Source organism: Micromonospora rhizosphaerae, from assembly GCF_900091465.1.
GTDB classification, from domain to species: Bacteria; Actinomycetota; Actinomycetes; order Mycobacteriales; family Micromonosporaceae; genus Micromonospora; species Micromonospora rhizosphaerae.
The window spans coordinates 3722917-4180739 of record NZ_FMHV01000002.1 but is presented as its reverse complement, the minus strand read 5'-3'; the positions used below and the strand labels follow the sequence as shown (position 1 = coordinate 4180739).

The window sequence follows — 457823 nt, the reverse complement described above, 5'->3', positions numbered from 1 at the left end:
GCGGTCGGCGAGGGTGATCACGCCGCCGAGAAGCATGAGCACGTAGCGGGGCGGGTTCTCGGCGGCGAAGAGCCAGGAGGCGAGCTTGGCGCCAGTCTCGATGGTCTCGTTGGCGGCCAGGGTGACCGGGTCGAGCAACCGGCCGGCGTCGTCCGGGTCCTGGGCGGCCTCGGTGTCGACGGCCCAGCCGCAGTCAAGCGCGACGAGGCCGTGCGTGGTGGTCAGCTCGGCGTGGGCCACCTTGATCTCGTGCTCCTGGCCGGCCCGCTCGACGGTGATGGTCTGCGGCTGCGGCTCGAACCCGAGCGCCCCTAGCAGCTCCTGGTGCAGCTTACGCAGCCGCTCCGCGTCGAAGAACTCGTCGTCGGCCAGCTCGGTCTTGGCGTCGAAGTAGGGCCGGCGCATGCCACGCAGCCCGGCGCGCGGGGTGACTCGGCCGGCCTTCTCGTCCTCCGACCACTGCTTGAGCAGGCCGCCCTTGAGGGTGGTGGGCAGGATCTCGGCGAGGTAGTGGGCGGAGAGGTATTCGCCGCGGTTGGTCAGCGACTCGAAACTCATCCTGCACTCTCCGGGGACGGTACGAGGACGGCGAGCACCCGCAGCATCGGTTCGCCGACGGTTTCCAAGCGGTCGAGCAGGTCGTGCTGCTCCTGGACGGTGGCCTGCACTCGCTGGCGGCGCCTCTCTCGGTGCGCGCCGGGCAGCTCGTCGAAGAGGCTGGCCTGCTGGTAGTGGTCGAGCTGCGCGCGGTACTTCTCCAGCGGCTCGGCGTTGGCCTGCGCCCACTCGTCGCGTTTGCCCTCCAGATACTGTCGGGCGACCTCGACGGCCTGCGGCAGGATCCGGGTGAGCGGTTCGAGCGGGACAGTCTCGGCGCGGTTGACCATCGACGGGCCCACGTTGGCCTCGCGGAGCACCTCGTCCATGGGCCGGATCTCCGGCGACGCGGGCAGGCCGGAGACGGCCATCCACTGCACCACGGTCGGCTGGCCGAGGCGGTTGGCGTAGACGCCCTGGATCAGGTAGGTCGGAGCGGCCACGTCGGCGGTGAGCACGGGGGCCTGCTGGCGGCCGAGGCGGATGAGCACCTTGTCGACCAGCCAGTCGACCATCGGGTGCACGTCGCTGAGGAAGGCGATCTCCGGCCACATCGGGGTCTTGCTCTGCCGGGCCTGGTCGAGTTTGCGCTGGGCGAGTTTGCGGTCGAAGGTGACCTTGAGTCGCAGGTCCTCGCCCTCGCGGTGCGCGCGCAGGTAGGAGCGGGGCAGGTCCGTGAGCCGGTGCACCAGGTCGTCGGGGGCGAGGAAGGTCAGCAGTTCGTCCTCGCGGCGCAGATCGATGTGGTCCTCGGGCCGGTCCTCGTAGATCTCGTACAGGGCAGCGTCGACGAAATCTTCAGTGGAGGTGAAGAGCTTCGGCACTCGGGCCTGGGCGACTTCCGCCGCGACGGGGGCGGTGCCGACGTCGCCGAAGAGATCGGCCATCACGTCGATCTCGGCGTGCGCGGTCTCGTAGGACTCGTCCACCGACTTGCCGTTGAGCAGGTCGCGGACGAGCCGGTCCTCCTCGGCCTTGGCGTCGTAGAGACCGGTCGCGGCCTCCACGCTGCCGAGGCTGCGATGGGCGACCGCCTCACGGTTTAGGAGCTTCTCGGAGACCGTACGATCGTCCTTCGCGTCCTCGCGGTCGGAGGTGAGGATGAGCGCGCGGAACTGGGGCTGATGCTTCTGCCCGTAGCGGTCGATGCGGCCGTTGCGCTGCTCGATCCGGATTAGGCTCCACGGGATGTCGTAGTGGATCAGGTGGTGGCACTGCTGATGCAGGTTGACGCCCTCGGAGGCGACGTCGCCGGTGAAGAGCAACCGTACCTCGCTGCCCGCCAGCTCGAACTCCTGCAGGATTCTCTGCTCCTCAAGGTCCGGCACGACGCCATGCAACACCCGCACGGCGTTCGGCTTGAGGCCGAGCATTCCGGGGACGACGTCGGCGAGCCATTTGATGGTCGGCACCCGCTCGGAGAAGACCACCGCCCGGGTGTCGCTGCCCTTGCCGACGCCGATCTTCTTCAGCTCCTCAACCAGCTTCTGCAACTTGCTGGAGTCACGGTCGGTCATCGCGGAGGTCAGCTCTGCGAGCCGGTCCAGTGCCGCCCGCTCGGCGCCGGTGGCCTTGTTGCGCCGGTTCTCCACCGTCACGTGCAGGGCGCGGTGGGAGGAGAGGAAGGACTTCAACAGCGTGTACGGGAAGAGCCGGTGCTGGCCCGTGATCGCCTCGTCGCTCCACTTGCCCGCGAGCCACACGTCGGTCAACTCGTCGAAGATCTGCTCCTCGATCCGGCCGGCCGGGCAGTGCACTGCCTGGGACGGGCCGCGGTCGGCCCAGCGGTCGCCGATCTGGTCGCGTACCTCCGGACTGATCTTCGTGCGCCGCAGGTAGAGGTGGGCGATGTCCTTGGCCTCGTAGTCCTTCTCGTTGGCGATGGCCGCCGGGTCGAGCAGCGAGATCAGCTGGGCGAAGGACTCCCGGTTGCCGTTGTGCGGGGTGGCGCTGGCCAGCAGCAGCGCGTCGGTCTTGGCGGCGAGCCGGCGGGCCAGCTCGTTGCGCTGGGTGCCCTTGTTGATGAGGTTGTGCGACTCGTCGATGACGACGACATCCCAGGTGGTCGCGTCGAGGTGGTGGCCGAACTGGCCGGCGTCCTTGAGGGTGTCGACGGAGATGATGGCCCGCTTGAAGTAGGTGAACGGGTTCCGCCCGGCGGGGATTTCCTGCTGGATGCGCTGGATGCCGGTCGAGTCGAGCCGCACCAGCGGGATCGCGAACCGGGTCCAGAGTTCCCGCTGGAACTGCTCCAGCACCTGCTGCGGGGAGACGACCAGGATGCGGTCGCCCCGGCCCCGGCGGATCAGCTCGGCGAGGATCAGCCCGATCTCCAGGGTCTTACCGAGACCGACCACGTCGGCGAGCAGGATCCGAGGCCGCAGGCCGGAGAGGGCCAGCTCGACCGGGCGCTGCTGGTAGGTCAGCGGGTCGAGCAGGAACCGGTCGGCCAGGGCCAGGCCGCGCTCGGTGCGGGGCAGCGGGGTACGCCGAAGTACGGCCTCCAGGAAGAGCCGGCTCTGCCGGAACCGCGAGGAGGTGTCCAGGACGAGTTCTGTCTCCTCCGGGACCAGCGGCGTGATGTCTTCCAGTTCGGTGAAGAAGGTCGCCTCGACGTCCTGCACGAACTCGGAGACACCGACGGCCTTGATCATGGTGCCGTCCGCGGTGCCAGTCTTCACGCTGCGGACCAGCCACTCCTCGTCTCGCACGACGATGCGGGAGCCCGGGGCGAAGGTGGCGTCCTGGGAGGTGGTCATGGGTGGAGCCTTCCTACAGGGTCGAGCGGCGGGCGTACTGGCGGCGAATCTTGTCGACCAGCCAGGTCACGTCGGGGCGGGGGCTGGCGGGCCGCTCGGGGTCGACCTTCGTCGGCGTCGTCTCGGGCACCTCGGCCGTGCTCTCCTCCGCGACGACGGGCAGGTCCTCTGGGTCCTGTGTCGGATCGACCAGGTCCGGCGGGACCAGCAACTCGGTCTCACCGTTGTAGGTGAGGGCGGCGACCTCCTGGCGCAGGTCGAGGGCCGTCTTGCCGCTGCTCGCGGAGGCGACCGCCAGCAAGCGGGCCCGGACGTCGTCGAGCCCGGGCCGGGCGGTCGGGTCATGGGCCAGCATGGCGCCGAGCAACTGCACCAGCTCGTCCGGAACGCCGGAGAGGTCGGGCAGGTCGGTCGGTTCGGTGATCCGCAGCAGGAGGTTCCAGGAGTTTGTCGGCGGGTAGAGACCGTGACCGGTGAGCGCGAAGACCAGCGTGGCCGCCAGGCCGTAGATGTCGACCGCCGGCGTCAGTTCCCGCTCGCCCCGGACCTGCTCCGGCGACATATAGGCGGGCGTACCGACGAGCGCACCGGCTTCAGTCAGGTAATGATCGCGATCGATCAGCACCGCCAAGCCGAAGTCGATCAGCTTCGGCCCGTCCGGGCCGAGGATGATGTTCTGCGGTTTAAGGTCCCGGTGCAGGAGGCCGACCTGGTGCACCTTGGCCAGACCGTCGGCGAGCATCGCCCCGACCATCGCGGCCATCGAGAGCGAGAGGGGGCCCCTGGCGTCGACGTGCTGGCGCAGCGTCGCGCCCGGCACGTACTCGACGGCCAGCCAGGCGGGGTCGCCGGTGGTGTCTGCATCCTCCAGACGCGCGACCCGGGATCCGAACACCAGCTTCAGGCTCTCCACCTCGGCGGCGAACCGTTCCCGCATCGTCGGCGCCTCGAGCAGCTCCCGCTTGATCACCTTGAGCGCGACCCGGTCGGCGGTAGGCGAGACCGCGAAGTACACCGTTCCCATGCCGCCCGAGCCGAGCGGCCGGACCACCTCGTACCCGCCCACCTTCTGCAGCGCCATCAGACCCCCCACGCGATGACACCCACATGCGCCGATGCGACCGCCGCCGGCCCCACGCCTCGCGGACGCATGACCGTACAACGTCGCATGATCATGGGGCTAGCGGTCGTTCGGTGATTCCTACTGGTCGGCGAATTCATACTTCGCTAGGCTCCCGTGTATGAGTCGGCGTGTGACGATCTCCGTCCCAGACGACGTGGCCGAGCAGCTGGACGCTCTCCCTGCCCGCCAGGTTTCCGCGTACGTCACCGAGGCGCTGCGCCGCCGTCGGATATCCGACGACATGAGGGCCGCGCTGCGGGCTGCGGGTCACGGCGAGCTCCCGTACGACCCGATCGGCGCGGCCCAGAAGCTGGCCGCGCGGCAGGTTACGCCCGAAGCCCGGGAGGCTGCCATCGCACGGGTCGCGGAGCTGCTGGGACGCCCGGCCGACGAGGTGCGGGCGGAGCTGGACCGGCGCGCGGCGGCGTGAGCCGGCCGTACTGGGTGCTCGACACGGGCGCCTTGATGGCGTACGCCCACGGAGTGGAGGCGGTCGGCGAGGTCCTGGTCGCGGTGGCCGACGCGGAACGCACGGTGGCCCTGCCGTCGATCTGCCTGATCGAGGCGTACTGCCTGCTCGACCCGAGCGAGCACGAACTGCTGCGGATGCTGCGCCGCAACCCCGCCGTTCACACGGTGACGCCCGCCCTCGATCTCGACCGCGACGACGAGGCGCCCACCATCGGCAGCATGGCCCGGCACACCGGACGGCTGGGGGCCGGACATGCCGCCTGGGTGGCGCTGGTCAACCAGTCGGCCGTCGTCACGTCGCGTCCCGACCAGTTCACCAAGGTGCTCGGCGAGGGCTGGGAGATCCTTGAGGTCTGACCTCACCGCGGCTCCCCCTCGGGCCGGATCGATCCCCGCGCCAGGCCGTCGGCGGTGAGCTGCACAAGTTCCGCGCCAAGGGTCGCCGCCTGTCGGATTGCCGACTCGAAGGCGTCCAGCCGCCGGAACGCCTCCCGGTGCGCCCGCTGCTCGTCGAGCGGCAGCCGCCGTACCTGCGCCCGCCGGATGTCGAAGCGCAGCGTGCCCGCCAGGCTCGACGCCTGCCTCTCATTGGCCGAGGTGCGCAGTTGTCCGGCAAGGAACCACGGATCGAGCGCCGCCGGATTCGGCCGCAGCAGGTAGAGGTTCCGCCCGAGCAGCGCCCCCTCTGACGTGATGACCCGGGCGGTTAGCGTCCTGGCGATCATCGGCACCACCACGTCCCCGACGGCGAGCCGGATCTCCTGGCCGAGCCGCTCGTCGACCTGCCCCGACGCCTCGGTGCCGTTGAGCACGTCCGGCACGGTGAGCACCGGCGGCCCGCCGGCCTTTCCCGCTGACGGCTTCTCGCCGGCGCCGCCAACGACCCGGACCGGCCCGATCAGTTGCAGCGCTCCGGTGCGCGCCAGCTCGGCGATCGACACGGTGAGTGGCGCAGTTTTCCCGTCGGGCTCGGGCGTGACCTGCGGCATCAGCGCCGGCAGGTCGCCAACGATGGCGGCGAGCCGCTCTCTGGTGCGTACCAGATGCTCTCCGGTCGCCTCGACCCCGACGGCGGGTTGCCGGCGCGCGGGGGTGAGGTCGACCTCCTCGTCGAGCAGCTCGATCACCGGAACCGCGCGGGCGAAGCCGGCCTCCTCGAGGTCGGCGTCCGGCGCGCCGGCGAAGGCCCGCCAGGTGGCCACCACCCGCGCGTACAGCTCGGCGAGGTCGCCGTCGGTGGCGTCGACCAGCAGCGCCCGCGCCGGCGCGGGCGCGTCGGCCGCAGGCCTCCGCAGCACCCACAGGTGCAGCGGTACGCCGTGCGGCGCGGCCACCCCGGGCGGAAGCGCGATGACGGCGCGCAGCGCGCCGCGGCGCAGCAACTCGGCCCGGATCCGCCGGCCGGCCCGGCGGCCGGCGGCCGTGGGCGGCATCAGCAGCACGGCGTGCCCGCCGGGACGCAGGTGGGCCAGCGCGTGCTGCACCCAGGCCAGCTCCGGTTCGGTACGCGGCGGCACCCCGTACTCCCAGCGCGGGTCGTAGCCAAGCTCCTCGAGACCCCAGTTGGTGACGCCGAACGGTGGGTGGCAGACCACGGCGTCGACGGTCCGTCCGGGGAACGCGTCGGCGCGGAGTGAGTCGCCGGGGCGGACCTCTCCGGGTACCTCGCGCAGGGCGAGCCACAGCCCGGCGAGCTTGGCCAGGTCCTCGTCGAGCTCCTGCCCGTATGCCGCAGTGCAGCCGGCGCGGACGGCGGCCCGGAGGGTGGCGCCGGTGCCGGCGGCCGGGTCGAGAACCGAGCCGCCACCGACGCCGGCGATCCCGACCATCAGATCGGCCAGGTCGTCCGGAGTCGCGAAGTGGCGACCCGGGCCGGGTGCGGAGAAGCGCTGCCAGAGCTCGTCGAAGGCGCCCTGCAGGCCGAGCTCGTCGGCGAGAGCGTCGATCTCGGGGAGCAGGCCAACGAGCTGCTTGTCGAGCTGCTTGCGGGCTGGTCGCTCGCCGCGTTGCCGGGCCAGCAGGTACGCCCCGACGGTGGCGAGCGCCGTCGCGGGGCTCTCCTTTGCCGCGGTCAGGTGCTGCCAGAGGTGGTCGGCTCGGGACAGCTCGGGGAGCTTGCCCTGGTCGCGTAGCCACTGCTCGACCTCGACCAGGTCGAACTCGGGGCTGGCCGCCGTGCCGCCCACCGGGGCGGGGAAGTCGGCGTACCGCTTGCGCCAGTTGCTCACCGCGGCGCGGCCCACTCCCGCGAGCCGGGCGATCTCCGCTGCCGTGACACTCGGGTTTTCCTGCACTTCCGCAGTGTGTCATACCTGTCAAGCAGCATGCCTGTTGACAGCGTTCACAGCGTCTGCTCTCATTGACGCCGCAACGTTCACATCAGGAGGACAACGATGCGCAAGGCCACCACTCTCGCTCTGCTCGCCACCGGTCTCGTCGCGCTGGGCTGCGGCGCCGGCAGCACCGACGGGGCCACCAGCAAGGCCGACGCCGGCGGCGCCAACGGCGAGGACAAGCCGAAGACCGCGAAGATCGGCCAGCCGGCCCGGGACGGGAAGTTCGAATTCACCGTCAAGTCGTCGAAGTGCGGCGTCGCCAAGATCGGCACCGAGATGCTCGGGGCGAAGGCGCAGGGCCAGTTCTGCCTGGTCACGATCAACGTCAAGAACATCGGCAAGGAAGCCCAGATGTTCGACGGCAGCAGCCAGAAGGCCTACGCCGCCAACGGCACCGAGTACTCGGCCGACGGCGGAGCCGCCATGTACGCCAACAAGAACGCCGAGACGTTCCTCAACGACATCAACCCCGGCAACCAGGTCACCGGCGTGGTCGTCTTCGACATCCCCAAGAACGTCAAGCTCGCCAAGCTCGAGCTCCACGACTCGCCGTTCTCCGGCGGCGTGACGGTCTCCCTCACCTGACCCACCGCTCGACCCGGGGCGGGCGCCACCGCCCGCCCCACCCTTCCCCCACACCCCTGTTCACAGAGGAGACCGCCATGACGGACCCGACCACCCCGATGACGCTCGATCAACCCGCCGACCAGGCCGGCATACCGCCGGAGCCGACGCCGACGCCGGCCGAAGCCCCGCCCCCGCCGACCGCTGATGAGTCGGAGAGCGGCGCTCCCGACGACCCGGCGGCTGCCGCCAAGCGCTTCAACGCTCGCGCCCTGGCGGCGGGTGGCATCGCCCTCGTCATCGCCTTCGGTGGTGGTGCCGTCATCGGCGGTCTCGGCGACGACGATGCCGCCAAGCCGGTGTCGGTCTCCGTTACGTCGGCCGCCCCGAGTCCCACCAGCGCCGCCTCGACCACCGCCGCGCCCAGCACCCCGCCCCCGACCGCCGCGGCGCCGTCGCCGACGAAGACGACTCCGCCGCCGAAGCCGCCGTCGTACAAGACGCTGAGCGCCCGGCAGTGGAAGCTCATCGCCAAGAACCCGGACGCGTACCTCGGTAAGACCTACGTCGTGTACGGCAGGGTCACCCAGTTCGACGCGGCGACCGGCAGCGACACGTTCCGGGCCGATGTCGCCCACCGGCGGATGGCCGACGAGTGGGACTACGACACCAACACCATGCTCTACGGCGTGGAGTCGGACCTGGCGAACCTCGTCGAGGACGACATCTTCCGCGCCAACGTCACGGTGCTCGGCTCGTTCAGCTACGACACCCAGATCGGCGGCGAAACGACCGTGCCGTTGCTCAAGGTCGACTTGATCAAGGTGCTCTGACTCTTTCCCCTGCTCGCGAGACGTCAGGAGGCGTCGTGCGTCCCGATGAGTTCCTCCGCGCCCTGGACCTGCTCCCCGCTCCCCTGCACGACCGCGCCCTCGCCCTCCGCACCTACGTCAGGCCGCGGCGGTGCGAGACCTGCCAGGCCGTCGGCGACGCGGTCCGGGTGGCGCTGACCGCCGCCCAGTACGACCAGTTCGGCTCGGCGGGGCGGCTGCTCGACACCGCCGAGCAGCTCGCCACCCGGCACGACCTCGCCTGCCGGCCGGAGCACCAGCCGGGCCGCGGCCAGGTCCGCCGCTGGGCGGAGACGTCCGCGCCGCTGATCGCCGCGACCGACGCCAGCTGGAAGGGGCGCGCCGGCGGCATCGGGTACGTCGCCAGCGACGGCCGCTACGGCCTGCGCAGCCGCCGTCCCGGACGGACCGACCCGACCGGGTTCTCCCGGGTCCTGGTCAGCGAGCTGCGGGCGGTCGAGTTCCTCTGCACCGCGTACGACACCCCGCCGGTCGGCATGACGGTGCTGGTGGACAGCCTGCCGGCGCTGAAGTACCTGCACCGCTGGCAGGGCGGCGAGTCCGGGGCGATGCCCGCCGGCTACGACCTGCGCCCTCGGCACGCGGGCATGCAGCCCACCCTGGTCCGGCTCGCCGAGCTGGTCGCCGGGCGTCCGGACCTGACCTTCGCGCACGTCAAGGCGCACGCCCACCACGCCCTGAACGAGGCCGCCGACAGCCTGGCGCACATGGCGCGCCGCCGGGTCGAGGAGCCGTTCGATGTACGACCCCGGGCGCACGACCTGGCCGAAGCGTTCCTGCGCGACTGGCACGCCGCGCTGGCCGTCTGACCGCCGATCCATCCACGACATCAGATTCACATCGCCGCACCACCACCGCCAGCGGGCCGGTAAGAGCCGCGACCGCCGGCACCCCACGCCCTCCCCCACCCGCAACAGCGGAGGTCGCCTGATGAACCGCACCGAACCCCTGGTCGAGCTGATCTTCGACCGGCTCGCCGCCGACCGCGTACCCGATGACACCGCCGACGTGGTCCTCGCCGCGCTCAGCGGCGAGGCCGACCTGGACGCGGCGCTCGCCGGCGAGCGGACCGCGCTGGCGCCGCAGCGCCTGGCGACGGACGAGCCGCGAGAGCGGATCTGGCTCTCGTCGGTCACCGTCGCCGGCTTCCGCGGCGTCGGCCCGGAGCGGACCCTGGCCATCGAGCCCGGCCCCGGGCTGACCGTGGTGGTCGGCCGCAACGGCTCCGGCAAGTCCAGCTTCGCCGAGGCGGTGGAGCTGGCTCTCACCGGAGACAGTGCCCGCTGGGTCGACCATCGCAGCGTCTGGCGTACCGGGTGGCGCAACCTGCACGCCGGCGACCCGTGCCGGATCGCCGTCGAGCTGGGGGTCGACGGCGTCGCCACGCCGACCCGGGTGGTCCGCTCCTGGCCGTCCGGGGCGGAGCTCGGCGAAGCCGAGGTGACCGTCACCAGCGAGCGCGGCAGCCACAAGGATCTCGCCGAGCTGGGGCTGGCCCGGCCGCTGGAGCTGTACCGGCCGTTCCTCACCGCCGCCGAGCTGGGCCGGCTCACCGCCGGCACGCAGAGCCAGCTCTTCGACGCGATCTCCGCGATCCTCGGCCTGGAGGCGATCACCGACGCCGACCGCCGGCTGATGGCCGCCGCGCGCCCCATCGACGCCGCGATCAAGGAGGTACGCGGCCAGCGCGCCGCCCTCGCCGCCACGCTGGCCGGGGTGCCGGACGACCGGGCGCGCCGGGCGGCGGCGTTGCTCGCCGCGACCCGCCCCGACCTGGCGGCGCTGACCGCGATCCTCGACGAGCCGGAGGAGCCGACCGCGGACGAGGCCGTGCTGCTCTGCCGGCGACTGGTGGCGATGCAGCTGCCCGACGCCGACGAGGTAGCCCGGCTCGCGGGGCAGCTGCGCGAGGCCGCCGCCGAGGCGCGCCGCCGCGACGGCGGGCGTTCGCGGGCGTCGCTGCTCAGCGCCGAGCTGCTCCGGCTCGCCATCGAGCACCACGACGACCGGGGTGACGGGCCGTGCCCGGTTTGCGCGACCGGCAGCCTCGACAGCGACTGGCGGACCAGCGCCGCCGCGTCCCTGGCGGAACTGCGCGACCGTACGCTCGCGGCCCAGGCCGCCGCCGCGCGGCTGACCACGCTGCTGCAGCGGGCGCACTACCTGATCGACGACCTGGCCGTGCCCGACGGCCGAGCCGTCGGGGTGCCGGTCGACGGCCTGCACGCCGCCGCGGCGGCGCTCCGGCTGGCGCCAGGCGGACCGGAGGAGCTGGCAGATCACCTGACCGCGCGGTACCCGGCGGTGATCGCGGCGGCGCAGGCCGCGCAGGCGTACGCGAAGGGTCTGCTCCGCCAGCGCGACACCGGCTGGCAGGCGGCGGCCGGCGAGCTGCGGGCCTGGGTCGCGACGGCCGGGAAGCTGCCGGAGCGGGAACGCGCCCTCGCCCGGTTGAAGGCCGCGCGAGCCTGGCTGACGGCGACTGGGGCGGAGCTGCGCAACCAGCGGGTGGCGCCGTTCGCGGAGCACTCGCGGCGGATCTGGGCGCAGCTGCGCCAGGAGAGCAACGTCGAGCTGGGCGCGATGACCCTGGTCGGTAACAACACGCGCCGGCGGGTGGAGATCCCGGTCAGCGTCGACGGCACCGACAACGGCACCGCGCTCGGCGTGATGAGCCAGGGCGAGATGCACGCCCTCGGGCTGGCGACGTTCCTGCCGCGCGGCTGCGCGCCGGAGAGCCCGTTCCGGTTCATCGTGGTCGACGACCCGGTGCAGAGCATGGACCCGGCCAAGGTGGACGGGCTGGCCCGGGTGCTCGCCGAGCTGGCCGAGCAGCGGCAGGTGGTGGTCTTCACCCACGACACCCGGCTGCCCGACGCGCTCGGCCGGCTCGACCTCGGTCAGTGCCGCATCGTAGAGGTGACCCGCGCCGAGCGGTCGGTGGTGACCCTGCGGCCGGGCTCCGACCCGGTGACCCGCCACCTGGACGACGCGCATGCGCTGTCGCGCAACGAGGAGATCGCCGCCGAGGTACGCGGTCCGGTGGTGGCGGAGCTGTGCCGCTCGGCGCTGGAGGCGGCCTGCCACCGGATCGTGTGGCGGCGGGTGGCCCGCGGCGTGCCGCACGACGAGATCGAGGCGGCGATTGTGGACGCTTCCCGGCGGTTGACCACGGTCTTCGCGTTGGCGCTGTTCGACGACGCCGGCCGGGGCGGTGACGTGCTCGGCTATCTGAGTCGCAAGCACGGGTCGCGGGCGGTGGGCGCGTACAAGGCGTGCAAGGAGGGCGTGCACGGGGCGTACCTGGCGGACCTGCCCGGCCTGGTCGCGGACGCCCGCCACCTCGCGGAGCTCGTGGCCGGGATGCTGGTTCGCACCGCTGTCGTGCCCGCGCCTCGGAGTGGCGCGGAGGTCCGGTCGTGACCGCGCCGACGCCGCAGCGCTGCCTGGCGGCGGCCGACCAGCTGCTGCGCGGCGCCGGCGCGTTCGGCGCATCGGCGGTGACCGCCGGCTGGTGGCCGCGGGCGTGCGCCTGCCTGATCCGGCTCGCGCTCGAGGGCGGCATCGACGCGTACTGGCGGCGGGTCAAGCCGACCGTGGCCGCGTGCCGGCAGGGCCGGGCAAAGCAGCTGATGCTGCGCGGGCGGCTCGGGCCGGGCGTGGGCGTCGCCCGCCGCATCGCCTTCACCTGGGCGACCCTGTCGGCCGCCGCCCACCACCACTGCTACGAGCTGGCGCCGACGGCCGCGGAGCTGCGTCGCCTGCACACCGAGGTGAGCGTCCTGCTCACCCAACTCGACGGAAGAACGGAACCCGAACGATGACGTACCCGCAGCCTGGCCCCGATGCCACCCGCCCGCAGCCGCCGGTCTCCGGCATCCCGGGGCCGTACCCGCCGGCCGCCGGTGTCGAGGGGCCGTACCCGCCGGTGTCCGGCGTTCCGAGGCCCTACCCGCCGATGTCCGGCGTTCCTGGCCCCTACCCGCCGGTCTCGGCGATGCCCTACCGGGCCGGCGGCTACCCGGAGGGCGGGCAGCGGGTCGCCGGGCAGCCGCCGCTGACGTCGGGCATGGCGACGGCGTCGCTGGTGCTCGGGATTCTCGGCGTGCTCGGCGGCTGGTGCCTGTTCGGGCTGCCCTGCATCCTGGCCGTCGTTCTCGGCCACCTCGCCCTGCGGGAGACCCGGGACGGCACGCGGTCGGGGCACGGCATGGCGGTCGCCGGTCTCGTCCTGGGCTACGTCTTCGTCGCCCCGATGATCGCCTTCACGTTCATGGTCTTCTTCGGCAGCGTCCTGGGCGCGGCCACGCCGACGCCGACTCCCTGACGCCTGCCCTCGACTCCCTGACCCCTGGCCAAAGCCGGACGGGCAACAGGTACGGCAGCGGCCGCCACCGCGGCAGCGCAACAGGCGCCCAAAGGTGCCGGAAAGAAAGGTATGCATGTCCCAGGAGAATCGCGATCGCGCGGCGTCCGACCGGGACGTTGAGCTGTCCCGCGAGGACGAGGGCTGCGTCATCACGGCGCGGTGGCGCACCGGCGTCGCGTCGACCGCCATCACCGGGCCGGACGAGGTCGTCATCCGCGTCGCCGACAAAGCGGCGCCCGAGGTCCGCGAGCGCGGCGTCACGTCGGCGGTCCTGCATCGGATGGGACGGCAGGTCGACGACATGGTGGCCGAGTTCCACGTGCTGCCGAGCGTCGGGGCGTACCAGGTGATGGTGCGGCGCTACATCGAGGGACGGCTTACCGAGCTCGCCCAGGTTCGGGGCGCGACGGCGGCTGGCTTCGAGTCCGACCTGCTCACCGTGTTCGATGACATCGCCCGGCGCGGGAACCCAGACCCGCTCGGGGCGCTCGCCACGGCAACCGGTCGGCAGCGGGAAGCCCTCGAGCAACTGCTCAGCGTGGCCCGCGAGCGAGACGATCATGACGGGCATCAAGTGTGAACGCCACGCCCACCGGTACGGATATTGCCGGGTGACATCGTCGAAGCAGTGCCGGGCCTAGGGAGTGTCCTGCCGATCATGTAGGGGTTGATGATCCGCTATGCCTTGGTGGTCGGGACGATAGTCCCGTCCGCTCGGCGGGCTTCCATCACCCAGGCATTGATCGTCATCAGGCTCACGAGGTTGTACGTCTGTGTCAACATGACGGCGTGTTGGTGTTCACGCGGTCACCGACGGGCGAATGGATCCCGTGGCGGGTAGGCCGGCAGCGCCTCGCATGGCGGCCAGTCCCGCGCGCGCCGTGGCGGGCGCCCTGGTACCACTACGAGCCGTTCGGCCCACGAGACCGTGAGCTCTTCGACATGCTGAACGTGGTGAGCGCGCTGCTCGCGACGCTGGTGGTGTGGCCGTGGCGCGCCGTAACGAACAGATGGCCAGTGATCGCCTATGTGCCCGACGACCCTGAGGGCAACATTCAAATGCACCGCACTCCACCGATGCGTCGCGCCCAGGCAAAGGCGGTCGCGCGTGATTGGGCCGAACACATCAAGCGGTACGGCGAGCCGCCCGCGCAGTAGCTCGAAGGCCATCGACTAGGGCGCGCCCTGTCGATCTTGTAATGGTTGATCGTTGACGATGTGCCGCCGGTGCGTCGTGGTGACTTGACCGATGAGGCGTGGGCGGTGATCGCTCCGCTGTTACCCGAGCCGGGTGTTGCTCGTGGGCGGCGGCGGGATCACCAGCAGGTCATCAACGCGATTCTGTGGAAGCTGCGGACGGTACGTGGGATCGGATCCTGGCCGCGGCGCAGGTGCATGACGATGGCACACCGGTGCAGTGGACGGTCAGCGTTGACTCGTCGATCGTGCGGGCGCATCAGCATGCTGCTGGCGCCCGCAAAAGGGGCTCCCCGACAAGTCCGGCGACGCCTGGTGCGCAAGATGGTGAGGCCATCGGCCGATCCAGAGGTGGGCTGAGCACGAAGATCCACCTCGCCGTCGACGCCGACCGTTGTCGATCCTGCTCACGCCAGGCCAGGCCGGTGACAACCCTCAACTGCTGGCACTGCTGGACCAGATTCGCGTCAACCAACCCGGACCGGGCCGGCCCCGCAAGCGTCCCGACATGCTGATCGCCGATAAGGGCTACGCCCACGACTCCACCCGGCGGGCCTTGCGACAACGCGGCATCCGCCACGTCATCCCCGAACGCTCGGACCAGGTCGCCCGCCGGGCCGCCAAGGGCAGCGCCGGCGGCAGGCCACCAGCCTTCGACAAGGTGACCTACCGCAAGCGCAACGTCGTGGAACGGTGCTTCAACCGGCTCAAGCAGTGGCGTGACCTGGCCACCCGATACGCCAAACGGGCATCGCTCTACCGGGCCAGCCTCGTCCTGATCGCCGCGATCATCTGGCTTCCATGATCGGGGCTGGATCCCTAGTTGCCGAACCGCTCGGTGAAGTTGTGGATGAATGTCTCGGTCATGCCTCCCGCGAAGACCCGGCGAACCGCGCCGAACTTCGCCAGCATGGCGCGAGCCTCGGGCATGTCGCCCAACAGCGCCAGACAGACAGCCAGAGATCCGTACTCGACTTGCGACTTCGGCCGTTCGAGCAGGGCTTCGATCACCTTCGGCAACGTTTGATTGCCGACCAGGAACGGCTCACCATAGGCCGTCAGGTCGGCGACCACCTGGGCAACAGCGTCGTCCACCTGTTCCGGCAACACGACCCACCAGCGAGACAGCGAGACCTTGGACGTCTCCGCGTCGTTGACCAGATCCCTCATGCTTGCACCCACCTGACACACGGTGCCCGTGCGACCAAAGAGTTGCCTCTGCACCTCGGCGGCGGCGACATGTTCGACGCCGACGCTGGGGCTGAGCAAGACACCGTCGCGCCCGGCGAGGTTGACGCTGAGGTGGAAGACGACCCCGTGGACGGGCTCGCGTACGAAGGCAACCTCATCGTCAGGCACGAAACGATGCCGCCGCCATCCACCGGGCGCCAACTGCTCGGTCAATCGATCGGCCACCCGCAACGGGATCTGGGCGACTTGTTCCCGTCCTGACGTCACCGAGGAATCGTGACACGCGAGGTAAAGGCTCTTGCAGCGGCACAGGCAGCGCGATGCCCGGCCCGGATGCGCCCCGAGCGCGCAGCTGGGGTGTGCATTCACGTGATCGACAGGACACGTCCTAGTCGGAGGTCTTCCGCCGGAGCCGCAGCTCGCCCCACGTGTTCGTCGTCGCCGAGGCCGCCGCGAAGGAGGTCGACCAGACCGTCGCCGGCGCCCTGACTTCCGCTTCTGCCGGGCTGCGCCATTCGGCCTGGCGTCCAGAGCAGACTGCTATCGCGGGTTGTGGCGGGGACACTCTACTCCCTGCGGGGATCATGACCCCAGCGCACATCGAGAAGAAACTCTATGGCGTCGGGCGCTTACGATGGTGTCAGAACGTCTGCTGCGGCTCGAGCGGAGCAGTCCATGGGCACATGGATGAAACAACACCCCATGTCAACCTTCGCCGCAGCCGCGGCAATGGTCCTCCTTGCGGCGTTGGCTGGCCTGCTCGTCGTACGACCTCCGGCCCCCTCCGCCATCGGATCAGCCGAAACGGGGCCCCCCGCCAGCAACTCCCCCTCGGTCACCCGTCCCCCTTCCGCGCAACCCGGAGTAACGCCCAGCAGCGGCCGACGGCCGGTCACCTCGGCCCGCCCGAGTCCAAGCCGACTTGGCCCGGGGAGCAGCACCGGCGGAAAACCAGGTACCGGCGCACCGTCAACGCGGGCAACTCCCACGCCTGTCAGCTGGGTGCCCTTTGGACCGGCCGATGTCGGTTCGCCGGGACAGCCGCTCACTGCTTACGCGCGGTTGCAAGAAAGAAACTGTGACGGAGTGATCAGGGACGTGCGCATTGACCAGAACTTCAGCTCGGCAACGCAGGAGGAGAAGGAGTTGTACCTGGCGGCCGGACACGCCTGCTTGGCGGTCCGCAGCAACTCGATGTCCGACTGGGCGGATGCCTCGGCGCACCTCGCCTCGGCGCCACCGCCGGACACCGAGCATTGCATGAACGCCGCCGTCCGACGCTTGGTAACCGCCCTGCTCGCGGCCCACGGTGAACATCCCACGGAGCAGGTCAGGGTGATCGACCCCCCTGCCCGGACTACCGCCTGCCCCTACCGGTTCGACGGGTTCGCCCCACGTAGCGGGCCGACGGCCGGCGGGACCAAGGTCCGTCTGTTTGGCGACGGCTTCTGGCTTGAACATCAGCTCTACGTGGGTGACGAGCCCGTGACACTGTCTTACGAGGATGGTGGGTATTACTTCGTGACACCCCCGACCGACACTTCGGGAGCGGTGACGCTGACGTTCAACCCCGGAGCGCACCAGCTTTCCCCTCCGTATCCTTTCACCTACCTCGGATGAACCCGTGCGCCCCGTACCCAGGACCAGCCGGGGAATTTCGTTATCGCGATCCCCCAGGATGCCCATCGGTGCCCGTGACCGGATCACCGACCAAGACTCGCCAGTTTCCGGGCTGTCGTTGCGAACGATCGCCGAGGCTGTTCCGCCGGTCTCGATGGCCACCGCCTTGTTGTTCTATTTTGGCTGGGCGCGTAGTGACGTCCAGGCGCGTGCGCTCGGAATCAACGAGTCCGTCCTACGCATGTCTGTCACCGACTACCTGCTGCGGAGCATCTCGTCGCTGTATCTGCCGCTGGTGACCTGCATCTCGGTCGCATTGATCTGCATCGCCGTGCAGTACCGATTCCGCCGGCTGTTGGCCACTCCCGCGTTCCCTCGCGTCTGTCGCCGTGTCGCGGTTGCCCTGGGGGGTACCGCCCCGGCTTTGCCGGTACTGGCGCTCTGGTTGGAAAGAATCCATCCGCCACTGCGTTCTTTGCTCGTCCCGCTCGCATGCGCCATCGCGGTCTTGATGGCCGCGTACCTCGGCTGGATTCTCCGAACGATCGCCGCCCTGCGGATCCGCCAGCTGCCGGAGCGGGCAGCCCATGATGCCGCGTACCGCCCCACCACCAAGCTCCTTATCGGGCTGCTCGTCGGGCTGCTGATCTTCTGGGAGCTGTCGGGATATGCCGCTGTGGTGGGGCGCGGACTTGCCCGGCAGATCACCGACAATCTTCGCGCGCTCCCTGCGGTCATCGTCTACAGCCAGACGGATCTTCTGATCTCCGCACCTGGTGTGACTGTCGACGCGTACCAGGGAGAGCATCTCGCCTATCGATACGCCTACGGTGGCCTGCGATTCCTCCAGTACAGCGGAGAAACCTATTATCTCCTTCCGGAGAACTGGACACAGGACCACAAGGTCGTCATCGTCATTCGGGACAGCCCTGAGCTACGGATCGAGTTCCACGGCACCGGGTGATCGGGAGCCGCCGCCTGATCGATGCGCCGGGCCGACATTGAAGTGCTGCTGGCCCAGCCTCATGCGGCGACGGCGTCAGCCATTCCTGTGGTGTCTTCGGTAGCGCGATGTGGGCGCCATGTACGTTCAGCCGCGTACTTCCGATGTCGTTGCGTGACTGACGACGGCACCAGTGCCGGCGGGCGATGCTCGGGGCGTACGGCAAGCAGGAGCGAGCCCGATGCCAAGGAGATTGTGATGTTGGCGGAAGTGATGAGCTACGGGGCGTACGCCCACCCGGGCCCGGGGTGGGCGGATGGACACGGCCCTTGGGACGGTGGGCCGGGCTGGTGGCTGATCTTCCCTGTCCTGTTCTGGCTGGTCGTGCTGTCGTCCATCGGTTACCTGATCTACCGCCGGTCGCCGGTGCGGTCAGCGCGGAGCGCGGCAGAGCGCATCCTGGCCGAACTCTACGCTCGCGGTGAGATCAGCGAGGAGGAGTTGAGGCAGCGCCGAGCCGTCCTGCGGGGCAAGTCCTGATGACCGCCGCGGCGTGGCCGGCCATGGGGCGGGTCAGCGGCCCGCCATGGACGGGATCTTCACGCCGTGGTTGGCGCACGCCGTGGACAGGGCGTCGTACGCCCTCATCAGCCTGGCGCCAAGGTCCCTCGTGGTATTCACCACGTTGCTGCCGGTGGCGTTGGTGCCCAGCTGCCAGAACGTGTCCAGGAACGCGGTGCCGGCGTCGCGGATGTCGGCATACCGCGAGTCCGCGAACTGTTTGCGCATGCGCCGGTACGCGGCGGTGTTCGTATCGACACCACCCGAACCCGAGGTTGACACGGTGCCCGCACCCGTCGGTTGGCCGTTCGTATCGCGGATCTGCGCGCACATGGCCACCCCCGGGTCCTCCGAGGTCGCCCCCGGCGCGACCCCCGACGTGTCCGCTGCCCTCGAAGAACCGAGGGCACCCGAAGGACTCGGGATTGCCGTCCTACCCGGGGACCCACCGGCGGTGACCGCCGCGACCCCGGACGACCCGGTGCCGCGCCACGCGTAGGCGGCCGCCCCGCCACCGGCGACGACCAGAACCGCGACGATGCCGGCCACGATCAGGCGGTGCCTGGGGCGCGGGGGCGGAGTTGCCGGCCTGCCGTGCCTGTGGCCGGGGTTCGGGTGAGCATTCCCGGATTGCGGCTGGCCGTACGGCGACGACGCCGCCGACCTGTAGACCGTCCCGGGCGGTCCAGGCGGGTCGGTGGGCCCGTCCGCCGAGGGGGTGCGTGGAGGCGGATACCCGAAGCGGTCCTCCTCCTGGCGGGGCCGCTCGCCGTGGTACGGCGGGCGGCGCCCGTACCGTTCCGGTGGCTGTGTCATGACTGCCTCCGCACAGCGGGTATCAATGAACAGGCGTCCAGAGTCCCACGTCGACGCCGGGCGGGATGGCCCCGACATGCCGGGTTGACGCCGGTCACTGCCGGCGATCGGCCGCCACCTCCCCCGCCGCGCCACCGAAACTTGCTGTCCGCATCCCGACAGGTGGTATCGACGTACGGCTCTATTGACGATCATCAAGCGCTGTTACCGTGTTCGGCAGTTCACCGACAGTACTCATTGCGTGCGGTGCCGTCCATTGGGGAGCGGTGGCCCCACCGTCCACGGGGACGCGAGATCGCGCGTCCACGGGCGGAAGAGGTGTCGCGGTGAAAGTGCACGGGTTACTCCCCCAAATCCTGTCCGGCGTCACGGTCCTCGGCGTCGTGGCCAGCGGTATGGTCGCCGGCACGCCGCGTCCGGCGTACGCCGCGGCCGGCCCCGACCAGGCGGCCACCGACGTCATGAGCGGGCTCGACAACTGGTTCAACCTCATCGGCGAGTTCGGCGCCGTCGGCGCGATGGGCAAGCCCTTGCCCAGCCTGAACCTGTCACCCGGCGGGCCGTCCGGTGCGGACCTCGCCGGGTTCTACCCCAAGTTCCGCAGCGGCCTGCTGCACGACTGGGCGGGCGCGCTGTCCACAGCGGACGTCAGCCGAATGCTGGACACCGCGGACGGGCTGCTGACGGACCGGTCGGTGAGCGCGACGGCCACCGACACGGTCACCGGTGGCCAGCATCGCCTCGCGGTCGACCTGACCGTCACCAGGCACGTCGACGCCGGCCTGTCCATCTCCGGCGGCCCGGCGAACTTCAGTTACAGCTCCACGGCCGGCCTCAAGCTTGTGGTGCAGGAGCACCTCACGTTCACCGCCGTCTACGACGAGGACACCCGGGCGTTCGGCATCCAGCACGACGGCGCCAGCAGCCCGACAGTCCACGTCTCGGTGACCGCCGACCCGATGGATCCGGTTGACGCGGCCGGGTCCCGCGGCGCACTCGGCATCCTCGGCGTTGAGCTGGGCAACGACAGCACGTTCCAGTTCAACGCCTCGCTCACCGGTACGCTGGCCGACCCGGACAACAACCGACTCCTCAGCCTCACGGAGCCGGGCGGGAAGCCGGGCGAGCTGGCCGCGTCCGGCGCGCTGGCCGGGCTGGCCACGGTGGCGCTGGCCGGTAGCGCGCGCGGCACGCTGGTGATCACCGGTACCGCGACCGGCGCCATCGCCGACCTGCCCAGCGTGGCACGCGTGACCGTCGAGGTCAGCTGCCCCGACCTGGCCAGCGCGCCGGTCACCCTCGACTACGACGCGCACGCGCTCGACCCGGTGCAGGCGTTCCTGACGATGGGACCGCATGACCTGGCCAATGCCCTGGCACAACTGGCCACCGCGCTGCGCGCCGCCGGCTCCGCCAACGGCACCGCGCTGCCGCTGATGCGGGGTACGGTCGCGGACGCGATCCCGTTCGAGCAGGCGCTCGAGGAGTTCCTGGCGAAGCACGTCGTCCAGGCACCGCCGGCCGGTAGCGGCTCGCCCACGGACCTCACTGACGTGGGGAAGACGGATTTCTCCTCGATCCAGTCGCTGGTCGAGCAGCTGGCCGCGGAGACCGGCCTGCCCAGCGGCGCGAGGATCTCGGTCAGCGACGGACGGTACGACCGCAGCGACGCTGCCAAGCCCAAACTGCGCCTGACGCTCACGCTCAGCCGCGACCCGCCGGCCGACCCGCAGCCGCTGGACGTGGTCGCCACCCTGCTGTCCGGCTCGGGACCCTCGGTGACCTACACCGACACCACGCTCGTCGACACGTCCAAGACGTTCACCGACCAGGTCGCCGGCCTCCAGGTGAGCGCCGGCACCTCCACCGCGCGCATCGACAAGGTGGACCCGGCCGATCCGGGGCACCACACCCTGCTGCTGGACAAGGACGCGGTCCTGCCGGGTTCGGCGTCGCGGTGGAACGGCGGCACGCCGGCCAGCAACCCCAAGCCGCCGTACAGCATCAGCGGCAACGATCCCCGTACCGGCCAGGTGGAGCTCGCGGACGTCCTGGCGCCCGCCACCGGCATCCGGGCGGCCAACGGCACGGTGCCGCAGGCGACTGTGAAGCCCAGCTACACGGTCACGGCGCCGCTCGTGCTCAACCTGCAACCGCCGGACACCACCGACTGCGACCCGGGGCCCGGCGCCGCGGCGTGCCCGTTCAAGTACGTCAACCCGGGCGGCACCACCACCATCATCAACTCGCTACCCATGCCCGGGCAGCGGGTGATGCTGCACACCGGAACCGGGCTGATCGCGGCGGACGCACCGATCAGCACCCCGGTGAACCTGACCGCCAACACCGGGTACCTGAAGGTGCTGGTGACCGGCTCGCTTGCCGAGTGCACCGCGGGCGCCCCGGCGGACTGCTCCGGTGCCGCGCCGACCGGCAGCCACCTGCTGACCGTGGGACTGAAGCCGGGCGGTGACGGCGCTGGAGACATCTCCATCCCGGACCTGATCACCGCGCTGCGTACCGACGCCGGCGCCACCATCGACGGCGGCGTCACCGGCCAGGCGCGCGCCGAGCTGACCTTGTCGGTACCCGGCAACCCCACGTTCTTCGGCGGCCCGACCGCGAACCTGGCGCTGACCATGCCCGACCTGACCCACCCCGACCAGATCGCGGTGGACCGGCAGTACCCGTCGTTGAAGGCCTTCGACGGCCTCGACCCGAACCCGCAGGCCCTGTTCGGCACCCTGGTCGCCGCGCTGGGCGAGGTGTCCACGCAGGTGCACAACCTCTCCGGCCGTGGGTTCGACACGACCGTCCCGTTGGTCGGCCGCAGCGCCGGGGACCTGCTCGGCGCGACCGAGAGTGGCGGCGGTCCGGGCGTCGACTACGGGGTCAACACGCTCAGCGACACCAGTAAGACCTTCACCAAGGACCGGTACCTGGGCCGGCGCGTGGTGATCGGCTCGCAGGTGCAGATCGTGACGGACGTCGTCAGCGGGCACCTGGTCTTCGGCGACGACTTCGACGTCCGGCCGGACGACGGCACACCGTACGTGGTGGGCGACGAGCTGACCATGGCGATCGACCGGCTGACCGCAAGCCCGGCGACCAGCATGCAGGATCTGGTCGGCGTGCTGAACGCGTCGCTGGGCAACGACAGCACGGTCACCTACGCGGTGGACACCGCCGGCACCCCCACGCTGCGGCTGGCGGTGGACTGGAAGCGGGCGTACCACACCGAGGTGCCGCTGGCGGTGACGTTCACCCTGGACGGCGTCGAGCGGACGCTGCTGGGCACCAGCGCGCAGGGCATGCTCACCGCGGACCTGACCGGCACCGTCTCGCTGGTGCTGCTGCTGCCACTGACCGCCGCGACCGTGGCCGACCCGGTCGGCAACCTCACCGTCGACCCGGCCGGCAAGCTGTCGGTGCGCGCCCAGGTGAACGCCCCGAACCGGCAGGCGCTGATGGCGACGGTGGACTCGCTGGCCGTGGCACTGGGTGACCCGACCGCGAACCCGTCCGGCGCGCAGCTCAAGGCGGACGTCGAGTTCGCCGCGACCGCGCCGGGCCTGACCGCGCCGGTACCGCTGGCCGACCTGCTCGACCAGGCGTCCGTCGCGGTGACCGGCCACGAGGTGACCTGCCCCGGCGTCGACGGCGGCGGATCGCTGTCGATGTGCGCGAACCTGCCCGTCTACACGCGGGAGGACGGGGTGTGGACGCCGCTGCCGCCCGACCCCGGACTCCGGGCGGGCACGGCCACCGGCACCGTGCAGGTGACCGCGACGACCAGCAGCCCGAGCACCTCCACGGCCTCGGCGCCCAGCACGATGACCAGCTCGATCGTCAACAGCGCCCTGGACCTCACCGTTCTCGGTGACGGGCTGGACAGCTACCTCCGGTACCTGGACGTGGCCATCAACCTCGCCGACAAGGGCGGCAGCCTGCCGATCGTCGGCTCCGACCTGCAGGAGGGCAAGGCCTTCCTGCAGAAGCTGCGGGCCGACCTGGCGTCGGTGCTGGGCACGGACGCGAACGGCGGCATCCTGAAGTTCAGCGAGTTCTCGGCGGTGAACAGGTACCTGACCGAGCAGGTGGGCAGCGTGCTGCCCAACGGCAAGGTCGCGGTCGGGGCGGTGTGCACCGGCCAACTCGACCCGGTCACCGGCGTCACCGCCGCGGTGGCGTCCGGCAGCGGGGACACGACGTACCGGTACAAGGTGATCGCGACCCGGGACGACGGGACCGGCGACACCGCTCCGGCGGAAAGCGGGGAGATCAGGAACGCCAGCCCGCTCGGGTCGTCCGCCTCGAACAAGATCACTTGGACGCCGAGCGCCCAGGCCACCGGCTACAAGATCCTCCGCAACACCGGCGGCGCCGGGTACAAGCTGATCAAGGAGTTGACCGGGCAGGCGACCGCCGAGTTCACCGACAACCTGGACCCGGCGGCCGAGCAGGATGCGCCGGCCGAGGTCCAGACCCCGCCCGCGCTGAAGGGCTGCCTCGGTGACACGTTCGACGCGCTGACCATCAGCCTGGACATGGGCCAGGGCGACGTATCCAACCCGAGCTCCTGCGGCGGCGGCGCGTTCTGCGCGGTGTCCCGGCCGCTGGACATGGGGCTGCCCGGGCTGTCCATCAAGCCGATCGCCGGCGACCCGGCGGCGAACCGGATCACCGGCGGGATCGCGTGGCAGTTGCACATCAAGGTGGGCCTGGACCGCAACGGCGGGTTCCGGCTGCTCACGAAGGACACCAACAACCCAGAGCTGCGACTGGGCCTGAGCATGGACCTCAACGCCAAGATGCAGGCGCAGCTCAGCTTCATCAAGGTGGACGTCACCAAGCTCGGCGGCAGCGGACCGCTGTTCGCCGGCGTGGCCGGCGTCGACGCGCATCAGCCCGGCGGCGACGACAGCTGCAACGCGTCCAGCTGCAAGCTGACGCTGACCCAGCTGAAGAGCCTCACCACCATGAAGCAGGCGCTCGGCCTCCGGCTGACCGCCACGGCATCCATCGCCTGGCAGCTCAAGGCGGCGGCCGACGCGTCGCTCCCCGGCGTCTCGGCGAAGTTCCGGCTGCACTGGAGCTGGACCTCGCAGGAGCCGAAAGACCTGAGGAACTTCGACACGCTGGCGTTCGACGACATCACCATCGACCCCGGCGGGTTCCTGAACTCGGTGCTCGGCCCGATGTTCACGCAGGTCGCGGAGGCGTTCAAGCCGCTGGCGCCGGTGGCGAAGGCGATACAGACGCCGCTACCGGGCCTGTCGGCGATCGGTGCCGGCGGTGACGCCAGCCTGCTCGGGTTCGCGCAGCAGTTCAGTACCGTCGGCGACAAGTGGAAGACGGTCAGCCAGTTCCTGACCCTGTTCGTCAAGGTGGTCGACATCGCCGGCACCATCGGCAGCGACCCGTCCTGCCCGGCCTGCGTCACGGTCGGCAGCTTCCACGTGGACACGTCGCGGGCGCGGAACACCAAGAACTCCCCGGACACCGCGGCAAGCCTGATCACCAACTCGCAGCAGGGCGACCCGTTCACCCAGTTGAACAAGGCATACACGGATGCGCATCCAGGCCACGGCGGCCTGAAGGTGACCCGGCCGGACGTCAGCGGCGTAGGTGTGTCGTTCCCGGCGCTGGAGCACCCGTTGGAGCTGTTCGGGTTGCTGGTGGGCCAGGACGTGACGCTGATGCGATTCGACTCCGGCCCGCTGACGCTCGGCCTGTCGATGGATTTGCAGCTCGGCCCGCTCTGGCAGGTCCCGCCGGTGTATCTGACGATCCGGGGCAGCGCCGCGGTGTCGGCGCGCATCGTCGCCGGGTTCGACACGTACGGGCTGCGCACGGCGTGGCAGCAGCACACCGGGCTGAACATCCTCGACAGCCTCTACTTCGAGACCACCGACGAGACCGGGAAGCCGCTGCCGGTGGTGCAGTTCACCGGCGACCTCGCGGTCGGCGTCGCGCTCGGGCTGGGGGCGATCGCGAGCGTCGGGGTCGAGGGCGGCTTCGAGCTGACCGTGGCGATCAGCTGGAACGATCCGGACAACGACGGCAAGTTCCGGTTCCAGGAGTTCCTCAGCAACGCGCTGAACGCACCGCTGTGCCTGTTCAACGCGAACGGGAAGTTCAGCGTGTTCATCCGGGTGCGCGCCCAGGCGCTCGGGCTGGAGAAGGACTGGACGCTCGTCAAGATCACCTTGGTGGACTTCTCGTACCGCCCGGACTGCGGCACCGTAACCGGCGAGCCTGGCGGCGGCGACGGGCCACCGGTACTGGGCGTGCTCGACCCCAACACGAAGACGCTGTACCTGGCCATGGGCCGACTCGGCCGCGGCGCCGGCGCCGACGAGCAGGCGGTGGTCCGCGCCAGCGGTGACCCGTCCGGCGGCGGCGTCGTCACCGTCGAAAAGGACGGGCAGAGCACCGACTACCCGTCCGACGCGGTGCTCAACGTGGTGCTGGACGGACGCGGGTACCAGGGCGCCCTGAACGTGGCCTTCGTCGGCGACTCCGGTACGCCTTTCGACAAGAAGGTGATCGCCTTCGGCGGTGAGAAGAACGACACCATCCAGACCGGCGCCGGCGAGTCCTGGGTGGACGGCGGCGGCGGTAACGACGTACTCACCACCGGCGACCGGCCTGACCTGGCCACCTCCGGTTCCGCCGCGGCCAAGGCCGCCGTGGCCGGCGGCGCGGGCGACGACAGCATCACCGTTGGCAACGCGGACGACTGGGTGGCCGGTGACGCCAAGCTGGCGCCCACCGACGGCGCGCAGCTGGAGTTCCCGCAGCCGAGCGGCACAACCAGACTGAGCGTCATCGACCCCGAATCGATCGCGACCGGTGACACGACCCCGGCGCCCGGCGACGGGGGCGACCTGGTGTCGCTGGGTACCGGTATGGACCAGGTGTTCGCCGGTGGCGGCGACGACCTGGTCAGCGCGTCCGGGGACAGCCCGCAGGCGGGCCTGCCGGACCTGCCGGCACCGCCCGGCAACTACCGGGCCGCCAACCTGAGGGTCACCGGCGGGCCGGGCAGTGACCGCGTCTACACCGCCTCGGGCGACGACGTCGTCTACACCGGACTGCCGGCGGGAGACGCCGACACCGGGGTGGATGCGGCGGGTGCCGGGGACGTACCGGGCGACAGCAACACCGTCGACACCGGTAGCGGCAACGACGTCGTCTACGGCGGCAACGCCGCCGACGCGGTCACCGGCCACTCCACCACCGGGCAGAACGACCTGTTCTACGGTCACGCCGGCAACGACGTACTGATGGGCGGGTACGGTCCGGACGTGCTGTACGGCGGCCCCGGCGATGACTACGTGATCGCCGAGCCAGCCAACCTGGGCGCCCCGGGTACGGCCACCGACGCGCTGGGCAGCGCCCGTGCCGTGGCCCACCTGCCGAACCCGAACGCCCCGTCGTTCAAGACACTCGTCGGCGGCGGCGGTTCGGACCGCGTCTACGGCGGTGACGGTGGGGCCGCCGTCTTCGGCGACCGCCAGACCGACGGCTGTGCCGCCGGTACGCCGCTGGCCTCCGACCCGCCGGCCGAACACCCGGGTGCCGACGACGGTCCGGACCTCATCATCGGCGGTACCGGGGTCGAGACCGTCAACGCCGGTGGCGCGGACGACCACGCCAGCACCGGCGGCGGTGACGACCTGGTCTGCGGCAACCAGGGCGGGGACTCGATCGACGCCGGGTCCGGCGTCGACCAGGTCTGGGGCGGTACCGGCAACGACAGGGTCAACGGCGGTGACGGCGCGGACCTCCTGTACGGCAACGCCGGGAACGACACCGGCTACGGCGGCGCCGGCGACGACTCCGTCGAGGGCGACGGCGGCAGCGACACCCTGTTCGGCGGTACCGACGCCGACATTGTCGTCGGCGGCACCCCGGTCGATGGCCGCCCCGACGTCGGCGACACCCTGTACGGCGACACCGGCACCGACACGCTGATCGGTGACAACGCGGTGGCCCGCCTACCGGCCGACCTGTCCGGCACGGACGCCTCGCTCGGCGGCCCGGACACCATGTCGGGCGGCGACGGGGTGGACCACCTCTACGGCGGCCTGTCCGGGGACACCGTCTCCGGCAACGCCGGCGACGACTACATCGAGGGCAACAACGGCGCCGACACCATCAGCGGCGGTACCGGCGACGACGACATCCTCGGCGGCAGCGCGCAGACCGCGCTCACCGGTCCGTCGGTCATGATCGGCCGGCCGGACTCCGGCGACACGATCGCAGGCGACGCCGGCATCGACGTGATCGCGGGCGACAACGCGCTGTTCAGCACCGTGGACGCGCCGCTGGCCACCCCGGCCATGCTGGGTCGGGGCGCGGCGGCGGGACGGCTGCGACTGGTCCAGCTGTACGACCTCGGAACCGCACCGGTCGCCGGTACCTCCGGCGGTGACTTCATCGACGGCGCTGCCGATCCTGACGTGATCTTCGGTCAGGGCGGCGACGACCGGATCCTGGGCGGCGACGGCGGCGACTACGCCGAGGGCGGGCCGGGTACCGACTGGGTGGAGGGCGAAGCCGGTGACGACGAGGTCGTCGGTGGCAGCTCCACGATGGACGGTGCGGACCCGGACGTGACCGCGAAGGGCCAGCCGGACGCGGGTGACGTGCTGTTCGGTGGGGCCGGCGACGACGTGGGCATCGGCGACAACGCGCAGGTGAGCCGGGTCGGCTCCCTGGACCCGCAGACGCTGCGGGTCAACCCGGCCGGCGCGGTGACCCAGCGCCGCTCGATCCGGTTGCTGGACCGGCAGGTGGCGGCGGACGACCTGCTCACCGTGTCCACCGGCCGTTCCGGGCCGGACCAGATCTCGGGCGGTTCCGGGGTGGACGTGCTGCTCGGCCAGGACGGCGACGACGCGATCTCGGGTGGTCGGAATGAGGACTACATCGAGGGCAACGGCGGCGCCGACCGGATCGTTGGCGACCGCAGCCTGGCCGGAATCGGGGTGGCTCCCCCGACGGTGGCGTGGCCGGGCTCGCCCGGCCCGGCGCCGGACGGCGACCTCAGCCAACCGGACGGGCAGGACGACATCATCGGCGGCACCCCGGTGGCGGGGTGGCGCGACGGTGGTGACGTGATCGACGGTGACGATGCCGCCGACTACGTGGTCGGCGACAACGGCACGGTGGTGCGGGACGTGCTGGACGCATCCGGCAACGCCGTGCCGGCCGATGCGGCGACCGGCAGCGGCCCGGTGCACGAGCGGGTGTATACGCTGCGGTACGCCAGCCCGGCTCCGGCGGGTGCGGCGTTCACCCGACACGGTGCGCCGGGGCAGTCCTCGACGCGGTTCTGCGCGGTGCGCACGGAGAACACATGTGAGCAGCCGGGTGCGTACGGTGCGGATGTCATTCGCGGTGGTGCCGGCGATGACACCCTGTACGGCCAGGACGGCACCGACGTGCTGGCCGGCGGGGACGGCGACGACGACATGTACGGAGAGCTGGGCAACGACCAGCTGTCCGGCGACGCGGGTGACGACGCGATGGTCGGTGACCGTGGTGGCGTGGTGGACCGGCGGGAGGACGGTTCCCGGGCGTTCACCGTGGACATGAGCCAGGTACCGAAGATTCACTACGTCGGGCTGCTGGACGGCTCGGTCACCAGGCAGACGGACCTGCTGCACGACGTCAACGGCGACGCTTTCGTGGGTACGTCGACGGAGGCCCCGATGCCGTACGACGGGGTGAACTTCGGTGGTGACGACCGAATGCGCGGCGGAGCCGGGCACGATTCGATGCACGGTGGGCCGGGCGACGACCTGCTCAACGGCGACAGCGGCGGCGACACCGTGTTCGGTGATGACGGCGCGGACGTCGTGTGGGGCGGTAAGGGTTCCGATGACCCGAACAACCCCAACGACCGTGGTACCAACGATTCGCTGGTCGACTACCTGTTCGGTGGCAAGGGCGCAACGACCGGCCCGTCGCTGGACCCCGTCACCGGCGTGCTGGGTGCGGACATCATCGACTTCCGGCCGCGTGGGTCGTACCCAGACCACTGCGCCGCGACGCCGTGGCCGGGCCCGGACCTCACCGGTGCGACGGTGGATCCGTGCTCCTGGTTCGAGATGACCAGCACCGACAACGCGGAAGCCGGCGACAACCAGCACCACCAGGGCATCGACTGGATGTACGGCGGCTGGGACCGCGACGTGCTTCAGGGCGACGTGGCGGACAACGGCCCGAACGACGGTGACCGGATGCTGGACTGGAACGGTGCCTACAACCTCTACACGCACTGCAACGCGGCGTACGGCGGCTTCAACGACGTGCGCAGCCACAGCCCCGCGATGCGGGAGTTCCTGTGGGCCTGGTCGGCGTCGGTGGGCGCCGGGCAGAACCTGACCGATGTCCAGGACGAGGCGACGTCTGCCGGCGACGAGGCCGCGGTCGTCCGCAAGCCGACGCGGGACCACGCGAACGGGCCGGCGTTCCCGGAGACACCCGGGCACTTCGACCAGTTCGCCTGCCAGGAGTAGCCCGGGCGACAAAACGGGTCAGGTACGGGCGGCGCGGCGGTGCGCCGCCCGTACCGTGCCGCACGCTGGCCGGCACTCGGCGCCGCCTGCACCCTGTGCCGCCGAGTGAGCGGCGGTCAGCGCTGGTCACGGCGTTCTGCCGGGCCCCGGTGCGGTAGTGGCTGGCACAGCGCGCCACAGCCCGGCGGAGAGGGCCACCATCCAGACGATGAACAGGCCCGCGCCGACAAGCGAGTAGCCACCCTCGACGCCGCGCCCGACAAGATTGGAGACCGACGCCAACAGGAAAACCCCCGCAAGGACCAGGCCGCTGATACCCAGCCACCGCCACAGCAGCCCGGTACGCAGGATCGCCAAGGAGATCGTTGCGGCCAGGGCGGCAACGGACCAGACGACAGGCGTGCGGCCCTGCAGCTGGTTCAACGCGTCGACTGCGCCGGGCTCGTTGCTCTCGGCGACGCCGACCAGGGCGGTCTCCGCGGCGGTCGACATGAATCCCAGGGCCAGGAAGACCGTGCCAGCGACCAGCGCGGCGACCGCCGTCGTCTCGTGCCCAGCCCGCCAGACGACCACCACGAGCGGGGCGAGGAAGGCGATGAACGCCAGCAGAGCGAGCCCGAGCGCGACCTCACTGCCCAGCAGGGCGCCGCGGTGGGCGACGTTGTACGCGGCGACCTCTGCCGCCGATGAGCTGACCGGTCCGGTTCCCTGCGCACATGATGGACCACGAACAGCAGGCCGAACACCAGCGCGCCGATCGCGGCCAGTCGTAGGGATGGTCTGCGTAGAGCGTCGGGCGTACCAGGCGATGGTGCGGCGCTGCGACGAATTTCCGACATTTGATCCTGGTTCCGGTCAGGAAACTGTCGAAGAATCGGTCCGCCCGATCGAAGTAGTCGACGCGGCCCCAGCCCGAGCCGAGCGCCGCATCTCGCCTGGCTCGAAGTCGTTCTGGCCGGTGTCGCCTTTCCGTCCAAGTCGGATCGCAGGACCATGTACTTTCCGCCGGGAGCGTCGCATCCTTTCTTGTAGGCAATGAGCAATTATCGACTCGGCATCCCCGAAGGAGGGGCCATGCCAGCGGAACGTCGGGCGCGACGGGACACACCTAGTGCCGACACAGCACTTTATCGACCTCCCGGTGTGCTAACCGTAACCGCCCCCGAACCGCACACGGGAAGATCAGTGGCGGTGGATCCGGCGGGCACCGTGTTGGGGCGCGACCCTGGCTGTCACCTGGCGCTCTCAAATGAGCACATCAGTCGCCGGCATGCCGTGGTGCGATCAGGCGACGGCGGTTATGTGGTGGAAGATCTCGGATCCCGAAACGGGAGCATGGTCAACGGCAACCCCGTACTGGGCGTAGTTCCGCTGCACGACGGTGACCGACTGACCCTTGCCGACGTGGAGGTCGAGTTCCGGTTGACGGGAGCGCAGAGCACAACGCCGGGTCGGTCCGAGCCGCCGCCAGGGGAGGCATGGTGGCCAGATGAGCCGACCCAGCCGTCACCGCATGTGACTCGGTCGGGGGAAGACTCGCCGCGGTCGCTGCGGCATGAGCTGCAGGACGCGCCGGGCTTCTCGGTCCCCGCACTGCTGTTGGCCGTCGCAGGATCGGTCGTCGGCACGGTCCTCACGAGCGCTGCCGGCACCGGTCCGTGGGGGAGCCTGGCGGGAGCCGCCCTTGCACCGGTTGTCGGCACGGCGTTCACCACCAAGCGCGCCGGCGAGAAGGGGCGGGTAAGAGCTGCGGCGATCATCATGCTCAGCGCAGCGGCCCTGTTCATCACATGGGCTGGTGTCTCTCTCGCCGACCTCGCCGCCGGCAGCTCCGTACTTCCGGGCACCGGCGAGCGCCCGAACACCTTCCCGGCGCCGAACGTCAAGGATCCGATGCCGCAGACCGCGCCGACCGTCAGGCAGGAGCTGCGTATTGAGGCGATCGCCGAGCTGGATTGTGGTACGGCCGCCATCGGCTCGACCGCCTTGTGCCCGCACCCGGTCACGATCAAGAACACTGGCACTGGACGGCTGCATATCACCTCCGTTGAGTTGACCGGATCCCACATGACCGACTTTACCGCCGGACAGGAATGTGCGGATGTATGGCTCGCAGTGGACGAGATCTGCGCCATTACTGTGCGGTTCCACCCGTCGGCTGCCGGTCCGCGACGCGTCACGTTGGTGATTCATCAAAATTTGCCTCCCCCCGACCGTGGCACCAACGTTTCCATCACCGGCGTAGGCGGCCAAAAAGACCCCGACGCCTGCATCGAGGGATACGTGTGGCGTGAGGCGGTTGCCGGCGACCATGTCTGCGTAACCCCGGAAACTCGCCTTCAGGCCCAGCGCGACACCCAACTGGCCGAAAGCCGCCGTAGTCCGAATGGCGGAGAGTATGGTCCCGACACCTGCATCGAGGGATACGTGTGGCGAGAGGCAGTCACCGGTGACCACGTCTGCGTGACGCCAGCCACCCGCGCCCTCACTCAGCAGGACAACACTCTCCGCGACAGTCGTCGAATGGGCTGACAAGCCCGCCGGTGGTGGCTTGGTCGAGACGAACAACAAGGAGCGGAGGGCCATGCAAGCGACGACTGGTGACAACGGTGGAGAGCTGACCAGCGACGAGGAGCTGCAGCGAATCCGGGTGGGTGAGCTGATGCCCCACAACGCCCCGATCACCCTCGTCAACTACGACCCCGAATGGCCCCAGCTCTTCGCTCACGAAGCGGACCGAATTCGTGCCGTGCTCGGCGAGGCAGCTCTTCAGGTCGAGCACGTCGGCTCCACGTCAGTCCCCGGACTGATCGCCAAACCCATCATCGACATGTTGCTGGTCGTTCCCGACTCCGCCCACGAGCCGTCGTACGTGCCTGCTTTGGAGGGTGCTGGGTACCTGCTGCGTGTCCGGGAGCCCGACTGGTACGAACATCGCCTTTTCAAGAGCCCGGACAACACCATCAACCTGCATGTCTTCAGCGCCGGTGCGGCCGAGATAGCCAGGATGCTGCGCTTCCGGGACTGGCTGCGCGCCACGCCCGTGGACCGGGACCACTATGCGGCCGTCAAGCGGGACCTGGCTCGGCGGACGTGGCGGCATGTGCAGCACTACGCCAACGCCAAGACCGCAGCAATCCACGAAATCATGGACCGGGCTGAGCGCCAACGATCCTGACTCGAATCGAGGACGCACCTGTTCGCCGCGCAACCTCCTGAGCTGACCTCTGCCCGCAACCCTCCTCCGCGAACTCGCCGGTGCGGGCAAGTTGACGATGCGGGTGAACGTGTGCGGGCCCAGCTCCCGCGCCGGGCCTAGCGTACGCAGCCGCCTTCGCCGGCGGGCCGGACATGCGGGCGCATGACGTCGGTGATGCCCTTGAAGGCGTACGGATCTTCGCCCGCGACCACCACGATGTCACGGTGGTCGACGGTGGCCATGCTCTCGCCGGGGCCGGGCGGGAACCAGGGCAGCAGCGAGTCCGCGCTCATGTAGTGGGTCACGTAGGCGCGGCGCATGCCGTGGCGTCCGGTGTTGGGCAGTGACCGGTGCAGCAGGTGCCCGTCGAAGACGAGCGCGGACCCGGCGGGCAGCTCCACCGGGATGGCGTCCTCGTCGGTGAAGCCGTGCGCCTCCTTGGTGCAGTCGAAGCGTGGGTCGTGCTGGTCGCGGTCCGGGTACAGGAAACGGCGCCGGTGTGATCCGGGCAGCACCCACAGGCAGCCGTTCTCGACGGTGGCGTCGTCGAGGGCCAGCCACACGGCGGTCAGGGACTGGTCGCGGGTCGGAATGTGCGTTTCGTCCTGGTGCCACGCCTGGCCGGGCTTGCCCTCGGCCTTGATGAACAGCATCGACTGCATCATCTTCACGTTCGGCCCGATGACGCCGGTGAGCGCGTCGGCGACCTTCGGCAGCACCGCGACATCGTGCAGCAGCGGCGAGATCTTGTGCGGGAAGTGGATGCACAGGTATCGGCGCAGCACCTCCGCGTCTTGCTCGTGCGACCCCGCCGGCTGCACGCCGTCGATGTCCCCGCGAAGTCCCCGGCAGATGGCGGTCGCCTCCTCGCGCACCCGCGCCAGCGCCTCGGGCGAGAGCACGTTGTCGAGAATCAGGTACCCGTCGTCGTCATAGTTGCTCATACGGGCACACTAAGCTGACGCTGCTCGTGCTCACCATTCATGGAGGAGGCCGCTTCTTGTCCAGATGTATACCGGCGGTCGCCGACTACCCGGCGGGCGCGCGGCTACCCATGCGGGTGATCGACGACTACGAGTTCGTCTGGATGTTGCGCGGCCGTGCCCGCCTGGTCACGCCGGACGACTCGATCGTGGTGGCGCCGGGACACCTGTTGTTGATCCCACCGGGTTTCCGGCACGGCTTCGAGTGGGACCAGCAGCACCCGAGCCGCCACGGGTACGTCCACTTCCCGCCGGAGTACGTCGGCGCACCCGTGGCGGCGCCACGGCTGGTGCGCATGTCCGGCGACAACCCGATCGGGGGGCTGTGCGCGTACCTGCTCGCCCTCGGCGAAGGCGAGCAGATCGACCACACAGTCCGCTATCTGGTGTCCGTGGTACTCGCCGACGCGCCGGAGCGCCCGGTCTCGGGTCCGCTGCTGACCGCGGTGTCGCATCTGCGCCGTGAGTGGGCGGATCTGCCATTGCACCGGGTGAGCGTGCACTCGCTCGCCGCCGCTTCGTCGGTCACCCGCGGCTATTTGAACCGCTTGTTCCAGGCCGAATTCGGCCTCAGCGTTGGGTCCGCGCTGGAGCGCGTGCGCTGCTCGCGGGCGGAAACCTTGCTGACCCGCACCGACCTCACCGTCGACGCCGTCGCCCGAGCCTGCGGGTTCGCCGACGTCAGCCATTTCTCGCACCGGTTCACCACGATCCACGGCATGCCGCCCAGCGCGTACCCCGGCAACCCCAGCGTGCTGGACCACCCCGGCGTTCGCCGGCTCACCCGCCTACTGTGGCGGTGACGCACCCACCAGGCCGGGCTCAGCGCTCCCGCGCTGGCATCGTGGAAGGTCCCACGTGCCGATCGAGCCAGTCGCCGAGCGGCCGGGTCGAGTGCAGGAACTCCACGATCCGCCGCTTGGCCGCGGCCGTACCAAGCCAGCTGGCGACCGGCCACTGCTTCCAGGCAACCAGGCCCTTGTTACGGAGCAGCTCGGCCCGCGGATGATCGCGCGGATATCCCCGCGGCGCGGTCTTGAGCGTCTCGCGGCCACGGACCTCGATCCGGTGACCCTCAACCTCCGCAATGATCTTTTGCAACTCTCCGCCGCTGGTGTCGTCGGCCACCGCCCGGCGGTACCGCTCCAGCTGGTCGGCGGCCATCATCCACATCCCGTTGCCGGCGGCCAGGCCGTCGGCGGAGAGCTGGACGTACCCGCGGTGCTCGAGCACCGCCCCGATAGCGGTTTTGTACGGTGACTTGTCGGCGCTGAACCGGACGTCTCGAAATGGCCGGAAGATCTTGCCCGTGCCGAACTCCGGCTCCAGCTCGGCGAGCAGCTCCGTCATCGGAGCGCACACCTTGTCGTCGTAGATCGCCTTATGCGCAGTCCAGTATGTCTTTGAGTTGTCGGCCGCGAGCCCCTCGTAGAACTCCAGAGCCTCGGCCGGCCATCCCCGGAACACCACGATGCCGAGGGTATCGCGTGGCCGGCGACCTCCGGGATCAGCCGCTACGCGTCCACGGGTTCCCGCGGACTCGCCGGCCCGGACGGGTGACACCGGCACCGCCGATGGGACGGCGAGCTATATATCGTACGAAAATGGCGAAGATGCGATCCCGGCGCTCATCTTCGCGATCGACGGAGGGGACTGTCCGCGTACCACCGAAAAGACGGCGATGGACGGCGGTCGGGGCCGCCGCGTTGCTCGCGCTGGTCGGGACGTCGGGGCCGACCGCGGTGGACCGCCTCGGGCCGGCGCCCGCGTGGGGGCCGGTGCGGGGGGCGGCCAGCGCTGCGACGTGGATGGCCTTTCCCGGCGGGGTGTTCTCGGTCGACACCGCCGAACGCACCGTCCGCTACCGGGCCTGCGACGGCGACACCGGCCGGGTCGCCGACCCGCGGATGCGGGTCGCCGGCGGCACCGCGACCGGCCAGGTCACCGCCGGGGGTACGACCTACGCCTACCGGGTGCCGCTGGTCGGCCGCACCCAGGGCGTGGTCGAGGTGTCCCGCCCGCACCGGCAACCGGACCGGCGGATCGGTGAGGTGGTCACCGATCCGCAGCCGCCCACCGACCCCGCCGCCGGCCGCCGGCTGTCCCCGCTGACCGGGCAGCTCGCCCGAGTCGCGGCCACCGCGACCAACAACCGGGCCGGCGTCGCCGTGCGCGACCTCTCCAGCCGGTACGGCCACCAGCAGATCGCAGTCAACGGCGCATTCCGGCCGAAGGCGGCCAGCGTGATCAAGCTGTGGATCCTCGTCGAGCTGCTGCGCCGGGTCGACTGCAGGCAACTGTCGCTCGACCGGGCCGTGCGGGTCACCCGCGATGACGTGGTCGGCGGCACGGGCAAGCTGAAGTCCGAGGCGATCCCGCAGGTGGTGACCACTTCCCGGCTCGCCGAATACATGATCGAGTACAGCGACAACACCGCCGCGAACGTGCTGATCGACCAGCTCGGCGGGTTCGCGCCGGTCAACGCCCTGATCGACTCGATGAACCAGCGCGAGACCGTCCTGGCCCACAAGTTGTTCGACGGCGCCGCCGACCGGGGCGGGGAGAACTACACCAGCCCGGACGACGTCGTCTCGCTACTCGGCGCGGTCTGGGACGCCCGGATCCTCACCGAGTCGTCCCGTGACCTGATGATCGGCTTCATGCGCAAGCAGACCCGCAACTCCAAGATCCCCGCCGCCCTACCGCCCGGCACCCCCCTCGCGCACAAGACCGGCGACGATATCGACGCCTCCCACGACGTCGGCTACTGCCTCACCCCGGGCGCGGAGACCGCCGTCGCGTTCCTCACCGCCGGCCCTTCCCGCACCGGCAGCGAGACCGTTCGACAACTCGCCCGCACCGTCCACGACTACATCACCCCGGGGTGCGCCCCGGGGTGAGCCCGGTGCCGGTGCCAAATCTTCCTCGTGTGGGTCAGATCCGTGGGGCGGGTAGCTCAGGTGCGCGGCCGCGGGCGCGCCAAGCATCCGAGCCGGCGATTCCGGCGAGTATCGCAACGGCGGCGCCACCGGCGGCCAGCGGTGGCAGATACCACGTGGCCGGGAGCAGGAGGCCCAGGGCGAGGAGGCCGGCCAGCCGCGACCGGGAGATCCGGCTGAAGACCAGCAGTTCGAAAAGTGACCGCCCGGCCAGGAACAGCGCGGGCCCGCCGAGGACGGCGATGAGCCACTTCGGTTCCGGCCGGCCGAGCGGCTCCATGATGTACAGCTCGAAGCCGACACCGGCCAGGAAGACACCGGCGATCATGAGCAGGTGAGTCCCGGCTACCGCCACGGACTGCCGGACCGGGTTCCGGGCACCCGTGATGGCCACCGGCAGGACAGCGCCGGCCCGGTAGAAATAGACCCGCCAGAGCAGCACGATGGCGACGAACGCCAGCCCGAACCCGACCGCATGCGGGGTGCCCAGGTTGCTGCCGCTGAACGCCATGCCCGACACGAGGACCGCCTCACCCAACGCGATCAGATAGAACTGCTGCAACCGCTCGGCCATGTGCTCACCCGCGATCGGTGCGCCAGCCAATCGTTTAAAGCCGGCCGCGAACCCGATGTAGCCGATGGCCAGCGCGAGGGCCCAGAGCACGGCGCGGCGACCCTGGTCGTGCACCAGCGCGCCCACGATCCACAGCACCGCGCTCACGGCAAACGGGAGCAGCGCCGGGGTAGTGGTCGTTTCACGGCGGAAGACCAGGAGGAGCAGCACGCGGCTTGTCCGGGCCACGACGTAGGCGCCGGCGAAGACGAGAGCCCGCTGCTCGAACCCCTGCGGTACCGCGACGGCCATCACCACGGCGCCTGCCATCGACACGAACACTGCGGTCTGGATCACCAGCGATTCCGGACTTCGTCGGCTGGTCAACGCGACCGTCGACAGCCACAGGACCCAGAACGCCAGGAACAGCAGGAAGGCCTCCACCACCTCGCCGAACCATTGCTGACGCCCGGCGCTGAGGTCATTGTTCAGCCGCAAGCTGAGCTGATTGAGCGCGAACACGAAGACAAGATCGAAGAGCAGCTCCAGGACGGTCGGCCGCCGCCAGCCGGCTTTCTCGCGCATGGGCCGCTCGCCGCCCGGCTCACCCATCCGTCATCAGCCCGGCGCAGGGTCCCAACATAGTCGCGGCGTTTCCTCTCGTATCAGTGACCACTCCATACAAACGAGCCAGGAGCGCGAGGAAGCGGGGTGTCAAGTTAACGGCTGTGGCGCAAATCCGGTGATGGACCGGCCCTCGGCGGAGCGCCGTGGTGCGGCAGGGCTACCGACCGCCTCTGCCGAGCCGGGACAGGGCGGGCTGACACAATCGCGCCATGAGCGCTCCCGAGCTGGTATTGGTGCCGCGTGACCGCAAGGCGGGCATGCGGGCCCACTTCGGGCCGCTGTCGTGACCGATGTCCTGAGCCAGCGTGGTCTCAACCGGGCCACGCTGGCTCGCCAGTACCTGCTGGAACGCGTGCCGACCCGGGCGATCGACGTGATCGAGCACCTGGGCGGGATGCAATCCCAGGCGCCGCTCGCCCCGTACGTGGGACTGTGGACCCGCCTGGCGGACTTCGCGCCGGACGAGCTGTCGGCGCTGACCGAGGAACGTCAGGTGGTACGGCTGCACCTGATGCGCAACACCGTGCATCTCGTCAGCGCGCGCGACTGCCTGAACTGGCGCGCGCTGTTCTACCCGCTGCACGCCGCGGAGTTCAGGGCGCACTTTCGACGCGGCACCGAGGGAGTGGACCGGGACACCCTGCTCAGCCAGGCGAGGCGGCTACTGGAGGAGCAGCCGCGAACCCGCAGCGAGCTCGGCAAGCTGCTCGCGGAACGCTGGCCGGACGCCGATCCGAGCGCACTGGCCTACGCGGCAACGCATCACCTCGGGCTGTGCCAGGTGCCACCACGGGGCATCTGGGGCAGGAACGGTCCCGCGAGGTGGGCAGCGGTGGAGAGCTGGCTGGGCGCGCCGCTGCGTTCAGTGCCGGTCGATGCGCTGGTACTGCGCTATCTCGGCGCGTTCGGTCCGGCCAGTGTCGCCGACATCCAGTTGTGGTCCGGGCTGACCCGGCTGGGCGAGGTGGTCGAGCGCTTGCCATTGCGGACGTTCCGCGGTGAGGCGGGGCAAGCGCTGTACGACCTGCCCGACGCGCCCCGGCCTGCTGAGGACACGCCCGCCCCGCCGCGCTTCCTGCCCGAGTACGACAACCTGCTGCTGTCACACAAGGATCGCACCCGAGTGATCCTCGACAACCGCTCCGTGCCGCTACCGCCGGGCAACGGCGCGACCGACGGTACGTTCCTGGTCGACGGCATGTGGCAGGGCACCTGGCAGATCCGCGACCAGGCACTGCGCCTCCAGCCGTTCACCAAGCTGCGCCGCGCGGACCGCGACGCGCTGCTGACCGAGGCCGCACAGTTGTGCGCTTTCGTTGCCCCGCGAGCGACGTACGACATAGTCCTCGACAAACCGTAGGTCGTTGCCCGGTGGGGTCCACTGACGTCGGAGACATCGCTGGAGCGCCGATGGGACGGGATGAAACGCCTGCCCCCGATGAGGGCGCCGCGTACGCTCGGTGGGTGGAGATCAGCACCGGCCGGTTGCGGTTCGGCCCGGACAACGGGCGCATGCTGCTGCGCACCGGCCGCAAGGGTGTCGGCTCGACCGTCGGCCACGACCTGACCATCGAGGTGACCGACTGGTCGGTGGAGCTGGACGTTCCCGAGACCGGGCCGGCGGATGCCACCGCGACGGCGCGCGTCGAGTTGGGATCGTTGGCCGTGCGGGAGGGTACCGGCGGTGCCGTGCCGCTGACCGACAAGGACCGGGGCGAGATCGAGAACAACGCCCGGCGGACGCTGGACGTCGATCGCCACCCGACGGCCACCTTCGAGTCCACCCGCGTCGTCACCGGCGACGACCACGCCACCATCAGCGGAAGGCTCACGCTGCACGGGGTCGCCGCCCCCATCGACGTCGAGGTGCGCGAGGTGACGCCCGACCGGTACCGCGCCACCACCGCGGTGACCCAGTCGGCACACGGAATCAAGCCGTACTCGGCCTTTCTCGGCGCGCTCAAGGTCCGTGACAACGTCGAGGTGGAGATCGAGGTCGACCTCCGGCGTTGACCTGCGGTCAGCCGCGCGCTGTTCTTGCAAGAACCCGAGCCATCGCGCCCCTCACCCCGGGCGACCGCCGTGGCCAAGGGCCCAGACCACCAGAGCACCTACGAGGAAGCCGATCGCGTACGGCGCGACGCGGCGGACGGCGGGGCCGGCGCTCACGCGCAGCAGGTCGACCGGCGGGGCGGCGGCCGGCGCCTGCTCGACGGCCGGCTCGGGAACGGCCACCGTAGGCCCACCCGCGGGCGCGCCATCGCCCGCCGGCACAGCGCGAAGCCCGTCCGCTGCCGCCACGAGCTCGGCCTCCTGCGCCGTGGGGACGTCGCCGGCCGGCGGCCGGCTCTCGGCCAAGCGCTGCGCCAGGCAATCGGCGAACTGGCCGACGAGCTTCCCGCCCACATCGGCGATCATTCCGCGCCCGAACTGCGCCGGTCGCCCGGTCACCGACAGCTCGGCTTGCACCGCGACGACGGTGGACGCCCCGTCAGTGGTGGGCGTCATGGTCATGGTCGCGGTCGTGGTCGCGGTGCCCCCGCCTCTGGATTCCCGGCCCGACGCCTCGATGACCACCCGGCCGGCGTCCTCGTCGCGCGAGACGAACCGCCCCTTGCCCTGGTAGGTCAGGTTCACCGGGCCGAGCTTCACGCGGACGGTGCCCGCGAACGCATCCCCGTCGTACGAGGTCAGCGTGGCTCCCGGCAGGCAGGGCACCACCCGTTCGAGGTCGAGCAGCACGGTCCACGCCTGGGATACCGGGACCGGCACGGTGAATTCGTACTCCAGCTGCATCTCGCTCTCCTTGCGACAGGCGGGCCGGCCGCGCACGCGGCCGGCCCGACCACGAACCCTTAGCGCCCGGCCGCCGCGGCGAGTGCGCGCCGGGTGAGCACGCGGGCCAGGTGCTGCCGGTACTCCGCCGACGCGGCCAGGTCGCTGACCGGGTCGGTGCCCTCGGCGGCGTGTGCCGCCGCGCCGGCCAACGCCTCGGCGGTCGCGTCCGCGCCGGCGAGCGCCGCCTCGACCGCTTCTGCCCGCACCGGGCGCGGGCCCATGTTCGTCAGGACCACCCGCGCCTCGGCGATGGAGCCGTTCATCCGGCGCACGGCAGCGGCCACTCCGACGGTCGCCCACGCCTGGGCCGTGCGATGGAACTTCTCGTAGTGCACGCCCCAGCCGGAACGGCGCGGCAGCCGCACCTCCGCCAGGACCTCGCGCGGGTCGAGGGCGGTGGTGAAGTAGTCCACGAAGAACTCCGCGGCCGGGACGCTACGCCGGCCACCCGGACCGGCGATGACGCACACCCCGTCGAGCGCCACCAGCACCGCCGGCAGGTCGCCGGCCGGGTCGGCGTGGGCCAGCGCGCCGCCGATCGTGCCCCGGTGGCGGACCTGCCGGTCGCCGATCAGCCCGGCCGCGGCGGCGAGAAGCGGCGCTTCGGCCCGCACCACAGCGGATCCGGCCACCTCGGCGTGCGTGGTCAACGCGCCGACGACGAGATCGTCGCCGTCGACCCGCACGCCGCGCAGTTCGGTCAGTCCGTCGAGGTCGACGAGCAGGCTCGGAGCGGACAGCCGCAGCCGGAGTACCGGCAGCAGGCTCTGGCCGCCGGCGAGCACCTTGGCGTCGTCGCCCGCGTCCGCGAGCGCGGCCACGGCGTCCTCCACGGTGGCCGGCTTGAGGTAGTCGAAGGCCACCGGGATCATGATGTCGCCTCCTGGATGGCGCGCCAGACCCGCTCCGGAGTGCAGGGCATGCGGACGTCCGCCACGCCGAACGGCCGGAGCGCGTCGACGACGGCGTTCACGACAGCGGGGGTCGAGGCGATGGTGCCCGCCTCTCCGACCCCCTTGACGCCAAGCGGGTTGGACGTCGCGGGCGTCTCGGTGCGGTCGCTTTCGATCACCGGCAGGTCGGCGGCGCTCGGCAGGGTGTAATCGGCGAACGAGCCGGTGAGCAGGTTCCCGTCCGCGTCGTACACGGCCTCCTCGAACAGCGCCTGCGCCACGCCCTGGGCCACCCCCCCGTGCACCTGGCCTTCGACGATCAGCGGGTTGACCACCCGGCCGACGTCGTCCACGGCCACGTACCGGCGCAGCCGCACCTGGCCGGTCTCGGTGTCCACCTCCACGGCGCAGAGGTGGGTGCCGTGCGGATACGAGAAGTTCTGCGGGTCGTAGACCGCCTCGGCGTCGAGCGTCGGCTCGGCGCCGTCGGGCAGGTCGTGGGCGGCGAAGACGCCGAGAGCACAGTCGGCGATCGTCTTCATGGCGCCGGGCGTGCCGCGTACCCGGAAGGCGCCGTCGGTGAACTCCAGGTCGTCCGGCGCGCACTCGAGCAGGTGTGCCGCGATCGGCCGGGCCTTGGCGAGGACCTTCTCACACGCCTGCACGAGGGCGATCCCGCCGACGGCCAGCGACCGGGAGCCGTAGGTGTCCAGGCCCTTGTGGGAGACCCGGGTGTCGCCGTGCAGCACCGTGACGTCCTCGAACGGCACCCCGAGCCGGTCGGCGACGATCTGGCTCCACGCGGTCAGGTGGCCCTGGCCGTGTGGGCTGCTGCCGGTCACCACCTCGACCTTGCCGGTCGGCAGCACCCGGACGCTCGCCGATTCCCAGCCGCCCGCGCCGTAGCGCAGCGCGCCCAGAATGCGTGAGGGTGCCAACCCGCACATCTCGGTGTATGTCGAAACGCCGATGCCGAGCTGCACCGGGTCGTTCGACGCCCGCCGGGCGGCCTGCTCCGCGCGCAACTCGTGGTACCCGATCATGGCCATCGCCTTCTCGGTGGCCGCCTCGTAGTTGCCGGAGTCGTACTCGAGCCCGGCCACCGTCGTGAACGGGAACTCGTCGTGCCGGATCCAGTTGCGCCGCCGCACCTCCAGCGGGTCGAGGCCCAGCTCCGCGGCGAGCTCGTCCATGATCCGCTCGATGGCGTACGTCGCCTCGGGGCGACCGGCGCCACGGTAGGCGTCGGTGAGGGTGGTGTTGGTGAACACGCCCGTGCACTCGAACCGGTACGCCGGCACCTTGTAGATCGCGTTGTACATGAAGGCGCCGAGCAGCGGTACGCCCGGCGTCACGATGCCCAGATAGGCGCCCATGTTGGCGAGCAGCCTCACCGACAGGCCGGTGAGGGTGCCGTCCCGCTTCGCCGTCAACGTGATGTCCTGGATCAGGTCGCGGCCGTGGTGCGCCGACACCATCGTCTCCGACCGGCTCTCCGTGTACTTGACCGGCTTGCCGGTGCGCCGCGCCGCCAGGAACGCGATCAGCTCCTCCGCCGTGACCTGCAGCTTGCCGCCGAACCCGCCGCCGACATCCGGGGCGATCACCCGGATCTGGTGCTCGGGCGTCCCGGTGATGAGCGCGAGCATGACCCGCAGGATGTGCGGGATCTGCGTCGCCGACCAGATCGTCAGCTGACCGGCGGTCGGGTCGACGACCACGCTGCGCGGCTCCATGAACGCCGGGATCAGCCGCTGCTGCACATACCGGCGCTGGAGGATGACCTCCGCCTCCGCGTCGGCCACGTTGCCGCCGGTGCCCGCCTCGGCCGAGTCGAAGACCCAGGTGTAGCAGGTGTTCTGGCCGGCCGCGGAGTGCACCAGCGAGGCCCCGTCGGCGACGGCCTCCTCCAGGTCCAGCACGACCGGCAGGGGGTCGTACTCGACCTCGATGGCCTCCAGCGCGTCGACGGCGGTGGCCCGGTCCCGGGCGACCACGACGGCGACCGCCTCGCCGACGTGCCGCACCTCGCCGACCGCCAGCGGCGGGTGGTCGGGGTGGATCATGTCTTCGGTGACCGGCCACGCGCAGGGCAGGCTGCCCTGCACGTCGGCGACGTCGGCGCCGGTGAACGCGGCCACCACGTTGGGCCGCTGCAGTGCCGGCCCGACGTCGAGGTGCGTGATTCGGGCGTGCGCGAGCGGGCTGCGCAGGATCGCCAGGTGCAGCATGCCGGGCAACGTGACGTTCTCGGTCCACATCGTCCGGCCGGTGAGCAGGCGGTGGTCCTCCTTGCGCAGCCGGGCGCGGCCGACCTCGGGTTCGAGCACGGCGGTCATGTCCTGGCCACCTCCTCGACCTGACGCTCGCCGCCGACCGGCGCCGCCGGGTCGGGGATCGTGGCGCCGGCACCCGGGCGCGCTGTCCCGTGCCCGTTGGCGGCCGCCACCCCGCGGACCTCAGCCGCCGCGGCGAGCACGGCCCGGACGATGTTCTGGTAGCCGGTGCAGCGGCACAGGTTGCCCTCCAGGCCGCGGCGCACCTCCTCCTCGGTCGGGTCGGGGTTCTCGGCGAGCAGGTCGACCGCTGCCACCACCATGCCCGGGGTGCAGAAGCCGCACTGCAGCGCATGCTTTTCGTGGAACGCCCGCTGCACCGGATGCAGGGTGCCGTCGGGGGCGAGTCCTTCCACGGTGGTGACCGTACGACCGTCGGCCTGCACGGCGAGCACGCTGCAGCTCTTCACCGCTTGGGCCCGGCCGTCCGGGTCGGTCATCAGCACCGTGCAGGCGCCGCAATTGCTGGTGTCGCAGCCCACCACCGTGCCGACCTTGCCCTGGTCGCGCAGGTAATGGACGAGCAGGGTACGTGGTGGAACGTCGTCGGCGTACCGGATGCCGTCGACGGTGACGCTGATCCGAGCCATTAATCCTCCCGCGCAGATCGACGGGGTTGCCTTTCGATCAGCCAACTCCGTCGCGCGGGTGTGCGCAAGGGCCGACGCGCCAGATTGCACCGTCGCCGTCTCCGGCGGCTAGCGGATCGGTCGGGCGCCGCCGGTCACCTGCACGCGGTCGTCATCGCCGGTCACGTCTACGAGCAGGCGGCTGGGGCTACCCATGTCCACGCCCTGCAGGACCGTGATCTGCGCCGGCGGGTCCACGAGGTGGAGTGCCCGAAGGTACCCGCCGAGGGCGGCCGCGGCCGCTCCGGTGGCGGGGTCCTCCACGACACCGCCGGGCGGGAAGGGATTGCGGGCAGAGAAGAGCAGCGGCGTGTGGGCGTGCACGAGTTGGAGCGTGGTCCAGCCGCGCTCGGCCATCAGGGCTGCCAGCGCGTCGTAGTCATAGTGCAGGTCCGCCAGGCGGGTGCGGTCCGACACGGCGAGGACGAGGTGATCGTTGCCGGCGTACGCGACGTGTACGGGGTACCGGGGGTCCAGGTCGGTGGAACGCCAGCGTAGCGCTGCGAGGGCGGCGGCGAGCTCGTCGCCGGAGGCGGGCCGGGTACGAGTGGGGACGCTGGTGAGCGTGGCGGTCGGGCCGGCATCGCTCTCACCGGTGTTCACCTCGACGGCGCCGGCGAGAGTCTGAAACAGCAGCGGCCCGCTGCCGCGGCGTTCGGCCAGGGCAACGGCGGCGGCAATCGTCGCGTGTCCGCAGAACGCTACCTCAGCCAGTGGGCTGAAGTAGCGCACCTGGAACTCCCCGTCCCGCCTGGTGGGTTCGAGGAACGCCGTCTCGGAATAGCCGACCGAAGCTGCGACGGCCAGGCGGCTGGCGCCGTCGAGGCGGGTCGCATCCAGTACGACACCCGCAGGGTTTCCGCCGACGGCCCCGTCCGGGAAGGCGGCGTAGCGCAGCACCTCCACGTCGGCGGCCTCGGGCCGTGCGATGGTCGCGTCGTCTGTCTCAGTCATCAAGGACCTCCCAGGGGCTAGTCTCGCCGGGTAGCGCCATCGAGTCCAACGATGAGTCATGATGGCATCAATCGAGGAAAGGAATGGCCGTGGAGACGGACCTGTTGCGGACCTTCACCGCCGTGGCCCGCACCGGCAGCTTCACGGCGACGGGGCGGGAGCTGGGCTACGTGCAGTCCACGGTGACCGGGCATGTGCAGGCCCTCGAGCGGTACCTGGGCGTCCGGCTGTTCGACCGGCTGCCGTCCGGGGCCGTGCTGACCGACGCCGGCACCCGGCTCCTGTCGTACGCCACCCAGTTGCTCGATCTGGAGGGCCGCCTTGCCTCCGAGGTGCCCGCCCGAGACGGCCGGCCGTCTGGCCGGGTGCGGCTCGTGGCTCCGGAGTCCGTGTGCGCCTACCGGCTCCCCGCCGTCCTCGGCAAGCTGCGCCTCATCGCGCCCCAGATCCGGCTGTCGCTCGCACCAGGGGGCACCGCGCAGGCGCTCCAAGCCGTACGCGCCGGCACCGCCGAAGCTGCCCTGCTTCTCGAACCCGACATGTCCGCCGTCGACCTCCATCTGGAGGTCCTCGGCGCCGAAGAACTCACCATCGTCGCCGGGCCCGACCTCGACCTGCCGGCAGGGGCAGTCACCTGGGCGCAGCTGGCCGAGCACGACGTACTCCTGCTCGAGGACGGCTGCAGCTACAGCGACCAGGTGGCCCGCAGCCTGTTCGCCGTCGGGCAACCGGATTTTCGCCGCGTCCGGTTCGGCAGCATTGAAGCCGTCAAGCGCTGCGTCGCGGCCGGGCTCGGATGGGCGGTGCTTCCCACCGCCACCGCCGGCGCCGAGCTGCGGGCAGGCGAGCTCATCGCCGTTCCCGGGCCACTCCCACCTGCGCCGAGCGTCCACCTCGTCACACACCCCGATCGCACGCTCAGCGCCGGCACCACGGTCGTCCTCGACCAGCTCCGCGCGCTATGGAACCCGGGCTCACCGCAGGAGCCGTAGCCCCCTCTGCCTGGCTCGCACACCGGGTCCGGCGCCGCGGCGGACCTCGATACCGGCCCTAGTCGGCGTCGTGGTGGATCCGCCCGTTCAGCGTGGAGAGCCTGGCGCCGCCGCCGCGCCACCGGGTCGCGATGATTTCGGCTGCCACGCTGACCGCCGTCTCCTCCGGCGTACGGGCACCGAGATCCAACCCGATCGGCGACGACAGGCGGGCCAGTTGGTCCGGCGGCACTCCGGCCTCGATCAGTCGGGCGAGTCGGTCGTCGTGGGTGCGCCGCGAGCCCATCGCCCCGACGTACGCGACCGGCTGCGCCAGCGCCACCTGCAGCACCGGCACGTCGAACTTCGGGTCGTGGGTGAGCACGCAGATCACGGTGCGCTCGTCCACCCGGCCGGCCTCGACCTCGGCCGCCAGATACCGGTGGGGCCAGTCCACCACGACCTCCGTACCGGGGAACCGCCGCTGGGTCGCGAAGACCGGCCGCGCGTCGCAGACCGTCACCCGGTAGCCGAGGTACGTGCCGAGCCGGGCCACGGCGGCGGCGAAGTCGATCGCGCCGAACACCAGCATGCGCGGGGGCGGGGCGAACGACGCCACGAACAGGGTCAGTTCGTCGCCACGGCGCTGCCCGTCCGGGCCGTACCGCAGCGTGCCGGTGCGGCCGGTGGCCAACATCCCCCGGACGTCGTCGGCGGCGGCGTCGTCCAGCCGGTCCGAGCCGAGGGTGCCGGCCCACCGGTCCGGCCACACCACGGACCGGCGCCCCACCTGGTCGGGCCGGCCTTCGACGATGGTGGCCACCGCGACCGGCTCGCCGGCGTCGATGGCGGCCGCCAGGTCCGCGAGTTGCGGAAAGGACGCATCATCGACCCGCTCCACGAACAGGTCGATGATGCCGCCACAGGTGAGCCCGACCGCGAACGCGTCGTCGTCGCTGACGCCGTAGCGGGTGAGTACCGGCCGCCCGGTCGAGAGCACCTCCTGACCCACCTCGTACACGGCCGCCTCGACACAGCCGCCGGAGACGCTGCCGACCGCGGTGCCGTCCGGCCCCACCAACATGGTCGCCCCCGGCGGGCGCGGGGCGCTGCGCCAGGTCCCCACCACGGTCGCCATGCCGACCGGCTGGCCATCCCGCCACCACGTGAGCAGGTCACTGAGCACCTCGCGCATCGCTACCTGCTTCCTACTAGTTGCTCATCGCTGAGCGGTTCGGATGGTTCGCTCTCCGCTCGGTGGTGGCCGGGCTGGAGTCCTGGACCGGCAGTCTGGTCCGGTGGCGATCGGTCCTGTCCTGCAGGATCTGCCTCACCGCGCGGTGCGGGGTGTGCAGGGCGATGTCGGGGTCGCCGGCTCGCTGCAGGATGTTGATCGCGGCGTTCACGTCGGCCTGCCACACCACCCCGCACCAGGTGCAGTGAAACCGGTCCCCACTACGGCGACCCAAGCCGGCGCACCGATGACAGGTTTGTGAGGTGTAGGCGGCGTTGACGTGAACGAGCGCAGAACCTCTGCGCTCCGACACGTTTGTTAGGGCCTCGGCGGTGACCCCTTTGGTCCAGGCGGCGAGGCGCCGGTTGACGTTCCTGCCGAGCCTCTTGCGCCCGGCGAAGCTGGTGGTGAGGTCCTCGGCGACCACGGTGGCGGCCTTGTCGACGACCCGGTGCACGGCGGTGAAGATCTCCGCGCGCACCCGGGCGCGGTGGCGGGCGGCCTGCCGGTCCCGTTTGAAGGTCCCAAGGTTGTTTACCGTGATCCGTTGCGCTTTCGCGTGGTCACCACGACGAGCGGCGTTGTTCGCTATCGAGCGCAGCCTCGCCCGACGCCGGTTGCGTTCCTTCAACCGGTCCGACTCTGTGGTCAGGAGCCTGCCGAGCCGAACGCCGTGTCGCTGGCCGTCGGAGTCGGTCAGGGCTTCGGTGTAGCCCTTGTCCACGCCGACCGTCGCATCGCCGCACGGCCGCTGCGACGACCGCAGCTGCGACGCGTCGATCTGGTAGTGCACCTCCACCCGGCCGCCGCGCAGAATCAGCCGCAGCGTGCCAGTCGGGGCCACCGTCGTGGACAGCGGAATCTTGACCATCTGGCGGCGTTGCAGACCGGGAACCGCCAGCCACAACAGGCCCCGCCCGTCCACGACGGTGTTGTGCTGGTCAGCGCGCACCACGATCTGATCGTGCGTGCGGTTCTTCCCACGCTTCCACTGTTTGCGCATCTGCCGAGCCAGGAACGGATCGTCGGCCCACTGGTCGGCCTTCAGCGCGGTGAACATCCGCTTCCGCTCGCCCGGATCGCCCGTACGCCGGATAATAGCCCGACGCACCTCGACCTTGGCCGACGCCAGGTTCGCCCCGATGTCCGCCATCGCGTCGCGGACGGTTTCCTTCCACGCATTCGCCAGCACACCAAACCGCACGTGCGTGCCGTCAGCCAGCCACCGGTCCCGCACCTGCCGGTCCCTCAACCCGGACCCGACACCGCCGATCGAGCCGTACCGCTGCCACACCTCGCTGCGGACCCGGCCCAACCGGCGAGCCTGCTCCAGCAACGCCGCGTACTTGCCCGGGTTCAGGCGGGCCGAGTAAGCGATCCGGGTAACCTTCACCGGTCGCCCTCCGCGGTCAGACCCGCCCTTTTGAGTTCCTTGTCATAGCGCCGCAGCCCGTACAGCCGACACGAGAAGGTTTGCACGATCGCCAGCAGGTCCTCGACCAGATCCTGCTGCGGGGACCACGCCTCCTGATTGGCCACGGCGATCTCGCAGCCGCCGCGCGCCGCCACGTGCTCTAGGAAGTCGAAGCCGAACGGGGCCAGCCGATCCTTGTGCGCCACCACGCGCGTGGCGACCTCCCCCCGGTCGACCGCGTCCATCAGCGGCAGGAACTTCTCGCGGCGCAGGTTCATCCCGCAGCCGACCTCGCTGACCCACTCATCCACCGCGAGGCCGCGTGCCAGACGGAGCTGCTGCATCGACGCGGCCTGCGAGGCCAGGTCGGCTTTCTGGCCCGGTGACGAGACCCGCAGTAAACCACGACCTTCCGCCGCCCGGTATCGAAGCCAGGCCGCAGCACCGTGCGCACGTCGGAGTCGTCGAAGAAACGCTGCCCGCACGGCAGACGCCGGGCCGAGATCCGGCCCTCCGCCTCCCACCGGCGCGCCGTACTCACCGAGCGGCCCACCCGCTTGGCAAACTCACCGATCCGATAGACGCTACCCACAACAGGCAAGCATAGATAGATATGAAGAAAAAGCCGACAACTAGTCACTGCTCCCGATGGTGTCGGCGAGTTCGGACAGGGCCGCCAGGCTGTGGCCGGCAACGAGATCATCGACGTTGGGCAGGACGGCGGCCAGCCCGCCCGCGGTGGGAGCGAATCCGGGCCGACCACGGTGCGGGCTGACCCACACCACCCGGTGAGCGAGGCGGCGCAGCCGGGCGGTCGCATCGGCCAGCGGCGCCGGGTCGCCGCGCTCCCAACCGTCGCTGAAGACGACGACCACCGCGCGGCGAGCGAGCCCCGGATGGGCGTACCGGCGGACGAACACGCCGAGTGAGTCACCCAGCCGGGTGCCTCCGCTCCAGTCCGGAATCGCGGCGCCCGCCGCCGCGAGCGCGGCGCCCGGGTCGGGGTGGCGCAGCGCCCGGGTCACCCGGGTGAGCCGGGTGCCGATGGTGAAGACCTCCGTCGCGGCGGGCCGGCAGTGGACCGCGGCGTGCGCGAAACGCAGCAAGGCATCGGCGTACGGCGCCATGGAGCCGGAGACGTCAACCAGCAGCACCAGCCGACGCGGCCGATGCCGACGGCGGCGGTGGGCGAGCAGCGCGGGCTCGCCGAGCGAACGGCGCAGAGCCGCCAGACTCCGGGGCGGGTCGATCCGGCCGGCGCCTGCGGGTCGGTACCGCCGCGCCCGCCGCAGCGGCGTCGCCGGGCGTAGCAGGGCAACGAGCCGACGCGCCTCCGCACGGTCCGCGGCGGACAGGTCGGCGAGGTCGCGATGACGCAGCAGCTCGTGGTCGCTGGCCCGGGTCGCCACCGGCGTGGTCGCCGCCTTACCGACATCCCCTCGGCGGGCACCATCCAGCCCGAACGGAACGACGTACCGGCGGGGCGGGCCGACGGGCACGGTGCGCGCCGGCCGGACCTGCCGGCCGGAGAGCCACGCACGGTAGGCCGTGTCGTAGCGGGCGATGTCGTCGACGGTGCCGCACAGGGTCAGCCGGCCGGCCCAGTAGAGCCCGGTCGGCCCGAGCGCGTCGACGGCCGCGGCGAGGGCCTGGACGCGGTCGGGGCTGGCCGGTACGCCGGCGCGGCGCACCGCACCGGCGAAGTCGACGATCATGAGCGCCGCGTCGCCCGCCATGTCAGGCCTCGCCCACCAGCGCCGCCAGGCGCGGCCGTACCCGGTCGAGGTCTTCGCGGACCTTGACCGCCGCGCCGAGCGTCGCGTCGGCCAGCGGGGCGGTGAGCTGGTCCGCCCCGAGGGCCTGCAGGGCCGAGGCCCAGTCGATGGCCTCGGCCACGCCTGGCGGCTTGACGAGGTCGAGCCTGCGTAGCCGGGCGACCGCCTCCGCCACCTGGGTGGTGAGCCGGCGCGACACGTCGGGCAGTCGGGTCCGCAAGATCGCCGCTTCCCGGTCCGGATCGGGGTGATCGACCCAGTGATAGAGGCAGCGGCGCTTGAGCGCGTCGTGCACCTCACGCGTCCGGTTCGAGGTGATGACGGTGGTCGGCGGCGTGGTGGCGGCCACCCGGCCCAGCTCGGGAATGCTCACCGCCCAGTCGGCGAGCAGTTCCAACAGGTACGCCTCGAACTCGTCGTCGGCTCGGTCGATCTCGTCGATGAGCAGCACGCACGGCGCCGCCTCCAGCGCCCGCAGCAGCGGCCGGGCGAGCAGGAACCGGCGGTCGTAGAGGCTGGTCTCGAGGCTCGACGCGTCGGTGACGCCGGCCGCCTCCGCGGTGCGCAGGTGCAGGATCTGCCGCGGGAAGTCCCAGTCGTAGAGCGCCTGGGCCGCGTCGAGCCCCTCGTAGCACTGCAGCCGGATCAGCTCGACACCGGTCGCCGCCGCCAGCGCCACGGCGAAGGCTGTCTTGCCGACGCCTGCGTCACCTTCCAGGAAAACCGGCCGGTGCAGCCGCGCCGCGAGGAACCCCGCGATGGCCAGCCCGGTGTCGGCGAGGTAGCCGGCGCGGGAGAGGGCAGTTACGAGTGCTTCCGGCGACTCGGGTGCGGCCATGCCCCACTATGGCGCGGCGCGGCCGCCCCGGCTACCTGTCGGGCCCACCCGGCTTTCTATGCCGTCGGTCGCGGGTCGCATCGGGGGACTAGCCAGGCGGCATCGCTCGGTGCAGCAGGCCGGGCACGTGCGCTTCACCGCTCGGCGCACCGCGTCTCCGCCGTGATCCTCGCCGAGTGCCCTCGATGATCAGCCAACCGATCCAGAAGCAGGCCGGAACGGCGAGCGCTCCCACGACGAGGGCCTTGGCCTCGGCCGGCAGGGGTAGCGGCCGGGCCGCGATCGCCAAGGTCAGCAGGACGGGTCCCTGCAGGGCGAATGCGGCGTACGCGGCGCGGCCGCAGGCCATCAAGAGCCGGCTGCTGGTCAGTAGGCGGCGCTGCGCCGTGCCGAGCGCCCACACCGATCCCGCAACCACCAGGCAGGCCTCCACGCTGGCCAGCAGCAGCGCCTGCCAATGCCAGCCGCCGAGGAACGGGGTGGCAGCTTCGGCGAGACTCGACACACCCAGTGCGACAGCCAGCACCGGCACGACGGCCAGCGTGACCACCACGGCGAGGCCGCAGGCGTGCCGCACGCCCTCCGGCACCTCGCCGATCCACCCGTGACGCGCGACCACGACGCCCAACCCGAACATCGCGAGGGATTGCGGCCACTGCCACAGGTGCAGATCCAGGATCTGCGTGCTCCGGGCGGGGAACCACAGCCGGATCACGAACGAGGTGACCACGACGGCGACGGCGAGCGCAACCAGGTGGCCACCGCCCCACGGTTTGGGCGCCGGACGAGGTTGGCGACTCAGCCGGGTAGTGGCCCAGCTCCACGCCGCGTATGCGAGCGAGAAGTACAGCAGCACCTCGGCGAACCACAGCGGGCCGGAATCCAGCAAGGGCTGGCGATGCGTGAAGGCCCACCAGTACGACACGCGGTAGCCCGCCGCACGGTAGGCAGCCCACATGAACAGCGGCCAGATCAATCCCATGTAACACAGGAACGGCACACCGAGCCGCAGGATCCGGTCGCCCGCGAACCGTGCCGGGCCCTTGCCAGCAACGGCGGCGGGCGAGAACAGCCCGGCCAGGAAGAAGAATGTGCCGACGACGAAGAGTGCGGACGGACCGATCACGATCGCCAGTACCCACTCTGATCGAGGATCGAACGTGACCTCGTTGACCTCGTCGTACGGCCAGCCGCCGATCGACGTATAGCCGAGCAGGGCGTGCCCGGCGATGATCCACGCGACCATGGCGGTCTTGAGGTTGTCGATCTGAGGCAGGCGCTGTGAGCCTCGGGCCTGGACGACCGTGGACATATGTCGATTCTCTCCGGCGCGGACCAAGGCATCGATGGGTCCCTTGGCCCAAAACATTGGCCGCATGACCGCTGCCCATGCCCGCCGGCTCCACTTTCGTCAAGCTAGAGGAAAGTTCGGCCTTCTCCCGGCAAAAGCTATGGACTTATCGACATGTCTTTTGTAGCGTCGGCCGCATGACGATGTGCTTCGTCGAGGTGGCCCGACACCCGGTTAGCCCCTCGACGACGGCCCCGGACGGCCCGCCCGTCTGGAGCGCAGTCGAGACATCGGCGCGCAGCAACGGCTGCTGGCAGCCGGTCAACACCTGACTCAACACACCCGCCCCCTACCCTCAAGATCCTTCCCCCGTCCCCCATTCGCAGCTACGACGCCTCGGCAACCTGTGTAGCTGACCGCACACATGCGCAGACCGGACTGGTCGGCGCCGCGGTCGGCGCGTCCCCGCGCGACGGGCTACTCAGCCGTGCCCAAAACCCACACCGCCCACAGAGGAGGAAGCAGCCGTACGTCCCCGACCTGCCCCGATCAGTCCTTCGTGAAGGAGAGGCAGATGAAAAGACGACTCGCGCTCGCCGTAGCGGGCCTGACGACCACCGCGCTTGTCGCCACGCCAACCGTCTCGATCGCCGCGCCCGGCACGACAAGCGCGCCCCCGGAGACGGACTTCCAAAAGGTGACCCTCAACGACCACCCGGGCGAGCCGATGGACCTCGCCGTGCTGCCCGACAGCCGGGTGCTGCACGTGACCCGCCCGGGTGAGGTCTGGTTGCACGACCCGGCTACGGGCCGCAACACCGTCGCCGCGACCCTGGACGTCTACCGGCACGACGAAGAGGGCCTGCAGAACGTCGCGATCGACCCCAACTTCGGCAAGGCCGGAAACAACTGGGTCTATCTGTACTACTCCCCGCCGATGAACACCCCGGTCGACGACCCGTCGACTCCGAACGTCAACGAGGGCGACGCGCCGGCCTGGGGCACGGCTGCCGACTTCGAGCGGTTCAAGGGAGCGATTCGGCTCTCCCGGTTCCGGCTGGTCAAGGACAAGCTGGACCTCTCCACCGAGCAGCAGATCATCGACGTGCCGGTCGACCGGGGCATCTGCTGCCACGTCGGCGGGGACATCGTCTTCGACGCCAAGGGCAACCTGTACCTGTCCACCGGTGACGACACGAACCCGTTCGAATCCGGCGGCTACGCGCCCATCGACGAGCGCCCCGGCCGCAACCCGGCGTACGACGCGCAGCGCACGGCGGCCAACACCAACGACCTGCGCGGCAAGATCCTGCGCATCAAGGTGGGCGAGAACGGCGGGTACACGATCCCGAACGGGAACCTCTTCCCGGAGGGCACGACCGGCACCCGGCCCGAGATCTACCTGATGGGCCTGCGCAACCCGTTCCGGATCGAGCTGAACCGCAAGACCGACGAGCTGTACGTCGCCGACTACTCGCCGGACGCGGGCCAGGCCGATCCGCTGCGCGGGCCGGCCGGGCAGGGCAAGTGGGCCGCCGTCCGCAAGGCCGGCAACTACGGATGGCCCTACTGCGCCACCGCGCAGCTGCCATACGTCGACTACGACTTCGCCACCGGCCAGTCCGGGGCGACGTTCAACTGCTCCGCGCCGATCAACGAGTCACCGCACAACACCGGGCTGCGAGAACTGCCACCGGTGGAGCAGCCGGACGTGTGGTACGGCTACGGCCCCTCGGCGCAGTTCCCGGAGCTGGGCACCGGCGGCATCGGACCGATGGCCGGGCCGGCGTACCGGTTCGTCTCTCCCACGACGCGGGGACGCGCCCCGGTGGCGTGGCCCGCGTACTACGACGGCATGCCGCTGTTCCACGAGTGGACCCGGGACTACGTGAAAAGCTTCCGGCTGAACGGCAGCGGCAGCCTGAGCGGGATCGAGCCGGTGCTCCCCTCGTTCACCTTCGACAACCCGATGGACCTGGAGTTCGGCCCGGACGGCGCGCTGTACGTGCTCGAGTACGGCGACGGTTTCTTCAGCGAGAACCCGGACGCGCAGCTGGCCCGGATCGACTACATCGGCTGGAAGGGCAACCACACCCCGGTGCCCCAGGTTTCGGCCACGCCCACCAATGGGCTCACGCCGCTGACCGTCACCTTCTCCAGCGACGGCACCACGGACTACGACGGCGACCGGCTGTCGTACGCGTGGGACTTCGACAACGACGGCAAGGTCGACTCGCGCGCGGCGAACCCGACGTTCACGTACCAGAAGAACGGCCTCTACCACGCCACGCTCAACGTGAGCGACCCCGGAGGCCTGTCGGCCGCCGCATCGGTCCGGGTCGTGGTCGGCAACGCCCAGCCCGTGGTGGAGCTGGTCAAGCCGGTCGCGGGCCAGCCGTTCAAGTTCGGCGACACCGTGCAGTTCGAGGTGCGGGTGACCGACGACCAGCCCGTGGACTGCTCCCGGGTCAGCGTCACGTACGTTCTCGGCCACGACACGCACGGCCACCCGCAGACCACCGCCAACGGCTGCACCGGCTCGATCCAGACGACGGTGCCGTCCGGCCACGACCCGGCGAACGACAACCTGACCGCCGTGTTCGTCGCGTCCTACACCGACGCCGGTGGGAATGGTCTGCCCTCCCTGACCGGAACGGACCAGGTCGTCCTGGTCCCCACCGCGTAGATCCACCAAGAAGGAGTCACCATGTGTTACGGATACGACGGAGAGGCCGCGCTGCGGCAATCCCTCGTTGACCGACGGAGCCTGCTGCGCGGCTCACTGGCGGTGCTCGCCGGTGTCGGGCTCGCGTCGTCGGGGATCGGCGCGACGGCTGCGGCTGCTACCACCCGTACCACCGGGAGGCAGCAGGTGCCCCCGGGCCTGATCAGCATTCAGCTGTGGACGGTACGCGACGCGCTCTGGGGTGCCCCGGGGTACGACGCGACCCTCACTCACCTCGCCCAGATCGGCTACCCGCGCGTGGAGCTGGCGCTCGGCTACTTCGGGCGCACCGCTGCCCAGCTGCGCCAGTTCCTGGACGGCATCGGCATCAGGGCCAGCTCCAGCCACGACGGGATCAGCGGTGACGCCGCCGCCCTGGAGGAGAAGATCCAGAACGCGGTCACCCTGGGCCAGTCGTTCATGGTGGTGCCGTACCTGTACTCCGAGCGCGAGGACGACTGGAAGCGCTGGGCGGAACAGATGAACGTGGAAGCTGCAGCGGCGGCCGCGGCCGGCCTGCGCTACGGCTACCACAACCACGCCCACGAGTTCACCATCGACCTCGGCGGTGGCAAGCGCCCCTGGGACGTGTTGACCGCGGAGCTCGATCCCACGCTCGTGCACCTGGAGGTCGACATCTACTGGGCCGTCACCGGCGGCATCAACTCCGGCGACGGGGTGGCCGACCCCGAGGGCTTCACGCTGGACGTCATCCGCTCCGCGCCGCAGCGAGTGCTGCAGTACCACGTCAAGGACCGGCACGAGTCCAACGGCGACATGGCCGACCTGGGCACCGGGATGATCGATTTCGCCCGGATCTTCAACGAGCACTCGGTGCTCGAGTACATCGTCGAGAACGACACCCCCGATGTGACACCGCAGCAGACGGCCGAGGTCGGCTACCGCTACCTGCGCAAGCTGCGGTTCTGAGGAACCCAGGAGGTAAGGGCTGATCGACACCAGGGCCGGCGGCTGCCGACGTGGCAGAACCGTCGGCCCTGGTGTTCGGCAAGCCACGACCTATGGCCGGATGTCCAGGGCGCGCGTCGTCGGTGAAGCAGGCGACGAAGGCGTCGATGTCGTTCTCTCCACCTCTGAGCGCGCGCCGATCCCCGAGGCAGGACCTAGCGTCGTACGACTCGCCGTCGCTGCTTCGCATCCACGATCCACGGCGGGTTGGCGGCGCCGTTCGGGTCGTACACGTCGGTGCCGGGCGGGACGATCGCATCGAGCCGGTCAAGCACGTCATCGTCGAGTACGAGGTCGGCGTGTTCGAGCGTGGATTCGAGTTGTTCGAGCGTGCGGGGTCCAATGATGACCGAGGTGACGGCGCGGTGCGCGAGCGGAAATGCCGTCGCCAGCGCGGGCAGCGGAACGCCGAGCTTGTCGGCCACCTCCACGAGCTGCTCAACGACGTCGAGCTTGCGCGCGACGACCGGATCGGCGGGATCGAACCAGGCGGGCCGAAGGGCGGCCCTCCCCTCGGCTCCGGCCTTGATGCCGCGGCGGTAGCGGCCGGTGAGAAAGCCGAAGCCCAGCGGGCTCCAGGTGAGCACGCCCATGCCCCACTTCTCGGCGACCGGGAGCACGTCGCGTTCGATGCCGCGGGCCAGCAGACTGTAGGGCGGCTGTTCGGTGCGAAACCGCATCAGGCCGCGGGCGTCGGCGACCCGGTGGGACTCGACGATCTCGTGCGCGGGGAACGTGGAGCATCCGAACGTCCTAATCTTGCCCGCCCGGACCAGGTCGGTGAGCACGCCGAGGGTCTCCTCGAGGTCGGTGTCCCAATCGGGGCGATGCACCTGGTAGAGGTCGACGTAGTCGGTGCCGAGCCGCGTCAGGCTGGCGTCGACGGCGTGGAGCAGATGGCGTCGCGAGTTGCCGCCTCTGTTCAGGCCCTCCTCAAGGGCGAAGTGTCCCTTCGTGGCGAGGATGACCTGGTCACGGCGGCCGCGGAGGGCCTTCCCGACGATCGACTCGGACTCGCCGGCTGAGTACATGTCGGCGGTGTCGATGAAGTTGATGCCCCGATCGAGGGCGGTGTGGATGATCCGGATGCAGTCGTCGTGGTCCGGGTTGCCGGCGGCGCCGAACATCATCGCCCCGAGCGTGAAGCGGGACACGGTCATTCCGGTGCGCCCGAGCGGCGCGTAGCTCATCGTCATGCGGGAATGCTCCTTTCGAGAGGCCGCGAGGGCCGGGGTGGCGGTGCGGGGAGGTCGTGCCGGCCCTTGAGCGGGCCGAACGGGTCGCGCGCGACGACGCCGACACCGGCTCGGATTCTCTGGACGAGGGACTCTTCGGGCATGGCCACGGCATCATCGGGCGGGCGGGGCGCGAGGCGCGCCCGTGCCAGGCAGACCGCCGAAACGAGGAAGCTGATCGCGTCGAGAAGCACGCCGACCGCAGCGGACACCGCCTGAGCGAGGATCAGCCAGGGCGACCAGCTCGCCGCCGCCAGGACGCCCATCCAGCCGGGACCGGCATCCAGCTCGGTCGCCGCAAGCATCGACAGCAGCGTCGCGGTGGTCGCCGTCCCCAACAGGCTGACGGCTTTGCCGAGCCAGAAGATCCGGAAGGCGTGAGGGAGACGGGGCATGCCCGCCACTCTAGGCTCGCAAGCAGATTTGCGCAAATCTAGTTGTATACTCGACTCATGCGTGATGGTGAACCGGGGGATATCCGGCAAATCGACGATGTGCGCGCCCTGACCGCTCTCGCCCACCCGGACCGTGCGCGGCTGATGGACGCCCTGGCCGTGTATGGGCCATCGACAACCACGGCGCTGGCGCGGTCGATGGGTCTGGCGACCGGCAGCGTGTCGCACCACCTCAAAGTGCTCGTCGAGGCAGGGCTGGTCGCTCCCGCGCCAGCAGCCGCCACGGACCGCCGAGAGCGCCGATGGCAGCTCGTCACGCGCGGAATGCGCTGGACGATCGGCCAGTTCCGCGACCAGCCGACGGCTCAGGCCGCCGCGACGTCCGCCGAGGGCGCCCTGCTTCAGCGACAGTGCGAGCGCGCGCGGGAGTTCCTGGAGACCGCAGAGCAACCCTGGGACGAGGTCGCCTACGCAGGCCACGTCTGGCTCCGGCTGACCCCGGACGAACTCGCCGAACTCGGGCAGCAGATCGACGAGCTCCTACTCGGCTGGCGGCGCCGCCAAATCCCCGAAGACGGGCTGGAACGACACACCGTTCTCGCCTTCGTTCACGCATTCCCCACGGAGCCTTGAGATGCGGCCGCACGGGTTTCCGCCGCAGCCTTGCGGGAAGAGCGCATGCATGGCCGAGCCATACATGGGACCGGTCCTGGCCAAGCTGGGCGAGACGGCAGGGTGCACCGGCGTACTGGATCCGGAGCCCACCTGCCGGGACCGATGAGGCGGATGCGGCCGGGCCGGTATCTGCTGCTCGCAAGCGCCGCCGCCATGGCGCTCGGGCACTGGGCGGCCGACTGGAACCGCGGCCACACCTTCGGGCCGGGCTACGGGCCGCACGCCCGCTGGCACGGTACGACAGAGGTGGTGAGTGCGACGCTCGACGCCCTGCTCATGCTGGCGCTGCTGACCCGGACGTCCGGTGCCGAGCGTCGGCTCGCCACCACCGTCGCCGCCCTGGTGCCGCTGCTCCGTTACGGGCCCTCGAACCTCACCCTGGCCGTCGCGGGCACCTCGCCCTACGCGGAGGGCCGCCCGCCGATCCGGCTGCTCGGGCTGCCAGCCTCGCTGGTCGCCCAGGACACCGTCATCGGGCTGGCCCTGTGCGGCTACTGGCTGGAGCGGCGAGCCGGCCAGGCTGCATGATCGGCAGCGGCCCACGCCCGGGTGCACCTGTCCGTGACTGACCATGCGGATGGCCGCGCCGGTCGGAACACCCGACCGGCGCGGCCACCTTTTGCTTTCACGGCGGACGGCCGAGCCCCGTTGCGACCGGGCGGCCGCCGCACTACTTCAGCGTGATGGTCAGAGTGTGCGCCCCGCTGCTGGTCTGGACGACCACCTCGATGCCGCGGCCGGTCTGCACGGTGCGGTAATCGGCCTTGTGCCCGTCGAGCTGGACGTTGGCCACGGTCGCGCCGGACGGCAGCACCGCGCCGAGGGTCAGCTGGCACGGCACGGCGGCGTCCACCGTGACCTGCAGCGTCGAACCGCTGCGCGTCTCGGCCACGTCCACGTGCCCCGTACCGACCCTGATGTTGCTGCCGGAGATGCGGTGCTGGCCGGACGGCAACTGTGGCACCACCGCCAACTGGCCCCGCCCGATGTCCGGGGCGACGCCGAGTTGCTGGTTGATCACTGGCCAGAGGGTGCCGTACGAACCCCAGGTCTGCAGCACGCTGGATCGGCTGAGGAAGTCGCGCTCCATGTTCGACCCGAAGTCGGGCGACGGAGAGATCTCGGGCATGGCACCGGGCATCTCCCACACGGTCGGGTCGAGTTGGGTGCGCGCGTTGGCGTTCGTGTAGTGCCGCTGCTGGGCCAGCCGGCCGTAGTTGCCCTCCGCCACCGCCATGACCGCGGCGCCCAGCGTGAAGACGGTCCGCTCGGACTGCACCGAGGAGACCACGCTGTCGCAGGACGGCCCCTTGTTGCCGGCCGGGTCGCTGGTCGGTCCGGTGCCGGTGTGGTACAGGCCGAACTCGCCGGTGTAGCAGTCGCGTTCCCGCTGGGCCAGCCCGGTGTCGGCGTGGTCGGTGGCCGCGAGCGGGTGCCCCGGAACGGGCGGTCCGGCGACCTGGCCGGGTCCACCCGACCGACCGGGCGAGCCGGGCAGCACGGCCTCCATCGGCGTGACGCCGGTCCAGTAACGCTGGAACAGTTTGACGTTGCCCGGGTCGGACAGCGAGTCGGCATAGCCCTTGGCGTCGCCCCCGTACCACCAGGTCTTCTCGAAGATCTTCAGGCGTTGTCGTGCCTGCTCGGTGGCCCAGGCGGCCGTGGCGGCGTCGTGCTTGGCGGCGGCCAGGTCGGCCAGGTCGAGCAGGCCGCGGATGGTGTACACCGCGACGTCGAGCTTCTCCTGGCCCATGCCGGCGCGCTCCACGTTGCCGGAGCCCTCCGGCCAGCCGTCGCCGTCGGCGTCCAGCGCCACGGCGTAGCGCATGTTGCGCACCGCGAAGTCGTACATCTGGTCGCGGAAGGCGTTGTCGCCGGTCCACCGCCACACCAGCGCGACCGCGCTGGGGAACTTCACCGTCTCGTCGGTGTTTCCGGGGTCGGCGTTGGCGCCGTAGTACACCTGGCCGTCCGGGGTGACCTCGTGGACCACCTTGCCGGAGCGGTGGTTGGCGATGTCGCTGACGTCGCGCAGCGCCGTCAGGTGGCTCTTGACGGCGTCGAACTGCCCTGCCGCCACGGCGGGGAAAGCGCTGTACTCCCCGTCCGTGGCGAACAGCCACGGGTAGTCCGGCCAGCCGGCGCCCAGCCACCGGGCCACCGCTACCGTACCGGACGGCGGCGGGTACTGCCGGCCCTCGCTGCTGGGGAACACCCGCAGGTTGCGGGATTCCTGTACCGAGTCCGCCACGTTCTGCTTGGACCACTCGACGCTGCGCGCCAGCATCGGGTCGCCCGGCAGGTCCACCCTGCTCTGCGCCGCGATCTTCTGCCGCGCGGCCAACTTCGCGGCGGCGGCGCCCGCCGGGTCGCGCAGGGCCTGCGTCAACTCGGCCTGTGCCTGGCTCGGGCCCGCGTCGGAGCCGGCGACCGCGAACCACACGGTGCGGCCACCGGCCGGCACGGTCACCGGGTACGTCAACTCGCCGCCGGTGCCCTTGCCGTACGGTCCGTCGTCGCAGACGGCCGGCTGGGGGTCGCCGCAGACGACGTCGCCCTGGGGTCCCCGGAACCCGGGACCGAGGGTGGCGGCCGAGGGCGTCAGCGTGCTGCCGACCATCGCCGCCCAGTCGTGGGTCGGCGCGCCGGGCACCGGCGGGGTGCCGTTGTCACGGAACACCAGATTGTTCCCGTCGAAGGAGCCGGAGTCCGGCAGGTTGAACTGCGCCTGGCTCGGCGTCGCCCAGCCCCACGGGTACGCGGACAACAGTTCAGAGTGCGCGTGGACGGTCAGCTTCACCTGCGAGGTGCCGCCGCCCGCCGCGCCGGGGAGGTTCAGGCCGACCAGCGTGGCCCGGCCGTCGTCGGGTACCACGTCGAGTCGCCGGACCGTGGCGCCGTTGCCGGCCGCCATGTCCATCCGGGTGTAGCCCTCGCCGCTGGTGAATGTGGTGGTCTTCAACCACTTGCCGTCGACGGCGAACCACAGACCATCGAGCAGCTTGATCGGTGGCGACCAGAAGCCGCCCATCTCGCCACGGATGTGCCAGCCGGTGCCGGGGTACGTGCCGTCCGCCGCGCCGACCTCGTAGGCGCGGTCGCCCGTGACGACGAAGCGCCGATTGCTCAACTGCGTCTTCTCAGACAGTTCCGCGCCGCCGCTGCCGGTGGCGACGACATCGCCGCTCGGGGCGAGGGCGGTGCGCGCGGCCGATGCCGGTGCGGCGGTGACACATAACGCGAGAGCGCTACCGGTGGCGAGCGCGATGGCGGCGGCCCGGGCCCGCGGGTGTTTCCCGGGCGGGCTGGTCCGGCGTACGGAGTCGATCATGCAGTCCCCCTCGGGGTGCGCTGACGAGTCCCGCTCAGCCTGTTACAGGCACAGTTGCGGCGCAACCCGACATCGACATCGCCGAGTGGGCAATCCGGCGACCGTACCCCTTCAGGGACTACCCCTTGGTTAAGGCGCACCGTTAGGCTCGCACCTCCCGCAGACTGCCGACCCGGCGGAGGCCCCGTGGACAGCGGCGTCATCTTCGACCCGGACACCTACACGCGGCGCGTGCCGTACGAGGAGTTCGCGCGCCTGCGTGAGGCGGCGCCGGTGTCCTGGGTGGAGGGGACCGCCGTCGGGCCGTGGTCGGCCGGCCCGGGTTTCTGGGCGGTGTGGCGGCACGCCGACGTCAAGGCGGTGCTGCGCAATCCGAAGGTGTTCAGCTCGTACCTGGGCGCCACCCAGATCCGCGACCCCGCCACCCCGGCCGACCTGGCCTACGTCCGCCAGATGATGCTCAACATGGACCCGCCCGTGCACTCCCGGCTGCGCCGCCTGCTCGCGCGGGCCTTCACCCCCCGCGCGGTCGCCGCCCTGCAGGACCGCATCAACGCGCGGGCCCGGGAACTCGTCGCGGCCGTGCCCGACGATGGCGTGACCGACTTCGTCAAGGTCGCCGCCGACCTGCCGCTGTGCACGCTGGCCGATGTTCTCGGCGTACCCGGCTCCGACCGCTACCTGCTCTTCGACTGGGCCAACCGGGTCATCGGCTACCAGGACCCCGAGTACTCGACCAGCGATCTGGCCGCCACGATGGTGTCGACCACCCCGATGGCCCAGGCCGCCCTCGCCGTACGCCCCAAGCCGGACGGCGACGGCCGGATGCCCGACCCGCGCACCCGCGCCGGCATCCCCGACCTGTACGCCTACGCCCACGAGTTCGCCGCCCAAAAACGGCGCAACCCGGGCGAGGACATCATGTCGATCCTGCTGCAGCAGGTCGACGACGAGGACGGCCGGGTCAGCGTCGAGGAGTTCGAGAACCTCTTCTGGCTTTTCGCCGTGGCCGGCAACGAAACGCTGCGCAACGGCATCCCCGGCGGCATGGCCGCCCTGCTCGCCCATGCCGACCAGTGGGAACGGCTGGACAAGGACCGCACGCTGCTGGGCACGGCCGTCGAGGAGATGCTGCGCTGGTGGACCCCGGTCGTCCACTTCCGGCGTACGACCACCATCGACACGACGCTTGGCGGCGTCGACATCAAGGCCGGTGACAAGGTGGTGGTCTACTTCGCCAGCGCCAACCGCGACCCGCGCGCCTTCCCCAGCCCGGAGGCGTTCGACGTCGGCCGCTCCCCCAACGACCATCTCGCCTTCGGCCACGGCCCGCACTTCTGCCTCGGGGCAGCCCTCGGACGGCACCAGATGAAGGCCATGTTCGCCGCCGTGCTCGACCGCTTCGCCGCCGTCGAGCCCGCCGGCGAGGCCGTACGACTGCGTTCGAACTTCCAGAACGGCCTCAAGCGCCTCCCGGTCCGGTTCACCCCGCGCTGAAACGCCGGACGGTTCGATGCCGTCGATCACGGATCGCGTCGGGAGCACAAACCAGGCGGCACGGCTCGGTGCAGGAGGCCGGGCAGCGGCGCGAGGAGGATGAGTTCCTCCAGGCACATCGCGCACCGCCGCAGGTGGGCTTCGAGTTCCTGCCGCTCGAGCGGGCCGAGGGCGCCGATGAGCAGGGAGGCGACGGAAGTTGTGAACGGGCACGGCGGCTCAGCTGTCATGGTGTACTCCGCGTTGCTGCTCGAGCCAGCCCGGCCAGACCCGCTCAGCGACACGTAGCGGCAGACGGCCACCGAGGTGCATGGCTCGGGCCACGCCGCGGTACCCGGGCGGCAGGCCGGCAGCGATGACGATGTGTCCGATGACGACCGGCGTGATGAGGTACGTCGCCCAACGGTGCACCCGCTGGAGCCAGACGAACCAGAGGCCGCCGGCGACCAGCATCAACCCGATGCCGCTGCCGATCAGGGCGGTGAACAGCCCGACCATCAGCAGGTTCGCGACGCGCTGGCCCGGGTCGAAATGGCCCTCGTGCCGGGCGAACCGGCCGGTCACGAGTGCGCCCGGCCAGCGGGCGAACCACCTCAGATCCCCGTGGTCGTAGCGGAGCGACTCGCGGACGAACGTGCGGGTTGCCCGTAGCCCCAGCGTCACCGCACCGGCGGCCAGTGCCGTCAGCACCCAGCCGGCATACCGGTGCAGGCTGGTGTCGGCGACGCCGGTCAGCCGGGCGGCAGCACTGGGCTGCCCCTCCCGCCCGGCGACCAGCCACCAGCCGGTACCCAGCAGGACCAGCACGGTGAGATAGGTGAGTGCGTGAAACCACCGCGTGGCGCGGGAGTAACGCCGAACGGTGCCTGGGTCGCTTGCCATGCGGTCAGTAGCTGTACGGGCCGGTGTCAGAGGACGTGGGCGGCGCGCCATCGCCGCCGGCGCTCGGCGAGGGCGCCGGCCCGCCGCCGCTCCCGACGCTGATCGGAGTGGTGGCCTCGGCCCCGGCCGGGGAATGGTTGGCGTTGCGCAGCGACACGTGCATCGTGTGCTGCCCGGAGGGCGCGTCCGTGATCTGGGTGGTGTCCGACTCGACGATGACGTAATCGGATTCGTTGTCGTCGAACCAGATGTGTACGTGGTGCTGGCCGGACTCGGTGGGGCCGAGCGGCACGCTGCTGTCGATCTTGACGGTGAACGGGTTGGACACGGTGGCGCCGCTGACGGGCTCGACGACGATGACGGACAGCTTGCCGCCGTCGCCCCCGGCTGCGCCGTTCGTCCCGGTGCACGCGGCCAGCGTGGCCAGCATTGCCACGGCTGTTGCGATCTTGAGTCTCATACCAGTAATACCTGCGTCGACCCGGTCCGGGATTTATCGCGCAGGAGAGATCCCGGACCGGCCTGTCGTGCGTAGTACTGAATGTGGGTGTCAGTGACGAGGCGCTGGTCGCCGGGATGGCGGCCCGCGACCCGCAGGCCACGGCCAGCTTCGTCCGCCGCTTCCAGGCCCGGGTCTTCGGCCTGGCGGTGAGTGTCGTCGGGGCCACGGCCACGGCCGAGGACGTCGCCCAGGAGGCGTTTGTGCGGGCCTGGCGGTACGCCGGCGGCTACGATCCCCGCCGTGGCGCCGTGCTGCCGTGGCTCTTGTCCATCACCCGGAACGCGGCGATCGACGCGATCCGGCTACGCCGCGATCGCCCCTACGAGCCGGAGGTGATGCTGGCACTGCTCACCGCCGCCGGAAATGACACCAGCGAACCGACGGACGAGGTGGCCGACGCCGACCGCATCCGCGTCGCCCTGCGCGCGCTGCCGCCCGAACAGGCCACCGCCGTCGTCCTGGCGATCTTTCACGGACTCACCGCGAAGGAGATCGCCGAGCGGCAGGGCCTACCGCTTGGCACCGTCAAGACGAGGATCAGGCTGGGCATGTCCCGGCTGCGCGACCATTTCGAGGTACGTGATGAGTGAGCTGCCGCAGTGTCGCGACGTGCACGACCTGCTCCCGGAGCTCGCCACCGGTGCGGCCGCCGGGGATGATCGAGCTTGGGCACTGGCCCACGTCTCGCGCTGCCACGACTGCCGCCGAGAACTCAGCCAGTTGACCGCGACGGCCGATGCCGTCCTGCTGCTCGCGCCTCCCGTTGATCCCCCGCCGCGGTTCGAGAGCCGCGTCCTCGCCCGGCTGCACGCGGCTCCCGCGCCGCCACCCCGGCGGCGGCTCCTGGCCCGTCGGCGAGTCGTGGCGGCCCTGGCGTTCGCGGTCTGCCTGCTGCTCGCCGCTGCCGGCGGGGCGCTGTTCATCCAGTCGCGGACCGCGGAGGACCGGCGCCTCGCTGACCAGTACCGGCGGACGCTCGCCGTTGCCAACGGTCGGTACCTCAAGGCAACCGCCCTGACCACTGCCGACGCACGACCGGCCGGCACCGTCTTCCTCTACCAGGGGAACCCGTCCTGGCTGTTGGTCACCGTGACCGCCGCGCCGGCCGACGGCGCGTACGCGGTCCTCGCCGTTGACCGTGCCGGCGCCACGCACGCGATCGGCACCTGCCAGGTCGTCAACCGCACGGGAACCTTCGGGTACCGGCTCCGGCTGGCGGTCGCCGAGGTCAGCCAGATCCGCCTCCAGTCGGCCGACGCCATGCTGAGCGGCACCCTGTCGAGACGCTAGGCCGCAACGCATGGTCGGCCGGCTCGTCGCGCACCGCCGGGTGGTTCCTACTGCAGAGAAGGGCCCGGCAGCTGAAGCTGCCGGGCCCTTGCGTGTTTCGTGCCTGCCGAGGTCAGCCCACCGTGATGAAGGTGACGTTGGTGGCGCCAGCGTAGGAGATCACACCGAAGTACCGCTTGGCCGGGTCGAGACCCGTCCAGGTCGCGGTCAGCGTCACCGGTATGCCGGCGGTAACCGGGCTGTCACTGACATTCAGGTTGCCCGCGGCGCTGTTCGGCACCACCCAGTTGCTGAGACCGTACGAGGTCGAGCCGCCGGGCGTTGCGAACCCGTTGACGTAGACGTCGTACGTGCCCGGAGCCGGTGCCGTCAGTGTCACCCGTTCGTCCGACGAGCCGGAGGCCGACAGGGCCACGAGCGTGCCCGCCTTGTAGACGAACAAGTCGAGGTCGGCCGTCTTGTCGTTGGAGACAAGGTCGAACCGGGCCGCCTTGGTGTCATTCGGAACCGTCACGTGGTAAACCTTCGTGCCGGCACCCACAACCGGGTTGTTGGTGTCGAACGGTCCGGTCGTGACACTGTCGGCGACCGGCGTCACCCCGGCCATCCCGGCGACAGATGTGCCCAGCGCCGGGGCCGTGGAGCCGGGCGTGACGGCGAAGGTCGTCGACCCGGCCGTGATCGCCCCGGTCACCTCGCTCGGCGCCTTCACAGCCACGGGCCGCAGCGCGATTGGGCTCCGCGCGCTGTGGGTTCCGTCCGACCACGTCAAATTGCCGGTGGCATACGCGCCCAGCGGAGCCGTGGTCCGGCTGAACGTCACCGTGAAGGTCTGCGTCGCGTTCGGTGCCAGCGTGAAGCTGGACGGCGACACCACGGTGGTGAAGCCGGGGACGCTCGCCGTGGCGGTGTAGGTCGCCGTCGTGGAGCCGGCGTTCCTCACCGTGCGTGTCACCGTTTGGACGCCGGCCAGTCCGCCGATCGCGATCGACGCCTGGTTCAGGTCCGTGCCGGAGACCGGCGGAAGGGTGTCGAACGGCGGCGCGAACTGGACACCGAGACTGATCATGTAGCTGCGGTAGTCGTTCGGACCCACCGGGTACACCAGTCCGGGATCGGCCGCACGATTCGGGTTCACGAATCCGGCGCCCTGGGCGAACGGGCTCGTCGTCGTCTTGGTGTCGATCGCCGACGTCATGAGCGCGGACTTGATCTCAGACGGCAGCCAGCCCGGGTGCAGCTGCTTCATGAGCGCGCCGATGCCCGCGATATGCGGCGAGGACATCGAGGTGCCCGAGTAGAAGTCCCAGTCCCGGCCGTGGTTGCTCGGCGGCGCCACCGCGGCGACGACATCGTTGCCGGGTGCGGCAATGTCAGGCTTGAGGATGTCGCCACCCGTGGTCGTTGACGGTCCCCGCGAGGAGAAGTCGGTGACATCAGGCACGTCCGGCGCCGCCGCGAGCTCCGCCGGGGTCAGGTCCACGATGCTCGCGGTCGCGCCCGCCGTGTCAGCGTAGGTCTTGACGGCGGCACCATCGACGTTGTTCAGGTGGACCGACGGGATCGGGTGGTAGTCGCCGTTGAGCGAGTTCGGGCTGGTGTTGACCATCACCATACCGACGCCGCCGGCGCGCTTGACCTCGAAGCTCTTGTCAATACGAGCGTTGACACCCCGGTCACAGACCACCACCTTGCCGGTCACCTTCACCGGGTCGAGGGTGCCGTCGAAGCAGAGCTTGGCGTCGTTGTCGCTCGCACCGGCCAGCTTCCCGCTCAGTGCGGTGATCAGCGGCGCTGGTGTCGTCAGCGCCGGGGTGGTCGAAGCGCCCACGTACCGCGCCCCGTTGCCGAGCGCAACCACTCGGTACGCCTTGCGGAAGGTGGCGGCTGCGACAGTGGTGACCCACGGCGCGGGGTGGTCCAGGGTGCTCGCACCCGGTCCGCTGTTGCCGGCCGAGTTGGCCACGAAGACACCGACGTTGGACGCCGCCCGGAACGCCTGCGCCACCGAGTCGAGCACCGACGACTCGGACGAGCCACCGATGGAGTAGTTGAGTACGTCGACGCCGTCGAGGACGGCGTCGTTGATCGCGGCGACGCTGTCGGAGTTGAAGCATCCGGCCGGCACGCCCGGCGCGCCCTCCCAGCACACCTTGTACATCGCGATGGAGGCGGCCGGAGCCATGCCCGACGCGGTGCCGATCTGCTTGCCGTCGATGGTCACCGTGACGCCGGCGTTGCCGGCGGCCGTCGAGGAGGTGTGCGAACCGTGGCCGGACCCGTCGCGCGGCGACAGGAAGTCCTCGTTGGCGATGTTCTTCTTGCCGAATCCCTCGACGTAGTACCGCGCGCCGACCAACTTGTTGCCGCACAGCGACACTTGGAAGTTCTCACCGGCGACGCACGCGCCGTGCCAGTTCTTCGGCCGTGGGTTGATCTTCTCGTTGGCGAAGGCGGGATTCTCGGGCCAGATGCCGCTGTCGATGACGCCGACGACGATGCCGGCGCCGGCGTTGGCCTGACCGCCTGCCTGCGACCACACGCCGCCCGCGGCGCTGAGGCCGAGGAACTCCGGCGAGACCGTGGTGTCGAGGTGCGACACCTGGTCGCGCTCGAGCCCGACGATCCCCGGGGTCTTCGCGAGCGCGGTTGCCTGAGCCTTGGTGAGGTTGGCGGCGATGCCGTTGTTCGTGATCGTGTAGTCGTAGATCTTGGTCGCGCCGACCTTGGCCAATGCCGCGTCGTGCTTACCGGTCAGATGCGCGCGCCACGCCTTCACCGCCGACGAATCGGGGTCGAGCTTGTCGCCCGCTTTGGGCTTGGTGGCCTTGAAGCCGGAGTTGTAGCCCTCGTAGCTGCCGACCGGGTCATCGGCGAACGTAACAATATAGCGGCCATCGGTGTAGCCGCCCGAATTCCCTGGCGACGACGCCGCAACGGACGTGGTCGCGACAGCGATGCTGCCCGCGATGGCGACAATCGGGATCACGGCCAAACTTGCTCGCCGTAATCCCTTCGACCTGAAGATCATTTTGTTCTCCTCAGCGGGGGTGATGCCCGGGTCAGGGGACCATCGGCATCATGACTTAGGAGACGATCGCTGTCTATCAGGCGTTCCGCCCGCAAGCGTGTACCGGCCAGGCCCCCGGGACCGCGTCGAACCAGGCCGCGAAATTGACGTGCGGCTCCCGGCTCGGCGCTCTACGTTTCCGCCGTGACCCTCGACATCGTGAGCCTGGCGGACCGCCCCGACCTCGCCCCGCTGCTTGACGAAGACTTCGACGGAGCGTGGCCGCCGTTCATGCTGTGGGACCCGATGGGCGCCGTGTACTACAGCGTCGCCCACGACCTGTACCCCGAGTTCGTGTTCGCCGCCGTCGACTCGGCCGAGCCGGGTCGTGCCGTCGCCCGCGCGTACGCCGTGCCGCTGCGCTGGACGGAGGCGGAGCTTCCCGACGGCGGCTGGGACCGGGTGATCCAGCGGGCCGCCATCAACCGCCTCACCGGCGCCACCCCGAACATCGTCTCAGCCTTGGAGATCTGCATCCGCCCTGACCGGCGCGGCGGCGGGCTGTCCGCGCTGATGCTCACCGCCATGCGCGAGGCCGTCGCCAAGCTGGGCTACGACACGCTGGTCGCGCCGGTCCGCCCGAGCGGCAAGCACACCAACCCCGACCTGCCGATGACCGAGTACGCGGCCCAGGTCCGCGAGGACGGCCTGCCGGTCGACCCGTGGCTGCGGGTGCACGTCCGCGCGGGCGGACGCATCGAGCGCGTCGCCCCCCGGTCGATGACGATCACCGGGACGCTCGCCGACTGGCGCCGCTGGACGGGCCTGCCGTTCGACACGAACGGGCCGGTCCATGTGCCGGGCGCGCTCGTGCCGGTGCACTGCGACGTGGCGCACGACCATGCCGTCTACGTCGAGCCCAACGTCTGGGTCAGGCACCGGCTGTAGCCGCTGCCGGCACGCAGCCGCAATGTGGGAGCCTCTCGCCGGGCACCTGGACCGAGGCTGGCCGGACACCGATCCTGCAGGAAGTCTCCAAGTAGCCGACGGTCGCGACCGCGTTGCCGGTGACCCGACAGCTCGAGTGCGTCCAGAAGTCACCGCTCAAACACCGTCCGGCGACCAACAAGTCGCGCGCGGCCGGCCTCGAACCGGCTCGCCCTCTCGCGGCCGGATATCCGCGGCGTGGGACTCGCGGTCCGGCCGAGGTGGGGGTACAAACAAGACAACCGATGAATAGCGGCACGGGGAGGGCCAGATGACCCGGTTCAAGTACTCCCTCGGCGGGCGGCCCGGTGCTCTGGTGGCCGCCATGATCACATGTGTGACACTTACCATGGTGTGCTCGCCACCGGCCTCGGCGGCCGGTTTCCTGGTGCCACCGTCGAGCGTGAGCGCGCGTGCCTCCGGCCCGAACACCATCGTGGTCTCGTGGAACTCGACCGCGTCGACCTCGTACTACCGGGTGCTGCGCGCCACCGTGTCCGGCGGCCCGTACACCGTGGTTGGCGAGGTCCCGACGGCGTCGTTCACCGACACCGGTCTCACGCCGGCCACCCGGTACTTCTATGTGGTCCAGTCGGGATACAGGAAGAAGCTGTCGGCGTACTCGATGGAGGCCAACGCCGTGACGGCGTTTACCGCGCCCGCCAGCGTGCACATCAACGCCACGGGATCAGCCATGGACGTGCGGTGGGAGGCTGTCCCGGGCGCCGCCCGTTACGAGGTCCTGCGGGTCGCACCGTACGAGACGTGGACGGCCATCGGTTCGACCACGGCGATCATGTACCGCGACGAGAACGTCGTCAGCGGCAGCTACTACGGATACGCGGTACGTGCCGTGGCGTCTAACGGGGTGACCGGGACCTCCCTGAACGTCTCCGGTCATGCGGGTCCGGCGACGAGGATGGACTTCACGGTGTACCCGCCGAAGGCGGAACCGGGACAATGGGTGCTGCTCAGCGCCGAGGTGCGAAACGCCGACGGCTCCCGGCCGACCGGCCCGGTGGACTTCTACCTCAACGGTTCCTGGCTCCAGCAGGTTGAGCTGGGCGTCGACGGCCGGGCGGAGTACGTGGTGCAGATGGGCACGCAGTCGCTGACGTTCTCGGCCCAGTACCAGGGCGATGTGCTGCCGGTGACGGGTGCCAGCGGGTCGGGGCTGGTCGCCTCCGCCGCCTATCCGGCGTACGGGTCGCTGACGCTGCAGCCGGCGCAGACACGGGCGGTGGGCGGGCAGGCGATGGCCCTGGCGAGCGGGGACCTGACCGGTGACGGCCTGAACGACGTGGTGGTCACCAGCCATCGGACCGTGGAGCAGTCCTACCAGGTCGGGTTCGACCTGTTCGTCCAGCAGGCCGATCACACCCTGGCCGCGCCGCAGTACCACGCCTTGTCGCCGACCGGGGGCGGCCTCACCCCGACCATCGCCGACGTCGACGGCGACGGCCGAGCGGACCTGGTGATGAGCGGCGGGGACGGCGTCGACGTCTACCGGCAGACCCCGCAGGGGTTGGCCGCCCCGACACCGGTGTCGTTCGGCACCTCGGTCACCGCCGCCCGGGTGCTCGACCTCGACGGTGACGGCGTGCGTGATCTGGTGGTCGACGGGGCCGCGGGCGCGATGGTGCGCTACGGCACCGGTGGCGGCGCGTTCGGCGGACCGGTCAACCTGTTCCCGTACTACGGCGAGGTGGTGGTCGCGGACCTCGCTGGGGACGACCGGCCGGACGTCGCAGTCCTCCGCGATCATGTGATCTCGGTGCTCACCCAGCTCGCGCCGCGGGAGTTCTCGACACCGGTCGAGTACGCCGTACCGCCGGACCCGTGGGAGTTCATCGGCTCGTTCGCGGCGGGCGACGTCGACGGCGACGGCCGCGCGGACCTGGTGGTCAGCGTCGGGGGGAACAACCCCTCCGGCCGCGTGGAGATACTGACCCGGGATGCCGCGGGCACCCTCGGCACGTGGCGGGTGTACCCGTCCCGGGACAACCCCTCGGGCGTGCTGCTCGCCGACATGAACGGCGACGACCTGCTGGACGTGTTCACCACGCACACCGGTTTCCCCGGTGTCGGCGGGATGCTGCAACGCCCGGACGGCTGGCTGGGACGCCAAATCATCTACCAGCCGTACTCGGCCGCCGACATCGGCAGGTACGGGTTCGCGGCCGCCGACATCACCGGCGACGGCCGGCTGGACCTGCTGCTCGCCGACCCGTGGGTCGGTCTGGTCACCCGCATGCAGTAGCTGGCCGGTATCTGGCGTTCCTGGAGGATGTGCCGGAGTGGGAGGATGCATGGCACTGAGGCGAGTGTTGGTGGTCGGTCTCGATCCCGTCAGGATCCCGGGCTGGGATCCTGAGCCGGTCGTGGCGGCGATAACACGTGGCCACGCCCGCTTCGGCGATCATGGTATCGAGGCCGACTTGTGCTTGGTAGCACCCGACGAGAACGCCGAAGGAGCGATCGTCGAGGCGCTAACCCGAAAGGACTACGCCTGCGTGGTGGTTGGAGGCGGAATCCGCAAGCACGAGCCGTTGCTCGAGTTCTTCGAGAAGCTGGTCAACCTTGTCCGGCAGCATGCTCCCGACGCGGCCATCGCCTTCAATAGCAGCCCCGAGGACACCGTGGACGCCGCACTGCGGTGGCTGCGGTAGGCCAGCAGGGCACAGCGTCCGGCCCGCGCCACCAAGGCCGGTTGCCACCACCCGCAAGGCGGGGCTGCAACGCGATGTTCGCCGAGAAGCGAGAAGGGCCGGACCATGGAGTCCGCGGCCGGCCGCGGGCAAGACGGCCTCCACCCTTTTTGGCAGTCGCTACCGGCGGTCGCGGTAGATTGCACAGTCATGGCCACGACCGCCGACGTCCGTCACGAACTCGCCAGCCTGGCCGACCCGCGTCGAGCGGAGCAAGCGAGCCGGTTTCTGCAGATGATTCCAGGCGGGTACGGCGAGGGCGACCGGGCCATCGGCGTTTCCGTGCCGGAACAGCGCAGGGTGGCCGGCCGGTACTGGCGCGATCTCTCGCTGACCGAAACGGCAAAGCTGCTGACCAGCAGCGTGCATGAGGAGCGGCTGACATCGCTTTTCATCCTGGTGCGAAAGTTCACCAAGGGGGACGAGGAGGAACGGGGCCGGATCTTCAGCCTCATCCTGGCCAGCACCGGCCGAATCAACAACTGGGACCTCGTGGACTCATCGGCGCCGTACATCGTCGGTCCGTGGCTGATCGACAAGGACCGCAGCGTACTGGATCGGTTGGTCGAGTCGACGTTGGTGTGGGACCGGCGGATCGCCATCATGGCGACGCTCGCGTTCATCAAAGCCGGAGACTTCCATTGGACCTTGCGGCTCAGTGAACGGCTCCTGCGCGACCCACACGACCTCGTGCACAAGGCGGTGGGCTGGATGCTGCGCGAGGTGGGCAACCGCGACCGGGCGGCGGAGGAGGACTTCCTGGCCCGACATCACCGGGCCATGCCACGGGTCATGCTGCGGTACGCGATCGAGAAGTTCGAACCGCAGCGACGTGCGGAGTACCTATCCGGCGTGGTCTAAATAGGGGCACCTTCGCGATTGCGACGGCGAACGCACGCATCTACCGCAGTGCCGGCGTGCAAACCGTCGGGCAGCATGCCTTAGCGCCTTTGCAGTACAACCACGGGAATCCGGCGGGTGGTCTTCCGCGCGTACCCGTCGTAGCCCTTGTACATGTCGGCCATCTGCTGCCACAGGCGCTCGCGGTCCTCGCCAGCGGTCTCGAGGGCGCTGACCGGGTACGTCTGCCGGCCGATCTGTACGGAGGCGTCCGGCTGCGAGCGCAGATTGAGCCACCAGGCGGGGTGCCTGGCGCTGCCGCCGTTGGACGCGATGATCACCCAGTGGTCGCCGTCGGTCTGGTACATCAACGGAACCGTCCACGACCGCCCCGACTTGCGCCCGGTCGTGGTCAGCAACAGCACCGGTGCGCCGAACATCTTGCCGCCGAGCTTCCCGCCGCTGCGCCGGTACAGCCACACGGCCGTACGCAGAAAACCCCGCGTGAGAACTCTACCGAATCCGCCAGACCGTTTCGCCATGGTCACTATCTACCAGACCAGGGGGTCGGTGGATAGCCGGGTTAGGTCGGCAAACGCGCGTTCATCCGCTCATCGCGCACGCGCGTACGGTCCTGGGCGCGCCATCGGCAGCAACTCGCGGCACCGTCACTGCCCGCCACTCGTGCCAGCCGACCACGACCGACGCGAGCGGTGATCGGAGCGGGCTCCCACTGTGACGACGGTGGGTCGTCGGCCGTTCAGCTTCCCTGCAACGTGTCCGACGCGCCGGGTCTGGGCTCCAGGACCACCACTGCGGTCTCGGACGACCGCAGCGCCGCGTAGGCGTCGAGGTTCGTGTCGATCTCGCGCCAGCGGGCCCACAGCCGCAACCGCTCGTCACCTGTTGCGGCGTGACCACGTACCAGCCGCTGCCCGTCGACCAGATCGACGGTCGCGTCCGGATGCGTCTGCAGGTTGAGCCACCAGGCGGGCTCACCCTCACCCCACCCGTTCATCGCCAGCGAGACCAGGTTCGGCCCATCCTCGACGTACCCGATGATGACGCTGCGCTGCTGGCCGGTGCGGCGCCCGGTAGCGGTCAGCCGTAGGGTGCCCCAGCCGCCGGCGCGTGGCCGCCACAGTCCGACCCGGCCACGAAAGACCCGGTACAGGCCCCGGTGCACCGACCAGGCCAGACGGATGAACCAGCGCGGCGGAAGCCACGGCTTTTTCGCCCGGTTCTCGACAGACACGACGACCTCCCACACCTATGCGGCCATCGTACGAACAGGACGCCAGTGCGGTGTCCACTAACGTTTGCCGGGTCGGCCGCAGCTGTGAAACCTGTCGTACGGGTGGTGTTGGCTTCGGTTCATGCCTCGTCGTCGCGATCCGTGCGCGCCGCGGGTGCACCGCACGGCGCGCAGCGCGTTGCGGGTGACGCCTGGCCTGTACCCGAAGTACAAGGGCGGCCGGCCAATGACCTTCACACTGCCCGAGCGCCGCGAGATCAAGAAGATCGCCAAGTCGAAGCCGACCGACCACGACCTGCCGTTCTCTACCTGAAGCCTGACCAAGCTGGCGGATTTCCTGATTGCCGAGGGGGCGGTCGACGACATCAGCCACGAGGGCTTGCGCATCCTGCTCCGCGAGGAGGGCGTCTCCTTTCAACGCCTGCAGATCTGGAAGACCTCCCGTGACCCCGACTACGCGCCCAAGAAGGCCCGTGTCGAGCACCTCTACGCGATCGCCGACGGCGAGGTCATACCCGAGGAAGGCGAGCCGGGAGTGGTCTTCTGCATGGACGAGTTCGGGCCGCTCAACCTGATGCCGCACCCGGGCCGGCAGCGGGCCGAACGCGGCGGCAGCCACAAGGCCCCCGAGCGGGAATCACGCCGCAGGCGCCGCGCCACCTACAACGTCGCGCGTTCCTCGTCGGACAACACCAGCGGCGGGGTGGGACGCCCGGTCCTCGGCATCCCACCACCCAACACCTACTTATAAGGCGAATTTCCGGCGCAGAACACCAGCCGTTCCGCTACACCTCAGCCGAGACGCCGTGAACGCTGTCGGCTCACGGCGAACCCGTCACACCAAAACAGGGCAAACGTTGCCTGATGCGGCACTAGACAGCTTCAAGGCCTATCGCCAGGCCCGGAGAGCCATCCACGTGGCGGATCGCGACGCACACATCTGCGCTGTCCGCGCGCCCGCCGTTGTGGATGCCCTGGGGCTGCCAGCGCCACGGGGTGAAAGTGTTTCCTGGGGCGCGCTTGCGGGCTCCTTCACACTGTGGAGGTAGCCGCCACCCCTCCGGAGGGCAACATGACCGACCAGCCGCCGACTCAGCAACCCCCACCGGTGCCAGGCCCGCCGCCGGGCTACCCGCCGTATCCGCCCTTTGCGTACTCGCCGCCGGTCAACATGTACGCGATCCTTGCGCTGGTCTTTGGCGCGATGGTGTTCCCGCCGTTGGGCATCTATTTCGGCAACAAGGCCAAGAAACAGATCGCCCAGACAGGCGAACGCGGGGTTGAGCTTGCCACGGCCGGTCTCGTGGTCGGCTGGATCTTCACCGCCATCTACGGGCTGTTCGTCCTCGTCTGGTGCGGCTTTGTGGGCACGATGATCATCGGCTCTACTGCAGGGAGCTAACGTTCAGGCGCGAGGGCTTCGATACGACGAGGTGCTCGGCTCGCTGCGTGAGGCGTACGACGCGCGCGCGGCCTGGCGTGACGGGCTCGTCAAGGAGCCGTGGAAGCTGGCGGAACGGCAGGCGTTCCGTGACCGGCTGGCGCCGGGCGCGCGGCTGCTGGAGATCGGCGCTGGCACCGGGCAGGACAGCGCCTACTTCCAGCAGGAGGGCTTCGCCGTCGTCGCGGCTGACCTCTCGCCGGTGATGGTCGATCACTGCCGGGCCAAGGGCATCGAGGCCCACGTCATGGACTTCCTGCAACTGAACTTCCCGGCCAGCTCGTTCGACGCGGTGTTCGCGATGAACTGCCTGCTGCACGTGCCCAACCACGACCTGCCCGCGGTCCTGGCGGCGATCCGGGCGGTCCTGTGCCCCGGCGGGCTCTTCTTCGTCGGCGTGTACGGCGGTAACGAGAGCGCCGAAGGCCCCATCGACGACGACGAGCACGTGCCGCCGCGCTTCTTCTCGTGGCGCACCGACGAGCAGTTACTCGGCTTCGCCACCGCATGGTTCGACGTCGTGGACTTCCACCCCGTCGATACCGACCGCGGCCACCGGTTCCAGTCGCTGACGCTGCGCCGCCCGGACCCCGAATAGCGGGAGCACGGCGCATGAGGCTGTGTTCGTAGGCGGGTCAGAGCCATTCGTCGATCGCGGTGATGTGCAGTGTGGCCTGGTAGCGCACGGCGAGCTTGTCGTACCGGGTCTGAGGCCGCCGGCGCGACGATGCGTCCGGCCTCGTGCTCGTTGAGCCGGCGGAGAATCTCACCGATGTCGTAGGAAAGAACGAGTCACGGGGCCCTGACCTCGCGACGGTGGTGAGGAAGGCGAGGCCGCGGTCGATGGGGAAGTCGATGAAGGCCCAGCCCTTGCGGGAGGCTGCGGAGCTGGCCATACGAGGCAGCAGGCCACCCAGCCGCGGTACGTCACCTGCCGTGCCGAGCCGTTCAGCTCTGTGTCGCTCCGAGCCGTAGCCGGTTGCCGTCGGGATCGCGTACCTCGATCTCGGGTCCCCAGGGGGCCTGTTGCACGCTCAGGCCGAACTCCGCGGCCACCGCGTCGATGTCATGGACGCTCAGGTAGAGCAGCGTGTCGGGGCGGGCGTCGCCCTTGTGCTCGGACAGGAAGATCCGCATGGGCCCCCGCGAGATCGACACGAACAGCGGAAGGTCCGGCTCGAAGCGGTGCTCCCAGTCTTTGGTAAAGCCCAGCCGCCCGTACCAGGCCACGGCAGCTTCGGCGTTGTCGGTGCGAAGGATCGGCGTGATCTGCTCGTCCACGAGCCCATGGTGGCAGACGAGGCGGGGGGACGTGGTACCTCGGCCACTCGGCCGAAGCTAGTGGGCCCGCGGGATGCGGTAGACGGACACGTGGGACCGGGACTCGGCGGTGAATTCGGCTCCGGCCCAGTCCGCATGCCTGGTCTCCAGCTCGAACCCGGCCGGTTGCGCCATGAGGTCGAGCTCGGCCGGCCAGATGTAGCGGTGCGGGCTGCGGGTCAGCCGAGCCTGTCTGCTCTCATCGAACATGAAGTGGTGCGATACGACGTGCTGACGCAGAACGTCGTAGGTGTCCAAGCCGATGTAGCCCGGCTCGGAGTGCCAGACCGTGGCCTGCTGCCCCGGGGGGAGCTTGCGCAGCTCGGGTACCCAGAGCTCGATCACGAACCGGCCGCCGGGGGTGAGGTGGCGGGCGGCATTGCGGAAGCACGCGACCTGCTCGGCTTGGGTGAGCAGGTTGGAGATCGTGTTGTAGACGAGGTAGACGAGCGTGTATTTGCCTGGGGCGACCGCGGTAGCCATGTCGCCGACGATCACGGGGATCGTGGCTTCGTCCGCCTTCGTTCGCAGTTGGTCGATCATCGGAGGTGACAGCTCGATGCCGGTGACGGCCACACCTCGCTCAGCAAGTGGGACGGCCACGCGGCCGGTTCCGACGGCGAACTCGAGCGCCCGTCCGTCGCCGGCAAGTTCGGCGAGGCGGTCCACGGTCGGCCCCAAGACCTCGGGCGCGAACATTCCGGTGCCCGGCGTGTCATAGCGCTGGGCGGCATCGAGGTCCCAGATGTCTTCCTGTCGCATGCCGCCAACTTTGGCCATCGGCGCGCACGTCGTGCAATCCAATTTGCCACCCGTAGGGTCGCCAACGCCCGTTGGCAGCTCAACGGGCGGGGCCATCCCAGCCTGCCGAGTGAGTACGGTGCTGCCATGGATTTTCAGGATGTTGTCCGGCGGCGACGCATGGTGCGCAGCTATGACCCGGACCGGCCGGTTCCCCCCGACGTGATCGAGCGCATCGTGCGTAACGGCCTGCGGGCGCCATCAGCTGGCTTCTCGCAGGGCTGGGGCTTCCTGGTGCTCGACAATCCAGCCGACATCGCGCGGTTCCGGACCGCGGTGCGCCCCGAGGAACGGCCCGAGAACTGGTTCGCGGCGAACGTTGCGGCGCCCCTGCTGATCGTGCCCCATTCGAACAAGGACGCCTACCTGGACCGCTACGCCCAGCCGGACAAGGGATTCACCGACCGGTCGGACGCGTGGTGGCCCGCCCCGTACTGGGACATCGATACGGGAATGGCGTCGCTGCTGATGCTGCTGACCGCCGTCGACGCCGAGCTGGGCGCGTGTTTCTTCGGAATCCCGGTCGACCGGATCGAGGCCTTCCGCGAGGCTTTCGGAGTGCCGCCGCAGTTCACCCCGATCGGCGCGATCTCGATCGGTTACAGCGACGAGCCACCCCGCGACCTGCGCAGCCGGCGCCGACCTACGGAGGAGGTCGTGCATCGAGGCCGGTGGAGCCAGCCGGTCGGGTACGCCTAGACCGGCCGGCCGTAGGTGACCGCTTCGCGGACGAGCCGAGGCGCCATCTCAGCAAGCTGCGGATCTGGCCGCGCTCCCAGCGCGTCATTGATGGTGGAGAACGCCATCCGGAACGCGATCCAGGTCGTCGCCTCGAAGATCTCCTGGTCACTGAAACCCGCCTCGCGCAAGCGGTCCACGTCGGCCTGCGTGGTGGCATTCGGGTCGTGGACGACCTGACGAGACCAACGCGCCAGTGCGGCCTCCCGATCGGACAGGCCACCGTCAACGCCTTGCAGCACCTTCGCGGCGGTCGGCTCGTCGCTGAGCTCGGCCAGCCTGGATCCCCACGCCAGCGCACAGTAGGCGTCGCTGCGGGCTGCGGCGGTGGCGGCGACCATCACGGCCACCTCCCGTGGCGACAGGCCTGACTCGGCCAGGAGGTCGGCACGCAGGGTCTGGAAGGACGCCAGCAGGTCAGGACGCCAGCACCAGACACGAGTGAGGTTGTTGATGTAGCCGTCGGAGGAGAGATCGGCCTCGTAGGCGGCAGTCACCGCCGGGCTTTGCGGCGGCTCGGCGAGGAACGCAGCGGGAGGGCTCATATGGTCAGTGTGCTCCACCCGGTCCAGCTCGTCCGCTGGCAGGAGCGCCACCCAGCGACCGATCAACGACAGCTGGGAAGTCACGTTCGTCTGCCGCCTGGCGGCCGCTCTGCTCGTTGCTGAGATGTGGGTAGCGGAGGCGAGCGTGGTTGATGGGTTGGAACTGGCGATCTTGATCGGTCTGCAGGCGTCGGGCAAGACAACGTTCAATCGCCGCATGTTGGCCGACGGCCATGTGGTGGTGAGCAAGGACGCGTTCCCGAACGCGCGGCATCGGCAACGCCGGCAGATGCGCCTGGTCAATGAGGCTCTGGCCGCGGGGCGTTCTGTCGTGGTGGACAACACCAATCCGTCACCTCGGGAATGGCAACCGCTGATCGAGGCTGCCCGCGCCCATGGCGCGGCGGCGGTCGGCTACTGGTTCCCGCCCGATCTGTCTGCGGCGCTCGACCGAAACGCCGCGCGTGAGGATCGAGCCCGGGTGCCGGACGTTGGGCTGTATGACACGCTCAAGCGACTGCGACGCCCTCGGCAGGTCGATGGATTCGACCGGCTGTACGAAGTCCGGCTCGACGGCAGGGGCGGGTTCCAGGTAGAGCCGATGGAGGGTTGACAGTCGTGAAGGCCGAGGAGTTCGAGGCCCGGCAACGGGCCCGGGAGTACTTTCACTCGTTGCGCGTGCTACCAGGTGCCTGGACTGTGATCAGGGTCGACGGGCGGGGCTTCACCCGGCTCACCGAGCAGCGTTTCGACAAGCCGTACGACGCCCGGTTCTGCGACCTCATGGTGGTCACCGCGCAAGCGCTGCTGACGGAATTGGGCGCCCGCTACGCCTACACCGAGAGCGACGAGATCTCGCTGCTGCTCGATCCTGCCTCCGACCTTTTCAGCCGCAGCGTGGAGAAGCTCGTGTCGATCTCGGCAGGCATCGCCTCCGCGGCGTTCACCCACGCGGCCACCCAGCCGGCTCATTTCGACTCCCGCCTGTGGGTCGGAGTCGGTGTTGAGGATGTCGCCGACTACTTCTCGTGGCGGCAGTCCGATGCAACCCGCAGCGCGCTCAACGGCTGGTGCTACTGGACCCTTCGAAAGGACGGCCAGTCGCCTCGGCAGGCCAGCCGCGCGCTGGAAGGAGTCAGTGCGACGGACAAGAACGAGTTGCTGCTCCGCCACGGCATCAACTTCGACGACGTGCCCACGTGGCAGCGGCGTGGCGTCGGACTGTGGTGGGAAACCTACGAACACCCGGGGTTTGATCCCGTACGCCGTACCCCGGTCACCACCACCCGCCGGCGCATCAAGATTGAACGCGAGCTACCCGCGAAGGAGGCCTACCGCCAGCTCATCACGGCCCTCGCCGTCGGCCGTAAATAGACCCTGATCCGGACCGGGCCTCAGAGGTTGAGCGGACCCGGATCGGTGGCCAGCTCCTGGAACCGCTCCCGCGGGTTGGGCACCAGCCGCCGGGCCGCCAGGTCGAGCAGCCCGCCCACCCCGGTCAGCGTCGCGACCTGCGTGCCGTCTGGGCGGGTGTAGTCCTGGTCGATCTGGAAGGTCTTGCCCTCGCCCCAGCGGAACTCGCAGGACACGTCCACCTCGTCCCCACCGCGCAGCTCTCTCAGGTATTTCAGGGTGACCTCCAGGGCGACGGGTCCCACTCCGCTGGCGATGAGCCGGTCCTGCGAGATGCCGGCAGCGCGCAGGCACTCCCACCGGGCGTGCTCGCCGTATTGCAGATAGACGGCCTGGTTCAGGTGGCCCTGGGTGTCGAGCTCGTAGCCGCGGACGGTGATGCGTACCCGGAACGGATCTCCCATGCACCCGAGCGTAGCGGGGGGCACGACACCGCCAGATCGGACGCCCGCCGGCGGCGGTGAGACCACAACGGCTGCACGGTGCCCCTGCATATGATCTCCACATGGCAACCTTCTCCGCTGCCGACGGCACCCGGCTTGCATACCACCAGGCCGGCGAGGGCGACCCGCTGATCTGCCTTCCCGGCGGCCCCATGCAGGCCTCGGCATACCTCGGTGACCTGGGCGGGTTGTCGGCGCATCGCTCGCTGATTCGCCTCGACCTGCGCGGAACCGGGGAATCGGCCGTACCGGCGGACCCGGCCAGTTACCGGTGTGATCGGCTGGTCGACGACGTCGAGGCGCTACGCGTCCATCTCGGGCGGGACCGGATCGATCTGTTGGGACACTCGGCTGGTGGCACTCTCGCGGTGCTGTACGCCGCCCGCTACCCGGACCGCATCGGCCGCCTCGCTCTGGTCACTCCCAGCCCGCTCGTGGTGGGCCTGGAGATCACCGACCTGGATCGTCGGCACATCGCCGAGCTGCGCCGAGGCGAGGCCTGGTTCCCGGACGCCTTCGCCGCGCTCGAGCGGATCTGGTCGGGCGACGCCACCGCCGCTGATGCGAAGGCGATTGAACCCTTCAAACATGGCCGATGGGATGCCAACCGCCAGGCCCGCCTCGCCCTTGAGGCGAGCCAGAAGAACGCAGAACCAGCGGCGGGTACTACTCGGCCGGCGCCCTTGACCCGGAAGCCACCAGATCCGCCCTCGCCGGCCATCGGGCGCCGGTCCTTCTCATCGCGGGCGAGTACGACGTCTCGCTTCCGCCGAAGCGCGCCGCCGAGTATGCCGGCCTGTTCCGTCAGGCCGAGCTGGCCGTGCAGCCGGGCGGCGGACACTATCCCTGGCTCGACGATCCGCAGTGGTTCGTGCAGACCCTGGCAGGGTTCTCGCACTGACAGCTCGATGCGAGGCAGGCAGCCCGCGTTCGCGGAACGCCGGACCACTCACCGATGACCAACAGCGGCGACCGGGCGACAGTCCCGGCCGCCGCTGCGGTCTCCCCGTCAGGACGTTGCGGTGCTGGCCACGGCGTAGCGCAAAACGGCCCCCATGCCGTGGTTCAGCGGCACCTCGCCGCGGCCGACCAGGACGAGGCGGGCTCCCGTGCCGACGATCGCCCGCAGCAGCGCGGCGTCGGCACGTACCTCCCGCGTCGCGTCCAGATACACGGACACCCACGGGCCGGGGCGGTCGAAGAGCGGGCGCAGAAAGCTCAGATCCATGGCAAGCCACCTCTCATCGGTCGTCCCGTGGCCTCCTACCCTGGCGTCTCGCGATATCACGCCGGGCCGAGTGGCGTACGCACGGTCCCCGCTCCGCTACCGCGGGGTGTGGCCGCGGCCGGTATCACGGGGCGCCGTCGTGCGCGGAGAGGTAGTTGCGGTAGATCTGGGCGCCGACGACGAGATCCTGCCACGCCATGCCGGTCCCCTTGAACAGCCTGGGTCGGCCGGTGGGCAGCTGGGCGCTGCCGGTCACCACGTCGCGCAGCGGGTACAGGTCCCCCTCGCGCACGACGCCGGCGGCCAGGGGGATGACGATGTCACCCGCCTCGCGCAGGGCGTTCGCGCGGGATTCCACGACGACGCCCGCGCGCTTTACCAGGGTGTCATCTACCTCCCGCATTCGCGGGGAGTGCGAACCGATGGCGACGACAACGGCGTCCGGTCTGACCAGGGTGCCGTCGAAGAGCGGCGCCGGGGCGCTCGTGCAGCAGCAGATGATGTCCGCCTGCGCCACCGCCGGTGCGGACGCGTCGGGGCCGGACACCCGTACCGGCACGCCGGTGTCGGCGAGGTGCGCGGCGAGACGGTCGCGGCGTTCGCTGTCGCGTCCCACGAGCGATACCTCACCGATCTCGTGCAGCGAGAGCATCGCCTCGGCGTGGCCGCGCGCCTGCGGCCCGGTGCCGAACACCGTGAGCCGGAGCGGGTCGGCCACCCCGCCGGGCAGGAGGTGTCGTACGGCGAGCGCGGAAACCGCCGGGGTACGCAGGTTCGTCAGCGCGACACCGTCGATGAGGGCGGCCGCCCGCTGCTCGGGACCCTCGAAGAGGGTGAAGTTCCCCTGGATGAGCGGCAGTCCGTGGCGCGGGTTGTCCGGGGTGATGGAGAGCAGCTTCGAGCCGGAAAGGGTGCCCAGGGTTGACGGCATGACGAGCAGCTCGCCGACCTGGGTGGCGACCCGGGAACGGGCTGTGTCCTGCTCGGGGTCGAGGCCGCCGCGAAGGGCGGTCTCCAGGGCGTCGACCGCGCCCCGGATCGGCATCTGCGCGACGGCGTCTGCGGAGATCAGGTGCATCCCGGCGAACCGCCGGGCAGGAAGGGCGATCGGATCCTCGTTCATGTGGCTGACGCTATGCGAAGAGCGCGGCGTGCCGTCCGGCCGATCCGGTGAGTGCCTAAAACGGGCAAATTCTTCAATATCCGGTCCGCCTTTTGTTGCCTCAGGACAAATTACGGACATCGGTAGGGCGAGCACCTGTTGCCTGGGGAAATCAATCAACCAAGGCCTATTCCACGTGGTCCCTCCCAGTACTAACGTCTGCTCAGCCCACATACCGCGGGCCTCCCACCTCCCAGGAGGCATCCCCATGGCCTTGCTGCTCACCAAGCGCAGGCGGATCGCGGCGGTGACCGCCACCGTGGTCGCCGTCGCAGCGGTCGCAACCGCCGGCTTGCTCGCCAACATGGACGACAACGAGCCGCACTACCGCGGCTACCTCGAAAGGATAGGCGGCGAGGAAGAGGAGGAAGGGCACGGCGTCGAAGGCATCGTCGGCGACCCCGAATCCGAATCCTCCGAGATCCTGAGCTCGATCACTTCCGTGGCCAACGCGCGACTGGCGCCCTACGGGTCCGTCGCCGCCGGCCAGCTCTCCTCCAGCCTGGGCGACTTCCGATCACTCGCCTCCAACGGCAGCAGCTGGACCGAGGTCACCAACCTGCCGTACGACGCGGACGACCCCAACTACCGGGACCCGAACTTCTCCAACTCCTCCGGCGGCTCCGGCTACGTCGCCGGGCGGGTGACGGGCCTCGCCGCCGGCGACGGCTACCTCTTCGCGGGCGGCGCCAACGGCGGGGTCTTCCGCAAGAAGCTCAACAACCCCAGCGACCCGGCCGACGACGGCCAGTGGCAGCCGATCTCCGACAGCATCCTCTCGCTGTCCACGGGCGATCTCGAGTACCACGACGGCGCCCTCTGGTACGCCACCGGTGAGGCCAACACCGGCGCGACCTCGTACGTCGGCGCGGGCATGTTCCGCAACCCGCGGGCGGCCAGCGCCGACCTGGCCACCGCCCAGTTCAAGGACAGCGACCGGCTCGGGGGCACGGAGCTGGAGAGCCGCGGCATCAACAAGGTGCGCTTCGACGACGCCACTCACTGGGCGTACGCGGCGACCACCCGCGGTCTCTGGCGCTACCCGCTCGACGCGAGCAACCGACCGGTCCCGGGCAAGGCGTGGATCAACATCTTCATGCCGAACCCGGCCGCTGACAGCAACATCAGCCAGCCGTACAAGAACATCGTCAACGACGTCGCCATCGACGACGCCGGCGGCGTGCTGGCCAACGCCGCCTGGCGCAGCGGGGACGCCAGCTACAACGGCTTCTACTACAGCAGGACCGGTGCGGCGGACAGCTTCGCGCAGGTGAACCCGCAGGGCGCCCTCGGGTACCAGCAGGTCGGCAACACCGAGTTCGCCTGGGGCACCGACGCGGCGGGGAAGAAGAGCGTCCTGTACGCCGTGGTGGAGTCGCCGACGAAGCTGAACACCTCGCCGATGAGCGTGCTCTACGGCGTCTTCAAGTCCGCCAGCGGCACCCTCGCCGGGCCGTGGACGCAGATCGCGGACAGCGGCAAGCTGCAGTCCTCCGGCTCCGCCCTGAGCGGCGGCAACGGCGTCTTCTACCGGCCGGGCGTGCAGGCCTGGTACAACAACTTCATCCTGGCCGAGCCCGGGCACCCGGATCACGTCTGGCTGGGCCTCGAGGAGGTCTACGAGACGAACAACGGCGGGACGAACTGGACCACGCCCGGTCCGTACTGGAACTTCGGCCTGAAGTGCTGGGCGATCTCCGACGCGGAGAACACCTGCCCGGAGACCACCCACTCCGACCAGCACTCCGTCCTCACCTACGAGGGGCGGGTCTACGTCGGCAACGACGGCGGCGTGAAGTCCCGGCCGATCAACGGAACCGTGGACAAGCTCGGGCACGCGAACGACTGGGCCAACCACTCCCAGGGCCTGGGCACCCTGCAGTACTACTCCGTCGGCGTCGGCGTCGACCCCGCGCGGGGCGGCTACGCGATCTCCGGCGGCCTGCAGGACAACGGCGGCTCGCTGCTGCGCGGCGATCGCAAGGACAACCAGGGCAACACGGAGATGGTCTCGCCGTTCGGCGGCGACGGTGGCGACATCATCGTCGACCCGAGGAACGGTTGTCACATCCTCGACGAGTACGTCTACCTCGAGCTGTGGATGACCACCACCTGCGGCCAGACCGACGGCTCGAAGAACGCCATCATCGACCTGGCCGTCCCGGACACCAACCCGCGCTTCACCGCGCCGTTCCGCGCGGTCCGGGGCTCGGAGAACACCGGGGACCACGGCAGCGAGCGCTGGGTCGCGGGCGGCAACGCGATCTGGACCCACGACCTCGCCTTCTCCACCACCGAGGAGCAGGCCGAGTCGCTGGCCAACCACGGGTGGACGAAGCGCGCGACGCTGGGCACGGCGGGCCGGATGGTGGTGGGGCTCGACGCGGTCGCGGACCCGGCCGCGAAGCGGGACGCCTCGAAGGACGTCATCGTCGCGGCCTGGTGCGGGGAGAGCAACTGCAACAGCGGCGGCTTCTCCCGCGGCGTGCAGACCAACTTCGGTGGGAGCTGGCACGAGCTGGACATGACCGGGTTGCCCTCGCGGTACCCGAGCGCCGTCCACATCGACAGCGTGAACAGCAGCAGCGCCACCGTCTACCTGGTGTTCAACGGCTACAACCGCCGCTTCATCGAGGGCCCCGGCGCCGCGCAGGACCATGTGTGGAAGGGCGTGCTCACCAAGGACGGCGGGGTGACCTGGACGAACGAGTCGGCCGGTACCCCGGACGTACCCGGCACGGACGTCGTCCGCTACGGGAGCAAGCTGGTGGTCGGGACCGACTACGGCGTGATGGTCGGCACGGTCGACGGCGCCGGCGACGTGAGCGACTGGAAGCGGATCGGTGGCGTCTCCGGCACCACCGGTGCGCTGCCGCTCACGACCGTGTTCGATCTCTCGATCGGACCGGACGGCTACCTCTACACGGCAACCCACGGCCGTGGCGTCTGGAAGACCCCGCTGAGTCGGCTGTAGCGGGACGGCGTCGAAGCGGTGGCCGGGCGCACCAGCGCCCGGCCACCGGCATGTCCGCGTCGTGGCGCCGTCGGCGCCCCGGATCGTCGGAATGTGAACCGGTCACGGCGCATCGCGGTCGAGCGGTACTCCGTTGCGCTGCCAGTTCCAGACCGGCGCGAGCCCCGGCTCCGCCGCGAGCACGGCGACGAGCAGCCGTAGCTGGTCCTCCGGCAGCGGCAGTCGCCCGACGCCGTCCGGTGCCCGGTAGCGCCGCCGCGGCAACCCCGTACCCGGATCCTCGCCGTCCTCGGTCGAGAAGACCTTGAGCAGGTCGGTGGCGGTGCGGATGCCGGCCCGGCGCAGCCGCACCCGGGCCGCGGCGCCGCCGTGCGCGGTGCCGCAACCGTCCTTCCGGCGCTCCCGCCGGACCTCCCGACGCTCCGCCTGCTCGAGGTGGATCAGCAGGAACGCCTGGTCCACCCAGTCCACCAGGCGGCCGGTCGGGACCCGGGTGTGCAGGATGACGTCGACGAGATTCATCGTGGTCAGGTTCTGCATGTCCTCGACCCCCTCCTCGACCAGCCGCGCCTCGTACCAGAGGTTGAGCCCGTCGAGCTGGTCGAGGGGGTAGTCCGGGGCGACGGTGGGCACGGCGAACCGCAGCACCCGCGACGTCAGCCGCTCCAGGAACTGCAGCCCGACCAGCGGAAAGAAGCCGATGACGAACGCGACCGCCATCTCGGCGCTCTGCGCTACCGCCGCCGTCGCGCCGACCACCTGGTGCACGACCGTGACGACCAGGAGCACCAGGATCACGCGGAGCACCGCGCTGGCGTACGCGCTGGGGCGCAGGTCGGTCTGGAAGTACCGGCGCAGCAGCATCCCGGTGACGAAGGCGTACGCGCCGAGGAAGGCGTACTTCAGCACGTCCCAGACCCCGGCCGGGGCGACCACGAACCGGGTGTCCCACAGCACCGCGGCCCAGCCGGCGGCGAACATCGCCGTCGCGAGGAAGACCGGGAACAGGGACTCGCTGCTGACCAGATAGTCGTCCCGGTCCTCGTCGGGCGCGTCGCGCAGCGCCGCCCGCGGCACCTGGCGGCCGTAGTAGGACTCGAACTTCTGCCGGTAGATGTTGTCGGTCCGCAGTGCCCGCCCGTCCGGTCCACCCGGGACAGCGTCAGAATCCGGCCGCAACGCCGGCAGGCGGCGGTGACTGTCCCAGCCGAGCCGGTGCAGGTTGAGCACGTACTCGTGCCACAGCACCTTGGCCCGCATGCCGAGGAACCGCACGTACAGCCACCCGGGCAGGAACGACAGACACCAGAGGACGAAAAGCTTCAGCGCTGCGACGCCCCACGCCTGAGGCGCCGGCCAGCCCCCCGCGGTCAGGGCTGCGACCGCGACGGCCAGCAGGATGATGACGTTCATCCACAGGCCGACCGCCTTGCGCTGCAACCAGATCCGGGTACGCTCACCGGTCAACCAGCCGATGAACCCGGGCCGGGTCAGCCCCTGCGTCAGCGTGCTCATCTCCGCTCCTCACGGCACGCCCGACCCGGCGACGACGGCGCGCGCCACCCGCGGGTCGGACAGGTACTCGGCGATGCTGTGCGCCCGGTCCTTGGCGTTGTCGGTCACCACGTCCACCACGTCGGCACCCCAGGCCCCCTGCAACGGACACCCGATCGCCACCGCGTCGGCGGCGCACCACGCGTTCACCCAGGTCCGGACGCGGTCGGGGCGGCGCGGTCCGCCGACGAGCAGGCGCTTGTACACGGCGTCCATGCCGAGCGGACTGCCCGCCGTGACCAGGGTGTCGACGGTGAGGCTGCCCGGCAGCCGGGTGAGCAGGTCCATGGCGACGACCGTGCCGAGGCTGTGGCTGACCAGCACCATGCGGCCGCCGGGCGGCAGGCAGCCGAGCACCGCGTCGAGCACGCGGTCACGGACGGCCGGCCGGTCGAGGTACGCGGCCACGTCGGCGAAGACGGCGGCGATGATCGCCTCGTCCAGTCCGCTGCGGTTCGCCAGCCAACTCAGCGGCCGGTGCAGCCGGCCGACCACGGAATCCAGCAGCCCCTCCTGCTCGCCGGGCAGCGCGAAGGCGGGAGGAAGCACCGCGAGGGCCGCCGGCGTCCCGGGCACCGCGAGGGCCGCCGCCAGATCAGGCATCGTGAGGTCCGCGGACGGGCCGGACGCGACGAGGCCGGGCGGCATCCCGGCCCGCTCCGCCGCTTCGCACACCAACTCCTCGTACAGGGACGCGGTCGACGGGTCGGCGAGCGCCTCTCGCCCGTCCATCCCCCGCTGCAGCTCCCCGGCGTAGAAGGGGAACCAGACGTCCGCGGCGTCGACCGGGCTCAGGCCCGCGGCGCCGAGCCCCGCGGCCAGGCCGGCGGCCCACCCCGCCCGCAACCGCTGCGAATCCCGGCCCAACTGGCCGCGGCCGTGCAGGAACACCAGGTGGGTGTCGCCGGCGAGCGCGGGCCGACGCGCCCGTAGGCTGCCCGCGACCGCCAGCCCGGCCCGCTCCCCCGGCCCGGCCTGCCCAGGGATGCCGGACAGCGCGGTCGCGGAGGGCGCAGCGACCGAGGGAGCGGCGACCGGCGGCGCCGGAACATTCACCGGCTGGACGCCGGCCGGGACCGCCTGCGGCCCGAGGCTGTCCAGCACGGCGCGCTCGGCGACCGTCAGGGGGCGTCCGAAGAGATGGCCGAGCAGCGCGCTGACCCGTACCCCCTCGTTGGCGATCCATTGGACGGTGCCGTCGCCGTCCGACGGCCGCCACCGGCTGCCGTCGGCCTTGAGCCAGTTGCCCTCGGCGTCGGTCGCCGGGATCCCCGAGTGGTGCAGGGCGACAACCTCCCACTGGTCGTTGAAGACCGGCGAGCCGGAATTCCCGGGCTCGGTGTCGGTGCGGTAGTGCAGGAAGTGGTCGAGCTCGTTGACCAGCCCGTTGTTGCGCAGGGCCACCTCCTTCAGCCGACCCTGCGGGTGCCCGACGATGTTCAGCCACTCGCCGATGACCGCCTTGCCCTGCTGGTGGACCAGCCGGTTCCAGCCGAACTCGTCGCCGGGGGGCCCGGCGGCTCCGGGCGCGACGGCGACGAGGGTGTAGTCGAGCTCCCCGTCGGTGAGGAAGAGCGGGCCCGGGTCCAGTCGGTACAGGACGACCTGGCCGGCCTCGTGGTCGATGCCGTCCTCGCAGTTCAGTTCCAGCACCGCCTCGGCGGCCGCCGTCTCGTCGGGCAGGACGTGGTTGTTGGTCAGCAGCAGGGCCGGGGCGACGAGGAAGCCGGTGCCGATCGGGACGCGGCGCCCGCGCAGGTCCGCCCCGATCCGCCCCACCGTGCGGGCGGCCCGCGCGCCCCGGGAGAGGAAGTTGACCGCCTGCAGGTCGTTGGTGTCGGCGATGATGCGTTCCAGCAGCGTCGAGCGCGCGACCTGGTCGCCCTCGGGCAACGCCCGGAGGATGGCCTCCGGCGTGACCGCACCGGTGCGGGCCAGCCGCCGCACCCGCGCCTCCACCTGGTCGCCCGTGGCTACCACGCGGGTGGCGCCGGTGCGCTGCCGGCGCTCGATCTCCGTCCGCTGCCGCTTCGTCCGGCGGTACCGCTCGGTCGCGGCCTGGATGTGCACGGTGTTCTCCATGGTCTTTCCCCCTGCTCAGCGCTCGTCGAAGAAGAGCTGCTCGGGCGGGTGCGTGAGGCGGATCTTGTTGCCGTCGACCGCGACGATCGTGTCGAGGCTGGTCCACTGGCCGGTGGGCAGGAGGGTGATCCGGTCGTCGCGGGCGTCCAGGTAGTCGGCGAACCCGGCCAGCGAGGGGTCGCCGTCGTTGAGCGCGAAGTAGCCGGCGAGTCGCCGGAAGAGCTTGGGCAGCAGGACGACGTCGCGTTCCAGGTCGGCGAGACCGGCCGGCAGGGCAGCCCCGCTGGCGGTCTGGTCCGCCCGCCACAGCGGCCCACCCGCCGCCCGGGCGGTGACCACCGCCCGGGCCATCGCCTGGCGCAGGTCCGCGTACAGCTTGCGGTAGAAGGTCGGGTACGCCTGCCCCCGGGCGAGCTGCCGGTAGTTGACGGTACGGCGAAGCATCGGGACGGTGACGTGCACGCGCTCCCCGCTCGGCTTGTCCGTCGGCGGGGCACCGCGGCCGGCCAGCGCGACGCAGCGGCCGTACACATCGGCGCCGCGGGTGAAGAGGTAGCCCGGCACCTCGACGGGCCAGGCGTCGGTCACGGTCTCCCGCTCGTCGCGCCGCACCGTGCGGAAGCCCAGCCCGGAGAGCAGGGCCGACGCGCTCGCCCGGCCCAGGTCGAGGGGTTGGTGGGTGCGGACGCGGCCGGCGGTGTAGTGGGTCTCCAGCGCGTCGATGCCGTCCAGGCGCAGCTGGGCCCCGCCCGAGGCGTTGCGTCGCACCCGGTGCGGGCCCTCCACCCGGTCCCAGTGCGCCGGGTCGGTGGGATGGAACCGTACCGAGTCGCCGTCCGGCGCCGCGCCGACGACGCGGAAGGACCCGGTGATGACCAGCATCGGCATGGCGGTGCCTCCATTTCCGTTCGCTACCGGAATGGAGGCGGATGCCGGCGGTCAGATACCTCGCCGGAGTGTCGCCTTTCCTACTCGGGCAGCAGCACCGCGCCGACGCCGGGCTGTGCCTGCTTGCGCGCCTTGCGGATGAGGGACCGGGCGGCCGTACGGCCGTTCTCGCCAGTCCGCGACATCCGCGCCGCGATCAGCCCGGCGACGACCGGGGTGCTGAACGAGGTGCCGCTCCAGCGGGCCATGCCGTGGAACGTCTCGACCCGGGGCGGGTTGTCGTAGGGCGGCTCCCGGTAGGTGTAGGTGCCGGTCGGGAAGGCGTTGACCAGGTCCTGGCCGGGCGCGTAGACGTCGACCCAGCCGCCGAAGTTGCTGAAGCCGGCCCGGCCCCGGCCGGTCGCCGCCAGGGCGCCCACCGAGACGGTGTACGGCGCCGCCGCCGGCCAGAACGGCTTGCGGTCGGCGTCGTTGCCGGCCGCCACGACGAGGACGACTCCCTTGTGGTGGCTCAGCCGACGCTCGTGGAACGCCTGGAAGGCCAGCATGCCGGATGCGTCGTACGCGTAGGTCCCGGCCGACATGCTGATGACGTCCGGGTGGTCGCATACCAGGACCGCGTCGAGCGCCTGAATGAGGTCGGATTCCAGGACGCCCCCGCCGAAGTTGATCACCGATCGCACGTGGACCTCGGCCCGGGGCGCGACGCCGCGTACCACTCCGGCGATGAAGGTGCCGTGGCCCGCGTACTCGTTGAGGGTGTGATTCGCTGTGTCGACGCCCGGGTCGGGCTGACCGGTGACCCCAGCGAGCCAGGGGCTGCGGACGGCCGCCTCCGGGTCGAGGCCGGTGTCCACGATGACCACCTTCACGCCCTCGCCGGCCCCCCGGTCCAACGCGTAGCCGGGGTCCGGCGGGCTGCCGGCGGGCACCGGCTCCGGCTCCACCGCCGGGCAGGCAGCGGCGTCGCCCGAGATGTGCACCACGTGGTTCAGCGACGCCGCGCCGGTCCCGAACCCCTCGATCACCTCGGTCCGGCGCTCGTCAGGGCGGGAGGGGTCGACGACCTCGACCCTTCCGCCGTCGAGCAGCAGCCGCAACGCCCGGATCGTGTCGTAGCCGCGGAGGTCGTCGTCGCGGTCGCGGAACGCCAGCCGGATCGCCCGTACTCCGGCGATGACCGGCTCCACCACCGGCTCCTCGGTCGGCCGCGGCCGGCCCTGCGCCGTCTCCCGCTCCGGCTCCGGGCGCCGCCGCCCGGGCAGCAGGTAGAGCCGGTCGAGGATGTCGCGCACGGCCGCGACATGCTCCTCGCGGACGAGCAGCCGGCCCGCCTCGTAGAGGAACTCCGCGTCGGCGTCGCGGCACCGGCCCGCGCCGATCTCGACGGGTCGGCCCGCCGCGGCGAACGCGCCCTTCAGCAGCTCCCACTGAATCTCCTGCCCGCTTGCGCCCATCGGTTGCCTCCTCGGTCGGCTGGGGATGCGTTTCTAGACTTGAGTGGTGTCACCTGCCGGCGACCATGTGCGGGCGGCCCCTGCGGGGCTCCCGGACCGCCTGCTGCCGCTGGCGTTGTCGCGTCCCGCCGAGGCGTTCGCGGCGGCGACGCGGCTGCTCGAAGGGCAGCCCGATCCAGCGACCGCCTCGGTCGCCTGCCAGGTCCGGGCCATCGTGCTGCGCGACGCCGGCCGCCACGACGAGGCCATCGCCGAACTGCGCCGGGCGCTGCGGTTCGCCGAGGGGTCCGGGGCGGTCGAGCGGCTGGTCGACGTCCAGGCGACCCTCGGTGTCACCCTCGGTCTCGCCGGTCGCAGCACACCCGGCCTCGAAATGCTGGACCGGGCGGTGGCGAACAGCACCGGGGTCCATGCCGGGCGCGCCCTGACCCGCCGAGGCCACCTGCTGCGGGTGCTCGGCCGCTACGACGAGGCGCTGGCCGATCTGCGCCAGGCGATTCGGGTGCTGCGCCGCGGCGGCGACCCGGTGTGGGAGGCCCGCGCCCGGATGAACCGTTTCGTCGCGTACGCCGCCCTCGGGCAGGCCGCGCGCGCCGACCGGGACCTGGTGGTGGCCGAGCGCCTGCACGCGGCCACCGGACAGGATCTGGAGTCCGCGATCGCCGTAGCCAACCGCGCCGACCTGGCGTTCCAGGTCGGCGACATTCCCGCCGCGCTCGGCTTCCTGGACGAGGCGTCCGCTCGGTACCAGGCGCTGGGGGCGTCCCGGCCGGCGCTGGCGATCGACCGGTGCGCGGTGCTGCTGGCCGCCGGTCTGGCCACCGAGGCCGTCGCCGCAACGGAGGAGGCGCTGCGCCGCCACGTCCGGGCAGGCGCCAACGGCACCAGCACTGCTGAGCTGCTCTTCGCCGCCGGCCAGGCCGCGCAGGCGGCCGGGCAGCCGGCGCTGGCGGCGGAGCGGGCGGCCGCGGCGCGCGACCTCTTCCGCCAACAGGGCCGACCCGGCTGGCAGGCCCGGGCATCGTTCGTCGCGCTTCAATCGCGATACGCGGCCGGACATCGCGGCGGCCGGCTGTCCACTCAGGCCAGCCGGCTCGCCGACGAGCTGGACGCGCTGCGGGCGCCGGAGGCGGCGGCGGCGCACCTGTTCGCCGGACGGTTGGCGGCCGACCGGCGGCCGGCGGACGCCGACCGGCACCTCGCCCGCGCGGCCCGCTTCCGCCACCGGGGTCCCACCTTCGGCCACGCCGCGGGATGGCTGGCCCATGCGCTGCGGGCCGAGGCGCGGGGTGCCACTGCCGCGGCCCTCGTCGCCGCCCGGCGGGGGTTGGCGGCGGCCGGCGATCACCAGCGGGCCCTGGCCGCCCCGGAACTGCGGGCGCACGCCGCCGGGTACGGCGTCGAGCTCGCCGCGCTCGCCGAGCGGCACGCGGTGCGGCGGGGCGACGCCCGCATGCTGCTGCGGTGGAGCGAACGATGGCGGGCCAGCGCGCTGAGCCTGCCCGCGATACGTCCGCCCGACGACCGCGAACTCGCCGGCGAGCTGGCCGCCCTGCGCAACGTGGTCAAGCGACTGGACGCCGCCCACGTGGCGGACGCGCCGACCGAACGCCTGGACCAGGAACGGCGCCGCCTCGAGGCGGCGATCCGGTCCAGGACACGCCGGACGGCCGGCGCCGCGCAGGGGCGGGCCGACGACGGCGACGTCGTGGCGAAGCTCGTCGCCGGGCTCGGCGACCACCGCCTCGTCGAGCTCACCGCCCTCGACGGGCTGCTCTACGCGATCACCGTGGTGGGGCACAGAGTACGGATGAGCGCCGTCGGGCCGGTCGACTCGGCGGTACGGGAGTTGGACCTCGCACGGTTCATGCTGCGCCGGCTGGCGCGCGGGCGGCCGCCGCCCGGGGCGCTCGCCGCCCTCGACGCCGCCGGGCACCGGCTGCAGGAGGCGCTGCTCGGCCCGGCCGCCGCCCTCGTCGACGGCGCGCCCGTGGTGGTCGTACCGCCGGCCCGCCTGCACGCGGTGCCGTGGGCGCTGCTGCCCGCGCTGCGCGCGACGCCGGTCGTGGTGGCGCCGTCCGCGGCGACGTGGTTGCGGGCCGGGCGCCTCGGGGCACCCCGGCAGCAGCGGGTCGTCCTGGTCGTCGGCCCCGGCCTGAGCGGCAGCGCCGAGGAGGTCCGGCGGATCGGCGACGGCTACCCGGGCGCGGTCGTCCTGGCCGAGGGCCGGGCGACCGCCGAGGCGGTGCTCTCCGCGCTGGACGGCGCGTGGACCGCGCACGTCGCCGCGCACGGCAGCTTCCGCAGCGACAACCCCCTCTTCTCCGCGGTGTCGCTCGACGATGGTCCGCTGACCGTCTACGACCTCTGCCGGCTGCGCCACGCGCCGCGGCGGCTGGTCCTGTCCAGCTGCGAGTCCGGTGTGGCGGCCCCCGTCGCCGCCGACGAACTGCTCGGGGTGGTCAGCGCGCTCGTCCCGCTCGGCTTGGCGAGCCTGCTGGCCAGCGTGGTGCCGGTCAACGACGCCGCGGCCGCGCCGCTGATGGTCGACTTCCACGACCGGCTCCGGGCCGGTCGGTCCTTCGGCGACGCGTTGCACGGGGTCCGCGAGTGCGTGGCCGGCGATCCCGTGGCGGTGGCCACCGCGCTGTCGTTCGTGGCGCTCGGCCGGTGAGCCGCTCACAGGTTGACCCAGGTCGTGGTCACCGGCTCGTCGGCCAGGGAGCGACACCGGAGCCGGATCGGGCCGGGTGACACCCGGTCGAGGACGAACCGCCCCACTGCGTCGGGCCGCAGGACGTCGCGGCGGCCGTCGCCGTGTTCGAGCACGCACTCGCCGGGGCGCGCCCCGATCACCTGCCCGATGAGCGTCAGGCCGTCGGCGGCGCCGGTGACCTCCAGCTCGATGCGCAGGCCGCTCCCGTCGAAGGTGAGGAAACGATCGTCGACCGGGTCCGCTCGCCGTACCGGTTCGTAGGCGAGACCCGGGGAGGTGGCGGCGGAGTCGGCGACCAGCCGAGCCAGCTGACCGTCGAGGTCGCGCGTGTCGAGGGCCACGTGCGCCGCTCGCCGGACGGCGTCGGGCACGGGATCCACCTCGGCGGCGATGCTTCGCAGCCGGGCCAGCAGGTCGTCGTCGGTGTCGTGGCGCATCACGGCCGTCCCGGGGAGGCGTCGGCGGACGGGATTTCACATGTCGCGGCCCGCATGAGGGTGCGGAGCTTGCCCAGACATCGTTGGCGCCGGGGACCGATGCTGCCGACCGGGGTGTGCAGGGCCTCGGCGGCCTCCCGGTAGCTCGGCGGTGGGTCGGCCATCAGCACCCGCAGCAGCGCCTGGCAGGGTTGATCGAGCCGGCGGAACGCCCGCCACAACGCGACGTCCCGCTCCCGCCGCAGCAGCGCGCCGTCGAGCGGGTCGGCGTCGTCGGTCACGTCGTCCCAGCTGTCCGTCGGCACCTGCCGGGCCCGTCGGCGCAGGACGGCTAGGCACTCCCGGCGCATCGTCGTGGCGAGCCAGCTGCCGAGCCGCTGTGGATCCCGGAGGGTGTCGAGCCGCTCCACCATGTGCAGCCAGGTGGTCTGCACCGCGTCCGCCGCGTCCTCGTCGGTCAGCCGCATGGCGCGCGCGATGGACCACAGGAGACCGGTGTACCGATCGGTGAGAGTGACCCAGGCGGCCTGGTCGCCGGCGCGGACTCGCTCCACCAGCGTCTCGATCTCGTGATCGCGCAACCGGTCCATCCCCGCCCCTCGTGCTCCGTCCGCGGCGCTGAGGCGTCTCGATCCACCCGGCCCTGTCCGAGGTGACCGTGGTACCCATTCTCCGGACTGCAGTCGATGGCGTCCACCGCCGCGTGACCGGCGGCCCGCCGCCGCTGGCCGGCTCTGACACCTCAGTGAGGCGCGGGGCCCTGGGTCTGATACGTCGAGCCGGGGAAATGTCGGATCAAGGACCCTCCGTGCTGGACGTGCTGTCCCACGTCGTATCAGGCCGGGCCGCGGCCGACTCCTACCTGACGTGCTGCGCGAGGCGGAGGCGTCCCCGATCCCGGACGTCCGGCTGGAGCTGATGGGCGGCTTCCGGCTGCTCGCCGACGGGGCCACGGCCGACATCGTGGGCAACGCCGAGCGACTCCTGGCGTACCTGGCCCTGACCGGGCCGGTCGCCCGGGCGGTGGTGGCCGGGACGCTCTGGCCGGACGTGCCGGAGCCACGCGCCCTCGCCAGCCTGCGCACCGCTATCTGGCAGTGCAACCGGGCGGTCGACGGGCTGGTCGACGCCGGCGAGAAACGCATCGCGCTGGCCGGCTTCGTCCGGGTGGACACCGCCGCGCTGGCCGACCTGGCGGCGCTGCCCGACGACGGCGCGGCGAGCGTGCTGCGGGGGCTGCGCGGCGAGCTGCTGCCCGGCTGGTACGACGACTGGGTGCTCCTCGACCGCGAACGGCTGCGCCAGCTGCGCCTGCAGGGGCTGGAGGACGTCGCGCTCCGGCTCGCCGCACGTGGGAGCTTCGCCGCCGCGTACGAGCTCGCGTTCGAGGCGGTGCGCGGCGAGCCGCTGCGGGAGAGCGCCCACCGGGCCGTCATCGCCGTGCACCTCGCTCAGCACAACATCGTCGAGGCGGTACGCGAGTACCACCGGTTCCGCCACCTGCTCGTCGACGAACTGGGCGTCGAGCCGTCCGCGGAGCTGGCCGACCTCGTCTTCGGCCGCCGGCCGACCCCTGGCAGGCGCGCAGCCCACGACCTCCATTCGCCGACCCGGGCCCAGCCGGTGGGCGCGCGGTCCGCGACATCGCGTCGCTGACCGCGCGCCCCGTGCCGCTCAGAACCGCGACACCCACACCCCGGCATCGCCGAAGCCGACCACGTCGGCGCGGCCCTCGCCGGTGATGTCGGCCAGGAAGCGCGGGTGCTTCTCCACCCGCCAACCGCCGGCACTGTAGGCGAAGTTGGCGATCACCCGGCCGGGATTCTCGAAGCCACCGCCGGCCAGCGACCGGGACACCCAGACCCCGGCGTCGCCGAAGCCGACGATGTCGCGGCGGCCGTCACCCGTGGTGTCGGCCAGGAACCGCGGGTGCCGCTCCACCCGCCAACCGCCGGCGTTGTAGCCGAAGTTGGCCACCACGAGCTGCGGCGCGCTGAACGTGCCGTCCGCCTGCCCGTACGACACCCGCACCCCGTCGTCGCCGAACCCCACGATGTCCGGCCGACCGTCGCCGTTGACGTCCACCACGAACCGTGGGTGCCGCTCCACCCGCCAACCGGAGTTGTAGCCGAAGTCGGCGAGGACGAACTGGGGTGGGCTGAACGTGCCGTTCGCCTGCCCGTACGAGACGTACACGCCGGCGTCGCCGAACCCCACGATGTCCGCCCGGCCGTCGCCGTTGACGTCGACCACGAACCGTGGGTGCCGCTCCACCCGCCAGCCCGAGGTGTAGCCGAAGTCGGCGAGGACGAACTGGGCCGGGGCGTACGTGCCGTCGGCCTGGGCCCGGGACACCCAGACGCCGGCGTAGCCGCACCCGATGATGTCCGCCCGGCCGTCCCCGGTGATGTCGGCGACGAAGCGCGGGTGCAGCTCCACCCGCCAGCCGTCGTCGACGTACCCGAAGTTGTGCACCACGAACTGCGGTGCGCCGTACGTCCCGTCCGGCTGGGCGTAGGAGATGTAGACGCCCGCGTCGCCGAACCCCACGATGTCCGCCCGACCGTCGCCGTTGACGTCCACCACGAAGCGCGGGTGCCGGTCCACCCGCCAACCGCCGGCCGCGTATCCGAAGTCGTGGACGATGACGTGCGGCGTCTCGAACCGGCCGTCGGGCTGCGAGCGGGACAGGTACACCCCCGCGTCGCCGAAGCCGACGATGTCCGCGCGGCCCTCGCCGGTGGTGTCCACCACGAACCGCGGGTGCTTCTCCACCCGCCAGCCGCCGGCGCCGTAGGCGTAGTCGCGGACCGCCAGTTGCGGCGCCCAGCCGAGGTGCCCGGGCGTGTACCCGCACAGCTCGAAGGAGTTCCCCTTCATCAGGCAGGGGACGCCGCCCTCGGCGGCGCAGTTCTGGCAGTTGCCGTTGACCAGACCGAACCGCCCCCAGCTCCCGCCGCAGTTGCAGCCGCTGCTGGCGTACTCGTCGGGGCAGTTGAAGATGTGACCGGTCTCGTGGGCGAACACCCGGTCGATGTTGTCCGGCCCCCAGCCGTCGTTGTTGTAGTCCATGACGAGGTACGGGCCGCCGAGCCAGGCGTACGCGAACCAGCCCAGGGGGTACTTGGTGAAGAACGCACAGTACGTCCAGCGGGTGCCGAACTTGCCGCGCAGGCTCTCCACGTAGGCGGTCACCCCGGCCGGGTCGGCGCTGAAGCCGATGGCGGCCATCGCCGGGTTGCGCCAGTGCGCCTCCAGGTCCGGCGCGTTCGGGTCCGCCGGCAGGTCGAGCACGACGTCCTGGATGTCGTACGCGAAGCTGATACCGGCCAGCGGGTTCGTCACGGCGTAGAACCCGAGCCCGTTCTGCACCTCGGCGATGACCTTCGTCCGCTCCGCGTCGGAGAACTGCAGCTCCGGCGTCGGGCCCTCGACGATGACGATGCCGACCGCGACCGTGCCCTCCAGGTAGGAGCTGGTCGGGGCGGGAGCCGCCGCCCGGCCCGGCGCGGCCGCCTCCTCGGCGGTCGGCTCGGCCCGGGGCACGACGGTCGTGCAGTCCGGCATGTCCCACTCCTCGCCCCGGCGCGGGCGGTTCTCCTTGGCCGACCGGTACCCCGTGCTCTCCCGCAGCCCGAGCGCCGCGAGGCCGAGCCGCTCGACCTCGCTCAGCCCGCCGGGCAGCGCGCTCAGGTCCGGCGCCTCGACGGCGGCGGGCCGCCGGGCCCGGCGCGCGGTGTCGGCGTAGATGCCGACCCGGCCGTAGCGGTGGATCGGCATGCCGCGCTCGGGCCGCGCCGCCTCCCGCCGTGCCTGCGGGGTCTCCTCGACGACCACCCACTCTGCGATGTGGAGATCTCCAGCCATGTCCAGCCCCAATCCCTTGCGGGCGGCGGGAGCCCGCCGCCGGTCAGGAATGAGTGCACCGGGCTGGCGTCAACGCGGCGTCAACGGTGCGGCGGCAGGTCGGGCGGGAGGTGGCCGGGCGCGTCCCACGGGAGCCCTTCACCTGGACGGCGTTTCCCCGCGCGGCGGGATCGCCACGCGGCGACGAACGCGCGCTCGGCCGGGGAGAGCTCGTCGAGGACGGCGTCCGGCACGTCGTCGGCGTAGGCCGCCGCGCCCGGCACGTTCACCGGCCCGTCCGCGAGGACCAGCGCCAACCGCGGCGGCAGCACCTGCGTCACCCGGGCGACCCGGCGCAGCGACTCGAGGACGCGGTCCGCATCCGCTCCCCGGTCGATCAGGATTAGCACGTCGCGCTGGCCGTCCATCACGCACACCTCCCGCGCTCGATTGTTCCCCAACCCGACCAACGCCAGGGAGAAACGCGCCCGCCTGACCGCCGCCTCTCTCCCACGGCCGCGGACTCAACAATGGACCGGCGGCCGATTCCTCAGGGCTACGCAGCCAGTTACGCTCCGCATGGATGCGTAGCGCCCCTGGTGGTGGAGGCGAGCCATGTTACGCAAATGTCTGGCGGTTCTACTGGGTGCGGCGTTGGGAGTAGGCGGACTGGTCGGGGTTGCCGCGCCGGCAAGGGCGCTGCCCACGCCCCCCGGATACCCGATCAAAGGCGTCGATGTGTCCTACTTCCAGGGGCCCTCGCTGGACTGGGCCGCGGTGGCAGCGGGCGGTGCGACGTTCGCCTACATCCGCGCCAGCGAGCAGGACGGCCAACCAGTGCCGCACAACAATCCTGATCCGTACTACGCCACCAACTACCTCGGCGCCCGGGCCAACGGCCTCTACACCGGGGCGTACCACCGGGCCCGGCCGGATCTCAGTAGCGGCAGGCAGCAGGCCAACGTCCTGCTCAACTTCGCCCCGTACGCCGCCGATGGACGCACGCTTCCGCCGATGTTGGACATCGAATGGCCCCGGGCCGATTGGGGCCTGAACGACTGCTACAACATGACGCCCGCCCAGTTGGTGGCGTGGGTCCGGGACTTCGTCACCGAGATCGCTGTCCGCACCGGCCGGCAGGCCATGATCTACACCAACACGAACTGGTGGAACCCCTGCACGGCCAGCAACACGAGCTTCGCGGCGAACCCGTTGTTCATCGCCAACTACTCGCAGAATCCGCCGCCGCTGCCGGCCGGGTGGTCGTCCTTCGCGCTCTGGCAGCACGCTGCCGGCACCCCCATCCCCGGCTCCGAGTTCTCCACGCCCGATCTGGACGTCTTCAACGGCGACTACGCGGCGCTGGCTCGCCTGCTCGGCGGTCCGGCGACCAGCCTCCTGGCGACGGTCAACAACCGGTACGTGACCGCGGCAAACGCCGGCACCTCCCCGCTGATCGCCAGCCGGACCGCCATCGGGCCATGGGAGCAGTTCGACCAGATCGACGTCGGAAGCGGGTTCGTGGCCTACCGATCCCGGGAGAACGGCCGATACGTCACGGCGGAGAACGCCGGCGCCTCCCCGCTCATCGCCAACCGGACGAAGGTGGGGCCGTGGGAGAAGTTTCGGATCATCAACAATGCCGACGGCACGGCCAGCCTGATCGCGAACGCGAACAACCGCTACGTCACCGCGGAGAACGCCGGCGCCTCCCCGCTCATCGCCAACCGGACGGCAATCGGCTCCTGGGAGAAGTTCAGGTTCGTCACCCCGCCGGCCCTGGTGCATCTGCTCGCCAACGTGAACCTGCGTTACGTCACGGCCGAGAGCGCGGGCACCTCTCCGCTGATCGCCAACCGCACCGCTGCCGGCGGCTGGGAGCAGTTCGACCGGATCGACGCGGGTAGCGGATTCGTGGCATTCCGTGCGCGCGTCAACGGCAGGTACGTCACAGCGGAGAACGCCGGTGCGTCCGCATTGATCGCCAACCGGACGGCCATCGGTGCCTGGGAGAAGTTCCGGATCATCACCAACGCCGATGGCACGGTCAGTCTGCTGGCCAACGCGAACAACCGCTACGTGACGGCGGAGAACGCCGGCGCCTCCCCACTGATCGCCAACCGGACGGCAGTGGGGTCCTGGGAGAAGTTCTTCTGGCTGACCCGCTGACCTGCCGGGCGGTCGTGCCCCAGGGCAGGTGCAGGTCGCCGCTCATGCGTCCTGCCGGGCCGGCAGCAGCGAGTGGGCCAGGTCGACGGCGGCGGCCACGTCGTCGTCCGGCGGGTAGAGCAGCGCCCGCCCGACCACCAGCCCGCGCACCCCGGGCTGCCGCAGCGCGCGTTCCCACCGGGCGTAGACCACGTCGGGGGCCTCCGTCGGATCCCCGCCGAGCAGCAGGACCGGCAGCGTGGTCGCGGCCATCACCCGGTCCATCTCGTCGATCGCCGGCAGCTTCAACCAGGTGTACGCGGACGTGGTGCCGAGCGCCTGGCCGACGCTGACGCCCTTGATGACCGCCTCCGGGCGCAGGTCGACGTGCACCCGCCCGTCCGTGCGGCTCACCCAGAGCGGCTCCACCAGGGCGACCGTGCGCTGGGCGGCGAGCGCGCTGACCGCCTGGGCGCAGGCGTGCAGGGTGGCGGCGGTGCCGTGGTCCTCCGGGTCGATGCGGCAGAGCATCTTGCCGCCGTCGTAGCGCATCGCGGCGATGCTGTCCGGGTCGTACGCGGTGAACCGGTCGTCGAGTTCGAAGGCCGCGCCGGAGATGCCACCGCGGTTCATCGAGCCGATGGCCAACCGGTTTTCCAGGGCGCCCAGGAGCAGCAGGTCCTCGAGGATGTCCGGGGTGCCGAGCACGCCGTCGACGCCCGGCCGGGACAGCGCCAGCCGCAGCCGGTCCAGCAGGTCGGCCCGCCCGGCCATCGCCATCGGCCGGTCCCGTACGCCGAGGATGCCCCGGGCGGGATGGTCGGCGGCGATGATGAACAGCGGTTGGCCCTGATCGGGCCAGGGTCGGCGGGTCCGCCCGGCGGCCGCCTCGGCGATCGCCTGGGGCCGGTGGGCGCGGGTGAGCGTCAACGCCTCGTATTCGGTGTTCACCGCTCTCCTCCCGGTCCGGCGCGGGCCGGCTCCCTAAGGGCTCTTGCTCGGCCAGCGCCGCGGTCTCCGCCTGGTCCGGCATGGCGGCGAAGCAGGCCAGGCGGGAGTCCGTTGTCCCGGCCGGCGTCGGCGTGACCGTCAGCTCGATCCTGTCCTTGATTGGTAACAGTGGCCAGGAGTTGTGTCAATGTGTTGTCCTGACATCTGCCATGCTGCGGACCGTGTCCGCTTAGGTACAGTGGCCATCAGCGCGTCCTCGACACCGCGCGTCCGCCCCCGAGGAGGTCCCGTGACCGGCCCCGAGATCGCGGTCGACCGCAGCAGTCCGGTCCCGCTCTACTTCCAGGTCGCGGAGCAGTTCGCCGCGGCGATCCAGCGCGGCGAACTGGCCCCGGGCGACCGGCTCGACAGCGAGCTGCAGCTCGCCGACCGGCTCGGCCTGTCCCGCCCCACCGTCCGGCAGGCCATCCAGCATCTGGTCGACAAGGGACTGATCGTGCGCCGCCGCGGCGTCGGCACCCAGGTGGTTCGCAGCGAGGTGCGCCGCGCGGTGGAACTCACCAGCCTCCACGACGACCTGGTGCGGGCCGGTCAGCAACCCTCCACCTCGGTGCTGGAACTGGCCGCCGTGGCCTGCCCGGCGACCGCGGCGCAGGCGCTCGGCGTGCCGGCGGGCGCCGAGGTGCAGCACCTGCGCCGGCTGCGCTTCGCCGACGGCGAGCCGCTGGCCGTGATGGAGAACTGGCTCCCCCTGGACCCGGTCCGGCTCACCCTCGACGCGCTGCAGTCCCGCGGCCTGTACGCCCTCCTGCGCGCCGCCGGCCTGCGGATTCGCACGGCCCACCAGCGCATCGGGGCACGCGCCGCGACGGCGGCGGAGGCGCAGATGCTCGGCGAACGGCGGGGCGCCCCGCTGCTCACCATGACCCGGACCGCGTACGACGACCAGGGCCGCCACGTCGAGCACGGCGCGCACATCTACCGGGCCGCCCGGTACGCGCTGGAGGTCACCGTCGCCGAGCGGTGACCCGCCTGTTTCGGGCTCATTTCAGTGACAGGTATTTACGTCGTCAGGCTGTCATGACATTGTGGCCGCTAAGCATCGCCGGCACGAACCTGCGGCCGGCGGGCGATCCGCGAGTCTCTTCGAAGCCGCTCCTTGCGAAGGGAACAGCCCCATGTCAGTCACGCCGAGACGCGTCACGGGTGTGCTCGCCGCGCTCACCGCCGTCACCCTCGCCACCACGGCCTGCGGTGGCGGCGACGAGCCCGCGGGCAAGGACGCCAAGAACATCACCCTCACCATCGCCGCCAACGCCATCGCCGGCGGCAAGAACTCCGCCAGTGCGGAGTGGATCGAGAAGTGGGTCATCCCCCGGTTCGTCGAGGCCCAGAAGGCCAAGGGCGTCACCGCGAAGGTGTCGTTCGTGCCCAGCGGCGTCGACGACGAGCCGTACAAGACAAAGCTGGCTCTGGACCTGCGGTCCAAGAGCGGCGCCGACGTGATGTCGGTCGACGGCATCTGGGTCGGCGAGTTCGCCCAGGCCGGCTACCTCAAGCCGCTGTCCGAGGTGGCCGGCGACCAGGTCGACAGCTGGGACGGCTGGTCCCAGATCCCGGAGAGCGTGCAGGGCCTCGGCACGTTCGAGGACAAGAAGTACGGCATCCCACAGGGCACCGACGGCCGCGTCCTCTACTTCAACAAGAAGCTCTTCGCCAGGGCCGGCCTGCCCGCCGACTGGCAGCCGAAGAGCTGGCAGGAGATCCTCGACGCCGGCACCAAGCTGAAGGCGCTGCCCGGCGTGACGCCGATCCAGATCAACGCCGGCACGGCGATGGGTGAGGCGACCACCATGCAGGGTGCCCTGCCGCTGCTGGTCGGCGCCGGCGGCGAAATCTACAAGGACAACAAGTGGGCCGGCGCCAACCAGCCGGTCAAGGACATGCTCGACTTCTACACCAAGGTCTACGGTGGCGGGCTGGGCGATCCGAAGCTCCAGCAGGAGGCCAAGGGGCGCGACAAGTCCTTCGCCGAGTTCGCCGCGGGCAAGATCGGCATCCTCGCCGAGGGCGACTACTTCTGGCGCGGCGTGGTCAACCCGAAGGACGGCGTCGCCAAGATGCCCGACCGGGACACCACCGTCGGGTGGGCGATGATTCCGGCCAAGCAGCCCGGCGCCGGCATCCGGGGACAGGACTTCGTCAGCATGTCCGGCGGCGGCGTCGACGTGCTGAACCCGAACTCGAAGTACCCGGCACAGGCGTTCGAGCTGCTGGCCTTCATGCACTCGGCGGAGGCCACCAAGGAGCAGCTCGCCGGCGCGGCGCGGATCACCTCGCGGATGGACGTCAACAAGGAGGTGCTCGCCGGCGACCCCCTGCTCAGCTTCGTCGCCGAGAAGGTCCTGCCGCTCACCGCGTACCGGCCGCCGCTGGCGGTCTACCCGCAGGTGTCGGTGGCGCTGCAGGAGGCGACCGCGGCCGTGGCGTCGGGCAAGAGCGTCAACGAGGCGGCCTCGGCGTACCAGAAGAAGGTCGAAGGGATCGTCGGTGGTCCAGGTAACGTCTCGTCCTGACGAGACGGTCGGGGGAGCGGGCCCGGTCACGGGCCCCTCCCCCGCCCCCGACGCGGCCGGGCTGGGCCGGGCCCGTGCCGCCGGGTTCCTCGTCCCGAGCATGGTGCTGATCCTGCTCTTCCTCGTGGTGCCGGCCGCCTGGACGATCTACCTGGGCATCACGAACTACCGGCTCACCGGCCTGGCCGCGGCCAACCCCGAGATCGTCGGCCTGGACAACTACACCAAGGCCCTGACCGACGAACGCTTCCGAAGCTCGCTGCTGCTGACCCTGCAGTTCGTGCTCGGCTCGGCGGTCATCGGCCAGGCCTGTCTCGGTTTCGCCATCGCCTTCGCGCTGCGCGACCGGCGCGGCCCGGTCCGCCGGGTGGTCGAGGCGTTCATCCTGCTGGCCTGGATCCTGCCCAGCTCGGTGGTCGCGTTCCTCTGGATCGCCCTGCTCGACCGGGACGCCGGCACCCTCAACGCGCTGCTCGGCATCCCGGGCACCGCGTGGCTGCTCGACCACCCGATGCTGTCGATCATCATCTTCAACACCTGGCGGGGCACCGCGTTCTCGATGATGCTCTACGCGGCCGCGCTGGAGAACGTGCCCCGCTCGCACCTGGAGACCGCCCGGCTGGCCGGCGCCTCCACCTGGCAGCAGCTGCGCGACGTGGTGTTCCCGCGCATCCGCGGTCACGTGCTGACCAACCTGCTGCTGATCAGCCTCTGGACGTTCAACGACTTCACGCCGTTCCTGATCACCGCGGGCGGTCCCGAGCAGCGCTCGGAAACCCTGCCGGTCTACGTCTACAAGGTGGCGCTCTCCGGCGGGGAGCTGGGCATCGGGGCGGCCATCTCGTTCATCATGCTGCTGATCAACCTGGTCATCGCGCTGGTGTACCTGCGCATGCTGGGCCGGCGGAGGGAGGCGGCGTGAGCATCGCGACCCAGGACGCCCGCACCGACGGCGCGGCGACGGCCGCCATCCGGCACGTGCTGGCGCGGATCGGCCGGTACGTCTTCCTCTGCCTCGTCCTCGCCTTCTTCGCCCTGCCGCTGCTGTGGCTGGCCACCGCGCCGTTCGACGAGACCCCCACGATCGCCACGTCGCTGCCCCAATTCACTCTCGACAACTTCCGCATCCTGCTGGACAACCCGTACGCGATGACCTCGCTGCTCAACTCGGTCTGGCTGGCCGGCGGCACCGCCGTGCTGGTGGTGGCGTTCGCCGCGCTGGCCGCGTACGCGCTGAGCCGGGTCCGGGTGCCGGGGCGGGACGCCCTGCTCTACGGGCTGCTGCTGCTCTCCTCGATCGTGACCGGCACGGCCACCATGGTCCCGCTGTTCGAGCTGGCGTTCCGGCTGAACCTGATCGACTCCCGGCTCGGCGTCATCCTGATCCTCACCGGCGGCCTGCTGCCGGCCGCGATCTTCATCCTCAAGGACTTCATGGACGCCACGCCGACGTCGTACGAGGAGTCGGCGCGGGTGTTCGGGGCCAGTCCCCTGCAGATCCTGCGGCACATCGTGGTGCCGGTCGTCCGGCCGGGGCTGGCCACCGTCGGGGTGTGGGCCGTGGCGAACGTGTGGGGGAACTTCCTCGTCCCGTTCCTGCTGCTGCGCGGGCCGGACAAGGCCCCCGCCGCGGTGATCATGTACACCCTCTATACCGAGGGCGGGCAGGCCGACCTGCGGCTGCTCTCCACGTTCTCGCTGCTCTACTCGCTGCCGGTGGCGCTCATGTTCGTCTTCGTCAGCAGCCGGTACGGATTCCGCTTCCACGGAGGGATCAAGCGCTGATGTCCGCCATCACCATGCGCGAGCTGACCAAGGTCTACCCCAACGGGGTGCGGGCCCTGGACGCCCTCGACCTGGAGATCGCCGACGGCGAGTTCTTCGCCCTGCTCGGCCCCTCCGGCTGCGGCAAGACCACCCTGCTGCGCACCATCGCCGGGCTCGAGGTCGCCTCCGGCGGCAGCGTGCGGATCGGCGAGCGTACGGTCACCAACCTGCCGCCCGGGCAGCGGGACGTGGCGATGGTCTTCCAGGACTACGCGCTCTTTCCGCACATGACGGTGCGGGACAACATCGCCTACCCGCTGCGGATCAAGAAGGTCAACAAGGCGGTCCGGCAGGACAAGGCCGCGAGCACCGCCGACGAGCTGGGCCTGTCGGCGCTGCTGGACCGCCGCCCCGGGCAGCTCTCCGGCGGGCAGCAGCAGCGCGTCGCGCTGGCCCGGGCGATGGCCTGTCACCCGCAGGTCTTCCTGCTCGACGAGCCGCTGTCCAACCTGGACGCCCGGCTGCGGCTGGAGGCGCGCACGTTTCTCAAGCGGCTGCAACGCGAGCTGGGCGTGACCACCGTGTTCGTCACCCACGACCAGGCCGAGGCGCTGGCCCTCGCCGACCGGATCGCGGTGATGGAGGGCGGGCGGATCCGGCAGGTCGGCACGCCCACCGAGGTGTTCCGCCGCCCGGCCAACACGTTCGTCGCCGGCTTCATCGGCTCCACCCCGATGAACCTGATCCCGGCCCGGGTCCGCGGCGACGACCTGACCGTCGCCGGGGTGCGGCTGCCAGTGCCCGACGACGCTCGCGGTCAGGTGGTCGACGGGGAGAGCCTGGTCTACGGCGTCCGCCCCGAGTACCTCGACTACTTCGCCGAGCCGGGGCCCGACGCGCTGAGCGGGCAGGTCGTGGTGGTGGAGAACCTGGGCAGCTTCTCCCTGGTCTCCCTGGACGTCCCGGCGGAGGACGACGCCGCGCCGACCAGCGTGCAGGTCGTGGTGCCTGAGGGGCGCGAACCCGAGCCGGGTGACACCGGCTGGCTGGTGCCCCGGCCCGGTCGGTCGCTGCTCTACCGGGACGGCGAACTGGTGGGCTCGGCGGCCACGGTGCCGGCGCCGCGTACCGGCGTCGGGGCGGACGCTTGACCATGGTGGTACACCGGGGCAGGTGGACCCTGCGGGACCGCGCCGAGAACGTGATGCGCGCCGTGCCGGTCACCGTCGCGCCGGGCACCGCCGCGCTGACCGTCCGGCTGGACTATCCCCGCGCCGACGGCGTGCTCGACCTCGGCTGCGTGGGCCCGGCCGGCTTCCGCGGCTGGTCCGGCGGCGTCCGCGACGGGTACACCGTCGCCGCGGACTGGGCCACCCCCGGTTACCTTCCCGGCGAGTTGGAGCCGGGCGAATGGCACGTCCTGTTGCGGCTGCACCGCGTGCCGCCGCAGGGGCTGGACTTCGAGGTCACCGCCACCACCAGCACCAGCCCGCCCGCCCCGCCGCCGGCACCGGAGGCGCCGCCTCGGCCGGAGCGGCCGCCCCGCCGGGCGGTGCCCGAAGTCGACGGGCGGCGCTGGCTCGCCGGTGACCTGCACGCCCACACCGTGCACAGCGACGGCGCGCAGACGATCGACGAACTCGCCGCCCTCGCCGTCTCCCGGCGCCTGGACTTCCTCGCGGTCACCGACCACAACACCGTCAGCCACCACCCGTGGCTGGCGGACGCCGGCCGCCGGTACGGGATCACGCTGGTGCCGGGGCAGGAGGTGACCACCGACCGCGGGCACGCCAACGTGTTCGGCCCGGTGGGTTGGGTGGACTTCCGCCAGCCGCCGGACGAGTGGCTCGCCACTGCCGAGCGCGCGGGCGGGCTGATGTCGATCAACCACCCGCTCTCCGGCGACTGCGCCTGGCGGCAGCCGGTGACCACCCGCACCCGGTTCGTGGAGGTGTGGCACTCGAGCTGGTGGGACCGCACCTGGGGCGCGCCGCTGGCGTGGGCGCAGGCCTGGCGGCCGGACGTCGTACCCATCGGGGGCAGCGACTACCACCGGCCCGGCGCGGACGCGCTGCCCGGCGCGCCCACCACCTGGGTGCTCACCGACGGTGACCCAGGCGACGAGGCGGCGGTCCGCGAGGCGCTGGGCGCCGGCCGCACCGCGATCTCCGCCGGACCGGACGCTCCCCTGCTGCTGCGGTTGGGCGACGAGTTGCTGGCGCTCGACGCCGACGGCGCGCTGCTCGGCTACCCCGACGGCAGCCACCGGGTGGTCCGCGGCGACCGGTGCCTGCTGCCGGCCGGCGACGGGCTGCACGTCCTGGAATCCCACCGCATGGAGGTGATCGCACTGTGCAGCTGACCGGACGAACGCGGGTGGCCGGAGCCCCCGTCAACTACGGCATCTACCAGGCGATCGACCCGGAGGTCGGGCCGGAGGACCTGCTGGCGGCGCTGACCGGGGACGGCTATACCGGGGTGGACTCCGGGCCGATCGGCTTCCTCGGCACCGGCGAGGTGCTCACCCGGCGGCTGGCCGGGGCCGGCATCGGGCTCGCCGGTGGTTGGGTGGACCTGCGCTTCGCCGATCCGGACGGATTCGCCGCGGACCTGGCCCAGCTCGACGCGGCGCTGGACGTGTTCACCGCCGTACCCGTCGACGACCCGCGCTTCGCGCCCCGGCCCACCCTGGCCTGCTCGGCCAACCCGGCCCGGATGGCCCGGCCGGGCACCCCGCCGGACCTGGCGTCGGCGCTGCCCGCCGCCGCCTGGCCGGGCTTCGCCGCGCGGGTGCAGCAGGCCGTCGACCGCTGCCGCGACCGGGGACTGGAACCGGTGTTCCACTACCACCTCGGCACCGACGTGGAGACCGAGGCGGAGGCCGACCGGCTGCTGGAGCTGACCGACGTCGCGATCTGCCTGGACACCGGGCACCTGACGCTGGCCGGCGGCGACCCGGTCGCGGCCCTCCGCAAATGGGCCGGACGGATCGGTCAGGTGCACCTGAAGGACGCCGACCTGGCCGCGCACGGCCGCGTCCGGGAGGCCGGTGGCGGCCTCGCCGAGGTGGTCGCCGCCGGCGGGTTCTGCGCGCTGGGCACCGGCGACGTCGACCTCGCCGGGGTGCTGCACGGGCTCGACGAGATCGGCTACGCCGGCTGGCTGGTGATCGAGCAGGACGCGCCTGAGCAGGGCCGCGACCTGGACCGGGTTCGCGCCGACCAGCGCGCCAACCGGCGGTGGCTGCAGGAGGCGCTGCGATGACCGAACCGGGAAAGCGGATCAGGATCGCGGTGGCCGGTCTGGGCGTCATAGCCCGTACGGTGCACCTGCCGCTGCTGCAACGCCGCGCCGACCTGTTCGACATCGTCGCGCTGAGCGACCTGTCCCCCGCGCGGCTGGCCGAACTCGGCGCCCGGTACGGCGTCGAACCGGCCCGCCGCCACACCGACGCGGCCGCGATGCTCAGCTCGGGCGGCTGCGACGCAGTGCTGCTGGCCACGTCCGGCTCGCACGGCGGACTCGCCGCGACGGCACTGCGCCACGGGCTCCCGGTGCTCTGCGAGAAGCCGCTCGCCTACACCCTCGCCGAGACGGGCCGGTTGACCGGGCCCGACGCCGGGACCGCACCGCTGATGGTCGGCTACATGAAGCAGTACGACCCGGCGGTGGCCGAGGCCGCCCGCCTGCTGAAGGAGATCGGCGGCGCGGCAGCGGTGCACGCGGTCGAGGTGACCGTGCTGCACGCCGGCGGCGACCAGCAACTAGCGTTCGCCAACCTGCCCCCGGCGCCGCGGGACCTGCCCGCCGAGCAGGCGGCCCGGCTGCGCGCGGCGGACGAGCGGCTGCTCGACGCCGCGGTGGGCGGGGACGCCGGCGCCCGCACCCTCTACCAGATCCTGATCAACAGCATCTCGCACGATCTGTCCCTGCTGCGGCTCTTCACCGGGGCGCCGGCCACGGTGGACCACGTCGCCACCTGGCCGCTGGCGCCGGACGGGCCGCCCGAGCCGTCGGTGGAGATCTCCGGGCGGCTGCCCGCCGGCGGGCGGTACGGCATCCGATGGCTCAACCTGCCGGACTGCCCGGCCTACCGGGAGACCGTGACCCTGCACCACGCCCGGGGCGCCCTGGAACTGGTCTTCCCATCGCCGTACCTGCTCAACGCCCCCACCACGCTGACCGCGGTGGACCGGCACGGCGGCGGCGAGCGGCGGGCGGTCTTCCGCTCGGTGACCGAGGCCTTCGAGCAGGAACTGGTCGCCTTCCACGCGATGGTGACCGCGGGCGTGCGGCCGCTGACCGGCGTGGCGGAGGGCGCGGCCGATCTACGGACCAGCCAACAGGTGGTACGCCGCTACGGTGAGCTGACCGGGGCGGCGATCGGCGGAGAGGCGGCAAGCTGATGGACCGGCCGGCAGAGATCATCGTGGTCCCGCACACCCACTGGGACCGGGAGTGGTACGAGCCGTTCCAGCGGTTCCGGCTGCGGCTGGTGGCTCTGCTCGACGAGGTGTTCGACCGGATGGAGCAGGACGACCGCCAGCGGTTCACCCTGGACGGTCAACTCGCCGCGGTCGACGACTACCTGGAGGTCCGGCCGGAGCGCCGGGAGCAGGTCCTCGCGCTGGTGCGCGCCGGGCGGCTGGCGATCGGGCCGTGGCAGATCCTGCTTGACGAGTTCCTCTGCTCCGGGGAGAACATCGTCCGCAACCTGGAACGCGGGCTGGCCCGCAGCGCCGCGCTGGGCGGGGCGATGCCGGTCGGCTACCTGCCCGACATGTTCGGCCACATCGCGCAGATGCCGCAGATCCTGGCGGGGGCGGGGCTGGCCCACGCCTGCGTGTTCCGCGGCGTACCGGAGCGGGTGCGGTCGCACGCGTTCGCCTGGCAGGCCCCGGACGGCACCGCGATCCGCACCGAATACCTGCCCGGCGGCTACGGCAACGCCGCCGGCCTGATGGACGATCCACGCCTGGTCACCCGCCGGGCGACCGACCTGGCCGACCGGCTGCGCGGCTGGCGGCCCGACGGCGACGCGACCCCGATCCTGGCGATGTACGGCACGGACCACGCCGCGCCGGCGCCGGACGCCCCCGACCTGCTGGCCGCCGCCCGGGTGGCGGGCGTGCACCTGCGGCTGGGCACGCTGGCCGAGTACTTCGCCACCCAGCCGGCCACGGTGGACGGCCTGCCCACCGTGCGCGGCGAGCTGCGGTCGCACGCCCGGGCCAACATCCTCCCCGGCGTGATCTCCGTCCGCGGCCACCTCAAGCGGGCGATGGGCCGCGCCGAGCGGCGGGTCGAGCGGTACGCGGAACCGGTCGCCGCCCTCTACGGCGACCCGTCGGTGCAGCGCTTCCTCGACATGGCCTGGAGCCGGCTGATCGACGCCAGCTGCCACGACTCGGTGACCGGCTGCGGCTGCGACGAGACCGCCGAGCAGGTGGCCGCCCGGCTGGCCGAGGCGGACCAGCTCGGCCGGGCGGTCTGTGACCTGGTCGGCGCCCGACTGGCCGCCGCCGTGCCGAACGACGCCTACCTGCTGTTCAACCCGACGCCGGCGGCCCGGACCGCGCTGGTCCGCCTGGACGTCGAGGCGCCCGTCGGCGGCGGGCCGGTGGGTCTGGTCGGCGCCGACGGCGAGGTGGTTCCCGTGCAGGTCCTCGACCGGGCCCGGACGCTGCTCGCCGACGACCTGGTGCCGGCGGCCGACCTGCCCGCCGTGCTCACCCGCGTGCACGGCTGCGAACTGTACGGCCAGGAGATCACCGCCTGGTCGGTGTCACCCGACGACGCCACCCTCACCTTCCACGTGGCCCAGCACGGCGATCCCGCCTTCGACGTCGAGGACGTGCGGCTGGCGCTCGCCGCCGCCGTCGGACCGGACCGGTGGCGGGTGCGCATCCTCGCCGCCCCGCGGCTGACCGTCGCCGCGCCGGTCGGCGTACCGGCGCTCGGGCACGCCGCGGTACGCCCGATGTCCCTGCCGGCGAGCGGCCCCGCCCTGCCGGCGAGCGGCCCGGCCCTGCCGGCGAGCGGTAGCGCCGTGCCGGCGCCCGTGACGGTGGTCGACGGGGTCGTCGACAACGGCCTGCTGCGCGTCGAGGTCGCCGAGGACGGCACGCTGCGGGTTTCCACCCCGGACGGGCTGAGCGTCGACGGCCTCGGCCGGATCGTCGACGGCGGCGATGTGGGCGACAGCTACAACTACGCCCCGCCGGCCGTGGACGAGCTTGTCGACAAGCCCCGCGCGGTGCACATCGACGCCGTGCACGAGGGGCCGGTGGTCGCCGTCCTGGACGTGGTCCGCGAGTACCGGTGGCCGGTCGGGGCCTACATCGACGCGGGTTCGAGGGCGGTCGACCGGGAGGCGATCACCGTGACCACCCGGGTCGAGCTGCGCGCCGGCGAACGGTTCCTGCGGCTGCGGATCGACTTCGACAATCGCTGCGACGACCACCGGGTCCGGCTGCACCTGCCACTGCCGTCGCCCGCCGCCTCCTCGTACGCGGAGGGCCAGTTCGCGGTCGTCGAGCGGGGGTTGACCGCCGAGGGCGGCGGCGGCGAGGTCCCGCTGCCGACCTTCCCCGCGTCCGGGTTCGTCGCCGCCGGAGGCGCCGAGGGCTCGCTCGCGGTGCTGCTGACCCAACCCACGGAGTACGAGCTGACCGACTCCGGCCGGGAACTCGCCGTGACCCTCCTGCGGTCGATCGGGATGCTCTCCCGCAACCGGCACGCCCTGCGCGACGAGCCAGCCGGCCCGCAGCTGCCCACGCCGCTGGCGCAGTGTCGTGGCGTCCGCAGCGTCGAGCTGGCGATGCTGCCGTTCCGCGGCGAATGGCACTCCGCCGGGGTGCTGGAGGCGGCCGAGGCGTACCGGCACGATCTGCTCGCCTTCCCCGGCACCGCCGAGGTGTCCAGCGCGCTGCCGGCGCCGGTCACCGGGTTGACCGTCGACGGTCCGGGGGTGGTGCTGACCAGCGTCCGGGACCGGGACGGCCGCGCCGAGCTGCGGGTGGTGGCCCAGACGCCGGCGGAGACCACCGCCGTCATCGGGGCCAGGCGGGGCGTATTCGGGGCCTGGCGCTGCGACCTGCTCGGTCGCCCCGGCGAGCCGCTCTCCGTCGACGGCGACGGCCTGGTCCACCTGCCGTTGCGCGGGTGGGAGATCGCCACGGTGCAGCTCGACCTGGCCGGTGCCGCCTGATGGGTGATCAGCAACAATTCTCATCGATGGCCCTGATCGGGCGGACGCCCGTCCGCGGGCCTACGGTGTGAGCGTGTGGGAGTCCATTGCCGCGCCGGTGGTGGGCATGACGGCCGCCGTGGCAGGAGCTGTGGCGCCGACACCCTCACCTGCGGTCGACGTCGCACCCGCGCTGACCTCGACACCGTTCGGCGCACTGCCTGGGCAGCGGGTGACCCACACCGTCACGATCTCCGGCGGGGGCGCCCTCACCGCCGCGCGGGTCACCTTCACCACGACGGCCGATCTGGACGGCGTGACCGCGCGCGCGGAGCCGGGGCGCTGCGCGGTCTCCGCCCGTACCGTGGTCTGCGACCTCGGCGACCTACGCCTGGCGGCTGGCTCGCCGGCACCGCAAATCACGATCACCGGGAGGATGGGCCCGGGTACGCCACCCGGCACGCTGATCCGCAACCGGGTCAGTGTCGCCTCGGCGCAGTCCACTGCGACCGGAGCTGCGATCGCCAGCAACGCCTATCTGCTGCCAGGATCGGCGCCCACCGCACAGCCGCGGCAGGAGTCGCAGGCTGCAACGAGGGTCCAGCCGCCAGCCCGGTCGAGGTGGGTGACGGCTGTCGCGGCGGTGGTGGTGGCCGGCGCGGTCGCGGCGGCCGCGCTCCTGACGCGTCGCCGGCTGCGGCGTCGTCGCGCCCAGCCAGGGTCGCCGCGCCGGCTGTGACAACCGGGCATCGGGATCCGATGTAGAGGAAGAGACGAGCAGCGGACACGGGCAGGAGTCCGGGATGAACGGACAGGGGCCGAGAAAGGCAACGCTGGCGGCCGTCGCCGGGGCGGCGGCGCTGATGATGGCGTCCGTCTGGCTGGACGTCGGCGCGGGGACGGCAGCGGCACGTTCCTCGGCGCAAGGGCCGCTGCCCCTGCCTACCCTGCCCATCCCTTCCGTGTCGGTGTCGCTGCCCCCGGTGAATCCGCCGCAGGTCACGCTCTCCCCCATCAAGCCTCCGCTACTCGAGCCGACGCTGGAACCATCAACCGCCCCGACGGCTGCCCCCACGGCCGGACCGACGGCACCGACCGTGGATACCCCGCCGACCGGCGGCAGCCCCGTGGGCGTCCGGCCGGAGGACGGCGGGCCGATGGCGAGCCCCGGTTCCGCGGCCGCGATCATCGCCGCGGACCCCGCCGCCGACCTGTATCCCCAGCCCCCCGTGGACGCAGCCGTCACACCACAGGCACGTCAGGTCGCCGCGCTCACCGAGGTCCAGCACCGGATCCAGTACCTGCACAACATCCTTGCCCGCACCCGCGACGACCTGACCAGGCTGCAGCGCGAACCCGATCCGATGCTGCAACTGCTGACCGCCCTGACCGCCGGCGCGGCCCCGGCTTCCGGGGCGGCATCCCCCGCGCCCCTCGCCGCAGCCGACTCCGCGGACGTGGTCGACACCCCCACCGGGCGGGCCGTCGCGCTGTCCGCCGCGATCACCTCCGGCCAGGCCGAACTGACCCGCCGCCAACAGGAAGAGGCGAGCCTCCGGCAGGAGATCGACCGGCGGGTACGCCCCGCGCTCGCCGTCGAGGAACCGGCCGGTGCCGCCTACGGTGGCGGGCGCCTCGGCCGTCCCCTGTCGGGCCGGCTCACCAGCAGGTTCGGCACCCGGTTCGACCCCTACTACAAGGTGTGGCAGCTGCACCCCGGTGTGGATCTCGCCGCCCCCATCGGCACCCCGATCCTCGCGGCCGCGGACGGACGCGTCACCCGGGCCGGCTGGTACGGCGGCTACGGCAACTACACCTGCATCGATCACGGCAGGGCGGACGGGCAGCGACTGTCCACCTGCTACGGCCACCAGTCCAGGCTCCTGGTGTCGCCGGGCCAGCGGGTTCGGGCCGGACAGGTGATCGGGCTGGTCGGGTCGACCGGCGCCTCCACCGGCCCCCACCTGCACTTCGAGGTGCGGCTCGGCGGCCGTCCGGTCGACCCGCTGCCCTGGATCTGAGCGGCACCCGTCCGGCTGAAGCCGCTCGAAGCCGTGAGGCCGGTGCACCTAGTCCTCGAGTATCGGGCCGAGCAACCGGATCTCCTCGATGTCGATCGCGGCCTGCACCTCGCGCAGCACCACGTCGTCGATCATGTTCTCGCCACGCAGCCTGGTGAGCTCGCGCCGCTTGTGCTCGAGCACGCCGAGCCGCAGCCGCCGCGCGAGGTCCCGTTCCTGGTCGGCCCGCGGGTCCCCGGCGGAGCGGACGGCATCGAGGTGCTCCTCGTAGTCCGACCGGAGCCGGTCGACCGTGTCCGGCGTGGCGCCGATCTCGGCGGCCACCTGGGGCAGGGCGGCCAGACCGGCCTCCGTGGCCCGGAGCCGGGTCAAGCGCACCTCGTCCTCGCGTTCCCGGTCGCCCCTCAGTCCCGCCCAGCTCGCGACGGCCGGCAGCGTGGTGCCCTGGACCAGCATCGTCACCACGATGACCGTCACCGTCACGAAGATGATCAGGTCACGCTCGCGGACGGGCGCTCCGCCGGACGTCGTGATGGGCACCGCCAACGCCGCCGCGAGGGAGACCGCGCCCCGGAAGCCCGCCCAGCCGACCACGGTCCGCACCCGCCAGTCGAACCGACTGCCACGGCGGGCACGGGGGCCGAGGGCCTGCAGCGCGGGCGTCGCGAGATGCACCAAGACCATCCGGGTTGCCACGACCACACCGACCACCGCCATCGCGATGCCCAGCGCCTGCGCAGGGGAGTGGCCGGTGATGCTGCGCAGGGACCGCGGGACCTGCATACCGAGCAGCACGAAGAGGCTGCCGTTGATCAGGAAGGTGGAGAGGTCCCAGAAGTTGTAGGCCATCTGGCGGGAGCGGGCCCGGATGATCCGGGGCGCGGCGTAGGAAAGGAGGAGCCCGGCGACCACCACCGCCAGGACGCCGCTGGCGTGCACGACGTCGGCGAGCAGGAACGCGACGAACGGAGTGAGGACGCTCAACGCGCCTTCCCGCTGCGGGTCGTCGAGGCGTCGGCGGATCAGGATGACCACGCCGCCGACCACCAGGCCGGCGGCGACGCCACCGGCCGCCGAGACGACGAACCGCCCGGCCAGCTCGAGTGGCTCGGGCGGCGCGCCGCCGACGATCACGCCGACCGTGACGGCGAAGAGGACCAGCGCCGTACCGTCGTTGATCAGGCTCTCCGCGCGGAGGGTGGTCAGGAGATCGCGCGGCATCCGTTTGGCCAGCCCGGCGACCGCCGCGGCGTCGGTCGGCGCGAGCACCGCGCCGAGCACCCAGGCCGCCGCCGGCGCGACGCCGAGGGCCTGCGCGGTGTACGAGACGGCGACCCAGCTCAGCACCACCAGCGCCACGGCCAGCAGCGCGATCACCAGGAGGTTGGCCCGGATCTGGCGCAGGCTGATGACCAGGCTCTCCCGGTAGAGGATGGCGGGCAGGAAGAGCAGCAGCACCACGTCGGGCTCGAGCGTCACCTGGGAGAACGGTGGCAGGAGCCCGAGCAGCGCCCCCATCGAGATGAGCAGGACCGGTGGGGCGACGCGGTACCGCCCGCCGAGCGTGGTGCCGATCAGCACCGTCGCGCCCAGCACCGCGATCAGCACGAGGACTTCCACGTCGCACTCCCGTCACCCGATCGCCGCGGTGCGGCGGCGGGAGGATCATGCGTACGCCGCGAGTGCCCTCGTCCATCGCCGCCCCAACATGGTGGTACGGCAGGTGGAGCGCGCGTGGTCGAACCGACGAATTGGCGGTCCGGCTATTCGAAACGCGAGGGGTCGCCGGCCCCGCGACGCAGGATCTCCGGTTCGTCTCCCGACAGGTCGATCACGGTGGTCGGCTCCGTCCCGCAGTCACCGGCGTCGACCACCGCGTCGAGCAGGTGGTCGAGCCGTTCCTTGATCTCCCACCCCTGGGTCATCGGCTCGTCCTCGCCGGGCAGCACCAGGGTGCTGGACAGCATCGGCTCGCCGAGTTCGGCCAGGAGCGCCTGGGTGACGGTGTGCTGCGGCACCCGGACCCCGACGGTGCGCTTGCGGGGTTCCTGCAGCCGGCGCGGCACCTCGCTGGTGGCCGGCAGGATGAAGGTGTAGCTGCCGGGTATGCACGCCTTCACCAGCCGGAAGACCGAGTTGCTGACCTTGACGAACTGGCCGAGCTGGGAGAAGTCCCGGCACACCAGGGTGAAATGGTGTCGGTCGTCGAGCCGGCGGATCTCCCTGATCCGGTCCAGTCCGCTCCGGTTGCCCAGCTGGGCGCCGAAGGCGTAGCACGAGTCCGTGGGGTAGGCGATCAGGCCGCCGTCCTGGATCAGGTCGACGACCTGCCGCAGGACCCGAGGCTGCGGGTTGTCGGGGTGTACGTCGTAGTACCTCGCCACACCGGCAAGCCTATGTCGGCGGCCCGCCCTGCCCCGGACGGCCGGTGCGGAAAAATTTTTGGATCTTCAGGTTTGATCGACATTCGCACTGGAAATGGTGGGGCCCGCTTGAAAGGGGGACCCACTCATGTCCGGATCCAGCGCAGAGCAGGTGGGCGGCGCCGACCGGCCCGCCGACGTGACCGACCCGCTGCTGTGGCGGCTCGCCCTCGCGGTGGCCGACGCGCACCAGCCCGACGACGAGGGTGCCTGCGACAACCCCAGCTGCGTCGGCGCGAGCTGGCCCTGCGCGGCCTGGAACAGCGCCCAGGAGGGGCTGCGGGCGGCTCAGGTTGCGCCGCGTACGGGATCGTCGGCGACCGACGGCGACGCCGCTCCGGACCACCACGAGCCCCCGACCGCCCGGTCCACCAGCCTGATGTCGGCCGCGTGAGGCCGGCCCGGGCGGGCAGGCGCGACCTGCTCTGACGTTGACGTAGCAGCGGCGGGCGAATCCCCGGCTCGACCGCCGCCGACGCCGGCACGTCTGGCCGGCGGCGCGCGCCCCGGCAGCCACCTCGGCGGTCGGGGCGCTCTGCGTTGCGCCGCGCCCTCGTTCAGTCCCACCGCCGGGCGGCCGAGGCGAACAACTCCGGACCGCTGGCCACCGGGATGACGCAGAGCAGGCGCTCCGTGCACCGGCGCGACTCCGACGCGCCGTGGATCCGAGGCGACCCGAATGGAGGTCGTCACATCGCGCCGAATGGCTGTTGCGCTTTGGCCGCTCCGCGCGATGAAGCACCCGTAGGACCCATACGACGAGTGCAGCGCGGGCCGGACGGGACAACGCCGGGAGAATGTGAAAACCACCCCAAGTTGACCTTGACCGTTGCTATCGCCACAAGACGGTGGTTGACTGCTGCACCATGCCAAAGCGCAGGATCAGCGATAGGTCGGTATTTTCGTGAAACATAACGCCGTGTCCATAGTGCAATCGGCGGATCAACGCCGTGTGACATGGCGGCAGCGCGCGGCGCGCTGGCTGGATCCGACGGTCGCCCAGTGGTCCGTCGCACCGCAGGAGGCACCCCCACCCCCTCCCCCGGCCGTCGAGGAACCCCCGGCCGGCCCGTGGCCGGTGATCTGCGAACAGTTCGCGATGCGGATCCTCGCCTCGGCGTACCAGATGGGCGCCCACCTGGAGGCCGTCGAGGCCGACGAGCAGGACCCCGAACGCCTGGAGCGGCTCTACCGCATCGACCACGCGAACACCCGGATCCGGCGGCACGCGGAGAACCTGCAGGTCCTGCTGGGCCGCCGGGTCGAGGACGCCGACTCACAGACCGTCACCCTGGTCGACGTCATCCGGGCCGCCACGTCGGCCGTCGAGCACTACCCGCGCATCCGGGTCGGACACGTCGTGGACCTGGCGGTGGTCGAGTTCGCCGCCGACGACGTGATCCGGGTGCTCACCGAGCTGCTGGACAACGCCACCCGCTTCTCGCCACCCACGTCGACGGTGATCGTGTCGGCGTACATCACCGAGGACGGCAGTGTCCTGCTGCGCGTCGAGGACGCGGGCGTAGGCATCCACCCCGACCACCTGCCGACCCTCAACGCCATGCTCGCCGGCCAGACGCCCATGCCGGCCACCGTGGATCCCGCGACCCACCTGGGTCTGGCGGTCGTTGCCCACCTGGCCGTCGCGCACCGCCTGCGGGTCACCCTCACCAACCGGCCCTCGGGCGGAACGACGGCGACCGTGCTCGTACCCGGCGAGCTGGTTTGCGAGACCGCACCCTCGGCGGGCCTGACCCCCGCCGGCCCCGCCGCGCCCGAGCCGCCGGCGGCCTGGCCGCCCCCGCAGCCGCCCAACGGGGGCGGGGTCCACCCATGGAGTACGCAGATGGCCTCGGCCCGCGACAGCGCCGACTCGCCCACCGTCCGCCTGGCCACCATCGCCCCTCAGCCGACGGTCGAGCAGCAACCGGCAGATCACGCCCGGTCAGCCGGGCCAGCTGGGCTGCCCCGCCGGGTTCCGGAAAGCGTCCGCGCGGACAACCCCATCGCCGGCGCGCACCAGCCCGGCGCGACAGGTCAGCACCGAACCTCGCCCGACGACAGATCCTCTCCCCAGGTCTGGCCGGACGAGACGGCGGCGTTCGCCGCCGGCATCAGCGACGCCCAGGCAACCACCGACGAAGGACAGCTGCGATGACCCACGGTTTCCCCGGCAACGGCACGGCGACGACGGGCCAGGGAGTGCCGGACTGCGCCTGGCTGATCCGCCAGTTCGCCGACGACGTACCCGGTGTCACGCACGCGCTGATCGTGTCGCTGGACGGCCTGCAGCTCGCCGCCTCCCGCGGAGTCAACCGCGACCTGGGCGACCAGCTCGCCGCACTCACCGCGGGCCTGCTCAGCATGGCCGACCGGAGCGCGGGCCTGCTGGACCTCGGCACCTCCGAGTACCTGACGGTGCGGCTGCCGCGCGGGCACCTGCTGTTCATGCGCGTCGGAGAGTCGGCGGGGCTGGCGGTGGCCGCCGCTTCCGGGTGTGACCTGCGGGTCGTGTCCTACCGGATGACCCAGTTCGTCACCGCGGTGTGGCATGCCCTGACCCCGCAGATCCGCCACGAACTGCATCGACTGACCGCCAGCCAGCCGCACTGAAGCGGCCGGAGTCAAGGAAGCTGATCATGCCGATGACGTACTGGAAGGTGCGGCCCTACGTGCTGACGGCGGGTCGCACGCGTACCCGGCAACCGCTGCTGGTGCACACCCTGGTGTCGGTGCCCTACTACGACGCGGTCTTCGCCTCGGGGCTGCTGCCGGAAGCCCGGTCACTGTACGAGCACGCCCGACGGGCCCGGTCCGTCGCCGAGCTCTCGGCGGTGTGCGGGATGTCGCTGGGCGTGACCCGGGTCGTCGTCGACGACCTCGCCGCCACCGACCGCCTGATGATCCACACCGACGCTCACCTGCTCGACTTCCGCCTCCTGGAGAGACTGCGCGATGGCCTCCGCAAGCTTGCCTGAGAGCCCGCTGCTGACGTCAGCGAAGATCGTCATCGCCGGTGGCTTCGGGGTCGGCAAGACCACCTGCGTCCAGTCCATCTCCGAGATTCCGCCGATCAACACCGAAGCCTGGATGACCGCCGCCAGCGAGACGGTGGACCGGCTCGATCCGGGAATCGACAAGACGACCACGACGGTCGCGATGGACTTCGGTCGGTTGACGATCGGCCCCGACCTGGTGCTGTACTTGTTCGGCACGCCCGGCCAGCCTCGCTTCTGGCCGATGTGGGACGACCTGTGCCGGGGGGCGGTCGGGGCGCTGGTGCTGGCCGACACCCGGCAGCTGATGGACTCCTTTCCGGCCGTCAACTACTTCGAGCAGGACAGCGACGTGCCCTTCGTGGTCTGCGTGAACGTCTTCGACGGCGTGCTGCACCACCCGCTGGAGGACGTCCGCGCCGCGCTCGCGCTGCCCGCCGACGTACCGCTGATCGCCTGCGACGCCCGCGACCCGTCGTCGGTGGCCCGCGCGCTGCTGGCGGTGGTGGAACACGCCATGACCCGCACCGCCCGGCCCGTCGCCGGCGCGCTCGCGGCCCGATAGCTCAACCTGGAGGAAGCAGATGCGCAAGATTCTGATCATCGGGGCCGGGCAGTCCGGACTGCAGCTCGGGCTGAGCCTGCTCACCGAGGGCTACGACGTGACCATCATGTCCGCCCGCACCCCGGACGAGATCCGCCGAGGCTGGGTGATGAGCACCCAGGCGATGTTCGCCAAGGCGCTGGACACTGAGCGCCGGTACGGGCTGGACCTGTGGCAGGAGCAGGCACCCCGGATCGAGGGCCTGCACGTGTCGTTGTCCGCCCCACCGGGCGAGCGGGCGCTGCGGATCCCCTGCCCGCTGGACGAGCCGGCGCAGAGCACCGATCAGCGGCTGAAGATGGCGACCTGGTTGGAGCTGTTCGAGCAGCGGGGTGGGACGGTGCACTACCAGGGGGTGACCACCGCCGACCTGGACGGGCTGACCCGACTCGGCCGGTACGACCTGACCATCGTGGCCGCCGGCAAGGGTGACCTGGTGGGCTGCTTCGACCGGGACCCGGAACTGTCGATGTACAGCGCGCCGCAGCGGGGGCTGGCCGTCGCCTACGTGCACGGCATGACGCCGGACCCGCTGCTGCCGGTGCCGCACGTCAGTTTCAACGCCGTGCCGGGGCTGGGCGAGCTCTTCGTCATTCCCGCGCTGACCCTCTCCGGGCCGTGCGAGATCCTGTTCTGGGAGACGGTGCCCGGCGGGCCGCTCGACCTGTGGACCGAGCGGCGGGACCCGGCCGAGCACCTCAAGCTGACCCTCGACCTGGCCCGCCGCTACACGCCGTGGATCTACGAACGATGCACGGGCGTCGAGCTGACCGACGGGCGGGCCACCCTGTCCGGCCGGTACACGCCGACCGTACGTCGCCCGGTGGCCGAACTGCCCTCGGGCGGTGTCGTCCTCGGCATGGCGGACGTGGTGGTGGCCAACGATCCGATCACCGGTCAGGGCAGCAACACCGCCGCCAAGTGCGCCTACTCCTACCTGCGGTCCATCCTGGAGCGCGGCGACCAGCCGTTCGACCGGGAGTGGATGGAACAGACCTTCGAGCGGTTCTGGACGGGTGCCGGGCAGGCGGTCACCGCGTGGACCAACGCGATGCTTCAGCCGTTGCCGCCGCACGTGCAGCAGATCCTCGGCGCCGCCGCGGAGAATCCGACCATCGCCCGGCGCTTCGCCAACGGCTTCAGCGACCCGAACGACCTGACGGACTGGTTCATGACGCCGGAGGGCACCGACCGCTACCTGGCCTCGGTTGCCGCCGGCTGACGTCCGTCCAGCCGGGCCTCGTGGGCCGGCATCTGGCCAGAAGACTGGCTGGATGCCGGCCCTTGGCGAAGGTTTTTTACACCTCCACGCGGCCCATCGCAACCCATTGACAGGGCGGCCCGCCGGGACAAGGGTGACCCCTTGAGCCCACCCCCCCGAACGGAGGCCCCATGCCCCGATCACAAGCGCCGATGGGCAGGCGGATCCTGCTCAGCACCGCGCTGGTCGGCGCCGCGACGCTCGTGCCGGTCGGCCCTGCGCCCGCGGCGAACCCGACGCCCGACACCAGACAGCAGCAGTACGCGGCCGCGGCCGCGAAGTACGGCGTCCCCGAGTCCGTCCTGCTCGCCGTCTCGTACCTGGAGTCCCGCTGGGACACCAACGCCGGCACCCCCAGCACCAGCGCGGGGTACGGCCCGATGCACCTCACCGACGCCGACTACGTCCGTAGCCTGCCGGCCTCGGAGCACTACGACGAGGAGGACCCGCGCGGCGACGCCTCCCGCCGATCCATCGTCGCCGACCATCCCAAGGCTGCCCCGCCGGCCGAGGCGGCGCTGCAGACCCTCGACGCCGCCGCTCGGTTGACCGGCGCGAGCAAGCAGGCGTTGCGGACCGACGCGGTGACCAACATCCGCGGTGGCGCCGCACTGCTCGCGTCGTACCAGCAGGAACTCGGGGCCCCGGTCGGCGCCGGCACCGATCCCGGAGCCTGGTACGGCTCGGTCGCCCGTTACTCGGGCGCGGACGACAAGCACACCGCCGCCGTCTTCGCCAACCAGGTCTTCGCGACGATCCGGAGTGGCGCGGGTCGGCTCACCGACGACGGCGATCGCGTCGCGCTCGCCCCACGCAGCGTCACTCCCCAGCAGGCGTGGCTCGACCGGCTGGGGCTGCGCACGGTAGCCCGGGCCGACGACGTGGAATGCCCGGACGAGATCGGCTGCGAGTGGATCCCGGCGCCGTACGAGCAGTACGGCCCCGGCATGTTCGACTACGGCAACCACGACCTGGGTAACCGCCCGACGCAGCAGAAGATCGAGTACATCGTCATCCACGACACCGAGGAGACCTACGCCCGGACGCTGGAGTTGGTGCAGGACCCGGAGTACGTGAGCTGGCACTACACCATGCGCTCCGTCGACGGCCACACGGCGCAGCACGTGAAGACGAAGGACGTCGCCTGGCAGGCCGGCAACTGGTACGTCAACGCGAAGTCCGTCGGCATCGAGCACGAGGGCTTCGCCGCCCAGGGCACCTGGTACACCGAGGCGATGTACCGCACGTCGGCCAAGCTGGTGCGCTACCTGGCGGAAAAGCTGGACATCCCGCTGGACCGGCAGCACATCATCGGTCACGACAACGTGCCCGGCACCGTCGCTGGCACCGTGGCCGGCATGCACTGGGATCCGGGCCCGTACTGGGACTGGGCGCACTACTTCGACCTGTTGCAGGCGCCGTTCTCCGGCACCGGCCGGGCGGACGACGGACTGGTCATCATCGACCCGGACTTCGCCAGCAACAAGCCGGCCTTCACCGGGTGCAAGAAGGACAAGAACCCCTGCCCGGCTCGGGGTTCCTCGGCCGTGATCCTGCACAGCGCGCCCAGCGAGGACGCACCACTGGTCACCGACCTCGGCCTGCATCCGGACGGTTCGCCATCCACGATGTACATCTCCGACCACGGGGCGCGCGCGTCAGCGGGTCAGACGTACGCCGTCGCGGACCGGCAGGGCGACTGGACCGCCATCTGGTATCTCGGCCAGAAGGCGTGGTTCTACAACCCCGCCAAGGCGCCGAGCGCCAAGTGGGCCAGCGGGCTCGTCGTCACCCCGAAGCCGGGCAGGGCGACGATCCCCGTGTACGGGCGGGCCTACCCGGAGGCGGCGGCCTACCCGGCGGACGTGCCGTACCAGACCATCAGCCCGCTGCAGTACACGCTGTCGGCCGGTCAGCGCTACGCGGTCGGCGGCGTCCGGCCGAGCGAATTCTACAAGGCCTGGACAATTGACGGGTCGTCGCCGGGCGACTGGACGGTGATCCGCGGCGAGATGCAGTACGTGCAGATCCAGTTCGGCCACCGGATCATGTTCGTCAACTCCGACGACGTGGACATCCTGCCCTCGGCGGTGGGTGCGCCCAACTGAGTCCCCGGGCGAACGTGCCCCCTCTCCGCGTCGAGAGGGGGCACGTTCCCGCCCCTGGCACGGCAGACTGGGCCGGTGGACTCGGAGCGGAAAGCAATCCTCGGGGTGGACCTGCCGGTGGTCGCGGCGCCGATGGCGGGCGGGCCCACCACCACCCGACTCGTCGCGGCGGCGGGCGCCTGCGGCGCGTTCGCCTTCCTCGCGGCCGGCTACAAGCCGCCGGAGGCGGTGGCGGACGAGATCGCGGCAGCGCGGGCCGCCGACGGCTCGTTCGGGGTCAACGTCTTCGTGCCCGCTCCGGTGCCCGTCAGCGAGGCGGAGTTCCGCCGCTACGCCGCCCGGATCGCGGACGAGGGAACCCGGTACGGACTCGATCTGGCCGCCGCCGCGCGGATCGAGGACGACGATCACTGGGCCGACAAGATCGACCTGCTGGTACGGGATCCCGTACCGGTGGTCAGCTTCACCTTCGGCCTACCATCGGCGGCCGTCGTCCGCGACCTGCGGCGGGCCGGCAGCCGCGTTCTGGTGACGGTCACCGACCCGACGGAGGCCGGGCTCGCGGCGGAGCTCGGGGTGGACGGCCTGGTCGCCCAGAGCGCGTACGCCGGCGGCCACTTCGGCACCTTCACCCCCGCCGCTCCCCCACCGGCCCGACCCCTGGCGGAGCTGGTCGGCCTGGTCCGCGGCCGTACCGGGTTGCCCGTCCTCGCCGCCGGCGGCGTGGGTGGCGGCGACGACGTCCGGACGGCGCTCGCCGCCGGTGCCACCGCCGTCATGGTCGGCACGCTCCTGCTGTGCGCCGACGAGAGCGGCACGAGCAGTACCCACCGCGAGGCGCTCGCCGACCCGCGACGGGACCGGACGGTGGTGACCCGGGCCTTCACCGGGCGGCCGGCCCGTGGACTCCGCAACGACTTCATCGACCGGTACGAGGGGGACGCGCCGCTGGGCTATCCCGCGCTGCACCACCTGACCCGGCCGCTGCGGAAGGCCGCGGCCGAGGCCGGCGACGCCGATCGGGTGCACCTCTGGGCCGGCACCGGCTACCGGGCCGCCCGCGCGGCTCCGGCAGCCGAGATCATCGACGAGCTGACCCGGGCGCTCTGAAGCGTTCAAGTTGGCACCAGCGCCGGACAGGCGACGCCTGCCGCGCAGAGGATCAGCCGTTGAGGACGGCGACGAACTCTGCGACGTAGCGCAGGTCGCCGGCGCGGGCGAGTATGGCGGTGATCGGCCCGTCGAGCACGTTGCCAGCGATGAAGTCGCCGTATCGTGGGTCGGTGATGCCGAGCAGCTCCGGTGACAGCAGCACCACTTGCCCGTCCCAAGAGACCGTGGGAATTGGCTCGTAGGGGGTGTGGTGGTCGACGTGCCCGACACGGGTGGCTGCGAGGTAATCAGCCAGGCGGTCCAGGTCGCGGATACGCAGTGGGCTGCCGTCGACGCGGCATTTGACGAGGTGGTGCCAAAACCGGTACGCGGCGTCCTCCGAGACCGGTGTCCGGTTGGCGCCCTCCTGCTCCTCGATGTTGAGCCCCACCGACTGGCAACCCGGCAGACCGGTGAAGAAGTCAACGAGAGCGTCCGCGTCGTCAATGGTCTCCGGCGTGACGACGCAGATCACCGAGTACGCCAGACCGGCGTCGTGCAAGGTCTGCATCCCGCGAAGAGCCCGGATGACCGTTGAGTTGCCGGCCCGGTCGAGGCGGTTGCGGTTCAGGGAGCCGGGCCCGTCGATGCTGACGCCGATGCCGAACTCGTAGGTGGCGAACAGCTCGCACCGCTGGCTAAGCAGCGTGGCGTTCGTCTGGATCTCGTGACGCACCCGTCCGACTCTCCGCAGCGTTTCGAACGGGGTCAGCAGATCCCGGAACATGCCGATGGGCGTAGCAGTGGGTTCGCCGCCGTGCCACACGACGCTCACGGGACAGTCGCTGTCCTGGCGCTCAATCGACCCGGCGCACGCCTGCGCGACGGGGACGGTCATGAGGCGGCGGGACCTGCGGTCGGGCAGGTAGCAGTAGGTGCAGTCGAGGTTGCAGAAGCTGGTCGGCTGCACGACCAGGGTGTGGAAGGTTCTCGCGATCGCCGGTGAACCGTTCGCTCTGATGACGCCGATGCCGTTCACGGTGACGTCTCCTCGCCCTAAATGCCCCCGACCGTGGTGACCCGGTAGGAGCGGGTGTGCCGGGCGGGCCAGCTGAGGAACCGGTCGAACATATCGGCGGCGCTGCCCGTCTCACTGGGGTTAAGCCGGTGCAGATCGTCGATCGCGTCATGCAGGCATCCGGCCAGGTAGAGGAACAGGCTCACGGGGGTGTCCTGGTACTCGGCGAGGAGAACGAGTTTTGCCGCCCCGCAGGGCCACGGCTGCCCGCACCGGCGGCACAGCCACAGCGGGCGCAACGGCAGATGCTCCACGGGCTCCCCCGCGATCGGATACCCCAAGACGCGGCGCTGCTCCCCCGTCATCGGCGATCGGTCTCTCGGGCCTGCTGCTCGAACAGCCGGCGCCACACGTGGGTGAGCAACGGCGGATCAGCGGGCCGCGCCTGCTGCCGCGCGGGAACGTGCGTAACGGGTTCAGATTGCCAGGACTGGTCGGCCGACGCGTGGCGCGAGACGTACACCGTCATGCTGGCACCCCCAACCGAGCCGGTGAGCGGTGGGCTCGCCGGGGGAAAGGCAAGCCCACCGCCGCACCGCGGCGGCTGGGAGCAGGCCGCCGGTCACCCGCCCACGCAGCCCTCAAGGCAGTACGCAGGCGAGGAAGACTCAACCAGCGCGACAGATCGCTGCATGGCGGTCCGGACCAGCGACCAAGGCCGTACTCCGGTGTGCCGGTCATCGATCCCTCCATCTGCGACTCCCTGCCAGGCGTTCGGACACCGGCATCGACATGCGCCGGTGATCTGATGTGAACTGAACGTAGGGGCGACCTACATGGAGGACCGGGAAAATCTGTACCGGGTCCGGTGGCCATCAGCGGGCAAGATGATGTTGTGCGAGGCATGACGGACGACATGACGCTCGGCCAGCGCGTCGCCTTCTATCGGCGCCGCCGAGGACTGTCGCAGGAGGTGCTGGCCGGCCTGGTCGGCAAGACCCACGAATGGCTCCGCAAGGTCGAGACGAACCGCGCCGACCTGGACCGCCTCTCGGTTATCCGCGCGATCGCCAAGGCTCTCGATGTTTCCCTCGGAGACCTGATCGGCGCACCCAGCCTGTTCGAATGGTCCGACGAATCAGGGCGCGAGACCATCCCCGCGCTGCGAGCCGCGCTCCACGATTACCGGCACCTCGCGCCCGCGCTGGCAAATCCGACCGCCGTCGAGGCCCCCGCGCTGGAAGAGATCGAGAACGACGTCGCCGAGATCTGGAACGCCTACCAGCACTCGCGCTACGGCACCCTCGCCCGCCGCCTCCCCTATCTCATCCACGACTGCCTCACCGCCACGGAGGCCTACGACGGGGACGACGGCCAACGCGCCCACGCGATGACCGCCTACACCCACCAGCTCGCCGCGCTCTTCCTCACCAAGCTCGGCGAAGGCGACCTCGCCTGGACCGCCGCCAGCCGAGGACTCGCGGCAGCCAACGCCAGCAACGACCATGTGACCATCGGCTCACTCAGCCGCTCCGCAGCGCACTCACTCGTTTCCATCGGCGAGTACACCCAGGCCCTGGGCCTTGCCGCCACGGCGGCGCAGTTCCTCGAACCGCGGCTCGCCAGGCCCACACCGCAGCTGCTGTCGGTCTACGGCAGCCTGCACCTGGTCTGCGCGCTCGCTGCCGCCCGTGACGACGACCGCGCCTCCGCCGACACCCACATCAACGAGGCGGACGCGGCAGCAACCCGGCTCGGCGCCGACGGCAACCACCTGTGGACCGCTTTCGGGCCAACCAACGTGGCGATCCACAAGACGACCGTCGCCATGGAACTCGGTGACGTGCAGCGCTCCATCGCCATCGGCGCCCCGCTCGACACCACCGCACTTCCGATCGAGCGCCAGGTTCGTCACGCCATCGAGACCGCGCGAGCCCTCGCCCGATGGAACCGCATCGACGACGCCCTCGCCGCTCTCCTGGACGCCGAGACCATCGGCCCCGACCAGGTGCGCTACCACCAACTGTCCCGCGACCTCGTACGGGAGATCCTCACCCGCCCCCGACCACCCCGCCTGGCCGTCGAACTCAGCGAACGCATGGGCGTCCGGCCAGGAGCCCCATGCTGGTAGCCGACTCAGACCAGCCGGCTCGTGTAGCCCGCCGCCACCAGGCGCCCGAAGGCCGCCCGCACCTCGTCCGGCATCTCCTGCGGGATCGCGAAACCGCGGTCCGCGTACACGTCGATCCGCTGCGTGTCGCCGACCAGCATGTCCACCACCCGCCGATGGTCGCCGATGCTGCTCACGTAGTCGTCAAGCCCCAGGGGATTCGACGCGCACACCACATCGACCTCCGGCCAGATCTGCCTGCAAGTGGCATAGGCCCGGCGCTGCTGATACGGCCGCGACATAATCAGCACCGAGCGCACCGAGATCCGTTGCTCAGCCAACAGCTGGCGCGAGTACTCAAGATTCTGGGCGGTGTTCGTCGCGCGCGGCTCGACGAGGATCGACTCCGCAGGCACGCCATGCTCGACCGCGTGCTCTCGGTAGTGCACCGCCTCACCACGCGGGAAGGTCTCCACCGTCGTCGGCGCGTTCGCACCGGTGAACACGATCCGCGGGAACAAACCCTTGTGGAATAAGCGCGTCGCGATCACTGCGACGCCGAGGTCATGACTGCCCAACCCAATCCCCACGTCGCACGGGCGCAACCCGTGATGCATGTCGTGGTAACGCCACAGCGTCGCCACGTCAGCCCGAATCTCGTCGGGGATCATCTCGGCCGATGCAGCCGCACGCCGGTTCATCAACGCCCACCACCCAGGGCCTGTCTCCGGATCCCCTCATCGGACCTTCCCAGGACCGCTAAACCTGCCTTCGCCTCCAGAGAAACGACGGCAGCGACCGGCTCGTCCCGTTCACTCGGGTAGACGACCTCACCCTCTCGCACGCACGCACCCAGCAGTCCGGGCAGCACGGCGGACATTGGGAGTTTGGCTGGAGTGGAGTAGGTCCGGCCCGCTCTGGGTTCCCTCATGCGGCAAGCGTAGGGGTACCAAGGCCGTAGGGCGATGCTGACTCCACACAACCGGTCTTAGCTCGAGGTCCACGTAGTCACACAATCAAAGGTGACGGGTAGACGTTATTTGTATCACCAGTGAGTTGCGGCCGGGTGGGACACCTATCGGCGGCAGATCAGGGGAGTTATTGCTCATTTGGCCGCAGCCACCCCTCTGCCAGCATATTGATGTCAATTTGAATAGTTGCGGCTACAGGCTAGGGCGGTACCAGTCAACGGGTGGCCTGTTCCAGGAGTTCGAGCAGGTGGCGGTACGGCTGACCGGTCGCCCGGGCCATGCCGATCTCGCAGGTCCGGTTCACCGAGGCGTACCCGTCGAAGTGCCGCCGGGACACCGAGCGGGCCTCCTCCGAGGTGGCGGAGGCGGTCAGCTCGGGGTGCAGCAGGCCGCGGTCGCCGGCGAAGCCGCAGCACTGCCAGCCCTCCGGCACCACGACCTCGTCGGCGATCGCCCGGGCCACGGTGAGCAGCGCCTCGTCGAGCCCCAGGCGGGTGGACGAGCAGGTGGGGTGCAGGGCGAGTGAGGCGAGCCGGCGGCGGACGGTCAGCTTGGGCAGCAGCTCGGTGGCGGCGTACGCGACGGCGTCGACGACCCGCACGACGTCGCCACCGTCCGCGACCAGTCGCGCGAAGCCCTCCGTGCAGGACGCCGCGTCGCTGACCACCGGCAGCGCCCCGTCGCGGCTGGCCTCCCGCAGCGTCGGCGGCACCCGGTCGCGGACCGCCTGGTAGCCGTCGGTGAGGCCCTTGGAGGACCACGGGGTGCCGCAGCAGAGGTCGGCGACGGCGTCGGGGACGAGCAGGCGTACCCCGGCGCGCTCGGCGAGGGCCATCAGCGCGGCGGCCGCGCCGGGGCCGCCATCGGCGGGGGCGAACAGGGTGCCCAGGCAGGACGGGACGAACACCGCGTCCGGTTCGGTGATCGGGCGGGGACGGCGGACGCTGCCGCCCTTCGGCAGGTCACGCCGCCACTGTGGGACCCGATCGGGGCCGAGGACGGCGCGGGCGGCCCGGGTGGCGGCCTCGGGCAGCGCGGGCGGGAGGCTACTGGCCAGGTCCAACCCGCGGGCCATCCCGCGGGTGGCGGCGCCCCACCGCGCGGCGGCACCCCGCCAGCCGGACTGTGCCACCCTGCCGTTCCGCTCGGTGCGCAGGCGTTTCACCAGGTCGCCGGTGTTGATGAGCACCGGGCAGGCGGTGGCGCACATGCCGTCGACGGCGCAGGTGTCGACGGCGTCGTAGTCGTAGTCCTCCTGCAGTTCGCGGGCCAGCCGCGCGTTGCCGTCAGCCTGCGCGGCGGCGATCTCCCGGCGCAGCACGATGCGCTGTCGCGGCGTGGTGGTCAGATCCCGGCTGGGGCAGACCGGTTCGCAGTAGCCGCACTCGACGCAGCGGTCCACCTCGGGCTCGACGGTCGGCACGGTCTTGAGGTGCCGCAGGTGGATGTCGGGGTCGTCGCTGAGCAGCACACCGGGGTTGAGGACGCCGTCGGGGTCGCAGAGCGTCTTCAGCTCGCGCATGACGTCGTAGAGTTCGTCGCCGAACTGCCGGCGGACGTACGGCGCCATCACCCGGCCGGTGCCGTGCTCGGCCTTGAGGGTGCCGCCGTGGGCGAGGACGGCGTCGACCATCTCCTCGGTGAAGGTGGCGTAGCGCTCCGGCGCCTCGCCGCCGGAGAACCGCTCGTTGAGCATGAAGTGCAGGTTGCCGTCCTTGGCGTGGCCGAAGATGACGCTCTCCTCGTAGCGGTGCCGGGTGAAGAGGTCGGAGAGTTCGGCGCAGGTGTCGGCGAGGGCGGCCACCGGAACGGCGATGTCCTCCAGCAGGGCCGTGGTGCCGGAGGGACGGGCGCCGGCGACGGCCGCGTACAGACCCTTGCGGATGTGCCAGAGCGCCGCCCGGGCCGCCGCCTCACCGCTGAGCCGGGCCGGGCTGGACAGCGGCAGGTCGGCGAGGACGGGCCGGGCCGCCGCCACCCGCTCGGCGAGCACGTCGGGATCCGACTCCTGCCACTCGACCAGCAGCGCGGCGTGCTCCCGGACGGCCAGGCCGCGCAGCGCGGCGTCCGCCTGCGGGTCGAGCTGGGCGACCCGCAGCGCCGCGGCGTCGAGCAGCTCGATGGCCGCCGGGCCGGCGGCCACCAGCGCCGGCATCGCGGCCATCGCCTGCCCCAGGGTGTCGAAGACGAGCAGGCCGGTCGCGGCGTGCCGGGGCACCGGTACGGTGCGGAAGGTCGCCGCGGCGACGAAGGCGAGCGTGCCCTCGCTGCCGACCACGAGCCGGGTCAGCAGGTCGCTCGGCGAGTCGTGGTCGAGGAACGCGTTCACCCCGTAGCCCATGGTGTTCTTCATGGCGTACTGGGCCCGGATGCGGCGCACCGACTCGGGGTTGCCGCGTACCCGGTCGCGCAGCGCCAGCAGGCCGGCGTGCAGCTCGGGCTCGGTGGCGCGCAGCCGCTCGTCGGCGTCCGGGGCGCCGGTGTCGAGGATCGTCCCGCTGGGCAGCACCAGCAGCAGCGACTCCAGCGTCCGGTAGGTGTTGAACTCGGTGCCGCAGGTCATCCCGCTGGAGTTGTTGGCGACGACGCCGCCGATCGTGCAGGCGGACTCGCTGGCCGGATCGGGGCCGAGCTTGCGACCGTACGGGGCGAGCCGGTTGTTCACCTGCCGCAGGACGACCCCGGGCTGCACCCGGACCCGCCGGCCCTCGTCGAGGACCTCCAGCTCGCGGAAGTTGCGACGGGTGTCGACGAGCAGCTGGTCGGTGACCCCCTGACCGCTGAGGCTGGTGCCGCCCGACCGGAAGGTCAGTGGCGTACCGGTTTGCCTGCTGTGCCGCAGCAGCGCCGAGACCTGCTCGGCGTCGGCCGGGGTGACCACCGCGCGGGGGTGCAGCAGATAGTGCGACGCGTCGTGCGCCAGCCGCAGCCGGTCGGTGGCGCGGGTCCGCACGGCGCCCGGGAGGGCCGCTTCGAGTGCCGCCAGCGCCGGATCGGCCGGAGCGCCCCCGGTGCGGCTCATCCGAGGCGCCGTCCGGTGCGTGGCGCTGGTGATCTCTGACTTCATGTCGCACCTCCCCGAGTGACAGCGTAGCGGCGGACCGGCGAACCCTCCTCCGATGATCGTTGCCCCTTGCGAAGCAATCGACCATGGTAGATACTCGCCGCCACAGCGTTCGCCACGGCCACCCCCGTCGATGCGACACCCGTGACGACTCCTGGGAGCCGACCCCCGCGGCCCTCACCCTCAAGGAGGAGACAGTGAGAATCCGACCCACCCCCGGCTGGTTCGCCCCGCTACTCGCCGCGACCGTCGGCCTGGTCGCCGCCGGCGCCTTCACCGCGCCGGCCACCGCCGCCCCGCCGAGCTACGACGCCAGCCAACTCGCCCAGGCCGACGACGCGGTGCAGGCGTCGGGTGTGGAGGGCATCGCCTGGCGGGTGGACGCCGCGTCCGGTCGCGTCGTGGTGACCGCCGACGACACCGTCTCCGCCGCCGAGATCTCGACCATCAAGAAGAGCGCCGGCCGCAACGCCGGCGCGATCCGGATCGAACGGGCCCGCGGCGTCTTCCGTCCGCTGCTCTCCGCCGGTGACGCCATCTACGGCGGTGGCTACCGCTGCTCGCTCGGCTTCAACGTGGTCAAGGCCGGCACCTACTACTTCCTGACCGCCGGGCACTGCGGCGACGTGGCCAACACCTGGTACACCAACTCCAGCCACACCACGCTCATCGGCCCGACCATCGGCTCCAGCTTCCCCGGCAACGACTACGCGCTGGTCCGCTACGACAACGCGTCGCTGAGCCACCCCGGCGGCTACACCGCCGCGAACGCCTTTGTCGGCGAGTCGGTCAAGCGGACCGGGTCGACCACCGGCACCCACAGCGGCACCGTGACCGCCCTCAACGTCACGGTCCGCTACGTCGGCAGCGGCACCGTCAAGGGCATGATCCAGACCACCGTGTGCGCCGAGCCCGGCGACTCCGGCGGCCCGCTCTACGACGGCACCAAGGCGCTCGGCATCACCTCCGGCGGCAGTGGCGACTGTCGCTCCGGTGGCACGACGTTCTACCAGCCCGTCACCGAGGCGGCCAGCGCGTACGGCGTGACGGTCTACTGATCCGCGGCCCGGTCGCCCCGGCGCGTTGCCGGGGCGACCGGCCGCTGTCAGGCGTTTTTGCGGCCGACGGCGCAGTACTCCGAGGTGGGGGTGGTGTCGTTGCCGTTTGGCCGCCACTGGGAGCAGGTGACCAGGCCGGGTCCGAGCAGTTCCAGACCCTCGAAGAAGCGGGCGATCTCCCGCGGGCTCCGTACGCTCATCTGCGCGGAGCCGCCGTCGTTCCACATCGCCAGTGCCCGGTCGACCGCCTCCGCGTTGACCTCCCGCGTGGGATGCGAGACGACCAGGTAGCTGCCGGCGGGCACGGCGTCGACCAGCCGCCGCACGATCCGAACCGCCTCGTCGTCGTCGACGATGAAGTTCATGATGCCGAGCAGCATGATGGCGATCGGCTGCGAAAAGTCCAACGTGCGGCGGGCCTCCGCCAGGATCCGCTCCGGGTCGCGCACGTCTGCGTCGATGTAGTCGGTCGCGCCCTGCGGGGTGCTGGTCAACAGCGCCCGGGCCTGCACGAGGACCATTGGGTCGTTGTCCACGTAGACCACCCGGGACTCCGGCGCGGCGGCCTGGGCGACCTCGTGGGTGTTGTTCGCGGGCAGCCCGGTGCCGATGTCGAGGAACTGCCGGATGCCGAGGTCACCGGCGAAATGACGGACCGCGCGGCCGAGGAATTCGCGGTTGAACCGGGCCGACTGGACGAGTTCCGGCATGAAGGCGAGGACCTGCTCGGCGGCCTGCCGGTCGGCGGCGAAGTTGTCCTTGCCGCCGAGGAGCAGCGACTAGTGGTTGCTTTCCTTTCTAGGGCTGTCGGCAATTGGCTGTCGTGGGTAGCGTGTATCGGATCGGCGAGTTCGCCAAGCGGGTGGGCCGCTCGGTGAGTACGGTGCGCCGGTGGGAGGCGGAGGGTCGGATCGCGGTCCGTCGTCTGCCGTCGGGGCAGCGGTACTTCGACGATTCTGATGTGCGCCGGGTGCTGCAGCCGGGCTTCGACGCCGACCGGCGGAAGGTCGTGGTGTACTGCCGGGTGTCGTCGCCGGGTCGGAAGGCTGACCTGGCCTTGCAGGTGGCGGCGATGCAGCAGTTCTGCCTTGCTCGCGGTGTGGCGGTGGACGAGTGGGTCAGCGAGGTCGGCGGCGGGATGAACCTGCGCAGTAAGTAGTTCCTGGCGTTGATGGACGCGGTCGGCCGGGGGGGTTGGCATGCTGGTGGTGGCGCACGAGGACAGGCTGGCCCGGTTCGGCTTCGACTTGCTGGAGCACGTGGCGGCATGTGGCGGTTGCGAGATCGTCGTCGCCGATCAGGAGTCACTGTCCTCACAGCAGGAACTGGTGGAGGACTTGTTGGCGATCGTGCACGCCTTCTCGTGCCGCCTGTACGGTCTGCGCCGCCACGAGAAGGAGCTCCAAGGGGCGGACCTGACCGTGGGGGATGACCGGTGAAGGTCACCCGCATCGCCTACTCGTCCCGGATGAACCCAGGTAAGTACGCCGCCCTGGCGGAGCAGGCCCGCCGGTTGGGTTGGGTGCGCAGCGAGGTGTGGCAGCGGCATGGCTCGATCAACGGTGTCGGGGCCGGACTGACCGACCGGCAGGTGCGCGACCGCTGGCTGGCTGACGGCACGCACGTGCGGTTCGCGGTGTTGGCGAATGCGTGGAAGGAAACCGTCCGCGACGCCATGGCCGACATCGCCGCGAACGTGGCGGCGGCCAAGGTCGACGTCCGGCGGGCGATCATCCGACGCACGAGCGCTCCGGTCGAGCGCAAGCGAATGTTCACCGCGCTGAAGGCCGACCAGTGGGCCATTGATCCGTTCCTGTCTCGGCAGATGCGCAAGCACTGCAAGCGTGGCCACAACCGCACGCACGATCAGATCATCGTGCGCGCCGACCAGCACAACAGCGTTACCGACGCGCGCGGCCGATTATGGCTGGCGGTCCCGGGCCTCGAACGCCGCAAGATGGTCAAGATCCCGCTGTCGTCGGCCGTCGCCCCGACGGGCACGCTGCGGCTGATCCTGCGCGGCGGCCGGGTCGAGGTGCACTACCAAGTCGACGCGTCGCAGATGCGGTCGTCGCAGCGGCCCTGCGGACAGCGGGCAATCGGCGTGGACAAGGGCTACACGGAGGCGCTGACGGACTCCGACGGTACCCACCACGGCACCCGCCTCGGCCAACTGTTGAGCAGCGAGTCGGACCGGTTGAAGGAGCGTAACCGGCGGCGGGCGAAGCTGCGCTCGATAGCGAACACCGCCGCCCTCCGCGGTGACCACGCGAAAGCGCACCGGATCAAGGCCAACAACCTCGGGACGGTGAAGCGGGACCGGCAGGCCGCCCGACATCGGGCGCGGGTGCGTACGGAGATCTTCACCGCCGTGCACGAGGTCGTGGACAAGGCCGCCACCGTGATCGCCGAAGACCTCACCAAACGCTTCACCGGCCGCAAGACGCTGGGCAAGAACGTCAACCGGCGTCTCGCCGCGTGGACCAAAGGAGTCACCGCCGAGGCCCTGACAAACGTGTCGGAGCGCAGAGGTTCTGCGCTCGTGCCCGTCAACGCCGCCTACACCTCACAAACCTGTCACCAATGCGGCCGGTTCGGCCGACGCAGCGGGGACCGGCTTCACTGCACCCGGTGCGGGGTGGTGTGGCAGGCCGACGTGAACGCCGCGATCAACATCCTGCACCGAGCAGGCGACCCCGACATCGCCCTGCACACCCCACACCACGCGGTGAAGCAGATCCTGCAGGACAGGACCGATCGCCACCGGACCAGACTGCCGGTCCAGGACTCCAGCCCGGCAACAGCCGAGCGGAGAGCGAATCATCCGAACCGCTCAACCATGAGCAAGTAGTAGGAAGCAGGTAGTTCCACAGCCGGTGTCCATTGCGTCCGCGCGTCCTGCCGCGGCTTGGAGGGATGCCCGTCACCGACGCTCCTCTGTGCCTAGTGGATCCGGCACAGCCTAGGTCGCTCGGCGCACCCACAGCAACGCCCCCTCGCCCCAGCCAGGGCCGAACCGTTACCCGACGCCGTGAAGCGGGGTCAGCTCGGGCGCAACGCGGGCATGGGCACCGGCACGGCCAGGGCGGTCGCCCCGGCACCGACACCGCCCTCGCAGGTGTTCGGCGGCACGGTGCCGATGCCCCGGGTCGACGGCCGCTCGGCCGCCCAGAACATGTATCCGAGCATCCCGGCCGTGGCGCCCGCGCCGTTGGGCGCGACGGTCTGCACGTACGGCGCAGCCGCCCGCTGTACCGAGTTGGTGTAGTCGACGCACTCGGGAAGCGGCTTGCCGCCGTAGGCGATGTAGACACCGCCGGTGAACTTGGCCGGGGCGAGCGGCGGCACGGGCGGGCTGTACTGCGGCTTGCCGTCGACGTGCTCCTGCCAGCTCGCCTGCGAGGTGCTGGCGGAAGCCGGGCGGGCGGCCACCATGGCGTTGGCGTAGTCGAGGACCGGCGTGTCGGTGCGCAGCCAGTCGGCGGTCGCCTTGCGGTTGAGGGCGATCAGCCACCGGTCGCCGGCGGCGACGTCGATGGTCAGCCGGGCCTCGGGCCGCGCGCCGGTGGCGTCGTACGGATGGACGGCGCGGTAGGCGTCGATGAAGGACTGCAGCCCGGTGAGGTCGGGATCACTGTTCTGCTCGTAGTCGATCTCGATGCCGACGCCGAGCCGGGTGGCGACGGCGGCGGCGCGCTGCCCGAACAGGGCGGGGTTGTCGGCGAGCGCGGCGTTCCAGTCGTCGGTATAGGTGATGCCGCCGATGGAGAGCATCACCCGGATCCCGCGGGAGGTGAAGTAGTTGACGATCTCGGACGTCATGCCCCGCGGTACGCCGTCGAGGGTGTTCGCGTCGGTGGTCTGGTGCAGCAGCGCGAGCGGGTTCACGAAGCTGAGCACCACCAGGTTGACCGAGGGGCGGCCGTCGCCCCGGTCGACGAGCCAGTGGTTCTGGCTGTCGAACTCGGCGACCGTGCGCACGCTCCGCCAGGTGCAGTAGTCGTTGCCGCAGTGCCAGGCGCCGTAGATCTGGACCGGGGTGGCCGACGCCACTACCGCGCCGCCCGAACGGGGTGGCGGTGCGGCGACGGCCGGGGTGGTCGAGGTCAGCGCGAGCAGGATCGCGGCCAGGAGTACCGAGCGTCGCATGGGGACCCCCCCAACGTGTTCAGTACACCTTGCTTACAGTAGGACTCTCACCTCCGTCAATGCATCTGTCGCCCGCTGCTTCGGCTTGCCGAAGATCGTTGGGGTGGCTGGCGGCGTACGCCCGGACCGGTCCCCGCACCGTCACCGCGACCTGCGCGCCGGCGCTGAGTCCGGCGCCCTCGCCGAGGGTCCGCGCGGTGAGCAGCGTGCCGTCGGCCAGGCGGAGGGTGGTCAACGAGTCGTGCCCGTGGAAGTCCTGCCGGACGACCGTCGCGACGGAGCCGCCGTTCGGCGCCAGCCGGAGCTGCTCGGGGCGGATGAGGACGGTCACCGCGCCGCCGGCCGCGGGTCCGCGCAGTGGCAGCCGCCCGAGCGGGGTGACCGCGACGTCGTCGTCGACCGTGGCCGGCAGCAGGACCGCGTCGCCGACGAACCGGGCCACCCAGGGCGTGGCGGGGTCGCGGTACACCTCGGCGGGCGGGCCGCACTGGGCGATGCGGCCCGCGTCCATGACCGCGACGGCGTCCGCCATCGACAGCGCCTCCCCCTGGTCGTGGGTGACCAGCACGGCGGTGGCGCCGTCGACCCGCAGCGCCTGGCGTACGTCGGCGCGCAGTTCCGCGCGGAGCTGGGCGTCCAGCGCGCTGAACGGCTCGTCCAGCAGCACCAGGGGCGGCCGAGGAGCGAGCGCCCGGGCCACCGCCACCCGCTGCTGCTGGCCGCCGGAGAGCTGGTGCGGCATCCGCCCGCCGTAGCCGGCGAGCCCGACCAGGCTGAGCACCTCCTCGACCCGGCCGCCGCGGCGGGCCGCCCGGTCCAGCCCGTAGCCGATGTTGTCGGCGACGGAGAGGTGCGGGAAGAGCGCGCCGTCCTGGGGGACGACGGCGACCCGGCGGCGGTGCGGCGGGAGGTGCCCGCGGTCGCCGGCCACCTGCCGCCCGGCGACGGTGATGACACCCCGGTCGACCCGCTCGAACCCGGCCACGCAGCGCAGCAGGGTGGTCTTGCCGCAGCCGGACGGTCCGAGCACGGCGAGCAGGTCACCGGCGGCGACGTCGAGGTCGACGCCGGCCAGGGCGGCGACCGGTCCGTACGACTTGGCCACCCCGGCCACTGTCAGCATGCTCTCGGTCATCGGGCGCCTCCGGGGGATGTGGTGTCGGTGAGGCCGGTGCGCGCGGCGAGCAGCCAGGTCGGCACCGCGGCGAGCGCGACCAGGATCGCGGCGTACGGGGCGGCGGCCGCGTACGAGGCGGTGGAGGTGTGCGTCCACAGTTCGGTGGCGAGGGTGTCCATCCCGGTGGGGCGCAGCAGCAGGGTGGCCGGCAGTTCCTTCATGCAGGTGAGGAAGGTCAGGGCGGCGCCGGCGCCGATCCCGGGCAGGGTCAGCGGCAGGGTGACCGTGCGGAACACCGCGAACGGGCCGCGGCCCAGCGACCGGGCGGCCTCCTCGACGGCGGGCGGGCTCTGCGCGGCGGCGGAGGCCACCGCGCCGACGGCGAGGGGCAGGAAGAGCGTCGCGTACGCCAGCGCCAGCAGCCAGACGCTCTGGTAGAGCGGGTACGCCACGTTGACGGCGAAGAAGACCAGGGAGAGGCCGATCACCACGCCGGGCAGGGCGTGGGCGAGGTAGGTGAGGCGCTCCAGGAGGGTGGTGACCGGGCCGGGCGCCCGGGCGGCGAGCAGTCCCAGCGGCAGGGCGAGGAGCATGGTCAGCGCCGCGCCGGCGAGGGAGACCGACAGCGAGGCGCCGGCGGCGGTGGCGATCTCGGCGAGGGAGCCGGGGCGGGACACCCCGGCGGCCAGCCACCGGGCCAGGCCGACCGCGGGCACCCCGAGGGCGAAGGCGTTGACGGCGAGCAGGCCGAGCAGCGCCGGGCCGCGCCAGCGGGCCAGCGCCAGGCGCACGGGCGCCCGCAGCGCCGTGCTGGCGTACCGGGCGTCGCGGGTTCGGGTGCCCAGCTCCGCCCCGATCAGCAGGACTGTGAGGGCGACCAGCACGGTGGAGAGCACCAGCGCGCCCGTGCGGTCGAAGCCGAGGTTGAAGGCGGTGAAGATGGCCCGGGTGAAGGTGTCGACCCGGACGAGGGAGACCGCGCCGAAGTCGGAGAGCACGTAGAGGGCGACCAGCAGCGCCCCGGCGGCGACGGCCGGGCGGATCTGGCGCAGGGTGACCCCGAGCAGCGTGGCCCACGGTCCCCGGCCGAGCGACCGGGACACCTCCTCCTGGCCCGGGTCGGCCCGGTTCAGGGCGGCCACGGCCGGGAGGAAGACGTACGGGTAGGAACAGACGGTGAGCAGCAGGGCGGCGGCCCAGAAGCCCTCGAACCCGTCGACCGTGGCCGTCCAGGCGAACCCGGCGACGTAGGTCGGCACTGCCAGCGGCAGCGCGGCGAGGACGCCGAAGGCCTGCCGGCCGGGCAGGTCGGTGCGGGTCACCAGGAAGGCGATGCCGACGCCGAGCACGGTGCAGGCGGCGGTGACCACGGCGGCGAGGGCCAGGCTGCGCCCGGCCAGCACGGCGACCCGGGCGGTGAGCAGCTCCTCGACGATCCGGTCCCCGCCGGCCTCGGCGGCCCGGACGGCGAGGTAGACCAGGGGCAGCAGGGCGACCGCGACGGCGGCGGCCGAGGCGGCGGTCAGCGCCGGCCGGGGTACGACGCGGCGCGGTGACCGCCGGGCGGGGGCCCGACGGTCACCGGCCAGGACGCCGCTCAGGCCAGCCCCGCTTCCTTGATCATGGCGACGGTGACGTCGAGCGTGTCGAGGTCGTTGAGGTCGATCTTCGGCGCGTCGAGCTTGGCCAACTGCGGCAGCCCGGGCGCGGCGGGCACCCCGGCGGCCAGCGGGTACTCGAAGGTCTGGGCGGCGAAGTAGGTCTGCGCCTCGGTGCCGAGCAGGTAGTCGACCAGCGCCCGGGCGTCCGGGTCCTCCCCGGCGCGCTTGAGCAGGCCGACACCGGCCGCGTTGACCAGGCCGCCGGTGTCGCCGTTCGGGAAGAAGTGCAGCTTCGCCTTGAGCGTGTCGGTGCTGCCGCCGCGCTCCTTGGCCAGCTCGTAGACGTAGTAGTGGTTGACCAGGCCGACCGCGATCGTGCCGGCGTCGATGTCCGAGACGATCTGGACGTTGCTCTCGCGGATCTGCGGCTGGTTGGCCTGCAGGCCGGTGAGGAACTCGCGGGCCTTGGCGTCGCCGTGCTGCACCCGCAGGGCGGTGACGAAGGCCTGGAACGAGCCGTTGGTCGGCGCGACGCCGATCTTGCCCTTCCACTCGGGCCTGGTCAGCTCGAACACGCTCTGCGGCAGCTGCGCCCTGCTGACCTGGTCTCCGTTGTAGGCCAGGACGCGGGACCGGCCGCTGACGCCGACCCACCGGCCCTCGGCGTCCCGGTACGCGGCGGGCACCCGGTCGAGCTGTTCGGCGGGGAGGGCGGCGAACATACCGGCCTTGCTGACCGCGCCGAGCGCGCCCGCGTCCTGGGCGAAGAACGCGTCGGCGGGGCTGCGCTCGCCCTCCTCCACCAGCTGTGCGGCCATCTGCGCCGTGGTCCCGTACCGGACGTCGACGTTGATGCCGGACGCCTTCTCGAACTTCTCCAGCACCGGCTTCACCAGGGCCTCGCTGCGGCCACTGTAGATGGTCAGCCGCTTGTCGCCCGGCTTGCCCGGGTCGCTTTCGTTGCCGCCGCCGCACGCGGTCAGGGACAGGATGCCGGCCAGCGCGGTGGCCAGGACGAGGCTCAGACGTTTCTGCACAGGTAAGGCTTACCTTAGTGACCCCGGTCGAAGCAAGCCACCCCCCGCAAATCCTTAGGTGAGCCTGACCTAACCTTGCCGCCATGCGTGTCCTTCCCGACGTGGGGCCGGCGTTCGTCCGGGCCCTGGCCAGCCACGGCGACCGGCCGGCGGTGATCACCGCCCGGGCCCGGCTCAGCTACGCCGAGCTGGCCGACCGGGTGGCCGAACTGGCCGCACGGCTCGGGCCGGCCCGCCGCCTGGTGCTGCTCGCCGGCGCGAACCGGCTCGACGAGCTGGTCGCGTACCTGGCGACGCTGGCCGCCGGGCACCCGCTGCTGCTGGTCCCCGGCGACAAGGACGCCGCGACCGCCGAGCTGGCCCGGGCGTACGACCCGGACGTGGTGATCCGCCCGGTGGGTGGGGAGCTGCTGGTGGACGAGCTGCGCCCGACCAGCCGGCACGAGCTGCACCCGGAGCTGGCGCTGCTGCTGAGCACCTCCGGATCGACGGGCTCCCCCAAGCTGGTCCGGCTGTCGTCGGCGAACCTGCAGGCCAACGCGGAGGCCATCGCCAGCTACCTGGACATCCGCGACACCGACCGGGCGGCCACCACGCTGCCGCTGCACTACTGCTACGGCCTCTCGGTGGTCAACAGCCACCTGCTGCGCGGCGCCGCGCTCGTGCTGACCGACCTGTCGGTGTCGGACCGCTGCTTCTGGGATCTGTTCCGGGCGGCGCGCGGCACCACCCTGGCCGGGGTGCCGTACACCTTCGACCTGCTGGACCGGGTCGGCTTCGACCGGATGCGCCTGCCCCACCTGCGCCAGGTCACCCAGGCCGGCGGCCGGCTCGACCCGCACCGGGTGGCCCGGTACGCCGCGCTGGGCCGACGCGACGGCTGGCGGTTCTTCGTCATGTACGGCCAGACCGAGGCCACCGCCCGAATGGCGTACCTGCCGCCGGAGCTGGCCGAGAGCCGACCCGAGGCGATCGGCGTGCCGGTGCCGGGCGGGTCGTTCCGGCTGCGCCCGCTGCCGGACTGGCCCTCGCCGGACACCGGCGAGCTGGTCTACTCGGGGCCCAACGTGATGCTCGGCTACGCCGAGCGTCCGGCCGACCTCGCCCTCGGCCGCACCGTCGATGAGCTGCACACCGGTGACGTGGCCCGCCGGGGACCCGACGGGCTCTACGAGATCGTCGGGCGGGCCGCCGGGTTCACGAAGCTCTTCGGGTTGCGGATCGACCCCCAGCGGGTCGAGGCGTACCTGCGGCGCGACGGCGTCGAGGCGTACTGCGTCGGGACGGACCGGGAGCTGGTGGTGGCCGCGACCGGCGGGCCCGACCCGGAACGGGTCCGGCGGCTGGCCGCCGCCGCAGCGGGCCTGCCCACCCGCGCGGTCCGCGTCCACCTGCTGGCCGAGCTGCCCCGGCTGAGCAGCGGCAAGCCCGATTACCGGGCGGTCCGCGCGCTCGCCGCCACGCCCCCGCCGGTCCCGGCCGTGGACGAGTCCGGCGCCGGGACCGAGCAGCTCCGCCGGCTCTACGCCGAACTGCTCGACCAACCGGACGTCACCGCCGACGACAGCTTCGTCAGCCTGGGCGGCGACTCCCTGTCGTACGTCGAGATGTCGGTCCGCCTCGAACAGCTCCTCGGCGACCTGCCCGCCGACTGGCACACCACGCCGATCCGGGACCTGGCCCGCCCCGCGCCGGCCCGACCCACCGGGCGCCGGGTGCTGGAGACCAGCGTCGCGCTGCGCGCCCTGGCCATCGTCGTCATCGTCGGGTCGCACATCCCGGTCTTCACCATCAAGGGCGGCGCTCACCTGCTGCTGGCCGTCGCCGGGTTCAACTTCGCCCGGTTCCAGCTCACCGACGCACCCCGGCGGGACCGGCTGCGCGCCGCCGGGCGCGGCATCAGCCGGATCGTGCTGCCCTCGGTGGCCTGGATCGCGCTGGCCGGAACCGTCACCGGCGACTACACGCTGACCAACGTCCTGCTGCTGAACAGCGTCCTCGGCCCGCACGACGGGCCGACCCAGTGGCACTTCTGGTTCATCGAGGCGCTGGTCGCCATCCTGCTCGCGGTCACCGCGCTGATCGCCGTGCCGGCGGTGGACCGGATCGAACGGCGGTTCCCGTTCGGCCTGCCGCTCACCCTCGCCGCCCTCGGCCTGGTCACCCGCTACGACCTGCCCGGCCTCGCCGCGCTCGGCCACGTGCCGTCCGCCGTGGTGGTGTTCTGGCTGTTCGCGCTCGGTTGGGCGGCCGCCCGCGCCACCCGCACCGCCCAGCGATTGGCGGTCACCGCCGCCGCGCTGCTCACCGTGCCCGGGTTCTTCGGCGAACCGTTCCGCGAGGCGTTCATCGTCGCCGGCTTCGCCCTGCTGGTCTGGGTGCCGCGGCTGCCGAGCCGGCCGGCCCTCAACCGGCTGGCCGCCGTGCTGGCTGGCAGCTCGCTCTACATCTACCTGACCCACTGGCAGGTGATGCCGATCGTCGGGCCGTGGTCGCGCGAGCTGGCCCTGGTCGCCTCGCTGGCCGTGGGCATCGGCTGCGCCGCCGCGGTACGACTGCTGACCCGGCGGCTGCCGGCGCCGGCCCGGCTGCGCCCCGCCACCTCCTGACCCCGGTCAGGCGGTCGGGTCAGGGCAACAGACCGTCAGCGCTCCCGGCACGACCTTCACCTTCAGCCGCTTCGCCCTCGTCCGCGCCCCGCCGTCCAGCTCGTACGTCTTCGGCGTGGCGAAGCGGACGGTGACCTTGCGGCCGCGGGTGATCCGCACGAACGGCGACTCCTCCGAGCGCCCCGCCGCCATCCGGCCCAGCGTCCGCGCCCAGTCCATCGCGCCGCTGGCGGTGGAGACGCCGACCTCGAGGGCGCCGTCGTCGGGTCGGGCGTCGTCGAAGGCCGGTACGCCGCCGGTGATCGTGCCGACGTTTCCGAAGAGCACGCAGCTCGCCTCGCCGTGGAACCAGTCGGCGCCGTCCACCCGGATCCGGGTGCGCACCAGTTCTCCCCGGACGTGGCGCAGCCCCGTCCAGACGTACGCGACGCGGCCGAGCCTGCCCTTGAGTTTGCGGTCGGCCTCCCGGATCAGGTCCCCGTCGAAGCCGGCCCCCGCCATCACCGCGAAGTGCTCCCCATTGAGCCGGCCCAGGTCGAGCTTCCGGCGCCGGCCGTGCAGTCCGATCCGGACCGCCTCCGGCAGGTCGGTGGGGATGCCGAGGTTGGTGGCGAAGAGGTTCGCCGTCCCGGCGGGCAGGATCCCCATCGGGACGTCCGAGCCGGCGAGCGTGTCGGCGCAGCGCTGCACCATGCCGTCGCCACCCCACACCAGAATCAGGTCGGCGCCCTTCTTCAGCGCCGTGCGGATCTTCTTCGGCGCTTTGCGGCTCTTCGGCACCTCGTACCAGAGCAGGTGCTCGACCCCGGCGGCGATCAGGGTGGTGCGCAGCTCGTCGAGCCCACCGCCGAAGGTCTTCTTCCGGTGGGCGACGACCGCGACCGTGCCGACCGGCCGGGCGGTCGCCGGGTCGGTGGCGCGGCTGTCGATGCTCGTGCTCATGAGCTGGTGATACCCAACGGCCCGGAATCCCACGCGCCAGCCCCGCGCACCCCCGGAGACTGACCGGACGGCTCCGTCATCTCGCCGGATCATCCGATGCCGTGCAGCCTGTGATCGGTCGACGCCGTTCGGTAGAGTACGGGCGTTGATCCTCGGCGATGGCCGAGGTCCGGAGAGGCGCTGCGGATGAGTCGACGGGCCGGGCAGCTCACGCGGGTCGCGCTGCGCCTCGGGCTCCTGCTCGGCGGGGTTGTCTGCGCGTGGAGCGTGTACGAGGCGGCTACCGGGCACATCGCGTACGCCCACGACGCGCCGCCGGCGATCAGTGCGGACGGCACCGTCCATTGGGCGGCTGGGCACGTCTGGACACCCCACTCCCCAGTGGTCCGAGACATCGCGGACCGCAAGAAGGCGTGCGACCGGTCCGCCCCGGTGACCGGCAGAATCGGCAAGGCCGCCGGCACGAAACAGCCGTGGGCGTCGACGAGCCAGCGCTCCGGGCCGCAATCGCACTCCCGCCCCCGGCCGAAGGCGGCAGAGACATCAGATCGCCTCGACCCGGACGCTGCGCCCGCTCAGCGGGCCGCGCCGCCCCGCTGGGCCGCGGCCAAGTCGGGGTCACAGCAGGCGAAGCCGGCGTCACCGAAGACCAAACCGGTCGTGGCCAAGGTGGTGGCCCCGGTCAGCGCCGACGCGGAGCCTGGGACGGATCCGAAGAAGCCCCGCAAGGGCGGCAAGGTCGATCCGCGGGCCGACCAGGCGAAGTCGCCGCACCGGCAGGCCACCCGCACGTCGACGCGCGTCGGACACAGCACCACGGTCGGGTTGACGGCGCGGCCCACGGCCGCCCGCGGATGGTCAGTGGCGGGCGACGACGCCGGCGGCCCTCCGGTCCCGCACCCGGTCCGGCCCGACGTCGCCCCCGAGGCGGCCGCGCCCGGCGTCCCGAGCAGCGTGGGTTCGGGCGGCAGCGTTTACGGCAGCGCCGCCGACACCTCGGCCGGCGCCTGGACGCCGCCCGCCCTGCGCGGGCACCGCTGCCGCCCGACCCGGTCCGCCGCCCTCTCGTCCCGATCCCCCCGGCCGGGGACCAGGCCCGCCTGAGCACCGACCGCCGGCACGTCGCGACCCCGCTTCGCGGACACCTGCGACCGCCCTGCTGCATCCGTGCCACGCCGCCTGCCTGACGGCCCTCCGCGGGCCCCCGTCGCCGACCTACGACAGCCGCCTGGTCCGACCACGCGGCGGATCGCTCGGCCACCCCGGACGTATCCGATCTCGACCAGGAGTTTTCCGCGATGAGCCTCACCACGCCCCTTGTCCGCGCCCGGTGGTGCGACATCGACCGGATCGTGGACCTCGTCACCGCCACTTTCTCGCCCACCGCGCTCGGCGCCTGGCTCGTGCCCGACAAGCAGCGGCGACCACGGGTGCTGGCCGACGTGGTCCGCATCTGGACGGAACACGCGCTGCTTTTCGGCGACGCGTTCCTGCTCCCCGACGGCACCGCCGCCGCCGTCTGGTTCCATCGTTACCGGCCCATCCCGCTCCCGGCCCGGTACCGCGGACGCCTCACCGCGGCCTGCGGTCAGCACCGGGAGCGGTTTCTCCTCCTCGACCGGGCCCTGTCCGCGCGACGCCCCGCCGAGGCCCACAACCATCTGGCGTTCCTGGCGATCCCACCCGGTCCGAACGGCGTCGACCGTGCCGACGCCATCCTGAGGGCCAGTCAGCGCTGGATGGAGACCCTCGGCCTGCCGACGTACGCGGAGGCCTGCACGGAGACCCACGGTGACCTCTACCGCCGGCACGGGTACGCGGACCTGGACAGAGTTCCGCTGCCCGGCGGGATGATCGCGCATCCGATGTTGCGCCTGCCCCCGTCCTGGACCAGCCGGTCGAGTGGCAACAGCGCCGTGCACTGGTCCGACCGGCGACCCTCGGGCCGGTCGAGGAACGACCGGGTCAGCGAATGGGCCACGAGATGAGCTGAGGGCAGAGCGGTACCCCTCCCGTCGGGCTACTCGGGCACGACAGCGGTCGAACTGGTCTACTGGACCGCGTGCACGATTCGGCCGATCTACCAGGGGGTATTGCGGGTGCATCCCACAGGTGAATACGCCAACGGCGCCGACGGTTCCAGCGCCCCTCCCCGCGGGCGGAAGCGTCGGCGCAAACGCCTCCTGGTCGTCCTGGTCGTCTTCACGCTGCTGGCCGGCTCCGGGCTGCTGGCCGGGGGCTACTACTTCGACAGCGTGCCCACCCCCACCGATCTGAAACTGCCCGAGTCGACCACGGTCTACTACTCCGACGGCCGCACCCAGATGGCGAAGCTCGGTGCGGAGAACCGGACGATCGTGCCGTACGAGCAGATGAACGACTCCGCCAAGCAGGCGATCGTGGCGGCCGAGGACCGCACCTTCTGGACCAACAAGGGCGTCGACTTCACCGGCGTGCTCCGCGCCGCCTGGTCGAACATCACCGGCGGTCAGCGGCAGGGCGCGTCGACGATCACCCAGCAGTACGCGCGGGTGGCCGCCGATCTGAAGGGGGTCACCTACTCCCGCAAGGTCCGCGAGGCGGTCATCGCGTGGAAGCTCGACGACAAGTACAGCAAGGAGGAGATTCTCGGCTTCTACCTGAACACCGTGCCGTTCGGCCGGGGCGCGTACGGCATCGAGGCCGCCGCGCAGACGTACTTCGGCAAGACGGTGCGCCGGGACGCCCCGGCGTCCCAGCAGCTGACCCCGGCCGAGGCGATGGTGCTCTGCGCGATGGTGAAGCAGCCGGAGGCCGACCCGAACGATCCCGAGGGTTCGCCCGGCTACGACCCGCGGCGCAACGCGAAGGCGCGACAGAACTCGATCGACCGGTGGAACTACATCCGCGACGGCATGGTGAAGCTGGGCTACCTGTCGGCGGAGGAGGCGGCCAACCTGGCGTACCCGGACGGCGTGAAGCCGATCGACCCGAACGCCGGCCAGTCGGGCCTGGACCGGCCGACCGGTCTGGTGGTCAAACACGTGCTCAGCGAGTTGCGGCAGACCGACGCGTTCAAGGACAAGCCGGCCGACTTCATCCGCAACGGCGGATACAAGATCGTCACCTCCATCGACAAGCGGGTCCAGGACGCCGCCGAGGCGGCCGCCGACATCCGGCGCGACACCGCGCCCGAGGCGGTGCGCGGGCAGCCGAAGAACTGGCAGGCCGCGCTGGTCGCGGTGGAGCCCGGCACCGGGCGGGTGCTGGGCTACTACGGCGGCAACAACGGGGAGGGCGCGGACTACGCGGGGTGGTACTACGACGACAACGGGGAGGCCCGCGGGTTCGGCCAGCACCCGCCGGGGTCGTCCTTCAAGGTGTACGACCTGGCCGCGGCCGTCCGGGACAAGATCTCCGTGAAGCAGCACTTCGACTCGCCGGAGACCAAGGAGTTCCCGGAGTCGGGGCGTACCAAGGACAGCCCCGCCGGCCCGATCCGCAACGCTGAGCACGCGCCGTGCCAGCCGGACTGCGCGCTGTGGGAGGCCACCGTCGCGTCGCTCAACGTCACCTACTTCGAGCTGACCGAGAAGCTGGGCAAGGCCAAGGTGATCGACATGGCCACCCAGGCCGGGGTCGACTCGATGTGGGCCACCGTGAAGGGCAACCCGCAGCCGCAGCGGGTCGAGCTGCGCGGCGAGCCCGCCGACGAGGTTGCCCGCCACTTCTCCACCGAGGTCGGCATCGGCCAGTACGGCATCACGGTGCAGGACCACGCCAACGGGATGGCGACCTTCGCCGCCGGCGGGAAGCGCGCCGAGGCCCACTTCGTCCGATCGGTGACCAAGGGCGAAGACAAGGTCTACCAGGAGCAGCTGACCCGGACCGACCTCGAGCTGGACGAGGAGGCGCTCAACCAGCTGGACTGGACGCTGAGCCGGGTCAAGGCAGCCAAGCTGGACAACGGATGGGACTCCGCCGGCAAGACCGGCACCTGGCAGGCCGGGCAGAGCACCACGCAGAACGTGCACACCTGGATGGTGGGTTACACCGGCGCGTTGGCCGCCGCGGTCTGGCTCGGCACCACCGACGGCAAGCCGCTGAAGACCAAGGACGGCAGCTACGAGGTGTACGGGTCGAGCGGGCCCGGGCCGATCTGGCGGCAGTTCATGGAGCAGGCCACGGCCGCCCTCAAGCTCGACCCGGACAAGTACCGGTTCGGCACGCCCGAGTTCCCGGGCGACACCCCGTCGCCCACCGCAGCGCCGACCACCGCGGCACCGTCCGCGACCGTGCAGCCGACGCCGAGCGAGGTACGGCCGAGCGCCAGCACCAGCGCCCGCCCGACCGGCGGCCCCAAGCCGAGCCCGACCTCGTCGCCTTCGCTGACCCCGTTGCCGAGCCTGTCGCCATCACGGACGAAGGCCCCGCGATGACGGTGGGTGGCGGCGGCCGCCCCGGCCGGCGGCGGCCGCCACCCAGTTGGCCTGGTCGTTCGCCGGTGGGCGAATAATCGGCCCGTGGATGAGGGAGATGCGGTCCGGTCGGCGTGGACGGCGCTGGGCGGCGATCCGGCGGACACCAGGGACCTGAGCGTGCGCGGTCCGTCGGGGATGTTGCCGGCCCGCCTGCCGGTCGCGGACCTGGCGGTGGCCTGCGTCGCCGCCGCCGGGCTGGCCGCGACCGAGCTGGCCCGGGCCCGCGGGGTGACCGATTCGGTTCGGGTGGACGCCGAGGCCGCGGCGACCGCGTTCACCAGCGAACGGCACCTGCGGGTGGACGGTAGGGCCTTCGAGGGCTTCGCGCCGCTGTCCCGGTTCTGGCCGGCCGCCGACGGCTGGGTCCGCACCCACGCCAACTACCCGCATCACCGGCGGCGGCTGCTGGCCGCGCTGGGGCTGGACCCGTCCCGGACCGACGGCGCGTCCCTGACCGCCGAGCTGGCCGACCGGATCCGCGCGGAAACGGCGGCCGGCGTCGAGGAGGCGGTGACGGGCGCCGGCGGGCTGGCCGTCGCGGTACGCACGCCGCAGCAGTGGTCCGCGCACCCGCAGTCCGTGGCGGTCGCGCGGGAGCCCCTGGTCGGACTGCGTCTCGACGGCCCGGCCGCGCCGCGACGGCTGCTGCCGCCACCGGAGCATCCGCTGCTGCCCGCCGCCGGGGTGCGGGTGCTCGACCTGACCCGGGTGATCGCGGGTCCGGTGGCGACCCGGGTCCTCGCCCTGCTCGGCGCGGACGTGCTGCGGGTCGACACCCCTCGGCTGCCGGAGATCGAGGTACAGCACGTGGACACCGGCTTCGGCAAGCGCTCGGCGCTGCTGGAGCTGCGCCAGCCCGCCGACCGGGCCCGCCTCGACGACCTGGTCGCCGAGGCCGACGTGGTGGTCACCGGCTACCGGCCGGCGGCACTGGACCAGTTCGGCCTATCCCCCGAGGCGCTGCGGCACCAGCGCCCCGATCTGGTGGTGGCCCGGCTGTCGGCGTGGGGCTTCTCCGGACCGTGGGCCGGCCGGCGCGGATTCGACAGCCTGGTGCAGGCCGCCACCGGCATCGCGGACGTGCAGCGGCGGGCCGACGGCGTGCCGGGGGCGCTGCCGGCCCAGGCCCTCGACCACGGCACCGGCTACCTCCTCGCGGCGGCGGTGCTGCGGGCCCTGACCCTGCGTCACCAGCAGGGCGGGGCATGGTCGATCCAGCTCTCCCTGGCCCGCACCGCGCGGTGGCTGCTCCACGAACTCCCGCCGCGCCGGTCGGTGGGTCCGGCGGCCGCACCGGATCCGGACCGCTGGTGCGACGAGCGGGACGCGCCGGTCGGTCGGCTCCGGTACGCGCTGCCGCCGGTGTCGCTGCTCGGTGGACCCCGCACGTGGGCGACGCCCCCGACACCCTGGGGCGGCGATCCGCCGGCCTGGCTGCCCCGCGCCGGCGTGGTCAACTCCGGGCGGGACGCCGACGCGGGCAGCGGACCGGGTCATGCCCGCTGAGCTGCCCGAGCTGACCGTCCCGGACGCGGCCGCCTGGCGGGCATGGCTGGGCGAGCACCACGCCGACCCGGGCGGCGTGTGGCTGGTGCTGGCGAAACGTGACCGCCCCGCGCCGACCACCCTCACCTACGATCAGGCGCTCGACGAGGCCCTGTGCCACGGCTGGATCGACGGTCAGGTCCGCCGCCGCGACGACAACACCTACCGCCAGCGGTTCACCCCGCGCCGGGCGCGCAGTCCCTGGTCCGCCCGGAACGTCGGCATCGTCACCCGGCTGACGGCGGAGGGACGCATGCAACCCGCCGGGATCGCGGAGGTGGAGCGTGCGAAGGCCGACGGACGATGGGACGTCGCCTACGCGGGACAGTCCAGCGCGGACGTACCGGCCGACCTCGCCGCCGCGCTGGCCGCCGAGCCCCGGGCCCGGGAGATGTTCGACATCCTCACCGCCCAGAACCGGTACGCCGTCATCTACCGGATCGGCACCGCGAAGCGGGCCGAGACACGACAGCGGAGGATCGCGCAGTTCGTCGCCATGTTGGCCCGCGGCGAGACCCTCTACCCGCAGCGGCGCTCCCTCGGCGGCCCCGACCCGAGCTGACACCGTCCCCGCGCACGGCCGCCGCCGGCCGCCGGTTGGGCCTGCCGCTGCGCCGAGGGGCCGACGCGGAGGTGCCGGGTACGGAGGCTGACCCCCGTACCCGGCACCGGTGCTGTTACAGCTCCCGCACCTGGACGTTGCGGAACTCCATCAGGTCGTTGGTGCCATGGTTCTGCAATCCGATGAATCCGCTGAGGAACTGGCGCAGATCCGTCGGCGGGTCACCCTGCCGCGACGACGCCTTGCCCGGCGTGTTGTCGAACTCGTTGATCACCACGCCGTTGCGGATGATCGTGTAGTGCTGTCCGACGACCCGGACCTCGTAGTCGTTCCACTGACCCTTCGGGGTCACCTGCGCCTGCTCGAGGTTGTTCGGGTCGAAGTTGTAGATCGACCCGGTCTTCTGCGGCTCACCGGTGGGCCCGTCGTAGAGCTGGATCTCCTGACCGCAGTAGATCGCCACCCACGCCTGAGAGGTGCGGGCCGACCCGACCGTGCCGCAACTACCGGCCGGTCGCTGGTCCAGCGGGGTCCGCGGGTCCGGGAACCGAGTGAAGACTCCGCTGTTGGCGTACGTGCTGCCGACGGAGACGTCCCGGAACTTCAGCCGCAGCGAGAAGTCGCCGAACTCGTCCTTGGCGTACCAGAGCATGCCGAGCCCGCCCGAGCTGCGGATGGATCCGTCTGACTGCAGGGTGAACGATCCGCCCGGCGCCTGCCGCCAGTCTGCGAGCGACGCCGCCGTGCCGTCGAAGAGGGACCGGTACCCGGCGACCTTGCCGATCTGCGACTGGGCCGCCGCGGTGTTCAGCTTCGTGGCCTCCCGGTTGTCCACGACGCCGTCGGCGCGCAGGTCGTTGACCACGTCGGCGACGTGGCTGACGAACTGGCCGTGGTTCTCCCAGTTCCGCTCGTCGTCGATCAGGTCGTTGATGGTGCAGCCGCCGCCGACCACGTGGTTGGCCACACCGGTGTCGGTGTCCAGCATCCGTACCGTCTTCCGGGTGTCCGGGGCGGCACAGCCGGTGGTGACCTGGATCTTCGCGGTGGCTACCTCGCCGTCGGCGTAGGTCACCTTCAGCGTGGCCTGGTAGGTGCCGTAATCCGCGTAGGTGTGCCTGGGGTTGGCCTCGTGCGACGGCGCGCTGCCGTCACCGAAGTCCCACTCCCAGGCCACGCCGCCCACCTTCGCGCTGGAGAACGCGATGGTCTTCGGCTGGCTCTGCGCCACCGCCCGTACGCCGGCGTCGCTCGGCCGCGGCGTGGCCTCGCCGCCGGTGTACACGATCCGGATCAGCTTCTGGTTCGAGTGCAGGCTGAAGAAGCCACCGGCGTAGTCGAGCAGGTAAAGTGCGCCGTCCGGGCCGAACTTGGCGTCCATCCAGGACTGGAGCTGGGTGGCGCCGCTGCCGGAACGGATGATCTGGCGCAGGTCCTCGGCGAACGCCGGCGGGCCGTGGTCGGCGACCTTGGCCGGGTCCACGGTGACGGCGACCCGGTTGTTGGCGTTGGACTCGTCGCCGATGAACCACTTGTTGTCCCAGTACGTCGGCCAGGCGACGCCGCTGTCGACGTCGACCTTCTCCCGCTGGTAGGTCGGGCCGTTCATGATGGCCTGGCCGCCGCCCTTGAGGTACGGCTGGGTGTACGTCGACTCCTCCTGCACGTACGTGGGCAGCCCGCTGCCGTCGGCGCGCTTCGGGAAGACCGGGCCACCGCCCTGCGGCGAGTACCAGATCATGTTGTCCCGCGCCGGCGGGATGTTGACCAGACCGGTGTTACGCGGCGACTCGTTCTTCAGGTTGTCGCAGTCGTACCAGCCGGTCAGCTGGGTCGCGTCGGTGTTGCTGCGATCCCGGTACGGCTGCCGGTTGCCCATGCAGTACGGCCAGCCCTGGTTGCCCGCCGAGGTGATGATCGTGGCGGTCTCGTACTTCGCCGGGCCGAGGTCCGGGCTCGGGGCGCCGGCGTCCGGGCCCACCCAGGCCGCGGTCAGCCAGTGGTTGACCGGGTCCCAGGCGATCCGGGCGATGTTGCGCACGCCCATCACGTAGATCTCCGGGCGGCTCTTGCCGCCGCCCTCCTCCTTGCCGGTGAAGAGGTTCCCGGCCGGGATGGTGTACGTGCCGTCCGCCTCCGGGTGGATGCGGAGGATCTTGCCGTTGAGGTCGTTGGTGTTGCCGGCGGTACGGCGGGCGTCCTGGAACGAGGTCCCCTTGTAGTCCTGGGTCCAGTTGTTGCCCGAGTAGCCGCTCGACCCGCCGGAGGAGTTGCTGTCACCGCTGCCGATGTAGAGGTTGCCGCTCTCGTCGAACGTCATGCCGCCACCGGCGTGGCAGCAGCTGTGGATCTGGGTGTCCCAGTGCAGCAGGTCCTTGCGGGTGCTCTGGTCGATCGACTGCTTCTCCGCGTCGTAAATGAACCGGGACACGGTCCGCTGGCCGATCCGCCGGTCCCGGTCGATGGACTCGTGCGGCATCCAGTAGACGTACACCCAGCCGTTCTGCGTGAACTTCGGGTCGAGGGTGATGCCGACCAGGCCTTCCTCGTTCTTCACCAGTTCGCTGCCGCTGCCCCGGTTGCCCATCACGGCGAGGGTGGTCAGCAGCTTGACCTGCTTGGACTTCGGGTCCCACCGGTGGATGGTGCCGCAGCCGAGACCGACCTTGGGGTCGTCCCAGCTCACGACCGGGCCGGTCGGGCAGGCCGCCTTGCCGATGTAGAACACCCCGCCGTCCGGCGCGATGGTCAGACCGTGCGGCTCACCGATCTGGTCGAGCTGGCCCGGCTGGTTGGTGGCGGTCAGCCGCTCGATCCGGTAGTTCGACGCGATGGTCGCCTGGCAGTCACCGCGGACCAGGCCGGCGGTCCACTTGATGGCGCCGGCCAGGTGGCCCTGGAACTGCTTGTCGCTGGTCCAGCTCTCCTCGGTACGGCCCATGCCGGTGTAGAACGACCGCCCGCCGTCGTAGTCCTGGCACCACGAGATCGGGTGGAAGGCGCCGTTGCCGCTCAGGCCCGCGTTGTAGCTGCCCTCCTCGACCTGGGCGACGGTGTGCACCTTGCCGATCGGGTTCGAGTCCCAGTTGATCCACTGGTCGGAGCGGGTCCAGGTCAGCGGCAGCCCGTCGTTGGCCGGGTGCTGCCGGTCGGTGAGGTCGACGGTCGCCCGCTGCACAGTGGCGTCCGGGGGCGGACCGGCGTCGGGGCCGATCAGCCACAGCTCGGCCAGCTGCACCAGCGGCTCACCGCTGTTCGCGGTGACGTTCAGCCGGTAGTGCTGGTATGCCTTGGTGTTGGTGAAGCTGTACTGCTTGGTCTGGAACCGCTGCGGGAAGGTCTCGTTGCTGCGGGTGTCCAGGTCGGTCCAGGTGGTGCCGTCCTCGGAGCCCTGCAGGGTCCAGTCCTTCGGGTCCCGCCCCGGGAAGTCGTTGGCCGAGGTCAGCGCGTAGCGGGAGACGACGACGGGATTGGCGAGCTTGGCGGCCAGCCACCCGGTCGGGTTGAAGGTCAGCCACTTGGTGCTGGTCGACCCGTCGATCGCCTTCGCGGCGGTCTCGTTCGGCGGGTTCTCCGCGCTGGCCGTGGCCGAGACCGGCCTCTCCGCGTTCGGCAGGCCGCTGGCGGGACGGGCGCCGATCAGGCCGGTGAACCAGGAGGATTCCGGCTGGGCCCGCGCCGCGTCGTGGACGCCGACGAAGCCGCCGCCACCCTTGACGTACGCCTGGAGCGCGGCCTCCTGGGCGTCGCTGAGCGTCACCCCTTTGGCGGAGAGGAACACTACGCCGCGGTACCGGGCCAGGTTGCCGAAGGTGAACACTGCCGGGTCGGCGGAGTCGTCGACGGTGAAGCCGTGCTGCTCGCCCAGCCCCTTGATCGTCGCGGTCGCCCGGGCGACCGGGTCATCCTGCTTGTCCACCGGGCCGTGGAAGACCAGCACCTTGACCGCCGCGGCGGCCTCGGCGGCGGCGGCCGCCGTGGGGTTGACCGCTTGGACGGGCAGCGTCAGTACGCCGAGCGCCAGCGCGGCGCTCGACGCCAGGGCTCCGGCGCGGCGGCGGCTGCCGACGCGACGCGGAGCGTTCGGGGTGGACGGTGTGGGTGTGGTGGATCCCGTCGAGTCGGCGCGGCGGCGTCCGACCCATCGGGAGAACCGGAAATGGCGTCCTTGAGCCATCTCGACTCCTCCTGGATTGAGGGACAGGGTCTTCCGGGTCGCCGGTGAGGTGGGGCATTCACCGGAGCAGGCTGTACGCGACCGCCGCGCCACCCCGTTCGGGCGGCCGGTGCGGCGCTGTCGGTGGTGGTGTCGGTGGTGGTGGTGCCGGTCCGGCGGCCGCTGGTCCTCGGGAGAGGGCCAGCGGCCACGGACCCGTCAGTTGTGCTGGTGCTCGCCGCCGTCGGTGGCGGGCGCCGAGGCGGCGCCGTGCTGGTGGTCCATGCCGGGCGGCATGTTCCCGTTCTCGTCCAGGACGTGCAGCATGGTCGACATCCCGGCGTCGGAGTGGAACTGCATGTGGCAGTGCAGCATCCAGTGCCCCGGTCCGACCGAGTCGCCGGCCACCACCTGGACTCCGAAGGAGTCACCGGGGCCGAGCGTCTTGTTGTCGATGACCGGTATGGAGTCGGCGAACGGCTGGCCGTTGCTCACCATCCCCGTGCGGGTGTCCGCCCAGGAGTGCCCGTGCAGGTGGAAGGTGTGCATGTCGTTGCCGATGCCGACGACGATGAACTCGACCCGCTCCCCCTTGCGCGCCACCAGGCAGGTGGGGCCGGGCTGGGGGTTCACCTCCGTGCAGGTGTCCGTGGCCTCGCCCCGGCGCAGGTTGATGCTCTGCCGGTCACCGAAGACCACCGTGTAGGTCCGGTCCGGCTTCGGGTCGCCGGGACGGCGGACGACCAGGCCGCCGAAGAGGCCGGCGGAGAGGCCCTGGGTGCCGTGCGGGCCACCCACCACGTGGTCGTGGTACCACCAGTAGCCGGCCGTGCCCTGCGCCCCGGTCTTGTTGTTGCGCGGCGCGGCGTACCAGGTGTACGTGCGCGACTGACCCGGCGGGACGAACGATGCGCTCTGCACCGTGCCGTCAGACTCCTGGGTGTACTTCACCCCGTGTACGTGCAGCGAGACGCCGAGCGGATGGGCCGGGTTGGTGCGCAGCGCTGCCAGCGTCTCGGCGGAGACCTGGTTGTGCAGGGTGATGGCGAGGCACTCCCCCTCCATCATCTCCATGGTCGGGCCCGGGTAGGACGCCGTCTCCGGGGTGAGGCCGTAGCCGAGCCGGATCTGGGTGCCGTCCTTTGGCAGCTCCACCGCGTACAGCTGGATGCTGCGGTCGGGCTTGACGCAGCCGTCCGGCCGCTCGGCGAACATCCCGGTGCCGGCGACCGCCAGCCCGCCGGCACCGACCAGAGTGAGCAGCACGACCGCCGCCACCACCAGCATGCGCCGGGCGCCGGTACGCGGACGCTCGGGCCGGCCGCCCAGCGGGCCGGTGGACCCGGTCGTCGGGCCGACCGCCGACCCGGGCTTCGGCGCCGGGCCGTCCTCCACCAGCCGCCAGGCGCTCACCGGGCACCCCGCAGCTCGACCATGCGCTGGTAGCTACGCTCCGCGGCACCCAGCGACCCCGGCGGGTTGGGCTGGGCGTTCGGCGCGGTGTCCTGCTCCCACAGGAATTCGAAGCGCCCCCGGCCCTTCAGCTCGTCGAAGAACTCGGCGAACGGGATGACTCCGGCACCGAACTCGACGTCCAGGTAGGAGTTGCCCTGCTGCGGGTCGGGCAGCGGGACGCCGTCCTTGACGTGGAACATCGGGTAGCGGTGCGGCTGGGCGTTCACATAGTCGACCGGGCGGAAGCCGGGGTACTTCCGGGCGCCGCCGTACGCCCACAGGATGTCCATCTCCAGGTACACGTACCGCGGATCGGTGAGCTCCAGGAACAGGTCGTACAGCCGCACGTCGGGCCGGTCGACGGCGAAACTGAACTCGATGGTGTGGTTGTGCTGGTAGAGCTTGATGCCGCGGGCCGCGGCGGCCGCGCCCCACGCGTTGAACTCCGCGGCGGCCGCCTGGTACCCGGCGATGGTGCGGTTCCCGGTGGGCGCCTGGGCGGTGCCGATCGCCGGCATGCCGAGGGTCTCGGCGACGTCGAGTTCCAACTCCAGGTTGGTGCGGAAGTCGGCCAGCCCGCGGTGGCTGCCCGCCGCCTTCAGCCCGTTGTCGTCGAGCAGCTGCCGGATCTGAGTGGGGGTGATCGGGCCGGCGGCGCCCTGGGTGTAGCCGGCGAACTCCACCTCCCGGTAGCCGATGCGGGAGAGCTCCTCGAAGACCGGGGCGAAGCCGACCTGCGCGATCTTGTCGCGAACGCTGTAGAGCTGGATGCCCATCTGGCCGCGCGGGATCAGGTGACCGTTCGACTCGCCGTCCGACGCGCAGGCCGGCGCGACCCCGGTCAGGCTGGCCGCGCTGACCGCCACGGTGGACCCGGCGAGTCCCCGTAACAGCGTTCGGCGATCGATCCTGTGTTTTGCCATGGTTGGTTCCCTTTCCTCGGTCAGCAGCAGGTGCTGGGATTGGCGGAGGAGGAGGACGTCCCGGTCGGGCAGCACGGGGAGAGTGGCGCGATCCGCACGTTGCGGAAGCTGATGACGTCGGCGGCGCCGTGGTTCTGCAGGCCGATGTATCCGCTGGCGCTCTGCCGTCCGGCGCCACCGGGGTCGTCCGCCCGGGGTGGGGTGAACACCGCGTCCGGGGTGTTGACGTAGTCGTTGATCAGCACCCCGTTGCGGAAGACGGAGTAGTGCTGGCCGACCACGCGGATCTCGTAGTCGTTCCAGGTGCCCTTCGGGGTGACGTTGGCGCCGGCCAGGTCGACCCGGTCGAAGCCGTACACCGATCCGCTCTTGTACTGGTCACCGTCGGGTCGGTCGAGGATCTGCAGCTCGTGGCCGTACTTGATGGCCACCCACTCCGGGCGGGACTCGTCCGGGTGCTGGTGCACGTTCGGGAAGCGGACGAAGACCCCGCTGTTGGCCCGGCCGTCGCCGGTGGCGTCGTCGCGCCACTGCAGCTTGAGGGAGAAATCGCCGTACGCGGCCACCGGGAACCAGAGCATGCCCAGCCCCGGTACCGGCCGGCTGGTGATCGACCCGTCGGCGTTGCGGGTGAAGTCGCCCGCGCCGACCTGCTGCCACCGACCGAAGGACGCCGCCGAGTTGTCGAGCAGCGGCTGGTAGCCGTTCTTCTCGTCCGGCTTGCCGACGCCGGAGCGACCGGCGGCGCTCACCAGGCGGCCGTGCTCGTGGTGGGTGATGACGCCCAGGTGGTGCAGGTGCTCGGCGATCGTGGTCACGTAGGAGACGAACTCGCCGTGGTTGGGCCAGGTCCGCTCGTCCTCGATGACGTTGTTGATCGTGCAGTCACCCTCGACGACCCGGTTGGGCACGCCGCTGTCCACGGTGCCGAGCCACACGGTCGGCCGGGTGTCCTTCACCGGGCAGTCGGGGCCCGGCCCGCTCGCCACCACCGTGAAGGTGACCGACGCGGTACCCGAGGTGTTGCCGGCCTTGTCGGTGGCCCGGTAACTCAGCGTGTGCTGACCCGGCTGGTTCACCGTCACCGGCGCCGAGTACCGGGCGTACGGCTGCGCGTCGAGGGAGTACTCGATGCGGTCGACCCCCGAGCCCGCGTCCGTCGCGGACAGGATGACGGTGGCGCTTCCGACGTACGCGCCGTTGTTGTCAAGCTGCCCGGACACGGCGGCGGTCGCGGTCGGTGGGCTGGTGTCCGGCGCGGGTGGCTCGACCACCGTGAAGGACACCGACTGCGGCGCGGAGGTGTTGCCCGCCTTGTCGGTCGCCCGGTAGCTGACCGTGTGCTGGCCCGGCTGGTTGACCGTCACCGGCGCCGAATAGGCGGCGTACGGCTGCCCGTCCAGGGAGTACTCAATCCGGTCGACGCCGGAGCCGCTGTCGGTGGCGGAGACCGTCACCGTGGCGCTCCCGACGTACGCGCCGTTGGCGTCCTGCTGACCCGTCACCGCCGCGGTCACCGTCGGCGGGGTGGTGTCGGCCGGCGGCGTCTCCACCACCGTGAAGGACACCGACTGCGGCGCGGAGGTGTTGCCCGCCTTGTCGGTCGCCCGGTAGCTGACGGTGTGCTGGCCCAGATGGTTGACCGTCACCGGCGCCGAGTAGGCGGCGTAGGCGCCGCCGTCGAGCGCGTACTCGATCCGGTCCACGCCCGACTGCGTGTCGGTGGCGGACAGGGTCACCGTGGCGCTGCCGACGTAGTTGCCGTTGGCGTCCTGCTGACCCGTCACCGCCGCGGTCACCGTCGGCGGGGTGGTGTCGGCCGGCGGCGTCTCCACCACCGTGAAGGACACCGACTGCGGGGAGGACGTGTTGCCCGCCTTGTCCGTGGCCCGGTAGCTCACCGTGTGCTGACCGGGCTGGTTCACCGTCACCGGCGCCGAGTAACCGGCGTACGGCTGCCCGTCGAGGGAGTACTCGATCCGATCCACACCCGAGCCGCTGTCGGTGGCGGACAAGGTCACCGTGGCGCTGCCGACGTAGTTGCCGTTGGCGTCCTTCTGGCCCGTCACCGCCGCGGTCACCGTCGGCGGGGTGGTGTCGGCCGGCGGTGTCTCCACCACCGTGAAGGACACCGACTGCGGGGAGGACGTGTTGCCCGCCTTGTCCGTGGCCCGGTAGCTCACCGTGTGCTGACCGGGCTGGTTCACCGTCACCGGCGCCGAGTAGGCGGCGTAGGCGCCGCCGTCGAGCGAGTACTCGATGCGGTCCACGCCGGACTCGGTGTCCGTGGCGGAGACGGTCACCGTGGCGCTGCCCACATACGCGCCGTTGGCGTCCTTCTGGCCGGTCACCGCGGCCGTCACCGTGGGCGGAGTGGTGTCCGTCGGGGGCGGTTCGACGACCGAGAACGAGACGGACTGCGGCGACGAGGTGTTGCCCGCCTTGTCCGTGGCCCGGTAGCTCACCGTGTGCTGACCCGCCTGGTTCACCGTCACCGGCGCCGAGTACGTGCCGAACGGCCCCCCGTCCAGGGAATATTCGACCCGGTCGACGCCCGAGCCGCTGTCCGTCGCCGACAGGGTCACCGTCGCACTGCCCACGTACGCCCCGGTGGGGTCCTTCTCCCCGGACACCGTGGCGGTCACCGTGGGCGGCGTGGTGTCCGACCCGCCACCGCTGACCACCAGGAGCCCGGTCATTCCGCCGTGGCCGGGGATGGAGCAGAAGTATCGGTAGGTGCCGGGCGACAGCACCACGTCAACGGTCCAGCGGCCCCCGTTGCTGTCCGTCGGATCCGCCAGGATGTTCACGTCGACGTCGCTGTTGTACCTCGGGTCGCCCGTTTCGAACGTGAGCGTGTGCTGCATCCCGGTGGTGTTGCCGGTGGCCCGGCTGTTCTCGAAGACCAGAGTGGCCGGCCCGGCCGTGGCGGTGGTCGGCGCCGACAGGTACGACAGGAAGTTGTCACCCGCGGTCCAGGTGAGGACCTGGGCCTGCAATTGCGTCGACGACGAGCTCGCCGCGGCCGTCGCGGAACGTTCCAGGTCGGTCGGACGCGCGTTCGCCGGGGAGGCGGCCAGGCCGGTGATCAGCAGCAGCGCCATCGTGGCGATGGCCGCCAGCGATCTCCGGAGCCGGCTCACCGTGAGCCGACCGCGCGGTGCATGTGGGTTCATGGATGCCTCTCTCACGGTCCGGAAAGACCGGGCGGAACGGGCGTCGGCCCGTCGACGACATGGGTTCCCCACCCGTCGGCCCCTCCCTGGCCGCACGGGGTCCTCGGCCGTGCCCGGCGGCCACGGTCGTCTAATGTGGATGAATGGTCCGATCTCAGCGGCGGCCGGATCGCACGTGGATCGGACAGGGTTCCGCGTCGGAGCTGACGGGGTGTTGTCGGGTACGGACGGACATCGGTCGAGCCGTGGCGCGTGTCAGCGCCAGGTCGCCGCGTTGCAGCGCTGACCCCGGGGTGGCCATCTCTGGCCGGTCGTGGCCTCCGGACGTGTTGCGCCGCCTGAAGGGCCACAGTCGAGAGCTACCGTGCCGGTAGTTCATCTCCGCGAAACATATTGATGGTGCCCGACACTACTAACTTCCCCACAGCGTGTCCATAGCTTTCGTTGATCCAGTGACTACTTTTCTACGCTGCAGACGAAAGTGGCGGTAGATTCCTACCGCGACCTCAGGCCGGCGTGGCCAGCACGTCATGGATTGCCCGCCGCGGGACGGCGGCCATCAAGGGAACCACCGTCGCCCGTCGGCAATCGGCCGGAAGTGCGCCCGCGACATCGCCCGAACGAACGCTCCCCGAGGGCGGTACGGAGGAGGGCGGAGATACGCCATCCGCACACTACGGCAATGCCCACAACCCGGACAGGCGTCCGTCCACTGCGGAGAGCGTTAGGGCTGATCAGGGGCCATCGAAGATCATGGCTTCCTGAAGCGCTGCGTCGCTGAGGCGACCGAAACGAGACGGTTGCCCGGGTCACCCATTGATCTGCGTCTCCGCCCGTGTGATCGTGCTCCCGCGACACACCGACCCCCGGTGCGTCGTGACGGTGGTCGATCCATCCGAAGCAGGCCGGCAGCTCCGGAGACCATCGCCCCGCCTCAGCGCCAGACGCGGCGTGCGTCCCCACCGGGCTCCGCACGTCGCCGAGGAACAGGAGCGTACCCCCTTGAAGCTCGCACCCCGACTCGTCGCGCTCTCCGGCACCGCCGCGGCCGGCCTGATCGCCGCCGGCACCGCCGCGGCCGTGCAGGCCGCGCCCCCCAGCCCCGCCCCCGACGCCGCCCAGGCCCGCGCGCTCGCCGCCAGCTCGGCGGCCGCGCTGGTCGCCAACCGCCCGCAGTATCTGCACGCCAGCCCCGACGACGCGTTCGTGCAGAAGCCGGTCATCACCGCCGACGGCACCCAGTACGTGCCCTACGAGCGCACCTACAAGGGCCTTCCGGTGACCGGTGGTGACTTCGTCCTCGCGACGAGCGCCACCGGCCAGCTGAGGTACGCCTCCGTCGCCCAGGAGCGGGCCATCGGCAACCTGACCACCACGCCGAAGCTGGCGGCCGCGGCGGCGGAGCAGACCGCCCGCACACAACTACCGACGGTCAACGCCGTCGAGGGCACCAAGCTGGTCGTCTACACCCTGGGCAGCGAGCCGGCCCTGGCGTGGGAGACCACCCTCACCGGCCGGGACGCCGAGGGCCCCAGTCGGCTGACCGTGGACGTGGACGCCATCACCGGCACGGTGTTGCGCAAGCAGGAGCACATCGTGCACGGCACCGGCACCGGCGCGTGGAACGGGCCCAGCCCGCTCACGCTCAACACCACCTTCTCCGGCAGCACGTACTCGATGAGGGACCCGAACGTCACCAACCAGAGCTGCCAGGACGCCGCCACCAACACGACGTTCACCGGCTCGGACGACGTCTGGGGCAACGGCACCGCCACCAACAAGGAGACCGGCTGCGTCGACGCGCTGTTCGCCGCGCAGACCGAGCACCGGATGCTGTCGCAGTGGCTCGGTCGCAACGGCGCCGACGGCAACGGCGGCGCCTGGCCCATCCGGGTCGGGCTGAACGACCAGAACGCCTACTACGACGGCACGCAGGTCCAGATCGGCAAGAACACCTCGGGCCAGTGGATCGGCTCGATCGACGTGGTCGCTCACGAGATCGGGCACGGTATCGACGACCATACCCCCGGTGGCATCTCGGGCAACGGGACCCAGGAGTTCGTCGCCGACACCTTCGGCGCCGCGACCGAGTGGTTCGCCAACGAGCCGTCCACCTACGACGCCCCGGACTTCCTGGTCGGCGAGAAGATCAACCTGGTGGGCAGCGGCCCGATCCGCAACATGTACAACCCGTCGGCCCTCGGCGACCCCAACTGCTACTCCAGCAGCATCCCCGGCACCGAGGTGCACGCGGCGGCCGGCCCGGGCAACCACTGGTTCTACCTGCTGGCCATGGGCAGCAACCCGACCAACGGCCAGCCGACCAGCCCGACCTGCAACGGCAGCACCGTGACCGGACTCGGCATCCAGAAGGCCATGAAGATCATGTACAACGCGATGCTGATGAAGACGACGGCCTCGTCGTACCTGAAGTACCGCACCTGGACGCTGCAGGCGACGAAGAACCTCTACCCGGGTAGCTGCACCGAGTTCGACACGGTCAAGGCGGCCTGGAACGCGGTCAGCGTGCCGGCCCAGACCGGCGACCCGACCTGCAGCACCAGCACCACCCCGCCACCCACCGGCACCTGCTCGGGCCAGAAGCTGGCCAACCCCGGCTTCGAGTCCGGCAACGTGAGCTGGACCGCCACCTCCGGCGTCATCGACAGCTCCACCGGCCAGCCGGCGCACAGCGGCTCGTGGAAGGCGTGGCTCGACGGGTACGGCACGACCCACACCGACACCCTGTCGCAGTCGGTGACCGTCCCGGCGGGCTGCCGGGCCACCCTCACCTTCTGGCTGCACATCGACACGGCCGAGTCGGGCAGCACCGTGTACGACCGGTTGACCGTCCAGGCCGGCGGCACCACGCTGGCCACCTACTCCAACGTCAACGCCGCGACCGGCTACGTCCAGCGGTCCTTCGACGTCTCGTCGCTGGCCGGCACCACCGCCACCATCAAGTTCACCGGCACGGAGGACGTCTCGCTGCAGACCTCCTTCGTCGTCGATGACACCGCGCTCACCCTGAGCTGACCACAGCGGAAGCGGTCGGTCGTCGTCCTCCCGGCGACCGACCGCTTCCTCCTGTCAGCCATGGGTCGGGTGCCCAGGCCCGCTCAGTACGTCAGGCCGTACCCCTGCGGGAAGAGCGGGACCTGCCCGTCGCCGGCGTTGATGGGCTGCTGACTGACCGAGTTCATCCAGGTCATCGGCAGGGTCCCGGTCGGCGCGGTCACTCCGAAGAGGACGTCGGCGACGCCGGCGCCCTCGGTGCCGGGCAGCCACGAGGCCAGCAGCGCGTCCCAGCCGGGCAGCTCGGCCGCGATGTCGAGCGGCCGGCCGGACACCAGGACCACGATCACCGGCACGCCCACCTTGCGCAGGGTCGAGATGGTTCGCAGGTCGTCCCGATCCAGGCTCATGCTGCCGGTCCGGTCGCCCTGGCCCTCGGCGTACGGTGTCTCGCCCACCACGGCGATCGCGGCCCGGTAGCTGCCGTCGATGCCGGTGCCGCGCTGGTTGTAGGTGACCGTCGTGCCTGGACCGACCGCGGCCCGGATGCCCTGCAGGATGGTGGTGCCCGGCGTGATGTTGCCGGAGGAGCCCTGCCAGGAGATGGTCCAGCCGCCGCTCTGGTTGCCGATGTTGTCGGCGTTCTTGCCGGCCACGAAGATCTTGTTGTTGTCGCGGGCCAGGGGCAGGACGCCGCCGGCGTTCTTCAGCAGCACCTGCGACTGCCGGACGGCCTGACGGGCGAGCGCCCGGTGCGCCGCACTGCCGACGGTCGGGGTCCAGCTGCGGTCGGTGAACGGCCGCTCGAAGAGGCCCAGCTCGAACTTCTTGGTGAGGATGCGCCGGTTCGCGTCGTCGATCCGGCTCAGCGGGATGTGCCCGTTCTGCACCTCGGCACGCAGGGTGCTGATGAAGGTCTTCCAGGCCGTGGGCACCATGACCATGTCGATGCCGGCGTTGACCGCCGCGGCGACCTCGGCGGCGGTGAAGCCGGGGCTGCCGTCGATCTGGTCGATGCCGTTCCAGTCCGAGACGACGAATCCGCTGAAACCGAGTTCGCCCTTGAGCACCGTGCTGATCAGGTACTGGTGGCCGTGCATCTTCACGCCGTTCCAGCTGCTGTAGGAGATCATCACCGAGCCGACGCCGCGCTGGACCGCCGCCTGGAACGGTGGCAGGTGGATCGCCCGTAGTTCCGCCTCGCTCAGCTCGGTGTTGCCCTGGTCGTCGCCGCCCGTGGTGCCCCCGTCGCCGAGGTAGTGCTTGGCGGTGGCCAGCACCGACGTGGGCCCGCCGAGCGACGGGCCCTGGAGCCCGGTGATCACAGTTGTGAGGTCGGAGGGGATGTCCGGCGTCTCGCCGAACGACTCGTAGGTCCGGCCCCACCGGTCGTTTCGCGCCACGCAGAGGCAGGGTGCGAAGTCCCAGTCGACGCCGGTGCCGGAGACCTCCTCGGCCACCGCCTGGCCGATCTGCTGCACCAGGGCCGGGTCGCGGGTCGCCCCGAGGCCGATGTTGTGCGGGAAGATGGTCGCGCCGACCACGTTGTTGTGCCCGTGCACGGCGTCCATGCCGTAGATCATCGGGATGGCCAGCGGCGTGGCGAGGGCACCCCGCTGGAAGGCGTCGTACATGTCCGCCCAGCTGGTGGCGTTGTTCGGCGAGGGTGCGGAGCCGCCGCCGGAGAGGATCGAGCCCAGCCGGTAGGTGGTCAGGTCGGCGGCGGTCACCGACCCGCGCTCGGCCTGGGTCATCTGGCCGATCTTCTCGTCCAGGGTCATCCGGGAGAGCAGGTCGGCGACGCGGTTGGGGACGGGCAGGGTCGGGTCCTGGTACGGGTAGGTCGCGGCGGCCGCCGCCGGTGGCGCGACCAGTCCGACGAGCGCGACGAGGAGCAGGGCGAGGGAGGGCGGGCCGGCGATGCGGCGGCGGGGGACGGGGATCACGGGTCACTCCTCTCGGAGGAATGGTGAGGCCGTTCACCGGCACCATATGCCACCCCGACATCGATGAACACCGCTGGCCGGCCGGAACTGTGAACAGTCCTGCCGATTCACCGTCCGCCCAGCACCTCGTTCTGTCGCGGGCTACGGTGACGGGTCCGGCGGCATCACTCGCAGACCGGTGCCTCCGGCGGCGATGGGGCGAGAGATCGAGGCGAGGTGGCGGCGACCAGCCGGATCAGGTTGAGCGGCAACGTGCTCAACCTGCCGCTGCAGCAGCCGGCGGCCAGGCCGTGGACGCGCTGGACGAGGCGATCCGGGTCATCCGGGAGGTGTGGGCCGTCGACCGGCGCGGCGGGGTCCGGGTCGAGGGCGAGCACTATGCCGGGCAGGTGTGACGGCCGGGCGACGCCCGCCGCATTCCCGATCGCCCCTGGCCATGCCGTGACCTAGCTGACTTTGGTTTTCCTAAGCCAGAGGCGTACGGTCGTCGGCATGACGGACTTCCTCGATCAGCGGGACGCCTGGCTGACCACCAACTGCTCGATCGCGCGCGCCATCGAGGTGGTCGGGAACCGGTCCACCCTCCTGCTGCTGCGGGAGGCGTCGTTCGGCACCCGTCGCTTCGACGACTTCGCTCGGCGGGTGGGCATCAGTGAGCCGGTCGCCGCCGCACGGCTGAAGCAACTCGTCGCCGACGGGCTGCTCGAACGGCGGCCCTACCGGCAGCCCGGGCAGCGCACCCGGGACGAGTACGTCCTGACCCGCAAGGGACAGGAACTGCTTCCGGTGCTCACCGCGCTGCGGCAGTGGGGCGACGCCTGGGCCGCCGACGAGGCCGGCCCGTCCGTCCGCGTCGAGCACCACGACTGCGGCGCGGCCGTGCACGCGCGACTGCGCTGCGAAGCCGGGCACGACGTGCCGCCCGCCGAGATCGACGTACGCCCCGGGCCGGGGCTGCTGCGCCGCTGAACGCCCGTCGGTACCCCCTCACCCTCAGGAGCAGCACATGAAGATCGCTGGACGTACGGCCCTCGTCACCGGCGCCAACCGCGGATTCGGCCGCCACCTGGCCGCCGAGCTGGTGGCGCGGGGCGCCACCGTGTACGCCGGTGCCCGCAACCCCGACAGTGTCGACCTGCCGGGCGTGACACCGGTCAGGCTGGACATCACCGACCCGGACTCCGTGGCCGCGGCCGCCGAGGTCGCCGGCGACGTCACCCTTCTGATCAACAACGCCGGCCTGAGCACCGGGGCGGATCTGCTCGACGGCGACCTGGCGAAGATCCGGCTGGAGATGGAGACCCACTACTTCGGCACGCTGTCGGTGGTACGCGCCTTCGTGCCGACGATCGCGGCCAACGGCGGCGGGACCATCCTGAACATCCTGTCCGCGCTGTCCTGGGTCAGCTTCCCGCAGACCGGGGCGTACAGCGCGGCCAAGTCCGCCGAGTGGTCGATGACCAACGCACTGCGGACGCAGCTCGCCGATCGGGGGATCCGGGTCGCCGGCCTCCATGTCGGTTACATGGATACGGACATGACCGCCCGAGTGTCCGCACCGAAGTCGGACCCGGCGGACATCGCCCGGATCGCCGTCGACGGCATCGAGGCCGACCGGTACGAGATCGTCGCCGACGACACCTCCCGGCAGGTGCGGGCCGGTCTGTCCGGTGGGGTCGCCGCGCTCTACCCCCAGCTGCCCTGACCGCCAGGCGTCGTGGATCGGGGGGCCTGCCCCCGATCCGGCCGTCAGAGCAGCGGGCCGGGGCACAATGGGGTGATGCGGCTGGGGTACGCCCACCAGGCAGTCCTCGACATGGCACCGGACGCCGACACACGGGCACCCGGGGCGGCCATCACCACCGTCCTCTGCGGTCACTGGGAACACGAGCCGCCGTGCCCAGTCGCATCGCACCACACCGGTGCGGAGCGGATCGGCGACGAGGTGCGCTTGCGCATCCTCTTCGCCACCGAACCGCACCTCGAGCAGCGCGTCCGGCAGGACATCGACCGGGCCTTGGCGCGGGGCCAGCTGGTCAGCCCCGACGGCACGACGACCCGGTGGCGACTGCGGCTGAGCGGACGGAGCGAGCCGTCGGCCAGGGAGGCGGAGCACCTGGAACGCCTGACCCGCGGGTAGTCCCGGGCCCAGGCGGAGAAGGAGCCTGGGCCCGGACCGGGGATCGACGCGTCGAGGTCCTACAGCGTGCGGGCGAGCCGGTCGGCGAGGATCCGGGTGAACCGGGACGGGTCGGCCAGCTCCCCGCCCTCGGCGAGCAGCGCCATGCCGTACAGCAGCTCGGCGGTTTCCGCGAGGGACTCACTCTCGGCGCCCTGCTCGTGGGCCTTGCGCAGCCCGGTCACCAGGGGGTGGCTCGGGTTGAGCTCGAGGATCCGCTTGACCCGCGGGACCTCCTGGCCCATCGCCCGGTACATCTTCTCCAGCGTCGGCGTCATGTCGTGCGCGTCGCCGACCACGCAGGCGGGCGAGGTGGTCAGCCGGGAGGAGAGCCGCACCTCCTTGACGCTGTCGGCCAGCTTGCCGCTCATCCAGGACAGCAGCTCGGCGAAGTCCTTCCGCTCCGCCTCGGCCTTCTCCTTCTCCTCGTCGGTCTCCAGGTCGACCTCGCCCTTGGCGATCGACCGCAGCGGCTTGCCGTCGAACTGGCCGACCCGCTCGACCCACACCTCGTCCACCGGGTCGGTGAGGATCAGCACCTCGTACCCCTTGGCCCGGAACGCCTCCATGTGCGGCGAGTTCTCGATCATCGACCGGGACTCGCCGGTGGCGTAGTAGATGTCGCCCTGGCCGTCCTTCATCCGCTCGACGTAGTCCCGCAGGGTGGTCGGCTCGGCCGGGTCGTGGGTGGAGGCGACCTGCACCAGGTCGAGGATGGCCTCGGTGTTGTCGGCGTCCTCGAGCAGCCCCTCCTTGACCACCGCGCCGAACTCCGTCCAGAAGGTGCGGTAGCGCTCGGCCTGGGCGGTCTTCATCACCTTGAGGGTGGCCAGCACCTTCTTGACCAGGCGGCGGCGGACGGCCCGGATCTGGCGGTCCTGCTGGAGGATCTCCCGGGAGATGTTCAGCGACAGGTCGTGGGCGTCCACCACGCCCTTGACGAAGCGCAGGTAGTTGGGCATGAGCGCGTCGCAGTCGTCCATGATGAAGACCCGCTTGACGTAGAGCTGCACGCCCCGGCGGCCCTGCGGCGCGAACATGTCGAGCGGGGCGTGCGAGGGCAGGAAGAGCAGCGCCTCGTACTCGAAGGTGCCCTCGCCGCGCATGTGGATGGTCTCCAGCGGGTCGGCCCAGTCGTGGCTGACGTGCTTGTAGAACTCCTTGTACTCGGCCTCGTCGACCTCGTCCCGGGAGCGGGCCCAGAGCGCCTTCATCGAGTTGAGGGTCTGCACCTCGCTGGTGGTGGCGCCGTCCTCACCGGAGCGCTCGACGGTCATCCGGATCGGCCAGGCGATGAAGTCGGAGTACCGCTTGACGATCTGCCGGATCGTCCACTCGGTCGTGTAGTCGTGCAGGTTGTCCTCGGCGTCGGCCGGCTTGAGGTGGAGGGTCACCGAGGTGCCCTGCGGGGCGTCGTCGACGGCCTCGATCGTGTAGGTGCCCTCGCCGGTGGACTCCCACCGGGTGCCACCGCTCTCCCCGGCCCGGCGGGTCAGCAGGGTGACCTCGTCCGCGACCATGAACGTCGCGTAGAAGCCGACGCCGAACTGACCGATCAGCTCCTGCGACGCCCCGGCGTCGGAGGACTCGCGCAGCTTGCCCAGCAGCTCGGCGGTGCCCGACTTGGCGATCGTGCCGATCAGCCGGACGACCTCGTCGCGGGACATGCCGATGCCGTTGTCCCGCACGGTCAGCGTGCGGGCGTCCTTGTCGACCTCGAGCTCGATGTGCAGGTCGGAGACATCGGCCGCCAGCTCCTTGTCGATCATCGACTCCAGCCGCAGCTTGTCCAGCGCGTCCGACGCGTTCGAGATGAGTTCGCGCAGGAAGATGTCCTTGTTCGAGTAGATCGAGTGGACCATCAGCTGGAGCAGCTGACGGGCCTCGGCTTGAAACTCCAACGTCTCAACCCGGTCGCTCACACCGACTCCTCTCACCGCAGAAGGATCCGCCGGAAAGGATACGGGCCGTGTCTCCCCGGGCAGCAGACGGTGGCGAGATCAGCCTGGTCCAACCAGTTGACGGGTTGATGTGTCGGGGACCACACTGCTGCCTATGGCCTTCGCTCCCGTCCCCCGCGCCTCGGTCTCCGACCACGTCTTCGGCCAGCTCCGCGACGCCATCGTCGGCGGCCGCTACCGGCCCGGGGACACCCTGCCCGGCGAGCGGGAGCTGGCTGCGGCCTTCGCCGTCAACCGGCACGCCATTCGGGAGGCGCTGCGCCGGCTGCAGCAACTCGGGCTGGTCCGGGTCAGCCAGGGCGGCGCCACCCGGGTGCTGGACTGGCGGGTGCACGCCGGGCTCGACCTGGCGCTCTCGCTGACCCAGTCCGACGACGTACTCCCGGTGGAGACGCTGGTCCGAGACATGCTGGAGATGCGGGCCTGCGTCGGCATCGACGCGGCCCGGCTCTGCGCCGAGCGCGGCGACCCGGCGGTCTCGGCCGCGGTGGTCCGGGCCGCCGACGAGTACGGAGCACTCGCGCCCGACCTGCCACGGATGAACGAGGCCGACATCGCGATGTGGCGGCTCATCGTCAGCGGCTCCGGCAACACGGCCTACCTGCTGGCCTTCAACAGTCTGGTGGCCGGCACGCTGGCCGTCGGCGACGTGCCGCCGGACGGTCGGGCCGCCGAACTGCTCGACGTCGCCGGTCACCGGCGGCTCGCCGCCGCGATCGCGGCCGGCCAGGGCGCGGCCGCCGCCCGGCACGCCCGGGCCCTGCTGGCCGCCCCGGTCACCACCCCCACCACCCCGTCCGGAAGGGAAGCGCGCGCATGATCCCCGCCGTGCTCTACGCCGTCCCGGCGTTCCTGCTGCTCATCATCATCGAGGCCCTCTCCTACCGGTTCGCGCCGGACGACGACGAGCGCGGCTACGAGCTGCGCGACACCACCACCAGCCTCTCCATGGGCGTCGGCAGCCAGGTCATCGGGGTGCCCTGGAAGCTGCTCACCGTCGGGGTATACGCCGCCGCGTGGACGGTCGCGCCGATCCACCTCTCCCCCGGTGACTGGTGGACCTGGGTGCTGCTCTTCTTCGCCGACGACCTGGCCTACTACTGGTTCCACCGGCTGCACCACGAGGTGCGGCTGTTCTGGGCCGGGCACGTGGTGCACCACTCCAGCGTCTTCTTCAACTTCTCCACCGCGCTGCGGCAGAGCTGGACCCCGATGACCTCCCTGCCGTTCTGGCTCGGCCTGGCGCTGCTCGGCATCCCACCGTGGATGATCTTCCTCCAGCAGTCGGTCAGCCTGCTCTACCAGTTCTTCCTGCACACCGAGCGGATCACCGTGCTGCCCCGGCCGATCGAGTTGATCTTCAACGCCCCGTCGCACCACCGGGTCCACCACGGCGCCAACGCCGAGTACCTGGACCGCAACTACGCCGGCATCCTGATCATCTGGGACCGGCTCTTCGGCACCTTCGAGCCGGAACGCGCGGCCGTCAGCTACGGCCTGACCAAGAACATCAACACGTACAACCCGCTGCGGGTGGCCACCCACGAGTACGCCTCGATCTGGGCCGACGTCCGGACGGCCACATCCTGGCGGCACCGGCTCGGCTACCTCCTCGGTCGGCCCGGCTGGCAGCCGGCCCGGTGAGGCGGCTCTGGCCGTTCGCCGTCGTCGCCACCGTCGAGCTGATCGGCGTCGCGCTGGACTCGACCATGCTGCAGTGGCTGACGAAGCCGCTGCTGGCGCCGTTGCTGCTGGCGTACCTGTGGAGCGCCCGCCGCCGGGTCGACGGGGTGGCGGTGGGCCTGGTGTTCGCGACCGCCGGGGATGTCGCTCTGCTGCTGCCGGGCCGGTTCGCATTCCTGGTCGGCATGGCGTGCTTCCTCGGTACCCAACTCGGCTTCCTCAGCGCGTTCCTCCGGCACCGCCGGCCGTCGCTCGCGGCGGTGGCCGGCTACCTCTCGCTCTGGGCGGTGGCCAACGCGCGGCTGTGGGACGCCCTGGGACCGCTGCGGCTGCCTGTGCTCGGCTACAGCCTGGCGCTGTCCCTGATGGCCGCCGCCGCGACCGGCGTCTCCCGGCGGGCGGCGGTGGGCGGAGCGCTCTTCCTCGGCTCGGACCTGCTGATCGGACTGGGCACGGCCGGCGTCGCCGTGCCCGGGCAGGGGCTGCTCGTGATGAGCACCTACATCGGGGCGCTCTTGCTGATCACCACCGCCTGGGTCTCCCTGCGGCGGGTCTCCGCGGCGCCGGATTCGTCGGCCCGCGACGCCCGCTCCCGGCAGTGCCGGGTCTGACCGGACGATCATCCGTCGCCGCCGGCGCCGGCCGGCACCGCCGGTATCCTGCACACCGTCAACCAGCGGATACCCCATCGGGAGGTCGTCCTGTCCAGGGACACGGAGCGCAAGCTCATCGCCTCCAACAAGAAGGCGCGCCACGACTACACGATCCTCAAGACCTACGAGGCGGGGATCGTGCTGGCCGGCACCGAGGTCAAGTCGCTGCGCGAGGGCCGGGTGTCGCTGGTCGACGCGTTCGCCCAGGAGCGGGACGGCGAGATCATGCTGTACGGGCTGCACATCGCCGAGTACGGCTACGGCACCTGGACCAACCACCAGCCCCGGCGGACCCGGAAGCTGCTGCTGCGCCGGGTGGAGATCGGCCGGATCCTGGAGAAGCTGCGCGAGGGCGGCGTGACCCTGGTGCCGCTGTCGATGTACTTCGCCGGCGGCTGGGCCAAGGTCGAGCTGGGCCTGGCCAGAGGCAAGAAGTCGTACGACAAGCGGCAGGCGCTCGCCGAGCGCGACGCCAACCGGGAGATCGCCCGGGAGCTGGGCCGCCGGCTCAAGGGCGCCCACCGCCCGACGCGCTGAGGAATCTGGCGGCCCAGGGTTGGCCGCCGCCTGCGCGGGTAGTCATCGGCGCCAGCCGGGTGCCGGCCCCTCGGCCCGTACCCGTCATGAACTGCTGCCCGCGTTCGGGGGTCGCGGACCGATGGATGCCTCACCCTCTACCAGCGGCCAGCGGAGGTCGGACGACATCGTGGAACTGAGGGTCCACGGGGTGTCCGGAGTGGGTCCGGGTGAGGTGCTCGACCGGCCGCACGTTCAGCAGGTGGCCGGCGACCGCAGCGGCGGCTTCTACCGCCCCCGACCGGGCTACCCGGACACGCGCGGACCCGGCGGGGTGGTGCTGGAGGCGTACCGGTGGAGTGAACTGGCGTCCGGCACCGCCACACGGACCCTGTCACTGGTGTTCCTGCTGCCGTTCATGCTGAGCAACGTGGCGATCTGGATGCATCCGGCAGGACGGGGATCCGGCGCCGGCGTGAAGGTCCTGTGCCGGCTCCTTGCGCTCAGCCTCACGCTGCTGTACGTACTGTCGGTGGTCGGCGTCGCCCTGGACCTGATCGCCTGGGAATGCATGGCCTCGGCCCGCTGTCTCGCCGGGCGCAACTGGGTGTCCTGGCTGGGCGGCCGCCCGGTCGAGCTCCGCCTCGCGGTGCTGGCCCTGGTGCCGGTTGCCGCCATCGGGCTGGTCTGGCTGCTGGGCGCTCGCCCCGGTCGCTCGTACGCCGCGTTCCGGGCGCCGACGGGTGAACCCGAGGTCATCAACCTCAGCCTGGTGGGAAGGGACGCCCTGCCGATGGTGCGGCGGTTACGGGCGGTCCACGTCGCGGCCGCGTTCGCCATGCTGGACCTGACCCTGCTCGCCGCCCGCGCGGCCACGGGCCCTTCCGCCGTGACCATCGCCCTGCTGACCCTCGCCGCTGCGGTGCTGGTCGCCTGCGCGGTGATGGTCGGCGCGCCCGCGCTGGTCGAAGGGGGCGCCAACCTGGCCACGGACCGGGCGGCGTCTGCGCTGCGCGCCGCCGGGTGCGGCCTGACCGTGCTGACTCTCGGCGTCGTGGTGCTGGACCCGACCCCGTGGCCACGCACGGACGGATTGCCGGGGTACGACGAGATCGTCGCCTGGGTGTTCGTCATGCAGACGGCAGTGCTGGCGGCGCTCGGCCTGCTGGTGCTGCGGCAGCGCGGTGGCCGGGAGCGCCGACCGACGCTGCTGCGCGGAATGGGGGCGCCGGCCATCGCGGCCGGGGCGGTCGGGCTGGCGGTGGTCTTCTCCGCCGACCTGGTCTACCGGATGGCGTACTTCCTCAACCGGCGCCCGCCCGCGCAGCGACCGGGCGACCTGGCGGCCCCGCCGCTGGCGTACAAATGGGCGATCTTCGTCTTCTTCCTGGTGGTGATGGTCGCCGCGGTTGTCGGCGGCGCGCAGACCCTGCTGTCCGGGCCGGCGCGACGACGAGCCGCGGCGGCCATCGTCGCCGGGGATTTTCCGGCGGCCCCGCCGCAGGCGGCCGACCGGGTGCGGCGGGTAAGGAAGGTCATCGCCCGGGCGCGGTTCACCGAGCGGCTGGGACCGGCGGCCATCGCGCTCACCGCCAGCGCCAGCACCCTCGGCCTGGCGGCGAGCGCGCTGGCGCTGGCGGGTCGGCCACCCGCCCCGCTCATGGAGCATCTCTTCGGCGTGCCGAGCGAATTCGTGAATTTCGGGCTGACGACGGGCAGCTACCTCATCGTGGGCATCGTCGCCGCCCTGGTGATCGGCGGACTCTTCGCCTACCGGACACCGGAGTTCCGCCGGTACGTCGGCGTGCTGTGGGACCTCGGTACCTTCTGGCCTCGGACGGCCCACCCGTTCGCCCCACCCTGCTACGCGGAACGGGCCGTGCCGGAGCTGACGAAGCGGATCTGCTACCTGGCCGACCACTACCGCGGAGTGCTGCTCACCGGGCACAGCCACGGCTCGGTGCTGCTGGCCGCGACGGTGCTGCAACTGCCCCCGCAGGTGCGGCAGCGGATCGCGCTGCTGACCTACGGCTCGCCCCTGAACCGCCTCTACGCTCAGCTCTTTCCCGCCTTCCTCGGCGAGGACATGCTGCGGGAGGTGGGCGACCGGATCGGGTGGCGCTGGGTGAACCTGTGGCGGGACACCGATCCCATCGGCGGCTGGGTCTTCGCCCCCAATCGGCCCGGCGAACGGCCAGTGGCGGGCCCGGCCGGGAGCGTGGACCGCCGGCTACGGGATCCGGAGGACGTGGTGCCGCCGGCCAGCGACAGCGTCCCCCCGCCCATCAAGGGACACTGGCCGTGCGAGTCGGACGAGCGGATCGCGGCTGCGGCCTGCGAGTTGGTCGACCGGCTCCGTGACCCGCGCCGGTGAGGCGGCGGTCAGAACGGGGCGTCCACCGACAGCCGGCGTACCTGGGTCAGGTACGGGTCCAGCTCCCCCACCTCGAACCGGCAGGTGCCGATGACGTGCCAGAACTGGCCACCCGGGTCGCCGTCGAGCTTGTACCGCCCGTCCGGGCTGACCGCCGCCCAGCCGTCCGGCAGCCCGATCAGGGTGGTCCGCAGCTGGGCGTGCTCGGGGTCGGCGACGTCCCACAGCCGGACCGTGCCGTCGTCCCCGGCGCTGGCCAGCAGGCTGCTGTCCGGGCTGAAGGCCACCGACCAGACCCGGCGGGTATGTGCGGACAGGGTGCCGTGCAGCCGTCCGGTGGCCGGGTCCCACAGCCGGATGGTCAGGTCGTCGCCGGCGGTGGCCAGCAGGTTGCCGTTCGGACTGAACGCGCAGGACCAGAGCCGGCCGCTGTGCTCGGTGAGCACGGTGCGCCGCTCGCCGGTGAGCGCGTCCCAGATCACGGCCGTGCCGTCGTTGCTGGCGCTGGCGAGCAGCGTCCCCTCGGCGTTGTAGGTCACCGCGTACACCCGGTCGGTGTGCTGTTTGAGGGTGGTCCGGCAGGTCGCGGTGGCGGCGTCCCAGAGCCGGACCAGCCGGTCGTCGCAGCCGGTGGCGATGGTTTCGCCGTCCGGGCTGAACGCGACGGACCGCACCCGGCCGCGGTGCGGGGTGAGGGTGGCGAAGTGTCGGCCCGTCCGGCGATACCACAGCCGGACGGTGTCGTCGTCGTTCGCGGTGGCCAGGGCGTCCCCGTCCGGGCTGAACGCGGCCGCCCAGACGTGGTCGGTGTTCACGTTGAGTTCCCGCTCGTCGACGCCGGTGTCGGTGTTCCACAGGTGCACCCCGCCGTCGCCGCTCGGCGAGGCGAGCAGCGGCTCGCCGGGACAGAACACCGCCGAGACCAGCCGGTCCGCCGGGCTGCTGAGCTGCCGCACCAACCGGCCGGTACGCGGCTCCCAGAGCCGGACCACACCGTCGTTGCCGCAGGTGGCCAGCACCCCGCCGTCGTCGCGGAAGGAGAGCGCGGTGACCCGCCGCCCGTGCCCGCGCAGGGTGTGCTGGCACTGCCCGGTACGCACGTCCCACAGCCGGGTGGTGCCGTCGTTGCTGCTGGTCGCCACCTGCTGCTGGTCGGGGCGCCAGGCCACCGGCCAGACCGAGCCGCGGTGCCGGGTCAGCTCGTGCCGGGGCTGGCCGTCGGCGGTGTCCCAGAGCTGGATGGCGCCGTCGCTGGCCGCCGAGGCGAGCAGGGTGCCGTCGCGGTTGAACCGGACGCTGTAGATCGCGCCGCGCTGGCGGGCGAGCGCCCGGACCGGCCGGCCGGTGGCCACCTCCCACAGGCGCAGCGCGCCGTGGGTGTCCCCGGTGGCCATCAGGTGGCCGTCGGGGTGCACGTCCAGGGCGTACACGTCGGCCTCGTGGCCGCGCGGCTGGCGCAGCAGCGTGCCGTCGGCGGCGCGCCGGATCCACACCCGGCCGTGCTGTCCGACGGCGACCAGCGACTGCCCGTCCGGGGTGTGCACGACCCGGTAGACCACCTCCGGTTCGCGGACCTGGAACGCCAGGGTGCCGGAGGCGACGTCCCAACCGCTGAGCACGCCGGCGCTGTCCGCCACGACCAGCCGCCGGCCGTCGGGACTGAACGAGGTGCCCCAGATCGGGGCGGCGTGCCCGGTCCACTCCTGCCGCAGCCGGGCGGTGCGGGTGTCGTAGAGGCGCACAACGCCGGCGGCGTCGCCGACCACCAGCCGGCCCCGGGCCCCGTCGATGAGCAACGGCCAGACCCAGCCGGCGAAGACGTCCTCGATGACGTGCCGCACGTCGCCGTGGTCGGCGTCCCACAGCCGTACGGTGAGGTCGGCCGCGCCGGTGACCAGCTGGTGCGACGCGGCGTCGAAGCGGACGGCGTAGACCCGCCCCCGGTGCCCCTGCAGGGTGCGCACCGGCAGGCCGGTCATCGTGTCGCAGATCAGCACGCCACCGTCGTCGCTGCCGACGGCGAGGACCGCCCCGTCCGGGCTGTACGCCACCGGAATGGGCAGCCGGCCCACCTCGAAGCCGAAGGAGACGCCGACCGCCGACGGCCACAGACCGGGCACCACCGGGCGGCCGGGCGCCACCACGGCGCCCCGCAGCTCCGGCGCGCGGAGCAGGGCCGCGTCGGCGACCACGTCGATCAGCGCCGCCCGGCGCCAGCTGCTGCCGGTGATCCGGGCGTCGCGCAGGTCGGCCCGGAACAGCCGGGCCCCGGCCAGGTCGGCGTCGCGCAGGTCGACCCCGTCGAGGTGGGTCTGGTCGAGGCGGGCCCCGCGCAGCCGCGCGTGTTCCAGCCGCGCCTCGGTCAGGTTGGTCGCTACCAGCCGGGTGGCACTCAGGTCGGCGCCGGTCAGGTCCGCCCGGGCCAGCTCCCGGTGGGACAGGTCCTCGCCGCGCAGCGAGGCGCCGCGCAGGTCGGCCCGGTCCGGCAGCCGCAGGCGGGCGCTGAGCCGCAGCGCATTGGCCCGGACGGTCTCGCCGGCGTTCTCGTCGCCGAGCACCCGGGCCGTCCAGGCGGTGCACCGCCGCGGGTCGGCGAGGTCCCCGAGGAACTCCACGGTCAGCGGCGACAGTGGGCGGACCGCCAGTGCCGCGGGGTCCTCCCCCCGGTTGAACTGGGCGGCGATCCCCTCGGCGACCAGCCACTCCATCACCGAGGTGTGGATGAATCCGAACAGCCCGTCGTCGGTGCGTACCAGCAGGCTGCCGGCGCCCACCGCGTGCATCGCCTGCTGGCTCGACAACCGCGACTCGGCCAGCCCGGCCAGCTCGCTCGCGACCTCAGCGAGCTCAGCCAGCCGCAGGTAGGACTCGCCGCTCTCCCAGAGCTGGAAGGCCAGACGGCTCACCGCCGCCCACAGCTCGGGGTGGCGCAGGTTGACCGGCGCGCCCGGCACCCCCTGGGTCCGCCGCTCCTCGAAGTCCAACCAGGACTCCAGGATCTCCCGGTAGAGCGCCGCCGCGCTGAACGTCCCGCCCGCCCCGGCGACCGAGGCGAGCCGCCCGTCGTCGAGGTTGGCGATGAAGCCGAGCATCCGCGGGTTGCGGGAGAGGCCGAGCAGGTCCTTCACCCCGGCCAGCAGCTCCATCCGATCCCGGGCGGCCTGCTCGTCACCGCCGTACCGGTTGCGCAGGAAGGTCTGGATCTGCCCGGGGGTGAAGTCCTCGATGGCCAGTACGCGCCGGTGCGGCAGCAGTCCCACCCGCTCGCCGAGCGCGGTCAGCACCTGCGAGTTGGTCTTGAAGTGCTGGGTCCGGCTGCTCACCACGATCTTGGCGTTCCCCTCGGCCGCCTGGAGCAGCGTCTCCAGGTGGTCCGCCGCCCGGTCGTAGGTCACCCGGGCCACCAGCTCGTCGAAGCCGTCGAAGAGCAGCACGATCCGGCCCTGGCGGAGCATGTAGCGGAACGCCTTGAGGTCGATGACCTGCTCACCGTGGTTGGCCAGGTGCGCGGCGACCAGCCCGTCCACCGAGTGCGCCTTGTCCAGGGCGCGCAGCTCCACCAGGATCGGGATCAGGTCCGGCGCGGCGGTGGGCAGCCGACGGGCCACCTCGCGCAGCGCGAACGTCTTGCCCCGGCCGAAGTCGCCGAGCACCAGCGCGAACCGCCCGTCCGGCTCGGAAATCAGCTCGAGCAGCTCCTCCACCACGTCCTCGCGGACCCGCTGGTCGGCGCCGACCAGGTACCGGTAGCGCTGTGGCACGTACTGTTCGGGCGGGTAGAGCCGGTCGGCCTGAAGCCGGGCGGTCTGTGCGCCGACGTACTCGCGCAGATCCAGCAGCCCCTGGAACTCGGTCAGGTGCAGCACCCGCACCCCGCGCCGCTGCGCCTCCTCGGCCAGTCCCCGCGGGATCCGGTCGCCGTCGTAGACCAGCTCGGAGGGGATGTCCGGGTCGGTGGCGTGCACCCGGCGGGCGAACTGGTCGACGTCGTCGGCGGTGGGGGTGCCGACGTGCGCGCCGACCCGCTGCTGGCGGACCACCCCGTCGGCCCGGTAGGTGACGAACAGGTGCGGCGGCACGGCCGGGACCCGGCGGACCAGCACGCGGTCGTGCCGGGCCTCGCACACCTCGGCCAGCCGGTCCAGCAGCCGCACCACCGGCGCCTGCACGGCCACGGGCGGCGCGACCGCCGGCACGTCGGGGGGCGTCGCGCCCTGGGTCGGGCCCTCCACGGCGGTCGGCTGCCGCGGGTCGGGCACCTGCGCCGGGCCGGCCGCGCCGAACGTCGCCCCCGACCGCGGCCAGCGCACCGCCGTCGGCTCGCCCACCTCGTGACGGTCGTCGCGGCCGAGCACCCAGCGGGTCATCCCGTCGGCGGCCAGCCGCAGCACCTGCGCCCGGCCGTCGCGCGACGCGGTGGAGACCGGCACCACCGGGTCGGCCGGCGCGCCGGCCGGGGCGGCGTCGGTGAGGAGCAGGTTGAGCATCGGCGCGACCAGCCGGTGAAACGATCCCCGGTCGCGCAGCGTCGCCCCGTCGCCCACCGGACCCTCCTCGGCGTACGGGGTGCGTGGGCCGGGGGCGTGCGCCATCGCGCCCAGCCGCAGCCAGCCGGACTGCTGGTAGTGACGCAGCCGCTGGGCGAACCAGGTGGCCTGGGCCTCGCCGAGGATGCCGTACCGGTCCTCCTCGCGGTGGGTGATCGCGACGGTCGAGTTCAGCCCGGCGACCACGATCCGCAGATCCGGCACCCCGAACAGCGTCCACGGCTGCTCGCTGTCGAAGATGCGGTCCTCCAGGCCCTGGTAGAGCTCGTCGAAGAGCCGCGCGTAGTGCCGCCACTTCGGCCAGTACGGCGGCTGGGGGTCGACGTCGTCGGCCTCGCAGGTGGCGAAGTACGCCCGGCTGGCCGCCATGGTGACGTCCCGCGGCCCGGGGACCACGACCAGCCGGTGCGGCTCCAGCCCGAGCAGCACCCGCAGCCCGGTGAGGAAGCTCAGCGCGTCGGAGAACTCCCGCGGACTGCCCGACTCGGTCAGGTTGCCCGCCACCACCAGCAGATCCGGCCGCGGAACGCCGTCGTTCATCAGCAGGGTCAGGTCGCCCATCAGGTGTTCCTGCAGCTCGCCCGGGGTGACCGGGGCGCCCGGCTCGATCATCCCCCGGCCGAAGCGCGGCCCGGCCACCTGGAGCACCGTCACGGCGCTGCGGGACTCGGGCACGGCGGCCGCCGCGGGCGGGAACGGCGGCGGGTTGATCGGCGCACGCCGGCGCGGCGCGGACACGCCGGTGGTCGGCGCGCTGAGCACCCCGGCCGGGCCGGTCGGATGGTGCGGGAAGGCCGGCTGCAGAACCGGCTTCGCCCGGCCGTTCAGCGCCTCCCGGATGCGGTCCAGCACCCGGGCCCGCGCCTGCGCCGGATCGGTGACCCCGACCAGGTCGACATAGGTGATGGTGGCCAGCAGGCCGTCGACCGGGCAGTCCTCCACCCGTACGGTGACCAGCTTGCTACCGGTGCCGTCCGGATCGGCCCGCAGCGCGGCCTGCCACTCCAGCTTCCCGTACGTCGAATGCAGGTAGCGCTCGGAGAGGACGGCGACCACGACCGCCGCCTCGCGGACGCCCCGGTCCATGAAGTCGATGAAGTTGGTGCCGGCAACGAAGTCCCACGCCTGGAGCATGGTGCGGTAGCCGGCGGCCTCGAACTCCCAGGCGAGCCAGGTCGCCCAGCGCTCGTCGGCCGGCGAGTAGCTGATGAAGAAGTCGATCGGGCGGTCGGACCGGGTGGGGTGCGCGCCTGCAGACACATGGCCATTATGGACACCGATCGTCAATCTGTGGGCACCGTCGGCAGCCGCAATCGCCGCGTCGACGCTGCCCTGGGTGGCATCGATGTGCGAGGATCATCGTCCGTGGAGACCCTCGGCGAGCCGCCGTCCGCCGCACCGGACCGATCCCGCTGGGGTCGGCTCCACGTACTGGACTGGATCGCGATCGGGCTCGCGGCGCTCGGCGTCCTCTGTGTCCTGACGGGTCTTTTGCCGCGGTCCGAGGCCGAGACCACCGTACGCCGGATCGTACCGATCCTGATCTTCATCGGCACGGTGGTGGTGCTGGCCGAGCTGACCGCGGTCGCCGGAGTCTTCGACGCCCTCGCCGCGCGGGTGGCGATCACCGCCCGGGGCAACTACCGGGCGCTGTTCTGGCTCTGCGTCGGCTTCGCCTCGGTCACCACCATCGCGCTCAACCTGGACACCACCGCCGTGCTGCTCACCCCCGTGATGATCGCCCTGGCCCGCAAGCTCGGCGTGCCGCCGACGCCGCTGGCGATGACCACGGTCTGGCTGGCCAACACGGCGAGCCTCCTGCTGCCGGTGTCCAACCTGACCAACATCCTGGCCAGCGACCGGATCGGGCTGGACCCGATCCCGTGGGCCGCCCGGCTGTGGTGGCCGCAGTTGGTGGCGATCGCCATCACCATGCTGCTGCTCTGGTGGTGGTACTGGCGGCCGGCCCGCGCCGGTGCGGATCCGTTCGTCCCGCCGCCGCCGCACGTGCCGCCCGACCTGATGCTCTACCGCACCGCCTTCGGGGCCTGCCTGCTCTTCGTCGCCGGCATCCTGGCCGGTGTTGAGATCGGGCTCGCCTCCGGGGTGGCCGCCGCGATCCTGGTGGCCGGCTTCGCCGTCCGGGCCCGGGCCAGCCTGCGCCCGGCGCTGATTCCATGGCGGCTGCTGGTCTTCATCGTCGGACTGTTCCTGGTGGTGCAGACCATCGGCCGGCACGGCCTGGACACGGTGATGGGCGCGCTGATCGGCGGCGACCCGGGCGCGGAGGGGGCCCTGCGGGCCGGCGCGGTCGGGGCCCTCTTCGCCAATGCGGTCAACAACCTGCCCGCCTACGTCGCCGGGGAGGCAGTGATCGCCACCGCCAACCACACCCAGCTGCTGGCGCTGCTGATCGGCACGAACGTCGGCCCGCTCGCCACCCCGTGGGCGTCGCTGGCGACCCTGATCTGGTACGAGCGCTGTCGCGCCGCAGGCGTACAGGTCCCGCTGGGCCGCTTCGTCGCCACCAGCGCCGCCCTTGCGGCACTGGCCACCACCGCCACCGTCGCCGCCCTGCTTCTCGCTGGATAGCTGGGGTAGAGGGACCGGTCACCAGCCGACCGTGGCTAGGGAGATCGGGGTGAGGCGGCGGACCTCCGGTTCGATCCACTGGGCCGCGGTGACCAGCTTGACCAGCCGGTCGATGGTCTCCGGCGGGCCGGCCACGAAGCTGCGCCGGTCGGCCGGGCAACCGTACCGGTCGTCGAAGCAGCCGCCGTCGAGCGCGCGGACCGCCATGCCGGCCTCCGCCGCCAGCAGCATCCCGGCGGGCAGGTCGACCGCCTCGGGGCGGTAGCCGACGATGCCGTCGATGTCGCCCCGGGCCAGCATCACCCAGGACAGCAACGGTGCCCACAGTTGCAGCACCCGGCGGGCGGTCGAGTCCAGCACCACCTTCAACGCGCGGGCGGTGCTGTCGTCCCGGCGTACCTCGTGACCCTGGGTCCAGGCCAGCACCGGCGCGGCCGGCACCGGCCGCCGCGGCGCCCGCAGCGGCCGCCCCGCCGGGCGGCCCGGGCCGGCGTGGACGAACGCGCCCTGCCCGCGCACCGCCGACCAGGTACGGCCGGCGACCGGATCGTGCACCACGCCCAGCACCGGCGAGCCCCGGTCGCAGAGCGCGATGCCGACCACGTACGCGGGCAGGCCGATCGCCACGTTGTTGGTGCCGTCGAGCGGGTCGACCAGCCACGCCCAGGTGTCATCGGCGGCGTACTCGCCGCCCTCCTCGGCGATCACGCCGTGCTCCGGCCAGCGCGCCCGGATCCGGTCGACGATCAACCGTTCGGCGGCCAGGTCCAGATCGGTGACCAGGTCGCCGGAGGCGCTCTTGGCCCGGGCCTGCACCTCGCCCCGCATGCCCCGGCGCAGCAGCTGCCCGGCGTCGCGGGCGACGTCCAAGGCGAACCGGTGTGCGTCGCGCAGGTCGGGCCCGCATCTGCTCGGCTCCACGTCCATGGCTCCTCCAGCCGTCAGCCCCACGCCACCAGTAGAGCAATCTCCCGGGCCATCCGGGCGGTCTCCGCCGGGTCGCACCGGTCCCGGCGCACCCGGTGGCTGCGCCCGTCCACGGCGCCGAGACTCAGGTCGCAGCCGCCGGGAGTGGTCCGGCCGAGGGCGACCGTCACCGCCGGCTCGCCGTGGTCCACCTCGGAGGTGTGGAACCCGCCGGCGCGCAGCGCGTACGAGTCGCCGGCCGAATGCGTCTCCACCGTCGCGGTCGCCGCGGTCACCAGCCGGTCGGTCGCGGCCATCTCGTCGACGTCGCCGCGGCTGCGCACCTCGTACACCCGCCACGCCGGGTCGGCGGGCGCCTCGGTCACCTCGATCAGTTCGTTGCGCACCCGGCCGACCAGCACGTGGCTGAGCAGGTCCCAGCTGTGTGAGTGCATCGCGGAGGTGGTGGGGCGGACCGCCGGCGGCTCGGCCGGCCAGGCGTGCACACAGATCCCGTCGGGACCGCTGCGGTCCACGGGCAGGCAGGTGAAGCCGAGCGGGTGGCGCACGGCCCGCAGCGGGCGCCGCCCCTGGGCGACGTCGGAGAGGACGTCCAGCACCCATTGGCGGAGCAGCTCCGGCCGCGCGCCCCGGTCGATCTCCCGTTCGAGTTCGGCGTAGGTCATCATTCGTAGGGGTTCCTCGCCTGGATGGCCTTGCCCACGATGTCCGCGACCTCGCGGTCGCCGAACGACCGGGGCAGCGGCAGGCCGAGCGCGGTGAACAGCCGGCGGACCTGTTCCACGGACGGCTCGTCGTCGAGCTTCACCTGCGCGGCCGCCTCGATCGGCACCCGCCGGCTCTGCTCCCGGCTGTACTGCAGCTCGATGTTGTAGCGGTTGTAGTAGAGCTCCTTGCGGTCGATGCGCAGCGCCGGGGTCTGCGGATTCTCCTGCGTGATGATGACGCAGCTCGACGAGAGGTCGTAGCGGAAGGTGGTCATCTGCGAGGAGACCCGCACGTCGATGGTGAGCAGCCCGGAGCGCTGCAGGTGCCAGCAGGCGGCCAGCACGGTGGCGAAGGACTCCTTGCGGGTGCGGTCGACGGTCCACCGCTCCCCCGGCGCGTCGGGCGCCAGGCTGCGCCGGAACCGGGCGTAGCGCTCGCAGACATCCTCGTCGGTCGGGTCGATGATCTCGATGGCGAACTGCAGGGTGGCGTTGCGTCGACGGGCGTGTTCCAGGCACTCCGGCAGGGTGACAGCTCTGGTGTAGGTGCCGGTGCCGCCCTTGAAGTTCCACCGGTCGGTATGCCGGCGGGCGTCGGCGAGCGCCTGACCGACCTCGGTGCCGTTGAGCACCCGCACCATGGAGACGCTGTCGATCGCCTCCCGGGCCCGGACCAGCGCGCCGTCCGGGCCGGTGATCTCCCGCATCGGCGGGACCAGCTCGCTGAGCCGGTCCCGGGTGTCGGTGAGCACCTGCCGCACCTGGTGCTCGGCGGTCCCCCGGTGCAGCCGGTCCCGCAGCATGGCCTGGGCGAGCAGGGCGAGGATCAGCAGAGTGGCGCTGTTGACCACCTCCTGGCTGACCGTGCTCGTCAGCCCGAGGACGGCGACGGTCAAGGCCAGGAGCAGCCCGATGAAGGCGTCGAGATTGTTGACGACCCAGGTGAAAAATCGGGCCATGACATCCCCCGCTCCATGACGGCTCCCCCATGATAGCCCTTTGTCAATATCACAATCACGGGCCGTTCGGGCGCCCCGTCACGCTCGGTGACGGTCGTCGGGGGATCGTCGAGCCGCGCAGATCAGCGAACCGCCGAGCCCCGGCGCCACCCGGGCGAGCAGCCGCGAGGTGACCCATCGTCCACTGGGGAGCCGCCAGCCGACATGGTTGGAACGGATCGTCAGCGGGTCGAACCCGGCCCGCCGCAGCACCCGGCGCAGCAGCGAGGCGGTGAACGGCCGAATGTGCAGCCACAGGTAGGGGTGCAGCGGGTCGACCTGGCGCGGGGCACGGCCGAAGAGGAAGGCCACCCGGTCCTGGACGGTGGCCAGATTGGGGGTGGTGAGCACGAGCAGGCCCTCGGGGGCCAGCACCCGGTGGCATTCACGCAGCAGCGCCGTTGGGTCGTAGACGTGCTCGATCAGCTCGCCGGTCAGCAGCCCGGCGAAGCTGCCGTCCCGAAACGGCAGGGCCCGGGTGGCGTCCAGGCAGACCGGCAGGGCAGCCGACCCGCTGGCTCGGCGGGCGTCAGCCAGGGCCGCCTCCGCCAGGTCGGCCACCACCAGTGGCCCCGGCAGGTCCGCCGGGTCGAGCATGCTGCACGGTCCGCAGCCCAGCTCCAGGACCGGCAGCGGCCTGGTGACGCCGTCGGCCACCATCCGGGCCGCGACCGTCCGGCGGATCCGGTGGTACGGGTCGTCGACGTATCCGTTGACCCGCTCGCCATCGTGGTAGCTGCGCCGGTTGGCCCGGCGGCCGTGCGCCTGTGCGCTCCGCCAAAGGGCCCTGGTCCGTGGCTCGACCATCGCACCCTCCACTAGCGTCGTCGGCGGGCGACGGTGCCCGGTCAGCCCCGCCCCGCGTCTAGCCTCGCATCGCTGCTGTGCCGGAGCGCGGCGAAGCAGCCCTCCACATCGTCCCGGTCAACGAATGACCTTGACTGGGCTCCATGAGACACGACCCGCAGTCCTGGACATGGGCTGGAGCGGGCTTGCTTCCGCCGTCCCGTTCAGTGGATGGCCGCGGACACCTCGGCGATCAGTTCGCCGACGTCGTCACCCCAGTGCGAGGCGATGACCAGCTCCCGGTCGGGATCGACCCAGAGCAGATGCCGGCCGCCGTTGCCCCGGGCGCACCCGACCGCTGGCCGGGCCGTTCGGCTGCACCCGCCGGGAGTCGTTACGCCACCCCAGATAGCCGTAGTCCGGGTTCAGTCCGCACGGCCGCCAGGCCCGCTCGATCCACTCCTCGCTCAGCACGCGCCGGCCCAGCCACTCGCCGCGCCGCAGGTACAGGTCGCCCAGCAGGGCCAGATCATCGGCGCAGATCCACAATCCGCCGCCCCAGTGGGCCCCGCCACTGACCACGGCGAGACTCTCGCCGTCGACGTCATAAAGGACGCCCAAGCGCATAGAGACGCCAACAGCTAGGAACCCTCGTCCTCTGCCATGCCTCGAACGTCGGCCAACGCCACCGCGTGCACGGCCCGGTGAGCGGCGACCTCCGTCACAACCGCGCGCCCCTCACCGTCGAGCACCAGTGGCCGACCGCGCACAGAGGAACCACTCAGAGGAGGAGATCGGTACGCATCGGTGGAGAGTTCCGTCAACACCGACTGCTTGATCTACGATCATCGGGTGCCGCGAACGCCGCTGTTGAGGACCGGCCGACTCATTCTCCGTCGCTGGCAACACGGGGATCGCGAGCCCTTCGCCGCTATGAACGCGGACCCCGAGGTGATGGAGCACTTTCCCGCCACTATGACGCGGGATGAGAGCGATGCCCTCATCGACAAGATCGAGGCTGGCTTCGGCGAGCGTGGATTCGGGCTCTGGGCTCTGGAGATCGCCGAAAACGGGCAGTTCATCGGATTCACCGGCTTGTCGGTACCGAGTTTTGCGGCGCACTTCACCCCTTCGGTGGAGATCGGCTGGCGCGTGGGCCGGTCGAGTTGGGGTCACGGTTATGCCAGTGAGGCTGCCAGACGGGCGCTCAGCTTCGCCTTCGACGAGATAGGCCTCCGAGAGGTCGTCTCCTTCACAAGCACGACCAACATCAGATCTCAGACCGTGATGCAGCGCATCGGGATGACCTACGATCCTGTCGACGATTTTGATCACCCCCTCTTGAACGAGGGTCACCCGCAAAGGCGCCATGTCTTGTGGCGGATGTCAACCGAGACCTGGCGCGCCCGTTAAGCCCTGGTTGATTTCTTGAGCTCCGCTGGCCCGGCTAAATTTAGACGCTGCGACATGGGGATTGCCCGGAGATCTGCACGTAGGAGAAGGCCGTGAAGCTAGCTCACTGCAGGTCGGGAACTGTCGCGGATCATCGGAGCAGCACACGCGACCTGCTCGAGCGGGTCTGCGCCGGACAGCGCAGACCCCTGGCCGACCCGGTCACGGCATACCGGAACCTCCCACGGCAGCTTGTACCGCCGCAGCGCGCAGCCGTGCCAAAGTCCGATCCCGGCCCAGCACTTCCAGCGACTCGAACAGCGGCAGGCCAACAGACCGGCCAGTGACGGCCACACGCACCGGTGCCTGCGCCTTACCCAGCTTCAGCCCGTGCGCCTCACCGACAGACAGCAGCGCCTCCTTCAGCGGCACAGCCCGCCATATCGGCAGAGCCTCAAACGTGGCGATCACGTCAGGCAGCACCTTGGCATCCTTGCTCGCCTTCGCCCACGAAGCGTCGTCCAGCTCGAGAGTGTCGAGGAACAGGAAGTCGACGGTGGGCACGATTTCAGCAAGCAGACTGATACGCGTCTGTGCCAACGGAGCGACCTTCGCGAACACCGCAGGCTCGTAGGCGTCCGGCTGCCACGGCGGGGCCGTGATGCCGAACCCAGCCTCGGCCTTCTCCTTCTCGGTTACGAACGGGCCTGTCAGCCACGGCCCGCAGGCGTCGATGAACTCTTCGGTGCTCAGCGCACGAATGTATTCCCCGTTGAACGCAGCCAGCTTCTTGAGGTCGAAGAACGCTGGAGCTGAGTTCACGTGATCGAGGCGGAACTCCTCCTCGATCACCGACCACGGCACGATCTCCCGATCGCCAGAGGGGGCCCAACCGAGGAGCATCAGGTAGTTGCGCATGGCCGAAGCGAGGTAGCCCTCATCGCGGTACATCTCCAGCGCAACCTTGTCACGCCGCTTGGACAGCTTCTGCCGCTTCTCGTTCACCAGGATCGGAGTGTGAGCCCATGTGGGCGGCTGGTGCCCGAGCGCCTGCCACAGCAACTGCTGCTTAGGCGCGTTCGGCAGGTGCTCCTCGGCCCGCATCACATGAGTGATCCTCATCGTGATGTCATCCACCACGTTGGCGAGCAGGAACACCGGGGACCCGTCACCACGTGCGATGACGAAGTCCTCGACAAGCCGGTTCTCGAACGTCGGCTCTCCACGCACCAGGTCCTTGACGACCGTCACACCCTCATCGGGCGTCCGGAACCGCAGCGCCCTACCATCGGCGGCTTGCAACGCACGATCACTGCAGAAGCCGTCATAGCCGGCGTACTGGCTACCCGAACGTGCCCGAACGACGTCACGCGTGCAGTCGCAGTAGTACGCCTTGCCGGCATCGAACAACTGTTGTGCCGCCTTGGTGTGCTCGGCCGCATACGACGACTGGAAGAGCGGACCTTCATACTCGTCAGGGCCGACACCCAGCCAGGCCATCGCCCGCACGATGCCTTCGGTCCACTCCGGGCGCGAGCGCTCCGCGTCGGTGTCCTCGATCCGGAGTACCAGCGTCCCGCCCGACTGTCGGGCAACCAGCCAATTCAGCAGCAGCGAGCGAGCGTTCCCAACGTGGAACATGCCCGTCGGGGAGGGAGCGAACCGAAGGCGAGTCGCGGGCTCAGACACCCACCCACCCTATCGATATCGATGGTGGATCAGAGCCACACCGCCTGGGTCAATCAATCATCCCTGCATGCTGCTGCGACAGCCTCGCGCAAGGCGTGTTGTGCTGTCAGCAGCCGCTGCGGCAGATCCCTGGCGGTCAGCTGCCACCCCCACTTGCCGGTCCATTCCGGGCGAGCCGCTCAGCCACCCCGAAGGCAGCCTCCCACGGGAATGCCTGTTGCTGGTCTCGACCACTGCCTGGCGGATGGGGTTCCCACTCGTCGTCGGCGCCAAGCAGGACCCGTACCTGCTCGTGGCGGAGGTCTGCGACCGCCCGCCGGAAGGGCGCGCGGGCGGCCAGCGCGGAGTTGACGAAGGGGACGATGACGGTCGGAATCCGGCGGCCGATGAGCTCGGCGACCGAGGTCATCGCGTAGTTGTCGGCGATGCCGAGGGCGATCTTGTTGACGGAGTTGTACGTCGCGGGCGCGATGACGAGAGCGTCCGCCGCGGGGAGGATTCGCCGCGTGCTCGTAGACGACTGATACGTGAACCTGGCCGGGTATCCGGTCATCGCCTCGATCACCTGCGGGTCGATGAAGTCCCTCGCGCTCGGCGTGGCGGTGACTGCCGCTGTCCAGGCCCGCTCCTTCGCGGCGGCGAGCAACTGTGTCACGTCTGCGGCGGGGCCGGCGCCGCAGACGACGATCTGCAGATGTCCCCCGGTCATACCCGGATCCCGGCGTGGACGGCGAATTCGACGACCTCCCTGCGGACATGACCTCGGGCGAGAGTCGCCAGGTCGCTCGCGATGCGCTGGATGGCCGGCCGGCACCGGATCTCCTCAGGTGCCACGTCGTACGCGGTCCGCAACGCCTGGAGCCCGTGCTCGTGGCGACCCCACTGGGTGTAGGCCTGTGCCACGTCGACGAACAGCGACGCCTTGCGCTCGGCGAGGGTGACCTTGTCCAGCGGAACCTGGCGGGCGAGGGCGATGGCGGTGCCGGCGTCGCCCAGGGTCAGTGCGATATGGGCCCGATGCAGCTGGACGTTGGTGGCACCGAAGCCGGTCCACCGGTCGTTGCCGTCGTGGCCGAGTCGGGCGGCGGCCCGGGAAGCCTCGTCGAGCATCGCCTGCGCGGTGTCCCGGTCGTCGGCGCGGGCGGCGGCGATCGCTCCGCGGAGCACGAGCGCGCCGTAGACGGCCACCGCGTCGGCCGATGCGAGACCGGTGTCCCTGTCGAGGGTGTCGGCGGCGATCTGGGCAAGGTGCATTGCCTGGTCCGTGTGACCGTTGCTCATCAGGGCATGGGTCATGATCCGCGCGCTCGCGGCCATCGCCACCGGGTCCTTGCAGGCTGCCCCGAACCGGGCGCTTCGTTCGGCCGCTACCAATGCCATTCCCCGGTCGCCGACCTTGAGCAGGACGCTGCCGACGACGTGGTACAGATCGGTGGCCAGGGCGTCGATCCGCACCTGTTGCTCGCTTCCGGCGCCAGCTCGGGTGGGCTCCAGGGTCGGCAGCAGTGCCACGAGCCGGCCGAGGACGCGCTCGTACCGGCAGGCCTGGTACTCGCTCTTCGCAGCTGCGACTTCCCGGGCGAACTGCCGCACAGACAGCGCCAGCGGCTTGATGACCAGGCGCTGCGGTGACACCAGCACGTCGAGCAGCGGCGTGACGCCGGGCAGGGCGCTGGCAACGCTAACCGTCGCGCCCCTCAGGAGATCTCTACGCCGCACGTCACCATCCGAACCGGAGCCGTAATTCCCGTCCCCGCCAGTATCGGCCTCCCAAGCGCCGCCTGATGGGTCGGTGGGACCCACAACTGCACGGTCGGTGGCCGAACGCAGCAGCGTCTCGAAGCGTTCGCGCACGTCCGGTGAGGACCGCGCCAGCACCGTGTCCAGCGCCGCCTGCATGTCGGCACGCAGGTGAACCCTGTCGCCCTGGCTGCTCCATTTGGCCACCGTCCGTCGGGCCGCGCCCAAGTGCTCGGCGAAGGAGGTGACGCTCATCCGCAACGCCATACGCAGCGCGTTCGCCTCCCGGCCGGTCCACGTCGTCACTGAGGCCACCGCACGTCCTCCCAGAGCGGACAGTTGTCAGCCCGCCGATGGTAACGGCGGGTGGCGAGACGGTAGTGCACCGTAAGTGCACCGGCGGGACATTCTCTCCGCGCCGCTCCCCGGCGAGCCTGAAGACGCGTGTGGGTAACTCCCCGTTCGTGTACCGCCACGAGGGCTGCGCGGGCGGGTGAGCGGCGGGCTGCTCCCAGCCGCCGCCCCACGCCGGTGGGCTCGCCGGACTCGCGGCGGGCCCACCACAAGCAGGTGACAGCTCCAAGAGGAGAACGGCCATGACGGTGTACGTCTCGCGCAACGCGGCCAACAGCGAGTCACGGACGCGTGACTCGGACACCGGCCGCGCCCAGCTCGAAAGAAGGCCGCCTGACCCGCCGCTGCTTACCTACGTGTGGCGTCAGTTGTTCGAACGCCAGGCCGGCAGAGGCACGTCCACATGAGGCACAGTCGAAAGCCTCCCGCAGTACGGGGCCACCTCAGCTCGCCGTCCGACAATCATTTACCGCTCCGCCCGATCTGGCTCTGCCGTACGTGCGGCCATCCTTGGCCCTGCGGACGGGCGAAACTCGCTCTCCTCGCCGACTACGACGGAAGCTTGGTCAGCCTGTTCATCTACCTGGCTGGTCTGCTCCAGGACGGATCGACGACCTGCACAAGCTCAACCCCAGCACGTCACACAGCGCCGCCGATATGTTCGACCGCTTCCTCGGCTGGCCCGCTCGGCACACCCGCTCGTACCGCAAGTCCGGAATCAGAAGGTGATCCGGACCTTCAGCGCGGTGCGCTCGTCCATCGCCCGGTAGCCGTCGGGCACCTGCTCCAGGCTTACGCTGCGGTCGAAGACCGGGGACGGGTCGATGGTGCCGTCGAGGACGTCGGCGAGCAGCTCCGGGATGTACGCGCGGGCCGGTGCCACGCCGCCGCCGAGCGCGACGTTGCGGCCGAACATCTGGCCGATGTCGACGCCGGCGCTGCCGCCGTGCGGCACCCCGACATAACCCACCGCGCCGCCGTCGCGGGCGATCGAGATAGCGGTACGCATCGACTCCTCGGTGCCGACGGCCTCCAGCACCGCCTGCGCGCCCTGCCCCTTGGTCAGCTCCTTGACCGCGGCGATCGCGGCATCGCCCCGCTCGGCCACCACGTCCGTGGCGCCGAAGGCGCGGGCGATGTCGGTGCGGTCGGTGTGCCGGCCGAGGGCGATGATCTGCTCCGCGCCGAGCCGCCTGGCGGCGAGCACCCCGCAGAGCCCGACCGCGCCGTCGCCGACCACCGCGACGGTGGCACCGGGGCGGACCCGGGCGGCCAGGGCGGCGTGGTGGCCGGTGGACATCACGTCGGACAGGGCCAGCATCGCGGTGAGCAGCCGCTCGTCGCCGGCCGCCTCGGCGGGAAGCTTGACCAGGGTGCCGTCGGCGTACGGGACGCGGACCGCCTCACCCTGACCGCCGTCGGAGCCCGGCTCGCCCCAGAACCCGCCGTGCGGGCAGGAGGTCTGCAGCCCCGCACGACAGAAATCACAGACGCCGTCGGACCACACGAACGGGGCCACCACCAGGTCGCCCACCTTGACCGAGGTCACCCCGGACCCGGTCGCCTCGACCACGCCCAGGAACTCGTGGCCGATCCGCTGCCCGGGCTGGCGCTTGGCCACCCCCCGGTACGCCCACAGGTCGCTGCCGCAGATGCAGGCGAGAACGACGCGTACAACGGCGTCGGTGGGGGTACGGACGGCGGCGTCCGGCACCTGCTCGACCCGGATGTCGTTCGGTCCGTAGATCACGGTGGCGCGCATGAGCGGATGTCCTCCGACGGCGGGGTGGGTGGGATCGAGGGCGGCGGCCGACCCGGCCGCAAGCTCATGAGGCACTGACGAACGACGGGGACCGCCCCGGCGAACGCTAGACCGGCGCGCCGGCACCGACAACCCGCCGCCGTCCCGGCGTGGCCTGGCTCACCGTCACGCAAGCGGCCGGCCCGGTCAGCCGCGGTGCATGTGGGCCCGGCCGCTGCCGATCACGTCCATCCGACCCCACCGCCCGGGGACGTCGAGCAGCTCCATCCGGCCGAACCGGGCCGGCAGCCGCGGCGACATCAGCAGGTGCTCCCCCGCCGGCTCCAACCCGAGCAGGGCGCGTAGCAGCAGGAACGGCGCGCCGGTGGCGAGCGCCTGGGGGCTGTTCGCGGCCGGGTAGCGCACCGGGAACCGGGTCCGTTCCCGGTGATAGCCCGCGAACGCCTCCGGCAACCGCCCGTCGAAGTAGTACGACGCGTCGATGATGCCCTCGGCGATCCGCCCGGCCTCCGCGGTGAAACCGTACCGGCGCAGCCCCCAGGCGATCACCGCGTTGTCGAACGGCCAGACCGTGCCGACGTGATAGCCGAGCGGGTTGTAGCTGGCCTCCCCCTCGGCCAGGGTCCGAATGCCCCAGCCGGAGAAGAGCCGGGGGCCGAGCAGGTGCGCGACGACCTGCTCGGCCCGGGACTCGTCGACGATGCCGCTCCACAGCAGATGGCCCATGTTGGACGCGAGCGCGTCGACCTGCCGGCCGTCGGCGTCGAGGGCGAGCGCGTAGTACCCGCCGCCGGCGATCCAGAAGTCCTGGTTGAACCGCTCCTTGAGCGCGGCCGCCTCCCGCTCCAGCCGGTCCGCGTACGCCGGGTCGCCCCAGAACTCGCGGGCCAGCCGGGCGCCGCGGATCTTCGCGTCGTAGGCGTAGCCCTGCAGCTCGCAGGTGGCCCGGGGCAGTCCGGGCAGGCGACCGTCGGAATAGCAGATCGCCCCCGCCGATTCCTTCCAGCCCTGGTTCTCCAGCCCGGAGCGCTCGTTACGGCGCTGGTACCAGACGTAGCCGTTGCCCAGGATGTCGCCGTACTCGTCGATCCAGCGCAGCGCCCCCCGAGCCTCGTCCTCGAACTGCCGGACCAGGCTGGCGTCCCCGGTCCACCGCTCGTGCTCGTCGAGCAGGATCACGTACAGCGGGGTGACGTCGGCGCTGCCGTAGTAGGGCGACTGGGGTAGCTCCTCGAAGGCCACCAGCTCGCCGTACCGGAACTCGCGCAGGATCTTGCCCGGCTCCTCGTCCCGGAAGTCGTCGAGCACCGACCCCTGGTCGATGCCGAGCATCCGCAGGGTGGCGACGGCCAACTCCGGGGCGAAGGGCAGCGCCTGGAAGCTGGCGAGGATGCTGTCCCGGCCGGTGATGGTGGCGGCCCAGGGCAGACCGGCGGCGGGCATCGCCTCGTCCGGTAGGGTCAGCGGTGAATACCGGAGGCTGGCCAGGTCCACCAGGCTCCGCTGGTAGGTCGTGGTCATTGCGACCCAGTCGCAACTCAGCCGCGGCGCCCGGTCCAGCCAGGCCGCGAGGTCGCTTTGCCGCTCCGCCGCCGTCCGGCGGCGGCGACGGTGCAGCCGGTCCCGGACGTCCTGGCCGTCCGGCCGCAGCACCAGCGACTGGACCCGCAGCGTGGTGCTCCATTTCCCCTTCGGCTCCACCCGGACCGTGTACGTCAGCCCGTGCTCGTCGACGGCCGCCGGCTCGCTGGTGGAGATCAACGTCTCCCGCTGGAACTTCTCCCGCCGGTAGCCGAGCCGCAGGCGCCCGTCCTCGACGCGCCGATAGAGCCGTCCCGTCGGCTGTCGCTCCTGGCTGACCGCCAGGATCGGCATGAAGTCGCTGGCGATGTCCAGCCGTACGGTGAACTCCACCGGCCCCTGGTCGTGGTTGAGGACGGTCAGCTGCTCCTCGAAGGCGCCGCTGGCGATGTTTCGCTCCCGGACGACCGAGGCCTTGGCGTCCAGGTAGTGCGTCGGCTCTCCCGGCACCAGGAAGAAGCGCAGCGTGAGGTAGTCCCGTTCGGCGATGGAGAGCGCGTGCAGCCGGTCCCCGTTGAGACTCAGCCGCCACAGCGACAGAAACCGAGTGTCGAAGTCGAAGAAGCCGGACGGGTTGGCGATGCTCGCCTCGATGTCGCCGTTCTCGTCGCTGAGCACGAAGACGTTTCCGTCCAGCACCCGGACGAGAGTCCTCATCCCGACTCCCGACGGCCACCGGCTGACAGCCGGGGATGGCGCGCGCCCGGGGGCGCGGCGAAGAGCCGTTCGAGCAGGACGATGAAACGGAACTGCCCCTCGGTGGTGATGTCGTTCCGCAGCCACGCGGGCAGCGGCTTCGCTTCGCCCCGCGCCATGCGGGCGAAGAAGGCAAGGTCGGTGCGGATGACCGTGTCCGCCTCCCGCGCCTCCCGGGACACCGAGACCCGGGCGTCGGCGATGGTCAGGTGCCACACGTCGACCCCGTCGTCCCCCTCCAGCTCGAAGCGGATGGTGCCGCGGGTCTTGGGCAGCAGGCGTTCGGGCGCCCGGCGGGCGAGCCCGTCGAAGAGGGCCCCGATGGGATCCGACATCGCACCGCCTCCCGCGAGATCGCCGTCGGAGTGGGCGCTTCCGGACGGTCGACCGGTGGACCTCGGCGACCGGTGCGCCGCGACGCCCGGCGCGTCCGGCGTTCCCCAGGCGCCGCCCCAGCCTATCGCCGGGTCACGGCCAGGACGTCCGGATCGGGGGAACTGCGGGGACGGGGGCGGTTCCCCGGCGTACCGGGGACGGGCAGGATGGCGGGATGCATGTCGTCTCGCTGCTGCCGTCCGCCACGGAGATCGTCTACGCCCTCGGCCTCGGCGACGCCCTGGTCGGCGTCACGTTCGAGTGCGAGCTGCCGGAGGCCGACCGGGCCGGCACGGCCATCGTCGTCGGCGGCCGGGACACCCGGGGCATGAGCCCCGGCGAGATCGACGCGTACGTCAAGCGGCAGCTGGCCGCCGGCGCCGACCTCTACACCCTGCACGCCAACGCGCTGGCCGAGCTCGATCCCGACCTGATCCTGACCCAGGACCTGTGCCGGGTCTGCGCTCTGCCTTCCGAGCGGGTGTCCGACGCCGTGGCCTACCTGGGCGCCCGGGCCGACGTGCTGTCGCTGGACCCGTACACGCTGGACGAGGTGCTCGGCACGATCCTCGCGGTGGGCGCGGCGGCTCGCGTACCGGATCGGGCGGAGGCCCTGGTGGACGGCCTGCGGGCCCGGCTCGCGGCGGTGTCGGCGGCGGTGGCCGGCCGGCCCCGGCGCCGGGTCGCGGTGGTGGAGTGGGTGGATCCGCCGTTCGGCGCCGGCCACTGGATCCCGGACCTGGTACGCGCCGCCGGTGGCGAACCGGTGGCCACCCATCCCGGCGCCCGTTCCGCACCCACCACCTGGGCGGCGCTGCGGGACGCCGCACCGGACGTCGTGCTGGTCACCCCGTGCGGCTTCCACCTCGACGGCGCGGTCGAGCAGGCGGCGACGGTGGGCCCCCGGTTCCCCGGCGCGGAGGTCTGGGCCGTCGACGCGGACGCCCTGATCGTGCGCGCGGGTCCGCGGCTGGTCGACGGTGTCGAGGCGATCGCGGCGATTCTGCACCCGGACGCCGTGTCCGCCCCACCGGCCGGCAGCGTCCGCCGGGTGGCCTGACACCGTCGCCGCGATGATCGGGCTGGGCTTCGGATCGGCACGGGACCCTGCGGCCGTGCCCGCCCCCGTGCCGCCGCCAACGGAAACGCCGCCCACCGGGGCGGCGTTTCGCTCGATGCTGTCGGGGGATCCGGTCAGGTCATGTCGTCGTAGCGGCGCTCGATCGGCGCGGGCGCGGCGATGGATTCCGGTGCCCCGATCGGGCTGACCGTCTCGATCCGCTGCCCCGCCTCGACCGGCTCGGGCGTCAGGTCCAGCGGCGACACCTCGTCGTCGTTGAGATCCGAGTAGACCTCCTTGCCACGTCCCCGCCGCCTGTCGTTGAGGAAGGCCACCCCGACCGCGACGAAGTAGAGCAGGGAGAGCGCGCTGGCCAGCAGGGTCATCCCGAACGGTCCGGGGTCCGGCGTGGCGATGGCGGCGAACACGAACGAAATGAAGACCACCGCTCGCCACCAGCTCAGCAGCCGCTTCCCGCTCGCCACCCCGGTGAAGTTGAGCATCAGCAGGATGAGCGGGAACTCGAACGCCACCCCGAACAGCAGGATCATGTTGGTGACGAACGAGATGTAGCGGGTGACCTCCAGCTGGCTGGACAGCCCGGTCACCCCGGACTCCATCAGGAACGCCAGCCCCTTGTCCACGACGAAGTAGGCCAGCACCGCACCGCCCGCGAACAGCGGCGCGGCGATCGAGACGAAGACGTACGCCCACTTGCGCTCGTGCCGGTGCAGGCCCGGCGCGATGAACGCCCAGAGCTGGTAGAGCCAGACCGGCGCGCCGATGATCAGGCCGATCCAGAGCGCCAGCTTCAGCTTGAGGATGAACCCGTCCGCCGGCGACAGCTGGAGGAACTGCTGGCACCGGCCGAACTCGTCCATGGCCTCGGGCAGCCGGCAATACGGCTGCTTGAGCAGGTCGAACGCCGGCTGGGCCAGCCAGAATCCGGCGATCAACCCGGCCACGATCGCCAGTGAGGCGCGGAACAGGCGGGTCCGCAGCTCACGGACGTGCTCCATGAGCGTCATCGAGCCGTCGGCGGCCCGCTCGAAGTTGCTCGGGCCGCGCTTCTTCAACCCGAAGGCCACGGTGGTGGGCCCCCTGGTCAGTTGTCGCGGACGCGCTGCACCGGGTCGACCGGCTGCTGCGGCTGCGCGTACTGCTGCTGCTGCGGCGGCTGCTGACCGGCGTGCGGCGGGAGCGGCTGGTAGCCGGCCTGCGCGTCGGCCTTCTCGGCCAGGTCACGGTCGTCGTCGTGCAGGCTCTTGGTCTCGGCCTTGATGATCCGCAGCGAGCGGCCCAGCGAGCGGGCCGCGTCGGGGAGCCGCTTCGCGCCGAAGAGCAGGATCAGCACGACCACGAGTACGGCGATGTGCCATGGCTTGAGGGCACCCATGGGAAGCTCCAGTCGCTCTGTGTCGTTGAGGGGCGGTCGCAGCCCATCGTACGTGCGCCGCGGCCGGTTGCCACCCCGCCGGGCCTGCTGGTGCGGACCTGGCCGGTGAAGTCTCGACCAACCCGGAGTGTCCCGTCAACCGTCTGCGCCGGCGCGTTCGTGCGCGCAACGGGCGCCGAACGCGCAGCTATCGTGCCCGGGACCGACGCCGATCGATCACTTGCCCCGCTTGGCCTTGATCAGCTCGAGCCGCTCCTGGGTGATGGCGGCCTGGGCCTGGAGCGTCACGGCGCGCTGCTGGAGCACCTCGGCGGTGGACCGCAGTGCCTCCGCCTCGGTCTGGCGACGCTGCAGCGCCACCGCCGCCCGGCGCAGCCGGGGCAGCCGCGCCAGCACCGGCCGGACCGCCAGGGCCAGCACGAGGAGCGCGAACAGCACCACCGCCAGCACGATCCACTTCACCACGGCGGTCAGCCTACTGGGTGACGGCGGGCACCGCCGGATCCGGCGACGGCGCGGCGCCACCCACCGGCGTCGCGTACGCCTCCAGCGCGGCGACCGCCTGGGCGCGGACCTGCTCGGCCAGCTCCGCCGGGGCGACCACCGTGACGTCCGGGCCCAGCCCGAGCACGAACCGGCGGGCCCAGCCGAGGTCGGTGACCCGCAGCGAGACCAGCCACTGGTCGCCGTCGCCCTCCTCGACCCGCTCGCACGGGTAGTACTCGGTGATCCACCGCTCGCCGCGCCCGATCCGCAGGGTGATCAGCGGCAGATCCGGCGAGGGCCGGAACACCCCGTCGCTGAGGTCGTGCGGGCGGGCCTGCGGCGGCACCACGGCCGGCTCGTCCAGCTCGGTCAGCGCGTCGATCCGGTCGGCCCGGAACAGCCGGACCGCCTCCGCGCGGCGGCACCACGCCTCCACGTACGCCCGGCCGCCGACCATCAGCATCCGCAGCGGGTCGATGGTCCGCTCGGTGGTCTCGTCCCGGGCCGCCGTGTAGTAGGTGATCCGCAGCGCCCGAGCGCGCTCCACCGCCGCGCGCAGCTCCTGCACCCGCTCGGTGTCCCCGGGCAGCCGCACCTCCACCGGCGCCCCGACCAGGTCACCGGCGGCGTTCTCGATCTTGGCGAGGGCGCGCTCGACGGCCTCCCGGTTGGCCACCCCGGGCGTCTCGGCGAGCATCCGCAGCGCCACCACCAGGGCGAGGGCCTCGTCCGGGGTGAGCCGCAGCGGCCGGTCGATGCCGGCGTCGTAGGTGATGGTCACCCGGTCGCCGTCGAAGGCCATGTCGATCAGGTCACCCGGGCCGTACCCGGGCAGCCCGCACACCCAGAGCAGCTCCAGGTCCTCGCGTAGCTGGCGCTCGGTGACCCCCAGATCGTCGGCCGCCTCGGCGATCTCGATGCCGGGCCGGGCCAGCAGGTAGGGCACCAGGTTGAGCAGCCGGGCCAGCCGGTCCGCCGAGGCGCGGCCGGCGCGGGCCGCCGGCCGGGTCACCGGGCACCTCCGGCCACCGCCAGCTCGTCGTGCCGGGTCGCGATCTCCTTCAGCCGCTGGATGACCGCCTCGCGCACCTCCGGTGGCTCCAGCACCCGCACGTCCGGGCCGTACCCGACGAGGTGACCGGCGAGGTACTCCGGATCCGCGTACGGCAGGACCAGCCGGTCCCCGTCGGGGCCGCTGGTGCTGTCCACCGCCCAACGGCGCAGCCCGGCGGCCCGGCCCGGGGCGACCAGCACGGTGGCCCGCCCGGTCCGCTCCACCGGCCCGGACCAGCGGGCGACGTGACTGATCAGGTCGACCCCGGCCGGCGGCTCGTACGCCCCCGGCTGGCTGGTCACCCGGACCGCGCCCACCACCCGGGAGAGCCGGAAGCAGCGGGTCGCCTCGCGGTCCAGATCGTGGCCGACCACGTACCACCGGCCGCGCCAGCAGACCACGCCCCACGGCTGCACCCGCCGGCGGGTCGGGGCGTCCCGGTCCGGCACCCGGTAGTCGAAGCCGACCTCCCGCCGGTCGCGGGCGGCGGCGGTCAGCGGGGCGAACGCCGGGTCGACCGTCACCATCGGCTCCAGGCCCAGGGTGGCCTGCGGATCCACGTCGACCCCGGCCGCGCGGAGCTTGGCCAGCCCGGAGGAGGCGGCCGCGGCCAGACCAGCGTGCTGCCAGAGCCGCGCCGCGATGCCGACGGCGGCGGCCTCGTCCGGTTCGAGGGGAATGTCCGGCAGGGCGTACTCGCGGCGCGCGATCCGGTAGCCGGGCTCGGTGTCGAAGGCGCTCGCCGTACCCGTCTCCAACGGCACCCCGAGCTCCCGCAGCTCGGCCTTGTCCCGTTCGAACTTGCGCTGGAACGCCTCGTGGTCCTTGGCGTCGTCCGGATCGTGCTCGTAACCGGGCACGGTCGCGGCGATCTGCGCGGCGGTCAGGAACCGTCGCGTGGAGAGCAGGCAGATCACCAGGTTGACCAGGCGTTCGGTACGGCTCCGCGACACGTGTGAACGCTAGCAGCCCGCGCGAGCCGGACGTGCACCCCGCACGGGCGCGGCGCGTCATGTCCGCCCGGGAGCGAGCAACCCCACACCCGGAAACGTCGATCCGCTTGACCGGCGGCCGGGCCGACACCCGCCTTAGGGTGAGCCCATGTCGGAAGCCGAAATCAAGGCCGAGAGCGTCCGCACGGTCGTCATCGCCGGTTCGGCGAACCTCGCCATCGGGGTCGCCAAGCTGGTCGCCGGGCTGATCTCCGGCTCGGCGGCGATGCTCTCCGAGGCCGCCCACTCGGTCGCCGACACCACCACCGAGGTGCTGCTCTACCTGGCGCTGCGCCGGGGAGCGCGGCCGGCCGACCCTCGACACCCGTTCGGCTACGGCAAGGAGAGCTACGTCTGGGCGTTCCTCGCCGCGCTGTTCACCTTCGTGGTCGGCGCCGGCTTCGCCATCACCCACGGCGTCACCACCATCCTCGTGCACGAGCACACCGGCGACTACCTGGTGTCGTACATCGTGCTGGTGATCTCCTTCGCGATCGAATCGGTCTCCCTGGCCCGGGCCGTGCAGCAGGTACGCCGCGAGTCCCGCCGCTGGCGCACCGCCCCGCACACGTTCCTCCGGCTGACCGCCGACACCACCGTCAAGGCGGTCTTCCTGGAAGACACCGCCGCCCTGATCGGCCTGCTCCTCGCCGGCGTCGGCCTCGGCCTGTCCCAGCTCACCGGCGACGAGCTCTACGACGGCCTCGCCTCGATCCTCATCGGCGTGCTGCTGCTGGTGGTCGCCACGATCCTGGCCAAGAGCAACGTCTCGCTGCTGGTCGGCCGGGCCGTCTCGGAACGCCTGCACCGGGAGATCGAAAGCGAGCTGGCCGCCCTGCCGACGGTGGACCGGATCGACACGCTGATGACCATGCTGCTCGGCCCGGACGAGATCCTGGTCGCCGCCAAGGTCGACTTCCACAACGACGCCACCGGCGCGGACATCGAGGCCGCCGCGGAGGAGGCCGAACGCCGGCTCACGGAGCGCTACCCGGAGATCGGGTACGTCTTCCTCGACCCGACCCGGTCCCTGCCGGGCGCGGGCGGCCGGGCGCGACGCCATTAGGAGGGGTCGACCGAACGGCCGGCCGCACCGGACGGTTTCGACCCGCCGCGCCGTCGACGGACCCGGGGGCGGGCGCCGCGGCGGGCGCGGATACCGTCCCGGACATGGTGCGATGGCGGTCGGGAACGGTGACGGCGGTGCGACGGCGGTGGGCCGGCGCGACCGAACTCGACGTCGAGTTGCCCGACGGCGCCACCATGCGGGCCCTGGCCTACCCCGAGCTGGTCGGCCACCCCGAACCGGGCGACCGGGTGCTGCTCAACGCCGGCGCCCTGCTGATGGGCCTCGGCACCGGCGGGTACGCCCTGGTCGTGGCGCTGCCGGACCGGCTGCCGCCGGACCCGCCGCAGGCCGCCGACACCCGGGAGGCCGGCCACCTGGTCAAGGCCCGCTACACCCCGCTGCAACCCATCCTGCTCGGCGTGGACGAGGAGGCCTCCCCGCACCACGAGCTGCTGGCCGGCGCCGAGAGCCTGGACGGAATGCCGGTGGTCACCGCCGACCTGCACTCCGCCCTGCCGGCCGTCCTCGCCGGCATCCATGCCGATGCCCCGGACGCCCGGGTGGCGTACCTGCTCACCGATGGCGGGGCGCTGCCGGCCTGGTTCTCCCGCACCCTCGCCGGGCTGGCCGACCGCCTCGCCGGCACGGTCAGCGTCGGTCAGGCCTTCGGTGGGGACCTCGAGGCCAGCACCCTGCACAGCGGGCTGCTCGCCGCCCGGCACGTGCTGCGCGCCGACGTCGCGATCGTCGCCCAGGGGCCGGGCAATCTGGGCACCGGCACCCGGTGGGGCTTCTCCGGCGTCGCGGTCGGCGAGGCGGTCAACGCCGTCGCCACCCTCGGCGGCCGGGCGGTCGGCTCACTGCGGATCTCCGCCGCCGACCCCCGCCCCCGGCACCGGGGCGTCTCCCACCACAGCCTCACCGCGTACGGCCGGGTGGCGCTCGCCGCGGCGGACCTGGTCGTGCCCGACGGCCTGGACCGCGCCCTCGCCGACCAGGTCGACGCGGCGCTCGCCCCGCTGGCCGACCGGCACCGGATCGTCACCGTGCCCACCGCCGGTCTGGACGCGGCGCTGCGCGCCAGCGCCGTCCCGCTCTCCACCATGGGACGCGGACTGGACGCCGACCACGCATACTTCCTCGCCGCCGCGGCCGCCGGCCGGCACGCGGTCCGCCTCGCCGGTTGACCGGCTGCTCGCCGCTCCATCGGTCACCCGAACCCGCACCGCGCGACCGGACCGAATCGAGCCCCTCGTCACGGCCGGTGGCAGGTGCAGGGAAACGGTCAGCCGGCGAAGAAGATCAACGCCAGCCAGGCGCCGACGATCAGGATCAGCGCAGCCGCCAGCACCCACGTCGGCACGTTGTACTCGCCGCGGCGATTGCGCTCGATCTCCGCGCGGATCTTCTCCCGGCGGCGGTCGATCCAGTTCAGCTTCTCGGTGCCGCCGCGATCGCGGTCGGAGGGTTCGGAGGTGTTCATCGCGTCGCCAGCGTACCGGTGGCCGGGCGGCCGGTGCCGCGAGCACCGGCCGCCGACCCCGACGTCACATGCTGGCGATCAGCCGCTCCACCCGCTCGTCGTACGCCCGGAACGGATCCTTGCAGAGCACGGTGCGCTGCGCCTGGTCGTTGAGCTTCAGGTGCACCCAGTCGACGGTGAAGTCCCGCCGCTTCTCCTGCGCGTGCCGGATGAACTCGCCACGCAGCCGGGCCCGGGTGGTCTGCGGCGGGGTCTCCTTCGCCTCGAAGATCTCCGGATCGGTCGCCACCCGGTCCACCTCGCCGCGGCGCTCCAGCAGCCCGTAGAGGCCCCGACCACGCCGCAGGTCGTGGTAGGCCAGGTCCATCTGCGCCACCCGGGGGTGCGACAGCGGCAGGTCGTGCTTGCGCTGGTAGCGCTCGATCAGCCGCAGCTTGGTCACCCAGTCGATCTCCCGGGCCACCGGGTCCAGATCGCCGGTCTCCACCGCGCGCAGCACCCGCCCCCAGAGCTCCACCACCCGCTTGGCGGTCTGATCGCCGCCGCGCCGCTCGACGAACTCGGTCGCCTTGGCCAGATACTCCTGCTGGATCTCCAGCGCGCTGACCTCCTTGCCGGAGGCCAGCCGCACCTTGCGCCGACCGGTGATGTCGTGCGACACCTCGCGGATCGCCCGGATCGGGTTCTCCAGCGACAGGTCCCGCATCACCACCCCGGCCTCGATCATCCGCAGCACGATGTCGGCGCTGCCCACCTTCAACAGCGTGGTGACCTCGTTCATGTTCGAGTCGCCGACGATCACGTGCAGCCGCCGGTAGCGCTCGGCGTCGGCGTGCGGCTCGTCCCGGGTGTTGATGATCGGCCGACTGCGGGTGGTCGCCGAGGAGACGCCCTCCCAGATGTGCTCGGCCCGCTGGGACAGGCAGTAGACCGCCCCCCGCGGGGTCTGCAGCACCTTGCCCGCGCCGCAGATCAACTGCCGGGTCACCAGGAACGGAATCAGCACGTCGGCGAGCCGGCCGAACTCGCCGTGCCGGGAGACCAGGTAGTTCTCGTGGCAGCCGTACGAGTTGCCGGCCGAGTCGGTGTTGTTCTTGAACAGGTAGATCTCGCCCGCGATGCCCTCGTCGTGCAGCCGCTTCTCCGCGTCGACGAGCAGCCCCTCCAGAATCCGCTCACCGGCCCGGTCGTGGGCGACCAGGTCCACCACCGAGTCGCACTCGGGGGTGGCGTACTCCGGGTGGGAACCCACGTCGAGGTAGAGGCGGGCGCCGTTGCGCAGGAACACGTTGCTCGACCGCCCCCACGACACCACCCGCCGGAACAGGTACCGCGCGACCTCGTCCGGGGACAGCCGGCGCTGGCCCCGGTAGGTGCAGGTGACGCCGTACTCGGTCTCGAGGCCGAAGATTCGCCGCTCCATGGTGTGACATTAGCCGCCCGAGGCCCCGGATGGGCAGCGCTCAGCGCGGCGGAACCCGCGCGGGCGGTATCGGCGCCGGTCAGCGCTCCCGGCAGCCATCGCAGGCCCATGGACGGGGTACGTTGCCTGCCGTGAGGATCCTGGTCACCGGCGGCGCCGGCTTCATCGGGTCGGCGTACGTGCGGCGACTGCTCCTCGGCGCCGAGCCCGGCATCGAGGTGACCGCGGTCACAGTGCTGGACAAGTTCACCTACGCCGGCACCGCGGGCAGCCTCGCCCCGGTCCGGCCCGACCCCCGGCTGCGAATCGTCCGCGGCGACATCTGCGACGCCCCGCTCGTCGACGCCACGGTCGCCGGCCACGACCTCGTGGTGCACTTCGCCGCCGAGTCGCACGTGGACCGGTCCATCACCGGCCCTGCCGCCTTCGTCACCACCAACGTGCTGGGCACCCAGACCCTGCTCGACGCCGCCCTGCGGCACGGCACCCGTCGCTTCGTGCACATCTCCACCGACGAGGTCTACGGCTCCATCACGACCGGCTCGTGGACCGAACGGGCGCCGCTCGCCCCCAGTTCGCCGTACTCAGCCTCGAAGGCCGGCGCGGACCTGCTCGCCCTGGCCTACCACCGCACCCACGGCCTGGACGTCGTGATCACCCGCGGCGCCAACACCTACGGCCCCTACCAGTACCCGGAGAAGCTGGTCCCGCTCTTCGTCACCAACCTGCTCGAGGGGCACGACGTGCCGCTCTACGGCGACGGCGGGAACATCCGGGACTGGCTGCACGTCGACGACCACTGCCACGGCATCGCGCTCGCCCAGAACAACGGCCGCCCCGGCGGCATCTACCACCTGGGCGGCGGCGCCGAGCTGACCAACCGGGAACTGACCGGCCGCCTGCTTGCCGCCTGCGGGGCCGGCTGGGAACGGGTTCGGCCGGTCGCCGACCGCAAGGGCCACGACCGGCGCTACTCGCTGGACATCACCACCAGCCGCCGGGAGCTGGCCTGGTCCCCCACCGTCGACCTGGACAAGGGGCTGGCCGCCACCGTCGCCTGGTACCGCGAGAACCGCGCATGGTGGGAGCCGCTCAAGCCGCACCGCTGACGGCTACGCCTCGGGCTGCTCGGTCTCCTGGCCCTCCAGGTCCGCCGAGCCGGCCGAAGTGCTCGGCTTCTTCGCCTCCTCGGTCGGCGCCGTCGGGGTCTTCGCCCGCCCCGGCGCCGGCGCGGCGCCCGCGGAAGTGTCCCCCTCGAGCAGCGCGGTCAGCGCCGCCCCGGTGACCCGCCGGAACGTCCGCCCCACCCGGCGCCGGTCCAGGACCGCCACCTCCAGCTGGTCGGCGGCGATCGTCCGGGACGCGCCGCCCTCCCCGCCGACGCTGCCCAACGCCTGCACGGCCACCCGGACCGCTTCGCCGAGCGACATGTCGGCCCGGTGCTGCGACTTGAGCACCCCGCTGACCGCCTCCGCCTGGCCACCCATCGCCATCCGGCCCGGCTCGTCATTGACCGAGCCGTCGTACGTCACCCGGTAGAGCGCGTCGTCCTCCGGCGTCGCGGCCACCTCGGCCACGCAGATCTCCACCTCGAACGGCTTCGACTGCTCGGTGAAGATGGCCCCGAGCGTCTGCGCGTACGCGTTCGCCAGCGCCAGGCCGTTGACGTCCCGCCGGTCGTAGCTCAGGCCGTTCAGGTCGGCCATCCGCACCCCGGCCCGGCGCAGGTTCTCGAACTCGTTGTACCGGCCCACCGCGGCGAAGCCGATCCGGTCGTAGATCTCGCTGACCTTGTGCAGAGTGGTGGAGAGGTTCTCCGCGACGAAGAGCACCCCGCCCTCGTAGCTCAGGACCACCGCGCTGCGCCCCCGGGCGATGCCCTTGCGGGCCAGCTCGGAGCGGTCGCGCATGATCTGCTCGGGCGAGGCGTAGAACTGCATGGCCACGGCGGCTGTTCTCCTTCGGGCGCTGTGCTGCGGACTGCTGACAGGTGAGGTGGGAGCGGGATCAGCCGCCCGGGTTCTCCATCCGGCCGGAGACGACGCTCTCGGCGATCGTCGCCGTCTCGGCGTCGGTGAGCCGGTGGGTGCCCTCCGCCGTCGCGATCATCACCACCGGGTAGATCCGGCGGGTGAGGTCCGGGCCGCCGGTCGCGGTGTCGTCGTCGGCCGCGTCGTAGAGCGCCTCGACCCCGAGCCGGACCGCGTCGTCGATCGACAGGCCGGTGCGGAAGCGCTTCTTCAGCGCGGACTTGGCGAAGAGCGAGCCGGAGCCGATCGCGTCGTAACCGGTCTCCTCGTACGGGCCGCCGGTGACGTCGAAGCTGAAGATCCGACCGGCCTTCGCCGGGTCGCTGGCGGCCAGGTCGAAGCCGGCGAAGAGCGGGATCACCGCGAGCCCCTGCATCGCCGCGCCGATGTTGCCCCGGATCATCGAGGCCAGCCGGTTGGCCTTGCCGTCCAGCGAGAGCATCGCGCCCTCGATCTTCTCGTAGTGCTCCAGCTCCACCTGGAACAGTCGCATCAGCTCGATGCCGATGCCGGCGGTGCCCGCGATGCCGACCAGCGAGTACGCGTCGGCCGGGTGCACCTTCTCGATGTCCCGCTGGGCGATCAGGTTACCCATCGTGGCGCGCCGGTCGCCGGCCATCACCACGCCACCGGCGGCCGAGATGGCCACGATGGTCGTCGCGTGCGGCGCCATGTCGGCAGCCATGCCGGGCGGCAGCGGTCGTCGGCCGGGCAGCATCTCGGGGGCCACCTTGCTCAGGAACGCTGTGAAGGAAGACGTCCCCGCGTTGGTGAAGACATCTGGTAGACGCCCGGATGGATCAAAACCCGCTGCCACGTGGTTCCTCTCAGGTACGTGATCGCCCTGGCCAGCCGCTCGGGACTGTCACGGAACTGGCCAAGACCACCGTTGCAGTTGAAGCAGAGTATCCCGCGCACCCATCCGGTGCGATGATCGTGGTCCACATGTTCCGGATCGGGGTCCCCGCAGACCGCGCAGACCGCCCTGCTCGGCGAGAAGCTCCCGGACCTCCTTCTCCCCGATCCCGTACCGCCGCCGGAGGTGGTACTCACGGGTGCCGCCGTAGAGCCGCTGCGCCGTCTGCCTGCCCCGCGCGTTGTGGCAGGGCTTGCAGTAACTGTGCCGCCCACTGGTTTTCTTGGTGCGCGGAAATTCGTCGAGCGGCTTGACCTGATCGCAGTCTGGGCACCATTTCAGGCCGTCGGGAACTGGAACCGAGGGCTTCTTCTGCACGCCGATCCCGCGTTTGCGGCGGCTCGCCTCAGAGCGCGCCGCCGCGCAGGCCTTGCAGTAGTAAGCGAGCCCGTCCGCGCGCCGCCGATTACGGTGGAATTCCGTGGCGGGCAACAGCCGCTCACATTGGGGGCACTTCTTGTCCGATCCGCTGGGCAAATCGGACATACGATATCACTCTCCCCCTTTCTGGACATAGCCCCTCACGAACTCTTCTGCGTTCTCCTCGAGGACGGAGTCGATTTCGTCGAGCAGGTCGTCGACGTCCTCGGTGATCTCGGCGTGGCGCTCGGCAACCTCGGGGTTGGCCTGGGCGGTGACGTCCTCGATCTCCTCGGCCTGGTGGGACTTGCCGGCCTGGGTCTGGCCGCCTTCTTGCGTAGCCATCTGGTGCCTCCTCCACGATCGCCTGCGATGAACTTACCTCGCCAGAGTGACGAAAAGCCCGCCGCGCGCCCGGCTTGCGGCACACGACGGGCTCCCCGTACGCCGGGGCTCAGCCCCCGGTCAGGGTTTCCAGCAGATCCTTGGCGCTCTCGCACCGGTCGAAGAGCGCCCCGACGTGCTTGCGGGTGCCCCGCTCCGGCTCCATCATCGGCACCCGGACCAGCGACTCCCGGCCCACGTCGAAGATGACCGAGTCCCAGCTGGCGGCGACGACCTCGGAGGCGTACTCGGCCAGGCAGCGACCGCGGAAGTAGGCGCGGGTGTCCTCCGGCGGCTCGGTCATCGCGCTGCGGGTCTGCTCGTCGGTGAGCAGGGTCTTCATCGACCCGCGGGAGACCAGCCGGTGGTAGAGCCCCTTCTCCGGGCGCACGTCGGAGTACTGCAGGTCGACCAGTTGGAGCTTGTGCGCACCCCAGCCGAGCTTCTCCCGCTCCCGGTAACCCTCCAGCAGCCGCAGCTTGGCCACCCAGTCCAGCTCGTCCGCGCAGAGGAACGCGTCGCGGCCGAGCCGGTCCAGCACGCTCTCCCAGCGGTCCAGCACATCCAGGGTCTGCTCGTCGGCGTCGGAGCCGTACCGGTCGTCCACGAAGGACTTCACCCGCTCGAAGTACGCCCACTGGACGTCGAGTGCGGTGAGCCGCCGCCCGTCGCGCAGCCGCATCAGGTGCTTCAGCGACGGGTCGTGGCTGACCGCGCGCAGCTCGCTGACCGGGTCGGCGATGCCGAGGTCCGGGCCGAGCGCCTTCTCCTCGATCATGGTGAGGATCAGCGCGGTGGTGCCGACCTTCAGATAGGTCGAGATCTCCGACAGGTTGGCGTCGCCGATGATGACGTGCAGCCGGCGGTACTTGTCGGCGTCCGCGTGCGGCTCGTCCCGGGTGTTGATGATCGGCCGCTTGAGGGTCGTCTCCAGCCCCACCTCGACCTCGAAGAAGTCGGCGCGCTGGGAGATCTGGAAGCCGCTCTGGGCGCCGTCCTGGCCGATGCCGACCCGGCCGGCGCCGCAGACCACCTGCCGGGTGACGAAGAACGGCGTGAGGTACGCCACGATGTCGGCGAACGGGGTCTGCCGCCGCATCAGGTAGTTCTCGTGGGCGCCGTAGCTGGCGCCCTTGTTGTCGGTGTTGTTCTTGTAGAGGTGGATCGGGTGGGTGCCCGGGATGGTGGCGGCCCGGCGGGCCGCCTCGGCCATCACCCGCTCCCCCGCCTTGTCCCAGCGCACCAGGTCCAGCGGGTTGGTGACCTCCGGCGTGGAGTACTCCGGGTGGGCGTGGTCGACGTAGAGGCGGGCGCCGTTGGTGAGTATGACGTTGGCCAGCCCCAGGTCCTCGTCGGCGAGCGCCTCGGCCGGGTCGTAGGCCGCCCCGGAGTAGGTGAACCCCCGCGCGTCGCGCAGCGGTGACTCCTCCTCGTAGTCCCAGCGGGCCCGGCCGCCCCGGTTGAGCTCCGGGCGCGCCCCGTAGGCGTTGACCACCTGGGATGAGGTGACCATCGGGTTGGCCCCGGCCTGGCCGGGCACGGAGATGCCGTACTCGACCTCGGTGCCCATGATCCGTCTTACGCTCATCGACCTGCCCGCTCCGCTCGCCGTCCCGGTCCCCTCGACAGGTCGAGCGTAGTCGCCGTCACGCGGGAAGGTGGCGTGCCGGCCCGTGGGTCCACGGTGTGGCGGCGCGGGGGCCGGCGGGCGCGGACGCGCGGAGGCCCGTGGCGGGTCGCGCCACGGGCCTCCGTCGTACTGCTCGGGTTACAGGTACTGACCGGTGTTGTTGGCGGTCTCTATCGACCTGCCGGCCTCCGCGCCCTTGCCGCCGGAGACGAGCGTACGGATGTAGACGATCCGCTCGCCCTTCTTGCCGGAGATACGGGCCCAGTCGTCCGGGTTGGTCGTATTGGGCAGGTCCTCGTTCTCCCGGAACTCGTCGACGCAGGCGTCGAGCAGGTGCTGCAGCCGCATCCCCTTACGCCCGGAGGTGAGGAACTCCTTGATGGCCATCTTCTTGCCCCGGTCGACGATGTTCTGGATCATCGCGCCGGAGTTGAAGTCCTTGAAGTAGAGGACTTCCTTGTCACCGTTGGCGTAGGTGACCTCGAGGAAGCGGTTCTCCTCGGTCTCCGAGTACATCCGCAGGACGACCGCGTCGATCATCGCCGCCACGGTGGCCTGAGGGTCGCCGCCGTGCTCGGTCAGGTCGTCCGGGTGCAGCGGCAGCCCCGAGAGGATGTACTTCGAGAAGATGTCCTTGGCCGCCTCCGCGTCCGGCCGCTCGATCTTGATCTTCACGTCGAGCCGACCTGGGCGCAGGATCGCCGGGTCGATCATGTCTTCCCGGTTGGAGGCGCCGATGACGATGACGTTCTCCAGCCCCTCCACGCCGTCGATCTCGCTGAGCAGCTGCGGAACGATGGTGTTCTCCACGTCCGAGGAGACGCCAGAACCGCGGGTGCGGAAGACGGAGTCCATCTCGTCGAAGAACACGATCACCGGAGTGCCCTCGCCGGCCTTCTCCCGCGCCCGCTGGAAGATCAGCCGGATGTGCCGCTCGGTCTCGCCGACGTACTTGTTGAGCAGCTCGGGGCCCTTGATGTTGAGGAAGTAGCTGGTGTGCTTCTCCTCGCCCCGGCGCTCGGCGATCTTCTTGGCCAGGGAGTTGGCCACCGCCTTGGCGATCAGCGTCTTGCCGCAGCCGGGCGGGCCGTAGAGCAGTATCCCCTTCGGCGGGCGGAGCTGGTGCTCGCGGAACAGGTCGGCGTGCAGGAAGGGCAGCTCCACCGCGTCCCGGATCTGCTCGATCTGCGCGTGGAGGCCACCGATGTCGGTGTAGTCGACGTCCGGCACCTCCTCCAGGACCAGCTCCTCGACCTCGCTCTTCGGGATCCGCTCGTACGCGTACGCCGAGCGGGGCTCGATCATGAGCGAGTCACCGGCCCGGAGCGGCGCGCCGATCAGGGTCTCGGCGAGGTGCACGATCCGTTCCTCGTCGGAGTGGGAGACCACCAGCGCGCGGTCACCCACGGTGCTGCCGGGACCGACGAGCACCTCCTTGAGCATCACGACCTCACCGACCCGCTCGTAGCCGAACGCGTCGACGATGTTGAGCGCGTCGTTGAGCAGGACCTCCTGGCCGCGCCGCAGCTCGTCGACGTCCAGCGAGGGCGAGACGGCGACCCGGAGCTTGCGCCCACCGGTGAAGACATCCACCGTGCCGTCGTCGTGCTTCGCCAGGAAGACGCCGTAGCCACTCGGCGGCTGCGCGAGGCGGTCGATCTCTTCCTTCAGCGTCACGATCTGCGCGCGAGCCTCCTTGAGGGTGCTCACGAGCCGTTCGTTGTTCTCGGTCAGCCGCGCCAACTGTGCCTGGGTGGCCGCCAGCCGCTCTTCGAGCTGCCGGACGTGTCGGGGGCTTTCGGTCAACTTGCGCCGCACCAGAGCGAGTTCCTCTTGCAGGAACGCGACCTGCGTGGAGAGATCGTGGGCCTCCTTCTCCCACCGTGCGGCGCGCGAGTCCGCGTCGTCGCTGCGTGCCACGTCCCACCTCCCCGGGGGGCTTGAACGTTCTGACCTAACACTAGCCGCTGTGAGCCCGATCCGGTCCTACGCAACGCGCTCGTCACCGAAGCTTGATCGCCAAGGGTGGGTCGGCGGGCGGGTACCGGCGTTCGGGTACCGTCGGGGCGTGGGACGGGAGAACATGGGGGGTGCACCGGTGGCGGAGGTCGCGACGGACCAGCTTCAGGTCTGGGTGGACCAGGATCTCTGCACGGGCGACGGGCTCTGCGTGCAGTACGCGCCGGAGGTCTTCGAGTTCGACATCGACGGCCTGGCGTACGTCAAGGGCCCCGACGGCGAGCTGCGGCTGGCGCCGGGCAGCCGGGTGGACGTGCCGGAGCACCTGCGCCTCGAGGTGATCGACTCGGCGAAGGAGTGCCCGGGCGAGTGCATCCACGTGGTGCGCGGCAGCGACGGCCTCGAGGTGGCCGGCCCGGACGCCGAGGAGGACTGACCCGCCCGCAGGCCGGCCCCGCGAGGCCGACCGGCGACGGGCCGCGGCACCAGCGCGCGGAGGTAGCGGCTCAGAGCACGGGGCGGCCGACCACCGAGGCGACCAGCCGGGCGAACTCCTCGAGCCGGGCGATCTGCCCGGCCCCGCCGTCGTCGAGGGTCTTGCCGAAGCGCAGCGCGTCGTGCCGCGGCGCGCCGACCATCTCCTCACCGGGCGGGGCCTCGTCCAGCGAGGTCAGCAGCAGATACACGTCGATGCTGTCGACCCGGACCTCGCCGGTGTCGGCCCGGGTCAGCCGCCGCCGGCACCCCACCTCGGTGACGGTGGAGACCGGGACCACCCGCAGCGACGAGGTCATCGAACCGGGCGGCCCCTCCCCCGGCGGGACGTCCTCGCCGTGCCAGAGCACGAGCCGGCTGCCGTCGCAGACGGCGACCTCCTGCCACACCCCGTTGACCTCGTTGACGAAGCGTTCCAGGGTGAAGCCGAGCACGGAGGCGCCGCGCAGCACCCCGCTGAGCGCCTCCAGCGCCACGTCCGGGTCGCGCAGGTAGGCCCGCGCCGCCGACTCCAGATCCGTGTAGGGCGACCAGTCCGGGAAGACCGCGGGCAGGTCGCCGTTGCCGAAGCCGGGCCGACTCATGCCACCGCCTCCTCACGGTCGACGCCGCCCCCCGGCCGGTCAGCGCCGCGCGCGACCTTCCGCCCGCTCATGCCACCGCCTCCACCCGTTCGGTGCCGGCCCCGCGCCGGTTCGCGCCGGGACACCTGATCCGCTCCCTCATGCCGGGTCGCCCAGCCACCGGAGTCACGGCTGGTCCGGCTCCCCCGCCGGTTCGGCCGGCTCGACGCCGGCCGCCTGGGCGGCCGCCGCCTGCCGGGCCGCCTCCGCCTCCCGCAGCGCCTGCCGGCGCTGGACGTACGCCTCGGTGCCCTTGCTCGGCTTGCGCCGGCGCGGCGGCGCGGTGACCCCGGGGGCGAGCTTGCGCGCGGAGACCAGGAATGCGGTGTGCGCGATCATGCGGTGGTCCGGGCGGACGGCGAGCCCCTCGGCATGCCAGTCGCGGACCAGCGACTCCCAGGCCCGCGGCTCGGTCCAGCCGCCCCGCTCGCGCAGCGCCTCGACCAGCTCGGACAGCTGGGGGGTGGTGGCCACGTACCCGATGAGGACGCCGCCGGGCACGATCGCCCGCTCGACCATGTCGAGGTACTCCCACGGGGTGAGCATGTCCAGGATGATCCGGTCGAAACCGGTCTCCTGGCACTCGGCGACGTCGCCGACGTGCAGGTGCCAGGCCGGGTGCGGCCCGTTGAAGAACGCCTCGACGTTGCGCTTGGCGATCTGGGCGAAGTCGTCGCGCAGTTCGAAGGAGTGCAGCTCCCCCTCCGCGCCGACGGCGCGCAGCAGGGAGCAGGAGAGCGCCCCGGAGCCGGCGCCGGCCTCCAGCACCTTGGCACCGGGGAAGATGTCGCCCATCATGACGATCTGCGCCGCGTCCTTCGGGTAGATCACCTGGGCGCCGCGCGGCATGGAGAGCACGTAGTCCGACAGCAGCGGCCGCAGGGCCAGAAACGATGTGCCGCCCCCCTTGGTGGTCACCACGCTGCCGTCGGGCAAACCGATCAGCGTGTCGTGCTCGAGGATGCCCCGGTGGGTGTGGAACTCCTTGCCGGGCTCCAGCGTCACGGTGTGCATCCGCCCCTTCGGGTCGGTCAGCTGCACGCGGTCGCCGGGGCGGAACGGCCCGCGGTGCACGGGCGTCAGCGCCGGGTTGGCGGGGCCGGCCGGGACGGCGGAGGGCTGTGCGGTCACGTATTCATCTTCCGTTTGGGTTCCAGGAGCTGTGCCAGATCCGCGATGTGCAGAACGCCGACGACATCTTCGCCTGCCGTCACGACGTACTGCGCGCCCGGGTGGGTCTGCACGGTCTCCATCACCCGCTCGCCGTCGGCGCCGACCGGCAGGGCGGGCAGCGTGTCCAGGGACCGGGACACCGCGTCCACCGCAAGCCACGGCCGGCGTTCCGGGGGTACGGCGTCGACCCGCGCCGGGTCGACCAGGGCGACCGGACGGCCGACGGAGTCGACGACGGTGAGCGCGGCGTCCGGCGCCGGGCCCTCGGCGCGGCGGCGCTGGGCCTCGGCCAGCGGGGTGCCGCTGGGCACGGGCAGCACCGGGCGGGCCAGCCGGGCCAGGTCGATCAGCGGGAAGCGGCGACTGATCCGGGCCATCCGGATCGACTGGCCGGCGCCCCGCCACAAGGTGAGCGCGACCAGCAGCATCAGTGGCAGCGCGAGCGGCGCCAGTGCCCGCCGCAGGGTGAGCAGGACGACCAGGGCCACGGTGCCGACGGCGACGGCGCGACCGACCCAGCCGGCCACCTCGGTGCCCCGGTGCCGGTCGCGGGTGAGCGCCCAGACCGCCGCCCGCAGCGCCCGGCCGCCGTCGAGCGGGAGCCCGGGCAGGATGTTGAAGCTCGCGACCACGACGTTGCTCACTGCCAGTTGAAAGGCGAGCTGGTCGACCAGGGTGCCGTCGGGCAGGGCCAGGGTGGCCGCGACGGCGACCGCGCCGAGCACCGCGGAGACGGCCGGCCCGGCCAGGGAGACCAGCAGGTCGATCCGGGGGCTGGGGGCGTCGCGATCCATCTCCGTGTACCCGCCGAGCACCTCCAGGGTGATCCCGCGCACACCGATGCCGTACCGGCGGGCGGTCAACGCGTGGCCGAGCTCGTGCAGCAGCACCGAGCCGAGCAGCGAGACCACGAAGCCGACGCCGATCAGCCATCCGCCGAGGTGGCCGAGCGCGAGCTGGCGGCGGGCGAACTCGGCGTACAGGACGGTCACCAGCAGGGTGAGCAGCACCATCGACGCGTCCAGGTGCAGCGGCACCCCGAACACCCGACCCACGGTCAGACTCAGGCGCCGTCCGGGCCGGCGCGGTGGTCGGGACGTCTGCTCCACCGGGTCGATGCTACGCGGCGAGGATCATGCGCCGGTGCGGCGACGGCCCCGCTGTCACACCGGTGCCCTAACCTTCCGGGCATGACGGCGGAACCAGTGATCGACGCCCAGGACACCCTCGCCACGGCGGTGGTGCCGCCCACGGTCCGGGCGTCCCTGTCGCCGTCGCGGGCGGCGGATTTCAAGACCTGCCCGCTGCTCTACCGGTTCCGCACCATCGACCGGCTCCCCGAGCGACCCACGGTCGAGCAGGTTCGGGGCACCCTGGTGCACGCCGTGCTGGAGCGGCTGTTCGACCTGCCGGCGCCGGCCCGCACCCCGCAGTCCGCGGGCGACCTGGTGGCCCCGCAGTGGGACCGACTGGTCACCGAGCAGCCGGAACTCGCCGGCCTCTTCGCCGAGGGCGACGAGGCGGCCGTGGCGGAGTTCCTCCGCTCCGCCGCCGCGCTGCTCGAGGGCTACTTCGCGGTGGAGGACCCGCGCCGGTTGGAGCCGGCCGAGCGGGAGGCGCTGATCTCCGCGGTGGTCGACGACGAGCTGCTGATCCGGGGCTACCTGGACCGGCTCGACGTCGCGCCGGACGGGGCGCTGCGGGTGGTCGACTACAAGACCGGCGGGGCGCCGCGGGAGGCGTTCGAGGCGCGGGCGCTGTTCCAGCTCAAGTTCTACGCCCTGGTGCTGTGGCGGACCCGGGGCGTGGTGCCGCGGGTGCTGCGGCTGCTCTACCTGAGGGACGCCGAGGTCTGCGACTACAGCCCGGACGCGGACGAGCTGCTCCGGTTCGAGCGCACCGTGGTGGCCCTCTGGCAGGCGATCGAGCAGGCCACCGAGCGGCAGGACTTCCGTCCCCGGCCCAGCCGGCTCTGCGACTGGTGCAGCCACCAGGCGCACTGCCCGAGCTTCGGCGGCACCCCGCCGCCGTTCCCGGTGACCACGACCGCCGACCCGCTGCGCGACGCCCGGTCCCGGCCGGCGGCCCCGGGAGCGGACGAGTGAGTCTCCTCCTCGGGGAGGAGGCCGGGTTCGGCATCGGCGACGACGGGTCGCGCCGGGCGGCGACTAGCGTTCAGGCATGACCGATCGCCTGAGGGCCTGGGCACGCGGCCGACCGGCGACCACCGATGCCATCTTCGCGCTCGTCCTGGTGCTGGTGGACGTCGCGTTCCTGCTGCTCACCCCGCGGGAGTTCCGGTCCGGACAGCTGCCGGCCGCGCTGGGCTGGAGCCTGCTCTGCGCCGCGCCGGTGGCGCTGCGCCGGATCGCGCCGTGGCCGGCGGTGGGCGCCGCGGTGGCCACCCTGGCCGTGCCGGCGCTGCTCGGGCACGCCCCGACCACGCAGGCCCTGACCTTCGTCGTGCTCACCTACACGATGGCGGCGGACCACCCGCTGCGGTCGGCCACCGGGGCCGCGGTGCTGCTCTGGGCGCCGGTGGCGCTGGCCAACACGATCGCGCCGCTGGACGGGGTGCTCGACCTGGGCCCCGGCTACCTGGTGCTGAACAACCTGCTCACCGCGTCGGTGGCGTACGCGGTGGGTCGGGCGGTGCACGCGCGGCGCCAGTCGACGCGGGCGCTACGCGAGCGGGCCCGGGTCGCCGAGGAGACTCAGCGCTCCCTCGCCGAGCAGGCGGTCGCCGACGAGCGTCGCCGCATCGCCCGGGAGCTGCACGACGTGGTGGCCCACCACGTCAGCGTGATGGGGGTGCTGGCCACCGGCGCCCGCCGGGTGCTGCCCCGGGACCCGGACGCCGCCGACGAGGCGATCGCCACCATCGAGGACACCAGCCGGGCGACCCTGCGGGAGCTGCGCCGGCTGCTGGACGTGCTGCGCACGGACGCGGAGGCGGCCGCCGACCTCGCCCCGCAGCCGGGTCTGGCGGGCATCGAGGCGCTGGTCGAGCAGGTCCGGGAGGCCGGCCTGCCGGTGACCCTGCGGGTCGACGGCACGCCCGGGCCGATGGAGGAGGGCGTGGCGCTGACCATCTACCGGATCGTGCAGGAGGCGCTGACGAACGCGCTCAAGCACGCCGGCGCGGCGACCGCGCTGGTGCGGCTCACCGTCGACGGCGGGTTCCTGACGGTGGAGGTCACCGACACCGGGCGCGGCCCGAATCCCCGACCCGACCGCGTCGGGCACGGACTGGTCGGCATGCGCGAGCGGGTCGCCCTCTACGGTGGGACCCTGCGGACCGGTCCGCGGCCGGGCGGCGGCTTCCGGGTGTACGCGCGGATCCCGGTGGAGCCGGTCGGGGCGGTGCCCGCGTGACCTGCCCCGGTCACCGCGGCCGGACCGGCGGGACGGACGGGCGCCGTCGGCGCGGGCGACGGCACGACCAGCACGACGGGGAGAACGTATGACGGACGGCGCGGCGTCGGCACGGCCGGTGCGGATCCTGCTCGCCGACGACCAGCCGCTGCTGCGTACCGGCTTCCGGATGGTGCTCGGCACCGAGGACGACCTGGACATCGTGGCCGAGGCCGGTGACGGCCTGGAGGCGGTGGAGCTGTCCCGGCGGCTGCTGCCGGACGTGGTGCTGATGGACATCCGGATGCCCCGGATGGATGGCGTCGCCGCCACCCGGGCGATCGTCGACGCCCGACTGCCGGTGCGGGTGCTGATCCTGACCACCTTCGACCTCGACGAGTACGTGGTCGGGGCGCTGCGGGCCGGGGCGAGCGGCTTCCTGGCCAAGGACGTGCCGGCCGAGGACCTGGTCACCGCGATCCGCACGGTCGCCGCCGGGGAGGCGGTGGTGGCCCCGCGGATCCTCAAGCGACTGCTGGACCGCTTCGCCGACGTACTGCCCGACCCGGCGGCGAGCCGACCGAAGGCGCTCAGCGCGCTGACCGAGCGGGAGCGGGAGGTGCTCGTGCAGGTCGCGCGAGGGCTGTCCAACGCCGAGATCGCCCGGGCGCTGTCGGTCAGCGAGACCACCATCAAGACGCACGTCGGGCACGTGCTGACCAAGCTCGGGCTGCGCGACCGGGTGCAGGCGGTCGTGCTGGCGTACGAGACGGGCCTGGTGCGCCCCCAGCGGTGACCCCTCGTCCAGGGTCAGCCACGGTCAGCGTGGCGACCGCTGCCCTGCATCGTCGTTTCCGGGGTCCAGGCTTCCAATGACGTCGACCCGGCCCCACCGCCCCGGAATGTCGAGCAGTTCAATGCGGCCGAACCGCTCGGGCAGCACCGGCGCGGACACCAGATCCTCACCGTACGGTTCGAGGCCGAGCAGGGTGCGCACCAGCAGCAGCGGTGCTCCGGTGGCCAGGGACTGCGGGCTGTTCGCTGCCGGGTATCCGACGGGATTCCGGGTCAGCTCGCGGTCGTAGCCGCCGAAGGCCTCCGGCAGGCGTCCGTTGAAATGCCGGGACGCCTCGATGATGCCCTCGGCGATGCGTCCTGCCTCCTGGGTGAAGCCGTAGCGGCGCAGGCCCCAGGCGATGAACGCGTTGTCGAACGGCCAGACGGTGCCGACGTGGTAGCCGAGCGGGTTGTACCGTCCTTCCCCCTCGGCCAGGGTGCGTACGCCCCAGCCGGAGAACAGTCGGGAGCCGAGCAGGTGTTCGGCGATCTTCCCGGCCCGGGATTCCTCGACGATGCCGCTCCAGAGCAGGTGCCCGATGTTGGAGGAGAGGGCGTCGACCTGGCGGCCGTTGCCGTCGAGGGCGAGGGCGTAGTACTCGCCGTCGGCGATCCAGAAGTCGCGGTTGAACCGCTCCTTGAGTTCGGCCGCCTGCCGCTCCAGCCGGTCCGCGTACGCCGGGTCGTTCCAGAACTGGCGGGCCAGGCGGGCGCCGCGGAGCTTCGCGTCGTAGGCGTAGCCCTGCAGCTCACAGGTGGCCCGGGGCAGGCTCGGCAGCCTACCGTCACGGAAGCAGATCGCGTTGCTGGATTCCTTCCAGCACTGGTTCTCCAGCCCGTTCTTCTCGTTGCGGCGTTGGTACCAGATATAGCCGTCCCCCATGAGGTCGCCGTACTCGTCGATCCAGTGCAGGGCCGCGCGCGCCTCGTCCTCGAATTCATGCACGATGGCGGCGTTGCCGGTCCACCGCTCGTACTCGTCGAGCAGGACCACGTACAGCGGGGTGACGTCGGCGGCCCCGTAGTACGGGCACTGTGGACGCTCCTCGAACGCCACCAGTTCCCCGTAGCGGAACTCGCGCAGGATCTTGCCCGGCTCCTCGTCCCGGAAGTCGTCGAGCACCGCTCCCTGGTCGATACCGAGCATGCGCAGGGTGGCGACGGCGAGATCCGGCACGTACGGCAACGCCTGCAGGCTGGTGAGGATGGGGTCGCGGCCGGTGAGGGTGGCGTTCCACGGGAGGCCCGCCGCGGGCATCGCCTCGGCCGGGAGGGTCAGCGGCGAGTACCGCAGGGCGGCGAGATCGACCAGACAACGTTGGTACGTCCGCTGCAGTGGCTGCCAATCGCACATCAGCTGCGGAGCCTTGCCGAGCCACTGCTCCAGGTCCTGCTGGAGTCGCGGCTTGTCTCGCCGACGGCGGCCGGGATAGACATGCTCACGAACGTCCTGACCATCCGGGCGCAGCACCAGGCCCCGGACGTGCAGCGCCGTCGTCCACTGCCCGTGCGGTCCAATCCGGATGTGGTACGTCAGCCCGTGCTCATCGACCTGCGCCGGCTCCGTCGTGGAGATCACTGTCTCGCGCCAGAACTTTTCCCGCTCGTAGCCGAGATGCAGGCGCCCGTCCTCGACGCGCTGGTACCGCCGACCGGGCGCCGTACGTTCCTGTCCGACCACGATCAGTGGGATGAAGTCACAGTCCGCGTCGACCCGGACGGTCACGTCGGCCGGTTCCCCCGAGTGATTGAAAACCGTCAACCGCTCCTCGAAGCTACCGGCCACCGACCGTTCCCGGATGACCGACACCTTGGCGTCGACGTAGTGGGTGGGAGCGCCCGGCACCAGGAAGAAACGCACCTCGAAGTAGGAGGGATCGTCCCTGGCCAGCGCGCTCACCCGTTCACCGTTGATGGTCAGCCGCCACACCGAAAGGAAGCGGGTGTCGAACGAGAAGAACCCGCACGGGACGGTGGGCTTGGCTTCTATGTCACCAGTGCCGTCGCTCAACACGAAGATGTTGCCGTCGAGGATCCTGATGAGGTCCGTCTTCATCTCGGCCCCTCACGGTCACCGGCCAAGGCCCGCGGATGTCGCGCGCCGGGCGGAGGTGCGAAGAGCCGCTCCAGCAGGACGATGAATCGAAACTTTCCTTCGGTCGTTATCTCGTTCCTCAGCCACGCCGGGAGCGGTTTGGCTTCGCCCCGAACCATCCGGTCGAAGAAGACGTTGTCGGCACGGATGACCGTGTCGGCGTCGCTGTTCTGCCGCGACACCCGGGCCACACCCGCGCGGATCTCCACGAACCAGTGGTCGACCTCGTGGTCGCGCTCGAGGTCGAAGCGGATGGTGCCGCTCGTCTTTTTCAGCACGCGTTCGTGGCCGTGGCGTTCGAGCGCGTCAAAGAATTCTCTGGTCGTCTCCGACATGGCACCGCCCCCGCAGAGATCCGTCGATCAGGAGGCAGCATCGCTCGGATCGCGGTGTCGTCACCTCACCCGGAAGGGATGAGATCTCCAGGCCGACCGCGGGAGCCATCCGAAATTCACCCGACGCGGGTGATGCGGCGGCCTCCCGCTTCCGGTCAAGGTGAGTAGGCGGCTCATCCGGGGCTCGGGACCACCGGAGGGAGGTTCATGTCAAATCCCACCGCGAACTTTTTCGAAGATGTCGGCCGCCGCGGCCACGAACGCCTTCTCGAGGAGGCCAGCGGCACGATCCGGTTCGACCTCGAACGCGACCACGAGGTCGACCGTTGGTTCCTGGTGATCAAACGCGGCGATGTCCGCGTCTCGCGGGAGGAGAGCCGGGCCGACTGCGTAATCTGTGGCAGCAGAGCGACCTTCGACCGGATCGTCAGTGGCAGGTCGCACATCTACGCGGCGTGGGTGCGTAACGAACTCAGGGCCGAGGGCGATGTGCGGCTGGCCCGCCTCATCCAGCGGCTCATGCCGGGGCCGCCCGGCGCGCACCACCCGCGGGAGTTCGCCCGTGAACGGAGATCACCGGCATGAGCGACGGCCTCGTCCGACTGCTGGATGGCAACACGTTCGTGGTCAGTGAGGAGACGGGTGACATCGACGCGTCTCCCACCATCCCGACCGGTCTCTTCTCGTTCGACACCCGCTTCCTGTCGAAATGGGTGCTGTCCATCAACGGCGAACGGGTCACCGCGCTCTCCGTCGAGGAGGTCGAATACTTCGAGAGCCGCTTTTTCGTCGTCCCGACCGTTCCGACCCCGCTCGTCGACATCAACGTTTCGGCCATTCGCGAGCGCTCGATCGGCGGTAGCTTCACCGAGCGGCTGACGGTGATCAACCACGAACCCGAACCTGTCGACCTACGGATCCGGATCGACGTCGAGAGCGACTTCGCCGACCTTTTCGAGATCAAGGACGTACGCAACAAGCGGGGCAGGTACTACACGCGGATCGAAGACGGGTGCCTGCGTCTCGGCTACCAGCGGGAGACGTTCCGCCGGGAGGCCCTGGTCTCCTCCACCGCGCCGGCCAGCGTCGACGAGCGGGGCATGACGTACGACGTCCGGCTCGAACCGCACGGCCAATGGGTGACGGAACTGCACGTGCAGGCGCTGGGCGTGGACGGGCGCGACCTTCGGGAGAGCCTGCAAGGCAGACCCGGTCGGATCGGGACGCAGATGCGGCAGGACCTGGCCGGTTGGCTCGCGGAGGCACCGCGCCTGACCTGCGACTCCCCAACGTTGACGATCACCTACCGGCGCAGCCTTACTGATCTCGCCGCACTGCGTTTCATGCCGTTGACCGGCCCCGGGCATGCCCTTCCCGCCGCCGGCCTGCCCTGGTTCATGGCCATCTTCGGTCGGGACAGCATCCTCACCAGCATGCAGGCGCTGCCGTTCGCGCCCGACCTCGCGGCCACGACGCTCCGCCTGCTGACGCTCCTGCAGGGCATCGTCCTCGATGACTTCCGCGAGGAGGAGCCGGGGAAGATCCCCCACGAACTGCGGTACGGGGAGACGACCGGGTTCGAGGATCAGCCGCACTCGCCGTACTACGGCAGCGCCGACTCGACCCCGCTCTTCGTGATCCTGCTCGACGAGTACGAGCGGTGGACCGGAGATGCCGCGACGGTACGGCTTCTCGAGCGGGCCGCGAGAGCCGCGCTCCACTGGATCGACGACTACGGCGACCTCATGGACGACGGCTATATCTGGTACCAACGCCGCAACGAGAAGAACGGGCTGGAGAACCAGTGCTGGAAGGATTCCTGGGACGCGATCTGCTTCCGTGACGGTAGGCTGCCGAGCCTGCCCCGGGCCACCTGTGAGCTGCAGGGCTACGCCTACGACGCGAAGCTCCGCGGCGCCCGCCTGGCCCGCCAGTTCTGGAACGACCCGGCGTACGCGGACCGGCTGGAGCGGCAGGCGGCCGAACTCAAGGAGCGGTTCAACCGCGACTTCTGGATCGCCGACGGCGAGTACTACGCCCTCGCCCTCGACGGCAACGGCCGCCAGGTCGACGCCCTCTCCTCCAACATCGGGCACCTGCTCTGGAGCGGCATCGTCGAGGAATCCCGGGCCGGGAAGATCGCCGAACACCTGCTCGGCTCCCGACTGTTCTCCGGCTGGGGCGTACGCACCCTGGCCGAGGGGGAAGGACGGTACAACCCGCTCGGCTACCACGTCGGCACCGTCTGGCCGTTCGACAACGCGTTCATCGCCTGGGGCCTGCGCCGCTACGGCTTCACCCAGGAGGCAGGACGCATCGCGGGGGGAATCATCGACGCCGCCGAGTTCTTCAACGGCAGGCTGCCGGAGGCGTTCGGTGGATACGACCGGACGCTGACCAGGTACCCCGTGCTGTACCCGACGGCGTGCAGCCCACAGGCGTGGTCCACCGGCACCCCCCTGTTGCTGTTGCGGACCATGCTCGGCATGGAGCCCCGCGGCGAGCACCTGGTGACCAGACCCGCCGTGCCCCTCGGGATGGGCCGGATCGAGCTGCTCAACATCCCCGGACGGTGGGGCCGGGCCGGCGCCCTTGGACGCGCTCGCCGGGAGCGACGCTGACCGCTGCGGTTCGGCGGCAGGTCCACCAGCGGCGCCACGCGTACCCGGGGAGTCGCCGTCGGGGTGACGGCGATGTTGCCGTTGTCACCTACCGTGACCGGAGACGGCGCGGCGCGGTTGACCATGACGCGGCGTCAGGCCCTAACGTCGGCCCGGCGACGTCCCGGCGACTGGAAACACGCTCGACCGGTGGGCGGCTCAGGGGCAACCCTGAGCCGGGGTCGGGGCCGACCCGCAGTGCGAAATCCGCGCCGCCTCCGACCGCAGGCGGACGGATCCACGCTGCACGGCAGCGAGGATGGAGACTGCCGCACCGACCAGCGGGGGCGGTGCGGAACAGGCAGGCAGACGGAAGAGGTAGATGACGTGACCGCGACGGTAGGCCAGGCGCAGGCCGCGGCCCGGGCCAGCGACGTGTGGAAGGTGTACGGCAGCGGCGAGGCGCAGGTCGTCGCGCTACGGGAGGTGAGCGCGGAGTTCGAACGGGGCCGGTTCACCGCGATCATGGGGCCGTCCGGCTCCGGCAAGTCGACGCTGATGCACTGCCTGGCGGGGCTGGACTCGGTCACCCGCGGCACGGTGTCGATCGGCGACACCACGGTCACCGGGCTCGGCGACTCCGGGCTGACCAAGCTGCGCCGGGACAAGGTCGGCTTCATCTTCCAGCAGTTCAACCTGCTGCCCACGCTGACCGCCGAGGAGAACATCCTGCTGCCGATGTCGATCGCCGGGCGCAAGCCCGAGCGGGCCTGGTACGACACCGTGATCGACACGGTGGGCCTGCGGGACCGGCTGGGGCACCGGCCGGCGCAGCTCTCCGGCGGCCAGCAGCAGCGGGTCGCCTGCGCGCGAGCGCTCGTCGCCCGCCCCGAGGTGGTCTTCGCCGACGAGCCGACCGGCAACCTCGACTCCCGCTCCGGCGCCGAGGTGCTCAACTTCCTGCGCAACTCGGTCCGCGAGCACGGACAGACCATCGTGATGGTGACCCACGACCCGACGGCCGCCGCGTACGCCGACCGGGTCATCTTCCTCGCGGACGGGCAGATCGTCTCCGAGCTGCTCGAGCCGACCGCCGACACGGTGCTGGACACGATGAAGAAGCTGGACGTGTCCGCCGAGGTGGCGCGCTGATGTTCCGCGCGACGTGGAAGAGCCTGCTGGCGCGCAAGGTGCGCCTCCTGTTGTCCGGCCTGGCGGTGGTGCTGGGCGTCATGTTCGTCTCGGGCGCGTTCGTGCTGACCGACACCCTGGGCCGGTCGTTCGACGCGCTCTTCGCCGACGGGTTCTCCGACATCGACGTCACCGTCACCGCCAAGCCGAAGGTAGCGCTCAGCGAGGCCGAGGGCGAGCAGGTCCCCACCCCGGTGCCGGCGTCCCTGGTCGAGCGCATCAGGGAAAACGTGCCGGGTGCGGCGGACGCGAAGGGCGTGGTCAACGCCGACGGCGCCCGCCTGATCGGCAGCAACGGCAAGGTGGTGACCTCCTTCGGGCCACCGCAGCTGGGCGAGAACTGGCTCGGCGAGAGCGACCTGGTCCAGCTCCGCGAGGGCAGCCGCGAGCCGCGCGCCGACGACGAGATCGTGGTGAACGCCGCCCTGGCCGAGGCGGCGAAGGTGAAGGTCGGTGACCGGGTCGGCGTGCTGACCCTGGAGCCGAAGAAGGAGTTCACCCTCGTCGGCATCTTCGGCTACAGCGGCGGCCGGGACTCGATCGGTGGGGTGAACGAGGTGGCCTTCACCACCCCGGTGGCGCAGCGGCTGATGCTCGGCAAGCCGGACACCTTCACCAGCATCACCGTGACCGCCGCCGACGCCGTGACCCCTGAGCGGGTGCGCGACGACGTCGCCCACGAACTCGGTGCCGACTACCAGGTCAAGACCGGCAAGCAGGCCGCCGCCGACCAGGCGGCCAGCTTCAAGGAGGCACTCTCCTTCTTCAACAAGATCCTGCTCGGCTTCGCCGCGGTGGCGCTGCTGGTCGGCACCTTCCTCATCCTGAACACGTTCTCGATCATCGTCGCGCAGCGCACCCGGGAACTGGCCCTGCTACGGGCGATCGGGGCCGGCCGGCGGCAGATCATCGGCTCGGTGGTGCTGGAGGCCGTCGTGGTCGGCCTGATCGCCTCCGTGCTTGGGCTCGGCGCCGGAATCGGCGTCGGCGCGCTGCTGGCGTACCTGTTCGGGCAGCTGGCGGGCGGGCTCAGCCTGGCCGGGCTCGGCGTGCCGGCCGCGGCGGTCATCGGCGCGTTCGCGGTGGGCCTGGTGATCACGGTCGTGGCCGCGCTGCTGCCGGCGCTGCGGGCCTCCCGGGTCCCGCCGATCGCGGCGATGCAGGACGTGGCCACCCCGGACCGTCCGCTGACCAAGGTGACGGTGGCCGGCACGATCGTCTCCGCGATCGGCGCCGTGCTGCTGTTCCTCGGGCTCGACGGCCACGCCGGCGACAACACCCTGGCCACCATCCTCGGCGGCGTCCTCTTCGCCTTCATCGGGGTGGCGCTGCTGACCCCGCTGATCAGCCGGCCCGTGGTCGCCCTGCTCGGGGCGATCTTCGCCTGGTCGGTGCCGGGCAAGCTGGGCCGGCTCAACTCGGGCCGCAACCCACGGCGCACGGCGATCACCGCGGCGGCGCTGATGGTCGGCATCGCCCTGGTCACCGGCGTGACGGTGATCCTCGACTCGGCGAAGGGCAGCATCGGCAAGCTGGCCCAGGACACCATCAAGGCCGAGCTGGTGATCTCCGGGTCGCAGAGCGGCCCGCGGCCGCCGAGCTTCGACCCGGCCGTCCTGGAGAAGGCGGCGGCCATCCCGGGCGTGCAACTGGTCGACGGCGAATACGGCGACATGGCCGTGGTCAACGGCGCCCGCACCTGGGTTGGCGCGTCGAGCAACATCGCCGCGCTGGAGCGGATCTTCGGGGTGAAGGCCACCGCCGGTGACATCAGCCGGCTGGGCCCGGATCAGATGCTGTTCAGCTCGGACACGGCGAAGTCGCGTAACGTGTCGGTCGGCTCGCAGGTGACCGTCCAGCTCTCCCGCGGGGAGGCGCGGACGTACACGGTCAGCGGCATCTACCAGAGCTCACAGCTGACCAACCCGGTGGTGCTACCGCCGCAGGCGGCCCGGGACTTCACCATCCCGCAGCCGATCCAGGGCTTCGTGCAGCTGGCCCCCGGGGCCCGGGTGGCCGACGTACAGCCGCAGGTGGAGACGCTGCTCGCCGACAGCCCCGAGGTGTCCGTCGCGGACCGGGACGCCTTCATCAAGCAGCAGACCAGCATGCTGGACACCCCGCTACGGATGATCCAGATCCTGCTGGCGCTGGCCATCGTCATCGCGGTGCTCGGCATCGTCAACACCCTCGCCCTGTCGGTGCTGGAGCGGACCCGGGAGCTCGGCCTGCTGCGGGCGATCGGGCTTCGCCGGGCCCAGACCATGCGCATGATCACCGTCGAGGCGGTGGTGATCTCGGTCTTCGGGGCGCTGCTCGGCGTGGTGGTCGGCAGCGGCCTGGGCGCGGCGGTGGTCCGGGCGCTCAAGGACGAGGGCATCACCGACCTGATCCTGCCCTGGGGTCAGATGGGGGTCTTCCTCGGGCTTGCCGCGATCATCGGCGTGGTCGCCGCGGTGCTGCCCGCGGTGCGGGCCGCGCGGATCAACGTCCTGGGCGCCATCGCCCACGAATGATCCCCGCACCGACGAGGGGCCCCGCCGACCGGCGGGGCCCCTCGCGTCTCAGGCCGGTGGCTCGCCGAGCAGCGCGGCCAGCAGCTCCAGGTCCGCCGCGGTCAGGCTCTCCAGCTGGTGTACGCCGGCGACCTCGGCGATCGGCACCTCCGCCGGCACGGCCAGTACGGCGGCCCCGGCGGCGAGGGCGCTGGCCACCCCGGTCGGCGAATCCTCGATCGCCACGCAGCGGGCGATCGGCACGCCGAGCAGCCGGGCGGCGGTCAGGTACGGCTCCGGGTGCGGCTTCGCCGCCTCCACCTCGTCACCGCAGACCACCGCGTCGAAGCTGTCCCGGCCGAGGGTGTCCAGGGCGACCTCGACCAGCTTCCGGCCGCTGGAGGTGACCAGCGCGGTCGGGATGTCCGCCGCCCGGACCGCCCGCAGCAGCGCCAGCGCGCCCGGTCGCCAGCGCAGGCCGGTGCGGAACAGTTCCAGGATGCGGGCGCTGATCCAGGCGGCGCTGGCCTCCGGGTCCCGGTACGGCTGCCCCAGGTCGTCATGCAGGATCCGCATCGAGGCGGCCATGCTGGTGCCGATCATCGCCCGCCGGGCGGTGTCGGAGAGGGTCCCGCCGTACACCGCCGCCAACTCCTGCAGCGCGACGTCCCACAGCTTCTCGCTGTCGACCAGGGTGCCGTCCATGTCGAAGAGCACGGCGGCGGGATGGTTGCTGCTCAGCGGAGCCTCCTGACCCAGGTCGGACCTACCCGCCGATCCTCTCAACCGAGCCCCGCCCGCCGCTCGCCGTCCCGCCCAGGCGTGACCTGCGGCATCGCCCCGGTCAGCTCACCCCGCAGGCGCCCAGCGAATTCTCGTAGCCGCGGAAGAAGGAGTCCGTGCGCTGCTCGGCGGTGCCGTGCGAGCCCTCGGCGAACCACGGCTGGTCCGGGTCGTCGCCGACGGCGAGCAGCCCCTCCCGGAACTCCTCCAGGTCACCCTTGTCGAGGGTCAGGTCCCCGGAACGCACGTTGTCCCCGATGTACGCCCCGGCCATGCAGTCCGCCTGCAGCTCCTGCTGAATGGTGAAGTTGTAGCGGATGCCGAGGCGTACCTGGACGCCGTGGGCGTACTCGTGGCCGAGCAGGTAGAACAGGAAGGCGTCGCCGACCTGCCGGAACGCCGCCACGGACCAGTTGACGTCGTACGCAATGAAGTCGCCCGCCGAGCAGTAGACCGCGTTGTTGCGCGGCAACGGCTGCCCGCCGCAGGAGACCTCTCCTTCCCGGGTGTACGCAATCACCCGCCGGACCGGCTCGAACCGCTCGCCGGAGGCCTTGAACTGGCCGGTCCAGTACTGCTCGGCGAGAGCGACCGCGCCGCCGAAGTCCTCCTTGAACTCGGCGACGCTGGTGGTCCCGTCCGCCCGGGTGCTCTGCGCTCCCGGCGAGGCGGGCTGCGGGCCGGGCTGCCGCGGCTCGCCCTGATCCACCCCGCCGGACATGCAACCGGCGGCCACCACCACCGCCACCAGTAGACCGGCGAGCAGGCTCGGCTGCCGACGTCCCGCGCTCTTCCCCACGGCACCCTCCCCGCCTCGTCCCGTGCCCCATCAGTACCCCGGCGGTGCACCCGTAATGCCCACTTGATGATCACGCGCCGCAGCCTCGGACCGTTCATCGGCACAGGGCCAGCTGAGAACGCTCGACGCCGCCGGAGGTCCTGAAGGTAGAACCGCCGCGCATCCCGTGCGGGCCGCCGGAGCCGGGGCGCGACCGTTAGGCTCCGGCCATAATCACCACCGCCTTCGACGAGCATGAACGGGTTGGCGTTCTTGCGCGGCTCGGGCAGGGTCTTCTGTCCGCGTTTGCGCTTGTAGCCGGTGATCACCTGTGGGTGCAGGCCGATGTAGCCCAGGTCGGCGAGCAGGCCGAGGAACGCCACGACCCTTCTCTGCGATCTTGAAGCGGCGGGCGGCGGTGATGTCGACCGTCTTCCCTGGCAGCACCCCCGACACCCACAGCAGCTCCCCGTCCGGGGCGCCACGGTCTGCACCGCGCTTCTGCCGCCCACACGGACCTGCGGTTGAGCGCCACCACCGACGGTGCCAACCAGCTACCACTGCGGCAACGAAGTCTGGACAAGCTCATTGCTGCAGAGCGGATGATCGGTCAGGAGGTGGCCCCGGCTTTGACCGCAGCGCCCTCGATGACCACCTCCAGACAGTCGCGGAACAGGTCATCCACGGTGCGGCCGGGTCGGAAGTATTCGGTGACCGCGGCGACTACGGTCGGGTGCTGCTGGGCGAATGTGGCCATGTCGAAGTGTTTCAGTGCGTCCGCGTCCGGGCGGGGGACCTGTTCTTCGAGGACGTGGCCGACCGTGAAGCGCTCGACGGTCAGGACGATCACGCGTGCCTGTCGCAACGGGATGCCGCGCGCGACCAGGGTACTCATTGCCAGTTCGGAGATCGCTGCCATGTTGAGGGAGAGCTGGGAGGCTGAGATGACCCGGGCACCGTCCTTATGGGCGAGCAGCGCTCGGCGCAGCCGCTCGGCCAGGCCGCTTAACCAGTCCGGCCAGGGTTGATCCGGCTCGGGCGGTGACATATCGCCGAACTCCTGGTCGAGGATCGCGTCGGCAATCGCTGTGACCAGGGCCGCTTTGTTGGGCAGATGCCAGTAGAGGGTCGGCGATTTCACACCTAGCCGCGCGGCGAGTTTGCGGGTCGTCACGCCGTCGAGACCCTCGGCGTCCAGCAGGGCGACGGCCTCGGCGACGATCCGCTGTCGGTCTAGCGCCAATTCGGTACCTCCCACCGGCACTCTATCAGTGCTAGGGTGCCTCTATCACTGATAGAGAGACGGAGACGACGATGACAAACAAGCGCTCGTTCGGCGGCCTGCTGCACTGGGCGACACATCGCATTCCTGGAGTTCCCGCGCATGCCGAGCGGTCGGCCGGGCACCAGGGCGCGGCGGTCCACGGCCGCGCGCGTCGCCCCGGCGGCGTCGCGGCTCACGCTTCGCTGAACCGCAGGTGGAACCACTCGCCCGCCCGCCCTCCCCGGTTCATGCGGGCCTTCCAGCGTCGGATTGCGGCGTTCTTCAGCCGGGAGCTGTGATGAAGGCGGCGGTGTTGCACGAGGTCGGTGGCATCCCTCGCTACGAGGACTTCCCGGATCCCGTGGCCGGCGACGATGAGGTGGTCATTGACGTCAAGGCGGTCGCGGTCGAGAACGTCGACAAGCGCATCGCGGCCGGCACGCACTACGCGAGCCAGCAGTACACCGCACAGTTGCCGGCGATTCCCGCCTTCGACGGCATAGGCGCGTTGCCGGACGGCACCCTGGTCGGGTTCGGCAACCCACGACGGCCCTATGGTGCGCTCGCCGAGAAGACCGTGGTGCCAAAGGGCGCCTACATGCCGATCGCGGAGGGTATCGATCCGGCGATCGCGACCGTGCTGGGCACGGCGATCACCGGCATGTCCATCAAGACCGCCGCTGGCTTCGTGCCGGGCGAGACCGTGCTCGTGCAGGGCGCGACCGGGGTCGCGGGGCGACTCGCGGTGAAGGTGGCCCGGCTGCTTGGCGCCGGGCGGATCATCGCGACCGGCCGCGACGACGACCAACTGCGTGAGGTACAAAGCCTGGGCGCCGATGAGGTGATCAACACCGCCGTACCGGACGAAGCGCTGGCGCAGGCGTACCTCGATGCCAAGGGGGATGGCTACGACGTCGTGCTGGACTACCTCTGGGGCCGACCCACCGAGATCCTGCTGCGATCGCTGGTCCCGGAGACATTCGCGTTCCCGAAGCCGACCCGGCTGATCCAGATCGGCGAGTCCGCCGGCGCCGGGCTCGTTCTCGCCGCGGAGAGCCTGCGCACCTCCGGAGTCGAGATCTACGGCGCGGCCAAAGGACTCGACCCACAGACCATGCATGAGGTGTATGGGCAGGTCGTGACGTGGGCGCAGTCCGGCGAGCTGACCTTCGACGTGGTGAAGGTCCCGCTGAGCGATATCGAGACGGCTTGGCAACGCACCGATCTACGGGGCCGTAGGCTCGTCGTGGTGCCGTGACAGGCAGGCCGGATCGGGGGCGAGGAGTGTGAAGACGGCGTTGTGCTTCAGCTGATGAAACAGCTTGAGATGCCGGTGTAGACGAAATCAGCGGTGGCTGGCGGATGGTAGGGCGACCAGTTGGCCGGTTCTGCCGGTGCCGGCGCGGAGTCCGTGGTTCTCGACTTCGAGGACGTTGATGATTGAGCTTGTCCAGACCTCGTTCCCGCAGTGGTAGCTGGTTGGCACCGGGGGTGGCGGCGCTCAACCGCAGGTCGGTGTGGGCGGCAGAAGCGCGGCTGACGAGAACCAACACCGTGACCCGAGGCGGTCACGATCCAATCACGACTAACCACCTGTCCGACCCACAGGCGCTGCGGCACGAGCCGTGGCCGGACCCGCCGCTGTTGAACGTCGGCTGGCTCGACGCCACCCTGGACAGCCCTTCCCTTGATCGGATAAAGGTTATACCATTAACCGAATCCGAGCGGGTTGGGTGCCCGCTGGCGCAGGCACCACCACCGAGAAGACCGGAGGACCAATGGGCAAGAGCGGCCGCGTGTTCGTGCGCGGTTTGACGTCGCAGACCTACGGGCTTAACGAGTTCCGGCGCCGGCAACTGGCGGTCGACCGGGTACGCGACGACAGCGTCGTCGTGGACGACGCGAAGGTCGCGCACTCCGGCGACAGCGCGAAGAGTCGGACCTGGTGGCGCATTGGCCCAGGCGACGAGGACTTCCTCACCCAGACGATTCAGGTGCACTTCGTCGAACTGCCGCCGGAGTCGTCCAACCACGGGCATGGCCACCAGAACGAGGCGGCCTTCTACATCCTCGAGGGGCGCGGCTACGAGATCCACGACGACCAGCGGTACGACTGGAGCAAGGACGACCTGGTCTTCGTGCACACGGACTCGGTGCACCGGCACTTCAACCCGTACTCGGAGCGGGCGGTCGCGCTCGTCGTCAAGGCGAAGTGCACCTGGATGTTCATGGGCCTGATCCAGCAGGGGCGCTCCGGGCCGGTCGAGGACGAGGAACGTTTCGGCCCGCGCGAGGACTGGTCGCGTATCTGGACTCCGGGTGTCCTGGAGCGCAAGAAGGTGATCTCCCCGTCCGACACGACATGGGAGGACACCCCGCTTGGGCGGGTTCGGGTCATGTCCTCGCCAGAGCGCACCGACGCGCGCATCTTCAGCGTGGACGCCTTCGAGCTCGACCTTCCCGCCGGCGGCCACAGTGGCAAGTACTGGAAGATGGCCGACGAGGTGTACTACGTGCTCGACGGCGAGGGGTACGCGTTGCAGTGGGAGGTCGAGGCGGAGATCGCCGAGAAGTACTACGCCCGCATCGCGCTGGAACCCGAGCGGTACGAGATCAAGCAGGGCGACACGCTGTACGTCCCGCAGAACCACGTGTGCCAGCTCTTCGCGGCGGACGGCAGGCCGCTGCGGCTGTTCAGCGCGCAGAACCGCGTCTTCAAGCACCTCGGGTACGACACGGTCCACTACTTCGAGCCGGCCTCCGAACGGACCCCGGACGCCGAGCAGCTGACCAGCGCCTCGGTCTGACCAGACCTCGTGTGGTCGGCAGCGGCCTTGCGGCGCCTCTCGCGCGACACCATCGCGTCCGCGGGGGGCGCCGCGGTCTTCTCCTGCTCGCTCGGCATCGCATCGGTCGCGCTACCGCTACTGGCGCTGCGCTCCGGCTACTCGGCGGTCGAGGTCGGTGTGCTCACCGCCCTCTCGGCGATCGCCCAGATGGCGACCCGGCTGGTCCTCGGCGCGGCCATGCGGCTGGTCGGCGACTGGGTCCTCGTCGTCGCCGCGGGGGTCGCCCTCTGCCTCTCGAACGGCCTGGTCGTCGCGTCGGCCGCCGTGGTTCCGTTCACCCTGGCCGAAGTGCTGCAAGGCTTCGCCCGCGCCTGTTTCTGGACCGGTAGCCAGACCCATGTCGTGCGCAATGACGCACCCGCCGTCGGCGCACTCGCGACGATCAACTTCGTCTCCAGTGTGGGACTGCTCGCGGGACCCGTCCTCGCCGGGCTGCTGGTGGAGCATTCGCCGCGAGCGGCGCTCGGGGTCGGCGCGGCGATCGCCGCGGTTGCCGTGCTGCCGGCGCTGGCGATCGACCGGCTACCGCCCTTCCGTCCGCCACCGGAGGGTCCTCCTGGGCGGATCTGGCGTCGCCCGGGCGTGGACGTCGGCTGCTGGGCCGGCGTGACCGCGGGCGCGTGGCGGGGCCTGCTCTCCAGCTACGTGCCGGTGGCGCTCGACGCCGCTCGACAGCCCGCCTCCACCATCGGCGTTCTCGTGTCGGTCGCGAACGGCGCCTCGGTCGTCGGCTCCGCGATCGTCGGCCGGGTGCGCCATCGCTGGGTGATGCGCTCCTTCGTGCTCGGCACCCTCGCCACGGGGGCCACCACCGGCCTGGTGGCCCTGGCCGCTGACGCCTGGTGGGCGGCCGGTGCGCTGCTGGCGGTGTCCGGGCTCGGCGCGGGCGTGCTGCAGACCATCGGCCCCGCCATCGCGACCGACTCGGTGCATCCCGAAGAGCGCGGCGACGCCATCGCGACGGCGGGGACCTTCCGGGCGGCGGCGTTGTTCGCCGCGCCGCTCGCGGTGGCGAGCGCGGTCGCGATCATTCCGCTCACCGCCGCGATGGGTTTGGCGGGCGCGCTCATCACCGCCAGCGCGGCTGTCGTACGCGTCCGCTCCCCCGCAACTTCCCACCCCGGAGGCCCCCGATGAGGATGTCGCTGTCGTCCACGTCCACCCGTACCTTTCTGATCTGGCCGCTGGTGGTCGGCGTCGAACAGGTGCTGAGCCGCCGGCGGGTACGGGCCACGGGCCTGCCCCTCATGGCCGCGGGGTACGCCGCCTACCGGCTCGCCGGCGCCTACCGGCTGTCCAGGGCGGGCGGGCCACCCGGGATGTCGCAGGGCATGCCGGAGCGCCTCGTCGAGGCGGGCCCGTATCGCTGGACGCGCAACCCGATGTACGGCGGCCACCTGCTCTTCCTGACCGGACTGGCCCTCTCGTCCCGGTCGCCGCTCGCCTCCGGACTGGTCGGCTGGCACCTGAGGTGGTTCGCCGACCGGGTCCGGCAGGACGAGAAGCGCCTACGTGAGCGGTTCGGTGGGGCGTACGAGGACTACTGCGCGCGGACGCCGCGGTGGATCCCCCGGGCGCCCGACGCGATGCAGTCGCTTGACCGTGGGCCGCGCTTCCGGGACGGCCGCAGCGGCTAAGAGCGGTAGACCAAGCGCGGCGTGCTCTTGTGCAAGCCCAGGTCGAGCTGACAGAGTACAGCCAATGGTTAGTCCATTGGAGGTATGTTCGTGACGACCCGGACGACGACAGGCGTCAGCCACTACCACGTCCAGAAGACCCGGCGCGCCAAGTTCCTGGAGGACTGGCGGCAGAACCACCGGGACGTCGTCGCCCACGACGACGTGATCATGCAGCCCACCGAGCGGGGCAGCCGGGTCGGTGTCTATGTCGGCGTCGACGGCGATCGCCCCACCCGCACGATGGACGCCCTGGTCCACGAGTTCGACCCGGGGACGACCACCACCGTCCACCGTCACTCCTGGGATGCGATGGTCCTGGTCGTCGGCGGCTGGGGCTGGACCGAGATCGACGGCGAGCGCATCGAGTGGGGCCCCGGCGACTCGCTGCACATCCCCGCCTGGTCCTGGCACCGGTCCGGCAACGACGGCACGGCGACAGCCCGCTACCTGACCTTCTCGAGTGAGCCGATGCTCGACACGATGGGCATGTCCATCCTGGAAGACGCCGGCCACACCCCCTTCGCCGAACTGCCGGGACGCCCCGCCTACACCCCCCGTCTGCCCGGGGACGACCCCTACGCGCGCAGGGTCCGCCGACTCGGCCGCGAACAGCAGTCCCGGCGGACCGGCCGACTGCACACCAGCTGGGACGACATGGAGATGGTCAACACTCCACGGGGGACCCGGACGACCTTCCTGCTCGACCGCGCGATCGGCTATCAGGCATCGGGCATCACCATGGCGATGTTCGAGATCGGCCCCGGCCGTGGGCAGTCGATGCACCGGCATCCCGGTGAGGCGTGGTTGTACGTCCTGGACGGGTCGGGACACACCTACCTGGGCACGGAGCCCGAGGGCGGTACGAACCACCGTTGGAAGAAGGGCGACCTGATCATCGTCGACCACTTCCTCTGGCACCAGCACTTCAACGACGACCCGGAGAAGACGGCGAAGGTGGTCCGGATCCACATGTTCGACAGCCTGCTGGAGACGATGCGGGCGCTCTGCGACCCACTCGTGCTCTTCGAGGAGCCGCCCACCCACATCAGGGACCGGCAGGCCGGCGACCCGACCACCATCCAGTGGCCGGCGCTCGACCGCCCCACCTGGCCCTGAATCCGGAGACGGGAATGGCCGACGTACGCCTGCCGCCGGGAATCACCGGTGTCCACGTCCTACCGGCCGACCACCACGACGGGCCCTGGGACTCGATCATCGTGCCGCCCGGCACGAAGGAACAGCTGCTCGGCACGGCCGTTCTGGTACTTCGGCACGGCCGGGCGCTCCAGTCGCTGTCCGGCCCGCCGCACGGCCTGATCGTGCTCGCCGGCCCGCCGGGCACCGGCAAGTCCACGCTCTGTCAGGGGCTGGCCCAGGCCGCCGCGGTGGCGGTCGCCCGGCGGGGCGCGACAACCTTCGTCGAGGTGGACCCCCACGCCTTCCCCAGCGAGCTGCTCGGCGAGAGCCAGCGGGCGGTGCGTCGGCTGTTCACCGAGACGCTGCCCGAGCTCGCCGCGCGTCGCCCCCACACCATCGTCCTGGTCGACGAGGTGGAGGCGCTCGCCGTACGCCGCAGCACGGCTTCCTTCGAGACCAATCCGGTGGACGTGCACCGGGCCACCGACGCGGTGCTCGCCGGCCTCGACGCGCTGCGGGCGACGTGCCCGCACCTCCTGCTGCTGGCCACGACGAACTTCACCGCCGCCGTCGACGAGGCCGTCCTGTCGCGCGCCGACCTCGTGCTCGAGCTCGACCTGCCGGACGAGGAGGTGCTCGCCCGGATCATCGGCTCGTCGCTGGCTGAGCTCGCCGCGCTCTGGCCCCCGTTGCGGCACCTGGCCGAGGACGCGGCCCTGCACGCCAAACTCGCCGGCCGGTGCGTGGGCTTCGACGGCCGGCGCGCCCGCAAGGTGATCCTCGCGTCGGTGGCCCAGCGACCCGAGCTGGCCGCGGACCCCGCACAACTGACGGCGGAGGACCTGTTCGCCGCCGTCGAGGCAGCAGCGGGCACAGTGACGGGCCGGCGATGACCGCGATCGTGGGCACCGGCTTCGGCGAGGCGGGCCGGGTCGTGGAGCGCCCGACCGGGCTGCCCGCGGGGCGGGGGCCTGCGGCGTGGGGCAGCGACGTGGTCGTCGACGTGCTGCGCGCACTCGAGGTGCCGTACCTGCCGATGAATCCGGGCTCGTCGTTCCGCGGGCTGCACGACTCCGTGGTGAACCACGGCGGCAATGTGACCCCGCAACTCCTGCTCTGCCTGCACGAGGAGATCGCCGTGGCGCTCGCGCACGGCTGGTCCAAGGCGACCGGGCAGCTCGGGGTCGCCGCCGTGCACGACCTGGTCGGCCTCATGCACGGATCCATGGCGGTCTACAACGCGTGGTGCGACCGGGCTCCCCTGCTGCTGCTCGGCGGAAGCGGACCGGCGGATCCTGCCCGGCGCCGGCCGGTGGACTGGATCCACTCGGCGACGACGCAGGCCCAGCTGGTACGGGACTTCGTGGTCTGGGACGCCGAGCCCCTGACCGCGGCGGCGTTCGCGGCCGACGTCCTGCGCGCCCGGCAGCGGGCGCTGTCGGCACCGCGCGGACCGGCGTACGTCTCCCTGGACGCCGGCGTCCAGGAGGAACGGCTAGACCGGCCGGTGCCGGTCCCGGACCCCGTGCGGCACGCCCCCGCCCCCGCCTTCGCGCCGGACCCGGAAGCCCTGGACCGGGCGGCGGCCGTACTCGCGCGGGCCCGGCGCCCGGTCGTGGTGGCCGGACGGATCGCCCTCGACCCTGCCGCTACCGCTCCCCTCGCCGCGCTGGTCGAGCTGCTCGGCGCGGCCTACCACGACGATCGGAACTGGTCGGCGCTGCCCACCAGCCACCCGCAGAACTGCACCGGGGACCGAAGTGTCCTGGACGAGGCGGACGTCGTCCTCGCCGTCGACGTCGTCGACCTGACGGCCCTGCTGCGTCCCGCGGGAAGGGGGGCGCGAGGCGTGGGGCGGGACCGTCCCGATGACGGCCCGGTCGTCGTCGACCTGTCGCACGGCGACCTGGGACTGCGGTCCTGGAGCAACGCCTTCGCGACACCGGTGCCCCGGGACGTCCAACTGCTGAGCGACCCGCTGCTCGGGCTACGGGTGCTGCACGCGGCCCTCGCCGAGCGGGTGGACCCGGCCGCGGCGGCGGCCCGGCGGGCGGAGGTCACCGCCCGCGCCGCCCGCCTGCGCCAGCGGCAGCGCGAGCAGGTCGCGGCGCGCTGGGCCGACCGGCGGATCTCGCCGGCCCGGCTGGTCGGCGAGACCTGGCAGGCGGTACGCGACGTTGACCACCTGCTCTGCCTACGCAACACCAGGACCTGGCCGGAGGGGCTGTGGCAGCTGCCCGGGGCCGGCTCGTACCTCGGGCACTCCGGTGGCGGCGGCGTCGGCTACGGGCCGGGTGCCTTCGTCGGCGGCGCTCTCGCCGCCCGGGACCGCGGCCAACTCGGCGTCGGAATCATCGGGGACGGAGACCTGCTCATGGCCGCCGGCGCCCTGTGGACCGCCGCCCACTACCGGGTGCCGGCGCTGCTCGTGGTCAACGACAACAGTTCGTTCTACAACGACGAGCCGCATCAGGCGGAGGTGGCGCGCCAACGGGGTCGCCCGGTCGAGAACAGCTGGATCGGCATGCGCATCGCCGATCCGGCGGTGGACATCGCCGGGCTCGCCCGGTCGTACGGGTGCTGGGCCACCGGCCCGGTAGAGGATCCGGACGACCTGGGGCCGGCCCTGCACCGCGCGCTCCTCGCCGCGCAGGAGGGGGCGACGGCAGTCGTCCACGCCCGGGTGGCCCCGCGATGAGCGAGCGCAGCGCCCCCGTACCGCACCGGCTGATGCACATCGGCGGGGCGTGGGTCGACGCGGCGGCCGGCGGTCGGATCGAGGCGGTCGACCCGACCACCGAGGAACTCATCGCGACGGTTCCCGACGGCGGCGTCGAGGACGTCAACGCCGCCGTCGCCGTCGCCCGGGCCGCCGCCGGCGACTGGCGGGACCTTGGCTGGGCCCGGCGCGCCGCGCTACTGCGGGAACTCGCGTCCCGCATCGAACGCGAGGCGGAGCAGTTGGCGCGCCTCGACGTACGCGACGGCGGGCTTCCGCTCGCCGGAATGCGCAGCGATGTCGCGGGTGCGGTCGCCGAGATCCTCTACTACGCCGGCACCCACCCACCCGCGACACCCTCTCGTACACGGTGCGTGAGCCGTACGGGGTCGTCGCGCGGATCGTGCCGTTCAACCACCCCTTCAAGTTCGCCGCCGGCAAGGTGGCGGCGCCGCTGGCCGCCGGCAACACCGTCGTCCTCAAGCCCGGCGAGCAGACCTCGCTCTCCGCCCTCGAGTTCGCGCGCATCGCCGCGGATGTGCTCCCGCCCGGCGTGCTCAACGTCGTCAGCGGCCGGGGTACCACCGCCGGTGCCGCCCTCGTCGCCCACCCCGAGGTGCACCGGGTCGCCTTCACCGGCTCGGTCCCCTCCGGACGCGCCGTGCTCCGGGGCGCCGCCGAGGCCGTGAAGCACGTCAGCCTGGAACTCGGCGGGAAGAACCCGATCATCGTCTTCCCCGACGTGGACGTGGTGCGGGCCGCGCACGCGGCGGTCGCCGGCATGAACATCGCCCGCTGCACCGGCCAGTCCTGCGGATCGACCTCCCGGCTGTTCGTCCACGCCGACATCGCGGACCGATTCCTCGATGCCCTCGTCGCACGCCTGTCCGCGCTGCGCATCGGCAACCCGATGGACCCGCTCACCGAGGTCGGGCCGCTGGCGTTCCGGGCGCACTACGAGCGGGTCCGCGGCTACCTCGAGACGGCGCGGCGGGAGGGGGCGACGGTCGCGCACGGCGGGGGCCGTCCCGACGGACTGGCGCGCGGCTTCTTCGTCGAACCCACGGTGCTGACCGACCTCGACGACGGGATGACCGCGGTCCGGGAGGAGATCTTCGGCCCGGTCATGTCGGTGCTCACGTGGCGCGACGTGGACGAGGTGGTCAGCCGCGCCAACGCCACGCCGCTCGGCCTGACGGCCAACGTGTGGACCCGGGACGTGACCGCCGCGCACCGCACCGCCGCCGCCCTCGAGGCGGGATACGTGTATGTCAACGGCACCGGCCGGCGTCCCACGGGCACCCCGTTCGGCGGCCGGAAGAGCAGTGGGCTGGGCAAGGAGAACTCGCTGGAGGAGCTGCTGTCCTACACCCGCGAGAAGACCGTGACGGTGACGCTTTGGTGAGCCACGGCCAGGTGGTGCCCGCTCGACCGGACGAGGAGCTCCTGGATCCGACCCGCACCGCCCTGGTCGTGTTCGACCTGCTCGAGCACTACCGGGCGGCGGCCGAGGAGGCGGGCGTCATCGGTCCCGTGCGCCGCCTCGTGGACGGGTGCCGGTCCCGCGGCGCGATGGTCGCGTGGGCCCGCGCCGACCACCGGGCCGACGGGGCCGACTTCGCCCGAACGCTCGCCGACGTCGACAACCAGCACCGCCCGTTCGGGGTGGACAACCCGAGGCCGGTGGGCCCGCCGTACGGCTCCGGCTCGCCGATGTACCACACCCTCACCGAGCTCGGACAGCGTCCGGACGACTACGACGTCCCGAAACACCGGTGGTCGGCGTTCCACGGAACCCATCTCGACACATCCCTGCGAGCCCGCGGGGCGGACACCGTCGTCCTCGTCGGCGGCTCGACCCACGTCGGGATCGCGTCGACCGTGTACGCCGCCCGCGACATGGACTACCAGGTCGTGGTGATCAGCGACGGACTCACCGGCCGCCAGCCGCAACGCGACTTCTTCGTCGAGCAGGTGTTCCCACGGGTGTGCCGGGTGCGGACCGTCGACCAGGTCCTCACGGCGATGGACCGGTTCCCCACGCAATGAGGAGGCATCGTGACCAACTTCGCCCCGTACGACGAGCCGGTCTGGGGTTCCGACGTCATGGTCGACGTCCTGCGCCGGCTCGGCCTGAAGTACGTGGCCCTCAACCCCGGCTCGTCGTTCCGCGGGCTGCACGACTCGCTGGTCAACTACGGCGGCGACGAGATCACGATGATCGAGTGCCCGCACGAGAAGATCGCCATGGGGGTGGCGCACGGCTACGCGAAGGCGACCGGGGAGCCGATGGCGGTGATCCTGCACGACCTGGTCGGGCTCCTGCACGGCACCATGGGCGTCTACTACGCCTACATCGACCGCACACCCGTCCTCGTGCTCGGCGGCTCCGGTCCCGCCGACCACGCCCGGCGGCGGCCGAACATCGACTGGATCCACTCGGCGAACGTGCAGGGCGAGGCGGTACGCGCCTACACCAAGTGGGACCACGAGCCACGCTCGCTGGCGTCGGTGCCCACCGTCCTCGCACGGGCCCACCGGATCGCCAACGAGGAACCCCGCGGCCCGGTCTACGTCGCCCTCGACGCGGGCCTGCAGGAGGACCGGGTCGCCGAGCCCGTGCCCCTGGACGACCTGCCCCGACTAGCCGCGGTGCCGTCGACCCTCGCGCCGGACCCCGCGGCCCTGCGCGCGCTCGCCGAGCGGCTCTGCGCGGCGCGCCGGCCGATCATGGTGCTCGGCTACCCGGGGCGCCATCCCGGCTCCTTCGAGGTCCTCGTCGATCTCGCCGAGGACGTCGGAATCGGCGCGGTCGACACGCACTGGCGGTCGAACTTCCCGAATCGCCACGAGCTCAACGTGACCGGGTCGGAGGCGCTGGAGGGGGCCGACTCTGTCCTCTTCGTCGACGTGAAGGACATGGGCAAGGCGACCCAGCGGCTCGAGTCGACGACCCGCCGGATCACCTCCCGCCTCGCCGCCGGCTGCACCGTGCTCGACCTCGGCTTCAACGACGTCGGCATCTCCTCCTGGAGCGAGGACTACGCCGAACTCGTGCCGACGGATCTGCAGGTGACGGCGGACACCGCGGGGGCGCTGCCCCTGCTGCTCGCCGAGTGCCGGCGCATCCTGGACGGCGAGTCGCCGGAGCGCCGGGCCGAGCGAGCGGACTGGCGCGAACGGTTGTCCGCGATGCACCGCTCCACGTGGGACGGATGGCGACGCCGAGCCGACGAGGGTGCGGACCGCTCCCCGGTATCGACCTCCCGGCTCGCCGCCGAGGTGTGGCAGGTCGTCCGCGAGCACGACTGGGTGCTCACCGCGGGTACTGCCGCCGAGTGGGCGCTGCGTACCTGGGACTTCGATCGCCCGTACCGGCACCCGGGCCGCCAGCTGGGCACCGCGACCCAGATCGGCATCTCGCTGGGCGTCGCGCTCGCCCACAAGGGCACGGGCCGGCTCGTGGTGGACCTGCAGCCGGACGGTGATCTGATGTTCGACGTGGGCGCCCTCTGGGTGGCGAGCCGTTACGAACTCCCGCTGCTCGTGGTCATGTTCAACAACCGTGCCTACTACAACGACTGGGAACACCAGGAGCGGCTGGCGCGGCAGCGCGGCACCCCGATGGAGCGGGCGAGCATCGGGATGGCCATCGACACCCCGGCTCCGGACTTCGCCGCGGTCGCGCGCGGGTTCGGCTGGTGGGCCGACGGTCCGGTGACCGACCCGGGCCGGGTCCGGGACGCCGTACGCAAAGCGGCCGACCACGTGCTGGGCACCGGCCGGCCGGCCCTGGTCGACGTGGTGTGCCAGCCCAAGTGAGCACTGCCGGGCACCGGCATCGGTCCGGTGCCCGGCAGCGGGACGCCGGCAGATGTACCGGGGGGCGGGGCGACATCTGCCGGCGAGACAAGGGGATGGGTCAGCTGCTACCGGGCGTAGGCTGCGGAGCCGGCACGTCGGTGGTCGGCTCCGGCGCGTCGTCCACCTCCTCGTCCGCCGGCACCACCCCGGTGTACGACCGCACCACGTTGTCCCGCAGCCAGAACGAGCCCGCGACGATGAGGGGGCCGAACGCGCCGACGGTGAGGGCCACCACCGGTCCGACCAGGTTGGCGAAGGCGCCGACGACGACATCCCCGATCGCCGGCCCGCCCCGGGAGGACATCTGGTAAAAGGCGGTGACCCGGCCCCGCAGCTCGTCCGGTGTGTCGATCTGGACCGCGGCGTGGCGGATGGTGGTCGCCATCGCGTCGAACGCACCGAGCAGGCCGGCGGCGAGGACGGCCAGGCCGAACACCGGCGAGTGCGCCAGCAGCAGCGCCGCCCCGCCGTACAGCGCGGTGGACACCAGGAGCACCCGGCCCTGGCGGCGGCTGCGCTCGACGGTGCGGAACACGGAGTACGTGGCCAGCAGCGCACCGGCGGACGGCGCCGCCGACAGCACGCCGTACCCGGTCGCCCCGACGTGCAGGACGTCCACGGCGAGCGCCGGCAGGAGCACCCGGTAGGCGCTGAACACCGTCGCCGACAGGTCCAGCGCCATGAGGTTGTAGATGAGCGGCCGGTGACCGATGTACCGCGCCCCCTCGACGATCGAGCCCAGCACGGAGCGGTGCTCCGCGGCCGGCTGCAGGACCGGGATCCGCAGCATCGCGAGGACCGCCACGAGCAGGCCGTACGACGCCGCGTCGAGCACGTACATCAGGCCCGGTCCGCCCGCCGCGATCAGCAGGCCGGCCAGCAGCGGCCCGACCAGGATCGCGAGTTCCCGCGAGGGGTTGAGCAGCGCGATCGCCTGCCCGATCTGACTCCTGGGCACCAGGGCCGGGATCAGCGCCTGCCGCGCCGGCTGGTCGAACGTCGCCGCCGCGGTGGTCAGCGCCACGGAAAGGACCACGTGCCAGGCCTGCGCCCGGTCGGTGAGCGTCAGCCAGGCGAGGACCACTGCGACGAGCATCGCCACGGCCTGCGCCGCCTGCAGCAGGCGGCGGCGGTCCACCCGGTCGGCCAGCGCCCCACCGAGCGGGCTGAGCACCAGCAGCGCCACCGCCTGCGCGGCGCCGACCAGGCCTGTGTACGCGATGGAGTCGGTGAGCTGGTAGACCTGGTAGAGGTTGGCCGCCACCGTGCCACGGGTGCCGATCTGGGAGAGGACGACACCGGTCCAGTAGAGGTTGAAGTCGCGGTTGCGCAGGACCTGGGGCACGCTCATCGGGGCACCTCAGCCAACGGGCACCAGCGTCAGCTTGCCGGGATCCATTCGGAGGTAGACCTCGGTCCCCGGCTCGATCGAGACCGCCGGGTTGCCGCGGGCGCGGATCTCGTGCTTGCCGACGGCGACCACATGGTCGACTGCCTCGCCGAGGAAGGCGCGGGTCAGCACCTTGCCCGTCCACTCGTTCGGCACCTCGCCCGCTCGCGTGGCGCCGACCTCCACCGCCTCGGGCCGGATCGAGACGACCACCTCCGTACCGACCGGGATCGACGCGGCCGAGTCGAGCAGGAGTCGCCCGTCGGCGGTGTCGACCGCGTAGCGGTCGTTCTCCCTCGCCGCCACGGTGCCGGCGATGAAGTTCGAGGTGCCGATGAACTCGGCTACGAACCGGCAGTTGGGGTTCTCGTAGATCTCGCGCGGGCGTCCGAGCTGCATCACGTTGCCGCCCTTCATCACCGCGATGGAGGTGCTGAGGACCAACGCCTCCACCTGGTCGTGCGTGACATACACCGAGGTGATCCCGAGCTCGCGCTGCAGCCGCTTGAGCTCGTACCGCAGTGACTCCCGCAACTTGGCGTCGAGGTTGGACAGCGGCTCGTCCAGCAACAGCAGCGGGGGCTCAATGACCAGGGCGCGGGCGAGGGCGAGCCGCTGCTGCTGGCCACCGGAGAGCTTGGTCGCCTGACGGTCGGCCAGGTCGGCCAGTTCCATCGTCTGCAGCACCCGCATCACCCGCTCGGCGATCTCCTTCTTGCCAGGCCGGCTCGCGCGCTTCTTCACCTGCAGCGGGAAGGCGACGTTGTCGAAGACCGACATGTGCGGCCAGATGGCGTAGGACTGGAAGACCATGCCCAGCCCCCGCTCGTTGGCGGGGACGTTCACCGTCTTCGCACCCGATCCGCCGGCGAAGAGGACCCGCCCGCCGACCTCGATCGTTCCGGAGTCGGGTCGCTCGAGGCCGGCGATGGAGCGCAGGGTGGTCGTCTTCCCGCAGCCCGACGGCCCGAGCAGGGTGAACAGCGAGCCATTCGGGACGTCGAAGCTGATGTCGTTGACGGCGAAGACCCGGGCCGGTTCAGCACCCGCGGCTCGCGACCGTCGCCGCCGTTCTCCGTCGAAGGTCTTCACAAGGTTCTTGACACAGAGCACTTTGCCCTCCTGGCGCAGCGGCGGCTCAGTCCTGCTTGAGCCCGACTTTGGCACCGAGCTTGTAAGCGACGGTGACGAGGACGACGAGGGTGAGCACCATGACGACGCCGAGCGCCGACAGGACGGTGAACTGACCGTTCTCGTACTGTTCGAAGATGAGGATGGAGAGCACCTCGTTGCCGGGGCTGTAGAGCAGGATCGAGCTCGACAACTCGCGGAACGAGACCACCAGGATGTAGATCCAGCCCGCCAGCAACCCCGGCGACAACAGCGGCAGCAGCACCCGGCGGAACGTCTGCCACCAGCTCGCGCCGCTGACCTGGGCCGACTCCTCCAGCTCGGCGGAGATCTGCTGCATCGACGTGACCGCGTAGCGCATGCCGTAGGGCATGTAGCGGGTGCAGTAGGCGATGAGCAGGATGAACAGCGTCCCGTAGATCGGGATGGGGCTGCGCAGGTAGACGAAGGAGAGCGCGAGTCCGAGGACGAGGCCGGGGATCACCAGCGGCACGAACGCGAGCTGGTCGACGAGCTGCCGGCCGGGAATTCGCGACCGGGCGACGATCCAGGCGGCGATGGCCATACCCGCCATCACCAGCGTGGCCGAGCCCAGGCCGAGGTAGAGGGAGTTCTTCAGCGCCGTCATCGCCTGGGACAGCTGCAGCAGCTCGCGGTAGTTGTCCAGCGACATCGACTTGAATGCCGCGAGCGATGGCGGTTGGTAGAACTTGAGCAACGAGGTGTACAGCAGCACGAGCAGCGGTCCGACCACCGTGAAGAAGAAGTAGGCCAGGATCGCAACTCCCATCACCGGCCGCCACCTGCCAAGTTCCATCGGGCGGGGCCGGAAGCCCTTGCCGGTCACGGTCTGGAAGTTCTTCCCGGACCTGCCCGCGATGTTGGAGATCGCCACCCCGATCATCGCGAGCACCAGCAGCCCGACCGCCAGCGCGCCGGCCGCCCCGAGGTCCGGCGGATACGTCCGCAGCACGAAGTAGATGCGGCTGGTGAAGACGTAGATGCCGTTCTGCAGACCGAGCAGCGCCGGCACCTCGAAGCTCTCCAGGCTGCGCACTGTCATGATGAGCACGGCGGCGATGATCGCCGGACGGGTCAGCGGCACGGTGATCTTGCGGAAGACCTGCCACCGGGTGGCCCCGCTCATCAGCGCCGACTCCTCCAGCGAGGGGTCCATGGACCGGAACGCGGCCACCATCAGGAGGAACACGATGGGCGACAGGTGCAGCCCCTCGACCCAGATCATCCCCCAGACGGTGAAGACGTCGAGCACGAAGCCGCCGCCGAAGATCGGCTCGATCACCTTGTTGAGCAGGCCGATGTCGGGGCTGGCCAGGAAGATCCACGCGATGGTGTACAGGATCCCGGGAATGATCAACGGAATGATGGACGCGGCGAAGAACAACGCCTTGAACGGTACGTCCGTGCGGACGTTGAGGTAGGCCAGCGAGGTCCCGACGAAGAGGGCGAGGACGGCCGCCCCGACGGCGAACCACAGCGAGTTCGCGACCAGGCCGCCGATCCGCCCGTCGCCGTACGCCCGGGCGAAGCCGCCCAGGCTGAAGCCGCTCGCGTCGAAGAAGGTGCCCCAGAGCAGGTAGTAGAGGGGGACGAGAGCCAGATAGCCGACGACACCGACGACTGCGGCGATGATGAGCAACTTCGGAGTCGGCCACCACCGGCGCGCTCGTCGGATCGCCGGCTTCGTGGCCGGCAAGGCTGGTGATGCCGTGGTGGTCATGCCCTCACCCCTCCTGGAGCCCTGTCTGGCGGGTAGGCGTGCGGCGGCGCCGCGTTGGACGGCGCCGCCGCTCGCGGGTCACCTACTTGCCTTCGACCTTCTCGCCGTTGGAGACGACCTTCTCGTAGCGTTTGCTCCACTCGTCGCCCTGCTCGACCAGCGTCTTCACGTCCACGGGGATGACCTCCACGCCTTTGAGCGGGTCGTTGCCCTCGACGATGGCCGGCGTGAGCCCCTCGTCCACGAGGACCTTCTGCCCCTCTTCGAGCAGCCAGTCGGCGAAGAGCATCGCGGCCGCCGGGTGCTGCGCGCTCTTCATGAGCCCGACTCCGTTGGGGCGGGCGATCACGGGCTGCACGAACGGCAGGTAGTCGACCGGAGCGCCCTTCTTCTTCGCGCGCTCCACGATGTAGGAGTAGTTCGACGCGACGACCGAGAACTGGCCGGCGGACAGGAGCTCACCCTGGACGGTGTGCCCCTTGGCGATCTTCGCACCCTGGGCCATCCCGGCGAACAGTCGATCGATCTCCTCATCGCTCTTGCCCTGCTTCTTCCAGTAGCCGTAGAGCGTGAGGTACCAGTCGTAGTCGGCCAGCTCCATGGAGAGCTTGCCGTCCCACTTCGGGTCGGCGAGCTCCTCCCACGTCTTGGGCTGCTGCCCGGCGGGGACGAGCTTCGTGTTCCAGCTCGGCGCGAAGAGGTTGAACCGGGTCGCGGTCCACCCCTCGAACCGTCCCGCCTCGGGCACGAGATCGCGCCGCTCGCCCTTGTACTCGGCGAGGAAGTGCTCCTTGTTCAACGCGAAGAGCTCGTTCGCATTGGTTTCGACCACGTCGTTGCCCCGGTAGTTGGCGCCCTGCTCCTGCAGGATCCGCTGCAGGACGGTCTCCGAGCCGGCCCGGTAGACGTTGACGTCGATGCCGAACTTGTCACTGAACGCCCCGGTCACGGCATCGGCGACATCGCTCGTCATCGAGGTGTAGAGGTCGAGCTTGCCTTCCTTCTCCGCGAGCTCGACGAGCTTGTCCCGCCGCTGCTTGCCCGAGAGTCCGGCGATCTCGGCATAGACCTTCTCCGCCTCGGTCGGCCCAGTGTTCCCGCCGGCCTTCGGGCCGCCTGCCGTCGGCGAGCCGCCGCAGCCGGCGACGAGGGTGAGCGCGACGCCGGCCGCGAGCACGCACGCCAGTCTTCCCCGGCCCCAGATTCGTACGGTTTTCATTTGATCTCCTGCCCGGCCTCGAGGATTTCGGCGTACAGGGTGTCCCACTTCTTGGCGTTGTCGAGCAGTTCCTGCTCGGGCACGGCGACGACCTTCAGGCCGGCCAGCGGGTCCTTGCCGGTTGGAATTGACCCGATGCGGAAGGCATCCGCGAGGATCTTCTGCCCCTCGGTGAGCTCCCAGTCTGCGAAGAGCATCGCGGCAGCCGGGTGGGCGGCTGTCTTCATCATTGCCACGCCGTTGGGGCGAACGAGGATCGGCTGGACCGGGGCGCCCGAGGCGGGGTGCCAGCTCACCGGCGCGCCCTTGTCGGCAGCCTTGTCCACCGTGTGGCTGTAGGACGACACCGTCACGCCAAACTGGCCGGCGGAGAGCAGCTCACCCTGGGTCGTGTGACCCTTGGCGATCTTCGAGTTGGCGGCGATCTTCGTGAAGAGGTCCTTGACCTCAGCCTCGGACTTGCCCTGGTCCAGGTAGTACTTGTACAGGCCGGCGAACCAGTCGACGTCGCCGACCTCCATCGAGACCTGACCCTTCCACTTCGGGTCGGCCAGCTCTTCGAAGGACTTGGGCTCCTGGCCGGGCTTGACCCGGTTCGTGTTCCAGCCGACGACGAAGACGTTGAACCGGGAGGCGGTCCAGCCCTCGGCCTGGCCTTCCTGGCGGACCTTGTCGCGCAGCTCGCCCTCGTACGGGTAGAGCTTTCCCTCCTTGTTCAGGATGTTGAGTTCGCCGGCGTTGGTGTCGACGAAGTCATTGCCGAGGTAGTTCGCCTGCTGCTCCTGCAGGATCCGCTGGAGCACCGATTCGGAGTTTCCGCGGTAGACGCTCACCTCGATGTCGTAGGCGTCCTCGAACCCCTCGACCAGCTTGTCCATGTCGGTGTTGGAGGTGTAGATCGAGAGCTTGCCCTCCTTTTCGGCAAGCTCGACGAGGGTCTTGCGCCGCTCTTCACCGGTGAGGCCGTTGATGCGGTCGTAGACCTCCTGGGCCTTCGCCGCGGCCTGCTTCGCCGCGTCATTGCCGCGGGCCGGCCCGTTCTCGGAGGCCGTCGGCGAAGCGCCGCAGGCCGCAAGGAGGAGGGTGGCGGCCGTGACCGCCACCGATCGGACGATTACGTTGTGTCGCATCGCTGCTCTCCCGCGAGCTCCGTGGGCGGGCGCCTGCCGGCCCAGCGACGATGTGGATGTGCGTTCCCCCGTGTGACGTGGATGTGTGCCTGCCAGGTGGACGGGCTGCTCAGCCCTCGTCCGGGTTTCGAACAGGCTCCACAACCGAGGTGCCGTCGTGGTGGTGGCCGTGCCCGCCGTGGACCGCGCCCTGCTCTACCGCCGCACGCAGCAGTTCGGCACCTTGCTCCGGCGTCAGCTGGACCGAGTGCCGCTCGATGTTGTGCAGGCGCATGGTGCGCAGCAGACCCGTGTCCTGGATGGCCAGGTAACGGGAGGTGTCGCTCTCGTCGAGGTTGAAGTGCTGGTGCCAGGCCCATCGCGGAGGCGCGAAGAGAGTGCCCTCGGACCACTCGACGACCTCCACCGGATCGTCGTCGTAGTTGATGAGCGAGTAGCCGTGGCCCTTGACGATGTACAGGTAGGCCTCGGTCGTGTGCCGGTGGCGCACCGAAGCGCCCCCGGGCTTGAGCTCTGCCAGATGTGCGTTGAGCACCTCGTAGTCGGCGAGATCGAACCAGTGTCCCCGGTTGTTGCGCCACGGCCGCTCCGGCAGCTCCATCTTGCGCAGGTCGTGAGGGACCACGAGTCCCTTGATCGGCGGATGCTTCTTGTTGAACTCGTCGCGTGCCGCGATCTCGGACGCGTCCCGGTTCCGCTTCTCGCTGGCAAGCACGCCGGGCAGGTAGTCGTCGCGCACTGTTGCCTCCTGTGGTCTGCGTCACGCTAGTGAATAGCACCAGGGGACTAAAGGTCTAATCTTTGAACCAAGGTTTTACCGGAATGTTACGCGTCGGGCAAGGGGTGGAGCGGACCTCCTGCTAGCAGCCGGGCGACATCCGCTACCGCGATCCCCCGCATCACCTCGCGGGCCGTGTCGGCGACGGGAACGTCGAGGTGAACACGATGCGCCATGGCAGCCGTGTTGGCCAGGTCCTTCGCGTGCCAGGTCAGCCGCATCTGGTCCAGTTCGCGCAGCGTGCGCGAGTCGGTCGGCCCGTCCATGAGTGCCCGGCGCAGGACGGGTACGGAGACCCCGAACCGGCGGGCGAGTTCCAGCGCCTCGGTGATCGCACAGATCTGCGCCCAGTGCACGAGATTGTTCGCAGTCTTGCCCACCTGGCCGGCGCCGAGCGACCCGAGGTGGTGGATGGCGCTCGTCCAGGGTTCGAGGACCGGACGGATCCGCTCCAGGACCTCCGCGTCACCACCAACCAGCAGGTTCACCTGACCGGCCCCCGCGCGGCGGACCCCGCCGGTGAGCGCGGCGTCGAGCACATGCACGCCGGGCGGAGCCGCGGCAGCGACCCGCTCGCAGGTCTCCGGTCGCAGTGAGGAGCACAAAAGCAGCACCCCCTCGTCGGCCAGGCCGGCCAGGACGCCCTCCGGTCCGAGGCAGACCGCGGCCACGTCGTCGTCCGTCGGCACGAACACCGCGACGACCTGGGCCTTACGGGCGGCGTCGGCGGCACTTGTCGCGGGCATCGCGCCGAGCGACTCGGCGGCCGCGACTGCCGCCTCGTCCAGGTCGCACGCGACGACCGGGATCCCTGCGGCCCGGAGATGGCCTACGACGGGACGACCCATCGCGCCGAGACCGATGACCGCAACCGTTTTCTCCATGAGCCCTCCTCCTCGATGTCAGGCGGGCGAGGCAGGGACGGTCCACCTCGGTGAGGGGCAGCGCGAAGCCGGGCCCCGCCACGGCAATAAACGTAATACCATTGGGCCAATTTGAGGAGGGGGACCTCTTGCGTCGACTTGGCGGATCTCTGGTCGACCACCTGGTCGCGGCACGACGGCGGACCTTCCGCTCCCTGGCCGTGCCCAACTACCGGCGCTTCTTCGTCGGGCATGCGGTGAGCGTCGCGGGGACCTGGATGCAGCGGGTCGCGCAGGACTGGCTGGTCCTCGACCTGTCGGACTCCGCTGTCGCGCTCGGTGTCGCGACCGCGCTGCAGTTCCTGCCGACGCTCCTGCTCGGCCTGTGGGGCGGCGTGCTCGTCGACCGGATCGACCGGCGTCGAGCGATCATGGTCACCCAGGCGGTCAGCGCCCTGCTCGCCGCGGCTCTCGCGGCGCTCGTGCTGTCGGACGCGGTGACGCTCTGGATGGTCTACGCGCTCGCGCTGGGCCTGGGCCTCGTCACCGTCGTCGACGTGCCGGCGCGGCACGCGTTCATCACCGAGATGGTCGAGCCCGAGAACTACGTCAATGCCCAGGCGCTCAACTCCACCGTCCACAACGTCGGGCGCCTGGTCGGCCCCGCCGTCGCCGGCCTCCTCATCGCGAGCGTCGACGTCGGGGCGGCATTCGCGATCAACGCGCTGTCCTTCGCGGCCGTCCTGGTCGGCCTGGTCCGGGTGGATCCTCGCCAGCTCCATCGCCGGCCACCCGCACCGCGGGAGCGCGGCCAGGCCCGAGAGGGTCTGCGATACGTCTGGCACCACCCGGAGTTGCGCGCCTGCATGCTGCTCGTCGCCGTGGTGGCCCTGCTCGGCCAGAACTTCCGCGTGGTGCTGCCGCTGCTGGCGCGGGACACGTTCGGCGGCGGCCCCGAGGTCTACGGCTGGCTCACGTCGGCTCTGGGGGCCGGCGCCGTACTCGGGGCCCTCGCCAGCGCCGCCCGCGCGAGCGTCACCGCGTGGTCGCTGCTCGTCTGGACCGGCGCCTTCGCGGCGGTCAATCTGATCGCCGCGGTCGCGCCGGCACTCGGCATCGCGTTGGTGGTGATGGTCGGTCTCGGCGTGGCGAACATCTGCTTCAACACCCTCGCCCGTACGTTGCTTCAGCTCGGCGCCGAACCGACGATGCAGGGCAGGGTGATCGCCCTGCACGGCATCGTCTTCCTCGGCAGCACCCCGCTGGGCGGGCCGATAACCGGATGGATCTGCGAGCAGTGGGGAGCGCGGGCGGGCCTGCTGGTCGCCGGGATATCCGCGGGACTCGCTGCGCTGGCCGTGCTGCCCCAACTGCGTCGCGTCCGCGCGCCCCAACCGGCCGAAGCCCAGCCCGCGCCCACGCCGTGACGTACGGCCTGTCTACTCCAGCGCCAGCCCGGCCAGCCGCAGCCGGGCGAGGTGATGACGCCACACGTTCAGGTCGTTGAACGAGGAGCCGAGGTCCGGCAACTCCGCGAGATCCTCCGGGGTGAGATCGGCCGCCCGGTCGCCGAGCCGTGCCCGTTCGACGCTGACCCGGGCGAGGACGTCGACGGCCAACGCACGCACGAGGGCCTGCTCGACGGCATGCGCTCCCGACCCGACGGTGGTGATCCCGTGACCCCGCATGACGCAGACGGTGGATGCCCCCATCGCCTCGACGAGTTCGCGGCCGAGTTCGGGGCGGCGTACGAGGACAGCCCGCGGGTAGATCGGTATCCCGTCGACGGCGAGACGAGCGGCGGGGATGTGGTACGCGCCGAAGACCGGGCGCAGCGGCACCTCCTCCACCCCGGCCACCAGCACCGCGGGTGGATGACAGTGCACGACCGCGTCGATCTCGGGCCGCGCCCGTAACAGCTCGCCATGGATCGGCAGCTCGTTGGGGACCGCCCAGCCCGCCGGAAGGTCACCGCCGCCATCGAACTCCACCAGGTGCACGTCCCGGTCGAGGGTGAACAGCAGGCCCTCTTCCTGCGGCCCCCGGCACCGGACGAGCATCCGGTCGGGACCGACCCGCACGCTGACATGGCCGAGGATGTCCTCCACGAGACCGGCGTTCGCGAGGATGCGGCAAGCCTGGGCGACGGTCCGGCGTAGCTGGGTGAGTTCGGCGGGCACGGTCACAGGGCTCCATTCGGCCGGAATGCTGACATGGAACGCGGCGGCACCGACGGACGGGGAAGGCCACGGACCCACCACAGTGGCGGAGGTGGCGCAGGACTGCAAGTGGTACAGCGCCCCGTCGACCGGCCGCGGCAGGCTCACCTCGGAGGCGTGTTGCTGGCGTAGCCGTCGACGGCCGCCCGCAGCCGGTAGATCACCACGCACCCCTCCCCGTCAGCCGCCTGCACCGGACCCCGAACGGCCCGGACACGTTTCCTCGCCGCCGGAGTACCCGTTGCCAAGTTAGGGTAGTATGGTTAGACCATTCGCCGACTGAGGACGCACCCGAGAGGAACCCGAAGTGCCCAAGGTCATCTTTGTCGCCCTCGACGGTTCGCGGCGCACGATCGACGCAGCGGTCGGCGACTCGGTCATGGCGACCGCCGTCAAGAACGGGGTGCCCGGCATCGTCGGCGAGTGCGGGGGCAATCTGTCCTGCGCCACGTGCCACGTCTACGTCGACGAGGACTTCGCGGCACTGGTCGGCCCGCCGAACGACCTCGAGGACGACATGCTGGACCTCGGCGTGTCGGACCGCCGGAGCACGAGCCGCCTGTCCTGTCAGATCAAACTCACCGAGGCCCTGGACGGGATCACCGTCGAGTTGCCGGAAGAACAGCCGTGAACGGCGGAGTGCTGATCGTCGGCGCGAGCCAGGCCGGTGTCCAACTGGCCGCCTCCCTGCGGGACCACGGCCACGACGGAGCCATCACCCTGGTGGGCGCCGAGTCGCACCCCCCGTACGAGCGCCCTCCGCTGTCCAAGGCGTTCCTCGCCGGGACCGCCGACATCGCCGCCCTCCACCTGCGCAGCGAGTCGTTCTACGCCGAGCAGCGGATCACGGTGCTGTCCGCGGAGCGCGTCACCCGGCTCCACCTCTCCCCCTCCGGCCCACCCGGCTCCGGGAGCGCACTGACCGATCGCGGTCGCACCCTGGCGTTCGACCGGCTCGCCCTGACGGTGGGCGCCCGGCCCCGACGTCTCCACGTGCCCGGCGTCGACCTCGAGGGCGTGTGCTGTCTGCGCGGTATCGACGACGCCGCCCACATCCGGACCCACCTCACGCCGGCGCGCAACGTCGTGGTCATCGGAGGTGGCTTCATCGGCCTCGAAGTGGCCGCGGTCGCCAGATCGGAAGGCAGGAACGTCACCGTCGTGGAGGCAGCCGAGCGGCTGATCGCCCGCTCCGTGGCCCCGGAGATCTCGGAGTTCTACCGGCGGGCGCACATCCGGCGGGGGACGGAGATACGCCTCGGCGCCGGGGTCGCCGCAATTCGGGGCGAGCACGGTCGGGTCTGCGGCGTCCACCTCGTCGACGGGACGCTGCTCCCCGCCGATCTGGTCGTCGTCGGCGTCGGCGTCGTCCCCCGTACCGAACTCGCCGAACAGCTCGGGATCGTCTGCGACGGCGGGATCGTGGTCGACGAGTACGCCCGCACCAGCGAGCCCTCCGTCGTCGCGGCGGGCGACTGCACCGCGGCGCCCAACCCGTTGACCGGGGAGGGGCGGATGCGTCTGGAGTCCGTGCCCAACGCCGTTGCCCAGGCACGGGCGGCGGCGGCAACCCTGGTCGGCCGGCGGCAGCCCTACGCCGACGTCCCATGGTTCTGGTCGGACCAGTACGACCTCAAACTGCAGATCGCCGGTGTGCCGATCGGCTACGACCAGATCGTGGTGCGCGGCGATCCCGACGGCGAGAGCTTCTCGGTCCTGTACTACCGCAGGGGAAGCCTGCTGGCCATCAACGCCGTCAACAGCACCCGCGACTACCTGGCGGTGCGCAAGGCGCTCGCCAGTGGTACGTCCATCCCTGCGGAAGCGGCGGCGGTGTCCGACGTGCCGCTCAAGGAACTGCTCCTGAAAAGTTACCTGCCGGCCGCCGCCAGCCGAGCGTCGAGGCGGGGATAGACGCGTCGCGCGTTTCGCTCCAGGATCTTCGCCCGGTCGTCGTCCGGCAGGTCCAGATTGTCGATGTACCGCTTCGTGTCGTCCCAGTGGTGGCCGGTCTCCGGATCGACACCGCGGACCGCGCCGTACATCTCGGACGCGAAGAGAATGTTGTCGACGTCGATGACGCGGTGCAGAAGGTCGATCCCGGCCTGGTGGTAGACGCAGGTGTCGAAGAAGACGTTCGTCATGACGTGGTCGGCCAGCGGCGGGCGACCGAGCCGGTCGGCGAGCCCCCGATAGCGGCCCCAGTGATACGGCACCGCACCGCCGCCGTGGGGGATCACGAATCGCAGGGTCGGGAAGTCCCTGAACAGGTCGCCCTGCACCAGCTGCATGAACGCGGTGGTGTCCGCGTTCAGGTAGTGCGCACCGAGCGCGTGGAAGTTGGGGTTGCAGGACGCCGAGACGTGGATCATGGCGGGGACGTCGAGCGCCACCATCTCCTCGTAGAGGGGGAACCAGTACTCGTCCGTCAAGGGCCTGGAGGTCCAGTGCCCGCCGGACGGATCGGGGTTCAGGTTGCACCCGACGAATCCCAGCTCCTCGACGCACCGCCGGAGCTCCTTGATCGAGTCTTCCAGCGGTCCGCCGGGCGTCTGCGGCAGCTGGCAGACCCCGGCGAAGTGCTGCGGATACAACTCAACCACCCGGTGGACCAGGTCGTTGGAGACCCGCGCCCAGGCCAGCGCCGTGGCCGGATCGGTTACGTGGTGCTCCATTCCGGACGCCTTGGGGGAAAAGATCATCATGTCGCCGCCGCGCTCGCGCAACAGCCTCAGTTGGGTGGTCTCGATGCTCTCCCGGATCGCGTCGTCGCTGATGGGGGCGAGCGTCGGCGCCGGCATGCTCGGATCCGCCAGCCGGGCGAGCTGGGCGTCACGGAATGTCTGAAGCGCCCCGGGCGCCGTGGTGTAGTGGCCATGACAGTCGATGATCACTGGTGGGTCACCCTCGTCTCTGGATGCCGACGCCGTCGTCCCGCCGGCTCAGTCGTCCGCTTCCTGGTCGATGTACTTCAGCCCCTTGCGGGCGAGCCGCTCACGCATGTCGTTGACGTCCAGACTGAGCTCCCCAGCCTGGTAGCGCCGCCGAGAGACCGCCTCCTTCGCCTCCCGCGCCCGCGACGCGGCCAGAATCTCGTCCGCGGTCCGCCGCGGCACGACGACCACGCCGTCGTCGTCGGCCACGATCACGTCGCCCGGCCGCACCAGCTGGCCGGCGCAGACGAGTGGGACATTGACGCTTCCGAGCGTCTCCTTGACCGTTCCGGTCGCCGACACGTACCGAGACCAGACCGGGAAGTTCATCCGGGTCAGCTCCGCCACGTCACGACATCCGGCGTCGATGACCAGACCCCGTACGCCACGCGCCTGCAGCGAGGTGGCCAGCAGCTCGCCGAAGTAACCGGCATCGGACGCAGACGTGGGCGCCACCACGAGAACGTCCCCGGCCTGGCACTGCTCGACGGCCACGTGGATCATCCAGTTGTCGCCCGGGGGGACGCTCACGGTCACCGCGGTGCCACCGGCTCGCGCGCCCGGGTACACCGGCCGCAGACGCGCATCCAGCAGCCCGGTGCGGCCCTGCGCCTCGTGGATGGTCGCCACGCCGAACGCCGCGAAGGCGTCGACGGTGGACAGCTCAGCGCGACGGATGTTGCGTACGACGACGCCCATCTCGCTCCCTTCGCTTGCTCGGGCGGGCTGCCGACCGCTTCATTTCCACGGCAGCAGGGACACGTGGATGACGTCCTCCTCACCCTCGCCGCCGACCGCCCTGATGGCGCGGTCGACGTCGGAGAGCCCGAACGTGTGGGTGGTCAGCCGGTCCAGCGGGAACCGGCCGGCGGCCAACTGCGCGAGGGCGAGTTCGCAGGCGCGGTAGCTGTGGCCGCGTGCGCTCTTGATGGTGATGGCCTTCTCGGTCACCTTCTTCACCGGGAAGTCGGGGAAGGACACCATCTCACCCTGGATCAGCAGGGTGCCGGCCCTGCGCTTGAGGGCGTCGATCCCGAGCAGGACGGGCGCGACGCCAGCGCCGGCGGTGCAGTCGAGGACGACGTCCACCCCCTTGCCGCCGGTGATGTCCATGACGCGCTCGAGGGGGTTCTCGGCGGTGATGTCGATGACGTGGTCGGCCCCCAGCGTCTTCGCCAGTTCGAGTCGCGCGGCGTCCCGCCTCGTACCGGTCACGATGATGAGCGACGCCCCGGCCTGCTTGCAGGCAACGACCTGGGACAGCCCCTGCTGGCCCGGCCCCTGGATCAGGACCGCCGAGTCGTAGCCGACGCCGGCGTCGAAGAGCGCCCACTCGATGCCGTTGGACATCGGCGTCACGATCCCCGCCAGCTCGGCCGACACCCCCGCCGGCACCTTGTGGACGACCGCGTTCCACGGCAGGAAGAGGTAGCCGGCGAACCCGCCCCACAGGTGGTACGGGTTCTCGGCCGAGGTGTAGCCGTAGCGCCGGGCGTCCGGGTTCGTCCGCCAGTCGGTGGCCGCACAGTGGCGGTACTCGCCGAGATGGCACCACTCGCACCGCCGGCACGGAACGTAGTGCTCGACGAAGACCCGATCCCCCTCGACCACGCCCTGGCGCTCGCTGAAGACCCGGCCCGCCCTGGCGATGACGCCGACGTTCTCGTGGCCCATGATGACCGGCCCCGGTACGACCGGCCTGGCGTACATCTTGACGTCGGTGCCACAGATCCCGGCCACCTCGACCTTGAGCAGCGCACCGTCCTCCGGGACGGCCGGCATCGGGTACTCGCGGAGCTCAGTCGTGCCGGGTCCCGTCCGTACGGCCGCCAGAACCTGCTCTCCCATGAACCGTCCTCCCTCCGCCGGCGTGGGGCAGGGCCCCGGGTGGTCTTATGGTCTAACAGTTATCATGCTACGGTCGCCTCGGGATAGGGGCGCGGGCAGGTTCACCTGTAGCGGCAGCCCGGAGGACGCGAGGGAGCTGAGCAGGATGGCGCCGGTGCATCTCACGACCGTGACCCGGACGCAGGGGAACAACCAGGCCCTCAAGGACGGCAGTGTCACGCCCCGGGGCTTCAGCCTCGACTTCCGGGAGGTCCCCGTCCTCGTCCACGCGTTCCGGCGGATGGTGCGCGAGCTGGAGTTCGACGTCTGCGAGATGGCGTTCACCACCTATCTCTGCGCCAAGGCCCACGGCAAGCGGTTCACCGCCCTGCCCATCTTCCTGGTGCGCGGGTTCCACCATGGTGCCGTCGTTCACCACCCCGCCGCCGGCATCCGGACCCCGACCGATCTCGAGGGCCGCCGGGTGGGCGTCAACCGGGGCTACACCGTCACGACGGGCGTGTGGGCCCGGGGCATCCTCTCCGACGAGTGCGGCGTCGACCTGGACCGGGTGACGTGGGTGCTGTCCGGCGACGAACACGTCGCCGAGTATCGACCGCCGGTCAACGTCGTCCCGATGCGGCCGGGGGGAAGCCTGCAGACGTCGGTGGCAACGGGCGAGCTGGCGGCCGCGATCGGCGTCGAGGCGAGCCCTCCACTGGTCCCGCTGATCCCCGAAGCCGAGGAGGCCGCTTTCGCGGCGCTGCGCCAGCGCGGGCTCTACCCCATCAACCACCTCGTGGTCGTGAAGGACGAGTTGCTCGCGGCGCATCCCGGGCTGGCGGTCGCGCTCGTCGACGCGTTCGCCGAGGCCAAACGGCGCTACGTCGAGAAGCTGCGCGCCGACGCGATCGAGGCTCCGACCCCGACGGACCGGATGTACCAGCGGGTCATGGAGATCACCGGCGAGGACCCCCTTCCGTACGGTGTGGCACCGAACCGGGCGATGATCGAACAACTCATCTCACATGCGTTGCGCCAGCGGATCCTCGACCGCGCCCCGGCCGTGACGGACCTGTTCCCCGAGAGCACGCACGACCTGACAGCGTGAGGAGTTGAACCATGCGGATCGCCATCGGAGCCGACCACAACGGCATCTCCATGAAGGCCCACCTCACCCGGTGGCTGACCGCCGAGGGACACGAGGTCGACGACCGCGGGGCGCATGACACCGAGGTCGTGGACTACCCGCCGCTCTGCGCCGACATCGGTCGGCAGGTCGTGGAGGGTCGCGCCGAGCGCGGCATCGTGATCGGCGGCACCGGCGGCGGCGAGGCGATCGCGTGCAACAAGATCCGTGGCATTCGCGCCGGACTGTGCCACTCCGTGTTCCTCGCCGAGATCTCGAGCGCGCACAACAAGACCAACGTCCTCGTGCTCGGGGCCAAGGTGATCAGCCCGGCGGAGGCCGTCGAGATCGCCTCGACCTGGCTCACCACCCCCTTCAAGGGCGAACGACACCAGCAACGCCTGGACCAGATCGCGGCGCTGGAGCGTGGCGAGTCGCTCGCCTGACCGTTCGGACTAGGCCCCGTCGAGAAACCGCATCACCCTGGCCGGCGCCGTCTGCTCCGTCTGCTCGCCGACCGGGACGTCCCAGTACTCCGCGCGCGGCAGGCACTCCTCGAGGTAGCGGGCCGCCGAGGTCGCGTGGGAGGCGTCCTGACCGGGGACGACCAGGGCAGGGACGTCGAGCCGCATGAGGTCCTCAGGCTCCGCTCCCGGCACGGTGTCCCGGTCGAACAGCAGCCGGGACATGCCGGCCACCAGGGTGGTGTAACGGTCGGGGTCCCACTGCGCGTACGCGTCCGCGAACGCAGGGTCGCGTCGGATCACCGTGACCCACGGGCCGCCTCGTGGATCCTGGGTGAACGGCTTGTCGCCGCCCCGGGCCAGGGCAACGACCTGCGCCAGGCCGTGCTCGGCGACATAGCCCAGGTGCTGGCCCAGCCGGGCGTGCTGAGTCAAGCGGTACCGGGCTCCCCCCGCGGGCGAGTAGAGCACCATGCTGGCGGCCGCCTCGGGATAGGCGACGGCGAACGTGGTGACGATGGAGCAGCCGACACAGCCGCCCATGAGGTGCGCTCGCTCGATGCCCAGGTGCTCGAGCAGCCCCTTGCCCTGCGCGGCGTAGTGCCCCCAGCCGAGACGTTCCACCCGACCACCGGACAGCCCGCACTCGCGCCGATCGAACGTGATGCAGGTGTACCTGGTGGTCAGGTGGTCGAGCAGGTTGAGGCGGCGATAGATGCCCTGCGACCGCCAATTGTCCAGAGTGGCGTTGAACCCACCTGGGGAGAACATGAGCAGCGGCGGCCCCGAACCGGCGACCTCGTATCGTGTGGCGATCCCGTCGATGATGGCGGTGGGCACGACGCCTCTCCGTTCCTGTCAGACCCGATCCTGCCGGCGGCACGGCGCCGGCAACTGCGCCTCGCCCCGGTCAGCTCGCCGGGCCGCTCCGGATGCCGCCCTTGATCTGGCGGCCGGCACGCACGTCCTCGGCGTAGGCCGCGATAGCGTCGTAGCTGGTTCGCGCCACGTTGGCGTAGGTCTCCGGGGGATCGTCCAGTGTGGAGGCGGCATAGCCGATGGCGGCGGTGGCCATCCGGATCCGCCCGTCGAGCCACGGTCCACCACCGAACCCGCCCAGGACCGGGATCGAGACGGCACGCGCGACCTCCGCGCCGACGACCGGCCCGGAGTTGGTGAAGTTGAGCAGCGCAGCCCCCGCCGCCTCCATTCGCTTCGCCTCGGCGACCAGCTCGTCCTTCATCTCGACCGGCACCTGCGCGTCCGACCCCGGATTCGCCGTGTAGGGCACGCCGTAGCGCAGGGCCGTTTGCGGCGTGATCCCGAACTGCGCGAAGACCGGGATGCCCGCCCGGTTGACGGCGGTGACCGCGTCGAGGTGGTCCGAGGCGCCATCGAGCTTCACGAGGTCGACGCCGGCCTCCTTGACGAGCCTGATGGCGGCCCGTACCGCGCTGTCGGGTCCCTCCTGCAGCGGCCCGAAGGGAAAGTCGCAGCTGAGCAGCGCCCGCTTCACCCCTCTGCGGACCGCCTGGGCGACGACGATCATCTGGTCCATGGTCACCTCGAAGGGGTTCGACTGCCCCCAGAGGTTGACGCCGACGGTGTCGCCGACCGAGACGATGTCAACGCCGACCCGGTCGACGATCCGGGCCAGCTGATAGTCCCAGACCACCACGCCGACGATCTTCCGCCCGTCACGCTTCATCGCCTGGAGTGCCCGCAGGCTGACCTTCGTCGCCATTGCCGATCTCACCCCTGACCTAGGCCCGCAGCGCACTGAGCAACTCTGCCACGTCGTGCTCGTCACGCGTGACCATGAGCACCCGGGCGTGGGGCCGAAGGGCCGAGACGGTTGCCTCGGCGTCGTGCCCGTCGGTGATCACCACGCCGGCCGTCATGATGCCGCGGAGGGTGCACGCGTCACCGATCGCCTCCGCCGCGTTGGCACCGTCGTCCGCGGTCGCCACCATCACCGCGACGTCGGCGCCGGCGAGCTCGTCGCTGAGCCGGGACTCGGATCCGTCGGTGGCGAGCAGGACCACGTCCGCCAGGTCGCCGTTGCTGGCGGACAGCAGCGCCGGCAGCTTGCAGACGAAGAACCGGGCGCTGGACCACTGCTCCTCGGCGACCCGGCGTACGACCGCCTCTGCTCCGTCGTCGAGCGCTATGACGCAGGCCCCGCGCGACGGCGCGATCGGTGCGTTGATCCGGAAGCGGGCCTCGGCGGCGGTGGCCGCCCTGGCGCAGCTGTTGAGGAGTATCGGGCGGTTCGGCATGGCTACACCGTGGTCTGCGGGACGCCGGGGGTGGCCGTCACGGCGTCACCACACGCCTCGAGGAAGGACTCCTTCCTGGGCAGCACGACCGCGGCCGATCGCACCCGGTGGTGGGCCGGGTCGACCCCGGGCGGGGTCACCCCTTGGTCGCGCAGCGCGATAGCCGCCTTCCGTAGCTTCTGCCGGGCCTTGATGATGCCGCTGTCTGCGGCGACCAACCTCTCCTTGCTGCGGTCGACGATGGGGCCCATGCTCTCCTGCAGGGAAGCGTCCTGGATCGCGATGCCCTTGATCCCTGAGTAGTGCTCCCCGCGCTTCTGCGCCTCGCGGTCCATCAGGTAGTCGTTGTCCTTGTTCCGCACCGGCCGGTACGTGCCGGGGATGTTCTCGCTGTGCACCCCGAAGCCGTCGATCATGGCCTGGCGCTCTGCCGGCGTCAGCGCGCGGACCGGGTGGTAGTCGAAGGTGTAGACCCAGCAGTTCTCATCGTCGATCGGGACCCAGAAGTGGCCGTGTACCGGGTGGTCGCCACGCGGGGGGACCATCGTGAAACTCGGCATGATCCACGGCGTGATGCGCCAGTAGTAGTTGCCGTCCTCGGCGTTCCGGCGCGCGCCGACGAACAGCCCACCATCTGCCTCCGCGACCTCGAAGAACGGCTTCAGGTCGCCGATGTTGTACTGGTTGCCCTTGGCGCCCTTGAACAGCGGGTCGCTCTTGAGGGCCCCGGAGTGCAGCCACGTGACATGGCTCGAGTCGATGCCGCCCTCCAGCGCCTGCAACCAGTTGCACTCCTGCCAGCGCTTGGACGTGTAGGTCTGCTCCGGCGGCACCTGGATGAACTCGAACTCCGGCGGCGCCGGCCGCTTCGCGGGGTCGCCCATGTGCGTCCAGAGAATGTCGCCGACCTTGATCAGGGGGTACGCCCTGAGCTTGACGTTGGCGCAGAAGCTGCTGTTGTCCGCCTCGGACGGGACCTCGACGCACTGGCCGGTCACGTCGTACTTCCACCCGTGGTAGCTGCAGCGCAGGCCGCCCTCCTCGTTGCGGCCGAACCACAGGGATGCGCCGCGGTGCGCACAGAACTCGTCGATCAGGCCGTACCGGCCGTCGCTGTCCCGAAAGGCGATCAGACGCTCGGAGAGGAGCTTGATGCGCACCGGGGAGCAGTCATTCTCCGGCAGTTCCTCGGCGAGCAGGGCCGGGATCCAGTACTGCCGAAACAACTCGCCCATTGGCGTCCCAGGACCGGTCTGCGTCAAAAGCTCGTTGAGCTCTGGTCTGAGCATCTCGTCTTCCTCTCGACCTTCTGACCCCTGCCATGCGACTGGCGATCTGCGACAGCCCTGCACGACCACGCTCGGGAGGAGGACCATGCGCACCTCGCCACCGGCGTTGAAGTGCAAAACATCATACCATTGGGCCGTTCCGGCGCAAGCCCGTTGATCCACGAGTCCCGGCGGGGCTGGTGGATGGGCCCGGGCTGGTAGACGCGACGGCGGACGCCGGATTGGTCGACGCGGACAGCCGACGACAGACCGACAGTTGACCATGGGGCGGCGCACAATGCCGGAAGTTGGTTCAGTGGTATGACATTATTTCCGTCAGGCCCCAAGGACTTGAAGACGGACGGCCACCGAATGCGAGGAATGAGCGTCGTGACATCTGGAAAGACCGAGCAGGCCGGCCCCGGCGGTGACGTCGACATGTTCAAGGCCGTGTCGCTCAACCGCGTGTCGCAGGCCATCGTCGAACAGGTGAAGCTGCTGCTGCGGCAGGGCCGACTCAAGCCCGGGGACCGGCTGCCCAGCGAGCGGGAGCTGTGCGAGCGCTTCGGGGTCAGCCGGGTGACGGTGCGGGAGGCCCTGCGCGTCCTTGAGGCCGGCGGTCTCATCGACATCCGCGTCGGCGCGCGCGGGGGCGCGTTCGTGACGTCGCCGACGTCCCAGCAGATCGGCGAGGGCCTCGCCGATCTGCTCAACCTCTCGCCGCTCACCGCGGCCCAGGTCACCGAGGCGCGACAGGTCTTCGAACTCGGCATCGTTCCGCTGGTCGTCGAACGCGCCACCGACGAGGACATCGTGGCACTACGCGACATGGTGCGCAGCCAACAGGCGGCCCTCGACCGCGGCGAGTACGTCATGTCCATGTCCGCCGACTTCCACGTACGGGTGGCGGCCTGCACGCACAACCCGGCCATCGAGATGCTCGTGCAGTCGTTCCACGGTCCGTTGCTCATGTCGCTGCTCAAGGCACAGGTGGTGGAGCCGCTCATGGGCCACCGCGGCTCCGAGGAACACAGCGCCTTCGTCGACGCGATCGCCGCCCGCGACGTCGAGTGGGCCCGGTCGATCATGCGCGAGCATCTGCAACGCACCGCCGACCGGGTCAGTGAGCCCGCTGAGGCCCCACAAGCCTGACCTGGGTTGCCGGCTGCCCGTTGACTGGCCGCCCGATGGTCATCTATGAACGTGGGTAGCCTTGCCAGTCCCGGTCGGGAGGCAGCACATGCGTCTGAAGCGTTGGTCTGTGGCGGGCCTCGTAGCCGTACTTGACCGCGTCATCGTCTTCCCGGAGAGCACCGGCTGGCCGTGCCCCCGAGACGGTGATCATGACGACTTTCGCCGGGTACGGATGACGCAAGCGCCCGAGGCCGACTCGCCTCAGGCTGCCACCACCCGGCCCTGATGGGCGCAGGGCGTGGCATGGCTTGCATACGATCAGGCCCTCAGCACAAACCTGGGAGCAAGCCATGCCCAACCTCACTCCAGCCGACGTCCGGAACATCGCGTTCAGGAAGCCTCCGCTAGGCAAACGCGGGTACGACGAGGAGGAGGTCGACATGTTCCTGGATGCCGTCGAACGGACCATCGCCGCGTTGACGGAGGAGGTGATCTCCCTGCGTGCGCAACTTGGTAACGGCGCCCCCTCACCTGCGGCGCCCATGCCGAGTGGTGGACAGGGCGCGGTGTTCGCGGAGCTTGAGCAAATCAAGAATCGGCTCGCGCGACTCGAGGCTACTGTTGCCGGTGGCGGCCTGAGACCGCCCACGGGCGATCCGCAGTTCGGCAACGGTTGGTAGCCACCATCCGTCCGCGGATACGCGGACCCCTGACCATCCGCATCGACCTGAATCCGATCTGTACTCCGTCGCAGCGGTCGTCGGCCCGCCGATCGCGGCGCCACTGCTGTTCTCCGCCGGCGTTCAGTGGGCCATCGCCCTCAACGCCGCTTCGTTCCTGGCGTTGCGGGCCATCCGGCTGCGTCCGGTGGGCGCGTCGGCGCAGGTGACCAACGCGGCCGTGGCCGCACCCGCCGGAGAGACGCCCTCGCGGGTCGGCTTCCTCCATGAGATGGCGGACGGCTTCCGCTTCTTCGTCCGCAGCCCGGTACTGCGTGCAGCCGGTAGGCGGTGACCATCGCCATGTTCGGCGTCGGGGCGCTGAACGCCCTCGATGTCTTCTTCGTGACCGACAACCTGGGGATCGATGCGAGTTGGCTCGGCACCCTCGGTGGGGTGTTCGGAATCGGCTCCGTCATCGGTGCGGTGATAGCGACAGCCGCCGCATCGAAGTTCGGCGCGGCCCGGATGTTCTGGACGGGCATGGTGCGGCTCGGTGTCGTCATGATCGCGTACTCCCGGATGACGTACCTTCCGGCGGCCACGTGGTGCTGGCTTTGGCGGGCATCCCGCTGTCGGTAGGCAACGCAGCAAGGGTATATACGCGAGGTATACCCTCGGTGTAGTCTCCCGACATGAGCGTTCCCCTTACCCTTCTCGGCCTGCTGGAACGAGAGCCCAGTCACGGGTACGACCTGAAGCGCGACTACGACGCCTACTTCGGGCGTGGCAAGCCGCTGCCGTTCGGCCAGGTCTACGCGACCCTCAGCCGGCTAGCCCGCGACGGCAAGGTGGTGATCAGCGAGGTCGGCCCGGGCGCCGGACCCGACCGAAAGCGCTACATCATCACAGACTTGGGCGCGACCGAGGTCGACCAGTGGCTGACCCAGCCGGTCGAGCCGGAGCCGCACCTGCACACCGTGCTCTTCGCCAAGGTCGTGCTCTCGCTCATGCTGGACCGTCCCGCCGGCGAATACCTCGACACGCAGCGCCGCGCCCACCTGCAGCGCATGCGCGAGCTCACCGAGATCAAGCGCGCCGGCAGCCTGGTCGACGCACTGCTCGCCGACCATGGCCTGTACCACCTGGAGGCGGACCTCCGGTGGATCGAGATGACCGCCGCCCGGTTGGACGCCCTGAAGAAAGCGGTGCGGCCATGACCGTCGCGATCGAAGCGCGCAACGCGATGTTCTCGTTCGGCAAGACCCCCGCCCTGCGGGGTGCGAGCATCGCCGTGGACGCCGGCGAGATCCTCGCCATCATGGGCCCCAGCGGCTCGGGCAAGTCGACGCTGCTGCACTGCCTGGCCGGCATCCTCGTTCCCGACTCCGGCGAGATCCTGTTTGGCGGGGCCCGGGTCGACTCCATGAGCGAGACCGAACGCAGCAGCCTGCGCCGGGACCGCTTCGGGTTCGTGTTCCAGTTCGGCCAGCTCGTCCCCGAGCTCACCGCAGCGGAGAACGTCGCCCTGCCGCTGCTGCTCAACGGGGTCCGCCGGACGGAAGCGCTGCGCAAGGCGCACGGCTGGTTCGAGCGGCTCGGCCTGGACGGCATGGAGCAGCGCCGGTCCGGCGAACTGTCCGGCGGGCAGGCCCAGCGCGTCGCCCTCGCCCGCGGCCTGGTCGCCGGGCCGGAGGTCCTCTTCGCCGACGAGCCGACCGGTGCGCTCGACTCACTCACCGGCGAGCAGGTCATGGACCTGCTGGTTGCCGCGGCCCGCGAGCAGGGCACCACGGTCATCCTGGTCACCCACGAGCCACGGGTCGCCGCGTACGCCGACCGCGAAGTCATCGTCCGCGACGGGCGCGTGAACGCGCCGGATCGGGTTGCGTCATGATTGGCTTCGGGCTACGCCTCGCCGTGGCCGGCGGTCGTGAGGCGCTCACCCGCCTGGTCATCATCGCCACCGCCGTCGCGGTGGGCGCCGGGGTGCTGCTGGCCACGCTCGCCGGAGTGAACGCCGTCGACGCGCAGCTCACGCGGTACGCGTCGATGTTCCCCACCCCGTCAACCGGCGGCGACGCGGATCCGCTGTGGTGGTCGACGCGCCAGGACTACTTCCACGGCAAGCAGATCATCCGCATCGACGTCGCCGCGACCGGACCGAGCGCCCCCACCCCCATCGGCATCCCGAAGACTCCAGGTCCGGGGGAGTACTACGCCTCGCCAGCGATGCAGAAGGAGCTGGCCGCCAATCCGGCCGACCAGCTCGACGACCGCTACCCCGGACATGCCCTCGGCACGATCGGCCCGGCGGCGTTGACGTCGCCGGACGTCCTGCTCATCATCGTCGGCGGCACCCCCGACGAGGTCGCCGAACTACCCCTCGCCAAGCAGCTCACCAGCGTCGGTGACAACGCTCCCGCGCTCCCCGAGACCGTGGTCAACCTCATCATGGGCGTGATAGCCGGTGGGCTGCTGTTTCCAGTGCTGATCTTCATCGGCACGGCCACCCGGCTCAGCGCCGCCCGCCGCGAGCAGCGGTTCGCCGCGATGCGTCTGGTCGGCGCGACGCCGCAGCAGATCTCGATCGTTGCCGCGGTCGAGGCGGCCGCCGCGGCCGTCGCGGGTACCGCACTCGGGTTCATCCTGTTCTTCGCGTTCCGCGGCTGGCTCGCGAGCATCCCGTTCACCGGCATGCCGTTCTTCCCCAGCGACATGTCGCTGACTGTGCTGGACGTTCTACTCGTCGCGTTGGGCGTCCCGGCCGGCGCGGCGGTGGCGGCGCGCATCTCGCTGCGCCGCGTGCGGATCTCCCCGCTCGGCGTCACCCGGCGGGTCACCCCACGCGCCCCGCGCGCGTACCGGATGATCCCGCTTGTGCTCGGCGTCGCCGTGCTGACGTTCGCCATCGGTCACCGGCCCGAGACATCGGACGGCCAGACCGCGGTGTTCCTGCCCGGGCTCTTGCTCATCATGGCCGGCCTGGTCATCGCCGGCCCCTGGCTGACGATGGTCGGCGCCCGGATCATGGCGCGACGCGCCACCCGCCCTGCCACGCTCATCGCCGCGCGACGTCTCGCCGACAACCCGAAGGCCGGCTTCCGGGCCATCAGCGGCATCATGATCGCGCTCTTCGTTACGAGCACCGCCATCGGCGTGATCACCACGATCGTCGCCAACCGCGGCCCGGCACCGATCGGCTCGACCGACGCCGCCACCCTGTCCACCGCCTTCGTCAACAACCCGCCGTCAGTGCCCGACACGATCCTGGCTGACCTTCGCTCCGTCCCCGGCGTGCGGAGCGTGATCGTGATCCGCGAAGACCCGGCCCACGCCAGCCCCGGGGTGGTCGCGTGCACCGACATCCCGAAGGCGTACGGCCGGTGCGCCGACGAAGCCGAGGTTGCCGAGGTGCCCTTCCGCGGAACGGCGTCGCCCACGAGGGTCTGGCCCGCCTCATCGGTCCCACTCGGCGACCTGGAGGGGCTGCCGGTGGCGTCGATCGGGGTCGGCACGGACGGTTCGGCCGCAGCAATCGAGCGCGCGCGCACGACCCTCGAGGTGGCCTACCCCTCGGCCTTCTGGGTGGCGCCGAACGTCCCCGGCGACTTCGAGGCGGACTTCGCCGACACGCTGCGTGGCTGGCAACAGTTGGCCAACGTCATCATCATCGCCAGCCTCGCGCTCGCCGGCTGCAGCCTCGCGGTCAGCGTGATCGGCGGACTCACCGAGCGCAAACGCCCGTTCAGCCTGCTCCGCCTCAGCGGCGCGCCGGTGCGGGTCCTGCGCCGCGTGGTTGCGCTCGAAAGCGCCGTACCGATGCTCGCCGTCGCCGTGGTCGCGATCGGGATGGGCTTCCTCGCCGCACAGCTGTTCCTCAAGGCGCAGATGGACTACACGCTCACCGCTCCGGGCGTGGGGTTCTACGCGATTGTCGTCGTCGGGCTGGCGGCCTGCCTCGGCATCATCGCCTCCGCCCTGCCGTTGCTGGAGCGCATCACCGGGCCGGAGACCGCACGAAGCGAATGATCCTGAGCTATCGAGGCTGCCCCCCAAGCCGCGAGATATCACCACCGTTTGCGCAGGTCAAACCCCGTGACGCGTCACTCGGCGTGGTATTGATTTCGGCGGTGGACGTAGCCATGCGAACCGGGCGAGACGCCCTCTGACCTAAGCCGGGGCGCTTCATCGATGGCCATCGGTTCGTCACTACTGGTTCGCCTCAGACGGCCTGGAGACGGCATGATCTTGATTGCCCTGTCCGACACTCGGCAACAGGTATCGGCTGGCCTGCCGGTCCCGCTACGGACTGGGCCTTCTTAGCTGCCACGAGGGTCCTCAGCCATGCCGGCTCGTCCGCTGGCGTCCGTGCCCGCGGTCCCCTGTGTCCGACTGTTGACAGCCGCAAAACCGAACGGGTAATGGGCGTCCACTCCTGCGGCCAGTCACACTCGCGCAGTGAAGCACCGCGCTCCCCCACCGGCCGGCGTCCTCTCGAAAGCCAAGCGCTACCCGGTGAGGTTCGTCGGGGCCATCTTCGCGGTGCTGCTGCTCCTCTGCTTTTGCGGTAACGCTCTAGGCGAGTTCCTCGGCGACGACAAGCCGACGGCCACCCCTTCGGTGAGCGCGAGTGCGGCCCCCATCGCCGCTGTCCCCTCCAACTCCGTCCCGGCCAGTCCATCGCCGACGCCTAGCAGGACGGCGAAGCCCACCCCGAAGCCGACGCGCAGCCCCCAGTCGACGGTGAAGCGCACCACCCACCCGTCGATGCGCAACGGTGTGCACCCGGGCGGGTCCTGCAAGGCGGCCGGCGCGGTAGGACGCACCAGCACAGGGAAGCTGATGGTGTGCAAGCGCTCCGCCGGGGACAATCGGCTGCGGTGGCGGCCCGCCTGACCGCCGCCCGGATAAGGACTTCACCTTCTAGAACGTCCCTATCTGCCGCTGGTCGTGTGTTGGAGGCTCAGGTGGTGGCGCACGTCCGAAACTGCTGATGAGAGAACCGTGGGCAGTGGTCGCCGATGGATACTGGCTCCATTGCCGAACGGGCCGAGGGGTTCGGTCAGGCGGATAAGAAATCGCGTAATCGGGCAGTGGCGAGGTCCGGCCGTTCTTCGGGCAGGAAGTGGCCGCAGCCGGACACGAACTCGACATCCAAGGCGGGCGCGTGCTGCTCGAAACCGGTGATGTAGGACCTGGGCACGTAAAAGTCCTCGTCGCCGAAGACGAGACGGGTCGGCACGCTCAGGTGGTCGCCGTGGTAGCGGCGGCGGAGAAAGATGTCATTCGCGGCGCGCAGATAGCTGCGATACAGCAGGCAGGAGGCACGCGCACGAGCCGGATGTTGCAGCCGGCGCGCATAGACCTGGACGTCATCGGCGCTGAGCACATGCTGGCGCCCACCGAGTCCGACGAACCAGGGTAGGAAGCGCGGGTCAGCGACGACGCGAGGTCCGAGCGGGCTGGCGATCGCGATCACGTACCAGGTGCGCCACAGCGAGGCGATCACCCCCGGAGTGAGCGGTGCCCACAGTGGTGGCGCGTTAAAGACGACGATGTGAGAAAATCGCTCAGGGTGTGCGACGCCGAGCAGAAATGCCGTGAAGCCGCCCCAGTCATGACCGACAAGCCGCACACGCTCAAGTCCCAGGGCGTCGAGCAGCGCCAAAGCGTCGGCTGCGTAGCTCAGCGGGTCGTAGCCGTACCCGGGCGTATCGCTCCAACCGAACCCGCGCAGGTCGGGCATCAGCAGCCGATAGTGCCCCGACAACTCGGGGACGATACGCCGCCAGCAGTACCAGTGCTGTGGCCAGCCATGCAGCATGAGGACAGCGTCCCCGGTGCCAGCCTCCGCGAGGTGAAGGCCTACCCGGCCCTTCGCCCCCGCGACGTCCACGAAACGATGCGTCACAGCCGGTACCGACGGAAGATCTCCGTTGTCAGCACCGCTTCTCGGCGCGGCCGGCATGCCCGTACTGTCGCATGCGCTGGTCGTGTGATCAACCCGCCGCGGGAGCCCGGTCCGACCAACTGACTCCTGACATCGGCAGCATCCGCAACTGCGGCCGACCGGGACGTCTTGACCGGCATCGATGATCGCATGTCCCCAGCAGTCGGCGGCGCGCCAGTTACGCAGTGTGACAGTAGAGCCGGCGAGAGTCCGCCGACTGTCGCCCTTCAAATGAAACCGATGTGTAACGCGTCAAGTGGAGCCCGATACGCCGGCAGCCGGCCTGTCGTACTCTCCATCGCCGGCCGACCGCTAAGCCACGAGACTCTTGACCATAATGTGCTCTCGACGCACGCCGTCGGGCATGAGGTCGCCTAGCTCACCCGTGTCGCGGAAGCCGTTCCGCTGGTAGAGCGCCCACGCGCTCTTGTTGCCCTCCACCACGGCCAGCCGCAGCGTCCCCGCGCCCACCAGCCGGGCCCACTGCTCGACCGCCCGCACGAGGTGGTCGCCCACGCTCCGACCACGTCCCACCGGCGCCACGTACATCGAGATCAGCTCGACGACCCCGTCCTGATCGGTCGGCACCCCGCTGGCCATCCCGACGGGCTGCCCGTCGAGCATCGCCAAGATGTTGTACGAGCCGGGTATGGCCAGCCGACCGCGCCAGCGTTCCTCGCGGTCGCCCTCGCCCTGCCAGTCCGCCAGCTGGGCACCGAACGCGTACGCCGCCTCCGCCAGCGCAGCGAGCCGCAGCTCCCGCCACATCTTCCAATCGCCCTCGCTGAGCACACGCGTCTCGATCATGTGTGGAAGGGTGCCGCAGGTGTGGGGAGCAGGCAACCTGGTATCCGGTGACGCGGTGTGACGAACACGCTGAAGTACCTCTCCCCCGCGACCGGTATCCATGACGACCGGCGCAACGGGATGCACGTTCCCCCGGCGCACGTACGTCAGCGCCCCTCGGAGCGACAGAAAGCCCTGATCAGGGCCATGTCGTCGCTACTTGGCGTTGTATTGATCAAGGGTGAGGGCATAGTCGATGAACGTGGACAAGATGCCGCCTGAGCTGGCCGTTCGTTGGTGATCGGTGGTCATTGTTCGTCGCCCTCGGTCCGCCTCTGACGGCCTGGATACGGCCTGATCTTGGGCCCCCCAGAGGCGGCACGTCAGGAAGACCGCTTGACCCCCGGCAAATGCGGTCCTGTTCGGCTCGCCCCACTGGCCAACGCTGGTCACCATGGGTTCGGCATGGCTAGTCGGTTGCTGAACTACTCGCCCTCCGCCTGCCGGAAGCCTCCCAGCTCCCTTGCGTACGGACTTCGACTAGTATCGGCCTCCGTTGACTCGAAGGAGAGGGGCTTACGCTGCCGCCGTGGTTGACCTCACTCCTAATCACAATGGCCGTCCTCGTTGGAACGGCCGGCCTGGAGATCTGGTTAAAGTACTGCACTCGCCCTCTCAACCGGGAGGATGCCGTCTTCTGGCCAACGTGGATAGCTGCTGCTTGTGTCACTCTGGTTGGTGCAGTCATTGATGGCGTTGCCAGGAAGCTAGATGTCCCGGTCGCCCAAGCGGTTCTGGCGTTCATCGCTGTAGGATTTGGCTTCGGATTCCTGCCCAAGATCCTTGAAAAGAGCGCCTACAACGGATCGCACCAAATGAGAAACTGGTGGTGGATTCTGGGATCCAACGCCGTCGCGGTCATCGTCCTCCTAAGCGCCGTGACAGTGGGGGTGAAGATCTATGACTGGGCGTAGTAGGAAGCAAAAGCGTTCCCGAGACCCAAACAAGCGTGCGGCTCAGCAGACCATCGCCTATGCCACTATCAGCACCACAGTGGCGATGCTGTCAGCGCTTGTGAGCATATTCATCAACCTTGGGGCAAAGGGCACTCTCTCCGTAGTGGCCGTTCTCGGAGCCACGCTGTCGCTCACGTTGGCGATTCGGAAGATTATGTCCAACCAATCGGATGACGATCGTGACTGACGACATCCTCCTCTGCCATCCCGGAGTGCCTGAGCGCTCCGCCGGAGGCACGTCAGTGGTCGTCGCGCTCGACGCCGAAGCCCCGGATCTGCCACTAACCATGGCGGTCCGGGGCTCCGTCGTATGTCGCGCCGCCGGCGGGCTAACACCGGCGCGCTGGCGGCCGACGGCCAGAGGCGCGACGGCGGGCCATCGGCCCGGCCCAGGTTCGGCGGCGCGAGCGGCCCGCGGCGCGGGCCGCCTTGATGTCGTACAGAAATTCCTCACACCGGATCAACCGGGCTGACATGACCGGTCCCAGGACCTACGTGACGGATAGGTATCAGGACCTGGCTGACACCCCCCCTGTAGAACGCCGCCACTCGACCCGGGCCATGGCAGCACATCCGCATCCACCAGAGCCCGCAGCGTGGTACTGCTTCAAAGCGACAATGACGGCAGAAGCGGGCGAGCCTATGGCGACCAGTAGGGCGGGCGGCCTGCTGCGGAGACCCGGGCAGCCGCAGCAGGCAACGTTCCTGGAACTGTTCTTCGACCTGGTGTTCGTCCTCGCGCTCTTCCGGCTCACGCAGGGGCTGCTCCAGAATCTGACGTGGATCGGCACCTTCCAGACGCTGGTGTTGCTGCTGGCCCTGTGGTGGGTCTGGTCCCGCGTTGCGGGGACAACCGACAGGTTCGATCCGCAACGACCGCCGATACAGCTGCTGGTCATCGCGTCCATGCTTGGCATCCTGGTGATGGCCGCCGCGACGCCGGAGGCGTTCGGCAAGCGAGGCCTATTCTTCGCGGGCGCGTACGTCGCCATTCGGATTGGCGCCAGCGTCGTCCTCGTGCTCCTGCTGCGCGGCCACCAGGCGCAGCGCGCCTTCCTGCGGCAATTCTTCTGGTACGGCGTGTCCGCCGTGCCATGGATCGCGGGAGCCGTCGCGCACGATACGGCGCGTCTGGCGCTGTGGACGCTGGCGGTGGCCGTCGACTACACGGCGACCGCACTCCGTCTGCCCACACCGGGGTTGGGTCGCCTTGCGCGATCGGAGCTTGCGATCCTGGGCGAGCACTTGGCCGAGCGCTTCCGGCAGTTCTTCATCATTGCGCTCGGCGAGTTGATCCTGGTCACGGGTCTGGCGTTCGGCACCAGTGGCTTCGGGGCCGAGCACAGCGTTGCAGCCTTGGTGTATTTCACTACCACCGTGCTGTTGTGGCGAATCTATTTCTACCGCGCTGGGCAGCTGCTGTCGGAAGCCATCGCGGCCGCCCCCGATCCGCTCCGCCTCAGCATCTCGGCAACCTACTCCCACCCGATCATGGTGGCCGGCATCGTCATCACCGCCAACTGCGTCGATCACGTCCTCGCCGACCCGTTCGGACACGCAGAGCCGATCTGGATCGCCATGATCCTCGGCGGGCCCGCGCTGTTCCTGGCCGGGCGCGGCATCTTCGAGTACGCGGTCTTCGCCCGCGTGTCCCGCAACCGCCTGATCGGTGTCCTGGTCCTCGCCGCCATCTCACCGGCGATGATCCGGGCGCCGCGGCTGGTGATCGCCATCGCCGCTGCTCTCGTCCTGGCCGCGATCGCCCTATCCGATACAGCCCGCGCCCGAGGACGCCCACCCGAACCGCCGTCACCGCCCCGCTAGCCGGAAGTGTCACCCACGTTCCGAGACTCCTCTGTCACGGACGTCCTGAGACCTGACACCCGATCACGGCTGATGTCGACTCCGCATGACGCGTTACGTCGTGGCTTCACTTGAAGCGTGACACCCCGATCCGGTTGGTCGGCTACCCGTTGTGAACGCGGGGCGGGCGGAGAGGGCTGGCCTGCCGCTTCTAGCCGATGAGCGCGCACCCCTGGCTTCCGGAGCGACGTCACGTGACGAGCACGGCGGTGAGCATCAAGAGATACGACTCGTGGCCGAGACGGAGGCTGTCAAGGTCGGACGTCTCGAACCACGCCACAGCGTCGTGCTCGTCCGGCGCGGCGTTGACGGGTGTTCCGGTCCACCTGTCGATCAACCAGATCTGCATGTCGTACGTCGCGGTCCGGATCTCATGCATCGGCGGGCTGGACGGCTCCGATGCCGTGATTCCCAACTCCTCCCGAAGCTCGCGGACAAGGCTCTCTTTCGGATCCTCCCCCTCCTCAACATGACCGCCCGGCAGGTCCCACACGTCGGGATACCAACGGCGTCCGGCGCTTCGATGACACAGCAACACCCGATCGCCGTCGCGAAGAACGGCCGTCACAATCCGGACCGGACCGGAGTCGTCAGCGGAGATCGTCATGGGCACATCCTGACCCATGCGGACCTGCCGCCGTTCGTGCGCTCGGCCTGTTCGCCGGCCGTCACGGTTGCGTGGATTGCGTTCGATCGCCGCCGTAGAGGGCTGCGAAGACGCGGTCCCGCAGGATCTCGTACTGCTGGCGGCATCGCCGAGGTGGGCCCGGCGGGCGTTGCTGGACTTGACCGCCGACAACAACTTCCGGTGGCTGGAACTGGTCAGCTGTCAGGTCGACCTCGCGGCCGTCGGCCAATCGATTCCAGTAGTGGTAGCCGACCTTGGCGTCTCCGGCGAAGACCTCGCCGAGGATCAGCTCTCCGCCGAGCAGGTCCTGAATGATCAAGGCAGTCACCCCGCATTGACCACGGGCTGCGTTGCCGGCGTGCCAATCCTGCACATCGTGCGGGTCGCAGGTATCCGCTCCCCAGCCGCCGCGCAGTACCGGCCGCAGCATCTCCAGGTCAATCGCGAGAGGGACTGATCGTTGGTCACGCTCTTCAGACGTCACCCAGGAAGGGTCAGCCCTCGACCGGGTCGAGAGTCAAGAAATATCCCGCCTCGGGTCCTGGCCGGCCGAACGGCGCCACTAGCGGGCGCGCTCATCTGCCGCCGATAATGCGCGGTGGGCTGCGACGTGCCTGTGTTTGTCTGTGGCCGGTCTCTCGTCGGCCGCGCTGTCTCGCCGTGACGATGGATCCAGTTCGGGTTGTTGGCCCGTCGACTCGGGCTCGCGACGGTGCTGGGGCTCGACTCGCTCGTCTGAGCCGTCGCTTGCGGCATGGTCAAACCTGGTGCGGCGTCGGTATCCAATCGCCGACACTGTTGGGATGCATACCCCGGAGGCGGACGGAGCCTTGCGCTGGCTGGCCGAGGAGGGCGTGACGCCGCTGGGCCCGGGACGGTGGCGCGAAGTCACCCCGTCAGGTGGGTTGGAGCGAACCGATAGCGATCTCGCGCATGAGTGGACGGCCGCAGCTCTCGGGGACGACCGACTACCCCCGTCGCAGCAGCTGCGCATAGGGCTGGGCCTGCTCGATCTGCTCGACGAGTACTGGGTCACGGTGGAACTGGGTTTCTTCGTCGCCGAACAGGCTGACCCGGCGGTCATTGAGGCCTTCTGGGCCGGCTACCGGCAGCGTCTGGAAGTACCCGAGCCGGGCACACAGGTGCTGTACTCGCTGTGGGTCGACTGGTTTGAAGACCCGGGCAGGAGCGCGTCTGCGTTCGCGGCCGTGATCGGCGACGACGTACGTAACCTGCGAGCCCGCCAGCGCCTGGGTGACCTGGCCAACCCGCCACTCTGCCGTCGCGTCTCCCGGGTCCTCGAACATTCAGGGCCAGTCCGCTGGGCTGACAAACACGACGTCTACGAGGCTGTCGTAGCTGCGGCCAAGTTGCGGCCGGCGTTGTTCAAGGGCCTGCTGGCCAGCTACCACGACGTCTACGGCGACCTCGAACCGGAGCAGGCGCTGGAGCTGCTCGGGCGCCTCAACTTGCCGCCGGACACCGAACACCTTGCCACGCTGCGCGCGGCGCTGAAGACCGGCGCCCGGAATCACTATCGCCAGCCGGAGCTATGGGACGCAGTAAGACAGGAATGATGCCTAGCCGCGCCACCCTCGCGCACGCAGATCGAGAGCGATCTTGGGAGGCCGACCACGCCCTTGTCGAATGACTCAGCACCTGAAACCGCCGAGGAGCCACCTTACCCGCGCCCGAATCAAGATCACGTGCACGGATCTGGTTCCCCTCTAGTCAAGGGGTTGCGGCGAGGTTGTTTTAGGCTTGTTGTCGGCGGGTCCGGGCTGTGACTTGTCCGAAGAGATGGCCGTCGGGATTGGGTCGTCCGCGCTGGATTGCAGAGTCGCTCCCGTGTGTCCTCCCGGGCCCGTCCCTGCGGTTCGCTGTGGTGCGGCGTCGCGAAGCATCCGCTTGAAGACGACGTCGGACAGGTGGCGTTTGAGCGCGCGGAGCGCTTCCATCGTCGTCTTGCCTTCGGCGAGGCGGCGCCGGTAGTAGGCGCGGCCGGGGGTGTCACGGCGGAGCTGGACGATGGCCATGATGTGCAGGACTCGGTTGATACGCCGGTTGCCGACCCGGGAGAGCCGGTGGCGGCGCTGGTCGCCGGAGGACGCCTCCAGCGGGGCGGTGCCGTTCCAGGACGCGAAGTGCGCCGCGGTACGGAACCTGCGGATGTCACCGATGTCGCCCAGCAGCCGGGCTGCGCCGGAGGGGCCGATCCCGTACAGGTCGGTCAGGCTGCTGCCATAGGCGGCGACGAGCTGGCGCAACTGCTTGTCCGCTGCGCGGATCTTGGCGTCGATCGTGGTGAGTTCCTCGATGAGTTCGCGGGCGAGATCGTGGCGGGTCTGGGCGACGATGCCGACCGGTGGCGGCGCGGTGCGTAGCAGGTAGCTGGCCTGGCCGCGGGTGAGGAATTTCTTCGCCCCGCCAGGGATCAGCTCGAGCAGCAGGTGGTGGATGCGGCTGACGGTCTCGGTGCGGGTCCGGCCGAGTTCGTCGCGGCGGTCGACCAGCAGCCGTAGCACGACCGTGGCGTCGTCCGCGGTCACCTGGCGTAGGCTCGGGCTGCGCAGCCCGGCCACCGCGACGCTGTGCGCGTCAACCGGGTCGGTCTTGCGGCCCTGACCGGTGTCGAACACCCGCACCCGCGCGGACAGCTTCGCGGGCACGTCCAGGACCGGCTCGCCGTCGGCGACCAGCCGCTGAGCGATGTGCCGGCCGATTCCGCCGCACCCCTCGATGGCCCAGACCCGGTCGGTGAACCGGCGACCGGCCGCGAGCATCTCCTGATAGCCGACGCTGTCCGTGCCGTACCGCCCCCGTGCGAGGACCTTTTCCCGGTCATCGATGACCTCGATCGTGGCCGACCGCTTGTGTGGATCCATCCCGATCACTACACGACCCATGTGCTGGCTTCCTCCTGGCAAATGCTGGACATTCGACAGGGAGGGCAAAGCTACTTTGAGCTGCACAAACCCCTCTTGAGCCACTCCCCGGGCGGTAGCCGGCGGGCGCACCCCAGATGAGAGTCACACCCATGACGCCGTGGACAGCCGCGGAAAAGAGCAACCCGCCAGCCACCTCGACCCAGCCTGGCCGGGCACAGGTCGTAGATCAAATTAAAGAAGTAGCCGCTGACCGCGCGCCTCTGACGGACCGTCGAATCCGCCCAGCGTCCGGCGCCGACCGCTACCGGGTCACCGTCGACCTGGGCGCCGGCTGCGGCCTCCGACAGGGTGAGATCTTCGGCGTCAGCCCGGACGACGTCGATCGAGTCCGTCGCGTGCTGCACGTGACTCGTCAGGTCAAGCTCGTGCGGGGACGCCTGATCATTGCGCCGCCAGAGGGCGGCAAGGTCCGGCATGTTCCGCTGCCTGAGTCGGTGTCGCGCCGGCTCGCCGAGCACGCCAAGCGGTACCCGCCGGTCGACGTCACCCTTCCGCGATCGACCACGCCTTCGCCGGCGACCCGCAGACGCCTGACGGCCTGGAGACGGCATGATCATGGAAATCAGGGCCATTCCGGGTGCTCCGCCGCGGGTCAGCGCACCTGCGCTGATCACTTGGCGTTGAAGTAGTTCGCCTCCGGGTGGTGCACCACGATCGCGTCGGTGGCCTGCTCCGGCACCAACTGGAACTCCTCCGACAGCTGCACCCCGATCCGCTCCGCCCCGAGCAGTTCCACGATCTTCGCGCGGTCCTCCAGGTCCGGGCAGGCCGGGTAGCCGAACGCGTACCGGCAGCCGCGGTAGTCGGTGCGCAACAACCCGGCCAGGTCCGCCGGGTCATCGTCGGCGACCGTACGGCCACCCCGCAGGGTGAGCTCCGACCGGACCCGCCGGTGCCAGTACTCGGCCAGGGCCTCGGTGAGCTGCACCGACAGGCCGTGCACCTCCAGGTAGTCCCGGTACTCGTTACCGGCGAACATCTTCGCGGTGTACTCGCTGATCGGCTGCCCGACCGTGACCAGCTGCAACGCCACCACGTCCAGTTCGTCGCCCTTCGGGCGGAAGAAGTCGGCCAGGCAGAGTCGCCGCTCCTGCCGCTGGCGCGGGAAGGAGAAGCGGGCCCGCTCGCTGTGCCCGTTCTCGTCCAGCACCACCAGGTCGTTGCCCTCGGAGTACGCGGGGAAGTAGCCGTACACGACGGCGGCCTCGAGGACCTGGTCGGCGATCAACCGGTCCAGCCAGTAGCGCAGCCGCGGCCGGCCCTCCGTCTCCACCAGCTCCTCGTACGACGGCCCCTTGCCGCCGCGGGCGCCACGCAGCCCCCACTGGCCGAGGAAGGTGGCCCGCTCGTCGAGCAGCGCCGCGTAGTCGGCGAGCGGTACGCCCTTGACCACCCGGGTGCCGAAGAACGGCGGGCTGGGCACCTCCACGTCGGTGGCCACGTCGGAGCGGACCGAGGCGTCGTCCAGCTCGGGCAGCGCCTCGCTGACCATCGCCCGCTGCCGCTCCCGCCGGGCCCGCCGCGCGGCCAGGGCGGCCTCCCGCTCCGGGTCCACCACCGGGGCGCCGCCGCGCTTGGCGGCCATCACCCGGTCCATCAGGGACAGTCCCTCGAACGCGTCGCGAGCGTAGTGCACCTGGCCGGGGAACGTCGACCGCAGGTCGTCCTCAACGTACGCCCGGGTGAGCGCCGCCCCACCGAGCAGGACCGGCCAGCGCTCCGCGACCCCCCGCGTGGCCATCTCGGCGAGGTTCTCCTTCATGATGACCGTGCTCTTGACCAGCAGGCCGGACATGCCGATCGCGTCGGCCCGGTGCTCCTCGGCCGCGTCCAGGATGGCGTTGATCGGCTGCTTGATGCCGATGTTGACCACCTCGTAGCCGTTGTTGGACAGGATGATGTCGACCAGGTTCTTGCCGATGTCGTGCACGTCGCCCTTGACCGTGGCGAGCACGATCCGGCCCTTGCCGCCGTCGTCGTCGGTCTTCTCCATGTGCGGCTCGAGGTAGGCCACCGCGGTCTTCATCACCTCGGCGGACTGGAGCACGAACGGCAGCTGCATCTGACCGGAGCCGAACAGCTCGCCCACCACCTTCATGCCGTCCAGCAGCAGGTCGTTGATGATGGACAGTGGCGAACGGCCGCCGGCCATCGCGGCGTCCAGGTCGGCCTCCAGGCCGTTGCGCTCACCGTCGATGATCCGCCGCTTCAGCCGCTCGTCCAGCGGCAACGCCGCCAGCTCCTCGGCCCGGGTCGCCCGCGCCGAGGCGGCGTCGACGCCCTCGAAGATCTCGATGAAGCGCTGCACCGGGTCGTACCCCTCGCGACGCCGGTCGTAGACCAGGTCGAGGGCGACCGCGCGCTGCTCCGCCGGGATCTTCGACATCGGCAGGATCTTGCTGGCATGCACGATCGCCGAGGTCAGCCCGGCCTGCACGCACTCGTGCAGGAAGACCGAGTTGAGCACCTGCCGCGCCGCCGGGTTGAGTCCGAAGGAGACGTTCGAGATGCCCAGGGTGAAGTTGATCCCCGGGTAGCGGGCGGCGATCTCCCGGATCGCCTCGATGGTCTCGACGCCGTCCCGGCGGGTCTCCTCCTGACCGGTGGCGATCGGGAAGGTCAGCGCGTCGATGAGGATGTCCGAGCGGCGCAGCCCCCACCGGGTGGTCAGGTCCTCGATCAGCCGGACCGCGACGCGTACCTTCCAATCCTTGGTCCGGGCCTGGCCCTCCTCGTCGATGAGCAGGGCGACCACGGCGGCGCCATGCTCCTTGACGACGGGCATCACCCGGGCGTAGCGGGAGTCGGGGCCGTCGCCGTCCTCGAAGTTGACCGAGTTGACCACGCACCGCCCGCCGAGCATCTCCAGCCCGGCCTCGATCACCGCCGGCTCGGTGGAGTCCAGCATGATCGGCAGGGTGGAGGCGGTGGCGAACCGGCCGGCCAGCTCGCGCATGTCCCGCGTGCCGTCCCGACCGACGTAGTCGACGCAGAGGTCCAGCAGGTGCGAGCCGTCCCGGGCCTGGCTGCGGGCGATCTCGACGCAGGCCTGCCAGTCGCCGGCCAGCATCGCCTCGCGGAACGCCTTGGAGCCGTTGGCGTTGGTCCGCTCCCCCACCATCAGCACGCTGGCGTCCTGCTCGAACGGGACGTGGTGGTAGATCGACGAGACGCCCGCGTCCTGCTGCGGCTCCCGCGGGCCGGGCCGGGCACCGTGCAGCCGCTCGGCGACCACCCGGATGTGCTCGGGGGTGCTGCCGCAGCAACCGCCGATCAGGGAGACGCCGTACTCGGCGACGAAGCGCTCCAGGGCGTCGGCCAGCTCCACCGGGGTCAGTGGGTAGACCGCGCCGTCGGCGGTGAGCTGGGGCAGGCCGGCGTTCGGCATGACCGACAGCGGCACGCGGGCGTGCTGGGAGAGGTAGCGCAGGTGCTCGCTCATCTCCGCCGGCCCGGTGGCGCAGTTCAGCCCGATCAGGTCCACCCCGAGCGGCTCGATCGCGGTCAGCGCCGCGCCGATCTCGCTGCCCAGCAGCATGGTGCCGGTGGTCTCGACGGTGACGTGGCAGATCAGCGGGACCTTCCGGCCGGTCTCGGCCATCGCCCGCTGCGACCCGACCACCGCCGCCTTCACCTGGAGCAGGTCCTGGCAGGTCTCCACGATCAGGGCGTCGGCGCCGCCGGCGATCAGACCCGCGGCGTTCTGCTGGTACGCGTCGCGCAGCGACGCGTACGCCGCGTGCCCGAGGGTGGGCAGCTTGGTGCCCGGACCGATCGAGCCGAGGACGAAGCGGGGCCGGTCCGGGGTGGCGTACGCGTCGGCGGCCTCCCGGGCGATCCGCGCGCCCGCCTCGGACAGCTCCCGGATCCGGTGCTGGATGTCGTACTCGCCGAGGTTGGCCAGGTTGGCGCCGAAGGTGTTGGTCTCGACGCAGTCCGCCCCCGCCGCCAGGTAGGCCTCGTGCACGCCGCGCACGACGTCCGGCCGGGTCACGTTGAGGATCTCGTTGCAGCCCTCCAGACCGTCGAAGTCGTCCAGGGTCAGGTCGGCCGCCTGGAGCATCGTCCCCATCGCCCCGTCGGCGATGAGGATCCGATCCGCCAGCACATCCAGCAACGAAGTCCGCACAGGGCCAGGTTAGTGCGGCGGTTCGGGACCGGGTCGAGCCATGCTGGCCTTCCCACATACTGTCAGCTGGATCACCATGTCTTTTGGGTCCCTTTCGCCCGGCTGATCCACTCCTCGACCGGCGCGGCCGACGGGCCGCATCCGGCCCCGGCACGTAGGCTGACGGACGTGAGGGACAACAGGGACGCCACCGCGCACGGCGGGCGGACGACCGGGCGCCGGCCCGGCGCCGGCCCCGACGAGCAGGGTGAGGTGACGGCGTGACCGAGTTCGACGGGTTGCCGGTGCTGCGCTCCCCGGTCGCCATCGCCGCCTTCGAGGGTTGGAACGACGCCGCGGACGCCTCCACCGCCGCCGTGGAGCACCTGGAGCAGGTCTGGCAGGCCCGGCAGGTGACCGAGCTGGACCCGGAGGACTTCTACGACTTCCAGGTGAGCCGGCCGACCATCACCATGGCCGAGGGCGAGACCCGCCGGGTGGAGTGGCCGACCACGCGCTTCATGGTGGCCAGCCCGCAGGGCACCGAGCGGGACGTGGTGCTGATCCGGGGCATCGAGCCCAGCATGCGCTGGCGTACCTTCTGCGAGCAGGTGCTGGAGATCTGCCACAGCCTGGAGGTCGAGCGGGTGGTGCTGCTCGGCGCGCTGCTGGCCGACGTGCCGTACACCCGGCCGCTGCCGATCAGCGGCAGCGCCTCCGACACCGGGGCCGCCAAGCGCTACCAGCTCACCCCCACCCGCTACGACGGGCCGACCGGGATCGTCGGGGTGTTGCACGAGGCCTGCACCCGGGCCGAGGTCGACGCGGTGTCGTTCTGGGTGCACGTACCGCACTACGCCAACAACCCGCCCTGTCCCAAGGCGACACTCGCGCTGCTGCACCGGGTCGAGGACGTGCTGGACCTGCCGGTGCCGATGGCCGACCTGGCCGAGGAGGCGGCCGAGTGGGAGCAGCGGGTGCGCAGCGCCGCCGAGCAGGACGCCGAGCTGGGCGAGTACGTCCGCGAGCTGGAGGAGCGCGTCGGCGACGCCGGCATCACCCCGCTGACCGGGGACGAGATCGCCCAGGAGTTCGAGAAGTACCTGCGCCGCCGGGGCGGCTCCGCCGGCCCGACCGCCGGCTCCTGGTAGCCCCACTTCCCCACCCGAGCCCCCAGGCCCGTACGTCGCCGACGTCCGGGCCTGTTTCTTCGCGTGTCGGCGTGACGGCCTCACACCCTCCAAGGCATCCTAGGAGCCTAGCTGTCAGGAGGAGGCGGGCATGCAGATCAACCCGGGCGCGGCGGAGTTTCCGCACCGGCAGATCGCCGCGCAGCTCAAGGCCCAGGTGCGCCGGGGCGACTGGGGGCCGGGCGAGCGGCTGCCGTCGATCCCGGCCATCGCCGAGATGTTCGGCGTCGCGAAGCAGACCGTGCAGCGCGCCGTCGACCAGCTCCGGGTCGAGGGCATTCTGATCACCAAGCCCGGCTCCGGTACGTACGTCCGGGGCACCCGGCGCCGGCTCAACCGGCTCTCCCGGGGCCGCTACGGCGGGTTCCGCGGCTACCACACCGACCTGGCCGCCCGGTACCGCCAGCAGCTCGTCTCGGTGGGCCACTCCCCGGCCCCGCCGGAGGTCGCCGACGCCTTCGGCGTGCCCGACGGCACCGAGCTGCTCTGCCGCCGCCACCTGGTGCGCACCGACGAGTCGCCGGTCGAGGTGGGCGTCTCGTGGTTCCTGCCCACGGACACCGCCGGCACCACCCTGGAGCGGGCCGAGGCGTTCGGCCGACCGCTCTACCAGGAGGCCGAGGAGGCCACCGGCCGGCGGTACGTCTCCGCCACCGACACGCTCAGCGCCCGCCAGCCGAGCCGGGAGGAGGCGGAGATCCTGCAGATCCGCCCCGACACCCCGGTGCTGCACCTGCTGCACGTCGCGTACGACGCCCACCGCAAGCCGATCGAGGTCGCCCAGGCCACCTGGCCCGGCCCGATGACCACCCTCACCGAGGAGTACAAGATCCCCGCCCCCGCCGAAGAGGCCGACCCCGACCCCGGCCTCGTCCTCGGCTGACGCCCTCCCCTCACGGCACCCATGATCGTCTGCGGTGCACCGGGGCGACACGCCGTCAACGCCCTCCGAGAAGCGCAGACGATCAGGACGACCGCGGAGCTCGGCTGGCTCGTGGGGCGGACCGCCGAAGGCGCCGGGGCGGCGTCAGAGGCGGATGCCGAGGAGGGCGTCGATCGTGTCGGTGAAGAGGGCCGGTCCCTCCGGGTCGTCGGTGCTGCCGGCGAGAGCGCGGTCGGCCCAGGCGTCGGCGACGGCGAGGGCGCCAGGGGTGTCGAGGTCGTCGGCGAGGCGCTCGCGTACGGCGGCCAGGAGGTCGGCCCCGGACGGGCCGGCGGGGGCCGCGGCGGCCCGGCGCCACCGGGCCAGCCGCTCCTGCGCGGTGGCGAGCAGGTCGTCGGTCCAGGACCGGTCGGTGCGGTAGTGGCCGCTCAGCAGGGCCAGCCGGACCGCCATCGGGTCGACCTGGTCGGCCCGCAGCCGGGAGACGAAGACCAGGTTGCCCTTGGACTTGGACATCTTCTCGCCGTCCAGGCCGATCATGCCGGCGTGCACGTAGTGGTCGGCGAAGGGCCTCTCGCCGGTGAGCCGCTCCGCGTGCGCGGCGGAGCACTCGTGGTGCGGGAAGATCAGGTCGTTGCCGCCGCCCTGCACGTCGATGCGGTCACCGAGCAGGTTCAAGGCGATGACGGCGCATTCGATGTGCCAGCCGGGACGGCCCGGGCCCAGCTCGCCGCCCGGCCAGGACGGCTCGCCCTCCCGGGCGCCGCGCCACAGCAGCGGGTCCAGCGGGTCCCGCTTGCCGGCCCGGTCCGGGTCGCCGCCGCGCTCCGGGAAGATCTCCAGCATCTGCTCGCGGGAGAGGTTGGACTCGTAGCCGAAATCGGGGGCGGCGCTGCTGTCGAAGTAGACGTCGCCGGTGCCGTCGTCGAGGCGGTACGCCGCACCGTCCTTGAGCAGGACGAGGACCTTCTCGGCGATGTCCGGGATCGACTCGACCGCGCCGACGTACTGCGCCGGCGGGATGATCCGTAGCGCCTCCATGTCCTCCCGGAACAACGCGGTCTCCCGCATGGCCAGGACCTTCCAGTCCTCGCCGTCGCGCTCGGCCCGCTCCAGCAGCGGGTCGTCGATGTCGGTGACGTTCTGCACGTAACGCACGGTCACGCCGGCGTCCCGCCACATCCGCTGCACCAGGTCAAACGTGATCATGGTGGCGGCGTGTCCGAGGTGGGTCGCGTCGTACGGGGTGATGCCGCAGACATACATCGAGGCGGCGCCGTCCGGCTGGATCGGGTGGACACCGCGCCGCGCCGAGTCGTACAAGCTCAGTGGCGCGCCCCTGCCCGGCAGCCGTGGCACCTCGTGTCCCGCCCAAGACTCCATGACCGTCAGCCTAACGATCTGTCAGGCCGCGGGGAGGCGCCCCCACGAGTGATCAACGCGACAACGGCTCACATCGGTGGCCAGGGCATCGCCGGCCAGTCCTCCGGCGGCAGCGGGAACCTGCCGGTCTCCCGCAGCCGGTCGATCCGGGCCGCCAGCTCGGCGATCTCGCCGATCGTCAGGTGCTCGGCCAGCTCGTCACCGAGCGTGCCGGCCACCTGGCCGGCCAGCGCGTCGAGCATCTCCACCGCGTCCGGCGGCAGCCGCCGGCCGGCCCAGCCCCAGAGCACGGTGCGCAGCTTCTCCTCGATGTGGAAGCTCACCCCGTGGTCGACGCCGTAGATCCGGTCGTCCGACCCGACGAGCACGTGGCCGCCCTTGCGGTCGGCGTTGTTGATCACGGCGTCGAGGACCGCCAGCCGGGCCAGGCGGGGGTCGTCGGCGTGCGCGAGGGCGTACGCGACGCCGTCGTCGTCGCGGGCGGCGGCGACCGGGAACCAGCGCGGTGGCACCGCGTCCGCCGGCACGAACCCGACCAGCGGCTCGGCGTCCTCCGGCTCGTCGATCCAGAGCTGGCACGAGCCGGGGCCGAACGGGCCGTCGCGCAGCACGGTCGGCGGCACCAGATCCCAGCCGGTGGCGCGGGAGACCAGGTACGCGGCGACCTCCCGGCCGGCGAGGGTGCCGTCCGGGAAGTCCCAGAGGGGACGCTCCCCGCGCACCGGCTTGTAGACGCAGCGGGCCGTCACCCCGTCGAGGGTGAGGATCCCGCGCAGGGTGGTGTTGGAGGCGTCGACCAGCCGCCCCTCCAGGTCGAACTCACCGTCGCTCAGCAGCCTGAGCGCGGCGGCGCCGTCCTGTCGAGGCTGGAGTTCGGACGAGGTCACCGGTGATAACCGTTGTACCGCGGGCAGAGGTGGCCGGCGGGATCCAGCGGCTGGCCGCAGAGCGGGCAGGGCGGACGACCGGCGTTGATCACCCGGCGGGCCCGCTCGATGAACGCGCGGGTCGCCGCGGGGGTCAGCCGCACCCGGAGCCGGTCAAGGTCGTCGTCCGGCTCGTCCGGGTCCTCGTCCTCGTCGTCATCGGCATCGCCCAGCTCGACCTCGGCCTCCGCCTCACCAACGGCGATCGCCTCGATCACCACCGTGGCGGTGTCCACGTCGAAGGCCAGGCCCAGCGTGCCGACCCGGAACTCCTCGTCGACCGGGGTGTCCAGCGGGTCGTTGTCGGTCACCGCCGCGGGCGCCTCCGGCACGTCCACGCCGAACCGGCGCTGCGCCTCGGAGAGCAGCTCCTCCAGCTTCTCGGCGAGCAGGGACACCTGGACCTTCTCCAGCGCGACGCTGACCAGCCGGCCACCGCCGCGCGCCTGGAGAAAGAACGTACGCTCCCCCGGCGGGCCGACGGTCCCGGCGACGAACCGCTCCGGCGGCTCGAAGGCGTGCACCTGGTGGGTCATACCCACGACCCTATCCGGCACGCGGAAGCATCGCGCACCGCACCGACCGGGAATCGCCGCCGCGCCGCGCGCGGCGTGCCGTTGGCCCATGCGGGCGTGGTGGTTCGGCTCACCGGGCCGCTCCCGCGCCGCCACCCACGGCCGCGTCCGAATCCGTCGTACGGGCCGCCCGCCGTCGCCGCTTGCGCGGCGGCGGTACCAGGCCGGACAGGTCGCCGCCGGTGTCGTTGAGCCGGACCAGGAACGGCCGCAGCGGCGTGTAGCGGATCGCCGTCACCGACGCCGGGTCCACGACGATCCGCTGAAAAAGATCCAGGTGTACGCCGAGCGCGTCCGCCACGATGGCCTTGATCACATCGCCGTGGCTGCACGCCAGCCAGACCGCCTCCGGCCCGTGCTCGGCGGTGATCCGGGCATCCCAGGCGCGCACCGCCGCCACCGCCCGCGCGGACATCGCGGCCATCGACTCCCCCTCGGGGAAGACGGCCGCGCTCGGATGCTGCTGGACCACCGGCCAGAGCGGCTCCTTGGCCAGCTTCTTCAGCGGCTGTCCCTCCCAGCTGCCGTATCCGCACTCGATCAGCCCCTCCGCCACCACCGGCTCGGCCTGTGGCAGGGCCAGGTCCAGGGTCTGCCGGCAGCGGATCAGCGGGCTGGTCACCACGGCCGCGAGGGGAACGCTCCGCAATCGCTCCCCGACGGCGGTGGCCTGGGCACGGCCGGTCTCGTCCAGCTCGACCGGCTGCCGGCCGGCGAGGCCGCCGTCGGCGTTCGCGGTGGTCCGGCCGTGTCGCAGAAGCAGAAGGGTCGCCACCCTGACCACCCTAGGGCCTTGGTCGCCAGAGCCGCCCCACACGACCGGATCATGGCGTGGCTTCCCGTTCGCGGCCCTTACGCGGTACGGCTTCCTGTCGCAAGATCCGCCCAGCGTCGGTGCGGGTGTGGCCTCGCTGACTGTGGTGTTGTTGGCTCAAGCCATCACGGTGGGTGATGCTGGCCTTTTGCGGTGAATGGGACCTTGGTGTCCGGCGTCGCCCCAACTCGCCGACGGGGTGTGGCATGTCCGGTTCGGGGGTGTGACCGGCGGCATTCTGGGGCCGGAATCGTGGCCGGGGCGGGGTCGTTATACCTGGCGTACGACCGAGGAAGCGCCCCGCTCGGCGGGGCCGGTTGGGCCCGGGTCGGAATGATGGTGGGCCGCCGGTCGTTACACATGGTCCCGGCGCCGCGAGTGGCACCCCCACCCCGCGGATCTTCGCCGGACAGAGACTTTCCCCTTTTGTTTTGAGCGCCCGTCCGTGGTGCGTGCGCATCTACCCGGCCCCCATCGGGTGGTGTGCCTGACCCCCGAATTGGAGCTTTGATCATGAACACGACTCTGCGTAAGAGCGTTCTTGGTATCGCTGGTCTGGCGTTCGCCGGTGGCCTGGCCGCCGGTCCGCTGAACCACGGCACCACCACTACTACCGCCGCGGTCGACACCAAGCCCGTCGTCGCCGTGCAGGCCGACAAGCCGGGTGTCGACAAGGGCAAGCTGATCCCGCACGGTGTGCAGGGCACCCAGTCCCACATCAAGCTGAACGACGAGCAGATCGGCAACGTCAAGGCGATCATCGCCGCGACGAAGAAGTCGGGTATGGACGAGCGGGCCGCGGTGGTCTCGATCGCGACCAGCCTGCAGGAGTCGAAGCTGGAGAACCTGGGTCACCTGGGGGACCGCAACGACCACGACTCGCTGGGCCTGTTCCAGCAGCGCCCGTCCTCGGGTTGGGGCACCCCGGAGCAGATCACCGACCCGCAGTACTCGACCATGGCGTTCCTCAAGGGCCTCAAGCAGGTCGACGGCTGGCACGACATGCCGCTGACCGAGGCCGCCCAGACGGTGCAGGTGTCGGCCTACCCGCACGCCTACGCCCAGTGGGAGCAGCAGGCCGCCGACCTGGTCGCCGAGCACTGGAACAGCTGACTCAGGCATTAATCAAAAAAGGGGGACCGCTGGCCGACACCCGAACCGGGTGCCGGCCAGCGGCATCTCCACACCGAAACCGGCCAGCACCGAGAGGGTGCCGGCCGGCGGCACATGCAACGACTGGCGTATGCGGGGGTGGCGATCAGGTGGCGCTGATCGTGCCGGTCATCAGCAGGGCGAGGACCAGGGTGCCGAGGGCGACCCGGTAGAGCACGAAGACGTACAGGGTGTGGTGGGCGACGTACCGCAGCAGCCAGGCGATGGCCGCGTAGCCGATGACGAACGCGATCAGCGTGGCGACCACCATCTGCGCCCCGCTCGGCGCGGCCGTGCCCGGAGCGGAGGGTTCGAAGACGTCCGGGATGCTGAACACGCCGGACATCACCACGGCCGGGATGGCCAGCAGGAACGAGTACCGGGCCGCGGTTTCCCGGGTGAGGTTGAGCAGCAGGCCGGCGGTGAGCGTGCCGCCGGAGCGGGAGACGCCCGGGATCAGCGCCATGGCCTGGGCGAAGCCCATCACGATGCCGTCGCGCAGCCGGAAGTTCTCCAGCGTGCGGGTCTGCCGCCCCCAGTACTCGGCGAAGGCGAGCACGAACGCGAAGAAGATCAACGTGAAGGAGATCAGCCACAGGTTGCGGCCGGCGGTGCGGATCTGGTCCTTGAACAGGAAGCCGAACAGCCCGATCGGGATCGAGCCGACGATGACGTACCAGCCCATCCGGTAGTCGAGGCTGGACCGGACCGAGCGGTCGACGAGGCCGAGCAGCCAGGTGCGGGCGATCCGCCAGATGTCCTTGGCGAAGTAGATGAGCACGGCCGCCTCGGTGCCGAGCTGGGTCACCGCGGTGAAGGACGCGCCGGCGTCCCGGCCGAAGAAGATCGCCGAGGTGATCCGCAGGTGGCCCGACGAGCTGACCGGCAGGAATTCCGTGAGCCCCTGGACGATGCCCAGGACGATGGCCTCTACCCAGGTCACTCGCCGACTCCGGAGAGCTCCAGCGCGTCGGCGACGGTGCGCAGGGTCTGCACACCACTGTCCCGGTCGGCGACGAAGAGGGTGACCGACAGGGTGGTCACGCCGGCCGCGGCGTACTCGCGCATCCGCTCCGCGATGCGCTCCTTCGGCCCGAGCAGCGAGGTGCGGTCGATGAACTCCATCGGCACCGCGGCCGCGGCGTCACGCTGCCGCTTGGCCAGGTAGAGGTCCTGGACCTCCCGGGCCGCGTCGCCGTAGCCCATCCGGGTGGCCAGCTGGTTGTAGAAGTTCTGCTGCCGGCTACCCATGCCACCGACGTAGAGGGCGGCGTACCAGCGGACCAGCTCGGCGCAGGAGGCGATGTCGTCGCCGACCACCACGGGGACGGACGGCACCACGTCGAAGCCGGCCAGCTCCTTGCCGGCCCTGGCCCGGCCGGCGCGGACGGAGGCGAGTTGCTCCTCGGCGAAGTCCGGCGCGTAGAAGACGGCGAGCCAGCCGTCGGCGATCTCGCCGGCCAGCTCGAGGTTCTTCGGGCCGACCGCGGCAAGGTAGATCGGGATGTGCTCGCGCGGCGGGTGGAAGCCCAGCCGCAGCGCCTTTCCCGGGCCGTCGGGCAGCGGCAGGGTGTAGTGCTCGCCGTCGTACGCGACCTCCTTGCGGGCGATGGCGAGCTTGACGATGTCCACGTACTCCCGGGTCCGCGCGAGCGGCTTGGCGAAGCGGACGCCGTGCCAGCCCTCGGAGACCTGCGGGCCGGAGACGCCGAGGCCGAGCCGGAACCGGCCGCCGGAGAGCGCGTCGATGGTCGCCGCCGTCATCGCGGTCATCGCCGGGGTGCGACCGGGGATCTGCATCACCGCGCTGCCCAGATCGATCCGCTCGGTCTGGCCGGCCATCCAGGCCAGCATGCTCGGCGAGTCGGAGCCGTAGGCCTCCGCCGCCCACACCACCGAGTAGCCGAGCCGATCCGCCTCCTGAGCTAGCGCCAGGTGATCGGCCGGCGTGCTCCACGCCGTCTGGTATCCGAGGCTGAGCCCGAGTCGCACTGGTCCTCCCCACCATCCGCACCACAGGTCGCATCAGGTTACGCAATGCGGCGAACGGACCCGATCACCGGCTCACCCCCTCACCGCCGCCTCGGGCGAGCGGTCGAGCGGGAACTTGACGGGAGCGAGGATATCCGTCACGCCGGGTTCGAAATAAGGTTCACCCATGCAACAGCGACCGCTCGGCCGAAGCGGGTTGGCGGTTTCGCGGCTCGCGCTCGGCACCATGACCTGGGGACGGGACACCGACGCCGACGACGCGGCCGCCCAGCTGAAGAGTTACCTCGACGCGGGCGGCAACCTCGTCGACACGGCCGACGTCTACGCCGACGGCGACGCCGAGTCGGTGATCGGCTCGCTGCTGGGCAGCCTGGTCCCCCGCGAGGATCTGCTCATCGCCACGAAGGCCGGGCTGCGACCGGGCAGCGGCCGCCGCCGGGACGGCTCGCGGGGCCATCTGCTGCGCACCCTGGACGCCTCGCTGCGCCGGCTCGGCACCGACCACGTCGACCTCTGGCAGGTGCACGGGTACGACCCGGACACCCCGCTGGACGAGACGCTCTCCGCCCTGGACCACGCGGTGTCCAGCGGTCGGGCCCGGTACGTCGGGGTGTCGAACTTCTCCGGCTGGCAGACGGCGCGGGCCGCCGCCTGGCAGGCCGCCTGGCCCGGCCGCGCGCCGGTGGTCGCCGCCCAGGTGGAGTACTCACTGCTGGAACGGGGGGTGGAGCGCGAGGTGCTGCCCGCCTGCGAGGCGCTCGGCCTGGGGGTGCTGCCCTGGTCGCCGCTCGGTCGTGGCGTGCTCACCGGCAAGTACCGGCACGGCCGGCCGGCGGACTCCCGGGCCGCGTCACCGCACTTCGAGCGGTTCGTCGCCACCTACCTGGACCCCCGCTGCTCCAGCATCGTGGAGGCGGTGGCCACCGCGGCGAGCGGGCTGGGCGTGTCGCCGCTCGAGGTGGCGCTGGCCTGGATCCGGGACCGGCCCGGGGTGACCGCGCCGATCCTCGGCGCCCGCACCGTCGGTCAGCTCCTCGGCGCCCTCCAGGTGGAGCGGATCACCCTGCCGAAGGAGATCGTCACCGCCCTGGACGACGTCTCGGCGGTGCCGGTCGGCTACCCGGAACGGGACGGCTGAGAACGGCCGGAGGGCCGGCCGCCTGTCGGGAACGCGACGCGGCTCACCGTCAGGGGCTGGCGCAGGGCCGCCGGGCTGGGCAGCATAGGGGCCATGGACTACGAATACGCGCCGCTGCGGTTGCCGCCGAACGTCGATCGGCTGACCGCCGCGGCGCAGCTGGCGATCCAGGCGGAGTTCTCCGGATGGGAGTTGGCCCGGGTGCGGCTGTTCCGGGACGGCACGCGGCAGGTGATGCTGCGCCGTCGGCGGATCAACCAGCCGCAGCCGGGTCTGTCGTACTGAGCGCGGCGTAAGCCGTAGCCGGGAGCACGTGGACGCCCCGGGGCCGGACCGCGGTCCGGCCCCGGCGGCATCACGGCCTAGTGGGCGTGGTCGTGCTCCTCGTCGAGCTCCAGGAACGGATGCTCGTCGAGCCGGCCGATCAGCCGGTCGTCGGCGGCGGGCTGGAACGGGCCCACCGGGTCGTCGTCCTCGAACGACTCCAGGTCGACCGGCGTGCTGACCTCGCTGACCATGACCACCCCGTCGAGCGGCTCCAGCTCCGGGACGTCCAGCGCGCTGAGCGAGCCGTCACCGCTCTGCAGCAGCTCCAGCACCGCCTCGCCGACCCCCTCGACCGACGCCGCCTCGTCCCCCTCCGGGGTGCCCTGCCGGCGGGCGGCCTCGGCGACCCGGATCAGGGCGGAGACGCTCGGCACCCGGTAGTCCCGGCGCTGCCGGACCGAGATCACCCGCGGGTGCGGGTCCGTCGCCTCGACGCCCTCGACACCGCCGAAGCGCTCGTCGGCCTCGTTCGGGTCGATCAACTCGACGTCCCACGGAGTCACCTCGCCGAACACGTCGAGGAGTTGCTCGTCGTACTCGTAGGAGGCGTTGTTCAAGGCGACGTACGCCTGCCAGACGTCGTCGTCGTCGATCCGGCCCTGCGCGGCGCGGACCGCGGCCAGGTGGGCGCGGGCCGCGTCGAACACCCGCTCAAGGGCGGCGTCCAGCTCACCCTGCTGGTCGGTCATATGAACAGTCCCTTCGCGATGGGGGAGGATCCGCGCCGATGGTGACGCCACGGACGCGGTTAGCAGCTGCGGAGAAACCGGTCCAGAACCCGCACGCCGAACTGTAGCCCGTCCACCGGGACCCGCTCGTCGATGCCGTGGAACAGGCCGGAGAAATTGAGGTCGGGCGGCAACCGCAGCGGCGCGAAGCCGAAACAGCGGATACCGAGCCGGGAGAAGGCCTTGGCGTCGGTGCCGCCGGAGAGCATGTACGGCACCGGCCGGGCGCCCGGGTCCTCGGCGCGCAGGGCGGCCGACATCGCGGCCACCAGATCGCCGTCGAAGGTGGTCTCCAGCGCGGGCTGCCGCTGGATGTACTCGATGTCGATGTCCGGGCCGACCAGCTCCCGCACCTGCGCCTCCAGCATCTCCGACTGGCCCGGCAGGCTGCGGCAGTCGATGGTGGCGGTGGCCCGGCCCGGGATGACGTTGTCCTTGTAGCCGGCGGCGAGCCGCGTCGGGTTGGCGGTGCTGCGGATGGTCGCGCCGATGATGTTGGCGATCGGGCCGAGCTTGGCGATCGCGGTCTCCGGGTCATTCGGGTCCACCTCCACGCCGAGCACCTCGGAGACCTCCTCGAGGAAGGCCCGCACGGTCGCGGTGACGGTGACCGGGAAGTGGTGCCGGCCGACCCGGGCGACGGCCTCCGCGAGCGCGGTGACCGCGTTGTCGTCGTGGATGAACGAGCCGTGCCCCGGGCGGCCCTTGGCGTGCAGCCGCAGCCAGTCGATGCCCTTCTCGGCGGTCTCGATCAGGTAGAGCCGCTGCTGCTCGTTGACGGAGTAGGAGAAGCCGCCCACCTCGCCGATCGCCTCGGTGCAGCCGTCGAAGAGGTCGCGGTGCCGCTGCGCCAGGAAGTGCGCGCCGTAGTCGCTGCCGGCCTCCTCGTCGGCGGTGAAGGCGAGCACGATGTCCCGGGACGGGCGCACCCCGGTGCGCTGCCAGCCGCGGACGACGGCGAGCACCATGGCGTCGAAGTCCTTCATGTCGATCGCGCCCCGGCCCCAGAGGTAGCCGTCGCGGATCTCGCCGGAGAACGGGTCCACCGACCACTCGTCGGGGTCCGCGGGCACCACGTCGAGGTGGCCGTGCACCAGCAGCGCGTCCCGGCCCGGGTCGGTGCCGGCGATCCGGGCGACCAGGTTCGCGCGGCCCGGCGCCGACTCGTAGATCTCCGCGTCCACGCCGACCTCCGCCAGCTTCTCCGCCACGTACTCCGCGGCGCGGCGTTCCCCGACGCTGGTGTCGTTGTCCCCGGTGTTGGTCGTGTCGATGCGCAGCAGGTCGCGGCAGAGGTCGACGACCTCGTCGGTTTGGCGGGGGTGGGCGGAAGCGGAGTCGCTCGTCATCGCTTCTTCATACCAGCCGGGGCCGATGCCCGGTTCGCCGCGCCCCGGCGAAGTCGGGGCGCGGTTTCGCCGCAACGGCGTCCGGGTACCGCCGCTGGCGTCCCCGGCACCGCCCACCGGGCCGCCGGCCCTGCCGTGACCGGCCGGCCACCGATCGAGGAGGGCATGATGACCGTCCCGCTGCCGCCGCTGCCGCCCGCCGCCGATGACGCCTACCGGCCCGGCGGCCGGAACATGGCCGACATCGCCGACCGGGAGCACCGGCAGCTGCTCGGCCTCTGTGACCAGGCCGCGGACCCGGACCTGACGGCGGAGCGCCGGCGGGAGGTGGTGGACGTGCTCACCGCCACGGTGTCCCGGCACCTTTCCGCCGAGGAGCAGTACCTCTTCCCCGCCGCCCGGGCCGTCGTGCCGGCGAGCGCGGCGCTGGTCGACCGGGAGATCGAGGCGGACGCGGCACTGCTCACCGCCCTCAAGGGACTGACCGGGCCGGAGGACCCGGCACTGATCGAGGTGGCCGACCGGGTGCGCGGTCACGTCCGCCGGGTCGCCGCGCTGGTGACCCCGTTGCGCGAGGTGGCCACCGATGCCGAGCTGATCCGGCTGGGCAACCGGTGGGAGATCGCCGAGGAGGCGGCACCGACTCGGCCGCACCCGGGCACCCCGGCGACGCCGCCCTGGAACCGGATCGTCGAACCGGCGGTGGGCGTGGTGGACAAGGTGCGGGACGTGGTGACCGGGCGGCGGACCTACCTGGCCGACCTGAAGCGGCCGCCGAAGGCCTGAGCGGAGCCGGTACGCATCGGTAGCGAGCGATGCCGTTCGGGCCTTCCCCCAAGCGGGCCGTGGTCCTACCGTCACTGTATGAATCTGGAGCTGCGACACCTGCGGGTGGTGTGCGCCATCGCGGAGACGGGAAGCGTGACCAAGGCGGCCTCGACGCTCGGCCTCGCCCAGCCGGCCCTGACCGCCCAGCTCCAGCGGATCGAGCGGACCCTGGGCGGCCCGCTGTTCGAGCGGGACCGCCGGGGTGCCCGCCCCACCGCCCTGGGTGAGTTGGTGCTGGCCCGGGCCCGGGTGCTGCTGCCGGCGATGAAGGGCCTCCAGGACGAGGCGGCCCGGCTGGCCGGGGCCGGCGACCCGCCGAGCCGGTACCGGCTCGGCGGGGTGAACAGCCCCATCCTGGGCCGGCTGGTGCACCGGCTCGCCGCCGAGCAGCCCCAGGTGCAGATCACCACGTACGCCTCCTGGTCGATGGACGAGCTGGCCCAACTGGTGGCTGGCGGGCGGCTGGACTTCGCGCTGACCGGCGTGTGCGGGGACTCGAGCCCCTCGGCCGAGTTCGGGTTGAGCTGGCGGGAGATCGCCGTCGACCCGGTGTTCGTGCTGCTGCCGCAGACCCACCCGCTGGCCGGCCGGGACGAGGTGCGCCTGGCGGACCTGCGGCGCGAGCAGTGGGTCGCGGCGCCCGGTGACGGCTGCTTCGGCGACTGTTTCGCCGCCGCCTGCGCCCGCGCCGGTTTCACCCCACGGAAGGTGTACGAGACCGACGTGCGGGGCTGCGTGGACCTGGTCGACGCGGGCGAGGCGGTGGCGCTCTGCCAGGCCACCTTCCGCCCGGTCGCCGGGCTGGTCACCCGCCGGCTGACCGGGACGCCGCTGCGCTGGCGGCTGCTGCTGGGCTGGCACCCGGACGCGCCGGCCGCCCGGGTCGCGGAGACGATGCTGGAGACGGCGGTGGCGGCGTACACCGACTCGCTGGCACCGCACCCGGACTACCTGGCCTGGCTGCTGCGCCATCCGGACTTCGGCGCCCGGCCGTCGACGGCCGGACCGCCTGGCGGGGTGCGAACCGGCTGACGGCGGGTATCAGGCTCCCATGACCGATCTCTACCCGGCCGCGGACCAGCGGGAGCTGCTGCGCCAGGCGGCCACCGTGCACACCGCCGCCTCCGCGGACGTCGAGGCCTTCCTGCGCCGCCTGCCGGAGGTGCCGGACCCGGCCGACATCACCGAGTACGCCAACCTGCTCAGTCGCGAGGAGCAGGCCCGCGCCGACCGGCAGGCGGCCGCCGATGCCGCCGGCCTGCAGCTGCCCAGCTTGGAGTCCGAGTAAGTCCACGGTTGACGGCACCCGGGAGGTCCCGGGTGCCGTCTCGTCGGGTCAGCGTTCGATCAGGACGTCGTGGCCGAGGTCGAGCAGGGAGTGCCGCCACTCGTTGTCGACGTTGCCACCGCTCGGCCGGGCGTCGATGAGCGACCGGATACGGTCGATCGCCTCCTGCATCACCTCGATGTCCTCCCGGGTCAGGTCCACCTTGCGCTTGCCCAGGACCCGCAGGATGTGCCGGCCCGGCTCGGGCAGGTTCAGGTCCGGGTCGGGACCGAACGCCTCCTCCCCCGAGCCGCGGGTCAGCAGCCACCGGCGCAGCTGCTCGGAGGGGACGTTCACGAGGGCGTGGAAGTCCTCCCAGATCACCTCGACCTCGGGATCCACCCGCTGTTCGCGTACCATCACGCCTCCTCTCCCGGCGGCGGCCCGGACGGCGTCGGGTCGCCCTCGTCGGTCTCCTGTTGCAGGCCCTCCGGCGGCACCTTCACCCGGCCGGGGTTCGCGGTGGGTGGGGCCACGATCGGTTCGGTCCGCTCCGTGTCCTCCCCGGTCTCCTCAGGCTCGGTCATGTCCACCCTCCGGTTCACCGCGGGTGCGACGTGCTGGCGGCGGCGTAGTCGCGGTCACCGGCAAACACGTCGATGACGAGCTGTCCGTCCCGCGCGTCGACGACGACCTTCTGGCCGGGCGAGACCTGGTGTTCCAGCAGCATCCGGGAGACCCGGTTGTCGACCTCCCGCTGGATCACCCGGCGCAGCGGTCGGGCGCCGAACTCCGGCTGGTAGCCATGTTCGGCGAGCCAGTCGATGCCGGCAGGGGTGAACTCGATCTGGATGTCCTGGGCGTGCAGCCGGCGCCTGGTCTCCTCCAGCATCAGCTCGGTGATCTGCCGCAGCTGCTCGGCCTCCAGCCGCTGGAAGACGATCACCTCGTCGATCCGGTTGAGGAACTCCGGGCGGAAGTTCTCCTGCAACCGGCGCAGCAGCCGTTCCCGCAGCTCGCTGGCTTCCTGTTCCCGACCTGGCTGAGCAAGGTCGAAACCCACGGTGCGCTGGGCGCCGGTGATCAGCTCCGAGCCCAGGTTGCTCGTCATGATCAGTACGGTGTTCTTGAAGTTCACCGTGCGGCCCTGACTGTCGGTCAGGCGGCCGTCGTCGAGCACCTGGAGCAGGATGTTGAACACGTCCGGGTGCGCCTTCTCGATCTCGTCGAGCAGCACCACGGCGTACGGGCGGCGGCGCACCGCCTCGGTGAGCTGGCCGGCCTCCTCGTACCCGACGTAGCCGGGCGGGGCGCCGACCAGCCGGCTGACCGTGTGCCGCTCCTGGAACTCGCTCATGTCCACCCGGACCATCCGGTCCGACTCGCCGAACAGCGCCTCCGCCAGGGCCCGGGCCAGTTCGGTCTTGCCCACGCCGGTCGGGCCGAGGAAGAGGAAGCTGCCCATCGGCCGGTTCGGGTCGGCCAGCCCGGTTCGCGAGCGGCGCACCGCCTCGGCGACCGCGCTGACCGCGTCGTCCTGCCCGACCACCCGCTCGTGCAGGTACCCCTCCAGGCGGAGCAGCCGGTCGCGTTCCTCTTCGGTGAGCTGGGCGACCGGGATGCCGGTGGCCCGGGAGACCACCTCGGCGATCTCGGTCGGCCCGACCGTCGGCACCTCGGGGCTTTCGCCGTCGCCCCTCGCGCGGCGGATCTGGTCCTCCAGCTCGGACACCCGGTCGCGCAGCTCGGAGGCGCGCTCGTACTGCTCGTCGGAGACCGCCTGCGCCTTGTTCCGGCGTATCTCGTCGAGCTGCCGCTCCAGGTCGCGCACGTCTTCAGCCGGGGTGCGGGTCCGCAATCGGACCCGGGCGCCGGCCTGGTCGATCAGGTCGATCGCCTTGTCCGGCAGGTACCGGTCGGTGATGTACCGGTCGGAGAGTTCGGCGGCGGCGACGAGGGCCTCGTCGGTGAACCGGACCTGGTGGTGCGCCTCGTACCGGTCGCGCAGGCCGCGCAGGATGGCGACCGTGTCCTCGAGGGTCGGCTCGGGCACGAAGACCGGCTGGAACCGGCGGGCCAGCGCGGCGTCCTTCTCGATGCTGCGCCGGTACTCGTCCAGCGTGGTCGCGCCGATCACCCGCAGCTCGCCCCGGGCCAGGGCCGGCTTGAGCATGTTGGATGCGTCCATCCCACCCTCGGCGCCGGCGCCGCCCGCCCCGACCAGGGTGTGGATCTCGTCCAGGAAGATGATCAGCTCGTCCTTGTGCGCCCGGATCTCATCGATCACCTTCTTCAGCCGTTCCTCGAAGTCGCCGCGGTAGCGGGTTCCGGCGACCAGGCCGGCCAGGTCGAGCTGGACCACCCGCTTGCCGAGCAGCGTCTGCGGCACGTCACCGTCGCAGATCCGCTCGGCCAGCCCTTCCACGATCGCGGTCTTGCCGACGCCGGCCTCACCGATCAGCACCGGGTTGTTCTTGGTCCGGCGGGACAGGATCTCGACCGCCTGCTCGATCTCGTCGGCCCGCCCGATCACCGGGTCGATCTGGTCGGCCCGGGCCAGGTCCGTCAGGTCCCGCCCGTACTGGTCCAGGGTGGGCGTGCCGCGATCCGGCCTGGGGCCGGCCCCCCGTTCCGCGCTGGCGGCCTGCAAGGACTCGGGCTGGACCCGACCGGCGGCGAGCATCCGACCGGCCGGCGACTCCGGGTTCAGCGGCAGGGCCATCAGGATGTGTTCCGGACCGATATAGTTCGCCCCCATCGCCCGGGAGAGTTGATGGGCGTCGAGCAGCGCCCGCTTGGCCGCCGGGGTGAGCGAGAGGTTCGGCGGCACTTCCCCCCGGGGCGCGCCGTCACCGCGCCCACCGAGGGCATTGAGCAGGGCGTCCGGGTCCGCGCCGGCCCGCCGTACCAGGTCGCGCAGGGGCTCGCGTTGCAACGCCGCCCAGAGCAGATGGTCGGTGTCCAGGTCGTTGCTGTGCCGCTGGGCCGCCCGCCGGGCCGCGTCGGCCAGCATCTCGCGCGCGTCGGCGGTCATCAGCCGGGTGATGTCGACCCGGTGCGGCGGCCGACGTCCCCCCTCGCCCCGGCCGAAGTACCGGGCCAGAAACTCGTCCCACGGGTCGGGGCCGAATTCACCGGGTCGCATATCTCTGTCCTCCGGAGTCGGGCGCGGGATGGTCGCCGAGGTCAACCCGCGGGCGCGGCACGGTCGGCGGTGGCTACCCCGCGCTCGGCGCGACAAACGCTTCACGAGTGGCAGGCTGTGGCCATGGAGACGAGGCCGTTGCTGATCGTGGACGGCGCCAACGTGGTCGGCTCCCGGCCGGACGGCTGGTGGCGGGACCGGGCCGGCGCGGCGGCCCGGCTGCGGGATGCGCTGGCGCCGCTGGCCGAGCGGGGGGTGCCGCCGGAGCTGCCGGGGCCGGTGGAGGTGGTGCTGGTGGTCGAGGGGGCGGCGAGGGACGTGCCGGGCGCGCCGGGTGTCCGGGTGGTCGCCGCCGCCGGGTCCGGTGACGACACGATCGTCGACCTGGTGGCGGCGACGCCGGACCGCCGGCGGCTGGTGGTGACGGCTGACCGTGAGTTGCGCCGGCGGGTGGGCGCGCTCGGCGCGGAGGTGCACGGCCCGCGCTGGCTGCACCGCGCCCACTCCCCGGGGCTCCCCTCGTGACGGGCAGGGGACTGTGCGCCAGCGTCGCGGCGACGTCGGGTGACCGGACTGGCCGGTCGGATCGGGCCCGCGTACGGGACCGGGCGGTGCACCGGCGGGACCGGACCGCACCGCCGCAGGGGACTTCGCGCACGTCAAATGGGTAACCGGACAGCCGGGCAGGAAAGCCCCCAGGGTGGTTGTTCTCTCCCCATGCGGCATGGGTTGTAATGGAGATCTCCCCGCCCCCAGGAGGTCCCCCGTGGCGAGCGTCGCCGAGCTGAAGGCAGCCATCGATGTCGCCCTCCAGCAGATCGGTGACGGGCAGACAGCGGTGCAGGCGGCCGGCGAGAAGCTGGCCGAGGCGCAGCAGACCCTGGCCGGCGCGCTGGAGGGCAGCGGGCACGAGACGGTCGAGGCGGCGCAGGCCTCGCTGACCCAGGCCGGCCAGGAGCTGGAGGAGTGCCTCGCCGCGACGCTGGTGGCGGTCGAGCAGGCTCAGCTCTACGTGTCGACGCTGTAGGACCGAGCGTGTCCATCATCGAGGACATCGGCGCGCGGGTCCGCGCCGCCTCCGAGGAGCTGCCGCTCGGGCAGCTGGCGTTGGCGCTGGAGAAGTTCGGCCAGGCCACCGAGCGGCTGCGCTGGGTCCGGCAGGAGTCGGCCAATCCGATGGGTGTGCCGGAGCTCTCCGCCGCCACCGAGCACGCCGAGACGGCCGGGTACGCCCTGCGGGTCGCCCAGGAGCAGCTCGCCGGCTACCTGGCCGCCATCGGGCTGGCCGGGAACGGCACGCCCGGGCCCCGGCCGGCGGACCGGCGGCCGAAGCACGACGCGCGACGGGACGTACCGCCGCCGGTCGCGGCGCGGGAGAAGGCCGCCGACCCGACGATGCGGCGCTGGTGGTCGACGCGGGTGGCGGAGCTGTCCGGCGGTCGGGACGGGCCGCCGGACGAGTCCGACGAGCGGGTCGGCGACCCCCGGGAGCTGCTGCGCCGGGTGGCGACCGGGGTACGCGCCGGGGACCGGGACCGGCTGCACCGCGAGCTGCGCCGGGCGCCCGCCGACGTCGGGCTCGGGCTGGCCGCGGTCGCCCCGCCGCTGCTGCGAGACCTGGCCGGGGAGCTGCTCGGGCACCCACCCCGCGCCGCCGACCTCGGCCGGCTGCGCCGGGAGCTGGACGGCCGGGTCCGCGACCTGCTGCCCGGCCTGCCCCCGCCGGTGCTGGACACCCTGCTGAGCCGGGTGTGCCGGATGCCCCCGCCGCGCCGGTCCGGCGAGCAGGCGCAGCCGCACGCGGCCGACTCGGCGGTCACCGCCGGGGTGGTCACCGGCGTGCTGCTGGCCCGGCTCGGCCGGGACCTGCCCGGCGACGCCGACGAGCGGGACCCCTCCCGGAGCTCCCATGGCTGACCTGCGCGCCCAGCTGGTGTCACGGGTCCGGGGGATGCTCTCCGAGGCCCTCGGCGCGACCCGCAACCGGCTGTCCACCGCCAACGCCGACCTGGCCGCCGGCGAGGAGCGCCTGGCCCGAGTGCGGCGGGCCGCGACGGCCGTACCGGAACGGGTGGGCGCGGCCCGCGACCGCCGGCTGGCGGAGATCGACGCCCGGCACACCGCGCGGATCGCCGAGCTGGCCCGGCGGGCCGCGGCGGCCGCGCAGCGCGAGGCGCCCGGCGCGGCCTCGGCGCCCTGGGAGAACTGGCAAGCGACCCCCGCCGGCCGGGCCGAGTCGCCCGGCGCGGTGCGCATCGGCCACGTACGGATCGCCGACGTGGTGCCGGTGCCGGCCCTGGTGCCGCTGCTGGACGCCGGGCACGTACACCTCGCCGGCGCCGACCGGGAGGGCGTCGCCTCGGTGGTGCCGGCTCTGCTGCTGCGTTCCCTCGGCCGCGCCGACCCGGGCGCGGTCCGCCTCTTCGGGTACGACCCGGAGCACCTCGGCGGCGGGCTGGCCGGGTTCGCCCCGCTCGGCGCCGCCGGGCTGCTCACCTTCGTCGGTCCGGGCGGGCTCGGCCGGCTCCTGGACGACCTGGTGGAGCAGATCCGCCGGATCAACGAGACCGTGCTGGCCGGCGAGTACGCCTCGCTGCGCGAGCTGGCCGCGGCGACCGGCCGGCGCCCCGAGCCGTGGCGGGTGGCGGTGCTGCTCGGCGGCGACGAGCTGTCCCGACACGAACGCGGCCAGTTGGACCGGGTGGTCCGCACCGGCGCGGCCTGCGGGGTGCACCTGGTGGTGCGCGGCATTGAGCTCCCCGACGACGCGACGGTCACCCGGATCGTGGCGGAGTCGGACGACGCCCGGGTCGGCGGCCTGCCGGTCGCCGTCGACGAGCCGCCGCCGGCCACCCTGGTCACCGAGACCTGCCGGGAGCTGGCGTCCCGGGTCAACGCCGGCCCGCCGCCGGCGCCCTTCACCGACCTGCTGCCCCCGCCCGAGCAGATGTGGAAGGAGGATTCGGCGCACGGGCTGACCGCGCCGATCGGCGAGGGGCCGCACGGCCGGCCGGTGCTGCTCACCCTCGGCGACTACCCGCCGCACGCGCTGATCGGCGGCCCCTCCGGCACCGGCAAGACCAACCTGATCTTCGCCTGGATCGGCGCGCTGGCCGCCCGCTACTCCCCCGCCGAGCTGGAGTTCTATCTGCTGGACTTCAAGGAGGGGGTGTCCTTCGCCCGGTTCGCCAAGGGCCGGCGGGACCCGAGCTTCCTGCCGCACCTGCGGCTGGTCGGTATCAACGTCAACACCGACCGGGAGTTCGGGCTGGCGCTGCTGCGCTTCCTCGCCGAGGAGCTGCGCCGCCGGGCGGACGCGGCCAAGAAGCACGAGGTCACCAAGCTCGCCGAGCTGCGGGCGGTCGATCCGACCGGGCACTGGCCGCGGATCGTGGCGGTGGTGGACGAGTTCCAGGCGCTGCTGGCGGGGCGGGACGTGGTGGCCCGGGAGGCCGCCGACCTGCTGGAGGACCTGGCCCGGCGGGGCCGGTCGCAGGGCATCCACCTGGTGCTCGCCTCGCAGGACGTGCGGGGCATCGAGGCGCTGTGGGGCCGACCCGCGCTGGTCGCCCAGTTCACCCTGCGCATCGCCCTGCCCAAGGCGTTGCGCATCCTGGCCGAGCGCAACGACGCGGCGCAGTCGCTGCCCCGGCACCACGCCGTGGTCAACGCCGAGTCCGGACTGGGCGAAGGGAACCAGGTGGCCCGGATCCCGTCGGCCAGCGACTGGGAGACCTGGAGCGAGCTGCAGCACCGGCTCTGGCGAATGCGCCCGCCGGACGCGGCCCCGGCTCGGCTCTTCGACGGCGACGCGATCCCGAAGCTCGCCGAGGCGCCGGACTTCCGGGCACTCACCGCGCCCGACGAGGGGGTGCCGCGCGGCGCGGTCGCGCTGCTCGGGGAGATCATCGACGTGCAGGCCCGCTCGGCGGCGCTGCGGCTGCCCCGGGCGCCCGGGCGCAACCTGGCGGTGCTGGGGACGCGGGTGGACGAGGCGTGCGCGGTGCTGGACGCGGCCGCCCGGTCCCTGGCCCGCCAGCACCGCCCCGGCACCGCCCGGTTCTCCATCGCCTGCCTCGACCCGGACGCCGACCCGGCCGCCCGCGCCCTGTACGAGGACCTGGCCGACGACGCGGCCTGGTACGACGAGGAGACGGTGCCGGAGCTGATGGCCGAGGTCGGCGACTCCCTCGGCGCCCCCGGGGCCCCGACCATGCCGCACTACCTGCTGCTCTACGCGGTCGACGCGGCGGCCGGCCAGCTCGCCGGGCGGGCCGGGCGGCGGACCGGGCTGGAGCAGCTACGCCGGATCCTGCACGACGGGCCGGAACGGCGTACCCACGTGCTGGCCTGGTGGCGCGGGGTGGCGCGGATGCGGGCGGACCTCGGCGGCCCGGCCGCCCGCACCGACCAGATCGGCGCCTGGGTGGCCCTCGACGTGCAGGGGGCGGAGCTGGGCGCGTCGCTCTACCCGGGCACCGGCGGGCCGGATTGGTACCCCCGGCCGTGGCGGGGCCTCTACTTCGACCGGGCGGTGCACCGCACCGGCCAGGTGATCATGCCTTATGGTCCGTCGCGATGAACGAACCGGTCAGCAGTGAGACGTACGCCGCCCAGCTCCGTCGGCTCGCCGAGCTGACCGCCCGGGTGGCCGCCCAGCGCGCCGAGGCGCACACCTGGTACGCGCAGCAGTGCGCGGCCGCCGACCGGGCCGTCGCCGAGGCCACCGCGCGGCTGCGGCGCGCCGAGGCGGAGGTGGCCGAGGCCCGGGAGCTGGTGGAACGGGTGGACGCCGAGGCCACCCACCTGTGGCAGCAGCTGCGCGACCGGGTCGGCGCCGGCGCGCGACGGCTGGGCGACCCGCCCGGACCGGCCCTGGACGCGGCGGGCGACCCGGTGCCGCTGCTGCACCGGGTGCGGGAGCTGTTGGACCGGACCCGTCAGCCGGTCGAGCTGCCGGGGTCGGTCGATCCGCTGCTGGCGCTCTGCGGGGTCGGCGGCGCCGTCGTCGCGTACGCCCTGGGGGTGGGGGCTCGGGCGCTGGGCGCCGGGTCCGGCGGCGACCTGGCGGTGGGGATGCCGGTGCTGGCGTTGGTGGTGACGTTGCTCGGTCCGCTGGTGGGCCTGGCGCCGGCCCGGCTGCTGGCCGACCGCCGGCACGCCGTCCTGGGCCCTCGCCCGATCACCGTGGTCCTGGCCGCCGGCCTGGTCACCACGGTCCTCCTCCTCACCCTCGCCCCCCGCTGACCCCACCCCACCCCGCTACGTCCCGGCGGCGGGGCCGGGCCGGGGGCAGTCGATCATGAAGTTGTTGCCGGGACACGCCGGGCGGGATGACAACAACTTCATGATCACGCGGGTGAAACCCCGGGGCGGTCAGGCGGGGGTGAGGACGGCCTCCTTGAGGAGGCGGCGGGTCAGGACGAGGCGGTCGGCGTCGTCGTCGAAGCCGGGGAGGTCGCCGACCCGGGTCACCCCGCCGGTGAGGAGGGTGCGCAGGGCCGGCTCGCACTGTGCCGGGAGGGTGATCGTGCGGTCGAAGAGGCGCAGCGCGAGCCGGCCGTCCCCTGCCGGGGCGAGCTGCCATCGCAGCCCGGGGCGGAGGGCGACGCGCGTGTCCGCGTCCAGCCCGGCCAGGGCGGCGGCCTGGGCGAGGGGGCGGATCGGGGCCGGTCGGGCGGCGGGCCAGGCCCGGTTGCGCAGCCCGGCCGCGACGGCGGCCGGGTCGGCCCGGAGCAGCCAGTCGCGCAGCGCCTCGACCGTCTCGGTCAGCTCCGGCTCGATCGCGTCCGGGTCGGCGATGTCGGTGCCGAACGGGAGCCCGGCGCGCAGCCGGGGATCCTCGGCCGCGAGGGCGAGCAGCTCCTCCACCATGGCGTACCGGGTCAGCGCCCGGATGCCCACGGTGAGGTGCAGCGAGCTGGACTCCTGCGCCTGCGCGCTGTGCAGCCAGCCGCGCGGCAGGTAGAGCGCGTCGCCGGGTTCGAGCACCACGTCCAGAGCGGCCGGCCCTTCGGCGGTGGCGGAGACCTCGTCGGCCCGGCCACCCCAGGGCTGCTTCTCCAGGGGGTCGGGCAGCACCGGCGGGTGGATCCGCCAGTGCTTGCGGCCGTCGACCTGGAGCACGAACACGTCGTGCGTGTCGTAGTGGGTGGCGAAGCCCTGGCTGCCGGCCGGGGTCAGGTAGGCGTTGACCTGCAACGGCTGGGCCAGCGCCGTGCCCAGGTCGCGGGCGAAGTCGACCAGCGCCGGCCAGATCCGGTGCAGGCCCTGGAGCACCAGGGTGGCGCCGGAGGCGTACAGCTCCAGGATCCGCTCGTCGAGGACCTGGTCGGCGATCTCGGCGCCCGCGCCGCCGCCGCCGGTGTAGCGCGCCGCCGGTACGAGCTCGCCGTCCTTGGCTACCCGCAGGAAGGGGGTACGCAGCCCGCGCCGGCTGAGCAGCTCGTCGGCGTCGGTGGGGCTGAGCAGGTCGGTGAAGCCGTGCGGGTTGGGCAGTTCGGCCGCGCGGGAGAGCAGCGGGCCGCGCCCCCAGTGGGCGGCGGCGAACTTGGCGGGCTCCACCGAGACGCAGCGGGCGAGCGCCTCGGTGGCGGAAGACGGCACCGCCGGGCGGTCGTGGCCGCCCGGCGGGTCGAGGTGCGTCACGACGGACCGCTACCGGGCCGCGCCGTCGGCGCCGCCGTCCCGCATACCGGGGGTCGCCCCGCCGTCGGCCGGACCCTCGGCGGCACCGTCGGCCCCGCCGTCCCGCACACCCGGGGTCGCCCCGCCGTCCGCCGGACCCTCAGCGGCACCGTCGGCCCCGCCGTCCCGCACACCCGGGGTCGCGCCACCGTCGGCCGGACCCTCGGCACCACGGTCGGCGCCGCGATCGGCGCCCCGGTCCGCCGCACCGTCGGCGCCACCGTCCTGCTGGCCCGGGGTGGCCCCACCGTCGGCCGGACCCTCGAGACCGCCGCCGCCGCTGGTCTGCATGTCGTCATCGTTGAGTGCCATGGGTGCTCCCTCGGATGTGCCGCCCCGCCGTGCGTCGGGGTTCGTCGTGCGGCGGGTGGTACCCACGCGCGATCTTCTCTAACCGTAGACGGCGGCGCCCGACGAAACGGACTTTTCGCCGGGCGACCCGCGGCGGGCGGCCCGTGCCGGTCGGTGACAGGATGGACCCCGGCCCGGATCCGAGCAGGGAGGACAGCATGGTGCAGCCGAACCTCGTACCGCTCGAGCCGCTGCCCGAGGACGCCGGCATCGACGGGCTGCCGCCGGAGCGGAGCCGGGAGGTACGCGAACGGGAGCAGCACGCCTCGGCGGCGCTGGTCGGGGCGTCCACCGTGGAGTTCATCGCCGACCATCTCGCCACCGGGCGGGCGGTGCTGGACGCGGTCCGGGACGCCTCGCCCGCCGGCTCCCGCCTCGGCGTCCGGCACGGCGCGGCCTTCGAGGTGTTCCGCTTCGACCTCTGCTAGGCGGCCGCGATGATCCTGGTCGGCACCTCCGGCTGGCAGTACCGGGACTGGCGGGGACGCTTCTACCCGGCGAAGCTGCCGCAGCGGCTCTGGCTGGAGTACTTCGCCGGGCGGTTCGCCACGGTCGAGGTGAACAACGCCTTCTACCGGTTGCCGGAGCGGGACACCTTCGTCGCCTGGCGGGCGCGCACCCCGGCGGACTTCTGCGTGGCGGTCAAGATGAGCCGCTACCTGACCCACATCAAGCGGCTGCGCGACCCGGCCGAGCCGGTGGCCCGCTTCCTCGGTCGGGCCACCGGGCTCGGCGACCGGCTCGGGCCGGTCCTGGTCCAACTCCCGCCGAACCTGCGGGCCGACCCCGACGCGCTCGACGCGACGCTGCGGCTCTTCCCGACCGACGTGCGGGTGGCGGTGGAGCCGCGGCACCCCTCCTGGTGGACCGACGCGACCCGCCGGGTGCTGGAGCGTCGCCGCGCCGCGCTGGTCTGGGCCGACCGGCTGAGCCGCCCGGTGACGCCGCTGTGGCGCACCACTGACTTCGGCTACCTGCGACTGCACGAAGGGCGGGCGCGCCCCTGGCCGCGGTACGGCCGGGGCGCGCTGGCGTCCTGGGTACGCCGGCTGGGTCAGACCTTCGACGACGCCGAGCCGACGTACGTCTATTTCAACAACGACCCCGGCGGCGGGGCCATCGTCGACGCGGTGGCCTTCGCGGCCCTCGCCGCGCGCGCCGGTCGACGGGTGAGCCGGGTGCCGGCGGCGGGCGAGGCGGGCCCGGGCGACGCGACCGGCCCGGCCGGGGGCTGACGCGGACGGCCCGCTCCACCCGGTGGTGGGGCGGGCCGGTCGGGGCCTCGGTCAGGGAAAGATCCGTACCAGGTCCCGGGGCATGTTGTCCTTCACTTCCTCCCACTGGCCCGGGTTCAGGTGCTTGCCCAGGGTGTCCAGCACCACCTGGACCAGGCGGTCGATCCCCCCCTCGACGTCGTACGGGAAGCGCCGCCGGGCCTCGAGCAGGAAGTCGTCCCGGCTCAGCTTCACCGGCACGTCCATCGGCGTCCAGCCGTCGAAGTAGATCCCGCGCAGCAGCAGCGGCAGCTGCGTCGCGAACTGCACGCTCTCCTGCACCGGCAGCCGGTCCCGCAGCAGGTGCAGCACCGTGCGCAGCGCACAGTAGGACTGGTTGCGATGCTCCTTCGGCCAACCGTAGGCCTGTTCGATGTCCTTGAGCATGATGTTCGTCTTCTGCAACGAGGACTCGAACGCCGATTGCAGCTGCTCAGCCATCTGTCCACCCCCGTACGTCGGTTTCCCACCGTCGGTCGTCGGTGCGTCCCGGCGGCCCGCTGGGCCCCCGCCACTGCCGGGTCGGACTGAACCGACCGGGTTGCTCGCCGCGCCGGGCGCCGTCGGATTTTCCGACCACGTGCAGCACCCGACCGCGGCGCCGATCCGCTACCACGCGCACCGTCATGGCCACCTCCGTGCCTGTCGGCCCTCGCGGTCGCGTCGGTCGACGGACCGCACATACACCGTCCATGCTGCGCGGGGGGAGGTGAGCCGGCCTCACCCGGTTCGGGTGATTCCACGGCCGGCACGGCCGTCAGTCCGAGGAGAGCAGCGCCTGCAGCTGCTGGCCGTTGCGCTGCGCGTAGTCGCGGTAGCAGTTGTTCATGAGCACGTGGGTCTGCTCGGTGCGGTCGGCCAACTCGCGCAGCTTCGGCGCCCAGTCGCGCAACTCCCGGTCGGAGTAGTCATAGCCGAACTTCTCGTGGATGTCCTTGCTGGTCCACTTGTCGCTGTGCCCGTGGAAGCGGATCACCGCGAGGTCCGCGGTGGCCTCCAGCACCGGGGGTACCGAGGATCGGTGCCCCTGGGGCATGTCCACACAGACGTACGCCAGGTGGTGCCTGCGCAGGAAGCCCAGCGTCTCGTCCCGATTGGCGCCGTCGAACCAGGACGCGTGCCGGAACTCGAAGACCGGGCGCAGCGGGCCGCACCGCTTCGCCACCTCGAGCAGGTACTGCTTGTTGTCCCGCCTGATGGTGAACCAGGGCGGGAACTGGAACAGCAGGGCGCCCAGCCGGTCCGCCGCCACCAGCGGGTCGAGCGCGGACAGGAACCGGGTCCAGACCTCCTCGTACGCCTGCGGCGGCAGGTCGTCGGGGTAAACGTTCGCCTTGTCCGTCTCCGGGCGCAGGTCCTTGTAGAGCGCACCGACCCGGGTCGGGTGCCCGGTCAGCAGGCTGAACGCCTTGATGTTGAACACGAAGCCGGGCGGGGTGCGGGCCACCCACAGCTGCGCCGTCCGCTCGGCGGGCGGCGCGTAGTAGGTGGCGTCCACCTCGACCAGCGGGAACTTCCGGGCGTAGTACGCCAGCCGCTTCTCCGGGGTGTCCGCGGTCTGCGGATACCAGCCGGAGTCCAGCAGGGTCCGGTCGGTCCAGGATGCGGTGCCCACCTTGATCTCACCCATGGGTGGAGTCCACCCCGTCCGGGACCGACCGGCAACCCCCGGTCGCTCAGGCCGCCCGCCGCTCCCGGTTCTGCTTGCAGGCCACACAGGAGGTGGCGGACGGGAAGATCTCCAGCCGCTCCACCGGGATCGGCGCGCCGCACCCCTCGCAGAAGCCGTAGGTGCCCTCGTCGAGCCGGGTGAGGGCGTGCTCGAACTGCGCGCGACGGTCCAGGATGGTGCGCAGCAGGGACTGCGCGGTGTCCCGTTCGGCGGTCTTGGTGCCGCTGTCGGCCTGGTCGTCGCCGGCGGTATCGCCGACCTCCACCAGTCGCAGCACCTGGCTCTGCAGCACCGCCTGCTCGTACTCCGCGGTCAGCTCGTCGTAGCGCGACTGCAGGGACTGCCGGATCTGCTCGGTCTCCGCCTGGGACCGGCCCGTGGCTACCTTGTCGTGGACGAGCATCGCTGCCTGCCTTTCCTGGGGCCTCACGTCGGCCCGGGGCGGCCAGCGCCCCGGGGATGGTCGGTCAGGTGTCCACGGGCGAGATCACCCGTGGCCTGTGAGCCGGGCGATTACCCACCCCTCGAAAGGACCAAACCGACGACTTTTCCGACGTCGAGTGCCCGCCGTCCGGTTCGGTCCGCCGCGCCGGGCCGCGCGCTCAGTCGGGCTCTCCCGGCTCCACCACGGCCGGGTGCCGGGGGTCGTCGGCGCGGACCACCACGTCGGCGAAGGAGGCCGGCGCGACCTCGTCGGCGTACCGGGCGAAGGCGGGCAGGGTCCAGTGCAGCTCCGGGTCGGTGCGCCGGGCCAGCGCCGCCGGGGTCAGCTCCAGGTGGACGGTGACGTCGAACGGCAGCCCGCCGCCGAGCAGCAACGCCCCGCTGACCAGCACGACTCCGCCGGGTGGCAGCTCGACATAGCCGGCCCGGCTGGCGCGGTCGGTGCTGGCGTCCCAGAGCGAGGGGAGCAGCCGGCCCGACCCGCCCGGGCCGGCCGGGTCGAGCACCTCCCGGCGCAACCCGGCCTCGTCGACCCAGCCCTCGTAGTAGGCGTCCGGGTTGGTCCGGCCGTGCTCCAGCCGCACCGAGGCGGGACGCAGAAAGTCGGCGGCCAGCACGTGCACCACCGGACGGCCGGACGCGCGCAGCGGGTCGACCAGGGCGGCGGCCAACGCGTCCGGGCCGGCGGCCGGTGGACCGTCGACCGCCACCCGCAGCCGCCCGGGGACGGCGGCGGAGGTGAGCCGGTCGCTGAGCTCGCTGACGAGCCGCTCGGGGGTGATCGGACGGACGCGCATCCGACCATCGTGCCTCGCCGGCTCAGCCGGCGCGGTCGATGGTGACCCGGACGTCGTCGGCGAGCCGGTAGCCGACCCCGTAGACGGTGGTGATCAGGGGGACGTCGACGCCGACCTTGCCGCGCAGCCGCCGGACGTGCACGTCCACCGTGCGGACGCCGGCGTGCTCGTAGCCCCAGACCGCGTTGAGCAGCTGCAGCCGGGTGAAGACCCGACGCGGGTGGGCGACCAGGTGCAGCAGCAGGTCGAACTCCAGCCGGGTGAGCGGCAGCGGCTCGCCGTCACGGAGCACCGACCGGGACGAGGCGAGGATGTGCAGGGTCGGGATGGTCGGCGCGAGCGGGCGGGACGGCGACCGGCCCGTGGGCACCGGATCGGGTCGGCGCTCGACCGGGAGGCCGCCGCTGGAGATCACCCCCTCGCCGCGTTCCAGCATCTCCCGGGCGGCCTCCAGCAGCCGGCGGGCAGGCGGGGTCAGCGACTCCTCGGAGGCCAGTGGGATGGACAGGGTAACGGTGAGCACGGGTGCGGCGGTGTTCGCCGGGCGACGCTGGCCGCCGGGGGGACGACCGGGAACCGTGGGCTGGGACGTATGCCATCCGGCGCGCGACGAGGCGGGGCTGACCGACATGGTCCTCCTTGGCTGGTCCGGGTATCTCCCACGGCCCGGGACGCCGCTTCATCGATGCTTCCCGGCCCCCGGGGTGCGGGTCAAGGGGCGGCTACGTTGCATGAATGTGACAATCGACGAACACATCGGAGCCGAATGCTCGCTCTGCGTACGAGACCAGTTGATTACAGCAGAGCGCCGAGATGACCCGATACGGGGGGTACCTGCCGGGATTCACATTGGCCGGTCCGACCGCCCCCACCTGCGCGCCGCGCCGTCGCCGCAGCGCCCCGGGTCGACGATGACCCTGGCGTCGTCGGCGAGCCGGTAGCCGACGCCGTACACGGTGGTCACCAAGGGCGTGTCGGCGCCGAGCTTGGCGCGCAGCCGGCGGAGGTGGACGTCCACTGTGCGGGCCACCGCGTGCTCGTAGCCCCACACGTTGGCCAGCAGCTGGAGCCGGGTGAAGACCCGACGGGGGTGCTCGGCCAGGAAGAGCAGCAGGTCGTACTCGGACTCCTGAGCTGGCGGTCGCGCGCGCCACGCCGGGTGCGGCGGGCGGTCAGCGGGGCGCCCGGCTTGCGGTGACCGGGGGCGCGGCGGACGAGGGTCGGTGCGGTGGGGTGGGTCCGAGCGTGGGCAGCCCGGCGATGCGCCAGGCCGCGAAGCCGCCGACCACGTCGGTGGCACGGTGCAGGCCGAGATCCTGGAGGGCGGCGGCGGCCAGCGAGGAGGTGTAGCCCTCCTGGCAGAGGACGACCACCGGCAGGTCGTAGTCGACCGCCTGGGGCAGCCGCGCCGGGCAGCGCGGGTCGAACCGCCACTCGAGGACGTTGCGTTCCACGGCGAGGGCGCCGGGGACGGTGCCGTGCGCGGCGCGCTGGCCGGCCGGTCGGATGTCGACCAGCAGCGCCCCGTCCCGGTACGCCAGGTGGGCCTGCTCGGGGTCGAGCCGGCGCAGCCGGGCGCGGGCGGCGGCGAGGATCTCGTCGATTCCCCGGGAGCCGGGCGGCGGCACGGGACAGCTGTCGGTACGGGTCTGGGTCCGGGTCATCGTCGCGTCCTTCCCTGGCGGCGGATGTCAGAGCTGCGGGCGTACCGGGTCGAAGGTCGTCGGGGTCACCAGGCGACACCGGCCTCGGCCACATCGGCGACCAGGAGCTGCCCCCGGACGAGCCGGTAGCGGGTCATCCGGCGCAGGGCGGGCCGGTAGACGTGCACGCTGACGGCGGGCTGATCCCCCCGGTTGGTGACGACATGCACGTGCCGGGCGCCGAAGCGCCGGCCGGAGCCGGCGGTCAGCCTGCGGGCCCGCAGCTGCCCCCCGCTGACCGTCTCCTCGGTGAGCGTTCCGGCGACGACCAGGAAGGCGCCGGCGGAGCCGCCGTGGTCGTGCAGGTCGGTGCCCTGTCCGGGCAGCCAGCTCAACGCCCACACCTCATGGTCCGGGCCGGCCGCGAGCCGCGCGTACCACCGCTCGGCATGGTCGAAGCGCAGCGGGACCGGCCAGCCGAGCGGATCGGAATACCGGCCGGCGACGGCGAGCAGCTGGGACAGATCGGTGTCGGTCATGGTGGCTCGTCCTCATGGGCTACGGAGCGGCGTACCTCCGGCACTATAGACGCTAATTCCTATCGGTTTAATAGGCTATACCGCATGCTGGGACGGCGCGGCATCCGCGGCGCGGGGGTCAGCGGCGGACCGGCGGGTTCACCTTGTAGCCGGGCACCGACGGCCAGCGCACGGTCAGCACCACCGACTCGCGCTCGGCGTACCAGGAATGGTCGACGCCCCGGCCCCAGACCACGTAGTCGCCGGGCGCGCCGAGCACCACCGTGCGATCCGGCAACTCCACCCGGAACCGGCCGCTGATCAGCACCAGCAGGGCGACGCGACGCTCGCCGGTGGCCCACTGCGACCGGGCCTCCCCCGCCGGGTGCACACCCCACTTCACCTCGACCTCGGTGCTGTGCCGGACATCTCCGGGCGGCATGAAGTGGCCGAGCAGCCAGCCGCCTTCGATGGTCCCGTCCACGCCCGCGTTGCCGACGTACACCGAATCGTCCATCCACCCCTCCCGTTCCGGGCTGGGAAGCTATCAGGCGTGGCCGGCCGGGTCGCACTAGCCTGGACGGGTGACCGACGATCTCGACGGCGAGACCCTCGCCTTCGCGCACCGGATGTTCGACCTGGCGCGCGGCGGGGCGACCGAGGAGCTGGCCGGGTACGTCGACGCCGGGCTGCCGGTCAACATGACCGACGACAAGGGCGACACGCTGCTGATCCTGGCCGCGTACCACGCCCATCCGGCCACGGTGGCGGCGCTGCTGGCCCGCGGCGCCGACCATTCCCGCACCAGCGACCGGGGGCAGACGGCGCTCGCCGCCGCGGTCTTCCGGCGCAACGCCGAGGCGGTCCGGGCGCTGCTGGACGCCGGCGCCGACCCGGACCACGGCAGCCCGTCGGCGGTGGAGACCGCCCGCTTCTTCGACCTGCCCGACATGCTGACGGTGCTGGGCCGGAGCTGACCGACCGCGGCGGCCTGCCGGTGCGGCGGTCGCGCGGACGGTATACAGAGGCGGTGGAGGATCCCATACCCGAGCAGATGCGCGTGGCGGCCAGTGCCCTGCTGGCGGCCCTGGACGAGCCGGTGCGGCAGCGCGCGAGCCATTCATTCGACGACGACGCGGCCCGGCGCTGGCTGGAGTACCGGCCCCGCCCCCGACCCGGCGCCTGCCTCGCCGAGCTGGACGTCCCCGCCCGCAAGGCCGCGCACCGACTCCTCGCCACCGCGCTCAGCCCGCCCGCGTACGCCCAGGCGATGGCGATCATCGCGCTCGAGGAGGTGCTGGACCGGGCCGAGGAGTGGCGGCGCGGGCGGCACAGCGGGGACTACTGGGTTGCCGTCTTCGGCGACCCGGCACGCGACGACCGGTGGGGCTGGCGGATCGAGGGGCATCACCTGTCGGTCAGCATGACGGTGGCGGACGACCAGGTCTCCCCCGCCCCGCTCTTCTTCGGCGCCAATCCGGCGGCGGTCCGACACGGCGGTCGGCCGGTCTCCCGTCCGCTCGGCGTGGAGGAGGACCTGGCCCGTGAGCTGCTGGACGCGCTCGGGCCGGCGGGTCGGGCCGCGGCGATCGTCGCCGACGAGGCCCCGGCCGACATCATCAGCGCCACCCGGCCGACCGCGCCGGGGGCGATCGAGCCGCTCGGCGTCCCCCGCGATCGGCTGGCGCCGACCGGGCGGGCGCTGCTCGACCAGCTCGTCGCGCTCTACCTCGACCGACTCCCGCCGGAGCTGGCCATCCGGGAGGCCGGGCGGCTCGACGGCGGAGAGCTGCACTTCGCGTGGGCCGGCCCGACCCGGCCCGGGCAGCGGCACTACTACCGAGTGCAGGGCGACGACCTGCTGATCGAGTACGACAACACCACCGACGACGGGAACCACGCGCACACGGTCCTGCGCCGCCCGGCCAGCGACTTCGGCGCCGACGTCCTCGCCGCCCACCACGCCACCGCCCACTGACCCGCCCGCCGCCGCCCCGTCCCCCTCCGGCACCGATGATCATGAAGTTGTCGCCACTCGCGACGGCGTGTCGGGACAACAACTTCATGGTCAACGCCCGCGGCGGGGCTCGGGGCGGTCAGGCGGGCGGCCTGCGGACGCGGTCAGGCGGGCGGGCGGGCGATCTCCACGGTGGAGCCACCGGGCGGGACGCCGTCGAGCGTCTCGAAGCCGCTCGGCTCGATGCGGGTGCGGTCGAACTGGCGCATCAGCCGGGCTCCCAGCGCCACGCCCACGCCGCCGACGGCCAGGGCGACGATCTCGGTGAAGACCAGCATGGCGGTGGCGCCGCGCTCCGGCGAGTCCGCCCGGACCAGGCAGGAGAGCACAAAGAGCGCGGCCATCCCGAGGTTGACCAGGTTGAAGGTGACCGCCGTGCGGCGGGTCCAGCCGGCGCGCATGTCCCAGAGGTCGACCATTCCGGCGACGGCGGCGAGGGCGGTGGCGACCAGGGCGGCGATAGCGGTCCAGTAGCCGACCTCGCCGAGGAAGGCCGGGCCGCCGGCGACGTCGGCCAGGTCGAAGACGGTGGCGCTGATGAAGAGTCCGAACGGGAACGTCATCAGCATCGGTTGGATGGGGTGCCCCTGCACCCGCAGCCGGCTCTCCATCGAATCCTCCCCACGTCGGCACAGCACACCAGTCCACGTTGCTACCCGGGCGCCAACTGGGTGAAACGAGAGCGACTCAGCTCTCCCGCGGGCGGGAGACGGTGATCACCAGCCGCTCGGCCACCTCGCGCAGCGGAATGTCCAACGAGGAGGCCGCGCTGCGCAGCACGTCCAGCGCCTCCGGCGCCGGGCAGCCGCGCTGGGTCATGATCACTCCGATGGCCTGGCCGATGACGCCCTCCTCGAGCAGTGCGGAGTCCAGCTGACCGGCCTGCGCGGCCTCCCGGGCCCGGTCCCGCACCGCGGCCAGGAGCAGCCCGGCGTGCTCGGCGAGGAGCATCGCGGTGAGCTGATGCCGGGTGGTCAGCGCCGCCGCCGAGTCGGCGTACAGGTTGATCGCCCCGATCACCTGTTCGTCCACGTCAACCGGCGCGGAGATCACCCCGTGCACGCCCAGGCCGCGCGCCCGACCGATCCAGGCCGGCCAGCGCGTCTCCTGCTTGAGGTCCTCCGCGATGACCATCTCGCGCCGCTGGATGGCGCTCATGGCCGGCGAGTCCGAGCCGTGCCGGAGATCGTCCAGCTCGGCCAGGCGCGGGTCGGAGGCCGTCACGCCGGCCGGCTCGCCGGCCCGCAGCGCGGTGAACCCGCACCAGGCCACCCCCGGCACGGCGTCCCGGGCGATCCGGACCAGCTGGTTCAGCGCCTCGTCGAAGTCGGTGGCGGAGATCAGGCCGGCGGTCAGCTCCCGCAGCAGGGCGGCGGTCTCCAGCACTCCGAGGGTGTCGATCGCCGGCCCCCGCGTATCCAGGTTCACCGGGCCACGGCCCCCGCCGCCCCCGCGTACGACCGCCTGGTGTTCCCCTTCGGCGCCATTGCCTGCCTCATCCTCTTGATCTCTCCCGACTCGAAAGCCCCGGGCTACTACCCTCCCAAACCAGGATCGAAACCGCGCAAAGGGGTCCCTTTCCTCCGGGTTACGGGCGGAAAGGGACCCCTTGCAACGGTCAGCGCGAGGCGGAGCTGAGCCGCCGGCCGACCGAGGCGATCAGCCGGTCGAGCTCGGAGCCGAACGGGTTGTCGTGGACCAGGTAGGTCCAGGTGGCGCTCGGCCGGACCAGCTTCGCGGCGTCCGGCTGCCAGCCCTCGTCGAACTCCGTCTCCTCGAAGGTGGCGATGGTGCGGGTCTCGATCTCGGGGATCAGCGCGTTGAACGCCGGGACGGCGCTGCGGTGGAACTCGTCCAGCGGATCGAGGCGCCCCAGCGCCCGCAGGTGCACGCCCTCGCGGACCTCCGACAGCTCGGCCAGGTGCTCGGCCCAGAGCCGGTCCAGGTGGTAGAGGGCGATCGACCGGGCCGCGTCGGCGAGCAGGTCCTCGTCCATCTCGCCGGCCTTCTCCGGCACCCGCTCGAGCAGCATCAGCGCCGCGATGTCGCTGGTGAGCAGCCGCTCCCGCCGCTCTGCGAGCGCCTTGCGCTGCTGCTCGATCACCACGCTGTAGCGCCAGGTGTTGCGGTGGATCTCGTGGTTGACCCCCTCGGCGACCCGCTGGGCGTGCTCGACGGCGTAGTCCACCTGCGGGTCGGTGACCAGGCCGTCGGCGTTCATCCGGGGCGACGGCGGGACGGTGTCGCCGGCGTGCCGGACCACCAGGTCGTCCTCCAGGCTGACGAGGAAGACCGAGCCGCCCGGGTCACCCTGCCGGCCGGCCCGGCCGCGGAGCTGGTCGTCGACCCGGCGGCTGTCGTGCCGGCCGCTGCCGATCACGTAGAGCCCGCCCAGCTCGGCCACCCGCTCCCGGTCGGCCTGGTCGCTGCCGCCCAGCCGGATGTCGACGCCCCGCCCGGCCATCTGGGTGGAGACGGTGACCGCGCCGTACGCGCCGGCCTCGGCGATGATCGCCGCCTCCTCGTCGTCGTTCTTGGCGTTGAGCACCATGCAGGGCACCCCGGCGGCGTTCAGCCCGGCGGCCAGCTGCTCGGACTCCTTCACGTCCAGGGTGCCGACCAGCACCGGCCGCCCGGCGGAGTGGCAGCGCTTGATCTCGTCGATCAGCGCCTCCTCCTTCTCCGCCTGGGTGGCGTAGATCCGGTCCGGCTCGTCCTCCCGGATGCACGGGGTGTTCGGCGGGATCACCGCCACCTCGAGGCCGAAGAACTCACGGAGCTGGTCGCCGACCAGCACCGCGGTCGCCGTCATCCCGCAGACCGTCGGATAGAGCGCGATGTACGCCTGCACGGCGATCGTGCCGAGCACCTCGCCCTCGGCGGTCGCGTCGAGGCCCTCCTTCGCCTCGACCGCCGCCTGGAGCCCGTCCGGCCAGCGGCGGCGCTGGGCGACCCGGCCGCGCATCTCGTCGATCAGCTCGACCGAGCCGTCCCGCACGATGTAGTCGACGTCGCGGTGCAGCAGGGCGTGCGCGTGCAGCGCCACGTTGATCGCGGAGAGCTGCTCGACGTGCTCGGTGTCGTACAGGTCGATGCCGCCGAGCTTGGCCTCGACGGCGGCCAGGCCGGCGGAGGTGAAGGCGACGCTGCGGCCGTCCTCGGCGATGGTGTAGTGCTTGCCGTTGCGCAGCCCGCGGACCAGCGCGGCGGCGGCGTGCACCGGGTCCTGCTCGCCGGGGACCGCGCCGGCGAGGACCATCGGCACCCGGGCCTCGTCGATCAGGATCGAGTCGGCCTCGTCGACGATCGCGGTCTTCAGCGGCCGCTGGACCCGGTCGTCGAGGTCGGTGACGAGCTGGTCGCGGAGGTAGTCGAAGCCGGCCTCGCTGACCGAGACGTAGGTGACGTCGCAGGCGTACGCGGCGCGGCGCTCCTCGGGGGTGGACGCCTCGTTGACCCAGCCGACGGTGAGCCCGAGCAGGGTGTAGACGGGCCCCATCCACTCGGCGTCCCGGCGGGCCAGGTAGTCGTTGACGGTGAGCACGTGCACCGGTCCGTTGCCCATCCGGACGTGGCCGTACGCGGCGATGGTCGCGGTGAGCGTCTTGCCCTCACCGGTGGCCATCTCGGCGACCTTGCCGGAGAGCAGCGCCATCGCGCCGAGCAGCTGCACGTCGTACGGCCGCTGGTCGAGCCCGCGGCGGGCCGCCTCCCGACCGATCGCGCAGAGCTCCTCGTAGCCGGAGGCGGCGGCGGCGGCCTCGGTCAGCTCGGCGTCGTCGAGCGCCTTCAGCTCCTCCTCGCGCGCCTCGATGGCCGGCAGCAGCTTCTCCAGCGGGCCCAGGTCGACCGTCGTGCCGGGGCGCTGGAGGAACCGGCGGAACCTGCTCTTGAACCGTTGCGACACACCCATGAGCGGCAACGGTACGCGAACTGGGCCGGCTTTCGCGGCCCGGCCGGTTGGGGCCCCTCGGGCTGTCCGGAATACGTCTCGTCATCCCGGTTCGCGAGGGTTGAGCGGGCCGCGCCGGGTCAGCCGGTCAGCACCACCTGGAGTTCCTGCCGGCGGCGCTCGGCCAGGTCGGTCAGCAGCGCCGGGGCCTCCTCGAACGGCACCACCGCCGAGACCACATGCTTGCGGATCAGGTCGCCGTACTGCCGCAGCAGCTCGATGGTCTCCGCGGAGAGCCGTTCCCGGTCCCAGATGGGGGCGAGCCCCCGGGGCACCCGGGCGATCTGCGCGCAGCGCAGCGACAGCCCGTTGTGGTGGAACTCCTCGCCGAGCCGGACCTCGTCCGCGCCGGCCTGGTAGAAGGCCAGGTCGATGGCCGTGCCCTGCGGGCGCAGCAGGCGCAGCGCGAGGTGCAACGCCCAGGCCTGGCCCCGGCACTGGAAGACCACGTCGGCGCCGCGGTCACCAGCGGCGTGGTTCCATCGGGTCTTGAGCACCACCGCCGGGTCGTCGGCCTCCGGGTCGAGCGCCTCCAGGCCGAGCGCCTCGGCCACCTCCCGCCGCTGCGGGGTCGGGTCGAGCACCACCACGGAGGCGGCACCGTACCGCTTGGCGAAGAGCGCGGTGAGCAGCGCCACCACCCCGCTGCCGACCACCGCGACCCGGCGGCCACGGACGCCGTCGCCGAGCGACCGCACGTCGGTGCCGCAAAGGTCGGCGGCGGCGTGCAGCAGCCCGTTGGCGCAGATCGGGCCCATGTGCGCGACGTAGACGCCGAGTACCGGGTCGAGGTCGTCCGGCAGCGGCACGAAGCGTTCGGCGACCGGGTCGGCGACGTGGCCGGTGCGGTGCCCGTACGTCATCGCGCCGATCGTGCCCACCGGGATCGCCGGGGTACGGCTCTCCACCACCCGGCCGACCTGCATGTAGCCGAGCCGGGTCACCGGGTACGGGCTGCTCGCCTCGCCCGGCTGGAACAGGCCGAGGTCGGCGTTCCAGTTGACGTTGAGGTAGGGGTTGGTGCCCTTGACGTAGCTCAGCTCGGTGCCCGCGGAGACGCCGCTGTAGAGGGTCTGCACCCGGAAGGTGCCGTCCCGCAGCTCGGCGGCGTCCTGCTCGACCAGTTCCACCTTGCCGGGGCCGCTGACCACCACGACCTTGTCACGCATCGACGGTCACCCCCGTCGGCACCGCCTGGGCCACGGGGGTGGTCACCCGCGCGGCCGGCCCGGTGGGCAGCGCCACGCTGCGCCCGGTCCGGGCGGATTCGGCGATCGCGATGGCGAGCCGCTGGGTGCGCAGCGCCTCGGCGTACGGGACACGGATGTCGTCGCCGACGCCCCGGACCGCGTCGACGAATGCCCGGTCGACGGCCACCCGGGCGCCGTCCGGGTCGGCGGGCAGCTGCCGCTCGCCGTCGCCGTCGCAGATCAGCAGGCCGTCCTCGGCCAGCGACATCGCCAGCCCGTCGGCCAGGATCTCCAGGCCGGCCCGGTGCTTCCAGCCCAGTACGCAGGCCGCGGCGAGGGTGCCGACGGCGCCGCTGGTGAAGCGCAGCGTCGCCGCGGTGACCGAGTCGATGTCGGCGCCCTCGACGGGCGGCGGGGTGCCGTCGCCGTACGCGGTCACCTCGGAGGCCTCTCCGACCAGCAGCCGGACCAGGTCGAGCACGTGCGCGGCCTGCTCGACCACCGGGCCGCCGGAGCGGTCACACCGGGCCCACCAGGTCACCGGCGGGACCTTGTCCAGCCACGCGCCGTTGACCATCCGCACCGGACGGTCGCCGAGCAGCTCCCGGGCCTGCTCCACCACATGCAGGTAGCGCCAGTGGTGGCCGACGGCGGTGAGCAGTCCGCGCCGCTCGACCAGCTCGGCGATCCGCTCGGCGGTCGCCAGGTCCACCGCGACCGGCTTCTCCACGAACATCGGCACGCCGGCGTCGATCACCGCCTCCTCGACCGGTCCGTGCGCGAACGGCGGAACGCAGACGTACACGGCGTCGGGGCCGGTCGCGAGCAGCTCCGTCACATCGACGAAGGCCCGGCCCCCGTGCGCCCCGGCGAGCGCCTCCGCCGCGTCCCGGGCGACATCGGTCACCCCGAGCAGTTCCACGTCCTCGAACCCGGTCAACACCCGGGCGTGGCGTTGCGCCACCCCGCCGGCCCCTACCAGTCCCACCCGGCACGTGCGCATTCCACCGACCCTCCCGCCACTGTTCACGACGACGTCGACAGCTCTCCCCCCGCAGGCACGCAATCAAACGTTCACCGGCGGGGAACCGTCCGGTGCGCCGGCCCTGATCAAGCTATTGGGCATGATCGGGTTAGCGCGGGGCCGCTTCTGGGAAAACCGACTTCGCGTTTCCACCACAACCTGGGGGTGTGCCTGTGCGGGATACAGAATCGATGGTGTCACCTGTGGTGGAGGCGTGGGCCACCTATCGGACCACCTCTGCCACGGAGTGGCCGGCCCGGCGGCTGCTGCGCGCCAAGGGGCACAGCCGGGTCAGCGTGGTCCTGCCGGCACACAACGAGGAGGACACCGTCGGCGCGATCGTGTCGACGATCCGGGGCCACCTGATGGACCGGAATCCCCTGGTCGACGAGCTGATCGTGGTGGACTCCCGGTCGACTGACCGCACCGCGCAGGTGGCTCGCGCCGCCGGCGCGGAGGTGGTGAGCCAGGACGAGATGACCGAGGGCCTGCCCCGACTGACCGGCAAGGGTGACGCGCTCTGGGCCGGGCTCGCCGCCGCGGAGGGCGATGTGGTCGCGTTCCTCGACGCCGACCTGCGCGAGTTCCGGCCGCACTTCGTCACCGGCCTCATCGGTCCGCTGCTGACCGACCCGTCGGTCGACTTCGTCAAGGGCTTCTACCACCGGCCGCTGGTCGGGACGACCAGCGTGGAGGCCGACGGCGGCGGACGGGTGACCGAGCTGATGGCCCGACCGCTGCTCAACCTCTTCTGGCCGGAGCTGGCCGGCTTCGTGCAGCCCCTCGCCGGCGAGTACGCCGCTCGCCGGGAGGTGCTGGAGCAGGTGCCGTTCGTCTCCGACTACGGCGTCGAGACGGCGATGCTGATCGACCTGCTGGAGCTGGTCGGCCTCGACGCGCTGGCACAGGTGGACCTCGGCGAGCGCAAGCACCGCCACCAGGACACCGCGGCGCTGGGCCGGATGTCCGCCCAGATCATGCTCACCGCCTGGTCCCGATTGCAGCGCCGGGGCTGGGCGAGCCCGGGGAGCGACCCCATCGCCCTGCTCACCCAGTTCCGGCGCGGCGGCTCGGACACGCTGCCCAACCTGGACCGGGAGATCGTGGTCAGCGACGTCTCCATCGAGGAGCGACCCCCACTGGCCCAGCTGCGGCACCGGGTGCCCCGGCGGCGGGTGGCGGCGTGAGCGCCGCCCACGGCGGTGCGGACGGCCGGTCCAGCGGACCGGCGCACGGCGTTGACGGCCGGCCCGAGGGGCCGGTCGCTGTTGCGCGGACGGCCGACGGGGGCGCCGCCGAGGGAAGGGACCCAGCGCGATGAGTCTGACCGTCCTGATGAACGCCGGTCCCTGGTTGTCCGTGCCGCCCCCGGGCTACGGCGGGATCGAGAACGTGGTGGCCACCCTGGTGCCGGAGCTGCGTCGCCTCGGCGTCCGGGTGGTGCTCGCCTCGGTGGAGACCAGCACCCTGCCGGTCGACGAGAAGATCTGGGTCTTCCCGGACGGGCAGTTCCACGCCCTGCAGCGCCCCTACAACCAGGTCTGCGGCGTCTCACAGGCACACCTGAACGGGGTGGTGCGCGCGCTGCACACCCGCGACGACATCGACCTGGTGCACGACCACGTGGAGGCGGTCGGCCTGGCCACCATGGCCGCGATGGGCCCGGACGCTCCGCCGGTCCTGCACACGCTGCACTGGGACCTGGCCAAGCACCCCGAGCTCTACGGCAACCTGGACGGGGGCGACCGGGTCCGGGTCAACGGCGTCTCCGCCTCGCAGCTGGCCCGCGCCCCGCAGGCGCTGCGGGACCACTCGGTGGGGCACGTGTACCTGTCCACCCCGCTCGCCGTCGGCGCCGACCGCCGGCCCCCGGTGGAAAAGGGCGACTACACGATCGTCCTGGGTCGGATCAACCCGGGCAAGGGACAGGACCTCGGCGCCCGGCTGGCCCAGCAGATCGGCTTCCCGCTGGTGCTCGCCGGCCCCGTCGGGCCGTACCACCGGCCGGAGGACCTGGCCGCGGCCGGCGACGAGGCCCGGCAGAACCCGGACGTCCGGTTCTTCTACGACCAGGTCGCCCCGCACGTCGACGGCGACCTGGTCCGCTGGGTCGGCACGGTCGCCGGTCAGGAGCGCGACGACCTGCTCGCCGGCGCCCGGGCGTCGCTCTTCCCGCTGCGCTGGGAGGAGCCCGGCGGGACCGCCGTGGTCGAGTCCCTTTCCCTGGGCACGCCGGTGGTCTCCACCGCCCGCGGCTGCCTGCCCGAGCTGATCGAGCACGGCCGCACCGGGCTGCTCACCACGGACGAGGAGGAGCTGGGCGACCTGGTGCTCGCCGCCAGCCTGCTCGAGCCGGACGAGTGCCGGCGGGAGGCCGCCGCGCGGTTCACCCCGGCGCTGATGGCGGAGAGCTACGTCGGCCTGTACGAGCGGGTCCGCCAGCTCGTACCGGCCCGCCCGCTCCAGCCCGCCTGAGCGTCCCGGCCAGTCCCGGCCCGGCCCGGCACGGGGATCGGGCCGGGCGGGCGTTTGCCGCCGGCCGGGGCGGGAATGCGGGCGATCCGTTTCAGGTGAGGAGAGCGCCGTGAACTCGATGGCCCACTCCCGCGCCCGGCGGAACCCGGCCGACGGCCGCGCCCCGGTACGCCGGGCGGCGGCCACCGTCGGGGTGATCTTCCTTGTCATCGGCGTGCTCGGCTTCATCCCGGGCATCACCAGCAACTTCGACGACCTCTACTTCGCCGGCCATGAGTCGGACGCCAAGCTGCTCGGTCTCTTCCAGGTCTCGGTGCTGCACAACATCGTGCACCTGCTCTTCGGCGTCGCCGGCCTGGCCCTGGCCCGGACGGTCTCCGGCGCCCGGACGTTCCTGGTCGGCGGCGGGCCGATCTACCTCGTGCTCTGGCTCTACGGACTGGTGGTCGACATGTCCAGCGCGGCGAACTTCATCCCGCTCAACAACGCCGACAACTGGCTGCACCTGGGGCTCGGCGTCGGGATGATCGCGCTCGGCGTGGTCACCACCCGTGGCCAGGGTCGCCGCTGATCAGCCCGGGTGGGCGTCGGCTCCGGTTTGACGGCGCTCGTCGCGGGTAGTTGACAGGTCCGCGACGAGACGGAAACGAGGGCCTGATGTCGACCCGGATCAGCTGGGAGGTCCGCGACGAGTCGAGGGTCACCGTCGTACGGCTGGCCGGGTCGCTGGATCTGGCCACCATGCGCACGGTGCACACGGTGCTCGACCGCTGCCTGACCGCGCAGCCGGACGCGCTGGTGGCCGATCTCACCGGGCTCGCCGTCGCGGACCGGCTGGCGCTCTCCGTCTTCGCCGCCGCCGCCCGGCGGGCCGCCGACTGGCCGGCCGTGCCGATGGTGCTCTGCGCCCCGCCGCCGGAGGCGGCGACCTGGCTGGCCGAGTCCACCGCGTGCCGGGTGGTGCCGGTCCGGCGGGACCGCGCCGAGGCGACCGCCGCGGCCGGCGCCGCCGCGGCGCCCCGGCTGCGGGCGCGCCTCGAGCCGGTCGCCGGTGCCTGCCGCCGGGCCCGGGAGCTGGTCGCCGACGCCTGTGGCCGGTGGAACATCCCGGATCTGGCCGGCCCGGCCTCGTTGGTGCTCACCGAGCTGGTGGGCAACGTGGTCCGGCACGCGGGAACCCCGATGCAGGTGACGCTGACCCTGCGCCGGCCGTACCTCCAGGTGGCGGTCCGGGACGGCAGCCCGGCCGCGGCGCGGCCCGCCGGCGATCGCGATCTACTGGCCGATGGTGGCCGCGGGCTGATGCTGGTCCGCGAGCTGACCCGGCGCTGGGGCAGCTCCCCGATCGACGACGGCAAGGTGGTCTGGGCCATGCTCCCCGCGAACTGACCGAAATTACCGCTCTCGCCTGGTTTGATGGGCATAGGGTCGGGTAGGCACGCCCGTCCGTCTGTCGTCCTGACGGGGTGAGAGCGATGCCCAAGCGGGTAACCACAGAACCACGCGACCGGGATCCGGCGATCCTGGCGCCAGCACGCTTCGGCGGCTATCCCGGATCCCGTCGTCCGGCGCTTCCGGGTGCCAAACTCACCCGGTTCCTGTACACCACCGATCACAAGCAGATCGGCCTGCTGTACCTGATGACGGCCTTCGGGTTCTTCCTGGTCGCCGGGCTTCAGGCCATGCTGATGCGGGCCGAACTCGCCCGGCCGGGTCTGCAGTTCCTCTCCCCCGAGCAGTACAACCAACTGTTCACCACCCACGGCTTTGCGATGCTGCTGCTCTTCGCCACGCCCGCGGCGTTGGGAGTGGCCAACTACATCGTGCCGATCCAGATCGGCGCCCCGGACGTCTCGTTTCCGCGGCTGAACGCGTTCGGCTACTGGCTGTTCCTGTTCGGCGGCGGGATGCTTTATGCCAGCTTCCTGACGCCCGGCGGATCGGCCGACTTCGGGTGGTTCGCCTACACCCCGCTGAGCCTGGCGCAGCACTCCCCCGGGGTCGGGGCCAACATGGTGGTGGTCGGGCTGGTCATCTCCGGCCTCGGCACCATCCTCACCGCGGTCAACCTGATCACCACCATCGTCACCCTGCGGGCGCCCGGGATGACCATGTTCCGGATGCCAGTCTTCACCTGGAACATCCTGCTCACCATGGTCCTGATCCTGTTTATCTTCCCGCTGCTGGCCGCCGCGCTGCTGGCGCTGGCCTCGGACCGAATCCTGCACTCGCACGTCTTCGACCCGACCACCGGCGGGCCGATGCTCTGGCAACACCTGTTCTGGTTCTTCGGCCATCCCGAGGTCTACGTCATCGCGATCCCGTTCTTCGGCATCATCTCCGAGATCATCCCGGTCTTCTCGCGCAAGCCGATCTTCGGCTACAAGGGTCTGGTCGCCGCGACGATCGGGATCACGGTCCTGTCGATGAGCGTCTGGGCGCACCACATGTTCGGCACCGGTCAGGTGCTGCTGCCCTTCTTCTCGTTACTCAGCTTCCTGATCTCCGTGCCGACCGGCGTCAAGTTCTTCAACTGGACCGGCACCCTGTGGAAGGGGCAGATCACCTTCGAGACACCGATGTTGTTCGCCCTCGGCTTCCTGGTGACGTTCCTCTTCGGCGGCCTCACCGGTGTCCTGCTAGCCAGCCCCCCGCTGGACTTCCACGTCACCGACACCTACTTCGTGGTGGCCCACTTCCATTACGTGGTCTTCGGCACGGTGGTGTTCGCGTTCTTCGGCGGCATCTACTTCTGGTTCCCCAAGATGACCGGCCGGCTGCTTGACGAACGGCTCGGCAAGGCGCACTTCTGGACCATGTTCCTGGGCTTCCACGGGACCTTCCTCGTCCAGCACTGGCTGGGCAACGAGGGGATGCCCCGCCGGTACGCGGACTACCTGAGCACGGATGGCTTCACCGTGTTGAACACCATCTCCTCCATCTCCGCCTTCGTCCTCGGGGCCTCCACGCTGTTCTTCATGTACAACGTGTGGAAGTCGTGGCGAATGGGGGCGGAGGTGAACGTCGACGACCCCTGGGGCTTCGGCAACTCCCTCGAATGGGCCACCACCTGCCCGCCCCCGCTGCGCAACTTCGACCGAATGCCCCGCATCCGCTCCGAACGCCCCGCCTTCGACCTCAAGTACGGCCGCCTTGTCGCCAGCCTCGGTGGGGACCTGCCGCAGCGCACCACCAAGCCGCCGCAGCACCTTGCCGAGGAGCTACACCTCGAGCGGCGCGTCCCCGAGTCGCCAGCCGCCGAGGGTGCGCACGGCGCCCGCCTCGCCGCCGAGTACCAACCCGCCCCGCAGTCCGGTGCCCGGCCGATCGACGTGCCGGAGCCCGCAGAGATCCTCCGGCCCAGCTTCGAGGAGGCCGACGAGCCCGAGGAAACCGTCCTTGGCGCGGAGCGGACACCGGTGGAAAACGAGGAGTGGCGCCACCCGCGCGGGCGCGGCGACACCCCTGAGTACTGACACCCGGGCCACCGCGAGAAGGCCGGCGCTGCGGGGCGCCGGCCTTCTCTCTGGCGTACGGGGTCAGTCGGCCGCCGGCAGGCCCGCCGCGGCGAGGGAGCGACGCACCGCGGGCTGCACCCGGGTCAGCCGCAGCGGCACCCCGGTGCGGGCCGCGGCCTCCCGGCCGGCCATCAGCGCGGCGATGCCGCCGGCGTCGAAGCCGCCCGCGCCGACCAGGTCGACCACCACCTCGCGGGGCTGCCCGGTCACCGCCTCCAACATCGCCCTGCGCAGCTGGTCCGCGCCGTCCCGGTCGACCTCGCCGCCGACCTCGACCACCACGCGGTCGCCGTTCTGCTTCACCGAGATCTTCGTCTTCGCCGGCTCGGCCTCGGCGGTGCCGTTCTGCCAGGGCGGCGGCGCGTCGGCGAGCATCGCCTGCCGCAGCCAGGTCAGCGCGCGGGAGAGCAGCCGGGAGACGTGCATCTGGGAGATGCCGAACCGGGCGGCGATCTCAGCCTGGGTCTGGTTGCCGTAGAAGCGCATGGCGAGGATCCGGCGCTCCCGCCAGGGCAGCCGGTGCAGCAGCCCGCTGACGGTCACCCGATCATCGACCGATTCCAGCGCGTTGTCCGACTCGCCGACCAGGTCGCCGAACTCGGCCGAGCTCTCCCCGCCGACCGGCGCGTTGAGCGAGGCCGGGCTGTAGCCGGCGGCCGACTCCAGCGCGGCGAGGATCTCCTCCTCCGGGGTCTCCAGCCGTTCGGCCAGCTCAGCGACCGTGGGCGCGCGGGACAGTTCGCTGGTCAGCGCCGCGGTCGCCTGCCCCACCTCCAGGATCAGGTCGCGCAGCCGGCGCGGCACGTGCACGCCCCAGGTGCGGTCCCGGAAGTGCCGTTTGATCTCGCCGACGATGGTGATCGCCGCGTACGCGGTGAAGGAGCCCCGTTCCGGGTCGTACCGGTCCACCGCGTTGACCAGGCCGAGGCGGGCCACCTGTTCCAGGTCCTCCAGTGGTTCCCCCCGACCGCGGTAGCGGCGGGCGAGCCGACCGGCGAATGGCAGCGCGAAGCGGACGAGATCGTCCCGCGCCTCCTGCCGCCGCTCCGGCGGCAGTCCCTCGATCCGTGCCGCGTACGCCAGGGCCGCGGCGTCGAGGTCCTCCAGGCCCCGCTCGGTGGGTGGTGGTGTGGTTGTGGTGGTCTGTCCGAACATCCGCGCCTCCCTCAGGAAGGTCCCCCGCCCGGATTGGGAAACCGGTCATGCGCGTGGTCGGGCCACGCACCGGGCCGGAAGTGGGTTACGTGACTGGCACGCCAGGAAGCGGCGACACCTCGCTACAGGGCGTCATCAGGCCGTCGCAGCGAGCGGTGTTCCCGCTCCGTAGGTACTCAATCACGGGACCGCGGGTTCGCGAGGAAGTTTCGCTGCTGTTCGTGCACGCGGGCGCGGACCGGCGCGGCGGGGGACGGCGCCGAGCGCGGGGTCAGGAGACCAGCAACCCCTGGTGGGAGCCGGCGTCCCGGAGCGCGTCCAGGGCCTCGCCCATGGTCAGCGGCGGCGGGACCGGCAGGTCGTACGCCTGGTTGCGCAGCACCTCTGTGGCACGCCGGGTCGGTACCGAGGTGACCGGGTAGCCGCGCGCCGAACCCCGGTCCAGCGCCCGCCGACGACGCCCGAACGAGGCCACCGCGAGCCACTGCGGCAGGCCGGCCAGCGCCGGCGACCGAACGCCCGGCGGCTCGGGCAGCACGTCGACCGAGCTGAACGGCTCGCTGCCGGCGAGCCACCACTCCACCCCCTCCACCCGGCGCCGGGTCGCGTTCTCGCACCAGTACGGGACCAGCCCCGCCCGGACCACCTGCCACGGGTCGAGCAGCCGGCCGCACTCGACCACCAACCGGTTCCCCGTCTTGCCGCTGCCGCGCAACCAGCGCCGGTAGAGGTCGGCGGTGGCCGCGCTGAGCGCGTCCGGCTGGGGGAAGAGCACCCGGTGCAGCCGGTGCCCGTGCCGGCCGGCCCACTCCCGGGCGTTCAGTTCGAAGCCGGACTCCACCCCGTTCTCGGCGTAGCCCTGCGGGCAGGAGACCTCGGGCGGCTCCCAGTGCGCGCCGTCGCCGCCGGCGGAACGGAGCACCTGGCGCAGCGCGTGCGCGTCCGGGTGGAAGTCCACCGGGTCGAGCCCGCTGGCCGGACAGCCGACCTGAAAGCTGTGCCCCCGGCCCTCGTCGAGTACCGGCCAGGTGCGGGCGTCGCGCAGCAGCAGCACCGGTGCGCCGGGCTCGAGCACGTCGGCCAGGAACCGGGCGTACGCCGCCGGCAGCGACTGCCAGCGCACGGCGAGTGAGACCGTCGCGCCGGCGAGGGCGCCGCGGCTGGCCGGGCAGTGCACCTGCCGGACGTGCACGCCGCCGTTGGCGGCCAGCAGGCGGGCGGCGAGGGCGGCGCCGTGGTCGAGGGCGGCGCGCGGCCGATCCACCGCCCCACGGGTCCAGTGCACGGTCATCTCGAAGGCGGCGGGCAGCCACGGCACCCCGAGGGCCATCGCGAGGTGCACCGCCGCGCCGTGCGGCGAACCGAGCACCGCGCCCGGATAGCGACGGCGCGGGTACTGGTCGACGATCCAGCGGCCCACCCGCTCGGCGTCGACCTCGGCCGTCTGCGCCGGGGTGAGGGCGACCCGACCGGCGGCCCGGGCCGCCGCGGCACGCCGTACCGGCTCGGGCGCCCCGGTGAAGCGGGACAGCGGGCTGGCGTGGCCCAGGTCGGCGCAGTCCTCACCGCGCAGCGCCCGGGCGGCCGCCGCGACCAGGACCCGGGCGGTACTCCCCACCGCCACGACCCGGTCGCCGGACAGGCCGGCGCCCTCCGCCGTGAGCCCCACCTGCACCTTGCGCACCGGCCCCACCTTGCCTCGTTCGCTCACCACGCGGCCCGGCTTCCCGTCCCTATGGGGTCTAAACGGGGCATCCCCCCACGGGTGGGATCAATCCTCGGGTGTCGCGGCGACGGGGCGGTAGGCACGCACCGCGCCCACTCGCGTCGAGGCGGCCCCTGGGTGGCCAGGCAGACCCCGATCTCGCCGGTGAACTTGGCGTGCCCGGTGGCTCCATGCAGGCGGCGGTCTCGGCGTTGCCGCGTCGAAATGAACTCCGGGTCCTCGCCGGCGCGGTCCAGGGCGGCCACCAGGGGGCGATGGCCGCTTCCGGACAGCCGAAGGCGCGCGGCACGCGCCAGGCGCGCAGCCGCTCCACCACCGTCCGGTCAGGAACCGCCCCGCCCGGGCGTGCTCGCGTCGACGAAGCGCAGCACGGCGCCGACCCCGTCGGTGAGCTCCGGCGCCTCCTCCGGCGCCAGCACGGTCAGCTCGGCCTCGGTGCCGACCAGCGCCCGGAGCAGGGCGGCGTCGGCGCGTACCCGCTGCGGGTCGGCCACCGACATGGCCGCGAGTTGCTGCGGGTCGGTGGCGATCTCGGTCGGTCCGGGGCCGATCCAGAGCTGTCCGTTCGCGGAGGGGTCATCGACGATCAGCATCGTGTCGACCTGGTTGCGTTGCAGCGCGGAGACCACGGCGTCGAGGCCGGCCCCGACGTCCTCCTGTACGCCGAACCGGTCGAGCGCGGCGTTGACCCGCTGGTCGGCGACCTCCGCGATGGTCTGCACCGTCAGGTCGTCCATGGCCCACGGGTCGGCACCGCCGGTCCGGGAGCCGGCGTCGGTGCGGACCATCTTCTCCTGCAACCGCTCGGGGAGCTGGGCGGCGATCATGCCGGTCGCCCGGATGTCGCCGGCGACCACCACCACGTCGGCACCCACCTTCTCGGCCAGCTCCGCGGTGGCCGCGGCGGCGTCGCCGGCGTTGTGGTGCCAGGCCTCCATCGCCGCGCGCTGGTAGCGGGACTGCGCCCACCCGCCCGGCCGCACCCGGCGCAGCTGGTAGCTCTCCCGGCCCTTGACGTGCGCCTTCCGGGGCACTCCGCCCGCGCTGACCGCGATGGCGTCGGCCCCGGTCCGGTCGGCCAGCACCCGTACCCAGGCGATCTGCTCGCCGCGCTGGGCGACCAGCGGCATGGTGTGCGGCAGGCTGGACCAGCTGGCCAGGTCCTTCAGCGGCGGCGCGGATAGGTACTCGGAGAGCACCACCCGGCCGTTGGTGGCGAAGACGGCCAGGCCGTAGTCGCCCGGCATCGGGTCGTGCCCACGGACCACCCGTTCCACCGCGTTGATGGTCGGCATGTCGGCACCCTGCTCCAGCAGTTGGCCCTTGAGGGCCCGCCAGCGCAGGTCGACCTGGGGACGGGAGTCGTGGGTGTCCCGGGAGGCGTCCAGGTAGACCGAGCACCACGGCCCGGGACGGTTGTAGAGCGGGCGCAGGAAGGACAGCTCCATGCTCGACCCCTTTCCGACTCGGCCGCACGCATACCCGCGCCGGTGCGGATGTCACCTGGCCGGGCGCCGGGTGACCGGCGTTCATTCACGTCGTTCAACCCGTCCAACCGATACCATCGGTGCACGGAACCGGACTCTCGGTGGTGATCATGGACAATGACCTCCACACCCGACGCTTCGTCGTCCATCCGACGGAGCGGATCGTCACCGGACGGGTGGTCCGGTTGCTGGAGGGCTATCCCCGCGAGGTGCGGGTGGACCAGCCGTTGCTGGTCGCGGTGCTCACCGCGGCCGTGCTGATCGGGCTGCTGGTGCTGCTGGTCCGCTCGCTGCTCGCCGGCGGCGGCCGGGGCAGCCGGCGCAGCTTCAAGGAGCTGAAGAAGGGGCCCGAGTTCCTGGTCACCCCACTGCGGCTGCGCGACGCCGCCGACCGGCTCGTCGAGGTCGAGCTGCACGGGCACCTGCCGCAGAGCGCCCTGCACCCGGCCGACCAGGTGCAGCTCACGCTGCGTCCCCAGCGGGATCCGAAGCTGCCGCCCCGGATCGAGCGGATCGTCAATCTGACCACCGGGCAGCTGCTCACCCCGCGTACCGCGACGGTCTGGTCCCACCTCGGTCCCGCCCTGCTGCTGCAGGCGGCGCTCGGCGCGCTGCTGCTGCTCGGCATCGCCGCCTGCGCAACGCTCACCTAGGTTTCCGCTCGGCCGGGCGGGGGCACCGGTGCGGCCATGTTCGCCGGATTCACCCTCGAGGAGATCGACGTCGGCCCGGTGCGGCTGCGGGTTCGGCACGGCGGGTCGGGGCCGCCGGTGGTGCTGCTGCACGGCCAGCCGCGTACCCACGCCACCTGGCACCGGATCGCGCCGCTGCTGGCCGACCGGCACACGGTGATCTGCCCGGACCTGCGCGGCTACGGCGGATCGTCGAAGCCGGCGAGCGACGACGCGCACATCCCGTACTCGAAGCGGGCGATGGCCGCGGACGTGGTGGGGCTGCTGGACGCGCTCGGCCACGACCGGGCACCGCTGGTGGCACTGGTTCTTCCTCGGGCAGCTCGACAAGCCGGCCGAGCGGCTGATCAACGCCGATCCGGACGCCTGGTACGGCGGCTCGGCCGCGCAGATGGGCGAGGAGGCGTACGCCGACTACCGCCGGGCCATCCACGACCCGGCCACGGTGCACGCGATGTGCGAGGACTACCGGGCCGGGCTCGGGCCGGACCGCGCGGCGGACGACGCGGACCGGGCCGCCGGGCGACGAATCGCCTGCCCGGTGCTCTTCGTGTGGTCCGAGCGGGACGACCTGGTCGACCTCTACGGCGACCCGGCCGCCATCTGGCGGGAGTGGGCCGACGACGTCCGCGCCGCCGCCATGGATTCCGGGCACCACATGGCGGAGGAGGCGCCGGAGCAACTCGCCGCCGTGCTGGCCGGCTTCCTCGCCGGCTGACGGGTCGGCGACACGGTGCGCGACGGGGATCACGCGGACCGTGGGTGGGTACGTAAAAGACCTTCGGGTCTTCCCCGCCCCGCATACGGCATGCGAGGTTAGGGGGGACCAGCGGTGACAGGGTGGTGACCATGGGCGAGGACGTCGGCGCGCGAACCTTCAGCCGCGAGGATCGGGCCCGCTACCGGGAGAAGGTACGGCGCTGCCTGGACGTCTTCGCCGAGATGCTGCACGAGTCGCGCTTCGACGTGGAGCGGCCGATGACCGGCCTGGAGATCGAGCTCAACCTGGTCGACGACGACTCGCAGCCGGCGATGCGCAACGCGGACGTGCTGGCCGCCATCGCGGACCCGGCCTTCCAGACCGAGCTGGGGCAGTTCAACGTGGAGATCAACGTACCCCCGCGCCGGCTCGCCGGCACCGGCACCGGGGAGTTCGAGGAGAACGTCCGGGCCAGCCTCAACGCGGCCGAGGAGAAGGCGCGGACGGTCGGCGCGCACATGGTGATGATCGGCATCCTGCCCACCCTGCGCCCCGAGCACCTGACCGCCGAGACGCTGTCGGCCAACCCGCGCTACCGGATGCTCAACGAGCAGATCTTCGCCGCCCGCGGCGAGGACCTGAAGATCTCGATCAGCGGGGTGGAACGGCTGGCCGTCACCGCGGACACCATCACCCCCGAGGCAGCCTGCACCAGCACCCAGTTCCACCTGCAGGTCAGCCCGGCCCTGTTCGCCGACTACTGGAACGCCGCCCAGGCCATCGCCGGCATCCAGGTCGCGCTCGGCGCGAACTCGCCGCTGTTCTTCGGCCGGGAGCTGTGGCGGGAGACCCGGGTCCCGCTGTTCCAGCAGGCCACCGACACCCGCTCGGAGGAGATCAAGGCGCAGGGGGTACGCCCCCGGGTCTGGTTCGGCGAACGCTGGATCACCAGCGTCTTCGACCTGTTCGAGGAGAACGTCCGCTACTTCCCGGCCCTGCTGCCGGTCTGCGACCCGGAGGACCCCGCCGAGGCCCTCGCCGGCGGCGGCGTGCCGAAGCTGGCCGAGCTGCGGCTGCACAACGGCACCGTCTACCGGTGGAACCGCCCGGTCTACGACGTGCTGAAGGGGCGGCCGCACCTGCGGGTGGAGAACCGGGTGCTGCCCGCCGGGCCGACGGTGCTCGACACCATCGCCAACGGCGCCTTCTACTTCGGGCTGGTCCGGGCGCTCGCCGAGTCGGACCGGCCGCTGTGGTCGCAGATGTCGTTCAGCGCCGCCGAGGAGAACTTCACCAACTGCGCCCGGCACGGCATCGACGCTCAGGTGTTCTGGCCCGGACTGGGCTACCTGCCGGTGACCGAGCTGGTGCTGCGCCGGCTGCTGCCGCTGGCGTACCACGGGCTCGACCGGTGGGGGCTGGACCCGGCCGAGCGGGACCGATTGCTCGCCATCATCGAGCAGCGCTGCCTGACCGGGCGCAACGGCGCGAGCTGGCAGGTGGAGACGATGCACCGGCTGGAGTCCGCCGACCACCTGGACCGGCCGGAGGCGCTGCGCGAGGTGGTCCGCCACTACGTGGACCTGATGCACAGCAACCGCCCGGTTCACGAGTGGCCGATCCCCTGAGCCGGGTCAGCCCGGCCCGCGCTCCCACGGGGACGGGTCGTCGCGGAGCCGGCTGTAGAGGTGGCCGTCGCGCCAGGCGCCGGCGCGGAACTCGCAGGCCCGGACCACACCTTCGAGCTGGAAGCCGGCCTTCTCCAGCGACCGCTGCTCGGCGATGTTCTCCGGGTGGGTGCCGGCCTGGATCCGCTGGGCCGGGGTGTGGCAGAACAAGTAGTCGCAGAGCACCGCCTGGGCCCGCCACCCGATCCCCCGGCCCCGCCAATGCGGCAGCAGAGCGATTCCGATCTCCCAGTGCTTCGCCACCCCGCCGTAAAGCCCGGACCGGTAGCTAACGAAGCCGGCGGCGGCCCTCTCCGCCTCGATCTCGACGATCAGCCGGCCGTCCTCCTCCCCCAGCCAGCCGTCGACGACAAAGCGCCGCGCCGGCGCCCCGGCGTCCCGGAACCCGTGCCAGTCCAGCCCGATCAGGCCCGGCTCGGTGGCGAACCGGCGAAACATCGCCAGATCCGCCTCGGCCACCGGTCGCAGCCGCACGCCGTCACGACCCACCTCCTCGCCGGGAGCCTCCGCTGACGCCGATCGATCCGTCACCATTCCCGGACCGTACCGACTTGGTCGCGCCCCCGCGTGCCGGTTGCGGCCTGCTCGCCGGAACCCGGCCGGGCACAACCGCCGCAGTCACTTGCGGCCCCCAACGGCGGCGTCCTCGCTGCTACCGTCGGCTCGCGCCGTCGTGACAGCCGGCCGTCGCACCGGGCCACCGGCACGCCATGACCGAACCGGCCCCCACGGAGACGACATGCGGATCCTGTACGACGACAAGGTCTGGGTCCACTACGGCCAGCTCTACGTGACCGAGGACGACATCCCGGACATGACCGAGGCGTTCGCCGGGCAGTCGAACGGGCTCTGCGGCGCGGGCGTGCCCGGTGAGCTGTTCCTGATGACCGGCACGCACACCGGGACGGTGCGGTTCACCATCGAGCTGCACGACGACGAGCCACCCACTGCGACGAGCGACTGGGAGGAGGTCGTCGAGGCCTCGTTCGCGCCCGGCGACGCCGACGTGCGCCTGACCCAGTGGGCCGGCGAACGGTCGTGGCCGCTCGACCTGGGCGACGGCGACCGGACCTTCCGCAGTTCTGGCCGACCCCGGACGCTGCGGTGCGGCCCGACGCCGTACTGCGGCAGACCAGCGGGGAAGCCGCCTACTGGCACGGCTACGCCCGCCGCCTCCCGCCGCCGCCGACGCCGGAGCAACGGGCCGAGGCCGAGCGCCGCGCCCAGCTCGAACGCGAACGCCGCCAGGAGGAGTACCGCCTGCGGAAGGAGGCGCGCCGGTGGGGTGGTCGCCCGCCGGGCGAGCGGCTGCGTGGGCTCGACGGCCGCGGCGCCGTCACCCTCATGGCGCGCCTCGACCGCGATCTGGTGGACGACGTCGTGGCGGCCGACCCCGGCACGCAGCGACGGATCGCCCGGTGGGCGGCGCGCCGGGCCCACGTCATGGCGGGCATCGCCGATCTCGACTGGATGGCCCCGGCCTGGGCGGCGCTCGAACGCGGGGATGCGCTCCCGGAGCCGTTCACCAACCCGGCCGCGATGTGGCGGCGGGTCACCGGGCACGACCTGACCGCGGAGACCCGAGTGGTGGCTCGTCTGGTCGAGGTGCCGCTCGGCCCCACGACGGATCTCTCCTATCTCGGCGGCACCCCGCTGTCGGCCGCGGTGAAGGCCCTCACCGACGCCGCGCTGCCCGACCCGCTGGAGGCGGCGCTGGGGGCAGTCTGGACGACCGCGACCGCGTACGGCGCCGAGGCGGCAGTGTTCCTCGCCGACGTCCGCCGCCCCTTCCCCGATGTCGCTCGCGAGCAGCGGTGACTTGGGGAAGCGGTTTCAGACGGCGACGATCGCGGCCGTCTCGGCCGGAAGCTCGAGGCCGTCGCGCATGACGGTGACGCCGGTGCCGGTGGCCAGCAGGACGCTGCGCACGACGCCGGGCAGGTTGATCCGCTGCGGCTTGGCCGCGAGGTTGGCCACGACCAGGCACCTCCCCCGTCGCATCACCAGAAAACGGTCGCCGTGCTGGACCTCGACGGCGTGCAGCCGCGGGTCGGACAGGTCCGGCCGGCTCTTGCGCAGCGCGATCAGCCGTCGATGGAAGTCGTACATCTCCCGGTGCTCGGGCTTGTCCAGCTCGGCCCAGTCCAGCCGGGAGCGGACGAGGGCCTGCGGGTCCTGCGGATCCGGCACCTCCCCCGCCGGCCAGCCGTGCGCCGCGAACTCCCGCTTCCGCCCGGTCGCCACCGCGGTGGCCAGCTCGGGCTCCGGGTGGCTGGTGAAGAACTGCCACGGGGTGCTGGCCGCCCACTCCTCCCCCATGAAGAGCATCGGGGTGAACGGCGCGGTCAGCAGCAGGGTGGCCCCGACCCGCAGCAGCGCCGGGGAGAGGGTCGCGGAGAGCCGCTCGCCGGTGGCCCGGTTGCCGATCTGGTCGTGGTTCTGCAGGTACGCCACGAACCGGTGCCCGGGCGTGCGCTGCCGGTCGACCGGGCGGCCGTGGCTGCGGTTGCGGAAGCTGGACCAGGTGCCGGCGTGGAAGAACGCACCGGTCAGCACATCGGACAGGCACTCCAACGAGCCGAAGTCGGCGTAGTAGCCCTGTCGTTCCCCGGTGAGCAGGGCGTGCAGGGCGTGGTGAGCGTCGTCGTTCCACTGGGCGTGCAGGCCGTGCCCGCCGGCCTCGCGCGGCGTGATCAGCGTCGGGTCGTTGAGGTCGGACTCGGCGATCAGCGACAGCGGCCGGCCCCGGTGCGCGGAGAGTGCCTCCACCTCGACCGCCACCTCCTCCAGGAAGTGGGTGCCCCGGGAGTCCGGCATGGCGTGCACGGCGTCCAGCCGCAGCCCGTCGACGTGGTAGTCACGCAGCCACATCAGCACGCTGTCGAGGATGTAACGGCGCACCCCGTCGGATTGCGGGCCGTCCAGGTTGACCGTCCGGCCCCAGGCGTTGCTCTGCTCGCCGAGGTACGGCGCGAACATCGGCGCGTAGGCCCCGGAGGGCCCGAAATGGTTGTAGACGACGTCGAGGATCACCCCCAGCCCCTTGCCGTGCGCGGCGTCGACCAGCCGCTTGAGCCCGTCCGGCCCCCCGTAGGGCTGGTGCGGGGCGTACCAGCAGACGCCGTCGTAACCCCAGTTGTGCTCGCCGTTGAAGGCGTTGACCGGCAACAGCTCGATCATGTCCACGCCCAGCTCGACCAGGTGGTCGAGGCGGCCGATGGCGCCGTCGAAGGTGCCCTCCGGGGTGAAGGTGCCGATGTGCAGCTCGTAGAGGATGCTGCCCGGCATCTGCCGGCCCGTCCAGGCCTGGTCGGTCCAGTCGAAGGCGGTGTGGTCGTAGAGCCGGCTCGGCCCGTGCACCCCCGCGGGCTGCCAGGCCGAACGCGGGTCGGGCAGGGCCCGCTCGTCGTCGTCGAGCAGGAACGCGTAGTCGGTGCCCGGACCGGCATCCGGCACCTCCAGCCGCCACCAGCCGTCCGGGCCGGAACGCATCTCGTGGTCGGCGACGTCGGGCAGGCGCAGCCGAACCCGGGCGGCTTCGGGCGCCCACACGCTGAATTCGGTCATGCGGCAGTCTCCACGAGGTCGGTGGGAGCCAGCAGGGCGACGGGATACCTGCTCAGCAGATCATCCATGAGCAGCTCAGACCCACTGTAGACCCGACCGGTGAACAGCTCCGTAACACGATGAACGGAAATCGACAGTGTCGTGCCCCGCCAGCCGCTGCCCCGGGCCAGGCCGAGCGGCAGCCGGGTGGCCACCGCGATCGCTCCGCCCCGGTGGAAGGCGACCGCGTGCGTCCCGGCCGGGCCGTGCGCCGGCACCGGGCGGTAGGTGGTGAAGAGCTCGGGGTGGTCCCGGCGCAGCCGCAGCGTCCGGGAGGCCACCAGCAGCTTGGCCGCGCCGTCCGCGGCCACCTCGGGCCGCCAGCCGCCGTCGAGCCGGGCCAGCAGCTCCCGGCGTACGCCGAAGTCGACCGGGCGACGGTTGTCCGGGTCGACCAGGGAGTTGTCCCACAGCTCGGTGCCCTGGTAGGTGTCCGGCACGCCGGGCATGGCGAGCTGGACCAGCTTCTGCCCGAGCGAGTTGGACCAGCCGGCCGGGGTGATCTCGGCGGCGAACGCGGTGATCTCGGCGGGCAGCGCCGGGTCGTCGTACATCCGGTCGACCAGGGCGTGCAGCTCGCGTTCGAAGGCCAGGTCCGGATCAGTCCAGCTGGTGGATCGGGCGGCCTCCCGGGACGCCTTCTCCGCGTACGCGTGCAGCCGGTCCCGCTCGATCGGCCAGGCGCCGACGGCGGTCTGCCAGAGCAGGTGGGCGAAGGCGGGGTCGGTCAGCGGCGCGCGCGCCATCCAGTCGGTCACCCGCTCCGCCCAGCGGTCGGGCAGCTCGGAGAGGACGGCCAGCCGGGCGCGGACGTCCTCGCCGCGCTTGGTGTCGTGGGTGGAGAGCGTGGTCATGCTGGCCGGCCAGCGCACCTGCCGGGCGGCGCCGAACCGGTGGAACTCCGCCGGCGGCACGCCGAAGTGGGCCGGGCTGCCGCCGACCTCGTTGAGCGCGACGAACCGGCTCCACCGGTAGTAGGCGGTGTCCTCCACGCCCTTGGCCATCACCGCGCCGGTGAACTGCGGGAATCGCATGGCGAGTTCGTCATCGGGGTCGCGCAGCCGGCGGGTGACCGCGTCCAGCGCCCCGGTGAGGTCGGGACGGCGCCGGCCGGCCTCGGTTCGGGCGACGGCCAGGTGCCGGGTGCCCTCGGGCGGGTAACCCCGGTAGACCGGGAAGGCGGCGGCCAGCTCGGCCAGCGCGGCCCGGGCCGCGTCGGGCGCCACCTCGGGGACTCCGGCGGCCAGCCGGGTCAGCTCGGCGGCATGCAGTCGGGTGGCCGCCGCGAGCTTCGTGGAGTGGGTGAGGTCCTGCCACGAGGTGTGCTGCCCGACCAGCCGGGTGTCCAGGGCGCTGAAGTCCCCCGCGGCGTCGGGATCGACGAACAGCCCGCAGGCGGCGGCGAGGGCGTCGTACCCGGTGGTGCCGTCGACCGGCCAGTCCGGCAGCTCCTCGCCGTACTCGAGGATCTTCTCCACCACCAGCCAGGCGGCCGGGGCGGCGGCACGCAGCCGGGCCAGGTAGTCGGCGGGGTCGCGCAGCCCGTCCGGGTGGTCGACCCGGATGCCGTCCAGCTCGCCCGCGTCGGCCCAGCGCAGGATCTCCGCGTGGGTCGCGGCGAAGACCTCCGGGTCCTCCACCCGCAGCCCGGCCAGGTCGGATACCGCGAAGAACCGGCGGTACGTCAGCTCGGCGTCGCCGCGCAGCCAGTTGACCAGCTCGTAGTGCTGCCGGTCGTGCACCTCCCGCGGGCCGCCCGCGCCGGTGCCGTCGGCGATCGGGAACCGGTGCTCGTGGTAGCGCAGCTCCCCGTCGACCACCTTCAGGTCGTCCAGCGCATCGGGGGTGTCGGCGAGCACCGGCAGCAGCAGCCGGCCGCGGTCCCAGTCGATGTCGAACCAGTCCGCGTACGCCGACTCGCGGCCCCGGCGCAGCACGTCCCACCAGGCCGGGTTGGCGGCCGGCTGGGCGACCCCGACGTGGTTGGGCACGATGTCCACGACCAGGCCGAGCCCGGCGGCGCGCAGCGCGCGCACCAGCCGTTGCCGCCCGGCCTCCCCGCCGAGTTCGGGGTTGACCGCACGGTGGTCGACCACGTCGTAGCCGTGCGCCGAGCCGGGGGCCGCAGTGAGCAGCGGCGCGCTGTAGAGGTGGGTGACGCCGAGGTCGGCGAGGTAGTCGGCGAGTCCGGCGGTGGCGTCAAGGTCGAAGCCGGGGCGCACCTGGACGCGGTAGGTCGACCCGACCCGCCTCGTCGATGCCGTCATCACGTCGGGTCGGGGGGTGTCACGCATGGTCGGACCGTCCTCTCCAGGACCACCAGCGAGCGGCCCGGTACGCAGATCGCGCCGCCCGCCTCGACCGTCGTCGTCTTCTCCGGATCCAGTTCCGCGGTGCTGATCACCAGTTCCCAGCGCTGGCCGAACTCCGCCCCGGGCAGGGTGAAGTCCAGCGGCGCGTCGTGGGCGTTGAACAGCAGCAGGAACGAGTCGTCGCGGTGGCGCTGACCGTACTGGCCGCGCTCGCGGATGCCCTCGCCGTTGACGAAGAGCGCGACCGAGCGGCCGAAGTCGTTGCCCCAGTCCTCGCCGGTCATCTCCCGACCGTCGGGGGTGTACCAGGCCAGGTCCGGCAGGCCGGAGCCGACGGCCCGGCCGCCCACCGGCAGGCCGGTGAAGAACCGCCGGCGGCGGAACACCTGGTGCCGGTGGCGGAAGTCGGTGAGCCGCCGGACGAACGCGAGCAGCTCTTCGTCGGCGTGCTCCCAGTCGATCCAGGTCAGCTCGTTGTCCTGGCAGTAGGCGTTGTTGTTGCCCCGCTGGCTGCGCCCCAGCTCGTCGCCGTGGCCGATCATCGGCACGCCCTGGGACAGCATCAGCGTGGCCAGGAAGTTGCGCCGCTGCTTCGCCCGCAGGGCGAGCACGCCGGGATCGTCGGTCTCCCCCTCCACGCCGCAGTTCCAGGACCGGTTGTGGTTCTCGCCGTCCCGGTTCTCCTCGCCGTTGGCCTCGTTGTGCTTGTCGTTGTACGACACCAGGTCGGCGAGGGTGAACCCGTCGTGGCAGGTGACGAAGTTGATGCTGTGGAACGGGCGGCGGCCGTCATCCTGGTAGAGGTCGGCGGAGCCGGAGATGCGGGAGGCGAACTCGGCCAGGGTGGCCGGCTCGCCGCGCCAGAAGTCCCGGACGGTGTCGCGGTACTTGCCGTTCCACTCGGTCCACTGCGGCGGGAAGTTGCCGACCTGGTAGCCGCCCGGCCCGACGTCCCACGGCTCGGCGATCAGCTTGACCTGGCTGACCACCGGGTCCTGCTGCACCACCTCGAAGAAGGTGGAGAGGCGGTCGACCTCGTAGAACTCGCGGGCCAGGGTGGCGGCGAGGTCGAAGCGGAAGCCGTCGACGTGCATCTCCTGCACCCAGTAGCGCAGCGAGTCCATGATCAGCTGGAGCGAGTGCGGGCTGCGCACGTTGAGGCTGTTGCCGGTGCCGGTGTAGTCGACGAAGTAGCGTGGGTCGTCCTCGCTCAGCCGGTAGTAGCTGGCGTTGTCGACGCCCTTGAAACTCAGCGTCGGGCCGAGGTGGTTGCCCTCGGCGGTGTGGTTGTAGACCACGTCGAGGATCACCTCGATGCCGGCGGCGTGCAGGGCCTTGACCATGCCCCGGAACTCCTGCACCTGCTGGCCGAGGCGGCCCAGGGCGGAGTAGCCGTGGTGCGGGGCGAAGAAGCCGATGGTGTTGTAGCCCCAGTAGTTGCACAGCCCCAGGTCGACCAGGCGGTGGTCGTGCACGAACTCGTGCACCGGCATCAGCTCGACCGCGGTCACCCCGAGCCGCTTGAAGTAGTCGATCATGATCGGGGAGCCGACGGCCGCGTACGTGCCGCGCAGCTCCTCCGGGATCTCCGGGTGGCGCATGGTCAGCCCGCGCACGTGCGCCTCGTAGATCACCGAGTGGTGGTACGGGGTGCGCGGCGGCCGGTCGTTCCCCCAGTCGAAGTAGGGGTTCACCACGACGGACTTCGGCATGAACGGCGCCGAGTCGATCTCCGACAGCCGGTCCGGGTCGGCCAGGTCGTAGTCGTAGACGGCCGGGCCCCACAAGATCTCCCCGTCGACCGCCTTGGCGTACGGGTCGAGCAGCAGCTTGTGCGGGTTGCACCGCAGCCCGTTCGCCGGGTCGTACGGCCCGTGGACCCGGTAGCCGTAGCGCTGACCGGGCTCGACGCCGGGGAGGTACGCGTGCCAGACGTAGGCGTCCACCTCGCGCAGCTCGACCCGCCGCTCGGCGCCGGTGTCCCACTCGTCGAACAGGCAGAGCTCGATCCGCTCCGCCACCTCGGAGAAGATCGCGAAGTTGGTGCCCATCCCGTCGTAGGTGGCCCCCAGCGGGTACCGCTCACCCGGCCAGACCTGCATGTCGCTCCTTAGCCGCAAGATCATGAGCGCACCGGTCGGGCGGGCCGCCGATGCGCACGCCGCTAATGCCCCGCCGCTCGCCGCGCCAATCCACCCGTTCGGACCGTAACCCAGATCCGCCCACCTCAGGCCGGCTGGACCTTCGGGTGTCATCCGTCACGATCGTGCTTTTTGAGATGCGTCTTGGCGCGAAATGCCCTTTGCTGGTTTCCGGACGCGCGCCCGCGCGGGTCCGCCCGGCCCTCGGCCAACCCCCACCAACTTCCTCACGCCGTCAGCGTCGCCGGCGCGCGCCAGCATGCATGGACGGAGATTGATGTGACCACCCTGCGGGTCGGCGAGCAGCCCGCCACCGCCCCGGACCGGACCCACCGGCCCACCCTCACCTCCCGCCCCCAGCTCCCCCCGCCGACCGGCCCCGGCCCCCGGAAGCGGCGCATCCTGATGCTCTCCTGGGAGTACCCGCCCGTGCTCGTCGGCGGGCTCGGCCGCCACGTGCACGCCCTCTCCGTCGCCCTGGCCGCCGCCGGCCACGAGGTCACCGTCGTCACCCGGCACGCCGAGGGCGCGGCCCTGGAGGAGTACGCCGACGGCGTGCGGATCGTCCGCGCCGCCGAGGACCCGGTGACCTTCCCGCTCGCCACGAACTCCCTGCTGGCCTGGACGATGGCCTTCAACCACACCCTCACCCGGGCCGCGCTGCGCGCCGCCGAGTCCGGCTCGTACGACGTGATCCACGCCCACGACTGGCTGGTCGCGCACACCGCCATGACCCTGCGCGAGCACCTGGACGTGCCGCTGGTCAGCACCATCCACGCCACCGAGGCCGGCCGGCACCAGGGCTGGCTGCCGGAGGAGATGAACCGGACCATCCACGGCGTCGAGCAGTGGCTCAGCGCCGAGTCCGGTCGGGTCATCGTCTGCTCCGGGTACATGCGCGACGAGGTGACGGCGCTCTTCGGCGTCCCGGCCGCCCGGGCGGACGTGGTGCCCAACGGCGTCGAGCCGCACCGCTGGCAGGCCCCGGTGGCCGCGGTCGCCGCCGCCCGGGCCCGGTTCGCCGGGGACGGCCCGCTGGTCACCTTCGCCGGCCGGCTGGTCTACGAGAAGGGCGTGCAGCACCTGCTCGCCGGGCTGCCCCGGCTGCGCGAGCGGCACCGCGGGCTGCGCGCCGTGATCGTCGGCGACGGCCCGTACCGGTCGACGCTGGAGGCCGAGGTGCAGCGACTCGGCCTGAGCGGCGCGGTGAGCATGCCCGGCTTCCTCGGCGGCACCGACCTGCCTGCCGTGATGGCCGCCTCGGACTGCTTCGCGGTGCCGAGCATCTACGAGCCGTTCGGCATGGTGGCCCTCGAGGGCGCCGCGGCCGGGGCGCCGCTCGCCGTCGCCCGGACCGGCGGGCTCGCGGAGATCGTCGAGCCGGGCGTCACCGGGATGACCTTCGCTCCGCAGGACCCGGACGGGCTGACCGAGGCGGTGCACGCGCTGCTGGCGGACCGGGAGCGGGCCCGGGCGCTGGCCCGGCGGGCCCGCGCGATGGTGCAGGAGCAGTACGGCTGGTCGGCCATCGCCGCCCGCACCGCCGCCACGTACGCGGCGGCGATCGCCACAGACGCCGCGTTCACCGCCGAGCGGGCCGAGCAGCGGATGAGCCTTGGCCGGGCGCTGCCCCCCATGCCGGAGGGCAACCTGCTCGCCGCCGCCGGCCTGCGCTGACGCGGCGGGCGGTCGGGAAGACCGCCCTGCCGGTGGCGTCAGGGACGCACCACCGGTGGGGCGGTCGCGAACTCGAGCTGCACGTAGGGGCAGACGACCCGGAAGTCCCCGGGGCTGAAGTCGCCCGCGCCGCCGCCGTCGTACCCGCCGTAGTGCACCCGCAGGCCGACCTCGAACACCGCCACACCGTTGGCGGAAACCCGGAACGAGTCGTAGGCGACGTGGGGCGTAAGTTCAGCTCGTCGTACACGAGGAAGTCATTGCCCGAGTTGAAGTACGGGCGGGGCCGTGGCGAGCACGTTCAGGGCCGCCCGGTGTCCGCGCAGGCCCCGCCGGAAGGCCTCCTCGGCGGCGGCGAAGTATTCGGCGGCGTCCGGCATCTCCCTACGGAAGGCGCGATCCAGCTCGCGCCGACTACGCGCCAGAAAATCCGGGCCGGGCTTCAGCCGCCGTTGGGACCGGGCCACCGCCCGGAGGCGTCGGGCATCCGCCGCCGCCTTCGCCTTCTCCGCGGACCGGAGCCGCTTCAGCTGGTTCACGTCGATGCCAGACCCCTCGCTCGATAGTTGCCAGCTGCGAGAGGACCGTCAAGATTGCGGCTTTCATCCGCCGACACACGCTTTTCGGGCGACCGCCCCGGCCGGTGTCCATCGGACAGACTCGCAGAAAGCCTGGTGGGACGAGGTCCGAGGAGACGCCGGTGCGGGTGCTTCTGGTGGAGGACGACCTGCGCGTCGCGTCCGTGCTCTCGTCGGCGCTGCGCCGCCGGGGCCACGCGGTCGTCTGGGCGACGACGGCGGCCGAGGCGGTCGAGGCGGGGCCGGTCGATCTCGTCCTGCTCGACCTCAACCTGCCGGACCAGGACGGCCTGGCGGTGTGCCGGCAGATCCGCCGGCAGGACGAGGACGTCGGCATCATCGCGGTGACCGCCCGGTCGGAAGAGTGGGACCGGGTGGCCGGGCTACGGGCGGGCGCCGACGACTACGTCGTGAAGCCCTTCTCGATGGTCGAGCTGCAGGCCCGGATCGAGGCGGTGATGCGCAGGGCGGGCCGGGCCGCCCGGACCGAGACCATGATGGAGGTCGGCGACCTGCGCATCGACCTGAACGCGCGGCGGGTCTGGGTGGCCGGCCGGGAGGTGAGCCTGACCCGCAAGGAGTTCGACCTGCTGCTGGCGCTGGCCCGGCAGGCGGGTACGGTCGTGCCCCGGGAACGGCTGCTGATGGACATCTGGCAGACCACCTGGGCCGTCGGGCACACGCTCGACGTCCACGTCGCGGCGCTGCGGGGCAAGCTCGACGATGCCGGCATGGTGCAGACCGTCCGCGGGGTGGGCTACCGACTGCGGGCCGGCTGACCCCTCGCTCCCCTCGGGCGGAAGTCTCAAATGATCCTCAAGAAATCCCGGACCGTTGACCATGGACGGTCCAGCTGACGTCTGCTGTCCGCACCCGTGCCATCCCACCTGTTCTTGGAGCTTCCATGGCAGACAGACGGACAACGGCCATCTTCTCGGTCCTGCTCGCGGCCACGCTCGCGGCGGCCACGGTGCCCGCGCCGGCGCAGGGCGAACCGGCCGCGTCGCAGCAGGCGGAGCCGAATCAGGTTCAGGGCCTCACGGTCGCGCAGAGCGACGGCTACGCCACGCTCGCCTGGACCCCGGTCGACGGCGCCACCGACTACCAGATCGAACGCACCCCGGTCGCCGCGGACGGCTCGGCCACCGGCCCGTCCGTGATCACCGGCGTCTGGCGCCCGAACCGCCAGGTCAACAACTCCTCGCCGACCTTCGCCGATGCCGGGTTCAACCCCGGGGCCCGGTTCCAGTGGCGGGTGCGCGCCCGCCTCGGGACCACCGCGCAGCCGTACTCGGAGCCGGTGAGCGGCACCACCTCAGCGCCGTGGGGCGACCCGGACGTGCCGGGCGAGAACCTGCGCACCCAGTGGGAGACCACGCTGGCCGCGCAGTACACCAGCGACGTCGACGAGTACGCCTACACCGCGGCCATCGACGAGCTGAGCGATCGCGTTCGAGTGGTGGAGATCGGCCGGACCGTGCTGGGCCGGCCGATCAACATGTTCGTCATCGGCCATCCCGCGCCGCCGGCCACCCCCGAGGCGGTGGCCGCAACGTCGCCGTTGCTGATCAACTGCAACGTGCACGGCAACGAGCCCGGCGACCGGGAGGCCTGCCTGATCCTGGCCCGGAAGCTGGCCTTCAGCACCGACGCCAGGACGCTCGACCTGCTGTCGCACACCACCGTGCTGATCGTGCCCACCATCAACGGCGACGGCCGGGCGGCCAACACCCGGGGCAACTCCACCGGCCAGGACCTGAACCGCGACTACTCGCTGATCCGTCAGCCCGAGACGTTCGCGCTGGTGAACATGCTGCGCCAGTACCGCCCGGTGGCCGGCTACGACGGGCACGAGTTCGGTAACTCCAACGCCGGGGACCTGCCGATGTTGCCGCCCCGGCACCAGAACGTCGCCCAGTCGATCTTCGACGAGTCGCAGCGGATGATCGAAGGCCACATGTACGAGCAGGGCGCCAAGGCGGGCTGGTGGCCGTGCCCCTACGGCTGTACCGGTGGCGGGAACGTCGGCCTGAGCGAGGAGACGATCCTCCGTAACACGCTGGGCCTCAAGAACGTCGTCAACTCGCTGCTGGAGCTGCGCAGCGCCGGTGGCGCCACCCGGCCGGACGAGGGCAACACGGCGAACAACCGGCGGCGCAAGGCGTACTCCGCACTGTGGACCTTCAACCAGTTCCTCGACTACCACCACGCGAATCTGAAGGAGATCAGCGAGGCGAGGGCGGAGGCGATCACCTTCCAGGTCTCGAACACCGGCCGCATCGTCTTCCGCGGGTCCCGACCGATCGAGGCGTACCCGGCGCCGCACCCGGGCGAGAGCCCGCCGCCGCTCGACGCCCCGGGCGACGAGCGGATCCTCAACGACCCGCCGTGCGCGTACAAACTAACCGAGGAGCAGTACACCGGGGCACGCACCGACGGTCCCGCCAACCTGCGCACCACCGTGGCCGAGCGCCTCGCCGCCCACGGCTGGAAGGTCGTCAAGGTCTCCGACGGGTACGTCGTTCCGCTGGCTCAGCCCGAGCGGGGGCTGATCCCCCTGCTGCTCGACGGGCAGGCGGTCGAGGGACTGGTCGACGCCGAGCGGGTGTACCCGACCGTGACCGGCCAGCACGACGGCGCACTGGTGGTGTCCGGTGTGACGTGTCTGCGGGAGGCGTTTGTGTCGGGCCCGGTACGGGTCCGGCCGGGTGGCACCCTGATCGCGACCGGCTCGTCGCTGGGCGGCCCGGTGGAGGCCACCGACGCCGCGGGTGTCTTCCTGACCGACAGCACGGTCGAGGGGCCGGTACGGATCGAGGGAACCAGCGGTCCCGTGGTCGTCGTCGACGCCACGGTCGCCGGCCCGGTCGACGTGTCGGACACCGGCGGTGACGAGCCCCTGGTGGCCGCCAACACCGTGGCGGGCCCGCTGCGCTGTGACGGCAACAGTTCCGCACCGGTCAACCTCGGACTGTCCAACTCGGTGCAGGGCCCGAAGACCGGCCAGTGCGCGAGCCTGTGACCCGCTGATCGTCGTACCGGCAGGCCAGGCCCGCCGGATCTGCCGGTACGACCCTCACCCGCACGTGGAGATCGCCGTGGCCGAGCCCGCCGTCCCGTCTCACCGACCCGAAACCCTCCCCCCGCGCCCGCGACCGCTCGGTCGAGTTCGGCTCCGGGCGACGGCGCTCGCCGCGGCCCTGTCCCTGGTGAGTGCCGTCGCCGGCTGCTCCGGCACCGGTGCCGACGCCCGGCCGCGGGCGGCCGACGCCGCCGCCACCGCACCGGTCTCGGCCGGCGTGAGCGGACCCCTGTGCGACCTTCTTCCCTCCGGCACCGACCCGGGCAACCCGGACTCGCTCGCCGGCGAACCCGCCGACGAGGCCCTGCAGTGGCTGCCCGTGCTCACCACCTTCGAGGCAGCGGTGCGGGCATCCGGGCTGGCCGCCGACCTGCGCGACACGTCCGGGATGACCATCCTCGCCCCGACGGACGACGCGTTCGCGGCCAAGTTCTCGGAGGAGAACCTGGACGAGCTGCTCCTGGTCCGCAAGGACGAGCTGCGCTATCTGCTCCGGGAGCACCTTGTCGCCGGGTCGCTCTCGTTGTCGGACCTGGTGGCCGCCGGTGGTGTCACCACCCTCGGCGGCACCAGGGTCACGGTCAGCGGGCAGGGCGCGGCGGCACGCCTCGCCGGCCGGGCGGACACCGTGTGCGCCGACTACCGGGCGACCCACGCCCGGATCCACATCATCAACCAGGTCCTCGGCGACCTGCCCACGACCGCGGGCGAGGGCGGGGACCGGGCGCACTGAATGGGGCGTCGCATCTCGACCGCAAGATTCCGCGGGCCATAGGCTTCGATTCACCTTGATTGATTTCCCGACGACGGGAAAGAAGGAGGTATCACGATGCGCCTGACCAGACCTCCGTCCGGGATGACCCCCCGGAGACGAATGGCGAGCGGCGCGGCCGTGGTCCTGCTCCTGGGCATGGCCCCGTTGCTCAACGGCGCCCCGGCCGGAGCAGCGCCCCCGAACTGCAGCAGCGACCCGGCCGCCCGACTGTCCACCGTGCCGGATCCCGAGTCCGTGCTCGGCTTTCCGCTCGGCGTCGGCCAGCAGCGGCCCGTCACCAACGACGAGGTCCGGAACTACCTGGCCGCCGTCGACGCCGCCTCCGACCGGGTGGTCACCGGCGTCATGGCGACGAGCGCCCTCGGCCAGCCGCTGCCGTACGCCATCGTCTCCGACGAGCGGCACGTCCAGCAGGGCGCCCTCCAGCAGATCGCCGCGGACGTCCGCGACCTGCGGGATCCGCGCCGGACCACGGCGAAGAAGGCCGCCGAGACCGCGACCGACCGTCCGGCCATCGTCTGGGTGACGGCGAACGTGCACGGCGGCGAGAAGAGCGGCACGGACGCCGCACTCAAGACCCTCTACGAGCTGGCCGCCGGGCTGTCCTGTGCCGTGGCGGAGCGCAACGACAACCTGGTCACGATCATCGTGCCGACGCAGAACCCGGACGGCCGCGACGCCAGCCGGCGCCAGAACGAGTTCGGCTTCGACATGAACCGGGACTGGTTCGCGCGCACCCAGCAGGAGACCGACGGCAAGATCGAACTCATGCGGCAGTACCCGCCGCAGGTCTTCGTCGACGCGCACGAGATGGGCGGTCGGCAGTACTTCTTCCCGCCCAACGCCGACCCCATCCACCACGAGATCGCCAGCGAGGCCGTCGACTGGATCAACCGCATCGGCGAGGCGAACAAGGCCGGGTTCGGCTACAACGGCGCCTGCGGCGGCACCGTCACCACCGAATGCTTTTTCAACTATGCGAGGTACGACCTCTTCTTCATGGGCTACGGCGACACCGTGCCGGCCGCCGGCTTCGGCGCGGCCGGCATGACCTTCGAGAAGGGCAGCTCCTCGGCAGTCGAGGACCGGGTCCAGCAGCAGTTCAACACGCAGTGGGCGACCCTCGGCTGGGCCGCCGCGAACAAGCACGAGGTGCTGACCGACTACTTCAAGATCTGGACGGACGCTCTGGCCCAGGGCAGGGCCGGCGCGCTCGAGCCGAACGAGGTGGTCCAGCCCACCAACACGGTCCAGTTCCCGGTGGCGGACGTCAAGATCCGGTCGTACTTCCTGCTGCCCGACCGGCAGCTCGCCGACGCCCGCCAACTGGTCGAGCGGCTGCGCCGGATGGACGTCGAGGTGTACGAGGTGACCCAGCCGACCACGGTGCCCACCGCCCGAATCTTCGGCGGGCGCACCGCGACCGACTTCACTGTGCCGGTGGGCGCGTACTGGATTCCCATGGACCAGCCGCAGAAGCACTGGATCCAGGCGATCATGGGCGAGGACCCGTACGTGCCGTTCCCCTACTTCTACGACGTGTCGGCCTGGAGCAACCCGCTACTGATGGGCGTGGACACCATCTACACCGGGGACGATGTCCGGCCCCAGGCCCAGCTGGTCCGGCAGATCTCCGGCGGCAAGACCTCGGCGGCGGGGGCGAAGGGCTCGTACGCGTACCCGCTGGACTCCGCCGCGGCGGCCGAGCTCACCTTCCGGCTGCTCGGCCAGGGCGTGCCGCTGGTCCGCGACCTGGCCACCAGCGTGGTCGGGTTCCCCGCGAAGAGCCTCACCCCGGAGCTCGACGGGCTTGCCAGGTCCCTCGGGGTGACTTTGACCCCGAAGGCGGAGGCGGCCAGCGGAAGTCCGGTCGACCTGCCGGATGTCGGGCTGTTCCAGGGCACCGGCATTTCCACCACCTCCGGCTCCCACGGCGAGGCCCGGTACGTGCTCGGCAAGCGGTGGGGCCTCGACCTGAAACCAGTGACCAGCGCCGACATCAACGACAACACCCCAGCGTTCACCGAGCGCACCGTGCTGCTCGTGCCGGACGGCAGCAGCTCGACCGGTGGGCTGACCGCCGCGGGACAGGCCAACCTGCGGACCTGGATCGCCCAGGGCCACACCTACATCGGCCTGCGCAACGAGGGCACCCGGATGGCCCGGGCTGCCGGCCTCACCTCCACCACTGAGACGACGCAGCCGGCGGAGTACGAGGTGCCCGGCTCACACCTGCGGGTCGACGTTGACCACGACAGCCCGATCGCGCTCGGCCGCCCGGTTGCGGACTTCGACTACAACAACAACGACCCGATCCTGAGCCCGAGCACCACCGGCAGCAACGTGCTCAGCTACCCGTCCGGTGACACCTTCTGGGTGAGCGGTTACAACCTGCTCGGCGACCTGCTGCGGGGAACGGTCGCCCTGGTGGACGAGCCGACCGGCGCCGGCCGGGCGGTGCTGTTCGCGTTCAACCCGCTGTTCCGGGCGTACAACGAGAGCGGTCTGCACCTGGTGGCCAACGCGCTGCTCTACCCGTCGGCGGGCGCGACCGCCGGTCCGACGGCGCGCACCGCGCCGCAGCGGGCGGTGGGCGTCGATCCGGCCCGCGCGGCCGCGGCGGCCGCGCCGGTCCCGGAGAACCTGGGCGGCGAGTGGCGGCCGATCACCATCGAGGTGGCGGCCGGCGATCTCGCCCGGGCCGAGGCGGTCGTGGGCCGATACACCCCCGCCGCCCGGGTCTCCGTGGCGGACGGCTCGGCCTACCTGGTCATCCCCAACCCGGACGGCCTGCAGGTCGACGAGCACCCGTTCCTGGGTGACCTGGTCCGCGCCCTTCGGGCCGACCAGATTCCGCTCCGCTCGCTGGTGGGCTGAGGCGGGTCCGGGAACGTTCACCCGGCACGAAGGCCGCCGACCCCGCGCGGGGCCTGCGGCCTTCGTCGTGCTGGCGTCGGGATCAGCGATCCGACAGCGGGACGTAGTCCCGCTCGGGGTAGCCGGTGTAGACCTGCCGCGGACGGCCGATCTTGGTCTCCGGGTCGTTGATCATCTCGCGCCACTGGGCGATCCAGCCGGGGAGCCGGCCCAGGGCGAAGAGCACCGTGAACATCTTCGTCGGGAAGCCCATGGCCTTGTAGATGAGGCCGGTGTAGAAGTCCACGTTCGGGTAGAGCCGGCGGGAGACGAAGAAGTCGTCGGCGAGGGCGATCTCCTCCAGCTCCACCGCGATGTCCAGCAGCGGGTCCGGCTTGGCCATCCGGCGGAGGACGTCCTGGGCGGCCTGCTTCACGAGCGCGGCGCGCGGGTCGTAGTTCTTGTAGACCCGGTGACCGAAGCCCATCAGCTTCACGCCGGCCTGCTTGTCCTTCACCTTCTGCACGAAGGAGCGGACGTCACCGCCGCCGGCCTGGATCCGCTCCAGCATCTCCAGCACGGCCTGGTTGGCGCCGCCGTGCAGCGGGCCGAAGAGCGCGTTCACGCCGGCGGAGACGGAGGCGAAGAGGTTGGCGTTGCTCGAGCCGACCAGCCGGACGGTGGAGGTCGAGCAGTTCTGCTCGTGGTCGGCGTGCAGCACGAAGAGCATGTCCAGCACGCGGGCCATCACCGGGTCGACCTCGTACGGCTCGGCCGGCACGCCGAAGGTCATCCGGAGGAAGTTCTCCACGTAGCCCAGCGAGTTGTCCGGGTACAGCAGCGGCTGGCCGATCGACTTCTTGTACGCGTAAGAGGCGATGGTGGGGACCTTCGCCATCAGCCGGACCGTGGACATCTCGACGTGGTCGGAGTCGAAGGGGTCCAGGCTGTCCTGGTAGAAGGTGGACAGGGCGCTGACCGCCGAGGAGAGCACCGCCATCGGGTGCGCGTCGCGCGGGAAGCCGTCGAAGAACCGGCGCATCTCCTCGTGCAGCAGCGAGTGCCGCCGGATCCGCTCGCTGAACTCGGTGAGCTGCTGCTCCGTCGGCAGCTCTCCGTAGATCAGCAGGTAGGAGACCTCCAGGAAGGAGGACCGCTGGGCCAGTTGCTCGATGGGGTAACCCCGGTACCGCAGGATGCCGGCGTCGCCGTCGATGTAGGTGATCGCGGACGAGCAGGAGGCGGTGTTGACGAACCCGGGATCGTAGGTGGTCATCCCGGTTTCCTTGAGCAGGTTGCTCACCACGACACCGGCGGGGCCCTCGACCGCGGGTTTCACCGGCATCGACAGTTGCCCACCGGGGTGGTCGAGCTTGACTTCCGTCATGTGTTCCTCGCTTCGCCGGCAAGATCTTCGTTGAATTGCCTTCGCTTTTACCGTAATCACGGTCTCGGGGACACCGCTCGTCGTGGTTCTTCGGTGAGGTATGCATCACCCGATTCCCGACTTGCTGTCTCGGAAACCCGGTGGAAACCGGCCCACCCCGGCGGTGGACCGGGGCGGGACGGAAGCACCGAAAAGGGGCGCCGGCGTTCAGGAGAGCGTGAGGCGGCGCAGCGCGCCGTCGGCGCCCACCTGGTAGACGTCGAGGCGATTGGCACCGGCGGTGAAGAGCCGGTCGTCGGGGAGGAGGGCGGCGAACCGTCGGCCGCCCTCGTCGCGCGGGACGACCGGGACGACCGCGCCGATCGTGCCGTTGACCGCCACGGCCAGCATCGTCCCGTCCGGGACCGAGGCGGGCAGGGTGCCCCAGACCAGGGCCGGCAGCTCGCCGTGGGCCGGGTCGACGGCGCGGAACGCGTCGAGGTTCGCCACCTTGGCCGTACCGCCGCTGGGGCGGTCCCCGACCCGGGTGCCGACCAGGGGGCTCGGGGCGGGCCAGGCCGGACGCGACGGCACCCCGCCGGGGAAGATCACGGGCTCGCCGGGGCGGTCGTAGAAGCGCTTGTCGGTCTGCCTGCGGGGGGGCTGCCGGGCGGACCGCCCCTCCATCCGCCAGGGGATCCGCATGTGGGTCTCGTCGGCGATGGTGGGCAGCAGGTCGACGTGCTCCCAGTTGCGGTCGTCCACCCGTCCGGCGCGCTGACCGGGCTCCTTGACGAACATCGGCACCCAGGCGACCTGGCCGGCCGCGTGGCTGATCGCGTCCATCCCCCGGCCCTGCCAGTCCCTGGTGAAGCTCACCCCGTGATCGGCGGTGACCAGGATCAGCGCCCGGTCGTACAGGCCGGTGGCGCGCAGCGTACGCAGCACCTCGCCGATCAACCGGTCGGTGTATCCGAGCTGGGCGAGGTGCCGCTGGCGGGCCAGGTCCACCCAGCCGGCGCCGTCGTTGGGCAGGTCCTCCGGCGCCGCGTAGTGCGCCCCCGACGGCAGGTACGCCCAGGGCGAGTGCGGCATCAGCAGGTGCAGGAAGTGCAGGGTGGGTCGGGACGACGGGCGCAGCCCGGCCAGGAAGCTGGTGAACCGGGCCGGCTGGTTGTCGTCGAGGGTGTCCCAGCGGAACTTCGGGTCGGCCGGGACCGGTTCGGCGGCGTCCAGGCCGGCCTCCGCGCGGGTCAGCTCCCGGTAGGAGTCCTCCGGATCGATCCGGCCGTCCACCGGGGCGGTGACCTGGCGGAGCAGCTTGCCGCTCTCCCGGAGCAGCACGCCGAGCCCCTGCTCCGGGCTGACCGGCTGCTCGCAGCGGCTGGGCGGGCAGAGCCGGGTGATGCTCTCCTCCGCCCGGATCTCGTAGAGGCCGCCGAGGGCGGTGAAGAGGTTGTCCGGGTACTGCGAGTAGTGCGGGGCGAGCGGCTTTGCCGGGTAGCGGCCCGTGAGCATGGCCGGCAGCGCGTACGGGGTCCAGCCGCTGACCCCGGTGGCGTTGCGGTACCAGGTGGACCCCCGCGCCAGCTCGGCGAAGTGCGGGTAGCGGTCGGCGTCGATCCGGCCGTCCGGGCCGAGCAGCGAGACCAGTGGCAACTCGTCCAGGACGATCATGACGACCGGCGGGTGGACGCCCGCGCCGGCCACCCCGGCGGCGCCGGCGTGGCCGCGCGGCAGCACCACCGCCGAGGCCGGCGAGGCGAAGAGGAAGAGCCCGACGAAGACCGGGGGCCCGACCGCCGCCACCCGCAGCACCCGGCGCGGCCCCCGCCACCGTCGGTGCGCGGCCGCCCCGGCCGCGCCGGCCAGGCCGGCGGCGAGCAGCAGCGGTACGCCCCGCAGCGGCGTGGTGTGCCGCCCGACCTGGACGGCGAGGGCGGCCAGCAGCAGCCCGACCACCAGCGTGTGCACCGCCGCCCGGGCGGCCCGCCCGGCCAGCCGGCTCAGCGTGCCGAGCAGCGCGAACGGCACGGTCGGCGCGACCGCGATCAGCGCCACCAGGAGCAGGATGTCCCCGCGCCCGGCGCGGTGGAACAGGAAGAAGTCGGGACTGCGGCCGAGGACGTCCAGCAGTGGCTGGGTGACCACCAGCCCGACCAGCGCGATCACCTCGAGCAGCCGGCGCAGCTCGGACCGCCACAGGCTCGCCGGGGGCAAGACGGGCGGGGGCGGGATCTCCGGTGCGGCCGGGGGCGCGGGGGCCTCAGCCACCCACGACCGCCTGGTAGAGCGTCCGGCTGCCCGACGGCAGCTCCCACCGCCGCTCGATCCGGCAGCGCGCGGCGAGCAGCCGCTCGAACGTCTCCCGCCGATAGTCGGGAAAGAGCCCGTCGGGTCTGTTGGCCAGCAGCCGCCGGACCATCGGGTCCTCAGGATGGACGAACTCCACGACCAGCCGGCCGCCGGGCGTGCCGAGCTGGACGAACTGGTCCACCAGCTCGACCAGCGGCACGTTCCGCCCGATCGCCAGGTGGTGCACCACGGCCAGGGCGAGGACCACGTCGGCGCGGGCCCGCTCGGCGAAGCCGGCCCGCTCGACGCCGCGCCAGCCACCGCCCGGCGACGGGTCGGCCAGGTCCATCACCAGCGGCAGGATCCGCCGCTCCCCCTCGGCGCGCAGCGCCCGGTAGAGCTCGTCGACCACGGCCGGCTCCTGCTCGACCGCGACCACGTATCCGGCGTGCCGGGCGGCGATCCGGGCGTACCGGCCGTCGTTGGCGCCCAGGTCGAGCGCGAGTGCGGGCCGGCCGGCACCGGCCATCGCGTCCTCGACGAACCGTTCCTTGGCCTGCCGGTCCTGCACCGAGTAGCCGCAGGTGCGCTGGTAGTCCGACCAGTGGCTGCCCCCGGGCCGGCGGTCCAGCCGGCGGACCAGCTTCTCGATCCCCCGGACCGTCGCCGAGACCAGCTCCCGGGAGTAGCCGGCGGCCCGCAGCTGGGCCCGGACGTCCGCAGTGGTGGAGCGGGCGTTGCGCCGCTGCATCGCGCCGTGCAGGTGCACGTGGGTGAGCACGCCCGGCAGCAGCCGCCGGGCCCCGCCGAAGAGCCGACGCAGCTGGTCCGGTTCGATGCCGTCGACCCGGGCGCGCAGCCAGGGCTGGAAGTCCACACCGAGATGGGCCTGGAGCAGCAGCGGATAGAGCAGGGTCTGGCAGAACTGGCGGTAGCCGGCCCAGGGTTCCCCGTCGCGGCACGGTTCGAAGGAGCCGACGTCGATGAAGACCGGCGACGCGCCGCGCCACTGGAGGTTGTAGGCCGAGCCGTCCTTTGTGGTGAAACCCGCCGCGAGCGCGGCGCGGAGAATTTCCAGGTGCAGCAGCGCGGCGTCGCGCAGCATCCCGAACGACCACTCGTACGGATGGGAGACGAACGGGATGCGTTCATGGCGGAGCACCGCGGCCCACGGCGCGTCGACCGGCGTCGGCGTGAGCTCCTGGGTGCCGCAGACCTTTCCCTCGGCCAGCAGGGTACGGAAGAAGTCGCTGGCCGCCAGCGAGCGCCAGTCGCGGGCCGCCCGGTCGGCGAGCCCGCGCAGCACCTCGCCGTCGCGGTGGAAGACCCGGTTGCTCGGATCGCGGAACGATCCGGGTTCGACCCGGATCCCGGTGTCGGGGGCCACCATGTGCCGGCCCGCTCAGCCCTGGTCGGTGGGCTGGCGACGGAACCGGGCCACCAGGCGGCGCCAGTAGAGCTTGGCCGCCACCACGGCTCCGGCCACCCCACCGACCACCGCCTGCACGATCAGGCTGCCGGACCCCGCGTCCAGGTAGGCCAGGTGCATCACCGGCCGCTCCTTCCCTCGCCGTGATGGAGCCCGGCATCCCGGGGTACGCCGTGATGAGGCTTTTGCCCTGAAAGCCGGACTTGTCTCGGTCACACCGTACGCCGCGCCGGGCCCCCGTGAAGGGCACACCGGTCAGCACGCGTCCGTTCCGTTCAAGACGCCCCGGCTGGCGGCCCCTAGCGTGGGCGCCATGACACCTCGACTCGACCTGATCGGCATGGCCGTCACCGACATGGCCCGCACCCTCGACTTCTACCGGCGGCTGGGGGTCGCCGTGCCGCCCGGTGCGGAGCGCGAACCGCACGTGGAGGTCACCCTGGACAACGGCGTCCGGCTGGCCTGGGACACCGTCGAGACGATCCGCTCCTTCGACCCGGGCTGGACGCCGGCCACCGGCAGCCCCCGGGTCAACCTGGCGTTCCGCTGCGCGGACCCGGCCGAGGTGGACCGCTGGTACACCGAGCTGACCGGGGCCGGGTTCCACGGCCACCTGGCGCCGTGGAACGCCTTCTGGGGCCAGCGGTACGCGGTACTGCACGACCCGGACGGCAACGGGGTGGACCTGTTCGCGCCGCTCGCCGCGGACTGACGGCCGCCGGGTCAGCGCCGCAGCAGACGGGTGGGTGGGACGCCGGCCAGGTCCCGGACGTCCCGGGTCAGGTGGGCCTGGTCGGCGTAGCCGCTGCGGGCGGCCACCTCGGCCAGCGGCGTACCCGCCCGGGCCAGCGTCAGCGCCCGCTGCATCCGCACGATGCGGGCGAGGGTCTTCGGGCCGTACCCGAAGAGGTGCCGGCACCGGCGGTGCAGGACGCGCTCGCCGAGCCCGACCTCGGCGGCGGTCGCGGTGACGGTGACGCCCGCGGCCAGGAGCGCGGCGACCCGAGCGCCGAGCGGGTCGGGGCCGCCGGCCCCGGCCAGCCGGGCGGAGGCGACGGCCTCCAGCGCCGCGCCGGTCGGTCGGTCGCCGAGCAGCTCGGCGAGCTCGACCGCCGCCCGGCCCCAGAGCGCGTCGAGCGGCACCCGGCGGTCCCGCAGCTCGTGGGCCGGGACGCCGAAGACCGCCGGACCGACGCCCGGCGGCAGGCGCAGTCCCAGCCACCGCTCGCCCGGGGCGGAGTCGGTCAGGTACGCGGTGCGGTCCGGCCCGGCTACCAGCAGCCCGGACCGCCTGGACCAGAGCAGGTCCAGGCACCCGTCGGGCAGCACCCGGACCCGGGCGCCGGTGCTGACGCTGGTCCACAGCACGGCGCCGGGCAGGGCCGACTGACGTTCCCGGTACATCAGCCCAGCCTGCCACGTGCGGACTAACCTGCGGCTGTGCGATGGACGGTGCTGGACGCGGCGCTGGAGTCCTCGGGCCGGAGCCGGGGCGAGGAGCGCGCACCCCGCGCGCTCCGGGCCGCGGGTCTGCTGGAGCGGCTCGGCGCGGCGGACGGCGGGACGGTCGACGCCCGGATCGACGACCCGGAGCGCGACCCGGGCACCGGGCTGATCGGCGCGGAGCAGGTTCGTCGGGCCAGTCGGGCGATCGCCGGCGAGGTGGCGGCCGTCCGTGCCGCCGGGCGGCGCCCGCTGGTCGTCGGCGGGGATTGCACCATCCTGCTCGGCGTCTTCCTCGCCCTGCCCGCCGGTAGCGGACTGTGGTTCCTGGACGGTCACGTGGACTTCGCGGACGGTCGTACCTCGGCCACCGGGGAGGGCGCGGACATGGAGCTGTCGGTGCTCACCGGTCACGGCCCCGACCTCTTCGACCGCGGGGGGCCGCTGGTGGACCCGGAACTCGTCCGGCTGGTCGGCCACCGCCCGCCCCGCGACGACCTGAGCCGACAGGAGGCCGCTCGGGTGGACCCGCGGATCGCCCAGGTGCCGGCCCCCGCGCTGCGCGAGCGGGGGGCGGCGGAGGTCGGCCGCGAGCTGGCCGGTGAGGACGTCGGGGCGGCCTGGCTGCACCTCGACCTCGACGTGCTGGACCCGCAGGCCCTGCCGGCGGTGACCTACCCGGAGCCCGACGGGCCGGACTGGGACGAGCTGCTCGCGCTGCTCACCCCGCTGGCCCGATCGGAGCGCCTGGTCGGCGTGAGCCTGGCCGACTTCAACGCGGACGAGGACCCCGACGGGCGGCACGCGCGACGCCTCGTCGAGGTCCTCTCGACCGCGTTCAGTCCCTGACCGCCGCCCGGCCCGGCCGACGATGGTGCATGCCGAGACGGAGCAGCACGAACCGCAGCACGGTGGCGGCCAGGTTGGCGGCGACCAGGACGGCCAGTTCCAGCGGGCGGGCTGGCGCGGCGGACGCGGCGTGCAGGGCTACGAGGGAGCCGCTGGTCAGCGCCAGGCCGAGGGCGAAGGCGAGCAGCCCCTGGAGGTGGTGCCGGCCGGCGTGCCGACGCCCGGTGATGCCGAAGGTGAGCCGGCGGTTGGCGGCCGTGTTGGCCACCGCGGTGACCAGCAGCGCCAGCAGGTTCGCCGCCTGCGCCCCCAGCAGGCCCCGGGTCGCCAGGAACAGCGCCAGGTAGGCCAGGGTGCTGGCCACCCCGATCGCGGCGAACCGGCCCAGTTGCCGGGGCAGCCCGACCGGCACCTGCGCCGGCGCCGTGGTCAGCGGCGCCCGGCCGAGCTGCTCGCGCAGCTCGGCCAGGGGCAGCGCGCCGGTGACGAACGCCCGGGCCAGCCGACCGATGCCCCGCAGGTCGGCGAGGGCGGTGGCGACGATGTCCACTCGACTGTCCGGGTCGTCCACCCAGTCCACCGGCACCTCGTGGATCCGCAGGCCGGCCCGCTGGGCGAGGACCAGCAGCTCGGTGTCGAAGAACCAGCCGGTGTCCCGCACCAGCGGCAGCAGCCCGGCGGCCACGTCGGCCCGGATCGCCTTGAACCCGCATTGCGCGTCGGAGAAGCGCACCGCCAGCGTGCCGCGCAGCAGCAGGTTGTAGCCCCGGGAGATCACCTCCCGCTTCGCGCCCCGGACCACCCGGGCGGTACGCGCCAGCCGGGTGCCGATGGCCAGGTCGGAGTGGCCGGAGATGAGCGGCGCGACCAGCGGCAGCAGCGCCGCGAGATCGGTGGACAGGTCCACGTCCATGTACGCCAGCACCGGCGCCGGCGAGGCCGACCAGGCGGTTCGCAGCGCCCGGCCGCGCCCCTTGGCGTCGAGGTGCAGGACGCCGACCTCGGGCAGCTCCGCGGCGAGCGCCTCGGCCACCGCGAGCGTCCCGTCCACGCTGGCGTTGTCCGCCACCGTGATCCGGAACGGGTACGGGAAGTGCTCGGTGAGGTGGGCGTGCAGCCGCCGGACGCAGGCGCCGAGGTCGGTCTCCTCGTTGTGGACCGGGACCACCACGTCCAGCACCGCGGTGGGCGCCGCCGGCCGGGCCTGCACCGCCAACCGGGGATCACTGAAGTGCGTCATCGGGTCAGCCCTGCCTTCCGCTGCTCAGGTCGTAGACGGTGACCCCGTCCACGGTCTTCGAGGTGAAGTTCTCGGCGACCCACGAGGCGATCTCCTGGGAGGCGGAGCTGCCCCCGTTGGCCCGGAACCCGCCGCCGCCGATGAAGTAGTGGATCTTCCTCTCGGCGACGTACCGCTGGAACTGCGCCAGAATCGGGGACGGGTCGCTGCCGTTGAAGCCGCCGACCGGCATCACCGGCTCGCCGGTGGCGAGCTGGTAGCCGGAGGCGTTGTTCGACCCGACCGTCGCGGCGACCCAGGTGTACCGGTCGCTGTCCTGCTCCAGCAGCGCCCTGAGTTCGGCGCTGGGCTCGCGGGAGTCGAGCAGCCCGCCCATGCCGCCACCGCGCGACGACCGGCCCTCGCTGTCACCGCCGGGGAACTGCGTGCTGCCCGCGGGGAGGCCGGGGAGCTGCCCGCCGGTGCTGCCCTGGCCGGTGCCCGGGAGGCCGCGGAGCTGCCCACCGTCGGTGCCCGGCCCACCCGGGAAGCCCGGGAACTGGCCGCCGATCGTGCCCTGACGCCCATCGGTCCCCGGGCCGCCGGTCGTGCCCTGGCTGGCGGGGAAGCCGGGGAACCCGCCTCCGCCCGGCATGCCACCGCGGTCCGGGCCGAACGCGCCCGGCACGAACGGGCCGGCGCTGGGAATGGAGCCGGTGTGCGGGGTGGCGGCCGCCTGCAGCGAGTACGCCACCGGTCCGGCCAGCGCGGCGGCCGCCCCGAGCGCGAGGACAACCTGCGTCACCCGGCGGGGCAGCCGGTCGGCGAGGACGATGAGCGCCGCCGCGGCCAGCCCGACCACCAGCACGGCCGTACGCAGCCACGGGTGCCACTCGGCGCTGCGGCTCAGCAGCCGCCACGACCACCACGCGGTGGCCGCGAGCGTGACCGCCAGGGTGATCGTCGCCGCGTACGCTCGGCGACGGGTCACCGCTGCCGGGCCGGCCTCGGTGGTCGCGGGTGCGGCGCCCGGAGCGGTGCGCTCCCGCCAGAGCAGCGTGACGCCGATGCCGATCACCGCGCCGACGGCCGGGGCGAGCGCCACCGTGTAGTAGGCGTGGAAGATCCCGGACATGAGGCTGAAGATCGCCCCGGTCACCAGCAGCCAGCCGCCCCAGAGCAGCAGGCCAGCCCGGCTCCGGTCGGTCCGCGCCGCCCGGCGGGCCACCACCAGTCCGGCCACCAGCAGGATCAGCGCGGCCGGCAGCAGCCAGGAGATCTGCCCGCCGACCTCGGTGTCGAACATCCGCAGCCAGCCGGTCTGAGCGGCGAACGGGCCACCGCCCATCCGGCCGCCGCCGACGCTGCCCTCCTCGTCGCCGGTGATCCGGCCGAGGCCGTTGTAGCCGAGGGTCAGCTCCAGGAGGCTGTTGCCCTGCGAACCGCCAATGTAGGGGCGCGCACCCGCCGGGACCAGCTCGACGATCGCCACCCACCAACCGGCGGAGACGATCACGGCCAGCCCGGCCAGCAACAGCTGCCGGATCCGCCGCCAGCCGCCGGTCGGGGCGGCCAGCAGGTAGACCCCGGCGAAGACCGGGACCACCAGGAACGCCTGGAGCATCTTGGTGAGGAAGCCGAAGCCGACCAGCGCCCCGGCCAGCACGATCCACCGGGTGCCGGCCGTCTCCACCGCGCGCACGGTGGCGTACGCGGCGGCGACGAGGAGGAACACCAGCAGGGCATCGGGGTTGTTGAACCGGAACATCAGGGTGGCCACCGGGGTGACAGAGAGCACCGCGCCGGCGATCAGGCCGGCGGCCGGGCCGTACCAGCGGCGGACGGTGGCGTACAGGACGCCGACCGAGGCGACGCCGAGCAGCGCCTGCGGCACCAGGATCGACCAGCTGCTCAGCCCGAAGATCCGTACCGAGAGGGCCATCAGCCAGAGGGAGGCCGGGGTCTTGTCGACGGTGATCGAGTTGGCCGCGTCCGACGAGCCGTAGAAGAACGCCTTCCAGCTCACCGAGCCGGCCTGCACCGCGGCCGAGTAGAACGAGTTGGCCCAGCCGGAGGCGCCCAGCCCCCACAGGTAGAGCAGCGCGGTGGCCAGCAGCAGGCCCACCAGGGCGGGTCTGACCCAGGCCGGGCCGCCGCCCGGCGGACCCGCCCCGTCGGTGCGGGTGGGATCAGGCTCCGCCGCGGTCGATGTGATGGGTGGTGGGGTGGCCGGCGCGACAGCGGACGCCTCGGTCGTCGGCGCGGTCAGCAGGCTCTCTGTTCTGTCCATGCCGGCAAGCCTTCTGGGCTCCGCTGGCCCGGCCCCGTGAGCCGCCTATGCGTCAGCTGTGGAATCCAGCAGCCACACGGTGAAGACGGTTCGGCCCGGGCGGCTGGCCACGTCGACCCGCCCGTGGTGGGCCTCCACCACGGCGGCCACGATGGCCAGTCCGAGGCCGGTGCTGCCGTGCGCGCGGGAACGCGAGCTGTCGCCCCGGGCGAACCGCTCGAAGATCTCTCCCTGCAGGTCGGCCGGGATGCCCGGCCCGTCGTCGGCGACGCCGAGTTCGACGCCGCCGTCGGCCGGGGCCAGCCGGGTGGTCACGGTCGTGCCGGGCGGGGTGTGCACCCGGGCGTTGGCGAGCAGGTTCGCCACCACCTGGTGCAGCCGGGCCGCGTCGCCGATCACGGTCATCGGCTCGTCGGGCAGGTCGAGCTGCCACCGGTGCTCCGGCCCGGCGACGTGCGCGTCGCTCACCGCATCGACAACCAGCGCGGTCAGGTCGACCGGTTCGGCGGCGAGGGGGCGGCCGGAGTCTAGCCGGGCCAGCAGCAGGAGGTCGTCCACCAGGCTGGTCATCCGGGTGGTCTCCGACTCCACCCGGCGGAGCGCGTGCGCGACGTCCGGCGGCACCCGGTCCCGGCCGCGCCGGGCCACCTCCGAGTAGCCGCGGATCGCGGCCAGGGGGGTACGCAGCTCGTGGCTGGCGTCGGCGACGAACTGGCGTACCCGGGTCTCGCTGGCCTGCCGGGCGGCGAGCGCGGCGGCGACGTGGCCCAGCATCCGGTTGAGCGCACCGCCCACCTGCCCGACCTCGGTACGCGGGTCGGTGTCCGCCGCCGGCACCCGGACCGACAGCGCCACCTCGCCCCGGTCCAGGGGCAGCTCGGTGACCCGGCTGGCGGTGGCGGCGACCCGGTTGAGCGGACGCAGCGTGGCCCGGACGATCAGTGCGCCGAGGCTGCCGGCTATCAACAGCCCCGCGCCGGCCACGCCCGCCTGCGCCGCGACCATCCACCAGACGGTCTCCTGCACCTCGGCCAGCGGCAGGCCGAACACCAGGACGCCGTCGGCCACCTGTCGGGCCACAACCCGGTAGTCGCCCCGGGCGCCGAGGTCCACGGTGTGCGGCTGGCCGTCAGTGGGCACGTCGGTCAAGCCGGTCAGCTCGGCGACCGGGACCCTCTCGTCTCCGGTACGGGTGGCGGGCCGAGTCCGGGCCTCATCGACCGCGCCGTTGACGATCTTGGCGACGATCGTGCCCGGGGGGAACCCCGGCGGTATGCCCACCGTGCGCACGCTGGGCAGGTCAAACGGTGAGGGCCGCCGGTCGCCGTCCGGCCGCATAGGGGCCGCGGTGAGCTGGTCGTCGACCTGGGCGACCAGGAAGTGCCGCAGGGCGACCGTGGTCAGGCCGCCGATGCCGATGCTGACCACGGCGAGCAGCGCCACCACCGAGACCACCAGCCGCCGGCGCAGGGACCAGCCGGCCAGCCAGCGCCGCAGGCCGGCGGCCCGGTCACTCCGCCGGCTTGAGGACATACCCCGCGCCCCGCAGCGTGTGGATCATCGGTGCCCGACCGGCGTCGATCTTCTTCCGCAGGTACGAGATGTAGAGCTCGACGACGTTGGCCTGGCCGCCGAAGTCGTAGTTCCAGACCCGGTCGAGGATCTGCGCCTTGCTCAGCACCCGACGCGGATTGCGCATCAGATAGCGGAGCAGCTCGAACTCGGTCGCGGTGAGCGTGATCAGGTCTGCGCCCCGGCGCACCTCGTGGCTGTCCTCGTCCAGGCTCAGGTCGCCGACGGTGAGCACGGCGTCCTCCCGGGTGGCGACCGCGAACCCGGAGCGGCGCAGCAGCGCCCGCAGCCGGGCGATCACCTCCTCCAGGCTGAACGGCTTGGTGACGTAGTCGTCGCCGCCGACGGTGAGCCCGGCGATCCGCTCCTCCACCGCGTCCCGGGCGGTGAGGAAGAGCACCGGGACGGTCGGGGTCTGCTCGCGCAGCCGCCGCAGCACCTGGAAACCGTCCAGGTCGGGCAGCATCACGTCGAGGACCACGGCGTCCGGCTGAAACTGCCGGGCGGCGGTCAGCGCCGCCATGCCGCTGCCCGCGCTGCGCACCTGCCAGCCCTCGTAGCGCAGGGCCATCGAGAGCAGGTCGGTCAGCGTGGGTTCGTCGTCGACCACCAGCACCCGGACCGGCTCGCCGTCGGGTCGGCGCAGCTCGATGCGGCCCTGCGCGACCTGCCCGTCCATCACCATGTCCGCCATGGTGGGCGCCCCGGCTGTGCCAGCCCTGTCCCGACCCTGTGTATCGGCTGTGCGCCGCGCCGCAAGGCGCGGCGCACAGCGCGGCCACAGCCCCGACCTACCTCGCCCGCGCTGGTCCGCGGCCCGGACGGTCCGGAGTGGCTGGCCGGGCAGGGCGTGCCGGCCTGGCCGGTCGAGCGCACCACGTCCCCGGTCATCCCGACCGGCACCGCCCGCGCCTGAGCGGACGGCGGGTCAGGAGGTCACTCGGTCGCGCCGAACGGCTCCGTGCGGACGAACCGCATCGTCCAGGTGCCGTAGCCGTCCCGGTGGTCGCGCTCGTAGAGGTGGTCCGGCCCGCCGCCCGCGGCGGACGCCGCCTCGCCCGGATGCCGCATGATCCACCGCTGTGGCGGCTTCCCGTCGGGCCCGGCCGGCAGCTCCCGGACCAGGTCGCTCGCCGGCCCGCCGACGAACCGTACGGTCACCATGGCCACCCCGCGCACCCCCTTCGCCACCGACATCCGTCGTCGCCGCGCCCCTGCAGGCGAAGCTACCGCGCGCCACCCGCCCCCAACCCCCAAACCTCGGGCGGTTTGCCCAGCTCGGAGCCCGGGTACCGCGTCCGGAGTGCCGGGCGCCCGGGCGCGCGCCACCAGGTCGGACGAGGACGAGGAGCGGTCGATGAGAACGCTGGGCGGGCGGTACGAGCTCGAACAGCGCATCGGCATCGGTGGCATGTCGGAGGTGTGGCGGGCCCACGACCTCGTGCTGGACCGGCCGGTGGCGGTGAAGCTCATCTCCCCCGGACAGGACGACGAGGCGACCCTGGTGGAGCGGATCCGGGACGAGGCCCGGTCGGCGGCGCGGCTCGTGCACCCGAACGTTGCCAGCGTGCACGACTTCGGCACGTCCACCCTTCTCCCCGGCCACGAGCTGCCGTACATCGTGATGGAGCTGGCCGAGGGCGAGACGCTCGCCGCCCACCTGCGCGACGGCCCGCTGGACTGGCGGATCGCGGTCCGGGTCTGCGCCGAGGTGAGCGCCGGGCTCGCCGCCGCGCACGCGCACGGCATCGTGCATCGCGACGTGAAGCCGGCCAACGTGATCCTCACCCCGTCCGGCGTGAAGGTACTCGACTTCGGCATCGCCACCCCCGCCGGATCGCCGGACCGCACGCCCGACGGCATCGTGGTGGGCACCCCGGCCTACCTGGCGCCGGAGCAGCTGGACCGGCAGCCGGCCACCCCCGCCGCCGACATGTACGCCGTCGGGGTGCTGGTGTACTACTGCCTCACCGGCCGACTGCCCTACCAGGCCAGCAGCGCCACCCAGCTGCTGGGCGCGCGGAAGCGGCGGGCGCCGGAGCCGCTGCCGGAGATCGAGGGGCTGGCCCCGGAGGTCGCCGACCTGTGCCGCAACTGCCTGGCCGACGACCCGGCGCGGCGCCCGACCAGCCTGGTGGCCGCGCTGCTGCTCGCCGAGGCGGTGGATGCCCGGGTCTACGTGCCGATGCTCGCAGGGACCCCGCGGCCGCGGAACGCCCCGGTGTCGCCGTGGACCGACCGGGCGGCCGCCGAGGCCACCCAGGCGATGGCCGTCGAGGACCGGGGTCCCACGGGGTTGGCCTGCTGAGTCGGGGGGCGGAACCGCTGCCGTGGCCGCTCGCCAGCGGTTTCACCGGACGGGGGTCGGGTAGCCGGGCGGTGAGTGACGGGAGGAACGCCATGCCGGATCCCAGTTCCTGGCTCAAGGAGGCCACCGCGACCGCGGCGGGCGGTCACGTACGCACCGACGACGGCGGGCTCTCGACCACCCTGGCGTCGCCGCTGGCGCCACACTGCACCGGTCTGTCGCCCGAGCAGCTGCTGGCCGCCGCGTTCGCGTCCTGCCTGCACCACGCGGCGGTCGAGGCGGCCGGCGAGATCACCGACGAGGCGCACACGGTCCAGGTCACCGCGGAGGCGAAGCTCGGACGCGACGACGACGGCCGGTACCGGGCCGACGTGCACGCGGAGATCTCCTCGGCCGGGCTCAGCCGGGAGCAGCTGGCCGAGCTGGTCGCGTACGCGGACCGGCTCTGGCCCTTCTCCAGCGGCGACAGCAGCCGGCACCGACTCACCGTGACCCCGGCGGAGAACGGTCGGCACTGAGCCACCCGGCTCACCAGCGGAAGCCGGCGGTCACCGCCCGGTGGTCGCTGTCCGGGGTGCGGAGCACGCCGGCCGCGGTCGGGGTCAGGCCCCGGTACAGCACGTGGTCGGGGCGGGTCACCGGCAGCTCGGACGGCCAGGTGAAGCCGAAGCCCTGCCCCGCGTCGGCCTGGGCGTCGCGCAGCAGCCGGGTGAGCGGCGCGAAGACCCGGTCGGTCGTGGCGGTGTTCAGGTCACCGAGCACGATCAGCCGCGGGGCGTGGTCATCGCGTACGGTTGCGGCCAGCGCGGCGAGCGTCTCGTCCCGGGTGGCGGTGTGTCCCGCCCGGGCCGAGCCGAGATGGACCACGTACACCACCAGGTCGCCCTGCGGGGCCGCAACGACCGCGCGCAACGCCCGGGTCCAGCCCAGCCCGGTGTCCACGCCGGTGGAGTCCCGGATCGGCCACCGGCTCCACAGGGCAACCGTCGAGACGGCGGCCCGGTGCGGGTAGCGCTCGCGCAGGGCGGCGTCGATCCGGTCGTCGTCGACCTCCTGGAGCGCGATCAGGTCGGCCTTGGTGCGGGCGAGCGCGTCGACGGTGGCGGCCGGGTCGGGATTGCCGGAACGCAGGTTCTGGCTGGCCACCCGGAGCGCGGTCGGCGCGTCGCCGGCCGCCGGCGGCAGCCAGGCGCCGCCGTAGAGCGCCACCCAGACGACCGTCGGCACCAGCACCGCCGCGAGCGCCCGCCGGGACCGGCGCAGCAGCGCGGCGATCGCCAACAGGGGTACGGCCAGGCCGAGCAACGGAGTGGCGCTGTCGAGCAGGCTGCCGATCCCGTGGACGTTGGGGACCGCCCGGTGGCCGGCGAGCAGGGCGGCGAGCAGGACGGCGAGGAGGCCGACCACCAGCCCTCGCCGGTCCCGGCTGGGCTCGCCGCCCGCCGGCTCGTCGATCGCACGCTCCGTCACTGTCCGCATCGTACCGAGCGGCGACGCAGCGAGCTGGCGTGATGCGGCTTCGCCGGGACGACCCCCGGGGCCGCCGTCGACGGCACCACCGGCGGAGCAGCCGCTGGCAGGACAGTTGGTACGGGCATGGGCCGAACGGAGGAGGGGTGACGACGGATCGGAAAGGTGATCTTCGGCGTGCTTCATCCCGGCGAGACGGTAATTACCGATAAATACGAGAAGTTAAATGAGCCGGATTCATGGTTCACCGAGCGTAATGAGCGGGCGGATCATGGCAAAATGTGGCGCATGCCACCAACCGCCCTGGTGGCAAGCGCCGCGATGCTTTCTAGCCTCGGCGGGTGCATCCCGACGACTCCCCCGCGCAGAAGACGACCGAGAAGCGACCCGCTGGCCGCTCGACCGATGTCGCATCAGCCGAAAAGAGGATCGGACGGCACCGCGCCCCGGAACCCCCTCGCCGGCTCGCCTCCAGGATCGCCGTGGCCACCGGCGTCACCTGCTGTCTCAGCCTGGTGGCATTCTTCGGCGCCGAGGAGATCGGCCAGCGCCGCGAGCCCGTACGCGAGGTGATGGCGGACCGGGCCGCGGCCGAGCAGCGCGCCTCGCGCGACTTCGAGCGGACGCCCCCGCCGGCCGTGCCGGTCACCCCGACTCCGGCCGCGAGCCCCAGCCCCACCGTCACGAGGAAGGCGGCGCCGAAGAAGCCGGCCAAGCCCAAGCGCCCCCGGCCCGTCGCCGGGCTGGACCAGCGCCAGATGGACAACGCCAAGGTGATCGTCGACGTCGGCCGGGAGATGAAGATGCCGCGCCGGGGGTTGATCATCGCCGTCGCCACCGCCATGCAGGAGAGCAACCTCTACAACTACGCCAGCGGGGTGCTGCCCGAGTCGCAGAACTACCCGTACCAGGCGATCGGCTGGGACCACGACTCGGTCGGCCTGTTCCAGCAGCGTCCCAGCAGTGGCTGGGGCACGGTGGCCGAACTGATGCGGCCGGCGTACGCGGCCCGGGCGTTCTACTCGGCGCTGAACGAGGTACCGGGCTGGCAGGACCTCAGCCTCACCCAGGCGGCCCAGGCCGTGCAGGTTTCCGCGTTCCCCGACGCGTACGCCAGGCACGAGGAGCGGGCCACCACGGTGGTCGACGCGCTGGTCTGAGCCGCGCTCAGGCCGCACTCCGTTCGGTGTCCGCCGGGGTCTCGGCGCCCGCTCCCGCCGCGACCCGGGTCGCCGGCACACCGGCGCCCGGCACGGCCGCCGCGGCGGTCGGGGTGTCGGCCGGCACCTGCTCCGCGGCCGGCCCGGAGAGGATCTCGTCCACCTGGGCCTCGCGCCGCCGCCGGGCCAGTAGCGCCGCCTCGAAGTCGCGGCGGGCCTGCACCGCCTCGGCGTACGCCCGTTCGCGCACCAGACGGGCCTCCTCGCGGGCCGCGTCGAGCTCGCTGCGGGCTCGGGCCAACAGCTCGGCCGCCTCCCGCTCGACCGCCGTCACGTCGGTACGCACCGCCGCGACGTCGCCCTCGGCCGGGCCGCCCCGCCGCGCGAGCAGGCCGCAGAGCCGCGTCGCCTCCTGCCGGATCTGGTCCCACTCGCGGCCGGCGCCCGCGGCGCTCTCCGCCCGCGCCGCGAGCCGGGTCAACCGAACCCCCAGCTCGTCGAGGCAGGAGTCCACCTGCCGCTGGTCGTAGCCGGTCTCAACGACGGAGAACCTCATGCTGTCGCCCCCCAGGAAGCTGATGTTCTTTCCTCGATCCTGCTGGCTGGCAGCGACGGCCGGGGCGGTTCGGGCAAATTGTTCAGCATCCGAGGGGGGTCGCCGATCGGCGGCCGCGCGTGGAGAATCCCGGCGGAACGCCGACGCCCCGGCCGGGGGCGCAACGGAGGGCTCAGCGCCGCTTGGGCAGCACCACCACGCGGCCGAAGAACTCATCGATGCGCCGCACCACGTTGTTGAAGTCGTCCAGGTCGATCGGCTTCGTCACGTACGCGTTGGCCTGCAGGGTGTAGCTGCCGACGATGTCGGTGTCCGCGTTCGACGTGGTCAGTACCACTATCGGGATGGTGCGCAGATCCTCGTCCTGCTTCACCTCGCCGAGCACCTGCCGTCCGTCCATCCGGGGCATGTTCAGGTCGAGCAGGATCATGTCCGGGCGCCGGGCCGCGGTGTGCCGCCCGCGACGACGGAGAAACTCCATCGCCTCCTGGCCATCGTTGACCACGTCGATGACCTTCTCGACATCGGAGTCCTCGAGGGCCTCCTCGATCATCAGGACGTCGCCCGGGTCGTCGTCCACCACCAGGATGCGAACTGGGCTGGGGGTGCCTGGACCCATGGCCACCTGCTTCGTGTTGTGGCGGAACGGCGACCGTCGCGGTCGCCTGCTGGCCGGGAAATCTAGCCCATCACGGGGCTGACGGCGAGGTCGGGTCGGGCGTGTCCGCGTCATATCTGAGAACCTCGGCCAGCCCGGTCACCTGGAGCACCCGCTGCACCCGCCCGGTGGCGCCGGTGACCCGCAGCCAACCACCGTCGGCGGAGGCCCGGTTGTCGCCGCGGACGAAGGCCGCGATGCCGGTCGAGTCGCAGAAGTTCAGCTCGCTGAGATCCACCAGCAGCTGCCGCTCGCCCTCGTCGGCGAGCCGGTCGATCGCGGCGTTGAGCGCCGGAGCCGTGCTGATGTCGAGCTCGCCGGCGAGCCGAAGGCAGACGCCACCGCCATCAAGCCGGGCGTACGCGATGGTGAACGTCAACGTGATCCCTCTCGCTCCCCACCGCAGGCGGACCCTTGCAGTCCAGCAAGTATACGCAGCCCGCCGGGCTGTTTCCGCGCCCGTGGAGAGGGGTGGCCCCCGGCCCTGGGACCAGGGGCCGGGGGCCGGGAGGGTGGCTCAGGCGGCGGCCACCGGCTGCAGCCGCGGGCCGCTCGTGCGCGTCTGCTCCGCCGCGGGCGGCTCGGCGTCCTCCGGTCGCCCTGAATCGGGAGTCTGGAAGAGATACCGGACGAACTCCCCACCCGCCTCGTTGTCGTCCGCGCCGGGCCACTGCCCGACACAGTCGATTCCGACCACCTCGCGGCCGGTGCCGTCGGCCTCCTCGAGCAGAGCCCACAGGGTCACCGGATAGCAGCGGGTGGCCTCGGGCGTCAGCCGCCACCGGGCGTACCAGCCGGGTCGGGCGGGGACAATCTCAACGATCCTCTTCATGGCGACCTACCCTTCCGCGTGCATCGGAAGTCTGCCGGTCCACCCCGATGGTGGAACCCCGCCGGGTGACCGGTCCTCACCCCCGGCGAATGAAGCTCGGGACGGCGGCCGTGCCGGGCCGAGGTCGCCCGTTTCCTTCCCTGGGACGCCGGGAAGGCGACCGGCGGACTCAGCGGAACCCGACGAGGAGCGAGGTGTCCGATGCGCAAGCAGATGGAGGGCGACAACCAACGCCGCCGGGCCCTGGCACGGGAGGCCCGGGAGCGGGGCCTGCAGCCCAGCGAGGCCAGTGCGAGCCTGAGCGCGTCCAAGCAGACCACCTCCCTGGACCGGAAGAACCGCCATGGTCCGACGGCCGCCGGACGGCGCAAGCCGAACACCACCCGGGGTGGTCCGGCCCCGCCGCCCGCCGCCGTGGAGCAGAGCCCGCGGCCCCTGCCCGACCCGGGCCTGGGGGCGCCCCCGGTGACCCGCATGGGGTACCGCGACCTGGTCGAAGACGTGTGCCGTCGAGCCGGGGTCGACTTCTCCACCGCCAAGGTGGGCGCCGAGGCGACCGTGCTGACGCTGGCCTGCGCGCTCGACCAGCCGGACCGTGAACGCCTGCTCGAGGCGGTGCCGATGAAGTTGCACGACGTGATGCCGGTGGACGGCATCGGGCGGCACCGGGACCTGCCCGGGTTTCTGGCCGAGGTGGGACGGCGCAGTCGCCTCACCCCGGAGCAGGCGCGCTACCACGCGCAGGCGACCCTCGCCGCGCTGGCCGACGGCGACGGCGACCTGGTCGAGTCGCTGCACGTACCGGACGGGTTGCGCGAGTTGCTCGAGCCGCCAGCGGCCGGCGGCGGCGTGGTGGGCACCGTCAGTGCTCCCGCGCCACTGACCGAGCAGGAGCTGCGGGACGCGCTCGGCGGGCTGCGGTACTGGTCGAGCGACCGCCGGTCGCTGGTGCGCACGATCGAACTGCCGGCGGACAACCTGGAGCGGGTGCTCGACCGGCTCGACCACCTCCGCGTCGAGATCGGCCGCGGGCCGCAGATCGGCCGGCCGGGGCCGGACAGCGCGGTGCTGACCGTACGGACCCGCGAGGCCGACGCGGTGACCGCCGGAGACATCGAGCTCGCCCACCGGATCGACGACGCCCTGGACGAGGTGGGCGCCGGCATGAACTACGGGTGACCACGGGCACCGGCCGGCGGGCCTCCGCCCGCCGGCCCGACCACACCGGCCGCCGGCGGTGTCGGCTACCGTTGCCCGCCGTGGAGACCGCCGCCGATGACCTGGAGCTGGTCGTCGACCCGGCCCGGCGGACCGGGCGTACGCTGCTCGCCGCCGGGGTGGAACAGTCCTACGTGGACGTGGCGGATCCGCGCCACCTGGAATTCGAGTACGTTCGCCGGATGGCCGCGGTGATCGATCTCGCGGCGCCGAAGGGGCGGCCGCTGGCCGCGCTGCACCTGGGCGGCGGCGCGCTCACCCTGCCCCGCTGGCTCGCCGCGACCCGGCCGGGGTCGCCACAGCGGGTGATCGAGCGGGACCCGGCGGTGGTGGACCTGGTCCGCCGGGCGCTGCCCCCGCTGCCGCCCGAGGTACGCGTCGACGTCGCGGACGCTCGGGCCGCGGTGACCGCCGCGCCGCCGGCCCGGTACGACCTGGTCCTGGCCGACGTCTACCGGGCGGCCCGGATGCCCGGCCATGTGGGCACCGTCGAGTTCGTCGCCGAGGTGGCCCGGACGTTGAGTTCGGACGGGATCTACCTGGTCAATATCACCGACCTGCCTCCGCTGGTCTTCTCCCGGAGCCAGGTGGCCACCCTGCGGGCCGTCTTCGCCGACGTCTGCCTCGTCGCCGACCGGCGCATGCTGCGCGGCCGCCGGTACGGCAACCTCGTGCTCGCCGCCGCGCACCGGCCCGGCCGGCTGCCGGTACGCCGACTCGCCGCCCGGGTGGCCGCCGACCCCGTCCCCGGCGGGGTGCTGCACGGGGCGACGCTCGACGCCTTCGTCTCCGGTGCCCGACCGGCCAGCGACGCCACCCTCGGCGCGGGCTGGGACGGGTTTCCGGGCGGTCGGGCCGGGTAGCCGCGCCGGATGAGCGATGCCGCGGACCAGGGCACCGCCCGCCGGGTGCTGATTGTCATCGGCCTGGTCCTGGCCACCCTGGTCGGCCTGGCACTGGTCTCGGCCACCCGGCGGGTGCTCAGTTGGGTCGTGGTCGCGGCCTTCTTCGCGGTGGCCCTGAAGCCGCTGGTCGACCGGCTGGAACGGCGGCTGGTGCGGCACCGGGCGCTGGCCACCCTGCTGGTGTTCCTGGCCGCGTTCGGCCTGCTCACCGCGCTCGCCGCGATGATCTTTCTGCCGTTGCTGGACGAGGTGGGGCGGTTCGCCGACCGGGCCCCGGACCTGCTGCGGGAGACCCGGGCCGGCCGGGGGCCCGTCGGCCAGCTGCTGGAACGCCTCAGGCTGTGGGAGTACGCCAGGAGCCACGCCGAGGAGATCCAGCGCTACGGGGCCGGGCTGAGTCAGCAGGCCGTCGGGCTGCTCCGGGGCGCGCTGCAGACGCTCGCCGCGTCGATCACGGTGGTCGTCCTGGCGTACCTGATGGTGCTGGAGGCCCCGAAGATCATCGCCACCACGCTGGCTGCGGTCGGCGACGGGTCGGCGGAGCGGCTGCGCCGCGTCGGCCGGGACAGCTCCCGCGCCATCACCGGCTACTTCAGCGGCAACCTGGTGATCAGCATCATCTGCGGCGGCCTGACCTTCCTGGTCCTCGTCCTGACCGGGGTGCCGTTCGCCGGGGTGATCGCGCTGCTGGTCGCCATCGCGGACCTGATCCCGCTGGTCGGCGCGACCCTCGGGGCGGTGATCGCGGCCGGGGCCGGATTCCTGCACTCCCCCACCGCCGGCATCGTGGTGCTGGTCTTCTTCGTCGTCTACCAGCAGGTGGAGAACCACCTGCTGCAACCGGTCATCATGTCCCGCACGGTCCGGCTCAACCCGCTGACCGTCCTGGTCAGCGCGCTGCTCGCCGCCGAGCTGGCCGGTCTGCTGGGCGCTCTGCTGGCCATCCCCGCGGCCGGGATCGTTCAGGTCCTGCTGCGCGAGTTCGGCCCGGCCGGCTGGCGTGCGTCGGCCGGCCACACCGTCGGGCCGGAGCAGGGGCGGGCCGGCGGTCGGGACTCCGGGACGGCGAGCCCGCCGGCCGGTGGGTGACCCTCAGGCCCGGCGCACCACCTCGGGGGACTCGCTCTCCAGCGGTACGGCGTTGGCCGGCACCAGGCCGAGCTGGACGGCGGGGCGCTGCAGGGTGGCGTCGAGCAGCCAGTCGGCCCCCACCCGGGCCCGGTTGCTCGGCATGGCATACAGGTGGTAGCCCCGGGTGACCGCCTTCGCGGGCAGGCCGGACAGCGACACGTTCAGCGGGTTCGCGGCGGCGTCCCGGCCGCCCAGGTCGACCACCCAGCCCAGCTCGCGGTGCTTGTACGGCTTGCGGGTGCCCTGGCCGTAGGAGGCGGCGATGTTGTGCGCCGCCAGCTTGCCCTGCCGCTGCGCGTGCTGGGCGGTCATCGTGCTGATCTGGCCGGGACGGGTCGGGTCGGGAACGGCGGCCGCGTCGCCGCAGGCGTACACCTCGGGGAAGCCGGGGACGTTCAGGTACTCGTCGACCACCAGGCGCCCCTGCTCGGTGCGCAGCCCCAGCTCGGCGACGAAGGGGTCGGGGCGTACCCCGACGCACCAGACCAGGCTGCAGGTGGGCACGTACTGGCCGTCGGTCAGCATCACCCCGTCCGGGGTCGCCTCGGACACCGAGGTGCCCATGCGTACGTCCACCCCGCGCCGCCGGAGCACCCGGTCCGCGGTGTCGGACATCCGCTTGCCCAGCTCGGGCAGCGGCCGGGGAGCCACGTCGAGCAGCATCCAGCGCGGGCGGATGTTCAGGTGCGGACGCTGGGAGACGAGCCGGTCGGTGAAGAGCTGCCCGTGCGCGGCGACCTCGGTGCCGGTGTAGCCGGCGCCGACCACCACGAAGGTGGTGCGGGCGCGCTGCTCGGCCGGGTCCTCGGTCAGCTCGGCCAGCTCGATCTGCCGGATCACGTGGTCGTGCAGGTAGAGCGCCTCGGGCAGGCCGCGGAAGCCGTGCGCGTAGTCGGTCACCCCGGGGATCGGTAGCAGCTTGTTGACGCTGCCGACGGCGAGCACGAGCCGGTCGTACGCGAGCTGACCACCGTCCCCCTCCGCGTTGCGGTAGCCGACCCAGCGGTTCTGCAGGTCGACCCGGTTGGCCTCGCCGATCACCACCCGAACGCCGTTGAGGGTGCCGGACAGCGGCACTGCGATCCGGGTCGGTTCGACCACCCCGGCGGCGACCTCGGGCAGCAGCGGCAGGTACAGGAAGTAGTCGGTCGAGTTCAGCAGCACGATCTCGGCCCGCTTGGCAGCCAGGCGGCTCAACGTCTTCGCCGCGTGGTATCCGGCGAACCCGGCCCCCACGATCACCACACGAGGTTTCGTCATGCCTGCTGCCGTTCCCGTCGAAACCCCCGACAAACGTCGGTACGAAGGGAGCAGCCGAACTCCCCCGTACGGGCGCGGCAGGCCGGCCGAACCGACCAATTCCGCCCGGGTATCTCTGCGCCGGGAGGGTACGGGGCACACGGGACAGACCCACCCTGGATACCCTTCCGGAGATCAACTTTACGGACGGTGAGGATCCCCTATGGTCACCGAGGCTCCCGAAGCCACGGAAGATGTCCGCCCGCCGGCTTCAACGCCACGGTGGTCGCTGCGGCGCCTGCCCTGGCGCCACCTGCCGCTCGTCGTGCTGCTCGCGGTCTACCTGGCCGCGCGGGTCCGGATCCTGACCGGTTACACCCTCTTCACCTCCGTCGACACCGGCTCCTACAGCGCCCGGCCCGACCTGCCCATCGAGACGCTCTCCTTCACCGGCCACGCGCCGCGCCCGTGGGGCGTCCCACTGCTCTACGCGTTGGTCGGCACCGATCCGGCCCGCGTGGCGCTGCAGTGGACGATCAGCACCCTGGCCTGGTCGCTGCTGACCGGTGCCTGCTGGGCGCGGCTGCGGTCGCTGCCGGCGCGGATCCTGGCCGCCACGGCGCTGCTCTGCCTGGCGCTGAGCCGGTCCATCTATCCGTGGGACCACGCCCTGCTCTCCGAGTCGCTGTCCATCAGCCTCGGCATCGCCGCGCTGGCGCTGCTCACGATCTGGGTCACGACCCGCTCCCGGCTGGCGCTCGGCGCGCTGGTACTGGTCGCATTCTGGTGGACGTTCACCCGGCAGGACGTGCTGCCGTACGTCCTGCTGCTCGTCGTCGTCCTGGTCGGTCACGCGCTGCTTCGGCGGTACCGGTGGAGCGCGCTCCTCGCCACGGCGGTGCTGCTCGGCGCGGTCGGCTGGCAGGCCGCCATCGTGCCGGTCGTCGACCAGAGCTACCGCTCCTGGGGCACCGGCCTGAGCCTCTCGGAGGCGACGTTCGTCTATCGGCTGCGGTTCCAGGTGATGAACGACCCGCAGGTCAAGGCGGCATACCAGGACGAGTTCGGGATGCCCCGGTGCGCGCAGGCGGAGCGGGTGGCCGCGGGCCGGTACTGGGCGATGGGCCCGTTCATCAAGGCCTACCGTGACTGTCCGGCCCTGATGGACTGGGCGGCGCGGGAAAGGGGATCCGTCGGCTACCGGTACGCGCGGGCCCACCCGAAGGAATACACCGAGCAGGTGCTCAAGGTCCTGCCGGTCTCGCTGGCCGGCACCGAGGGCCGGTACGCCGCCCCCGTGCCGGGCCTGCCCGCCTTCCCGGAGCAGGTCTTCTTCCCGGACCGGGACCGGGTGCTGCCCCAGGCGAGCGTGGTGTTCCTGGTGGCGCTCGCCGTCGGCCTGCTGGCCCGGGCGTTCAGACGGGCCCGCTGGCTGGCGGCCGCCGGCGCGCTGGTCGCGCTGGCGAGCACGGCCAGCGCGGTGGCCGGCATGATGTATTCCGCCGGCGAGTACACCCGCTTCGGCATCCAGGAGGCCGTCCTGCTGCGGGTCGGTCTGATCATCCTCGCGGCCGCGGCGGTCGAGGCCGTGCTGGCGTGGTTCGCCGACGGCGTCGCCGTACTGCGCCGCCGGCGCGGCGCCGCTGACGACGGATCCACCGGCACGGACCGGATGCCCGACGACGACCCGGCCGAGACGGGCGCCCCGCCGATGAGCAGCGAACCCGACGACGCCGACCGGCCCGCGGTCGGTGCTGACGACCGGCCCGCGGTCGGTGCTGACGATCGGATCGCGGTCGGCGAGCCGGAGGGCACACCGGCACGCGCCTGATCTCAACACATCCAGGCCGAACGATATAGACAAACCTCGTCTCCCGGGGCGAGGATGCGCTGATGAGATCCCACGACACCGCCGGCGACCGGCCCATGAGGTCGACCCGGCGCACCTTCCTGTCCCGTCGCAAAGCGGCGGAGGCACGCCGCGAAGCCTGGTTCGAGCGCCACCCCAAGAAGGCGCCGCCGATCACCTGGGAGCAGTGGGCAGCCGCGAATGCGGCGCTCGGGATCAAGGTGAAGCGCCGGGAAGCCGCATAGAGAAACCCCCAGCATCCGTGCTGGGGGTTTTTCGTGCTTCCGGTCTACCTCCACACCGGCTCGATCAGGTCCTCATCGAACTCCCGCGACCCCGGCCTGACCACGCGGCCCAGCTTCTGGTTCCACACCGGCTCGATCGGCAGGATTAGCACCGCCTCCAGGTACCGCTCGATGAACGCGCGCTTCTCATGGACCGTGGCGGTGTCCCAGCCCTTGCGCACGTCCCTCGCCTGGTCAGCAGACGCCGTCCGGTTCTCGACCACCGAGCGGGCAGCCAGAAGCTCGTCCCGCTCCTTGACCAGCTCGGCCCGCATGGCGAAGTAGTCCTTCGACGGCAGCCTCTGGCTCCTCTCCGGGTGCTTCCACTGCGTCCACAGCTCCTGGAGCAGTTCCTCGATGTCCTCCAGGCGCTCCTTGTCCCCGTCGTCCGGCTCGTCGACCGGCCCGCCGGCCTCGGACAGCTCGTCGTGGCGCTTGAACACAATGTCGCGGATCAGCTCGTCCACCTTCGGCATGCTCCGGGTGTTGCTCCCGCACCCACCGTCCAGCTTGCCGTAGCACTGATAGCGGAAGTAGCGCGTGCCGCGGATCAGGCTGCTCACGCCCGTCATGCGGGGGTGGTGCTGGCACTTGCCGCACCGAACCAGCCCGGAGAGCAGGTACTTGCGGTTGCCGCCCACCGTGTAGTCCAGCGCCGGCTTCGCCGACTCGCCAATCCGTGCGATCAGCGCGTCCCACTTGTCTCGGGTGATGATCGGCTCCCACTGGCCGACAACCTCGGTGCCGTCCGGCTTCTTGACGACCTCCCAGTGGTCGCTCACCCGGCCGGTGGCGCCCGCAGAGCGCACCATCCTCGCCCTCAGCCCGCACAGCCGGGGGTTGCGCAGCATCGACAGGAACGGCGACCACTTCCAAGTGTTGCCGCGAGGGGTCAGCACGCCCCGCTCATGCCAGTCGTGCATGATCCCCGTGGGCGTCACGCCGGCCAGGATCTTGGCGACGGCCTGGCGGATCTCCTCGGCCTCGGCGTGGTCGATCGTGCGCTTGTCTTCCTGCCAGCCGAAGGGCCGGTGGGCGCCAACGGGGATGCCGGCCTCGGCCAGCTCCTGGTGCTTGCGCCTGGTCCGGCGGGCAGTGTCGGCGCTCTGCTTGTTCGCCATCGCAACCATGACGCGGGCCATCGCCATCCCGTCGTCGGTGTTGAGGTCCAGCGAGCCGGTAACCCCCTCGAACCGGCGGCGATAGTACGTCGCCAGCTCGATCGCGTCCTCCAGGTCGCGGTTGTCACGCGCCAGCCGGTCGATGTTCGCCACGACCACGCCCTGCTGTGCGCCCGTGCGCAGAGCCGACAGCATCTTCTGCCAGCGCGGCCGGATCACCCGCCAGACGTAGTAGCGGAAGCCCTCCGGGTCGGCCATCGTGATGCGCTTCTTCTTGAACGCCGAGGTATCGTTTTCGACGTAGAAGACGATCTGGGAAGCACCTCGTACGAGAGCGTGCCCTACAGTGTCTACCCCCTGTCGCCGCACGCCGCCCTCGTCCTCATTGCGGTCGTCGGAGATACGTAGGTAGATCGCCACGTCCATCCCGGCGAACCTCCGGGCATGGTCGGGCAGCAGGTCAAGGCCCAGTTGCCCGCGGGCGAGATCCCCCGAGAACCTGACGCCGTCGAGTTCTTCAGTGGGCCGCTGAAGCAGGGCGACGAGATCGAGCATGACCATCAATATATACGTTCAGGGCCGAGCATGGAATCCACCGACATCATCGGCAGCAGCACCGCCGACGACGGCACCCGGGACCCGCGCAGCATCCGGCTCTTCGCCGAGGGGGTGCCGACGGCGGAGACCCCGGCCGAGGCGAGCACCCGGCAGTCGGTCGGCGGCGAGAACGACTCCCCCTCGCGTCAACTCGCCCGGTTCGTCAGCGACGTGGCGGAGAACGGCGCCACCGGGATGCGGGTCCGGGTGATCTACCGGCGGGACCGGTACCTGCGCGGCAGCGACCACATCTCGTTCCTGCGGGAGGGCTGGCCGGCCGGGCGGTTCACCGAGCCAAACGAGGACTTCGCCCACCAACATCAGGACGTCCGGATGGTCGACGGCGTGCAGTACGGCGACCTGCCGGAGTTCTGCGACTTCGACTACATCACCCGGGTGGCCCTGGTCAACGGCGCCGCGCTCTGGTCGCTGGCGCAGGGCCCCGGTACGCCGACGGGCGTCACCATCGTGACCACCAACCTCACCAACAACACGACGCTGCGCTGGCAGCGCGGCACCGAGCCGGACCTGGCCGGCTACGAGGTGGTGTGGCGGGAGACCAGCGCCGCCGAGTGGCAGAAGGTGATCCCGGTCGGCGACGTCACCGAGGTGACCATCGACCTCTCCAAGGACAACGTCTTCTTCGGCGTCCGGGCGATCGACGGCGCGGGCCACCGCAGCCCGGTGGCGTTCCCCCGCCCCGGCAGCTGACGGCCCGGCTCATCCGGATCGGGTGGGGTGGTCTCACCCGACGGCGGCGGAGGGTGGTGGGACCGCGAGAGCCGAGGGAGGAAACGACATGGCGGTCCGGACCAGAGTACGTCCCTCGCCCGAGGACGTCGTCCCGCTCCACCCCGCGCACGGCTACCGGCTGCGGCGGCAACGGCACCCGATCGGGGTGCGCGGCGGGCCACGGCGTGCCCCGCGCGGGTACTGGTTGGCCGACGCCGAGCAGCGGCACCAGGTACGCGCCGGCTACGAGCTGCGGGAGCGGCAACTGGCCCGCGCCCTGGCCACGGCGGCGCGGCAGCCCGGTGACCCGACCGAGAACCTGGTCGGGCAGCTGGAGCAGCGGATGGATGCGCTGGTGCATCGCGCGAGCTTCGCCCGCTCCATCGACGAGGCCCGTGATCTCATCGCCCACAACATGTTCACCATCGACGGCGGCAAGGCGAACCGCCCCTCGTACCTGGTCCGCCCTGGGCAGACCATCGAGGTACGGCCGGACCGGCAGTGCCGCGCCCCGGTCGCCGTCGCGGTGGCCAGCTACGCCGAGGGCGACGCTCCGCCGTACCTGGAGGTCCGGCCGGAGCGGTTCACCGCGACGCTGACCCGGGAGCCGCGGCGGCAGGAGGTGCCCGTGCTGCGGGACGTCCCGCTCGCCGTCCACGCAGCCGAAGGGAGCCCGCGATGAGGGTCCTGCCGAACGACCGGCGCATCACCAATTACCTGCGGCAGAGTGGCCGCACGCAGCTCACGCCCCGGCAGCAGCGGCGCGTGGAGCACAAACAGGCGCGGATCGAACGCCTGACCGGGCAGCGCCCGCAGGCCCGCGGCCCGGGACGCTGAGCCGACCAGCGGTGGCGGTCGTCGTCCGGCGACCGCCACCGGCCCTTCTCAGCGGTTCGGCCGGCCCCGGCGACCGCCACCGGCATCTTCAGCGGTCCGGGCGGGCCGGCGCGGTGATCGCCCACCGCTCGTGGTCGCGCCACGCCCCGTCGATGAAGAGGTAGTCCGGCGAGAAGCCCTCCAGCCGGAAGCCGAGCTTGCGCGCCACCCGCTTCGACGGTTCATTGCCGGGCTGGATGTTGGCCTCCAGCCGATGCAGCCCCAACGCGGTGAAGGCGTGGTCGATCACCAGGCGGATGCCGGCCGAGGCGTGCCCGGTGCCGCTGTACGGCAGGAAGGCGGCATAACCGAGATAACCGCCGCGCAGCGCGCCCATGACGATGCCGGTGATGGTGGCGTACCCGGCGATCTCCCCGGTGACGAGGTCGCAGAAGAGGTAGCCGGAGCTGCCCCGCGCCCGCACCTTGCGCAGGTACGCGGCATACCTCTCCGGGTCGTCCGGCGCGGAGAGCCAGGGGTGGTGCAGGTCTCGGCTGCGCCGGGCGGCGGCGACGAATTCGGCCTCGTCGGCGGGGCGGGGACGGCGGATGCCGACCGGGCCGCCGGTACGCAGGTATCTCACGTGGGCCTACTCTCGCCCACCCCGCCGACCGATGTCCAACCGGGGTCGCGTCGACCCGCGTCAGTCGCCGGGAAGCGATCAGGTGACCCGCCCATGCGCGGGTCCTCCGTCATGGCGTGACCGGCGCGCCGTCGCGCCCGGACGTCAATCTGCGCGGTGGTCGGCATGACCACCATCTCCACGGCCGACTCGGCCCCGACTTTCTCCGCCTCTGGACCGCCGGCGCGGTCTCCAACCTCGGCGACGGGGTCACCATGGTCGCCGGACCGCTGCTGGTCGCCGCTCTCACCCGGGATCCGGCCGCGCTGGTCTGGCGACGGCTGGCCGCCACCGACGACTGACCGCCACCGTCGGCGGGGAGGCCCGTCCGGTCTCCCCGCCGGCGTCCCCCGTGTCCTGCCTCACAACGCAACCGCCGCCTGTCGGTCGCCCGTGCGTCACGTTGACGTCGCCGTTCGGACGACTGGCTCCACGAGCGTGGTGTCACGCCGGACCGGCCGACCGACCAGCGGAGGACCAGCAGTGGGACAGGACGAGGCGACCACGGGGCCGCGCCGTGGCCGGATCGTCATGCTCGTCGACAACAAGGTCGAGGGCGACTCGCGGGTGCAGAAGATCGCCCGGTCGGCCGCCGAGGCGGGCTGGGACGTGACCCTGCTCGGCCGGTCGCCGCACGAGGCGGAGAGCCGGTGGCAGCTCGGCGCCGCCGAGGTCCGGCTGCTGCCGATGCCGAACCCGCTCGACCGGCGCCGGCACGAGTTCCGCCGCTCCTGGCTGCGCTGGCCGCTGGCGTACCGGCCGGGCGGCATCGCCGAGCACCGGGCGCAGTGGGTGCGGGCCTGGCAGGCGGACCTGACCGTCCGCGCCGCGCTGCTGGAGCAGCGAGCCCGCGCCGGCGACCTGGACCCGGCCCGGGTCCGCCGGGTCCGCCGGGGACTGCGGCTGCGTTCCGCCGCGGCCCGGCTGCTCGGCCGCTGGGTGTGGCTGCGCACCAAGATGATGAACCGGGTCCGCAGCGGTCGGAAGTTCCGCAACCCGTGGGACCGGGCGTACACGCTGTTCTGGCAGGCGGTGCGGGGCGACCGGGCCTGGCGGCGGCTGGAGCCGGGGCTGTGGGACTACGAGCTGGCCTACGGCCCGGAGATCGACCGGCTGCGGCCCGACCTGATCCACGCGCACGACTTCCGGATGCTCGGGGTCGGCGCCCGCGCCAAGATCCGCGCCGCCGCGCAGGGGCGCCGAGTGGCGCTGGTCTGGGACGCGCACGAGTTCCTGCCCGGCATCAAGCCGTGGCGCGACCACGCCCGCTGGCTGCCGGCGCACCGCGCGCACGAGCGGGAGTACGCGCCGTACGCCGATGCGGTGGTGACCGTCTCGGCGGACCTGGCCGAGCTGCTGCGCCGGGAGCACCGGCTGCCCGAGCCGCCGGCGGTGCTGCTGAACGCCCCCGCCGTCGAGCACCGCCCGGCCGACGATGCGGCGCCGCCGGACATCCGGGCCGAGTGCGGCATCGGCGCGGACGTGCCGCTGCTGGTGTACGGCGGAGCGGCGGCGCCGCAGCGGGGCCTGGACACCCTGGTCGACGCCCTGCCCCGGCTGCCCGGCGTGCACGTCGCGCTGGTGGTCAACCCGGCGCTGCGGTACGTCGAGCAACTCGCCGCCCGAGCCGCCGCGCTCGGCGCGGCCGACCGGCTGCACGTCCTGCCGTACGTGCCGCACTGGCAGGTGGTCCCCTTCCTGGCCGGCGCCGACGTCGGAGTGATCCCGATCCACCGCTGGCCCAACCACGAGATCGCGCTGATCACCAAGTTCTTCGAGTACTCGCACGCGCGGCTGCCGCTGGTGGTCAGCGACGTGCGGACCATGGCCGCCACCGTTCGGGCGACCGGGCAGGGCGAGGTGTTCCGGGCCGGCGACGTCGACGACTTCGTCCGCGCGGTGACCGCCGTACTGGCCGACCCCGCCCGGCACCGGGCCGCGTACGACCGGCCCGGCCTGCTGGCGGGCTGGACCTGGCAGGCGCAGGCCCAGGTGCTGGAACGGGTGTACCGCCGGCTCCTGCCAGACGCCGGGCAGCCCGCGAAGCCCGACCCCTCGACGCCCGGCGCGCCCACGCCCCAGCCCTCGACGCCCGGCGCGCCCACGCCCGACCTGCCGACCACGCAAGGAGCGATCCGATGACCGCGCCCGACGTCAGCGTCGTCGTCCCCGTCTACAACACGATGCCGTACCTGCGGACCTGCCTGTCCTCGCTGCTCGAGCAGACCATCGGCACGGACCGGATGGAGATCGTCGCGGTGGACGACGGCTCCACCGACGGCAGCGGCCGGCTGCTCGACCGGCTCGCCGCCCGCCACCCCGGCATCAAGGTGGTGCACCAGGCCAACTCCGGCGGCCCGGCCGCGCCCTGCAACCGCGGCCTGGAGCTGGCCACCGGGCGGTACGTCTTCTTCCTCGGCTCCGACGACCACCTCGGCCCGGAGGCCCTGGAACGTCTGGTCGCCGCCGCCGACCGGTACGGCTCGGACGTGGTGCTCGGCAAGGTGGTCGGGGTCAACGGCCGGCACGTGTTCTCCGACGTCTTCGCCGCCGGGAACGCCGTCGACGTGGACCTCTTCGACTCCGCGCTGCCCTGGTCGCTGGCGAACACCAAGCTCTTCCGCCGGGAGCTCGTCGACCGGTACGAGCTGCGCTTCCCGGAGGACATGCCGGTCCTCAGCGACCAGCCCTTCACCCTGGCGGCCTGCTACCGGGCGCGGCGGATCTCGGTGCTCGCCGACTACGACTACTACCACGCGGTACGCCGGCTGAACGCCCGCAACATCACGTACCACAGCCGGATCGAGCAGCGGCTGATCAGCGTGGATCGGCTCTTCGCGTTCGTCGCCGAGCTGATCCCGGCCGGCCCGCGCCGCGACGCGGTGCTGCGCCGGCACGTCGGCCTGGAGCTGGCCAACCTGGTCGGCGACGACTTCCGCCGGCTGGACCGGCCGGCCCAGGAACGAGTGCACGAGGTGGTCCGCCGGCTGGTCGAGCGGCACGTCACCGACAACCTGCGCGGCCAGCTCGACATCGAGGCGCGGCTGCGGCTGGGCGCGGTGACGGCGGGCGGCGTGGACGCCCTCCTCGCGGTGATCGAGCAGGACGCCGAGCGGGGCGTCCCGCCGACGGTGGTCGAGGGCGGCCGGTGGCACGCCGGCTACCCGGGCGCGCGGGCCGGCGGCTGGGCCGACGTCACCGACGTACGGGCGGACTGGCTGGCCAAGCTCGACACCGTCGAGGTGCGCTGGGAGGACGGGCACACCCTCGCGGTCACCGCGCGCAGCCCGTACCCCCGCTTCGCGGCGGGGGCCGGTCCGGTCCGGCTGCTCGCCGGGCAGCTGGCGGGCAACACCCTGCTGGACGCCACCGACCCGACCGGCCGGACCGTCCGCACTGACTTCCCGGTGGAGCGGCTGCTGGCCGCCAGCGCGGCGACCGGACAACGTCACCCGGTCCGCGCCGAGCTGACCGGCGCGTACGGCAGGGGCAGCGCACCGGTCCGCGCGCCGCGGCTGCTCGCCGGGCGACCGCGGCTGCACCGGCGCGGCCTGCGCCTCTACGGCGTCGCCGCGACCGTCGACCCGCGCAACGGGCAGCTCGTCCTCTCGGTGGTCCCGGTGACCGTCGGGCAGCTGGTCAGCCGGCTGCGCCGCCGCTGGCGGCGGACCGGTCCGGCCGTTGCACCGGCCGTACCCACCGCGACGCCGGCCGCCCAGCCCGCCGGACCCTCGGCGCCCCCGGCGCCCCAGCCGGCCCGGCCCGCCATCTCGTCGAGCCACGCACCTGGTTCCTTGGCGGTCGCCACTCCAGGCAACCACGCCGAGCCGGGCCGGGCGGACGACCTGCCGATCGGCCAGCTCACCACCACGAGTTCATCCGCCGGACGGTAACCGGAGTGGATGGTGCCGGCGACCGGGTTTCCGCGCCGACAGCGCTGGTCAGAGGGGGCCCGGGTGGGGCTGGTCGAGCGGCATCGGGACCTCGAGGAAGGTGGCGCCGCGCAGGTCCAGCCAGGCCCGGTCCGACGAGCGGACCAGCCGCAGCATCACCTCGGTGCAGGCTGGACAGCGGGCCACCAGCCCGGGGGCGTGCGAGAAGACGTGCAGCCCCGCCATCGGACCCGCCGTCCCGCAGTTGTCGCACCGCGCGGTCGCCGCGCTCAGGTCCACGGCGAACAGCTCACGAAGCGGTCCGTCGAGCATGTTGCCGTCCAGGTAGGACATGTCTGCCATCTCGCCCTCCTCGTCCGTCGGGCCCGTCGCGCGTCGTGCCCGGCGGTCCGGGCGCGGCGTCAGCCGGTCGGGCCGAAGCGTTCGGTCTTCACCCGTCGGGTCTGGTGGCCCAGCCCGACCAGCACGTCCGCCACTGTCTCCACGAAACCGGTCGGTCCGCAGACGTAGCAGAGCGGCTCCAGGTCGGGCGGCCACCCGTGGGTGTTCACGTCGGCCACGCCGATCCGGTGCGGCTCGCCCCGCCACCCCTCGGGCGCCTCCCGCGTGTAGACGTACGCCACGTCCAGGCCGAGGTCGTCCCGGGCGCGGCGGCGCAGCTCCTCGGCGTAGAAGACGTCGGCCGGGGTGCGGACGGAGTAGATCAGCCGGAACGGAGCGCGGTTGCCCGCCGCCCGCCGCGCCCGGATCATCGCCATCAGCGGCACCACGCCCGAACCGCCGGCGATCAGCAGCACCGGGGCGCTCTCCTCGGTACGCCAGACGAACCAGCCGCCGACCGGGCCGCGTACCTCCACCGGGTCGCCCTCGGCCCAGACGCCGATCAGGTACGGCGACACCTCGCCGTCGGGCACCTTCTGCACGGTCAGCTCGATCCGGTCGCCGTCGGCCTGCCCGGCGAGGGAGTACGACCGGGCGGCCTGGTAGCCGTCCGCGGCGGTCAGCCGGACGTCGACGTGCTGCCCGGGCCGCTGTCCTGGCCAGCCCGGCACCTCCAGCACGAGGGTCTGCGCGGTCGGCGTCTCCCACCGGCGCTCGACGAGCCGGGCCACCCGCCAGGTCAGGGGCGCGCTCACCCGGCCACGCACCGCATGGTCAGTCGCCCTGGTACCGCTGCTCGCGCCACGGGTCACCGTAGTCGTGGTAGCCGGCGGTCTCCCAGAAGCCCGGTTCGTCCACGGTCTTCAGCCGGACGCCGCGCACCCACTTCGCCGACTTCCAGAAGTAAAGGTGCGGCACCAGCAGCCGGGCGGGTCCGCCGTGCTCGGCGGGGAGCGGGCTGCCGTCGTAGGTGTGCGCCACCCAGGCCCGGCCGCCGCGCAGGTCGTCGAGCGGCAGGTTGGTGGTGTACCCGCCGTAGGAGTGGGCCAGCGCGTAGTGCGCGTCGGTGTCGATCCCCTCGAGCAGGGTGTCCAGCGAGACCCCCTGCCAGTTGGTGGCGAGCTTCGACCAGCGCGTGACGCAGTGGATGTCCACCGTCGCCGTCTCCTGCGGCAGGCCCATCAGCTCCGTCCAGGACCAGCGGAATTCCGCGCCGGTCTCGGTGGTGATGACGAACTCCCAGGTGTCCAGCGGCACCTTCGGCGTCGGGCCGGCGGAGAGCACGGGGAAGTCCTCGGTCAGGTACTGCCCCGGCGGCAGGGCCGGCTCGGCAGTACGGGGTCGGCCTTGGAAGCCCGGCGACACGATTCCCACCCGTCAGTCGTACCACCGCGAGTCCGCCGGGCGGGGCCGTTCGCCCGTACCTCGGCGGGCGGAAACCGCGCGGATCCGGCGGCGGCCGGTCGGGCCGCCGGTGCCGGCCGGGTTCAGTGCCGCTCGGCGACGGCCTTGTTGGCCTCGGACGTGTCGTCGCGGGTGGCCCGCAGGCTGGTCAGCGTCACGACCACCAGGACGCCGATGATGAAGCCGAGCGAGGCCAGGGTGGGAATCTGCGGCACGCCCTCCCAGATGCCGTGCGCCCAGTGCAGGCCGAGCTTGAGGCCGATGAAGGCGAGGATGATGGCCAGGCCGTAGCTGAGGTGCACCAGCCGGCTGAGCGCCGCGTGCAGCACGAAGTAGAGGGCCCGCAGGCCGAGCAGGGCGAACGCGTTGGTGGCGAAGACCAGGTACGGGTCCTCGGTGATGCCGTAGACGGCGGGCACTGAGTCGACGGCGAACACCACGTCGGTGGCGAGCACCGCGACGACCACCAGCGCCAGCGGGGTGAGCGTTCGGCGGCCCTCCTGCCGGACGGTCATCCGCGTGCCCTGGTACTCGTCGGTGACCGGCATGATCCTGCGGAGCAGCCGCACCGACCGCATCGTGTTGATGTCGATCTTCTGCTCGTGGCCGGAGACGGCGTCCCGCAGCAGCTTGATCGCGGTGACGATGAGGATGACGGAGAAGAGCAGGAAGGCGAAGTCGAGGGTCTGCAGGGCGGCCGCGCCGAGAGCGATGAAGACGGCCCGGAGCACCAGCGCGCCGGCGATGCCGTAGAGCAGCACCCGCTGGGCGAGCACGGTGGGCACCGCGAAGGCGGCCAGCAGCAGCATGAAGACGAAGAGGTTGTCGACCGAGAGCGACTTCTCCACCAGGTAGCCGGTCAGGTACTGGACGCCTAGCTCGGAGCCGTACCGGGCCCAGACCCAGCCGCCGAAGGCGAGCGGCAGCGCGATGTAGAACGCCGACCAGCCCAGCGCCTCCCGCATCTTCACCTCGTGCGGGCGGCGGGTGATGAGGAAATCCAGTACCAGCAGGGCGAGCACGCCGGCGATGGTCACGGCCCAGAGCGCGGGCGTACCGACCGAGGACAGCTCCCCGGCGGACAGGTACGACAGATCGGTCATGGAGTCTCCTCGAACACCGTGTCATGTTCGAGGTCTCCTTCACCCGCACTTCGCGGGCAACCATCCGAGGCGCGCTCGGAGCGCACCGTACTGACCGGAATGGTTCTGGGAAGTACTCCCCTCGTCCGACCAGGTTAGGGCAACCTTGGTTGGTTCGCCAAACAGCGCCCCGCCGCCGCGCCGGTGGCGTCGAGCACGGCGTCGAGGACGACCGGCACGCCCAGGTCGGCCATGCACGCCGGGCCGGTCCGATCCAGCGGGCAGGCCGCCTCCCACCAGCAGGGCTGCTCGGTGATCGCGGTCGGCTGGCGATGCGGGCAGCTCGGCGACCCCTGCAGGTCGACGCCGCCGATGCCGTACCGGCGGGCGTCGGTGGCGCCGAAGAGGGCGACCGTGGCGGCGCCCGAGGCCGCGGCGAGCCGGACCGGCCCGGTGTCCGGGCCGACCACCACCCCGCCCCGCCGGCCCACCGCCTTGAACTGTCCGGCCAGCGTCGGCAGGTCGCCCCGGGGCAGCGGAACGCCGGGCGGGTCCTCGTCCGCCCCCACGGTGAGCACCGGGTGGCCCCGCTCGGTCAGCGCCGCCGACAGCTCCCGCCAGTGCCGCCGCGGCCAGCGCTTCACCGCCATCCCGGCGTCGTTGACCAGCACCACCGGGGGCGCGACCGGGTCGCCGACCAGCCGGGCCACCGTCCGCTCGCCGGCCGCCCGGGCCTCCTCTTCGACGTGCACCCGCGGCAGGGCCGTCAGGTCGACCCGGTCCAGCAGTCCCTCCACGTGCAGGATCTCCAGGTAGCGGGTCCCGACCGGCTGGTCCGGCGGCGGCCGTCGCCACAGGTCGGTCACGCACCGGGCGCCGGAGGCGGTCAGCAGGTCGGGGATGCCGTCGTACCGGGTGGTGGTCACCGCCAGGTCCGGCCGGCTCTCGGTGAGCGCCTCGACCACGGCCGCCCGCTCCGCGCCCGGGCGGCCGTGCCGCGGGGTCCGCACCTCGGTCACCGCCGGATCCGCCCGGACGAGCTCGGCGCCCGGCTCGTGGGTGAGCACCCGCAACCGGGCGCGGGGGTTGCGGCGGGCCAGGCCGTGCACGGCGGGCAGCAGCATCAGCAGGTCGCCCATCCCGCCGAGCAGATCCACCACCAGGATCTCCGCGTACGCCTCAGCCACCGTGACGGCCCAGCACCCGGCGGTAGAGGTCGCGGTGCGCGCCAGCCACCCGGGGCCAGGAGTACGGGGCGACGAAGGCCCTGCCCCGTTCGGCCAGCCGGCGGCGCAGCACCGGGTCGGCGAGCAGCCGCCCGACGGCGCTGACGATGGCGGCACTGTCCCGACGGTGCCGGATCACCGCTACCGCGCCGTTGCGGTGCGGCTCGTCGTCACCGGGGTCCGGCACGGTGGCCGCGGTCGGCACGCCGTGCGCCAACGCGGTGAGCAGCGCCCCGCTCTTGGTGCTCACCCCGGCGGTGAACGGCAGCACGACCATGTCGGCGGCGTGCAGCGCGGCGGAGACCCGCTCGGCCGGCAGGTGCCCGGCGAAGGTGACCACGTCGGCGACCGCGCACCGCCGGGCCAGTTCGTCCAGCTCTGCCCGGTACGCCCGCGCCTCGGCCTCCGGCAGGGCCTGCGAGGTGAACCCGCCGACCACCAGCAGCCGCAGATCGGGATAGGCCCGGTGCAGCTCGGGCAGCGCCTCGATCAGATACCGCAGCCCCTTGACCGGGTGCACGAAGCCGAAGAAGGCCAGCAGCGGGGCGCCCTCGGACAGCCCCAGCTCCTCCCGCAGCCGCCAACCCGCGCTCGTCGCGCCGGAATGGTCGGTGACGTTCGGGGCGATCGGGATGTGCACCGGTGTCACTCCGGTCCGGTCCCGGACGGCCGTGCCGTGCCCGCCGTTGGTCACCACCACGGCGGCGCTGGCCGGGACCAGCCGCCCGGTCTCCCGGTCCCAGAGCCGCGCGCGTTCCACTGGAGACCAGCACCTCGCCGGCAGCCAGCCGGGTGCGGCCCACCAGCCGTACTCGTGCAGCGTGGTCACCAGCGGGATGTCCCGGGGCAGCCGCAGCGGCAGCAGTCCGGGCAGTCCGGAGAACCGGTACGCCGACGGCGCGAACTGCACGTGGACCAGGTCCGGGCGGAGCCGGCGCACCTCGCGCGCGGCCTGCACGGTGGCGGCGAGCCAGCGGACGGACGACCCTCGCCCGCCCGGACGGACCGCGACGGCGGTGGCCTCGACGTCCACCTCGGCCAGGGCGACGAGCAGGTGGTCGACGTAGTCGCTCACGCCGTCGTGGTCGGGGCGCCCGGGACCGTGCAGCATGGCCACCCGGATCCGGTCGTCGGCCACGCCACTCCCTCCGCTCGGACGTCGCCGCCGGGTTCCCGGCCCCTTACCGGGCAAACGCGGACCGCCTATGGTGACCCGATGACCGACGACGTTGCCGCCCCGACCGGCCCGCTCACCGGCGTACGGGTGATCGAGCTGGCCGGCATCGGTCCCGGCCCGTTCGCCGCGATGATGCTGGCCGACCTGGGGGCGGACGTGGTCCGGGTGGACCGGACCACGCCGGCCGGGTTCGGCAGCCCGCCCGGCGACCTGTTGAACCGGGGCCGGCGCTCGGTGGCGGTGGACCTCAAGTCGGCCGAGGGCCGGGAGGTGGTGCTGGCCCTGGTCGCCGGGGCGGACGCCCTGCTCGAGGGGTTCCGCCCAGGGGTCACCGAGCGGCTCGGCCTGGGCCCGGCCGACTGCCTCGCGGTCAACCCGCGGCTGGTCTACGGCCGGATGACCGGCTGGGGCCAGGACGGCCCGCTGGCGCCGTACGCCGGGCACGACATCGACTACCTCGCGCTCACCGGCGCGCTGCACGGCATCGGCCGGGCCGGGGAGCGCCCGGTGCCGCCGATGAACCTGCTCGGCGACTTCGGTGGCGGCGGGATGATGCTCGCCCTCGGCGTGGTCGCCGCCCTGTACGCCGTCCGCGCCGGCGCCGCCGGCCAGGTGGTCGACGCGGCCATCGTGGACGGCGTGTCGGTGCTCGCCACCCAGATCCACTCGCTCCGCCAGCTCGGCATGTGGCAGGACCAGCGCGGGGTGAACCTGCTCGACGGCGGCGCACCCTTCTACGACACGTACGAGTGCGCGGACGGGCGGTACCTCGCCGTCGGCGCCCTGGAGCCGCGGTTCTACGACGAGCTGGTCCGGCTCACCGGCTTCCCGCTCCCCGGCGACGAGGCACTGGACCGGACCGACCCGGCGAACTGGCCGGCGCTGCGCGAGGCGTGGGGCCGGCTGTTCCGCACCCGTACCCGGGACGAGTGGACGGCGCTGCTGAACGAGTCGGACGCCTGCGTCGCGCCCGTGCTGGACTGGCGGGAGGCGCCGGAGCATCAGCACCTGGCCGCCCGGGGCGTCTTCGTCGAGCACGACGGGGTCACCCAGCCGGCCCCGGCGCCGCGCTTCTCCGGCACCCCGACTGGCGTACGGCGGCCGCCGCCCCGGCCGGGCGAGCACACCGACGAGGTGCTGGCCGAGGCCGGCCTCGACGCCGAGCGGATCGCGGCTCTGCGCGCCGGGGGCGTCGTCGGCTGAGACGCCGGCTACTACCGGCGCAGGGTGGCTCCCGGGGCGAGCACCGGCTCCACCATCTCCCGGTAGTCGCGCGGCATCTGGACCACCAGGTCGTCGAACTCGCCGCCGCTGACCGCCTCGCGCAACGTGGTGAAGACCGCCCGAACCGCGTCGCGAGCCCCGTTCTCGTCGAGCCGGGCCCGCTGCCCGACCCGGGCGACGAACTCGGCCGCGCCGAACCGGTCAGCCGCCTCGGTGCCGGGGCTCGGCTTCAACACCAGCTGAAGGGGTTTCGGCAACTGGGCGGCGAGGTCGAGCACCTCGCCGCCGGTCAACCGCTCGCTCAGCGTCTCCAACGTGGCCCGGGTCAGCTCGACCGCCCGCTCCGAGGACGTCCGCGTCCGCTGCGCGACCTGGTCCACGAAGGTGTCGTAGTTCATCGGTGGTACCCCCTTCGGCTGCTCGCCGGCGCCGCGTACCCGCCCGAGCCGTCCGGAAACGGCGGCGTTTTCCTCCGGAACAACGCGTGACCCGCCGCCCGGCGGGTAACCGCCACCGGTCGTGACCGTTACCAAGGCGCGAGGAGCCCATTTCATGGCGACTTACAGCGACGTCCTGCAGTACCTGTCGGCCCTGGACTACCCGGCCGAGAAGGACGACGTCGTCCGCGAGGCCGAACGGGAGGGCGCGCCGCAGGAGGTGTTGCAGGCCCTTCGGGCGTTGCCTCCGGGTCTCTACTACGAAAACGGCAACCAGGTCGCCCGGTCGGCCGGCATCGACGCCGCCCCCGAGGTCAACCCGTCGCAGCGGGCGGCGCAGGCCCGGGACAGGCGCCAGCGGGTCTCGCAGCACCTGCGCGGCATCTGACCCACCACTGCGGTGCGTCCCACCACCCGAACAACGGTGCCGGCCCGCTGCCGGGCCCGCCGGTGAGAGGCCCGCTGCTGCCCCGCGCGCCGGACGGGCACACCCCGGCGTCGGTGCAGCTCGCGGTGATGGGCGTGGTGGGGGTGGTGTCGGGTGGGCTGTTCGCGGTGCTGGTCTCGCCGGGTCTCGGTCCGCTCATCGGATGGGACGCCGCCGCGCTGAGCTGGCTGGCTCTGGTCTGGCACCGGGTCTGGCCGCTGAACGCGGAACGGACGGCGAGGCTGGCCGTGCACGAGGATCCCAACCGGGCGACCCGGGACGTGCTGCTGTTCGGCGCTTGTCTGGCCAGCCTGCTGGCGGTCGGCGTGGTGCTGACCACCGCGCACGCCGCCCGACCCGGACTCTCCCGGGACGTCTACGCCGGGCTCGGCGTGGTGAGCGTGCTGCTCTCCTGGTTCGTCGTACACACGCTGTACACCTTCAGGTATGCCCGGATCTACTACACGGGCGACGACGGTGGGGTGGACTTCCACCAGGCCGAGCCGCCCAACTACTCCGACTTCACGTACCTGGCGTTCACCATCGGGGCGACCTTCCAGGTGTCCGACACGGATGTGACCAGCAATGAGATGCGCCGGACGGTGCTGCGGCACGCGCTGGTGTCATACCTGTTCGGGGCGGTCATCATCGCGGCGACCGTGAACCTGCTGGCCGGCCTGGCGCGGTGATCGGAGGACCGGGGAAACAGGCGGGCGCCCCGGGCCACGAACCGTGACCTGGGGCGCCACGCAGCAACCTGTCCCCGACGGGTGCGCCCGAACCGGGTCGCGACCGCCAGGCGGTGGATGTTCGCCCGAACCGGGCGGGCATCGCTGCCGCGATCATCATACGATGCGGCGTCAGCCGTTCGGGGGATTATTGCGGATTTGTGGCCTGTGGCACGTCCCGGTCAGCCGGTCAGCTCGGCGTACCGCTTCTCCAGGTCCACTCGGGCCAGCGCTCCCACCAGCCAGGCGAGCCGCTCGGACTCGTCCCTGCCGGCCAGGCCCACCAGGTCATCGACGGAGCGGCCCAGACCCAACCGGCGCGCCGCGATCAGCGCCCGCCGGTCGGCGACCGGCGCCACCTCCCGCCACACGGCCTGGACATCCCGCAGGAAGAAGTCCAGGACCTCGCCGTCCACGCCGGGCAGCTCGGTGAGCAGCTTTCGCTCCTGGGCGGGGTCCTGGTGCGCCGCCGACCGCAACCGGCGCAGATCGCCCCGGTAGCGCTCCAGCACGGTACGGGCGAGGTCGCCGAGCACGTCGGCGAGCGCGTTGACGTCCCCGCGCTGTCCCGCCTCACGCAGCACCCGCACCCGGTCCTCGTGCAGTGAACGGGCCATCCGGGCGGCGCTGTCCCAACCGTGATCGCGCAACGCCGACGCCGTATTGACCGCGCGCCGGAAGTCACCCCGCCGGGCGAGCAGAACCGACAGGTAGAGCACCTGGAACAGCTGGGACGGGTTGTTGGTGACCCGGAATCCGTACTGCTCGGCGAAGCCCCGGCTGTCTCGGGCGAGCCGGCGTACCAGTCGCTTCTTGTCCTCGATGCTGGATATCGCACTTCTGGGCATGGCGACGTCTACCCGTACCGGCGGCGGCCATTCAGCCGATGGTGCCACCGCGGCGATCCCGGGCCTTGAGCCGGGTGGTGGGCAACGCCGGGGCCGGCAGCGGCGGCGCCGGGTCATCGGCCACCACCCCGAACCGGCGGCCGGCCATCCAGTCCTCGCGGGCGGCGGCGATCTCCTCGTGCGAGCGGCCGACGAAGTTCCACCACATGACGAGGGGCTCGTCGAAGGGCACGCCGCCGAGCAGCAGCAGCCGGCTGCCCGGGGCGGCCCGCAGGGTCAGTGCGTCCCGGCCGGCGCCCAGGTAGAGCAGCGCGCCCGGGGCGAGCGGCACCTCGTCGACCTCGGCGGAGCCCGACATCGCCAGCAGCCCGTACTCGAAGTCGCGGCGCAGCGGCAGCGCGACCGGCACCGGGCCGCGCACCTCCAGCTGCGCGCCGACCAGCGGGGTGTGCACCACGGCCGGAGACCGCTCGCCGCCGGCCTCGCCGACCAGCAGGGTGACGTCCAGGTCACCGTCACGCCAGCGGGGCAGCTCCGCGTGGTGCGCGAAATCCGCCGCGCCCGCCCGCGCCGGATCGGGCAGCGCCACCCAGAGCTGAACGCCGTGCATCACCGGCGGATGCTCCACCGGCGACCGCTCCGAGTGGGCGATGCCGTGGCCGGAGGTCATCACGTTGAGCTGGCCGGGACGGATCGGCTGCACGTTGCCGAGGCTGTCCCGGTGCAGGATCTCCCCGTCGAGCAGCCAGGTGACCGTCTGGAGACCGGTGTGCGGGTGCGGCGGCACCTCCATGCCGGGCCGCTCGGCGACGTCGTCCGGTCCGAAATGGTCGACGAAGCACCAGGCGCCGACCATCCGGCGCTGCCGCTGCGGTAGCAGCCGCCGCACCGTCGTGTAGCGGCCGAGCGGCACGTCGTGGCCGGGCAGCAGCACGCTGCCCGGGTCGGCGGGGGCCACGCCCGGTGGGAGGGTCTGCGCCGGCAGGGATTCGGTACTCACCGCCCGACTCTACGCTCAGCCTTCCTCCATGGTCGCCGCGTTGGCGGCGGCCGCTGGTTCTGCGCGCCGTTCGACCGGCCTTGGATATGCCGCTGGCCGGCACCCGTGTTCGGGTGCCGGCCAGCGGCTTGGTGCTCTGTGTCAGTTGTTCCAGTGCTGGGCGACCAGGTCGGCGGCCTGCTGCTCCCACTGGGCGTAGGCGTGCGGGTAGGCCGACACCTGCACCGTCTGGGCGGCCTCGGTCAGCGGCATGTCGTGCCAGCCGTCGACCTGCTTGAGGCCCTTGAGGAACGCCATGGTCGAGTACTGCGGGTCGGTGATCTGCTTCGGGGTGCCCCAACCCGAGGACGGACGCTGCTGGAACAGGCCCAGCGAGTCGTGGTCGTTGCGGTCACCCAGGTGACCCAGGTTCTCCAGCTTCGACTCCTGCAGGCTGGTCGCGATCGAGACCACCGCGGCCCGCTCGTCCATGCCGGACTTCTTCGTCGCGGCGATGATCGCCTTGACGTTGCCGATCTGCTCGTCGTTCAGCTTGATGTGGGACTGGGTGCCCTGCACACCATGCGGAATCAGCTTGCCCGTGTCCACACCCGGCTTGTCGGCCTGCACGACCGCGACGGGCTTGGCGTCCACCGCGGCGGCGTGGGCGGTGGCCGGGCCGGCGAACACGCCACCGGTGAAGGCCAGACCAGCGATACCGAGCACGCTCTTACGCAGCATCGTGTTCATGATCAAAGCTCCAATTCGGGGGTCAGGCACACCCACCCGATAGGGGGCCGGGTAGATGCGCACGCACCACGGACGGGCGCTCAAAAAGTCTTCGGGGGAAAGATCCGGCCGCCGGGCGGGGCTGCCACTCGCGGCGCCGGGACCATGTGTAACGACCGGCGGCCCACCGTCATTCCGGCCTGGGCCATCTCGCAGAACCCCGTTGGGCGGGCCTGCTACCTCGACCGTCGGGCATGTTCAACGACCCCGGCCCGGCCACGATTCCGGCCCCACAATGCCGCCGGTCACACCCACAAACCGGACACCGACCCCACGCGACTCACGCGGCTCGGGCCGACCGGCACGATCCACTCAACTTGCGGGACACCGCGCCCTCCCGACGGCGGAAGACACCAAGGTGCCGCAATTCGCGCCGCCGAGGAGTACGGGCTGCCCGGCGACTACGTGGCCGGGGCGAACATCAGCGGCTTCCGCCGGGTGGCGGAGGCGATGCTCGCGCATGGAGTGGTCTGACCGACCAGTGTGGGCGGACCGGACAGATGCGCCTGACCGTTCGGTCAGGTTGTCATTGACAGCCGTTGACGGCGGGCCTAGTTTCAGGGCGCTACCGGCCGGTAGGCATCCGTCCCGCCTGGTCGCCCCCGGTGGGCGGCACCGTCCCCGGGGGAGCATCGATGCTGAACTCAACCACCCGTCTGGTCCGTCGGCTGCTCGCCGCCGCCGCTTCCCTGACCCTCATGGTCGGGCTCGCCGGCGCGGCGCCGGCCGTCGCCGCCGACCACGACGACGGCAGCCAGCCGCTGCCCGGCTACACCATCAACAACCCACCGCTGACGCCGCTGACCGTGAACGGCGCCCCGACCACCGTGCGCCAGGGCGTACACGAACACGCCGGCTACATCATCGAGGTCCCCGCGCGGTGGAACGGCGACCTGGTGATGTGGACGCACGGCTACCGCGGCCAGACCACGGTGCTCTCGCCGGAAACGCCGGCGTTCGGCCTACGCGAGCGGATGCTGGAGCAGGGCTACGCCTGGGCGTCGTCGTCCTACTACCGCAACGGCTTGGACATCCGCGCCGGCGTGCTCAGCACCAAGGATCTCGCCGACCTCTTCGGTCGTACCGTCGAGCAGCCGAAGCGGGTCCTGATGGCCGGGGTGTCGATGGGCGGCTACATCATTGGCCGGTCGCTGGAGCAGTACCCGGGCTACTACGACGGGGCGCTGCCGTTGTGCGGGGTGCTCGGCGACCACGATCTGCTCGACTTCTTCCTGGACTACAACCTGGTCGCGCAGGCGCTCGCCGAGGTGCCCGCCTACCCGACGCCCACCGACTACCTGACCAACGCGGTGCCGCGGATCCAGGTGGCGCTGGGCCTGGCCGGGCTGAAGCCCGCCGGGCCGGACACCACCAACGAGCGCGGCAAGCAGCTGCGGGCCATCACCATCAACCGCTCCGGCGGGGAGCGACCCGGCGCCGAGGCCTCCTTCGCGATCTGGAAGGACTTCCTCTTCGCGATCAGCACCACCAACGGCGGCGACTCCCCCGCCCAGCAGCCGGGCCAGCTCGCCACCAACCTGCTCACCAGCTACACACCGAACAGCCCGGTCGACGTCAACGCCACGGTGCAGCGGGTCGCCGCGGAGAATCTCTGGCAGCGCCGGTCGCCCACCCTGACCGAGGTGCCGCGGATCAGTGGCCGGCCGACCGCGCCGGTGGTCAGCCTGCACGACCTCGGTGACCTCTTCGTGCCGTTCTCCATGGAGCAGGCGTACGCCCGGGACGCGGCGTGGCACGGGCGGAGCCGGCTGGTGGTGCAGCGGGCCATCCGGGCCACGCAGCACTGCGAGTTCACCCCGGCCGAAGCCGGCGCCGCCTGGGACGACCTGACTTCATGGGTACGCACCGGCGGGCGCCCGGAGGGCGACGACGTGACGGACCCGGAGGCGGTTGCCGCGCCCGACTTCGGCTGCCGGTTCAGCGACCGGGTCGCGTACGCCGCCGGCGTCGGCACCCGCCGCCTCTACACGCCCTGCGCCTGATGCGGCATCGCTCAGGAGAGCTGGCGCAGTCCGGCCTCGAGCGCGCCGCGCATGCCCACGTAGCCGTTGATCCGCTTCTCGATCTGCACGTAGTGCTCCCGCTGCGCGGCGGGCAACGCGGGGTCCCGGGCGGCGGTGGCCAGGTCGACCACCCGGGCCGCCGGCCGGTACTCCATCCAGGTCGGTAGCACCGTCACGTCGGTGACCTCCCAGGCCCCGGAAGCGGTACGGGTGAAGGTGAACTGGGGCACCACCGCGTCCTGCGTGTTCTCCGGGGAGCCGTCGTCGAAGCGGGTGGTGAGGTTGCCCATGCCGTAGGCGACCCACTTCCTGCCGATCTTCTCGAAGGGCTGTACCACGTGCACGTGGTGGCCGATGATCAGGTCGATGTCCGGCGAGGCGAGCAGCTGGCGGGCCAGGTCCAGCTGGTCGTCGTTCGGAGCGTTCTGGTATTCCGTCCCCCAGTGCAGGGACAGGATGACGATCTCGGCGCCCGCCGCCCGCGCCCGGTGGGCCGCCGCAAGGATCGCGTCCCGGGTGATGAGGTTCGCCGCCCATGGCTGTCCCGCGGGAAGCGGAATGTCGTTGAAACTCAGCGCGTACGACAGCTGGGCTACCTTCACGCCCGCCACGTCGATGATGTTGGGCCGGGCTGCCTCCGCCGCGCTGCGGGCCGTGCCCGTGTGGCGCAGTCCGACCCGGTCCAGGTTGTCGAGGGTACGGGTGATGCCTTCCATGCCCGTGTCCAGTGAGTGGTTGGAGGCTGTGGAGCAGGTGTCGAAGCCGGCCCAGGCGGCAGCGTCGGCAAGCGCCGGCGGCACGCTGAAGGTGGGCCATCCGGTGAACGGGCCCTCCGGCTCCGCCAGGGGCGTCTCCATGTGGCAGATGGCCAGGTCGGCGGCGCTCACCCACGGACGGACCGCGGCCAGCACCCGGGTGAAGTCGTGACCGCTACGCCCGGCCTGCCGCGCGTCGGCGGCGGCCTGCTCGGTGAGCGGCGGGTGCACCAGCAGATCTCCGGCGGCAACCACGGTGAGCTGGTTCCTCGGTGCCGGAGCGGGGGTGGTGAGCCGGGGCGCGGCGGTGGGCCGGACAGCCTCGCCCCCCTGATCGGTACAGGCCGCTACGAGTAGCACCGCGACCGCCGCTATAACGGCCTTGACCCTCATTTCCGGCATTCTGCTGTGGAGCCGTCGGGCGGACCCGGCGAATGCCAAAAGAGCCCCCTCCCGGGGGAGGGGGCCCTTCGCGTATGTATGTCAGTTGTTCCAGTGCTGGGCGACCAGGTCGGCGGCCTGCTGCTCCCACTGCGCGTAGTGGAACGGGTAGGCCGACACCTGCACCGTCTGGGCGGCCTCGGTCAGCGGCATGTCGTGCCAGCCGTCGACCTGCTTGAGGCCCTTGAGGAACGCCATGGTCGAGTACTGCGGGTCGGTGATCTGCTTCGGGGTGCCCCAACCCGAGGACGGACGCTGCTGGAACAGGCCCAGCGAGTCGTGGTCGTTGCGGTCACCCAGGTGACCCAGGTTCTCCAGCTTCGACTCCTGCAGGCTGGTCGCGATCGACACCACCGCGGCCCGCTCGTCCATGCCGGACTTCTTCGTCGCGGCGATGATCGCCTTGACGTTGCCGATCTGCTCGTCGTTCAGGTCGATGTGGGACTGGGTGCCCTGCACACCATGCGGAATCAGCTTGCCCGTGTCCACACCCGGCTTGTCCGCCTGCACGACCGCGACGGGCTTGGCGTCCACCGCGGCGGCGTGGGCGGTGGCCGGGCCGGCGAACACGCCACCGGTGAAGGCCAGACCAGCGATACCGAGCACGCTCTTACGCAGCATCGAGTTCATGATCAAAGCTCCAATTCGGGGGTCAGGCACACCCACCCGATAGGGGGCCGGGTAGATGCGCACGCACCACGGACGGGCGCTCAAAAAGTCTTCGGGGGAAAGATCCGACCGCCGGGCGGGGCTGCCACTCGCGGCGCCGGGACCGTGTGTAACGACCGGCGGCCCACCATCATTCCGGGGCCCGTCCACCAGCCCCCAGATCAGGGGGCGGTCCTCGGTCGTACGCCAGGTATAACGACCCCGCCCCGGCCACGATTCCGGCCCCACAATGCCGCCGGTCACACCCCGGGGACCGGACAGGCGACACCGCAACGGCGGCTTTCGGGCACCTGACCCACCCCGATGCCGCCACATCCCGGGACACCGGAAGGCCACGGGGGCCCGACGTCGCAGCCGCGCCGACCGGACGCATACCGGACGCCGGGCGCAAACCTCGCAGCCGAACTGCCCGCGCGGCTCTCGACGGGACGGAGCCTCTCGACCTTGCGGCGTGACTACGCGCAGGAACCCCGCGTCCGAACTGCGCGCGCGAACCCCGCAACGGCCGCGGCGACAGCACCGACACGGCTCCGTACAGGTGGACCGCGAGGCGGCTCGGCAGGGCGGATTGCACCCGGGCTTGGGTGGGCCGGTGGCCGCCCCCGCTCCCCTCGCCTCCGGCCGGACCGCCGACGTGTCCGCCCATGACGACGGCCGGGCGCTGCACCGCTACCGCAGCGGCGCGAAGTTTGCTGGCCGGCTACCTGGCCGGATCCGGCTCAGGCGACCCGGTACGGCTCGCCTGAGCCGGATCAGCCCTCGTCCTCGTTCCCGCCGCGGATCGGCACGTACGCGCTGAGCAGGTCCTGGAGCTGGGTCGCAGTCTCGGTGTCGATCTTCCCGTCGTCCGCCGCCTCGGCCACGCGTTCGCGCAGCTCGGCGACCCGCTTGACGCGGTCCCTGGGCTTGCCGCGGTCCAGCTCGGCGGCCTTCTCGCGCAGGTCGTCGGCGGTCTTCGGGTCGATATCGCGGTTCGCCGCCTCCGCTTCGTCGAGCACGGCGGTGAACTCGGCGGCGAGCTGGCGCAGGGTGACCGGCGCCGGCCGGCTGGTGGTCGGCTCGGACGTGGCCGGCTCGGGCGAGGCGGAGGACTCCACGCTGGGTTCCTCGACCGGGGCGGCGGTCGTGCGGTCGGCCGCCGGGCGGTCCCCGGGGCCATCGCCGAGCGCCAGCATCCCGACCAGCCCGAGCAGCAGCGCCACACCGGCCGCGACCAGCGCCCCGAGCAGCCGGTTCGACCGGGCGGGCGGGCGCGGCGGCGCCGGGCGGACGGGGGCCGCCGCACGGTCGATCAGGGTGGGCGGGTGCTCCGGCCGGGTGGCCGCCGGCAGGATGGCGGTCGGCGGGTCGGCCGGCTGGCCGGCGCCGAGCCGGCTGGCGAGTTGGGCGGCGGCGGGCCGGCGGGCCGGATCGGACGCGAGGCAGGCCAGGGTGAGCTGGGCGATGTCAGCGGGCAGCCCGGGTACGCGCAGCGGCGGCACCGGGATGTGCCGGTTGTGCACGTCGAGCACGTCCTGCCAGGTCTCCACCGGCAGCGGGGCCTGGCCGGTGAGGGTGCGGTAGAGCAGCGCGCCGAGGGCGTAGATGTCGCTGGCCGGGTTCGGCGGGCCGGGCGTCATCCGCTCCGGGGCGAAGTAGGCGGGCGTACCCATCATCAGCTCGCCGGTCTGGCCGGCGAGACGCGGCCCGGCCAGCGCGGCGATGCCGAAGTCCAGCACCTTGGCGCCGGTCTCGGTGAGCATCACGTTGCCCGGCTTGATGTCCCGGTGCACCACACCGATCCGATGCGCGGCGGCCAGCGCGGCGGCGACCTGGCCGGCCACCCGGACGGCCTCCGGCCAGGCGAGCGGGCCACCGGCCAGTCGGTCGGCCAGGTTCCGCCCAGCCACCAGCTCCATCACCAGGTACGGCACGACCGAGCCGTCGGGCAGGGTCGCCTCGCCGTAGTCGTACACCTGGGTGACGTGCGGGTGGGTGAGCCGGGCGGCGGCGCGGGCCTCGCGCTGGATGGTGGCGCGCAGCTGCGGATCGGCGGCAAGCTGCGTGGCGAGGGCCTTGACCGCGACGGGGCGGTGCAGCACCTCGTCGTCGGCGCGCCACACCTCGGACATCCCGCCGAGGCCGATGCGCTCGCGCAGGACGTACCGATCGTGCAGCCGCAGTGTGGGGGTGAACGGCGACATGGTGCTCAAGTCTGCCTGCCGCCGGCCACCGCCGACCAACCCGGTGCCCGGTTCGGGCCCGACTGGCCGGTGCTGGGTGGATCCCCGGGTCGCCCGGGTGGCCGGCGCCACCCGGGCGACCCCGCCTCGGCGGGTACTACGAGCAGCACGGCGGTGCGGGCGCCGGCCGAGGCTCCATCAGGTCGGCGAGGCGGCGCAGGGCGCCAGCGGCGGCCAGCCGGGTCGGCACCAGCAGGGCCGGACGGGGCCGGTCGGGTCGGACCGGCGCGTCCGGACGGGCCGAATTGACGTGGCGGGTCACCGCGTCGAGCGCGAGATCGAAGCCGATGGGCTGTTGCATGGTCAGCTCCTGGGAACGGGGCGGGTGGAGGTCCGGACGACGAGATCGGTGCGGAGCAGGACGTGCCCGGCGGCGGGATCGGCCGGGGGCTCGAGCAGGAGTTCGGCGGCGATCCGGCCCTTCTCCTCGGCCGGCTGCCGGACGGTGGTGAGCCCGGCCGCGGCGGCGTCGGCGATGTCGTCGAAGCCGGTGACCGACACGGGATGCACGACCTGCCGGCCGGGCTCGGCGAGCGCGTCGAGGACGCCCAGGGCGAGGACGTCCGAGCAGGCCAGAACGGCGGTCGGCGGGTCGTTGCCGGTCAACGCGGCGGCGATCGCGGCGGAACCGGCCGGGCGGCTGTTGCCGGCGGCATTGATCAGGGTGATCGCGGACCAGTCGACGCCGACCGCGGCGAACGCGTCGGCGAAGCCGGTGAGCCGACCGCGCGTGGTGGGGTGGGGGGCGTCGCCGGGGGCGGACAGCCGCAGCGGCCCGGGCGGTGCGTCGGGCAGCACGGTGTCGCCGAGAAGGGCCACCCGCCGGTGGCCGAGGGCGGCGACATGGTCGGCGACGGAGCGGGCGGCGGCGCGTTCGTCGATGCCGACGTAGCGGTCCCCCGGGCCGCCGTCCTCCCGCGGGGCGGTGGTGACGACGGGCAGCCCACGGTCCCGGATGGCGTCCAGAACCCAGTCCTCGTCGCCGACGCAGTAGACGCAGAAGCCGTCGACGGAGGCGTTTTCCACCGCCCGCCGCACCTCGGCGCGGTCGACGGGCAGCGGGACGAGCAGCAGGCTCGTGCCGTGCCGCTCGGCCCCCTCGCTGACGCCGGCCAGGAAGCGCACCGCGAAGGGGTCGGTGAAGGCGTACGACAGCTGAGAGGTGAAAAGCACCCCGATCGCGCCGACGAAGCCGCGGCGCAGCGAGCGGGCGGTCGGGTTGGGTCCCGGGTAGCCGAGCTGCTGGGCGGCGTCGAGGATCTTCTTCCGCAGTGCGGCCGAGAGCTGGTCCGGGCGGCTGTAGGCGTTGGAGACGGTGCTGCGCGAGACGCCCACCGCGTCAGCGACGGCCTGCAACGTCGGCTTCATCGCGCCCCCTCTGGATCGATTCAGTACTGTATCGATTCAGAGACTACCCAGGCAGGTCGGTGACGGTCAACGCCAGCACGGAAGGACGGTGCCGCGGAGTCAGCCGGTCAGCGTCGGGGGAGCTCGTCCAGGATCCGGCCGAGGATCTCCGGCGTCCGCTCGGGCGGCTCCGCCTCCACGCACAGCTGCTCCATGGCCAGCGCGTAGTGGTCGAGATCCTCCCGCTTGTCCAGGTAGATCGCGCTGGTCAATTGCTCGATGTAGACGATGTCCGGCAGGTCCTGATCGCCGAAGCGCAGGATGCTGAAGGCGCCACCGGCGGCGGCGTGCCCGCCGGCGGTGAAGGGAACGACCTGCAACCGGACGTGCGGCGACTTCGTCGCCTCGATCAGCGCCGTCAACTGCCCCCGCATCACCTCCGGACCGCCGATCGGACGGCGCAGGGCGGCCTCGTCGACGACCACCCAGAGGTGTGGCGGCTCCGACCGGCGCAGCAACTCCTGGCGCTCCATCCGCAGATCCACCCGCCGGTCGATCTCCGCCGCGGCGGCGTTGCGGTGGCCGAGCAGGATCACCGCGCGGGCGTACCCCCGGGTCTGCAGCAGGCCGGGCACGAACTGGACCTCGTACGTCCGGATCAGCGCGGCGGCGGCCTCCAGACCGAGGTAGGACTGGAACCAACTGGGCAGTACGTCACCGTAGCGGTGCCACCAGCCCGGGCTGTTCCCGTCGCGGGCGAGCTTGAGCAGCGCCGCCCGCTCGTCGGTGGCGGTGACGCCGTAGAGGGTGAGCAGGTCGGCCACGTCGCGTTCCTTGAAGCCGACCCGGCCCAGCTCCATCCGGCTTATCTTCGACTCGGAGGACCTGATCTCCCAGCCGGCGCCCTCCCGGGTCACCCCGGCGCCCTCGCGGAGCCGGCGTAGCTGGGCCCCCAGCAGCATCCGGAGCACGGTCGGACCGGTGGTCGGACCGCCCTCGGCGGAAACCATCGTCACCTGCCCGTCCCTCGCATGTCGACTTGTCGCCGACCGGACGTCCCATTCCGGTCGACGAGTAAGCATGCCATGGACCATCAGTGAGGTGAACTCCTCCGGACGGCCGATCAGTCCCGTCGGCGTGCCGCGGGTCTCGTTATCAGGTGGTCGAAGTCGCCGTCGCGGGCGCCGAGCACGAAGGCGGCGATCTCGTCCACTGTGTAGATGAGCGCCGGGCCCTCCGGGTGCCGGGAGTTGCGCATGGCGATCCCGGCGCCGTCGGGGAGTTCGGCCAACTCGACGCAGTTCCCGCTCGGATTGCTCCGGCGGCTCTTCTGCCACCGCAGCGGCGGCAGCTGACTGGTGGGTACGCCGTTCTGAGGCTCCTGCATGGGGCGTCTTTCTGTGAAGAGCCAGCCAATGCCGCGGGAGGGACGGCGGTGGCGATGGAGAGATCTGTCGACAAAGGACGGTGATGCACGTGCATCTGCTATTGCATCTGCACTGGACAGCGAGCATGATAACGCACGTACGGTGTACCCAACCGTTCACTTTGGGTTACTCCGATCTTGGATACCACCAGGGAGAACGTCGGCCTGGCACGGGCGGTCGGGCCGCCACGGCAAGGTCGAGGGCTGCGGTGAGGAGGGCTCGTGCCGGATCCGATGACCATCGCGTCCGGTATCTCCGCCGCCGGTGCCGTCGTCTCCGCCTGGCAGTTGCGCCGCCGGGCGTTGCGCGCCGAGGCCGAGATCGAGCTGCTGCAGGCCGAACTGGCAGCCGAGCGGCACGCGGCCAGCCACGATGCGCTGACCGGGCTGCCCAACCGGCGGGCCTTCTACCGGCTCGCCGCGGCCCTGCTGACCGACGCCGCCGGCAAACCGCTGATCGCCGTGGTACTCGACCTCGACGATTTCAAGCAGGTCAACGACCGCTTCGGCCACGCGGCCGGTGACCAGGTGCTGATCAGCGTGGCCCAGCGGCTGGCCGCCTTCGCTGGGGACAACCTCGTCGCCCGACTCGGCGGCGACGAGTTCGCCGGGCTGCTGGCCAGCCCGACGGTGGACCGGCGGTGGATCGAGCACGCCACCCGGCGACTCTGCGAGGACCTCGCCGCGCCGATCCCGCTCGGCACCCGCACCGTGCGGGTCACCGCGTCCGTCGGGCTCGCCCCGGTCCACGGGCCGACCCAGCTCGCCGAGGCGCTCTGCCGGGCCGACGCGGCCATGTACCAGGCGAAGACCGTGGGCGCCGCCCGTGCCACCCGTCAGCTTGTGGACACCGTGCACCTGGCCGAGTGCTGACCGGGCGCCCCTATCGCCCGCCCCATCGCCGCCCGTTGCCCCCAGGGCGCGGCGCGGGCCCGGCGGCGGGCGGCCAAGCTGTGCTCAGGCCTCCCAGCGGCCCAGATCCCGCAACGCCTGGCGGGCCAGGGTGATCAGCCCCACCGGCGACAGCAGACCCTCCACGATCCGCAGCGCGCGTACCCGATCGGCCTCGGGCCGGTCGGCATCCGCCACGTCACCGGCCCAGCTCGAGATGTCGTCCAACGCCCGGACCCCGAGGTGGTAGGCGAGCCGGAGCGGCTCGAGCTCCATCGAGCCGTACCCCTCGAAGAAGGCGGCCTGCTGCGCCGCCGTCACCGGCGCGAACGCCAGCACGCCGCCGACCACGAACATCAGGTCCCGTTCGCGGGGGGCGAGCACCGCGTCGTCCCAGTCGATCAGCCAGACCCGCCCCTCGGGGCCGAGCAGCAGATTGCCCAGGTGGGGGTCGCCGTGGCAGACCACCAGGTCCGCCGGCCGGTCCCGCAGCTCCGCGCCGAGCCGGTCCACGCGGTCGAGCAGCGTCGCCACGTCGTCGGCCGCCTCCCGCCAGCGGACCGCAACGTCCCGGGTCCACCGGTCGGCCGACCCCCCCACGGTCCGCAGCCGGCGGTCCATCTCCCGGGTCGCCGCGCCGATCGCCGCGTGGGTATGGTCCTCGCGGGGCAGCGCGGCCAGCTCGTCGGTCACGGTCACCCCGTGCGTCGCGGCCAGCACCTCGCCGTACGCGCGCCAGTGCGCGGAGCGCATGCCACCGGCGATGGCCCGCTCGTCCGAGGCCCACGGCACCACCGAGAGCCGCCGTCCCTCGCGGACGCCGCACACCTGCCCGTCCCGGGTGGCCAGCGGCGCGACGACGCCCGGCAGGCCCTGCCGGGCGAGCTCGGCCGTCACCACCAGCCCCGCCGCGGTGCCGCCGCCGCTCAGCTTGACCGCGTAGTCCCCACCGTCCATGGTGGTCGCCCGCCACAGCTCCGCCGCGGCGTCCGCGCCGTACCCCACCGGCACGGCGGAGGCGAGCGTCAGGCCGAAGTCGTCCGCAACCCACCCGGCAAGCCGGTCGTCCACCCCGGCGATTGCCTTTGCCATCATCGGGCCCACCCTGCCATGTCCCGCGCGCACGGGCGAGCCGTTATCCGCCGGCTCAGCGCCAACCGTAGCCGGCCCGCAGGACCCGCCCCACCCGGTCGAACCGGGACCGGTCCAGCACCGCGCCCTCGCGCCGGATGCTGTCCTCCCGCATGGTGAGGACCCGGTCGAGGCGTACCCAGCTCGGGCGGTTGTCGCGGTCCCAGGCGCCCGGTCCGAGCGCCAGCCAGTGCCGCTGGCCGTCCCGCTCGCTCTGGCTGGAGAGCATCAGGCCGAACAGCGTCCGGCTCTGCCGACCGACGACCAGCACCGGCCGGTCCTTGCCCTGGCGGGGGTCGTCCTCGTACGGGACCCAGGTCCAGACGATCTCCCCCGGATCGGCCTGCCCGTCGAGCTCGGGGGCGTACGTGAGCTCCCGACGCTGCAGGGCGGCGACCTGGCGGCGCCGGGCGACCTGGGCCGGGATCCGGCCCGGCGTCCGGGCGGGCGTGGCCGCGCCTCCGGTGATCCGGCCGAGCCGCGACGCCACACTCCTCAACAGACCTGCCACGGCGGGCAGCCTACCGTCCGGGATCGCCCTGCACCGGGTCGAGGTCAGGCCGGGCGATGGGCCTCGCCGCCGGCGCCCGGGCCATCCGGGGATCCGGCTCGACGTAGGTCATCGGCGCGCCGGGCGCGGAGGAGGACCTCGGTGGCCCGGCCCGTCCCCGCGCCGACCTCGACCAGCCGGACCGACGCCTAGCCGTGATAGGCAAGGATGGCCTCGGCGATCGCGTCCGGATAGCCCGGCCGCGCCTCGTCGTAGCTGGCCGCCACCTCGCCGAAGACCTCGGTCACCCAGGCATCCTGGCACGTATCGCGCCGCGCGGGCGTCCGGAAGGAGAGACATGATCGAGCTGCCGCGGGACCTGCCGGTCGTCGAGCGCACCGCCGTCCGGCTGGTGGTGCGGGACCGGGCCGGACTGATCCTGCTCTTCCACACCCGCGACCCCGAGCATCCCCGGCTGGGCACCTGGTGGGAGCTTCCGGGCGGCGGCATGGACCCGGGTGAGACGTACGCCGAGACCGCGCTGCGGGAGCTGCGCGAGGAGACCGGCTTCCTGGTCGGCGCCGCGCAGTTGGGGCCGCCGTCCTGGCGGCGGCGGGCCAGCTTCATCCACCGGCGCCTGCGGCATGTGCAGGACGAGGTGGTGATGACGGTACGGCTCGACGCCGCCGTGCCCGACGTGGACGGGGCCGACCGGCTCGACTACGAGGTGGAAGACTACTTCGGGTTCCGCTGGTGGCCGGTCGCCGAGATCGTGTCCAGCCGGGAGCGGTTCTACCCGGGGCGGCTGCCCGAGCTGCTCACCCCGTTCCTGGCCGGCGAGGAGATCGACGAGCCGTTCGAACTCTGGTCCTGACACGCGTGCCATCCGGGCGTTGGGTGGGCAGAGTGGAGCCATGACGACGACGCTGCACGCCCCGCTGGCCCGCTACGCCGCCCGGCTGCACGCCGACATCGGCGACCGGCACCACGTCGCCTCTCCGCTCGGCGCCTGGCTGCTGCTGGCGCTGGCCGGGCCGGCCGCCACCGGCCCGGTCCGGGCCGAGCTGGCGGAGATCCTCGGCATGGACGTGGATTCTGCCGCCGCCGCGGCCACCGCCCTGCTGGACCGGCCGCACCCCCTGGTGCCGTCGGCCACCGCGGTCTGGCACCGCCCCGGGTACGACACGGAAAACCTTGCCGAATGGCGGGCCGGCCTGCCGCAGCGCACGACGACCGGACCGCTGCCGGACCAGGCCGCCCTGGACGCCTGGGCCCGCGAACACACCCTCGGGCTGATCGAGCGGTTCCCGCTGACCGTGTCGCCGAAGGTGCTGCTGGCGCTGGCCAGTGCCCTGGCGACCCGGATCTCCTGGGCGGAGCCGTTCGACCTCGCGCCCGCCGCCGGGCTGGGGGCGGGAAGCACCTGGGCCGGGCGGCTCGACCGGGTGCTGCGGACACCGGGACGCGGCCACCGCGGCTGGATCGCCTCGACCAGTTCGGCGGGTGACGTGGCCGTCCACGCGGCGGAGGCGGTGGACCGCGACGGCGCCGGGCTGGTGGTGGTGTCCGTCGTCGGCGATCCGGCGGTGGCACCGGTCGACGTGCTCTCCGCGGCGCACGAGGTGAGCTCGACGGCGGCCGACGGCGGCGAACCGGCCGGACGCCGATCGCTGTTCGACCTGCCGCTCGGCGACGGGCCGCTCTGGTCGCTCCGCGAGGAGCGGGTGCGTACGCGCGCCCGGGGCGGCCGGGAGGAGCGGCACACGGCGGTGCTGCCCTGCTGGTCGGCCCGGAACCAGCATGACCTCACCGCGCCCGGACTCGGCTTCTCGGCGGTGATCAGGGCGCTGACCGGCGAGGGGACGCAGCTCGAGGCGCGGCAGGCGGCGATGGCCCGCTACGGCCGGTACGGCTTCGAGGCGGCCGCCGTCACCGCCGCGTTCGCCCTGGTCAGCCTCGAGCCGGAGGGGGTGGCCCGGACGGCGGAGCTGCGCTTCGGCCACCCGTACGCGGTGGTCGCGGTGGCCACCGACGGGCGGGGCGACGACCGCGGGCCGTGGCACGGGGTGCCGGTCTTCTCCGCCTGGGTGGCCGAGCCGGAGGAGCCGGCGGCGACGGACCTCGCCCACCCGCCCGAGGCCGGCTGACCGGGCCGGCAGTCCGGGGCGCCCGATCGGCCGCGGCGGACGGACGTGGGTGCCCGATGAACGGGGGAAGCGTCCTCAGCCGTACGGCGGTCGCGGGATGGGGTCGACCAGTGCGTTGAAGCCCTTCGGCAACTGCGACACCAGGTCCTGGAACTCACCCACGGTGATCGCCTCGCGCAGCGTGTTGAGCACCGCCCGCACCCCGACCTCGGCGACCGCCGGATCCACCGCGGCTCGATTGGCCACCCGGAAGAGGAACTCCACCTTGCCGCCGGTCGGGCGCTCGCCGGCCGGCACGGTGAGGTAGTCACTCAGTTCATCCGGCAGCTGCGCGGCGAGTTCTTCCGCCTCCCCCCCGGTCACCCGCTCGGCCAGGGTCTGGAGCGTGGCCCGCGAGATCATCGCGGCCTGCTCCATCGGTAGTTCGGAGCGCCGGGACACCGCCTCGACGAATCGGGGAAACTGCACGCCGCCCTCCTGTCGTCGCCGGCCCCGGGGAACCGGAGCCGGCGACGCCCTTACCCGGGGCCGGCGACCACAAACGGTCACCGTCCGGCCGACACCGCCTCGGTGGTCCCGGCCGGCGCGACGCCGGCCGGTTCCGGCCGAGGGTCGGCCGGGTGGGGCAGCTCGTCCGGCGTCGGGAAGTCGACGGTCCGCCAGACCGGCGACCAGAGGGTCACCAGCGCCGCCGCGGCCATGCCGACCGAGGCCAGCGCGAGGTACGCCGGCGCGCCGAGCAGACCGGTCAGCGCCCCGCCGAGGGCGGCACCGAGCGGCATGGTGCCCCAGATGAAGAACCGGCTGGTGGCGGTCATCCGGGGCAGCATCTCCCCGGGCGTGGCGGCCTGCCGCAGGCTCACCGCGTTGACGTTGTAGAGGCCGCTGGCGAAGGCATTCACCGCCAGGCCCGCGCCGATCCAGAGCGGGTGCGGCAGCAGCACGAGGACCGCGCCGACCTGGAGCACCGCCGCGCCGGTGATCGCCCGCCCGACGCCGAGGCGTACCCGGGCCCGACCGGCGACCGCGGCCCCGAACAGGTACCCCACGTTGGCGCCGGCGATCAGCAGGCCCACCGTGGCGGCGGGCAGGCGCAGCTCGCGGACCGCGTACACCAGCAGCATGGCGAGGAAGCCCGCCTGCCAGACGTTGGTCAGGCCGGAGCAGAGGGTCAGCGCCCGCACCACGGGGTCGCGGAGCACGAAGCGGACACCGCCGGCGGCGTCCCGCCACATGCCGGCCGCGCCGGCGCTGTGCCGGCGGGCGAGTCGGGGCGTACCGGCGAGGAAGAGCGCGGAGGCGACGAAGCTGGCCACGTCGACGAGGAGCGCGACCGGCGCGCCGAGCGCGCCGACCAGGACGCCGGCGATGCCGGGACCGGCGGTCTGGCCGACCGCCCGGGTCGCCTCGAGGCGGGCGTTCGCGTCGGCCAGCCGACCGGCCGGCACCACCGCGGGCACCGCGGCGAAGTACGCCACGTCGAACAGCACGGTGGCGGACCCGGCCAGCAGCGCCACCACCACGAGCTGGGCGAGGGTGAGCAGCCCGGCCGCCCAGGCCAGCGGCACGCTGGCCAGCAGCAGGGCGCGGGCGAGGTCGGCGACGACCAGGACGGCCCGGCGGGGCAGCCGGTCGACGATCGCGCCGGCCGGGATGCCGAGCAGCAGGTACGGCAGGGTGGTGGCGGCGGTCAGCGCGGCGACCCCGGTTGACCCGGTGCCGAGCGCGGTCAGCGCGGCCAGGGGCAGCGCGACGGTGGTGACATGGGTGCCGAGGGTGCTTACCGCGTCGGAGAGCCATAGCCTGCGGAAGGTGGCGTGCCGCCACAGGGCGGCGGAGGTGACGGTCATGCGAGGCAGCGTCGGCGACGTACCCGGGGAAGCCGGCAGGCCGGATTGTCACGGTGACAATCCGACGGCGGCCACGCGGCGCGGGGACTAGATTGTCACGGTGACAATCTGGGAGCCCGCGCGGCTGTCCGGGGCCGGGCCCCGCTATCTGGCGCTCGCCGACGCGATCGGCGCGGAGATCGCCGCCGGCCGGCTCGCCCCCGGCGACCGGCTTCCGGCGCAGCGGGACCTGGCCCGTCAACTGGGGGTCACGGTCGCCACCGTCGGCCGCGCCTACCAGGTCGCCGCCCGGCGCGGGCTGCTCACCGGCGAGGTCGGCCGGGGTACCTTCGTCGCCCCGGCGCCGGCCGCACCCCTGCCCGCGACGGAACCGGTGCTCGACGTGGCCGCCGTGCATCCACCCGGGCACGGGCAGGTGCACCGGGCGGTGGCGCCGATCCTGCACCGGATCGCCGCCGACCCGCTCGCGGTCGGGGCCGAGGACGCGGACGCGGTGCGGCATCGCATCGCCGGCGCCCGCTGGAGCGCCCACGCGGGCTGGCACCCAGCCTCCGAGTCGGTCGAGGTGACCGCCGGCGGGCAGCATGCCCTCGCCGCCGCGCTGGCCGCCCTGGCCGAGCCCCGGCACGTGGTGATCACCACCGAGCTGACCAATCCCGGCCTGCTCGCCGCCGCCCGGGTGCTGCGGGTCGAGCTGGCCACCGTGCCGAGCGACGCCGCCGGGGCCCGGCCCGACGCGATCGACCGGCTTTGCGCCCGGCGCCGGGTGGCCGCGCTGCACCTGCACCCCAACCTGCACAACCCGACCGGCCTCACCATGCCGGCCGAGCGCCGCCGGGAGATCGCCGCCGTCGCGGCCGCCCACGAACTGCCGGTGATCGAGGAGGACCCGTTCGGCGCGCTGCTGCCCGACCGGCCGCCGCCCGTCGCGGCATGGCATCCCCGGACCGTCTATCTGACCGGCATCACCAAGACCCTCGCGCCGGGACTGCGGATCGGCTACCGGTACGCCCCGGCGGCGCTCGCCGAGCCGCTGCGGGCGGCCGCCCGGGCGCTCGCCTGGGCGCCCGCGCCGCTGGTCGCCGAGGTGGCCACCCAGCTCGTGCTGAGCGGCGCCGCCCATCAGCTCGCCGCGGTCCGCTCCGCCGAACTGGCCGGGCGGGCCGCGCTCGCCCGCGACCTGCTCGGCGACCGGGTGGCCGTGCCCGGCCCGGCGCCCTTCGCCTGGGTGCGGCTGGACCACGACGCTGACGCGATCGCCGCGCTCGCCCGTCGCCGGGGCGTCGCGGTGGCCGGCACCGACGAGTTCGCCGCCCGGCGCGGGGCCGCGCCCGGGCTGCGGGTCAGCCTCAGCGCCGACGACGAGACGGTACGCACCGCGCTGCGCACCCTGGCCCGGCTGCTGCCAGCCTGACCGGAGGCGGCGTCAGCGCAGCGTGTCCTCGGCCCGGAGGTGGTCGGAGATGAGCTGGTCCACGCTGGTCTCCAGGACCACCGCCGCCCCTGACCCTGCCGCCCGGCCGGGCGGTAGCATCCGTCGCATGTCCCGCGCCACCCATCTCGGCGCCTGCCCGCTGGACTGCCCCGACACCTGCACCTGGCAGCTCACGGTGGAGGACGGCCGGGCGGTCGCGCTGCGCGGCGACCGTGACCACCCGTTCACCCGGGGCGCGCTCTGCGGCAAGGTCAACCGCTACCTGGACGCGGTCAACGGGCCCGACCGGCTGACCCAGCCGATGGTGCGAACCGGGCCGAAGGGCGTCGGACCGGTCTCCTACCGACCGGCCAGCTGGGACGAGGCGGTCGGGCGGGTGGCGGCCGGGCTGCGTGCGACGATCGACCGGGACGGCCCCGGGGCGATCCTTCCCTACTACTTCGCCGGCACGATGGGACACGTGCAGGGCTGGAGCATGGGTCCCCGCCTCTTCGCGCACCTCGGCTCGTCCCGGCTGCAGACCACGATCTGCACCGCCGCGGCACGGGCGGCGCTGCACTCGGTCTACGGCGGGTCGGTCGGCTTCGAGCCGGAGTCCATCGTGGACGCCCGACTGATCGTGCTCTGGGGCGCCAACCTGCTCTCGACGAATCTGCACCAGTGGCCGTTCGTGCAGGAGGCCCGCCAGCGGGGCGCGTACGTCGTCACCATCGACCCGCTGCGGACGGACACCGCGGCCCGCAGCGACGAGCACGTCGCTCCGCTGCCCGGCACCGACGCCGCCCTGGCGCTCGGGCTGATGCGGCAGGTGCTCGACGCGGGCGGGGCCGACCGGGCGTGGCTGGCGGCGCACACCGTGGGTTGGCCGGAGCTGGAGGCCCGGCTCGGCGAGTGGCCGGTGGAACGAGCCGCGGCCGAGTGCGGCCTGGACGTCGAGGTGGTACGCCGGCTCGGCGAGCGGATCGCCCGCACCCGTCCCACCGCCATCCGCGTCGGGCTCGGTCTGCAACGTCACCACGGCGCCGGCCAGGCCATCCGGGCGATCTGCGCGCTGCCGCTGGTCACCGGCGACTTCCGGTACCCGGGCGGCGGCGCCCTCTGCATGACCGGCGGGCACCACCCGGTGAACGAGGCCGCGGTGGTCCGGCCGCCCGACATGCCGGCGCCACCGGCCCGGTCGGTCAACATGAGCCGGCTCGCGGCGGTGCTCACCGGCGAGGCGGATCCGCCCGTGACGTCGCTGGTCGTCTTCAACGCCAACCCGGCGGCCACCGCGCCCGACCAGACCCGGGTGCACGCGGGCCTGCGACGCGACGACCTGTTCACCGTCGTGCTCGAGCAGCGCTGGACGGACACCTGCGACTTCGCGGACGTCGTGCTGCCGGCCACCATGCAGCCCGAGCACCTCGACCTGCACTCCTCCTACGGCCACCACTACACGACGCTCAACCTGCCGGTGACCCGGGCGCCCGGCGAGGCGCTGCCGAACACGGAGATCTTCCGGCGGATCGCGGCCGCGCTGGGCCTCGACCATCCCCGGCTGCGGGACAGCGACGAGGACCTGGCCCGGCAGCTGCTCCGGGACGCGCCGGTCAGCTTCGAGGAGCTGCGCGAGCGGACGTACGCACGGACCACCGGGGTGGCGGTCGGCTCCGCCCCGTACGCCGACGGGGCCTTCCCCACGCCGGACGGCCGCGCCCGGCTGCTCGACCCGAGGCTCGCCCGGCACAGCGTCGACCCACTGGTGGGCTACACACCACCGGTGGAGGCCGCCGACCCGGACCTGGCCCGACGCTTCCCGCTGGTGCTGATCGCCCCGGCCGGCCGGTTCCTCATGAACTCCACCTTCGCCTCGCTGCCTTGGCACGCCGGCCGGATGGGGCCGCCGCGGGTACACCTGCACCCGGACGACGCGGCGGCCCGCGGCCTGGCGGACGGCGACGCCGTCCGGGTGCACAATGACCGCGGCTCCTTCCTGGCGGCGGTCGCCGTGGACGACGCGACCCGTCTCGGGCTGGCGTTCACGTACAAGGCGTACTGGGCGCGGCTGAGCCCCGGTCGGTCCACGGTCAACGCCGTCACCGCGGTACGCGACACCGACCTGGGCGGCGGCCCGACCTTCCACGACACCCGCGTCGAGGTCGAGCCGGCGCCGGCCGAGCTGCTGCAAGTGGATCGTCCACAGGAAGCTGCCGCGGAATCGTCTACGGCATGACGCCGACAGCACCCGACGGCACATCCCGATCAGCCGCCTTTGGAGTTGCCCGCACCAACGGGGCACCGTCCGCCACGGTGCCGACGCAAACGAACTCGGGCGGGCGCGGGTGGGCGCACAGACGGAGCAGCTCCAAAGCAGCGACGCAAACACTTGGGTCGGGGACGGACCAGGCCGACACTGCACGTCCAGCCGCCGGCAGGAGCGCCCGACCCGCGCGGCCCGGGCGGGCCGCGTGGATCATCCAACCCGCCGCCCGTCGCGGAGGCCGTGCTGGCCGTCCCGGCGGCCGCCGTCAGCCGGCGCAGCAACCGCCGGCCTGATCGCTCCCGATGACGTCGAGGGCGATGAGCATGGTAGCGGCGGCGCGCAGGCCGCCGGAAACGCCGGTGGCAAGGCCCCGCGGCGCCGCGGGCGGGCAGGGCGTCGGAGGTCGGGGGCACCCGGACCCGCCCTCCGTCACTCTGTCTGCTCACCCCTCGGCGAGGGCGTCGAGCAGCAGGGACGCGGTCCAGCTGAACGCCGGCGAGCCCAGCCCCGCCCCGGTGTCCGGGTGGAAGTACTCGTGGCAGCCGCTCCGGGCGACCAGCTCCAGCATCGACTCCCGCAGTCCGGCGGCCAGGGCGGGGCGGTGGTGGGTGAGCAGGCCCCGCCAGAGCAGCCAGTTGGTGTTCATCCAGCTCGGGCCGCGCCAGTAGCGCAGCGGCTCGAAGTCCGGCGCGGTCCGGTCGTGACTGGGCAGCGGACGGTTCATCCGAGGCGACAGGCCGAACCGCGGCGAGCGCGCCTCGGTCAGCACCGCCTCGACCTGTCGAGTGGGCAGGTCCGGCAGGATCAGCGGCATCAGTCCGAGCACCGTCCGCGCCGGGATCAGCCGGCCGCTGCGCAGGTCGCGCGGGTGGAAGGTGCCGGTGACCGGGTCGTACAGCCGGTCGACCAGGGCCTCGGTGATCCGGACCGCCCGGTCCCGGTGCGGCCCCGGGTCGGCGCCGATCAGCGCCGCGATCCGGGCCAGCGCGTGCTCGGCTGCGCCGAGCGCCGCGTTGACCAGCGGACACTCCACCAGGAAGGGGTGCCGACCGGCCAGCCCGTCGTCGGAGTAGCGCCGCTGCCGGTAGGAGGCCACGATCGCGAGGTAGCGCGCGTAGTCCAGGTCCGTGGGGCGGTGCGCGGCGTCGGCGTGCGCGGTGTCGTGCCGGCGGTACGCCCGCATCACGGCGGCGTCGGCGGGCAACCCGGCCATCGGAGCGTCCCAGGCCGGGCTGTTGTCCAACCCGGACTCCCACGGGTGCACGATGCAGGCCAGCCCTGCGCCGCCCACGTCCCGCCGGCCGGTCAGGTACCGCTGCTGGGCGACCAGCCGCGGATAGAGCCAGCGCAGCGCGCGCACCGACGCCTCGGAGGGCGCGCGGCGGTGCACCAGCCAGGCGGCCGGGGCGTGCACCGGCGGCTGGATCAGGCCGGAGGTGGCCGCGGTCGGCGCGCCGTCGGCGCGGACGCAGTCCCAGAACTCCGGCCCCGGGAAGTACGACCCGACCCGCAGCGCCGGGTTGAACACGATGTGCGGCACGCGCCCGTCGGCCCACTGGGCGGCGAACAGGGTACGCAGCTCCTGCCAGGCCCGGTCGGGGCGGACGTGGGCCAGCCCGACGGCGATGAACGCCGAGTCCCAGCTCCACTGGTGCGGGTAGAGCGTGCGGGACGGCACGGTGTGGCCGTGCTCCCAGTTGCCGTCGAGGGTGGCGATCGCCAGCCGGCGCAGCTCGGCGAGGCTCGGCGGACCGGCACGCAGGCCGGCCGGGCGGGCGGTCATGCCGCTACCTGTCGAGGCTGGGCATGCCGCAGCACCGTGGCGGCCTGCTGCAGGGCGCGGACCCTGTCGCCGCGCAGCCGGCACTCCAGGGCCAGCCACCCCCGGTAGTCGAGGTCGTGCAGCGTACGCAGCAGCGCCGGCCAGTTCAGGTGCCCGGCCCCGGGCTGGTACCGGTTGGAGTCACTGACCTGCACGTGCCCGAGGTACGGCGCGGCGGCGCGGAGCGCCGCGTGCACGTCGTCCTCCTCGATGTTCATGTGGAAGGTGTCCGCGACCACCCGCACCGAGGGCAGTCCCACCGCCGCGCAGAGCGCCACCGCATCGTCCAGCCGGTTGACCATGTGGTCCTCGTACCGGTTGAGGGGTTCCAGGAAGAGGCTGACCCCCTCGGCGCGGGCGTGCTCGCCCAGCTCGCCCAGCGCGTCGAGGAGCACCTGCCGGTCGCCGGCCGGCGAGCGGGGCGGCTCGAACGGCGGCAGCCGGCGGGAGAACATCCCCCAGGCGGCGGGAGTCATCGCGCCGATCCCGCCGATCTCGGCGATCACCGAGAGCTGGGAGCGGAGGTTTGCGACCGCGTCGCGGGAGCGGCCCGGGTCGAAGTCGCCGATGAAGTGGTCCATCTCGACGCAGACGGTGGGCATCACCACGCCGGCGTTGCGGGCCCGGCGCAGCTCGGGTAGCCGCCGGGCGAACTCGAGGTCGCCACGGCCGCGCAGCTCGACGCCGTGGTAGCCGAGGGCGAGGGCGAGGGCGAACTTCTGGGGCAGGTCAGCGCCGGGGAGCAGCTGCTCCTGGCAGGCGAGTGGGATGGTCATGAGAATCAGAACCTCAGCACGACTTGGAGGACGTCACCGTCACCTCGGTCGAGCAACGCCAGCGCGTCGGCCACCGCGCCCGCGTCGACGACGTGGCTCACCAGCGGCAGCGGGTCGACGCTGCCCTCGGCCACCAGGTCCATGAAGGTGTGGGCGACGCGGGCGCCGGTCCACCGGCCGGCCAGGCCGGGTACGGGGGTCAGCCCGGAGACCTGGGCCGCCACCAGTTGGATGCGGTTGTGGTGGAACTCCTCGCCGAGTCCCAGCCCGTGTGCGTACCCCTGGTAGAAGCCGGCGGCCACGACGCGGCCGGCGTGGGTGGTGGCGCGGATGGCCTCGTGCAGCGCCGGGTACGCCCCGGAGAGCTCCAGGCAGACGTCCGCGCCGCGACCGTCCGTGGCCTCGCGGAGCACGGCGGCGGCGGAGTCGACGACGGCGTCGACGACCCGCCGGGCACCGAGGCGCATGGCGACGTCGAGCCGCGCGGGGATCTGGTCGACCGCCACCACCCGGGCGCCGGAGAGGGTGGCCAGCCGGGTGGCGAGCAGCCCGATCACGCCCTGCCCGAAGACCCCCACCCAGTCGCCGAGGTGCAGGTCACCGGCGAGGACCGCGGTCAGCGCGATAGCGCCGGGGCGGGCGAAGACGGCGACGAGCGGGTCCAGCCCGGGGGTGAGCGGGTTGACCGCGCCGGCCGCGAGGACGGCCTCGGCCCGGTGCCCCCAGATGCCCCAGACCACCTGGCCGGGGTGCCGGTCCCTGACGTCCGGAGCGACCTCGACGACCTCGCCCACTTCCTCGTAGCCGAAGCCGACCACAGGATAGGGAGCGGCGACGGCCTGGCGCGGCACGAACATCCGGGTGGCGTCGTCCCAGTCCTTGCTGAACCGGGGATTGCTGCCGCGATAAAGGGTGAGCTCGGTGCCGGCCGAGATGCCGGAGTAACAGGTACGGACCCGGACCTGGCCCGGACCGAGGAAATCCGTGGGGCAGGGCTCGAGGGTGATCCGTCGTGGACCCGCGAGCGAGACAACCCAGTTGGCCATGTGTCACATCCGCAGGCGCGGGCTGTCAATGCTAGTGCGCGCCAGCAAAAGATCGACACATCTGTTGCCATGGATCAACTCCGGGCGTTGAATCCGGCATGTACCCCTTCGAGAGGAGTGCCAATGTCGTCAACGCCTCCGATTAGGCTGCTCGCCTCAGCCGTCATCCTGGTCGTAACCGGATTCGGGCTGGTGGCCTGCGGCAAGGACGAGTCGAAAAGTGACAGTTCACAGATAACGGTGTGGAGCCTGGAGGACGTCGCCGACCGGGTGACCGCCACCAAGGCGATCATCGCCGACTACACCGCCAAGACCGGCGTCAAGGTCAACCTGGTCACCGTCAACGAGGACCAGTTCCCCTCCCTCATCGCCTCCAGCGCCGCCGCCGGCGAGCTGCCCGACGTGGTCGGCTCGCTCTCGCTGGCCGGCGTCCAGACCCTCGCCGGCAACGATCTGCTGCACCCGGACGCCAACAAGGAGGTCGTCGACAAGCTCGGGCGGGACACCTTCTCGCCACGTGCGCTGGAGCTGACCTCCGACGGAGAAAAGCAGCTCTCCGTCCCCAGTGACGGGTGGGGGCAGCTGCTGGTCTACCGCAAGGACCTGTTCGACGCCGCCGGCCTGCCGGCGCCCGACACGTACGAGAAGATCGCCGCCGCGGCGGCCAAGCTGAACACCGGCGGCGTCGCCGGCATCACCGCGGCCACCGCCCCGGGCGACGTCTTCACCCAGCAGACCTTCGAGCACCTGGCCCTTGCCAACAACTGCCAGCTCACCGACGATTCGGGCGCCGTGAAACTGGACTCGCCCGAATGCGTTGAGGCATTCCGCTTCTACGGCGACCTGATGCGCAACCACTCCGTCAAGGGCGCGCAGGACGTGGACACCACCCGGGCCACCTACTTCGCCGGCAAGGCGGCCATGCTGATCTGGTCGCCGTTCATCCTCGACGAGCTGGCGGGGCTGCGCAACGACGCCAAGCCGACCTGCCCGCAGTGCCAGAAGGACCCGGCGTTCCTGGCGAAGAACAGCGGCTTCGTCACCGCGATCAAGGGCCCCAACGGCACCGAGCCGGCCCAGTACGGCGAGATCAGCTCCTGGGCGGTGCTCGACGGCGCCGCCGACTCCGCGAAGTCCTTCGTGGAGTACATGCTCTCCGATGGCTACCCGCGCTGGTTCGGCATGTCCCCCGAGGGGCGCTTCCCGGTCCGCAAGGGCACCAGCGACGACAAGGAGAAGTTCCTCACCGCCTGGAACACCAGCCAGGCCGGGGTGGATGCCAAGAAGCCGCTGTCGGAGGTGTACGGCGAGGACGTGCTGGCCGTGCTGCGGCAGAGCCCGGACACGTTCCAGCGCTGGGGGCTGCCGCAGGGGCAGGGCAAGCTGGTCGGCGCGATCCTTGGCGAGCTGCCCGTGCCCAAGGCGCTCGCCGACGTGGTGGCCGGGAAGTCCGACGCCGCCGCGGCCGCCGCGCGGGCGAAGAAGGACGTCGACGCGATCAAAGCGGGCGTGAATTGACCACGGCCGCGCCGGAGGCCGGCCGCTCCCCCGTCCGGGAGCGGCCCGGCCCCGGACGTCGACGCCCGCTCACCCTGCGCCGCCGCGAGTCCCGCGCGGGGCTCGCGCTGGTCGCCCCGACCCTGCTCGTCGTGCTCGCGGTGATCGGCATCCCGATCGTCTGGACGGTGGTGCTGGCCTTCCAACGGGTACGCCTGGCCACCCTGCGCAGGACCGGGCTCTTCGGTGAGTTCACCCTGGCCAACTTCGACCGGGTGCTGCACACCCCCGGGTTCGCCGAAACGCTCTGGACCACGGTGGTCTACAGCATCGGCGGCACCGTCGGCTCGATCCTGATCGGGCTGGTCGCGGCGCTGGTGGTCCGCCGGCCGTTCCGGGGCCGCACCATGGTCCGGGCGTCGATGCTGCTGCCGTACGTGGCGCCGGTGGTCGCGGTGGCCTTCGTCTGGCAGGTGATGCTCGACCCGCAACTCGGCATCGTCAACGACTGGGGGCGGCGGTTCCTCGGCTGGGACTCGTCCATCCCCTTCCTCTCCCAGGACTCGACAGCGCTCTGGACCGTCATCGCCTTCGAGGCGTGGCGCTACTTCCCGTTCGCCTTCCTGTTCCTGCTCGCCCGGCTGCAGGCCGTACCAGGTGACCTGGAGGAGGCGGCCCGGGTCGACGGGGCCACCCCGACCCAGCGCTTTCGGCACATCCTGCTGCCGCAACTGATGCCGGTGATCGCCCTGCTGGCGGTGCTGCGGTTCATCATGACCTTCAACAAGTTCGATGACGTCTACCTGCTCACCGGCGGTTCGGCCGGCACCGAGGTGGTCAGCGTCCGGGTCTACCAGTTCCTCACCGCCCGTACGGACATCGGTGCGGCGGCGGCGCAGGCGGTCGTGCTGGCCGTGGTGCTGATCGTGTTCGTCGCGATCTACCTGCGCTTCTTCACCGGCCGACGGGAGGCGTGATGGACCGGGACCGGATCGAGACGGTGAGCCTGCGCTGGCTGCGCCGGCTGGTGATCACCGCCTTCCTGCTCGTCACCGTGCTGCCCTTCTGGTACATGATGGTGCTCTCCGTGCGCCCCATCGAGCGCCTGCTGCTCGACCCCGGGTCGCTGATCGTGCCGTTCGGCGAGCTGACCGTCGCGACGTACGCCGAGGTGCTCAAGGCCGCGGAGGACGGCGGCCAGGGGTTCCTCACCTTCATCCGCAACAGCGGCCTGGTCGCGCTGGCCGCCACGCTGCTCACCCTGGTGGTCGCCATTCCCGGCGCGTACGCGGTGTCCCGGCTGCGGTTCTTCGGCCGGCGACAGGTCAACGTGCTGTTCCTGGCCGTCTACCTCTTCCCGTCGATCGTCATCGCCATCCCGCTCTTCGTGGTCTTCACCCGGGCCGGGCTGCGCGGCTCGCTGTTCGGACTGGTGCTGGTATACATCTCGCAGACCCTGCCGGTTTCGGTCTACATGCTGAAGAACTACTTCGAGACCATCCCGATCAGCCTGGAGGAGTCCGCCGCGATCGACGGCGCGGGACGGCTCGGCATCATCCGGCGGGTCAGCCTGCCCCTCGCCGCGCCGTCCATCATGGCGGTGGCCCTCTACGACTTCATGATCGCCTGGAACGAGTTCCTCTTCGCCCTGCTCTTCCTGGTCGACAAGCCCAACCGGTGGACGGTGTCGCTGGGGCTGTCGCTGCTCGCCGACGGCGTCGAGGTGCCGAAGACCGTGCTGATGGCCGGGTCGGTGATCCTCACCCTGCCCATCGTGATTCTCTTCTTCGCCAGCGAGCGGCTGCTCACCGAGGGGCTGACCAGCGGCGCGGAGAAGGGCTGAAAGTCAGTGGCCAGGCGCCGCGGTCACTCGACGGCGCCTGGCCGTCCCGCAGACGCGGCCGGTCGGTTCCGCCGGTGGGGGCGGTACATCGAGCGCAAGCCGGCGGGGTCCGTCGGCCCGGGGCGGGAAGATCCGGTTACGGTGACCCCATGAGCAAGCCGACCCGCTGGGTGACCGACACCCAACCAGGGCACTCGCAGTGGTACATCGACCGGTTCCGCCGGCTGGCCGCCGAGGGGGCGGACCTGGCCGGCGAGGCGCGGCTGCTGGACGCGATGGTGCCGCGAGGCGCCCGGATCCTGGACGCCGGCTGCGGCACCGGCCGGGTGGGTGCGGAACTGGCCGCCCGGGGTCACGCCGTGGTCGGGGTGGACGCCGACCCGGTCCTGGTGGAGGCCGCCCGGGCCGACCACCCCGGGCCGCGCTGGCTGGTCGCGGACCTCGCCGAACTGGACCTCGCGGCCCAAGGTGAGGCGGAGCCCTTCGACGCGGCGGTGGTCGCCGGCAACGTGATGGCGTTCGTCGCCCCCGGCACCGAGCGGGCGGTGCTGACCCGGATCGCCGGACACCTGCGCCCGGACGGCGTGGTGGTGGTCGGCTTCGGCACCGACCGGGGCTATCCGCTCACCGACTTCGACGCCGACGCGGTCGCCGCCGGGCTGCGGCGGGAGCACCGCTTCGCCACCTGGGACCTGCGCCCGTGGCGGGAGGACGCCGACTTCGCGGTCACCGTGCTGCGCCGCCCGGCAGACTGAGCCGAGGGACGGTCAGGCCGGGGCCGCGACGGCCCGGGCGGCGGCGGGGTCGAGCGGGCTACCGGCCGGGACCAGGCTGACCAGGCCGGCGGGCAGCCGCACCGGGCGGACGTCGGAGTAGCCGAGCATGCCGAGCACCTCGCGGCCGGCGAGCACGTACCGCCGGCCCAGGTCGGTGACGACCGAGACCGCACCGCCGAAGGCGCCCGGCGCGGCGGCGGACTCGACCACCGCGCCGCGCCCGGGCTCGACCACCACCTGGTCGGCGAGCATGCCGCCCTGATCGGCCGGTGGGACGGTCCCCGGCGCGGCGGTGAGGTCGGGCGGGGTGGCGCCCAGCCGCACATCGCGTACCCCGGTGTCGTCGCCGACCCGGGCGCAGACCGCGCCGCCGTCCACGGTCGCCAGCCGGGGCGGGCTGGCCGGCGGGGCGGTCGGCCCGGTGGGGACCAGGTCGGGCAGCTTGGGCACGGCGGCGAACCGGCCGAGCGTGATCGGTTCCGGCTCGCCCTGGCCGGTGCGGGCGAGCAGCAGGCTGGCCTGGAGCTCGGTGACGCCGGCCAGGCCGTCCCGCTCGGCCACCGCGTACTGGCGGGCGCCGCCGGAGTTCCGCACCAGGTAGACGTCGCCGATGGCGGCGCCGGCGACCCGGGCGGAGCGGTCGCCGAGGTCGCGTACCGGGGGCGGGGCCAGGTCGGCGCCGGCCGGCACCGTGTTGAGCAGCGCCGGCGCCACCGGCACGGCCCGTTCCCGGGTCGCGGCCAGCGCCGCCAGCACCCGGTCGGGGTCGCGGAGCAGGTACCGCCGGTTGTGCCAGAGCAGGTGCAGGCTGCCGTCCGGGTGCCGCAGCAGGACCCCCTGCTCGCCGAGGGGCCGGCCGCCCGTGGCGCCCGGGCCGATCAGCAGCGCGGAGCGGGGCTCGGTGCGTACCGCCTCGGTCGCGGCGACCGAGCAGACCGTCCACGGCGCGGTGGAGAGCCGGCCCGGCGCCGGCAGCGAGTCCGGCGCGTCGGCGATGCCGAGCGGCAGCCCGCGCGGCACGCCCTCGATCGAGCGCCGGGAGACCAGCACCGTCTTCGACCGGTCCGCCCCGATGATCAGCAGGGCCGAGGCGTAGTTGAGCACCGGGTGCAGCTTCTGCTCGCGGTAGACGAAGCGGGCGCCGGATTCCTTCTCCACGATCACCGCGGTCGAGTCCCGCCAGGAACTGCCGCCACCCGCGAAGAGGCCGTAGAGGGCGAACCCGCCGAGCCCGATGACCGCGACCAGCATGCTGGCCAGGCCCGCGCCGGCCAGCCGCCGGAACGGCGACTGCACCGGGTCGGTCTCCCGCATGACCAGCGCGGCCACCGCCCGCTGGACCGTGAACTGGTACGAGTGGAGCTGGTCCTGCCGCGATGGCATCGGGCCCCTTCCGTGGGTCGGTCGGGGCACAGGATAGGCGCTCCGTCGATCCCTCGCGGACCCTCCGTGGTGGTGGTGGGGATCGATTCGCCGGGCCGCACACCTCGAGGACGGGTATATCGAGGAGGAAAGGGAGTGAGTCATGGCAGTCGAGGTGCCCGTCGTCGCGACGTCCTCGCTCGGCGACCGCAGCTACCTCGCCTCCGACGGGCAGGTGGCGATCGTGGTCGACCCGCAGCGGGACATCGACCGGGTCATGTGCCTCGCCGGCGAGCGGGGCGTGCGGATCACCCACGTGGTGGAGACGCACCTGCACAACGACTACGTCTCGGGCGGGCTCGAACTGGCCCGGATCACCGGCGCCCACTACCTGATGGCCGCTGCCGACGAGGTCGGGTTCGCCCGGATGCCGGTCTCCGACGGCGACGAGGTGCCGGTCTCGGCCGCCATGCGCCTCCGGGCGGTCGCCACGCCGGGTCACACCTTCCACCACCTGTCGTACGTCCTCGACGGGGCCACCGACGGGGTCTGGCATCCGGCGGGTGTCTTCACCGGCGGGTCGCTGCTGTTCGGCACGACCGGGCGCACGGACCTGCTCGGCGCGGAGCACGCCCGCCAGCTTGCCCACCACCAGCACGCCTCGGCGAAGCGGCTGGCCGACCTGCTGCCCGACGGGACGCAGGTGTGGCCGACGCACGGTTTCGGCAGCTTCTGCGCGGCCGGCCAGGCCGACGTCTCCGACTCGACCATCGGGCGGGAGAGGCAGGCGAACCCGGTGCTGCGGCTCGCCGCGGACGAGTTCGTGACCGAGACCCTGGCCGGTCTGGACGCCTACCCGGCGTACTACGCCCACGTCGACGTCATCAACGCCGCCGGGCCCGCACCGGTGGACCTCACCCCGGTGACCCGGGCGGACGCCGCACAGCTGCGCCAGCGGATCGCCGACGGTGAGTGGGTCGTGGACCTGCGGCAGCGCACGGCGTACGGCGCCGCGCATCTGGCCGGCACCGTCAGCCTCGGCCTCGACGGCCCGATGTCGACCTGGCTCGGCTGGCTGATCGACTGGGGCGCGCCGATCACGCTGCTCGCCGAGACGCCGGAGCAGGTCGCCGACGCCCAGCGGGAGCTGGCCCGGATCGGCATCGACCGACCGGCCGCGCAGGCCACCGGCGGCCCCGCGCAGTGGGCGGCCGAGCCCGGCCAGCTCCGCGAGATGCGATTCACGGACTTCCCGGCGCTGGCTGCGGCCCGCGCGGGCCACACGCCTGCCGGCGTGCCCGGTCCGGACGTGGTCCTCGACGTGCGGATGACCAGCGAGTGGCGCTCCGGCCACATCGAGGGCGCCGTCCACATCCCGCTGTACGACCTGCCCGAGCGGCTCGCCGAGGTGCCGGCGGGGGCCGTCTGGGTGCACTGCAGCTCCGGTTACCGTTCCACCGCGGCGGCGTCGCTGCTGGCGAACACCGGCCGCGAGGTGGTCGTGATCAACGACAAGTTCGACCGGGCCGAGGCGGTCGGCGTCGCCATGGCCGAGAACACCTGACCGGCCAGGTCCGTGCTGGGACAGTGAACCGTCGCGGCTCAGCGGGCGAGTGCTGTGAGGAAGTCGTCGACGAGTTGGGTCTGCGTCGCGGCCGGCAGCCGCTCGGGGTCGAACAGTGCCTGTACCACCAGGCCGTGGGTGAATGCCAGCACGCTCGTGGCAAGCCGGCCTGCGTCGCCGTCGGGCAGCTCGCCCAGCCGTTGGGCTTCCTCGATGGAGGTACGCAGGCCGGTGCGGATGCGTTCGTAGCGAAGGCTCTGCGCGGCGAACAGGTCCGGATCGGACAGCGCGACGTCCCAGGAGCCGACCCAGATCCGGTTCATCGCCGCCGCGTCGGGGGTCAGCGGGAGGATGTTGATCATCTGGGTGCGCAGCGCCGCCAGTCCGGGTGCGGGAGCGGCCTGCCGTGGGCGTTGCGCTGTGCGTACCTCGAGGATGTCGAGGGCGTGGGCGATCAGCTCGCGCTTGCCCGCGAAGTAGTGGGTGACCAGTCCGGTCGAGGACCCCAGGGCCGCCGCCACGGCGCGCATCGTGAGGCCGCCGAAGCCATGCTCGGCCAGGACCTGCCAAACCGCCTCCGAGACGTCCCGGCGACGGGAGTCATGGTCGGTACGTGCGGGGCTCATGATCTGCTAGCGTACATGCCAAACGTTTGTTACGTACGGAGGCTGTGATGTTCGCGCTGCCCCTCGCCGACTCGGCCGTGCTGCGCCCGCTGGAACCGTGGCAGGCCGAGGAGTTCCTCGCCTACCTCGACCGGGCGCGCGAGCACATCGCGCCATGGGTATCGCCCTCGTTCGTCGCCCGCGACCTCGCCGAGGCTCGCGCGGTCCTGCAGCGTTACGCGGACAAGCGAGCTCAGGACGGCGGCGGCATCTGGGGGATCTGGCTGGACGGCTCGCTGGTCGGCGGCGTCATGTTCGTCTCCTTCGACGCCACACTCGGCGTCTGCGAAGCGGGCTGCTGGCTGGAGCCCGGCGCGCAGGGCCGCGGGCTGATCACCCGCGCCGCAGGACGGATCATCGACTGGGCCGTCGAGGAACGCGGCATCGTCCGCGTCGAGTGGCGTACCAACGCGCGCAACGAGCGCAGCATCGCGGTCGCGCAGCGACTGGGAATGAGCCGCGACGGAACGCTGCGGCAGGTCTACCCGGGCGGCGCGGGCGGACGGATCGACCTCGAGATCTGGTCGGTGCTGGCCGACGAGTGGCGGTCCCGCTGCGCCGCCCGGCTGAACCTTCTCGGGGCCGAGGAGCATCATGTCCGCTGATGTGAAGGCCGAACTCGACGGCCTGATGGCCACCTTCCTGGGCGCCTTCGCCAACCCGGGCGGCACCAGACCGAACGTCGAGGCGATCTACGAGGTGTTCATTCCCGAGGGGATGATCATCAAGAACGTCGGCGCGGCCCCGGTGATCTACGATCTGCACCAGTTCGTCGAACCTCGGGAGAAGATCCTCACCGACGGCACGCTGACCGAGTTCCGGGAGTGGGAGACCTCGGAGGCCACCGAGATCTACGGCTCGATCGCCCACCGGTTCAGCGAGTACCGCAAGTCCGGTTACCTTCATGGCGAGTGGTTCGAGGGCCGGGGCATGAAGACGACCCAGTTCGTCAAAACCCCGTCGGGTTGGAAAATGAGCTCGCTGGCCTGGGACGATGAGCCAACCGTTCCTAAGGACTGAGCGTGGGTTGGACAGGCTCAGCCGCGTGCCCCGAGCGGTGTTGGGCGCGCTGGTCGTCCCGCGTTCGCTCCGCATCCAGCGCCATCGGATCGTGTCCGTGGTCCGGGAATGTGGGGGCGGGTTCCCTCACGGCCTCGGGCACCGGGTCCGGCCTGGGCGGTCCGATGCCCGCGACGATCACTCTGGTCGTCGCGGGGCGGTGCCGTCCGTCGCCGGATCGGGTGCCCGAGGGCGCGTCGTCCAATCGCGACGCCAGCGGCGTCGTGACGGGTGGTCTTGCGGTTGGTGCTGGTCAGGGGGCGCTGCCAATGCTGGGCACCCCACTGTGAGGTGTAGGCGGGATCGACAGCGACGACGGTGATGCCCAACTCGGCCGCCATGCTGACGAGCCGGGACCGCAGCTTGGCCACTGGCATGCCGCAGATGAGCTTGCGGAACCGCTTGCGGCGGCCGTGCTTCTCCCGCGTCTTCTGCGCTGCGAAGTCGAGGTCTTCGATCGCGATGCTCAGCCCGTGCCGCTTGGCCCAGTGCAGAAGCCGGATCAGGGCGTGCCGCACCTGTGCGTCACGATGGTCGGCGTTGCTGGACAGGTCGTAGCAGAAGCGGCGCGGCTCACCGGCTGGATTGCCGTGCTCGTCCAGGCGCCAGGCGGCGAGATGGTCGGCGTTCGTATCCACACCGATGATCCCGTTCACCCTGGCGGTGGCCAGCGGCATGGGCCGGGCCGCAGGGATCGTCCACGAGGCGGTCAGGTACCAGCGGCACCGGTCCACGTCTTCGTGGATGCGGTATGCCACCGCCCGGTTGGCAGTGACGCGATCGCGCCAGGCATCGCCACGGTGCGGGAACGACACCTTCGCGGCGAGCACGTACCGGCCGTGGCGCGCGTTGGCCAGGTGTGCCAGCGGGGCCGGGAGTTTGATGGACACCTCGCCTTCGCAGGTGACGCGGATTGTCTCGTTCCCGTACCGCTTCCCCGACTCGCCGTCGGCCTGCAGGAACCGCCGTTGCGCCTCCCACCGCTGCCGCCACTCGGCCTCGGTGAGCTGGGCGGCGTCGAGGTTGTGACGGTTGCGCAGCAGCCGCTTCCCGCCCCGCACGACACGGACCCGGCCCGTCTCGCGGTCGTCGCGCTCACGCTCAAGTCGGTCCTGGAGCACATGCAGCCGCCGGGTCTTGACGAACCACTCCTGCGCGGTGCGGTAACCGCCCGGAACCCGCTTGCTGCCCTTCTCGCCGACCGGCAGCGACAGCCGGTGCGCGATCGTCTTGATACCGGCTTCGAGGCCCTGAATGTGGGCAAGCTGAGCGCGGCGCGACAGCGCCCACTGGTCGTGCGTGGCCTTCGTGATCGACCCGGCCCAGCGGGAGGACGACTCCTGCGTCAGGGCACGTTTCCGCTCGGCCCAGGCGTCGGTGTCGTGGTCGAGGCCGGTCGCGCACCGGGCCTTGAGATCCTTCCCGGCAAGCTTGCCGAGATGGTCACCGACCAGCCGCAGAACCTTCTCATCCTCGCCGGTGAGACCCTTGAGCCGGTCGCGGATCGCGACACCGGACGGGCCGAGCGCGACGAACGGCGCATCGATCGGGCGCAGGTCAGCCACGCTGGGCGGCCTCAAGCGCCTTCCGCGCCCGATCACGAGCCGAGCCGCGGCCGTACAGGCCAGCGCACAACGAGGTCAACACCTCCACCATGTCCCGCACCAGATCGTCGGCAACCTCGCCGTCATCCAAAACGACCAAGCGGCGGCCATGCGCGGACAATGCGGCCTCAACCAGCTCCACATTCACCCGCCCAAGGCGGTCCTTGTGCTCCACCACCACGGTGCTCACGTCCGGATCGGCCAGGAGACGACGAGCCTTACCGCGGCTGCCGCTCATCCCGGAGCCGATCTCCGCCTCCACACGCACGATGCGGTGACCGGCCTTCACCGCCCACGCCGACAACCGGGCAACCTGGCGCTCCAGGTCAGACTTCTGATCGTGAGAGGACACACGGGCATACAAGCCCAGCCCACCGACAGCTTCCACAGTGGCGTTGGCCTCGACGTTCACCAGTATCGTGCGCGACCCAACACGCTGAGCGGGCACGGGAAGCATCCCGTCACGAAACCAGCGATACGCCGTGTGGGGACTAATCCCCTGCGCCCGCGCCCACTCAGTCAAATTCACCCCAAGACCATAACACCACTCAAGTAACCTCATGCACACTTACACACACTCATCCGAGATGAGGCCGACACCCCCACGCCCGGCACAACAGGTGCTTGAGCGGCACCGAGCGTGTCGACCAAGGCCTCCTGCAGCACCGGCCCCGGGGCCCGGGCAGGTCCTGTCCTGACCGGGCCCCTCTTGTCAGTAGTGCTTGCCGCGGGTGTTCAGCACTATTGCGGTGGTGATCAGCCCGGCGCCGATGAGCCCGGGAGAGCTGAGGCGATCGCCGAGGAACAGCGTTGCCAGGAGCGTGGCGACGAGCGGTTCCAGTAGCGCGATCAGCGCTGCCGTACCGGCCGGGATGGTACGCAGGCCCCGGAAGTACAGGGCGTACGCCACCGCGGTGGGTGCGGTGCCCAGCAGGAGCAGCAACCCCACGGAAGCCGGGGTCGGGACGAAGTCCATGCCGGATGTCACTGTGGCCGCAGGGGCGAGCACGGCCGCGCCGATCGCGAAGCTCACGCCGGTGGCGGCGAGGTCGTCGAGACCGGCGACGGGCCGGGTGCCGATGAAGGTCATAGTGGCGAAGCCGGCTGCAGACAGCAGCGCGAGTCCGGCTCCGGCGAGCTCGCTCGTGGCGGTGAGGGCGCCGGACGGCGTGCCGACGAGCAGGGCCAGGCCGCTGACGGCCAGCGCCACCGTGGCGAGCATCTGCGGGCTGACCCGCCGCCGTCCGGTGATCCATTCGGCGGACAGGACCAAGGCAGGTGCGGCGCCGATGGTGAGTAGGGTGGCGAGGCTGACGTTGGTAAGTGACACTGCGGCGAAGAAGCATGCCTGGAAGACGGCGGCGAGCAGCCCGTTCACGACCATCCGGGCCCAGGCGTGACGGCCGCGTGGCAGCGGTTGCCGGGTCAAACAGAGCGACGCGATGACGAGTGTGCCGCCGACGGCGAGCCGGTAGGCGGCCACAGCCAGCGGTGACAGCCCCGTTTCGTGGGCAAGGCGGCTGCCGGTGGGGCCACCGGTGCCCCACAGCATGCCTGCGAGGACAAGCGACCACAGGCCGGTGGCGGAGCGTCGGGCGGCGGCCACCGGGTGTTCGGAGACAAGCATGAAGAAATCGCTCCTGCGACGAGAGGAATTGGGGTCGCGGAAGCGGGGCGTACCGGACTCAGCGATGCATGAACCGCGCGCCCAGCCGGCACAGGCGGGACACGATGAGCAGAGTCGCCCCGCTCAGGAGCGCGGCGGGGCGATGATGTGGAAGTTCCGGCCCATGATCCGATCGTAATCACGGCCCGTGGACGAGACGAGTTCATTTTCACGAGCGCCGAGCGGACCCATTCTCATGTTCAGGTCGCAAGCGACATTCGAATCCCCGGCGGGTCAGGGGCGCAGGATGATGCGGATGGGGTTGCCCTCCTTGTCGTGGACCCGCCGCACCGCCTCCGCGGCGTCGGTCAGGGGCAGCACGTCGCTGATGGAGGCGGTCAGGTCGAGCCGTCCCTGATTGGCGAGCGCCACCAGCTGATCGACGTGTTCCGCCTCGGAGCCGTAGTGACCGAGCACGGTCTGGCGGCTGTAGTTGAACCGGCTGTCCGAGGGGATGGTGACCGGCTGGTTGGCGATGCCGGTGAGCACCAGCCGGCCGTGCCGGCCGAGCGCGGTCAGCGCCTGCTCGCGTGCGGACCTGACGCCGGCGAAGTCGAACGCGACGTCCAGACCCCGGGCGTTGGTCGCCTCCAGCAGGGCGTCCCGGAAGTCGTCGTCCCTCGGATCCAGGGCCACGTCGGCGCCGAGGGTCAGCGCCCGGTCCCGGGCCGCCGGCAGCGGATCCACGGCGATGACCGGCGCCGCGCCGACCAGCAGCAGCAGTTGCACCGCGTGCGCGCCGAGGCCCCCGACGCCCCACACCCCGACCGCCTCCGCCGGCCGGGTGCGCGCGGTGTCGATCACCGCCGCCCACGGGGTGGAGACCGCGTCGGGGATGATGCAGGCGTGCTCGAACGGCATGGCGTCGGGGATCAGCACGACGGTGTCCTCGCGGGCCAGCGCGTACTCGGCCCAGCCACCGTCGTAGTCGACGCCCCTGGTCAGCAGGGTGCCGCGCCGGTCGCGCTCGCCCGCCTGGAGCAGCACCCGCTGGCCGGGCTGCCAGTCCTCGACGCCGTCACCGAGGGCGTCGATCACGCCGGCCACCTCGTGGCCGAGGGTCACCACGTCGCCGGGCAGGTACAGCGGGGTCAACGCGCCGTCGATCAGGTGCACATCCGAGAGGCATATTCCGGCAGCCGCCACCCTGATCCTGACCTGCCCCCGATCCGGCTCGGGTATCGGCACCCGCTCCAGCCGCAGCGCCCGCTCCGTCACGTGCAGCCGCGCCGCCAGCATCTCCGCCATCAGGCCACCCCTCTCCGCGACGCCCTCGACCGTGCCGCGTACCCGGACAGGGGCGCGGGATGCCGACGGCAGCGGGAAAAGCCGGGCCGGGCGGATCGCCCGGTGGAGGACGGATGGGCCGGTAACATCCCGTCACGGATACCGGCGGAAAGAGGACCACCCGTGGGCGCTCGATTCGAAGAACTGGCCTGGCGGGAGACCCCGATCGGCGAGATCAGCCTGCGCCGGCGCCGCGACCCGTCGCTCGACGTCGACGTGTACGAGGTGAAGCTCGACGACGAGTTCCTGATGTCCAGCCTCTTCCCGGTCGCGGAGATCGAACTCGCCCGGCTCGGGCTGGCGCCGCTGACCGGGAACGGCTTGGACGTGGTGGTGGGCGGCCTCGGACTCGGCTACACGGCACGGACCGCGCTGGAGGACCCGCGGGTCCGCTCGCTGGTCGTGGTGGAGGCGATCGAGGACGTGATCGACTGGCACCAGCGGGACCTGCTCCCCTTCGCCGCCGGGCTGGCCACCGATCCGCGTACCCGGTTCGTCCGGGCCGATTTCTTCGCGGCCATCGCGGACGGCAGCGGCTTCGACCCCGACCAACCGGGGCGACGGTTCCACGCCGTGCTGCTCGACGTGGACCACTCCCCACGCCAGGTGCTGCACCCGAGCCACGCCGGCTTCTACACCGTGGAGGGGCTGGCCCGGCTCGCCGAGCTCCTGCACCGCGACGGGGTCTTCGCGCTCTGGTCGAACGATCCGCCCGACCCGGAGTTCCAGCGCGTGCTGACCGAGGTCTTCCCGACCTCGGTAGCGCACATCGTCCGGTTTCCCAACCCGTTGCAGCGCCGGGAGTCCGCGAACACCGTCTACGTGGCCCGGCACTGACCCGTCCGGCTCAGTGCCGGGCCGCGGAACCCCGTCTCCGGCGATCCGCCCGGCCAGGGCGATGGCGATCTGCATCGGAGTTCCGTTCTGGAGTGACGGACCATCAGCGGGCGTCGACGGTGAACGGAACGGTGATCACATGGCCGTCGGCGAGGCGGAACTGGCCCCAGAGCCGGTAGTGGCCCGGGCGGGGGAAGTCGACGTGCAGGTCGAGATCCGGCCCGTAGGTCTGCCCGGGGAGGGCGAAGACCGGCCGGCCGTCGGCGTCCTCGGTCTCGGCGTGCTCGTGGGCGAAGCTGTCGCCCGCCGCCGACATGATGACCACATGCCCGGCGGCGGCGAGGTACGGCCGCAGCCCGGTCAGCGGCCGGCCGGTGGCCGTGTCGGCGAAGCGGAAGGTGAACCGGCTGCCGCCGACCTTCGCGGTCCCGTCCAGGGTCACCCGTACGCCGTTGACGACCTGCTGCCGCCCAGATACCGCCGGCGGCTGGTGGATGACCTCGGCGGGGTCGCCGATCACCACGTCGTGCCGCTCCAGCACGTCGGTCAGCTCGCCCTTCCGGCGAAACTCCGTGTTGACGATGTACCGGCCGGGGGTGGGGAAGGTGAGCGTCACGTCGAACTCGCCGGGCCGACCCGCCGGCTGCGGGTGGACGTGGGCGAAGCTGGCCAGGTCGTCGCGGACGGCGATGAGGTGCATCCACGCCTCGTGGCTGCGCCCCACGTCGCGGACCGGTCGGCCGGTCTCGGCGTCGGCGACCCGGATCCGTACGGTGGTGGGCCGGCCGGGCACCACGTCGGCGGGCACCCGGAGGTCGACCCGGACACCGGCGTCGTCGGCGGGCACCGGTTCGGTCTCGGCGGTCATCATGGTGCTCATCTCCGGCCGCATCGGCATGCCGGTGCCCTGCGTCCAGGCCAGCACCCCGTTCATGCCCCGCGCGGCGGCGTCGGTGCGGCTCAGCGCGGTGAAGCCGGCGCCCACGGCCAGCGCGAGCGCGGCCACCCCGGCCAGGTACGCCCACTCGCCGACCCGGGTACGCAGCCGGGGCCGCAGCGCCGCGGCGGTCTCCGGCCGGCGGAAGCGGCGCAGCCGCAGCGCGTTGGTGACCACGCTGACCGAGCTCATCGCCATCGCGGCGGCGGCCAGCGACGGGTCCAGCAGGATGCCCCAGGCCGGGTAGAGCGCCCCGGCGGCCACCGGGATGAGCAGCACGTTGTAGCCGAACGCCCAGCCCAGACCCTGCTTGATCGTGGTGACCGTACGCCGGGACAGCGCGATCGCCGAGACGATGCCGTACAGGTCCCCGCCGACCAGGGTGATGTCGGAGGCGGCGATCGCCACGTCCGTGCCGGTGCCGATGGCGATGCCCAGGTCCGCGCGGGCCAACGCCGGAGCGTCGTTGATTCCGTCGCCGACCATCGCCACCACCGCGCCCCGGTCCTGCAGGGCGGCCACCCGTTCGGCCTTCTCCTCGGGCCGGACGTCGGCGATCACGTGCTCGATGCCGACCTCGTGGGCGACCACCTCGGCGGTGACCCGGTTGTCGCCGGTCAGCATCCACACCTCAAGGCCCAGCGCCCGCAGTTGGGCCACCGCCTCGAGAGACTCGGGCCGCAGGGTGTCGGCCACCCCGACGACCCCGGCGAGCCGGCGGTCGAGGGCGACATAGACGGGGGTGCCACCGGCGGCGGCGACCGCGGTGACCTCACTCGACAGGGCGCCGACCGCGACGTCGTGGCGGCGCATCAGGGCGGCGTTGCCGATGAGCACGGTGCGGCCGTCGACGCGCGCCTCGACGCCGTGTCCCGGCACCGCCTCGAAGGAGCTCGCCGTCGGAACGACGACGTTGCGGGCGCGGGCGTGCCGGACGATCGCCTCACCGAGCGGGTGCTCGGAGCCGATCTCGGCCGCCGCCGCGTACGCCAACAGCTCGTCGGCGTCGGTGCCCTCGGGGGCGTGGACCACCGTCACGTCGGGACGGCCGCGGGTGAGCGTGCCGGTCTTGTCCAGCACCACGGTGGTGACCCGCCGGGCCTGCTCCAGCGCCTCGCCCCCGGAGATGAGGATGCCCAGCTCGGCCGCCTTGCCGGTGCCGACCATGATCGCGGTCGGGGTGGCCAGGCCGAGCGCGCAGGGGCAGGCGATGATGAGCACCGCGATCGCGGTGCCGATGCCCAGGGTCAGCCGTCCGTCGTCGGGCCCGGCCACCGCCCAGACGGCGAAGGTGAGCACGGCCAGCCCGATCACCGCCGGGACGAACCAGGCGGAGACCGTGTCGACCAGCCGCTGCATCGGCGCCTTGGCGCCCTGGGCGTCGCGGACCAGCCGGATGATCTGGGCGAGGGTGGTGTCCTGCCCCACCGCGGTGGCCCGGAGCACCACCGAGCCGGTCCGGTTGACGGTCGAGCCGATGAGCACGTCCCCGACCGCCTTCGACACCGGCATGCTCTCGCCGGTCAGCATGCTTTCGTCCACCGTGGAGGAGCCCTCCGTGACCGTCCCGTCCACCGGCACCTTCTCGCCGGGGCGGACCCGGACCAGGTCGCCGACGACGACGGATTCCACCGGCACCTCGGTCTCGACGCCGTCGCGCAGCACCCGGGCGGTCCGCGGGCGCAGCCCGAGCAGCGCCCCGATCGCCGCACCGGTCTGCCGCCGGGCCCGGGCCTCCATCCAGCGGCCGGTGAGCACCAGCGCGATGACCACCACGGAGATCTCGAAGTAGACGTGCAGCGGCAGGCCGAGCCGCTCGGCCGCCGCCGGCCAGAGGGTGACGAAGGCGCTGTAGGCGTAGGCGACCGTGGTGCCGAGGGCGACCAGCGTGTGCATGTTGACGCCGCCGTGCCGGGCTGCTGCCCAGGCCGACCGGTAGAAGGGCCGACCCGCCCCGAACTGCACCACGGTGGCGATGACCAGCAGCGCCGGCATCAGCCAGTCCATCGCGTCGATGGACAGCGGCAGGTACATCAGGACCATCATGGAAAGGCCGGTGGCCAGAGTGAGCTGCCAGATCCACCTGAGCCGGGTGACCTCCCGCTCCTGCGCCCGCTCCCGCTCGACGTCGCCGGCCGGGCCGGCGGCCGGCGGGGTCGTGCCGTCCCGCGGCTCGTCGCGAGTGCTGGCCGTGTAACCGGCCCGCTCCACGGCGGCGGTCAGCGCCGCGGTGGTCACCCGGGCCGGATCCCAGGTCACGCCGGCGGTCTCGGTGGCCAGGTTGACGGCCGCCCGCTCCACGCCCTCGACCCGGCTCAGCGCCCGCTCCACCCGCCGGACGCAGGACGCACAGGTCATCCCGCCGATGTCCAGCGTGCCGGAGACGACCGTCGGTGTCGTCATCGCACTACTCCTTCCGTACCGGGCGTCGCAGGCGCCCTGGCTGTTCCCGGCCGCCGCTGCGGGCCGGTGTCGCCAACCTCCCGGCCTCCGCTGTCCGCCCGCTGTCCGCGACCCGTCGGCCCGATTGGGCGTACGCGACAGGGCGCGGACAGCGGTCACCGGCACGGTTCGAGCTGCCGGGCCGCCACGGGGCGGCCCACCGTACGAAGGAGTGAACCGTGAACCAGCTCGTGCTCTCCGTGCCGAACATCAGCTGCGGCCGCTGCGTCGAGGCCATCCGGGAGGAGGTCGGCCTCGTGGCCGGCGTCCGCGCCGTCGAGGTGGACCTGGCCACCCGTACCGTCCGGGTCGACGGCGACGCCGACCCGGCCGCCGTACGGGCCGCCATCGGCGAGGCCGGCCATCAGGTCGCCTGACGTCGTCTGACCGGTACGGAGGGAGGCGGACCGATGGACCTGGACACCGTGATCGTCGGCGGCGGTCAGGCCGGGCTGGCGCTCGGTCATTACCTACGGCGCGCCGGGGTGCGATTCGCGATCCTCGACGCGCACAACCGGGTGGGCGATTCCTGGCGGCAGCGCTGGGACTCGCTGACCCTGTTCACCCCGCGCCGCTTCGACGGGCTGCCGGGCCTGCCGTTCCCCGGGGACCCCGACGGCCACCCCAGCAAGGACGAGGTGGCCGACTACCTCGCCCGGTACGCGGCGCACTTCGACCTGCCGGTCCGGCTCGGCTGCGGGGTCACCTCGGTCCGCCCCGGTACGGCGGGTGGCTTCACCGTCGACACGTCGACCGGGACGCTGCGCGCCCGGCGGGTGGTGGTCGCCGCCGGGGCGTTCCACACGCCCCGGATCCCGGAGGTGGCCCGGAAGCTGGCGCCGCGGGTCACCCAGCTGCACAGCAGCCGGTACCGCAACCCCGACCGGCTGCCGGGGCGCGACGTTCTGGTGGTCGGCGGCGGGAACACCGGCGTGCAGATCGCCGGCGAGCTCGCCGACCACGGCCGGCGGGTCGCGCTCGCCGCCCCGACGATCGGCCCGGCGCTGCCGCAACGCTGGCTCGGCCGGGACATCTTCTGGTGGTTCTCCCGCCTGGGCACCATGCGACTCAGCGCCGAGAGCCGGCTGGGCCGCCGGATCGCGGCCCAGAACCCGGTCATCGGCACGGACGTCGATCGGCTGCTGCGTCGGGTGGACCGGGTCGGCCGGGTCGTCGACGCCGAGGGATGCCAGGTGCTGCTGGCCGACGGCGGGCGCCGGCGGGTGGACACGGTGGTCTGGGCCACCGGGTTCCGCCCGCACTACCCCTGGCTGGAGGTGCCGGTGCTGGACGCGTCCGGCGCGCCGGTGCATCGCGAGGGGGTGACCGACTGGCCCGGCCTGTACCTCCTCGGCCTGCCCTGGCAACGCACCCGCGGCTCGGCGGTGCTGGGCTGGGTCGGCCGGGACGCCCAGGTGCTGGCCGCCCGGCTGGCCGACGACCGGCGGCTGGCCCCGGCCCGACCCGCGCCGGCGGTCCCGGCCTGATCCGGCCCCGAGCGGGAGGCGGCGTCGCACCCGGCAGGCCTCGGCGGCGGGCAGCTCACCGCCTTTCGGAGGATCGGCTGAGGGCCGATCGGGACGTACCATGGGCCCGCCCGGGCAGCCACCCGGCGATCGGAGCGGGCCCCAGGGCCGACGCCGCAGCGACGGGAGTGCGATGAGCCGGGACAGCGGGCCCACCACGCAGGTGAGCTTCGGTGTGCTCGGCACGGTCGAGCTCCAGGTGGCCGGCCGACCCGCCACGCTCGCCCCGGCGGTCCGCGCGCTGCTGGCCCGGCTGGTCCTCGCCGCGGGCCGGGTGGTCTCCGCGGACGCGCTGACCGACGCGCTCTGGGGCGACCAGCCCCCGGCCGACGCCACGAACGCGCTGCAGCTACGGGTGTCCAAGCTGCGCCGGGCGCTGGTGACCGCCGGGGCGGGCGGCGACCTGCTGGTCACCCGCGCCCCCGGCTACCAGCTCGTCGTCGGCGCGGACGCGGTGGACGCGTACCGCTTCGAACGGCTGCTGGAACGGGCCCGTACCGCGACCACCGGCGACGGGCCCGCCCCGGCGCTGGCGTGCTTCGACGAGGCGCTGCGGCTGTGGCGCGGACCGGCCCTGGCCGACGTCGGCGAGGCCGCGTGGGCGCTGGCCGAGGCCGCCCGCCTGGAGGAACTGCGCCTGGGCGCGGTGGAGGACCGGCTGGAGCTGCTGCTGGAGGCCGGTCGGCAGGCCGAGGCGGTGGCCGACCTGGAACGCCTGGTCGCCGCCCACCCGCTGCGCGAGCGGCTGCACCGGCTGCTGATGCTGGCGCTCTACCGGGGCGGGCGGCAGGCGGACGCGATCACCGCGTACCACGCGCTGCGGCACCGCCTCGCCGACGAGCTGGGCATCGACCCGGCACCCGAACTTCAGGCGCTCGCCGAGGCGATCCTGCGGCAGCAGGTGCCCTCCCCGGCGTCGACGGCGGCCGCTGCGCCGGCGTCGGAAACCACCGAAGCCCCTGCGCCGGTGGCTCGTCCCGCCGACCGACCCGCCACGACGCTGACCCGCCCGGCGGCCGCGCGGATCCCCGCCCCCCGGACGCAGCGGAGCGACCTGCCTCGCCGGCTCTCCTCGGTCATCGGTCGCCACGAGGACGTGCACCGCGTGTTGGACCGGCTGCTGGAGGCGCGGGTGGTGACGCTGACCGGCCCTGGCGGCGTCGGCAAGACGACGCTCGCCCTCGAGGCGGTGCGCCGCGTCGACGACACCCTGGCCGACCGGGTGCACCTGGTCCGCCTGGCCGCCCTGCCGAGCGGAACCGATCTCCCGGAGGCGGTCGCCGGCCAGCTCGGCGTGGCCGCCCGCGGACCGGGGCCGGCCGCGACCGCGGCGCTGGTCGCCTGGCTCGGCGCCGACCGGACGCTGCTGATGGTCGACAACTGCGAACACGTCATCGACGAGGCGGCAGAGCTGATCGAGGAGCTCGTCGCGGCCTGCCCGGCGCTGACCGTGCTGACCACCAGCCGGGAGGCGCTGGCCGTACCCGGTGAGACCCAGCTGGCGGTGGCGCCGCTGGGCGTACCCGAGGGGCCGGCCGATGTCGCGCGACTCGGCGACAGCCCGGCGGTGGCCCTTTTCGTCGATCGCGCGCGGGCGGTGCGCCCCGGCTTCGTCCTCGACGAGGCGACCGCGCCGGTGGTGGCGGACATCTGCCGCCAGCTCGACGGCATGCCGCTGGCCATCGAGCTGGCGGCCGCCCGGGTGAAGGCGTTGCCGCCGGCGGAGATCGCGGCCCGGCTGCAAGACCGCTTCGCGCTGCTCACGGCGGGGGCGCGCACCAGCGAGGCCCGGCACCGGACGCTGCGTGCCACCCTCGACTGGAGCCACGACCTGCTGTCGGAGGCCGAGCGACTGCTGCTGCGCCGGCTGGCGGTGTTCCGGGGCGGCTGGGACCTGGCCGCCGCCGAGCAGGTCTGCGCATTTGACCGCCTGGCCGCGGACGAGGTCCTCGACCTGCTGTTCCGTCTGGTCGACCGCTCCCTCGTGGTGCCCGACCCGACCACCGGGCGGTTCCGGCTGCTGGTCACGATCCGGGAGTACGCCGCCGCCCGGCTCGCCGAGGCCGGCGAGACGGAGGCGGCCCGCGACCGGCACCTCACCCACTTCACCGAGCTTGCCGAGCGGTACGGCCCGCACGCGCGGTCGGACGCCGATGCCTGGGCGCGCCTGACGGAGGAGCACGACAACTTCCGAGCCGCCGTCGACCGTTGCCTGGAACGGACCGACGGCGTCGCCGCCGGCCTGCGGCTGGCGGACGCACTCTTCCTGTTCTGGAACTACGGACCGCGTTACGAGGGGATCCGGGCCCTGACCGCGCTGCTCGCCGCCGGCGAGACCGCACCGGCCGCACGGGCCGCCGCCCTGCAGCGGATCGGGCAGCTCGGCGTCTACTACCCCACGGCACAGACCCGGGCCGCCGGGCGGGAGAGCGTGGTGGAGTTCGAGCGCCTCGGCGACCGGGTCAACACGGCGATGTCGCGGCTCATCGTGGCCTGGGAGGGCCAGTACGACGGTGACGCGGACCGGTACCGGGCGATGGTCGCCCAGGCCTGCCGCGAAATGGGCGACACCGACGACCCCTGGTGGCACGGGACGATCTGCTACGTCGAAGGGCTGCTGGACCTACGGACGGGTGCCTTCGAGCGGTCCGCCGAACAGTGGACGCGCAGCCTCGAGTGGACCCGGAAGGCTGGGGACCGCCTTCTGCCCGCCGGGATCCTGGCGCACCTCGGCATCGCGCTGCGCGAGGCCGGCCGGCACGACGAGGCGGTCTCCACACTGGAGGAAGCGGCCGCCGAAGCCCGGATGAACCCCTCGCCGCACGCGCTGGCCTTCACCCTCGTTCAGCTCGCGCACACGCTGCTGGACCGGGGCGAGGTCGAGGGGGTGCCGGCGATGCTCGCCGAGGCGGCCGAGACCGCCCGCCGCAGCGGCAACCCGCGCTGCCAGGCCTGGGCAGCCTGGGGCCGGGCCCGGATCGCGTACGCCGACGGCGACGCGGTCACCGCCGCGGACGAGTGCCGCCGGGCCGTGGAGCTGCTGGAGGATCGCGAGTTCCCGTGGGCCCGGCTCCGGCTCTGGTCCTTGGCCGCCGAGGCGGCGGCCGCCGCCGGGCGGGGGCAGGAGGCCGACGCTGCCCGACGGGCGGCGGCGGGCCTGGAAGGGGCCGGGCGCTAAGCAGCCCGACTTCCCACGGCTCTCACCTGCGACACATTCGTCTCGGCAGCCACGACTTCTCGCGATGTCCTGCGACGTCGTACAGCCCCGAACGATGATACCGGTGTCAGCTCTTGCCTCGACGCGATGAGCCGACGAATACGCACGCCTGAAACCGATTTGCTAACCGCCACACGGGGGCCGGTGGCCCGACAGCGGTTAGAAGAGGGGGTCTGATGCGTACGAGGAAAATCACGGCAACAGGTGGATAGTTTTTGCCGAAGAGCTCTTCTACGTCCAGCTTGGCGCCCCGTTGCCTTATTTCGAGAGGTCTTCGTATGTCCGCACGCAGGCTTCGCTACATGATTCCCGCCCTGGTGGTGATCGGTTTGCTGCCCGCCCCGACAGCGCCGCGCGAAAAGAACACGGTAGCTCCGCCTTCCGATGCCTGCACGGTTCCTCGGGGTAAGAGCGGTCGGGAGCAAGATGCGGTCGCTAAGAAGTTCATGGTTGCGGCCGCCCATCCTCTCGCGGTGGAGGCCGGTTGTCGGATTCTTGCCAAGGGTGGCAGAGCTGCGGATGCGGCGGTGGCCGTCCAGGCCGTCCTCGCTGTTGTGGAGCCACACGCCTCCGGGCTGACTGGTGGCACACTCATCAACTACTGGGATCCTGATAAGCAGCAGCTCCGATTCTTCGACGGCTACTCCAGAGCCCCGATGAGCGTGACCGAGAATCTCAGGACGCCCACGGAGCAGGAGCGCAAGGCACTCCGGACGGATCGCTTCCCGGAGTCGGCCTCGGCCACGGGACGGGCATTCGGGGTTCCCGGCACCCTGCGAGTGCTCTCGGATGTGCACAGCGTGTATGGCACTCTCCCGTGGGATCAGCTCTTCGACGACGCCATCCGGCTGGCCGCGGATGGTTTTCCAATGTCCCCCAACCTGCACGACGGTTTCAAGGAGCGCTTCAACGGGCGGAAGCGGTGCAACTACCCCGACCTGCGCCCCCGTTACTGCAACGGCGACGAGCCGAAGCCGGTGGGGACGAAGCTCTACAACCGTGAGATCGCGGACGTACTGCGGGAGGTTCGGGACCGGGGCGCGGACGCGTTCTACGATCCGAACGGCAAGATCGCCCCGGCAATCGTGCAACACGCGGCCAAGGGCCCGATCAAGCTCAAAGGGAACACCGCGGGGCCGCCGGTCATTCCAAGCCTCATGACGCCGCAGGACTTCGCCGACTACGAACCGGTGGAGCGCACGGAGGTCTGCCGGAAGGCATTCGACGTGCAGGTGTGCACCTCGCCGCCGCCGGCTTTCGGAGGGGTCGCGGTCCTGGAAATGCTCGGCCTGCTCGAACGCGGCCAGGTGGGGAAGACGGACCCCAACTCGGACGACCGCCTCCACCTCTCGATCGAGGCCAGCCGCCTGGCAAACCTCGACCGCCGCGCCTACGTGGGTGACCCGGATTACCATGGCGTGCCGGTGGAGGGGCTGCTCGACCGCCACTATCTCGACCAGCGCTTCTCCCTCTTCTCCACAAAGCGAGCGATCCAGCCGATCGAACCAGGCATCCCTCCGGGGGCGCCCACCCCCACACCCGCTCCCAGCGAGGAACCCGCCACAGTGGACGTCGGCGATCCGACGAGCAACGTGAGCATCGTCGATGCTGACGGCAACGCCGCGTCCATGACCACGACCAACAACAGCCACTTCGGGTCGCACCTCGAGGCGCAGGGGATGATTCTCAACAACGCGATGAACAACTTCACCGACACCTTGTCGGTCTCACCCGGCAAGCCCGTGAACGTCATGGAGCCGAAGAAGCGACCCACGGCCGCGATGGCACCGACGATCGTGCTGGACGGCGAGGGGAAGAAGTTGAAGCTCGTGGTCGGCGCTGCGGGTGGCTCGCACATCCCTGACTATGTGGTCCAAACACTGACCGGGGTGCTCGTCGACGGCATGAGCCCGGCCCAGGCGATCAACCAGGGCCATTTCAGCGGGCAGGACCTCACCCGCAAGTGTGACGGAAAGCGTGGAGCGCCCTCCGAGCTCGAAGCAGGCAGGCGCGCCGCAGTGCGCCTGACCACCCTCGTCGGACGCGAGCACCCTTGCCCCAGGGTCATCGCGCTGAACAGCGGTTCGACCGCGATCGAGGTTCGAGGGAATCAGCTCCTCGGCGCGGCGGACCCGCGCAGGGACGGTGCCGCGGCCGGGGGTTAGCACCTCACCACGAAAGCGGCCGCGCCGTGCCGTCGACCTACGGAGGAGGCCACCCGCGATGCGTGCATTCCCGATCCGCGCCGTGCTCGTCACCGCGCTGGTGGTTGCCCCGGCCGGCGTGTGGGCGCTGCCCAGCGACGTCCTTGGCGAGCGGCTTTCGCCGCAACCCTCGGCGGCTGCTGCGCGACCGGCGGCGGACGCGCCGCGCCACGTCAGCATCCTCGGCTCCGGGGACATCCTGGTGCACCCGCCCACCTGGCGGCAGGCACGGGCCGATGCCGAGGCGGCGGGGCGCCCCGGCTACGACTTCGACCCGATGTTCGCCTCGATCCGTCCGGCGGTCGAATCGGCGGACCTGTCCGTCTGTCACATGGAGGCCCCGATGGGGCCCGGCGAGCCCAAGGATTTTCCGCGCTTCAAGGCCCCTACCGATCTGGCCGCCGCGGTCAAGACCGCCGGCTACGACACCTGCTCCACGGCGAGCAACCACTCCTTGGATCAGGGCGAGCAAGGGGTGTACGACAATCTCAACTCCCTCGACGCTGCCGGTCTGCGCCACACCGGCACCTTCCGCAGCCCGGGGGAACACGACACCCCGACGATCTACCAGGTCAACGGCGTCAAGATCGGTCACCTGTCCTGGTCGAAGGACTTCAATGACCTGCAACCGCCAGCCGGCAAGGCGTGGCTGGCCAACCGCATCGACATCGCCGCGATCCGCGCCGCCGCCGCCACCACCCGCAAGGCCGGCGCGCAGATCATCGTGCTCTCCGTCCACTGGGGCACGGAAAAGATGCACAGCCCCGACGGCGACCAGCTGTCCTGGGCCAGACAGCTCATCGCCGATCCGAACATCGACCTGATCATCGGCCACCACGCCCACGTCGTACAGCCCTTTGAGCGCGTCGGCGACAAATGGATCGCGTACGGGGTCGGAAACACCCTGGCTCGGCACGACTTTCCCAACGACGCCAACCGGGCGGGAGTCCTCGCCAAGTTCACGTTCACCGAGCAGCCGAACCGGCGGTGGGTCGTCACCCGCGCCGAGGCCATCCCCATCTGGCTCTCCCTCAAACCCACCATCCGCGTGGTCGACCTCGCCCGCACCCTCGAGCACCTGCCCGCCGGCGACCGCCGCCGCGGCCCCTATACCGCGGCCGAGGACCGGATCACCGGCAACCTCGACGGCCTGGGCGCCCTCAAGGCGGGGCTACGGGTGACGCGTTGACACGGCTCTTTGCCGGGTTCATCTCGACGGGGTGAGGTTCTCTCACCCCGCCGAGTTCCATGATCGAGCCATACCGGCCCCTAGGCCCGAGGCGAGTCTGGCGGAAGGTCCGCAGCACGCTCGGGTTCATCTTGGCGGGGTGAGGTTTCTTCACCCCGCCCAGTTCGATGATCGGGATGACCGTGCAACTTCCGATGTTTGCGGAAGGGAAGAGGTCGGCATGCAGAGAAAGAGCAGAGGGGACCAGCCTGCGCCGGACCGGCGGACCGATCAGGGGGGGTTTCGCGGACGCGCTCCGGTAGCCGCGAGGTCGGCCGAGACACTGCCCCCAGAGCAGGTGGTCGCCTGGCGGCGACGGGCGCTTGACCAGCAGTTGCCGGCCGCCGGGTTTCCCGCGGGCTCGGGCGTCCCGTCGCTGGTGTATCTCTGGGCGACGATGTTCCTGGTGGCGGCGATCGTGCTGGGGTTCGCGATCAGCCATGAACGGGCGGTGCCTCCGGCCGTGGTCGATTCGCAGCGGGACAACGTGTCGAAGGTCGCCTCCTCCATGCGACTGACCATCAATCACTCCGTTGAGGACCTCGATCAGCGGGTCGCCTCCCGGCCCCCGTCGATGCCGGACGCCGAGCTTTCCAAACAGGTGGTGGGGGACGGGACGACCTGGAACCGGGCCGCGGTCGTGGAGACCGCCTCTCGCCGCCCGCTGGCGACGTACGGCCCGGGGTTGCCCTTCGAGCTGCTGCCGCCAGCGCTGCCGGTCAACGAAACGTTCACGATCACCACCCCCGAGGGCCCGGCGCTGGTTCACAGTATCGGGCTGGACGGCACGCGGACCCTGCTGGCGATGCAACCGCTCGACATCGACGAGGTACGACTGAGCCCCGACGCCCGACAGGGGGTCTTCCTGCTTACACCCGATGGCAAGAGCACCCTGATGCAGGGGGTCAGCGCCGTCCCCGAGGTTCATCTGCCGGTGGTCTTCCGCGGTCTGGCACAGTCCAAGTCCATCGAGGGCCACCCGATCAGGGTGACTGAGTGGTCGAACAAGCAGCTGGTCGTCTCCTCCGCTCCGGTGGGGGAGACCGGGGCCACGGTGGCCACCTTGATCGTGGCGGACGAGGCGGGCGGCACCTCCACCACGCACGGTGTCCTGCTCGGCCTGACCCTGCTGGCGATGGCGGTGCCGAGCTTCCTGCTGATGCGGGTAGCGCTGGTCCGCCCCGTCCGGTCGTTGCTGAAGCAGGCCAAGGCCAACGCCTGTGGCGAGGTCTCGGGCAAGCGGCACCCGCTGCGTGTCGCGGAGGCGCACCGCATCGCCCGGGCGCTGACCCTCACGTCCGGCGAACCCTCGAATGCCCGGGGCAGGCGGTGGCGGTGGCGGCCGACCGTGACGCAGGGCCTGGTCGTAGCCACCGTGCTGGCTCTGCTCTGGCCGGCAGCAGCCGCGGCTGTCACGCTCCGTGAACCTCAGCCGTCGATACCCGACCAGCTTGTCCGGGACGAGGAGAGCCGGGCCGAGGCGGCGAGCACTCTGATGGGCAAGGCGCTGAACAACGGTCTTGCGACCGTGTCCCGCCTCTCCCAGGCGGCCGAGGCCGGTGATCCGGCCCAGATGACCCCGCTTCTCGAGCATGAGCTGGCCGACAAACAGCGCTTCCGCGGCCTGTACGTGATGGACCCGAGCGGGTCGGTGGTCAGCTCCGCCGGACGTGAGCCGCTCCGGAACGAGTCGCTGCGGGGCGAGGCCGGCATCGATCTGGACAACCAGACCGCACGCGTCCCGGTGGTCTATGCCTTCCGGGTCGCCGCCAACGGCGTCGCGGTGGTCGGCGAGTTCAACATCGACTACCTGCTGAACATGCTGCGCGAGGTGGACGGGCAGGTGCGAGTCGTCGACGAGAATCTGCGCACGGTCTTCGACTCGGAGGGCTTCCGGGCCTTCCAGGAGTTGGGGGGTAACGCACGTAAGGCCGCCGGTGAGGCGCTGAAGGGCGGCACGGTCGGGCTGGCGCAGGCGCCTGACGGGCGTCCGGTTCTGATCGCCGCCGCCGGCGTGAACAAGCCCAACACCGTTGCGCCGTTGAAATGGTCCCTCGTGGTGGAGCAGGACCTGGCCGGGCTGCGGTTGCCGGAAAGCGACGGGCGGCGTTGGACGCTGCTGGTCGCCGGTGCTGCAGCAGGCGTCGTGCTGCTCAGTCAGGTGTGGCAGTACTTCATATTCGCGCGGCCACTGCGGCGGCTCGCCGGCGAGGCCGACAGGATCAGCGACGGCTCGGTCGAGGTGCCGATCCCGCCGCAACGGCACGACGACATCGGCGCGTTGGCCATGTGTCTGGAGATCTGCCGCCAGGTGCGGCACACCGGCTCCAGCCGCCTGGGGGGTGCGATCCGGCTGCGCGGTAAGGAGGACGACTGCACCGTCGTGCTTCCCGAGGTCGCGCAAGCTGATGCTGATCGGGCCGCGCCGTCGCCTGACGATCGAGCTGATCACTACCCCGCCGATCGAGACGAGAGGGATTGACGTGGCATACCTCTACATCGTCTTCGTCCTGTGCTGCCTGGCTCTGCTCGTCGGCGGGGTCGTCGAGCAGCGCAACCACTATCGCAACCTGGACAAGATCCCGAACGGCGTATTGGTCAACGGCATCCGGGGCAAAAGCTCGATCACCCGGCTCTGCGCCGGTGCGCTGCGGGGTGGCGGCAAGGTCGTGGTGGGCAAGACCACCGGCACCGCCGCCCGGTTCATCTTCCCGGACGCCAGCGAAGAGCCGGTCTACCGCAAGTTCGGCATCGCCAACGTGGTCGAGCAGATCGGCATCGTGCGGCGGGCCGCCATGTACCACCCCGACGTCTTGGTCATGGAGTGCATGGCGGTGATGCCGGCGCTGCAGGAGTGCAATCAGAGCAAGCTGATCCGATCCAACATCGGCGTGCTGAGCAACGTACGCGAGGACCATCTCGCTGAGATGGGGCCCACCTTGGACGATGTCGCGCGGTCCCTGAGCCGATCCATGCCGGAGGGCGGCGTCTGTATCACCGCCGAACGGGACCGGCTGGCAATCCTGCAGGAGGAAGCCGAACGGCGTGACTGCGAACTGATCCCGGTCGATCCCGAGTCGGTGAGCGACCGTGAGATGGACGGATTCGGCTGGATCACCTTCAAGGAGAACGTCGCCATCGCGCTGGCCGTTGCCGAGCAGCTGGGTGTCGACCGGCACAGCGCCCTCAAGGGCATGTGGGAGGCACCACCCGATCCCGGTGTGCTCTCCGTGGCCCGGGTGCTGCATGGCACCAAGCGGCTCCGGTTTGCCAACGTCTTCGCCGCCAACGATCCCGAGTCGACCATCATGAACATCAAGCAACTGGAGGATCAACAGCTGATCACGCGTCCGCTGACCATGGTGATCAATTGCCGGCCGGACCGGGTGGAACGCAACCGTCAGATGGGCGAGCTGAGCGCGCGGGTGCAACCGGACAGCCTCGTCCTGATTGGTGAGCCGACCAAGAGCGCGCGCACCAGCGTGCCGGCGGACCTGCAGGACCGGGTGGTCGACCTCGGCGGCAAACTCGTTCCGGAGCGCCTGCTGGCAGGTGTGACGGCAGCAGCGCCGGACGACTCCTCGATCGTCGCTGTTGGAAACATCCACGGGCAGGGTGAGGTGTTGCTCCATGAGCTAGCAACATTGCCGAGCTGGACCTGCGAGGACGGCTCCGAATCCGCCTCCATGCTTCGTACGCAGACCGGAGAAAGGATCCGATGATGACTTTCGGCGGAGAACTCAGCGCCCAGCTGGCCACCGCGAGCCTCGGCATCGGACTCGTGTTCGCGCTGCTGTGCTACCTGACCACCAACCTCTCGCCCGGCGGAATGATCACTCCCGGGTGGATCGCACTGACACTCATCCAGGACCAGCTGCAGGCCGTGATCATCGTCGGGATGACCGCCCTGACCTATCTGCTCACCCTGCTGATCCAACGGGTGGTCATCCTCTACGGAAAGCGGCTGTTCGCGGCGATCGTGCTGCTCAGCGTTCTCCTGCAGCTGACCCTGTTCGTCATCGTTCAGCAGGACCTCCCGCTCCTGTTCGCCCACCAGACCCTGGGCTTCGTCATCCCTGGACTGATCGCGTACCAACTCGTGCGTCAGCCGCCCAGGGCCACCGTCCTGGCGACCTTTGTTGTGACCGCGATCACGTTCGGTGTCGCCTACAGCGGCGTCGTCGCCGGTTTCGTGCCAGTTACCTGACCGATCGCCGAGAACGGAGTCGCGGAAGGAGAAGCAGGCATGAAGTACCGGACGTACCTCCGCAGACGAGGCGTCCTGCTGACCATCGCCGTGCTCGCCCTGCTGGTCGGCGCAAGCACGACCACCTATGTCGTGGCGCGACCGTCGCCGGCGGACCAACCGGTGCTCACCCTCGGCGGGGCGAAGGCGGACGGTGGCCCGGCACGCGGTGCTGCGGGCTACACCTATCAGCGGTCGAAGGACCCAGACCGCACCGAGATCATCGACTCTTCCGGCGAACCTGTCGCGGTCATGACCGACGGTGCGCGAACCGCGCACATCTACGGCCCGCCCCGGACGTTCGAGGAACCACGCTTCACCGACGCGAAGATCGAGACCAAGATGTGGGTTCGGCTCGCGCCGCAGGCCTGGCATGCCGGTGCCGAACAGGAGACGTGGTTCATCGACTGGCTCGCCGCGGCCCGCAAGGACCGCTCACCGGACGTGTTGGCGATCGCGTTTGAATACGTCGACGGGGCCCCGGTGAAGAAGGACAACCAAGGACAGCAGTATTCGGGTGACGCATCGTTCGGGCCGCCCGACCCTGCGGATCCCGAGGGCCGCGCCGAGCGGTCCGACTTCTACGACTACCTGGGTATGGGGTGGACGTTCCTCGACGGCAAGATTGGCGCGCCCGACCCGGCCCGCGCCCTGGCCCTGGATTGCTCCGGTTTCCTACGGATGGTCTACGGACACCGGCTCGGGTATCCGCTGCGCGGCACGAACACCCCGGGTGAGGGTCTTCCGCGTAGAGCCTATGCCATGGCCGAATTCGGTCCAGGCGTCCAGTTGATGCCCAATACCGGCCAGCGGGCCCGCGGCATCGACCGCCTGCTCCCCGGCGACCTGGTGTTCTTCAACGCCCAGCCGATCCCCACCGGGCAGATCGACCACTCCGGCATCTACCTCGGCCTCGACGACGGCGGGCACCACCGGTTCATCTCCAGCCGGTCCCAGACGGACGGTCCGACCATGGGCGACCTCTCCGGCGAGCCCCTCCTGGACGGTGTCGGCTACTGGCCGGACCGGTTCCGCACCGCCCGTCGGATCTGACCCGCACACCAAAGCCGGCTGACAGAAGGACGAGCTGATCGAGACGCTCGGCTGGGCTTACCGGCCGAGCGTCTCCCTCGTCTCCACCCGTCTCCGTTCATCCAACCTGAGGGCTTCCGCATCCAGCCCGGTGGTGGCCGGTGTGGGTCAGCGTGGGCCGGTCAGGCGGGCGTCGAGGCCGCCAACGTGGTCGGCCGGGCCATCATCGGCCGCCTCGTTCACCCCCGACCTGCCTGCATCCCCTCGCGTGGCTGGACCGCCCCAGCGGCCGCGTCGTACGCCGCTACAAACGCGCCCGGCCCGGCGAGCCGGTCCACGTCGACGTCAAGAAGCTGGGCCGGCTACGCGAGGCGCTGGCTGCCGCGCCCAGGGCCGCGACTCCGTTTCCGGCCGCCGTTGGCGGCGCTGATTCTCCCACTACTCGGCGAAGTTCGCAGCGTTTTCACGGACCTGGGTCGGGTAATCGGTGGTCGAGAGCCCGGCAGGCCGGTCGAGAGTCCGGAGAAGCCGGGAGTGTCCGAGGCACCAACGGCGTACCGCGGGCGCGCTCTCTTCCCCGCGGTACGTGCGCCTTCGATCCCTTGGAGGCGCCAACCCCGAGGAGCTTCACGATGAACTCGATTTACCGTAAGAGTGTTCTGTCCGTCGCTGGTCTGATGGTCGTCGGTGGCACCGTCGCCGGCCTGGAGACGGCCGCCGACGCCGCCCGGGTCGACAACCCGGACGTGGAAGCGCCGGCCGACAGCAACCCGGACGTGGGGGCGCCAGCCGACAGCAACCCGGACCTGGGGGCGCCGGCCGACAGCAACCCGGACGTGGGCCCGCCACCCGAGCCCCCGGGCGAGCGCGTGCTGGAGCACGCCTACCAGCGGCAGCCGAACTCCTACTTCTGCGCCCCGGCCGCGACCCGGATCGCGCTGTCCACCCAGGGCAAGGTCCTCAGCCAGAAGGAGATCGCCAACAAGCTGGGCACCACCCGGGCCGGCACCGCCTCGGCCAACGACACCACCCGGGTGCTCAATGAGGTGACCGGCGGTGGCTACGAGACCACCCAGATCAACGGTCCCGAGGCACAGCCGGAACAGGTCGACAAGCTGCGCGCTGACGTCGTCGAGGCGATCGACACCAAGCGCGGCGTCGTGGCCAACACCATGGGCACCGGGGTGGACGTCGACGGCAAGCGGCACTCGTTCCCCGGCGGGCACTACGTGAGCATCGTCGGGTACCGCGACGGTGGCGACACGCTGGAGATCGCCGACCCGTACGGGCGGACGAACCATTACTGGATGAGCGACGAGAAGGTCGCCACCTGGGTCGCCGAGCGCGGCTACTCCAGCTGACGCCGACCCCAACTGGCCGCTGGCCGGGCTCCCGGAGACGGGGCCAGGCCAGCGCCCTTTCCCGGTCGGAACCTGGCTACGGCCTGGTTCGCGGCGGACGGCCCCCCGAAACCAGCGCACCGGCGGAGAAGCGGGTTCCTGGCCTCACTCCGCTGTTGACGTTCCGTGACAACTCGGCCACCCTGGGTCCTCATCCTGTTAATATTTGGGTTGGACAGGCTCTCGTGCCCCCGCCCCGCACGAGTGCAACAGCACCGCACTTCGTTACCGCCGGTAACAGCCTCCGAGGCCCGGTGCGGGGCCTCACGTCCGTCCGGCCACCCCGCGCGACGTCCAGCCGGAGGAGGAATCGTGCAGGATCGGTTCGACAGCCCGGGTCGTACCCGGTGGCGGCGCTTCGCCGCCATGATGATGCCGGCCGCAGCCGTCGCCGGCGCGATCCTGTTCGGCATGACCAACGGCGCAATCGCCGCCTCGTTCGCCGTCTCCGGCCAGACGTTCAAGACCTCCGCCTCGGAGTTGCGCGGTAAGGGCTTTGTCCAGTTTGGTGGCGCCGCCCAGGAAATCGACGGCACGAAGCACCCAGTGGCCGTCACCGGTATTCGCGACGCGCAGATCTTCGACCTCTGTCAGTCGGTGAAGGCGCCCGGGGCTCCCGTCGTGCTCACCATCACCGCAGGCGGCGATGGCAGGCCCGCCACCGCGAGTGACCTGTTGATCGACGTGGAGTCGCTCGAGGGTGACACCACGTTCGGGAACATCAACATCGGACAGGACGCGTCCACCCTGAAGGGCGGTCCCGACGGCGCCAAGGGCGACCCGAAGGCCTTCGGCCAGCAGGCCGACTCGGTGACCATCAGGAACCTCCGCCAGGTCGCCCGCTCGACCCACGCCGGGACGTTCAACCTGACCGGCCTGAGGCTGAAGGTCAACGCCGGCGCGGCCGCCAAGGAGTGCTTCTGAGCTGACCACCTCGGGCCGCTGAGGGCCGCTGGCCCGTCCGGCCCGCGACCCCTCACCCGGCAGGAGGCGTACGTGACAACCGCCGAACTGCAACACGCCCAGCCGAACCGGTTCCGCGACGGATGGCGCGGCTTCCGCCGGTGGCGGCGGGCACGGCCGTTCTGGGGCGGCCTGCTCACTGCGCTGGCCGGCCTGGAGATCTTCGGCACCGCCAAGGTGTCGCTCGGTGGGCTCTCATTTCAGATGGGACCGACCGGCTTCCTCTCCTGGTTGATCCCCGCCATCCTGGTGACCTCCGGGCTGCTGATGTGGCTCAGCCCGCAACATCGGACCTTTTACGCCGTGGTCACCGTGGTAACTGCGCTCTTCTCCCTGATCGCGGTGAACCTGGGCGGCTTCTTCCTCGGTCTCCTGCTCGGCACCGTCGGCGGTGCCCTGGCATTCGCCTGGGTGCCGGGCGCTTACCGGGCCGCCCGGCCTGGTGGCTCGTCGGCGGACGGCGGGACGCTGCGGGACGACTCGCCCCGCGACCAGGCGACGCGGGACGAGGCGGCCGAGGACCAGACAATGCGGGACGAGGCGGCCGACGGCCAGACGACGCGGGACGAGGCGGCCGACGACCAGACGGTGCGTGGCGAGCCGACGGCCGGTGGGAGCCGTGACCTGCGGGGCCCCAACACCGCCGCTGGCGCGCCGATCGCGAGCAGCTGGCGCTCGTCAACGAGCTGATGTCGGGCGGGGACGGCATCCGGCCCCGCGTGGCCCCGCCGGCGCCCGCCCGGTACGAGGAGACCGGTCGGCCCGGGATGCTCCGGCGAGCCGGCGGGCCGGAGGGGGCATCGCCGGGGCCCGGGCGGCGCGATCCCCGGTTCTTCGCGATGCTGATCGGGCTGCTCGGGCTGCTCGGCTGCGCTGCCGCCGTGGCACTCGCGGCGCCTGACCCGGCGCTGGCATGCGCCCCGGCAACGGACGTGCCGCCGTCGATCGAAGCGGCGACCGCCCGGCCGACGGTTCCCGCCACCGACTGCACCACCCAGAAGCCGACGCCGAGTCCAGGCGGTGTGGGGGTGCGGAAGCGACTGCCGTGGATCGCCGCCGAGCCGGGACAGCCGGTGGTGGCGGCGACCCCGTCGAAGCTGACCGGCTCGGCGATGACCATAACCGGGCTGCGCATCGAGGGCATCGTCGACCTGCCCGTCACCGAGGGCACCCTGAAGGCGTTGAAGTTCACCGTTGACCACGCGGTCATCGACCACTTCCTGCTCCGCTCGCCCGGACCGGCGGGTAAAACCATGCGCTTCGCGACCGACCGGTTGACCGTGCAGGGGGACTTCGCCTTCTACGCCACCCACTTCAGCGGCCGGCTTCTCGGCATCGAGATCACGCTGACGCCCGAGCTGCCGTTACCCGGCGTCATCCCGATGACGTCGGCCAGCCCGATCACCTTCACCGACCCGGCCATCGACCTGGCCTACGTCACCAGCGAGATGCTGGCCGCCCGGCCGAAGTTGAAGCTCACCCTCGACTGACCTCACCACGCCCGCCCGGCGCAGTGCGGCCGGATCCACCTCCCCGCCCACCCGCAGCAGGCCGGCGTCGGCGTCGAATTCCAGCGACACCACGCCGGGCAGGTCACTCACCCGCCGGCTGATCGCGCGTACACACGGCCGGCAGATCCCGGGCGGCAGGGCCACCATCACCACCTGCGTCGATTCCGCAGCGCGTGCCGTCGGGTCGTTCCGTTCCACCATGCCGCCAGCCTGATCGCGGCCGCTGGCGGCGGTCTGTCCATCCGCTGTCCGGACCGGCCGGATGGACGGCCAGCGTCCGGACAGCGCGTCCGGTGACTCTCCTCGTGTCACAGATCCGACCTGACCGAGGAGTCGCCATGAACCACCTTCTCACCGCCGAGCTGATCGAGCTGGAGCGCGCCGAGCTGGTCCGCCGGCTGCGCCGCGACCGGCACGCCGCCACCGTTCGCGCGACCCGCACCCCGCCGCGCCGCGCCCGCTGATTCGCCCTCCCCGCTTCACCGACAGGAGATCCCTGATGACCACGAGCACGGCGCCCGCACCCGCCACCACCACCGCCGCCCAGGCGCGCAACGTCGTCCGGACGTACGGTCGCGGCGACGCGGCCGTCCGCGCCCTGGACGGCGCCACCGTGTCCATCCCGGCCGGCCGGTTCACCGCGATCATGGGGCCGTCCGGTTCCGGCAAGTCGACCCTGATGCACGCGCTGGCCGGGCTCGACCCCGTCGACTCCGGAGAGGTCCTGCTCGGCGGCACCGACCTGGGTCGGCTGAGCGAGCGTCGGCGCACCCTGCTGCGCCGGGACCGGATCGGCTTCGTCTTCCAGGCCTTCAACCTGGTGCCGACCCTGACCGCGCGGGAGAACATCGTCCTGCCGCTCACCCTGGCCGGCCGCCGTCCCGACCCCGAGCGCCTGGCCCACCTGGTCGCCACCCTCGGTCTGACGGACCGGTTACGGCACCGACCAGGGGAACTCTCCGGCGGACAGCAGCAGCGGGTCGCGGTGGCCCGCGCCCTGGTCACCCGTCCCGAGATCGTCTTCGCCGACGAGCCGACCGGCAACCTCGACTCGCAGGCGGCCGAGGCGCTGCTCGGCTTCCTGCGGCGGGCCGTCGACGAACTCGGACAGACCATCGTGATGGTCACCCACGACCCGCACGCCGCCGCGTACGCCGATCGGGTGGTGTTCCTCGCCGACGGCCGGATCGACGGCGAACTCGACGCACCGACCGTGCCCACCATCCTGTCCCGCATGGCGCGCCTGGCCGCGCCCGCAGCCACCGGAGCGAACTGACATGTGGCGCCTGACTCTGCGTACCACCCTCGCCCGCCGGGCCCGGCTGGCGCTCACCCTGCTCGCGGTCGTCCTCGGCGTCACCTTCGCCACCGGCGGCCTGGTCCTCACCGACACCTCCGGCCGGCTGCTGGACGACCAGTTCCGCACCGCGACCGCCGGCGTCGATCTGACGGTGCGGGACGCCGTCGCCTTCGACTCCGCGATGGGCGTCGAGGTCGCCCGGGATCCGCTGCCGGCGGCCGTCCCGGACCGGGTCGGCGCGGTGCCCGGCGTGGCCACCGCCCGGCCGCTGGTCCGCG

General features: G+C 71.8%; 404 protein-coding genes and 10 pseudogenes (2 of these 414 only partly in view). 208 read left to right on the top strand and 206 right to left on the bottom strand.

Features of this window, described 5'->3' with window-relative positions:
• The 3 genes in view from GA0070624_RS19575 to GA0070624_RS19565 are tightly spaced (at most 13 nt apart) and all read right to left on the bottom strand, a layout consistent with a single transcriptional unit that may run on beyond the window.
• A protein-coding gene (locus tag GA0070624_RS19575) for a DNA methyltransferase family protein (protein WP_091343143.1) crosses the window boundary here: on the bottom strand, window positions 1-558 show its start. Its footprint begins 4353 nt before the window's first position; the window shows 558 of its 4911 coding nt (coding positions 1-558); it begins with the start codon at window positions 556-558; its stop codon lies beyond the left edge, outside the window.
• Entirely contained in the window at window positions 555-3356 is a 2802-nt protein-coding gene (locus tag GA0070624_RS19570) for an SNF2-related protein (RefSeq protein ID WP_091343141.1), read from the bottom strand. Before GA0070624_RS19570 ends, GA0070624_RS19575 begins: the two co-directional genes overlap by 4 nt.
• 13 nt (window positions 3357-3369) lie before the next feature.
• Entirely contained in the window at window positions 3370-4449 is a 1080-nt protein-coding gene (locus GA0070624_RS19565; protein WP_245718885.1) for a serine/threonine-protein kinase, read from the bottom strand.
• Between the two features lie 148 nt (window positions 4450-4597).
• On the opposite strand from GA0070624_RS19565, the gene GA0070624_RS19560 reads away from it, so the two are divergent.
• Both GA0070624_RS19560 and GA0070624_RS19555 read left to right on the top strand, forming a co-directional pair.
• A complete protein-coding gene (locus GA0070624_RS19560) occupies window positions 4598-4909 on the top strand; it encodes a hypothetical protein (protein ID WP_141715094.1) in 312 nt (103 codons plus the stop codon).
• Window positions 4906-5307 (top strand): hypothetical protein, encoded by a 402-nt coding sequence (locus tag GA0070624_RS19555; RefSeq protein ID WP_091343134.1) that lies wholly within the window; start codon window positions 4906-4908, stop codon window positions 5305-5307. The genes GA0070624_RS19560 and GA0070624_RS19555 overlap by 4 nt, the downstream gene beginning before the upstream one ends.
• A gap of 2 nt (window positions 5308-5309) precedes the next feature.
• Here GA0070624_RS19555 and GA0070624_RS19550 read toward each other — a convergent pair whose 3' ends face one another.
• Complete coding sequence (locus GA0070624_RS19550) at window positions 5310-7244, bottom strand: N-6 DNA methylase (protein ID WP_091343132.1); 1935 nt, start codon at window positions 7242-7244, stop codon at window positions 5310-5312.
• Window positions 7245-7343: 99 nt separating this feature from the next.
• Between GA0070624_RS19550 and GA0070624_RS19545 the strand changes: the two genes are divergently transcribed.
• From GA0070624_RS19545 to GA0070624_RS19505, 9 genes and pseudogenes are all read left to right on the top strand, one after another.
• Window positions 7344-7871, top strand: coding sequence for a DUF4352 domain-containing protein (locus GA0070624_RS19545; protein WP_091343129.1), 528 nt, complete (start codon window positions 7344-7346; stop codon window positions 7869-7871).
• 77 nt (window positions 7872-7948) lie between these two features.
• Window positions 7949-8683, top strand: a complete 735-nt coding sequence (locus GA0070624_RS19540) for a hypothetical protein (protein ID WP_091343127.1) — start codon at window positions 7949-7951, stop codon at window positions 8681-8683.
• Between the two features lie 35 nt (window positions 8684-8718).
• A complete protein-coding gene (locus tag GA0070624_RS19535) occupies window positions 8719-9531 on the top strand; it encodes an RNase H family protein (protein WP_091343124.1) in 813 nt (270 codons plus the stop codon).
• Window positions 9532-9652: 121 nt separating this feature from the next.
• Entirely contained in the window at window positions 9653-12145 is a 2493-nt protein-coding gene (locus tag GA0070624_RS19530) for an AAA family ATPase (protein ID WP_141715093.1), read from the top strand.
• Entirely contained in the window at window positions 12142-12546 is a 405-nt protein-coding gene (locus tag GA0070624_RS19525) for a hypothetical protein (protein WP_091343119.1), read from the top strand. Before GA0070624_RS19530 ends, GA0070624_RS19525 begins: the two co-directional genes overlap by 4 nt.
• Window positions 12543-13049 (top strand): DUF4190 domain-containing protein, encoded by a 507-nt coding sequence (locus GA0070624_RS19520; RefSeq protein WP_091343116.1) that lies wholly within the window; start codon window positions 12543-12545, stop codon window positions 13047-13049. Before GA0070624_RS19525 ends, GA0070624_RS19520 begins: the two co-directional genes overlap by 4 nt.
• 115 nt (window positions 13050-13164) lie before the next feature.
• Complete coding sequence (locus GA0070624_RS19515; RefSeq protein WP_091343114.1) at window positions 13165-13671, top strand: hypothetical protein; 507 nt, start codon at window positions 13165-13167, stop codon at window positions 13669-13671.
• Window positions 13672-14033: 362 nt separating this feature from the next.
• Window positions 14034-14249 carry a hypothetical protein gene (locus GA0070624_RS34135; RefSeq protein WP_141715092.1) on the top strand — a complete coding sequence of 72 codons (216 nt, stop codon included), beginning with the start codon at window positions 14034-14036 and terminating at the stop codon, window positions 14247-14249.
• A gap of 69 nt (window positions 14250-14318) precedes the next feature.
• Window positions 14319-15093 (top strand): annotated as a pseudogene (locus tag GA0070624_RS19505) (IS5 family transposase).
• 14 nt (window positions 15094-15107) lie between these two features.
• Here the strand turns inward: GA0070624_RS19505 and GA0070624_RS34130 are convergent.
• Entirely contained in the window at window positions 15108-15746 is a 639-nt protein-coding gene (locus GA0070624_RS34130; protein ID WP_141715091.1) for a hypothetical protein, read from the bottom strand.
• 819 nt (window positions 15747-16565) lie between these two features.
• Between GA0070624_RS34130 and GA0070624_RS34870 the strand changes: the two genes are divergently transcribed.
• The 3 genes from GA0070624_RS34870 (at window position 16566) to GA0070624_RS19480 (ending at window position 18582) form a co-directional block, all read left to right on the top strand.
• Window positions 16566-17099: an IPT/TIG domain-containing protein gene (locus GA0070624_RS34870; protein WP_091343106.1), complete on the top strand. Its 534-nt coding sequence runs from the start codon at window positions 16566-16568 to the stop codon at window positions 17097-17099.
• 58 nt (window positions 17100-17157) lie between these two features.
• Window positions 17158-18063, top strand: a complete 906-nt coding sequence (locus GA0070624_RS19485) for a hypothetical protein (protein WP_091343104.1) — start codon at window positions 17158-17160, stop codon at window positions 18061-18063.
• Between the two features lie 237 nt (window positions 18064-18300).
• The gene (locus GA0070624_RS19480) at window positions 18301-18582 is read left to right on the top strand and encodes an SHOCT domain-containing protein (RefSeq protein WP_218105213.1); all 282 of its coding nucleotides are present in this window, start codon (window positions 18301-18303) and stop codon (window positions 18580-18582) included.
• Between the two features lie 33 nt (window positions 18583-18615).
• On the opposite strand, the gene GA0070624_RS34120 is transcribed toward GA0070624_RS19480, so the two are convergent.
• Window positions 18616-18942 carry a hypothetical protein gene (locus tag GA0070624_RS34120; protein ID WP_141715089.1) on the bottom strand — a complete coding sequence of 109 codons (327 nt, stop codon included), beginning with the start codon at window positions 18940-18942 and terminating at the stop codon, window positions 18616-18618.
• Between the two features lie 803 nt (window positions 18943-19745).
• Here GA0070624_RS34120 and GA0070624_RS19470 point away from each other — a divergent pair.
• Window positions 19746-29951 carry a calcium-binding protein gene (locus tag GA0070624_RS19470; RefSeq protein WP_141715088.1) on the top strand — a complete coding sequence of 3402 codons (10206 nt, stop codon included), beginning with the start codon at window positions 19746-19748 and terminating at the stop codon, window positions 29949-29951.
• 126 nt (window positions 29952-30077) lie between these two features.
• Here the strand turns inward: GA0070624_RS19470 and GA0070624_RS19465 are convergent, their stop codons facing one another.
• On the bottom strand, window positions 30078-30527 hold the full coding sequence (locus GA0070624_RS19465; protein WP_091343098.1) for a hypothetical protein: 450 nt from the start codon (window positions 30525-30527) through the stop codon (window positions 30078-30080).
• A 498-nt stretch (window positions 30528-31025) separates the two neighbouring features.
• On the opposite strand from GA0070624_RS19465, the gene GA0070624_RS19460 reads away from it, so the two are divergent.
• Both GA0070624_RS19460 and GA0070624_RS19455 read left to right on the top strand, forming a co-directional pair.
• Window positions 31026-32483, top strand: coding sequence for an FHA domain-containing protein (locus GA0070624_RS19460; RefSeq protein WP_091343096.1), 1458 nt, complete (start codon window positions 31026-31028; stop codon window positions 32481-32483).
• A 19-nt stretch (window positions 32484-32502) separates the two neighbouring features.
• A complete protein-coding gene (locus GA0070624_RS19455; protein ID WP_218105212.1) occupies window positions 32503-33129 on the top strand; it encodes a GrpB family protein in 627 nt (208 codons plus the stop codon).
• A 137-nt stretch (window positions 33130-33266) separates the two neighbouring features.
• Here GA0070624_RS19455 and GA0070624_RS19450 read toward each other — a convergent pair whose 3' ends face one another.
• Window positions 33267-34094 carry a phytanoyl-CoA dioxygenase family protein gene (locus GA0070624_RS19450; protein ID WP_091343091.1) on the bottom strand — a complete coding sequence of 276 codons (828 nt, stop codon included), beginning with the start codon at window positions 34092-34094 and terminating at the stop codon, window positions 33267-33269.
• Window positions 34095-34120: 26 nt separating this feature from the next.
• Here GA0070624_RS19450 and GA0070624_RS19445 point away from each other — a divergent pair, with 26 nt between their 5' ends.
• The gene (locus GA0070624_RS19445) at window positions 34121-34936 is read left to right on the top strand and encodes a helix-turn-helix transcriptional regulator (protein WP_141715087.1); all 816 of its coding nucleotides are present in this window, start codon (window positions 34121-34123) and stop codon (window positions 34934-34936) included.
• A 19-nt stretch (window positions 34937-34955) separates the two neighbouring features.
• Here the strand turns inward: GA0070624_RS19445 and GA0070624_RS19440 are convergent, their stop codons facing one another.
• Entirely contained in the window at window positions 34956-35603 is a 648-nt protein-coding gene (locus GA0070624_RS19440) for a DUF2461 domain-containing protein (protein WP_218105211.1), read from the bottom strand.
• Window positions 35604-35941: 338 nt separating this feature from the next.
• On the opposite strand from GA0070624_RS19440, the gene GA0070624_RS19435 reads away from it, so the two are divergent.
• Complete coding sequence (locus GA0070624_RS19435; protein WP_141715086.1) at window positions 35942-37033, top strand: serine hydrolase; 1092 nt, start codon at window positions 35942-35944, stop codon at window positions 37031-37033.
• A 34-nt stretch (window positions 37034-37067) separates the two neighbouring features.
• Here GA0070624_RS19435 and GA0070624_RS19430 read toward each other — a convergent pair whose 3' ends face one another.
• A complete protein-coding gene (locus tag GA0070624_RS19430) occupies window positions 37068-38210 on the bottom strand; it encodes a low temperature requirement protein A (RefSeq protein ID WP_176731782.1) in 1143 nt (380 codons plus the stop codon).
• Window positions 38211-38535: 325 nt separating this feature from the next.
• On the opposite strand from GA0070624_RS19430, the gene GA0070624_RS19425 reads away from it, so the two are divergent.
• The gene (locus tag GA0070624_RS19425; protein WP_091343081.1) at window positions 38536-39612 is read left to right on the top strand and encodes a winged helix DNA-binding domain-containing protein; all 1077 of its coding nucleotides are present in this window, start codon (window positions 38536-38538) and stop codon (window positions 39610-39612) included.
• 104 nt (window positions 39613-39716) lie between these two features.
• A complete protein-coding gene (locus GA0070624_RS19420; RefSeq protein ID WP_176731781.1) occupies window positions 39717-40265 on the top strand; it encodes a YceI family protein in 549 nt (182 codons plus the stop codon).
• Between the two features lie 51 nt (window positions 40266-40316).
• Here the strand turns inward: GA0070624_RS19420 and GA0070624_RS19415 are convergent, their stop codons facing one another.
• The 5 genes from GA0070624_RS19415 to GA0070624_RS19395 form a co-directional block, all read right to left on the bottom strand.
• Window positions 40317-41048 (bottom strand): SRPBCC family protein, encoded by a 732-nt coding sequence (locus GA0070624_RS19415; protein ID WP_091343078.1) that lies wholly within the window; start codon window positions 41046-41048, stop codon window positions 40317-40319.
• Between the two features lie 59 nt (window positions 41049-41107).
• Entirely contained in the window at window positions 41108-41962 is an 855-nt protein-coding gene (locus GA0070624_RS19410; protein ID WP_091343075.1) for an FAD binding domain-containing protein, read from the bottom strand.
• A complete protein-coding gene (locus GA0070624_RS19405; RefSeq protein WP_091343073.1) occupies window positions 41959-44322 on the bottom strand; it encodes a xanthine dehydrogenase family protein molybdopterin-binding subunit in 2364 nt (787 codons plus the stop codon). The genes GA0070624_RS19410 and GA0070624_RS19405 overlap by 4 nt, the downstream gene beginning before the upstream one ends.
• A complete protein-coding gene (locus GA0070624_RS19400) occupies window positions 44319-44909 on the bottom strand; it encodes a (2Fe-2S)-binding protein (RefSeq protein ID WP_091343070.1) in 591 nt (196 codons plus the stop codon). The genes GA0070624_RS19405 and GA0070624_RS19400 overlap by 4 nt, the downstream gene beginning before the upstream one ends.
• Window positions 44910-45017: 108 nt before the next feature.
• Entirely contained in the window at window positions 45018-45854 is an 837-nt protein-coding gene (locus GA0070624_RS19395; RefSeq protein ID WP_218105404.1) for a PhzF family phenazine biosynthesis isomerase, read from the bottom strand.
• A 137-nt stretch (window positions 45855-45991) separates the two neighbouring features.
• Here GA0070624_RS19395 and GA0070624_RS19390 point away from each other — a divergent pair, with 137 nt between their 5' ends.
• Window positions 45992-46894, top strand: a complete 903-nt coding sequence (locus tag GA0070624_RS19390; protein ID WP_176731780.1) for a LysR family transcriptional regulator — start codon at window positions 45992-45994, stop codon at window positions 46892-46894.
• A gap of 58 nt (window positions 46895-46952) precedes the next feature.
• On the opposite strand, the gene GA0070624_RS19385 is transcribed toward GA0070624_RS19390, so the two are convergent.
• The 6 genes and pseudogenes from GA0070624_RS19385 to GA0070624_RS19360 form a co-directional block, all read right to left on the bottom strand.
• Window positions 46953-48068, bottom strand: a complete 1116-nt coding sequence (locus GA0070624_RS19385; protein ID WP_091343062.1) for an XdhC family protein — start codon at window positions 48066-48068, stop codon at window positions 46953-46955.
• A gap of 16 nt (window positions 48069-48084) precedes the next feature.
• Window positions 48085-49500, bottom strand: a complete 1416-nt coding sequence (locus GA0070624_RS19380) for an RNA-guided endonuclease TnpB family protein (RefSeq protein WP_091343060.1) — start codon at window positions 49498-49500, stop codon at window positions 48085-48087.
• Window positions 49497-50113: pseudogene (locus GA0070624_RS19375) on the bottom strand (IS607 family transposase). The gene GA0070624_RS19380 and the pseudogene GA0070624_RS19375 overlap by 4 nt, the downstream one beginning before the upstream one ends.
• A gap of 40 nt (window positions 50114-50153) precedes the next feature.
• Complete coding sequence (locus GA0070624_RS19370) at window positions 50154-51257, bottom strand: vWA domain-containing protein (RefSeq protein WP_245718883.1); 1104 nt, start codon at window positions 51255-51257, stop codon at window positions 50154-50156.
• A 1-nt stretch (window position 51258) separates the two neighbouring features.
• A complete protein-coding gene (locus GA0070624_RS19365) occupies window positions 51259-52134 on the bottom strand; it encodes an AAA family ATPase (protein WP_091343059.1) in 876 nt (291 codons plus the stop codon).
• 88 nt (window positions 52135-52222) lie between these two features.
• A complete protein-coding gene (locus GA0070624_RS19360) occupies window positions 52223-53446 on the bottom strand; it encodes an acyltransferase family protein (RefSeq protein WP_176731779.1) in 1224 nt (407 codons plus the stop codon).
• Between the two features lie 176 nt (window positions 53447-53622).
• Here GA0070624_RS19360 and GA0070624_RS36450 point away from each other — a divergent pair, with 176 nt between their 5' ends.
• The 3 genes from GA0070624_RS36450 to GA0070624_RS19350 all read left to right on the top strand — a co-directional run bounded on the left by GA0070624_RS36450 (window position 53623) and on the right by GA0070624_RS19350 (window position 57080).
• Window positions 53623-53757: a hypothetical protein gene (locus GA0070624_RS36450; protein WP_281180988.1), complete on the top strand. Its 135-nt coding sequence runs from the start codon at window positions 53623-53625 to the stop codon at window positions 53755-53757.
• Window positions 53758-53999: 242 nt separating this feature from the next.
• Window positions 54000-56111, top strand: coding sequence for a PQQ-dependent sugar dehydrogenase (locus GA0070624_RS19355; protein WP_091343054.1), 2112 nt, complete (start codon window positions 54000-54002; stop codon window positions 56109-56111).
• 21 nt (window positions 56112-56132) lie between these two features.
• Window positions 56133-57080, top strand: a complete 948-nt coding sequence (locus GA0070624_RS19350; RefSeq protein ID WP_091343052.1) for a sugar phosphate isomerase/epimerase family protein — start codon at window positions 56133-56135, stop codon at window positions 57078-57080.
• Window positions 57081-57274: 194 nt separating this feature from the next.
• Here the strand turns inward: GA0070624_RS19350 and GA0070624_RS19345 are convergent, their stop codons facing one another.
• Window positions 57275-58309 carry an aldo/keto reductase gene (locus GA0070624_RS19345; RefSeq protein ID WP_091343050.1) on the bottom strand — a complete coding sequence of 345 codons (1035 nt, stop codon included), beginning with the start codon at window positions 58307-58309 and terminating at the stop codon, window positions 57275-57277.
• 2 nt (window positions 58310-58311) lie between these two features.
• Window positions 58312-58758: a hypothetical protein gene (locus tag GA0070624_RS19340; RefSeq protein ID WP_141715085.1), complete on the bottom strand. Its 447-nt coding sequence runs from the start codon at window positions 58756-58758 to the stop codon at window positions 58312-58314.
• Window positions 58759-58806: 48 nt separating this feature from the next.
• Between GA0070624_RS19340 and GA0070624_RS19335 the strand changes: the two genes are divergently transcribed.
• Both GA0070624_RS19335 and GA0070624_RS19330 read left to right on the top strand, forming a co-directional pair.
• The gene (locus GA0070624_RS19335) at window positions 58807-59382 is read left to right on the top strand and encodes an ArsR/SmtB family transcription factor (protein WP_091343046.1); all 576 of its coding nucleotides are present in this window, start codon (window positions 58807-58809) and stop codon (window positions 59380-59382) included.
• A gap of 153 nt (window positions 59383-59535) precedes the next feature.
• Window positions 59536-59952: a hypothetical protein gene (locus tag GA0070624_RS19330; RefSeq protein WP_091343044.1), complete on the top strand. Its 417-nt coding sequence runs from the start codon at window positions 59536-59538 to the stop codon at window positions 59950-59952.
• A gap of 142 nt (window positions 59953-60094) precedes the next feature.
• Here the strand turns inward: GA0070624_RS19330 and GA0070624_RS19325 are convergent, their stop codons facing one another.
• On the bottom strand, window positions 60095-62755 hold the full coding sequence (locus GA0070624_RS19325) for a glucosidase family protein (RefSeq protein WP_218105210.1): 2661 nt from the start codon (window positions 62753-62755) through the stop codon (window positions 60095-60097).
• A 186-nt stretch (window positions 62756-62941) separates the two neighbouring features.
• Here GA0070624_RS19325 and GA0070624_RS19320 point away from each other — a divergent pair, with 186 nt between their 5' ends.
• On the top strand, window positions 62942-64252 hold the full coding sequence (locus tag GA0070624_RS19320) for a cytochrome P450 (protein ID WP_091343041.1): 1311 nt from the start codon (window positions 62942-62944) through the stop codon (window positions 64250-64252).
• 26 nt (window positions 64253-64278) lie between these two features.
• Here the strand turns inward: GA0070624_RS19320 and GA0070624_RS19315 are convergent, their stop codons facing one another.
• The 3 genes from GA0070624_RS19315 to GA0070624_RS19305 are packed head-to-tail and all read right to left on the bottom strand — an operon-like array spanning window position 64279 to window position 65594.
• Entirely contained in the window at window positions 64279-64482 is a 204-nt protein-coding gene (locus GA0070624_RS19315) for an anti-sigma factor (protein WP_091343039.1), read from the bottom strand.
• Window positions 64472-65134, bottom strand: a complete 663-nt coding sequence (locus GA0070624_RS19310; RefSeq protein WP_091343037.1) for a cytochrome b/b6 domain-containing protein — start codon at window positions 65132-65134, stop codon at window positions 64472-64474. The genes GA0070624_RS19315 and GA0070624_RS19310 overlap by 11 nt, the downstream gene beginning before the upstream one ends.
• Window positions 65135-65138: 4 nt before the next feature.
• Window positions 65139-65594: a hypothetical protein gene (locus tag GA0070624_RS19305; RefSeq protein ID WP_141715084.1), complete on the bottom strand. Its 456-nt coding sequence runs from the start codon at window positions 65592-65594 to the stop codon at window positions 65139-65141.
• A gap of 83 nt (window positions 65595-65677) precedes the next feature.
• Between GA0070624_RS19305 and GA0070624_RS19300 the strand changes: the two genes are divergently transcribed.
• Together GA0070624_RS19300 and GA0070624_RS19295 are read left to right on the top strand one after the other, a co-directional pair.
• A complete protein-coding gene (locus GA0070624_RS19300) occupies window positions 65678-66226 on the top strand; it encodes an RNA polymerase sigma factor (RefSeq protein ID WP_218105209.1) in 549 nt (182 codons plus the stop codon).
• Window positions 66219-66926: an anti-sigma factor family protein gene (locus GA0070624_RS19295; RefSeq protein ID WP_091343034.1), complete on the top strand. Its 708-nt coding sequence runs from the start codon at window positions 66219-66221 to the stop codon at window positions 66924-66926. The genes GA0070624_RS19300 and GA0070624_RS19295 overlap by 8 nt, the downstream gene beginning before the upstream one ends.
• A 112-nt stretch (window positions 66927-67038) precedes the next feature.
• Here the strand turns inward: GA0070624_RS19295 and GA0070624_RS19290 are convergent, their stop codons facing one another.
• The gene (locus GA0070624_RS19290; RefSeq protein ID WP_176731778.1) at window positions 67039-69915 is read right to left on the bottom strand and encodes a S8 family serine peptidase; all 2877 of its coding nucleotides are present in this window, start codon (window positions 69913-69915) and stop codon (window positions 67039-67041) included.
• A gap of 225 nt (window positions 69916-70140) precedes the next feature.
• On the opposite strand from GA0070624_RS19290, the gene GA0070624_RS19285 reads away from it, so the two are divergent.
• The 4 genes from GA0070624_RS19285 to GA0070624_RS19270 all read left to right on the top strand — a co-directional run bounded on the left by GA0070624_RS19285 (window position 70141) and on the right by GA0070624_RS19270 (window position 74492).
• Complete coding sequence (locus GA0070624_RS19285; RefSeq protein WP_091343030.1) at window positions 70141-70884, top strand: N-acetyltransferase; 744 nt, start codon at window positions 70141-70143, stop codon at window positions 70882-70884.
• Between the two features lie 310 nt (window positions 70885-71194).
• Window positions 71195-73183, top strand: a complete 1989-nt coding sequence (locus GA0070624_RS19280; RefSeq protein WP_091343028.1) for an FG-GAP-like repeat-containing protein — start codon at window positions 71195-71197, stop codon at window positions 73181-73183.
• Window positions 73184-73253: 70 nt separating this feature from the next.
• Entirely contained in the window at window positions 73254-73592 is a 339-nt protein-coding gene (locus GA0070624_RS19275) for a hypothetical protein (RefSeq protein WP_245718881.1), read from the top strand.
• A 105-nt stretch (window positions 73593-73697) separates the two neighbouring features.
• Window positions 73698-74492: a DNA alkylation repair protein gene (locus GA0070624_RS19270; RefSeq protein ID WP_245718880.1), complete on the top strand. Its 795-nt coding sequence runs from the start codon at window positions 73698-73700 to the stop codon at window positions 74490-74492.
• An 80-nt stretch (window positions 74493-74572) separates the two neighbouring features.
• Here GA0070624_RS19270 and GA0070624_RS19265 read toward each other — a convergent pair whose 3' ends face one another.
• Window positions 74573-74953 (bottom strand): nitroreductase family deazaflavin-dependent oxidoreductase, encoded by a 381-nt coding sequence (locus GA0070624_RS19265; RefSeq protein ID WP_218105208.1) that lies wholly within the window; start codon window positions 74951-74953, stop codon window positions 74573-74575.
• A gap of 278 nt (window positions 74954-75231) precedes the next feature.
• Window positions 75232-75726 (bottom strand): nitroreductase/quinone reductase family protein, encoded by a 495-nt coding sequence (locus tag GA0070624_RS19260; protein ID WP_218105207.1) that lies wholly within the window; start codon window positions 75724-75726, stop codon window positions 75232-75234.
• A 121-nt stretch (window positions 75727-75847) separates the two neighbouring features.
• Here GA0070624_RS19260 and GA0070624_RS35860 point away from each other — a divergent pair, with 121 nt between their 5' ends.
• From GA0070624_RS35860 to GA0070624_RS19240, 4 genes are all read left to right on the top strand, one after another.
• The gene (locus GA0070624_RS35860; protein WP_176731777.1) at window positions 75848-76039 is read left to right on the top strand and encodes a hypothetical protein; all 192 of its coding nucleotides are present in this window, start codon (window positions 75848-75850) and stop codon (window positions 76037-76039) included.
• A gap of 66 nt (window positions 76040-76105) precedes the next feature.
• Complete coding sequence (locus tag GA0070624_RS35855; protein WP_245718879.1) at window positions 76106-76477, top strand: hypothetical protein; 372 nt, start codon at window positions 76106-76108, stop codon at window positions 76475-76477.
• Window positions 76478-76798: 321 nt separating this feature from the next.
• Window positions 76799-77128 (top strand): DUF4190 domain-containing protein, encoded by a 330-nt coding sequence (locus GA0070624_RS19245; RefSeq protein WP_091343013.1) that lies wholly within the window; start codon window positions 76799-76801, stop codon window positions 77126-77128.
• Window positions 77115-77765, top strand: a complete 651-nt coding sequence (locus GA0070624_RS19240; RefSeq protein WP_091343011.1) for a class I SAM-dependent methyltransferase — start codon at window positions 77115-77117, stop codon at window positions 77763-77765. The genes GA0070624_RS19245 and GA0070624_RS19240 overlap by 14 nt, the downstream gene beginning before the upstream one ends.
• Before the next feature lie 37 nt (window positions 77766-77802).
• Here the strand turns inward: GA0070624_RS19240 and GA0070624_RS19235 are convergent, their stop codons facing one another.
• Genes GA0070624_RS19235 through GA0070624_RS19225 form a run of 3 tightly spaced genes read right to left on the bottom strand, consistent with a single transcriptional unit; the run spans window position 77803 to window position 79345 of the window.
• Window positions 77803-78063: a hypothetical protein gene (locus GA0070624_RS19235; RefSeq protein ID WP_091343009.1), complete on the bottom strand. Its 261-nt coding sequence runs from the start codon at window positions 78061-78063 to the stop codon at window positions 77803-77805.
• A 52-nt stretch (window positions 78064-78115) separates the two neighbouring features.
• Window positions 78116-78448 (bottom strand): glyoxalase superfamily protein, encoded by a 333-nt coding sequence (locus GA0070624_RS19230; protein ID WP_091343006.1) that lies wholly within the window; start codon window positions 78446-78448, stop codon window positions 78116-78118.
• A gap of 57 nt (window positions 78449-78505) precedes the next feature.
• A complete protein-coding gene (locus tag GA0070624_RS19225) occupies window positions 78506-79345 on the bottom strand; it encodes a class I SAM-dependent DNA methyltransferase (protein WP_245718878.1) in 840 nt (279 codons plus the stop codon).
• Between the two features lie 30 nt (window positions 79346-79375).
• Between GA0070624_RS19225 and GA0070624_RS19220 the strand changes: the two genes are divergently transcribed.
• Complete coding sequence (locus GA0070624_RS19220) at window positions 79376-79987, top strand: nitroreductase family protein (protein ID WP_091343002.1); 612 nt, start codon at window positions 79376-79378, stop codon at window positions 79985-79987.
• Here GA0070624_RS19220 and GA0070624_RS19215 read toward each other — a convergent pair.
• Entirely contained in the window at window positions 79984-80655 is a 672-nt protein-coding gene (locus GA0070624_RS19215; RefSeq protein WP_245718877.1) for a carboxymuconolactone decarboxylase family protein, read from the bottom strand. The two genes, GA0070624_RS19220 and GA0070624_RS19215, sit on opposite strands and share 4 nt — an antisense overlap.
• A gap of 61 nt (window positions 80656-80716) precedes the next feature.
• Between GA0070624_RS19215 and GA0070624_RS19210 the strand changes: the two genes are divergently transcribed.
• Together GA0070624_RS19210 and GA0070624_RS19205 are read left to right on the top strand one after the other, a co-directional pair.
• Window positions 80717-81184: an ATP-binding protein gene (locus GA0070624_RS19210; protein WP_218105206.1), complete on the top strand. Its 468-nt coding sequence runs from the start codon at window positions 80717-80719 to the stop codon at window positions 81182-81184.
• Between the two features lie 5 nt (window positions 81185-81189).
• On the top strand, window positions 81190-81945 hold the full coding sequence (locus GA0070624_RS19205; RefSeq protein WP_091342998.1) for a tRNA(His) guanylyltransferase Thg1 family protein: 756 nt from the start codon (window positions 81190-81192) through the stop codon (window positions 81943-81945).
• Window positions 81946-81965: 20 nt separating this feature from the next.
• Here the strand turns inward: GA0070624_RS19205 and GA0070624_RS19200 are convergent, their stop codons facing one another.
• Window positions 81966-82388 carry an acyl-CoA thioesterase gene (locus GA0070624_RS19200; protein WP_091342995.1) on the bottom strand — a complete coding sequence of 141 codons (423 nt, stop codon included), beginning with the start codon at window positions 82386-82388 and terminating at the stop codon, window positions 81966-81968.
• Window positions 82389-82489: 101 nt separating this feature from the next.
• Between GA0070624_RS19200 and GA0070624_RS36895 the strand changes: the two genes are divergently transcribed.
• Window positions 82490-83386, top strand: coding sequence for an alpha/beta fold hydrolase (locus tag GA0070624_RS36895; protein WP_425413513.1), 897 nt, complete (start codon window positions 82490-82492; stop codon window positions 83384-83386).
• Between the two features lie 50 nt (window positions 83387-83436).
• Here GA0070624_RS36895 and GA0070624_RS19190 read toward each other — a convergent pair whose 3' ends face one another.
• Both GA0070624_RS19190 and GA0070624_RS19185 read right to left on the bottom strand, forming a co-directional pair.
• Window positions 83437-83655, bottom strand: a complete 219-nt coding sequence (locus GA0070624_RS19190) for a hypothetical protein (protein ID WP_091342993.1) — start codon at window positions 83653-83655, stop codon at window positions 83437-83439.
• A gap of 124 nt (window positions 83656-83779) precedes the next feature.
• On the bottom strand, window positions 83780-84778 hold the full coding sequence (locus GA0070624_RS19185; protein ID WP_245718876.1) for an ornithine cyclodeaminase family protein: 999 nt from the start codon (window positions 84776-84778) through the stop codon (window positions 83780-83782).
• 247 nt (window positions 84779-85025) lie between these two features.
• Here GA0070624_RS19185 and GA0070624_RS19180 point away from each other — a divergent pair, with 247 nt between their 5' ends.
• On the top strand, window positions 85026-87791 hold the full coding sequence (locus tag GA0070624_RS19180) for a hypothetical protein (RefSeq protein WP_091342990.1): 2766 nt from the start codon (window positions 85026-85028) through the stop codon (window positions 87789-87791).
• A gap of 102 nt (window positions 87792-87893) precedes the next feature.
• On the opposite strand, the gene GA0070624_RS19175 is transcribed toward GA0070624_RS19180, so the two are convergent.
• The 4 genes from GA0070624_RS19175 to GA0070624_RS19160 form a co-directional block, all read right to left on the bottom strand.
• Window positions 87894-89306, bottom strand: a complete 1413-nt coding sequence (locus tag GA0070624_RS19175; protein WP_091342987.1) for a hypothetical protein — start codon at window positions 89304-89306, stop codon at window positions 87894-87896.
• Window positions 89307-89315: 9 nt separating this feature from the next.
• Window positions 89316-91427: a trypsin-like serine peptidase gene (locus tag GA0070624_RS19170; RefSeq protein ID WP_091342985.1), complete on the bottom strand. Its 2112-nt coding sequence runs from the start codon at window positions 91425-91427 to the stop codon at window positions 89316-89318.
• 15 nt (window positions 91428-91442) lie between these two features.
• A complete protein-coding gene (locus GA0070624_RS19165) occupies window positions 91443-92315 on the bottom strand; it encodes a nuclease (RefSeq protein WP_091342982.1) in 873 nt (290 codons plus the stop codon).
• An 80-nt stretch (window positions 92316-92395) separates the two neighbouring features.
• The gene (locus GA0070624_RS19160) at window positions 92396-93772 is read right to left on the bottom strand and encodes a S8/S53 family peptidase (RefSeq protein ID WP_091342980.1); all 1377 of its coding nucleotides are present in this window, start codon (window positions 93770-93772) and stop codon (window positions 92396-92398) included.
• A gap of 46 nt (window positions 93773-93818) precedes the next feature.
• On the opposite strand from GA0070624_RS19160, the gene GA0070624_RS19155 reads away from it, so the two are divergent.
• Window positions 93819-96446 (top strand): CHAT domain-containing protein, encoded by a 2628-nt coding sequence (locus GA0070624_RS19155; RefSeq protein ID WP_141715081.1) that lies wholly within the window; start codon window positions 93819-93821, stop codon window positions 96444-96446.
• 5 nt (window positions 96447-96451) lie between these two features.
• Here GA0070624_RS19155 and GA0070624_RS19150 read toward each other — a convergent pair whose 3' ends face one another.
• Both GA0070624_RS19150 and GA0070624_RS19145 read right to left on the bottom strand, forming a co-directional pair.
• Window positions 96452-96925 carry a hypothetical protein gene (locus tag GA0070624_RS19150; RefSeq protein WP_091342975.1) on the bottom strand — a complete coding sequence of 158 codons (474 nt, stop codon included), beginning with the start codon at window positions 96923-96925 and terminating at the stop codon, window positions 96452-96454.
• On the bottom strand, window positions 96925-97515 hold the full coding sequence (locus GA0070624_RS19145; protein WP_091342973.1) for an RNA polymerase sigma factor: 591 nt from the start codon (window positions 97513-97515) through the stop codon (window positions 96925-96927). The genes GA0070624_RS19150 and GA0070624_RS19145 overlap by 1 nt, the downstream gene beginning before the upstream one ends.
• A gap of 277 nt (window positions 97516-97792) precedes the next feature.
• Between GA0070624_RS19145 and GA0070624_RS19140 the strand changes: the two genes are divergently transcribed.
• Complete coding sequence (locus tag GA0070624_RS19140) at window positions 97793-98581, top strand: AfsR/SARP family transcriptional regulator (RefSeq protein WP_218105205.1); 789 nt, start codon at window positions 97793-97795, stop codon at window positions 98579-98581.
• Window positions 98582-98599: 18 nt separating this feature from the next.
• On the opposite strand, the gene GA0070624_RS35295 is transcribed toward GA0070624_RS19140, so the two are convergent.
• Together GA0070624_RS35295 and GA0070624_RS19130 are read right to left on the bottom strand one after the other, a co-directional pair.
• Window positions 98600-100792: an FG-GAP repeat domain-containing protein gene (locus GA0070624_RS35295; protein ID WP_218105204.1), complete on the bottom strand. Its 2193-nt coding sequence runs from the start codon at window positions 100790-100792 to the stop codon at window positions 98600-98602.
• Window positions 100793-100872: 80 nt separating this feature from the next.
• Window positions 100873-101199: a hypothetical protein gene (locus tag GA0070624_RS19130; RefSeq protein WP_091342971.1), complete on the bottom strand. Its 327-nt coding sequence runs from the start codon at window positions 101197-101199 to the stop codon at window positions 100873-100875.
• A 310-nt stretch (window positions 101200-101509) separates the two neighbouring features.
• Between GA0070624_RS19130 and GA0070624_RS19125 the strand changes: the two genes are divergently transcribed.
• Complete coding sequence (locus GA0070624_RS19125) at window positions 101510-102940, top strand: GH25 family lysozyme (RefSeq protein ID WP_176731776.1); 1431 nt, start codon at window positions 101510-101512, stop codon at window positions 102938-102940.
• Between the two features lie 42 nt (window positions 102941-102982).
• Here the strand turns inward: GA0070624_RS19125 and GA0070624_RS19120 are convergent, their stop codons facing one another.
• A complete protein-coding gene (locus tag GA0070624_RS19120) occupies window positions 102983-103870 on the bottom strand; it encodes a Cgl0159 family (beta/alpha)8-fold protein (protein WP_091342967.1) in 888 nt (295 codons plus the stop codon).
• A 289-nt stretch (window positions 103871-104159) separates the two neighbouring features.
• On the opposite strand from GA0070624_RS19120, the gene GA0070624_RS19115 reads away from it, so the two are divergent.
• The 11 genes from GA0070624_RS19115 (at window position 104160) to GA0070624_RS35840 (ending at window position 117423) form a co-directional block, all read left to right on the top strand.
• On the top strand, window positions 104160-104897 hold the full coding sequence (locus GA0070624_RS19115; RefSeq protein WP_245718875.1) for a GntR family transcriptional regulator: 738 nt from the start codon (window positions 104160-104162) through the stop codon (window positions 104895-104897).
• 151 nt (window positions 104898-105048) lie between these two features.
• Window positions 105049-106446, top strand: a complete 1398-nt coding sequence (locus GA0070624_RS19110) for an extracellular solute-binding protein (protein WP_091342963.1) — start codon at window positions 105049-105051, stop codon at window positions 106444-106446.
• Window positions 106421-107368, top strand: coding sequence for a carbohydrate ABC transporter permease (locus tag GA0070624_RS19105; RefSeq protein WP_218105203.1), 948 nt, complete (start codon window positions 106421-106423; stop codon window positions 107366-107368). The genes GA0070624_RS19110 and GA0070624_RS19105 overlap by 26 nt, the downstream gene beginning before the upstream one ends.
• Complete coding sequence (locus GA0070624_RS19100) at window positions 107365-108231, top strand: carbohydrate ABC transporter permease (RefSeq protein ID WP_218105202.1); 867 nt, start codon at window positions 107365-107367, stop codon at window positions 108229-108231. Before GA0070624_RS19105 ends, GA0070624_RS19100 begins: the two co-directional genes overlap by 4 nt.
• Window positions 108231-109364, top strand: a complete 1134-nt coding sequence (locus tag GA0070624_RS19095) for an ABC transporter ATP-binding protein (RefSeq protein ID WP_091342959.1) — start codon at window positions 108231-108233, stop codon at window positions 109362-109364. Before GA0070624_RS19100 ends, GA0070624_RS19095 begins: the two co-directional genes overlap by 1 nt.
• A gap of 2 nt (window positions 109365-109366) precedes the next feature.
• Window positions 109367-110575 (top strand): CehA/McbA family metallohydrolase, encoded by a 1209-nt coding sequence (locus tag GA0070624_RS19090; RefSeq protein WP_091342957.1) that lies wholly within the window; start codon window positions 109367-109369, stop codon window positions 110573-110575.
• A 14-nt stretch (window positions 110576-110589) separates the two neighbouring features.
• Entirely contained in the window at window positions 110590-111477 is an 888-nt protein-coding gene (locus tag GA0070624_RS19085) for a sugar phosphate isomerase/epimerase family protein (RefSeq protein ID WP_218105200.1), read from the top strand.
• Entirely contained in the window at window positions 111474-112619 is a 1146-nt protein-coding gene (locus GA0070624_RS19080) for a Gfo/Idh/MocA family protein (RefSeq protein WP_091342955.1), read from the top strand. The genes GA0070624_RS19085 and GA0070624_RS19080 overlap by 4 nt, the downstream gene beginning before the upstream one ends.
• Complete coding sequence (locus GA0070624_RS19075) at window positions 112619-115423, top strand: glycoside hydrolase family 38 N-terminal domain-containing protein (protein ID WP_091342953.1); 2805 nt, start codon at window positions 112619-112621, stop codon at window positions 115421-115423. Before GA0070624_RS19080 ends, GA0070624_RS19075 begins: the two co-directional genes overlap by 1 nt.
• A gap of 73 nt (window positions 115424-115496) precedes the next feature.
• Window positions 115497-116141, top strand: coding sequence for a hypothetical protein (locus GA0070624_RS19070; RefSeq protein ID WP_141715080.1), 645 nt, complete (start codon window positions 115497-115499; stop codon window positions 116139-116141).
• A gap of 64 nt (window positions 116142-116205) precedes the next feature.
• The gene (locus tag GA0070624_RS35840; RefSeq protein ID WP_245718874.1) at window positions 116206-117423 is read left to right on the top strand and encodes a M23 family metallopeptidase; all 1218 of its coding nucleotides are present in this window, start codon (window positions 116206-116208) and stop codon (window positions 117421-117423) included.
• A gap of 48 nt (window positions 117424-117471) precedes the next feature.
• Here GA0070624_RS35840 and GA0070624_RS19060 read toward each other — a convergent pair whose 3' ends face one another.
• A complete protein-coding gene (locus GA0070624_RS19060) occupies window positions 117472-119043 on the bottom strand; it encodes a Na+/H+ antiporter (RefSeq protein WP_176731775.1) in 1572 nt (523 codons plus the stop codon).
• Window positions 119044-119186: 143 nt separating this feature from the next.
• Complete coding sequence (locus GA0070624_RS19055; protein WP_091342949.1) at window positions 119187-119807, bottom strand: L-threonylcarbamoyladenylate synthase; 621 nt, start codon at window positions 119805-119807, stop codon at window positions 119187-119189.
• Between the two features lie 127 nt (window positions 119808-119934).
• On the opposite strand from GA0070624_RS19055, the gene GA0070624_RS19050 reads away from it, so the two are divergent.
• The 8 genes from GA0070624_RS19050 (at window position 119935) to GA0070624_RS19015 (ending at window position 127925) form a co-directional block, all read left to right on the top strand.
• Window positions 119935-120240, top strand: coding sequence for a hypothetical protein (locus tag GA0070624_RS19050; RefSeq protein WP_176731774.1), 306 nt, complete (start codon window positions 119935-119937; stop codon window positions 120238-120240).
• Window positions 120241-120798: 558 nt separating this feature from the next.
• Window positions 120799-122004: a sensor histidine kinase gene (locus GA0070624_RS19045; RefSeq protein ID WP_141715079.1), complete on the top strand. Its 1206-nt coding sequence runs from the start codon at window positions 120799-120801 to the stop codon at window positions 122002-122004.
• Window positions 122001-122459, top strand: a complete 459-nt coding sequence (locus GA0070624_RS19040) for a roadblock/LC7 domain-containing protein (protein ID WP_091342945.1) — start codon at window positions 122001-122003, stop codon at window positions 122457-122459. The genes GA0070624_RS19045 and GA0070624_RS19040 overlap by 4 nt, the downstream gene beginning before the upstream one ends.
• 26 nt (window positions 122460-122485) lie before the next feature.
• Window positions 122486-122824: a DUF742 domain-containing protein gene (locus tag GA0070624_RS19035; protein ID WP_091342942.1), complete on the top strand. Its 339-nt coding sequence runs from the start codon at window positions 122486-122488 to the stop codon at window positions 122822-122824.
• On the top strand, window positions 122802-123407 hold the full coding sequence (locus GA0070624_RS19030) for a GTP-binding protein (protein WP_176731773.1): 606 nt from the start codon (window positions 122802-122804) through the stop codon (window positions 123405-123407). Before GA0070624_RS19035 ends, GA0070624_RS19030 begins: the two co-directional genes overlap by 23 nt.
• A gap of 19 nt (window positions 123408-123426) precedes the next feature.
• Window positions 123427-124668, top strand: a complete 1242-nt coding sequence (locus GA0070624_RS19025; protein WP_091342939.1) for a styrene monooxygenase/indole monooxygenase family protein — start codon at window positions 123427-123429, stop codon at window positions 124666-124668.
• Window positions 124669-124838: 170 nt separating this feature from the next.
• Window positions 124839-126815 (top strand): N-acetylmuramoyl-L-alanine amidase, encoded by a 1977-nt coding sequence (locus GA0070624_RS19020; RefSeq protein ID WP_091342937.1) that lies wholly within the window; start codon window positions 124839-124841, stop codon window positions 126813-126815.
• Between the two features lie 75 nt (window positions 126816-126890).
• Window positions 126891-127925, top strand: coding sequence for a nitronate monooxygenase (locus tag GA0070624_RS19015; protein ID WP_245718873.1), 1035 nt, complete (start codon window positions 126891-126893; stop codon window positions 127923-127925).
• Between the two features lie 52 nt (window positions 127926-127977).
• Here the strand turns inward: GA0070624_RS19015 and amcB are convergent, their stop codons facing one another.
• From amcB to amcA (GA0070624_RS34855), 3 genes are read right to left on the bottom strand one after another with little or no spacing between them, the layout of a single operon-like run.
• Window positions 127978-128946 (bottom strand): cyclophane-forming radical SAM peptide maturase AmcB, encoded by a 969-nt coding sequence (amcB, locus tag GA0070624_RS19010; protein ID WP_091342935.1) that lies wholly within the window; start codon window positions 128944-128946, stop codon window positions 127978-127980.
• A 17-nt stretch (window positions 128947-128963) separates the two neighbouring features.
• The gene (locus GA0070624_RS19005; RefSeq protein WP_091342933.1) at window positions 128964-129290 is read right to left on the bottom strand and encodes a hypothetical protein; all 327 of its coding nucleotides are present in this window, start codon (window positions 129288-129290) and stop codon (window positions 128964-128966) included.
• Window positions 129287-129454 carry a multiple cyclophane-containing RiPP AmcA gene (amcA, locus tag GA0070624_RS34855; RefSeq protein WP_176731772.1) on the bottom strand — a complete coding sequence of 56 codons (168 nt, stop codon included), beginning with the start codon at window positions 129452-129454 and terminating at the stop codon, window positions 129287-129289. The genes GA0070624_RS19005 and amcA (GA0070624_RS34855) overlap by 4 nt, the downstream gene beginning before the upstream one ends.
• A gap of 375 nt (window positions 129455-129829) precedes the next feature.
• Here amcA (GA0070624_RS34855) and GA0070624_RS19000 point away from each other — a divergent pair, with 375 nt between their 5' ends.
• A complete protein-coding gene (locus tag GA0070624_RS19000) occupies window positions 129830-131056 on the top strand; it encodes a helix-turn-helix domain-containing protein (protein ID WP_176731771.1) in 1227 nt (408 codons plus the stop codon).
• Between the two features lie 5 nt (window positions 131057-131061).
• On the opposite strand, the gene GA0070624_RS18995 is transcribed toward GA0070624_RS19000, so the two are convergent.
• Window positions 131062-131736 (bottom strand): YdcF family protein, encoded by a 675-nt coding sequence (locus GA0070624_RS18995; protein ID WP_091349072.1) that lies wholly within the window; start codon window positions 131734-131736, stop codon window positions 131062-131064.
• 484 nt (window positions 131737-132220) lie between these two features.
• The gene (locus GA0070624_RS18990) at window positions 132221-135073 is read right to left on the bottom strand and encodes an FAD-binding and (Fe-S)-binding domain-containing protein (protein WP_245718872.1); all 2853 of its coding nucleotides are present in this window, start codon (window positions 135071-135073) and stop codon (window positions 132221-132223) included.
• 194 nt (window positions 135074-135267) lie between these two features.
• Here GA0070624_RS18990 and GA0070624_RS18985 point away from each other — a divergent pair, with 194 nt between their 5' ends.
• The gene (locus GA0070624_RS18985) at window positions 135268-136128 is read left to right on the top strand and encodes a S1 family peptidase (RefSeq protein WP_245718871.1); all 861 of its coding nucleotides are present in this window, start codon (window positions 135268-135270) and stop codon (window positions 136126-136128) included.
• Between the two features lie 47 nt (window positions 136129-136175).
• Here GA0070624_RS18985 and GA0070624_RS18980 read toward each other — a convergent pair whose 3' ends face one another.
• The gene (locus GA0070624_RS18980) at window positions 136176-136904 is read right to left on the bottom strand and encodes an SAM-dependent methyltransferase (protein WP_091342929.1); all 729 of its coding nucleotides are present in this window, start codon (window positions 136902-136904) and stop codon (window positions 136176-136178) included.
• Window positions 136905-136951: 47 nt separating this feature from the next.
• On the opposite strand from GA0070624_RS18980, the pseudogene GA0070624_RS18975 reads away from it, so the two are divergent.
• Window positions 136952-137567 (top strand): annotated as a pseudogene (locus GA0070624_RS18975) (IS607 family transposase).
• Entirely contained in the window at window positions 137564-138979 is a 1416-nt protein-coding gene (locus GA0070624_RS18970; protein ID WP_091342927.1) for an RNA-guided endonuclease TnpB family protein, read from the top strand. The pseudogene GA0070624_RS18975 and the gene GA0070624_RS18970 overlap by 4 nt, the downstream one beginning before the upstream one ends.
• A gap of 191 nt (window positions 138980-139170) precedes the next feature.
• Here the strand turns inward: GA0070624_RS18970 and GA0070624_RS18965 are convergent, their stop codons facing one another.
• From GA0070624_RS18965 to GA0070624_RS18950, 4 genes are read right to left on the bottom strand one after another with little or no spacing between them, the layout of a single operon-like run.
• Window positions 139171-140277, bottom strand: a complete 1107-nt coding sequence (locus GA0070624_RS18965) for a glycoside hydrolase family 18 protein (RefSeq protein WP_245718870.1) — start codon at window positions 140275-140277, stop codon at window positions 139171-139173.
• Between the two features lie 19 nt (window positions 140278-140296).
• Complete coding sequence (locus GA0070624_RS18960; protein WP_091342925.1) at window positions 140297-141412, bottom strand: ABC transporter ATP-binding protein; 1116 nt, start codon at window positions 141410-141412, stop codon at window positions 140297-140299.
• Window positions 141409-142983: an ABC transporter permease gene (locus GA0070624_RS18955; protein ID WP_091349062.1), complete on the bottom strand. Its 1575-nt coding sequence runs from the start codon at window positions 142981-142983 to the stop codon at window positions 141409-141411. Before GA0070624_RS18955 ends, GA0070624_RS18960 begins: the two co-directional genes overlap by 4 nt.
• 8 nt (window positions 142984-142991) lie before the next feature.
• A complete protein-coding gene (locus tag GA0070624_RS18950; protein ID WP_091342923.1) occupies window positions 142992-144032 on the bottom strand; it encodes an iron ABC transporter substrate-binding protein in 1041 nt (346 codons plus the stop codon).
• A gap of 83 nt (window positions 144033-144115) precedes the next feature.
• Between GA0070624_RS18950 and GA0070624_RS18945 the strand changes: the two genes are divergently transcribed.
• Window positions 144116-146641: an AMP-binding protein gene (locus GA0070624_RS18945; RefSeq protein ID WP_091342921.1), complete on the top strand. Its 2526-nt coding sequence runs from the start codon at window positions 144116-144118 to the stop codon at window positions 146639-146641.
• Between the two features lie 6 nt (window positions 146642-146647).
• Here the strand turns inward: GA0070624_RS18945 and GA0070624_RS18940 are convergent, their stop codons facing one another.
• The gene (locus tag GA0070624_RS18940; protein ID WP_091342919.1) at window positions 146648-147583 is read right to left on the bottom strand and encodes a diacylglycerol/lipid kinase family protein; all 936 of its coding nucleotides are present in this window, start codon (window positions 147581-147583) and stop codon (window positions 146648-146650) included.
• Between the two features lie 186 nt (window positions 147584-147769).
• On the opposite strand from GA0070624_RS18940, the gene GA0070624_RS34110 reads away from it, so the two are divergent.
• From GA0070624_RS34110 to GA0070624_RS18915, 5 genes are all read left to right on the top strand, one after another.
• The gene (locus tag GA0070624_RS34110) at window positions 147770-148687 is read left to right on the top strand and encodes a hypothetical protein (protein ID WP_141715078.1); all 918 of its coding nucleotides are present in this window, start codon (window positions 147770-147772) and stop codon (window positions 148685-148687) included.
• 194 nt (window positions 148688-148881) lie between these two features.
• Window positions 148882-149571, top strand: coding sequence for an SAM domain-containing protein (locus tag GA0070624_RS18930; protein WP_091342914.1), 690 nt, complete (start codon window positions 148882-148884; stop codon window positions 149569-149571).
• Window positions 149572-149682: 111 nt separating this feature from the next.
• A complete protein-coding gene (locus GA0070624_RS18925) occupies window positions 149683-152001 on the top strand; it encodes a transglycosylase domain-containing protein (protein ID WP_091342912.1) in 2319 nt (772 codons plus the stop codon).
• Window positions 152002-152085: 84 nt separating this feature from the next.
• Window positions 152086-153549: a CoA transferase gene (locus GA0070624_RS18920; RefSeq protein WP_218105199.1), complete on the top strand. Its 1464-nt coding sequence runs from the start codon at window positions 152086-152088 to the stop codon at window positions 153547-153549.
• Entirely contained in the window at window positions 153539-154150 is a 612-nt protein-coding gene (locus tag GA0070624_RS18915) for a YdeI/OmpD-associated family protein (RefSeq protein WP_091342908.1), read from the top strand. Before GA0070624_RS18920 ends, GA0070624_RS18915 begins: the two co-directional genes overlap by 11 nt.
• A gap of 115 nt (window positions 154151-154265) precedes the next feature.
• On the opposite strand, the gene GA0070624_RS18910 is transcribed toward GA0070624_RS18915, so the two are convergent.
• From GA0070624_RS18910 to GA0070624_RS18895, 4 genes are all read right to left on the bottom strand, one after another.
• Window positions 154266-158327 carry a ThuA domain-containing protein gene (locus GA0070624_RS18910; protein WP_091342907.1) on the bottom strand — a complete coding sequence of 1354 codons (4062 nt, stop codon included), beginning with the start codon at window positions 158325-158327 and terminating at the stop codon, window positions 154266-154268.
• A 198-nt stretch (window positions 158328-158525) separates the two neighbouring features.
• Window positions 158526-159719 (bottom strand): multicopper oxidase domain-containing protein, encoded by a 1194-nt coding sequence (locus GA0070624_RS18905; RefSeq protein WP_218105198.1) that lies wholly within the window; start codon window positions 159717-159719, stop codon window positions 158526-158528.
• Window positions 159716-160684, bottom strand: a complete 969-nt coding sequence (locus GA0070624_RS18900) for a sugar phosphate isomerase/epimerase family protein (RefSeq protein ID WP_091349053.1) — start codon at window positions 160682-160684, stop codon at window positions 159716-159718. Before GA0070624_RS18900 ends, GA0070624_RS18905 begins: the two co-directional genes overlap by 4 nt.
• 20 nt (window positions 160685-160704) lie before the next feature.
• A complete protein-coding gene (locus tag GA0070624_RS18895) occupies window positions 160705-163860 on the bottom strand; it encodes an OmpL47-type beta-barrel domain-containing protein (RefSeq protein ID WP_218105197.1) in 3156 nt (1051 codons plus the stop codon).
• Window positions 163861-164862: 1002 nt separating this feature from the next.
• On the opposite strand from GA0070624_RS18895, the gene GA0070624_RS18890 reads away from it, so the two are divergent.
• Entirely contained in the window at window positions 164863-166896 is a 2034-nt protein-coding gene (locus GA0070624_RS18890) for a M4 family metallopeptidase (RefSeq protein WP_091342906.1), read from the top strand.
• Window positions 166897-166979: 83 nt separating this feature from the next.
• Here GA0070624_RS18890 and GA0070624_RS18885 read toward each other — a convergent pair whose 3' ends face one another.
• Window positions 166980-168821, bottom strand: coding sequence for a glycoside hydrolase family 3 protein (locus GA0070624_RS18885; RefSeq protein WP_245718869.1), 1842 nt, complete (start codon window positions 168819-168821; stop codon window positions 166980-166982).
• A 492-nt stretch (window positions 168822-169313) separates the two neighbouring features.
• Between GA0070624_RS18885 and GA0070624_RS18875 the strand changes: the two genes are divergently transcribed.
• The 3 genes from GA0070624_RS18875 (at window position 169314) to GA0070624_RS18865 (ending at window position 170961) form a co-directional block, all read left to right on the top strand.
• Window positions 169314-169790 carry a winged helix-turn-helix transcriptional regulator gene (locus tag GA0070624_RS18875; RefSeq protein ID WP_091342902.1) on the top strand — a complete coding sequence of 159 codons (477 nt, stop codon included), beginning with the start codon at window positions 169314-169316 and terminating at the stop codon, window positions 169788-169790.
• Between the two features lie 37 nt (window positions 169791-169827).
• Complete coding sequence (locus GA0070624_RS18870) at window positions 169828-170526, top strand: SDR family oxidoreductase (RefSeq protein ID WP_091342899.1); 699 nt, start codon at window positions 169828-169830, stop codon at window positions 170524-170526.
• A gap of 75 nt (window positions 170527-170601) precedes the next feature.
• Window positions 170602-170961, top strand: coding sequence for a hypothetical protein (locus GA0070624_RS18865; protein WP_091342896.1), 360 nt, complete (start codon window positions 170602-170604; stop codon window positions 170959-170961).
• 59 nt (window positions 170962-171020) lie between these two features.
• Here GA0070624_RS18865 and htpG read toward each other — a convergent pair whose 3' ends face one another.
• On the bottom strand, window positions 171021-172922 hold the full coding sequence (htpG, locus tag GA0070624_RS18860; RefSeq protein WP_091342895.1) for a molecular chaperone HtpG: 1902 nt from the start codon (window positions 172920-172922) through the stop codon (window positions 171021-171023).
• Between the two features lie 133 nt (window positions 172923-173055).
• Between htpG and GA0070624_RS18855 the strand changes: the two genes are divergently transcribed.
• The 5 genes from GA0070624_RS18855 to GA0070624_RS18835 all read left to right on the top strand — a co-directional run bounded on the left by GA0070624_RS18855 (window position 173056) and on the right by GA0070624_RS18835 (window position 178187).
• Complete coding sequence (locus GA0070624_RS18855) at window positions 173056-173781, top strand: FadR/GntR family transcriptional regulator (RefSeq protein WP_091342893.1); 726 nt, start codon at window positions 173056-173058, stop codon at window positions 173779-173781.
• Complete coding sequence (locus GA0070624_RS18850) at window positions 173778-174605, top strand: sterol desaturase family protein (protein ID WP_091342890.1); 828 nt, start codon at window positions 173778-173780, stop codon at window positions 174603-174605. The genes GA0070624_RS18855 and GA0070624_RS18850 overlap by 4 nt, the downstream gene beginning before the upstream one ends.
• Complete coding sequence (locus tag GA0070624_RS18845; RefSeq protein ID WP_245718868.1) at window positions 174602-175255, top strand: lysoplasmalogenase; 654 nt, start codon at window positions 174602-174604, stop codon at window positions 175253-175255. The genes GA0070624_RS18850 and GA0070624_RS18845 overlap by 4 nt, the downstream gene beginning before the upstream one ends.
• A 90-nt stretch (window positions 175256-175345) precedes the next feature.
• Complete coding sequence (smpB, locus tag GA0070624_RS18840) at window positions 175346-175834, top strand: SsrA-binding protein SmpB (protein ID WP_091342887.1); 489 nt, start codon at window positions 175346-175348, stop codon at window positions 175832-175834.
• 190 nt (window positions 175835-176024) lie between these two features.
• Window positions 176025-178187: a hypothetical protein gene (locus GA0070624_RS18835; protein ID WP_245718867.1), complete on the top strand. Its 2163-nt coding sequence runs from the start codon at window positions 176025-176027 to the stop codon at window positions 178185-178187.
• A gap of 8 nt (window positions 178188-178195) precedes the next feature.
• Here GA0070624_RS18835 and GA0070624_RS18830 read toward each other — a convergent pair whose 3' ends face one another.
• Entirely contained in the window at window positions 178196-183994 is a 5799-nt protein-coding gene (locus GA0070624_RS18830; protein ID WP_091342883.1) for a WD40 domain-containing protein, read from the bottom strand.
• Window positions 183995-184099: 105 nt separating this feature from the next.
• Here GA0070624_RS18830 and GA0070624_RS18825 point away from each other — a divergent pair, with 105 nt between their 5' ends.
• Window positions 184100-185326: an ArsB/NhaD family transporter gene (locus GA0070624_RS18825; protein WP_091342881.1), complete on the top strand. Its 1227-nt coding sequence runs from the start codon at window positions 184100-184102 to the stop codon at window positions 185324-185326.
• An 18-nt stretch (window positions 185327-185344) separates the two neighbouring features.
• On the opposite strand, the gene GA0070624_RS18820 is transcribed toward GA0070624_RS18825, so the two are convergent.
• From GA0070624_RS18820 to GA0070624_RS18800, 5 genes are all read right to left on the bottom strand, one after another.
• On the bottom strand, window positions 185345-186253 hold the full coding sequence (locus GA0070624_RS18820) for an inositol monophosphatase family protein (protein WP_091342879.1): 909 nt from the start codon (window positions 186251-186253) through the stop codon (window positions 185345-185347).
• A 14-nt stretch (window positions 186254-186267) separates the two neighbouring features.
• Window positions 186268-186921, bottom strand: a complete 654-nt coding sequence (locus GA0070624_RS18815; RefSeq protein ID WP_091342877.1) for a sulfurtransferase TusA family protein — start codon at window positions 186919-186921, stop codon at window positions 186268-186270.
• Window positions 186918-187919 (bottom strand): hypothetical protein, encoded by a 1002-nt coding sequence (locus tag GA0070624_RS18810; protein ID WP_091342875.1) that lies wholly within the window; start codon window positions 187917-187919, stop codon window positions 186918-186920. The genes GA0070624_RS18815 and GA0070624_RS18810 overlap by 4 nt, the downstream gene beginning before the upstream one ends.
• Before the next feature lie 78 nt (window positions 187920-187997).
• Window positions 187998-188765, bottom strand: coding sequence for a methyltransferase domain-containing protein (locus GA0070624_RS18805; protein WP_091342872.1), 768 nt, complete (start codon window positions 188763-188765; stop codon window positions 187998-188000).
• A 249-nt stretch (window positions 188766-189014) separates the two neighbouring features.
• Window positions 189015-189371 (bottom strand): serine hydrolase domain-containing protein, encoded by a 357-nt coding sequence (locus tag GA0070624_RS18800; protein ID WP_218105196.1) that lies wholly within the window; start codon window positions 189369-189371, stop codon window positions 189015-189017.
• A 180-nt stretch (window positions 189372-189551) separates the two neighbouring features.
• Here GA0070624_RS18800 and GA0070624_RS18795 point away from each other — a divergent pair, with 180 nt between their 5' ends.
• Window positions 189552-190157, top strand: a complete 606-nt coding sequence (locus tag GA0070624_RS18795; protein WP_245718866.1) for a GNAT family N-acetyltransferase — start codon at window positions 189552-189554, stop codon at window positions 190155-190157.
• Between the two features lie 201 nt (window positions 190158-190358).
• Here GA0070624_RS18795 and gltX read toward each other — a convergent pair whose 3' ends face one another.
• The 3 genes from gltX to GA0070624_RS18780 form a co-directional block, all read right to left on the bottom strand.
• The gene (gltX, locus tag GA0070624_RS18790; RefSeq protein ID WP_281180987.1) at window positions 190359-191825 is read right to left on the bottom strand and encodes a glutamate--tRNA ligase; all 1467 of its coding nucleotides are present in this window, start codon (window positions 191823-191825) and stop codon (window positions 190359-190361) included.
• A 136-nt stretch (window positions 191826-191961) separates the two neighbouring features.
• Window positions 191962-192534, bottom strand: a complete 573-nt coding sequence (locus GA0070624_RS18785; RefSeq protein WP_091342867.1) for a flavoprotein — start codon at window positions 192532-192534, stop codon at window positions 191962-191964.
• Entirely contained in the window at window positions 192531-193880 is a 1350-nt protein-coding gene (locus tag GA0070624_RS18780) for a hypothetical protein (protein ID WP_091342864.1), read from the bottom strand. Before GA0070624_RS18780 ends, GA0070624_RS18785 begins: the two co-directional genes overlap by 4 nt.
• Window positions 193881-194161: 281 nt before the next feature.
• Here GA0070624_RS18780 and amcA (GA0070624_RS36630) point away from each other — a divergent pair, with 281 nt between their 5' ends.
• Both amcA (GA0070624_RS36630) and GA0070624_RS35835 read left to right on the top strand, forming a co-directional pair.
• Window positions 194162-194326, top strand: a complete 165-nt coding sequence (gene amcA / locus GA0070624_RS36630) for a multiple cyclophane-containing RiPP AmcA (protein ID WP_342672749.1) — start codon at window positions 194162-194164, stop codon at window positions 194324-194326.
• Window positions 194323-194648 (top strand): annotated as a pseudogene (locus GA0070624_RS35835) (hypothetical protein). The gene amcA (GA0070624_RS36630) and the pseudogene GA0070624_RS35835 overlap by 4 nt, the downstream one beginning before the upstream one ends.
• Here GA0070624_RS35835 and GA0070624_RS18770 read toward each other — a convergent pair.
• From GA0070624_RS18770 to GA0070624_RS18760, 3 genes are all read right to left on the bottom strand, one after another.
• Window positions 194638-195681, bottom strand: coding sequence for a zinc-dependent alcohol dehydrogenase family protein (locus GA0070624_RS18770; RefSeq protein ID WP_091342862.1), 1044 nt, complete (start codon window positions 195679-195681; stop codon window positions 194638-194640). The pseudogene GA0070624_RS35835 and the gene GA0070624_RS18770 overlap by 11 nt on opposite strands.
• Window positions 195682-195867: 186 nt before the next feature.
• Window positions 195868-197919: an amylo-alpha-1,6-glucosidase gene (locus tag GA0070624_RS18765; RefSeq protein ID WP_091342860.1), complete on the bottom strand. Its 2052-nt coding sequence runs from the start codon at window positions 197917-197919 to the stop codon at window positions 195868-195870.
• A complete protein-coding gene (locus GA0070624_RS18760) occupies window positions 197916-198293 on the bottom strand; it encodes an SCP2 sterol-binding domain-containing protein (protein WP_091342858.1) in 378 nt (125 codons plus the stop codon). The genes GA0070624_RS18765 and GA0070624_RS18760 overlap by 4 nt, the downstream gene beginning before the upstream one ends.
• 215 nt (window positions 198294-198508) lie before the next feature.
• On the opposite strand from GA0070624_RS18760, the gene GA0070624_RS18755 reads away from it, so the two are divergent.
• Window positions 198509-199393, top strand: a complete 885-nt coding sequence (locus tag GA0070624_RS18755) for an ABC transporter substrate-binding protein (protein ID WP_091342856.1) — start codon at window positions 198509-198511, stop codon at window positions 199391-199393.
• 134 nt (window positions 199394-199527) lie between these two features.
• Here the strand turns inward: GA0070624_RS18755 and tatC are convergent, their stop codons facing one another.
• The 5 genes from tatC to GA0070624_RS18730 all read right to left on the bottom strand — a co-directional run bounded on the left by tatC (window position 199528) and on the right by GA0070624_RS18730 (window position 203282).
• The gene (gene tatC / locus GA0070624_RS18750) at window positions 199528-200481 is read right to left on the bottom strand and encodes a twin-arginine translocase subunit TatC (protein WP_091342854.1); all 954 of its coding nucleotides are present in this window, start codon (window positions 200479-200481) and stop codon (window positions 199528-199530) included.
• Between the two features lie 17 nt (window positions 200482-200498).
• Window positions 200499-200789 carry a Sec-independent protein translocase subunit TatA gene (gene tatA, locus GA0070624_RS18745; RefSeq protein WP_091342852.1) on the bottom strand — a complete coding sequence of 97 codons (291 nt, stop codon included), beginning with the start codon at window positions 200787-200789 and terminating at the stop codon, window positions 200499-200501.
• Window positions 200790-201005: 216 nt separating this feature from the next.
• A complete protein-coding gene (locus tag GA0070624_RS18740; RefSeq protein WP_091342850.1) occupies window positions 201006-201254 on the bottom strand; it encodes a hypothetical protein in 249 nt (82 codons plus the stop codon).
• Window positions 201255-201264: 10 nt separating this feature from the next.
• Window positions 201265-202287 (bottom strand): helix-turn-helix transcriptional regulator, encoded by a 1023-nt coding sequence (locus GA0070624_RS18735; protein ID WP_091342848.1) that lies wholly within the window; start codon window positions 202285-202287, stop codon window positions 201265-201267.
• Window positions 202284-203282, bottom strand: a complete 999-nt coding sequence (locus tag GA0070624_RS18730) for a helix-turn-helix transcriptional regulator (protein WP_091342846.1) — start codon at window positions 203280-203282, stop codon at window positions 202284-202286. Before GA0070624_RS18730 ends, GA0070624_RS18735 begins: the two co-directional genes overlap by 4 nt.
• Before the next feature lie 148 nt (window positions 203283-203430).
• Between GA0070624_RS18730 and GA0070624_RS18725 the strand changes: the two genes are divergently transcribed.
• The gene (locus GA0070624_RS18725) at window positions 203431-204387 is read left to right on the top strand and encodes a cation diffusion facilitator family transporter (protein WP_091342844.1); all 957 of its coding nucleotides are present in this window, start codon (window positions 203431-203433) and stop codon (window positions 204385-204387) included.
• Between the two features lie 104 nt (window positions 204388-204491).
• Window positions 204492-205577 (top strand): DUF3866 family protein, encoded by a 1086-nt coding sequence (locus GA0070624_RS18720; protein WP_091342842.1) that lies wholly within the window; start codon window positions 204492-204494, stop codon window positions 205575-205577.
• Between the two features lie 98 nt (window positions 205578-205675).
• Here the strand turns inward: GA0070624_RS18720 and GA0070624_RS18715 are convergent, their stop codons facing one another.
• Together GA0070624_RS18715 and pafA are read right to left on the bottom strand one after the other, a co-directional pair.
• Window positions 205676-205873: a hypothetical protein gene (locus tag GA0070624_RS18715; protein WP_091342840.1), complete on the bottom strand. Its 198-nt coding sequence runs from the start codon at window positions 205871-205873 to the stop codon at window positions 205676-205678.
• A gap of 64 nt (window positions 205874-205937) precedes the next feature.
• Window positions 205938-207296, bottom strand: coding sequence for a Pup--protein ligase (gene pafA, locus GA0070624_RS18710; protein WP_091342838.1), 1359 nt, complete (start codon window positions 207294-207296; stop codon window positions 205938-205940).
• 131 nt (window positions 207297-207427) lie between these two features.
• On the opposite strand from pafA, the gene rfbB reads away from it, so the two are divergent.
• Entirely contained in the window at window positions 207428-208405 is a 978-nt protein-coding gene (rfbB, locus tag GA0070624_RS18705) for a dTDP-glucose 4,6-dehydratase (protein WP_091342836.1), read from the top strand.
• Window positions 208406-208408: 3 nt separating this feature from the next.
• On the opposite strand, the gene prcA is transcribed toward rfbB, so the two are convergent.
• The 6 genes from prcA to arc all read right to left on the bottom strand — a co-directional run bounded on the left by prcA (window position 208409) and on the right by arc (window position 214536).
• Window positions 208409-209242, bottom strand: a complete 834-nt coding sequence (gene prcA, locus GA0070624_RS18700; RefSeq protein ID WP_091342834.1) for a proteasome subunit alpha — start codon at window positions 209240-209242, stop codon at window positions 208409-208411.
• 61 nt (window positions 209243-209303) lie between these two features.
• On the bottom strand, window positions 209304-210143 hold the full coding sequence (gene prcB, locus GA0070624_RS18695) for a proteasome subunit beta (RefSeq protein ID WP_091342832.1): 840 nt from the start codon (window positions 210141-210143) through the stop codon (window positions 209304-209306).
• Entirely contained in the window at window positions 210062-210271 is a 210-nt protein-coding gene (locus tag GA0070624_RS35830) for an endonuclease VII domain-containing protein (RefSeq protein ID WP_245719166.1), read from the bottom strand. Before GA0070624_RS35830 ends, prcB begins: the two co-directional genes overlap by 82 nt.
• 463 nt (window positions 210272-210734) lie before the next feature.
• A complete protein-coding gene (locus GA0070624_RS18685) occupies window positions 210735-210947 on the bottom strand; it encodes a ubiquitin-like protein Pup (RefSeq protein ID WP_091342830.1) in 213 nt (70 codons plus the stop codon).
• A gap of 109 nt (window positions 210948-211056) precedes the next feature.
• Window positions 211057-212574 (bottom strand): depupylase/deamidase Dop, encoded by a 1518-nt coding sequence (dop, locus tag GA0070624_RS18680; protein WP_091342828.1) that lies wholly within the window; start codon window positions 212572-212574, stop codon window positions 211057-211059.
• A 180-nt stretch (window positions 212575-212754) separates the two neighbouring features.
• Window positions 212755-214536, bottom strand: coding sequence for a proteasome ATPase (arc, locus tag GA0070624_RS18675; RefSeq protein ID WP_091342826.1), 1782 nt, complete (start codon window positions 214534-214536; stop codon window positions 212755-212757).
• Window positions 214537-214714: 178 nt separating this feature from the next.
• Between arc and GA0070624_RS18670 the strand changes: the two genes are divergently transcribed.
• Window positions 214715-215011 carry a ferredoxin gene (locus tag GA0070624_RS18670; RefSeq protein WP_091342825.1) on the top strand — a complete coding sequence of 99 codons (297 nt, stop codon included), beginning with the start codon at window positions 214715-214717 and terminating at the stop codon, window positions 215009-215011.
• A 70-nt stretch (window positions 215012-215081) separates the two neighbouring features.
• Here GA0070624_RS18670 and GA0070624_RS18665 read toward each other — a convergent pair whose 3' ends face one another.
• The 3 genes from GA0070624_RS18665 to GA0070624_RS18655 form a co-directional block, all read right to left on the bottom strand.
• Entirely contained in the window at window positions 215082-215654 is a 573-nt protein-coding gene (locus GA0070624_RS18665) for a hypothetical protein (RefSeq protein WP_091342823.1), read from the bottom strand.
• Between the two features lie 165 nt (window positions 215655-215819).
• Window positions 215820-216824 carry a tRNA (adenine-N1)-methyltransferase gene (locus GA0070624_RS18660; RefSeq protein ID WP_425413512.1) on the bottom strand — a complete coding sequence of 335 codons (1005 nt, stop codon included), beginning with the start codon at window positions 216822-216824 and terminating at the stop codon, window positions 215820-215822.
• Window positions 216821-217975 (bottom strand): M50 family metallopeptidase, encoded by a 1155-nt coding sequence (locus tag GA0070624_RS18655; RefSeq protein ID WP_425413511.1) that lies wholly within the window; start codon window positions 217973-217975, stop codon window positions 216821-216823. The genes GA0070624_RS18660 and GA0070624_RS18655 overlap by 4 nt, the downstream gene beginning before the upstream one ends.
• A gap of 81 nt (window positions 217976-218056) precedes the next feature.
• Between GA0070624_RS18655 and GA0070624_RS18650 the strand changes: the two genes are divergently transcribed.
• The 3 genes from GA0070624_RS18650 (at window position 218057) to GA0070624_RS18640 (ending at window position 221016) form a co-directional block, all read left to right on the top strand.
• Entirely contained in the window at window positions 218057-218971 is a 915-nt protein-coding gene (locus GA0070624_RS18650; protein ID WP_091342821.1) for a RecB family exonuclease, read from the top strand.
• 76 nt (window positions 218972-219047) lie between these two features.
• A complete protein-coding gene (locus GA0070624_RS18645; RefSeq protein WP_091342819.1) occupies window positions 219048-220241 on the top strand; it encodes a sensor histidine kinase in 1194 nt (397 codons plus the stop codon).
• 88 nt (window positions 220242-220329) lie between these two features.
• Window positions 220330-221016: a response regulator gene (locus tag GA0070624_RS18640; RefSeq protein ID WP_091342817.1), complete on the top strand. Its 687-nt coding sequence runs from the start codon at window positions 220330-220332 to the stop codon at window positions 221014-221016.
• Window positions 221017-221040: 24 nt separating this feature from the next.
• Here the strand turns inward: GA0070624_RS18640 and GA0070624_RS18635 are convergent, their stop codons facing one another.
• Both GA0070624_RS18635 and GA0070624_RS18630 read right to left on the bottom strand, forming a co-directional pair.
• On the bottom strand, window positions 221041-223113 hold the full coding sequence (locus tag GA0070624_RS18635; protein WP_091342816.1) for an amylo-alpha-1,6-glucosidase: 2073 nt from the start codon (window positions 223111-223113) through the stop codon (window positions 221041-221043).
• Window positions 223110-223487, bottom strand: coding sequence for an SCP2 sterol-binding domain-containing protein (locus GA0070624_RS18630; protein ID WP_091342814.1), 378 nt, complete (start codon window positions 223485-223487; stop codon window positions 223110-223112). The genes GA0070624_RS18635 and GA0070624_RS18630 overlap by 4 nt, the downstream gene beginning before the upstream one ends.
• A 207-nt stretch (window positions 223488-223694) precedes the next feature.
• On the opposite strand from GA0070624_RS18630, the gene GA0070624_RS18625 reads away from it, so the two are divergent.
• From GA0070624_RS18625 to GA0070624_RS18610, 4 genes are all read left to right on the top strand, one after another.
• Window positions 223695-224072 carry an SCP2 sterol-binding domain-containing protein gene (locus tag GA0070624_RS18625; protein ID WP_091342813.1) on the top strand — a complete coding sequence of 126 codons (378 nt, stop codon included), beginning with the start codon at window positions 223695-223697 and terminating at the stop codon, window positions 224070-224072.
• Complete coding sequence (locus GA0070624_RS18620; protein ID WP_091342811.1) at window positions 224069-226108, top strand: amylo-alpha-1,6-glucosidase; 2040 nt, start codon at window positions 224069-224071, stop codon at window positions 226106-226108. The genes GA0070624_RS18625 and GA0070624_RS18620 overlap by 4 nt, the downstream gene beginning before the upstream one ends.
• Before the next feature lie 366 nt (window positions 226109-226474).
• Window positions 226475-227239, top strand: a complete 765-nt coding sequence (locus tag GA0070624_RS18615) for an ABC transporter ATP-binding protein (RefSeq protein ID WP_091342809.1) — start codon at window positions 226475-226477, stop codon at window positions 227237-227239.
• Complete coding sequence (locus tag GA0070624_RS18610) at window positions 227239-229794, top strand: ABC transporter permease (RefSeq protein WP_091342808.1); 2556 nt, start codon at window positions 227239-227241, stop codon at window positions 229792-229794. Before GA0070624_RS18615 ends, GA0070624_RS18610 begins: the two co-directional genes overlap by 1 nt.
• A 48-nt stretch (window positions 229795-229842) precedes the next feature.
• Here GA0070624_RS18610 and GA0070624_RS18605 read toward each other — a convergent pair whose 3' ends face one another.
• From GA0070624_RS18605 to GA0070624_RS18595, 3 genes are all read right to left on the bottom strand, one after another.
• The gene (locus GA0070624_RS18605) at window positions 229843-230490 is read right to left on the bottom strand and encodes an HAD family hydrolase (RefSeq protein WP_091342806.1); all 648 of its coding nucleotides are present in this window, start codon (window positions 230488-230490) and stop codon (window positions 229843-229845) included.
• A gap of 127 nt (window positions 230491-230617) precedes the next feature.
• Window positions 230618-231355, bottom strand: a complete 738-nt coding sequence (locus GA0070624_RS18600; RefSeq protein ID WP_091342804.1) for a neutral zinc metallopeptidase — start codon at window positions 231353-231355, stop codon at window positions 230618-230620.
• A 589-nt stretch (window positions 231356-231944) separates the two neighbouring features.
• Window positions 231945-232592 carry a TetR/AcrR family transcriptional regulator C-terminal domain-containing protein gene (locus GA0070624_RS18595; RefSeq protein WP_245718865.1) on the bottom strand — a complete coding sequence of 216 codons (648 nt, stop codon included), beginning with the start codon at window positions 232590-232592 and terminating at the stop codon, window positions 231945-231947.
• A gap of 56 nt (window positions 232593-232648) precedes the next feature.
• Here GA0070624_RS18595 and GA0070624_RS34100 point away from each other — a divergent pair, with 56 nt between their 5' ends.
• The 11 genes and pseudogenes from GA0070624_RS34100 (at window position 232649) to GA0070624_RS18545 (ending at window position 244804) form a co-directional block, all read left to right on the top strand.
• The gene (locus GA0070624_RS34100) at window positions 232649-232897 is read left to right on the top strand and encodes a hypothetical protein (RefSeq protein WP_141715077.1); all 249 of its coding nucleotides are present in this window, start codon (window positions 232649-232651) and stop codon (window positions 232895-232897) included.
• Window positions 232897-233856: a quinone oxidoreductase family protein gene (locus GA0070624_RS18590; protein WP_091342801.1), complete on the top strand. Its 960-nt coding sequence runs from the start codon at window positions 232897-232899 to the stop codon at window positions 233854-233856. The genes GA0070624_RS34100 and GA0070624_RS18590 overlap by 1 nt, the downstream gene beginning before the upstream one ends.
• A 475-nt stretch (window positions 233857-234331) precedes the next feature.
• Window positions 234332-235405, top strand: a complete 1074-nt coding sequence (locus GA0070624_RS18585) for a cupin domain-containing protein (protein ID WP_245718864.1) — start codon at window positions 234332-234334, stop codon at window positions 235403-235405.
• 27 nt (window positions 235406-235432) lie between these two features.
• On the top strand, window positions 235433-236584 hold the full coding sequence (locus GA0070624_RS18580; RefSeq protein ID WP_176731770.1) for an MFS transporter: 1152 nt from the start codon (window positions 235433-235435) through the stop codon (window positions 236582-236584).
• Window positions 236581-237084 (top strand): methyltransferase family protein, encoded by a 504-nt coding sequence (locus GA0070624_RS18575; RefSeq protein WP_091342796.1) that lies wholly within the window; start codon window positions 236581-236583, stop codon window positions 237082-237084. The genes GA0070624_RS18580 and GA0070624_RS18575 overlap by 4 nt, the downstream gene beginning before the upstream one ends.
• A 90-nt stretch (window positions 237085-237174) precedes the next feature.
• The gene (locus GA0070624_RS18570; RefSeq protein WP_091349032.1) at window positions 237175-238242 is read left to right on the top strand and encodes a cupin domain-containing protein; all 1068 of its coding nucleotides are present in this window, start codon (window positions 237175-237177) and stop codon (window positions 238240-238242) included.
• 14 nt (window positions 238243-238256) lie between these two features.
• Entirely contained in the window at window positions 238257-239156 is a 900-nt protein-coding gene (locus GA0070624_RS18565) for an AAA family ATPase (RefSeq protein ID WP_091349028.1), read from the top strand.
• Window positions 239153-240961, top strand: a complete 1809-nt coding sequence (locus GA0070624_RS18560; RefSeq protein WP_091342794.1) for a thiamine pyrophosphate-binding protein — start codon at window positions 239153-239155, stop codon at window positions 240959-240961. The genes GA0070624_RS18565 and GA0070624_RS18560 overlap by 4 nt, the downstream gene beginning before the upstream one ends.
• Window positions 240958-242387, top strand: a pseudogene (locus GA0070624_RS18555) (aldehyde dehydrogenase family protein). Before GA0070624_RS18560 ends, GA0070624_RS18555 begins: the two are co-directional and overlap by 4 nt.
• Entirely contained in the window at window positions 242384-243031 is a 648-nt protein-coding gene (locus tag GA0070624_RS18550) for an isochorismatase family protein (protein WP_176731767.1), read from the top strand. The pseudogene GA0070624_RS18555 and the gene GA0070624_RS18550 overlap by 4 nt, the downstream one beginning before the upstream one ends.
• A 9-nt stretch (window positions 243032-243040) precedes the next feature.
• A complete protein-coding gene (locus GA0070624_RS18545; protein WP_091342790.1) occupies window positions 243041-244804 on the top strand; it encodes a thiamine pyrophosphate-binding protein in 1764 nt (587 codons plus the stop codon).
• Between the two features lie 100 nt (window positions 244805-244904).
• Here GA0070624_RS18545 and GA0070624_RS18540 read toward each other — a convergent pair whose 3' ends face one another.
• From GA0070624_RS18540 to GA0070624_RS18510, 7 genes are all read right to left on the bottom strand, one after another.
• Window positions 244905-246197, bottom strand: a complete 1293-nt coding sequence (locus tag GA0070624_RS18540; protein ID WP_091342788.1) for an MFS transporter — start codon at window positions 246195-246197, stop codon at window positions 244905-244907.
• Window positions 246198-246206: 9 nt separating this feature from the next.
• A complete protein-coding gene (locus GA0070624_RS18535; protein WP_091342787.1) occupies window positions 246207-247349 on the bottom strand; it encodes an ABC transporter ATP-binding protein in 1143 nt (380 codons plus the stop codon).
• A 25-nt stretch (window positions 247350-247374) separates the two neighbouring features.
• Complete coding sequence (locus tag GA0070624_RS18530; protein ID WP_091342785.1) at window positions 247375-249108, bottom strand: ABC transporter permease; 1734 nt, start codon at window positions 249106-249108, stop codon at window positions 247375-247377.
• Between the two features lie 82 nt (window positions 249109-249190).
• Window positions 249191-250327: an ABC transporter substrate-binding protein gene (locus GA0070624_RS18525; protein ID WP_091342784.1), complete on the bottom strand. Its 1137-nt coding sequence runs from the start codon at window positions 250325-250327 to the stop codon at window positions 249191-249193.
• Entirely contained in the window at window positions 250324-251457 is a 1134-nt protein-coding gene (locus GA0070624_RS18520; RefSeq protein WP_091342782.1) for an ABC transporter substrate-binding protein, read from the bottom strand. Before GA0070624_RS18520 ends, GA0070624_RS18525 begins: the two co-directional genes overlap by 4 nt.
• Window positions 251458-251566: 109 nt before the next feature.
• Window positions 251567-252196 (bottom strand): cupin domain-containing protein, encoded by a 630-nt coding sequence (locus GA0070624_RS18515; protein WP_091342780.1) that lies wholly within the window; start codon window positions 252194-252196, stop codon window positions 251567-251569.
• An 86-nt stretch (window positions 252197-252282) separates the two neighbouring features.
• A complete protein-coding gene (locus GA0070624_RS18510) occupies window positions 252283-253119 on the bottom strand; it encodes an NAD(P)-dependent oxidoreductase (RefSeq protein WP_091342779.1) in 837 nt (278 codons plus the stop codon).
• A 128-nt stretch (window positions 253120-253247) separates the two neighbouring features.
• Between GA0070624_RS18510 and GA0070624_RS18505 the strand changes: the two genes are divergently transcribed.
• Window positions 253248-254525, top strand: a complete 1278-nt coding sequence (locus GA0070624_RS18505) for an MFS transporter (protein WP_176731766.1) — start codon at window positions 253248-253250, stop codon at window positions 254523-254525.
• 12 nt (window positions 254526-254537) lie between these two features.
• Here GA0070624_RS18505 and phtC read toward each other — a convergent pair whose 3' ends face one another.
• Window positions 254538-255284, bottom strand: coding sequence for a 3,4-dihydroxyphthalate decarboxylase (gene phtC / locus GA0070624_RS18500; RefSeq protein WP_091342776.1), 747 nt, complete (start codon window positions 255282-255284; stop codon window positions 254538-254540).
• A gap of 340 nt (window positions 255285-255624) precedes the next feature.
• Here phtC and GA0070624_RS18495 point away from each other — a divergent pair, with 340 nt between their 5' ends.
• The gene (locus tag GA0070624_RS18495; protein WP_091342774.1) at window positions 255625-255948 is read left to right on the top strand and encodes a 2Fe-2S iron-sulfur cluster-binding protein; all 324 of its coding nucleotides are present in this window, start codon (window positions 255625-255627) and stop codon (window positions 255946-255948) included.
• A complete protein-coding gene (locus tag GA0070624_RS18490) occupies window positions 255945-257231 on the top strand; it encodes an NAD(P)/FAD-dependent oxidoreductase (protein ID WP_091342773.1) in 1287 nt (428 codons plus the stop codon). The genes GA0070624_RS18495 and GA0070624_RS18490 overlap by 4 nt, the downstream gene beginning before the upstream one ends.
• On the opposite strand, the gene GA0070624_RS18485 is transcribed toward GA0070624_RS18490, so the two are convergent.
• Genes GA0070624_RS18485 through GA0070624_RS18475 form a run of 3 tightly spaced genes read right to left on the bottom strand, consistent with a single transcriptional unit; the run spans window position 257189 to window position 260098 of the window.
• Window positions 257189-258211 (bottom strand): amidohydrolase family protein, encoded by a 1023-nt coding sequence (locus GA0070624_RS18485; protein ID WP_091342771.1) that lies wholly within the window; start codon window positions 258209-258211, stop codon window positions 257189-257191. The two genes, GA0070624_RS18490 and GA0070624_RS18485, sit on opposite strands and share 43 nt — an antisense overlap.
• 48 nt (window positions 258212-258259) lie before the next feature.
• Window positions 258260-258949 carry a 4-carboxy-4-hydroxy-2-oxoadipate aldolase/oxaloacetate decarboxylase gene (locus GA0070624_RS18480; RefSeq protein ID WP_091342769.1) on the bottom strand — a complete coding sequence of 230 codons (690 nt, stop codon included), beginning with the start codon at window positions 258947-258949 and terminating at the stop codon, window positions 258260-258262.
• A 39-nt stretch (window positions 258950-258988) separates the two neighbouring features.
• On the bottom strand, window positions 258989-260098 hold the full coding sequence (locus GA0070624_RS18475) for a zinc-dependent alcohol dehydrogenase (protein WP_091342768.1): 1110 nt from the start codon (window positions 260096-260098) through the stop codon (window positions 258989-258991).
• Window positions 260099-260252: 154 nt separating this feature from the next.
• On the opposite strand from GA0070624_RS18475, the gene GA0070624_RS18470 reads away from it, so the two are divergent.
• Complete coding sequence (locus tag GA0070624_RS18470) at window positions 260253-261188, top strand: substrate-binding domain-containing protein (RefSeq protein WP_245718863.1); 936 nt, start codon at window positions 260253-260255, stop codon at window positions 261186-261188.
• Between the two features lie 11 nt (window positions 261189-261199).
• A complete protein-coding gene (locus GA0070624_RS18465) occupies window positions 261200-261652 on the top strand; it encodes an RpiB/LacA/LacB family sugar-phosphate isomerase (RefSeq protein ID WP_176731765.1) in 453 nt (150 codons plus the stop codon).
• Window positions 261653-261661: 9 nt separating this feature from the next.
• Here the strand turns inward: GA0070624_RS18465 and GA0070624_RS18460 are convergent, their stop codons facing one another.
• The 4 genes from GA0070624_RS18460 to GA0070624_RS18445 form a co-directional block, all read right to left on the bottom strand.
• The gene (locus GA0070624_RS18460) at window positions 261662-262510 is read right to left on the bottom strand and encodes an alpha/beta fold hydrolase (protein WP_176731764.1); all 849 of its coding nucleotides are present in this window, start codon (window positions 262508-262510) and stop codon (window positions 261662-261664) included.
• Between the two features lie 70 nt (window positions 262511-262580).
• Window positions 262581-263414 carry a 3-methyl-2-oxobutanoate hydroxymethyltransferase gene (locus GA0070624_RS18455; protein ID WP_091342764.1) on the bottom strand — a complete coding sequence of 278 codons (834 nt, stop codon included), beginning with the start codon at window positions 263412-263414 and terminating at the stop codon, window positions 262581-262583.
• A gap of 19 nt (window positions 263415-263433) precedes the next feature.
• Window positions 263434-263949: a hypothetical protein gene (locus tag GA0070624_RS18450; protein ID WP_091342763.1), complete on the bottom strand. Its 516-nt coding sequence runs from the start codon at window positions 263947-263949 to the stop codon at window positions 263434-263436.
• 2 nt (window positions 263950-263951) lie between these two features.
• A complete protein-coding gene (locus tag GA0070624_RS18445; protein WP_091342762.1) occupies window positions 263952-265238 on the bottom strand; it encodes an aromatic ring-hydroxylating dioxygenase subunit alpha in 1287 nt (428 codons plus the stop codon).
• A 369-nt stretch (window positions 265239-265607) separates the two neighbouring features.
• On the opposite strand from GA0070624_RS18445, the gene GA0070624_RS18440 reads away from it, so the two are divergent.
• The 6 genes from GA0070624_RS18440 (at window position 265608) to GA0070624_RS18415 (ending at window position 271042) form a co-directional block, all read left to right on the top strand.
• Window positions 265608-266369: a FadR/GntR family transcriptional regulator gene (locus GA0070624_RS18440; RefSeq protein WP_245718862.1), complete on the top strand. Its 762-nt coding sequence runs from the start codon at window positions 265608-265610 to the stop codon at window positions 266367-266369.
• Between the two features lie 332 nt (window positions 266370-266701).
• Window positions 266702-267031 (top strand): DivIVA domain-containing protein, encoded by a 330-nt coding sequence (locus GA0070624_RS36445; RefSeq protein WP_091342756.1) that lies wholly within the window; start codon window positions 266702-266704, stop codon window positions 267029-267031.
• A gap of 330 nt (window positions 267032-267361) precedes the next feature.
• Entirely contained in the window at window positions 267362-267652 is a 291-nt protein-coding gene (locus tag GA0070624_RS18430) for a hypothetical protein (protein WP_091342753.1), read from the top strand.
• Between the two features lie 53 nt (window positions 267653-267705).
• The gene (locus GA0070624_RS18425; protein ID WP_091342751.1) at window positions 267706-268230 is read left to right on the top strand and encodes a PadR family transcriptional regulator; all 525 of its coding nucleotides are present in this window, start codon (window positions 267706-267708) and stop codon (window positions 268228-268230) included.
• Window positions 268227-268907 carry an ABC transporter ATP-binding protein gene (locus GA0070624_RS18420; protein ID WP_091342749.1) on the top strand — a complete coding sequence of 227 codons (681 nt, stop codon included), beginning with the start codon at window positions 268227-268229 and terminating at the stop codon, window positions 268905-268907. Before GA0070624_RS18425 ends, GA0070624_RS18420 begins: the two co-directional genes overlap by 4 nt.
• Complete coding sequence (locus GA0070624_RS18415; protein ID WP_091342747.1) at window positions 268904-271042, top strand: FtsX-like permease family protein; 2139 nt, start codon at window positions 268904-268906, stop codon at window positions 271040-271042. The genes GA0070624_RS18420 and GA0070624_RS18415 overlap by 4 nt, the downstream gene beginning before the upstream one ends.
• Before the next feature lie 479 nt (window positions 271043-271521).
• On the opposite strand, the gene GA0070624_RS18410 is transcribed toward GA0070624_RS18415, so the two are convergent.
• The 3 genes from GA0070624_RS18410 to GA0070624_RS18400 form a co-directional block, all read right to left on the bottom strand.
• Entirely contained in the window at window positions 271522-271788 is a 267-nt protein-coding gene (locus GA0070624_RS18410) for a hypothetical protein (RefSeq protein ID WP_141715076.1), read from the bottom strand.
• A 287-nt stretch (window positions 271789-272075) separates the two neighbouring features.
• Window positions 272076-272837 (bottom strand): alpha/beta fold hydrolase, encoded by a 762-nt coding sequence (locus GA0070624_RS18405; protein ID WP_176731763.1) that lies wholly within the window; start codon window positions 272835-272837, stop codon window positions 272076-272078.
• Window positions 272838-273275: 438 nt separating this feature from the next.
• Window positions 273276-273770, bottom strand: coding sequence for a GNAT family N-acetyltransferase (locus GA0070624_RS18400; protein ID WP_091342743.1), 495 nt, complete (start codon window positions 273768-273770; stop codon window positions 273276-273278).
• 572 nt (window positions 273771-274342) lie between these two features.
• Between GA0070624_RS18400 and GA0070624_RS34095 the strand changes: the two genes are divergently transcribed.
• Window positions 274343-274723: a hypothetical protein gene (locus tag GA0070624_RS34095; RefSeq protein WP_141715075.1), complete on the top strand. Its 381-nt coding sequence runs from the start codon at window positions 274343-274345 to the stop codon at window positions 274721-274723.
• Between the two features lie 660 nt (window positions 274724-275383).
• Entirely contained in the window at window positions 275384-276589 is a 1206-nt protein-coding gene (locus tag GA0070624_RS18395; RefSeq protein ID WP_245718861.1) for a low temperature requirement protein A, read from the top strand.
• Window positions 276590-276818: 229 nt separating this feature from the next.
• Here the strand turns inward: GA0070624_RS18395 and GA0070624_RS18390 are convergent, their stop codons facing one another.
• Both GA0070624_RS18390 and GA0070624_RS18385 read right to left on the bottom strand, forming a co-directional pair.
• Entirely contained in the window at window positions 276819-277235 is a 417-nt protein-coding gene (locus tag GA0070624_RS18390) for an NUDIX domain-containing protein (protein ID WP_091342739.1), read from the bottom strand.
• 61 nt (window positions 277236-277296) lie between these two features.
• Window positions 277297-277740 (bottom strand): YunG family protein, encoded by a 444-nt coding sequence (locus tag GA0070624_RS18385; RefSeq protein ID WP_245718860.1) that lies wholly within the window; start codon window positions 277738-277740, stop codon window positions 277297-277299.
• Window positions 277741-278059: 319 nt separating this feature from the next.
• On the opposite strand from GA0070624_RS18385, the gene GA0070624_RS18380 reads away from it, so the two are divergent.
• Entirely contained in the window at window positions 278060-278833 is a 774-nt protein-coding gene (locus GA0070624_RS18380) for a hypothetical protein (protein ID WP_091342735.1), read from the top strand.
• Between the two features lie 150 nt (window positions 278834-278983).
• Here the strand turns inward: GA0070624_RS18380 and GA0070624_RS18375 are convergent, their stop codons facing one another.
• Window positions 278984-280162, bottom strand: a complete 1179-nt coding sequence (locus GA0070624_RS18375; protein WP_091342734.1) for an IS110 family RNA-guided transposase — start codon at window positions 280160-280162, stop codon at window positions 278984-278986.
• Window positions 280163-280293: 131 nt separating this feature from the next.
• On the opposite strand from GA0070624_RS18375, the gene GA0070624_RS34845 reads away from it, so the two are divergent.
• On the top strand, window positions 280294-280833 hold the full coding sequence (locus tag GA0070624_RS34845; RefSeq protein WP_176731762.1) for a site-specific integrase: 540 nt from the start codon (window positions 280294-280296) through the stop codon (window positions 280831-280833).
• Here GA0070624_RS34845 and metH read toward each other — a convergent pair.
• Window positions 280815-284333 carry a methionine synthase gene (metH, locus tag GA0070624_RS18365; RefSeq protein ID WP_176731761.1) on the bottom strand — a complete coding sequence of 1173 codons (3519 nt, stop codon included), beginning with the start codon at window positions 284331-284333 and terminating at the stop codon, window positions 280815-280817. The genes GA0070624_RS34845 and metH overlap by 19 nt on opposite strands.
• A gap of 260 nt (window positions 284334-284593) precedes the next feature.
• Between metH and GA0070624_RS18355 the strand changes: the two genes are divergently transcribed.
• Together GA0070624_RS18355 and GA0070624_RS18350 are read left to right on the top strand one after the other, a co-directional pair.
• Window positions 284594-285463, top strand: coding sequence for a PAC2 family protein (locus GA0070624_RS18355; protein WP_091342729.1), 870 nt, complete (start codon window positions 284594-284596; stop codon window positions 285461-285463).
• Window positions 285464-285593: 130 nt separating this feature from the next.
• Entirely contained in the window at window positions 285594-286385 is a 792-nt protein-coding gene (locus GA0070624_RS18350) for a GntR family transcriptional regulator (protein WP_091342727.1), read from the top strand.
• Between the two features lie 144 nt (window positions 286386-286529).
• Here GA0070624_RS18350 and mshC read toward each other — a convergent pair whose 3' ends face one another.
• The 4 genes from mshC to GA0070624_RS18330 all read right to left on the bottom strand — a co-directional run bounded on the left by mshC (window position 286530) and on the right by GA0070624_RS18330 (window position 290053).
• Entirely contained in the window at window positions 286530-287768 is a 1239-nt protein-coding gene (gene mshC, locus GA0070624_RS18345) for a cysteine--1-D-myo-inosityl 2-amino-2-deoxy-alpha-D-glucopyranoside ligase (protein ID WP_091342725.1), read from the bottom strand.
• A gap of 68 nt (window positions 287769-287836) precedes the next feature.
• A complete protein-coding gene (locus GA0070624_RS18340) occupies window positions 287837-288655 on the bottom strand; it encodes an SCO1664 family protein (protein WP_091342723.1) in 819 nt (272 codons plus the stop codon).
• Entirely contained in the window at window positions 288652-289230 is a 579-nt protein-coding gene (locus GA0070624_RS18335) for a DUF3090 domain-containing protein (RefSeq protein WP_091342721.1), read from the bottom strand. Before GA0070624_RS18335 ends, GA0070624_RS18340 begins: the two co-directional genes overlap by 4 nt.
• A 109-nt stretch (window positions 289231-289339) precedes the next feature.
• Complete coding sequence (locus GA0070624_RS18330; protein WP_091342719.1) at window positions 289340-290053, bottom strand: histidine phosphatase family protein; 714 nt, start codon at window positions 290051-290053, stop codon at window positions 289340-289342.
• 543 nt (window positions 290054-290596) lie between these two features.
• Between GA0070624_RS18330 and GA0070624_RS18325 the strand changes: the two genes are divergently transcribed.
• Window positions 290597-291196 carry a hypothetical protein gene (locus GA0070624_RS18325; RefSeq protein WP_091342717.1) on the top strand — a complete coding sequence of 200 codons (600 nt, stop codon included), beginning with the start codon at window positions 290597-290599 and terminating at the stop codon, window positions 291194-291196.
• 145 nt (window positions 291197-291341) lie between these two features.
• On the opposite strand, the gene GA0070624_RS18320 is transcribed toward GA0070624_RS18325, so the two are convergent.
• Both GA0070624_RS18320 and GA0070624_RS18315 read right to left on the bottom strand, forming a co-directional pair.
• Window positions 291342-292178 (bottom strand): undecaprenyl-diphosphate phosphatase, encoded by an 837-nt coding sequence (locus tag GA0070624_RS18320; RefSeq protein ID WP_091342714.1) that lies wholly within the window; start codon window positions 292176-292178, stop codon window positions 291342-291344.
• A complete protein-coding gene (locus GA0070624_RS18315) occupies window positions 292175-293227 on the bottom strand; it encodes an LLM class F420-dependent oxidoreductase (protein ID WP_091342713.1) in 1053 nt (350 codons plus the stop codon). The genes GA0070624_RS18320 and GA0070624_RS18315 overlap by 4 nt, the downstream gene beginning before the upstream one ends.
• Before the next feature lie 166 nt (window positions 293228-293393).
• Here GA0070624_RS18315 and GA0070624_RS18310 point away from each other — a divergent pair, with 166 nt between their 5' ends.
• On the top strand, window positions 293394-294365 hold the full coding sequence (locus GA0070624_RS18310; RefSeq protein WP_091342711.1) for an aldo/keto reductase: 972 nt from the start codon (window positions 293394-293396) through the stop codon (window positions 294363-294365).
• A 93-nt stretch (window positions 294366-294458) separates the two neighbouring features.
• A complete protein-coding gene (locus tag GA0070624_RS18305) occupies window positions 294459-294650 on the top strand; it encodes a DUF5703 family protein (RefSeq protein ID WP_088993715.1) in 192 nt (63 codons plus the stop codon).
• Window positions 294651-294727: 77 nt separating this feature from the next.
• On the opposite strand, the gene GA0070624_RS18300 is transcribed toward GA0070624_RS18305, so the two are convergent.
• The gene (locus tag GA0070624_RS18300; protein WP_091342709.1) at window positions 294728-295381 is read right to left on the bottom strand and encodes a hypothetical protein; all 654 of its coding nucleotides are present in this window, start codon (window positions 295379-295381) and stop codon (window positions 294728-294730) included.
• A gap of 59 nt (window positions 295382-295440) precedes the next feature.
• On the bottom strand, window positions 295441-296769 hold the full coding sequence (locus GA0070624_RS18295) for a M20/M25/M40 family metallo-hydrolase (RefSeq protein WP_091342707.1): 1329 nt from the start codon (window positions 296767-296769) through the stop codon (window positions 295441-295443).
• Between the two features lie 168 nt (window positions 296770-296937).
• On the opposite strand from GA0070624_RS18295, the gene GA0070624_RS18290 reads away from it, so the two are divergent.
• The 3 genes from GA0070624_RS18290 (at window position 296938) to GA0070624_RS18280 (ending at window position 298885) form a co-directional block, all read left to right on the top strand.
• Entirely contained in the window at window positions 296938-297555 is a 618-nt protein-coding gene (locus GA0070624_RS18290; protein WP_091342705.1) for a hemerythrin domain-containing protein, read from the top strand.
• 78 nt (window positions 297556-297633) lie between these two features.
• Complete coding sequence (locus GA0070624_RS18285) at window positions 297634-298629, top strand: LysR family transcriptional regulator (protein ID WP_091342703.1); 996 nt, start codon at window positions 297634-297636, stop codon at window positions 298627-298629.
• Window positions 298630-298648: 19 nt separating this feature from the next.
• The gene (locus GA0070624_RS18280) at window positions 298649-298885 is read left to right on the top strand and encodes a hypothetical protein (protein WP_091342701.1); all 237 of its coding nucleotides are present in this window, start codon (window positions 298649-298651) and stop codon (window positions 298883-298885) included.
• A gap of 48 nt (window positions 298886-298933) precedes the next feature.
• Here GA0070624_RS18280 and GA0070624_RS18275 read toward each other — a convergent pair whose 3' ends face one another.
• From GA0070624_RS18275 to GA0070624_RS18270, 3 genes are read right to left on the bottom strand one after another with little or no spacing between them, the layout of a single operon-like run.
• Window positions 298934-299284, bottom strand: a complete 351-nt coding sequence (locus tag GA0070624_RS18275; protein ID WP_091342699.1) for a DUF3140 domain-containing protein — start codon at window positions 299282-299284, stop codon at window positions 298934-298936.
• Complete coding sequence (locus GA0070624_RS34840; RefSeq protein WP_176731760.1) at window positions 299284-299451, bottom strand: hypothetical protein; 168 nt, start codon at window positions 299449-299451, stop codon at window positions 299284-299286. The genes GA0070624_RS18275 and GA0070624_RS34840 overlap by 1 nt, the downstream gene beginning before the upstream one ends.
• A gap of 14 nt (window positions 299452-299465) precedes the next feature.
• Complete coding sequence (locus GA0070624_RS18270) at window positions 299466-302009, bottom strand: ATP-dependent Clp protease ATP-binding subunit (RefSeq protein ID WP_091342697.1); 2544 nt, start codon at window positions 302007-302009, stop codon at window positions 299466-299468.
• 123 nt (window positions 302010-302132) lie between these two features.
• On the opposite strand from GA0070624_RS18270, the gene GA0070624_RS34835 reads away from it, so the two are divergent.
• From GA0070624_RS34835 to GA0070624_RS18240, 5 genes are all read left to right on the top strand, one after another.
• On the top strand, window positions 302133-302534 hold the full coding sequence (locus GA0070624_RS34835) for a PIN domain-containing protein (RefSeq protein ID WP_176731759.1): 402 nt from the start codon (window positions 302133-302135) through the stop codon (window positions 302532-302534).
• Window positions 302535-302775: 241 nt separating this feature from the next.
• The gene (locus GA0070624_RS18255) at window positions 302776-303036 is read left to right on the top strand and encodes a hypothetical protein (protein WP_091342694.1); all 261 of its coding nucleotides are present in this window, start codon (window positions 302776-302778) and stop codon (window positions 303034-303036) included.
• A gap of 8 nt (window positions 303037-303044) precedes the next feature.
• Window positions 303045-303926, top strand: a complete 882-nt coding sequence (locus tag GA0070624_RS18250) for a hypothetical protein (protein ID WP_091342692.1) — start codon at window positions 303045-303047, stop codon at window positions 303924-303926.
• Window positions 303919-306591, top strand: coding sequence for an FtsK/SpoIIIE domain-containing protein (locus GA0070624_RS18245; protein WP_091342690.1), 2673 nt, complete (start codon window positions 303919-303921; stop codon window positions 306589-306591). Before GA0070624_RS18250 ends, GA0070624_RS18245 begins: the two co-directional genes overlap by 8 nt.
• Window positions 306588-307256 carry a hypothetical protein gene (locus tag GA0070624_RS18240; RefSeq protein ID WP_091342688.1) on the top strand — a complete coding sequence of 223 codons (669 nt, stop codon included), beginning with the start codon at window positions 306588-306590 and terminating at the stop codon, window positions 307254-307256. Before GA0070624_RS18245 ends, GA0070624_RS18240 begins: the two co-directional genes overlap by 4 nt.
• Before the next feature lie 129 nt (window positions 307257-307385).
• Here GA0070624_RS18240 and GA0070624_RS18235 read toward each other — a convergent pair whose 3' ends face one another.
• Both GA0070624_RS18235 and GA0070624_RS18230 read right to left on the bottom strand, forming a co-directional pair.
• Complete coding sequence (locus GA0070624_RS18235) at window positions 307386-308657, bottom strand: cupin domain-containing protein (RefSeq protein WP_091342686.1); 1272 nt, start codon at window positions 308655-308657, stop codon at window positions 307386-307388.
• Between the two features lie 9 nt (window positions 308658-308666).
• On the bottom strand, window positions 308667-309008 hold the full coding sequence (locus tag GA0070624_RS18230; protein WP_091342684.1) for a hypothetical protein: 342 nt from the start codon (window positions 309006-309008) through the stop codon (window positions 308667-308669).
• Window positions 309009-309205: 197 nt separating this feature from the next.
• Between GA0070624_RS18230 and GA0070624_RS18225 the strand changes: the two genes are divergently transcribed.
• A complete protein-coding gene (locus GA0070624_RS18225) occupies window positions 309206-309475 on the top strand; it encodes a hypothetical protein (protein WP_245718859.1) in 270 nt (89 codons plus the stop codon).
• A 9-nt stretch (window positions 309476-309484) separates the two neighbouring features.
• Entirely contained in the window at window positions 309485-310282 is a 798-nt protein-coding gene (locus GA0070624_RS18220; RefSeq protein ID WP_091342682.1) for a DUF72 domain-containing protein, read from the top strand.
• 51 nt (window positions 310283-310333) lie between these two features.
• On the opposite strand, the gene GA0070624_RS18215 is transcribed toward GA0070624_RS18220, so the two are convergent.
• The 9 genes and pseudogenes from GA0070624_RS18215 to GA0070624_RS18170 all read right to left on the bottom strand — a co-directional run bounded on the left by GA0070624_RS18215 (window position 310334) and on the right by GA0070624_RS18170 (window position 315912).
• Entirely contained in the window at window positions 310334-310762 is a 429-nt protein-coding gene (locus GA0070624_RS18215; RefSeq protein WP_091342680.1) for a DUF2267 domain-containing protein, read from the bottom strand.
• 316 nt (window positions 310763-311078) lie between these two features.
• Window positions 311079-311951, bottom strand: a complete 873-nt coding sequence (locus GA0070624_RS18205) for a DUF72 domain-containing protein (protein WP_091342677.1) — start codon at window positions 311949-311951, stop codon at window positions 311079-311081.
• Window positions 311952-311997: 46 nt separating this feature from the next.
• Window positions 311998-312396 carry a TraR/DksA family transcriptional regulator gene (locus GA0070624_RS18200; RefSeq protein ID WP_091342675.1) on the bottom strand — a complete coding sequence of 133 codons (399 nt, stop codon included), beginning with the start codon at window positions 312394-312396 and terminating at the stop codon, window positions 311998-312000.
• 199 nt (window positions 312397-312595) lie between these two features.
• Window positions 312596-313234: a nucleoside/nucleotide kinase family protein gene (locus GA0070624_RS18195; RefSeq protein ID WP_091342673.1), complete on the bottom strand. Its 639-nt coding sequence runs from the start codon at window positions 313232-313234 to the stop codon at window positions 312596-312598.
• Between the two features lie 22 nt (window positions 313235-313256).
• Window positions 313257-313865 carry a winged helix-turn-helix domain-containing protein gene (locus GA0070624_RS18190; protein ID WP_091342671.1) on the bottom strand — a complete coding sequence of 203 codons (609 nt, stop codon included), beginning with the start codon at window positions 313863-313865 and terminating at the stop codon, window positions 313257-313259.
• Between the two features lie 213 nt (window positions 313866-314078).
• Window positions 314079-314357 (bottom strand): annotated as a pseudogene (locus GA0070624_RS36890) (winged helix-turn-helix domain-containing protein); the annotation flags it as partial.
• Between the two features lie 49 nt (window positions 314358-314406).
• Window positions 314407-314898, bottom strand: coding sequence for a rhodanese-like domain-containing protein (locus GA0070624_RS18180; protein WP_091342669.1), 492 nt, complete (start codon window positions 314896-314898; stop codon window positions 314407-314409).
• 65 nt (window positions 314899-314963) lie between these two features.
• Entirely contained in the window at window positions 314964-315416 is a 453-nt protein-coding gene (locus GA0070624_RS18175; protein ID WP_091342668.1) for a cysteine dioxygenase, read from the bottom strand.
• Window positions 315417-315534: 118 nt separating this feature from the next.
• Window positions 315535-315912 carry a cupin domain-containing protein gene (locus GA0070624_RS18170; protein WP_091342666.1) on the bottom strand — a complete coding sequence of 126 codons (378 nt, stop codon included), beginning with the start codon at window positions 315910-315912 and terminating at the stop codon, window positions 315535-315537.
• 67 nt (window positions 315913-315979) lie between these two features.
• Between GA0070624_RS18170 and GA0070624_RS18165 the strand changes: the two genes are divergently transcribed.
• Window positions 315980-316372: an ankyrin repeat domain-containing protein gene (locus GA0070624_RS18165; RefSeq protein WP_091342664.1), complete on the top strand. Its 393-nt coding sequence runs from the start codon at window positions 315980-315982 to the stop codon at window positions 316370-316372.
• A gap of 77 nt (window positions 316373-316449) precedes the next feature.
• A complete protein-coding gene (locus GA0070624_RS18160) occupies window positions 316450-317373 on the top strand; it encodes a DUF3500 domain-containing protein (RefSeq protein ID WP_091342662.1) in 924 nt (307 codons plus the stop codon).
• Window positions 317374-317516: 143 nt separating this feature from the next.
• On the opposite strand, the gene GA0070624_RS18155 is transcribed toward GA0070624_RS18160, so the two are convergent.
• The 5 genes from GA0070624_RS18155 to GA0070624_RS18135 form a co-directional block, all read right to left on the bottom strand.
• On the bottom strand, window positions 317517-318023 hold the full coding sequence (locus GA0070624_RS18155) for a DUF2231 domain-containing protein (RefSeq protein ID WP_091342660.1): 507 nt from the start codon (window positions 318021-318023) through the stop codon (window positions 317517-317519).
• 76 nt (window positions 318024-318099) lie between these two features.
• On the bottom strand, window positions 318100-318840 hold the full coding sequence (locus GA0070624_RS18150) for a GAF and ANTAR domain-containing protein (protein WP_091342658.1): 741 nt from the start codon (window positions 318838-318840) through the stop codon (window positions 318100-318102).
• Between the two features lie 190 nt (window positions 318841-319030).
• Entirely contained in the window at window positions 319031-321325 is a 2295-nt protein-coding gene (gene secA2 / locus GA0070624_RS18145; RefSeq protein WP_091342656.1) for an accessory Sec system translocase SecA2, read from the bottom strand.
• Between the two features lie 119 nt (window positions 321326-321444).
• A complete protein-coding gene (locus GA0070624_RS18140; RefSeq protein WP_091342655.1) occupies window positions 321445-322533 on the bottom strand; it encodes a zinc-dependent alcohol dehydrogenase in 1089 nt (362 codons plus the stop codon).
• Window positions 322526-323557 (bottom strand): Gfo/Idh/MocA family protein, encoded by a 1032-nt coding sequence (locus GA0070624_RS18135; protein ID WP_091342653.1) that lies wholly within the window; start codon window positions 323555-323557, stop codon window positions 322526-322528. The genes GA0070624_RS18140 and GA0070624_RS18135 overlap by 8 nt, the downstream gene beginning before the upstream one ends.
• 212 nt (window positions 323558-323769) lie before the next feature.
• Here GA0070624_RS18135 and GA0070624_RS18130 point away from each other — a divergent pair, with 212 nt between their 5' ends.
• The 5 genes from GA0070624_RS18130 to ctaD all read left to right on the top strand — a co-directional run bounded on the left by GA0070624_RS18130 (window position 323770) and on the right by ctaD (window position 329529).
• Window positions 323770-324765: a glucosyl-3-phosphoglycerate synthase gene (locus GA0070624_RS18130; RefSeq protein WP_176731757.1), complete on the top strand. Its 996-nt coding sequence runs from the start codon at window positions 323770-323772 to the stop codon at window positions 324763-324765.
• 130 nt (window positions 324766-324895) lie between these two features.
• The gene (locus GA0070624_RS18125; RefSeq protein ID WP_091342650.1) at window positions 324896-326053 is read left to right on the top strand and encodes a glycosyltransferase; all 1158 of its coding nucleotides are present in this window, start codon (window positions 324896-324898) and stop codon (window positions 326051-326053) included.
• Between the two features lie 118 nt (window positions 326054-326171).
• Window positions 326172-326624 (top strand): DUF4383 domain-containing protein, encoded by a 453-nt coding sequence (locus GA0070624_RS18120; protein WP_091349021.1) that lies wholly within the window; start codon window positions 326172-326174, stop codon window positions 326622-326624.
• A gap of 86 nt (window positions 326625-326710) precedes the next feature.
• The gene (locus tag GA0070624_RS18115) at window positions 326711-327442 is read left to right on the top strand and encodes an ATP-binding protein (protein WP_091342648.1); all 732 of its coding nucleotides are present in this window, start codon (window positions 326711-326713) and stop codon (window positions 327440-327442) included.
• Between the two features lie 86 nt (window positions 327443-327528).
• Entirely contained in the window at window positions 327529-329529 is a 2001-nt protein-coding gene (gene ctaD / locus GA0070624_RS18110; RefSeq protein ID WP_091342646.1) for an aa3-type cytochrome oxidase subunit I, read from the top strand.
• A gap of 63 nt (window positions 329530-329592) precedes the next feature.
• Here the strand turns inward: ctaD and GA0070624_RS18105 are convergent, their stop codons facing one another.
• From GA0070624_RS18105 to GA0070624_RS18090, 3 genes are all read right to left on the bottom strand, one after another.
• The gene (locus GA0070624_RS18105) at window positions 329593-330726 is read right to left on the bottom strand and encodes a SigB/SigF/SigG family RNA polymerase sigma factor (protein ID WP_091342645.1); all 1134 of its coding nucleotides are present in this window, start codon (window positions 330724-330726) and stop codon (window positions 329593-329595) included.
• A gap of 271 nt (window positions 330727-330997) precedes the next feature.
• On the bottom strand, window positions 330998-332410 hold the full coding sequence (locus GA0070624_RS18100) for a hypothetical protein (RefSeq protein ID WP_091342643.1): 1413 nt from the start codon (window positions 332408-332410) through the stop codon (window positions 330998-331000).
• A 365-nt stretch (window positions 332411-332775) separates the two neighbouring features.
• On the bottom strand, window positions 332776-333900 hold the full coding sequence (locus GA0070624_RS18090) for a baeRF2 domain-containing protein (protein ID WP_091342642.1): 1125 nt from the start codon (window positions 333898-333900) through the stop codon (window positions 332776-332778).
• A gap of 140 nt (window positions 333901-334040) precedes the next feature.
• Here GA0070624_RS18090 and GA0070624_RS18085 point away from each other — a divergent pair, with 140 nt between their 5' ends.
• The 4 genes and pseudogenes from GA0070624_RS18085 (at window position 334041) to GA0070624_RS18075 (ending at window position 336959) form a co-directional block, all read left to right on the top strand.
• Window positions 334041-334592 carry a hypothetical protein gene (locus GA0070624_RS18085; RefSeq protein WP_176732027.1) on the top strand — a complete coding sequence of 184 codons (552 nt, stop codon included), beginning with the start codon at window positions 334041-334043 and terminating at the stop codon, window positions 334590-334592.
• Between the two features lie 36 nt (window positions 334593-334628).
• Window positions 334629-334862: pseudogene (locus GA0070624_RS36885) on the top strand (alpha/beta fold hydrolase); the annotation flags it as partial.
• 160 nt (window positions 334863-335022) lie between these two features.
• Window positions 335023-335349: an alpha/beta fold hydrolase gene (locus GA0070624_RS36880; RefSeq protein ID WP_245719224.1), complete on the top strand. Its 327-nt coding sequence runs from the start codon at window positions 335023-335025 to the stop codon at window positions 335347-335349.
• 131 nt (window positions 335350-335480) lie between these two features.
• Window positions 335481-336959 carry a glutamate-cysteine ligase family protein gene (locus GA0070624_RS18075; RefSeq protein ID WP_091349017.1) on the top strand — a complete coding sequence of 493 codons (1479 nt, stop codon included), beginning with the start codon at window positions 335481-335483 and terminating at the stop codon, window positions 336957-336959.
• A gap of 6 nt (window positions 336960-336965) precedes the next feature.
• On the opposite strand, the gene GA0070624_RS18070 is transcribed toward GA0070624_RS18075, so the two are convergent.
• Window positions 336966-337553, bottom strand: coding sequence for a GNAT family N-acetyltransferase (locus GA0070624_RS18070; RefSeq protein ID WP_091342640.1), 588 nt, complete (start codon window positions 337551-337553; stop codon window positions 336966-336968).
• 570 nt (window positions 337554-338123) lie between these two features.
• Here GA0070624_RS18070 and GA0070624_RS18065 point away from each other — a divergent pair.
• Window positions 338124-338837, top strand: a complete 714-nt coding sequence (locus GA0070624_RS18065; RefSeq protein WP_218105194.1) for a hypothetical protein — start codon at window positions 338124-338126, stop codon at window positions 338835-338837.
• 15 nt (window positions 338838-338852) lie between these two features.
• On the opposite strand, the gene treZ is transcribed toward GA0070624_RS18065, so the two are convergent.
• The 3 genes from treZ to glgX are packed head-to-tail and all read right to left on the bottom strand — an operon-like array spanning window position 338853 to window position 345039.
• Complete coding sequence (gene treZ / locus GA0070624_RS18060; RefSeq protein ID WP_091342639.1) at window positions 338853-340586, bottom strand: malto-oligosyltrehalose trehalohydrolase; 1734 nt, start codon at window positions 340584-340586, stop codon at window positions 338853-338855.
• Window positions 340583-342919, bottom strand: a complete 2337-nt coding sequence (gene treY / locus GA0070624_RS18055) for a malto-oligosyltrehalose synthase (protein ID WP_245718858.1) — start codon at window positions 342917-342919, stop codon at window positions 340583-340585. Before treY ends, treZ begins: the two co-directional genes overlap by 4 nt.
• Complete coding sequence (gene glgX, locus GA0070624_RS18050; protein WP_091342637.1) at window positions 342892-345039, bottom strand: glycogen debranching protein GlgX; 2148 nt, start codon at window positions 345037-345039, stop codon at window positions 342892-342894. Before glgX ends, treY begins: the two co-directional genes overlap by 28 nt.
• A 318-nt stretch (window positions 345040-345357) precedes the next feature.
• On the opposite strand from glgX, the gene GA0070624_RS18045 reads away from it, so the two are divergent.
• The gene (locus tag GA0070624_RS18045) at window positions 345358-346755 is read left to right on the top strand and encodes a glycosyltransferase family 4 protein (protein WP_091342635.1); all 1398 of its coding nucleotides are present in this window, start codon (window positions 345358-345360) and stop codon (window positions 346753-346755) included.
• A 38-nt stretch (window positions 346756-346793) separates the two neighbouring features.
• On the opposite strand, the gene GA0070624_RS34830 is transcribed toward GA0070624_RS18045, so the two are convergent.
• Together GA0070624_RS34830 and GA0070624_RS18040 are read right to left on the bottom strand one after the other, a co-directional pair.
• Window positions 346794-346934, bottom strand: coding sequence for a hypothetical protein (locus tag GA0070624_RS34830; protein WP_176731756.1), 141 nt, complete (start codon window positions 346932-346934; stop codon window positions 346794-346796).
• A gap of 78 nt (window positions 346935-347012) precedes the next feature.
• Window positions 347013-347294 (bottom strand): hypothetical protein, encoded by a 282-nt coding sequence (locus GA0070624_RS18040; protein WP_091342634.1) that lies wholly within the window; start codon window positions 347292-347294, stop codon window positions 347013-347015.
• Between the two features lie 161 nt (window positions 347295-347455).
• Here GA0070624_RS18040 and GA0070624_RS18035 point away from each other — a divergent pair, with 161 nt between their 5' ends.
• From GA0070624_RS18035 to GA0070624_RS18020, 4 genes are all read left to right on the top strand, one after another.
• Complete coding sequence (locus tag GA0070624_RS18035; protein ID WP_091342632.1) at window positions 347456-348112, top strand: response regulator transcription factor; 657 nt, start codon at window positions 347456-347458, stop codon at window positions 348110-348112.
• A 125-nt stretch (window positions 348113-348237) separates the two neighbouring features.
• Window positions 348238-350355, top strand: coding sequence for a M14 family zinc carboxypeptidase (locus GA0070624_RS18030; RefSeq protein ID WP_091342630.1), 2118 nt, complete (start codon window positions 348238-348240; stop codon window positions 350353-350355).
• Between the two features lie 187 nt (window positions 350356-350542).
• Complete coding sequence (locus tag GA0070624_RS18025) at window positions 350543-351148, top strand: fasciclin domain-containing protein (protein WP_141715071.1); 606 nt, start codon at window positions 350543-350545, stop codon at window positions 351146-351148.
• Between the two features lie 96 nt (window positions 351149-351244).
• On the top strand, window positions 351245-354067 hold the full coding sequence (locus GA0070624_RS18020) for a M14 family zinc carboxypeptidase (protein ID WP_245718857.1): 2823 nt from the start codon (window positions 351245-351247) through the stop codon (window positions 354065-354067).
• 82 nt (window positions 354068-354149) lie between these two features.
• Here the strand turns inward: GA0070624_RS18020 and GA0070624_RS18015 are convergent, their stop codons facing one another.
• The 4 genes from GA0070624_RS18015 to GA0070624_RS34825 form a co-directional block, all read right to left on the bottom strand.
• The gene (locus GA0070624_RS18015; RefSeq protein ID WP_091342625.1) at window positions 354150-355433 is read right to left on the bottom strand and encodes a citrate synthase; all 1284 of its coding nucleotides are present in this window, start codon (window positions 355431-355433) and stop codon (window positions 354150-354152) included.
• A gap of 207 nt (window positions 355434-355640) precedes the next feature.
• A complete protein-coding gene (locus GA0070624_RS18010; protein ID WP_245719165.1) occupies window positions 355641-357650 on the bottom strand; it encodes a sulfatase-like hydrolase/transferase in 2010 nt (669 codons plus the stop codon).
• Window positions 357651-357678: 28 nt separating this feature from the next.
• Complete coding sequence (locus GA0070624_RS18005) at window positions 357679-359097, bottom strand: class I SAM-dependent methyltransferase (RefSeq protein ID WP_091342622.1); 1419 nt, start codon at window positions 359095-359097, stop codon at window positions 357679-357681.
• Between the two features lie 12 nt (window positions 359098-359109).
• Window positions 359110-359259 carry a hypothetical protein gene (locus GA0070624_RS34825; protein WP_176731755.1) on the bottom strand — a complete coding sequence of 50 codons (150 nt, stop codon included), beginning with the start codon at window positions 359257-359259 and terminating at the stop codon, window positions 359110-359112.
• A gap of 190 nt (window positions 359260-359449) precedes the next feature.
• Here GA0070624_RS34825 and GA0070624_RS18000 point away from each other — a divergent pair, with 190 nt between their 5' ends.
• Window positions 359450-359848 carry a VOC family protein gene (locus GA0070624_RS18000; protein WP_091342620.1) on the top strand — a complete coding sequence of 133 codons (399 nt, stop codon included), beginning with the start codon at window positions 359450-359452 and terminating at the stop codon, window positions 359846-359848.
• An 11-nt stretch (window positions 359849-359859) separates the two neighbouring features.
• On the opposite strand, the gene GA0070624_RS17995 is transcribed toward GA0070624_RS18000, so the two are convergent.
• Window positions 359860-360540, bottom strand: coding sequence for a helix-turn-helix domain-containing protein (locus tag GA0070624_RS17995; protein ID WP_091342619.1), 681 nt, complete (start codon window positions 360538-360540; stop codon window positions 359860-359862).
• Between the two features lie 36 nt (window positions 360541-360576).
• Between GA0070624_RS17995 and GA0070624_RS17990 the strand changes: the two genes are divergently transcribed.
• Complete coding sequence (locus tag GA0070624_RS17990) at window positions 360577-361428, top strand: arginase family protein (protein WP_091342618.1); 852 nt, start codon at window positions 360577-360579, stop codon at window positions 361426-361428.
• Here GA0070624_RS17990 and GA0070624_RS17985 read toward each other — a convergent pair.
• The 5 genes from GA0070624_RS17985 to GA0070624_RS17965 all read right to left on the bottom strand — a co-directional run bounded on the left by GA0070624_RS17985 (window position 361418) and on the right by GA0070624_RS17965 (window position 367706).
• Window positions 361418-362668, bottom strand: a complete 1251-nt coding sequence (locus tag GA0070624_RS17985) for a glycosyltransferase (protein WP_091342616.1) — start codon at window positions 362666-362668, stop codon at window positions 361418-361420. The two genes, GA0070624_RS17990 and GA0070624_RS17985, sit on opposite strands and share 11 nt — an antisense overlap.
• A 4-nt stretch (window positions 362669-362672) precedes the next feature.
• Window positions 362673-364937, bottom strand: a complete 2265-nt coding sequence (locus tag GA0070624_RS17980; protein ID WP_091342615.1) for a glycosyltransferase family 39 protein — start codon at window positions 364935-364937, stop codon at window positions 362673-362675.
• 45 nt (window positions 364938-364982) lie between these two features.
• A complete protein-coding gene (locus GA0070624_RS17975) occupies window positions 364983-366470 on the bottom strand; it encodes a sensor histidine kinase (protein WP_091342614.1) in 1488 nt (495 codons plus the stop codon).
• Window positions 366448-367194: a response regulator transcription factor gene (locus GA0070624_RS17970; RefSeq protein ID WP_091349013.1), complete on the bottom strand. Its 747-nt coding sequence runs from the start codon at window positions 367192-367194 to the stop codon at window positions 366448-366450. Before GA0070624_RS17970 ends, GA0070624_RS17975 begins: the two co-directional genes overlap by 23 nt.
• 251 nt (window positions 367195-367445) lie before the next feature.
• On the bottom strand, window positions 367446-367706 hold the full coding sequence (locus GA0070624_RS17965) for a hypothetical protein (protein WP_245718856.1): 261 nt from the start codon (window positions 367704-367706) through the stop codon (window positions 367446-367448).
• 160 nt (window positions 367707-367866) lie between these two features.
• On the opposite strand from GA0070624_RS17965, the gene GA0070624_RS17960 reads away from it, so the two are divergent.
• The gene (locus tag GA0070624_RS17960) at window positions 367867-368817 is read left to right on the top strand and encodes a serine/threonine-protein kinase (RefSeq protein ID WP_091349011.1); all 951 of its coding nucleotides are present in this window, start codon (window positions 367867-367869) and stop codon (window positions 368815-368817) included.
• Window positions 368818-368909: 92 nt separating this feature from the next.
• The gene (locus GA0070624_RS17955; RefSeq protein ID WP_091342612.1) at window positions 368910-369335 is read left to right on the top strand and encodes an OsmC family protein; all 426 of its coding nucleotides are present in this window, start codon (window positions 368910-368912) and stop codon (window positions 369333-369335) included.
• 10 nt (window positions 369336-369345) lie between these two features.
• Here the strand turns inward: GA0070624_RS17955 and GA0070624_RS17950 are convergent, their stop codons facing one another.
• Entirely contained in the window at window positions 369346-370287 is a 942-nt protein-coding gene (locus tag GA0070624_RS17950; protein WP_245718855.1) for an endonuclease/exonuclease/phosphatase family protein, read from the bottom strand.
• Window positions 370288-370628: 341 nt separating this feature from the next.
• Here GA0070624_RS17950 and GA0070624_RS17945 point away from each other — a divergent pair, with 341 nt between their 5' ends.
• Window positions 370629-371447: a hypothetical protein gene (locus tag GA0070624_RS17945; RefSeq protein WP_176731754.1), complete on the top strand. Its 819-nt coding sequence runs from the start codon at window positions 370629-370631 to the stop codon at window positions 371445-371447.
• A 7-nt stretch (window positions 371448-371454) separates the two neighbouring features.
• Here GA0070624_RS17945 and GA0070624_RS17940 read toward each other — a convergent pair whose 3' ends face one another.
• The 4 genes from GA0070624_RS17940 to GA0070624_RS17925 form a co-directional block, all read right to left on the bottom strand.
• Entirely contained in the window at window positions 371455-372003 is a 549-nt protein-coding gene (locus tag GA0070624_RS17940; RefSeq protein WP_091342609.1) for an ATPase, read from the bottom strand.
• A gap of 172 nt (window positions 372004-372175) precedes the next feature.
• Window positions 372176-372622, bottom strand: a complete 447-nt coding sequence (locus tag GA0070624_RS17935) for a response regulator (RefSeq protein WP_091342607.1) — start codon at window positions 372620-372622, stop codon at window positions 372176-372178.
• 70 nt (window positions 372623-372692) lie between these two features.
• Complete coding sequence (locus GA0070624_RS17930) at window positions 372693-373040, bottom strand: STAS domain-containing protein (RefSeq protein ID WP_091342606.1); 348 nt, start codon at window positions 373038-373040, stop codon at window positions 372693-372695.
• 138 nt (window positions 373041-373178) lie between these two features.
• On the bottom strand, window positions 373179-373493 hold the full coding sequence (locus GA0070624_RS17925; RefSeq protein ID WP_091342604.1) for a hypothetical protein: 315 nt from the start codon (window positions 373491-373493) through the stop codon (window positions 373179-373181).
• Between the two features lie 201 nt (window positions 373494-373694).
• Here GA0070624_RS17925 and GA0070624_RS17920 point away from each other — a divergent pair, with 201 nt between their 5' ends.
• The 3 genes from GA0070624_RS17920 (at window position 373695) to GA0070624_RS17910 (ending at window position 376705) form a co-directional block, all read left to right on the top strand.
• Window positions 373695-374672 carry a DUF2267 domain-containing protein gene (locus tag GA0070624_RS17920; protein ID WP_091342603.1) on the top strand — a complete coding sequence of 326 codons (978 nt, stop codon included), beginning with the start codon at window positions 373695-373697 and terminating at the stop codon, window positions 374670-374672.
• Window positions 374673-374752: 80 nt separating this feature from the next.
• The gene (locus GA0070624_RS17915; RefSeq protein ID WP_091349007.1) at window positions 374753-375574 is read left to right on the top strand and encodes a spermidine synthase; all 822 of its coding nucleotides are present in this window, start codon (window positions 374753-374755) and stop codon (window positions 375572-375574) included.
• A gap of 9 nt (window positions 375575-375583) precedes the next feature.
• Window positions 375584-376705: an AI-2E family transporter gene (locus GA0070624_RS17910; protein ID WP_091342601.1), complete on the top strand. Its 1122-nt coding sequence runs from the start codon at window positions 375584-375586 to the stop codon at window positions 376703-376705.
• 3 nt (window positions 376706-376708) lie between these two features.
• Here the strand turns inward: GA0070624_RS17910 and GA0070624_RS17905 are convergent, their stop codons facing one another.
• Window positions 376709-378007 (bottom strand): NAD(P)/FAD-dependent oxidoreductase, encoded by a 1299-nt coding sequence (locus tag GA0070624_RS17905; protein WP_091342599.1) that lies wholly within the window; start codon window positions 378005-378007, stop codon window positions 376709-376711.
• A 202-nt stretch (window positions 378008-378209) separates the two neighbouring features.
• Between GA0070624_RS17905 and GA0070624_RS17900 the strand changes: the two genes are divergently transcribed.
• Both GA0070624_RS17900 and GA0070624_RS17895 read left to right on the top strand, forming a co-directional pair.
• Window positions 378210-379817, top strand: coding sequence for a hypothetical protein (locus tag GA0070624_RS17900; RefSeq protein ID WP_091342598.1), 1608 nt, complete (start codon window positions 378210-378212; stop codon window positions 379815-379817).
• A 62-nt stretch (window positions 379818-379879) separates the two neighbouring features.
• Window positions 379880-380080 (top strand): hypothetical protein, encoded by a 201-nt coding sequence (locus tag GA0070624_RS17895; protein WP_091342596.1) that lies wholly within the window; start codon window positions 379880-379882, stop codon window positions 380078-380080.
• A 44-nt stretch (window positions 380081-380124) separates the two neighbouring features.
• Here GA0070624_RS17895 and GA0070624_RS17890 read toward each other — a convergent pair whose 3' ends face one another.
• On the bottom strand, window positions 380125-381795 hold the full coding sequence (locus tag GA0070624_RS17890) for a recombinase family protein (RefSeq protein ID WP_176731753.1): 1671 nt from the start codon (window positions 381793-381795) through the stop codon (window positions 380125-380127).
• A gap of 30 nt (window positions 381796-381825) precedes the next feature.
• On the opposite strand from GA0070624_RS17890, the gene GA0070624_RS17885 reads away from it, so the two are divergent.
• The 3 genes from GA0070624_RS17885 (at window position 381826) to GA0070624_RS34820 (ending at window position 383406) form a co-directional block, all read left to right on the top strand.
• On the top strand, window positions 381826-382548 hold the full coding sequence (locus GA0070624_RS17885; protein ID WP_245718854.1) for a zinc-binding metallopeptidase family protein: 723 nt from the start codon (window positions 381826-381828) through the stop codon (window positions 382546-382548).
• An 88-nt stretch (window positions 382549-382636) separates the two neighbouring features.
• Entirely contained in the window at window positions 382637-383251 is a 615-nt protein-coding gene (gene rpsD / locus GA0070624_RS17880; protein ID WP_091342593.1) for a 30S ribosomal protein S4, read from the top strand.
• Window positions 383248-383406 (top strand): hypothetical protein, encoded by a 159-nt coding sequence (locus GA0070624_RS34820; RefSeq protein WP_176731752.1) that lies wholly within the window; start codon window positions 383248-383250, stop codon window positions 383404-383406. The genes rpsD and GA0070624_RS34820 overlap by 4 nt, the downstream gene beginning before the upstream one ends.
• An 88-nt stretch (window positions 383407-383494) precedes the next feature.
• Here the strand turns inward: GA0070624_RS34820 and GA0070624_RS17875 are convergent, their stop codons facing one another.
• Window positions 383495-384028, bottom strand: a complete 534-nt coding sequence (locus tag GA0070624_RS17875) for a GNAT family N-acetyltransferase (RefSeq protein ID WP_091342592.1) — start codon at window positions 384026-384028, stop codon at window positions 383495-383497.
• A gap of 116 nt (window positions 384029-384144) precedes the next feature.
• On the opposite strand from GA0070624_RS17875, the gene GA0070624_RS17870 reads away from it, so the two are divergent.
• The 3 genes from GA0070624_RS17870 to GA0070624_RS17860 all read left to right on the top strand — a co-directional run bounded on the left by GA0070624_RS17870 (window position 384145) and on the right by GA0070624_RS17860 (window position 387960).
• The gene (locus GA0070624_RS17870; protein ID WP_091342590.1) at window positions 384145-384369 is read left to right on the top strand and encodes a hypothetical protein; all 225 of its coding nucleotides are present in this window, start codon (window positions 384145-384147) and stop codon (window positions 384367-384369) included.
• A 229-nt stretch (window positions 384370-384598) separates the two neighbouring features.
• Complete coding sequence (locus GA0070624_RS17865) at window positions 384599-386209, top strand: glycosyltransferase family 4 protein (protein ID WP_091349005.1); 1611 nt, start codon at window positions 384599-384601, stop codon at window positions 386207-386209.
• Window positions 386206-387960 carry a glycosyltransferase family 2 protein gene (locus tag GA0070624_RS17860; protein WP_245718853.1) on the top strand — a complete coding sequence of 585 codons (1755 nt, stop codon included), beginning with the start codon at window positions 386206-386208 and terminating at the stop codon, window positions 387958-387960. Before GA0070624_RS17865 ends, GA0070624_RS17860 begins: the two co-directional genes overlap by 4 nt.
• Window positions 387961-388008: 48 nt before the next feature.
• Here the strand turns inward: GA0070624_RS17860 and GA0070624_RS17855 are convergent, their stop codons facing one another.
• The 6 genes from GA0070624_RS17855 to GA0070624_RS17830 form a co-directional block, all read right to left on the bottom strand.
• Window positions 388009-388302, bottom strand: coding sequence for a DUF6510 family protein (locus GA0070624_RS17855; RefSeq protein WP_091342588.1), 294 nt, complete (start codon window positions 388300-388302; stop codon window positions 388009-388011).
• 59 nt (window positions 388303-388361) lie between these two features.
• Window positions 388362-389096, bottom strand: coding sequence for a ferredoxin reductase (locus tag GA0070624_RS17850; protein ID WP_245718852.1), 735 nt, complete (start codon window positions 389094-389096; stop codon window positions 388362-388364).
• Between the two features lie 19 nt (window positions 389097-389115).
• On the bottom strand, window positions 389116-389706 hold the full coding sequence (locus GA0070624_RS17845; RefSeq protein ID WP_218105394.1) for a sulfite oxidase-like oxidoreductase: 591 nt from the start codon (window positions 389704-389706) through the stop codon (window positions 389116-389118).
• A gap of 122 nt (window positions 389707-389828) precedes the next feature.
• Window positions 389829-390848 (bottom strand): TerC/Alx family metal homeostasis membrane protein, encoded by a 1020-nt coding sequence (locus GA0070624_RS17840; protein WP_091342582.1) that lies wholly within the window; start codon window positions 390846-390848, stop codon window positions 389829-389831.
• A gap of 134 nt (window positions 390849-390982) precedes the next feature.
• The gene (locus GA0070624_RS17835) at window positions 390983-392014 is read right to left on the bottom strand and encodes a glycosyltransferase family 9 protein (protein WP_218105192.1); all 1032 of its coding nucleotides are present in this window, start codon (window positions 392012-392014) and stop codon (window positions 390983-390985) included.
• A complete protein-coding gene (locus GA0070624_RS17830; protein ID WP_091342580.1) occupies window positions 392007-393191 on the bottom strand; it encodes a glycosyltransferase family 4 protein in 1185 nt (394 codons plus the stop codon). Before GA0070624_RS17830 ends, GA0070624_RS17835 begins: the two co-directional genes overlap by 8 nt.
• 78 nt (window positions 393192-393269) lie before the next feature.
• Here GA0070624_RS17830 and GA0070624_RS17825 point away from each other — a divergent pair, with 78 nt between their 5' ends.
• Window positions 393270-394433 carry a CaiB/BaiF CoA transferase family protein gene (locus GA0070624_RS17825; RefSeq protein ID WP_091342578.1) on the top strand — a complete coding sequence of 388 codons (1164 nt, stop codon included), beginning with the start codon at window positions 393270-393272 and terminating at the stop codon, window positions 394431-394433.
• Between the two features lie 11 nt (window positions 394434-394444).
• Here the strand turns inward: GA0070624_RS17825 and GA0070624_RS17820 are convergent, their stop codons facing one another.
• Window positions 394445-394852, bottom strand: a complete 408-nt coding sequence (locus GA0070624_RS17820) for a DUF2267 domain-containing protein (protein WP_091342576.1) — start codon at window positions 394850-394852, stop codon at window positions 394445-394447.
• A gap of 154 nt (window positions 394853-395006) precedes the next feature.
• On the opposite strand from GA0070624_RS17820, the gene GA0070624_RS17815 reads away from it, so the two are divergent.
• Complete coding sequence (locus tag GA0070624_RS17815; protein ID WP_091342574.1) at window positions 395007-395279, top strand: DUF2795 domain-containing protein; 273 nt, start codon at window positions 395007-395009, stop codon at window positions 395277-395279.
• Between the two features lie 62 nt (window positions 395280-395341).
• A complete protein-coding gene (locus GA0070624_RS17810; protein WP_218105191.1) occupies window positions 395342-396007 on the top strand; it encodes a DUF1345 domain-containing protein in 666 nt (221 codons plus the stop codon).
• Window positions 396008-396228: 221 nt separating this feature from the next.
• On the opposite strand, the gene GA0070624_RS17805 is transcribed toward GA0070624_RS17810, so the two are convergent.
• From GA0070624_RS17805 to GA0070624_RS17795, 3 genes are all read right to left on the bottom strand, one after another.
• Window positions 396229-396894, bottom strand: coding sequence for a hypothetical protein (locus GA0070624_RS17805; RefSeq protein ID WP_091342572.1), 666 nt, complete (start codon window positions 396892-396894; stop codon window positions 396229-396231).
• 31 nt (window positions 396895-396925) lie between these two features.
• A complete protein-coding gene (locus GA0070624_RS17800; RefSeq protein WP_091342570.1) occupies window positions 396926-397894 on the bottom strand; it encodes a pirin family protein in 969 nt (322 codons plus the stop codon).
• A 141-nt stretch (window positions 397895-398035) separates the two neighbouring features.
• On the bottom strand, window positions 398036-398623 hold the full coding sequence (locus GA0070624_RS17795) for a hypothetical protein (RefSeq protein WP_091342568.1): 588 nt from the start codon (window positions 398621-398623) through the stop codon (window positions 398036-398038).
• Window positions 398624-399297: 674 nt separating this feature from the next.
• On the opposite strand from GA0070624_RS17795, the gene GA0070624_RS17785 reads away from it, so the two are divergent.
• Window positions 399298-400665 carry an alpha/beta hydrolase family protein gene (locus tag GA0070624_RS17785; protein WP_091342565.1) on the top strand — a complete coding sequence of 456 codons (1368 nt, stop codon included), beginning with the start codon at window positions 399298-399300 and terminating at the stop codon, window positions 400663-400665.
• Between the two features lie 11 nt (window positions 400666-400676).
• Here GA0070624_RS17785 and GA0070624_RS17780 read toward each other — a convergent pair whose 3' ends face one another.
• From GA0070624_RS17780 to GA0070624_RS17750, 7 genes are all read right to left on the bottom strand, one after another.
• A complete protein-coding gene (locus GA0070624_RS17780; RefSeq protein ID WP_091342563.1) occupies window positions 400677-401834 on the bottom strand; it encodes a CapA family protein in 1158 nt (385 codons plus the stop codon).
• Window positions 401835-401924: 90 nt separating this feature from the next.
• Entirely contained in the window at window positions 401925-402512 is a 588-nt protein-coding gene (locus tag GA0070624_RS17775; RefSeq protein WP_091342561.1) for a hypothetical protein, read from the bottom strand.
• A gap of 791 nt (window positions 402513-403303) precedes the next feature.
• A complete protein-coding gene (locus GA0070624_RS17770; protein ID WP_091349000.1) occupies window positions 403304-404734 on the bottom strand; it encodes a serine/threonine-protein kinase in 1431 nt (476 codons plus the stop codon).
• 136 nt (window positions 404735-404870) lie between these two features.
• A complete protein-coding gene (locus GA0070624_RS17765) occupies window positions 404871-405074 on the bottom strand; it encodes a hypothetical protein (RefSeq protein WP_091342559.1) in 204 nt (67 codons plus the stop codon).
• A 2-nt stretch (window positions 405075-405076) separates the two neighbouring features.
• Complete coding sequence (locus GA0070624_RS17760) at window positions 405077-406141, bottom strand: LacI family DNA-binding transcriptional regulator (protein ID WP_091342557.1); 1065 nt, start codon at window positions 406139-406141, stop codon at window positions 405077-405079.
• A 107-nt stretch (window positions 406142-406248) separates the two neighbouring features.
• Window positions 406249-407082, bottom strand: coding sequence for a helix-turn-helix domain-containing protein (locus GA0070624_RS17755; protein ID WP_091348998.1), 834 nt, complete (start codon window positions 407080-407082; stop codon window positions 406249-406251).
• Between the two features lie 161 nt (window positions 407083-407243).
• Entirely contained in the window at window positions 407244-407507 is a 264-nt protein-coding gene (locus GA0070624_RS17750; protein WP_091342555.1) for a DUF397 domain-containing protein, read from the bottom strand.
• Window positions 407508-407768: 261 nt separating this feature from the next.
• Between GA0070624_RS17750 and GA0070624_RS17745 the strand changes: the two genes are divergently transcribed.
• A complete protein-coding gene (locus GA0070624_RS17745; protein WP_091342553.1) occupies window positions 407769-408419 on the top strand; it encodes a GGDEF domain-containing protein in 651 nt (216 codons plus the stop codon).
• 84 nt (window positions 408420-408503) lie between these two features.
• On the opposite strand, the gene GA0070624_RS17740 is transcribed toward GA0070624_RS17745, so the two are convergent.
• Both GA0070624_RS17740 and GA0070624_RS17735 read right to left on the bottom strand, forming a co-directional pair.
• Complete coding sequence (locus tag GA0070624_RS17740) at window positions 408504-409532, bottom strand: phosphotransferase (RefSeq protein ID WP_218105190.1); 1029 nt, start codon at window positions 409530-409532, stop codon at window positions 408504-408506.
• A 52-nt stretch (window positions 409533-409584) separates the two neighbouring features.
• Window positions 409585-410079, bottom strand: coding sequence for a type II toxin-antitoxin system PemK/MazF family toxin (locus GA0070624_RS17735; protein ID WP_091342551.1), 495 nt, complete (start codon window positions 410077-410079; stop codon window positions 409585-409587).
• 337 nt (window positions 410080-410416) lie between these two features.
• On the opposite strand from GA0070624_RS17735, the gene GA0070624_RS17730 reads away from it, so the two are divergent.
• Window positions 410417-410932, top strand: a complete 516-nt coding sequence (locus tag GA0070624_RS17730) for an NUDIX hydrolase (protein WP_176731750.1) — start codon at window positions 410417-410419, stop codon at window positions 410930-410932.
• A 40-nt stretch (window positions 410933-410972) separates the two neighbouring features.
• The gene (locus GA0070624_RS17725) at window positions 410973-412205 is read left to right on the top strand and encodes a hypothetical protein (RefSeq protein ID WP_091342550.1); all 1233 of its coding nucleotides are present in this window, start codon (window positions 410973-410975) and stop codon (window positions 412203-412205) included.
• A 75-nt stretch (window positions 412206-412280) separates the two neighbouring features.
• Here GA0070624_RS17725 and GA0070624_RS17720 read toward each other — a convergent pair whose 3' ends face one another.
• On the bottom strand, window positions 412281-412673 hold the full coding sequence (locus GA0070624_RS17720) for a DUF2267 domain-containing protein (RefSeq protein WP_091342548.1): 393 nt from the start codon (window positions 412671-412673) through the stop codon (window positions 412281-412283).
• Window positions 412674-412750: 77 nt separating this feature from the next.
• Entirely contained in the window at window positions 412751-414055 is a 1305-nt protein-coding gene (locus tag GA0070624_RS17715) for an MFS transporter (RefSeq protein ID WP_091342546.1), read from the bottom strand.
• A gap of 100 nt (window positions 414056-414155) precedes the next feature.
• Here GA0070624_RS17715 and GA0070624_RS17710 point away from each other — a divergent pair, with 100 nt between their 5' ends.
• Window positions 414156-415469, top strand: coding sequence for an aminotransferase-like domain-containing protein (locus GA0070624_RS17710; protein ID WP_091342544.1), 1314 nt, complete (start codon window positions 414156-414158; stop codon window positions 415467-415469).
• 127 nt (window positions 415470-415596) lie between these two features.
• Entirely contained in the window at window positions 415597-417705 is a 2109-nt protein-coding gene (locus GA0070624_RS17705; RefSeq protein WP_091342542.1) for a molybdopterin-containing oxidoreductase family protein, read from the top strand.
• 472 nt (window positions 417706-418177) lie between these two features.
• On the opposite strand, the gene GA0070624_RS17700 is transcribed toward GA0070624_RS17705, so the two are convergent.
• The 3 genes from GA0070624_RS17700 to GA0070624_RS17690 are packed head-to-tail and all read right to left on the bottom strand — an operon-like array spanning window position 418178 to window position 421379.
• On the bottom strand, window positions 418178-419518 hold the full coding sequence (locus GA0070624_RS17700) for an MGH1-like glycoside hydrolase domain-containing protein (protein WP_091342541.1): 1341 nt from the start codon (window positions 419516-419518) through the stop codon (window positions 418178-418180).
• Window positions 419515-420333, bottom strand: coding sequence for a sugar phosphate isomerase/epimerase family protein (locus tag GA0070624_RS17695; protein ID WP_091342539.1), 819 nt, complete (start codon window positions 420331-420333; stop codon window positions 419515-419517). Before GA0070624_RS17695 ends, GA0070624_RS17700 begins: the two co-directional genes overlap by 4 nt.
• Before the next feature lie 5 nt (window positions 420334-420338).
• Entirely contained in the window at window positions 420339-421379 is a 1041-nt protein-coding gene (locus GA0070624_RS17690) for a zinc-dependent alcohol dehydrogenase (RefSeq protein ID WP_091342537.1), read from the bottom strand.
• A gap of 123 nt (window positions 421380-421502) precedes the next feature.
• Here GA0070624_RS17690 and GA0070624_RS17685 point away from each other — a divergent pair, with 123 nt between their 5' ends.
• The 4 genes from GA0070624_RS17685 (at window position 421503) to GA0070624_RS17670 (ending at window position 425474) form a co-directional block, all read left to right on the top strand.
• Window positions 421503-422897 (top strand): ABC transporter substrate-binding protein, encoded by a 1395-nt coding sequence (locus GA0070624_RS17685; protein WP_091342535.1) that lies wholly within the window; start codon window positions 421503-421505, stop codon window positions 422895-422897.
• Window positions 422894-423853, top strand: coding sequence for a carbohydrate ABC transporter permease (locus GA0070624_RS17680; protein WP_091342533.1), 960 nt, complete (start codon window positions 422894-422896; stop codon window positions 423851-423853). Before GA0070624_RS17685 ends, GA0070624_RS17680 begins: the two co-directional genes overlap by 4 nt.
• Window positions 423853-424719, top strand: a complete 867-nt coding sequence (locus GA0070624_RS17675) for a carbohydrate ABC transporter permease (protein ID WP_091342532.1) — start codon at window positions 423853-423855, stop codon at window positions 424717-424719. The genes GA0070624_RS17680 and GA0070624_RS17675 overlap by 1 nt, the downstream gene beginning before the upstream one ends.
• 149 nt (window positions 424720-424868) lie before the next feature.
• Window positions 424869-425474 (top strand): class I SAM-dependent methyltransferase, encoded by a 606-nt coding sequence (locus GA0070624_RS17670; RefSeq protein WP_091342530.1) that lies wholly within the window; start codon window positions 424869-424871, stop codon window positions 425472-425474.
• Between the two features lie 12 nt (window positions 425475-425486).
• On the opposite strand, the gene eccB is transcribed toward GA0070624_RS17670, so the two are convergent.
• Window positions 425487-426878 (bottom strand): type VII secretion protein EccB, encoded by a 1392-nt coding sequence (eccB, locus tag GA0070624_RS17665; protein ID WP_091342528.1) that lies wholly within the window; start codon window positions 426876-426878, stop codon window positions 425487-425489.
• Window positions 426879-427020: 142 nt separating this feature from the next.
• Between eccB and GA0070624_RS17660 the strand changes: the two genes are divergently transcribed.
• Window positions 427021-428421, top strand: coding sequence for an MBL fold metallo-hydrolase (locus GA0070624_RS17660; protein ID WP_091342526.1), 1401 nt, complete (start codon window positions 427021-427023; stop codon window positions 428419-428421).
• Window positions 428422-428459: 38 nt separating this feature from the next.
• On the opposite strand, the gene GA0070624_RS17655 is transcribed toward GA0070624_RS17660, so the two are convergent.
• Entirely contained in the window at window positions 428460-429047 is a 588-nt protein-coding gene (locus GA0070624_RS17655; RefSeq protein WP_091342524.1) for a TetR/AcrR family transcriptional regulator, read from the bottom strand.
• A gap of 47 nt (window positions 429048-429094) precedes the next feature.
• Between GA0070624_RS17655 and GA0070624_RS17650 the strand changes: the two genes are divergently transcribed.
• Both GA0070624_RS17650 and GA0070624_RS17645 read left to right on the top strand, forming a co-directional pair.
• Window positions 429095-429691 (top strand): GNAT family N-acetyltransferase, encoded by a 597-nt coding sequence (locus tag GA0070624_RS17650; protein ID WP_091342522.1) that lies wholly within the window; start codon window positions 429095-429097, stop codon window positions 429689-429691.
• Window positions 429681-430106: a DUF4440 domain-containing protein gene (locus tag GA0070624_RS17645; protein ID WP_091342519.1), complete on the top strand. Its 426-nt coding sequence runs from the start codon at window positions 429681-429683 to the stop codon at window positions 430104-430106. Before GA0070624_RS17650 ends, GA0070624_RS17645 begins: the two co-directional genes overlap by 11 nt.
• Window positions 430107-430123: 17 nt before the next feature.
• Here GA0070624_RS17645 and GA0070624_RS17640 read toward each other — a convergent pair whose 3' ends face one another.
• The 4 genes from GA0070624_RS17640 to GA0070624_RS17625 all read right to left on the bottom strand — a co-directional run bounded on the left by GA0070624_RS17640 (window position 430124) and on the right by GA0070624_RS17625 (window position 434663).
• Complete coding sequence (locus GA0070624_RS17640) at window positions 430124-431710, bottom strand: IS200/IS605 family accessory protein TnpB-related protein (protein WP_218105189.1); 1587 nt, start codon at window positions 431708-431710, stop codon at window positions 430124-430126.
• Window positions 431703-432278 carry an IS607 family transposase gene (locus tag GA0070624_RS17635; protein ID WP_091342517.1) on the bottom strand — a complete coding sequence of 192 codons (576 nt, stop codon included), beginning with the start codon at window positions 432276-432278 and terminating at the stop codon, window positions 431703-431705. Before GA0070624_RS17635 ends, GA0070624_RS17640 begins: the two co-directional genes overlap by 8 nt.
• A 183-nt stretch (window positions 432279-432461) precedes the next feature.
• Window positions 432462-433376, bottom strand: a complete 915-nt coding sequence (locus tag GA0070624_RS17630; RefSeq protein WP_091342514.1) for a DMT family transporter — start codon at window positions 433374-433376, stop codon at window positions 432462-432464.
• A gap of 273 nt (window positions 433377-433649) precedes the next feature.
• Entirely contained in the window at window positions 433650-434663 is a 1014-nt protein-coding gene (locus tag GA0070624_RS17625) for a zinc-binding dehydrogenase (RefSeq protein ID WP_091342511.1), read from the bottom strand.
• Window positions 434664-434825: 162 nt separating this feature from the next.
• Here GA0070624_RS17625 and GA0070624_RS17620 point away from each other — a divergent pair, with 162 nt between their 5' ends.
• Window positions 434826-435539 carry a polyamine aminopropyltransferase gene (locus GA0070624_RS17620; protein ID WP_091342508.1) on the top strand — a complete coding sequence of 238 codons (714 nt, stop codon included), beginning with the start codon at window positions 434826-434828 and terminating at the stop codon, window positions 435537-435539.
• Window positions 435540-435642: 103 nt separating this feature from the next.
• On the opposite strand, the gene GA0070624_RS17615 is transcribed toward GA0070624_RS17620, so the two are convergent.
• Window positions 435643-438879, bottom strand: a complete 3237-nt coding sequence (locus GA0070624_RS17615) for a heavy metal translocating P-type ATPase (RefSeq protein ID WP_091342503.1) — start codon at window positions 438877-438879, stop codon at window positions 435643-435645.
• A gap of 218 nt (window positions 438880-439097) precedes the next feature.
• On the opposite strand from GA0070624_RS17615, the gene GA0070624_RS17610 reads away from it, so the two are divergent.
• The 14 genes and pseudogenes from GA0070624_RS17610 (at window position 439098) to GA0070624_RS35805 (ending at window position 456224) form a co-directional block, all read left to right on the top strand.
• Entirely contained in the window at window positions 439098-439295 is a 198-nt protein-coding gene (locus GA0070624_RS17610) for a heavy-metal-associated domain-containing protein (RefSeq protein WP_091342501.1), read from the top strand.
• Between the two features lie 33 nt (window positions 439296-439328).
• Window positions 439329-440405 (top strand): flavin-containing monooxygenase, encoded by a 1077-nt coding sequence (locus GA0070624_RS17605; RefSeq protein WP_091342498.1) that lies wholly within the window; start codon window positions 439329-439331, stop codon window positions 440403-440405.
• Window positions 440406-440577: 172 nt separating this feature from the next.
• Entirely contained in the window at window positions 440578-443622 is a 3045-nt protein-coding gene (locus tag GA0070624_RS17600) for an AfsR/SARP family transcriptional regulator (protein ID WP_176731749.1), read from the top strand.
• A gap of 341 nt (window positions 443623-443963) precedes the next feature.
• The gene (locus GA0070624_RS17595) at window positions 443964-445826 is read left to right on the top strand and encodes a gamma-glutamyltransferase family protein (protein ID WP_176731748.1); all 1863 of its coding nucleotides are present in this window, start codon (window positions 443964-443966) and stop codon (window positions 445824-445826) included.
• A gap of 58 nt (window positions 445827-445884) precedes the next feature.
• Window positions 445885-447054 carry a CapA family protein gene (locus GA0070624_RS17590; protein ID WP_091342492.1) on the top strand — a complete coding sequence of 390 codons (1170 nt, stop codon included), beginning with the start codon at window positions 445885-445887 and terminating at the stop codon, window positions 447052-447054.
• Window positions 447055-447391: 337 nt separating this feature from the next.
• Window positions 447392-449575 (top strand): HAMP domain-containing protein, encoded by a 2184-nt coding sequence (locus GA0070624_RS17585; protein WP_245718851.1) that lies wholly within the window; start codon window positions 447392-447394, stop codon window positions 449573-449575.
• Window positions 449502-450815 (top strand): poly-gamma-glutamate synthase PgsB, encoded by a 1314-nt coding sequence (gene pgsB / locus GA0070624_RS17580; protein ID WP_245718850.1) that lies wholly within the window; start codon window positions 449502-449504, stop codon window positions 450813-450815. The genes GA0070624_RS17585 and pgsB overlap by 74 nt, the downstream gene beginning before the upstream one ends.
• Complete coding sequence (locus GA0070624_RS17575) at window positions 450815-451300, top strand: poly-gamma-glutamate biosynthesis protein PgsC/CapC (RefSeq protein WP_091342490.1); 486 nt, start codon at window positions 450815-450817, stop codon at window positions 451298-451300. The genes pgsB and GA0070624_RS17575 overlap by 1 nt, the downstream gene beginning before the upstream one ends.
• Window positions 451301-451339: 39 nt before the next feature.
• Window positions 451340-452392 (top strand): C40 family peptidase, encoded by a 1053-nt coding sequence (locus tag GA0070624_RS17570; RefSeq protein ID WP_091342488.1) that lies wholly within the window; start codon window positions 451340-451342, stop codon window positions 452390-452392.
• Window positions 452393-452625: 233 nt separating this feature from the next.
• A pseudogene (locus GA0070624_RS36875) lies at window positions 452626-452789 on the top strand (IS481 family transposase); the annotation flags it as partial.
• Between the two features lie 214 nt (window positions 452790-453003).
• Window positions 453004-453732, top strand: a complete 729-nt coding sequence (locus GA0070624_RS17565) for a C39 family peptidase (protein ID WP_091342486.1) — start codon at window positions 453004-453006, stop codon at window positions 453730-453732.
• 351 nt (window positions 453733-454083) lie between these two features.
• Window positions 454084-454695: a DUF6230 family protein gene (locus GA0070624_RS17560; RefSeq protein WP_091342484.1), complete on the top strand. Its 612-nt coding sequence runs from the start codon at window positions 454084-454086 to the stop codon at window positions 454693-454695.
• Between the two features lie 72 nt (window positions 454696-454767).
• Window positions 454768-455196: pseudogene (locus tag GA0070624_RS35810) on the top strand (DUF6114 domain-containing protein); the annotation flags it as partial.
• Window positions 455197-455423: 227 nt separating this feature from the next.
• Complete coding sequence (locus tag GA0070624_RS35805; RefSeq protein ID WP_245718848.1) at window positions 455424-456224, top strand: hypothetical protein; 801 nt, start codon at window positions 455424-455426, stop codon at window positions 456222-456224.
• A gap of 27 nt (window positions 456225-456251) precedes the next feature.
• Here the strand turns inward: GA0070624_RS35805 and GA0070624_RS36870 are convergent.
• Window positions 456252-456392 (bottom strand): annotated as a pseudogene (locus GA0070624_RS36870) (heavy-metal-associated domain-containing protein); the annotation flags it as partial.
• Between the two features lie 191 nt (window positions 456393-456583).
• Between GA0070624_RS36870 and GA0070624_RS36440 the strand changes: the two are divergent.
• The 3 genes in view from GA0070624_RS36440 to GA0070624_RS17540 are tightly spaced (at most 35 nt apart) and all read left to right on the top strand, a layout consistent with a single transcriptional unit that may run on beyond the window.
• On the top strand, window positions 456584-456709 hold the full coding sequence (locus GA0070624_RS36440; RefSeq protein ID WP_281180986.1) for a hypothetical protein: 126 nt from the start codon (window positions 456584-456586) through the stop codon (window positions 456707-456709).
• A gap of 35 nt (window positions 456710-456744) precedes the next feature.
• A complete protein-coding gene (locus GA0070624_RS17545; RefSeq protein WP_091342481.1) occupies window positions 456745-457521 on the top strand; it encodes an ABC transporter ATP-binding protein in 777 nt (258 codons plus the stop codon).
• A gap of 1 nt (window position 457522) precedes the next feature.
• A protein-coding gene (locus GA0070624_RS17540) for an FtsX-like permease family protein (protein ID WP_091342478.1) crosses the window boundary here: on the top strand, window positions 457523-457823 show its beginning. 2228 nt of this gene lie beyond the right edge of the window; the window shows 301 of its 2529 coding nt (coding positions 1-301); it begins with the start codon at window positions 457523-457525; the stop codon falls past the right edge of the window.

Bases quoted from the DNA above. Each gene is read 5' to 3' on its own strand.
- GA0070624_RS18295 (WP_091342707.1), bottom strand. From the start codon at position 296,769: ATGACGAGCGACTCCGCTTCCGCCCACCCCCGCCAAACCGACGAGGTC.
- GA0070624_RS17705 (WP_091342542.1), top strand. From the start codon at position 415,597: ATGTCCCGCGCCACCCATCTCGGCGCCTGCCCGCTGGACTGCCCCGAC.
- GA0070624_RS19095 (WP_091342959.1), top strand. From the start codon at position 108,231: ATGTCCGCCATCACCATGCGCGAGCTGACCAAGGTCTACCCCAACGGG.
- GA0070624_RS18220 (WP_091342682.1), top strand. From the start codon at position 309,485: ATGATCCTGGTCGGCACCTCCGGCTGGCAGTACCGGGACTGGCGGGGA.
- GA0070624_RS18115 (WP_091342648.1), top strand. From the start codon at position 326,711: ATGTCGACCCGGATCAGCTGGGAGGTCCGCGACGAGTCGAGGGTCACC.
- GA0070624_RS17900 (WP_091342598.1), top strand. From the start codon at position 378,210: ATGGTCACCGAGGCTCCCGAAGCCACGGAAGATGTCCGCCCGCCGGCT.
- GA0070624_RS19335 (WP_091343046.1), top strand. From the start codon at position 58,807: ATGCGTGATGGTGAACCGGGGGATATCCGGCAAATCGACGATGTGCGC.
- GA0070624_RS19385 (WP_091343062.1), bottom strand. From the start codon at position 48,068: ATGCGCGAGGTGCTCAGTGACCTGCTCACGTGGTGGCGGGATGGCCAG.
- GA0070624_RS19165 (WP_091342982.1), bottom strand. From the start codon at position 92,315: ATGCCGATGCTGGTCATCACCGGGTCCTTCCGCGTCGTCGGCGCGGCG.
- secA2 (WP_091342656.1), bottom strand. From the start codon at position 321,325: ATGGGTGTGTCGCAACGGTTCAAGAGCAGGTTCCGCCGGTTCCTCCAG.
- GA0070624_RS19090 (WP_091342957.1), top strand. From the start codon at position 109,367: ATGGTGGTACACCGGGGCAGGTGGACCCTGCGGGACCGCGCCGAGAAC.
- GA0070624_RS35860 (WP_176731777.1), top strand. From the start codon at position 75,848: ATGCCTCGTCGTCGCGATCCGTGCGCGCCGCGGGTGCACCGCACGGCG.
- GA0070624_RS19130 (WP_091342971.1), bottom strand. From the start codon at position 101,199: ATGGACGGCCAGCGCGACGTGCTAATCCTGATCGACCGGGGAGCGGAT.
- amcA (WP_342672749.1), top strand. From the start codon at position 194,162: ATGACGGTGTACGTCTCGCGCAACGCGGCCAACAGCGAGTCACGGACG.
- GA0070624_RS18075 (WP_091349017.1), top strand. From the start codon at position 335,481: ATGGGCGAGGACGTCGGCGCGCGAACCTTCAGCCGCGAGGATCGGGCC.
- GA0070624_RS19515 (WP_091343114.1), top strand. From the start codon at position 13,165: ATGTCCCAGGAGAATCGCGATCGCGCGGCGTCCGACCGGGACGTTGAG.
- GA0070624_RS18290 (WP_091342705.1), top strand. From the start codon at position 296,938: ATGACCGTCCCGCTGCCGCCGCTGCCGCCCGCCGCCGATGACGCCTAC.
- GA0070624_RS19450 (WP_091343091.1), bottom strand. From the start codon at position 34,094: ATGAGCAACTATGACGACGACGGGTACCTGATTCTCGACAACGTGCTC.
- GA0070624_RS19430 (WP_176731782.1), bottom strand. From the start codon at position 38,210: ATGCGCGAGAAAGCCGGCTGGCGGCGGCCGACCGTCCTGGAGCTGCTC.
- GA0070624_RS17740 (WP_218105190.1), bottom strand. From the start codon at position 409,532: ATGATGGCAAAGGCAATCGCCGGGGTGGACGACCGGCTTGCCGGGTGG.
- GA0070624_RS18590 (WP_091342801.1), top strand. From the start codon at position 232,897: ATGAAGGCGGCGGTGTTGCACGAGGTCGGTGGCATCCCTCGCTACGAG.
- GA0070624_RS19020 (WP_091342937.1), top strand. From the start codon at position 124,839: ATGCCCCGATCACAAGCGCCGATGGGCAGGCGGATCCTGCTCAGCACC.
- GA0070624_RS18765 (WP_091342860.1), bottom strand. From the start codon at position 197,919: ATGAGGACTCTCGTCCGGGTGCTGGACGGAAACGTCTTCGTGCTCAGC.
- GA0070624_RS18510 (WP_091342779.1), bottom strand. From the start codon at position 253,119: ATGGAGAAAACGGTTGCGGTCATCGGTCTCGGCGCGATGGGTCGTCCC.
- GA0070624_RS18240 (WP_091342688.1), top strand. From the start codon at position 306,588: ATGAACGAACCGGTCAGCAGTGAGACGTACGCCGCCCAGCTCCGTCGG.
- GA0070624_RS19235 (WP_091343009.1), bottom strand. From the start codon at position 78,063: ATGGCCAGCTCCGCAGCCTCCCGCAAGGGCTGGGCCTTCATCGACTTC.
- GA0070624_RS17675 (WP_091342532.1), top strand. From the start codon at position 423,853: ATGGACCGGGACCGGATCGAGACGGTGAGCCTGCGCTGGCTGCGCCGG.
- GA0070624_RS17765 (WP_091342559.1), bottom strand. From the start codon at position 405,074: ATGCAACAGCCCATCGGCTTCGATCTCGCGCTCGACGCGGTGACCCGC.
- GA0070624_RS19520 (WP_091343116.1), top strand. From the start codon at position 12,543: ATGACGTACCCGCAGCCTGGCCCCGATGCCACCCGCCCGCAGCCGCCG.
- GA0070624_RS19460 (WP_091343096.1), top strand. From the start codon at position 31,026: ATGCCAGCGGAACGTCGGGCGCGACGGGACACACCTAGTGCCGACACA.
- GA0070624_RS34135 (WP_141715092.1), top strand. From the start codon at position 14,034: ATGCTGAACGTGGTGAGCGCGCTGCTCGCGACGCTGGTGGTGTGGCCG.
- GA0070624_RS18400 (WP_091342743.1), bottom strand. From the start codon at position 273,770: ATGATCGAGACGCGTGTGCTCAGCGAGGGCGATTGGAAGATGTGGCGG.
- GA0070624_RS36445 (WP_091342756.1), top strand. From the start codon at position 266,702: ATGCCCAACCTCACTCCAGCCGACGTCCGGAACATCGCGTTCAGGAAG.
- GA0070624_RS18445 (WP_091342762.1), bottom strand. From the start codon at position 265,238: ATGCTCAGACCAGAGCTCAACGAGCTTTTGACGCAGACCGGTCCTGGG.
- GA0070624_RS18195 (WP_091342673.1), bottom strand. From the start codon at position 313,234: ATGCGCGTCCGTCCGATCACCCCCGAGCGGCTCGTCAGCGAGCTCAGC.
- GA0070624_RS18965 (WP_245718870.1), bottom strand. From the start codon at position 140,277: ATGCGACGCTCGGTACTCCTGGCCGCGATCCTGCTCGCGCTGACCTCG.
- GA0070624_RS35840 (WP_245718874.1), top strand. From the start codon at position 116,206: ATGAACGGACAGGGGCCGAGAAAGGCAACGCTGGCGGCCGTCGCCGGG.
- GA0070624_RS17590 (WP_091342492.1), top strand. From the start codon at position 445,885: ATGCGTGCATTCCCGATCCGCGCCGTGCTCGTCACCGCGCTGGTGGTT.
- GA0070624_RS18855 (WP_091342893.1), top strand. From the start codon at position 173,056: ATGGCCTTCGCTCCCGTCCCCCGCGCCTCGGTCTCCGACCACGTCTTC.
- GA0070624_RS17645 (WP_091342519.1), top strand. From the start codon at position 429,681: ATGTCCGCTGATGTGAAGGCCGAACTCGACGGCCTGATGGCCACCTTC.
- GA0070624_RS19370 (WP_245718883.1), bottom strand. From the start codon at position 51,257: ATGGCGGGCGACGCGGCGCTCATGATCGTCGACTTCGCCGGTGCGGTG.
- GA0070624_RS17815 (WP_091342574.1), top strand. From the start codon at position 395,007: ATGGCGACTTACAGCGACGTCCTGCAGTACCTGTCGGCCCTGGACTAC.
- GA0070624_RS17760 (WP_091342557.1), bottom strand. From the start codon at position 406,141: ATGAAGCCGACGTTGCAGGCCGTCGCTGACGCGGTGGGCGTCTCGCGC.
- GA0070624_RS17975 (WP_091342614.1), bottom strand. From the start codon at position 366,470: ATGTCCTCAAGCCGGCGGAGTGACCGGGCCGCCGGCCTGCGGCGCTGG.
- GA0070624_RS17780 (WP_091342563.1), bottom strand. From the start codon at position 401,834: ATGAGGGTCAAGGCCGTTATAGCGGCGGTCGCGGTGCTACTCGTAGCG.
- GA0070624_RS18230 (WP_091342684.1), bottom strand. From the start codon at position 309,008: ATGGCACTCAACGATGACGACATGCAGACCAGCGGCGGCGGCGGTCTC.
- GA0070624_RS34110 (WP_141715078.1), top strand. From the start codon at position 147,770: ATGAGTCGACGGGCCGGGCAGCTCACGCGGGTCGCGCTGCGCCTCGGG.
- GA0070624_RS35805 (WP_245718848.1), top strand. From the start codon at position 455,424: ATGTCGGGCGGGGACGGCATCCGGCCCCGCGTGGCCCCGCCGGCGCCC.
- GA0070624_RS19400 (WP_091343070.1), bottom strand. From the start codon at position 44,909: ATGGCTCGGATCAGCGTCACCGTCGACGGCATCCGGTACGCCGACGAC.
- GA0070624_RS17905 (WP_091342599.1), bottom strand. From the start codon at position 378,007: ATGACGAAACCTCGTGTGGTGATCGTGGGGGCCGGGTTCGCCGGATAC.
- GA0070624_RS19310 (WP_091343037.1), bottom strand. From the start codon at position 65,134: ATGGCAAGCGACCCAGGCACCGTTCGGCGTTACTCCCGCGCCACGCGG.
- GA0070624_RS36880 (WP_245719224.1), top strand. From the start codon at position 335,023: ATGGGCGAGGAGGCGTACGCCGACTACCGCCGGGCCATCCACGACCCG.
- GA0070624_RS18865 (WP_091342896.1), top strand. From the start codon at position 170,602: ATGCGGCTGGGGTACGCCCACCAGGCAGTCCTCGACATGGCACCGGAC.
- GA0070624_RS17730 (WP_176731750.1), top strand. From the start codon at position 410,417: ATGATCGAGCTGCCGCGGGACCTGCCGGTCGTCGAGCGCACCGCCGTC.
- pafA (WP_091342838.1), bottom strand. From the start codon at position 207,296: ATGGAGCGGCGAATCTTCGGCCTCGAGACCGAGTACGGCGTCACCTGC.
- GA0070624_RS17920 (WP_091342603.1), top strand. From the start codon at position 373,695: ATGCGCAAGCAGATGGAGGGCGACAACCAACGCCGCCGGGCCCTGGCA.
- GA0070624_RS17970 (WP_091349013.1), bottom strand. From the start codon at position 367,194: ATGGTGATGGACGGGCAGGTCGCGCAGGGCCGCATCGAGCTGCGCCGA.
- GA0070624_RS17650 (WP_091342522.1), top strand. From the start codon at position 429,095: ATGTTCGCGCTGCCCCTCGCCGACTCGGCCGTGCTGCGCCCGCTGGAA.
- GA0070624_RS18820 (WP_091342879.1), bottom strand. From the start codon at position 186,253: ATGGACGTGGAGCCGAGCAGATGCGGGCCCGACCTGCGCGACGCACAC.
- GA0070624_RS18310 (WP_091342711.1), top strand. From the start codon at position 293,394: ATGCAACAGCGACCGCTCGGCCGAAGCGGGTTGGCGGTTTCGCGGCTC.
- GA0070624_RS19330 (WP_091343044.1), top strand. From the start codon at position 59,536: ATGCGGCCGGGCCGGTATCTGCTGCTCGCAAGCGCCGCCGCCATGGCG.
- GA0070624_RS17685 (WP_091342535.1), top strand. From the start codon at position 421,503: ATGTCGTCAACGCCTCCGATTAGGCTGCTCGCCTCAGCCGTCATCCTG.
- treZ (WP_091342639.1), bottom strand. From the start codon at position 340,586: ATGACCGAATTCAGCGTGTGGGCGCCCGAAGCCGCCCGGGTTCGGCTG.
- GA0070624_RS17660 (WP_091342526.1), top strand. From the start codon at position 427,021: ATGGCAGTCGAGGTGCCCGTCGTCGCGACGTCCTCGCTCGGCGACCGC.
- GA0070624_RS18120 (WP_091349021.1), top strand. From the start codon at position 326,172: ATGGCCCACTCCCGCGCCCGGCGGAACCCGGCCGACGGCCGCGCCCCG.
- GA0070624_RS19025 (WP_091342939.1), top strand. From the start codon at position 123,427: ATGCGCAAGATTCTGATCATCGGGGCCGGGCAGTCCGGACTGCAGCTC.
- GA0070624_RS19315 (WP_091343039.1), bottom strand. From the start codon at position 64,482: ATGACAGCTGAGCCGCCGTGCCCGTTCACAACTTCCGTCGCCTCCCTG.
- GA0070624_RS19410 (WP_091343075.1), bottom strand. From the start codon at position 41,962: ATGATCCCGGTGGCCTTCGACTACCTCAAGCCGGCCACCGTGGAGGAC.
- GA0070624_RS17545 (WP_091342481.1), top strand. From the start codon at position 456,745: ATGACCACGAGCACGGCGCCCGCACCCGCCACCACCACCGCCGCCCAG.
- GA0070624_RS17840 (WP_091342582.1), bottom strand. From the start codon at position 390,848: ATGACCGATCTGTCGTACCTGTCCGCCGGGGAGCTGTCCTCGGTCGGT.
- GA0070624_RS17955 (WP_091342612.1), top strand. From the start codon at position 368,910: ATGCCGGATCCCAGTTCCTGGCTCAAGGAGGCCACCGCGACCGCGGCG.
- GA0070624_RS18405 (WP_176731763.1), bottom strand. From the start codon at position 272,837: ATGCTGCATGGCTGGCCACAGCACTGGTACTGCTGGCGGCGTATCGTC.
- GA0070624_RS19180 (WP_091342990.1), top strand. From the start codon at position 85,026: ATGGCCTTGCTGCTCACCAAGCGCAGGCGGATCGCGGCGGTGACCGCC.
- GA0070624_RS18665 (WP_091342823.1), bottom strand. From the start codon at position 215,654: ATGAGTCGGCCCGGCTTCGGCAACGGCGACCTGCCCGCGGTCTTCCCG.
- GA0070624_RS17575 (WP_091342490.1), top strand. From the start codon at position 450,815: ATGACTTTCGGCGGAGAACTCAGCGCCCAGCTGGCCACCGCGAGCCTC.
- GA0070624_RS17605 (WP_091342498.1), top strand. From the start codon at position 439,329: ATGGACCTGGACACCGTGATCGTCGGCGGCGGTCAGGCCGGGCTGGCG.
- GA0070624_RS19175 (WP_091342987.1), bottom strand. From the start codon at position 89,306: ATGAGCACGCTGACGCAGGGGCTGACCCGGCCCGGGTTCATCGGCTGG.
- GA0070624_RS17805 (WP_091342572.1), bottom strand. From the start codon at position 396,894: ATGCCCAGAAGTGCGATATCCAGCATCGAGGACAAGAAGCGACTGGTA.
- rpsD (WP_091342593.1), top strand. From the start codon at position 382,637: ATGGCGGTCCGGACCAGAGTACGTCCCTCGCCCGAGGACGTCGTCCCG.
- GA0070624_RS19245 (WP_091343013.1), top strand. From the start codon at position 76,799: ATGACCGACCAGCCGCCGACTCAGCAACCCCCACCGGTGCCAGGCCCG.
- GA0070624_RS18640 (WP_091342817.1), top strand. From the start codon at position 220,330: ATGACGGACGGCGCGGCGTCGGCACGGCCGGTGCGGATCCTGCTCGCC.
- GA0070624_RS18015 (WP_091342625.1), bottom strand. From the start codon at position 355,433: ATGACGGAAGTCAAGCTCGACCACCCCGGTGGGCAACTGTCGATGCCG.
- GA0070624_RS18270 (WP_091342697.1), bottom strand. From the start codon at position 302,009: ATGCGACCCGGTGAATTCGGCCCCGACCCGTGGGACGAGTTTCTGGCC.
- GA0070624_RS34835 (WP_176731759.1), top strand. From the start codon at position 302,133: ATGGAGACGAGGCCGTTGCTGATCGTGGACGGCGCCAACGTGGTCGGC.
- GA0070624_RS19530 (WP_141715093.1), top strand. From the start codon at position 9,653: ATGAACCGCACCGAACCCCTGGTCGAGCTGATCTTCGACCGGCTCGCC.
- GA0070624_RS17670 (WP_091342530.1), top strand. From the start codon at position 424,869: ATGAGCAAGCCGACCCGCTGGGTGACCGACACCCAACCAGGGCACTCG.
- GA0070624_RS18785 (WP_091342867.1), bottom strand. From the start codon at position 192,534: ATGACCGGGGGACATCTGCAGATCGTCGTCTGCGGCGCCGGCCCCGCC.
- GA0070624_RS18090 (WP_091342642.1), bottom strand. From the start codon at position 333,900: ATGGAGCTGTCCTTCCTGCGCCCGCTCTACAACCGTCCCGGGCCGTGG.
- GA0070624_RS17960 (WP_091349011.1), top strand. From the start codon at position 367,867: ATGAGAACGCTGGGCGGGCGGTACGAGCTCGAACAGCGCATCGGCATC.
- GA0070624_RS19365 (WP_091343059.1), bottom strand. From the start codon at position 52,134: ATGGCCGCACCCGAGTCGCCGGAAGCACTCGTAACTGCCCTCTCCCGC.
- GA0070624_RS18520 (WP_091342782.1), bottom strand. From the start codon at position 251,457: ATGCGACACAACGTAATCGTCCGATCGGTGGCGGTCACGGCCGCCACC.
- GA0070624_RS18155 (WP_091342660.1), bottom strand. From the start codon at position 318,023: ATGGAGAGCCGGCTGCGGGTGCAGGGGCACCCCATCCAACCGATGCTG.
- GA0070624_RS18205 (WP_091342677.1), bottom strand. From the start codon at position 311,951: ATGGGTGAGATCAAGGTGGGCACCGCATCCTGGACCGACCGGACCCTG.
- GA0070624_RS18130 (WP_176731757.1), top strand. From the start codon at position 323,770: ATGGTGTCACCTGTGGTGGAGGCGTGGGCCACCTATCGGACCACCTCT.
- treY (WP_245718858.1), bottom strand. From the start codon at position 342,919: ATGCGTGACACCCCCCGACCCGACGTGATGACGGCATCGACGAGGCGG.
- GA0070624_RS17625 (WP_091342511.1), bottom strand. From the start codon at position 434,663: ATGGCGGAGATGCTGGCGGCGCGGCTGCACGTGACGGAGCGGGCGCTG.
- GA0070624_RS36450 (WP_281180988.1), top strand. From the start codon at position 53,623: ATGACGATGTGCTTCGTCGAGGTGGCCCGACACCCGGTTAGCCCCTCG.
- GA0070624_RS19435 (WP_141715086.1), top strand. From the start codon at position 35,942: ATGGCCTTTCCCGGCGGGGTGTTCTCGGTCGACACCGCCGAACGCACC.
- GA0070624_RS19040 (WP_091342945.1), top strand. From the start codon at position 122,001: ATGACCCACGGTTTCCCCGGCAACGGCACGGCGACGACGGGCCAGGGA.
- GA0070624_RS18280 (WP_091342701.1), top strand. From the start codon at position 298,649: ATGACCGATCTCTACCCGGCCGCGGACCAGCGGGAGCTGCTGCGCCAG.
- GA0070624_RS19005 (WP_091342933.1), bottom strand. From the start codon at position 129,290: ATGACGGGGGAGCAGCGCCGCGTCTTGGGGTATCCGATCGCGGGGGAG.
- amcA (WP_176731772.1), bottom strand. From the start codon at position 129,454: ATGACGGTGTACGTCTCGCGCCACGCGTCGGCCGACCAGTCCTGGCAA.
- GA0070624_RS17700 (WP_091342541.1), bottom strand. From the start codon at position 419,518: ATGACCGCCCGCCCGGCCGGCCTGCGTGCCGGTCCGCCGAGCCTCGCC.
- GA0070624_RS18715 (WP_091342840.1), bottom strand. From the start codon at position 205,873: ATGAACACCTCCGAACCCTCCGACCGCGATCGCGGCGGCACCGAGAAG.
- GA0070624_RS18305 (WP_088993715.1), top strand. From the start codon at position 294,459: ATGGACTACGAATACGCGCCGCTGCGGTTGCCGCCGAACGTCGATCGG.
- GA0070624_RS18380 (WP_091342735.1), top strand. From the start codon at position 278,060: ATGCATACCCCGGAGGCGGACGGAGCCTTGCGCTGGCTGGCCGAGGAG.
- GA0070624_RS18755 (WP_091342856.1), top strand. From the start codon at position 198,509: ATGCATGTCGTCTCGCTGCTGCCGTCCGCCACGGAGATCGTCTACGCC.
- GA0070624_RS17890 (WP_176731753.1), bottom strand. From the start codon at position 381,795: ATGCTCGATCTCGTCGCCCTGCTTCAGCGGCCCACTGAAGAACTCGAC.
- GA0070624_RS17910 (WP_091342601.1), top strand. From the start codon at position 375,584: ATGAGCGATGCCGCGGACCAGGGCACCGCCCGCCGGGTGCTGATTGTC.
- GA0070624_RS17630 (WP_091342514.1), bottom strand. From the start codon at position 433,376: ATGCTTGTCTCCGAACACCCGGTGGCCGCCGCCCGACGCTCCGCCACC.
- GA0070624_RS19545 (WP_091343129.1), top strand. From the start codon at position 7,344: ATGCGCAAGGCCACCACTCTCGCTCTGCTCGCCACCGGTCTCGTCGCG.
- GA0070624_RS18800 (WP_218105196.1), bottom strand. From the start codon at position 189,371: ATGCGCTTGGGCGTCCTTTATGACGTCGACGGCGAGAGTCTCGCCGTG.
- eccB (WP_091342528.1), bottom strand. From the start codon at position 426,878: ATGCCATCGCGGCAGGACCAGCTCCACTCGTACCAGTTCACGGTCCAG.
- GA0070624_RS18805 (WP_091342872.1), bottom strand. From the start codon at position 188,765: ATGGTCGAGCCACGGACCAGGGCCCTTTGGCGGAGCGCACAGGCGCAC.
- ctaD (WP_091342646.1), top strand. From the start codon at position 327,529: ATGCCCAAGCGGGTAACCACAGAACCACGCGACCGGGATCCGGCGATC.
- GA0070624_RS17795 (WP_091342568.1), bottom strand. From the start codon at position 398,623: ATGAACACGATGCTGCGTAAGAGCGTGCTCGGTATCGCTGGTCTGGCC.
- GA0070624_RS19325 (WP_218105210.1), bottom strand. From the start codon at position 62,755: ATGATCGACTCCGTACGCCGGACCAGCCCGCCCGGGAAACACCCGCGG.
- GA0070624_RS18960 (WP_091342925.1), bottom strand. From the start codon at position 141,412: ATGACCGAGAGCATGCTGACAGTGGCCGGGGTGGCCAAGTCGTACGGA.
- GA0070624_RS18245 (WP_091342690.1), top strand. From the start codon at position 303,919: ATGGCTGACCTGCGCGCCCAGCTGGTGTCACGGGTCCGGGGGATGCTC.
- GA0070624_RS18770 (WP_091342862.1), bottom strand. From the start codon at position 195,681: ATGCGCGCCACCGTGATCTACGGACCGAACGACATCCGGGTCGAGCAG.
- GA0070624_RS18465 (WP_176731765.1), top strand. From the start codon at position 261,200: ATGCGGATCGCCATCGGAGCCGACCACAACGGCATCTCCATGAAGGCC.
- GA0070624_RS18175 (WP_091342668.1), bottom strand. From the start codon at position 315,416: ATGACCGACACCGATCTGTCCCAGCTGCTCGCCGTCGCCGGCCGGTAT.
- GA0070624_RS18720 (WP_091342842.1), top strand. From the start codon at position 204,492: ATGGTGCGATGGCGGTCGGGAACGGTGACGGCGGTGCGACGGCGGTGG.
- tatA (WP_091342852.1), bottom strand. From the start codon at position 200,789: ATGGGTGCCCTCAAGCCATGGCACATCGCCGTACTCGTGGTCGTGCTG.
- GA0070624_RS18170 (WP_091342666.1), bottom strand. From the start codon at position 315,912: ATGGACGATTCGGTGTACGTCGGCAACGCGGGCGTGGACGGGACCATC.
- GA0070624_RS18575 (WP_091342796.1), top strand. From the start codon at position 236,581: ATGAGGATGTCGCTGTCGTCCACGTCCACCCGTACCTTTCTGATCTGG.
- GA0070624_RS18945 (WP_091342921.1), top strand. From the start codon at position 144,116: ATGCGTGTCCTTCCCGACGTGGGGCCGGCGTTCGTCCGGGCCCTGGCC.
- GA0070624_RS18335 (WP_091342721.1), bottom strand. From the start codon at position 289,230: ATGACCCACCAGGTGCACGCCTTCGAGCCGCCGGAGCGGTTCGTCGCC.
- GA0070624_RS17935 (WP_091342607.1), bottom strand. From the start codon at position 372,622: ATGGGTCCAGGCACCCCCAGCCCAGTTCGCATCCTGGTGGTGGACGAC.
- GA0070624_RS17820 (WP_091342576.1), bottom strand. From the start codon at position 394,852: ATGAACTACGACACCTTCGTGGACCAGGTCGCGCAGCGGACGCGGACG.
- GA0070624_RS34840 (WP_176731760.1), bottom strand. From the start codon at position 299,451: ATGACCGAGCCTGAGGAGACCGGGGAGGACACGGAGCGGACCGAACCG.
- GA0070624_RS18325 (WP_091342717.1), top strand. From the start codon at position 290,597: ATGAACACGACTCTGCGTAAGAGCGTTCTTGGTATCGCTGGTCTGGCG.
- GA0070624_RS18645 (WP_091342819.1), top strand. From the start codon at position 219,048: ATGACCGATCGCCTGAGGGCCTGGGCACGCGGCCGACCGGCGACCACC.
- GA0070624_RS18020 (WP_245718857.1), top strand. From the start codon at position 351,245: ATGCGCCTGACCAGACCTCCGTCCGGGATGACCCCCCGGAGACGAATG.
- GA0070624_RS18300 (WP_091342709.1), bottom strand. From the start codon at position 295,381: ATGACCGACCAGCAGGGTGAGCTGGACGCCGCCCTTGAGCGGGTGTTC.
- GA0070624_RS19305 (WP_141715084.1), bottom strand. From the start codon at position 65,594: ATGAGACTCAAGATCGCAACAGCCGTGGCAATGCTGGCCACGCTGGCC.
- GA0070624_RS18005 (WP_091342622.1), bottom strand. From the start codon at position 359,097: ATGGTGGCCCCCGACACCGGGATCCGGGTCGAACCCGGATCGTTCCGC.
- pgsB (WP_245718850.1), top strand. From the start codon at position 449,502: ATGCTGATCGGGCCGCGCCGTCGCCTGACGATCGAGCTGATCACTACC.
- GA0070624_RS18990 (WP_245718872.1), bottom strand. From the start codon at position 135,073: ATGAAGTCAGAGATCACCAGCGCCACGCACCGGACGGCGCCTCGGATG.
- GA0070624_RS19540 (WP_091343127.1), top strand. From the start codon at position 7,949: ATGACGGACCCGACCACCCCGATGACGCTCGATCAACCCGCCGACCAG.
- GA0070624_RS18415 (WP_091342747.1), top strand. From the start codon at position 268,904: ATGATTGGCTTCGGGCTACGCCTCGCCGTGGCCGGCGGTCGTGAGGCG.
- GA0070624_RS17600 (WP_176731749.1), top strand. From the start codon at position 440,578: ATGAGCCGGGACAGCGGGCCCACCACGCAGGTGAGCTTCGGTGTGCTC.
- GA0070624_RS17770 (WP_091349000.1), bottom strand. From the start codon at position 404,734: ATGTCGCCGTTCACCCCCACACTGCGGCTGCACGATCGGTACGTCCTG.
- GA0070624_RS18480 (WP_091342769.1), bottom strand. From the start codon at position 258,949: ATGGGCGTCGTCGTACGCAACATCCGTCGCGCTGAGCTGTCCACCGTC.
- GA0070624_RS17940 (WP_091342609.1), bottom strand. From the start codon at position 372,003: ATGAGGTTCTCCGTCGTTGAGACCGGCTACGACCAGCGGCAGGTGGAC.
- GA0070624_RS18475 (WP_091342768.1), bottom strand. From the start codon at position 260,098: ATGGGAGAGCAGGTTCTGGCGGCCGTACGGACGGGACCCGGCACGACT.
- GA0070624_RS17615 (WP_091342503.1), bottom strand. From the start codon at position 438,879: ATGACGACACCGACGGTCGTCTCCGGCACGCTGGACATCGGCGGGATG.
- GA0070624_RS18895 (WP_218105197.1), bottom strand. From the start codon at position 163,860: ATGAACCCACATGCACCGCGCGGTCGGCTCACGGTGAGCCGGCTCCGG.
- GA0070624_RS18070 (WP_091342640.1), bottom strand. From the start codon at position 337,553: ATGGTGACGGATCGATCGGCGTCAGCGGAGGCTCCCGGCGAGGAGGTG.
- GA0070624_RS18610 (WP_091342808.1), top strand. From the start codon at position 227,239: ATGTTCCGCGCGACGTGGAAGAGCCTGCTGGCGCGCAAGGTGCGCCTC.
- GA0070624_RS18940 (WP_091342919.1), bottom strand. From the start codon at position 147,583: ATGAGCACGAGCATCGACAGCCGCGCCACCGACCCGGCGACCGCCCGG.
- GA0070624_RS18915 (WP_091342908.1), top strand. From the start codon at position 153,539: ATGCCCGCTGAGCTGCCCGAGCTGACCGTCCCGGACGCGGCCGCCTGG.
- GA0070624_RS36440 (WP_281180986.1), top strand. From the start codon at position 456,584: ATGAACCACCTTCTCACCGCCGAGCTGATCGAGCTGGAGCGCGCCGAG.
- GA0070624_RS19035 (WP_091342942.1), top strand. From the start codon at position 122,486: ATGCCGATGACGTACTGGAAGGTGCGGCCCTACGTGCTGACGGCGGGT.
- glgX (WP_091342637.1), bottom strand. From the start codon at position 345,039: ATGCAGGTCTGGCCGGGTGAGCGGTACCCGCTGGGGGCCACCTACGAC.
- GA0070624_RS19280 (WP_091343028.1), top strand. From the start codon at position 71,195: ATGACCCGGTTCAAGTACTCCCTCGGCGGGCGGCCCGGTGCTCTGGTG.
- GA0070624_RS34845 (WP_176731762.1), top strand. From the start codon at position 280,294: ATGACGCCGTGGACAGCCGCGGAAAAGAGCAACCCGCCAGCCACCTCG.
- GA0070624_RS18390 (WP_091342739.1), bottom strand. From the start codon at position 277,235: ATGACGATCTCCGCTGACGACTCCGGTCCGGTCCGGATTGTGACGGCC.
- GA0070624_RS18850 (WP_091342890.1), top strand. From the start codon at position 173,778: ATGATCCCCGCCGTGCTCTACGCCGTCCCGGCGTTCCTGCTGCTCATC.
- GA0070624_RS19110 (WP_091342963.1), top strand. From the start codon at position 105,049: ATGTCAGTCACGCCGAGACGCGTCACGGGTGTGCTCGCCGCGCTCACC.
- GA0070624_RS34100 (WP_141715077.1), top strand. From the start codon at position 232,649: ATGACAAACAAGCGCTCGTTCGGCGGCCTGCTGCACTGGGCGACACAT.
- GA0070624_RS18030 (WP_091342630.1), top strand. From the start codon at position 348,238: ATGGCAGACAGACGGACAACGGCCATCTTCTCGGTCCTGCTCGCGGCC.
- GA0070624_RS18565 (WP_091349028.1), top strand. From the start codon at position 238,257: ATGGCCGACGTACGCCTGCCGCCGGGAATCACCGGTGTCCACGTCCTA.
- GA0070624_RS36895 (WP_425413513.1), top strand. From the start codon at position 82,490: ATGGCAACCTTCTCCGCTGCCGACGGCACCCGGCTTGCATACCACCAG.
- dop (WP_091342828.1), bottom strand. From the start codon at position 212,574: ATGAGCGTAAGACGGATCATGGGCACCGAGGTCGAGTACGGCATCTCC.
- GA0070624_RS17825 (WP_091342578.1), top strand. From the start codon at position 393,270: ATGACCGACGACGTTGCCGCCCCGACCGGCCCGCTCACCGGCGTACGG.
- GA0070624_RS18000 (WP_091342620.1), top strand. From the start codon at position 359,450: ATGACACCTCGACTCGACCTGATCGGCATGGCCGTCACCGACATGGCC.
- GA0070624_RS18875 (WP_091342902.1), top strand. From the start codon at position 169,314: ATGACGGACTTCCTCGATCAGCGGGACGCCTGGCTGACCACCAACTGC.
- GA0070624_RS18760 (WP_091342858.1), bottom strand. From the start codon at position 198,293: ATGTCGGATCCCATCGGGGCCCTCTTCGACGGGCTCGCCCGCCGGGCG.
- GA0070624_RS35295 (WP_218105204.1), bottom strand. From the start codon at position 100,792: ATGGCTGGAGATCTCCACATCGCAGAGTGGGTGGTCGTCGAGGAGACC.
- GA0070624_RS18215 (WP_091342680.1), bottom strand. From the start codon at position 310,762: ATGGCTGAGCAGCTGCAATCGGCGTTCGAGTCCTCGTTGCAGAAGACG.
- GA0070624_RS18815 (WP_091342877.1), bottom strand. From the start codon at position 186,921: ATGATGACCTACGCCGAACTCGAACGGGAGATCGACCGGGGCGCGCGG.
- GA0070624_RS19145 (WP_091342973.1), bottom strand. From the start codon at position 97,515: ATGGACCGGTTGCGCGATCACGAGATCGAGACGCTGGTGGAGCGAGTC.
- GA0070624_RS18455 (WP_091342764.1), bottom strand. From the start codon at position 263,414: ATGGCGACGAAGGTCAGCCTGCGGGCACTCCAGGCGATGAAGCGTGAC.
- GA0070624_RS17980 (WP_091342615.1), bottom strand. From the start codon at position 364,937: ATGGACAGAACAGAGAGCCTGCTGACCGCGCCGACGACCGAGGCGTCC.
- GA0070624_RS17690 (WP_091342537.1), bottom strand. From the start codon at position 421,379: ATGGCCAACTGGGTTGTCTCGCTCGCGGGTCCACGACGGATCACCCTC.
- GA0070624_RS18630 (WP_091342814.1), bottom strand. From the start codon at position 223,487: ATGTCGGAGACGACCAGAGAATTCTTTGACGCGCTCGAACGCCACGGC.
- GA0070624_RS18105 (WP_091342645.1), bottom strand. From the start codon at position 330,726: ATGTTCGGACAGACCACCACAACCACACCACCACCCACCGAGCGGGGC.
- GA0070624_RS17755 (WP_091348998.1), bottom strand. From the start codon at position 407,082: ATGCTGCTGGGGGCCCAGCTACGCCGGCTCCGCGAGGGCGCCGGGGTG.
- GA0070624_RS18285 (WP_091342703.1), top strand. From the start codon at position 297,634: ATGAATCTGGAGCTGCGACACCTGCGGGTGGTGTGCGCCATCGCGGAG.
- GA0070624_RS18635 (WP_091342816.1), bottom strand. From the start codon at position 223,113: ATGAAGACGGACCTCATCAGGATCCTCGACGGCAACATCTTCGTGTTG.
- GA0070624_RS17995 (WP_091342619.1), bottom strand. From the start codon at position 360,540: ATGTACCGGGAACGTCAGTCGGCCCTGCCCGGCGCCGTGCTGTGGACC.
- GA0070624_RS19075 (WP_091342953.1), top strand. From the start codon at position 112,619: ATGGACCGGCCGGCAGAGATCATCGTGGTCCCGCACACCCACTGGGAC.
- GA0070624_RS19345 (WP_091343050.1), bottom strand. From the start codon at position 58,309: ATGAGCTACGCGCCGCTCGGGCGCACCGGAATGACCGTGTCCCGCTTC.
- GA0070624_RS18420 (WP_091342749.1), top strand. From the start codon at position 268,227: ATGACCGTCGCGATCGAAGCGCGCAACGCGATGTTCTCGTTCGGCAAG.
- GA0070624_RS18190 (WP_091342671.1), bottom strand. From the start codon at position 313,865: ATGTCGGTCAGCCCCGCCTCGTCGCGCGCCGGATGGCATACGTCCCAG.
- GA0070624_RS19200 (WP_091342995.1), bottom strand. From the start codon at position 82,388: ATGGGAGATCCGTTCCGGGTACGCATCACCGTCCGCGGCTACGAGCTC.
- GA0070624_RS17725 (WP_091342550.1), top strand. From the start codon at position 410,973: ATGACGACGACGCTGCACGCCCCGCTGGCCCGCTACGCCGCCCGGCTG.
- GA0070624_RS18140 (WP_091342655.1), bottom strand. From the start codon at position 322,533: ATGCGTGACAAGGTCGTGGTGGTCAGCGGCCCCGGCAAGGTGGAACTG.
- GA0070624_RS17925 (WP_091342604.1), bottom strand. From the start codon at position 373,493: ATGAAGAGGATCGTTGAGATTGTCCCCGCCCGACCCGGCTGGTACGCC.
- GA0070624_RS18870 (WP_091342899.1), top strand. From the start codon at position 169,828: ATGAAGATCGCTGGACGTACGGCCCTCGTCACCGGCGCCAACCGCGGA.
- GA0070624_RS19270 (WP_245718880.1), top strand. From the start codon at position 73,698: ATGGAGTCCGCGGCCGGCCGCGGGCAAGACGGCCTCCACCCTTTTTGG.
- GA0070624_RS18425 (WP_091342751.1), top strand. From the start codon at position 267,706: ATGAGCGTTCCCCTTACCCTTCTCGGCCTGCTGGAACGAGAGCCCAGT.
- GA0070624_RS19220 (WP_091343002.1), top strand. From the start codon at position 79,376: ATGGATTTTCAGGATGTTGTCCGGCGGCGACGCATGGTGCGCAGCTAT.
- GA0070624_RS18900 (WP_091349053.1), bottom strand. From the start codon at position 160,684: ATGGCAAAACACAGGATCGATCGCCGAACGCTGTTACGGGGACTCGCC.
- GA0070624_RS18135 (WP_091342653.1), bottom strand. From the start codon at position 323,557: ATGCGCACGTGCCGGGTGGGACTGGTAGGGGCCGGCGGGGTGGCGCAA.
- GA0070624_RS18530 (WP_091342785.1), bottom strand. From the start codon at position 249,108: ATGACCACCACGGCATCACCAGCCTTGCCGGCCACGAAGCCGGCGATC.
- GA0070624_RS19030 (WP_176731773.1), top strand. From the start codon at position 122,802: ATGGCCTCCGCAAGCTTGCCTGAGAGCCCGCTGCTGACGTCAGCGAAG.
- GA0070624_RS19560 (WP_141715094.1), top strand. From the start codon at position 4,598: ATGAGTCGGCGTGTGACGATCTCCGTCCCAGACGACGTGGCCGAGCAG.
- GA0070624_RS19360 (WP_176731779.1), bottom strand. From the start codon at position 53,446: ATGTCCACGGTCGTCCAGGCCCGAGGCTCACAGCGCCTGCCTCAGATC.
- GA0070624_RS17855 (WP_091342588.1), bottom strand. From the start codon at position 388,302: ATGGCAGACATGTCCTACCTGGACGGCAACATGCTCGACGGACCGCTT.
- GA0070624_RS18650 (WP_091342821.1), top strand. From the start codon at position 218,057: ATGACGGCGGAACCAGTGATCGACGCCCAGGACACCCTCGCCACGGCG.
- GA0070624_RS18685 (WP_091342830.1), bottom strand. From the start codon at position 210,947: ATGGCTACGCAAGAAGGCGGCCAGACCCAGGCCGGCAAGTCCCACCAG.
- GA0070624_RS19350 (WP_091343052.1), top strand. From the start codon at position 56,133: ATGTGTTACGGATACGACGGAGAGGCCGCGCTGCGGCAATCCCTCGTT.
- GA0070624_RS18910 (WP_091342907.1), bottom strand. From the start codon at position 158,327: ATGGCTCAAGGACGCCATTTCCGGTTCTCCCGATGGGTCGGACGCCGC.
- GA0070624_RS17885 (WP_245718854.1), top strand. From the start codon at position 381,826: ATGGAATCCACCGACATCATCGGCAGCAGCACCGCCGACGACGGCACC.
- GA0070624_RS18625 (WP_091342813.1), top strand. From the start codon at position 223,695: ATGTCAAATCCCACCGCGAACTTTTTCGAAGATGTCGGCCGCCGCGGC.
- GA0070624_RS34820 (WP_176731752.1), top strand. From the start codon at position 383,248: ATGAGGGTCCTGCCGAACGACCGGCGCATCACCAATTACCTGCGGCAG.
- GA0070624_RS19480 (WP_218105213.1), top strand. From the start codon at position 18,301: ATGTTGGCGGAAGTGATGAGCTACGGGGCGTACGCCCACCCGGGCCCG.
- GA0070624_RS19080 (WP_091342955.1), top strand. From the start codon at position 111,474: ATGACCGAACCGGGAAAGCGGATCAGGATCGCGGTGGCCGGTCTGGGC.
- GA0070624_RS18450 (WP_091342763.1), bottom strand. From the start codon at position 263,949: ATGCCGAACCGCCCGATACTCCTCAACAGCTGCGCCAGGGCGGCCACC.
- GA0070624_RS19355 (WP_091343054.1), top strand. From the start codon at position 54,000: ATGAAAAGACGACTCGCGCTCGCCGTAGCGGGCCTGACGACCACCGCG.
- GA0070624_RS18560 (WP_091342794.1), top strand. From the start codon at position 239,153: ATGACCGCGATCGTGGGCACCGGCTTCGGCGAGGCGGGCCGGGTCGTG.
- GA0070624_RS18225 (WP_245718859.1), top strand. From the start codon at position 309,206: ATGGTGCAGCCGAACCTCGTACCGCTCGAGCCGCTGCCCGAGGACGCC.
- GA0070624_RS17860 (WP_245718853.1), top strand. From the start codon at position 386,206: ATGACCGCGCCCGACGTCAGCGTCGTCGTCCCCGTCTACAACACGATG.
- GA0070624_RS18525 (WP_091342784.1), bottom strand. From the start codon at position 250,327: ATGAAAACCGTACGAATCTGGGGCCGGGGAAGACTGGCGTGCGTGCTC.
- GA0070624_RS19225 (WP_245718878.1), bottom strand. From the start codon at position 79,345: ATGGCCCCGCCCGTTGAGCTGCCAACGGGCGTTGGCGACCCTACGGGT.
- GA0070624_RS17965 (WP_245718856.1), bottom strand. From the start codon at position 367,706: ATGTCGGTGGCGAAGGGGGTGCGCGGGGTGGCCATGGTGACCGTACGG.
- GA0070624_RS18160 (WP_091342662.1), top strand. From the start codon at position 316,450: ATGCGCGTGGCGGCCAGTGCCCTGCTGGCGGCCCTGGACGAGCCGGTG.
- GA0070624_RS17655 (WP_091342524.1), bottom strand. From the start codon at position 429,047: ATGAGCCCCGCACGTACCGACCATGACTCCCGTCGCCGGGACGTCTCG.
- GA0070624_RS18810 (WP_091342875.1), bottom strand. From the start codon at position 187,919: ATGGCCCGATTTTTCACCTGGGTCGTCAACAATCTCGACGCCTTCATC.
- GA0070624_RS17785 (WP_091342565.1), top strand. From the start codon at position 399,298: ATGCTGAACTCAACCACCCGTCTGGTCCGTCGGCTGCTCGCCGCCGCC.
- GA0070624_RS17775 (WP_091342561.1), bottom strand. From the start codon at position 402,512: ATGAACTCGATGCTGCGTAAGAGCGTGCTCGGTATCGCTGGTCTGGCC.
- GA0070624_RS18350 (WP_091342727.1), top strand. From the start codon at position 285,594: ATGCAGATCAACCCGGGCGCGGCGGAGTTTCCGCACCGGCAGATCGCC.
- mshC (WP_091342725.1), bottom strand. From the start codon at position 287,768: ATGGAGTCTTGGGCGGGACACGAGGTGCCACGGCTGCCGGGCAGGGGC.
- GA0070624_RS19160 (WP_091342980.1), bottom strand. From the start codon at position 93,772: ATGGGCGCAAGCGGGCAGGAGATTCAGTGGGAGCTGCTGAAGGGCGCG.
- GA0070624_RS19150 (WP_091342975.1), bottom strand. From the start codon at position 96,925: ATGCGCCACGACACCGACGACGACCTGCTGGCCCGGCTGCGAAGCATC.
- GA0070624_RS17715 (WP_091342546.1), bottom strand. From the start codon at position 414,055: ATGACCGTCACCTCCGCCGCCCTGTGGCGGCACGCCACCTTCCGCAGG.
- GA0070624_RS18540 (WP_091342788.1), bottom strand. From the start codon at position 246,197: ATGAGCGTGCCCCAGGTCCTGCGCAACCGCGACTTCAACCTCTACTGG.
- GA0070624_RS19295 (WP_091343034.1), top strand. From the start codon at position 66,219: ATGAGTGAGCTGCCGCAGTGTCGCGACGTGCACGACCTGCTCCCGGAG.
- GA0070624_RS19185 (WP_245718876.1), bottom strand. From the start codon at position 84,778: ATGAACGAGGATCCGATCGCCCTTCCTGCCCGGCGGTTCGCCGGGATG.
- GA0070624_RS18995 (WP_091349072.1), bottom strand. From the start codon at position 131,736: ATGAACCGGCGTGCGGCTGCATCGGCCGAGATGATCCCCGACGAGATT.
- GA0070624_RS17985 (WP_091342616.1), bottom strand. From the start codon at position 362,668: ATGACGCACTTCAGTGATCCCCGGTTGGCGGTGCAGGCCCGGCCGGCG.
- GA0070624_RS18125 (WP_091342650.1), top strand. From the start codon at position 324,896: ATGAGTCTGACCGTCCTGATGAACGCCGGTCCCTGGTTGTCCGTGCCG.
- GA0070624_RS18395 (WP_245718861.1), top strand. From the start codon at position 275,384: ATGACGGCAGAAGCGGGCGAGCCTATGGCGACCAGTAGGGCGGGCGGC.
- GA0070624_RS18620 (WP_091342811.1), top strand. From the start codon at position 224,069: ATGAGCGACGGCCTCGTCCGACTGCTGGATGGCAACACGTTCGTGGTC.
- GA0070624_RS18200 (WP_091342675.1), bottom strand. From the start codon at position 312,396: ATGCTCGTCCACGACAAGGTAGCCACGGGCCGGTCCCAGGCGGAGACC.
- GA0070624_RS19170 (WP_091342985.1), bottom strand. From the start codon at position 91,427: ATGGAGAACACCGTGCACATCCAGGCCGCGACCGAGCGGTACCGCCGG.
- GA0070624_RS19405 (WP_091343073.1), bottom strand. From the start codon at position 44,322: ATGACCGCCGTGCTCGAACCCGAGGTCGGCCGCGCCCGGCTGCGCAAG.
- GA0070624_RS18375 (WP_091342734.1), bottom strand. From the start codon at position 280,162: ATGGGTCGTGTAGTGATCGGGATGGATCCACACAAGCGGTCGGCCACG.
- GA0070624_RS18930 (WP_091342914.1), top strand. From the start codon at position 148,882: ATGAGCCTCACCACGCCCCTTGTCCGCGCCCGGTGGTGCGACATCGAC.
- GA0070624_RS17565 (WP_091342486.1), top strand. From the start codon at position 453,004: ATGAACTCGATTTACCGTAAGAGTGTTCTGTCCGTCGCTGGTCTGATG.
- GA0070624_RS17750 (WP_091342555.1), bottom strand. From the start codon at position 407,507: ATGCAGGAGCCTCAGAACGGCGTACCCACCAGTCAGCTGCCGCCGCTG.
- GA0070624_RS19050 (WP_176731774.1), top strand. From the start codon at position 119,935: ATGTCCGGATCCAGCGCAGAGCAGGTGGGCGGCGCCGACCGGCCCGCC.
- GA0070624_RS17570 (WP_091342488.1), top strand. From the start codon at position 451,340: ATGAAGTACCGGACGTACCTCCGCAGACGAGGCGTCCTGCTGACCATC.
- GA0070624_RS17695 (WP_091342539.1), bottom strand. From the start codon at position 420,333: ATGACCATCCCACTCGCCTGCCAGGAGCAGCTGCTCCCCGGCGCTGAC.
- GA0070624_RS17595 (WP_176731748.1), top strand. From the start codon at position 443,964: ATGATTCCCGCCCTGGTGGTGATCGGTTTGCTGCCCGCCCCGACAGCG.
- GA0070624_RS18725 (WP_091342844.1), top strand. From the start codon at position 203,431: ATGTCGGAAGCCGAAATCAAGGCCGAGAGCGTCCGCACGGTCGTCATC.
- GA0070624_RS19415 (WP_091343078.1), bottom strand. From the start codon at position 41,048: ATGCAGCTGGAGTACGAATTCACCGTGCCGGTCCCGGTATCCCAGGCG.
- GA0070624_RS17895 (WP_091342596.1), top strand. From the start codon at position 379,880: ATGAGATCCCACGACACCGCCGGCGACCGGCCCATGAGGTCGACCCGG.
- GA0070624_RS17865 (WP_091349005.1), top strand. From the start codon at position 384,599: ATGCTCGTCGACAACAAGGTCGAGGGCGACTCGCGGGTGCAGAAGATC.
- GA0070624_RS18180 (WP_091342669.1), bottom strand. From the start codon at position 314,898: ATGACCCGGACCCAGACCCGTACCGACAGCTGTCCCGTGCCGCCGCCC.
- GA0070624_RS19000 (WP_176731771.1), top strand. From the start codon at position 129,830: ATGACGGACGACATGACGCTCGGCCAGCGCGTCGCCTTCTATCGGCGC.
- GA0070624_RS18275 (WP_091342699.1), bottom strand. From the start codon at position 299,284: ATGGTACGCGAACAGCGGGTGGATCCCGAGGTCGAGGTGATCTGGGAG.
- GA0070624_RS19190 (WP_091342993.1), bottom strand. From the start codon at position 83,655: ATGGATCTGAGCTTTCTGCGCCCGCTCTTCGACCGCCCCGGCCCGTGG.
- GA0070624_RS19485 (WP_091343104.1), top strand. From the start codon at position 17,158: ATGCCCATCGGTGCCCGTGACCGGATCACCGACCAAGACTCGCCAGTT.
- GA0070624_RS19570 (WP_091343141.1), bottom strand. From the start codon at position 3,356: ATGACCACCTCCCAGGACGCCACCTTCGCCCCGGGCTCCCGCATCGTC.